This window comes from Wolbachia endosymbiont of Drosophila willistoni (assembly GCF_040084705.1).
Taxonomy (GTDB): Bacteria; Pseudomonadota; Alphaproteobacteria; order Rickettsiales; family Anaplasmataceae; genus Wolbachia; species Wolbachia pipientis.
This window is the reverse complement of the sequence record NZ_CP157591.1, coordinates 461,371-922,743: the sequence shown is the minus strand read 5'-3', so window position 1 is coordinate 922,743 and position 461,373 is coordinate 461,371. Positions and strand designations below refer to the sequence as shown.

Sequence of the window (461,373 nt, the reverse complement as noted above, 5' to 3'; positions counted from 1 at the left end):
CACCAAAACCTGGAGCTTTTACTGCAGCAACTTTTAAACCACCACGCAATTTATTGATAACTAAAGTGCTTAATGCTTCACCTTCGATATCCTCTGCAATAATAACCAAAGGTTTACCAGATTTAACAATAGCTTCAAGAATAGGAAGTAAAGGTTGAATAATATTTAATTTTTTCTCTGTAATTAATAGATAAGGATTATCAAGCTCCACGATCATTTTTTCATTATTTGTAATAAAATACGGAGAGAGATAACCGCGATCAAATTGCATGCCAGTAGTCAGCTCAACTTCTAACTCTTTTGAACCTTTACTCTCTTCAACAGTTATTACACCCTCTTTTCCAACTTTTTTCACGGAATCAGCGATACTGTTACCTATATCCTTATCACCATTTGCAGAGATTATTGCAACTTGTGCCACTTCGTCTATTTTCTCTAGAGAAATTGTACGAGACATTGACGCAATTTCCTTTAATATTACATCTTTTGCCTTCTGTATTCCGTTTTTAATACCAACACGATCGTTTCCAGCAGCAATTGATTTTGAAGCTTCCATTATCATGTTGCTAGTTAGTATTGAGCACGTTGTTGTACCATCACCAACTTTATCGTTACATTGAGAACAACTCTGTGCAAAGATGCTTGCTATCGCAGCGTTTAATGGTTTTTCAGGCTTGATACCCTTCATCACCTTATAACCATCTTTTGTAATTTCTGGTGCTCCATAGGGCTTATTAATCCCTACTGTTTTTCCTCTAGGTCCTGCAGTTATTGCTACCGTTGAATCCACTATTGCTGCAACTTCACGAAAGGCTTCTTGCAACTGCTCACCTGATACTACTACATTAGTCATTTTTATCACCTCTTGTTAATAAAAAATTTAGAAAACTATAATAAAATCATTTACAATGCGCTATGTTGCGCTTTGTTTCAGTTTAGTAAAATAAAGACTGCTACTTAATGACAGCAAGTATATCGGACTCTTTCATCACGATAAGCTTCTCATTATTATGTTCTATTTCTGTACCAGCCCATTGGCGATAGAACACTTTATCACCAGCTTTCACAGTTAAAGCTACGCGTTCGCCACTTGAATTGCGTGAACCTTCACCAATTGCTATAACTTCACCTTTAGTAGGTTTCTTTTCAGCACTTGATGGAAGCACAATTCCACCTTGCTTTTCTTCGCTAATAGGCTTGATCAGCACGCTATCATCTAATACATTTAAACTTATACTTGACATTTGTTTTTCCTCATCAACAAATTAACTTATGAGTTTATATATATATACTCGTAAGTTAGATTTCAAGGGCTGGAGCTTGTAAAATATGCACGCCATTATAAAATATGCACGCCAAAAGCAGTTTCTAAAAGAGCCTAATGTTATATAATAAAATTTAGATTTATTTATAGAGATTTCATGAGTTATATACCATTTTTAAGTCGTGGTGTGATAGTGCTATATGGGCCTGACAATAGAGATTTTCTGCAGGGTATTATAACCAATGATATTAATAAGTTGGATAGCCAAAAAGCCATTTACTCTTTATTGCTTAGCCCTCAGGGAAAATATCTATATGATTTTTTTCTTATTGAATATGGTAAATACACCCTCTTGGAGTGCGAAAACATGCACTTGCAGCAAATAATCGAGAAACTAGATTTACTTAAAACTTATTTGAGGGTAAAGATTAAAGACGTTAGTGCACTATATAAGGTTGGGGTTTTGTTTAATACTAAGTTGGCGGAGTGTAGTAGTAAGTCACAAGTTATTTTTCAAGATCCAAGGCACAAGCTGCTAGGAATGAGGATCATACATAAAGATGAAATGAAAGAGCCGGTTGGGGATTTTACTCAGTATGAAAAAGTCAGAATTCAAAATCTCGTTCCAGATGGAGCGAAAGATATGGTGCAGAATTCATCGTTTCCGCTGCAATTTTTAATCGATAAAGTAAACGGTATAAGCTTTAATAAGGGGTGTTATATAGGTCAGGAAGTTGTAAATCGAATGAGCAGACAAGAAATATTCAGAAGAAAACTTTACCTTGTTGAGGGGGATAACGCACTTCCAGATATTGGCACTAAAGTGACAAATGAAAACAATGAGGAAATAGGGGAACTGCGCTCTAGTGTAGACAACATTGGATTTGCATTGCTTAATACTGGAAAGAGCCATGCAAATTTATATGCTGGTGGGGTCAAGTGCGTTAAGACGTTGAAGTCTTAAGGTAGCCCATATAGAAACGAAAAACTTGCTTGACAAACTCCGCCAGCCCCCTTATCATGGTATTGAAGGTATTCAGTTATCTTCATCTGTGCAGATTAAACAGCAGGAAAACAACGTAGTTGGCGTCTTATTTTTAATTTTTTGCACTATGTGCACCTTATGTCTTCACAACATTTCTGGGTTTTTACCTATATAAGCTGAAACGCGCTTATAAGTCGTTTAAGACAGTATAGTACGCCAATTTGCAGGATTAGAGAGTGACAACTAGCTAACACGGGGTTTCTTTTGCCTTTTTTCTGCTTAGTAAATTTCTTAAACATTTGCAGCGTAGGTTAGTTGCATTCAAAAGCAGCTAAATTGCAGTGTTTAAGACTTAAAAACGCCAATACTGAAAATAGACAATGACTAGGGTTTCTTTTGCCTTTTTTTTCATTTGGTAAATTTTTTAATGTTTATGGCTAAACGACAACCGTCATCCCGCTGCTTGTTAGCGGGATCTCTTGTTAGCGCCGCGGCGGTATGACGGTTCGTGGCGGCGTGACGATAAGCTCGTCATCCCGCTGCTTGTTAGCGGGATCTAGAGATACCGCGAATGAATCGCGGTATGACGGTTCGCAGTGGCATGACGATAAGCTCGTCATCCCGCTACTTGTTAGCGGCTAAGAGATACCGCGAATGAATCGCGGTATGACGGTTAAGTAGGGTGTCATCCCAGTGTCACGCACTGGGATGACATTATAGGAGCACTGGGATGACACCCTCTTGGATGGAAATCAGTGTCAGATAATTTCATGACACCAGTTGTTGTAAACTCACTTTTTCTCGATTTTTTGGTTTATCTTGTCTACCTATTTTGCCACTCTGCTGAACAGATACACTCAACTTATGGTCAATACATCTTCTATTAAAAATTGTACAAATTCATTGCCATTCCAGTAATTCATAGAGATTTTACCCAAAATAGCTTTAACATTACCCTGCATGATAGCAGAGCCAAGATGAGTATTTGCAGAACGAAATGCAATAGCTCTTACCATAACATTATCATCAGCAATAAAACATTTTATATGGTCAACTCCTATAACTTCAGGCTTTCTTATCTTTGCTCCTTGGATAATAAACCTTGGTTCAGGATTTCCAACTCCAAATGGTCCCAAGCGTTGCAGTTGGTTCCACAGAGATAAGTTTATTGCTTTAGCAGTTACTATACTATCAGCTTTTAAAGTTTTCTCATTTATAGAGTTTGAAAATCTTTCAGTAAAAAAATCATGCAAATCATTTATTTTGTCTTCTTTAATTGAAAATCCTGCCGCCATACTATGGCCACCACCTTCAATAATCAAATTTATGAACTTTGCGGAAAGGACTGCAGCACCGATATCAACTCCCAAAATTGATCTACAGCTTGCTTTTCCTATTCCATTATTTAAAGATATCACTACTGTTGGCAAGTGAAACTGCTCCTTTAGCCTTGATGCAATTATACCAATTATTCCCTGGTGCCAATTGCCACTTATCATTATAAAATTCGCACCTGATTGGGCAGACTTTTCCGCTTGTGCTGTAGCTTCCAAGAGAGCCTCATTTTCTAACACTTTTCTTGCATTATTCAAATCTATTAATTTTAGCGCGATTGAATGTGCCTCTTCATCATCATCGGTGGAAAGCAACCTTGCACCAAGCGATGCTTCTCCAATTCTTCCTCCAGCATTTATGCATGGCCCAATACTAAACCCTAATCGAGAAACACTTGGTTTTTCAAGGATTCCCAAAGCATCAAATAAAACACGCAAGCCAACGTTTTTTCTTGTTGACATAACTTTTAATCCTTGTGAGACAAGTGCTCTATTGAGGCCTGTGATCTGCATAACATCACAGACAGTTCCCAGGGCAACCAAATCCAACAGATCAAATAAATCTGGTTCTTTTTTGTTGGTAAAAAATCCTTGCTCACGTAGGCTTTTATTAAGAGCAACAATTAGCAGAAATGACACTCCAACTGCTGCTAGGTTATTATAAGGAGAGCTCTCATCAAGGCGGTTTGGATTCACAACTGCTACGGCGCTTGGTAATTTTTCCGTACCAAGGTGATGGTCAACAACTATAATATCAAGACCAAAAGCCTTTGCATCTTCTATTGGTTGATATGCAAGCGTACCACAATCAACGGAAATACATAAATCAATTCCATTCTTTTTAAGTTGTAATAAAGCATCTGTGTTTAATCCATAACCCTCATCAACACGATCTGGAATGTAGATTATAGAGTGTATATCGATTGCTCTCAGGTACCTGTTAATCAATGCTGACGACGTTGCACCATCAACATCATAGTCACCAAATATTGCAAGGTTTTCATCATTTTTTATTGCCCGTATTATACGAGAAACAGCTTTATCCATATCAAGAAGGTGAAAGGGATCTGGTAATAGCGATCTGATTAGTGGATATAAGAAGTCGCTTGCATTTTCTATGTTAACACCACGAGTAACCAATATTCTTGCTAATATTTCTGGTAACTCAAATCTCTGTGTAAGAGTTAAGATTTGCCTTTGATCTGCTTCTTGCAACTTCCACAATGCATTTGTTATGCTGCGCTTTTCAATTTCAAGTAGCATATTCTTTCTTTGTAAATAAAACTACTTTACCAGAATTTTTAAGCTTGTTCTATAATTGTATTAGACTTCTGCATAACCTAAACTAAGTAGAAAAAAGGTATCATCTAAGTAGCTGACACTGGTCTCCATCCAAGAGGGCAGTAGCCCCTTCGGTGTCATTCCAGCGCGTGACCAGGTCTTTTTAGCTATCATAGGATGACAGAAGCAGACACTCCACTTTGTCGTTCCAGTGCCTCCTTTTTTTGTCATTCCAGTGCCTTGACTATTTGGATCCAGGAAAAAGAATGGTGTCATCCCAGTGCCCCTATGATGTCATCCAAGTAGCCTCCCTCTCCTGTCATCCCAGTGCTCCTTTTTTTGTCATCCGAGTAGCTGACACTGGGATCCAGGAATTTTATTAAGTTGGTAAGCATAAAAGTGTTATGTAAAATACAACGTTCTTGATGGGATTGCGTGAAATGCTGGATCCCAGTGTCTGGGCACTGGGATGACAAAGGAGGACAGTGTCAGCTACTCGGATGACAAAAAAAGGAGCACTGGGATGACATCATCCTTTTTTTGGGGTTCCAGCGTCACGCGCTACCTTCCGTATAAATATTAAAAAATTTACCAAATGAAAAAAAAGGCAAAAGAAGCCCCGTGGTTGGCTAATTACTTACATTATACTTTCAAGTATGGCGTTTTTTTATTCTAAACGCTTAATAACCGCGATTTAGTTGCTTTTAAGCCGCAACTAATCTAAATTATAAACATTAAGAAATTTACTAAACAGAAAAAAAGGCAAAAGAAACCCTAGGGTAGCTAGTTATTCACTATCCATTTTTTAAGTTGGCGTTTTTTTATGTTTTAAATGCTTTATAAGCGCATTTCAGCTTATATTAGGTAAAAACTTAGAAATTTTATAAAGACATAAGGTGCACATAGTGCAAAAAATTAAACATGGGACGCCAGATACGTGAGTTTTTTTGTCATTTAATCTGTACAGAGAAGATAAATAAATAGCTTCAGTTTCATGATAAGGGGGCTGGCGGAGTTTGTCAAGGAAGTTTTTTTTGTTTCTATGGGTCAGTTGGTACGCGCTTTGCCTTTTAACAGATGTAAAAGCACAATTATTACGAACAACATTCCACCAACAACTGATATAGCGCCACCTATAATGAAGCACGTGCGTGCTAACATTGACGAAATACTTGGCAGATCTGCAACCTTCCTTAAAGCACCATATCCACCAAGCCACACAAGGCCAGTGATATGGAGAAAATGCCCTATACTGTAGGCATAAATCTGTAATCTTACCATGGAACTTTTTATCTCTTTAAAGTTTAATTTAGGTAACATCCAGTAGACAAAATTCATAAAAGCTATAGTGATACCAACTACAGAACCGTGATAATGAGCAGGAATCGTGACATTACCTTCAATAGTCAACACTCCGAGCACATCTCCATAAGTGAACAACAAAAATGAATGTAATAAATAGTTGCTTTTATCATTAATAAAAGTTCTGATGTTGTAGCACACTAATATTATCAAAAAGCACGGCAAAACTGCTCCAGCAATCCTCATATGCCAAGTAAAAAACTGTATTAACTTGGCACTATCAACTGGATAAACAAAATATACAAACGGTGCGCCTACAGCTAAAATCGTGTTTATAAATAGTGGTAAAATAGTAATTTTATTGTTTGAAGCTAAACTAATATCATTGGAACTTAGCATTATTAAATAGACTAAAAACATTCCTTGAGTAAAAGCAAACTGCAATAAATGTCCGCCTCCCCAAAAGAGATATTCGTAAAATAAATTATTATCTGAGTGATATAGACCTGGAGGCATATTATTATATGCTAAAACAAAGCAAAGAAATGACGATACAAGTATAATAACTAGCCCAATTTGCCCAACAGAGAGAAATGAAACCTCTTTTTTTGATGTGTATGCTAGCATTGTATTTACTAATATACTGGCAATAAATAAACTGAGTCCAAGTAAAAATAATTTGTTTTGTAATACGGGAATATAGTTACTTTTGATAACTTCAGTGTTTGGAACGAATGCGGATATAAACATGAGCAGCATCGAAAGGGTTGATAGAACCCATGAAAAGTTAAACCAACTATTGGTATTTTGTAGGTTTATGATAAAGAGCAGAGATATTATAGAGCACATCCACACTAAAATTGACAAGTTCACGTGTATTACCAGCGCATTATCAAAAATATATTGTGCAGAAGGAACAAGAGAGGAGATAAAAGGCAATCGTAGAAAAATAACAATTATTGACAGTAACCCAGAGCAAGCAAGAGCACATACTGCCAAGAACATCCATTTTCTACAGAGCGGAGCGTTGTCTTGTATATTAAGCACAATCTTTTTTCTCAATTTTGTTCAATACAATATATAACACTGCAATAATACCTAAAACATAGCAATAGTATACGTGTGGCACGACTGCCAAAGGTGAAACTCCAGCAATAGTGCTAGCCAAAAGCAATTGAGCGCCATACGGTATTAATCCTTGAAATACACAAGAAAATATGCCTAGCCATGCTGCACTATAGTGAGGCGGTATTTCATATTTCTTAGCAATATCTCTAGCAATTTCACCACTAAAAATTATAGCGATGGTGTTATTTGCAAGTAAAATATCAAATATGCTGACTATTTTTGCAATAAATAATTGCGCAGTTTTTTGTCCACCACGTTGTATCATAACCCAAGATGAAAGTTTATCTGCAAGCTCCTTAGAATTTTTACCTACCAGTCCTGAAAGCCCGCCAACCATCAATGACAGTAGCATAATTTCATGCATACTCATAAACCCTTTGGTGATGTTTTGGCTTAAAAACAATAAACCATGATTGTTGTTATTTATAAATCCAATGATTCCAGCAAAAGTTATGCTTAAAACCAATGCTGTAAATACATTTATTCCAAAGTTTGCAAGCAATATAAGTATTATGTAAGGAGTCACAAGCAATAAAGAATACTCCTTAACTGAAATAGCAGCACTATTGCTTGAGCTATAAAATAATATAATTATTGTGAATATAGAAGCAATTAGTGCCACTTTTGCATTCAGTTTTAATTTTTTCTTTATATCAGCCTTTTGAGACATCACAGATGCAATTGTAGTATCAGAGATAATAGATAAATTGTCGCCAAACATTGCTCCTCCTACAACGGTTGCAACTCCTAAGGAAGGAGAAATCCCAGCTTGTGTCAGTTCAACTGCAATAGGAGCAATTGTTGCAATGGTGCCCATTGATGTACCAATAACAGTGGAGATGAAAGCTGCTACAAAAAATAATCCTATGAGTAAAAATTGTGTTGGTATAAATAAAAGAGCCAAATTAACTGTGGCATCAGCACTACCGATTGCTTTAGTTACTTCACTGAATGCACCTGCAAGTAAGAAAATGATACACATAGTGATAATATTACGATCTCTTACCCCATCTAGAAAGGCATACATTTTTTCTTCAGTATTGCCCTTGTATAAAACCCAACCCAGAGCTATGGCAGGAACAATGGCTACCAGTGGAGATAACTGATAAAAAGCATTTGACACGCCAAGAATAGTAAAATATATACCACTTCCTACAAAAAGAAATAGGAACAGTAAAATAGGCAAAAAATTTGTAAGATAAAACATACCTCTACTCCAGCTCTGATAAACGCAAATCAACTATGATATGATTTATATTATTATAAACCACAGTTAGCACCTTGACCAAGGTTTTTCTAGAAAGCAATCTACCAGAAAAGGTTTCCATGAAAAGGACTATTATAATATATCATCTACTTGAATAAAACTGGGAGATAGAATAAGTAAAAAATATGAATGACATAACAACAAAGCAAGTCATATCCTTATGGAATGCACAAGCTGGTAGATTCTTGCCGGATAAAAGAGAAATGGAGATTGATAATATTTTCTTAATCTAATGCTTCAATGTTTCCGATATAGGAAAAGTATCATCTTTATTTTCTATAGAGGAAGGCACACTATTTTGATTATCATCACCATTAATTGGAGTAGTAGGGTGCATTAAAGCAACTTTCATAACTTCATCAATATTCTTAGCAAAAACTACGTTGATCCCTTCTTTGATGCTTGCCGGAATTTCTTGCATATCTTTCTCATTTTCACTTGGTATAATCACAGTTTTGATTGATCCTCTGAGCGCTGCAAGCAATTTTTCTCTCAAGCCCCCGATAGCTAAAACTCTACCACGCAATGTCACTTCGCCTGTCATAGCAACATTTTTGTTAACTGGTATATTTGTCATAAGAGAAACAATAGACGTACATACCGCGCCGCCAGCAGAAGGGCCATCTTTTGGTACAGCACCCTCAGGTACATGCAAATGTATATCATTATTTTGGAATTTTTCGGGCTTTATACCAAAAAACAAACAATTTGATCGAATATAACTATACGCAGCTTTTATAGATTCTTGCATAACCTCTCCAAGCTTTCCTGTGTATTTTATTTCTCCCTTGCCCGGAATTAGGACTGATTCTATCATCAAAATATCACCACCTGTTTCAGTATAGGCGAGCCCAGTTACTATTCCTACTAAACTCTCATTTTCCGCAATGCCAAAGGTATATTTACGTACCCCTAAATAATCTTGTAAATTGTCAACCCCTACGGATATTTTCTTATTTTTATCAGTCAATATTTCTTTAACTGCCTTTCTCATGAGCTTTGCAAGCTCCCTTTCCATACTCCGCACACCACTTTCACGTGTATATAAACGTATCAACTCGTATAACGCCTCATTAGTTATGTCCCATTCCTTCTGATACAAACCATGCTCCTTCTTTAACTTCGGAATAAGGTGGTGTGTAGCAATACTGATTTTTTCATCTTCAGTATACCCGGACAATTGTATAATTTCCATCCTATCACGCAAAGGATGTGGTAAATTTAAGCTGTTTGCCGTAGCTACAAACATTACACTTGAAAGATCAAACTCAACTTCCAAGTAATGATCCGTAAAGTGTTTATTGTGCTCAGTATCTAAAACCTCAAGTAATGCAGACGCAGGATCGCCACGCGAATCAGAACCCATCTTATCTATTTCATCAAGCAGAAAAAGCGGGTTGCATGAATTAGCTTTTTTCATGTGTTGAATGATTTTACCAGGCATTGAGCCAATATAAGTTTTCCTATGCCCTCGTATCTCAGACTCATCACGCACACCACCAAGAGCTATGCGAACAAAATCTCTTCCTACTGCTCTTGCCATAGACTTAGCTAAAGAAGTTTTACCAACACCTGGCGGTCCAACTAAGCAAAGTATAGGACCTTTTATCTCTTTTACTCTTTTTAATACCGCTAAAAATTCTATTATTCTATCTTTTACTTTCTCTATGCCATAATGATTTTCATCTAAGATTTTCTTAGCTGCATTTAAGTTAATTTTTGCATCTTTGTACTTTCCCCATGGCAACTCAAGCAACCAATGCAAGTAACTAGATATAACTGTAGCTTCAGGAGAAATGGGATTCATTTTCTTGTATCTCTTCAAATCAGTTATAGCTTTCTCTCTTGCTTCCTGAGAAAGCTTTGTTTCATTTATCTTTTTTTCAAATTCATTGAGTATATTCCCTTCATCACCATTCTCAAATTCGCCTAATTCTTTCTGTATAGCTTTCAATTGCTCGTTAAGGTAGTAAACTTTCTGAGTGCTTTCAACTTGCGATTTAATTGTCTTATATAAACGGTTTTGTGCGTTCAAAATACTCATTTCTCTCTCAATAAAAGCAAAAGCTTTTTTTAAACGCTCTTCTGGGTCATAAGCCTCAAGTATACTTTGTTTATCTGATACTTTTATATTTAAATGTGAAGCTACCGTGTCTACAAGTTGATCAACTTCTTTGATTTGATCAATGGAGTTAATGGCAACCTCGGGTTGATTTTTCTTGTTTAGCTTACACCAGCTATCGAACGCGTCTACAACAGACCGCCTTAAAGCTTCTAAATCAATATTGTCTTCATCTTCTTTATAATAATTGTCTAACTCTACCCTGGCTTGTAATAAAGTATGAGAGCTAATATATTCTACAACTCTTCCCCTTCTTATCCCCCGGATTATAACTTTTACTGCATTGTCAGGTAATTTTATTAACGGTTGTACAATGCTTGCTAACACACCTACTTCATAAAGATCTTCAGGCTCTGGATTATCAACAGAGCCATCTTTCTGTGCTACAAGAAAAACCTCATTTTGGTGATTACTACTACTTATTGCATACTCTAGTGCATTAACAGATTTTTCTCTGCCTATGAATAAAGGCACCATTATATTTGGAAAAATTACTACATCTCTTAAAGGTAATACTGGCAATGCAGTAAAACTAGAGCTTACAGCACGTTCAATGTTCATAATATATGCCTCAAATTAATCATTAACCGTTATAACATTGCCATTGTTATTATGATTAACCGTTGCTTTTCCTAATTCTACCATTTTCTTAGTGATTACTATAGTGCTACCTTCAAAGCCTCCGTTTCCAGATGTATACATAATGTCAAGCAAAAGTGACTCCAAGATAGCACGTAACATTCTTGCACCTGTTTTGTAGCTTATAGCCTTTTTAGCAATAGCTGATATTGCTTCATCTGAAAACTCAAGGTTTACTTTGCTAAACGCAAGCAATGCTTTGTACTGTTTTATTAGTGCATTCCTTGGCTCTGTCAACACATGTATTAAATCTTCATGATCCAGCTCATCTAAAACAGCAGTTATTGGAACCCGCCCTACAAATTCGGGTATTAAACCGAATTTGATTAAATCTTCAGGTTGAACATCATGTAAAGCATTCTTTTTCTTTTGCTCTTTAGACTGACTTATATCTGCTCCAAAGCCAACTGACGTTCCCTTTTTTCTCGCTTCAATAATTTTATCGAGGTCTTCAAAAGCTCCTCCACAAATAAACAGTATGTTACTAGTATCCACTTGTATAAACTCTTGTTGTGGGTGTTTTCGCCCTCCTTGTGGCGGAACATAAGCAACTGTACCCTCCATAATCTTAAGCAGAGCTTGCTGGACCCCTTCACCTGAAACGTCACGGGTTATTGAAGTGCTTTCAGATTTTCTTGTAATTTTGTCTATTTCATCTATAAACACTATACCACGCTGTGCTTTTACAACGTCATAATTTGCAGCTTGTAATAAACGCGACAACACGCTTTCTACATCATCACCCACATAACCTGCCTCAGTTAAAGTTGTCGCATCAGCCATAGCAAATGGCACATCTGAAACTTTAGCAAGTGTTTTGGCTAGCAAAGTCTTACCAGAACCAGTGGGACCAATAAGCATTATATTTGACTTCTCGATTTCAATATCACTTATAGCATGAAATTGTACCATGGATTGACAATGGTTATACATAGCTACAGATAAAACGTGTTGCGCGTGTTCTTGACCTACAACATGCTTGCTGAGAAAGTTTTTTATATCCTCAGGTTTCTTTAGTAATAGCTTCATATCAGATATACGATCTGAATTAAAAGATCTATCTTTCTTTTGACTTATTGCTTTATGGGATAATTCTATGCACTCATTACAAATAAACACCTTTAAACCATCCGAAGAGTTAGTAATCAATTTATCTACTTCATCTTGCGCCTTGTTGCAAAAAGAACAGTAGTGTAAATCATTATTGTTATCCATTAACCCACCTTTTGTTTAACTTTAATATTTTCAATTTCAATATCTGTACGCTCAGCTATCACCCTGTCAATTAAGCCAATTTTCCTTGCTTCTTCAGGATCCATGAATTTATCTCTTTCCATCATTCCTTCAATTTTCTTCAGTGAATTTCCAGTATGTTTTTCATAAATTTGATTTAGTTTTTTCTTAACCCGCAAAATTTCATTAGCATGTATTTCTATATCAGTTGCTTGACCATGATAACCACCAGATGGCTGATGTATCATAATTCTTGAATGAGGTAGAGAGTAGCGCTTACCTTTTGTACCAGCTGCAAGCAATAAAGAACCCATAGACGCAGCTTGACCTATACATAAAGTTGAAACGTCTGGGTTTATATACTGCATTGTATCGTAGATCGACAAACCAGCAGTTACAACACCACCTGGTGAGTTGATGTACATACAAATGTCTTTATCGGGATTTTCCGATTCTAAAAATAAAAGCTGTGCTACTATTACACTGGCCATATTGTCTTCAATAGGACCTGTTACAAAAATTATTCTTTCTTTCACTAGTCTTGAATATATGTCATAAGCGCGCTCACCGCGACTAGTTTGTTCAACTACAATTGGTATAAGAGTCATACCTTTCCCTATTAAATATTATCAAATAATTCCTTTAATTCTTTCACAGAAACAATCTGCTCTTCTTTACTAACTTTTTCTATTATATAATCTGTCACTTTATACTCAAGCGCTTGCCCTCTAACTAATTCTTGAAATTGTTTATTTGATTCAAAATGCTTAAGTACTCTGTCAAATTGCACATCTTTACTGACATATTGATTTACAATAACACTCAAAACATCATTTTGAGTTAATGATATTTTATGTTCTGCACTAAATTTCATAAATAACATAGCAAGCTTTACACGTTTTTCAGCTTCTTTACGAGAATCATTTTGAGCACCCAATTCTCCTTCCATTCTTTGTTGCTCCTGTTTTACTATGTCTGTGGGTAAATCAAAACTATAATTAGCATCCAAATAATCAAACAGCTCCTTTTTAATTAAGAGATTTCTCATTTCGGTGCACTGATCACCAATCATTTTTTTTGCATGATTTATTAGCAAAGAATAATCTTTAAACCCAATACTCTTAGCTATTTCATCATCATTTTCAAAATCTTTGGCAATTTGAATCTCATTAACTCGCACAGAAAAATCAGCTTCCTGTCCTGCAAGGGAAATGGCTTGGTAATTTTCAGGAAATTTCAACTTAAAGTTCTTTGTTTCTCCCTTTTTCATACCAGTTAATTGATCTTCAAAACCATTAATAAATGTGCCAGACCCTAAATTAACGGCGAAATTTTTGCTACTTCCACCTTGAAAGAGCTTATTCCTAATCCGCCCTTCAAAATCAATTATCAATTTATCCCCATCTTTCGCTTGATAAGAAGCATCATCAACAGAGGCGAAATTGGGGAACTTTGTTTTAATAGAATCAATAAATTCTTTTATATCTTCCTCTTCAATCTTTGCTTCAATTTTCTTTAAGTTTATTTTGTCAAGATCTATCACTGGTACTTCAGGCATCGACTCAAAAGATAGCTTGTATACAAAATTGCCCTCCTCATTTTCTTTGCCCAGATCTGGTAATGATATAACATCAACCTTAGGATAAATGTGAGACTTGACTTCAATTTTTTTCATCAAATCACTTGAGCAATAATCAATTGTATTATTTATCACATATTCCAAAGCCTCGTTTTTATAATTTGCAACAACAAGGTCATAGGGCATCTTTCCAGCCCTAAATCCAGGTGATTTTGCATTTTCTGCTATCTCTTGCAACCTGGAATTTACCTTTTGTTTTATATAATCACTACCAACTGTGATTTCATACTCATACTTTAGTTTATCTATACTAAGCTCTTTGTAGGTATATACGCTACTTACTTCGACTGTATTTTGAGGTATATTATTAGACATCATAATTCATTTATTAACATTTTAATTCATATCTTAATAGAGTCATTTTACCAGAATTTAAGTTAAACACAATCCTTAAGAACAGGTTTTTACACAAACAAAAGTGTATTTAGTGATTATAAATTTTCCCTTAAAACCTAAGTTACATGACTTTAAAGTGCGGATAGAGGGACTTGAACCCCCACGAGCAAGCTCACCAGGACCTAAACCTGGCACGTCTACCAATTCCGCCATATCCGCAAGAAATTTTTAGTACCCTATTATAGGTATTCCATTAAAAATATTCAAGGTTTAAAGTCTTACTTAATTTATGGTATTTACACAATCAAAAAAGCTTATTAACATTTCTTAATGAAAGCTCTAAACCCTGAAAATCAATAATGAGATTAATAACAAGCTTCTTACTCGCAATTTTTTTGATTACACAAAGTGGTTGCACAACCCTTATAATAGGTGGTGTGGTGGCTACAGCGGCAGCAACAGCAATAACAATGCAGGACAAATCCTTGGGAAATATCATTGATGATACGACTATGGTCATCAGAATTAATAAGGGGCTCTTAAAACATGGGCTATTTTCATCCATAAAGGTTAAAGTAAGTGAAGGAAGAGTATTGCTCATTGGAAGTGTTGACACTCCTGAAAAACAACTTACAGCAGAAAAAATAGCTTGGCAGCAAAAAGAAATTAAAGAAGTGATAAATGAAATAAGAGTAATACCAATTCAAATGGCTTCCATGCTAGACACCACTGTAGATGGCATGATAACAGCGGAAATAAGAACAAGACTCCTGGGAAAAAGAAATATTAAGTCAATTAATTATAGCGTTAATACGGTTGATAGAGTTGTTTATTTGATGGGTATAGCCCAAAATAAAGCGGAATTAAAAGCTGTAATAGCAATTGCAAGAAAAGTAAAGGGAGTAAAACAAGTTGTAAGTTATGTACGATACAGGTACAGTAAGTTACGCCATTAGGCAAAAATCGCTTTCAAATTATAACATTTGTACAGTTGTGACAATAGGTAGAGAACATAAATGAAAATTGCCTTTCAGATGGATGAAAATATAAATTTTGAAACTGATACTACATTTGCGCTAATAAAAGAAGCACAAAGGAGGGGGTATGAAATTTTTGTTTATACTCCTGATAATTTAGCACTAAAGCTAAACTATCCAATTGCTTTTGCTCAGAAAGTCAGCGTTGATGATTTTAGTTTTATCTCCAAAAAAGATGTAGCTATCAACTTGAATGAAATGAACATCATATTTATCAGACAGGATCCACCTTTTGATATGCGTTACATTACAACAACATATATCTTAGAAAAAACTAGCGCATTGGTAATTAACAATCCAACAGAAATAAGAAATTGTCCTGAAAAATTGATAACTTCATTATTTCCAGAACTAATTCCGCCAACTTTGATTACTGAAAATATATCAATGATTAGAGATTTCTACTACAACTATCAAGATATTATTCTGAAGCCATTGTATAGTTATGGAGGAAACGATGTGATAAGAATACAAGATGAGAATAGTATTCAAGTAGTAGTGGATCTCATGATAGCAAAATACGAATGCCCTGTGATTGCACAATCATTTTGTAAAAACATAGATAAAGATAAAAGAATATTGCTACTTTATGGCCAACCAATTGGTGTAATGAAACGAATTCCAAAAATCAGTGGAGAGATCAGAACAAACATGCGACTTGGAGCAAGTTTTGAGCCCGCTCAAATGAACGATAGAAACAATGAAATATGTAACAAAATTGGTCCTGAATTAAAGAAAAGAGGGCTAATATTTGTTGGTATTGATATTATAGATGACTTCCTGCTCGAAATTAACACAACTTCACCCACGGGAGTAGTTTATATCAATAAATTGTATAATATATCGCTAGAAAAGGATCTTTGGGACGTGTTTGAAGAAAAAGCAAGCAGCCATCAACTAAACCTGTGAACAATCACCTTAACAAACTCAGTAGTCCCATTCTTTATCCCTGTTTTTTCTGTACTATTGGTCATATCACGCAATTTTTGAGAATTATTTAATAGATCAAATAGTACCTCTGTTAGATTTTTTTTTGCTTCACTATTCTGCTTAACTATTATAGCTGCTCTCGAGTCTTCAATATATTTTGCGTTATAAAATTGGTGATTATCTTTTGAGTAAGGGTAAGGAATATATATAGCAGAACGCCTAGCAAGAGTGATCTCTGCTATTGAAGTTGCTCCTGCTCTGCTAATTACCAAGTGAGCATTGGCCAGTCTATTCTCCATATCATCAAAAAATTCACTCAATTCACAATCGATCTTTTCACTTTTGTATAGACTTTTGACCTTGTTTACATTTTTCTTCGTACATTGCTGCGTCACTCTAATTTTCTTTTTCATTTTAATAGGTAAATCACAAATTACGCTGCTTACTACATCATCAAAAAAATTCGCACCTTGGCTGCCTGCTATGACCAATATATTTAGGATTTTCTCAGTGCTAGAATGGCTCTGTGCTTTTATATCAACAAAATTTCCTGTAAAAATACATTTATTGCCCTCTGCATATTTAGTCTCCGGAAAGCTGGTTGCAATTAATTTTGCACTCTTGAAAAAGAATCTATTTACTCTCCCTAAAACTGTGTTTTGTTCATGTAAAATTATAGGTATAGAAAGAACTCTTGCTGCAAGAAGAGTTGGAAAAGAAGCATAGCTACCAAAACCAATGACCGATTTTGGTTTTAATTTTCTTACTTGATACAGTGCTAACATAGAGCTGTATATCAAGAAAAGGAAAAACTTAAATTTGTTGCTGCTTGGTCTACGTAATGGTAAGGTGTAGCTTTCTATGTCGGTATTTTTATTTGTTTTTTTATCAGTGAATAATATGCAATTGTATCCTTGTGTCTTTAGTGCTTTTGCTAAAGCTATGGCCGGAAAGATATGCCCACCTGTGCCACCTGTTGCTAAAATAATATCCATCTGTAAATAATAAATCCTAGATTGTTAACTGTTATTTAACAATTTGCACGTAGAATTTTATTAAGCGTTATGATAGTTGAGTTAAAAATGCCTAAAAGTAATAGTAAAAAAGAACCTAATGAGAAAAATAAACCTCAAGAACAAAGAGAAGGCAGAAGCGGAGGTTTTTTAGAACTGCTAAAAAATATAATAAAAATTCTTTTCAATTCGGTCGTTGACCTACCTGAGCACGAGCAGCATAATAAAATGAAAAGCACTAATCTACAACAAGGTTTGGATACTAAAGGAAAAGGCCCAGAAGATCTTCATCCAAAGGCAAAGCTTGAAGTTAAAGAAGCAGCTAAGGGATTGAAAGAAGAGTTACAGAATTCTGATGCTGGTGGTAATCAATCTATTGAAACTAAAGTGCCTAATCAAACTACTACTCAAGACATTAACAACTCTAAAACGATGGAACGTTAGTTCAACTATTTAACATCTGCAGCAAGCACTGATTCATGTATCATCTCTGAAATGGTTGGATGAGGAAAAATCGTAGATTTTATGTCGAAGTCTGTTCCTTCTAGTTGCTTTGCAAGAGCAAAATTGCTAATTAACTCCGTTACTTCTGCACCTATCATGTGGCTACCCAGAATTTCTCCGGTTTTTTTATCTATAATCGTTTTCACTAACCCTTCAGTTTCACTGAGTGCAACAGATTTACCATTAAAGTTAGAGTGAAATTTTCCTATTTTTATATCATACCCACCTTTTATTGCCTGTTCCTCAGTAAGGCCGATGCTCGCTATTTGTGGATGAGAATAAGTGCAATTTGGTATGCATTCTTTTTTTAACGCATGAGCATTTTTACCAGCAATCTTTTCAATGCAGATCACGGCTTCATGGCTCGCTTTATGTGCTAAACATGGTGGGCCAGCTACATCACCTATTGCATACACATTTGATTCACTAGTTTCATACCATTCATTCGTTTCAATAAAGCCAGAAGGGCTTAATTTAATTTTTGTATTTTCTAAACCTATATTTTCAATATTTGCTTGAATTCCAACCGCAACAATCACCCTCTCAAATTCTTTGCTCTCACCACTACTTAGTAGCACTTGAGCAGAGTCTTTACTTTTAGTAAGAGCTTTTACGCTACTGTTTGTATATATTTTTATCCCCTGTTTTGTGAATATTTCTTGTGCTAAATCTGAAATGTCCTTATCCTCCAGCGGCAAAATAGTGCTCTTTATCTCTATGATTGTTACATCAACCCCCAAAGTACTATAAAAACTTGCAAATTCTATTCCAATTGCACCAGACCCTATAATTAGTAGCGATTTTGGTAATCTCTCTGGAGTCATAGCGTGCTGCGCATTCCATATTAAATCTCCATCTGCCTCTATTCCAGGCAGATTCCGTGCCCTCACGCCTGTTGCTAAAATGATATGCTTGGAAACAATTTCTTGTTCTTCCTTATCGCTAACGACTTTTATAGTACCATTGCCTGCAAGTTTACCAAAACCTTGATGAACTTTGATATTATTTTTTTTCATCAAATATGCAACACCGCTTGACAATTTATCAACAACGTTTCTTGAGTATTTCACTATTGATTGTATATCAAAATTCGCTCCCTTTACTTCTATACCAAACTCTTTTGATCTTTTTATTAGCCTATAAACCTCAGATGCTCTAAGCAGTGATTTTGTTGGTATACATCCCCAATTTAAGCATATACCGCCTAAATTTTTTTCTTTTTCCACAATTGCAGTTTTAAACCCAAGCTGTGCCGCCCTAATTGCCGCTATATAACCACCAGGACCGCTACCTATAACCGTAATATCATACTCATTCATCAGTTTTCTTCGTATTCAAAAAGATTATATATAACAGATGGAACCCATACAATCAATGGTCTGTCATCTACCGTCTTAAGAGTCAAGATAAAAGTTGTTATTTTTTATCATGGCATTTAAATAAACGATAATTTTTCTCATGACAGCAACTAATGCAACCTTAGCAGCTTTGCCAGAATCAACCAAACGCTGATAAAACGCTTTCATTTTTCTGTTGTGGCGCATAGCAACAAGAGCTGACATGTATAGTGCTTTCCTTGCATAAAACCTGCCTCCTTTGATTTGAGCTTTGCCAACTTTTCTTCCACTTTCACTAGTTTTAGGTGCAACTCCAACTAAGCATGCAATTTCTCTATTCTCTAATCTACCAAGCTCAGGCACCTCTGTCAGTAGAACGCTCGCCGTCTTTGATCCAATACCTTTATAGCTGATTAAAAGCTCATTTTTTCCTTTCAATTCAGCTATTGCGTCTTCTATGTCTTGCCTAATTTCTTTCAATTGTTTTTCAGCAAACCCTATCTGTCTTTCTATGTATTCTCTAGCTTTTCCCGTCGCACTTTGCAGGCGACACTTGTTTGCATGAATTGCATCATTTAAATTACGCTCAACTGCCCCCAGCTCCTTTAATTCCTCTTGCTTTTGTGAAATTATATATCCTTTTACTTCACCGTCTTTACTGACAAATTCAGCGTATTTTTCCAGTAATTTAGCATCTAACTTGTCAGTTTTTGCAAAATGATTGCAAGCTTTGGCAAATGCATATACCCGATTCGGGTGAGCTTTATGGACAGTTATCTTGCAACAATTTTATAATGAGCTTTTCATAGCCACCAGCTTACACATAACTTGATGGGTAAATCGACTATATTTGTTTCTATAAACTTAGATATAGCATCACTCACGTTTGCTATGCGCTTATGCTTGCCATTAATTGAGATGTCCAATGCTTCCTTGGAAACATCTACTCCCATGAAAATTATTCTAGCCATTTTTGTACCTATAAATATAATCAAACAATAATGCAAAATGCTGTATACAGGATTGTAATTCGATCTTTTAGATCCACCTACCGTTCGTACTACATTTTGCTTTAAGCCTTACTATTACCCACAAATAAAAACATAGTATTGTATTTACTCAAATAATTTAATTTTATTAACCTGAAAGCTTATTAGATTAAAATTATTAAACTAAGAGTTATAATTTTAGCAACTAAAAGCTGTAAATTGCACCATATAAACAGTTATTTCAAGCAAAAGTTATGCCATTAAGAGCTATGCAACAAACATTTATATTTGTGGGTAATAGTAAGATCTAAATCCGATAGAGCATTGTTGGCACACCATCAAAAGTCGCCTCAGACCTCTAATGCATCAATGTACAAACTTACACCTTTTAGTTGGTAATACCATTTTAGACGTTTATCATTCGTTTTAGAAAATACTATAGGAGGTTGTCCGGAAACAAGTAAATTCAAGCATATTCCCTCTTTAACATAACCCTACTCATAGCTAGGTATATGAAATTCTCAGTGGATGTTGTGAGTAAATCATACTCCTTTGATAGCCTTCTATTCCTATTAACCCAAGCAAAAGTCCTTTCTACAACCCATCTTCTTGGCTGTACTTTAAACCCTTGTTCTCTTGTTGGTAGTAGCTCAGGTGGCGTATCTTTGTGCACCCAAAATCTACATGGAGGCCTTTTAACAATTTCAATATCTATGTCATATTCTTCCTTTATGTGATTCTTTAAATTTCTTCCTTGGTATCCCATGTCAGCCCACATTTTTTTAACTTTAGTATATTTTGTTCTCATATTGTTTAATGCTATTTTAATACCATCTCTATCATTTTCGTTAGCAGCGCCTACGTAACAACCTAGTATAAAACCCTGAGTGTCTGTAATTATATGCCTTTTTCTACCCTTTACTTTTTTACTTCCATCATAGCCTTTGATCCCCCCTTTTCTGTAGTCTTTACAGATTGACTATCTACTATACAGGCACTCGGCTGCTCATTCCTTCCTATTTTTCTTCTACTATATTTTGTAATTTCATAATTCATTTTCTCAAAAATTCCCTGCTTCTTCCATTGCCTGAACTGCTCATACACAGTCTTCGATAGCGGAAAATCATTTGGTAAATACCGCCATTGACACCCTGTACGCAATACATAGAAAATTGCTTCTAATATTTCTTTTTTGCTATACTTTGGCAGCCTTCCTCCTTTCTTGTATGATACTCTGAAGTGTTTTTCTATTCTTGCCCATTCCCTTTCGCTTAGATCTGTTGGATACTTTTTTCTCATCTTTACCCCGTACTAAAATTTCAGATATTATAGCCTTTTACTTGTTTCCGGACAACCTCTAGTAGCGGAATGACGAATTTTTGTTTTTCAAATTGTCAGTAAATCTAAGTCAGTTTAGCTATATAAAACATAGTATAAAAAGAGCTATTTTAGCAAAATTTTAAACAAATAAAGTTAATTACTTCACAATTGATACCTTACGAGAAAAGCACATTTGATACAGATTTAAAATACAAGTTAACGAATTATTATGATTTTTACCAAGATAATAATATAGTAAGGTTTGGTAGTGAGGTATCAAAATGGAAAAATACACCAACGCATGGTTTAATAAGAAAGATAATCATGATTGTGCAAATGATGGCACTTGCGGGCAATCTATAAAGGATTTTAGGATTGGTAATTCTGATATTTCTTTTTTTGATAGTAACAAAAACTTAATTGCCAAAGTACCTAAACTACCAAAGTATTAGGGATAAATATGGGCATCAATTGTATAAGGAAGCTGAGTCAAAGCAGTTCAATTATTTTTCCACAAATATACATGATGTTTTGTCTAACAGCTTTACCGTTAAATACGGGTATATAAATTGTACTATAAAATACGACAACTTATCTGAGCAGGAACAAAACCAAATAGAAACAGACATTAAAACTGCCTATGAAGCATTTAAAGAAAAGTTTTGCTTGAAAAATAGTAATGCAAGTTACAATATAACGGTTCACATTTTTAATAATAGAAGCGATTATACAAAGTATAACAATCTTCTCGGCTTAGATGAAGATGGTGGTCCAGGATATATTACACGAGGAGTAACAGATTGTCAGAATATTCTGACATATAAGCAAAGTGCCATGGATTTTGTTCTAGGTCATGAGCTAGGCCACATATTTCAATTGTGTTTTTCACCATCGGCAACAGTCCAAACTTTGAGTATTCTGGATACTGAACTCATAGCAAATGTTGTTGGACGAGAAGTAGAAGAAAAAAGTTATAAAGCTATTTGCAAGCAGATGGGTGTAGATGAATATAAATACGATGGATGGAGTTTTATTTTTAAATACATAGGTACAACTGGTAGTGTATACCGCCTAAACCTTTCAGAAGAAGAGAAATTTCAAATTATACAACGTGTCAAGAGTTCTGGACTAGATGAATATGAAGACCATGGATGGATGTTTAAATTTAAATATAAAGATACAACTGGTAGTATATACCTCAAGGACCTTTCAGAAGCAGAGAAATTTCAAATTATACAACGTGTCAAGAATTCTGGACTAGATGAATATGAAGATCGTGAATCAATGTTTAGTTTTAAATACAAAGGCACCACTTATAGAGCAGAACACAGAGATTATCTTTCAGCAGAAGAAGAAAAACTTCAATTTATCAAAGACATTAAGAACTCTCATGAATCGCTCGTTAGTGAATGTGATGGATTGGGGAATGAGAATACAACTTTAGTGATTTACGTTGATGAAAATAAGGAGATAAGTCAAATGTATTTTCATAATCTAGACAAGAATATATTCAAATGGTTAGATAAGACACTTATAAGCAGAAGTAAACCTGAAGAAGATGTGGATGACACAGCAGGAAAAGAGCCTGAACCAGAATCAGCCGAAGAGGATACTCAGCAACCCAGTAATTTCTTATCCAATATTTTTTCAACAATTAAATCCATTATTGATTCTATCTCATCACTCTTTTCATGGTTATTTGGGTCGAAAGCGAAAGAGTCTAATCAACAATCTGATGATAATCCTTCTTTGTTTAAGCTCGATGCTAATGAGTTAGATCACGAAGTTAAGCCTGATGCCAATGAGTTAGGTCACGATGTTAGAGATCACTTATCAGACAATTATAACCATTACAACTCATCTGATGGGCTAATGTAATATAGCTAATTTACAGTATCTGTTCAGATGCATGGCTAATGTACAAATATTGAAACAAAAATTCCAGTGCCCCTGTGATGTCATTCCAGTGCTTGACACTGGAATCCAGCTTTTAATCGAAAATGTTGTATAGTACACAATCAAATTTTCTGGATCCCAGTGGGCTTTGTTGCATCGCTCAAGTGAAAAGAACTGGCAGTTACTGACAAAATTCATTATAAATAGCGATTTAACTGTTGAAGAAAAAATATGCCACAAAAAATGAGAGTCAGTAACTGCCATGAATATAACAAATTTCTCCAAGAAAGAGGAAGCATTTTTTGTTATATCAATGACGCCATAGAAAATTGGTACGAGAATTGTCCAAAAATGCAGGGCGGCAACTATATTTATAGTGATAAAGTTGTGATTTTGGTGCATATAATCGTCAGTTTCTTTAGAATTGGTTTAAGACAAACAGTCGGGTTTATAAAAGGGTATTTGCAACAAATAGGAAGAGATTTGCAGCTATTCACAAGCATCAAAAGAAACTTAATATTAAGATAAATGATTGCAGAAAATAATATGGAAGATATCGAAATTGCTATAGACAGTACAGGAATTAGTATATACAACAACACACAGCAAGGAAAATAGCACTGACAGAAAATATCGTGGCTATGAGCAAACGAGAAAATTGCACGTAATGTTGAATATAAACAACAAAAAAGCCATAGCTGTAAAATACAGTAACGGCTGATCACTATGGAGCTTGTGATTTGCTAAAAGAAGTTGATTTTCAGCATGCCATAAAAGCACTATATGCAGATAGAGCATGTGATAGGCACAAGTTTTATAAGTTGTGTAACGAATATGATATAAAGACAAAAATTCCACCAATAAACAATGCGGCAGAACATCCAGAAATAGATTATATGTCTGACAGGAATGCTGCTATTAGGTTAATAAAATTATACGGTGAAGATGGCATGAAAGAATGGAAAAAAGAAGTAAATTATGGGAAAAGATCTTATATTGAAGGGTTTTTCTCAAGATTAAAGCAAATATTCGGATTTAGTTTTAGGAATAAATCTGAGATAAATCGAGAAAAAGAACTAAATGCTACTTGCTTAATAAATTCACTGATATTGGTATGGCTAAATTTGAGATAGTTACATGAATTTACCATAAATCACCATCTCATAAAGTGTGATGCAACAAAGCCATCCCAGTGTCTGGGCACTGGGATGACACCCTCCTTATGGGCCAAAATCACAATGTTCGTACAGTTGTGGATTCATTCGCGGTATCTCGGCATAGATTCCGCTAACAAGTAGCGGAATGACGAATTTGTCGTTTTTCAGATTGTCGTAAGTCAGTTTAGCTATAGCATAATGCTATATTAATAAATAATCTATATAATACTATTAAATATAATAATTAAAATCTAAATTACTTTCTCTATAAAAGGAGAAATTTACCTTAATGAAAATATATATATATTTAATATTATTTTTATTTTTTTCTTGCGCTCAACTATATGCTGACGAGGAAATTGCAAAATTTGATTTACTTATTGGCGAGATAAATGAAGCAAGCTTCACTCTTAAAGGTGCAATAAAGGTTACAGTAGAACCAGGCTGGCACATATATTATAAAGATCCTGGAGATTTTGGCCTTCCCACGTCTATTAGTTACAAAGGTAATGCATCAGATATAAATATTCACTGGCCTATTCCAAAGGAACATAAAGATAAAGTAGGGAGAGAGACGTTTGTAAGTAACGTATATGAGGATATGGTATTATTTCCCTTTAAGATGAATATATTTTTAAATCAAGGGTATATTGACCTTAACTTCCATATAAATTATGCGATATGTAAAGATAGGTGCATCCCTAAAAATGTTGAGATAAAAATCAGGCAACCATTAAAGGATTTTATAGATTCTGATATCAATAAACTTATAAATGAGTGGTATGAAAAATAGAGTTCTCATGGGGTAGGTGTCATTCCAGCGCGTGACACTGGAATCTCATTTACTTTTTTGTTCACTATGTGAGGAACTTGGGCCTACAAGTATATAAACATAATGGTTTCGCATAAAAAATTTAGATCCCAGATACTGTCTCTGCTGTCAAACAAATTATCCAACAAAATTACAATTAAATGGTTGATTATTTTTAAGAATACCAAAAAAGACATGCATTAATTTTCGCATTAACGCAAGAACTATGACTTTTGGACATTTGCCTTTACTTGCTAGACGCTGACAAAACTTTTGAAAATGATTATTATGGTTTTTGACTACTATAGCTGGCATATAAAGAGCTTTTCGAATACGCTCAGATCCTATTTTGCATATGCAACTTCTCTTACTTACTGACGATCCCGATTGATAATGTCCTGGATTTAGACCAGCAAAAGCTGTAAATTGTTTAGCATTGTCAAAGTTATCAACTGATGGCATTTCTGCGACAACAGCAACAGCAGTAAGATATCCTATACCTTTTATAGTCTTAAGGTTTTCCACCATATTTTTTAGATGTGGATAGTTATTTATATGCTCATTAATTTCTTTTTCGAGAACAATAATTTGCTCCTCTATTGCCAAAATTACTTTAGATATAGCTTCTTTGCAACTGGAATGCATATTTTTGTTTTCCAAGCGATTTGTCTGTTGCACCTTATCATCTTTTAGCGATTGCATGCAACGGTAAAGCTCCCTCAAATGCCTCATTTTAGGTGCAATGGGCTTCCAAAGAGCAGGTTTGTTGGCGATACAAAATCTAGCTATCATAGCTGCATCTGATTTATCTGTCTTATTTTTGAGCAGCTCACTTTTGCCAAAAGCTTTCTGGGTTTACTATACTGACATTATGTCCTAAATCGTGCATAAAAGTAGCCAAATCTTCTCCATACCAACTAGTTGCTTCAAGACATAAATGAGTAAGATTTGCTCCATGGCCATTGCACCAAACTACAAGTTTTGCAAAACCATCTTGATTATTTTGAAAGACTTTGTGTCGTTTTTTACTGTCCACTAACAAACAAACATCAAATTTCTTTTTTGAAATATCCACACCCAAAATAGCATTTACTTGCATAAAATTGCCTCCAAGACTATAAATAAACTGAGAGTTTAGACTAACCTTGTAATACGGGATATAATTCCAAAAGATACTGTTCAGTCTTTAACTCTATGGGAGGGAAGCAAAATCTGGCTTAATGGCATTAGTGTCGCATCAGCTTCACCCTCCCTGTGAGGTATTTTAGCTCTAATGCCTCACATCATAAAGATACAAGTGTCACGCACTAACTGTACGAACATTGAGATATAAGAGTAATTTGTACCAAGAAAAAAGATGTCATCCCAGTGCCCAGACACTGGGATGGCTTTGTTGCATCGCTCTTCGGATAGTAGGTAACGCACAATAAATTTATGAAGCTATCTCAAATTTAGCCATGCCTATTTCAGTAAATTTGTTAAGCAAATAACATTTGAGTAGCAGTTCCCTCTCACGATTCATTTCAGATTTGTTCCTAAAACTAAATCCAAATGTCTTTTTTAATCGCGAGAAAAAACCTTCTATATAAGATCTTTTTCCATAACTCATCTCTTTTTTCCACTTCTTTATACCATCTTCATCATATGACTTTATGAGCTTGACTGCAGAATTTCTCTCAGCCATATAGTCTAACTTTGGATGCTCTGTTGCGTTGTTTTTCGGAGGAATTTTCGTTTTTATACCATATTGATTACACAGCTTATAGAGCTTTTCTCTGTCATATGCCCTATCTGCATATAGTACTTTTATGACATACTGAAAATCGACTTCTTTTAGCAAATCACAAGCTCCATAGGGATCAGCCGTTACTGTATTTTACAGCTATGGCTTTTTTGCTGTTTGTATTCAACATTACATGCAATTTTCTTGTCTGTTCATAGCTGCGATACTTTCTATCTTCGCTATTTTCTTTGCTATGACCAGGAGTGTTGTTGTATATACTAATTCCTGTACTGTCTATAGCAATTTCGATATCTTCCATATTATTTTCTGCAATCATTGATCTTAATATTGAGTTTCTTAAACCTTCTTGATGATTGTGAATAGCTGATAACTTGCAAATTTTTCCCAATTTGCTCAAGGTATCCTGCTATAAACCCAACTGTTTGCCTCAGGCCTATTCTAAATAAACAAGTTATTATGTGCACCAAAATTACAACTTTATCGCTATAAATATTGTTGCCACCTGGTATTTTTGGACCATTCTCGTACCACTTTTCTATGGCTTCGTTGATATAATGAAAAATATTTCCTCTTTTTTCTAGAAATTTGTTATATTCGCTATGGTTACTGACCCTCATTTTTTGTGGCATATTTTTTCTTCAACAGTTAAATCGCTATTTATAATGAATTTTGTCAGTAATCACTAATTTTTCTGCTGCTATGCAACAAAGCTCACTGGGATCCAGATTGGACACTAAGTTGGTGAGTATAAAAGTAGCTAACCTTATGTTAAAACACAATATTTTTGGTGAGGGGTTGCATTAAAAGCTGGATTCCAGTGTCAAGCACTGGAATGACATCGTCTTAACATTGTACCATATTACAATGTTCGTACAGTTATGTGTCACGCTACTTGGATGACAAGAAAAGGTTTCTAGAATGACGGAAACGAAGTCATACATAGAAAATAGGTTAGGTATTTTCAATTTTTGTTGTATACTCAAATAAAAATCTCACTTTTACAGATGGATACAGTAAAGTTTGTTTTATTACTGCCAACAATATTACTCATGCTAGTTGCTGGTGTTTACCTATCGATTAAACTAAAATGGCTACAGGTATTTAGATTACCATACGCCCTTTCACTCCTTGGAGCTAAAAAAGGAGAAAATAAATTTTCTTCTATAGCCGCTCTGTTTACAATTTTAGGGGGAAATTTAGGAGTAGGAAATATTTCAGGAACTGCTGTTGCTCTAAAAACCGGAGGACCGGGCTCTATTTTATGGATGGCAATAATTATTGTTATCACTTCTGTGATAAAATATGTCACTTGTTATCTAAGTATAAAAACCAGAAAGGAAAAGAACGAACGGTTTATAGGTGGCCCTGTAGCCTACATGACTGATGCGTTTAACTCTAGGAAGGCCACAATTGTCTTTCTAGTTATCATGATGATGGTTTCAATAACAGTTGGTAACCTTGTTCAGGTAAATTCTCTATCAATACCACTTAATATGATAGATGTGCCTGTAGTTGTTGGTGGCATTGTAATGGCCATAATATTTTTTGTTGTTGCAGCTCTCAGCTTAAAAAAAATTAAAATTTTTATATCGGCTATGATACCGATAATGACGGTAAGTTACCTCACACTTTGCGGTATCATATTATTTAAATTTAGTGAAAATATTCTTCCTTCTCTAAAACTAATAACAAGCAGTTTTTTTACAACTAGTAGCTTTAACTCTGGTTTATCTCTAGGTTTGATTTTAGAAATGTTGACTATTATTCAAGTTGGAACTTTGCGAGGTATTTTTGCAACAGATATAGGGCTTGGCCTCGAAGGAATCGTACATTCTTCAATTGTTCCTAAGAAAAATAATAATAAATTTATTATTGAACAGAGCCTAATCACAATAATATCGCCTTTTATAGTTGCATTCATAGTGTTTATTACAACAATGGTACTGCTTGTCACAGATTCTTGGGTCACTGATTTAGAGAGTACTAACATGTGCATATTTGCTTTTAGAAAAGCTATGAATTGGCCCTATATTGACTATTTAATTATGGCCATAATGTTTTGTTTTGCCTTTACTACTATTTTCACTTGGTTTTTTTGCTCAAAACAGACAATACGCTATGTGTCTATGGATAATAAATACACTAAAATCTGGATTGTAATTTTTACCATGATCATTCCGCTTGGTGCGATAGGTAAAGTCCGGTTGCTATGGGATGTTGCTGATATCTCGATTGCTGCTTTGTTGTTTATCAACATACTCGCTATACTCAAGCTAACCTCTCAAGATCCAGAAGTGTTTACTATGAGTAGCAGATATTTGAAGTTGCAAAAACAGAGCTATAGCTAAAGCAATTTAGGCTATGCAGCTGTTGTGATATAAGAGTGATTTCCGCCAAGAAGGATGTCATCCCAGTGCCCAGACACTGGGATCCAGGAATCTTGATTGGCACTAAGTTAGTGAGCATAAAAGTAGCTAATCTTATGTTAAAACACAACATTTTTGATGGGGTTCGTGAAAGGCTGGATTCCAGACTGGAATGACAACTTAAATCGTTTGATGTTACCATAAAATAGCTTGTGTCATCACATTAGTAACACAACCTTCCTTAATAAAAATTCAACCAATGCTTGTGATAATTATATTAGCTAGTATTAGCTAGAACTAAAGGCAGAGGGTTATTAGTGAGGGATATATGGGCACTAACGATACACAACAAGAACACATTTATAATGAGCGCATTCAAGAAATTTTTCCTTTATTTGATAAAATAAAAAAGGAAGACGACCCAATTTATAATGCTAGAGTTGATTTTAACACAGTAAAGTTTTTAACAAAACACGCCAACTGGAATTGGGACGAAGAAGAAAACAAAGATAAAGCATATGGAGTTATTCTTCAGAAATGCGACAAGACAAAGAAAGCTGGACAAGACCTTGAAAGTGAAGTTAAAGAAAGGTTGAAAGAGTATGTTGATGATGTTGCAGGAGTTTCAATATACGGTAATCACGCAAGTATTACGCTGGGAAATAACAAAAAAGAGTTTAAAATCAGCGAATTTTTAAACAGTGATTTTTGTGAGAAGAATGAAATCTCGGGATTTTCAACATTGCATAGTGATGGAAAGAGCGGAATGCATGGTTTTGTTGCCGAGGAAGAAGGGAAAAAAATAAGACATTATGTCGTAACTGATGGTTCATATGAAATGACTTTAAAGTGGTATGCGGAGGGGAAGGAATGTAAGATCAAAATTAAGATTGATGCTAACGGTGTAGACCTTGTTAAAGGTGATGATTTTTCTCTAGAACGGTTAGAAGTAAACAGAGATGTAAAAATAGGTGGTTTATTCTTGCATGAAATACAATTCAGGGAGAAAGGACAAGGAAAAGCGAATGAGATGCAACATAATAAAGACAGTAACGAGCTATCATCTGAAACTACAACAAGAATTGATGTTAATAGAGGTGTTAGCGTTCAAGCTACTGATATAACTCAAAAAAAAGAAGACCACCATTCACATTTTGGACTACAATCTAACAGCAGAAGGCAGTCTTACGATAGCGGAATTGGAAAAGATTTTGACGATAAAATTAATTCTCAGGAGGCTAAAGAAAAGCGTGAGCTTAGACAAGCAGCACGAGAAGCAAATTCGGGAGGTCAAGTTTATAACCTACAATCGCTTTTTGAGGAGAATCCTCAGAACAAAAAAACTCCTCCGCCACTTCCACCTAGAACTAGTTCACTACCACCTAAAAAAGGTGTTTTCGATGAGCAAGGGGGAGCCAAATCTGGAAGCCAAAAACCAGATGACTTGCGCGAAAATGAGCAAACACCTAATAATCAGCAAAAAGGTGCAACTTCTGATTCTTCAGATAGTTCTACTTTCACCAAGTCTGTAAGCCACAATCAAGATAATAGGCAAGAAGATGAACGGTATGACAATCCTACATTTGGACATGCTGTACCTGGAAGCCAAAAACCAGATAGAAGTGAGCAAACACCTAATGATCAGCAACAACCTAAAACCCAGCAACAAGAAGGAAATAGCAAAGGCGATCTGTTACAAGACATCAGAAATTTCAAGAAAAACAACTTACGGCACATTGATGTTGATGATAGAAAAGCATCAATTGCAGGAAGTAGAAAAAATAACCCATCACCGTTAGAGACATTAAAGGACATAATTCCTTATTCATCTTCTCCAGATAACAGTGATAACCAAGATGCTAGTGATGCTAAGTGGAAAGAAAGTGAACAGCCGCTCTCTGCTACAGCACTCAATAATAAAAGTGACTCGGGCTATTCATCTCCAACTCATGACAATAATGAACAATCTCAAGTAAATCCTGAACAGTTAAAGAAGAGCTTAGAGAACATTGAACAAAGTGATCAAACTCCACCTGAAAATCTTCTTAAAGAAATCAGAGATAGATCACAGCAGGATAATAGAGGATTAAGGCAAGTTGATCCTACTGATAAACTGTCACAAGATAAAGAAGATGGATTGCAAAAAGACGATTTAGCAGATGTAAAAATAGTGGAAGGTCCAACTATTAGTGTCTCTGCTTCAACACCAAATAGTATAAGTGATTCAGGCTATATATCTCCAACTAATAGTGATAGTAAATCTCAAACAGATTTAAAACAGGTAGGAAGGAAATTAGAAGAACATATTAGACAAAGTAATCTAACTCTATTTGAAGAACTTAAAAATACATTAGGTCAAGAAAATCTCGGGTTAAAATCAGCTGATCAGAGTCAGATTAGCGAAGAAACTAAAAAACGCTTGAGAGAAGTTGGGTTGCTAAAAGACAGCTCAACAGACATAAAAGCAAACGATTCGGGCTATTCATCTCCAACTCATGACAATAATGAACAATCTCAAGTAAATCCTGAACAGTTAAAGAAGAGCTTAGAAAACATTGAACCAAAAGAAATCGGAGATACGAGTGAGTTAAAAGGAGCATTGGGAAACCCGGATAAAGGGTTAAGAGAACCGGCACAACAGGCTACTAAAGAAAATATTCCTAAAGATTCATTCTCAGAAAACATTTTAGAAAAGATAGGAGAAGGTAAACAATATGACCCTATACGTAAGTGGTTAGAAAAAACAGTGGCAGAACGAGAAAATAATGACACTAATCCAACTGTAGATAAAAATAGCGAACTATATAAATTACTAGAGAAAGATGAAGCACAACTGAAAGCTGGAGTAATAGAAGAAGAAAGAGGAGATACTTTAACAGAACACACTGATGGTTATGATCGCAATAGAATTGCATTAGCTAACAGAAATAAAAGACCACTAGATTGGGCTAAACAGGTTGCTGAGTCACAACAAAAAAAAGATACTAATAAAGGTATTTCAATATAAATTGAAGTTAAAATAATTGCTTAGCAAACAATAGGTTTCATGTAATGGTAACCCTATAACGGAAGAGTAGGAGCCGCGTAAGAACAATACGAACACTCCAGCTAGGCCTTGTATATTGCATCCCCCCGCCCTATTTTTCCACTCTTCTGATGCTAAATAATACTTAATTTCTTGTTCACTGAGACGTTTAAATTTCACTATTGTAACCACAGTCCTGATATGTTGTTTAGATTGATCGGGAGTTAATAGACATACACTGGTGTATACTCTATGCCTTCTTCCTGATAACAAGCGGATACATTTTTCTGCTTGCTCAACGTTTTCAGCTTTGAGCAATATCCTTCTACCACAAGCAACAACTGTATCAACACCAAGCACAAAATAATTTGGATTTAAACTTTGTATTTTCTCAGCTTTACTTTTTGCCATACGGATTGAGTAATCCTTCGGAAGTTCCTTTTTTAAAGGGGCTTCATCTATATCTGCTGGCAAAATTAAACCTGGCTCAATGTTTATTTGTTTTAGTAAAGCTATACGCCTTTTCGATGATGAAGCAAGAATAAGATTATTTAGAGATCGTTCTGTCACTTGTACCTTTAAGCCTTCTAATGATCCTACCCTTTCTCGCATTCCTATCGTAAATGCTCATCTCAACTAACACCCTATCCCCTATAATGATGCGTATTTTACTTCTTCTCACTTTCCCTGATACATGACAGATAATCTCATGTTCATTGTCCAGTTTCACTCTAAATTCTGCTGCAGGTAGTAAAGCAGTTACTGCCCCTTCCACTTCAAAAATTGTTTTCGATTTCTCGTCTTTTATCATATGTTATATTATAATTTAATAATCTTTTTTAGTCTACTATAGATTTTAAATTATTATCAACACAAAAGACCTTTTGCGCCCCACTTAAGTTGCAACTTAACCCCAACCATCTTCACAATGATACCCTACCTACGTTTCTACTCTCTGCCACCTTCTCAATAGAACTTATAGGACTTATGTTGAAAGATAAATCATTATCACAATTTTCTTCATCGCTATCAAGTCCACTATCAACGCTTAAAGATCTGAGTAATGTTGTCTTCTCTCTCAGTGGAACATAAGACTCATTATCAACGCTTGAAGATTTGGATAACCTTTTCTTCTGTCGTGGAGCATTACCAGACTCATTAGAAATTTCTCCCGTTAATTGATTGTTGAAGCTCCTTTGTTCATCAGCACGAATTTTTTCTTCCAGTCCATCAAGCATTCCTACCAATTCATCACCCCATTCATTTTCTTCTTCTAATAATTGTTTACACTTTTCTTTCTCACGCTCTAGCTCGTTTCTTAACTCTTCGACTTTATCTTCATCTTTAGTGAGTTCAAGTGTAAGCACCTTATCTCCTGGAAATTCCTCGTACTCGTTTTCTAGTTCTTCAATGTTGAGTTTTAGTCTCTCTTCTCCAAGTGTATCTTGTAAATCGCTATCCTGCCTATCTGATTCTTTAATCTTTTGCTCAATTTCTACTTGTACCTTATATTCCTGATCTAATTCTCTTAGCTGATCTTTCAAGCGCTCTTTCTGCTGGCGTCGTTCAACCATTATCTGTTCCGCATCTTCTCGTGCTTGATTTAGCTCTTTTTCCAAATTCTTCTTTCCTGCATTAACAATTTTCAGCTCTTCCTTTAGCTTTCTTTTTTCTTCATATACACCTTTAAGTTCTTGTGCTTTCCCTTGTAGCTCTTTTAACACACCTGCTAATTCTTCATTTTTTTGTGCCAGTTCAGTTTGCAATTCCGTGTTTTTTTGCTCCTCTTTTTCAAACCTGTCTTGTAAATTGCTATTCTGCTTCTCTAACTTTACAATTGTTTGATTAGCTTCTGCTTGGGTTGTTTCTAGTTTCTCCTGTAGTCGCTGATTTTCTTGTATTAATTCATGGTGCTTTTTATTTATCACTTGCAACCCTGCTTCTATTTTTTGCTTCAATTCAACAGCTTCTTTTTTCAAATTTGACATTTCTTGCTTCAATTCAACGTTTTTTTCGGACAGCATCTGATTATTTAAAATCAATTCATCCATTTGTTGTGAAGCAAATTCTGTCTGAGTTCCAGTGTGCTGTAAATTGACTTCCGTTTTAGTTTCGATTTGTTGTGAAGCAACTTCTGTTTGAGTTTTAGTGTGTTGTAAATTGACTTCCGTTTGAGTTGATGCATTGCTATTAATAGAAGGAGGAAGGCTATTGTCAGCATCAACTTTAGGGTCTAATTCCCCCTCTGGTTCCTCGCGATAGGCCGCTATAGACTCATTTTGAAAATTATTATTAGCAGTAGGTACAACATCAGCAGCCTTACCTTTTTCTAGTACAGCATCATATAAGGAGAGACCTTGAATATATAATTCATCGTTTTGCTTTATTAATTCTAAGATCTCATCCGATAGCACAAAATCTTCATCATTAAATTTTAGTACTTCAGTTATGCCATCGCTACTCACATTCATAATCATGGTACACATTTCGGATCCATCCTTTACAGGCCAAGTGCTTTTCATTTCATAATATGCGCCCTCTTTAAATTCATAATATCTTTCCTTACCTTTCCGATGAGAGTGTATTTCATGTTTTTTATTGCAATAGATATTCAGCTCTTTAATATCTTTCTCTTGCTGTAAAATGTCACTAATCCTGGTTTGCTCACTTCTATTGTAATTAATAAGATTGATATTCAAAACTCTATGAGTGTTATCAGTTTCTGTGTAATAAGCTCGAAACTCTACGCCTTTCTCTCCAAGATATTTACTTGCAGCTTCTTTTCCCTGCTCTGCCAACTTTATGCATTTATCTATATCTTCCTTAAAGCTCTTATTAGCAGACTCTGTTACTGCTTTATCTATGTACGTTTTTTTAAAATCTCCATCATTTATTAGGTCATAAAAACTCCACTTATCCCCAAAAGCCCTCTGCACGTAAGTGAAATTCTTTTTTTCCTTTAGTTTTCCTAAGAACCATACCTTTTCTTTCAGATTTTTTAGTTGAAAGCTTACCCTTGCCTTTACACTAGAGTTTTTGGCAGGAATACTAACTTCTTCTAATTCTTTAAGTAATTTGTTATTTTTTATAATTGAGGAGCAAAACTTTACAATAGCAGAATTTGCAAACGAAGGATCTTTTTTTATATCTTCATCAATAATTTCTTTAAAACGTGCAAATTGAGGTAGAACATAAAAATTGATTATTTCTTTTTCTGATCTTGTTTTATTAGCATAAGAGATATCACCTAATTGTGAATATAACTCTTTTAATGTATAGTAGATAAGCGTAGAGTAATAAACCTCCCTATTCAGTGAAGTTGGTCCAATACACTTTTCAAGTTGATCACCTGTTTTTCCTGCCTCTGCTGTTTTTTCTTCTTTAGCCAAACTTCCAATCATAATACACCTCCTTAACTATATTTATATTATACCAATTAACATATATTAAAAGAAATCAAACTGTATAACCTCGCCCTACACTAACTTTTATGATTACTTAATTGTGTAAAAATAACTGCAAGTGTTAAACTTGAGCTTTTATTTTTCATTATACATTTCTTACTACATGTTTATACTGTTGTCTTGCATAATAGACTATTCGAAGTTACACAAGTATTTTTTTTATTAGATAAGAGTTAGTAAGAGCCTGTTCATAATTTTTTCAGAAGTAAGGCAGTGAAAGCCAGAACTACCATTTGTAGGCTAGTATTGAGTTTTCGCTCACAATTTTTCCACAATCTTCTACATTTTTCTAACCAAGCAAAAGATCGCTCCACAACCCATCTTTTGGGCAATACAACAAAGGAACGTAATTCATTTCTTTTGATCACTTCAACGGTTGCACCAATAATCGTTTTTATTTGAGTTACAAAATTCTCTCCAGTATAGCCTGCATCAACCAGTACATTTTTAACTCCCGAGAGGTTTTCTTTTGCATTTTCGACCATTCTCACAGCACTGCTACGGTCAGTTATCTCTGCTGTTGTTGTATAAATTGCATGCTTGCGTATCTACTGCAATACGGCCCTGAAATCTTCTTGCCTGCATCATAGCTTCAGCAGTATCTGCATTTTTTATACTCTGTGCATCAATTATGCAGAAGCTTTTCCGACCATTGTTTTGTCGCAATTATTTTTTTTTAATACCAGCTCCAGAACACTTTCTTTATTTACATCTGGTTTTTCACTCCACTTCTTAAAATAGTCGTAACAATTGCGCCATTTTGGGAACTCTTTTGATACCATTCTCCACTGGCAACCACTTTTTAACACGTATAACACTCCACAAAATATATCATGTAAATCAAGTGTTCTTGGTTTTGTCTTCTTTCTGCAAGATTCCAGATCTGCTACAATAATCTCAAACTTTTCTCGACTTATGTCACTTGGTTATAAACTTCGCATATCCTACTTTATATACTTTATCCTCTCACTTTATCTCTTTTTTGAGATTACGTACAGGCTCTAAGATACAAAGACGTTTTCAGAAATCTTTAAGCTTAATAACATCCTCTCTCTTTGGACTAGTTGAGATTAGATGAATTGGTACACCTATTAATTTTTCTAACCCTTCTATATATTTTATTAAATTGATAGGCAATGTTTCAATCGACCTTTTACCTTGAGTGTTTTCTTTCCAGCCAGGAAACTCTTCATATATTGGCTCTAATTCCCCTTGTATTGAATGCGATGCGGGTAAATAATCATACATTTTTCCGCTATACTTGTAACCAGTGCATATTTTAATTGTATCAAAAGAATTAAGCACATCTAATTTGGTTAATACAATGCTTGAAACTCCAGAGAGTTGTACGGCCTGGCGCACTAAAACTGCATCGAACCATCCGCAACGCCTTCTTCTATTGCTCACTGTTCCAAGTTCCTTACCTATAGTAAACAAGCTATCTCCTACTTCATTTTTCTGCTCAGTAGGAAATGGGCCATTGCCCACTCTTGTTGTATAAGCTTTTACCACACCAATAATGTAAGCATTGGAGGATAACCCTGAGCCTGTTATTGCTTGCGATGCTACAGTATTACTTGAAGTAACAAAAGGGTAAGTTCCGTGGTCGATATCTAAAAATGCGCCTTGGGCACCTTCAAATATTATTTTCTTACCTTCTTTCATCAAGTCATTTAATATCTTCCACACAGGTTTTTTATATGAAAGAATTTTTTCTGAAATCTCTTGAATTTCCTTTAATATTTCTTCTTTTTTAACCACCTGGTAGTTAAGGCCTTTCCTGATAGCATTGTGGTAATTCAAAAGAGTATCCACTCTTTTATTGAGCTCATCTGCGTTTTCTAAGTCACAAAGGCGTATAGCTCTCCTTCCAACTTTATCTTCATAACATGGCCCTATCCCTTTGTTTGTTGTACCAATTTTGTGATTTCCATTTAAATCTTCAAATAGCTTTTCCTTGTCCTTATGTATGCTAAGTATTAATGGACAGCTCTCGGATACCATCAAGTTGTTATAGTTTACGTCTACTCCTTTAACTTTCAATGACTCTATTTCTGAGATTAGAGCGTGTGGATCAAGAGCAACGCCATTTCCTATGATAGATATTTTGCCTGGCCTCAAAACAGCAGAGGGCAGTAAATTTAATTTATAAACCTCATCATCTACTACTATAGTGTGCCCTGCATTATTTCCTCCCTGAAATCTCACAACTACATCTGCATTCTCAGAAAGATAATCTACTATTTTACCCTTGCCTTCGTCACCCCATTGCAGACCAACAATTACAATGTTATTCATCATTATTTTCTAGATTAATACATAAATATTAATGCAGTACGCTACAAATGGAAAGAGAAATCTACGCCTTTCCTACACCCCTTAAATAAAGAAATATACTGTCGATTTTCTTAATATATTACCAAATTATTCATCATTATATGATATAACTTACAGCATATTTACAGTAAGGTGTTATTTATGAAAGAGACAAAAGGAAAAAATAATAAGAGTCCAGTAGTTAGATTAAAGGCCACAGCTAAAGAGTTCAATTTTAGTAAATTAAGAGCAGATCAAGATAATAAATTAGCGAATTCCGGTGAAACAATGTTCTTAGATTTTCAAAGGATGAATTTTATTATTAACGGAAAAGAAATAGATAAAAATCTTATTATTGCATTTAAGGAAGGAGCTAAGCACCGCAAAAGCGAACTTTTTAATAGTGATGATATATATAATGACGAAATATTGAACAAAAAAGGAACAAGAGAAATAGATACGGATCATGGCAAAGCTTTTGTTGCTTCAGTACTCGAAGATATTGAGAAAGAGTTTGTAAGTAATGCATTGGGTGAGCTATGGAAAAATCACTGTGAAAATTCCAAAACTGCCAATCATCAAAAAACCGATTCATATAAGAAAGAATTTGAAGAATTTTACAATGCTGGCCAAAGGTATATCCATCTATTACCAACAGAGAAAGATGAAAACAAGGATTACCGTTCCTTTGCAAAAGAAGTTTTCAAAAAAATGTTCAGATACGCTGGGGCAGAAGTTCCAAGTGATGCTATTTTAGAAGAGCTAGTTACCAATTGTAATCAAGCAGGGTATGAGGCTGCTCCATTTATACAAACCCAACTTGCACTTGGACAGTCGTTCATAGTAGAAAATCCTAAAAAAGTAATAAATATTGATTGTGCTAACCAAAATAATGTGAGAATTAGATCTGATATGAGGCTACCAATACTCTCTGTTAAAAATCAAGTTATGCATGGCGATAAGATATGTAATCTGTCTAGTTCATTGGAATTTACAATTGAATCTCACAATGGTGAAGACTTTGTAACATACAGAGATGGTAAATTGTCACTTACTATTCCTAAAGAGTTAAAAAATTATAAAGATAATGGCAAGAGCTTGTTTGACATTATTAAAGAATATTTTCAGAAATTCTGTGCAAAATTAGGATTTAAACCTGAGACAAAAATACAAATAGAGCATGGCTTCGGTGCTCAAAGTAACTATTTAGATGGTACAATATCAACCACAGGATCAGATGCAAATGAAGAATTTATCAATCTTTTAAGCGAAAATCTCAGAGAGAGGTTATTGGGGTCAGGAGTTGCTCTAGAAGATGAAGATGTTGATGATGTTGTTGAAGTCAGAGTATCTACCGTTATAGATCTATTGAGTGATTATGCTAAATTGGAAGATAATAAAGAACACAGAGAGTTATTAATAAGTAAAGTAGCAGATAATTTAGGACTTTCCACTCAAGATAAAACAGCACCAGAAGTATTGATGGAATTAGGCTCTTTACCTTCTTTGACAAAAGGTCAGGTTAATCATAATCAAGTGCAGTCTGTTGTAAATACTTTTATTAAGTTAATTATTGAAGGGAAAAGCGAAGTATACAAAAAAGGAGGTGCAATTGATGCAATTCATAAGGAGATAGATAAGGCAATTGTTGAGCAAGAAAAAAAAGCAACCAACAAACAAGATATAGAAAATGATAAATGGACAGATAGAATCAAAAAACAGAATTATTCTGCGGAATCACATGAACATTTACCTTAAAGATATTAGTAGGCTCTTTAAATATTTTAGAGTTCATGGTTACAACGGTTGCTATTTTACAGTGCATCTCACAACACTTTCTTCAAAAATATACATGTTAACATACCCTGGACGTACAAGATCACACTTATACCCAAGCTTTTCATAAAATACTTTCGCTTTTTGAAAATTCATGGTTGCAACGGTTGCTATTTTACAGTGCATCTCACGACCATAATCATGAACTTCTTCCATTAGCTGCTTTCCCATACCTTTTCTTCTATAATCAGAGTGCACCCAAAGCAAGTCAGTGTAAATTGAACCATAGATAACAAAACCGCTACAACCTACAATAATTTGTTCAGTATCATCGCGAATAAAAAAAGCAAATGGGTTACACGTACCTTTATCAACGGTTTCTTCATTAATCTTTTTGAGTAGGAATTCAATGTCTTTGCTACTTGGTGATGTGGTGTGTTCTATTTTCATCTCTCGGCCTAATACCGCATACTGATTTCTCTCTTTATCTTATATAAATTAATTAAGTAAAGTGAATACAGTATCCACACTACTAAAAAAAATGTGGCACAAAACATAAACATTGCAACCAGTGGCAACAGCAGGGAACTTTCTATTGCTATTCCACCTTTTCTCAAAATGCTTGCTGGCTGATGGAGAGTGGACCATAAATTCACGGAAAATTTTACTATAGGAATATTTATAGCACTAAAGATGGCAAATACTGCTGCTGATTTTTCTGCCCTCGCTTCATTATCAAAAGCGCTCCACAATGAAAGGTAGCCAACATATAGGAAAAATAAAATCAGCATTGAAGTAAGCCTTGCATCCCATACCCACCAAGTGCCCCAGGTTCCTTTTCCCCAGATGCTGCCTGTGATTAAGCATATTGCCGAAAAGACTGTCCCTGCAGGAGCAGCAGCATGTGCCAAGACACTAGCAATGCTATTGTTCCATACCAATGAAATGAAACCAAGTGATGCAATTAATCCATATATTCCAAGAGCAAGCCATGCAGAAGGCACATGAATGTACATGATTCGTACAATTTCTCCTTGTTTATAATCTTCTGGAGAGAAGAATAACGCCAAAGACATTCCAATTAAAAAACATGCGAAACAAATAACCCCAAGCCAAGGTAGAGCTTTCTTAGAAAAATAAGAGAAATTTGTAGGCTTTAATAAAAACATTCGTTTTGAGAATAATTGTGTTAAGAATTTACCAATTAGTTTGAGTTTTATCAACAGGATAGTTTTTCTATATTTACGTAGGTCAACAAATTAGCATAATTTCAGTAGCAGATTGCTAGCTATTATTTTTAGTATATGACCCTTAAAAAGCTTAATCTACACTTAGTATCAGATTCAAGTGGTGAAACTGTTATATCAGTTGCAAAATCAGCTCTGAAACACTTTCGTTCTGTAGAAACGATCGAATATGTTTGGTCTTTTGTAAAAGGAGAAGAGCAGATTGACAAAATTCTGGAGGAAATTAATAGGAAAAGTGATGAGCATAATTTTGTTATATGCACTATTACTGATGATGAGCTAAGAAAATATCTAAAAGATAACTGTATAAAGTTGAAAATTCCCTATAGAGCAATATTATCACATATTATTAGAGAAATTTCGTCTTATCTTGAAATTGAAAAAGACGAAAAGCTTGACTTGCATACTGAGATAAATAACGAATATTTTCAGCGCATTGAGGCAATAAACTACACTATTAATCATGATGATGGACAAAATATTCAAGATATTGATAAAGCAGATATAATTTTGGTTGGAGTTTCACGTACATCAAAATCTCCCACCAGTACGTATTTAGCTTACCGAGGCTATAAAGTTGCAAATATTCCTTTTGTTAGTGGAGTACCCTTTTATGTTGACTTGGCAAAATTAAAAAATAAACTAACGATAGGGGTAACAATAGACGTAAGTAGGCTAATAGAAATACGCAAAAATAGACTTACTTCAATTAACAACGAAGATAATAATATATATGCTAACCCTGAGAAAGTAGAAAAGGAAATTAAAGAAGCAGAGGAGCTCTTTAAACAGAATAACTGGCCAATTATCGATGTCACGCAAAAGTCGATCGAAGAAGTATCAGCAACAATTATACAATATTTTAATAAAATGTTATCAATTGACTAACTCTTGATAAGTGATTATAATGTAAAGTAATTTAATTCTTACTATAGATATGAAAGTCAAAGGGTCGCTAAAATCTCATCGTAACAGAGATAAAAATTGTAAAGTTGTGAAAAGGGGTGGTAAGATTTACATTATAAATAAGGTAAAGCCAAGGTGTAAAGCGCGTCAAGGTTCTTAGCTTTTTGTTCACCTTTTCATGTTATATATTTTTTATATGTGAAAGTACGGTGCTTATATCTAAAAAGAAGCAAAAATTACTGTGTTTAAGCGCAGCCTTACTCATTTCTTCCCTTACATTATATTTCAGCATTAGCACAATTACAGGTAAACGTGGCTTATTGACGTTAATCGATTTAAAAAAAGAAATCGAGTACAATAAACTTTTGCTAAAGGATGTCTCTTCTGAAAAGGAAAAGTTGGACAACAAAGTATTTGGCTTATATGAAAAAAGCTTAGATTTAGATCTGCTTGATGAGCAAGCAAAAAATGCTTTAGGTTATGTGAACCCTAATGAACTTATGGTTGTTCTTGACGTGGAATAGCAGTAGTGACCTTACCCAGAAAAAGTGGAGAGAAAGAAAAGAGTTTTTTTGGGTAAAATAAAATTTTGGAGGATTAGAAATGGTAAGAGAATATACGGCAGAATTCAAATTGGAAGCTGTTAAGCTGGCAAATGAACAAAGAAAGGCAGGTCAAACAATTACAAAAATAGCAAGAGATTTAGGAATAAAGGGTGGTTTATTAGGAAAATGGATAAAGAAACACAACGAAAAAAAGTCGGCGGCAAATGCATTTCCAGATGTAGCACCTTATGACAAAGAGAGGTTTGATTTACAAAGCAAGAGTAACAAGGGAAAGAGACATTTAAAAAAAAGCCCTGGCCAGTCAAAAAGAGTAAAATATTTTTTTATATAGTAACTGCTATAAAGTACAGGAATTATGTAGGATTTTCTGCTAGTGGCTACTATAAGTGGACCACAAGAAAAATAAGCAGTAGAGAATCAGCAAATAAAGAGCTACTCGCAGCTATTCAAAAAATATATCAAGTTTCTAAATGTAGATATGGAGCTCCTAAAATTCATGCTGAATTGAAGGCTTTGGGTAAAAGTTGCAATTTGAAAACGGTGCAAAGTATTATGCAGAAAAATGACATCAGGGCTATACTGAGAAGAAAGTTTAAAATTAAAAAACAACAAACAGATAATAGAGCTGTAGCTCCCAATATACTAGATCAAAACTTTATTGTTGATCAACCAAATAAAGTATGGGATTACTTACATCAAAACCAAGGAGGGATGGCTATATTTGGCAGCAATAATTCTCACGTATGGTAGTTAATGAGTAGTGCAATAAATAAACAATTGGTTATGAACTCTTTATTAATGGCCATTAATAGGCGTAAACCTGTTAAAAATCTACTGCTGCACAGTGACCAAGGTTCACAATATACTGCGCAAGGGTATCAATATCTCTTAGCTGTAAAGAATATAGATGAGTAATAAAGGCTGTTGTTACGACAATTCTGTTGCAGAAAGCTTCTTTAGCTCATTGAAAAGAGAAATACTTATTGATACTTCACAACACTCTGCTCAACAAACTAGAACTGCAATATTTGAATACATAGAAATTTTTTATAACAAACAACGTCACTATTAACTATTGCATTCCAGAACAATTTGATGCATCATTCTTTTTGTAAAAAACATTCCACACTTTCTCTCCACTTTTTCTGGGTAAGGTCAAAGGATCTTATGTCTTAAACCTTATCACCAGGCTTAACAAATAGGTGGCCCAATACTATTAACTTTATGGGTTTATCTTCGTTATTTGCTACTATCCAAACCCCATCGCTCTCATGATCAACAATTTCTATTGGTGCAAATACTACATAATTATTGTCATCAACAATCTTTATTCCAAGAGCACCCTCGTCACTTAAGCTCAGGGCTGAAGAAGGAACTTTATATGCAAATCTTTCGCCTGAAGGTAGCCTTACGTTGGCAGTTAGTCCCTGCAAGGTATTATTAGTTACCTTTACTTCTACCCTATAAGACCCAGTTTTAGGCTCAGCAATTTTACTAATAAAACTTACTTCACCTGCCAATTCTTTTCCGTCCAGCAAATTAATTTGAGCTGTGCTGCCTAGCTCTATTTTATTTACTTCATTTTCCGAAACGTATAACACTACAAGAATTTGATCGAAATTAACCACGTCAGCTATTTTTTGCCCAGCATTAACAAAATCCCCTTCGTTTGCATTGATTTTATCAATATAACCATCTATAGGAGATGTGACTGCAGTATTTTCTAAATCCAATTCTAGCCTTTTTAGGTCAGCTTTTGCACTTTGTAACGCAGTAAAAGCTGCTTCTACTTGTATTTGTGCCCCATAGCCTTTTTTATTCAGTTTGTGAGAGGAATCATACTCAATTTCACGCTGCTTTAATAAAGCTTTGGCTTTCTGAGCTTGCTCAATCCTGTCATAATCTTCTATCTTTAACACTACATCATCTCTTTTTACCTTTTCACCATCAGGTAAATAAATAGCAATAATCTTACCACTTATTTTTGAGACAAGGCTAGCTCTATGTAAGGGATTTACTGTACCAGAAAAATTTAAATATATAGTGCGGTTTTGCGGCGCACATTCTTGAGTTTTTACTGAAAAGCTACTAGTTGCATTATCGCTATGAACCGCCTGATCTTTTTTTAAAAATGCACTGCTGATAAAAAACAGTAGAATAAAAGCAATACTGGAAATGATGATTACTTTATTTCTCATCTTTAAACAATAGAATTTGTTGATCAATCTTGTTAGAAACAACTGCATAAATTTTCGAATCAGAAATGTAAGTATAATACATGTACCATTGTCACTCCATAAATAGTTTTATATGAGAACAAACACAAGATTTTCCTACAATAAGTAAGTTTTTTATTGCTAAAATGCAATTTTTAATCGAATAAAATTGCAAACAAAGTTGTGCATAAGACTGGATTTAAAAAAATCTCGAAAAACATACTAAAACTTTTAAATAATAACTTTATATCTAGTGGCTTTGCCTTCTCCAAGACGCTGTAAGTATTTCATCCCTAGCAGTTTCTTTGTAATTGCCTCTACTGTTCTTGGAGGAAATCCTAGAGCTTCTATAGCATCTTTTCTACTAAATTCTTTATCTGCAAGGCTAAGTGCCCATTCCCAGAAGAACAATTGTTTTCTTGATAATAAATATTCAGTATTCTCCCTCTCAAGAATATAATGCGCCTCATTTGCTTGCGTTTTGAGTACATTAAGAAAAAATATTAACCACGGGGAAATATCTTCTTTGCCACTTTTCCAGCTACTTTGTGTTTTATTAAGCGCTAAATAGTAATCAAGTTTGTTAGTTTCAATTATCTTTTCATGTGATACAATAGATACAAAATCATAACCCTGCTGCAACAGCATTAAATTAGTCATCAATCTACTAGTTCTGCCATTCCCATCTTGAAAAGGGTGTATTGCCAGATACTCAAAAACAAAGTTAGCAATAATAATAAGAGGATGCTTAAATTTATTATTTAAGGACCAGTGATACCAATCAATAAGCTCTTGTACTTCCTTTCTAACAAGGTAAGGTGGTGTGGGATCAAAAATTATACCAACAACTTTTCCATTCTGATCTTTTGCCTCAACTCTATTAGAACTTGCTTTGTATTTTCCTCTATGATACAAATCTTTTTCACTATAAAGTAGCATCTGGTTGTTAATGTGCAATATTGATGACTCACTAATTGGAATATCCGTATAATCATGAAATATTAGTGTAAGCATTTCTAAGTAGCCAGCAATTTCTTGCTCATCTCTATTTTTAAATTTTTTGACACGTAGGTTTTTATATAGATCCTCAACTTCTTTATCGGTTAGACGATTTCCTTCAATACGGTTAGAAGCGCCAGAAGATGTAACAATAACTGAATGAGTTAATCTTTCAATTGTTTGTGGTAGTAGTTTTTTCGTTATCTGCCAGCTATTTTTAACACTATCAACTGCAGTAATTAACTCGTACACTTGCTCAATTACAGGCCCTTCTAGGTTGAGACGCGTACTAAGACGAAAATTCTTCCAGTTCATATTCTTCTCACATGCATATTATGTGAGATAATGTGAGATAATGTGATAAAAGTCAATAGTAAACTTTATATGCACAGCAGAGCTAACTACAAAAATTATACATTTTCAAGTGATCCTAACCATATCAAAAACTACAGGGCAAAGCTGTTAGAGGAAGGCTTAATTAGTTAAAAATTTCAATCTTATGTAAAATATTGTCTTATTTTGTAATTTTCTTGTTGACTAACGAGACGATATCTACTTTTCAATAAACTCCATTTGCATTTCTTGTATACTGCTTTCTATTTGCTTTATTTGTTCTATCAACCTTTCCTCTAAGTCAAGATTACCGCTCAGCCTCGCTTCGGTTCTTTCTTTTCGTAATGCATTTAACTCTTTTAGTAACACTATATTATTCCACACAATTTCTGCAGATTTTCTCTCGTTCAGTTGGCTATTTAGTACACTAGTTTTTTCAAATACATACTTTATAACGTTAAACTGTTTCAATTCTTGTAACAAAGCCTCTTTATCGAGGTTGCTTTTGTTACTTATTACATCAATTATACGCTGTTGTAATCTTTTCATCTCATTAGTAAATTCAAAATGAGAAAATTGCTCAAAAAATATAGGACGGTTCAAGATTTCAGGAAATTCTACGGCTATACGCAAAATTACGGCCTGATTTTGCTCTGCTTCAATTAGCTCTGGAGACTTGTTATGAAGATACTCACCTTTTGTTGCTCTAGTTTTACTATTAAAAATCTGTTTTTTGAAGCTACTTCTTAGTTCACTAGCCTTATTGTAAAAATAATCTCTGTAATACCTTCTAATACTGCTGTTGCTAATAGTATTTACATATTCCATGAACTTGTGCTCAAGAATTGAATATTTTTCCGGAGCAAGTTTTTCATAATTTTGCAAATTGCTATCGATTATGTGATGCCATAAATATTCAGAATGCAGTTTTGTTGAATGGTCAAGAGCAGTCAACACGTCTTCTTTCTTGTATTCCAGTTCGTTACATATATCGTATGGATCTTTATTACTCGGCAAAGTCACAAACTTTAACGTGTATCCAGGCTCTAATATTAGCAGAGCAAGTTCTGCAACTCGAGTAGCAGCATGACGTCCAGCACTATCGCCATCCATACAGATGGAGATTTCTTTAGCAAATCTCCATAGATTTTTTATCTGTTCTGCAGAAATTGCGGTACCAAGCGGAGCAACTGCATTACTAATTCCCGCTTGATGTAGCGCTATAGCGTCCATATATCCTTCAACAACGAGTATGTGCTGTTTTTTACGTATTTCGCTTAAAGCAAAGTTTAATCCGTATAAATTCTCCCTCTTCTTGAAGAGCTGACTCTCTGGACTGTTTAAATATTTCGGCTGTTGCTCAGAACTTAGCGCACGTCCGCCAAAACCAATAACTCTCCCTGCAATGCTCTGTATAGGAAATATCAGCCGGTCATAAAAATAATCATGAAAATTTTTGTTTACTAATCCAATATCAATTAAAATTTTGTCTTCAATACCTGAAGAGTTTAAATACTCTTTCAAACCAGAGCTTGGTGCATAACCTATCTTAAATTTATCTATGATTTTAGGTAAAATCTTACGCTGCTTTAAATAATCTACAACACCTTGATTTTTTTGTGCAAACCAATTTGCAGCTAAATCAAGCGCTAAAAATAGTTTATTGTCCTCTTTTGTAATACTAAGATTTTTGGGCAGTTCAACACCTGTAACCGATGCTAATTTTTCCAATGCTTCTTTAAAGCTTAATCCTTCAGTTTGTGAAATAAATTCAAATGCATCACCACTAGCCAAGCAACCAAAACAGTAATATAACCCCTTAGTATTGCTCACCGAAAAAGATGGGGTTTTTTCGTTATGAAATGGACAGAGCCCAACAAAACTATCTCCTCTTTTTATTAATCTGACTTTTTTACCTACTAGGTCGGATAATAATAATTTTGATTTTATAATATCTATATGATCCATCTTGTTAAATTAGTAGTAGGATAAAAATTATATAGAATTTATACACATCTGACTCGAAATTTATTTCTATAACTAAAGCAATTTGGATTTACCGACAATGTAGCTATACAAATTCAAGAGCAATCCTGTCATCCAGGTAGCCCACAGAAACAAAAAACTTCCTTGACAAACCTCGCCAGCGCCCTTATCATGAAACTGAAGCTATTTATTTATCTTCTCTGTACAGATTAAATGACAAAAAAACTCAACGTATCTGGCGTCTCATGTTTAATTTTTTGCACTATGTGCACCTTATGTCTTTATCAAATTTCCGGGTTTTGACCTACACAAGCTGAAATACGCTTATAAAGCATTTAAAACATTAAAAAACGCCAACTTAAAAAATGGATAGTGAATAACTAGCTACCCTAGGGTTTCTTTTGCCTTTTTTCTGTTTAGTAAATTTCTTAACGTTTATAATTTAGATTAGTTGCGGCTTAAAAGCAGCTAAATCGCGGTTATTAAGTGTTTAGAATAAAAAAACGCCATACTTGAAAGTATAATGTAAGTAATTAGCCAACCACGGGGCTTCTTTTGCCTTTTTTTTCGCTTGGTAAATTTCTTAATATTTATACAGAAGGTGTCATTCCAGTGCTTGACACTGGAATCCAGTTCTTATTATACAGCTATCTGGTGTACTTATTTAAAATTAAGTTTTCTGGATCTCAGTGCCAAAGCACTGGGATGACACCCTTCCTGGCGGAGATTATTCTCAAATCACAATGTTCGTACAGTTGTGGAATGAATTGCGGTATGACGTAGGAAAACCTTAGCTATAGCTTTAGAACTCCCAAAAGGTCAGAAGCATTGAATGACTTGACAGAAAGTTCAAACCCATATAAAATGTCCTTATTTCTTATATGTTAGGTATAGTATCAATTGCCTCAGATCATGCTGGTTATGAATTAAAATCAGAAATAAAACCTTACCTGGAAGCCCTAGGTTACAGAGTAGTAGATCAAGGCTGCACTGCTAAGCAAAAGTGTGTAGATTACCCAAACTATGCTGTTAAAGTTGTAGAAGATATAACAAGCAAAAAAGCAAATTATGGGATATTAATTTGTGGTACAGGTTTGGGCATGAGTACTGTGGCAAATCGTTTTGAAGGAATCTACGCTGCTTTATGTAACAGTGTTGAGATCGCAAAATTAGCTCGCGAGCATGGCAACGCAAATGTACTGTGTCTTGGTGCAGGATTTACTGCGAGTGGATTAGCAAAAGACATAGTCAAACAATTCCTCGAAACAGAATTTTCAAAAGAAAGCAGACATAAAAAACGCCTTGATAAACTCAGCAATATAACCTCTAAGAAAAAAAAAACAAAAACTTATAACGAAGATGAAATATCAAAATTCGCTAAAATGGCAGGCCAGTGGTGGGATGAGAACGGCAAATTCAAACCATTGCACATAATGAATCCTGTTAGAGTATCTTACATTATTGAGAAAATAAAAGAGTTAAAAAAATGCAATTTGAAAGAATTATCATTGCTTGATGTTGGATGCGGTGGTGGCATTTTGTCAGAGTCAATGGCACGCGTTGGCATTAACGTTGTGGGAATAGATGTATGTGAAGAAAACATAAAAGTAGCGCATTCACATGCAAAAAAAGTAGGGTTAAATATAGAATATATACACACCAGCATTGAAGAGCTAAGCAATGACAAGAAGTACGACGTGGTTCTGCTGATGGAAGTAGTTGAACATGTGGATAATTTAGAGCTTTTCATGAAAAAAGTGATAGAACTGCTAAAACCGGAGGGGTTAATCTTTATATCCACAATAAATAGAACTATTAAATCCTTTTGTCTTGCAATAATTGGTGCAGAGTACATATTAAATTGGCTGCCAAAAGGTACACATAACTGGAATAAATTTCTCAAGCCGTCAGAAATTGCAAATCACTTAAGAGAAAATAATGTAACGCTGCAAAACATGGCTGGCATGGAGTACAACGTAATAAAGCGTGAGTGGAATCTAACTAAAGGCGTGGATGTTAATTATATACTCTGCGGTTTGTTAGATTTAACTCTATAAAAGCACCATTTTCACTTCCAATACTTTGAAGGATCTTGGCCAGCTTTTATACAGTAGCCTTTATTAGTTAGCGCCCAACCGGAACGACAAGCATAACCTGTACCTACACGTTCATATCCAGGAGCAGCAACACACTTTCCATTCTCCAAGGTTTGACCTTTAAAAAGACAACAAACTTCTTTTTCTGTTACCTTTGTTACAATTTGAGGAGCACCAAAAAACACAGCAACAAACATACCCAGTGCGAAAAGTGCAGGCCAAGGCATTCTGCCAAATATTGCAAGTAAGCTTGAACCAATTATTACCACTGTAATCATTGGTCCACCTATTCCATGAACGTAACCTATTACATTACACATTACATCTGTTGCTCCATCAGCGTGTGCATCAAATGCATAGAAAACTATAAATAGAATTACAAGAAAATTTCTCATTGTTCTTTCAATAATCATGCCTGATTGTTTCTTATTTTAATAAAATTTCAGTAAATAGCTTTTTTCAAAAATTATGCTTAACCCAATCAATATTTATTTATTACTGCCTTTTTAATACTATAATTAACTCAGTTGATTTTTATCAAAATGCTAAACCATGGAACAATTCGAGAACTTTTACATCACCACGCCAGTATATTACGTAAACGATAAGCCGCATATTGGTCATGCATACACTTCTCTCTTGTGTGACGTGGTGGCAAGGTTCATGAAACTAGCTGGGAAAAATGTCAAATTTACCACTGGTACAGATGAACATGGACAAAAAATAGAAAAAGCAGCTAAAGCAAAGGAAATGCAGCCAAAAGAATTTACAGATGAAGTGAGCGTTTCATTTAAAGAATTGGCTAAGTTCATGAATTTTGAGTATGACGATTTTATTCGCACTACGGAGGAACGTCACAAAAAAGCAGTTATAGCTTTATGGAATAGACTTGAAGAGAGAGGGCAAATATATTTGGATTCCTATTCGGGTTGGTATTCAGTTCGTGATGAAGCATTTTATCAGGAGTCAGAGCTGATAGATGGCAAAGCACCAACAGGTGCTGAGGTCCAGTGGATAAAAGAAGAGAGTTACTTTTTTCGCTTATCAAACTGGCAAGAAAAATTACTGGAACTCTATAAAAATCAGCCAAGTTTTATCTTTCCTGAGAGCAGAAGAAATGAAGTGATATCGTTTGTAAGATCAGGGCTCATTGACCTTTCAATCTCTCGCACTAGTTTTAACTGGGGAATAAAAGTACCAGGTAATGACAAACACGTAATCTATGTCTGGATAGATGCATTAACCAATTATCTTACATCAATAGGTTTCCCTAGTACTGAAGGTGAGGAATATAAGAGGTTTTGGGCAGAACCAGAAACACAGATTCCAGTGTCAAGCACTGGAATGACACCAAACCAAGGGAAAACGCAGATTCCAGTGTCAAGCGCTGCAAACCTAGCTGACAACTCTTTCAACGTTCATGTAATCGGTAAAGACATATTGCGCTTTCATGCTGTATATTGGCCAGCGATTCTCCTTGCAGCAGACCTGCCACTGCCAAAACAAATTGCAGTTCATGGTTGGTGGTTGAACGAGGGAGAGAAAATATCCAAGTCCCTTGGTAATGTCATAGATCCAATTGGCCTCGCTCAAGAGTTTGGTGTTGATCAGCTACGCTATTTTCTCCTCAGGGAAGCAAGCTTCGGCCAAGATGGCAACTTTAGTAAGAAAAATATGATCAGCCGGATAAATTCAGAACTGGCAAACAACATAGGCAATTTAGTACAAAGAACAATTTCATTTTTACACAAGCAATGTTCTGGAATTGTACCAACAATCGATCAAAGCCTACTTAAAGGTGAAGAAAGTCTTCCAGGTTGCAAAGCTATACTCGATCAAGTGATGAATCACCTATCAAAGTATGAATTTAACCATATCATACTTCTAATCATCAACATCTCTTCTGAAGCAAATGCCTACATAGACAAAAGTGCACCCTGGACACTAAGCAAAACTGACAGAGAGCGCATGAATTTAGTAATTTACAAGTTACTGGAATATATCAGGATAATAGGCATTTTATTGCAGCCAATCGTTCCCAAGTCAGCAGAGATGATACTAAATCAACTGCAAATTCCGAAAGAACAACGAGATTTAAAATCTTTGTGCGACGCGTGCGTAAGTTCAGGCATAACATTGCCTAAACCTACGCCGGTTTTTTTGAGGGTTGATGCTAAAGAGGAGAAATAGTGTAAAAACTATTTCTCCTGGATGGGATTATCTTTAGTTAACGACGGTGCACACCGCTGTCTACATATTCAAGTTAGGTGGCAAGTGCCTTAGTTACTTTAGCACAATATGGTTTAGTAACATCAGCACCTATCACTACTACTTCAGTAATTGCCGACTTAACCTTTCCTAGGCTCCATGCAAACCAGCCTTGACCATTTTCTTCTTTAGTTGGCTGACTTTCTGGGCTAGAAATCTCAGTACCTTTTTCATCACCAGATTCTGCATCATAAAATACATCCTGATCCTCAGAAAGACTCATTAAATAACTTTTAGCAGCATCAACATTTAAATGATCAGGTTGCTTAGGAACGTTATCAATATTTAAATAATCCAAACTATTAGCTCGTTGCTTTTGCTCACTGGAAAGAACCTCAAGATTTAAATAATCCAAACGAGTTAGTTCTTGCATGCTAGGTTTAGATCCATCTTCACGCTTAAACTGCTCTTCCGGACTAGAAACCTTAGTACCATAAATCCTACTGTACAAGCTGCTTCCAACGCTGTTAAGTGCTCCTCTTACAGATGCAATTGACGCATCATAAGTATTTTTCAAGCCACCTCCAATACCACTAAGTGTTCCTTTTGTAGACTCAGTTGATGGCACATAATTATCGTAAGCATATTTGCCAGAATACAAGACACCATTAACTGCTTCTTTTGCAAACCAAACAGCGCTATTAACTGTTCCTTTTGCAAGCTGAACAGTGCCATCAGCAATTGCCACTTTTAATTTGTCTTCTTCTATCTTTTTATTTTTTTCAGCTAGTTGAGTTTTTTGCTCAGAACTTTTCTGCTTTTGAGTGCGTACTTGATCTTTTAACTTAGAATTTTCTTCCTCTTGAGCTTCTACTTTATTTTTTAACTTAGAATTTTCTTCCTCTTTAGCTTTTACTTCCGCTTCTTTTTTAGCTAGTTGAGTTTTTTGCCCAGAAATTGTTTGCTCTTGAGCTTTCATTTTATTTTTTAACTCAGAATTTGTTTTGTTCTCACTAATTGCTTGATACGAAAGTGCAATAGCTACAGCAGAAAATACAGCACCACCAATAATAAATGGAAGGCCAACACTTAATGCTGCAACTGGAGCTAAGAAACCAATATAAGGAGCTGCAGCAAACACTCCAGATGCTAATAAAGTTAAAGCAGCCAGAGTTCCAGCTATATAATAGGGTACATTGTTTTTATTCATCATCTCACGTATTATAAAATATAATACCATTATAAAAGGATTTTTAAGAAGTTGTCAAGCTATCTTTACATAAAAAAAATAATTGATAAACTTGGGAACAAGAAGATTGCTGTCAAGCTATGAACTATGCCTTTCCGTGTAATCTTTAAATGCACCTCTGTTAGAGTCAAAATATAGCTTCACACTGCCAATTGGCCCGTTCCTCTGCTTTGCAATAACAAGCTCTGCAATATTTCTAATTTTCTCCATTTTCTCTTGCCATTCCCGATGTTTATTGTTTCCTTCACTTGGTTGCTTTCTCAATTCGTAGTATTCTTCTCTATAGAGAAACATTACTATATCTGCGTCTTGCTCTATGCTCCCTGAATCACGTAAATCAGAAAGTTGTGGTTTTTTATCATCCCTCTGCTCAACAGAACGAGAGAGCTGAGATAGTGCAACAATGGGAATATTTAGCTCCTTTGCAATTGCTTTCAAACCCTGCGTCACTTCCGAGATTTCTTGCACTCTATTTTCATTACTCCTTTTTGTTGTTCCTCTGATTAGCTGCAAATAATCAATGAATACCACTTCTACATTATATAATTGATACAGCAAGCGTATTCTGGTGCGAAGGGCACTAATTGATAGCGCAGGGGTGTCATCTATGATGAAAGGCAGTTCAGATAATTCTGTACTAGTATTGATAAATTCATGCAATTCAAAATCACTAATTCTCCCGGTTAATGCCTTATAATAACTAATCCCTGAATCTATAGTGATCAGCCTTGCAGTTAATTGCTCTGCTGACATTTCAAGCGAGAAAAACGCTATATAGTGTTGCTTATCTGCTCTTTTTTGCAACATCTTACAAGCATTAAGTGCGATGTTTAGCGCCAATGCTGTTTTACCCATAGAAGGCCTTGCAGCTAAAATTAATAAATCAGATTTTTGTAGACCACCAAGAAGCTGATTTAGATCTTGAAGTCCGGTTGTAACGCCTAGCGCTTCTGGATTATTTTTCAGTGTGCTGATCTTCTCAACTACATCTTTAATTGAACTTGCAAGTTTTATATATGTTTTCTCACCTTGTTTTTTTACTGCCAAATTGAACAATTTTGTCATTGCTTGTTCAATTTGCGCCTGTGCAGGATTTTCAATATCGTAGTTGTAGCTATCACCAACTATTTCTTGCCCGAGCTTGATTAAACATCTCCTTAAGTAAGTATCACGGATTATTCTAGTCAAACTATAAATATCAAGTGCAATACTTGCCTTCGCTGCAAGCTTTGCTAAGTACTCTACCCCGCCACACTCGGTAAACGCTTGGTCGTTCTCAAAAAACATTTTGAGGCTCAGTTCATTGGCAACTATACCGTGTTTCCTGGTTTTAGATATTTGCGTAAAAATACTTTGATGCAGTGGATCATAGAAATTTTCTGCTGTAATTGTGTCTTCAACTGCATCACAGATTCTATTATCACGAATCATTGCACCAATAAGCATCTGTTCAGCTTCTAAATTATGCGGTAATTTACATATTTCCTTATCTACACTTCTTGAACTGAGGAGATTGGCTAATTCATTCATTTTAAGTTTTGAGAGTAACTGTTGATTATTGTAGAATATTTAGTCCTCATTTGAAAGATGTAAAGGCAAAAAAATTTGACTAATTCCGTGTTGCCTATAGCATTAAAACTTAATGCCCCTGTGGTGGAATGGTAGACACGGCAGACTCAAAATCTGTTGCTTGCAAAAGCATGCTGGTTCAAGTCCGGCCAGGGGCACGTTAAATATTGGAAAGTATATATATGTTACATAAATTTTTTAATCGTTTATTTTCTATTTTTTCTTCTATAAATGTTATTCAAAAGGTAAAGAAAGATGAAAATGGGATATGTTATGTAACGGGCCTCAGGCGCTATATATCAGTATTGCTTGATTTAATTATTATCGTTTTGTTCTTGCAGTTTTGCAGCCAAGCCTTTAATCAGCTCTTTACAAACTCAGAGGATAGCAAAATATTCAGCCAAGTTGCTGCAAAATCCCCAATACAAGTGCCACTTTCTATAGAAGAAAAGGCAATGCAGAGTAGACTTGTAAAATTAATGATTCTAAATCAAATAGTCCAGTTTATTATGCTCTTTTGCTATGTAATATATATGTGGGTAAAGTTTGCTACTACACCTGGAAAACTATTATTTGGGCTTAGAGTTGTGGATGCACAAACTTTCGAAAAGATGACCCTAAAACAAGCAACAAAGAGATTTTTTTCCTTTATATTGTCAGTTGCACCATTGTTCTTGGGCTTTTTATGGTCAAATTTCAACAAACGCTGTCAAACTTGGCACGATAAGATCGCAGGCACAGTGGTTGTCACGAGTAAAAGCCTTAGAAGGCAGAGCTAAAAACTACTTGACACCCTTCGCCAGCCCCTTTATCATGATAGTGAAGGTATTCAGTTATCTTCATCTGTGCAGATTAAACAGCAAGAAAACAACGTAGTTGGCGTCTTATTTTTAATTTTTTGCACTATGTGCACCTTATGTCTTCACAACATTTCTGGGTTTTTACCTATATAAGCTGAAACGCGCTTATAAGTCGTTTAAGACAGTATAGTACGCCAATTTGCAGGATTAGAGAGTGACAACTAGCTAACGCGGGGTTTCTTTTGCCTTTTTTTCTGCTTAGTAAATTTCTTAAACATTTAAACTAAGGTGAGTTGCGTTTAAAAGCAGCTAAATTGCAGTGTTTAAGATTTAAAAAACGCCAAATACTGAAAATAGACAATGACTAGGGCTTCTTTTGCCTTTTTTTTCATTTGGTAAATTTCTTAATGTTTGTAGCTAAACGACAACCGTCATCCCTGTAAAGATCAAGTATCCCGCTACTTGTTAGCGGGACCTAGAGATACCGCGAATGAATCGCGGTATGACGGTTCACGGTGGCATGACGGTTAAGTAATTCGTCATCCCGCTACTTGTTAGCGGGATCTCTTGTTAGCGGATGAGATACCGCGAATGAATCGCGGTATGAAGGTCTGCGGCGGTATGATGGTCTGCGGCGGTATGACGTAGAGCTCGCGTCAGCTACTTTCATGACACCATTTGCTGTCTTTAAAAATGAATGTTCTTACAATTGTGCGTCATGCGCTTTATTAAATATTTTACTTAAAAATCTAATTTCTTATTATACAAGAGATAAGCAATTCATTGATGATGAAAAATTACAAAAAGGGGCATAGAAAGCGCCTAAGAGAGAAAATTATTTTAGATAATGGACAATCATTACTTGATTATGAAGTTTTAGAGCACATTTTATATTCAGCATATAGTAGAATTGATGTAAAACCGGTGGCAAAGAGTTTGATAGAAAGTTTTGGCAGCTTAAATAAAGTTTTTAATGCTGACCTGGAAGCGCTGCAAAACGTTGATGATGTCAGCAATGCAGCGATATCTGCCATCTTTTGTGTAAAACAAGCCTTTGTTCGTTCTGCAAGAGAAGAAATAAAAAACCTGCCTGTAATCGATAACTGGGAAAAATTGCTTGATTATTTAAGAATAAGTATAGGAAGCCTCAATAAGGAAAATTTTCGTGTCATCTATATGAATAAAAAGTATCGTCTAATAGCGGAAGACTTGGAAAATATTGGTACAGTAGATCAAACTCCTCTTTATGTCAGAGAGATCATCAAGCGCGCACTTTTGATTGGTTCAACATCCATTGTAATATCTCACAATCATCCAAGCGGAGATACACAACCTTCAAATAGCGATATATCTCTCACTAGACAACTAGCAGAAGCTTGCCAAAGTATAGGAATAGAATTAATAGATCACATTATTATTACATTCAGTAGCTATTTTAGTTTCAAGGAAAATAGGTTGTTGTGAAAGCCTTTATAGCTACAGTAACTTAGATTTACCGACAATCGTCATTCCGCTACGTGTTAACGGCTAAGAGATACCGCGAATGAATCGCGGTATGACGTAGATTGCTGTCATCCCGCTGCTTGTTAGCGGCTGAGATACCGCCGCGGTATAGTAACTCGTCATCCCGCTACGTGTTAGCGGGATCTATCTGCGGCGGCATGACGGTAAGTTTTATTGTGGTATGATGGTGTAGTATAATGTTGGTAAACCTCAGTTACTTTAGCTATAAACGATTAAGATGAAGTTATCATATATCTATATACTTACAAATAAAGCTAATAGCACATTATATATTGGTGTAACTGCAAATTTGATCAAGAGGATTTGGGAACACAAAAACAAAATTGTTTCAGGTTTTACATCAAGATATAATGTAAATAAACTTGTATATTTTGAAGAGTTTGAAGATATAAGTTTAGCTATTGCAAGAGAAAGGCGCCTGAAAGAATGGCCAAGGCAGTGGAAAATTAATTTGATCAATCAAAAGAATCCTAGCTGGATTGACTTATATTACTTAGCTTTAAGATAGCTATGCTGAGATCCCGCTAACACGTAGCGGGATGACGAGAAAGGAGCAGCAGGATAACGGTTGAGTAATTCGTCATCCCGCTACTTGTTAGTGGCTGAGATACCGCGGCGGTATGACGGTTTGCGGTGGTATGACAGTTAAGTAATTCGTCATCCCGCTACTTGTTAGCGGGATCTATCCGCAGCGGTATGACGTAGGACTGCTGTCATTCCGCTACGTGTTAGCGGATGAGATACCGCGAATGAATCGCGGTATGACGGTCTGCGGCGGTATGACGGTTCGCGGTGGTATGACGTAGTAGCTATTTCTTGCAATCAAGTTTCGTTAAAAGTCAGATTGAATGGTTAAATCTTCCACCCAAATAACCACGCACTCTACTTGCTTGTTTGGATATATTTCTTGTACTAAGGTTTTATAGATTAACATCTGTTTTTTTATTTCATTTAATAAGGAAACAGAAACGTTACGGTGTGATTTGTAGTCAATTATGATTGCTTTATCTTGCGTTATGCATAGCCTATCTAGTCGTACTAATACTGACTTGCCATCAATTGTTCCACTCAGTGTAATCTCTGATTTGCCTTCCAAGTCAAACAAATAGCCATATTTTTCATTAAAGGCTAATATTTTACTGTAAATTTCATCCTTATCTTCGCTGATGTTATCAAGGTATTTTCTGACCCAATTTTTTCTCCTTTCTTTTTCTATCTTGGGCATATACTGCAATATGCTGTGAATAATCAGGCCTCTTGCATAACCATCTGTCATCCAAGTAGCTGACACTGGGATCCATTCTGCTCCTTCTTTTTCACTGGATTCCAGCGTCACGCGCTGGGATGACACCGAAGAGTGGGCTAAAGCTGGTGGAAGGGAAATGACCGGAACGTCAAAATAATCACGTTTTTTATAAATGTAAGGGTAGTTTGCATTCACGCATAATACTTCAACTTTTTCTTTAAATATTGGCTGTAAATCCCTTTGTTTCTTTTCATATGGCTCTCCGTACTTAGTGATTAGATCATACCAAGAGCCCTTTTGCACTGGCTCTTTACTTAAGATGTATAACTCATCTTCAGCACGCGTGAGTGCTACGTATAATAAACGCAAATATTCATTATAATCCTCTAGTTTTTTCTCTCTTTTTACTTGATCGCAATAAGCGTTGTTGTTTTTTCCACACCAAAATGGCACTTCTGTTCCATCAAAGATAATGCTTTCACTGTTTCTTGGCACTGTGTTTGTATCAACCAAAAATACTATGGGAGCTTGCAGACCTTTTGATTTGTGAATTGTCATTATTCGCACAGCATTGCGTTCTGATTGCATATCATTCTTAATCTCCGGATTATTCTCCTTGATCCATTGAACAAACGCTTGAAGAGATGGGTTTTCAAATTGCAACACGAGGTTCATAAATTCGTCTAGAACCTCAAAGTACTCAAGACCTAGCCTTGCAGCAAATTTCTTCTTACCTGTACGCAATATATGTGTAAATAGTGCAAGAGGAGACTCTATGCGAGATAAGTTAATGAGATAGTTTAATTCACTATAGATAACCACAGAATAATCCTGAATTCTTTCCCATAGTGAATGCTCTTTACGGTCGTATGCAATGTTAAATAAATCATCCTCGGTGAAATTAAATAGCGGTGATTTTAAAGCATTTGCAAGAGCTAAATCATTTGCCTGGAGGAGTAAAAATTCGGCCAAAGCTATTAAGTCCTGCACGGCTATATAGTCCATAATTCTAAAATAATCCCGGCCTACAACTGGCACGTTTGCTTTTTTAAGTTCGCTTATTATGTAATCAACTAATACGTTTCGTTGCCGTACCAAAATCATAATGTCTCTTGGCTCTATATGGCGATCTTTAGCGACTAAAATTCGCCCTTCATTTAACCAATTGTGAATTCTGTTGGCTATTGTTTGAGCAAGTAATCGGTCTGCTATTATATAATTTTCCCTGCATGTCAGAGGAATTTGTAAAGCTTGCTGTTCTTTCTCTTTGCGCCTTGGTAACGCTGGCCAAATTTCAATATATCCTTGGTCATTTTCTCTATGTGGAACATGTTTTATTTCATTATCATTAAAAGATATTTCTGCGCGGAAGTTATTAAATATTCTATCTACAAGCATCAAAACTTCTGGAGTTGAGCGAAATGACTTTTCAAGTTGGCATGATATCCAATCTCTACCACCAGTTTTCGTATGAAAGTATTGTTGCATATAGTTGAATAGATGGGGATTTGCTCCTTGAAATCTGTATATGGATTGTTTTACGTCACCAACAACAAATAAGGTTCGCTTTTCATCATTACCGGCAAAAAATTCATCGCAGAGATTTGTTATAATTTTCCACTGGCTGATGCTATTGTCTTGTGCCTCGTCAACAAGGATGTGATCTATTTTTTGATCCAAGTTAAACAATATCCAATCTTTATAATTTGGATTGCTAAGAAGATTTGTTGCTAAGTTGATTATATCATTGTAGTCAAGCAGTGCATTTTTTGATTTTTCACTATTATACAAATCAACATATACTTTAAATACACCAAGTAAGCTACTGGTTCTCTTGAATATTTGATAAGAGTTCATGTCTCTTATATGGGTAAATACTACATTCTGAACGCTCTCTATTATTTGCTCTGCATCTTTGAATTTCTCCAAAATACTTTTTGTTGCAATGGATGATATGCTCTTTTTTTCGTGCGATTCTGATTTTAAAAAGACCTTGGCTAGGTTTTCTACTTTAGTGTCATTCCAGCGCGTGACGCTGGTTCTTTTCTTCTGGATCCCAGCTGGGATGACAGTAGAATAAAGTATTTCACTATAACTCTGATCTCTTTTACTGCCTTCACTTAATATCTCGGCTAGTCTTTCCACGTGCTCAATTGTTTCACTCTGTAAGTCATGAATTTCATCTGGGGCGCTCAATTTATCTTTGATATATTTCGAATCATTTGCTGACGCTGATCTTTTTACACATAAAGTATAAAGCAAATCGCGTAGTTTATTTTCATCAATTTCAGTTGCAATAAGGTTGATATCATCCTGCACAGTTTCGTTATGAAGCACTTTATTGAATATGATGGAATGTAATTCTTTGCATTCGCTCAGCGTGCAATTTGGAGCAATGCCAGCTTCTATAGGAAAGCTGGAGATTGATTTGTAACAGAAAGCGTGTATGGTTTGTATAGTTAGACCAAGATTTTCCAGTTCAGAGAAAAGCCTTCTTGCTCTTGTTAAATAATCTTTATTTTTTCTGGATCCCAGTGTCACGCACTGGGATGACAAGTAGGGGTGCTGAGATCCCAGTGTCACGCACTGGGATGACATTGGAAAGAAATCTAGTTGTTCTAGATCTGCTGCCAACACACTATCTGAACATATTGCCCACTTACTGAGTATGCTGTGAATGCGATTCTCCATTTCGTTTGCTGCAGCATTGGTGAATGTTAAGCAAAGAATATTTCTTTTGTTTTCTAATAAAAGTCTCAATACTCTGTCTATTAAGATTTTTGTTTTGCCTGTACCAGCGGACGCATTTACCCACACAGAGAAATTAGGATTTATGGCATTTGATCTCATCAGAAGTGCGAGAACCTTATAAAAGTTGACTAGAATAGCATTATACATATAATGTAAAAATAGTGTTAGTGAAGATATATAATGAAAAGTTTTTGTGTAAAGGCGCCTGCAAAAATCAATCTTTTTTTGCATGTTGTAGACAAAAAAGAAACAGGGTATCACTTGATTGAAGGTTTATTTGTCTTTGCTAATCTCTCTAATTTTTTGGAAATAAAAGTAGGTGAGAAGGATTCTAGATACGATAACTCTACAGTTGAATTTATAAACTCCGAGTCTAAAATAAATAACCAATATAACACTGTAATGAAAGCGGTTAATCTGCTGCTTAGGCATGCTCCTGTACGCACTAAAGTCACTGTAAAGGTTGTAAAAAACATACCAATTGCTGCAGGACTTGGTAGCGGATCCTCAGATGCTGGAGCTGTGGTACGTACGCTAGGGAAGCTGTGGGAGATTGATAGGACGATTTTAAATGAAATAGCCTTAAACGTTGGTGCTGATGTTCCCGCAAGCGTAGATAGCAAGCCAGTTTTTGTTAGAGGTATTGGCGAAGAATTATGCCACATTAAAAAATTCTCTTTACCTACAAATGTGGTGCTTGTGAAACCGAAAAAAAGGTTTTTGAGTACACCAGAGGTATTTTCCAAACATGAAGGAAAATTTTCTGAGCCAATTAAATGGAGCGATGACGCTGAAAAGGATTTGTTGAAGTTTCTTAAAGAGACGAGAAACGATCTTCAAGAAATAGCAATAAGCTTTGTACCTGAAATTAAGGATGTGATATCAACACTTAAGTCACAAGAAGGCTCTATACTTTCTCGCATGTCAGGCAGTGGTGTATCATGCTTTGGAATATTCGATAGTGAGGAAAATGCAAAAGCTGCTGCAGTTAATATCGGAAAAAAGCAACCAGAATGGTGGGTATGCAACACTCAATTAATAGTTTGACTTATGGATATAACTCCCTTAATTTCCGAGAATAAAAATCTTATAAATGGTTACAGGGAAGGAAAATTTTTGGTAAACAATCAAGAATATTGCGGCTCAATTATAATTTTTCCTGAAAAGGTGATAAAATTGAAAGAAAGTGATATAAACAGCAAGGAGTATTTTGAATCTTTTTTAACAGAGGAAATAGAAATTTTGTTAATAGGTACTGGTAAAACACGCAATATACTAAGTTCTTCAGTGAAGTCCTATCTTATGGAACAAAAAGGTTTAAATTTTGAATTTATGACAACAGGTTCTGCATGCAGAACCCATAATATTCTGATATCCGAAGATAGATTTGTTGTCAGTTATCTAATAGCCATATAGCATGCTTACCCAGGACTTTTTCATCAACAGTCTAGTTGCAGTAGTTGTAATTAGCCTAGTAACAGGCGCTTTAGGATCGTTTATGATATGGCAAAGGTTATCTTATCTTGGTGATAGTTTGTCCCATTCTTCGTTGCTTGGTGTTGCACTTGCTTTAATCTTTAAGATTAGCCCATCGCTTAGCATAATGCTCATTGCAATTACATTTGCTATACTACTTTCTCTTAATTTTAACAGATTATATTCTGCTGATACGATATTGAACATTGTTACCAATGTAGTTTTATCATCGAGTTTAATACTTATGTCTTTTCTTCCATCTGGCAATAATAGTATTATTAGCTCACTGTTTGGTGATATATTAACGCTCGATCAAAGTGATATAGTATTGATTTTTTTAACCTCTGCAGTAGTTACTTTGATATTAATATTTAGATGGCGTTATTGGTTAATGATTTCAATTAATCAAGATTTAGCAGTAGTTGAAAAAATTAATGTTACCTTTGTTAGACTAGAATTTTTAATCACTCTTGCTATATTTATAGCAATTGCTGCCCAACTAATAGGAATATTACTCATTGCTGCATTTTTGCTAATACCAGCAGCATCTGCAAGGCTCATTTCGAAAACTCCAATGCAGATGATTATTGTTGCAACAGTTTTTTCTGTGATCTCTGGGATATCAGGTCTCATGTTATCTGCAAGTTTTGATTTGTTAACTGGACCTGCAATTATACTTGTTGCAGCGGTATATTTAATTATCGCTTATTTTATAAGGCTAGTATTAAGCAGGTTGGCTTAATTTTGATCTCGAATGTTAATAATTTTGTAATATACTCATTATAAAACATCACTATCTTAGCACAAAATAGTTTTTGCTATACTATTATTTATATGCTAATGATAAGTTGTTAATTTTATGGAGTAAGCAATATGAGCGAAGAAGGATTTTTTTCCAAATATATATCTCAACCTGTGAAAAAATTTTATAATTATATTACAGGAAAAACAGAAGAGTCAGATGATGTAGCAGGTGATGTGCATAATATTGCACAAGGAGACTCAGAGTCTTTGGATACTCATGTACAGTCAAATGAGAATGATATCATATAGATAGCATGAGGGTCACACCATCCAAAGTTAAAAAATTCCTAGAGAAACCTGATGCTTTACGTGGTGTGTTAATTCATGGAAGTGATAACAGTAGGGTTGATTTTTATGTACAAGAAATAATTGCTAATTTGGGTGAGTATTCAGTTCAGGTGATGGATTTTGCAATAGTGAATAAGTCACCCAGTTTACTGTTTTCTGAATTGGCAAACGCTTCGATGTTTACCAGCAAAAAATTAATTAAGCTGATAAATGTGAGTGGAGGTATATCCAAGGAGTTAAAAAATGTATTGGATTATAACGCAAGTGGTCATTATGTAATGATGGTAGCAAATGATCTTCCATATAATTCTGCGACTAAAAGTTATATGGAGAGTTCAAAAATTTTTGGTGTGATTGCTTGCTATAAGGACAGCAACAGCAATCTTTATGACATTATATCAAGTTACTTAAAACAAAATGATATAAAATGCACAAATGAGATAATCTACCATTTGCAATCTTACTTTAATCATAGCAAGCTGCCTATATGTTCAGAACTTGAGAAGTTAGTTTTATACTTAGGGGAGAGAAAAGACCTAAAACTTACTGATATAGAATTATGCTTTTCAACTTCCGGCAACGACTATGCTACACTTGATGATCTATGCTCTGCCATAGCAAGTAAAGATATGTCGCGTTTCATTAGAATTTCTGATGCATTGATATCGCAAGAAAATTTTTCACCGATAGCACTAATTCGCATTATATCAAATTATTTCCTACGCCTTGAAAACGTTTTGCTGTCAGTGCAAGGTGGAATGAGTGAGCAGGCTGCGATTGATCAGCTAAGCCCTCCATTGTTTTTTAAACAATTGCAGAGTTTTAAATCTCATTTGAAAAGTTTGCAACTTTCAGAACTTAAGAAGATCTTGGAAAAATTGATAAGCTTAGAAGTTACCTGTAAAAAAACTGATTTAGATCATAAAATGATTTTTCAACATGCACTGACAGGTAGCTGACTACTCGGATCCAGCCTTTCTTATAATTTCATCAAAATGTTGTATTTTAACATAAAATAGCTGCTTTTATGCCTACCAAAATTCATTCTTTAGTGTGTGTCTCATAAGTATTCTTTGCTAATAGGATATTTTCGAATATAATTGAATATAACTAGATAAAAATACAGATATGTTTGACATTTCAAAAATTGTAATAACACCTGAAATGTTAAAATTAGTTGCTGAAATTGATGAATTTAAAGGAGCATGGCAATTGTTTGGTAATTTAGCTCCAGAACGTTTACAAATGCTCAAGAAAATTGCAACAATTGAAAGTATTGGTTCTTCTACTCGTATTGAAGGGGCAAGATTATCAGACCGTGAAGTTGAGCAATTACTATCCAAACTTGATACACGCTCATTTCGTTCTCTAGATGAACGAGAAATAGCCGGATATGCGTATGTGTGTGAAGAAGTATTTCAAAACTTTAACAAGATGCCATTTACAGAAAACACTATAAAACAGTTTCACATCTGGCTTTTACAATTTTCATATAAAGATCAAAGGCACATGGGAGAATATAAAAAATTCCCCAATCATGTTGAAGCGTTTGATGAATCTGGAAAAAGCTTGGGCATAGTTTTTGAAACAGCTTCTCCATTTGAGACAGCAACACAAATGCAAGAACTTATTTATTGGACTAGCCAGCAATTAGAGGTGAAATCGTTACACCCTCTATTAATTATTGGCATTTTTATAGTTACTTTTTTAGCTATTCATCCCTTCCAGGATGGAAATGGCAGATTATCACGCATTCTCACAACTTTCTTGTTACTAAAGTTAGGGTATATCTATGTACCTTACAGTTCCCTTGAAAGTATAATTGAAAGTAATAAGGAGAGTTACTACTTAGCTTTGCGTCGTACTCAACAATCCTTGAAGACGAGCAGCTATGATTTTAATCCATGGCTTATATTCTTTTTAAGGTCACTACAAAAGCAAAAATTTCATCTTGAACAAAAGGTGTCACATGAAAAAGTGTTAAATCTCTATTTACCACCACTTTCTGCTAAAGTATTAGCACTACTCAGCAAACATGGACGTCTTACAATTAAGGATTTGGAAAATATTACTAAAGCAAACTGCAATACCTTAAAGAAGCACGTATCTAATCTCGTAAAGAGTAATCACATCACTCAGCATGGAAAAGGCAAAGCAACCTGGTATGTAATATAGAGCTCAATAGGATATGTATTCATTTTGAATTGTTAAATTATTCAGCTATAGAATATAGATCACAGCTGTACAAACATTGTAGTTTGAGCCCACTAGATCCCAGTGCCCTATTCTTGTCATCCCAGTGCCCAGACACTGGGATCTCATTTTACTTTATAATGATGTCATGAAAGTAGCTGACACTGGGATCCAGAAAACTTAATTTCAACCAAATAATAAAGGCTAGATCCCAGTGTCACGCACTGGGATGACAAAAAAAGGAGCACTGGAATGACAGTAGTCCTACGTCATACCGCGATTCATTCGCGGTATCTTTTAGCATAGATCCCGCTAACAAGTAGCGGGATGACGGTTGTCAGGGTGTCATCCCAGTGCCCAGACACTGGGATCCAGAAAAGTTTGCTTGTAAGCAAGCAAACTAGCATAGAAAAACGTTTTCGATGAGATTGCAGAAAGGCTAGATTCCAGACTGGAATGACATCGTTCACTATGTACCATATTGCAATAGTTGTGGTCAAGGCACTGGGATCTGAAATTGCAGTGTTCGTACAGCTATAGAATATAGATCAGAAGTGACAGAGCTTAAAAAAAGGCCTAACATTCTTAATAAACGTAAAAAGCTTTATGAAAATCAGAGTTGGAGTAATAGGCTGCTTAGGCAGAATGGGCAAAAAAATACTCAATGAATTAATTACAAATACCAAAGTGGAAATAGCAGGTGCTGTTGCCCGTTCAGGTAGTAAGTACATAGATTCAGATATTGGACCAATTATAGCCAATCTAGGAATTAAAGTTACAAGTTCTATTAGTGGCATATTTGAGTCATCTGACGTTGTAATAGATTTTACAACTAAAGAATGTATGTTAGACTGCCTTAAAGCAGCTGTAAAATTTAAAACACCGCTGGTTAGTGGCACAACTGGAATAGAAGGTGTCGATTTGAAAGAATATGCTGCTGAAGTTCCAATATTATGGTCAGCAAATATGAGTGTTGGGGTTAATGTGTTGCTGAAATTGGTAAAAAAAGCTGCTGAGCTTTTAGGTAATGAATATGACGTTGAGATTTGGGAAATGCATCATAACTTAAAAAAGGATTCACCATCTGGAACAGCTATAGAACTTGGCAAAACAATTGCTAACGCTTCAAAAGTGGATTTTCAGTCCAATCAATATTTACATAGTGGTTCAAACATAAGGAAAAAGGGGGGAATAGGTTTTGCAGTATCTCGTGGAGGTGGAGTAATAGGAGATCACAGCGTGATGTTTGTTAATTCTGATGAACGGATAGAACTAAACCACAAAGCAATTGATCGCACAACATTTGCTAGAGGAGCTGTTCAAGCAGCAGTATGGCTATACGAAAATAAAAGAGAAATTCCGGGGCTCTATTCAATGCAGGATGTGATATGAGCAATACACGTGCCTCTGTTAAAGATTTAAATCTCTGGTACGGCTCTAAGCAAGTTTTATTCGATATAAATTTGAATATTTATAAAAGAAAAGTTACTACTTTTATCGGACCATCCGGGTGCGGTAAATCAACATTTTTGCGTTGTTTTAATCGTATGAATGACTATGTACCAGGTTGCAAAACTGTTGGTGAATTAGATATCGATGGGCTGGGTGATATATATTCACGCGATATGGATGTTGTACTACTTAGAGCAAAAGTTGGTATGGTATTTCAAAAGCCAAATCCTTTTCCAAAATCAATATATGATAATGTTGCTTGTGGGCCAAAATTGCATGGTATGGCGAAGGATAAGCAAAAATTGAATGAGATGGTGGAAAATAGTTTAACCAAGGTTGGTTTATGGGAAGAATTGAAGGACAGATTGCAAGATAGCGCACTCAATTTATCCGGTGGCCAACAACAGAGGCTATGCATCGCTCGCGCAATTGCAGTGAAGCCAACTATTTTATTAATGGATGAACCGTGCTCTGCTCTTGATCCAATGGCAACCAATGCAATCGAAAATCTTATACAAGAGCTAAAATTAAGATTTACTATAATTATGGTGACTCATTCAATGAAGCAAGCTAAAAAGTTATCTGATAGTGTAATTTTCTTTCATAATGGCAGAATTGTTGAGTCTGGAAGCACTCAAGAAATATTCGAAAATGCTCAATCTCCCTTAACAAAGGAGTATATCCTGGATCATTAAATTTCTGACCTTACCCAGAAAAAGTGGAGAGAAAGAAAAGAGTTTTTTTGGGTAAAATAAAATTTTGGAGGATTAGAAATGGTAAGAGAATATACGGCAGAATTCAAATTGGAAGCTGTTAAGCTGGCAAATGAACAAAGAAAGGCAGGTCAAACAATTACAAAAATAGCAAGAGATTTAGGAATAAAGGGTGGTTTATTAGGAAAATGGATAAAGAAACACAACGAAAAAAAGTCGGCGGCAAATGCATTTCCAGATGTAGCACCTTATGACAAAGAGAGGTTTGATTTACAAAGCAAGAGTAACAAGGGAAAGAGACATTTAAAAAAAAGCCCTGGCCAGTCAAAAAGAGTAAAATATTTTTTTATATAGTAACTGCTATAAAGTACAGGAATTATGTAGGATTTTCTGCTAGTGGCTACTATAAGTGGACCACAAGAAAAATAAGCAGTAGAGAATCAGCAAATAAAGAGCTACTCGCAGCTATTCAAAAAATATATCAAGTTTCTAAATGTAGATATGGAGCTCCTAAAATTCATGCTGAATTGAAGGCTTTGGGTAAAAGTTGCAATTTGAAAACGGTGCAAAGTATTATGCAGAAAAATGACATCAGGGCTATACTGAGAAGAAAGTTTAAAATTAAAAAACAACAAACAGATAATAGAGCTGTAGCTCCCAATATACTAGATCAAAACTTTATTGTTGATCAACCAAATAAAGTATGGGATTACTTACATCAAAACCAAGGAGGGATGGCTATATTTGGCAGCAATAATTCTCACGTATGGTAGTTAATGAGTAGTGCAATAAATAAACAATTGGTTATGAACTCTTTATTAATGGCCATTAATAGGCGTAAACCTGTTAAAAATCTACTGCTGCACAGTGACCAAGGTTCACAATATACTGCGCAAGGGTATCAATATCTCTTAGCTGTAAAGAATATAGATGAGTAATAAAGGCTGTTGTTACGACAATTCTGTTGCAGAAAGCTTCTTTAGCTCATTGAAAAGAGAAATACTTATTGATACTTCACAACACTCTGCTCAACAAACTAGAACTGCAATATTTGAATACATAGAAATTTTTTATAACAAACAACGTCACTATTAACTATTGCATTCCAGAACAATTTGATGCATCATTCTTTTTGTAAAAAACATTCCACACTTTCTCTCCACTTTTTCTGGGTAAGGTCACTTTTCCACTGATCATATTTAATCGCCATAACTTTACTCCTACTTTAACAATATTTTAATTATCATATATTATGGCAAGAAAGTCAACCCTACCTAATTTTGCTTAGTAAGCACACTAACTATGAAACAATCTATATTACCATCAAAAACAGAATTTATATTGCCCACTTCATGTCCGGTTCTTAAATCCTTCACCATTTGATATGGATGCATAACGTACGATCTGATCTGATTGCCCCAGCCTATATCGCATTTTTTACCATATTCTTCAGCCATTTTCTGTTCTTTTTTTTCCAGTTCAATTTGGTATAAACGTCCTTTAAGTAATTTTAACGCCTCATCTTTATTTCTGTGTTGAGAACGACCATTTTGGCATTGAACTACAACACCAGTTGGAATATGCGTAATGCGTACCGCACTTTCAGTCTTGTTCACATGCTGACCGCCTGCTCCGGAAGCACGATAGGTGTCGATCTTTAGATCCTTTTCATCCACAGCAATATCAATTGAATCTTCTATCACTGGAGTTACTCCTACACTTGCAAAACTGGTATGACGTTTACCATTTGCATCAAATGGCGATATTCTAACCAGCCTGTGAATTCCACTTTCACTTTTTGCCCACCCATAAGCTTTTTCTCCAACGATTTTTATCATTGCAGACTTTATACCAACTGACTCTCCTTCTAATTTTTCTACAACTTCAACTTTAAAGTTGTGATAAATTTCTGCCCACCTTATATACATGCGCATCAGCATTTCAGCCCAATCATTGCTCTCGGTTCCGCCAGCTCCTGAGTGGATTTCTAAAAAGCAGTTATTATTATCTGCTTCACCAGTAAATAAGGACTCTGTTTCTTTATACTTGATTAATTTCTCTAGCTTAGCTAATTCATTTTCAACTTCAGAGAAAAATTCTTCATCATTTTCATCAATAGCAGACTTCATTAAGCTGATGGCATCGTTGTAATCGCTTTCCAGCTTTAAAAACGACTCTACGTCATTCTTAATTTTAGAACGTTCTTTTAAAACTTCTTGTGCTTTTTGGTTATCTTGCCATAGGTCATCATTCGACGCTTGGGAGTCAAGCTCTTCAAGACGCAACTTTAATTTTTCTATGTCAAAGACACCTCCTGATAAGAGAAATACTTTTATTTAAGCTTTGAAAGTGTTCAAGAATTTCTGGATAAGTTTTCATTATACTTTAGATTTTAATATATTTACTATCAATAACAATAACAGTAAACAAAATAGAAATTTAACCATATGATAGTTAATTTAAATAATTTCATTATACTTTAATGTTTAAGGAAATCAAGCGCGTATATTTATTAAAAAACAAGGTAAAGTAATGAATATTGAAATAAGTTCCCATTATGGTTTAGACAAAAAGGCTATTGATGACTTAATAGAGTCACTTGATAACGAGGAGCTAGAGAATGTTCGTAATATTGTAAAAACGATAGACAGTGTTCAGTTAGCTTATTTTTTATCTACTTCGATCAGTGATCACAGGGAGAAATTAGTTAATATCCTCGATCAACATTTGTTAAGTGATGCCCTAGTGCATGTAGTGCCAGATTTACAAATAGAGATCATAGAAACATTGGGAATAGAAAATACAGCAAAGTTACTAATGCTCCTTGATGTAGAAGATATAGTAACCATAGTGAAAGATTTAGATAGAAAGTCTGTAGAAAATATACTTTACTATTTGCCCAGCAAAACTCAGAAATCGGTAGAGGAGTTGCTATCATATCCAGAAGAAAGTGCAGGAAGGTTAATACATAAAGATATGGTTATAGCTCCATATTATTGGACAATAAATCAACTGACAGAATTTGTGTGCAACTATAAAAAAATACCAGAAAAATTTCACCAGATATTCATTATCAACTCAAAATTAGAGCCTATAGGCAGTGTTAATTTAAATAAGGTAATATCTCACTCAGGGGACACAATAATAAAAGAGATAATGGATCATGACATAAAAATCATTAAAACTGGAATAGACCAAGAGGAAGTAGCAAGAATATTTAAAGATTACTCTCTATTATCGGCTCCGGTAGTAAATAAGAATGGTAAAATTATTGGTGTGATCTTAATTGAAGATGTGATAAAAGTTGTTCAACAAGAAACAGAAGAGGATGTACTCAAAATAAGCGGTGTATCTTCTAAAGCCGATATAAATGCCCCTATACATAAAACTATAATTAAAAGGCTACCTTGGTTACTGTTTAACCTCTTAGCTGCAACAATGTGTTCCATAGTAGTTGGCTTTTTCGATGATGTAATAAAAAGTTTTATAGTGCTGCCAATAATCATGCCGATAATTGCATCAATGAGCGGAAATGCAGGATCCCAAACAGTAACGCTAACCATCCGGGCAATCGCAACAAAATATCTAACTGAGCAAAATGCAAAAAGAATACTGATGAAAGAATTTTTAATAGGTCTTATAAACGGGGTGATCTTATCTACTATTTCATTAGTAGTGTTAGCAATAAGGTTTCACAACTTCAAAGTGGAGATGATTTTTGTGGTCTCCATGATTATGATGTCAATTATTGCAACGTTCATCGGAACTTTCATTCCTATAATGCTTCATCGCTTAAAGTCTGACCCTGCCGTTTCTTCTTCAATCCTAACATCGGCAACAACTGATATTCTCTCAGCTTTTATATTTCTTGGTTTAGCTACGATCTTTTTATTAAATAGCTAATACTATCTATAGCTATACCGCCGCGAACCGTCATGCCGCGATTCATTCGCGGTATCTCTTAGCATAGATCCCGCTAACAAGTAGCGGGATGACGAGAAAGGGGCTACTTGGATGACATTCTTCTTGGTGTGCCCAAATCACAATGTTCGTACATCTGTGGATTTATTCGCGGTATAGATATCGCTAACGAGTAGCGGAATGACGGTTTTTCAAATTGTCGTAAGTCAGTTTAGCTATAATATCAAGTTTCACCAACTATTTCTCTCTATTAAATAAGAATAAATTACCTATACAAAAATAGATTGGCAATATTTCAAGTCTGCCAAGCAGCATTAAAAACGATAGAAATAATTTTACTTCATTACTGAAAGAAGAATAGTTACCTGAAGGACCTATTAAGTTGCTGAACCCTGGACCAGAGTTTGTAAGCGTTGCAGAGACTGAACTGACGCTAGTTATAAAGTCTGCATTGCTTAAGTAAGACATCACTATTGATGAAATGGTAAACGTTAACATGAAAATTGCAAAAAATATAAAGACAGAGTGAATTTCATCATTCTCCAGGGTTTTTCCATTGAATTTTACTCCATTGTCTGCATCAGGGTTTAATAAAAGGTAAAAGTAATTTCTTATAGACCTTAAAAGAACAATCAAGCGGAAGATTTTGACACCACCACTTGAAGAACCACTACATCCACCAACAAAGGTGAGAAAAAAAGCTAAGACTGAAATGAAACTCCAATCTATATGATTACAGATTGCATAACCAGTTGACGTAATCAAGGAAGTGATGGTAAATGTGCTGCATCTAAATGATAATGACACTCCTAAATCAACATTTTTATACAACCAAAAACAAGCAAATAAAGATGAGATAGTAGCTATCTTAACAAAGTAAGAGACCTGTTCATCATAGCAAATGTCTAACCGTCTTATAATTTTTAAATAGCTAAGAAAAGGCAGAGAACCCAAAATCATAAAAATGATCGTTATGACTTCTAACATAGGGTTATTATAGTGCCCTATAGAATCATTATAGTTAGCAAATCCACCAGTTGATACAGAGGACATTCCGTGGCATATTGCATCAAACAGTGGCATACCAGCTAGATAATAGGAAAATATACATAACAAAATTAAGCCATAATATATTGCCGTAACATGAATCACTACGCTTCGCGTATTCGGCAACTTCCTTTTGGTAGCATCTGAATACTCAGAATAAAGTAAATTATTTAGGCTGAGAACCTTAAACATAGGAAAAACTGCAATTCCTAAAGTGATTACACCAAAACCCCCCATGCCATGTAGCATTGCTCTCCATAGCAGTATTCCTGGAGATTGTTTTTCAATATCATTAAATATAGTTGCTCCTGTGGTTGTGATGCCAGATATCGTTTCAAACAATGCATCAACATAGCTCAGATTATCAAAATAGAAAGGAATAGCTGCAAACAGAGACAAGGCAATCCAGGTGCAACTAGTAATCGCAAAAATTGCTGGCATTCCATGCAATCTACTTAATTTACCGAGTAAAATAAAAATTGCGCCAGATGTGCAGGTAATTATGAATCCAGCGAGGAAATTTTTCCATTTGTAGCTGAGACATTTATTAGTAATAGCAGGAATAAGCATTGCTAAGCTAAACAGCAATAGGAATATTCCCACAATAAATACAATTGAACGCAAATTTTGTAAACGTTGATGATTTTTCATAGAATTACTTCCTCGCTATACAAAGCCATAAAAGCTACTCTAACGTCAAGCATTTTGTTGGCCTTTATTAACAGTTATTAACAATATACTTGATTTACTTGTAAATATGTGTGATAATTAAATTTTTATTAGAGGTAAGATATGGTTGAATTAACTGATATACAAAAAAAATTCGAGCTTCATTAATTATAGCAATTAGCAATAACTACCCTCAAAAGGTCCAGGGCATATTCGACAATAATGAATGTGATAATATACAAGCAGTTTTGAACCACGAGGGGATTGGGGCTGGTTACAAAGATAATTTTTTAGATTTTGCTATTATTGGTCTTGACGCTGGAGTTAAAGTTCAAGGAGAAATTGGAGAAAACGTAGAGATCATTAAACAAATTTGGAAAGTTGCTAATCAGAAAACTCGTGATTTTGTGTGTTGTCGTGCAATAGAGAGTTTTCGAGGATTTGGCCTTTATAACATACCTGCTCTTAAAACAGTTATTCAAGAAATAGAAGAGCACAAGAGGGTAATGGATCTTGATATGGCACTAAGGCGTGCAATAAGAAGTCTTAATGTTGATCAAGTTAAAACAGCACTAGAGAATTGCGGTGAAGATGTAGAAAGTGTTTTGACGCGAAATGTATATTGGAGTGATGCTACTGATATTGATTGCTTGTTAATTTATCCTCTGATGGTTGACTATGAAAGAAATCTTGGCAAAGAAGAATTTGAAAAGATAAAAGAGATCACTAAACTTCTTTGGGATAAAGCTTCCCCTGATGTTCGTAACTTCTGGCTTGAAGACCACATGGTTAATAGAGAAGGTCAAAATACAGAAGATAACTATATAATAGGTTCTCTTGAAAAGCAACAAAAAGAGTATGCTAATATAGCTGGTGAGGGATGGCTTGAAGACTTTATTCAAGAAGTTAAGGGTTATAAAAAGGACAGAGAAATAAAGCTTAATGAATACAAAGGGAAGATCGCTCTAGGCGTTGTTGGACTATGCGTAGTTGGTGCTATTGCAGCCTATGTGCTGGCATATCCTGTAGTTGCATTAGTTTTAGAAGTTTCAGCAGTTTCAGCATTGGCTGTACTAGCTTATATTGGAGGAGTTTGTGAGAAATCAGAAAGTCCAAATACGAAAAGTTTGAACCCGGTTGTTTCTGGGTGTTGCAACAACGCAGAACTGCCTAATCAGTAATCCATTGTCATCCCAGCGCGCCGCGCTGGGTCTGACTACGCTAGAACAAAGAATATAAAAGAAACGTTGCCGTCACGTTATATCATAAACCTTTGCTGAAGCTTTCTTTATATCTTCACTTGAAAGTGGAATTAGACCAAGCCTAGATAGGTACCCATCTTCAATGCCGATCGAATCTATAATTTCTTTTACGAATTCTCTTAATCCATCAACAGTATCCAAGTGTTCCCTCTTTATGTAAAGGTATAGAGGTCTTGCTAATATATATTTTCCCGATGATATATTTTCGTAAGTTGGCTCAACTCCTGCAATTGTGCTCCCTTGTATTTTATCTTGATTCCTCATTAAAAAGCTGAAACTAAATATCCCTAAGGCGTTCTTGTTACTTTTCAATTTTTGTATTATTATATTTTCATTAATTCCAACTTCTATATACCTTCCGTCATCCCTTATATTACCACATGCTTTCTTTCTTTCTTCCTGATCTTTATAATTCTCTTTGAAAATTCTCGAGTTCATGCATGAATATTGATCAAGCATAATAGAATTAACCAAAGTTTCGTATGTACCTGTATTTTGATGTGGACCATAAATTTCAATTTCTGTTTTTGGTAAGGCTTGATTGACATTAGACCAAAACTTCTTATTATTTTTTACTAATTTATCATTTTCTTGAGAATATGCAGATAAAGTTTCAAATAAGTCCTTCTTTGTGAAATCAAATCTATGGCTTTGATTTGAATTTGCAATGACAACTCCATCATAGCCAATGATGATTTCTATCACTTCATTAATTTTATTCCTTTTACATAGTTCTCTTTCTACTTCCTTCATAGGGCGAGATGAAGTGGTGATGTCTGGAGTGTCTTCCCCTATTCCTGAGCAAAACATTTTGAATCCTGATCCACTTCCTATCGATTCCACAACTGGAGTCTTAAAGGAGAATACACGGTTGAACTCTTCGGCTATAAACGAGATAAAAGGAAAAACAGTTGAAGATCCAACAATTCTGATGTATTTCCTGGCATCAGCATTTGATAGCGGCGTGAATAATACGAATACAAAAATCAGGAGAAAGTTTCTAAGCATTATTTTTAGTTAAGAACATAAATCTAATTATTGTAATAAAAAATCAAACTGAAAAGCTTTAATTGCATGACAAAAGCTACAGTTTACATTTAAATTTTATTTTATATTATTGTAAGTATTACACAACTTTAAGGGGCAATTATGGCAGTTATGCCAGATAAATGGATAAGAGAAAAAGCTGAAAATTTTGGAATGATAGAACCTTTTGTGAACCACAAAAGCAGCAAAGGTGTTATATCTTTCGGACTATCATCTTATGGTTACGATGCAAGAGTGGATAATAAATTTAAAATTTTTACTAACGTTAATTCAGCCATCGTGGACCCTAAAAATTTTTCTGAGAATAGTTTCATAGATAAGGAAACAGACGTATGTATAATTCCACCAAATAGCTTTGTGCTTGCAAGTACAGTGGAATATTTTCGTATACCAAGGAATGTACTGGTCATTTGTGTTGGTAAATCAACTTACGCAAGATGTGGAATTATAGTAAACGTTACTCCCTTAGAACCTGGATGGGAAGGTCATGTCACACTCGAATTCTCAAACACCACTCCACTTCCTGCGAAAATTTACGCTAATGAAGGCGCATGCCAATTCGTATTTTTAAGCGGCGAAAGTGAATGCGAGAAATCATATGATGATATGAAAGGAAAATATATGAATCAGCATGGTATTACTTTGCCGCTGGTGAAATAATTACTGCTTTCGTTGTGAGCTACCAAACTGCTCTATAGACAATATTCCACTATCACCAGATAGCAAAGTTCGCGCTGATTCACTTTGCCTTAAGATGTTTAATTGCTTGCTTTTTGTCAGTTCCAGTGCGCATACTGCAGCCAAGTTGGAAATCTATTCCATTTTCAACAATGTTACATGAAAACCCCATAGCAGTAGCGAAACCTTCTTGTTTATTAGTAGCATTTCCGGTAACAACACCACAAGCAGTGAAGTTACGATCATTTCCAACTGTTCGCATCATCATTCCACCATCTCGTATACCATCATTATTTATATCCTTTGCTATAACAGTCTGGTCTACAAATCGCGTATTACCCACTTCTCGAGATATTACTTCTACAGTCGGTTGATTATGTAGTTGACCATTACTTACTAATGCTTGATTATATGCTGAATGGTGTTGTTCTGAATTACTTTGACTATTATTCCTTAGTTCATTTTGCTCGTGCTCTTCATTATTTTGATGTTGGTCAGTTCCTGATATGCTAGCTTCTTTTTCAACACGCTCATTGTATTCTTTATCATTACTTATCTCAACTTTATTTACTGGTTGACCTTGACTGTTTTCTATGTCTTTTTGACTAAACATGTCTTTATTAATGTAATAAAAAATAAGACCAGGTATCAGTGAAATTATTAGATTTAATACAATGCACGGAATTAAAACCACGGTAGCAGCTATATAGATTAGAGAGCTAACTATAAACTTTATTACTTTAGATAATTTAGAATCATCTTTTTGAACATTAACAGCATTCAAAAAAAGCATAGTTAAGCTAAGAGATAATGCTGTTATAGCAGTAGGCACGATGATTGGAACAAGTAAAAAAGCATTGATTAATTTTTTTCCAGAACTAGTTGGTTTAGTGCTATTATTCAGTGATGTAAGATAGTTTTGACCAACATTAGTAATCCATTTTGTACCAGACAAGACTCTTTTACTATTTTCTTCCGACATTTCAAATTTCATTGGCACCCCCAGATTATAATGCTAAATTGTACTAAAAATTAATATAAAATCAACATAAATTTTTCACTTCCGCACTTTTTCATTGTTGCTTACAATAACTATAGCTACACGATTTACTTGTGTGCTTTTCTTAATTAAAAACTTCAACTATCCATTGTAAGCTGCTGAATTTCTTATCATAGTATCTGTCATCCCAGTACCACTTTCTTGTCATCCAAGTAGCGTGACACTTGGATCTTCTCTCAACAATTTCAAAAAAATCTATCAAAAGGAGGATTACCATGTCTACAATAATTTTATCATCAATTTTTGGTCAAGCAGGCAGCATTTTTGGTCCAATTGGCCGGATTATCGGCTCAGAACTCGGTGCTCTTCTTGGTGCACAGCTAGATGGGGCAATGTTCGGCCTTGATGCCGAGCAAAAAGTAACGCATGGTGCGAGACTAAAAAATCTGCAAGTTCAAACCTCAACCTACGGCAGAACGATTCCAATTATCTATGGCACTGCTCGTTATCTATGGCACTGCTCGTGTTGCAGGGAACATTATTTGGTCACAGCCAATAAAAGAAGAGGCGATAACCACCAAAAGCAAAATTGGAAGAGGTATGAACGTTACATATAATTACTACGCAACGCTTGCAATTGCGATCTGCAAGGGGAAAGTAGAAAAATTAAACAGAATCTGGGCAGATACAACATCACTTAGCTTTGATGAAATAGATTATACTTTTTACAGCGGCAGAGAAGACCAAAATCCTGATCCATTTATGTCATCAATTGAAGGAGAGGGGAATGTGCCGGCTTATAGGGGAATATCTTACATAGTCATCAAGAATTTTCCTTTAGCAGACTATAACAATCGCGTCCCGATATTTACATTTGAAGTGCGAACTGCATTAAAGCCCGTTGGGTTTTCAATAGCGGAAAATATTCGGAATATCAATATCATACCAGGTTCAGGTGAGTTTGTATATGATACAAAAATACAGAAGAAAATCGCGCAAGAGAAAATAAGCAGCAACCAATATATCCCATATGGGCTGGCGCAAAGGGTAAATCACAACAACCACACTAAAAAGAGCGATGCAATGCTTTCTTTGGATCAATTAAAAGAAGATTTGCCAAATGTTGAGTTGGTGTCGGTGGTAGTCAATTGGTTTGTGAATGATCTGAACATTAAAGATTGTAAAATATATCCTGCAGTTGAATTTCAAGATGATTCCGCAATATTACCTGATGATTGGCAAGTAGGGGGTGTAACCAGAGATAATGCTCAGCTAATTTCAAAAGATGCGAGTGGAAACCCAAGGTATGGTGGCACAGTTAGTGATGCAGCGTTGATAAGATATATAGAAGAGCTACACAGCAGAGGCTACAAGGTGATGCTCTATCCAATGCCCTTACTTGACACAAAGAACAAAGAGTGGCGAGGAAAATTGAGCGGGACCCCTGGGGATATAAGTGATTTTTTTGAGAATCAATATAACAAATTTATAGAGCATTATGCAAGCATTGCCAAACAAACTAAAGTGGAAGGGTTTATCATCGGATCTGAATTTGCGCAACTTACCAAAATCAGGGATGAACAAGGGAATTACCCTGCCGTTATAGAGCTAGTTAAGCTTGCAAAGCGAATAAAACTTCAGCTTGGAAAAGAAGTAACGGTAACTTACGCTGCTGATTGGAGTGAATACCATTCATATGATGGTTGGTATAATATGGATGAGCTTTGGTCTTCAGAGTACATCGACGTTATTGGCATAGATGCTTATTTTCCACTGACTGATGGTCCAGAGCCTCCTTTTGGTTATTCCGCGGAAGATGTAATGGGTGGTTGGAGCAGTGGAGTGGGGTATGATTATTTCTATGATTACTCAAAGAGTGAACCTGAAAAAGTAAAGTATAACGACAGCAGGTATGCGTGGAAAAATATAGAGAAATGGTGGAGTGAAACTCACATAAACCCCAGTGGTAGTAAAACGAAATGGCAACCAAAAATGAAAAAATATGGTTTACTGAGTATGGATTTCCCAGTATGAACGGCTGCACTAATGAGCCAAATGTGTTTGTTGATAAAGGCAGCATAGAGAGCAAATATCCACGATATTCAAACGGAGAGGTGAGCTTTCTTTCGCAAAAAATTGCAATTGAAGGAACGCTAAAGAAGTGGCAAAGCTCGGAAATGGTAGAAAAAATGTTTCTCTGGGCATGGGATGCAAGGCCATTTCCTTATTTCCCCAATTTGTGTGATATGTGGACTGACTGCCATAATTGGCAGACAGGACATTGGATTCAGGGAAAGCTTTCACAGCTTAATATTTCCGATGTTTTATCGGATCTATTACAAAAAGCAGGTTTAAAAAGCGATCAGTTCGATACGAGTGATGTTAAAGGATTATTGTCTGGATATGTAATAAATGACCAGCAATCGGTACGTTCAATTATTAAAATGCTGCAAAGTTGCTATTTTTTTGATGTGGTTGAACAGGACTCTAAACTGAAATTTGTCCAAAAGGGCAGGGGAGTTACGACTGAAATACCAATTGGTGAAACGGTTTTCAGTAACAATTCAAAACTTGCTAATATCAGTCAATTAGATTTAAACAATAAAGTTAACGTCGTTTATTTTAATCGCAATTTTGGCTATCCAATTGATGTTAAATATGCTGAGTTGCCAAAGCAAGGCGCTGCTATAACAGTTGAAATACCGCTCATTATGGAGGAGGGAGAGGCGCAAAATATCGCTGAGGTTTTACTTTATTCTTCGTGGCAAGAGAGAAATATATACAATTTCAAGCTACCGATAAAATATGCGTGGCTTGTGCCAAGTGATGTAATAACGATTTTAGACAGTGAGAAAAAACATACGGTGAGAATTATAAAAACGAAATTTGAAAGCATGTCCATTCAAGTAATTGGCGTTGGTTATGATCACTCTATATATAAGCTTTCTTTTCCTTCAACAAGGTCACTTATGCTGAAGGAATACCCTCCTTCTCATATCAGCAAAACCATCGTAGAAATGATAGATTTACCGGATATTAAAGGTAATAGTGCAAGCTTTACTTTAATTAGTGAGGAAAAGAATTGGAAAGGAGCAACACTCTTTATTTCGTACAACGATAAGGATTATAAGCCTATCGCAAACACAAACAAGCAGTCTACTTACGGATATGTAATGGAATCTACCGACGAGGGGCTTATAGTAGTGTTACGTTTTGGTGTATTGAGTTCTTCATATAACCATTATTTAAGTGATGGTGTCATTCCAGCGCTTGACCATATTTCTCCTGGATCCCAGTGTCTGGGCACTGGGATGACAGAAGAGGGTTTTACAAGCACTAATGTTAGTACTATAAATGTAAGCAATTTAGCACTGGTTGGAAAAGAGATAGTAAAATTTCAGAGTGCCGAACTTATAGATAAAAATAAATATAAGCTTAGCAACCTAATTAGAGGGCAAGAGGGCACCAAAGAGTATCAGCACACCGCAGGTGAAAAATTTACTCTGCTTGATGATTCAGTAATATCTTTCGAAGTGCAAAGGGGAAAAAAGTTTTACCTAAAAGCAGTGACTTACGGTGACTCGCTGGAAAATACGGAAGTGAAAGTGATAAATTCATTTAGTAATTGAAATTTAATAAAGTAAGTGCTAGAATTAATATACAGGTATTAATGGTAGAGATATAACATGTCAAAGGAAATGGTCAATGCGTTGAAAGCTGAAGTGAAGAAGCTCAAATATGCTGATTTCAAAGCTAACACTTGGGACGAAGTAATTTCTGGTGAGGGAACATATAAGGATCTTAATAGAACACACGGCCTTGCTATTAACGGACAAAAAATAACTAACGAATTTATTAACAATCTGTATTCAAAACATAAAAATCTAATTCTACGGGATGAAAACGGAAAAGGGAATTATCGTCCATTTCTCAGACAAATTTTTACAGAAATGTTTAAACACGTTGGTGCAACAATTCCCAATAACTCTATTATTGAGGAGTTAATAAATAACTATTATCAGGGCGGATATACTCATTTTCTTCCTAATGATATGAGTCAAGCTCTTGGATCTTTTCATTTGTCAACGCAAAGCAACTGTATGACAAGAGAGAGTATATTATGGATTGTCGTGAACCCAATTGTATAAAGCTTAGTTTTAGCATGAAATATACAAAAATGCTTAACTATGATGATTGTACATATATCGAAACACCAGGTTTTTGCAGTTCAGCGGAGTTTAAACTGAAATGTGAAGATAAAAATGTAACATATGAAGATGGTAAAGTACTTCTTACCATTCCTAAAGAGCTAAAAAACTACAAAGTAAGTGGTAAGAATTTGTTTGATGTTATTGTTGAATATTTTCAGAAGCTTTGCGAAAAATTGGGCTTTAAATTTGAGACAAAAGTGGAACATAGCCTTGGTGAACCACTAAAGGTAGTAAGTGAGGCAAATGCATCTTCTGTTGAAGACTTAAAGCTTAAAGTGAATAATCAAAGGTAAGATATTGAAATTCGTGCTTTTCATGATTTTAGCTTAAGATTTCAGTGTCAAAGCACATAACTGTACGAACATTGTGATTTGAATCCACTAGGAGGGTGTCATCTAAGTAGCCTCCTTCTCCTGTCATCCCAGTGCCATGACTACTTGGATCCAGAAACTTAATTGCAAGTAAGTAAACTGCTTTGATGAAATTGTATAATGGAAACTAGATCCAAGTAGTCATGGCACTGCCCTACTGGATAGAGCCTTCACAGGCTTTTTCTTGAATAGCTACTCTTAATTTCAGTAGTTAATTTAATATACTAATGAAAAAAATACATTATAATTAAGTATATTTAATCCAGTAAATCATTAAGTGAAAACAGCTCTTTCGCAAAATATCATCTCTCTTATTATGATATTGTCTGTAGCAATTGTCGATATGGCAACTGACCTATACTCAGTTGCACTACCAAGCATTGCCAATTATTTTAAAGTAGAAGGCAGTGTAGTGCAGCTTACAATTAGCTTAAATCTAGTTGGATTTGCGGTATCTGGCTTAATTTATGGTCCATTATCGGACCATTATGGTAGGCGTCCAATGATGCTGATTGGTATGACAATTTTTACTTTGGCAAGTGTCATGTGTTATATAGCCGACAGTATTATGCTCTTGATACTAATTCGCTTCATACAAGGGGCAGGAGCTGGTGTTGCAGGTGTTGTTGGGTATGCAGCAATAAGGGATATGTACTCGGGTAGTGAATACTCGAGAGTAATTTCAAAATTAAATATGGTTGTGGCACTCTCACCTGGAATAGCTCCAGTGGTGGGCAGTTATATAATTTCACATGGGTATCATTGGAAATTTTTGTTTTTTATTATGTCACTCGCGGCAATTGCTATACTTATTTTTATCTACTTTAAGTTGCAAGAAACACTCACTGTAAATAAAAATGAAACCAGTATAACTAACATAACTACTAATATCTTCAAGCAATATATATCAATATTTAGAAATTATCGTTTCCTTGGGTTTTCAGCCATTCATGGATTAACTTTCATGTGGCTTTGGGCATACATTGCTAACTACCCGTTCATATTTGAATCGATGGGCATTGAAGTACAGTATTTTGGCTACCTCATATCGATCATAGTCATATTCTACATAATTGGAACTTTAATTAATAGAAGGTATGTACCAAAAGTAGGGGTTAGCAAAATGCTAATAATAGGTTTGGTGTTACCGATAATATCCGATAGTTTATTGGTATATTTTTATTTCGCGGACAAGTTGAATATATTCATTCTTCAAACTGCTTGGATTCCAGCCAATATCGGACTTGCATTAATAATAAGCAATAACGTAACTTCTGCTTTAGAAACGATCAAAGGTATAGGGCTTGGTAGTGCAGTCCTCTCATTCTGCAATATGATGTTTGGGGCTATTGGAATATATATAGTAGGAAAATTTTTTCGCTATGGTATTTTACCAAATTTACTATTAACAATAGCATGCTCTACAATTGCGATTCTTATGTACAGCCAGCTCAAATGTACTGAAAAACACAGGGAATAACCATTATTTGCGTGATCCAGAGCTCATGGGTTATTAATGACTTTATCATGATAATATAATTTTACAGGGGGTGAGAGCTCATAGATTATTAACGACTTTATCATAACAATATAGTTTTACAAAGAGGTGTAGGATGAGTAGTTCACAAAGTAGAGATAATTTTTTTAAGGCTGTTGAAAGAGGTGATATTGATGCAGTAAACCGTCTAATAAGTGAAGGAGCAGATGTTAAGGTAGAAAATGATAAAGGAGAGACTCCTTTACATATTGCTGCTGTATGGGGCCATAAAGAGGTAGTAGAAGCTCTATTGGACAAAGGGGCAAATGTTAATGCAGAAGATGAAGAGGGAAACACTTCCTTAGTTTTAACTACTGACGAAGAAATAAAAACTCTATTACAAAGCACAGCTAAATTACTTGAGGTTGCTAAAAGCGGTAATATTCAGGAAGTAAACAGTCTAATAAGTGAAGGAGCAAAGGTTAATGTAAAAGATCAAGATAACAAGACTCCTCTACATTGGGCTGCTGAAAAGGGCCATAAAGAGGTAGTAGAAGCTCTATTGGACAAAGGGGCAAATGTTGATGCAGAAGATGAAAATGGAGACACTCCTTTAGATTTAGCCACTACTCAAGACATACGAACTCTATTACAAAACACAGATGAATTACTTAAGGCTGCTGGAAGAGGTGATATCAATACAGTAAACGATCTAATAAATCAAGGAGCAAGTGTTAATGCAACAGATCAAGATGGAAAGACTCCTCTACATTGTGCTGCTAAAAATAGCCATGAAGAGGTAGTAGAAGCCCTATTGGGAAAAGATGGAATCGATGTTAATTTAGCAGATAAGAATAAAGATACTCCTTTACATTCTGTTCTTAAAAAGGGCAACATAGATATAAGAGGTTGTCCGGAAACAAGTAAATTCAAGCATATTCCCTCTTTAACATAACCCTACTCATAGCTAGGTATATGAAATTCTCAGTGGATGTTGTGAGTAAATCATACTCCTTCGATAGCCTTCTATTCCTATTAACCCAAGCAAAAGTCCTTTCTACAACCCATCTTCTTGGCTGTACTTTAAACCCTTGTTCTCTTGTTGGTAGTAGCTCAGGTGGCGTATCTTTGTGCACCCAAAATCTACATGGAGGCCTTTTAACAATTTCAATATCTATGTCATATTCTTCCTTTATGTGATTCTTTAAATTTCTTCCTTGGTATCCCATGTCAGCCCACATTTTTTTAACTTTAGTATATTTTGTTCTCATATTGTTTAATGCTATTTTAATACCATCTCTATCATTTTCGTTAGCAGCGCCTACGTAACAACCTAGTATAAAACCCTGAGTGTCTGTAATTATATGCCTTTTTCTACCCTTTACTTTTTTACTTCCATCATAGCCTTTGATCCCCCCTTTTCTGTAGTCTTTACAGATTGACTATCTACTATACAGGCACTCGGCTGCTCATTCCTTCCTATTTTTCTTCTACTATATTTTGTAATTTCATAATTCATTTTCTCAAAAATTCCCTGCTTCTTCCATTGCCTGAACTGCTCATACACAGTCTTCGATAGCGGAAAATCATTTGGTAAATACCGCCATTGACACCCTGTACGCAATACATAGAAAATTGCTTCTAATATTTCTTTTTTGCTATACTTTGGCAGCCTTCCTCCTTTCTTGTATGATACTCTGAAGTGTTTTTCTATTCTTGCCCATTCCCTTTCGCTTAGATCTGTTGGATACTTTTTTCTCATCTTTACCCCGTACTAAAATTTCAGATATTATAGCCTTTTACTTGTTTCCGGACAACCTCTAAATGTATTGAACGCTCTACTTAGAAAAGAGGGAATTGATGTTAATTTAGCAGATAAGAATAAAGATACTCCTTTACATTCTGTTCTTAAAAAGGACAACATAGATATAAATGTATTGAACGCTCTACTGGGAGCAAAAGAAATCAATGTTAATGCACAAGATAAAGATGACAGGACTCCTTTGCATTTGGCTGCTAAAAAGGACAACATAGATATAAATGTATTGAACGCTCTACTGGGAGCAGAAGGAATCGATGTTAATATAAAAGATAAACTTGCAGAACAGACTCCTTTACATTGGGCCGTTGTAAAGGGCCATAAAGAGGCAGTAGAAGCCCTATTGGGAAAAGATGGAATCGATGTTAATATAGAAGATAAACATGGAAACACTCCTTTCAAATTAGCCACTGATGAAGGAATAAAAACTCTATTGCAACCCGCAGAAAAATCTGATGATGGTTCAGCGGGTGGATCATCGACAGATAGTGAAGGGGGTCAAGAGGAAGAAAAACGAGTAGGTGATGATACTGAACTACAATCAGATAATAGCAAAGAAGGGGAAAAAACCAGCACCACCAGTGCAGAACAAGGAACTGATGTACAAGACAACGATGTAGGTCCTGTTGCTTCCACAGAACCTGCACAAACAGAAGAACAGCCGAGCTCTTTTTTTGGTAGTTTGTTTAGTATACTTATGAAGCCTTTTTCATTAATTGCATCATTTTTTGGTGGTTTTTTTTCATGGTTGTTTGGGTCTGACGAAGAAAAGTCTGACACACAACCTTATGATGATTCTTCTTCACCTGGGGTCGATCAATCAGTTGAACAAAATAATGGTGATCATAATGACCAGAGCAATGTGATTTGATAGTGATCTTCTACCGGAAAAGGTGTCATCCCAGTGCTTGACACTGGGATCCAGGAAACTTAATTGCAAGTAATGCATTGGGTTTGGTGAGTATGGGTTTTGCGTTATAGAATGAAGCACTTTTGGTGAATTTGTAAAGAAAACTAGATGCCAGTGTCAAGTGCTGGAATGACATCATCTTGGATGGAAATAACGTCACGTACTGGGATGACAAAGAAGAGTGGGCTTTCATATGGTTATGCAAGAAGTCTACTGAATGTAAACCAGTTTCTCACACACACATTTTACCACATGATCTGCGCTGATATTAAAATGCTCATAGAGTGTTTTATAAGGTGCTGATTCTCCGAAGCTTTTCATGCCAATAAATATACCGTTTGAACCTATATATTTATGCCAACCCATTTCACTTCCGGCTTCAATTGCAACTTTAATGCTGTCATTATTTAATATTGCCGCTTTATATTCATCGCTTTGCTCGTCAAAAAGCCTCCAGCATGGCATAGAAACAATCCTTGTACCTATACCCTTTTCCTGCAATTTCTCCCTTGCTTCAACTGCAATTTCAACCTCGGACCCCGTAGCAAATATCGTCACTTTTAATTCTTTTGAACATTCACACAAAATATATGCACCAAACTTCGATAAATTAGCAGATTGATCGATATCAGAGTAGAACTTGCGCATGTAACTTACGTTTTGCCTTGAGAGCGCAAACAGTGCTGGAGATTCTTTCTTTTCGAGTGCAATGCTAACACACTCCAGAGTTTCAACTGCATCGGCTGGCCTAAAAACATATAGATTTGGTATAGCACGCAAAGAGGCTAAATGCTCTATTGGCTGATGAGTCGGGCCATCTTCTCCCACTCCAATTGAGTCGTGAGTCATGACATACATAACCTGCTGCTTCATCAGAGCTGAAAGACGTATAGCAGGACGACAATAGTCGGAAAATACCAAAAAAGTGCCGCCATAAGGAAGAATCGCGCCGTGAAGTGCCATACCATTCATACATGCTGCCATAGCGTGCTCTCTCACTCCATAGTGGACATAAGAGCCACTATAATTATTGCTATTTATTACCTGCATGTGCTCATATTTAGTGCAATTTGACCCGGTAAGATCAGCAGAACCGCCGATTAATTCCGGCATAGACTCAGTTAAAAGTTCCATTACTCTGCCGAAAGAAGATCGAGTAGCTTCGTTTGGCATTAGCTCACATATTTGTTTCTTCAGGTCAGCTAAAACACCAGCGATATTCTCTGGTAGATGTTTATCTAACCGTCTTTGAAGTTCTGCATGATACCCTGTCATCCCAGCATTCTCTTCTGTCATCCCAGTACTCTCTCTTGTCATCCCAGTGCTTGACACTGGGATCCATTCTTTTTCTTCTTTCCTGGATTCCAGCGTCACGCGCTGGAATGACATCGTGTAGTTTTGTTTTGCTCTCTCAACAGTTTTCTTCCAGGCATTTTTCACATCTTCTGGTACATGGAATGGTTCATAATTCCAGTTTAATTTCTCTCTCATCTGTTTTATGTCTTCCTCCGAAAAAGCACCACTGTGAGCAGAGGATGTGCCAGCACGGCTTGAAAATTTTCCGATAATAGTTTTGCAGCAGATCATTGTAGGTTTATCAGACTTTTTTGCTTGCTCTATTGCAAGGGATATGGCATCAAAATCATGTCCATCAATTTTGTCAACATTCCATCCATACGCTAAGAAGCGTTTCTCTACATCGTCAGAACAGGAAAGGCAAGTAGCGCCATCTATAGAAATATCATTATCATCAAAAAGAGCTATAAGCTTATTCAATTTAAGATGCCCAGCAAGTGATGCTGCTTCATGGCTTATTCCTTCCATAAGACAGCCATCCCCTAGCATCACATAAGTGTAGTGATTGATTCTAAACTGCTTTTCAAGTATCGATTCAGCAAGTGCCATGCCAACAGCAGCGGCAAACCCCTGACCGAGCGGGCCTGTTGTTGCCTCTACCCCGGAAGTCAAGCCGAACTCTGGATGACCTGGGGTCTTGGATCCCATTTGTCTGAAGTTTTTTAGCTCATCTACGCTAATATAACCTGTCAAATATAATATTGAGTATAGTAACATTGACCCATGACCGTTTGATAAAACAAAGCGATCTCTATTGAACCATTTAGAATCATCAGGATTATGATTCAGATATTTAGCAAACAAAACAGTTGCAACATCTGCCATGCCAAGTGGCATACCTGGGTGTCCAGAGTTTGCTTTTTGTACTGCATCAATTGATAAAAAACGGATGGAGTTTGCCATAGATTTTAAATGTGAATGATTCATGTGTTAATAGAAAAACTTAAAAATGAAGTATAAAAGATTATATCAGCAAAAACAAGTTGACACTGAGTGCTAAAATCCTTAATAATCTAAAGTTAAATCGTGAGAGTTTTTATATGACAACTGTTATCACTAGAAAGTATAGGATTAGCCGTAGACTTGGTGTAAATTTATGGGGTAGAGCTAAAGACCCAGTAAACAAAAGGAAATACCCTCCAGGTCAACATGGTATTCTTGGATTCAAGAAGTTATCCGACTTTGGTAAGCAGTTTGCTGCGCATAAGAAATTTAAGTTTTACTATGCGATTTCAAGTAAGCAGCTCAGACGTACATTTTTAGATGCTTATAACAGAAAGGGTTATACGGCTGATAATTTTATCGGTATCTTAGAATCGAGATTAAGTTCTGTTTTATACCACTCTGGTCTTGTTCCAACAATTTACTCAGCAAAGCAGCTCATATCTCACAAGCACGTTACAGTTAATGATAAGGTGGTTAACATATCGAGTTATCGAGTGAAGCCAGGTGATATAATAAAAATAAGAGAAAGGGCAGCAAAAATCCCTGTAGTAGTAGAGGCTGAACAAAAACAAGAGCGCAAGGCTCCGGATTATTTAGAAGCAGATAGTAAAGAGCATTCAGTGAAGTATTTGAGGTCACCTCAATATTCTGAGGTTCCTTATTCAGCAGACATGGAAGTCAATTTAGTAGTAGAGTTTTACTCTAGATAGATAAAAAAAGCCCGTGTGGCGGAATCGGTAGACGCAGCGGACTTAAAATCCGTGGGTTTTGCGACCTTGGGAGTTCAAGTCTCCCCATGGGCACCAATTTAACTTAGCAGATAAATACAAAAAAGTATGAAATGGCTTGATATAGAAGATATTGTAGAAGCTCTGGAAGAAAAATTTCCAGATGAGAATATAATTAGTATTAGATTCACTGAGCTTAAAAAAAAGGTATTGAGTTTAGAGGAATTTGATGATGATGAAAAACGCTGTAACGAAAAAATACTCGAAGCTATTCAAGCAGCTTGGATTGAGGAAAGATTAACTGCATAGCAATAAACCATACGCAAACGTGATTTCTATTGCAATTTGCATATTGATTATGCTATTTTTTGGATCTAGCCTGGCAAGTTAATAATAATTTAACCAATTACAATTAAAACAGCTATAAGGTTAATTATGAGGCAAAACAAAAATTTTTGAATGGAACGATCTTGACAAGTGCTACGTTGAGATAAGTTTTGCATAAAAATACTGCTTTTACGGTGTGAGGCCAGAGGGTAGAGCCTTTGTAAAGCAGTTAGAAGGTTGTCATCTAAGTAGCGTGACCAGAGCTAGATTCCGCGAACACGCCGCGGAATGACGACTATGCAATATGCGTTGCGGAGTGACGATTATGGTCATACCGTCACGGTATCTCACAAACATGTAGCAGTAATGACAAAATCTCAAGTTATATGTATACTTTTATATTATCTACTTACTAAAAAAACAGAAAAATGCTCAAACGTAGCGGTCCAAAAAAATTAAAGTCTATAATTGAAAACTATGCATTAAAATGCATGAAAAATAAGATTAGTAAAAATGAAATACGTCTTATTTTAAACTGGCGAAATATAGTAGGGAAAGAAATAGCAGAGTGTACAAAACCGAAAAAGATCTCATATGCACAGAATATAAATTCGGGTGTGTTGCATCTGGTAGTAACAAATGGCAGCAAAGCATTGGAAATTCAGCATATGATTTCTCTTATAATAGAAAAAATTACGATATTTTTTGGTTATAAAGCAGTATATGGTATAAAAATTAAGCAAGAGAGTATTGACTATTTGACTATATAAGGTAATCTAAGTACATAGAATAATTTGGTATATTGAAGTGAGTAGAGTTTGTGAATTAACAAATAGAAAAAAATCTTTTGGTAATAAGGTATCACATTCGAATCGTAAAACAAAGCGTACCTTTCTTTTAAATTTACATAAGGTTACGTTGACAAGTGATATATTGAATAAAAAGTTTAGATTTCGTGTGGCAACAAGAACTTTGAGAACTATAGATTACAAAGGTGATTTAGATGCTTTTTTGCTCAACACAAGAACGATTAAACTAAGTGAGAAAGCGCAGAAGATAAAAAGAAGGTTGAAAAAAGTTTTAGTAAAGCAAGAGGTAGAGTTAGCAGTTTCAGATGCATAGCAAACCTCAATGGCTCAGAGCAAAAGCTCCGACCGGTGAAGTATTTAATGAGACCTTAAACATCGTTAAACTGCATAACTTGCATACAGTGTGCGAAGAGGCTGCATGTCCAAACATTGGTGAATGTTGGAATAAACGTCATGCTACTGTGATGATTCTCGGTTCTGTTTGCACTCGTGCTTGTGCATTTTGCAACGTTGCAACTGGCATTCCTGATAAACTAGATCCTCATGAACCAGAAAATTTAGCAAAAGCAATAAAAAAGTTAAACTTAAAACATGTTGTCATTACTTCCGTTGATCGTGATGATTTGCCAGATGGTGGCGCAAATCAGTTTATACAGTGCATAGAAGAAATTAGAAAGATAACTTCAGAAACAACAATAGAGATTTTAACTCCTGATTTTTTAAATAAGAAAGGAGCATTTGAAGCAATCGCTGTTGCATCACCTGATGTCTATAACCACAATATTGAAACAGTGCCGAGATTGTATGCAAAAATAAGACCACGAGCTCGCTATTTTCATTCACTATATTTGTTGAAGATGGTAAAGCAGATTAATCCTAAAGTTTTCACAAAGTCAGGGCTTATGGTTGGTCTTGGAGAAACAAAAGAGGAAATACTTCAGGTTATGGACGATTTGCGCAGTGCTGAGGTTGATTTTATTACAATTGGTCAATATCTACAACCAACTCCAAAACATGCAAAACTTGATAGGTATGTTACCCCAGAAGAGTTTGAGCATTATAAATACATTGCTTACTCCAAAGGTTTCTTAGTGGTTGCATCAAGCCCACTAACTCGGTCATCATACCACGCTGAAGAAGATTTTAACAGGCTCAAGGCCTGTCGTTGACATTTGTGTTAATTCAAATTAATTTTTACTAATTATAAAGGAGTTTTTACGTAATGTCTACTATAAAAATCGAGAAGAAATCACAATTAGTTAAAGAGGTATTCGATTCCGTGGCAAGTCGCTACGACACCATGAATGATATAATGAGCCTCGGAATGCACAGATTATGGAAAGATAAGATGGTAAATAGTGTGCATTTTACAAAAAACTCTAAGGTTTTAGATGTTGCTGGAGGAACTGGAGATATAGCAATAAGAGTAGTAAGAAAAGAGCCAAGTGCTAAGGTTACAGTATGCGATATAAATCAAAACATGCTAAACAGAGGACGTGATAAAGCTATAAATTCAAACCAAATTAATTTTGATTGGGTATGTGCAAGTGCAGAAAGTTTACCATTTGAAGACTCCGAATTTGATTATTGCACAATAGCTTTTGGCATTCGAAATGTTTCTGACCGCAAGAAGGCTTTAAATGAGGCGCACAGGGTATTAAAACCACATGGGAAATTTATCTGCTTAGAATTTGCCCCTATGCACTATCAAAATGAGATATTTACCAAACTTTATGACTTATATTCATTTAAAGTAATTCCTAAAATTGGCAGCATAGTTGCTAAAGACAAGAGTTCTTATGAATATTTAGTGAGGAGCATTAGAGAGTTTCCAACTCAGGCTGATTTTAAAATGGAAATTGAAGAGGTAGGCTTTAAGAATGTTGAGTTTCATAATATGAGCTATGGAATAGTGGCATTACACATTGGAACAAAATGAATATTAAACTCTGGTATAGAACGCTGGATTATTATCTCATCCTTCCAGTGTTTTTTTTGCTCACTATAAGCTTCATTCTTGTTTATTCAGCAAGCCCTGTAATTGCGCAGCGTCTTTCTCTACCACAGGATTATTTTATACGGCGCCATACAATTTATATAGTCCTGTCACTAATTACCTTGGTGACATTTTCTTTTCTCAACACAAGAACTATACTTAACCTCTCATTCGCAGGTTTCGCTTTATTTACTATTCTAGTAGCAACTGCGATAATACTTGGTATAGAGGTAAAAGGTGCGAAACGATGGTTACATATTGTCAAAATTTCTGTTCAACCATCTGAGTTCGTAAGGCCATTTTTTTCTGTTGTTATAGCTAGTATCTTGGCCAGCGAAATGAAGTTTAAAATACACATATCAATCATAATATTTCTGTTAGTTTTTGTGTTGTTACTTTTGCAACCTGATTTCAGTATGTCTATGCTTTTAACATATTCTTTTATCGGTCAAATGTTTATTGCATGTATACCATTTTTATACTTTCTATGCATAATAGGAATGGCCACAACTGGAACTACAATAGCTTACTTATGCCTCCCACATATAAAGCAAAGGATTTACAATTTTGTCTTTTTTACGCAGCGCGATAACTTTCAAGTCACAAAATCATTAGAAGCATTCAAAAGAGGTCAATTAACTGGAGTTGGACCTGGTGAAGGTAGCGTAAAAGCCTCTCTTCCTGATTGTCATACAGATTTTGTGTTTTCTGTTTTAGCAGAAGAATTTGGTTTGATTACGTGCTTAGCCACATTGATGTTATTTGGCATCATTTCCGCCCGCTTGCTTTACATTGCATATAGGGAAAATGAATTATTTAATCTGTTGGTGATTCTCGGTATCTCAATGCAATTCATCACACAATTCATAATAAACATAGGGGTAACATTGAGTGTTTTTCCTACCACCGGCATAACCCTGCCGTTACTTAGCTATGGTGGTTCTTCTCTTTTATCTTCGAGCATCGCACTTGGCATAATGCTGTCTTTCAGTAGAAACCAAGCTATCGCATTAAAGTTTCGTGAGCGTGTTATGCTTGGAAGGTATATGGACTAAACTTGTACCGCTCACAACTATTATTGGTATCCCTCCAAAATGGGTATCTGTTCAGATGAGTGGCAAAATAAGGTAGACGAGAAAAGCAACTATAGGAACAAATGGGTGTCATGCAAGTAGCTGACACTGGTATCCAGTCCTTTTGCACAGTTCCATCAAAAACGTTGTAAAGCGCTTTCGTGTTTACCAACTTAGTGCCCAATCTGGATCCCAGACTGGGATGACAAAAAAAGGAGCACTGGAATTTTTGTTTCAGCATTAGCCATGCATCTGAACAGATACCAGAAAATATTCCACTGACATGCTGAACAACAAATACATCACTATGTCGTTTATCGCAAAAACTTATATTTTTCGTAACCATTCACACTTAATTCTGCAATTCTTTGATCTCACTCATAGAAAGACCAGTAGTTTGAGCTATAATATTAAAAGAAACACCTGCTTTAAGTAGATTCTTTGCGACTTCAATTTCCCTCTCTTTTCTACCTTCCTCTTTAGCAAGATCAAGTCTGTATTCAAGAATGGCTTCTTCTTTGTGCAGATCCATTATTCTTTCTTCATAAGTTATTAGATCTTTTTCATTCCAGTGAAACTTATCTAATTCATCATATGCTAGCTTTATTATTGGTGATTTTTCCGCAATTTTTCTGAGATCTTCGTCCGTTGTTTCATCTGCATATTTGAAAAAAAATAGCCAACGGTCTACTACACTTTCTAGTTGTTCTTCTCTACTCTTAGGAAATTTTGGTAACTCAATAAATGTAAAATAAAAATCTTTTAAATCATGTTCATAGCTATCTTTGTCTAACATTACATGATCTGACTTATACTCAGATTTATTAGGAAAGAGAATACAATCAGCAATAGCTATAAAAATGATTTCTTTAAGACCCTGATATTGATCACCTTTATCAGCTTGCCTTGAATAAGCTTTAGCAGCATAAAGTTGTGCGCGTTTTTCAAAGCCTTTATCACGAGCGAGCTGGTTAGGTAAGGAAGTAGTATTGCTACTACTCCCTCCCTTAGAAACGCAGCATGCAGGTTTCCCCACACTACGCTTGAGCCCCTTATCTAAGTCCTTCTTTTCTCGAACCGGCTTGTCCTTCATGATTCCTCAGAAAACATCATTCTTAATGGTGACACCAACAGTAGAGAACCTTCTCTTGAGAAAGAGCTTGCTAACATTTTTGTTTGTTTCACTCTTTCATCAAAATACTTTTTCCATTTTAAGTCAAGTGGATTTGCATCCGCCCTGATTTTAACATGTCGTCTGATAGGTATATCAATCAACCTAAGCAGTCTTAAATACCTTATCTCTTTCGGTTTGTTCTTGCATATGGGTGCAGCAAAGACCCATTGGCGTTGTTTCATTACCTTGAAGTAACGATTCTTTATCCAACGTAATCCTTTACGAGGATGTCTTTTCTTTGCCCATTTCCATAGAGCACACATAATTTCATGGTCTATTTTGTTAAAAGCTCTTTTCGCACACACATGGCTGTAGTAATTTCCCCATCCCCTTAATAGGGAATTGAGCAACTTGATTAGTACGGCCTGAGTGTTCGCTATGTTTGCCTTTATCAATGTACGTGCTTTATTAAGAAGTTTCTTAATACTTTCTTTTGAAGGTTTTATAATTAACTTCTTATTATACCTGCGTACATTACAACCAAGAAAGTCAAACCCTGTTGTAATAGATGTAATTTTTGTTTTCTCTTCGGAAAGGATAAGACCTCTCTCCTGAAGAAAGGACGATACTAGAGGTTTTACTTCATTTTCCAGTACTTCACGTGTGATTCCTGAAATGATAAAGTCATCTGCGTACCTGATTACATTTACTCCACTTCTGATTTTGCTTCTTCTTTTACTGCCAAGTTTACCAAATTGACTTTCCAATGATTTTTCAAGTCCATTTAGGGCTAGATTTGCTAGTATTGGAGAGATGATACTACCTTGTGGGGTACCTGCAGTTGTGGAATACAGAGTTTTTGATTCTAGGAAGCCAGCTTTTAACCAGCTATGAAGAATTTTCTTCTCCATAGGAATATGCTTCATGAGCCATTCATGGTTAATGTTATCAAAACACCCTTTAATATCACCTTCGAGTATCCATTGTAGTTGGTTACGGCTTGCCAGTAACAAGTGACAAGCCACAGTAGCGTCTGCGCAGGATCTTTTTGGTCTAAAACCATAAGAGTGACGATCACTGATCGTTTCAGCTATCGGTTCCAAAGCAAACAAGTATAATGCTTGCATGGCTCTATCTTTTATCGTAGGGATTCCAAGAGGTCTTCTTTTGCCATTAGACTTACTGATGTATATCCGTTTTAGCGGAGAAGGTTTGTATCCTCTTTGTTTTAATAGCTTTATTCCTTGAAATTTTGTGTTGCAAGTTGACCATATTTGACGATCTACACCTGCTGTGTTTTTTCCTTGGTTTTCAGTTACTCTCTTAAACGCCAAAGCTTTGCCGCTAAAAGAGCGTGTGAGAAGGTGTTGTAAAGTTTTCACCTTACCCCATCTGCCTTGTTGGACAGCCTTAACAATACGCCTCTGTAGCCTCATAACAACTTTTTGGCATTTCTTCCAGGGTAACTGGTTCCATGCTTCGGAGTTATTGGTAGGTACACTTACAGTTGTACTTGTAATCATCTGCTTTCCTACCTTAAGTGGTTAACAAAGTTTCTTGTCATGAGGGACCAAATGGAAGTCTGCTCGTTTTCACGCGAATTAATGTTACAAATTCTATCCATTTCGTTACAAAATGGCATTCGCTTTCTCCATTATCCTTTACCTGCACATCCATCAGCATTCCTTGCGGGTTGCCTGCCATATAGGCGAAAATACAGGCTTATCCTGTTCCTTTTGTCATACAATAGTGGGTTAGGTGGCTTCTCTATACCGGTGATTTGCGTACATCCAGAAATGAAAAATGTCACATTACCTTTTGGTCGGAGCTTATCAGCATCTTTAGCTCTTTAATCGTTACGATACTTATGAAGCTTCACTTACGTTCACCATACCACTAAGCCTAGCCCTCCAACCACATGATGCTTGTAGTTTATGCTTTCTCTCACGATTGAGCATCTTCTTTATCAAGAGGAGGTTCATTGTCCGCGTCGCTCGGCACCAACTGGTTACCCAATTCGCACTGATGCGTAGACTCAGATGGCAAAACATCTGGTTCAATAAGCTTTAGAATCCTTTCAGTTTCTTTCTGAATGAATTCCTCTCCTTTTAAACAATATGACCGAAGGCTTTCAGGTCGCACCATCTCAATTATATACCTGTTCCCACTAGAATCTCTGCAAAGAACATCAACAATGCTTTGTTTATCAGAAGCAATTTCAGGGTCCATAATGGTGCTTAAGAATTCTACTTCTTGTATAGTGTTGACTTCAGTACATCCTAAAATATCGTTTAAAAAATGGATAAGAATATTCTTATTTTTTTCAGTGCCAAAGATTTTCTTAAATGTTAAATCTAACTTTGGATCGAGAAATTTAGAAAGAGCCATAATAAAAATACTGAGAAAAGATTAATAATTATACACTATTATTAACAACTATTAAACCATATTTTTAAGTATAGCTATACCGCCGCGGCGCTAACAAGTAGCGGGATGACGAGGTTATCGTCACGCTGCCACGAACCGTCATACCGCCGCGGTATCTCTAGATCCCGCTAACAAGTAGCGGGATGACGAATTACTTAACCGTCATGCCACCGCAAACCGTCATACCGCCGCGGTATCTCTAGATCCCGCTAACAAGTAGCGGGATGACGGTTGTCGTTTAGCTACAAACGTTAAGAAATTTACCAAATGAAAAAAAAGGCAAAAGAAGCCCTGGGGTTATTATCCGCTTTAAAATATTGGCGTTTTTTATGTTTTAAACGCTTGACAAGCAAGATTAAGCTGCTTTTAATTGCAACTAACTTACGCTGCAAATGTTTAAGAAGTTTACTAAGCAGAAAAAAAGACAAAGAATCCCCGAGTTAGCTAGTCTTTTACTATCTCTGTCGAGTATTGGCATTTTTTGATGTCTTGTAACGCTTTATAAGCGCGTTCAGCTTATTTAGATAAAAATCTAGATGTAGATGAAGTTTTGTAAAGACATACAGTATCTATGTACTGCAAAAAATTAAACATAAGACGCCGATACATTAAGTAATCCTTACCTTTTAATCTGCAGATTGGCGAAAGCAAATACAATAGCTTCAATTTTATGATAAGGGGGCTGGCGGAGTTTGTCAAGTAAGTTTTTTGTTTCTGCGAGCTACTACCCTTTCTTGGTGGACTAAAATCACAACAGCTGCAGAACCTAAATTGCTTCATACTACACCTTTCCCCTTTCCCCTGAAACTAAAATCTATATACTTAACTTTAGAAACTTTAAAATAAGATGCGATCTAATATTAGGCAGTTATTTTACTATATAAAGCCTAATCTATCCTATTTTGTCATAGCTTTTATTGCAGTTTTATTTTCAGCCTTAACGATCCTCCTCTTTGGCAGAGGCTTAAGCAATATAATTGATTCTGGCACAGAGCACGATTTTACTACCAAACTATTAGTTGCAATACTTATAGTTTTAGCCATTTCTCTCACTGCATTTACTCGGTTATATTTCATTGGCATTGGCAGCGAGAAAGTTATCGCAAGAATCAGATATGACTTATATAGCAGTATCACTAACTTGCAACCAAGTTTCTTTGAGAACACAGGCGTACAAGATGTTATCTCAGCGTTAATTACTGATACCTCTGTGCTGCAATCAATAATAAACAGCAGCTTACTAACCATATTACGAAATTTTGTGATTCTGATTGGCAGTGTTGCTATGTTATTATATACAAATATACAACTAACTGCGTATGCAGCCGCAATAATACCTATACTACTCATTATCATGACCTCACTTGGAAAAAAAGTGCGTAGCTATGCACGCTTTGCCCAGGATAAATTAAGTGAGCTTGCGTCATTTAGTGAGGAAAATTTTAGATCTATAGTGACTATCAAATCGTTTGTACTCGAAGAAAATGAAAAAACCCGTTTTAAGGAGTATTTAAACTCAGTATCAAAATCATACGTAAAATTAGTACTCTTGCGTGCTATTCTAGTAACTCTAGTTATCACGTGTGTGATAGGTTCACTAGTTGTTTTGCTCTTTTTTGGTATTAAAGAAGTCTTAAGCAATAATATAACTATTGGAGAACTCTCCTCATTTGTGTTTTATTCAGCGCTTGCGGCAGGAGCTATAAATAATTTGAGCGATAATATCAGTGATTTACAACGAGGTCTTGGAATAGTAGAGCGTTTATTTGAATTTAAAAATATGAAAAGCTCTATAGTAGATGCCGATGATCCTATAAAAATTTATAGTGTTCAAAAAGGAATTTCGTTTAATGGTGTAACATTTTTTTATGCTGATAAGCCAGCATTAGATAACGTATCATTTTCTATAGAGGCAGGTCAAGCAGTATCAATTGTTGGACCATCTGGCAGTGGTAAAAGCACCATTTTAAAGCTTCTGCTCCGTTTTCATGATCCAAACAAAGGTAGCATTACTATCGATGGGCACAATATTAAGTCAATTGCGCTAAATGACCTCAGATCGTTGTTTGGCTTAGTGCCACAAGATCACATGATATTTTCTTGCTCAATAATGGAAAATATACTATATGGCAAACCAGGTGCCGAATATGAGGAAGTGAAGCAAGCAGCCATCAGCGCTTATGCGATGGAATTTATTGATAAGCTGCCTGATAAATTTGATACATTTGTAGGAAAAAGAGGATTAAAACTTTCTGAAGGACAAAAACAACGTATTGTAATAGCAAGGGCCATACTCAACAATCCTCAGGTTTTAATACTGGATGAAGCAACCTCTGCCCTTGATTACAAAAGTGAGAACCTCGTGCAAAAAGCATTGAGCAAGTTAATGCAAAACAGAACAACAATCGTAATTACACACAGGCTATCAACCGCACTCAAGACTGACAAGATTATAGTAATTAATCATGGAAAAGTAGAAGAAGTAGGAACTCATGACTTTCTAATGAGTAAAGACGGGCTGTATGCAAAACTGGCGAAGATACAGTGGAATTGAAAGAAAATTTAAATCATACCGTTAGTTGATATGCTAGATTTATAATTAAAATTATTAAATTTTTAATTTTATTATTTTATAATGGTTCCATAGTTATCCGGAAATTTCGTGATCTGTAGTTTCTTTCATTCACGTTATATTCATAGCTTGTTCTATCTTAATGTAATTCCAATTTTGACTGTATAGGAGGTCTCTATGTTAAAACATAACTATAGTGATAAAATCAATAATCGCTATTCATATACTAACAAATTTTCTTATAGTGATGAGGGTGTAGACGAGACGATCAAGGATAAAATCACAATTGAAGATCAGGTAGTAACTGATGATGTTGAAGAGCCTGATGCTGGTAATGATGGTTACAGCGAAGGTATGGCTTTCTCTTACCATGGTTACGGCAACGACTTAATATAAACTCTGATCCAGGAAGATAAAATAGTTAAGATAAACCTTCAACTAGTCCCACTTATTCACTATACTGCTATAGATTTTATAGCAATATAGTGAATGAACATTTTTAAGCAGATTTCCTCTCTAATCTTTAGTAAATTGAATGAGTTGAAACAAAGGGGTGTTATAAGCACAAGTGCAGCAAACTTTATCATAGAGCCTCCAAGCAATAGAGTCCATGGAGACATTTACACAAATGTTGCTATGGTGCTTGCAAAGCATGAAAAGAAGAATCCCATTGAAATTGCAGAGGTTTTAGCCAAAGAATTTGAACTTTTTGATGAAGTTGCAAAAGTGGAAATAGCAGGCTCTGGTTTCATCAACATGCACTTAAAAATAGAAGTGTGGCATGGAATTTTAAAACAAATAAATGAGCTAAAAACAGAGTTTGGCACCCTAGATATAGGGAACAATCAGGCCATTAATGTTGAATTTGTATCTGCAAATCCAACTGGTCCACTGCATATTGGTCATGCAAGAGGGGCAGTATTTGGTGACGTTCTGGCAAATTTATTGAAAAAAGTTGGTTATAAAGTTACTAAGGAATACTATATTAATGATGCTGGAGCGCAGATAGATACGCTAATTCGGTCAGTATATTTGCGGTATAAGGAAGCTCTGGGAGAAAAAATCAGCATCGAAAAAGGTTTATACCCAGGTGAATATTTAAAACCAATAGGGACTGGGCTGGCCAAAAAATATGGCGCAGAGCTTCTAGAAAAGCAAGATAATCAAGTGATTAGAGACTATACTTTAAGTTCTATCTTAGAAATCATAAAGGAAGACATGAACTTACTTGGAGTAAATCATGATGTTTTTACTTCAGAGTATGAGCTACAAAAAAGTGGCAAAATTGAAGAGAGTATAAAGATATTGTCTGACAAGGGTCTAGTGTATGAAGGGTACCTGGAGAAACCAAAAGGCAAAGAAAGCGAAAATTGGACTTCCAGAAAAGAGATGCTATTTCGCTCTACAAAATTTGGTGATGACGTTGACCGTGCATTGAAGAAAGAGGACGGCAGTTGGACTTATTTTGCCTCGGATATCGCTTACCATTTTGATAAGATATCGCGTGGTTTTAACAATATGATCGTAGAGCTTGGTAGTGACCACGGCGGTTATGTCAAAAGACTCAAAGCAGTCGTCTCTGCGCTCAGTGATGATCAAGCAAAAATAGAGGTAAAACTGCATAATATTGTGAATTTTTTCGAGAACGGCAAACCTGTTAAGATGTCCAAAAGATCAGGAAACTTCCTAACAGCAAGAGATGTAGTGGAAGAAGTTGGCAGGGACATAACTCGTTTTATAATGCTAACACGCAAGAATGATATGGTCTTGGACTTTGATTTTGCTAAAGTTAAAGAACAGTCAAAAGACAACCCTATTTTTTACGTGCAATATGCGCATGCTCGTGCTCATTCGTTAATGCGTAATGCTCCAAAAGAGCTCCCAACAGCAGATCCTTCACTTTTAAGGACAGGTGGAGAGCTCTTCCTCATAAAAACCTTAGCAAAGTGGCCAGATGTGGTAGAAATTGCAGCAAGGCTTTGTGAGCCACACAGAATTACTTTCTACTTACTTGAAGTTGCAGAAGCGTTTCACGTTTTATGGGGGTATGGCAAGAGTGATTTAAACATGCGTTTCATACTGGAAGACAACTTAAACCTCACCGCTGCAAGAATGTTTCTCGTGCAGGCCTTAGCACACGTCATCGCTTCTGGACTTTCTATCTTCAATATAGAGCCTTTGGAAGAGATGAGTTGATTTTTTTATGCAAGATTGTTTTTTCAACGAATAGAGAAGTTGACAAAATTAAGTAAAAATGTTATAGTTTATAGTAGTATTTTCTGGTTAATATATGGCTCACAGTCAAAAAAAGCTCAATGTTAATGTAAGTTTTGACAGTAAATTGGCTCAGTATCTTACAGAAATGGCAGAGACTCAAAATAAAACTATTCCTGAAGTTTTAGTAGATTTAGTGGAAGAAGAGTTCGAAGAAGATGTAGAGCTATCCAAAATAGCTGACGATCGCCTCTCTGAAGGTGAAGAAGAAGTAGAGGATGATGAAAACATCTGGAAATAAAACTTACACTATAAAATTCTTAAAAAATGTTATTGAAAAAGAAATTCCAGCTCTTCCGGCAAAGATTAAATTAATGGTTCAGGAGGCCATAAAGAAACGCCTTACAGTTGATCCTTTTAATCTAGGAAAGCCTTTATGTCATAGCTTTAGAGGGCAATATAGGATAAGGGTTAGCAACTACCGTATAATTTACGTCATAAATCATTCAGAACGTAAAGTACTTATTACTGCAGTGGGGTATAGAAAAAACATTTACAAACACAGAAGATTACACAATTAAAAATATAAGAAAGATCTCACCGCTGCAACTTGTCCAAGCCTTAGCACACGTCATTGCTTCTGGACTTTCTATCTTTAATATAGAGCCGTTAGAAGAAATGAGTTGATTTTTTTTTGTTACAATATGTAATGATCAAAATATTATTCAAAGTAGGGTAAAGTTATGACGATCAGTTTTAGGGAGTATTCAACTGTATTCACTGAAGTTGCGGAACAGACAGATTTAAATGGAAATAACATAATTGAAAGAATAAAAGGGCATTAGCATAGATCCCGCTAACAAGCAGCGGGATGACGGTTGTCAGGGTGTCAGGCTAGTACCTTCTCTTGTCATCCCAGTGCCCAGACACTGGGATCCAGAAAAGTTTGCTTGTGAACAAGCAAACTAGCATGGAAAGTGGTTACAACATTTTCGATGAGATTATATGGAAAACTGTATTCCAGTGTCAAGCACTGGAATACATCACAGGGGCACTGGAATGACACCCTTTACGGGCTCTTAAATTGCAACTATAAATGTTTAAGAAATTTACCAAATGAAAAAAAAGGCAAAAGAAGCCCCATGGTGGTTGGCTATTTACTATGTACTAAAATATCGGCGTTTTTTTTATTCTAAAACGCTTGATTAAGAGCGATTTAGCTGCTTTTAACTTGCAACTAACCTACACCGCAAGTGTTTAAGAAATTTACCAAGCAGGAAAAAAGGCAAAGAAACCCCGTAGTAGCTAGCATTCAAATTCTCCCTTGTCAATTTTACGTTTTTTGCTGTCTTAAACGCTTTGTAAGCGCGTTTCGGCTTATATAGGTAAAAACCCAGAAATTTTTAAAGACATGCGATGCACGTAGTGCGAAAAATTAAACATGAGACGCCAAATACCCTAAGTTTTTTGTCATTAACCTGCACAGATTGCGAAGATAAATAAATAGCTTCAGTTTCATGATAAGGGGGTTGGCGAAGGGTGTCAAGTAATTCCGTTCCTTATGGGTAAAAAAAGAGAAACTCTAAGTTGCAGCCGCACAATGTTTCTCTTTTCTGCTGTTGATGATTATTTCGCCTATTGTAACTGCCGCTAGAATAAAGCAATAATATACCTGTGTTAATAAAGAAATAGGTGATACAGAGGCGATGCTACCTGCTAGCAATAGTTGGGAACCATAAGGTAAGATACCTTTTGTAGCACAAGCAAAAACATCTAATAAGTATGCGCTGCGATGTGGCGCAATACTGTGTTTTTGTGCAAGCCTTTTTGCAATGCCACCACTTAGTAAAATAGCAATGGTATTATTGGCAACTAAGGTAGTAAACATAGACGCAATTCCTGCTATCACAAATTCAGCTTTAGTTTTTGTGATATTGCTTTCATCGATGAGTTTATGCAACGCTTTTTGACCTTGCTTGTACATTATATGGCTCAATCCACCGATAAATAGAGCAAATATCACTATTTCGTTTACTTTTTTGAAACCGTCATACACGTCATGAGGAAATTGAATGATAGCATAGTCAAAAAAAGTTATTCCTAGCACACCAGCAATAATTATGTTTATAGTTATTGTTACTAAAGTGGCGACTTCAAGCAGCCCCATGATTATTAAAGAAATGTAAGGAATAATTTTTATTATAGAATAATAATCTAAATTTGATATAGAAATAATTTTTGTACTATTTGAGGCAACTGCTAGGTAGATGAGTGTTATAATGCTGGCAATAAGTGCAACTTTAGAGTTCATTTTAAGTTTATCTTTTGCTGAAGCTTCCTGTGAAGAAACAGATGCAATGGTGGTATCAGATATCATCGAAAGGTTATCGCCAAACACGGCACCACCTACTACAGTTGCAGTTCCTATTTCGAGACCAAAAGCTCCACTTTTTGCCAGATTAACAGCTATAGGTACCATCAGCGCAACAACTCCCATAGATGTGCCAATTGCAGTTGAAATAAAAGCAGAAGCCAAAAATACTCCAGGCAGCAGTAATCTTGCTGGAAGGAAATTAAGAATTAAATTAGCAACAGTGTCTGCGCTACCGATTGATTGAGTCACCGCAGAAAATGCTCCAGAAAATAAAAAAATTAAACACATAGTAAGGGTGTTTTTGTCACCCATGCCCTTGATAACAGTATCGATGTTATGCTGAATTTTATTTGTACCACGTGAGACAGCAAAAAATAGTGCTGGTAATAAGCAGATTACTGGTGAAACCTGATGAAGTGGATTATCAGTTCCGATAAAAGAAAAATAAGCACCACTTCCAAGATACAAGATTAAAAAAATAATCAAGGGGACAAAAGCTGTCATTTTACTGTACCTAAACTTATAACTATAACTAATTAAGTGGTTTTAAGCAAGTTTGGTTTTCACTAGTTCTACAGGAAGTCAATAGCAGAGTTTTAAACTTCATATTTAATCTACTAAATAAATAGCACATGTAGCTTATTGCTTGACAATAGGATCTAATTGTTGTCTAGATTCCAGCATCACGCGCACAACTGTACGAACATTTGTTTGCGAAGAAATGTTATAGCTGGTTTTGCCTCAAACACAAAGATGTCATCCGAGTAGCTGACTACTTGGATCCAGAAAATTTTGCTGCGAGTAAGCAAATTTGTTTGGTGAGCATAGAAAGTGGAATGTGTAAGCGCAGCCTCAACAGGTTGTCATCCAAGTAGCTGACTACTTGGATCCAGATTGGATACTGAGTTGGTGAGTATAAAAGTATAGCTAACGCGAGCTCTACGTCATACCGCCGCAGAATAATTAACCGTCATACCGCGATTCATTCGCAGTATCCCTTCGCGGTATCCCTTAGCCGCTAACAAGCAGCGGGATGACGAGCTTATCGTCATGCCACCGCGAACCGTCATACCGCGATTCATTCGCGGTATCTCTAGATCCCGCTAACAAGCAGCGGGATGACGGTTGTCGTTTAGCTATAAATATTTAAGAAATTTACTAAACAGAAAAAAAGGCAAAAGAAGCCCCGTAGTTGGCTAATTACTTACATTATACTTTCAAGTATGGCGTTTTTTTATTCTAAACGCTTAATAACCGCGACTCAGCTGCTTTTAAATGCAACTAACCTTAGCTATAAATGTTTAAGAAATTTACTAAACAGAAAAAAAGGCAAAAGAAACCCTAGGGTAGCTAGTTATTCACTATCCATTTTTTAAGTTGGCGTTTTTTTATGTTTTAAACGCTTTATAAGCGCGTTTCAGCTTATGTAGGTAGAAGTTTGATAAAGACATAAGGTGCACATAGTGCAAAAAATTAAACATGAGACGCCAGATACGTGAGTTTTTTTGTCATTTAATCTGTACAGAGAAGATAAATAAATAGCTTCAGTGTTTATGATAAGGGGGCTGGCGGAGTTTGTCAAGCAAGTTTTTTATTTCTAGCGGTTGTTGCCAAAAACTATACAAGAAGTCTATTGAAATTACGTATATCAATCGTTGTAAAATCACACAATTGCTCTGTAGAGCTATGCCCTGTAATAATTACTATACCATTTTGCTCAGAGCGTATTGAGATTAGGTTCAGCACTAATTCACACGTTGCACTATCAAGATTACAAAATGGTTCATCTATCAGCCAAACGTTTGCATTAGAAATCAAGAGGCGAGCAAGCGCAACTCTCCTTTTCCATCCTGCAGAAAGTTCGCCATATCTAATATTAAGTACAGGTTGCAACTGCAAGCAACAAATAGCTGCCACAATCAATTCTCTAGTATTTCGTATTCCTGCCCAGAATTCTACGTTTTGAGCAACAGTTAAGCTATCTTTACAGGCATTCTTATGGCCTATATAGACCATAGAAGATATATAGGATTTTGGATCATCATATATATCTTTTCCGCAGTGCCTTATATTGCCTGATACCGGCGGTAAAAGTCCAGATAAACTTCTAATTAAGCTGGTTTTACCACTACCATTTGGACCAGTGATTAGAATCTTTGATTTTAGCTCAGCTTTAAAACTGAGATTCTTAAATAGTACCTTATTATTACGAGTGCAGGATAAATTTTCACATTCAAGCATGGATTATCTGCCCTTTCCCTTATGTTTACCTTGAGTTGAAGCCTGAGCTTTTACAAACAGCTCCCAAAATCCTTTCTGTCCGCCTTCTCTATGTATCAATTGTGCAAAACGCTGCATTAAACCATTACCCATCATAACCATCTTTGTCCATTTACCTACCGGTTTTGCTATGTCAACTATTTCTGGATCTTCTTTATAAACTTGCACATCTTTTTGCTTCTCACGCAGTATTTCCTGTTGTTTCATCAACTCTTTTTGCTTATTTTTTTGATATAATTCATTGAATTTTCTGTCTTCTTCCCACTCTTCTTTAAAAACTTTTCTAGGAAATATGATTTTTCTAATGCGATTTTTGTATATTTTTCTCAAAAAGAGAAATACTTTGACTATAGCAAGTAATGCTATACTATATATAATAATTTGTCCGAAAGACATTTTCTGTACTCAGCTTACGCCACATCATATTATACCATAATTATAGAAATTGTGCAATTTTTGTGTGAGTAAAGACAGTATAAAAGTAATACTGCTCTATTTCGTAAACTGGACAAATATCTGACGAATGGGCTTGTATGTGGTAAGGTTTATTTCTATACTTTTTAAAGAATTTAGAAGTGAAACAAATATGAACTGCTACAAGACTCACACGTGTGAAGAATTAAGAAAGAATGATGTAGAAAAGGAAGTTACCCTTTCTGGATGGTTATATCGTAAGCGCGACCATGGTAACCTAATTTTTGTTGATTTAAGAGACTTCTACGGAATCACTCAGCTAGTATTTAATAATGACAAAGACTTTTTTGATGAGATATCAAATTTAAAATTGGAGAGTGTAATTACTGTTACAGGAATAGTTGAAACTAGAACTGAAGATACGGTAAACAGCTCTATTTCTACCGGAGAAATCGAGGTGATAGTCAACAATTTGCGCGTTGAGTCGGAAGTTGAGTTCCACTTTGATGAAGAAATAGCAAAAGAAGAAAGAAGTATATTGGCAAGCATTACCGGCGAGCAAGAATACCCAGAAAACATGAGATTTAAATATCGATTTCTTGACTTAAGACGTGAAAAAGTCCGCAACAATATTATTTTGCGCTCACAAATTATTGCAGAGCTCCGCAAGCTCATGATAGAGCGAGGATTTTTAGAGATTCAAACTCCAATACTCACTGCTTCCTCTCCTGAAGGAGCACGCGACTACCTAGTGCCAAGCAGGCTAAATCCTGGCAAGTTCTATGCATTGCCACAAGCTCCGCAGATTTTCAAACAGTTGCTCATGGTTTCAGGGTTTGATAAATATTTCCAAATTGCACCGTGTTTTCGTGATGAAGACGCAAGGGCTGACCGTTCTCCGGGAGAGTTTTATCAGCTAGATCTTGAAATGTCTTTTGTAACTCAAGAAGACATCTTTCAGATTATTGAGTCTACCTTATATAGAGTGTTTGCTAAATTTTCTCGCAAGTCTGTCGATAAAGATTTTCCACGCATTACATACAAAGAGGCAATGCTTAAGTATGGTTCTGACAAGCCAGATTTGCGTAATCCACTATTAATCAGCGATGTTACAGAAATTTTTCGTGATTCAGGGTTCAATATTTTCAAAAGCAATATTGAGCGTGGTATGGTAGTGAGAGCCATCCCTGCACCTAAAACAGCAGAGGAACCACGCAGCTTCTTTGATAAAAAGATAGAACATGCGCAAAAAGAATTCGGTGCTAAGGGTCTCGGATATATAACGTTTGATAAAGATGGAACTGCGAAAGGCCCAATTGCTAAATTTCTTGATGAAAATAGGCTAAACCACATAAGAGAAGCAACAAACATAGAGCCAGGAGATAGTGTATTTTTTGCTTCTGACAAAGAGAATGAGGCGGCAAACATTGCAGGAAAAGTACGCACTCTTTTAGGGTCAGAACTCAGTCTTATAGATGATAATATCTTCAAGTTTTGTTGGATCATTGATTTTCCATATTTTGTATATGACGATAAAAGTAAAAAAATCGATTTCTTTCATAACCCATTCTCCATGCCACACGGTGGTCTGAAAGATTTAGAGGACAAAAATCCACTGGATATCCTTGCTTACCAATATGATCTTGTTTGCAATGGAATAGAACTGTCAAGTGGGGCGATTCGTAATAACAAACTGGATATCATGTATAAAGCTTTTGCCATTGCAGGTTATAGCCGGGGAGAAGTTGATACAAGATTCGGTGCACTTGTACGTGCATTCAGATTTGGTGTTCCTCCTCATGGTGGAATAGCACCAGGAGTTGATAGAATAGTTATGCTGCTTGCTGATGAGCCAAATATTCGTGAAGTAATCTGTTTTCCTATGAACCAGCAAGGTGAAGATGTTCTAATGGGTGCTCCTTCCAAGGTGGAGGATAAGCATTTACGTGAATTATCCTTGAAGGTTATTGAATGAAAAATTTTATAGCAAGGAGCACCGGTTAATGATATATTAGGTTATGTTAAATTGAAAGACCATGAATAATATCCAAAAAGCAATACTATCGGGCATGATCTGTAACATGATTGTGTGGTATGAACTCACTCTTTTTGGAGTATTAACAGATACAATCATCAACGTTTTTTTCCCATCAGAAGATCATTATTTGAGTACACTCAAATTCCTTGGTGTTTTTGCAATTGGTTTTGCGTTTAGACCAATTGGTGCAGTAATTTTTGGTTATATGGGAGATAAGTATGGCAGAAGAAAGACTTTACTTACTTCAGTAATATTAATTTCAATATCATCCACAATTATGGGAATTATACCTGGGTATAAAGAAATAGGGTTGCTTTCACCTGTATTGCTTGTGTTTTGTAGAATAGTGCAAGGAATAACTGCAGGAGGTGAAACAAGCATTAATACAGCATTTACGATAGAGCATTCAAAAGATAAAAAAAATCTAGGTTTCTTAGGAAGTATGAAGCCCTTTAGCGGAGCCCTTGGAACGCTCTTATGCATAACAATGATATTTATCTGCAAAAGAGTTACAGGTGAGAACTATGAAATATGGGGATGGAAGTTGCTTTTTTATTTTTGCTTTTTTTGGGGGACAATAGGTTTTTTAACTAGGTACATATTAAAAGAAAGCTTAGCATATAAAACTAATAAGTACGCTAATAATTTAGCACATTCACCATTGTTAGAACTAGTAAGAAACTATAAAAGACCGCTTATTATTTCAATCAATCTGGGAATTGCTCAGAATGCAATTGTCTACGCAGCAATAATGTTTTATAATATATCAATAAAAGAGCTAGTTATTTTATCTATTAGTGTTAAAGATTTAATGAGGATAGTAATACAGGTTGTATTTGCAGCATCTGCGGTACTTTTTGCAATTTTATCTGATAAAGTTGGAAGAAAACGCGTAATGATTCCTGTACTGATTATGCTATCTCTGATTGGTACATGTGTATTACCATTATTATCTTCCGTTAACCACTATGTCGTAATAATAACTTACTTATTGATTACTATACCAGTAGGTGCATCTTTTGGAATATATGGTTCTGTTATTTGTGAACTGTTTCCAACAAAAGTAAGATGCACTGGCGTAAGCTTAGCAAATAATATATCTGCAGGAATTTTTGGTGGCCTTTCTCCATACATATGCATGTGGCTTATAGAAAAAACCGAAACAAAACTTGCAGCAGGCATTTATCTTACTGCCTGCGCATTAATTAGCCTAATATCTGTGCTTCAAATTAAAGCCAAAGACAGAAAAGTTGATTGGTGAAATCGTTTCAGTCGAAAAATAGCGCTTCAATGGATTTTTCGATGTGTTTAGTGATAGGAGCGGTGATAGTGATTTCTTTATTGTTTGGCAGTTTTAAAGATAAAGAATGCGAATGAAGGTGAATTTTATTTGCTATCCCATCAATAAAAGCTTTTTTACCACCATATTTACCGTCACCAAGAATAGGGCAATTTATATGAGCTAAATGTGCACGTAACTGATGGGTTCTGCCGGTAATTGGTTGTAATTTTAAATAAGCAACATTGTGTTTGGATTTTGCTATAATTGAAAAATGCGTAGTGGCATTCTGAGGTGAATTTTCATCAACGACCACTTTTTCTTGACCTGAAACATATTTTTTCACCAATGGATAGTCTATTGTTCCACTATCCTTGCTCGGTATGCCAGAAGTTAATGCTAAATAAGTTTTTTTTACTCTTCGTCCTTTAAATTCTTCCATAAGGTATCTGGCAACATTAGCGTTGCGTGCGAATATTATCACTCCACTCGTATCTCTATCTAGCCTATGGACAATTTTAAATGTTTCTCCCTCTCTTATTTGGTCAAGCAAATCACTCATGCTAATCTTTACTTTTACGCCACCTTGAACGATGACCCCTGCGGGTTTGTTTATAGCTAGTATATATTCGTCTTCATATAATATGTTCTCTCTTAGTAGATTCACTAACTTTTCATTATATTTGCGATCAGAATTAGCGTTTTCAATATAATTCAAGTGCTTCAGCGTTATAGTTTGCCCAGAATTTACTCTATCACTGGACTTTGCTTTGCAATCATCAACTTTGATTAATCCTTTCCTTAAAGATTTTTCAATTACAGATTGCTTTAGATCAGGAAAGATTCTTCTGATGTACCTATCCAGCCTAACGTTATCGTCTTCTATTAATATGGTTTTTATACTTTGTAGCATTCCATTATTTATAATGAATATCTAGTGAAATGTCAATTATTGGTGTCATTCCAGTGTCAAGCACTGGAATGACACCGAAGGGGCTACTGCCGTCATAAAGGAACCAGTGTCAGCTACTCGGATGACAGGAGAAGGAGACTACTGAGATGACAGCTAGCCTGACAACCGTCATCCCGCTGCTTGTTAGCGGGATCTAGAGATACCGCGAATGAATCGCGGTATGACGGTTCGCGGCGGCATGACGTAGAGCTTGCGTTAGCTATACTTTTATACTCACCAACTCAGCTGGATCCAAGTAGTCAGAGCACTGGGATGACAAAAAAAGGAGGGCACTTGGATGACGGGAGAAGGAGCTATTTGGATGACATCGTTTACTATACAATGTTTGTACAGTTCTGGATAAAAAAATTAGCTAACAAATTTATAAACATCAGTATACAGCTCATCAACGCTTGGTTCTTTACTATTTTTGGCAAAATCTTCCGACTTTTTTACTAAATCACGTATTTCCTTATCAATTACTTTGCACTCTTCTTCTGAAGCCATTTTATTATCTGTCATGTATTTCTTTAAAGTGCTTATAGGGTCATGATTTTGCTTCATATCTTCAACTTCTTCTTTTAAGCGATAAGTAGCAGGATCTGACATTGAGTGACCGCGATATCGATATGTCTTCATTTCAAGCAGGATAGGCCCTTTTCCGCTGCGTGTGTGTTCCGCTGCTTCGCTTGTAGCCTCATAAACAGAGAAAAAATCCATTCCATCAACTTGTTTTCCAGGAATACCAAAACTTTCTCCTCTTTTATATAACTCTGTTACTAAAGTTGACCTTTGCACGGAGGTTCCCATTGCGTATTCATTATTTTCTATGATGTAAACCACAGGCAACTCCCACAAAGATGCCATATTAAACGATTCATATACTTGTCCTTGATTTGCAGCACCGTCGCCAAAATATGTAAATACCACATTATCTTTTTTCTTATATTTATTAGCAAATGCTATTCCTGTGCCAATTGGAACTTGTGCTCCCACTATTCCATGCCCGCCGAAGAATTTTTTTTCAACGTCAAATACGTGCATCGAACCACCTTTACCTTTCGAGCATCCTGTTTCTTTGCCGGTAAGCTCTGCCATTACAACATTTGGATCAGAATCACATGCGAGCATTAAGCCATGGTCTCTATAACTTGTGATAAAAGCGTCACCTAATTTTGATGCAGCTTGAGTTCCAACTGCAACTGCTTCTTGTCCTATTGATAGGTGACAGAACCCGCCTATTAATCCCATCCCATATAATTGTCCTGCTTTTTCCTCAAATCTGCGTATGAGTAGCATTTTCCTGTAGAATCCAATTATCTGTTCTTTAGTGAAATTTTCTGCTTTCATATCGATTTCTTTTTCATTAAACTAACACAATACCAGGAATTTTAAATTTTTGCTAATGAACTATTACCACTGGCTTGAGGCTTTTCACGTTATCTCTGTTATCATGTGGATGGCAGGTATGCTTTATTTACCCAGGCTTTATGTCTACCATGCAACTGTAAAACCGGGATCGGAAAATGATAGCTTGCTTCAAACAATGGAAAAGAGGCTACTTAGATATATCATAAACCCTGCAATGCTTTTCTCACTTGGTCTTGGAATTACACTAATGGTTATTAGGGAAGCATATCGTGAAGGATGGTTTCATGTAAAAGCATTTGCAATACTTTTGATGTTAATTATTCATATGCTACTTGCAAAATATAGGAAAAATTTTGCAATGGGTTCGAATAAGAAGTCACATATTTATTTTCGCGTTTTAAATGAAGCAGTTACAGTATTGATAATAGTTATAGTTATTATGGTTGTTGTAAAACCTTTTTGACTGACCTTACCCAAAAAAAGCAGAAAGCTCGTATCTGTTCAGATGCATGGCTAATGTACAATACTGAAATAAAAATTCCAGTGCTCCCTTTCTTGTCATCCCAGTGCTTGACACTGGGATCCAGCTTTCTTTACAAATTCACCAAAAGTGCTTCATTCTATAACGCAAAACCCATACTCACCAAACTCAATGCATTACTTGCAATTAAGTCTCCTGGATGCCAGTGTCAAGCTACTCGGATGACACCATTCTTTTTCCTGGATCCCAGTGGGCTTTGTTGCATCGCTAGCTATGATGGATAAAGATAAAAAAGGTAGAGAATATCAGTAGCTTATTATTCTGGTATTTATAACAAGAACGGTCAGTGAATACCTAAATTTGAGTAAAAGAAATTTCACTACCACTCACTAATCCGGCTAAAATTCAAGAATTTCAATGCTTTAGCTATTTTCAATAGAATTAAATTTATTAATATAAATAATAAATTACTATTCTTAAATTTGATCAGATTGATTGCAAAAAAACAAGATTTTCAATAGGTTGCTTATAATCCTAACTATAGTTAGCCTTTCATAAGTAGCGATGCAACAAAGCCATCCCAGTGTCAAGCACTGGGATGACAAGAAGAGGGCAGTGCCCTCTTGGATGGAAGCCAGTGTTAGCTACTTTCATGACACCCTGACAACCGTCATCCCGCTACTTGTTAGCGGGATCTAGAGATACCGTGATGGTATGACGTAGGGGTTGCCGAGAACTTGTCATCCCAGTGCTTGACACTGGGATCCAGTTTTTCGTATAATTTTGTCAAAATCTATTGTGCTAGCAAGTTCACTAGCGTCACGCGCTGGTCTGTTAGACATTTACGTGTAGGGTGAAGAAATTTTGAAAAAGACATACCAAATATGAAAGGCCTATATATTAAAACTTACGGCTGTCAGATGAACGTTTATGACTCCGTTTTAATGGAAAATGTAATTAAACCTTTGGGGTTCAACGTTGTTAGTGATGCAGGGAAAGCCGATTTAGTGATACTGAATACTTGTCACATTAGAGAGAAGGCAGCAGAAAAACTTTACTCAGAGCTTGGGAAGATTCATTCGTTACGAAAAGAAATGACTATAGTGGTGGCTGGGTGTGTAGCGCAAGCAGAGGGAGAAGAAGTGTTCAGAAGGGCTCCTTTTGTTGATATTGTTGTTGGTCCGCAGAGTATCGCTACCTTACCGGAGCTGATAGTCAAAGCAAGCAGAAGTAAAGGTCATGTAATAAACACTGATTTTCCTGAAGTTGCAAAGTTTGATAAATTGCCAGATGAATGCTATGGCAATAGCCAGGGGTCTTCTGCGTTTCTTGCCATACAAGAGGGTTGTGATAAATTTTGTACGTTTTGTGTAGTGCCCTATACTCGTGGAGCTGAGTATTCACGGCCAGTGAATGAAATATTTCGTGAAGCATTGAAATTAGTTGCAAATGGGGCAAATGAGATCAATTTGCTTGGTCAGAACGTCAATGCTTACCATGGGGAGTGCGAAGGGGAAGTGTGGGATTTAGGAAAATTAATTAGTCATATTGCTAAAATTGAAAAGCTAGAGAGGATTCGTTATACAACTTCTCATCCAAGAGATATGCATGAATCTCTCTACTTGGCACATGCGGAAGAGCCAAAGCTCATGCCGTTTGTTCACCTGCCTGTGCAGTCTGGTTCGAATAAAATATTGCACGCGATGAACAGGAAACACACTGCAGAGGAGTATTTGGAAATAATAGACAGATTTCGCAAATTGAAACCTGAAATCGAATTTTCTTCTGATTTTATTGTTGGTTTTCCTGGAGAAACCGAAAAAGATTTTGAAGAAACTATGAAATTAGTAGAAAAAGTTAGATATGCTCAGGCTTATAGTTTTAAATACAGCCCAAGACCAGGCACACCGGGAGCGGAAAGAAAAGATCAAGTACCAGAAGAGGTTAAAACAGAGCGCCTTCTTCGTTTACAGAAATTAATTAGTAAGCAACAACTTGAGTTTAACCAGAGTATGGTAGGTAAAACTATACCTGTTCTATTTAGCGATAAAAAAGGTAAACACCAAAACCAAATTATTGGTAAAAGCCCATATATGCAATCAGTGTGCATTGATGATTCTGAAGATAAATACAGGGACAAAATAGTAAATGTGAAAGTGTTGGAAGCTCGGCAGAGTAGTTTGCTGGGGTGTGCATTTCACTGATTTTAAGCAGCGTTAAATATAAATCTTAAGCAAAGAGTATTGAAAAAATGCAATCATAATCTTTTTCAAAAGTTACAAAGTTTAATTGCTACCTCTGCTGAACGGGTACCTTAAACCTACAAATTTGAGCTTACCTATATCAATTTTTTGTACAAGATGAGTTAGTAACAACTTTATGTATAAAATTGAAGAAGAATAAAAATACAATAACGAGCATTAAATTAAATATTCCCACCTTTAAAAAACCCTCTTTATATATTTCTAAAGATTCTAAATAATTTATTTTACCATTTACTGAAGGAACTGACATAAATTTTGATATTGCAACTCCGGCTAGGTTAGAAGACGCTAATGACAGCATTACTATACCCATCACTACTCCTCTAAGGTTTTTGGGGGCTAGTGTAGTTGCTTGTTCTTGGACTAATGGAGCAATACATAATTCTCCCAGTCCCATAAAGGAGATAGCAATTATTAAATATAAGTATTCTACTTTACCTTCAATGTTAGAGTTTAAACATCCTATGTACAGTGTGAAAAAACACATAGCCATTGTCAGAAGGCCAAGGGTAAACATGGAAGTTGCATATTTTTGCCTAAACTTCATGTATGTTCCAAAAAGAAAGCCAAATATTATAATTGACAAAGGATTTATGGCTTGAGAAACTGAAGCTGGGATTGTTATACCTAATACATTGTTAATAACGTTTCTTTCGGTGAATAAGTTAACCAAAGAGCCAAGCTGCATTTCTAAAGCAAAAAAACACAAGAAAAATACCACAAGAATAGATAATGCCACTAATTTTCGTCTTTGTTCTGCTGATAATTTAGATATTATATAAATAAATATGCCCAGAGCTGTTATTCCAATAAATATGAGCATATTAGTAAAAAATTCACTATGTATAAGCATTTTAGCAATTATTGATGATGACAGAAAGCTTCCTATCAATACTATACCAAAAATTTTAATCCCTAATATGCGCTTATTCATAAGCTCTGGATAAGGAGAAAGGCCGCTATCTCCTAAAAGATTCTGAAATTTGAGAAAAAAGATTAGCCCTATAGACATCCCAATACCAGCTAAACCAAAGCCGTAGTGCCAGCCAAACAAGTGGGCTACATAACCACATGAAATAGAAGCCAATATTGCTCCAATATTCACACCTACGTAAAATAAAGTAAAGCCTCTGCTACGTTCAGGATCGTCTTTGCCATAGCATGAACTAAGTAAGTTAGTTACGTTCCCTTTAAACATACCAGTACCTATGGCTATTAGAGATAAACCTAAATATAATAAACCTGGTTCAAACTTAACCAATGACATGCAAGCATGACCTGCTATCATCACTATCCCTCCAAGCAACACCATGTTGCGGAATCCCATCAACTTATCAGCTAAAAAACCTCCAAGTATTGGTATAGCATAACCTGTTGCAGCAAATAATGAGTAAATAGTAAAGGCCCTCTCATCAGTGAAACCTAAGTGAGAAGTCAAAAATAGGACCAAAAGTGCCCTCATTCCATAGTAAGAGAAACGTTCCCACATTTCAACAAAGCACAACATTTTTAAAAATTGTGGAAACTTATCTGTCTTCTGATCCATAAAATACCCCTAAAGCTTGGGTTAATGTTAAGTAAAACAATAAAAACTGCAAGTAAAACTTAAAAAAAGGTATTGGAAGCTCGGCAGAATAGTTTGTTGGGGTGTGAGCTACGGAAATATTTTTGAATTTGTAATTTTTCAGAAAGCCCTATATTCTTTAGTTTTACATAGCGAACATGAAGTCAAAGCATTATCCTGATACAGTAAGTAGTCCTGATTTTTTATCGTTAGAAAAGGAAATCATAAAATTTTGGCAGGAAAACAAAGTTTTTGAGCGGTCAGTTGAAGAACGTTCCAAGGATAATTGTTTTGTCTTTTACGATGGGCCTCCGTTTGCAAATGGACTTCCGCATTATGGACATTTACTCACTGGTTTCATCAAAGACGCATTTGCAAGATATCAAACTATGCTTCAAAAAAGGGTTGAACGTAGATTTGGCTGGGATTGCCATGGATTGCCGGCTGAGATGGGTGCAGAAAAAGAACTTGGAATATCTGGTAGAACTGAGATAGAGAAGTTTGGTATAGATAAATTTAACGATCATTGCCGTACTTCTGTGATGAAATTTTCATCAGAGTGGGAGAAGTATGTAAATAGGCAAGCAAGGTGGGTAGACTTTCACAATGACTATAAGACTATGGATAAATCATTCATGGAGTCGGTCATGTGGGCATTCAAGCAGCTTTATGATAAGGGTCTGGTGTATGAATCAGTGCGCGTTGTACCATATAGCTGGGCATGCGAAACTCCATTATCTAATTTCGAAACAAGGCTTGATAACGCGTATAGAGAAAAAGTTAGCAAAGCTGTAACTGTTGCATTTGAGCTTTTAGAAAACCCACAGCAATTTAAAAGTGTTAAACGAAAGTGTAAATTACTTGCTTGGACTACAACTCCTTGGACGTTGCCGAGCAACTTGGCTTTAGCAATAGGAAAAGATATTAAGTATTGTGCAGTGTCAGTCCACCCTTTGATGTCATTCCAGCGCGTGACGCTGGAATCTATTTCTGGATCCCAGTGTCTGGGCACTGGGATGACAGGGAGTAGTGAAGGAAGTTCAATGAATGGTGAAATATACATTTTTGCTGAAAGCTACTTAGAGAAATTTATCAGCCACTCTGAACAAAACAATATTCCATATGAAAACTGCAATATAAAACTTAAAGCGAATGATCTTGCAGGTCTTTCTTACAAACCACTGTTTGACTATTTTAAAGACACAAAAAATGCATTTCGCGTTTTTATTGCTGATTATGTGACGGAAGAAGACGGTACTGGCGTTGTGCATACTGCTCCTGGATTTGGTGAGGAAGATTTTTACCTTTGCCAAAGCCATGATATTCCAGTTATTTGTCCAATTGATAACAGTGGAAAATTTACTGCTGAAGTTTCAGATTTGGCAGGGGTTCATGTTTTTGATGCCAATGATACAGTAATAAAAAAATTGAAAGGGCAGGGAAGTTGGTTTAAGACTGAGCAATATATTCACAATTATCCACACTGCTGGAGAACTGACACTCCTTTGATCTATCGAACTATGCCTTCTTGGTATGTTGCTGTTACAAAATTCAAAAGCAGAATGGTAGAGCTAAATAAGAGAGTTAATTGGATACCAAACCACATTAGAGATGGTCAATTTGGAAAATGGCTTGAAGGGGCACACGACTGGTCAATTTCACGCAATCGATTCTGGGGTACGCCAATCCCTGTATGGAAATCAGATGATGCGAGATATCCAAGAGTAGATGTATATGGTTCAATAGAAGAACTGGAGAGAGATTTTAATGTTAAAATAGACGACTTGCACAGACCATTTATCGATACTTTAACAAGACTAAATCCTGATGATCCAACAGGAAAATCAGTTATGCGCCGTGTACCTGACGTGTTTGACTGCTGGTTTGAATCTGGCTCGATGCCATTTGCGCAAATCCACTATCCGTTTGAAAATAAGGAGTGGTTTGAATCTGCGGATTTTATCACTGAATACATAGCGCAAACCAGGGGGTGGTTTTATACGCTCTTTGTATTGTCCACTGCTTTGTTTAATAGGGAACCATTTAAGAACTGCATATGCCACGGTGTTGTTTTGGATGTAAAAGGGCAAAAATTGTCCAAACGTTTGAATAACTATGCAGATCCAATGGAGGTTTTTGATAGATACGGTTCTGATGCACTGCGTTTTCTTATGCTTTCTGGATCTATTATTTGTGGTGGTAATTTGCTACTCGATAAAGAAGGAAACTCAATACGAGATGTTCTGAAAAACGTAATAAAACCTATTTGGAACAGTTATCACTTTTTTACTATGTATGCAAATGCAGATGGAATTAAAGCTGAAGTTTGTAAGGATTATCAAAGTACTATTGATCGCTACATGATTTCCAAATGTTTTGAAGCTGTAGAAAGTATCCAAGCTTCTATGAACAGCTATAGCTCCCAAGAGGCTTGCAAAATTCTGATAGATTTTTTTGAAGTGCTGAATAACTGGTATATTCGTCGCAGTCGCGAGCGTTTTTGGAAAAGTGATTTGGATCATGATAAAACTGATGCTTATAATGTTCTATATACGGTTTTTTATTACATACTAAGAGCTGCAGCTCCTTTGTTGCCACTTATAACAGAGAATATATGGCAAGGGCTTAAGTATGAAGAAACATCTGTTCATTTGGCTAATTTTCCACAATTAGAGAAGTTTGATAGTCAGCTCATTGCCAAGATGGATCTAGTGAGAGAGGTGTGCAACTCTGCACTTTCGATCAGAAACACTTTTAATATACGTATCAGACAGCCGCTTGGCAGTATGATCATTTATCATCAGTCTTCCTGTAGTTTTCTTGAAGGTGAACCGCTTTCTGTCATCCCAGAGTTCTCTCCTGTTATCCAAGTAGCTGACACTGGGATCCAGTGTGCTGCAGATTCAAATGAGTACCAGGAGATGATAAAAGATGAGGTGAATGTAAAAAGCTTGGAATTAGTAAACAGACTTGAAGGTATTGCATCACTAGAGTTAAAGCTAAATTTCCCACTGCTTGGGAAAAGAATTCCAGACAAAATCAAGAAGCTAGTTCAATATGTCAAGGAGGGAAAATGGAAGCAAGTTGAGAATGAGCAGATATTTCTAGGAGACGAATCAGAGAACTATATTATAGAAAAAGGCGAATATGAACTATTGTTAAAAGCAAACAGTGAATATTCCTCTGTATTTGATAACAATAAAGGGATTGTCATTCTAAATACTGAACTAAATGATGAATTAATTCTAGAAGGGTTAGCGAGAGATGTCATGAGGCTCATTCAAGAAACCAGAAAACAAGCTGATTTTCATATATCAGATAGAATCAGAGTAATAATCAAAACAGAAGAAGAGAAAATTAAGGAAGCAATAAATACGTGGTTTGAATATATAAAAGAGCAGACCCTTGCCTTATCTTTGGACATTAATACAGAAATTGGAACTAACTTCTATTCTAAGGAATATCAGGATTTAAGTGTTAGTATTGAGCGTTAAATTTTTAATAAAGTTGCAAGATTGTCAGTATTTATGCTATACTTAAGGTAATTGGATAAGGTTATAATATGAATAAAGCTGTTGCAGATGATTATGAAGAAGTTGTTAACAATAGTGGTGGTTTAGGTAAAGCAGAATCTGTTGTTACTTTGGAGGAGGAAGAAGAGTTTTTTGATGCTATGGAAGCTGTTTCTAATGTAGAAGAAGGGAATAATTTAGGTCTTGCTACTTCAGAAGAGGAAGAAGAATTTTTTGATGCTGTGGAAGAACAAGAGCCGTTAGCTAATTTTAACGTTCCACTCAGTATATTTCATTATAAAGATTATAACTCTGATTTTTTTACTTCCTGGTATAATATATCAAGCGAAATATTTAAGGAAATAAATAGAACTTGCCCAGAAAAGAAAATATTAAATTTAGCTCTGTCAGTTTTAATGCTTCCTTATATTGCTTTTACTGCACTGGGATTAGTCGTATGCAGTAGATTTCAAGCAAACAGCAAGACACAAGACAGTGTAGGGGAAGATAAGACAAAAAAGAGTGAAACTGGCGTGCCAAAAAGATTGGCATATGGTGTTCTTGCTGCAATAGCAATTTTTGTTAATATGGCTGTACTTGTAGCCTTAGTTGTTCCTGCAACAATTGCTTTGGCTACTTTTTATCTTTTAAATAGAGATTTATCTCACTCTTTAGTTACTGCTCTTAAAATAAGTATGGGGCGGTATTCTAATAAGCATCAAAATATTGAGGTGTCTTTTCATGAAAAGGAAGTTACTGGACCAAATATTGCGTGGGATATGGAAATAGAATTTCCACCGCAATTTAAACGATTGCTTAGAGATTTGTATGAAAATGAAAATAACAAGTGGTTTGATGTGACGCGGAATTCAGAGCATAGCATCGTACTGAAATTGTCAACTAACATCAATTTAAAAAATGGTCTTAAGCCCTTACGCAATGAAATCAAGGATGTGCTTGCAACTTCTATTCAGGAATTTGCGAAGACTATGGAAGAACTGATAAAGCTAGAAAAGAAAGAGATTACATATGATAAATTGAAGGAATTATTGAACGAATTCAAGTCGAAAGTGGTAGATAGTATAGGTCCTAATTTGACAAGTCACTTAATACAAAGTGCTTATCAAGTTGCCTTTATACAAGCAATTAAGTTTCAGCGAGATAGACGGGGAGAAGATTTTTCGCTGGAAGATGAGATAAAAAATTCTTTAGTGAGACAGGAATTAGAGAGTTTAAGAGGAATAGGTCAAACAAGGTGTAACAATATATATAAGAAATTAAAAGAAATACATGAAAACAGTAGCTTAACAAATGACACCTTAAAAAGGGGGTTAGAAGACCTTTTTAAATTCGAATATGATGATCAAGAGATTGAGCGCAGGCTGATAAAATCAGTAATGAAAAAAGTTCAAGGTAAGTTAAGTCAATCAGATATACCGGATAAGGAGAAGCAAAGCCTAAGGAAGCAGCTTGAAGATTTAGAAAAAAAAGTAAAGGTTCCATCGGATAAGGAAGCTTCAGCTAAAATAAATGACTTTATAGAAAAGATGTATTTAGAAATAAAAAAATATAAAGTGCAAAGGTTACTTCGAGAACAAAAAAAGGGTGTTTTACGTTTATGCAAGAAATTAAGAAAATATGGTGAATCAGGTCTAGCAGAAATAATTGAAGCTTTTCGCGTGCAAGATGAAGGACATTTAGAAAAATCTACATTAGAACAAACACTCAAAGATCAAAATAAGCGTTTACAAGCTGAACAAAATAACAGGGAAAAAGGGCATCCGGGTACAAGATCAATAGAAGTGCTCTTAAAAAGGAATGAAGAAATTCTGAAAGCATTAAAACAGTTAGAATTAGGCAAAAAAGAATTATTGATAAATGAAGAAACAAAAAATGATTATAAAGAAGAACTAACGTCTCGTGAAAAAATAAAATTTGCAGTAATAGAAGATGATTTACTGAAGGTATTCAAGCTTGAAATTTTTGATGAAAAAGAAATCAAGAAGTTATTAGAAAGAGCAGAACTGGAGTACTGTTTAGCAGAAAAACGCATCAAATATCCTGTAATTAAAACAAAAGATAATATCAAACATTTTAGTCAAAATTTATTGTCTCCTTTGATAGACAATTTGACAAAAAATATAATAAATAATATACCAGGAAATAGTGAAGGTTGTATACAGAAAGTTAAGAACTGGAGTAAAGTTATGTTTGGTGCAATAAAGATTGGAGCATCAAATGCTTATAAAGAGACTACAGAGAGAAAAGCGTTAAATGTGGCACATAATACTTATAAAGAAGGAGAGACATTTCTTCAATGTTTTCAGTCAAATTATGAAGGTATTGGAGCCTTTTTAGGTAATTTATTTTCTGATGATGGGGTAACATTTAAAAATGATGTGTGGCCTAAAATAGAAGAGCATTTGCATGGAATGTGGGATAGATTTTTCAAGGATATTGAATTCAATGTTGGAAATAAATTGGATGAAGTAAGTGTGACACAGCAACGGCAGGAAACTATGATTGTGACTCAACGATAAGTTCTCAAAGTTCCTCCGGTATTTTCACATACTAAATTAACTATAGCACTTGATTCTTTTTGGATCTCTTTTTCAGTTAAAGTGTGGATTGGAGAGCAAAAAGTAACTGACAACGCTATAGACATCTTATTCGGTTCTATATTATTTCCATGGTATACATCGAATATCAAAACTTCTGTGATGAGCTCTGAGCTTTTTTTTATCACATTGATTATGTTACCTACTTCCACATCCTTATTTACTATAAATGCAAAATCACGTTTTACACTTTGGTATTTATAATCGATAAATTTCTTTCTACTTACAGGTAAATTTTCAATATTTTCTAGTATTACCTCAAAACCTACAACTTTTTGCTTGATATCAAAAAGATCTAATATATTAGGATGCAACTCTCCAAAATAACCTGCTACTTTATTCTTAAAAGAGAGAGTGCCTGACTTTCCTGGGTGGTAATGTTCTTTTTCTGCTTTCTCTATCGTTAAATTATCACAATTAACGTTAAAAAACTCCAAAGCTGCTATGCAATCAGCCTTTGCGTCAAAAACATCTACTTTCCTATCAGTATTATAATGGTTTCGCGGTAAATTATTTCCTGACCTAATTCCACTTAAAACATACTTAGACTGAGCTTCACCATCGTAAATCGGCCCGATTTCGAAGATTGCAAGATCAGATATTCCATGGGCAATATTATCAGCAGTAACTTGCAATAAATTTGGCATAATACTTGGTCTCATTATATTAAAGCTATTGTTAAACGGATTATCGATGATAAATAACTTATTCGAGTAACCAAATTTTTCAGCTGTTGATTCACTCATAAACGACCAGGTTAGCACTTCATGAAACCCTCTGTTTGTCATCAAAATACGCAAATTGTCGTATGTACTATCTACTTCTTCAACATTATTTGGTAGTGGTTCTTCTTTTATTTTGTCATAGCCGTATATCCTTGTTACTTCTTCGATTAGGTCAGCCGGTATTGTCACGTCCGGTCTCCAGCTTGGTACTTGTACATTCCAATTGCCTTCGGTTTTTTTATCAATACTAAACCCTAGTTTCGTTAAGATATCAAGCACCTCATCAGGCGATACAGACACACTTCCAAACTTGTTCACATCCTGATAATCAAAGCTCACCTTGGTGTCAGCACTATCTAAACTGCCAGCAGACACTACGCTTGAGGTTTCTCCACCACATAAGTCCAGAATCATTTTAGCTGCAAGGTTGAGTCCATCAAAAGTAAATTCAGGATTAACTGAACGTGCAAATCTGTAACTAGCGTCTGTGGAGATGCCGAGCTGCCTTGAAGATTTAGTAATAGAGATGGGATCGAACCAAGCAGACTCTAAAAAGATATCAGTAGTTTCAAGAGTACATTCACTGCACTTACCACCTATAATTCCAGCAATTCCATGAATATTTTTATCACCTGCAATAACGCTTATGTCTTTGTTTAATAAGTATTCTTTACCGTTCAAACCAGCAAATTTTTCTCCGTCGTTTGCTTTGCGTACTGTGAGCTCTCCTTCTATTTTTTTTGCATCATACGCGTGCATTGGGCGGCTGAAAGATATCATAATATAGTTCGTGATATCAACTATTGCAGAAATGGAGCGCATTCCTATCGATTCCAGCCTATCTTTTAACCATTTTGGGCTTTCTTGATTTTTTACATTGGCGATGTATATTCCACTAATAAAACTTTCCCCGTCAGTAACTTCAACATCGATTGGTGAATTTATGGAGCTGGTAAGTTGTGGAATGCTTAAAGTCTTTAATTTCCCAATTCCAGTTGCAGCAAGGTCGCGAGCTATTCCATAAATGCCTAAGCAATCTCCACGGTTTGGAGTAACATTTATATCAATTACAGGGTCACAATTGAAAAATTTATCCCCTACTTTATAATCATCGGAAAGCTCGATTATTCCTTCACTTTCCTCTTGAACCAGCGCAAGTTCAGAAGCAGAGCAGAGCATCCCTTCACTTAGCACTCCTCGTATTTTTGTGGGCTTGATTGTGAAATCACTTTCTGGCAATGTGCTACCAAGAGATGCAAGCACAGTTTTCATACCTTCTCTAACATTGTTTGCTCCGCAAACTATTTGTAGAATTTTACTTCCGTCATCTACTTTACATAATTTTAATTTATCAGCATTTGGATGAGGTACGACTTCTAATACCTCTGCAACGATAAACCCAGTCAATCTGGAATTATCGATCACATCTTCTACTTCTAACCCTATGTGAGTTAATTTATCGGTAATTTCTTCTAAAATAGCATTGGTTTCTAAGTACTCTAATAACCAAGATAATGTGAATTTCATGGACCTAAAAAGAAGTGAAAAAGTTATTGTAATATAAAATGTAGTGCTTTTAAAGCTTGTTGTAGTGGAATACTTCTACATCATTGTTTATGATGTAGAAGCTTTTGTAACTTTATATCTTCTTGCGAAGAGAAAGAATTTTTTCTATATCACCTTTTAAATCTATCTCCAGAAAGAATTTAAGACTTTCATAATCCCAGGCATCCTCATCAATGTTACCATCAAAAAAGAAGTGTATTATTGCATTGTTGAGTCCTATGTAATAATCGCGAGTATCTTCGTCAAGGAAACAATCTACTGATTCGATGTATCCGTTACCAAATTCCTGCTCCAAATTTAAAGGATGATTAGTGTTAATAAAATCTATTTCGTTCATTATATACCTCACTAAAAATTAAATTATAATCAAAATAAGATATTAAGTCAAGATATTGAATAATTTAACAAGATTAGTAAATTTTAAAATACAGAGCTGACTGTAATTAACATTCTAATTACATATTTTGTTAATATGTTAATGTTATAATAATACAGAGCCTTATCTTAATTCTTGACTTTGTCCTATAAAATTCATACTTTATTTACTGTTTATAATTCAGATTAAAATGGCACTAAATCCACTGGAACAGTTTAAGGTATATACAATAATAGAGTTACCTAGGTTATTTGGGTATGACGTAAGCTTTACCAATTCATCTTTTTTCACGATGATTTCGGTGATATTGATGATACTCTTTTTGCTTTTTGGAATAAAGAAGGGGTCAGTAATACCAGGATATTTGCAAGCTGCAGTTGAGTATGTATATGATTTTGTTATTTCAATAATAGAAAATAACACTGGAAGCAAAGGCTTGCAGCACATTCCATTGATATTCACAGTATTTATTTTCATTTTATCGTGTAATTTAGTTGGTGTTCTTCCTTATAGTTTTACGGTCACAAGTCATGTGATAGTCACCTTCGCTTTATCGATGGTGGTTTTTATTTATATAACGATTGTTGGATTTAAAGAAAGGGGAGTAGAATTTTTACGCATATTGCTACCAAAAGGAACTCCTTCGTGGCTTGCACCTATAATAATTATTATTAAGTTGTTTGCTTATTTAGTAAGGCCGGTTAGCCTATCAATAAGGCTTGCAGCAAATATGATTGCTGGTCATACAATCATCAAAGTGATAGCAGGGTTTATTGTAAATATGAACATATTTTTCACTCCTGCGCCGTTTTTGTTCATAATTGCATTGATAGGATTTGAAGTATTTGTTGCAATTTTACAAGCTTATATATTTACTATATTAACATGTGTATATTTGTCAGATGCAGTAAAGTAATTGACTTCCTTGTAGAATATTTTACAATTATATTATAAAGAAATAATTAAAGGTAATATATGGATTTAGTAGCTTTAAAATTTATAGCAATTGGTTTAGCTGTGTTTGGAATGCTCGGCGCTGGTTTAGGTATAGCTAATATCTTCTCTGCTATGTTAAATGGGATTGCGAGAAACCCTGAATCAGAAGGTAAAATGAAAAGTTATGTTTATATTGGTGCTGCCATGGTTGAAATCATGGGATTGCTTGCGTTTGTACTTGCAATGTTATTAATATTTGCTGCTTAACAGATGCCACAGCTTGATGTTTCAACCTTCTTTTCTCAAGTTTTTTGGTTTTTAATTTTTTTCTCTTCACTTTTTTTCGTAGTAAGTTGTTTATTTTTGCCAAAGTTAGATGAAATAATAAGCACTAGAAGTAAAGAAGTATTGGGTTCTTTTAATAGTTCTGTTCATCTTTTAAGACTTACGGAAGATCAGATTACCAAGTATAACGCAGCTTTAACCCAAGCTAGAATACAGGCAAAAAAAATCATAGATGATGCACTTGCTCAGGTAGAAGAAATGAGAGCTAATGTTAAGAATATATTAGAAGAGGAAGATAAAAAAAAGAGCAAGCTTATTGAAAAAAAAGTGGCAGAATTTAAATCTGAATATACTGATCAGTTAAAACAAATGGCTACTAGTATTGCTTTAATTTATTATACTAAATTGACTAATTCTGAAATTGAAGAGGAATTTATTGCTGACTTGGTGTCCAAAGAATTTTAGGGGTTTTTATGTCTACATCACTGATTATCGGTCTTGCCTTCTTGGTAAGTTTTGTCCTTTCGTATAAATTGCTAAAGAAAGTGATAAAAAATGCGCTTAACAATAAGCGTAACAAAAGCAAATTTTCAAGTGAAGAAACTGAAAAATTCAGGAAAGATATGTTGGAGTATTACAAAAAATCTTCTAAAAAATACAAAGAATTAGATGCAGAAGTTAATAAAATGATGAATGAAGCACTTGATAAAGCTAATAGTATCATTAAGCACAATAGACAGCAGCTAGATCAGACATTAGATGACAATGCCCATTCTAACTTGAAGAAAGTCACTGACCAAGTTGAAAAAGCTCTTGGAGATTTACAGGCTAACACAGCGAGTATAGCTGCTGATGCTGTAAAAAAAATAATGCATGAACGTAAAGATGATAAGCGTAGTAGCGAGGTCATATCTTCATTTTCACGTGACTTAAATAAAAAATTGCATTAGGTTTAATGCCTATACTTCAAGCTGATAATGTAGAAAAAATTAAGTTTGATTCTAGTTTGTGCAAAGAGCAAGAGAAACTTTTTTACTATAAATTTAATATAATTCCTTGGCAAAAATTAAATGATACTACTTTTTTTATGGTTGAAGACACAAGCCGAGATATCAACCGTTGGGTCGAAGCTTATTACGGCATTGACTATGTATTAATAAAAGTGGATAGCGAACAGATTTTAAATCTTCTTAACTCGCACTTTGGTATTTCAGAATTTGCAAGCAACTACTTATATTACAAGAATCCTAATTTTTCAGCTAAAAGCATTAAACTAAGCTCAATATTTTTTGCTTCTTTCTTTATTGTAACTTCAATTTTAACACTAACAGAGAAATATACATATTTTGCTTTGATGTTGATATTTATAATCGGATGTTCTAGTTATTTATTCAAGTTTATAGCTACAGTTTTTAGCTTATGTGAAACCTCTAATCAAAAAGTGGATTATAGTAAGCTGAATGAAGAAGATTTTCCTATATATACTATTTTATTGCCTGCTTTTAAAGAAAGTGCAGTGATAGAGCAATTGATCGAAAGCATTGAAAGTTTGGATTATCCAAAATCAAAATTAGATGTGAAGCTTCAGGTAGAAAGTGATGACCAAGAAACGCTAGCAGCTATAGAAAAGTACACTTTACCGCAGTATTTTGAAGTAATAAAAGTGCCTCATTCTTTGCCTAGAACAAAAGCCAAGTCATGCAATTATGCTATGAGCTTTGCTAGAGGAAAGTATGCAGTAATATATGATGCGGACGATAAACCAGACCCATTGCAGTTAAAAAAAGCACTGATTGAATTTAATAAGGACGACGATAAGCTTGCCTGTGTACAGGCGAAATTAAATTACTACAATTGTGATTATAATTTTCTCACAAAATTCTTTTCTCTGGAGTATATGAACTGGTTTCAATACTTATTGCCTGGATTCCAAAAAATGAACATGCCGATACCTTTGGGTGGTAGCAGTAATCATTTTTCAGTAAAAATTCTAAAAGAAGTGTTTTTCTGGGATGCTTATAGTGTTACCGAAGATGCTGACCTTGGTTTGAGACTTGCGCAAATGGGATATAAAACCAGGATGATTGACTCAGAAACATTGGAAGAGTCACCAATTGCTGTATTTGCTTGGATTAAGCAAAGAGCGCGCTGGATCAAAGGCTATATGCAAACTTATATTGTTCATTTAAAAAATATAAAGTCACTTTATAAACACACTGAATTTAAGGGAATTTTGCTATTGAATCTTTTTGTTGGCTCTGCAGCTTTTATATTTTTTACTACTCCATTTTTACTGCTTTCATTGATATTAACTAAAGTTTTAAATGAATTATTTTTGTACTACTTTGTAGTGGTATACGTTACTAACCTGATTCTTTTGGTAATAGCTGTCAAACAGCAAAAGATGCCTTTTTATTTTTATATAGTATCGATATTTTTTCCGGTCTATAGTCTGCTACATAGTGTTGCAGCTTTTCTTGCCTTATGGGAATTTATTCTTTACCCTGAGCGATGGAACAAAACTCAGCATGGTTTATGGAAGCAAAACCTGTAGCTATTTGGCTTTTTCTCTGCTCGGTCATGGTAATTCTCATGGTAGGGATTGGTGGATTTACCAGACTTTCAAAAGCAGGATTGTCAATCACGGAGTGGAAACCCATTACTGGAACATTACCACCACTGAGTGAACAAGACTGGCTACAAGAAAAATTAAAATACGAAGCTACACCTGAATATAAAGCACTTAACTATGGTATTAGTATGGAGGAGTTTCGCGCTATATACTTAATAGAATATGTACACAGATTGGTTGCAAGACTAACAGGTTTAGTTTTTGTCCTGCCATTTATATATTTTACATTAAGAAGAAAAATATCTAAAAAGGTAGTAATAAAGCTATTTGTGGCATTATTATTTGGAGCTTTACAAGCTTTTGCTGGTTGGTATATGGTAAAAAGCGGCTTGGTAGCCAAGCCTCATGTTAGCCACTATAGGCTCGCACTTCACTTATTATTAGCATTAATTATCTTTGCATTATTTTCATATCAATTTTTTGATTACCAAATCAGGCCAAAGCAAACTAAACTTAAGATTAGTTGTAACACCAAGTACTACGTAGGAATTATTTTAGTTCTGATCATGATACAAATAATTTTCGGCGCATTTGTTGCAGGATTAAATGCTGGTCTAATTTACAATACCTTTCCACTAATGGACGGACAAATCGTTCCAGAAGATTTATTTTTCTTACAGCCTACATGGCTGAATATCTTTGAGAACAGAGCGACAGTGCAATTTATACATCGAGCACTGGCATTGCTAATACTAACTTTGGTAGTAATACTCACAGTAAAAAATGCTAGCATAAAACCGGTATATATTATGCTGCTCTCCGTCATCATTCAGATCATTTTAGGTGTAATTACTCTATTATTGCACATACCAATAGCCATTGCCATAGCTCATCAAGTGTTTTCATTTATCTTGTTTGGGTCAAGTTTGTACTTCTTATGTTATTTAAGAAAGCAGACTACATCACCAATCTGCACATTTTTTCCTTCTTGAACGGGAATATTTTTTATCACCATTGCTGCTTCAGCACATATGATATTTTCCATTTTCATTGCCTCCACCACAAATAAAGGTTGTCCTATTTCCACCTGATCTCCTACATTTACGTGCAATTTAACTAATAAACCAGATATTGGGGATTTTACAGCATCTGCTGAAATCCCTTCTGTTTCATTATTTAGCATTAACCTACTTAATTCAGCTACATGAGGCTTAAATATACAACACTCAGCTTTCATGCCTGCATGCCTTATGAAGTACTTGCTGCCTTGTCTTTCTATTTTAAGTGCTATATTGGTATCGTCATTAATTGTGATATATAGCAATCTATAACTTAATTTCCACTTGCCTATAACGGAGTATTTATTGTGATTATATACCGTTATTAATATATTATCTTGGTATTTTGCATTTACGGAGTACTCATTGTCATTTATATTCACTATGAATAAATCTCTTGCACGGTCACCTGCCATCCGAGTAGCTGATACTGGTGCCCCTTCTTTTTTACTAGATTCCAGTGTCACGCACTGGAATGACACCTGAGATGTTTCATTCACTGCTTTATGATGGTACCTTTCTTCATTTTCCAAATGAACATATAACGCAGTGAAAATAAATATTTTAATATACTCCTCTGTAACAAAATCGCCGTGAAACCCACTAGGGTAATGATCTGGAATGAATCTCGTATGGAGCTTTGCTGCGATAAAATTTGGGTGATGGAAGATGGATTCTAGAAATTCTATATTATTTGTTACTCCTTCTATATAGCATTCAGACAATGCTTTTTGCATTCTGCTGATCGCTTCTACTCTATCTTTTCCATATGTTATCACTTTGGCAATCATCGAATCATAGAACATGCTAATTTCTGAACCTGCAGCAACTCCATCATCTATTCTTACATAATCATTTTCACCCGGTTTATCGTAATATTTTATTCTTCCGCTGGAAGGGAAAAATTTCTTCGATGGGTCTTCAGCGCAAATTCTACTTTCTATTGCAGAACCAGTAAGTTTAATATCATCCTGATTGAATCTCAATTTCTCTCCACAGGAAGTTCTAATCATTTCTTCTACTATGTCTATTCCAGTTATAAATTCTGTTACTGGATGCTCAACTTGCAATCTCGTATTTACCTCAAGAAAATAGAAGTTTTGGTCTTTATCTACAACAAACTCAACAGTGCCTGCTGAAAAATAGCCAACTTGCTTTGCCAGAGAAACACATTGAACATACATTTTTTGTCTTACTTCTTCACTAATGAATGGACTTGGCGTTTCTTCTATTATTTTCTGATTATTCCTTTGTATCGAGCATTCTCTTTCTCCAAGACAAACTATATTGCCATATTTATCTGCTATGATTTGTATTTCAATATGTCTTGGCAACTCTATATATTTCTCTATAAAGATACTGCCATCCTTAAAACTTTTCTCTGCTTCATTTGTGGCTGATGTAAATGCTAGTTCAATTTCTTTTTTGGAGTTTACAATTCGCATTCCTTTGCCACCACCGCCTGATGCAGCTTTGAGCATAACGGGAAAACCGACCTCTTTAGCAACTTGAGCTGCGTGGGCAGCATCGCTGATCTTACCCATATATCCTGGCACTACATTCACTCCAGCTTTTCTTGCAGCTTCTTTTGCTGTTATTTTGTTGGCTGTAACTTCTATTGTTTCTGCACTGGGACCGATGAAGTCTATATTATGTTTTTGAAGAGCACGTGGAAAATCTGGATTCTCTGCTAAAAAACCATAGCCAGGATGAACTGCCTCAGCACCTGTTTCAACTGCTACTTCACATATTTTTTCAATGTTTAAATAACTGAGGCAAGATGGCGAAGGGCCGATATATCTTGACTCATCTGCTTGTCTTACATGCACAGAATTTACATCTGCATCCGAGTATATGCACACACAAGATATACCCATCTTATGGGCAGTTCTGATAATCCTGCAGGCAATCTCTCCTCTGTTTGCTATTAAAATCTTACTGTACTTCTTTTCTATCATCGTATGAGTATACTTTCTGAAGTTAAGAAAGTAAATTTCTATATCATTGCCTGCAAGTAATTTCTAGCTTCATCAAACACCTAAACTTTCTCCTGCAAGTTGTACATTAGCATTTTCCACTAAAGTGCTTTCGTTATGCAAGGCATGTATCTCGCTACATGCTTTAACTGACAGGTATGTGACCCCGCCAGAAGCTATTGCAACCATCGAGCTTAGTGCAAAAGATTGAGAAACTAAAAATAAAAAGTATAAAGACAAACATAAAGCAGCGATACATGCTATTGCTCCTATTATATATAAGCACAGGTGAAACTTCTGGTTACATATAAAGCTGTCTTTTATGCCTGCGATTTGCTTAATTTCTTTCTGTTGTGCAGCATTTAAGTAATAAAGAGGAGTTTCCCTCTTCTTATTAAAAGCATAGCCTTTACTGCAGAGCGCATCTTTAATATATTTTTTATTACATTTGAGTTCCTCTTTCAATCTGCTTACTTCTTTCCGATCTCCAGCTTCTTCTGCTTTCGTAATTTTGTTATTAGCTTCCTTCTCTAAGTCATTCACAATCTCTTGTACTGCAGGCAGCAAAATTCCACTTCTTGCTGCTTCATGAAATGGATTATCTCCATATTCATTATGCGCAGTTACAGAAGCAATGTTCTTCTTACAAATGTCTACAAATTTACCTTTGTTTTGTATTCTTGCAGCTAAATGCAGGAGATTACCTGCCTGTACTCTTTGTTTTGTTTTATCAAAAGGGCCGGTGTAACGCCAATTGATATTAGCTTCATTATCTGAAAGCAATTTTGCTATATCTACAAGTCCATCCATAACTCACCTCGCTATATTCAACCAGTACTAAATTATACAACACAATTTATGAAAAACAAGTAAATTTTATCTCTCAGAACAAATAAATTCTAAATTGTTACAAACATAAATTTTAGCTATCATCATTTACATTACTGTAACAGACAAATATGCCAGGTATAGTCACGAGATTTGCTCCATCACCAACAGGATTTTTGCACATTGGAGGAGCTCGTACTGCGTTATTTAATTGGCTCTATGCAAAGCATCATGGTGGCAGGTTTTTGCTAAGAATTGAGGACACCGACAGAAAACGTTCAACACAAGAAGCAATTGATGCAATTATAGAAGGGCTAAGATGGCTCGGTATGAGCTATGATGGGGAAATAGTATATCAGTCAAAAAGAATAGAGCGGCATAAAGAAGTAGCAAACCTTTTAGTTGAAAAGGGTAGGGCGTATCACTGTTACTGCCCTGAAGATGAAGTTGCAGAAAAGAAGGCAAAAGCAAGAGAAGAGGGCAAGATATACAAGCATAAATGTACTACAAAACCTCCTTCTTGTCATCCAAGTAGCCGACACTGGAAAAATATGTGGTCACGCGCTGGAATGACATCGGGTGTGAGGTCAGTTGTCCGCTTTAAAGTGCCAGATTCGCAAGAGATCGTCATTGATGACAAAATATACGGCCAAATCAAAGTAAATAGCGACCAGCTTGATGATATAGTGATCTTACGCTCTGATAACACTCCAACATATATTTTTGCCGTGGTAGTTGACGATCATGATGCTGGAATAACTGATATAATACGTGGTTCTGACCATCTCACTAATACCTTTAAACATCTGCTAATATACCAGGCTCTTGATTTTGACATTCCACGCTTTGCACATGTGCCGCTTATCCATGGGGAAGATGGGAATAAGCTATCCAAAAGGCATGGTGCCACAAGCGTTTGCGATTATGAAAAGATGGGAATATTGCCAAAAGCGATGCGTAATTACTTGCTGAGACTTGGCTGGAGTCACGGCAACGATGAGATTATTAGCGATGAGCAAGCAATAGAGTGGTTTAATTTAGAAAGTATTGGTCGTTCACCTGCACGGCTCGATTTCAAAAAACTGGAGCATTTGAATAACCACTATATTAGTAATATGAGCAATGAAGATATTCTGACTCTAATGCTTAGAGAAAATACTCTAACTGACAAAAAAAAGGGCTATTTACTGCAGGGACTGACAGAGCTAAAAAAAAGAGCAAACTACCTGACCGAATTATTGGATTTAGCAAAATTTTATATTCAAGATCCGCCACTTGATTTAAGTGAAGAGGCTGAGCAAATTGTCAAATCTAACCTCGATATAATCAAGTTACTTGCGTCATTTCTGTCAAAGATCGGTGATGAAAATTGGAATAAGGGTTTTTTATCTTCTCAGATCAAGGAATGTGCAAAATTGCACGATATGAAAATAAGCGATGTATACCACTCATTACGCGCCCCTATAACTGGAGTAATGGATGCACCTGGAATCATTGATATCATGGTGATTCTTGGTAAAGATGAGTGTATAAGAAGGTTACAAGCAATTTAAATGAAATAAGAAAATTTCTTGACAAGCTTTGCCAGCCCCTTTATCATGACAGTGAAGCTATTGTATTTGCTTTCGCCAATCTGCAGGTTAAAAGGTAAGGATTACTTAATGTATCGGCCTCTTATGTTTAATTTTTTGCAGTATATAGATACTGTATGTCTTTACAAAACTTCATCTACATCTAGATTTTTATCTAAATAAGCTGAACGCGCTTACAAAGCGTTACAAGACATCAAAAAATGCCAATACTCGACAAAGATAGTAAAAGACTAGCTAACTCGGGGATTCTTTGTCTTTTTTTCTGCTTAGTAAATTTCTTAAACATTTGCAGCGTAAGTTAGTTGCAATTAAAAGCGGCTGAATCTCGCTTGTCAAGCGTTTAAAACATAAAAAACGCCAATATTTTAAAGCGGATAATAACCACGGGGCTTCTTTTGCCTTTTTTTTCATTTGGTAAATTTCTTAATGTTTATGGCTAAACGACAACCGTCATCCCGCTGCTTGTTAGCGGGATCTAGAGATACCGCGAATGAATCGCGGTATGACGGTTCGTGGCGGCATGACAATAAGCTCGTCATCCCGCTACGTGTTAGTGGCTGAGATACTGCGGCGGTATGACGTAGGATTGCTGTCATCCCGCTACTTGTTAGCGCCGCGGCGGCATGACGTCTTAACTATAGAAAACTTGTATAGATTTTTTCTACTTCTGTGATATCATAAGCCTGTAATGATAAAATAAGTAAATATGGATAAGTCAGCGTATGAGATCATAGAACATGAGTATGACGTGGTAGTAGTAGGTGCAGGTGGAGCAGGGCTCAGAGCAACGCTTGGGATGGCTGCAACTAATTTTTCAGTTGCCTGCATTTCTAAAATTTTCCCTACACGAAGTCATACAGTTGCAGCACAAGGCGGAATTAGTGCAGCTTTAGGTAATATCGGTGAAGACGATTGGCGCTGGCATGCATATGACACAATAAAAGGTTCAGACTGGCTTGGTGATCAAGATGCAATAGAATATATGTGTAAAAACGCTGCTAAAGCTGTTATTGAACTTGAAAATTTTGGCGTACCTTTTTCTCGTACAGAAGATGGCAAAATATACCAGCGTTCCTTTGGTGGAATGACAACTCACTTTGGTAAAGGAAAATCAGCGCAGCGCACTTGTGCGGCAGCAGATAAGACTGGGCACGCAATCCTTCACACTCTATATCAGCAGTGTCTTAAATTCAACGCTGAATTTTTTGTTGAATACTTTGTGATTGATTTAATTATGGATAGCGAAACATGCTGCGGAGTTCTTGCTTGGTCGCTATGCGACGGCACATTACATAGATTTCGTGCGCATAGAGTGGTGCTAGCAACAGGTGGATATGGACGTGTTTATTTCTCTGCAACAAGTGCGCATACCTGCACAGGTGATGGTAATGGCATGGTAGTAAGGGCTGGATTACCACTTGAAGATATGGAATTTGTACAATTTCATCCAACAGGAATATATGGCTCAGGGTGCTTGATGACAGAAGGATGCCGTGGTGAAGGGGGGTACCTCGTTAATTCTCAGGGCGAGAAGTTTATGGAACGTTACGCACCAAAAGCAAAAGATTTAGCTTCCCGTGATGTGGTAAGTCGCGCAATAACAATTGAAATTAGAGAGGGAAGGGGGGTTGGACCAAAAAAAGATCATATGTATTTAACTATAGCGCATCTTGATCCGGAAGTAATAAAACTCAGATTGCCGGGCATCAGCGAAACCGCAAGAACTTTTGCTGGAGTTGATGTCACTAAAGATCCAATACCGGTCATTCCGACTGTTCACTATAACATGGGTGGCATTCCAACCAATTATTATGGAGAAGTGATCACGCTGAAGCAAGGTAAGGAAGAGGTAGTAGATGGACTATTTGCAATTGGAGAAGCTGCGTGTGTCTCTGTGCACGGTGCAAATCGACTTGGCTCTAACTCGCTTCTTGATCTTGTGGTTTTTGGTAGAGCTGCAGCGCTCAGAGCAAAAGAGAAGCTAAAGTCCGGTACACCACATAAAAAATTGCATTCAGACTGCACAGACTGGATAGTAGATAGATTTAATAAAATGCGATTTGCTTCCGGTGGGCTAAAAGTAGCAAAAATACGCGGTGAAATGCAGAACACTATGCAAAAATACGCATCAGTTTTCCGTGTTGCTGAAGTTTTAGAAGAAGGCAAAAAAGCTATAAAAAAGGTAGCAAAAATGATGCCTGATATTTCACTTGAGGATCGCAGTATGATGTGGAACAGTGATTTAGTTGAAGCGCTGGAGCTTGCTAACATGATCCCACAAGCGGTTATTACCATGGAATGCGCAGCTAATCGCGAGGAAAGCAGAGGTGCACATGCTCGTGAAGACTTTCCTGAACGTGATGACAAAAACTGGATGAAGCACACTATAGCGTGGCTTGAAGAAAAGAAAGGGCAAATTAACGTAAAAATTGATTATAAAAAAGTGGCTGAAAAAACTCTGAGCGGTGAGATTGATTTCATAGCGCCAGAGGAGAGGGTTTATTAGTCAGCCCATCTAGCTTATTCATGAATTGACGTAGTATTGATACATCGCTCATTTTAGTAGCTGGGTTTTCTGTATGCTCTGATTGATCTGATGCTCTAGCATTAAGAGCATTTTCTAACTTTAAGTAAATAGGGTAACACATTGCACAAACCGCTATGGTCACCGATAAAGCGGCTGCAGCTATCATGTTTCCTGCTAAAGCACTAAATACTGTTGCAAAAATTAAACCTCCGAGTATCCATTTTACTGGAAGACTTATATTCTTACGAGCATTCTTCTTAGAAAAATGCTCTTCAAGTTCTTCTTGTGTTTCTGGGTCAGGGCTAACACCTGTTATATCTTTGATTCTTTTTGTAGTCTGATAATATTTTTGCTTACGATGCTCTTTAGGTATTGTTATATGGTCACTTTTATTCTCAGCACCATTTTGTAACAATTCTGCACAAAATTCAGCAGTATAATAATGTTTTGTGGGCCTTGATCTAACCCACCTAGAAAAGTCTTTTAACTTACTAGGTATCTTCTCTGTTTGTCTAATTAAAGCAACTTGCGCTGGATATTTATCATCTTTATTTTGAGCGTTTATAGCCTTATGCAATTTTTCTGAAGATATTACTCCTTTTTTTTCAAAATCTAATATTAACTTCAAATATTTGATTTTATATTCTCCTTTAAGTAAAGCAATGTGGTGTAAGGCATTATTTTTATTTGCACCTTCAAGGCTAATGTTCGCCCCCTCTTGCAATAGTTCTTTAAAAAGTTCTTTATCATTATTTTTAATTGCTAAATGTAACGGATAATCACTATTACTATTTGGAGTGTTTACAGTATGTGCCACAATTTCTTTAACTTTTGCTTCTGTCTTGATTTTTATTTCCTGCTTTAGCTCAGCCTTTTTAGCTAATTTCTTTAAAAATTTACAATAGTATTCATTTTGCCCCTTAGACAATTTTTTTAAGCTTTCCTCAGGTAATTCTAACTGATCATGGCTGGCTCCATGCTCTAACAATTTTGTAAGAAACTTAAGTGTGTTATCGTTATCTTGGATTGTGTGAGACTCATGTTTTTCTTTTGTTATCTTGTTAATTAGTGCCACCTGAAGAGGGGTCTGATTTTCACTATTAATGAGTTGTGCTAGATCTTTCTTGGTGACCGTTTTTATTAGAATACCTAGAAACTTGCGTTTCTGTTTCTTTTCCAACGATACGATAAGGTGTAAAATATTGTTTCCTTTTTCATCTTTTATGCTGCTAATATCCGTACAATCTTTTAGATATTTTTCAAATTTCCTGTTATTTCCATTTTTGATCGCTTTTAGTAATAGAGCATTGCTATTTGTTATTTCGTTGCTTTTCTCTACTTCTTGATCTTCATTTGCTGTATTAGGGTTACTGATTGAATGTTTCTCATAATCATCACCAGCATCGCTACTGTAGTCACTTTCAATTCCACTGTCCCTACGATCATTTTGGTTACAATATTTGCTATTATAAGTAATTTCTGAAATTGCTTGCTTTACTCGCTCTTTTGTTTCATTTGATATTTTTTTCGATCGTTCTATTGCTTTATCTAGCACTGGAAGGAAGCATTGGACATAATACCTATAATATTTTTCTTGTTCTCTAAGTGATTCTTCTAATTTAGTTAATACTTCAGGACTAGCATCTTTTTCAAATAACCTTTTACACTTCTTGAGGGTTCCATCTTGACCTCTTGGTTTTTCACGCTTGTGTTCTTCTTTTTTTACCTTTCTCTCTATAATGCCATACAATTGCTCGTCTTTTCTATCCTGCTCTTGCTTTTTATTTTTATCTATGCATTCACCTAATTTATCTGCATTAGTAGTTAGTGCAGTTATATCTATACCCATACTAAAACCTCAATATTAAAAGCTATTTAAGTTGTCAGCACTAAACTAACAACCAAGAAGTTTGACTTTTAAATTGAGCTAAACGTTGTATATGTGATCAAAATATAGGTGGAAAGGCAGAAAATTAATTTCTGTGAGAAAATTTGCCGTCATAGTTAAACCTCACTTGAACAGTTGCTACTATTTTAACCATTTAATCTTAAAAAATAATAAATATAGCTAAACTGTGAAATGTGCTATTGGCTAAAATAGGATAAGAAACTATAGCTGCAAATATCCAAATTGATGTTTTTATCAGTCTTCCAGACTTGGTTTTTCTTTTAGTTTTTTAAGTCTTTCTTTATTTAGTATGGAGCTTATCTCTTCTACACTTTTATCAATATCATCATTGATTATTACATAATCATATTTATCACGTTTGCTTATCTCTTTTTGAGCTTCGGCTAATCTGCGCTCTATTTCGCTTGCATCATCACTATTACGCTTTTGCAAACGCAACCTAAGCTCTTCCATTGAAGGGGGAAGTATAAAAACACTCACAACTTTTTTTCTCATGAGCTTGAATAAGTGAAATGCTCCTTGCCAGTCTATGCTGAGTAAAACGCTTATTCCACTGCTCAGGTTTTGCTCTATAAAATCTCTTGGTATACCATAAAAATTCTCAAAAACTTTGGCGTATTCAAGCATTTGGCCAGCTTTGCATAACTCGTGAAATTTTTCTTCGGTAACGAAAAAATAGTCTTTTCCATTTATTTCGCCGGGGCGAGGCTTGCGTGTAGTCATAGAAACAGACCTAACTAAATTAGTTGATTGCTCAAGTAATTTTGCTGATATAGTAGTTTTTCCAGCTCCAGAAGGGGAGGATAGAACCAATAATACGCCCTCACTTTTTACGGTCATTTTTCTTTGCATTTTTTAACATGGTGCTTTTTGGATCAGAGTTTAAAAAGCTAGAACCTTCTAAATTAGAATTTGATAAGTTGGTGCCAATGAGAGAAGAGTTATCAAAGACAGTATAGCGCAAATCGGTTTTTTCAAAATTTGCCTTATTCAAATTAACGTTTACAAACTTTGCTCTACTCAATGTTGAATTAGAAAAATCGGCATTTTCTAAATTCATATTCTTAAATTCAAAGTAAGAATAATTTACATTAAATTTTTCACCCTGTGATATTTTCTCTTGCAAATCTCCAATTGAAGTTATAGCATTTTCTAACCCTGCAAGTTTTTTCTGTCCTTGATTGTCAATCAAAATCGAATTATCAAACTTGCAATCTGTTAAATGAACATCAGCAACTGAACTTTTATATATGCTTGAAGAGTGAAAAGACATATCACTAATTGTTGAATTACTCAAATTGCTAAGAAAAAAACTAGTTTTCCTAAAGGCATTAGCGTGAAGCAAAGAAGATCTGAAATCGCTTTCAATAAAATTTGAATTAGTTACTTTTAAATTGGACCAACTCGAATTATCAGCTAATAAATTAAAGAATGTTGAATTTTCTATTTCACTGGAATCAATATTATGGCGAGAAAGTGTACTGTTATAAACTTGAGAGTCTTGGATTTTTATCTTATACATTGAAGTTGTAGAAAGGTCTGAATCTTCTATCTTCACATAGGTGAATAGTGAATGGTCAAAAAATGAGCCATTCATGTTAGAATTTGCAACTTTAGTATTATGAAACTTTCCGTGACGAATGTCAGCATTAGAGACATTAACTTGATGCAGTTCACTAAAACTAAAATCAATATTGGATAAATCAGCATCATGAAGATTTGCTTCAGAAACATATGCATGTTTTATCTTGGAACCATTTAGTATAGATTGAACAAAACTTGAATTATCGTCATTCACATAGGAAATTTGTGTGTTGCTTAAATCAGTTTCGTCGAAGTTACTGTTAATTATGATAGAAGAATTAAGGCAAGCATCGGAAAGATTGCTACCTGTAAAGTCTGATTCTTTTAACTCTGCACCATATATGTTAGCATTTTTTAATGAAGAAAATTGTATCTTTAATTTATATGCATCCACTCCAAAGAAACTTGCATTATCAAGGTTGTTTTTCTGCATAACAGTATCGTTTATTTCACTATCACTAAAATTTACGTGGCTAACATTCGAGTTTGATAAGTTGGAGAAATTCATTTTCACATTCGAGAAATTAGTATGCAAACCAATTACGTTGTGCATACTTACTTTTTTGAGATCGGAACTGATAAAATCAGCATAACTAACATTAGACTGATCAAATACGATATCTGTTAAGTTTGCAGAAACAAATTTTGTAAAACTCAAATTTGTACCTTTTATTTTAATGCCATGTAAATTAGCATTGGAAAAATTAGCACCACGTAAATCAACATCAATGAAAGACACATCGGATAAATCGGTGTTAGAAAAATCGGCACCAATCAGACTTACTCCATCAAAAACAGATTTACTTAGGTACAGTTGGTTAAAATTAGCTCCATTTAAGTTAGAACCAAAACCTTTCTTAAAATCTTCTGGCACGCCCTCTTTGTGGCACTGCACCAAAAATTCAGCAAAGTCTTTTTTACTGTAAGATACGTATTTTGCATCACGCAAAGCGTTTAAAAAATCACTAATCTGATTTTTTTCATCATTTGTTTCGTTTCCATAACATAAATGACCAACTAAAATTAATATCAAAAATCTAATCATCTTGCTTATCGCACTGTATTTCTTTCGTTTTCACAGCCCAATCGTACATTGCTGAGCTTTCTTTATTGTCTATTCTTCTATCCTCCAAAAGATGTGGCATCATTTCGGCAATCGCATTTATTATATTGATCTGCTTTTTTTCGATTGCTATATCAATTGGGGATTGAAAATTATTGTTAACTACTCTAAGATCAGCACCTTGTAATAAGAGAAAGCGCACTATGTCTACCTCACCTTGTTTAACTGAATAAATGAGAGGAGTATCACCCAATTTATTTCTAAACCTTAGTATCTCTTGAATTGTTAATCCAATTTTTTCTAGCTTACTTATTACTCCTCTTAAGCAAGTTAAGTTGTTCTTCTTAATGCAGTAAAAAAATTGCTTACTGTAATCATCAATAAACACAGTTGTAGGAAGATGCTCATTAAGGCTATCATATTGTCGTTTATATATTGACTTGCTTTGTATGTCTTTATGACCCCATTCTTTTATTGGTTCTCTGTTTAGCTTTGTCCATTTTTGTAAACTTTTCTTTTCACTTTGCTCTTCTTCATCTTTTTTAGTTATAGGTTTTACTCTATTGCGGTCCTTGGAATTACTGTTTGTTTCTTTCACTTTTTTTTCTTCAGACTGATTCTCTACTTTTTCTTTTTTTCCCTCTAATAATTGACTCGCATCACTTTTTGAAAGTTCATTATCTTTTATATCAATCTTCTGATCAGCTTGTAGATTTTTTTGCGGGTTAGCTGTATTCTCATTTAAATCAGCACTTAAAGGCAAAGGCTCTGGTTTCAAATCTTTATTCACTTCTTTATTGGCCACATTTGGTAAATTTTGAGCAAATTTGTCTGTGCTTCCTTCTAGCTGGTCATTTGGCAAATCTTTATCAATCCTTTCACCTTCACTTATAGTTTTTTCAACCACGAAAGCTTTGTTCTCGTTGTGTTGCAGTTTCTCTTTATCGGTAGTGCCGTCTAATCTTTTGCTCTCAGCCTCTTGTGTTTGTTTAGCATCGACGTTGCTTTTTAACTCATCTTTTTGATTTGTGCTATCTTGCTTCCTTACACCTACATTTTCGTTTTTATGAACTGATTCAATTTTCTTTTCTTCAAGCTGCTCTACGGCAAACAGGATGGGTGATCCGAATACGACAGCTAATAATATAAAATATAAAATATTCTTCATAAATATCCCAAGCATAAGCTTAATTAAAATGATACTATAATCAAATGATTAATCTACAGTAAAAAATGCCTTAGGATTTAATTTATAAAAAAACAATAGATTTTTTGTATCTGTTCAGGGGCATCGCAAATATTGAAGCAAAGTGGTCAGTGCTTACTGTACGAACATTGTGGTTTGAGAGCAATCTCCGCTAGGGAGGATGTCATCCCAGTGCCCAGACACTGGGATCCAGAAAACTTAACTTTAAATAAGTGGCTGCATAATAAACTACACATTAAACCTAAAGTGCATTATATCGCCATCTTGCACGATATAATCTCTGCCTTCAAAGCGAATTTTTCCTGCGTCTTTGCAAGCTGATTCACTTCCATACTTTATGTAGTCTGCAAAGCTTATTGTCTCTGCTTTTATAAAGCCTTTCTCAAAATCAGTGTGGATTACACCTGCTGCTTTATCGGCTGTTGACCCTATTTTTACTGGCCATGCACGTGCTTCTTTGGGGCCCACAGTAAAGAAAGTTATCATACTCAGCACTTCATACATAATACGCGCTACTCCATCAAGGCCTGATTCTTGTAAGCCAAATTCTGATAAAAAACTCTGTTTTTCCTCTTCACTATCAAGATTTGCAATATCTGCTTCGAGTTTTGCTGAAATGCAATAAAATTTGCTTTTATTTTCCTCCGCCATCCTCTCTACCTTTTTAGATAATTCATTGCCAGTTATAACATTTGTATCTTCAACATTGCAAACGTACATAACGGGCTTTGTTGTCAGCAATTGAAGCAACTTCATCTCATCTTCATTGATATTCTCCAAACTTCTTGCAGGTTTACCTAATTTTAAAGTAGCTAATACCTCTTGCATTAATTCAAGTTGTCTCTTTAGCTCTTTATCACCTTGCTTTGCTTTCTTTTCCAATTGAGGAAGCCTTTTTTCTATGCTATCAATATCAGCTAGGATTAATTCCATTTCTACCACTTCAGCATCTGATATTGGATCTATTTTACTGTGTATATGGCTGATATCGTCATCCGTAAAGCACCTGAGCAGATGAACGATGGCATCAACTTCTCTGATATGGCTTAAAAATTTATTGCCAAGCCCTTCGCCTTTGCTCGCACCCTTTACCAGACCTGCAATATCTACAACTTCTAATTGGTTGTAGATTACCTTCTCTGAGCCTGCAATTGCTGCGATTTGTTTCAAACGTTGATCTTTTATCGAAATCTTGCCTATATTTGGCTCGATTGTGCAAAAAGGATAATTTGCAGCTTCGGCTGCACTTGACTCTGTAAGCGCATTAAATAAGGTTGATTTTCCTATGTTTGGTAACCCAACTATACCGCAGTTAAAACTCATATTTGCTATGTAAAATTATAACTATTGCATAATTTAAAAATTTCTGCTATACTTAATTAGTCGCTTATTGACAATTTGTTGGTATAGTAATATATAGCTTAAATTAAGGTAAAACTATGACTACAGCTAAGAAACGGAAACTACCAAGTGACTTTCATGATGTTGAGGTTGGAATAAAAAGGCCCAGGATCTCAGGGCAAGAAATAACTCTTTTAAATAGTAACCCTTACCCTGACAATTTCTATGTAGGACAAGCAATTGGTAATGGAAGCTGTTTTTTTGACTCGTTCAGGCAAAGTCTAGAACAACAGACAGGAGAGCAAGTTACTGCCGAAAAATTAAGAAATGATTGTAGGGAATTTGCGCAAAAGAATCCACCAAAGTGGTTTACAAATGCAATTGTCAATAGTCATGATAACAATGGCCAGCACCGTAGTGAAACTGTAGATGATTATACAGCAGACATTATGCGTAACAGTAGGTGGGGTGATCCTGACGTTGAAGGCAGAATACTTTGTGAAAAGTATAAGGTAAAGCTACATGTTATAGAGAACCAGACTGTTGATAACCAAGATCTGTCTTTGCATGAATTAATAGACAATTCAGGTTCAAAAAGTGCAGGTGAATACAATAAAGTTGATTATGATGATAGTAGTACTGTGCATATAATAAACAAAGGCGGATTGCATTTCGAACCATTGCTTGATAGAAATAAAAGTTCAGCAAAACAACTGCAAGAGGAAACCAAACTTAAACAAGAGCAAGAACAAGAAGATTTCCTATTAGCAAAAAAACTGCAGCTAGACGAGATCTTAGAATATTGTAACCTTTCAAAGGATATCTCTGAGAGAGCAGAGGTTGAAAAGGGATTTGATAAGTTATTGGCAGAAAATGCTGATGGAAAAATTGGTGATGTTGTAGGGCAGTGCGTTAGTGATATAAAGCAGCGCATAGAGCAGCAAAACCCTTCAAGTTTACTAAGATGTGGTACGGAATCGATGGCAGAACCATTTCATCAACAACGAGCACCACAACTTGTAAAATCTTAATAGCCCTGTATATTTTTATATAGGGCTTTTTCAAGCATTTCATATAATATGAACTTGCAGTACGTACTAACCTAAATGCAAGTTGACCATGAGACTAGTTTAATTATTGATGCCATAGAGGAATTTGGTGGTGAGGCTAGGCTTGTCGGCGGGTGTGTGAGAGACTCAATTTTGCAGCGTGATGTCCACGACATCGATTTAGCTACTAATTTGCTTCCCAATCAAACGATTAAAGCGCTAAAACTCCGTAATATAAAAACTATTCCAACTGGCTTAAAACATGGAACTATCACTGCGGTTCTAAATCAGAGGTCTTTTGAAATTACGACACTAAGGCATGATGTGAAATGTGATGGTAGGCATGCAAAAGTAGAATTTACCAATAATTGGCAAGCGGATGCTTCAAGGCGCGACTTTACATTTAATGCTCTGTATGCAGATAAGCATGGCCATATATATGACTACTTTGGTGGTATAGAGGACTTAAAAGCGCGAAGGTTAAACTTTATAGGCAACGCTGAAGATAGAATTAAAGAAGACTATCTACGTATTCTAAGAGCTTTTCGTTTTCATGCAAAAATATGTGTCGGAGATTTGAGTGATGAAATACTAAGCGTATGCAAAAAGCATTCGCATATGATCCAAAACCTCTCTGGAGAGAGAATAAGAGATGAAATACTTAAATTGCTGGAGTGCAATGATCCTTTTCCAACACTTAAGAGCATGCAAGAATCTGATGTTTTGCAAAAGATTATCCCAAAAGAAGTAAAATGCGAAATTCTGTCTTCGCCACTTCTTTTGGGCACTGATGCACTAGTAAAATTAGCGTTACTCCTTAGGGCTACTAAAAAAAATGACAGGTTAAGTCTTGGAGAATATGTAAGCAAATTTTTACGTCTTTCGAACAAGCAAAAGAAAAAGCTGCTATTTTTACTATCCAACGATATCAAAACAGAACTCTCAGAAAAAGAGCAAAAAAAATACATATCTTTATTTGGTAGAGAATTATATTGTGATTTAGTGAAAATTTGTGGTGTTGAGTCTGGAGAAAATGTTGATGAATACATTTCATTTGCTAACACATTCAATATTCCAAAATTTCCTTTATCTGGCGATGATTTAATAAGTATAGGTCACCAGCCAGGAAAAAGTTTAGGTAGAAACTTGGAATTGCTAAAACAACATTGGGAAGATAGCTCCTACACTTTAACAAAAGAGGAGCTGGTGCTTTATGCTAAGAACCTATTCTAACTGCTTTCTGACTGTTCAATGAATGTATGCTTGCAATATTAGGGGAACTCATAGAGGAATTAGGTATATGTTCTTTTTTAGCTTTTTCTGTTAATTGATATTCGTTTACTCCTCCTTGAGTTTGATTACACATTCCCTGATCTGGAGATAAAAATTTATCTCTTATGCTTAATGCCAGTTGTAACTCTTGAATCTTATTTGAAAAACATTTCATTTTAGCCTCTGTTAATTTTCCTGTAACAATTTCTTTAAGCAATTCTCCTGAGTCGTTATTATTATTATTCTTGCTATTAAAGCTGTGCAAGATAGAGTCTACAATCTTATTTACCCCTTCTTGTTTGTTAAATTCTAATTTTTTTACGCATTTTCTAACAGAAGGTGACAACTTGGCTTTTAACGTGTCATCTCGTAGTTCTTTACCCATATTTTTTCCAATGTTACAATGTTCGTTGACAACTTCTTTAACCTTAGCTTCTATGATCTCCCTTGCGGATTGTTTCAAATTACTTTCTAATAATTCAAGCAGCTTACTGCTTTCAAATTTGCCATCATCTTGATTTGATAGAGACTTTATAGTTTCATTAAGCACGTTATGGCAAAAGTGTTTCTCTTTAAATTCAGGAAAACCTTTTTTTAACTCCTCGTTTTTCCCAGATAAAAAGTTATTGAGACCCTTATCCCTAGAAAGCTTATTGGGCAAGTTTCGTAATTTTGAAAGAGTTGATTTTGCAGTAGATACTGTACTCACTGCACCTGCCTTTTTAGCCAATTGACCTTCTTTTGCTTCCTGTAGTTTCTTAGTGTCAGCTTTCAATTGACCTTCTAAATCAATCTCCAATTGTTGTTTAGATTCTTGAACACTTTGTAATTGCTTCCCCAAGTTCTCCATTTCACCCAATTGAGCAGTCAATGTATTCACACTTAATCGTAGAGCTTTGTTTTCATGACCTAAGTCACTGACTTTATTTTCTAATTCAGTATTTTTGTCTTTAGCCTGACACAATTTATCAGTCTGTGATTTAAGTAAAGCCACTAATTTGCTAGCTTGCCATTGTTGATTCAATTCAATTAATTTATCCTCCTTGTCCTTCAACCTACTCTTAAGTTCTATTATTTGTGCTTGCAGACTTTCATTATCTTTCCTAGTAGCTTCAATTTCTTCTCCTTGCTCTCTTATTATCATGTATTGATCAAATATAGTTTTCTGTTGTTCATCAACTTTATCCTGCATTGCTTTTTTATCTTGTTTGTATTTGGTTAGTTCCTCTTCTCGTTCGCCTGCATCTTCTGTAAGTCCCTTATAACTCTTTTCAAGTCCTTCAATTGCAGATCGTAATTCTCTATTTTCTTCTTTTAAGGAAGCATTTTGTAAACGTTCAAGTTCTAATTCCTGATTTATGCCCTCCAGCTGTTCTTCTAATGCTTCATCATCTTCCTCTGTTATCAATGCTACTCCATCAGTCTGAACCCCTCCATCTTTGTTTATCACTACACTTTGGCTCTCTTTCTCTACAACTTCAGGTTTTAAGTCAACTTGAACACTTCCATCTATTGTCTTAAAAGCATCAGTTTGAACTTCATTGTTTGCAGTAGTTTTATCGTAGTACAAAATATTTTCTGCCCATCTATTCCATCTCTTGGGCAATATTCGTCCAATCGTTTTTAGATATAACCAAGCAATACAGTAGACCAGCTGTATTTTTTTTCCTTTCGCTTAATATTAATTTCATAATTAACCTTATTATTAATATTTAGCATAAAATTACCTTATTTTTTAACTTTAATTTACAGAAAATTTTAATAGTAATAAAGTTATATATATTAGTATAAATGTTAAACAAATACTAACGCAGGTGTCAAATTATGGTAAAGTCTTTGCCCGCCTAATACACTTTAAGCAGAAATGTACATGTCTGCAAGTACAGCATTTGCTTTTTCTATCGCTCTTGCTAACACTCCCTGTTCATTGTTCTGATTTTTCACATTGATTACCTGAGCAGCCAAGTTTGCAGGAAAAGTGACCAAACTGACTTCCCATAATTCCACTTGTTTTAACACTCTAGCTCCACTTTTATGATCAACATCATACTCTATAGGTATATAGCCGATGGAAAGTCCGTTAATTGCCCCAGTTTTGAGCATCAAATACACTTCTTCTGCTTTCTGAATACCCAAAAGTAAATGTGCGGTTATATACAGGCCAACATCATTTTCATAAATATCTATGATACTACCTATAGGTTCGTCAGGATTATGCTGCCAAAGGAGTTTTATTTTATTTCTGTTTAAATTTTCCTTAAATGCTCCGGGCAATATCAGATCATTTTGTTTATCAACTATGTTAAAAACGCTCGCATAACCAGAAAATACACCGTTTTCTCCTATACTTTTTATTGACAATGGTGAATAGAGAAATTTCTTATTCATAAAGCCTCCTGTAGTATTGGGAATTTTGTTTCGCAATGCACTGCGATATAATTCTATTATATGCAGTGCTCTAAAAGGGGGAAGCACTTTCTTAGTTACTAAAAACGCTAAATTGTAATATGGTACAATGTTACAACGATGTCATGAAAGTAGCTGAAACTGGTTCCTTTATGACGGCAGTACCTTCTCCTGTCATCCGAGTAGCCTCCTTTTTTTGTCATCCCAGTGCTTGACACTGGGATGGCTTTGTTGCATCGCTACTTATGAAAGGCTAACTATAGTTAGGATTATAAGCAACCTATTGAAAATCTTGTTTTTTTGCAATCAATCTGATCAAATTTAAGAATAGTAATTTGTTATTTATATTAATAAATTTAATTCTATTGAAAATAGCTAAAGCATTGAAATTCTTGAATTTTAGCCGGATTGGTAAATGGTAGTGAAATTTCTTTTACTCAAATTTAGGTATTCATTGACCGTTCTTGTTATAAATACCAGAATAATAAGCTACTGATATTCCCTATCTTTTTTATCTTTAATCCATCATAGCTAGCGATGCAACAAAGCCCACTGGGATCCAGAAGACTTAATTTCAACCAAGTGGCTGCATAATAAAGGCTGGATTCCAGTGTCAAGCACTGGAATGACATCACAGGGGCATTGACCTCTCTTGGGCTCTTTTAGCTATAAACATTAAGAAATTTACCAAATGAAAAAAAAGGCAAAAGAAGCCCTGGGGTTATTATCTGCTTTAAAATATTGGCGTTTTTTATGTTTTAAACGTTTGATAAGCAAGATTTAGCTGCTTTTAATTGCAACTAACCTACGCTGCAAATGTTTAAGAAATTTACCAAGTAGAAAAAAAGACAAAGAATCCCCGAGTTAGCTAGTCTTTTACTATCTCTGTCAAGTATTGGCATTTTTTGATGTCTTGTAACGCTTTATAAGCGCGTTCAGCTTATTTAGATAAAAATCTAGATGTAGATGAAGTTTTGTAAAGACATACAGTATCTATATGCTGCAAAAAATTAAACATAAGACGCCGATACATTAAGTAATCCTTACCTTTTAATCTGCAGATTGGCGAAAGCAAATACAATAGCTTCAGTTTCATGATAAGGGGGCTGGCGAGGTTTGTCAAGGAAGTTTTTAGCCCTGTCTCCTTGCTATAATGTTCATATCGATAGAAAAGCAAAAGAATAAAATGAAATATCAAGTGATATCCTCTATAATTAAATTTTTTGAATGAAGAGATGACGATTCGTGTAGGAATTAATGGTCTGGGTAGAATAGGCAGAGGCGTATTGCGTGCTATTTTCGAAATAGAAGAATATAGCAAACAAATAGAAGTTGTAGCTGTCAATGGATCGCTCAGTGCAAAGCAGCATGCACATTTGATTAAATATGATTCTGTTCATGGCAAATTCAGTGGTGATATTGATTTTAATGAGTCTCAAAATTGGATTTCTATAAATGGCAAAAAGTTTTCTTTATATAGAGAACGGAATCCTGAAAATATTCCTTGGAATGTTGATGTAATACTTGAATGTACTGGTGCATTCAATAAACGTGAAGAAGCAATAAGGCACAATGCAGAGAAAGTAATTGTCTCTGCTCCAGTTTCGGATGCTGATGTCACTATAGTTTATGGTGTGAATGACGATATGCTCGAAAAAGAGCATAAAGTGATATCAGCAGGTTCTTGCACTACAAATTGCCTTGCTCCGATTGTGAAAGTCCTACACTCCAGTTTAGGTATAAAAAGCGGTTTTATGACTACTATACATGCCTACACGAATGATCAAAATGTTCTTGATGGTAATCATAAAGATTTGCGTAGAGCAAGGGCTTGCGGATTATCTATGGTGCCAACTACAACCGGGGCAGCAAAAACAATTGGTTCTATAATTCCTGAATTAAAGGGCAAGCTAGATGGCACTGCCGTCAGAGTTCCGGTTAGCAATGTTTCTATGGTTGATTTTACATTTACGACTGATAAGAAAGCGACCGTTAAAGAAATCAATGAAATGTTTAAGGATGCAGCTCTCTCCTCTACGTCATTCCAGCGCGTGACGCTGGAATCTAATTTCTGGATCCCAGTGTCAGCTACTCGGATGACATCAGAGGGTACTAGGATGACAGAGGGTTATCCAATGTCAAATGTACTTTCTATATGCGAGGAACCTTTAGTCTCAATAGATTTTGTGCATAACCCTTATAGTGCAATTGTGGATTTAACTGGTACATATGTTACAGGTGATATATGCAGGGTTGCAGCGTGGTATGACAATGAGTGGGCTTTTTCGCTGAGAATGTTAGACATAGCATTATTGAGCTATAGTAAAGTATGAACTGGAACTCAAGCAAATACGCCTCATTTTATGAGCACTTTGCGGAACTCAGAAAAAGAGTTATCTTTTGCTTTCTATTTTTTTGCGTTGCTTTTGGTTTTTGTTATTACTTTAAGGAAAATATATACCGTTTTTTACTCGCACCTTTAATAGAAGCAACAAAAGGTAGCGAAGGTTTTTCTTTAATTTACACAGACTTAACAGAGGCATTTTTTGTGTATCTCCAAGTTGCAATAATGAGCGCACTTTTGTTTTCTTTTCCTGTGTTTGCATGGCAATTTTATATGTTCTTAGCACCTGGGTTATATAAAAGTGAAAGGGCAGTGTTGTTGCCATACTTGATTGCAACACCGGTTTTATTTGTAACGGGAGCCACTGTAGTCTATTACTATATATTTCCTTTAGCCTGGAAGTTTTTCATCACTTTTGAACATAGTGGGAAATCTTTCGGTATACCAATAGAGTTTATGCCATCAGTTAGCGAATATTTAGACCTCGTTCTCCAATTTATGTTTGCTTTTGGCACTGCATTTCAAATTCCAGTAATACTCACATTAATGGTGAGAGTAGGGTTACTCACTACACAAAGTTTGTCAAATAAACGCAGAATCGCGATAGTGGTAATTTTTATTATCGCTGCAATCTTAACTCCACCTGATGTATTAAGCCAAGTAGGGCTTGCAATACCTATGCTGATTCTATATGAATTGTCCATTCTGATATGTAGGTATATTGAAAAAAAGAAGACAAAGATTTAAACAAAGAAATCCCTCTTATCTCCTTTATATCACATTTTTAACTTACAACATTCTTATTCAGGACTTAAATATGGAAATGTTTCATAAATTGATTGTAATACTTTGTTAAGTTCAGCCTTACTTTTGATGATCAATAATACTGTATCATCACCTGCTATAGTTCCTATAATTCCTATGTTTTTGCTATTATTTAATGAATAAATAACATACTTCTGATCTAGAAAGTAAGCTAGGCTGCTAGCTTGTCCTGGTTGAGTGTGTAGTACTATTAAACCAAAATCCGAAATTTGCATATTAAGTATTAATGGTAATCGATATTGGTTGATGTCAATTACTTTATACATACCAGCAACTTTGGCAATTTTAAGTTTTTTTAATTTTCTTGATAAAGTAGCCTGAGGAATGTTGTGCCCTCTTTCTTTAAGCAAGGTCTGTAAATCGCTCTGCTCTAAAATTTCGTGATTTTGAATAATATTTAAAATATGTTCACCTAGTGTGTTGTCATGCATTATGCATTTTCCTCATATTGAATATGTAGTAAGTATATTTGAAATTATATTCATTATTTCTTGACTATTCAATTTTTAATGTCTATATTCATAAGATGAATAAAATATGAATATAAATTAGTAATATGAAAAAATATATTTTAAATGCTATTATAGTGATAAGTATTCTATTAACAGGATGCAAGGAAAATAAACACGATAATATCATTAGATTTGCAATTTCTGCAGATTATCCACCTTTTGAATATTATGAAAATGGTAAATTTACTGGCTTTGACATTGAGCTTGCTCAATTAGTAGCAAAAGAGTTAGGTAAAGAAGCGATATTTAAAGATATGCAGTTTAGTGCTATATTTGCAGCATTGCAAAGTAATTCTGTAGATGCTGCTATATCTACTATTGGTAGCACAGAAGAGCGTGAAAAAAATTTTGATTTTTCAAATAGTTATTATACAGGGGAATTTGGTATTCTATATCACAAAAATAAACCCATAGCCGGTATAAACAACTTAACTCACAAGAAGATAGCCGTTCAACTAGGAACTGTCATGGAAATTTGGCTAAAAGAGCATGTTCCTACAACAGCTCAAATTATTGCTATAGACAATAATAATCAAGCTGTAGAAACATTAAAGTCTGGTCATGTTGATGGCGTCCTAATTGATGAATTCCAAGGTAAAGTATTTAGCAAAAAAAATCCTGGTCTATCATGGTCAGCCACTGCCAAGTTAGATGGTGGTTATGTTATTGCTGTGAATAAAGGATCTGCTTTAAAGGATAAAATAAACGAGGCATTAAAAAGTTTAGAAAGTAAAGGTGTAATACAAAAAATAGCAGAAAAATGGCTAGGAGATAACTGATGCAGGAATTAATTTCTAATTTCTTGTTTGTTGGAACAGGCCTTGCCTTTACTTTAAAATTATTGATTGGAGGACTGCTTTTAGGTGTGAGTCTAGGGGGATTATTGTCAGTACTCAGATATAATAAGATCTGTATTCCATTAATTAATGGAATTATATCTGTAATACGTGGCACCCCCCTTATATTACAGTTAAGTGTTGTTTATTTTATGACCCCAACCATTGCAGGAATTAAATTAAACATATTTAGTGCTGGCATTATAGCATTTGGTCTAAATAGCTGTGCTTATATTGCTGAGATTTTACGAGCTGGTATTGAAACTATATCAAAAAACCAGTTTGAAGCAGCTAAAACTTTACAAATACCTAGTTTCTATATGTGGAGAGATATTATATTACCACAAGTTATTAAAAATATTCTTCCTGCAATGATAAATGAGATCATTGCACTCCTTAAAGAAACGGCATTAATCTCTACTATTGGTGGTGTTGATATTATGCGCTCTGCGCAAATGCTTGCAGCAGAACAATTTACTTATTTTATACCACTTTGTCTTGCTGGGGCTTATTATTACGCTCTTGTATTACTAATTGAATATATAGGCAAAAAGATTGAACAGAAAGGTATATATGATAAAAATGCATAATGTTTGTAAATTATTTAATAATGTTCCAGTACTTAATAATATTAACCTGATTATAGAGCAATCTATAGTTGGTCTTGCTGGTCCTTCTGGTAGTGGTAAATCAACATTGTTACGTTGTATACAAAAACTCGAAGTTTTAGATTCTGGTAGCATTGAATGCAATGATAGTACTGGTTTTGTATTTCAGGATTTTCAACTTTTCTCACATATGACTGTCTGGGAAAATCTTACATATGCTCCCAAACTTAAAAACAAAACTCAGGATCAAAGTGATTCACTACTTGAGTCTTTGGGTATTGCCTCTAAAAAAAATGATTACCCTAGTAATCTATCCGGTGGGCAAAAACAGCGGGTTGCGCTTGCCAGAAGCTTAATGATGAATCCAAGGATTCTATTATGCGATGAGCCAACGTCTGGTTTAGATGTAGCAACAATAGTCGACGTTGTGGAACTACTACAATCAGTTAGAGATATGGGTATTACTATGATTATCGCTTCTCACAATTTGGATTTTTTAACAAAAATATCAGATCGGATTATTCTGTTAAAAAACGGAAAAATAATTGTAGATATCAATCCTAAAGAAATTGATGAACCAACAAACTATTTAAAAAATAATTATTAAAAGAGAATCACTCATATCATACTGAGAGCTATAACAGATCTTAGCATCGAAAATTACATAATATACATTATGGAAAACAAAATTACATAATGTAAGAAGCAATGCTAAAAATAAAATCACATAATATAGCAAACTATAGCTAACCCAAGAAAGGTTTTCCTACGTCATACCGCCGCGATATCTCAGCATAGATTCCGCTAACAAGTAGCGGAATGACGAATTTTTGTTTTTCAAACTGTCGGTAAATCTAAGTCAGTTTAGCTATATGTGTCAAGCACTGGGATGACACCCTCCTGATGGGCCAAAATCACAATGTTCGTACAGTTATGGAATGAATCGCGGTATGACGTGTTGCTTTGATCAGCTATAAAGATGATGCTGCGGAAGTTTTTAGTACCTGCTCGCAACTTTCAACAATTTAATAGCACTGGTGTTTACAACCTCTCCGCCGACACGCTTAGTGACAAAAAACCTCACATAAGGTTTATTCGTATAAGGGTCTCTTAATATTCTCATTCCTCTGTTATCTACAATCTTATAAGCTTGTTTGAAATCTGCCATCGCAATTACTGGTAGCTGATTGTTTGGCGCTGGTGGCATATCGGCAGATTGATATACTGGTATTCCCATTAAAGTATCTGGAGCTTCAAGCGACAGACTTGGCTGCCAGAGATACTGACCTGTTTGAGATTTTAGCAGCCTGATATCCTTCAACGTACTCCTGTTCATCAAAAATGACGCATTTTTGGAATAATATTCGTCCAGAGAGTAATACAACATCATTATTGAATCACTATCTAATTTTTCAGTTTTAACTTGCTCTATTTTATTATAACTGTTTCCATTTTCATAAGCTAAAATTCCTTTTGGTTGAAAAGTGCCCTCACCCTTAATGAAGGCTTCGCTTTCTTCCTTACTAAAAGTCTCGGCAATCTTTTCCACCAGCCAACTCTCAACATCGACAAACGCATCATCGAGTAACTTTTGTGATATTTGTGGTTGAGCATATAACTCGTAAGTTGTGACGGAAATCTTTTGGATTTTGGGCGTGTCCGTATCTTTTGCAAAATCATACTTAGACTTATTGCCACCGTCCTCATCATCTACTGTTTCACTGCTCCAACCTGCACCGGCGCGGTCAAAATCTTCTATAATGTAATCCAATGTTTCAGTAGAGATTCTTTGACTGGAGCATATTTGTCGCATTGGGGACGAATCAGTTACGCGCTTGTTTATGCGTTTTACAATATGCGGAGTAACTAGATACCCCCCGATATCACTGTCATCTCCACTGAGGGTTTTGTGTGATAAACCGCTTTCCATTCCCTTGCGGATACAATCAGAAAAATATTTATCGCTTGTGCTAAAATCTGTATTTACTTCTGGGCGTTGAGCTGCAGTTTCGATCAAGTCTAAACGCTCTTTGCAACTATCAATGGCATTATTTACCTTGCATAGCTGCTCAATTGTTGCAGAATCAGCACGCCCTTTGCTTTCAATTTCTTTTAGTTTGCGATCATTTATTAATTTAAATTGCTCCCATGATGAAGCGAGTTCATTGATACGGTGAGCGATATCGGTAAGTGACATAATAGCCTCCTTTGAAAATGAAATAAAAATGGAAATAAGGTAATAGGAATGGCATCCATAGATGTTTCCCACAGTTGTACGAATATTGCAATATGGTACATAGTAAACGATGTCATTCCAGTGCTTGACACTGGGATCCAGCTTCTATGCAACTTAATTAAAAACGTTTGTTTTAGCGTAAGACAACTACCTTTAGCTCATCAGCTCAGTTATAAGCAAAATTTCTGGATTCCAGTGTCAAGCACTGGAATGACATCATCTGTTGTGCAATTTACCTTTAAAAATGAATATCCGTACAGTTATGTGCTTGGCACTGAAATGGCATCATTTTTTATCTGTTGAAAATGTAAACCGAAAAATAGCGTGGCACTTTGTGCCACGCTTAGTACTGTAAGCTTAATCCAGTAATTAAATTAAGCGAGGTAAAATAAAAGATAATGACACTATATAATGTTCGTTCTTTTATGTCAAGCACTTTTTTGAATTTTTTTGGTGATAATTTTTATCCAGTTATTTTATTATTGTAGTATAATTTCAATGCCAGATACTATCATTATGATCACTATCTAAATTTAAATCGTAATTATCATCAAATTTATATATCCCCTCCATCTCTTCTCTATGCAATTCATGTGAATCACCTAAAGCTTTTTGATTAGAAACGTCAACACAATACTGTAACAGTGCTCTTAATGCTCCAGCACTATCTTGATCTAAATTAAAATTGCTAAAATCAAATTTCTGCATATTCTCCACATGTCCTTCTCTACATAACCTACATATCTTAGCAAAAGCCCTTTCACTTTCTCGACTCCAAGCATTAAGAAAGTAAGGATCTACTACTTTGCTAAATTGTTTCTCTATCTCTTCAAGAGAGCTCTCTGGATTAAGTTCTAATATTACTTTGAAAATCCCACTGCCATGGAATCCATAAAATTTACTAGATAAGCTATCTTTTACAAAATTAACTGCATCATCTATTGTAACACCAGAGCGAGATTCAAATATCATCTCAAATGCTCCATAACAACTATCAATACCAAAATTAATTATTTTTTCCATAAAATCAATTACCTCTTCTAAGGAAATTTGTGGCTTATTCCTCAAGATAACTTCTAAACTCTTGACAAAATTATGCCCATGCTGACCCATAGCATGGGTTTTCCCATTTATTGTATAATGATATAGCTTCTTATTTTCTATTATATGCTTATTGCACTGGTAGATATGTAGCTTATTCAATTTGCCAGAATATTCCTCTATTTCCTTATCTGGTAATTTTGAGCGGAATTCCTTGATTACTTCGCGTATTATTCTATTGATATTACTCATGCTTATTCCTAATTAATATGTTAGTATTTTTATAAATTAAGTTATTATATTAAAATTCTTTCATGGATTTCAATATTAGCTCCGCACTACTTGTAGTTTTTGTAATGGGTCTGCCAATGACGATATAATCAGCTCCTGAATTTATTGCTTCTTTTGGTGTTGCTGTTCTTTTTTGGTCGTCATGACCTGGATCTATACGAATTCCTGGAGTAATAATTTTAAAGTCTTCACCGCATTCTCGGCGCACTTCCTGAGCTTCCAATGCAGAACAGACTATTCCATAGAGTCCAATCTTTTTTGCAAGCTTTGCAAGCAAAATTACCTGTGATTTTACTTCTCTTGCTACTCCAAGCTCGTTTAAATCCTCATTGCTCATACTAGTTAGCACTGTCACTCCAATCAGCTTTATTTTTGTGCCTTGCACTACACTTAGCGCTTCTTCAAGCATTTTTGTCCCACCGCTGATGTGCAGAGTTAACATTTCAACGTTCAGAACTTTTATTACTTCAACTGTTTTAGCTACAGTGTTTGGAATGTCATGCAATTTCAGATCTAAAAAAATTGGTACATTGCATTTTGCAACTTCTTGCACTCCAGAAAGACCTTGAGCAGCAAAAAATTCTAATCCCAGCTTTACCATGCCAACTTTACCACGCAGAGCATTAGCTAGAGAAATAGCCTTATTTAAGTCTTGTGTATCCAGTGCGCATATTATTGGGTTCATTATCTTGCATGATTTATCTTATAATAAGACTCATTGTTGTGTTTTGCAAATACTTTCACTCTGATTGAACTGACTGCGTTCATAAGATTCTGTCAATAGTGAATTTGGCAACTTGGTCGGGGTGGATGAGCGACTGACAAATAATGATTCATATCCAAGATCTTCCAGCGAAGAAGAAGGCGTTTCGTCTGGCAAAAGCCGTGCAATTTCTCCTTGTAACGCAGACTTTAATATTTGAATCGTATCTAATATTGCTTTTCCATCATTATTTCTTATTGGTTCTTCTATATTGTCTGTTACGCATCTTATCAACAGTTGCGCAAAATTCACTTGTTTTTCTTTCTCTTTCAAAAAATCTTCTATTTGGCTGTCTCGTTCTAAAAGTGAATTTCTTAAACCTTTTACTTCATTATTACAATCTTTTCTTATCCCATCTAACTCAAAAGATTGATTTTTAATTAAACCATTTGCTTCATCTAACTCTTCAAATTTCTCTTTTAATTCTTTAGATAAATTTTTCTTTTCTTTGTTGACCTCTTTAATTTTACATTGTAGCTTATCTAAGTTTGCATGCAGCCTTTCTTGTTCTTCACGTAATTCCTCTACTTCTTTAGAAAGTTTATTTTTTCCTTATTCAATGCCTCTACTTTTTCACTAAGTTCATGTTTTTTCTCACGTAGTGCCTTTTGTACTTCACGTAACGTTTCTATTCTATCATTTAACCCCTTATTCTCTAGCTCTAAATGTTTATTATCATCCACTTCCATCTTCAGCTTTGCAATAAATCTACTTCTTTCTTCCAACTGTTTCTTTAAACATGAGATTTCAAGTTTTAATTTCTCTTCCTGCTCATTAAGCTTACCTATTTCCTTTCTTGTTTTGTCCAATTCATTGTCTATTTCAAACGTACGATTCTTTGCTGTTTCTAATTTTTTCTCTAAAGATTTTTTTTCTTCAAGAAGAGATTCTCTCTCAACTTCTGACTCATTTACTTTCTGATCCAATCTTTTTGCTCTCTTGTCTAAATTTTGCTTTTCTCGAGTTAATTCATGTTTTAATTTTTCCACTTCTTTGTTTGCAGCTTTTTCAGCTTCCTTTCCTAGAGTTATTTTATTTTCTAACTCTTGCTCTTTCTGAGCGAATTTATTTCTCTCAACCTCTATTTTTTTATTATTACTAATTATTTTATACGAAAGTGCAAGCACCAAAACAGATAATGTAGCTAAAGCAAGAATTAGAGGAAGAGGCACATTAGAAGTTACAATAAGCGCTAAAGATGTAAGTAACGTAAGAGTAGCTAAGGAACTAGCTATAAAATAAAATGTGTTAGCCTCACTAAGCAAATTGCTCATTACTCCCCTCCTCCCCCCACGTTCAGCAGTCTTGTATATATTTATTAAAATTCTCTTATCTGTGGAGGAACTATAGTGCTGCACCTACAACAAACTTCCCATCTTCAGTCTGCTAGCTAAAAAATGACTTAGACCTTGTGTATCGAGTGTACCATTGTACTTATAAGTCTAGTTAGCTATTGATCGGGGTAGAACATACTGGTATATCCAGAATCACATAAAGCGTCATTCAGCTTATGTGATGGTCTGGATGTGTATTGCTGTGATTCTCCTATAGAATTTTCAATTTTCCTGTTAGTCTGCTTATTCGACACCTCTCCAATATTATATTTAATACAAAAATCTTTAATTATAGTATAAGCAGAAGTTCCAATCTTGTTGTTTAACTTTTCAACTATATAATTTATAAAACATTCCACATCTGCTGCTGAGATAGAGAGTGTTGTAAGTGTTGTTTCGTTTAAAATTCTTGAGATAGCATGCTTGTACTTTTTATTTTTTAATTTTTCATTCAGACCATCCTTCAGTATATTCTTAAGTATACTTCCTTCTATCATAGTAAACTTGAGTTTACTACTCAAACGACTTCCCCTAACAAGTGATGCATCTAAATCTTGCAGACTAACATTAGTTGTAGCAAACACCGTCACACCTTTATCAGCTTCATCGAATCTAGTGAAAAAATAATTTAAAGGTACTCGATTGGCATCAGTGCGTCCCTTGCCAAAGCTGTCGATTTCATCTATAAGAACTATACAAGGAGCGTTTTCGTTTGCTTTATTAAAAAGATCATTTATATTTGATTTTTCAAGCAAATCAGCTCCAGAAACTTTTATAAATGTAGTTAGAGATATCAGCTGATCCCCAATCGCCTCAACAATTGAACTCTTACCAGTTACTCCTGGACCGTGAAAAATGAATCCTCTTTGTATTTTTTCTTGCTCTTCTTCTGAATCACCTGATTTTGCTGAAGACACTATATTAATATTATTTTTTATTGATTCATAAATATTTACTAATTTTGTTTTTATCTCTTTTATAAATATAAAATCCTCAAATGCTTTCTTCCCTCTTTTTTCACCTTTTGCACAAAATTTCATAAAAATCTTTTCTTGTGTTTTACTTTCTGTTGCAGCACTAGCAATCTTTGCCTTTAGCTCTTCCATTTCATCTTTTGTTGCAGCACTACCAATTAGCTTTTCAACTTCATTACTAAGCTTATTTATCTCTTCTTTTTTTGCAACACTAGCAATCTTTACCTTTAGCTCTTTCACTTCATTGTTAAGCTTATTTAGCTCCTCTTTTTTTGCAGCACTAGCAATTAGCTTTTCAATCTCATTGTACTGACTACTAAGCCTCTTATTTAGCTCTTTGATTTGAGGCTCTAAGCTTTGTATTATATTTTCTTGCTCTTTAGCTAATCCATTTTTTTCATTAGGTTCTGCTTTTTGTGCATCAAGCTTTTTATTCTGGCTGATCATTTTACATGAAAGTACAAGCACCAGAACAGAAAGTATAGACAAACTCAAAGCAACCATACGCGTCAAGTTAAGGAAATAAAGGTATGAAAGAGATAGAATAATAAGGTATAAGTTCTCCCAGAAATACTTTTAGTGAGAGAACCAATGAATAAAATAACTAGCTTATCAAAAAAGCTCAAAGAATTTTTTAATGAAAAAGCAGACAAAATCTCAATTACAACAAGGTTTATAAAAAGAAAGAGAAAGCTAAAAGGTTCATCGTTCGTAAAAGCCATGGTCTTGGGTAATATAGGGGTTGATAATTGTAGCGTAGAAACAATGTGTCAATTACTAAACGAGGACTCGATAGATATAACAAAACAAGGTTTGGATTTTAGATTTACTGAAGAAGCAGTGGAATTTATGAAAAGGATGTATAATGAATCTGTGCTTCTCTTCAAAAATATCTTGCAAGTTGATTGCAAAATCTTACAGCAATTTAATAGTGTTAAATTATTGGACAGTAGCTATATTACTCTACCTAACAGTATGGAAGAGATGTATAAAGGTTATGGTACTAGCTACAGTGGCTATGAAAGCAATACTAAGTCTGGAATAAAGTTACAATTAGTTTTCGACTACATGAATCAGATAATAGACCAACTTAATTTAACGGAGGGAGTAAGATCAGACCAGGGATATAGGAAACATTTAAGTAATATATTAAGCAATGATTTGCTAATATCTGATCTCGGTTATTTTGTGCCAAGTTCTTTTAAACAAATCAATGAAATAGGAGCTTATTTCATAAGTCGTTATAAATCCGATACCAACATATATGATGTAGAAACAAATCAAAAAATGGAGTTATTAGAATGTTTAGAGGATAAGTTATTTTTAGAAAACGAGGTATTGTTAGGAAAAGAAGCAAAAATTAGAGTAAGAATTATATGTCAGAAACTAACTGAAGAACAGTCTATGGCCAGAAGAAGGAAAGCTAATAGATTAGCAAGATCGCAGGGATATACATCCTCTAAAAGAAATCAAAAATTGTTGAACTGGTCAATATTTATAACTAATGTTCCAGAAAATAAAATTAGTGCTGAGCAAGTATTAACGATTTACAGAGTAAGGTGGCAAATTGAGTTATTATTTAAATTGTATAAAAGCCATATCAGACTTGATAAGCTAAAAGGAAAGCCATGCAGAGTATTATGTGAACTATATGCTAAATTGTGCGCAATTCTTATATTTCACGGCATAGTTGGTTGCACAGAAGTGAAAAAGAATACAGAACTTAGCTTAACAAAGGCATTTATTGAGCTAAAAAGGCGGGTTATAGAGTTATTTTTAGCACTAAAGAATAAAGTTAATAGTTTGAAAGTTTTTCTTAAAAAGCTTACCATAACTTGGTCTCGATTTTCATTAAAAGACAAGTACAGAAAAACTAGAGTATCTACCTTAACTTCCCTGAATTTACTTACAATCTCTTAACTTGACGCGTATGCTCAAAGCAACAGGAAGAGCTACATTAAAGGCTGCAACTGAAGACAAGAACTCAACATAAGGGGCAACGGCAAGTGTCCCAGACGCAAGCAATACCAAAGTAGCAAGAGCACCAGCTATAAGATACGGTGCATTGGCTTTATTATATAAATCCCCCATTATTATTCCCTCATACTAATAATGATTACAATAGCATGGATATTAAAGGAAGTAAAGCTATAAAAATCAATATAAATCTATATTCACTATGTATTTCTCGTCTTCAGTTTCAAGCTCAGACTGCATCCACTCTATCGTTTCCGCATTGCAAACTGCCTGCAAATCATTCTGTGCGGATTGATCCAACTTATCCTCTCGTAGATCTGCTTTTATCATCAACTTTTTTATCAGATGCTTAACTGATACATTATTATCTGCCTTTATCTTTCTGATAATGTTTAATATCTGAATAACATTATCTCCCATTTCCTCTGAATATTTATCGTAGATAAGTTCTTCTTTGCTTGGCCAATTACTTTGATTGTGTACAGAATTATAACTATATAACTGGTGGTATATCTCTTCTGTAATGTATGGCAAGAAAGGTGCAAATAACCGCAAAATAACATTTAACACATACGCCAAGCTTTGTTTTGCACTTAAGGTTGCTTCACTGCTTCCGTACGCACGTTTTTTTACTAACTCCAAGTAACTATCACAAAAATCCTTCCAAAAAAATTCCTCTATTGCGCCCAAAGCTTCGCAGTATTCAAACTGTAATAGGTTATTTGTTGCTCTTTCTATAACTTTGTATAACTTAGACAATATCCACTTATCCATTGTCTCGTGAGCAGAATTTATGCTCATCACTTGATGCTTTTCCATGAACATGGAAACGAACTTGCTAGCGTTCCAAAGTTTTGTAACGAGGCGCTTGCCAATTTTGAATGTATTTTCAGAGTAGACTGTATCAACTCCAAGCCTTGAGTTCGCTGCCCAATAGCGCACTACATCAGCTCCATAAGTTTCAAGTATTACATGAGGAGTGATGATGTTACCCTTTGATTTACTCATCTTTTTCTTATCATCTGCTAAACACCAACCGCTGATCATAATGTTTTTCCAAGGTAAAGAATTTGCATGATAATGTGCCTTTAAAATAGTATAAAAAGCCCAAGTTCTTATTATCTCATGGCTCTGGCTGCGCAGATCTGCAGGAAATATCGTATCATAGCGATGATTTGGTAAGCTAAACTCACTGTTTACTGCCAGTGCACTTAGTTGAGGAGTAATTGAACTTGTGGCCCAAGTATCCATTACATCTTGATCTGGGATAATCTCTTCTTTGCTATACCCTTTTGGTAAATCTTTCGATGGATCTATAGGTAGGACCTTTATTTCAGCTAGGATGATTTTGCCCTCTTCTCCTTTACGCTTGGAATACCACGCTGGAAATGGCACACCAAAATAGCGCTGCCTTGAGATGCACCAGTCCCAATTTAGCCCTTCTATCCACACTTCCATGCGTTTACGCATATTGCTTGGGTGCCAATTGCATTCTTTTACTTTATCTAATACTTGAGCTTTTTGCTCTAAGGTCTTGATAAACCATTGATAAGTAGGCAATATCTCAAGTGGTGCACCAGATCTTTCTGCACACTTAACAGAATGAGAAATGTTAGTGCTTTCTACCAAAAGTCCTTTTTCAGTTAGGATTTCGATTATCCGCTTTCTTGCTGCTGTAACTTTCAATCCATTTATTTCATTTAGTATATCGTCTGTCATCCGAGTAGCTGACACTGGGATCCATTCTTCTTTCTGATCACACCCACCTTCCTTTGTCATCTGAGTAGCCCTTTCTCCTGTCATCCCAGTAGCCCCTATGGTGTCATCCCAGTGCCCAGACACTGGGATCCATATTTCTTCCTTCTGACCATGTACTGAATGAAGGCTCATCCTCCCATCCTGATCGATGATAATTTTCATCGGTAGATTATGCTTTTGCTGCCAATATATGTCGAGTTCATCACCAAACGTACAGCACATAACAAGCCCAGTGCCTTTATCTATTTTAACCTTATCATCAGCTATTATTGGAACTTTTGTCTCTGTGATCGGCACCACGGCTGTTTTTCCGATCAGATGGGTGTAGCGCGCATCCTCTGGATGACAAAAAACTGCAACACATGCTGGAAGTAACTCAGGTCGCGTAGTTGCAATGTTGATCTGCTCATTTTCTTCAGTAGAGAAAACTATCGTATTTAAGGATGACTCAAAAACTTTATCTTCTATTTCTGCTTGCGCAATTGCTGTTTTATCAACCGGGTCCCAAAGGATGGGCTGCATTTTTCTATATGCATACCCTTTATTATATAGATCAATAAACGACATCTGTGAAAGCGTCACAGTTTCCTTGCTGATCGTGTGATATTCCAAATCCCAGTCATAACTAATGCCGACCGATTTAAATAGTTCCTTGAATTCTTGCTTTGATTTTTCAATAACCTCATGGCACATCTCTATAAATTTTTCCCTGCCAACTTCTTTTGCGCGGGTTTTATAGGTTTGCTCAACCAATCTTTCAGTGGGAAGCCCATTATCATCAAACCCAATTGGGTAAAACACATCTTTTCCCAGCATGCGCTGAAACCTTGCAATAAAGTCCGTGTGGCAATAGCTAAATATATGGCCAATATGCAATTTACCCGATATTGTCGGTGGAGGTGTGTCTATAGTGAAAGTGTTATCCTTTTCACCATTCCACCTGTAAACTTTACTGCCTTCCCACAATATGTTGCATTTGTCTTCAACTTCTTTAAAGCCATATTTTTCTTTTAACATAAATATTTCTCAATTTTAAACTTTAAGCTAGCAACGTCATACCGCCGCGGTATCTCTAGATCCCGCTAACAAGCAGCGGAATGACGATGGTCGGTAAACCTAAATTACTTTAGCTATAGCACAATTACGGCAATTTTACGCCAAAATTTTTTGTTTACGAACATAAATTTTCTATGCTATGATAAAAATATTACTTGACCTTAGGTTCTAAGGGTATTATGTAATGTTAAATTATAATTGAGGTTCGTTATGCTAAGCTTAAAGAATGGTACAATACAGGTTGCCGATGATAAAAAAGAAATAGTGCTTGTTATAGATGATTATGAAGAATTTAAAAAGTATAAAAACGTAGATAAGAGTGGTGCTATAATTGATGACAAGTTTTATGTGGGCTGTACGCTAAATGATCAACAACTATATATTACTGGTTCTTATCCTCAAGAAGAACTAGGAGATAATACAATCATGAATGTAAAATCCGTTGGGAAAAAGGGTGGCAAATATTTTAGTCGCCTAGAAGAAATGAAAAATCTGTTAGGCTTTAACGATGGGAAAGAGGAGATTATGGTAAAAGCCCTATCTTGCCATCCCACAGTACAATTGTTAGAAGAGAAAAATGTTAAAATAACAGAATTGGAAGCTGCAGAAGAGCAGTTAAAGGGGAAAAATGAAGAATTAGAAGCTGCAAAGAAGAAAGCTGAGGAGGAATTGAGAATTAAAACACAAGAATTACAAGATCAATTGGACACAGCTCAGCAGGAAAAACAAGACTTAGAAGCTGAAGTGGAAAAACTAAAGGCAATAGATTCTACAGCGTTGCAGCAGCAGTTAGAAGAGAAAAATGCTAAAATAACAGAATTGGAAGCATTAGATGCTGTGGCGTTACAGCAAAAGTTAACAGAGAAAGAGAATGAAATGACAGCATTAAAAGCTCAACCAGATGCTGCTGTTACGAAGTTAGAGGGTGAAAAAACAACACTAACAAATAAAATAAAAGATTTAGAAGCACAGTTAAACAACCAACCAAATGCTGCTCAGTTAAAAGCCAAAGAGAATGAAATAATAGCATTAAAAGATCAAGTTCAGCAGTTGCAAGCAGCACCAAATGATACTGCTGCTCAGTTAAAAGCCAAAAAGGATGAAACAAAAGACTTACAAAATCGATTGACTGAAGCTGAGGAGAAAAATAGAAAACTAGAAGATAAAAGCAAAACAACTGAGCAACCAAAACAAGGCAATGGAGCACGGTACACTGCTACTGTTGGTATGGGTCTTGCTGCTGGACTGATAGCATTTACTGCACTTGAACGTACAGTTAAGTTAGAGATGTTAGTAATGATTGGTATAGCAGTAGCATCTGCACTCGTAGCCGGTGGTATTACATATGCAGTATTACCTAGTACTCAAGTAGATGGGGCAAAAGCACAAGAAGTAAATGAGAATGGGAAAAAGAAGTAACAAGGGTTAAGCCGAAATGTACGTGTCAAGTAAAACACTTGACGCGAACTTCAGTTTTTATATTTCTTCATTAGCATAATATAATTTTGTGCTGATTGTGTAATATGTTTAATTTCTTCATTCGACATTTTTTTGAAGAATTTTGCTGGCCTGCCAGCCCATATTTCCCCACTTTTTATCACTTTTCCGTGTGTTACCAGTGAGCCAGCAGCTACCATAGCTTCAGGCTCCACAACTGCATGGTCCATCACGGTAGAGCCCATACCAATAAACGCCTTATCATGCACCGTGCATGCGTGCAACACACAAAAATGTCCCACTGTTACCATGCTGCCAATAATTGTGTCACCACCTGGGTTTCTATCCACATGAATTACCGTTCCATCTTGAATATTTGTTCCATTACCTATTTTTATTGATCCAACGTCCCCTCTGATTACACAATTAAACCAGATGCTTGCATCTCTTCCTATTTCAACCTTACCTATGATATGCGAACCACCTGCGATGAAAGCACTTTCGTCTATTTTTGGTTCATAATCTTTATATTTTAAAATGTGATACATATTAAGCCCAAAGTCTTATGCATATGTTAATCAAAATAAGGTAAGCAGTAAATACATACTTAGATTTCAAGTTATTTGGGTGACAGATGTTCTTGACTTACGTGCTTTGTACTGCTAAGATTTTTATTTTCAGCCCTATCTATAATGTCAGTAGCGGTATTAAGTATATTTCAAATAATATTGGTTGTTGTGTTAGTAATTTTAGTGCTCTTGCAGCCGCCTGGAAGTAGTTCGTTAGGTGGTTTTAGTAATACACAACAGGGGGTCAATTCGATGATTCCAGTGAAATCTTCTGAAAACCCGCTCAGCAGAATAACGGCTATTGTTGCTGGATTGTTTATTATAAACACATTGCTATTGTCAGGATTATATTCAAAAGACGTACATAAAAAATCGATTGCAGAGAAAATTATATTAGAAAAAAAGCAAGAAAGTGAACCTACTTCTGTTCCATTTGAAAATTAATGAAGGAAGCTAAATTTATCTTTGTTACAGGTGGAGTTGTGTCATCGCTTGGTAAAGGCTTAGTTGCTTCAAGCGTTGGTGCGCTTCTTCAAGCTCACGGTTTTAAGATCCGTATCAGAAAACTTGACCCGTATCTCAACATTGATCCTGGGACAATGAACCCAACTCAGCACGGAGAGGTATTTGTGACCGAGGATGGTGCTGAAACTGATTTGGATCTTGGGCATTATGAGCGTTTTACTGGAATTAAAGCAACAAAAGATGACAATATAACAACTGGTAAGATATATCATGAGTTATTGAAGAAAGAGAGGCGTGGTGATTATCTGGGCAAAACTGTGCAAGTCATTCCTCATGTGACAGATTTGATCAAATCGTTCATTTTTAATGGTACGGAAGGTTTAGATTTTGTAATATGTGAAATAGGCGGAACTGTAGGTGACATTGAAAGCCAACCATTTTTGGAGGCTATACGTCAAGTTAACTACACATTAGGAAAACAAAGAGTTATCCTTATTCACTTAACTTTAATACCATATCTTACCGCAGCGCAAGAATTAAAGACAAAACCAACGCAGCATTCAGTTCGAGAGTTAAATTCCGCGGGGTTACAACCAGATATTATATTATGCCGCAGTGAGAAAGAAATTTTCGATAATCAAAGAGAGAAAATAGCTAAGCTTTGCAATGTTTCTTTATCCAATGTGATACCTGCCCCTGATGTGAGTCATATATATGAGTTACCGGTGTTGTATAGCCAATGTGGGCTTGATACGCAAATTTTGGAGCACTTTCATTTAAGTAAGCCAAAACCAAGCTTGACTGAATGGGATCAAATAGTGCATTCCATAAGGCACCCAACACAGGAAGTTACTGTATCTATAGTGGGAAAATACACCGAATTCCCTGATGCATACAAATCACTGGTTGAAGCATTAAATCATGGTGCAATTAGTAATAAAGTCAAAGTAAAGATAAATTGGGTTAACTCAAGAGAGAAGGAAGAAAAACCTATAAATGAAAAACTTATAGGAGAGAAATTACAGAATTCTCATGCAATCCTTGTTCCAGGGGGGTTTGGTGATGACGGAGTAGAGGGTAAAATATTAGCAATAAATTATGCCCGTACAAATAATATCCCATTTTTCGGAATTTGCCTTGGTATGCAGCTTGCAATTATTGAATTTGCTCGTAATGTTGTTAAGCTTGAAGATGCACACTCTGAAGAATTTCGTAACTGTAAACATCCAATCGTTAAGTTAGCTGGCGATCAAGATGACGATCTTGGTGGAACCATGAGACTTGGGGCATACAAATGTAATATAAATGCAAACTCTAAAATGATGGATGCATATAGTAACACTACTATTTCAGAAAGACACAGGCATAGATACATAATCAATTCAGATTATAAAGATGATTTGGAAAAAAATGGGCTGCTATGCAGTGGCATATCAGAAGATGGAACGTGCATAGAGGCAGTGGAGTTAGAGAGTCATCCGTGGTTTATTGGTGTGCAGTTTCATCCAGAATTTCAATCAAAGCCGTTTTCTCCTCATCCTCTTTTCGTGTCGTTCGTTAAAGCAGCAATTGATAAGAAATAAGTGCCTAGTGTTTAAGTATCAATATATGGAGCTTGCCATAGAGCAAGCCAAACTCGCTCAAAAAAATGATGAGGTGCCCATAGGTGCTGTAATAGTGAGTGGAGACAATATCATTTCTTCTGCACACAATATATCCAGCGATCCAACTGCACATGCAGAGATGTTAGCGATCAGACAAGCATTTTCAACTCCCACGCTTTGTGATGCTGATATGTACGTAACATTAGAACCATGTCCGATGTGTGCTCAAGCTATTTCCTTTGCCAGAATTAAACGATTGTACTTTGGAGCTTATAATCCAAAAGGTGGAGGAATTGAAAATGGTGCTAAGATATTTCAATTTTGCAGCCATATACCTGAAGTTTATGGTGGGATATTAGAAATAGAATGCTCTTTTTTGTTAAAGGATTTTTTTGAGAAACTAAGGACCTAATTTAGGTTACGGTATAAATCTAAGAGAAAACTGAGAACTTTCACAAATCAAAATTTTTATCTTGCGGTTTTATTTGCAATATTGCTACCACACTGATCAACAAGCAGAAGACTATATAAAGCCCAGCAGCAAGGTTTGTTTGAGGAAATGTTACAGTCAACCAAATACAAACCATAGGAGTAAATCCTCCATGTAACGCATAAGAGATATTGCGTGATAAGCTCACACCACTAAATCTAACATTGGTAGGAAAGAGTTCAGATGCAACTATTCCTATGGGAACTATACCCCTTTCTATTATAGAGAGAACCATTACGCTCAACGCAATCACAAGATAATTTTTATAGTAATATGCAATAGATAACGCAGGACAACACAGTGCCATTGTAATTGCTATAAATAAGATTGCAGTGCGCTCTTTTCCAACTTTATCAGCCAACATTCCAAACGCTATTGAAGATATCGGCATTAATACACTGGTTATAATCAATACAATTTCGTTGATATATGTTGTTACATAAACATCCACTGATGCTATTTCCTTTGCGAGAGTTCGAAGAAATATGGTAAATCCAACAGCAACATTAACAGGTACAGATATTAAAATAGCAAGTATAAGAGCTCTCTTGTGGCGTTTTATAAGCTCTATTATTGGCAAATCAGGTAAATTTCTTTGTTTTCGATTTTTTTCATATGCTGGAGTTTCTCCCAATGTGTATATGCTATACGCGCTAATTAATCCTAAAATAGCTGAGAAAATAAATGGCAATCTCCAACCCCAGGTACAAAAATCAGTAGTTTTTTTGCAGATAATCACTATCACCGCAGAAAGCAAGACGCCAATGGAGCGACCAAAACCCATCATTCCAAAATACATCCCTAAGTTCTCTTTCCTACTGGATAAATGCTCTATAAGATAAACAGAACTTCCTTGTTCACCACCAAGTGCAATTCCTTGTGTTATATGGATTGCAAGAAGCAATATAGTAGAAATTATACCTACTTGATTGTGACTTGGAATAAATGCAATGAGACTTGATGGTATCGATATTAGCAAGATAGTAATTATTAATGCTATCCTCCTTCCATACCTGTCACCAACGTGACCAAATATGAATGCACCAAGTGGCCTTACAATTGCACCTAGCCCTACAATTCCAAATAATTGCAGTATGTTACTGTAGACATCTTTTGCAAAACAAAACTCTCTGCTGATTATGTTAATCAAATCAATAAAAAGCATGTAGTCATACCATATTGCGATTCTGCAGAGTATGGTTGATATCAACACCCTTGTTTGCACTAAATTCAATTCGTAAATGTTTGCTTATTCTATTCTGGCTGCTTTTTGGGATTTTACAACCTAAACATATGGAGTTGACTTTTTTATTATGGTGTGTGATAATTGCAATGAATATAGCTTATTTAGCAGCACTTATAGCAGCAGCTATAATAAAAATAGCAGCAGTAATACTTTGTGCTATAATGTGTATAAGCATTTTCTTTATATTATTTAAGGGAATTAAAGAACACTTAGATTCAAAAGGATTTCTATCTCTTCTGAAAACAGTAGGTGTAATTTCTATAATACTATCAATTATATCTCTCCCACTTATTATATTAAGCCTTACTACTCCGTCACCTCTGGTAGTAGGTATAGTAGGTGGTATCGTTGGTGCTATTTCCATAATACCATTAATAGTAGCTTACATTTTGCTTGTGGCTATATCGAATATCTTTATTACCAAGTCTTTATAAATTTGAGCTAATGTTACTGTCTTCATTTCTTCTTGGTTGTAATATTGCTGAAAGTTATCTATTTCCATAGGTATAACATATAATCTGATTTTATAAGATATTCTACCGGGATTAAAATATCGTAAATCTTAGGCGTTATAAACAAAATTTACAGGAAAAATAAGATGATACTACTCAAAAAGGCAAACAAGACGGTATTTTTCTGGCATAAGTTAGCGTTCAGCTTTACCTTTCCTTGCAAGACATTTTAGAGCTATTATGTCTTACTTCTTGAAGATACAAGTTAGCGTTTTTAACCCGAATTCTGGATTGGAGATTAAAAAAAACAAGAATATCAATAGCTTGTTGTTTTAGCATTTACGATAAAGCAGTAAGCATTTTAAGACTAGTTACTAATTTAGTAAAATTCAAGACTTTCAATAATTTACCTAAAATCTAATCCAGAATTCGGGTTAATAATAAAATCTTGTTTTTTGAAAATGAATTTGGTAAACTTTAAAGATGTATGTGACAATATGGTGATATATTGTTTTTAGTATTTAACAAAGTACGTACTTGATAATTTTTCTGAACGCTCTAATCAAGCTAAAATAGGTAAGCTAGATAAAATTATTCTTAGTTTAAAATTGGTATAAGGTATTAAGATGAAAAAAATTGAAATTTCAGAATTACTAAAAAGAATTTCAATCTGTTTACTATGCGTGGCAACTATTGTCTCTATCGCTTTTTTGTTTGCCTATATGCATACAATGTTGCTTAGTAAAGGGTATGAGTTAGCTGCACATTATGTTAGTGAAGCTATGCCTTGTGTGTTACTTGTCGTTCTCCTTTTTATTGTTTGGTTTGTATATGATCAAGTATTCAGCAAACTAAAGGAAGTAGAGCTGCCTATATCGATAGAATTAGCTAATTCAGATGATAAAAGAATAACATTTGCTGATGCTATAATTGATGACTCCTTAAAACAACGGTTACAGATGATTTGCTGTGACCAAATGACAGAAGAAATGCGCAAGCTGTTTGGAAATAAAAGTATTAATTCACTAAGAGGTTACATATTATATGGCCCTCCTGGAAATGGTAAAACACTTATCGCTCGTGCAATTGCAGGTGAATCAAATATGAATTTCATAAGCATCTCAGGTCCTGAACTTATTGGAGTATATATTGGTCATGGTGCACATGCTGTACGCGAGCTTTTTAAAATAGCAAAAAAATATTCTCCTTGTATAGTCTTTATAGATGAAATAGATGCAGTTGCACAAAAAAGAAGTACCGCTAATAACTCAGCTTACCATTGTTGAGAGAGTTTAACACAGTTGTTAACTGAAATAGATGGATTTAAGAGCAGAAAAGATATAATAGTAATTGGTGCAACTAACCTTATCGGTGGTATAGATCCAGCACTTATTAGACCTGGACGTTTAGGTCAGAAGGTTTATGTCCCTAATCCAAACATAGAGGTGAGACAAAAGATATTGGCACTTTATATGCGAGGTACAAAAACTGATGAAAAGCTAAGCCTCCAAGACATTGCAGACAAGACTGAAGGCTATTCTGGGGCTGAGTTAGAGCAATTAGTGAATGAAGCAAAAATTAGCGCTGGTGCGCAAAGACGGCTTATAGTGAGTGAGGAAGATTTCAGTTACGCGCTTCACAGGTTAAGTCCAGAACAAGAAAGAGATAGAATAAAGTTAGTTTCAAACGCGAAGACACAGATAGAAGAAACTTCTTTTATACGGTAAACATAAAAATTGAAATTATAGAAGTGTAGCTGAGCCAACCTTCGTTATTCTTATTATTACCCACAAATAAAGACATGGTATTGCATTTACTCAAATAATTTAATTTTATTAACCTGAAAGCTTATTGGATTAAAATTATTAAATTAAGAGTTATAATTTTAGCAACTAAAAGCTGTAAATTGCACCATATAAACAGTTATTTCAAGCAAAAGTTATACTGACCTTAGCCAGAAAAAGTGGTGGAAAAGTTAGGAATGTTTTTTACAAAAAAAGACAGTATCAATAAAAAGGATTTTATTCTATTTGAAATATAAAATTATCATGTATTTTTCTGTTATTCCCAAGTGAATTATTATTAACTTAGCAGTATATATTATTAAAAACACAAGCAATACAATCATTTTTAGCAACCAAAACCAGCAAGCGTGAGAAGATTTTTTTTTGGAATGAGTTGGTCATGATGTTTGTAAAACTTAATTTGTACACTTTACTTACCCCCAGTAATTCTGATATAGTTACTTTAGTTAAAGTCTATAAAAGTTTATAAATGGCAACCTTAAGTGTAAGAGAAGCTTTATGCACAGCAATTAGAGAAGAAATGCAAAACGACTCTGATGTGCTTATCATGGGTGAAGAAGTTGCAGAGTATGATGGTGCTTATAAAGTAACGAAAGGATTACTGAAAGAGTTTGGAGAAAACAGAGTAGTTGATACGCCTATTACCGAACATGGATTTGCTGGCCTTGCTGTTGGAGCGGCATTTGCTGGATTAAAGCCAATAGTCGAGTTTATGACTTTTAATTTTTCTATGCAAGCTATTGACCAAATTGTGAATTCCGCAGCAAAAACAAATTATATGTCAGGCGGACAACTTGGATGCCCTATAGTATTTCGTGGACCAAATGGCGCTGCAGCAAGAGTTGCTGCACAACATTCTCAATGCTTTGCAGCTTGGTATTCGCATATACCGGGGTTAAAAGTAATAGCACCCTATTTTGCCTCAGATTGCAGAGGTCTGCTTAAAGCTGCAATTCGTGACCCTAATCCGGTAATATTTCTAGAAAACGAAATAGCTTATGGACATGAGCATGAAGTTTCTGACTCTGAGCTATCAAACAAAGATTATCTACTTGAGATAGGCAAAGCTGCTGTTATACGGGAAGGAAAGGATGTAACTATCACTGCTTTTTCATTAAAATTAATGGATGCCTTAAATGCAGCAGATTTACTTTCGAGTAAAGGTATAGAAGCTGAAGTTATTGACCTCAGAACCTTAAGACCACTTGACACTCAAACTGTTATTAACTCTATTCAGAAGACTAATAGGTTAGTTAGTGTAGAAGAAGGATGGCCATTTGCAGGAATAGGAGCAGAGCTGTCAGCCGTTGTTATGGAACAAGGATTTGACTACCTTGATGCTCCAGTTGTACGTGTAACTGGCAAGGACATCCCCTTACCTTACGCTGCAAATCTAGAAAAAAAAGCATTACCGCAAGTGGAAGATATAGTTGAAGCCGTGCATCAGGTCTGTTTTAGAAAAAAATAGTTCTTTTTTGTGTCTCCTGTTCCGCATTGGTCCATCAAAGAAGCATTTCCAGTGCCGCCTATACCACCCATTACTTTTATGACGATAGTTTTAGCACCGAAAAATACAGCACAAAATATACCGAGTGCAAAAAGAGCTGGCCATGGCATTCTACCAAATATCGCAAGCAAAGCTGCACCTATTATCACTACGGTCATAAGCGGTCCGCCTATTCCCCAAACGTAGCCAATAATGTTACATATTACTTGAGCAGTTGTATCAGTATTAGTGTCAGCGGCAGCACTCCCAACATGAGAAAAAGAAATAAATAATACTATAAAAAGAATATTAAAAACTTTCCTAGGGTTCATCTCTATACCTTAAATTTAGATATTGCAATTATACCTAAAATACTATAATTTTTAGTAAAACTAGCATAAAGATTGAATAACAAACGGTGCCACAAAAGTAGTTGACACACAACTGCACAAATATTGTAATATAGACATAGTAAACGATATTATTCCAGTGCTTGACGCTGGAATCCAGACTTTAATTGTTATATTTATAAATAAGTCTGGAACGTTCATCTCAAATGCAGTATTTTTGTTGAAATAGCTCAACTGGATCCCAGTGTCAAGCACTGGGATGACAGCAGTCCTACGTCATACCGCCGCGGTATCTCAGCCGCTAACAAGTAGCGGGATGACGGTTGTCGTTTAGCCATAAACATTAAGAAATTTACCAAATGAAAAAAAAGGCAAAAGAAGCCCCGTGGTTGGCTAATTACTTACATTATACTTTCAAGTATGGCGTTTTTTTATTCTAAATGCTTAATAACCGCGATTCAGTTGCTTTTAAACCGCAACTAATCTAAATTAGAAACATTAAGAAATTTACTAAACAGAAAAAAAGGCAAAAGAAACCATAGGGTAGCTAGTTATTCACTATCCATTTTTTAAGTTGGCGTTTTTTTATGTTTTAAACGCTTTATAAGCGCGTTTCAGCTTATGTAGGTAGAAGTTTGATAAAGACATAAGGTGCACATAGTGCAAAAAATTAAACATGAGACGCCAGATACGTGAGTTTTTTTGTCATTTAATCTGTACAGAGAAGATAAATAAATAGCTTCAGTTTCATGATAAGGGGGCTGGCGGAGTTTGTCAAGTAAGTTTTTTCGTTTCTAACGGTTGTTGCCAAAAACTATACAAGAAGTCTTTTAAGATCAATCACTTATCTTCAAGGCTTGAATAAAAGCATTCTGTGGAATATTTACGTTCCCTATAGAATGTAACCTTTTTTTACCCTTCTTTTGCTTTTCAAGTAGTTTCATTCTTCGCGTTACATCTCCACCATAGAGTTTAGCTGTTACATCTTTTCTGTATGGGTTAATCGTTTCTCTGGCAATAATTTTTCCGCCCACTGCCGCTTGAATCGCGATTTTATATTGCTGACGTGGTATTAAATCCTTCAAGCGTGCACATATTTCACGCCCCCTTTTTTCTGCCCTACTTTTGTGAACGATACAAGCCAGTGCATCTACGGGCTCTCCATTAATTAAAAAGCTTAATTTATCTATTTGGCTTACCAGATAGCTGGAAATTTCCCAATCCAAACTTGCATATCCTTTGGAAATTGATTTTAATCGATCATAAAAGTCAAAAACAACTTCAGACAGTGGTAATTTATATCTTAACAATGCTGTTGTTGTGTTACCAATGTAAGATAAATCCTCCTGTTCTCCCCTCCTTTCTTCACATAGAGATAGAATATCACCTAAGTATTGATCAGGAACCATTATGGTTGCGGTAATCCACGGTTCTTCCACAATTTCAATTTTCGTTGGATCTGGCATATCACTTGGGTTATGAATATTCAAAACTTCACCACTTCGTGTTGTAACCCTATATATAACACTCGGTGCAGTTGCTGTTAGATCTAAATCAAACTCTCTCTCGAGTCTTTCTTGAATAACTTCAAGATGCAACATTCCCAAAAAACCACAACGAAATCCATAGCCTAGTGCATTTGAAGTTTCAGCTTCGAAGGTAAAACTTGCATCATTTAAATGTAACTTCTCTAGAGCTTCCCTTAGATATTTAAAATCATCCGTTTTGTGAGGGAAAATGCTACAAAATACCACAGGATGCACTTCTTTAAATCCAGGAAGTGCTTCACTACAAGGTCTCTTTTCCTCAGTGATAGTGTCTCCTACCTTGCAGTCTGCTACTTCCTTCATTGAAGCAGTTATAAAACCAACTTCACCCGCTGAAAGTTCACCCGTCATCACTTTTTTAGGGGTGAAAATACCGATATTATCTATCTGATATGTAGCATTATTAGACATCATAACAATTCTCATGCCTTTTTTTAGCACTCCATTTTTAACTCGCACTAAAATTACTACTCCTAAGTAAGTGTCATACCAACTATCAACCAAAATTGCTTGCAGTGGAGCATTTACATCACCTTGAGGAGCTGGAAGTTTTGCTACTATTGCTTCCAGTACATCTTTTATTCCAAGTCCAGTTTTTGCTGATATTAAAACTGACTCACTTGCGTCAATGCCAATTACTTCCTCAACCTGGAGTTTTACCTTTTCTGGATCTGCAGCAGGAAGATCAACTTTATTGAGCACAACTATTATTTCATGGTTGTTGTCAATAGCTTTATATACATTTGCAAGGGTTTGTGCTTCAACGCCCTGGCTACTATCTACCACTAAAAGTGAACCTTCACATGCGGCTAAGCTTCGGCTTACCTCGTAAGAAAAGTCAACGTGACCTGGGGTGTCCATGAGATTTAGGCAATATTGATTACCGTCGTTTGCCGTATAATTGAGTTTTACCGTCTGTGCCTTAATTGTAATCCCACGTTCGCGTTCTATATCCATTGAATCGAGTATTTGATTGATCATTTCTCTTGCTTCAAGGCCGTTACATTCCTCTATTAAACGGTCAGCAAGCGTTGACTTACCGTGGTCTATATGCGCTATTATTGCAAAATTTCTTATGTTGTTCATTTATGGCTATTTTACTTAAGTAGAACCATTTTACATTTTAAGTGTTGTGAGGGCAATCCTTTATTAAGAGACTATTTACTCCTTCAACATAGACGACACTTTTTTCGAGCAGGAAATCACTTTATTAACCATATAGTTTTCATGATTATTATCTATTTTAGGCAACTCATACAGATAATTTACCATCATTCCAGCCGACTGACTAATACCTTTTTCAGAAGTATCCGCCATCCAGTTTAATTGTTTTATCGATGCACCATTGCTTAAATGAAAATGCGCCACCGGATCATAAGCATTCCCATTACTATTATTCACTTTTAGTAAATAATATGCACATAGTTTAAGCATGCATTGTTTAGTTTCATTTATACATTCAACGTTAATTTTTAATTGCTCTGCACTTTCTAAAATTTCTGCACTAGATTGTTTTATATTTAGTTTGCCCAATAAAGTGACATCTTGGTTTAGATTGTTTTTTAGCCATTTCGTAAAGCCAGGTATTGGAGAAAGAGTTGCATATGTTTTTATACTTTTAAACTCCTGTGATAGCTTTTCTACAACCCTTTTGATCAAAAAATTACCAAGGCTGATTCCAGATAACCCTGCTTGAGTGTTTGATATTGAATAGAATATAGCAGTGCTTGCATTACTCGGATCATTTGAAGGTACTGACTCATCTAAAAGGTGTTGAATACTATCTGCAATCTTATCCACCAATGCAACCTCTACAAAAATTAGAGGTTCGTTTGGTATCTTGTAATGAAAAAAAGCAAAACAGAGACCCAGCCTGTTTTTTAAGTCATCCCAAGAGGAAATTTTATGCACAGCTTCATATTTTATAAGTTTTTCTAGCAATGATGCAGGTGAATCCCAGGTGATTTGACGAAGATCAAGTAGATCAACATCAACCCAAGTATAGAGTATATTTTTTAATTCGCTTTCTAGTGGATTCAAGCTTCTATATTGGTTCTTTAGCTTAAGCACGTCAGAACGCATATCAACAATAAACTTAAGGCCTTCTGGTAAAGAAATAAATTGCTTCAATATTTTAGAACGCGGTGATTCAAGAATTTTTATTAAATCCTGTTCAAATTTATAGTTTAACTCGGGATCTTGGTTTTTCTTATACTCTCTAATTTTCTCATCTATTTCCGCTTTATTCGGATTAAATTTTTCTGCCAGGGTTTGTAGAAATTTTATTTTACCTTTCTCTGATAAGCTTAAGTACAAGTTACCAAGAGATACAGCGTTTTTACGTGCTGAAACCTCCCCTCCCTTTGGATTTAAGCACTCGTTCATCTTCAAGACTAAACTATCGATATCGCGACTGTTGCTTAAATCAGGACTGATGTTACCAATCCACGATCTTACAGCATCTGCCACTCCACCTAGTATTTTAAAAAAGCTTCTTACCGGCTTTTTGTCTTCAACTTTCACTATATCAGTTTTTACCAATGATTCTTTTGTCATAGATTCCCTTTATTATACATAGCTAATGCAAGTCAGGGTCATACCGCTGCGATATCTCTAGATCCCGCTAACAAGTAGCGGGATGACGAATTTGTCGTTTGTCAAATCGTCGGTAAACCCAAGTTATTTTAGCTACATATAGCTTAAGTTAAAGGAAAATTTTAGCTACATAGCAGGCACTATTACTAGATTATTAATAATTCAGTAATACAATAGACTTCTTGCACTACCTCCCAAGCCACAACTGTCATTCAGTAGAAACGAAAAAACTTGCTTGACAAACTCCGCCAGCTCCCCTATCATGAAACTGAAGCTATTGTATTTGCTTTCGCCAATCTGCAGATTAAAAAGTAAGGATTACTTAATGTATCGGCGTCTTATGTTCAATTTTTTGCAGTATATAGATACTGTATGTCTTTACAAAACTTCATCTACATCTAGATTTTTATCTAAATAAGCTGAACGCGCTTATAAAGCGTTACAAGACATCAAAAAATGCCAATACTCGACAGAGATAGTAAAAGACTAGCTAACTCGGGGATTCTTTGTCTTTTTTTCTGCTTAGTAAATTTCTTAAACATTTGCAGCGTAAGTTAGTTGCAATTAAAAGCGGCTGAATCTCGCTTTTCAAGCGTTTAAAACATAAAAAACGCCAATATTTTAAAGCGGATAATAACCTCAGGGCTTCTTTTGCCTTTTTTTTCGTTTGGTAAATTTCTTAATGTTTATAGCTAAACGACAATCGTCATCCCGCTACGTGTTAGCGGGATCTATGTTAAGGTATAGTAGGGGATCTATGTTAAGAGATACCGCGAATGAATCGCGGTATGACGGTGTAATGATGGTTAAGTAATTCGTCATCCCGCTGCTTGTTAGCGGCTAAGAGATACCGCGGCGGTATGACGTAGGACTGCTGTCATTCAAGTAGCTGAAACTGGAATGACACGTCATAAAGGAACCAGTGTCAGCTACTTGGATGATACCTTTTTTCTACTTAGTTTGGGTTATGCAAGAAGTCTATTTACTTCTTAACTTGACGCACATGATGTCTTGCAGCATCATCTACTGTCTCTAAATAAATCATTGCTAGACATATACCACTGTGTACTTCTACGGATACCTTATTGCCTAAACTTCGATTAAAGCAAGAATTTTTTCCCGGAAAAGCAAGATTACTAAGGTGCAGTTCCCATTTTAATCCTTTAGTTGATATTTGAGCTCTCGGTATACCAAGTAAAGATATTTTAGTATTTTTTGGCAAAGAAAAAAAATGGGTAATACCTTTTTGTAAAGTGTAACCTACCATGGGAGGTGAAGGTGTGTAAAAGATACTGCCCGTACTTAGAAAAATGTTAATATTCTGTAGTATGTGATCAATTGCTCCTCCAGTAATACCCGTTACTATTGATGGCAATAACTTTACTGTTTTTAAGTGAGCCATTGCTCTAGAAAAGTCGCAATAATCTTGATCAGGTAGATATATCGTATTCAAATTAGCACGTAAATCCAGATTTACGCTATCCAAATCTCCTACTACAAGATCAGGTTTTACGCCAATTGATAGAAGCTTGTTTGCTCCTCCATCTACAGCAATAATAGGTATATCTCGTTTAAAAAACGATGAGCTCGGTATTTTTCCATTTAGCACTACAATAGAACGATATTGTTGTTGTGTACTGCAGTGCAGCACATGATCATGGTGCAGGTTTTGCATCGTAGTAACATTTTTGAATAATTGATATTATGCTAATCACTAATCCAGCAATATTGCTAAGCACCACAAAAATTGAGCTCTGGTAAAGACCATAGCCAATCCAAGACAATGAACAAATAAGATAGTTTACTAACATTAACATCGATACATCACGAGTAACTTTAGTGATATATGCTTTATATACTTGAGGTGATAATCCAATTAGAGATGCAATTAACGCAATGAAGCCGAAGCATTCTTCAATATTTATATACATACATTTTCCTACGCTTGCTTTAACAATATCAGGTTCAAAGGGTTGTACTTTATGTACTCTCAGCTTTTCTAGAGCACCCCTAATGCGTGTAATTTATAACATCATTTAGTCTATTAATCAAGAAATTAATAGTGACTTGCATTTATGAAACCCAATCGGCTTCTATGCTAATTATTATCTAAACTAATCGTCGGTTGTGCATCTTGCTCAGAGATTAGGGCAACCAACAAATTATTTATCAATTGAACCTTTTGCTTGCCATCTAATTGTAAGCTTTTGTTTTTTTCAAAATGAGCTATTACTTCCTCGACAATTCCTATTGCATTTTGCACTATATGCCTTCTTGCCGAAGTGATAGCATGTGCTTGTTGACGCCTTAACATTGCTTGTGCAATCTCGGACGAATACGCCAAATGCGATATTCTTGCTTCTGTAATCTCAATTCCTGCAATATCTAATCTTTGTTGTAACATTGACCGCAATTCATCTGAAATTTTATCAGAATTTTTACGTAAAGATTCCTCATTGCTCTCGCTGTCATACGGATAATTGCTCGCCAATTCTCTAATTACCGAGTCACTTTGTACAAAAACAAATTCGTGATAGTTGTTAACATTATAATACGCCTTTGCAGGACTGCTCACTCTCCAAACAATTACTGCAGAAATCTCTATTGGACTTCCATTTGCATCATTAACTTTTATTTTTTCTGTGTTAATATTCTGAAATTTTAGGGAAACTATATATTTGCTTGAAAAGGGAAGCGTTACACATATTCCAGACTTAAAATAAGTTCCAATATAATGACCAAAAAATTCTATCACTCTTGCTTCATTAGGGTCATTAATAAAAAATCCTTGAAGAAAAGTCAAAATTGAAACGGCAGCAACTCCAAGTGCAATTGTGCTGTCATATGCCAAAAAAAGCAGCGATAAAATTAATCCTAGCGCTATTAGTACAGGAAAAGCCCGAATTTGACTCAAATTTCTATCGTTTATCGTATTCTTATCCATATTGTCTTTAAACTTCTTTTTCACTTGAACTCTCTCTGTTGATCGTTTTATTTATCTTATTTACAAATAGTTTAAACTCTCTTAATTCATGATCAGGCAATTTTACTTCAGTTTTATGTGCTATCGTAAGCGGATCGATGTGTTTGCCGTTATATATAACTTCGTAATGTAAATGAGGGCCTGTTGCAACACCAGTGCTACCAACATAGGCGATGACCTGCCCCTGCTTTACTTTAGAGCCTAACTTTATATCGCCACTAAATCTACTTATATGCGCGTAACAGGTTGAATATTCATTTTTGTGTTTTATTTTGATGTAATTTCCATAGCCACCATTCTTTCCTATATATTCTATCACACCCTCTGCAGCAGCGTATATGGGAGTGCCAAGTTTAGCTGCATAATCCACTCCTTTGTGAAAAGCAATTTTACCGCGAACAGGATGCTTTCTATTGCCAAATTTTGAGGATATGCGATAATCTCCATTTAAAGGATTTGCAAAAATTTCGCCATTTTTTAAGCTTATTCCTTCTTTATTAAAATACCTTTCTTTGCCGTCTTGCGATTTATAATGATATAAACTAATAGCTTTCTTGTTTATTATCAGTGAAGCATATAAAATTTTTTCTTCAGTCTTCTGATTATTAGGCAATCTCTCAAAAAGAACCTCCAATTTACTCTTCGGCACAATGTCTTTTTTAAAATCAACACCGAAATCTTTATATATGTTGATCAATTTCACCACTGTATTTGGCGCCAACCCTTCCGTGGCAAAAAAGGAAGATTTTATGGTACTGGATATGAATAACAACTTTCTATCACTTTCTGTCGTCAAAGTAGCTTTTTTTTTTCTGATTCCATGCTGGAATGGCTGTGCAAGATCTGTTGATGTTTCAGCGGTATATAACGGTAAGATAAAGAGCAGCATAAATACAATCAGCTTCATCATTTAAACAGCATCAACAAAAGTAAAATTACCTTCCACATACTGTACATCATCATTATCTTCTAATTCTTCAACCAATGCAGATAATTTATCAATCAACTCTTTATCGCTAATTTCAATCAGATCTTTTGGCTGCCATGAAAGACGAGCAAGTTCTGGTTCTCCGAATTTTGCATAAAAGGCATCGCGTACTTTACCAAAATCTTTTATTTCACAAGTTATAACGTGTAATCCTTCTTTGTCATTTTCCTCAACATTCAATACTTCTAATTCGATTCCATGACTGAATAAATCATCAAAATTCACACCCTCTGCTTTATAGACGATTAAGCCTACATGATCGAAAAGGTAACTAACACTTCCTGTTTCTCCCAAGTTTCCACCCTTGCGAGAAAATATATAACGTACCTCAGAAGCAGTTCGGTTGCGATTATTAGTCAAAACATGGACAATGAGTGCAGTGCCAGAAGGCCCATGACCTTCATATTGGATTTCCTCGTAATTTTCTCCAGCAACGTTACCAGTTGCATTTTTTATTGCTGTTTCTATTTTATCTTTTGGTAAATTTTCCTTGCGTGCAGCAAATATAGCAGAGCGAAGGCGCGGGTTGAGTTCGGGATCGGGCAGCCCTTGCTTTGCAGCAACTGTTATTTCTCTGATCAGCTTCGTAAATTTTTGAGAGCGCTTTGCATCCTGAGCGCCTTTCCGATGTTTTATATTTGAAAATTGTGAATGACCAGCCATATTCAAATAGTTAAAAACCTAATTATATATCAAAGCATAGAAAAAGCTAAAGCAAATTTTCAAGCCTCTGGCTTGGCATCTTGCAGGTTTTCTGCTAATAACATACTTTCATACTGCTCAGCTTCTAAGTCAAGGCCAAGAGCTGAATGGGCTGCTATTAAATGGTTAATAGACTTAGAAAAATATTTAGAATCCTTATAGCTTGCCATATTCTGGAAACGCTTAATTGCTGCTAAATATTCACCACGCCTCAGGTAAAATTTACCGATAGAATACTCTTTTGTTGATATATGTTCTGTGATTAATTTTGCTCTTTCCTTTATCTCGTCTACATATTCGCTGCCTGGAAAGAGATTAATGTACTCAGTGGCTAGCTCTAAAGTTTTATATGCAGTTTGCTGTCCAAGTTGCACTTTATTAATTTGCATGTAATAAGATAATACTCTTAAGTAGTATACATATGGTAAATCTTCACCATTTGAATAAACATATATATAATCAGCCATATCACTTGCAGCACTGCTATAGTTACCCATATTATAGTGAGAGACCCCAGATAATAATTTTGCTTTCATTGCCCAATAAGAAAAAGGATACAAATCCTCTATCTTATGAAATGCCCTAATAGCTTGTTTATATTTTTTCTGGTCAAAAAGTTCAACTGCTTCTTCATATAGTTCAGTTTCAGTTTTTTCAAGATCATCCGCATACGATTGTGTAAAGGAGCAAATTAGGAAAATAAAGCACGTGATTAAAGTCTTATACATAAGATTTTTTTCGATCAAAATAAAGTATAGACCTAAATATTACTTAAATAAATAAATTTCTTAGGCAATAGCCGGTCCTTCTTCTTTATAACTACGGTCAGAACTACCTGCATTTCTTGATTCACCTCGTCCTTCCACTTTTGGATCTTTCAGCGTCTTACTGTAGGAATGTATAGTTAAGACCTGTACAGCCATAAAAATTGCAATACCTACCAAGCCTAAAGTAGGTCCAACAGCAGGATTTAAGGACGATGCTAATGCTATTAACATTATCCTTCTTATTAAAAATACAGAAGAACCAGCAAGCGCCAATCCGGCTACAGATATATTGCTAGTTTTCTTGCTAGATTTCTCATCAAGATCAGACTTTTCTGTTTCCTTTTTCTTATTTTTTTCATGCTTATCAATATAAGAAACAAGAGTTGCAAGAAAAGCAATTGCATTGGCAAGAAATAAAATTGCATCCTCTGCTGCTTCAAGTGAAGATGTTTCACCCATTATCATACCTACAATAACCAGTGCAGTTGTTATAGCCTCAATATAGATCAAACACTGACCTATATCAGAAATATTGTGCTCTTTTTCCTTTACTTCCTCTCCATTTTCAATAATCTCCAACTCTCGTTCTTTTTGTGCTATCTTCCTATTATTGTAAATTAAATATAGCGTACAAATAAGAGATAAGACTGTAAAAGGTAATATAGTGTGGCTTAGCGCGCCACTTATCACGCCAAGTAATACCTGATCGCTATATGTTTTTTCCAGTTCAATCGCCATCAGCAATGTAAATGGGACCATTGTTGCCAATGATGCACATTTTCTATATAGCTCTCTTTTTTTTAGTGCTAATAGTTCTTGTTCTAGCCTTTCTCTTTTGACTTCTTTATCAACTGTTGGCCAAAAATCCCAAAAAAACTCTTCTAATGGTTCAAAATCTCTTTTTTTCTTATTCTTTCCTGGAACCTTTTTAGTAGAAGAAAATTTGCCACTAGGTATTTTCATAATATTAACCTAATTAGTAGTAAGTTAATACAATTATACACCTTTTTGCTTTCTGAGTCAATATCACTAAGATATTAACTACTCTTGTCTATTAACTATTTCCTAGGAGATTTAATCAATCTATTTGATGCCGGCTAGGATATAATTATAGCCTGACCACATAGTTATAATAGCTGCAACCCATAAACAAATCGCACCTGTATATTGAATCATATAATAATCGTTCATTATTAGCGCTACTACAGCAACCATCTGCAAAAATGTTTTAATTTTTCCAGCTTTGCTTACAGGTAGACTAACATTTGTAGCTATCAGAAACTCCCGTAAACCCGAGACTAATATCTCCCGACAGATGATGATAATCGATGGTACTATTGTAAAATCATTTATCTTATGCTTATAAACTAGCATAATTATCGTTGAAACCACTATTAATTTGTCAGCAATTGGATCAAATAGCTTGCCAAACTTTGATTGGACTTTCCACGCACGCGCCAGGTAACCATCAAAAAAATCCGTAATGCACGCAAACACAAAGATTGATATTGTTATCAGGCCTGCATATTTATTTTCTATATAAAAACTTAATATTATTGCTGGTATTGCAAGTGCACGAGAAATTGTAAGCAAATTAGGCACGTTTTTTTTAAGCATGTAATATCATCTTACGTAATAGGTAAACTTATACAGAAGTACAACAGAGTTCACAAGTTAATAGTTTACAATTGAACATTTATAAAAACTCCATATACTTAAAAAATACAAGCTTAAAATATAAGGATGTAATGATGAACGATGATTTAGATAGTACCACAAAACAAGAAGCGCTTAAGTATCACAGCAGAGGTGGTAACCCTGGTAAAATTTCAATCATGCCAACAAAACCTTTATCTACCCAGTATGATTTGTCACTTGCTTATTCCCCTGGTGTTGCAGCTCCGTGCCTTGAAATAGCTAAAAATCCTGAGGTTGTTTATGATTATACAGCAAAAAGCAACTGTGTTGCTGTCATTTCAAATGGCACTGCAGTGCTTGGACTTGGTAATATCGGTCCTCTTGCTGCAAAACCTGTCATGGAAGGCAAAGCTGTTTTATTTAAGCGTTTTGCTGATATTGATGCAGTTGATATAGAAGTTGGTACAGAAAATATAGAAGATTTCATCAATGCAGTAAGGTATCTTGGGCCAAGTTGGGGGGGGATAAATTTAGAAGATATAAGATCTCCCGATTGTTTTATAATAGAGAAACGCCTGAATGAACTGATGGATATTCCAGTGTTCCATGATGACCAGCATGGAACTGCGGTGGTTGTTGCAGCTGGCATAGAAAATGCTCTTGATATTGTTGAAAAGAAATTAGAGGACGTTAAGATCATTATGAATGGTGCTGGAGCAGCCGGTATTGCATGTTTAGAAATACTAAAGTCCATGGGCGCTAAAAATATAGTGCTGTGTGATAAGCAAGGAGTAATATACAAAGGTAGAAACGAGGATATGAATGAGTGGAAGGAAAAGTATGCAATTGATACTTCCGAACGTTCTCTACTTGATACAATAAAAGGCGCTGATGTATTCATCGGACTATCTGCAAAAGATGTGTTAAATGAAGAGATGTTAAAGAGTATGGGCAAAGACCCGATTATTTTTGCTCTTGCCAATCCCGATCCAGAAGTAAGGCCTGAGTTTGCAAAATCTGTGAGGCCAGATGCAATAATTGCAACTGGTAGGTCAGATTACAACAACCAAGTCAACAACGTAATGGGTTTTCCTTATATATTTAGAGGGGCACTTGATGTACATGCAACAACAATAAATGATGAAATGAAAATTGCAGCTGCAGATGCAATAGCAAAGCTTGCCCGTGAGCCAGTACCAGGTGAGATATCTGCAGTCTATGGCGGTCGTAAAATGGGCTATGGACGTGAATATATAATACCTACTCCATTTGACCCAAGATTAATTTCTATAGTAGCTCCTGCTGTTGCAAAAGCCGCAGTTGATTCAGGTGTTGCAAGAAAGGCAATACAAGATTGGAGTAAATATGAAAATCAATTAAAATCTCGTCTTTCTAATGTTCTCAGCACGCTGAATTTACTATCTTCACATATGTAATTTATTGGATAAAGTTAAAAGTGATAAACCAACCCAAACTCTAAGCCATATATGCCAAACCTATTGGTAATGGTTGCAGTTGTTGATTCAACACGTGCAGTTTCATCAACTTTACTTCCTCCACCGGCAGGAATATATCCTTCACCAGCTAGTATCTTTATTCCTGGTACAATATCTTTAAATTGGTTATCAAGGATACCAAAATAGCGTAAACCAGCAAATGCTTGAGTTTGTGCTGTAAGTTGGTGATTGATACCAAGTTTTGCTTGGTAAGCCAAGGCATATCTGGTTTTTCCTAGAAATTTAACCCTAGTTACACCTGCACCAATACCAACATATGGGGTGAATGGCATTTTTGCTATATTAAAATCACGATATACATTGACCATTCCAGCTAAGTTATTAAAACCTTCATTTTTCATCTTAAATGCAGCTCTGAACTCTGCTTCAACACTACAATTTTCTTGAATGTGAATATCAACCTTTCCACTTCTCCAAGGTGAATTGCATTCCGCTCCAGTAGACGCATCATTGTGACGACGAAGTTCAATATATCTTGCTTTTTTCTTATCTGAATAATCTTCATCATATAAGTTAGTCTGAGAATATAAGCCTTCAAACTCAACTCTCATATTTTTGAATAAATACCCTATTGCAGCACTACCGGCAAACCCTGGAACATATTTAGGACTGTATCCAGCTTCAATTCGCTCCTTCTTATTAAAACTAAAAACCCCCTCTGTTATATTGTCACCTGCATCTTCTTTTCCTTCTAGAGAACCTATTGCATTGAAGAATGCTCCAAAATAGTTAGCTTTGATGTAAACATTCTCTAAGTTATTTATTTTATCATCGTAAGATAAGCACCTAAATGAAAAAGTTAGCAAAACCAATAGATATGTGAATTTAAATCTTTCGCCCACCACAAAGCCTCCCTGCATAATTTGTCATTCCATTATTATAGTATGCTTCTATTTCTTATGATAGCAACTTTTTATTGCGCTCAATCGTTTTAGATTTATAATGAAAGTATTGTAATTTAAAGCAAATCAATGACTATTGCAATTCACGAATTAGAGAGGATCATCAAACAATCGTTCCCCGACGCTGATATAAAGATTCATGATCTTGCTGGAGATGATGACCATTATCATTTAAAAATAAACTCCAAGTGTTTTCTTGGAAAGACAAAAATAGAACAGCATAAAATGGTATATAAAGCTCTGGAAGGTCAGTCTATACACGCCTTGCAACTGGAAACTAATACTTAAAAATAAGGTGAATTTATGAGCAATTTTGAACAAATGAAAAAAGATATAACAGAAAATGATGTGGTATTGTATATGAAAGGCACTTCTGATTTTCCTCAATGCGGATTCTCTGGACTCGTCGTGTCAATCCTAAAAAAATTGAACGTGAAGTTTAAGTATATTAACGTGTTGGAGAATGATGAAATACGTGAATCTATAAAAAAGTTTTCTGATTGGCCAACAATTCCACAATTATATATAAAGGAAGAGTTTATTGGTGGTTGCGACATCACTCGCGAGATGTACGAAAAAGGCGAACTGCAAAGTTTATTGAAGGAAAAAAAAATTATTGCGGAATAAGTACCAAGAAACCAGTGCCCAGACGCTGGATAACGTAGTATAGCTATGAAAAAGGATCTTATGTCTTAAACCGTATCCGTTCAGGGGAGCGGCAAAATAAGGTAGACAAAGCAAGATAATAATGTTGATGTTAACACTATTGTCAAGTTTACTGGCCTTTCTATTAGTGAGATTGAAGAATTAAGTGTGAGCGGTTACAAATAATTTACCATTTCTTCTGGTTTCACTATCCTTTCAAACTCTTCCTCAGTGAGCAGTTGAAGTTTTGCTGCTGCTTCTTTTAGAGTGATATTTTCTTTATAAGCAAGCTTCGCTATTTTTGCTGCATTGTCGTACCCTATATGCGTATTTAATATAGTGACCAACATCAACGACTGATTCAGTAAATCTTTTATCCTCTCTTCATTTGCTTTAATACCAACTACACATTTTTCTGTAAAATTTAAACTTGCGTCAGCTAAAAGTCTTATAGACTGCAAAACATTGTAAATTATCACTGGCTTAAACACATTCAATTCAAAATGACCGTTTGAACCACTAATGGTTACAGCAACATGATTTCCCATAACTTGAGTGCATACCATAGTCACCGCTTCACACTGAGTTGGATTCACTTTACCTGGCATAATTGAAGAACCAGGCTCATTTTCCGGTAACATTATTTCCCCAATTCCGCATCTTGGACCAGAACCAAGCAACCTTATATCATTTGCAATTTTCATTAAACTGACTGCTACTGTATTGAGTGTTCCACTGAGCTCAACTAAAGCATCATTTGCTGCTAGCGCTTCAAATTTATTGCCTGCTGAAGTAAATGGAAGGTTAGTAATTCCTGCAACTTGCTTTGCAAAATCTTCAGCAAAACCCTTTTTAGTATTGAGTCCCGTGCCAACCGCAGTGCCACCTTGTGCAAGCTCGTATATACCACTTAAAGTTGATTTTACTCTCTCTATCCCCTTTTTAATCTGGGCCGCATAGCCAGAAAACTCCTGTCCTAGTGTTAGGGGCGTTGCATCTTGCAGATGAGTACGTCCTACTTTTATTATATCTTTAAATTCCTGAACCTTATTATCCAGCACCTTATGCAATTTTTCAAGATTTGGAATAAGCAAGCAGTTTATTTGCTCTGCTGCTGCTATATGCATTGCTGTTGGAAAGGTGTCATTTGACGACTGACCATAATTCACATGATCATTTGGATGTATTGGAGATTTACTACCCAAATTACCACCTAAAATCTCTATTGCACGATTGCTGATCACTTCATTCATATTCATATTAGTCTGCGTTCCGGATCCGGTTTGCCAAACAACAAGCGGAAATTCATTATTAAATTTGCCATCTATTACTTCCCTCGCGGCTGTGCAAATTGCGTCCCCTACCCTATCATCTATAACACCATGTTTCATATTAACACGCGCTGCTGCAAGTTTTACTATTGCTAATGCTTTAATCAGAGGCTCTGGCATTTTTTCTGTGCCAATCTTAAAATTTTCTAAAGAACGCTGAGTCTGTGCTCCCCAGTAATGTTCACTTGGTACTTTTACTTCCCCTAAGCTGTCTGATTCTATTCTCGTCTTTCTATCCATATTTTCCTCCTGGTGTTATGCAAACTGGTTCACTACATAATTTTTTCATGCCTACTTCTTTGTTAATTAAATCATACTAGATCCAAGTAGTCAAGTGTACGAACATTGCAATTTTCAGTTAACTTGCATGGTAGATGCAAGTAGCTGACACTGATTCACTTTATGATGGTGTCATTCCAGTCTGGAATCCAGCCTTTTCATAATCATCAAAACGTTGTATTTTAACATAAAACGGCTACTTTTATGCTTACCAACTTAATAAAATTCCTGGATCCCAGTGTCTGGGCACTGGGATGACACCCTTCTGGTGGACTCAAATCACGATGTTTGCACAGCTGTACGCTTAGTTCTGGTTGCACGCTACCATTCTTGTACATCCATAAATAGAAAATTTACGCTTTAAAAGGATCATATACATCGATTTCCTTAGAATTACTCTTTTTCAATTTTTCACTTAATAATCTTAAAATAGGCTGTAAATCACCATTAATTGATAAGCACAGCACTTCTTTATTGAGATAATTAGCTAGGTGATTCTTCTTTTCCAGAATTTCTGCTTCCCTCAATAAGTCGCATTTGTTTAATACTACAATCTCTTCTTTTTCAACAAGATCACTATTGTAAAGTTCCAATTCATTATGGATACAACTATAAGCCGAAACAACGTCATCGTGAGTTACATCGATTAAATGAAGTAAAATTTGACACCTTTCTATGTGCTTTAAAAATTTATGCCCGAGCCCAACTCCAAGGTGAGCATCAGTAATTATTCCAGGAATATCTGCTATTACAACTTCGCTATCATCCACTTTTACCATGCCTAAATGAGGTCTTACGGTGGTAAATGGATAATCGCCTACTTTTGTATCGGAATTTGAGCAGCGAGTCAAAAATTTTGATTTACCTGCGTTTGGCATGCCAATAATTCCAACATCTGATAAAACTTTTAGTTTTAATAATACATGTTTTTCTTCGCCAGGCTGACCGTAAGTAAAATGTCTTGGTGCCTTATTAGTAGAAGATTTAAAATTAGTATTTCCAAGTCCACCTTTTCCACCCTGTGCTACTTGAAATTCCATACCAGGCTTGTCAAGGTCTACTATTATCTCTTCACTTTCTTCATCAATTATTTGTGCACCGACTGGAACTTTAAGTATAACGTCTTTCCCTGCTGTGCCAGATCTATCCCTGCCTGCACCATTTTTTCCACTATCTGCTTTAATGTGTCTTCTATAACGAAAATGAAGCAAAGTGTTGAGATTAGCGTCGCTGATGAAAACTATGTTTCCACCCTTTCCTCCATTACCACCATTTGGACCACCAAATTCAACGAACTTTTCTCGACGAAAACTTGCACAGCCATCACCACCGTCACCAGCTTTTAAACACAATTTTACTTCGTCTATAAAACCCATGCTAACCCACGATAATATTTAGCATCCTTTCCTAATGCGCTTTCTATTCTGATTAGCTCGTTATACTTCGCGAGTCTATCAGAACGCGATAGCGACCCGGTTTTTATTTGCCCGCAATTTGACGCAACTGCTATATGAGATATTGTTGTGTCTTCTGTTTCACCTGAGCGATGAGAAACAACAGCTTTATAGCCATTTGATTTTGCCATTTCAATAGCAGCAAAAGTTTCTGTTAACGTCCCTATTTGATTTGGCTTGATCAGTACAGCATTTGCCATTTTTTCCTCTATTCCTTTGCATATCAGTTCACAATTTGTAACAAACAAATCATCCCCAACCAATTGAATTTTACTCCCCAATTTTGCAGTAAGTAATTTCCAACCTTCATAGTCGTCTTCACTCATTGCATCTTCTATAGAAATTATTGGATATCTTTCCACAAGATTACAATAATATTCAGTCAACTCTTCTGAAGTAAGATCTCTGTGTTCAAATTTGTAAATTCCATCTTCATAAAAAGTAGATGAAGCAACATCAAGGCCTAGTGCAAAATCACTTTGCGCTGAATAACCTGCTGATTCTATAGCGTATATGATCAAATCAAGTGCTTCTTCAGTACTTTCAATATTTGGTGCAAAACCACCTTCATCCCCTACATTTGTGCTATAACCTTTTTTCTTAAGAATGCTACGTAAGTTGTGGAATACCTCCGCAGATATTCTAATCGCTTCGCTGAAAGTCTCAGCACCGACCGGAAGAATCATGAATTCTTGGAAATCGAGCTTATTGTCTGCATGTACTCCACCATTAATTATGTTAATGAGTGGAACCGGCATAACACTCGTCTGCTTTCCTCCCAAATATCTATATAGCGGCATTTTGAAACTGTTTGCTGCTGCTTTTGCAACTGCAAGAGACACACCCAAAGTTGCATTTGCTCCAAGTTTTGATTTGTTTTTTGTTCCATCCAGTTCAATTAATGCTTTATCAATTGCATTTTGGTCCGCTGCATTCATTCCAATGATTTCATCTGCTATTATCCCATTTACAGCTTGAACAGCTTTCAGCACTCCCTTACCACAATACCTTTTCTCATCTTGGTCCCTGAGTTCCAAGGCTTCTAATTTACCGGTTGAAGCTCCAGAAGGTACAGATGCCCTGCCTATTGCACCATCACAGAGCTCAATTTCTACCTCAATAGTGGGGTAACCCCTGCTATCTAAAATTTCTCTTGCAAATACGTTATTGATTATCTTATTCATTACATTAAACCTTAACTTCCGCAATAAGTGCTGCAGTTTCCTTTGCCAATTTAGCTATATTACTACCAGCACCAATAAATAATACTATATCACTTGGACTTGTCGAATCACTAATAAAATGTGAAATGAGCAAAGCATCATTCATAATTTTTGTGTTATTAAATCCATTACTGATTAAAGCTTTTTGTATATCATCAATCCCACAACCAGGAATAGGCTTGTCTTCTGGGGGATGAACAGGAGTGAGGATGACATAATCAAACATCATGAAAATGCGTATGAATTCATCAAAAAAATTACGAATGCGGGCAAAACGAAGTGGTTCGATAATTCCTATTACTTTTCCTTTAGTAATCGAACGTGCAGCCGTTAAAGTTGCATATATTTCATTTGGATGATGGGCATAATCCTCAATTAACTTAACACCTTTAATATCGGCAATCAAAGAGAATCTTCTTGCTACTCCTTGAAATTCCAAAAGGCCTTTTTTAATATCTGCATCGCTAATTCCGAGCTTTATCGCAACTGATATTGCAGCTAGGGCGTTGCTTACTTTGTGAATTCCAATTGCATTTGATAGTACTATGTTTTTTAAAGGGCTGGATCCCAGTGTCACGCACTGGGATGACATCTCTGTACACTTTCCTTTTGTCATTCCAGCACGTAATGCTGGAATCCAGTTGTTCAACACATCAAATTCTATGCTGTTAGCATGCTGTTTAATGTTGCTGGCTCTTATGCTACCATTCTCAAACCCAAACGTTATAGAATTACCTGCATCATAATCGATGTCTACAGAATCAGGTAAAACTGCAGAACCTGCATTATTCACGAATTGGGAAAATGCATTTTTGATATTATCAAATGTGCCGTAATAATCTATGTGGTCATTGTTGATACTTGTTATGACAGCAATCTTTGCAGGGATTTTTAGCATAGTTCCATCAGACTCATCAGCCTCGATCAGAAAAGTGTCACTCCCTCCAAGTTTGAAGTTGCTCTTATAGGAATTTAATATCCCTCCTACAGTTACAGTCGCATCAATGCCAGAATGATCAAAAATGGAAGCAATCATAGCGGTTGTTGTTGTCTTTCCGCTTGAACCTGAAACCGCTATCACATATTTACCTTTCATAATTTCAGCAAGTATGTCTGATCTATGCAAAACGGTTTTATTGTTATTTTTTGCCGCAATTAACTCCACATTATCAGATTCTATTGCAGAAGAATGTACAACTATTTGAGCTTGGCTTATATTATTAGCATTGTGACCAATAAAAACCTCTATACCTAGCTTTTGTAACTTATTTATATTGTCGTTTGATTGTGCATCACTGCCTTGAACTTTGCAATTGGAATTGTGAAGAATTTCAGCAATGGCACTCATTCCGATTCCACCTATACCAATAATATGTATTATTCCTTTTTGAGTTTTGTTAATATTTAGCAGTAGATGTTTACTCATTACTAAATTTATTATAGTATAATTTAAAATCCTCATAGTATCGAACCCTCTTACCGAATACAATGATAAAAAACCTAACCTTTCTATGTCTAATATTTGTTTTGATAAGTAGCTGCAGTTTTAGCAACAGGTTTAACTGCACTGCAGGTCATTATAAAATTGGCAGCAGCTACACAATAAATGGTATAACTTATTATCCAAAAAACTGTAAACACTATGAAGAGATAGGGATAGCATCGTGGTATGGAATAGAAGATCATGGCACACTTACAGCAAATGGTGAAGCGTTTAACCGTCACTTGATCTCTGCAGCGCATAAGACTTTGCCCTTACCCTGCTTTGTTCTTGTCACTAATTTAGAAAACGGAAGAAAGCTTGTTACAAGGGTTAACGATAGAGGGCCTTTTATTGAAGGCAGAATAATAGACTTATCAGAAAAAGCAGCTCAAGTCTTAGGATTTCATAAATCTGGGCTTGCAAAAGTAAAAGTTCAATACCTAAGAAAGATGTCAGAACAATTGATACAAAATACTCCTCATTACAGAAAGCAATATGAAAAAGAAATGCAGAAACGTCATCCGAAACAAGACAGTGCAGAAAGTAAGGGATATGTTGCATTTTTTAAAAGTGCTCAGGCTGCTAAATCAGCTGCATCAAAGCTTCGCAATCAAGGAATAAAAAATGTTAGATTGCTTTTTAAGAACGATCAATATTGCGTGAAAGTGAGTTATAGGTAGTGGTGAGTGCAGAATTTGAAAGATTTGGTTAATGTAAGGAACGCTGGCTAACTATTGTAAGTTAAAAATGTGATATAAAAAAGATATCAACAATTTATAGCTATACCACCGCGATATCTCTTAGCCGCTAACAAGTAGCGAAATGACAGCAATCCTACGTCATGCCGCCGCTAACCGTCATACCGCGATTCATTCGCGGTATCTCAGCCGCTAACAAGTAGCGGGATGACGAGCTTATCGTCATGCCACCGCTAACCGTCATACCGCGATTCATTCGCGGTATCTCAGCCGCTAACAAGTAGCAGAATGACAGCAATCCTACGTCATACCGTCACGGTATCTCTAGATCCCGCTAACAAGTAGCGGGATACTTGACCTTTACAGGAATGACAGTTGTCGTTTAGCTATAAATGTTAAGAAATTTACCAAATAAAAAAAAAGGCAAAGAAACCCTAGGGTAGCTAGTATTCAAATTCTCCCTTGTCTATTTGACGTCTTTTACTGTCTTAAACACTTTATAAGCGCGTTTCGGCTTGTATAGGTAGAAACCTAAAAGTTTTATAAAGACATGAGGTGCACATAGTGCAAAAAATTAAGCATGATTTACGCCAAATACATTAAGTTTTTTGTCATTAATCCACTGCAGAGATTGCGAAGATAAATAAATAGCTTCAGTTTCATGATAAGAGGGCTGGCGGAGTTTGTCAAGTAAGTTTTTCGTTTCATCCAATGCGCTGCCAAAAGTTTGTTATGCAAGAATGCACTAGCCATTTCTCACAGATTCATTTAAACTTAATCAAGTAGGAGTATTATTAACGCGAAAAGAGTTTAATTAGAGATTTAAGTGATATGGCGCGTGAGGAAGATATAAACCAATTAGTAGAAAATGGATTTGATATTAACTCAAAAGATGCAAGTGGAATCACTCTCTTGCATAAGTTCACAAAAGAAGGCGATTTAGTTGGAGTAAAGTCATTACTAGAGCACGAAGCTGATTTCAATGTCGTAGACAACGAAAATAGAAACCCTCTGCATTACGCCATTATGCATGGACACAAGAAAGTTGCTAAACTTTTTGTTAACCAACTGACAATTAATTCCAAGGATAAAAATGGATTCACTCCACTGCACCTTGCTGCACTACAAGATGACACGGAATTAATAGATTTTTTGATAACAAAAGGCGCAAAAATTAATGAAAAAGATGCCAAAGAGGGCTATACTCCTCTTCATATAGCTTCACTATACGGTTCTAAAAAAAGCGTCCAAATTTTAATTGATAGCGGAGCAAATCTCGAATGTGAAGATAACAATTTTCGTACTCCTTTGTTTTTAACCATTTATCAATGCACCACACATTATGACAGCAGAGCAGAAATTATAGAATATCTGATAAAGAAAGGTGCAAATATAGAAGCCAAAGATGCAGAAAATAACACTACGCTTTTCCTAGCAGCGTATAACAACAAAATGCAAATAGTAAAACTTATTGCAAAAAAACAGCAAGCAAGTAACGATAAAATTAAACTTAAAGAGTTTTTTTGCACAAAAAACAACCATGGTTTTGATGCGTTAGATTGCGCTATTGAGCATAATAATAGAAAAATGGTAACATTTCTTGTTTCAAAGGGAATAGAAGCAAACGATCAAGATTTTAATGGTAACGCTAGGCTGCATAAAGCTAGCCATAATGGTAACACTAAAACAGTTAAGCTCTTATTGAAGCTTAAGGTAAACGTTAATGCTGTTACTAAATGTAACAGAACTCCCTTGCTACTCGCAGTTAAAAAAGGCCATACACAAATTGTGAAAATGTTATTGGAAGTTAGAGCCAATATGAACATTTGTGAGCAACAAGGTTTTGCACCTCTACATCTTGCTGTTCAAAAGGATTATTTTGATATAGCTCAGTTGTTAACAGAAAAAGGTGCAGACCTTAACATTAAGTGCAATAACGGTCATACCGCAATAGATATGTTCATTAGCAAGGCTCATAGCAAAAAAAACATCGAAGAAAATTACAAAAAATTTTGTAGATTTTTGATGCTTTATCTGAAAGAGCTACATAGTAAACACAAAGCCTGTTGTATACTTTCAACCCTAGCTCTAAGCTTAACAATTATAGGCTTACCATTTATTTTCAAGCCTATTATTAAATACAGAGAAAGAAGTACAATATATAAAAAAATTAGGGCTATGCTGGTCTACATTTAAGTACAAGAAGAGTATACAAAAAATACATAGCCAAAGCTAATACACGACAATTATCTGCTCGATGAAAATGAGATTAAATACATTTTTAATATTTTTATAGAAATCTATTAGTATAGATTTTGTATGCTGTTCTAATGGCTATTTTTAAATGCTTAATACTCCTCTTCATTATTTCTTGCACACATCTACCTACCAAGCAATATCCTATTAACATAGACAATTATAAGCACGATTATCCGTTGCAACAATATAACACCTCTTTGGAGATTAATGAACCGGCAATACCAGAAATTATGCCTTTACCAATAGAGTTTCCCGATCTCACAATCAGTAATCAGCTTATTTCTATTAATGTTAGTGAAGAAGTATCAGTAAAGGATTTGCTGATTGAGATAGGAAAACTTTCTGACGTTAACTTGGATATGGACCCAAAAATATCAGGTAATATTATTTTAAAGCTAAAAGATAAGGATATAAACGAAGTAATTCAGAGTATAGCAAATAGCGCCAAACTGCGTTACTCAACAAGTAATGGTGTAATTAGAATTGAGCAGGACTTGCCATACGCACAAAATTATTACGTAGACTTCATCAATATTCAACATTCTGCTCAAAGCAGTTTCGTCATTAATAACAATATTACTAACAGTGATGGAAGTAACGTTGATAGGGACTATAACAATGTTATGAAGTCTCAATACAGTAGTGACTTATGGAATTCATTAGAAAAAGGCTTGAATGCAATAATGGATGTTAACGGGGTGGATGATGGCGAATTCCTTTCATCCAACAGAGAAGCTGGTGTTATTATTTTGAATGCTAGAAAAGATATCCACAAAGCTGTTGAAGAATATATTAATAAGGTTAAGAAGTTAGCGTCTTCTCAAGTAATGATAGAGGCAAAAATAGTTGAAGTTGTGCTAGATGACAAATACCTTTCTGGTATGAACTTAAATGACTTACAAGATGGAACTAAGTCTATAATAAATCAAGATAACTCCATTATTAACCTAGCAATGAACTTTGGTGCAAATGATCTAGGAGATTTAGTAAAAAATTTAGACAAATTTGGCACTTCAACTGTAATTTCAAGCCCCAGAGTACATGCTATAAATAATCAGCAAGCGATGATTTCATTTACTAAAAACCATATTTATTTTACCTCCGATATACAAAAAGATACTAGAAACTCTAATCAGACCTTAATTACCAAGATGAATAGCGTCCCAATAGGTGTTGTGCTAATAATCCACCCAAGCATTAACATTGATACTAGTGAAATATTCATGGATATACATCCAACTTTATCAAGAATTAACGGCTACACTAAAGATCCAGATATAGAGTACGTCGCACAGCAGAGTAAAATGAAATTAAATAGCGACATTCCAATTGTTGAAATCAGAGAAATGAACTCTATGTTAAAAATTAAGAGCGGTGAAATTATGGTAATCGGCGGGCTTATAGAACATAGAGAAGATAAGCAAAGCTTATTGCATCAGAAATCAAAAAGGCTAGCGAATAATATTAGAACAGTAGAAACTGTCATTTTTTTAAAAGCAACAATCGTACCAACATTTGGTTTGTTAGATAGAAAAGATAAGAATTTATATATATATTAAATTATCACTAAAAATTAAATATCAAACCAACTTCAATATTGTGAGTAGATATGTCATCTGCAACAGGTATCGGAACGCTAAAGTAACGATAGCCGAGAAAGGTTTTGATTTCTGGGATTATTGAATAATCAACACCAAGTTTTATTTGATAAGCAAACCAAGGAACATTCAGTGGCATTGAATTTTGGGGTGACCCATTAATCCTTTTTAATCTAAAAACTGTTGGTCCTATACCAAGACCGATGTACGGAGCAAATTGTGTATCCTGAACGCTGGGATTATAATAGAAGTTTAACAAAAACGCAAATATACTTGCTGATTTATCAAATACCGGAGGAGAATTACTATCTTCAATATTGGCTATAGAATACGCGGCTTCAAAATCAATTTTACCATTTTCTCCAGCATAGTAACCTAAAGACATGCTGCTAAACCACTGGAAATCAATTTTACCATCAAATTGCTGTATACTTTTAATTTCATCTGCCACTATATTTTTTATTATAAAACCATAATGACTTTCAACTAAAGTTAGGACTCTTTTTCCTATTTCTTGTATACCCTTTACAAATATTTCTGAATTATCATGGTATACCTTACCACCGTTAGCGCTAACATAAAAATCAAGTTTTTTTGATTTTTCTTTTGTAGGCTCAGCTTGATCTGCAATACGTGACCACATATTTTTCTGATCAGCTACTTGGAAAACAGAAGGTGGACTACTTTCAAGTTCTTGATATTTTATTGGTATTTCTTTTGCAGTAACCTCCTCAGAACGTATCACACTTTTATTATTGTCTGTTTCTAATTTTAAGGGTTGTACTTGCTCAATGTGTGTATCATTACTAATATAAGTAATAAAAAAATAGACACATGAAATGAAAATCAAAAATAAAGTAATAGATATTCTAGTTATCATAAATGAATTCACAATTATCATTTACAGTATAATTACTATATCGTATATTTCTTCAATGTACAAAAATTAAGAAAAAATATTTCCAATTAGATAATTATTTTCCACTCCTTTAACATTAACTTTCACAATACTCTTGGCTTGAGCTTTTGATTCAAGCTTTATTAATGCAAAATTTTCTGCTCTACCGACATTATTTTGCTCAACCAGAACACTTTGCTTAGTGTTGATCAAGGATTGACAAAAACTGCTCATAATTTCTTTATTTACTTCTCTTAAATTTTTTACTCGTTCTTTACGCACATTCTCTGGTACTTGTGGCATTCGTGCAGCAGGTGTATTTTTCCGCTCTGAATATGGAAAAGCATGTAGGTAAACTATATTTGTTTTTTTCAGTAAATCAACTGTATCCTGAAACATTTCATCAGTTTCTGTTGGAAATCCAGCAATAATATCAGCGCCAAATGCTATATTAGGCCTCAAGCTCTTCATTTTATGACAAAATTCTATCACTTGTTCTCTGTTGTGACGACGCTTCATTCTCTTTAGTATTAAATTATTACCAGATTGTAGACTCAAATGTAAATGAGGCATAAGTCTTGACTCATTAGCTATTAAATCCATTAATTCGTCGTCAACTTCAGCAACATCGATAGAGGAAAGTCTTAGCCTCTTCAACTCTGGTATATCCTTTAAAACTCTCCTAATCATTGAACCAAGTGATGGCTTACCCAACAAATCTGTACCAAAGTCAGTAATATCAACCCCTGTAAACACTACTTCTTGATATCCATTTTCTACAAAGATCCTGATTTGCTCTATAATACTGTTTATTGGCACAGATCGATTATTCCCTCTTGCCTCAGTAATTGAACAAAATGTGCAGCTATGATTACAACCATTTTGAATTTCAATAAATGCCCTTGACTTATCTTCAAATCCATTAATTAGAACAGGTTCTACTTGGTTATCACTGACCAAGATTTTATCGTCATTTAGTAAGTAATTTTCAGCTTTTAGCTTATCTTGATTACCGAGCACTTTACTTACACCAGGAATGCTACTGTAAACTTCTGGATCCAACTGAACAGCACAACCAACTACGATAATTTCTTTATTTGGATCATTTTTGTAAATCTTACGTATCTTTTGCTTTACCTGACGTTCTGCTTCGTTTGTCACTGCACAGCTATGCACCACAACAACATTTTCTCTCTTTGCTTTTTTTAATGCTTCTTTGATTAACTCGCTCTCGTAAAAATTTAGACGACAACCAAATGTTATCACTTCATTCATGTTAGTATTTTTTGCTTTAATAGACCTAAATTATATCAAATATCCAAGCAAAGTCTCTTGCATGACTATTTTTTTGTAAATAAATGCTATGCAAGCAGCAGACACTGGGATCTCAACGATTTTCACTCAGACACAGTATCACTCCTTTGCTTATTATAGTCTTTTGACCTTTTTAAGATACAATCCGGATTGGATACTGAGTTGGTGAGTATAAAAGTATAGCTTCTACGTCATACCGTTGCGGTATCTCTTAGCCGCTAACAAGTAGCGGGATGACGATTGTCGGTGAATCTAAGTTACCTTAGCTACATTTCTAGCTGTAACTATAAATGTATGGATTTTTTATCGTGCCATGTTATAATTAACGTCTTGCTAAAAATTAAATATTGATGAATGAACTAAGAAAGTTAAGTATTACACAAATGCATGACGGGCTCAAAAAAAAGAGTTTTTCTGCCGTTGAACTCGTAGAGGCGCACATCAGTGCGGTTGAAAATGAGAAATTAAATGCATTTATAACAAAAACCCCAGAGATAGCAATGAAAGCTGCTAAAGCTGCAGATGAACATTTCTCTAGGCAAAAGGATGATTTAATCTCGCCGCTCATGGGTGTACCAGTTGGCATCAAAGATCTATTCTGTACAAAAGGAATAAAAACAACAGCATGCTCAAAAATGCTGGAAAATTTCGTTCCGACTTACGAATCTACGGTGTCTGACTTGCTTTTAAAAAGTGGAGCAGCCATGCTCGGTAAGCTTAATATGGATGAATTTGCTATGGGTTCTGCGAACACAAATAGCTATTTTGGCCCTGTTGAAAATGTGTGGATTAGAAAAAGCGATGGGGAAAAAGTTGTTCCTGGTGGATCATCTGGTGGATCTGCAGCATCGGTGGCTGGATTTTTATGCGCTGGAGCACTAGGGAGTGACACCGGTGGATCTGTGCGCCAACCAGCAGCTTATTGTGGAGTGGTTGGAATAAAGCCAACTTATGGAAGATGCTCGCGTTTTGGTATGATTGCATTTGCGAGTTCTCTAGATCAAGCAGGAGTCATTACTCGTTCTGTCTCTGATTCAGCATTAATGCTGGAAGCAATCTGTGGCTATGATACAAAAGATTCAATATCAAGCGAAAAGCCAGTGCCTAAATTTTCTAGCTTTATAAATGGTGATGTCAAGGGTAAGCGTATTGGTATACCAAAAGAATATAGGATGGATGGAATTTCAGAGGAAATAGTCCATAATTGGGAGAAAGTTGCTTCCTATTTAAAAGAAAATGGCGCTGAAGTTGTTGACGTTACTCTGCCACATACTAAATATGCAATACCAGTCTATTATTTAATTTGTTCTGCTGAAACTTCATCCAATCTTGCTCGTTATGACGGTGTGCGTTATGGGTTCAGGGTTGATGCTGATACCCTTGAAGAAATGTATTCACTAACAAGAGCAGAAGGTTTCGGTAAAGAGGTGAAAAGAAGGATTTTAATTGGCGCTTATGCGCTTTCCTCAGGTCATTACAATGAATATTACGAAAAAGCACAGTGTATCAGGGCATTAATCAGAAATGATTTTATAAAAGCGTTTGAAAAAATAGATTACATACTTGTGCCATCTGCTCCAACAGAAGCTTTTGGCTTAAATGAAAAGCCAGATCCGCTAATTATGTGCATCAATGATGTGTTTACTGTGCCGGCAAGTCTGGCAGGATTGCCTGCTATTTCTGTTCCTGTTGGGCTCTCCAATGAGGGTTTACCACTTGCCTTGCAAGTGATTGGAAATTATTATGATGAAGCTGGAATATTAAATGTGGCAAGTGTGATAGAGCAAAATTGCGGCAGAATAATTAGACCTCTTGCATAATCTATTTTTTGATAGTAATTTTTGCATTAAAATTTGCTTACGCTCCTCAACGTACTCTATGGTTCCATTTTTAGATGAATAGCAAAAACAGGGTATATTAATCTGTTTACAAAATTTTCGTGTAACAGTTCACACTTAATTAAACAGACTGAATTCTGTAATTTTGGGATGTTGAAAAATTTACCTCACGTTGTCATTCCAGCGCATAACGCTGAAATCCAGATTTATAGAAACGAAAAAACTTGCTTGACGTCTGGTAGAGACTCATGACCTTGAAACCAGCGATTTGGTCTCATAACCATAGTCTCCCCAAAAGAACCGTGCTTGCGGATTTCCCGCACACGGCTCCACAATACAGCGTTCACACTAGTGCTCCTGTGTATAAAGAAACATATACCTTTGGTTTTGGTAATGGATTTACTTTTAAATAGTGTATAAATTGTTCCCAATCCATACTTTTCTTTTGACTACGTCGGTTTATCCACTTAAATGCTAACTTTGTTACCGGTCGATAGAATTGAATCAAACACCGATAATTTCCGCTAACTCCGAAGTAGCTATAGTGTCCTGTTAGTTTGGCTTTAAGTTTCTGCCACCAATCTTTGAGACAGATACGACTTCGTACCATCTTCAACCATTCTTTGATTTCTTTAATCTTTCTGGCTAGGCTTATTTTTGAAGTTTTCTGCTTCATCATAAGTTTACCATTACGACTTTTTCCACAATAATGTGTAAATCCTAGAAAGTTGAAGCTAGCCGTCCTACGTTTCTCTCTTTCTGCTTGATACCATTCTTTCTTACCAAACTTTACTATTTTTGTTTTATTTTCAGCTATTTCCAACCCAAATTTACTTAGTCTTTGTTTCAGTAATTCTAGAAATTCTTTTGCGTCTTCTTCCCTCTCGCAGCCAACTACAAAATCGTCGCAAAACCTTATTAGCTGTAAATATCCTCTGGCTTTTGGCTTAAATTTCTTTTCAAACCATAAGTCCAGCACATAGTGTAAGTATATATTAGCTAATACAGGGCTTACTATACCACCTTGTGGTGTGCCTTGATCGGTTGCTTTATAACATCCAACTTCGACTATTCCTGCCTTTAGAAATCGTTTTATTAACCACAATAAATTTGGGTCAGCTATTCGTTCCCTTAGACAATTCATTAGCCATTTATGTTGAACATTATCAAAGAACTTCTTGATATCCACTTCTACAATATAGTTAATTGGTTTGTGCATAACTGCTTTATCTAGAGCGTTTATTGCCTGATGACAATTTCTTCCTGGTCGAAATCCATACGAGCTGTCCATAAAGTTTGCTTCATAAATATTTTCTAATATCTTCTTTAGCATTACCTGTACCAACTTATCTTCCGTTGATGGTATTCCGAGACCGCGCTTCTCTTTGCTCCCGGCTTTGGGTATGTATACCCTTTTCACTGGTAGCGGTTGATATTGTTTTCTCTTCATACTATCCACTAGTGTTTTAAGTTTCTCTTCTAGATTTTCTCCATAAGCTTCCATTGTCACACGATCTATACCACAAGCCTTGTTGCGTTTTAGTTCCTTATAACACTCTGCAAGATTCTCTTCATTAATCAAATGAACTAATGATGTAAATTTTACTCGCTTATCTTTTAGCCCTTACTGCTATCTGGTTTAGTTTTCCTTGCATACTCCTCTAATCTCTGTTGTATTGGTATAGCAATCCCTATACCAGTCACTATATTGCTAACCGCTTCCCCTTGTATGTGGCTTTCCCACACTCCGAGTACTATCAGTTAGTCCGACTTCCTTTGCATCTTCCTCCAGTCCTCGCCTTTATTGACTTGTTCCAGAGTACCCTTACAGGAATACAAAGGATCTCCCAAGTTCACGTAAGGTCCATCTCAACACATGACGCGGCCTTCGATCCCGATGAGGTGAGTAATATCTTGCCTTAGCGTTATTACCCATGTTGCCTTCCACCAAATGTAAAGTGTCAGCCCCCATGACGCGTGAATTACGGGACTCAATACCTTCACTTTCGTTGCACCCTATGTTGTCCATTCCATTAGCTTTACTACGCTCGTTACCTTACGCAGCATAATGGTTTGTTCCAGGTTGCCGGCTAAGCTTTACCCGTGTTGGATTTTCACCAACTGTTCCTTACGCACTTCTTGGCGCACACATTTTGCCAACCCCCTTATTATGATGTGTAGTACAATGATACAAATTAAGAATTCCCCCATCCTGTGCTGGTTCTTCGATCTGAAATCCTACTTCTACCTGATCACAACCAATGTTAATTTGTCCGATTAATGCTTTAATAATGCCGCGCTTAGTTTGCCAATCTAGCTGTTCCAGGTTCGATTTTACACTAGAATAAAAATTCTTTATGCTATTTATAATAAGACTTATTCCTTTTTCTACTGCCTTCTGATCAACTACCTTTTTTTTCTCTTCTTCTATCCCTTGTAAGCGTTCTTTCATTTTTCTCATTGTCTGTTTAAATTCTTCCTCGCTTATATATCCTTTCTCTCCTGCATTTTCTTGACTATAATAATCTTCCATTAATTTTTCGATACCTTCTTTTATTTGATTTTCTCTTCTTGCAAACTTTTTCTCTGATGATTCATCATTTTTATTTTCTAATACTCTACGTTGGTATTCCTTTTTTATCATCTCTGGGTTTTTTAGTACATCTTTCACCTTTTCCCATACTGACCTTACCCAGAAAAAGTGGAGAGAAAGAAAGGAGTTTTTTCGGGTAAAATAAAATTTTGGAGGATTAGAAATGGCAAGAGAATGTACGGCAGAATTCAAATTGGAAGCTGTTAAGCTGGCAAATGAACAAAGAAAGGTAGGTCAACCAGTTGCAAAAGTAGCAAGAGATCTAGGAATAAGGGATAGTGTATTAGGAAAATGGATGAAGAAATATAACGAAAAAAAGTCAGCGGCAAATGCATTTCCAGGTAGAGGTAACATGGCTCCTTACGACAAAGAGAGGTTTGATTTACAAAGAGAGTTAGCAAGAGTAACAAGGGAAAGAGACATTTAAAAAAAAGCCCTGGCCAGTCAAAAAGAGTAAAATATTTTTTCATAAAAGAGCATAGTAAACACTATAAAGTGCAGGAATTATGTAGGGTTTTCTGCTAGTGGCTACTATAAGTGGACTACAAGGAAAATAAGCAGTAGAGAATCAGCAAATAAAGAGTTATTAGCAGATATTCAAAAAATATATCAAGCTTCTAAATGTAGATATGGAGCTCCTAAAATTCATGCTGAATTGAAGGCTTTGGGTAAAAGTTGCAACTTAAAAACAGTGCAAAGTATTATGCAGAAAAATGGTATTCAGGCTATATTGAGAAGAAAATTTAAAATTAAGAAACAACAAACGGACAGTAGCTCCCAATATATTAGACCAAAACTTTATTGTCGATCAACCAAATAAAGTATGGGATTACTTATATAAAAACCAAAGAAGGATGGCTATATTTGGCAACAATAATCGATCTATATTCACGCATGGTAGTTAATGAGCAGTTCAATAAATAAACAATTGGTTATGGACTCTTTATTAATGGCCGTTAACAAGCGTAAACCTGCCAAAAATCTACTATTACATAGTGATCAAGGTTCACAATATACTTCGCAAGGTTATCAATATCTCTTATCCATAAAAAACATAGATGAGTTATAAAGGTTGTTGTTACGACAATTCTGTTGTGGAAAGCTTCTTCAGTTCTCTAAAAAGGGAGTTACCAATAGACACCTCTCGGCACTCTAAACAGCATATCAAAACTGCTATATTTGAATATATAGAAATTTTTTATAACAAACAACGTCACTATTAACTATTGCATTCCTGAGCATTTTGATTCATCATTCTCTTTGTGAAAAACATTCCAAACTTTCTCTCCACTTTTTCTGGGTAAGGTCAGTTTCCATTTGGTTCAAACTCGGATACAATTTCCCCAGAGCTGGGTAATCTCATACCAGAACCATCTGCTGCAATAAGTCTATAGCCTCTCCAACTCAGGTTCATCCTGATAGGCTGTTTGGATGCTTAAATTCTTGAAAGCCTGTATGGCAAATCTTATATCTTGCTTTAGAAAAAGCTTGCTTTGAGGGTACATGTCAATGGCTCCATAAGTTCACATTCTATTCCCAAACTTTTTTTAACTAACTTTAAAATCATAGAAAATACTGTCGAAAAAGGAAGTTTTCTTGTTCGTGTAAAACTCAACACAATGGATTTTCTGAAAAGTTTTCGAGTATATTATATTTTTAATTTGTAGAATAAGGTTTTTTCCTTTTTGCATATTTCACCTAAAAAGGACACATTTTAGACTTCTTTGTTGAAATAAAACAGAAACAAAAGTGCTGTCCCTTGCACTCTTTGGATAATTTAATGATAAAAAATTTGGAGAGAAATTTTATACACTATCGCTGATATTTTTCCTTAAGTTGACGCCATTGCCTGAACGGATACATGACAAATCTATCGTTTATCAAATCGTCGGTAAGCCTAAAGCTATAGCCATTAAGCACGATAAAGAAAATCATTCATAATCGCTATAGCAACTAGTGTAGACACTTGACGTTCCTTGTGATTTGATAAATAGAGGTTTTTATCTGACTTCACAACAAGGGCTTCTGGATGACTTTGAAAGTGAACATTACCATGCTTATCTTCAATAGCCTCTATTACCCCCTCACTGGAAAATGCTGCAACTTTATATCCAAGTGACTCCAATTTTCTTCTATTTTCTGGTGTATTACTTACTGCTCCTGAATGAGCATCTGGAAAATATGTTGAAAACCAGCCATTTTCATTAGGTATTAGGAATTTGGCTACTACTTCTGCTAAACGACTATTTGGAACGATCTTTATCTGCTGGAGAGGTAGATCCTCTTTCTGTGGATTAGGTGCTGATTTTAAATGAGATCTTCGTTTCTCTTCATCACTCACAACACTCACTACTTCAATTCCCTTTGCATTCATTATGCCTTCACATATGCCAAGTAAATGAATTGCAGGGTTATCATCCACTATTTTTACAATTGCTTCAGTAACAAGCTGGCGACAAGGAGTGGGTGCTGAGTGTAAATTATCCGGAATAAATATTCTATTTATTTTGTGCTCTTTAACAAACTTTGCAACTTCAACTTTTATTCGGTCTAATGTTAGCTTCTTTGCCAATGTTTCATCTTGTTTTGCAAAGATAAGCGACTTTTCTTGGATTTCTTTTAAGTTAATTATTTTATTGTAGTCAATGAGTACGGTTTTAACTCCAAAGTTATTAAACATCTCGTAGATATTTTGAGATAGCCCAAGCTCATGTGCTTCTTCCGTTTTCAACAAACCAACAACTATGTCATTATTTACTGTATTTTCTGCCGTCAAGACAGTTGACGCTGGTTCTTCTTTTCTGGTTACATGTTGAGATGCCGGTTTTTCACTAACGCCAGCATAAGTAATATTGCTTAATAATAGAACTATAATTAATAAGATATTAAATAGTTTATTATAATATTTATATACTATGACTTGCCTCCCTAATATTTATATTACGATATAGAGTATTTTATAACAAAAAGGCAAGTTTGCCAAGAAAGAGAAGGTGGCCTGAGCAGGAATCGAACCAGCGACACAAGGATTTTCAGTCCTTTGCTCTACCAACTGAGCTATCAGGCCAACTGTATACTTTTATTTTTAGATAAAAAATGTTATTATGTCTATCAAAAGTTTTTAAAGTAGTTTATAAAAATAAAGGATGAACATTAATGACAAAATAGGAATCTACCCTGGCACATTTGACCCTATAACTTTTGGGCATCTTGACATAATCAAAAGAGCGTGTAAACTAGTCGATAAATTAATAATAGGAGTTGCAGAAAACGTTAATAAGCATACTGCCTTTGACACAAAGCTACGCACAAGCATGGCTGAAAATGAAATCAAAGGGCTAGGAATTGATGCAGATGTTATATCTTTTAATGGGTTGCTAGTGAAGTTTGCCAAAGAGCAGAATGCTTCTGTTATTATTAGGGGATTAAGAGCAGTATCGGATTTTGATTACGAGTTTCAAATGAGCTGGGTAAATTATAAACTTCTTCCTGAAATCGAAACCATATTTCTTCCTGCTTCTGAAGATACTCAATTTATCTCATCAAGCTTTGTAAAGGAAATAGCAAGATTAGGAGAAGATGTTAGCAAATTTGTATCAAAAGGTGTTCAAAACGAATTGATTAACCTGAATAGGATAAAAAATGGAGAATAGTGCTTGTTGTTTTTTATTTCTGAATGGGTATATTCAATATATAAAATGTTATAAGCTAAAGGAGCAGCATGTCAAAAGTGAGGGTTAATAATAGAAAAGTTTGTTGTCATGGTGATGAGAATGATGAGGGTTCCGGCCATCCATTAATATATTTAGATATGGGAGAAGAAGAGGAAATAGCCTGCCCTTATTGTGAAAAGACGTTTGTCCATGACTGCACTGTAGAAGCGGTTGGGGAGCTGACTAGGGATGAGCTCTAATGGCACTTCTGCAGACTTAGCTTATGTAAATAGCAATAAGAGGGGCAGTAAAAATGAAACTGTCCATACGGTCGAGCACTCCCCCATGGCCAGGTATCATATTTCCACTATCTTTAACACCGTAAGCTCTTTTAACAAGCGACTCAGTGAAATCGCCAAGTTGCGCTAGAATAGCAATTGCAAGGCCAATGATTGGAGAATAAAAAATTGAAAATAGACCAAAAAATATTGATCCAAAAATTGTGCACACTACTCCAGCTAAAATCGCACCAAGAAGTCCTGCCCAAGTTTTTCCAGGGCTAATAATTGGGCAAATTTTAGCTCCACCAAAATTCTTGCCAAACAGGTAGGCAGTAACGTCAATTCCCCAAATGGTTAAGACGAACCATACTAATGCGTATTTTCCCTGTGGTAGATTATATAAATATATTAATGAGGCGCTTGGTAGTGCAATCAATAATAATGCAAAAACGTATAAAATTTTGTTTCCCTGGGTTAGATTATACCATTCAAAAGAAGATAAAACTGCTATCGAAAAAATCAATAGGTAAAACGATAAATCACTGAAATATGTAGCAAAGGAAAATATGAATAATATTACTATTGAGGACAACATTCTAATTATAAAATTATTATCTACCATATTTTTTCTCTCTTTTTGTATAATCTTCTAATGCTTTACTCAAATCTTGACAAGAAAAATCAGGCCATAAAGTATCACAAAAATACAATTCAGCATAAGCTGCTTGCCATAATAAAAAGTTGCTTAACCTTTTTTCGCCGCCAGTGCGAATTAATAAATCCAATTTTGGCAAATCTTTAGTATACAGAAATTTTTCAAATTCCTCTTCTGATACATAAGCAATATTTTCTTTTATAATATTGCTTATAGCTTGTGTAATTTCTTGCTTTGCTCCGTAACTGACTGCCACAGTGAGTAATAAACCATCGTTCTTATGTGTCATTTCTTCTGCTTTTTTAATTTGATCCAATATTTTACTGGGTAACAGACTTAAATTGCCAATAAAATTCAACTTAATGTTACAATTGTAAATGAAATTGACTTTATCTTCATTAGTTAAAACGGAGTAAAATAAATCAAATAGACAGTCAGTTTCGTTTTTAGGTCTAAGCCAATTCTCCATAGAGAATGCATACAAAGTTAAGTAGGGTATAGTTAAGTCCGTACAATACTTGGCAATATCGTATGCAACTTCACTGCCCTTTTTATAACCATCAATTTTTACCCTTCCTTGATTGTTCGCCCATCTACCATTACCATCCATAATAATTGCTAAATGTTTCGGTAAAGATTCTTGATTCAACATTTAAATTTAACCTAATTTTGACTTGAGTGAAATTTTTTGGATTTCAATGGACACCTGGAAGGTGTCAGCTACTTGCATGACAGGAAGAGAGTTACTGTAGTGACACCAATAGTTGATACTTGAATGCAAAATTGGTGTCATCCCAGTGCTCCGACACTGGGATCCAGGAAATTTGATTTCAAACAAGTGCATCAGATAGTTGTATAGTAAAGACTGGATTCCAGTGTCAAACACTGGAATGACATCATTTGCTATGTAAGCTTTCTCCATATCATTTAGTGATTCAGTATATCCTTTTCTTTGATGGACAATTCACCATCAATCTTTTTTATATTATCATCAGTAATATTTTGTATTTCCTTCTTAGCACCATGAAAATCATCTTCTGAGATTTCTTTATTTTCCTTCATTTTTTCTGTTTCTTCCATAATATCTCTACGTATATTTCTAATGGCAATCCGTGCATTTTCAGCAAACTGATGCAATAATTTCACTAATTTTTCACGGGTTTCTTGTGTCAAGTCCGGAAGAGCTATACGTATGGTGCTACCCTCGACAACAGGATTTAAATTCAGGTTAGCATTTAATATAGCGTTTTTCACTTCACCTACAACACTAATGTCCCAAACTTTAATTGATAGGGTTTTGTTATCTATAACCGAAACGCCTGCAACTTGATTTAACTTTTGATGCCCACCATAGATGTTTACAACTATACCATCAAGCAAAGATGCACTAGCTCTACCAGTGCGTACGCCTTTAATATCATCATGAAAGGACTGAATAGTTTTTAGCATTCTTTCTTTTGTTTTAGCTTTTATTTCATTTAACATAAATTACCTACTGTTTACAATCTGAAACTATAGTATAAGTACCTTGACCCTTAATAATATTGACTATTTTTTCTCCCTTCAAAGAAAAAACTATAATTGGAATAGAATTCTCACGAGCAAGTGAAATTGCTGATGCATCCATAACTTTTAAATCACGAGTCAATAAATCCGTGTAAGAAAGCCTATCATACATTACAGCATCCTCATTTTTTTTCGGATCAGCGGAGTATACACCATTTACTTGCGTACCCTTTAGAATAACATCACAATTCATTTCAACAGCACGTAAGGCTGCAGCTGTATCTGTAGTAAAAAATGGGTTGCCTGTGCCTGCTGCAAAAATTACCACTCTACCTTTTTCTAAATGACGAATAGCTTTCCTTCTGATGTAAGGTTCGCATACAGTGGCCATGGGTATTGCAGATAATACCCTAGAAGCTACTAAATTTTTTTCTAAAAAGTTTTGTAAAATTAAAGCATTGATTATAGTTGCAAGCATTCCAATATAATCACTGCTTGCTCTTTCACAACCACTTAAAGACGCAGATGTGCCACGAAAGATATTACCACCACCAACAACAATACATACCTGAACTCCAAGATTACAAACTTCAACTATGCCTTTAGATAACTCACCTATAGTCTCCATATCGTGACCAAATTGCTTTGATCCCATCAAAGCCTCACCAGAGATTTTAAATAACACCCTGGAATATTTTATTTCGCTTTTTTCATTTGTTGAAATAAACATTTTTTGCTATTTAATCTGCATCACCCAAAACAAGTAACTTGTAATTAGAGAGTTTAACAGCACTCAACTCGCTTGATTTTATAAAATCAGAAATCTTCATCTTATCATCCTTTATAAATTTTTGCTCCAGTAAAACAACTTCTTCATAGTACTTAGCCATTCGTCCATCTACTATTTTTTTTGCTACTTCTTCAGGTTTATTTAAGCTCCTCACTTGCTCTTCAATTATAGAACGTTCGTTGTTCAACTTCATTTGATCTAAATCATCTATAGACAAAGCTTCAGGCTTCATAGCAACTACATGCATAGCTATTTGTTTCCCAATCTCTTGTAGCTTCGCCTTATCACCAGATGATTGCAATGCAATTAAAGCACCAATCTTACCTAAGCCACACACATCACCATGTACGTAGCCAGCAATAACTCCATCCTTAGCTTCTAAGTAACAAAGCTTGCTTAACTCTAGCTTCTCACCAAGAACTGACGTACCATTCATAATAGCTTCCTGCACTGTGCCAATGCTTTCATACTTGGCATTTTTTAACTCATCAACGCTAGTACAGCGTTCTTGATGAGCAATTGATGCTAAATTTAAAACTAACTCTATAAATTTCTCATTCCTTGCGACAAAATCGGTTTCGCAATTGAGTTCAATCAATACACCACAATTTTCAGTCAAACACATAGCAACGAGCCCATCTGAAGCTACTCTATCAGATTTTTTGTCAGCTTTAGCAAGACCTATTGTACGTAACTTATCAACGGCTTTCTTAATGTCACCATCACATTCTTCTAATGCTTTTTTACAGTCACTTAAGCCAAGCCCTGTTCTATCACGTAATTCTCTTATATCATCTGGATTCATCTTCATTTGTTACTACCTCCCTTTCTTCTTCTTTGTAAACTTTACTACGTCTCCTTTTAGTTTGCACAATACCATCTTCTTTTTCTTGAATAAACTCATCACCCCTTATATCATCAATCTTAACTCCAGATTTTGCTAGACTAGACTCTATTCCAGCTAATATAGAGTCGGTAGCTAATTTACAATAGAGCTCTATTGATTTTCTTGAGTCATCATTTCCAGGTATTAGATAAGTAATACCATCTGGATCAGAATTAGTATCAAGTATTGCAACTATTGGAATTCCTAACTTCTTAGCCTCCTTAACCGCTATATGCTCTTTATTAGTATCAATGATGAATAAGATATCAGGAATTGCTCCCATTTCTCTAATACCGCCAAGCGCCTTATCAAGCTTTTGCTTTTTCTTTTCAATGTTTCCCAATTCTTTCTTTGTTAAAATGCTATCCTCGTCATTTAATATTTTCTCATATTGCATCAAGGTTTTTATCGAAGAAGAAACAGTGCCCCAATTAGTAAGCATACCACCAAGCCAACGATGATTCACATAATATTGACCACAACGAATCGCTTCACTTGCAATAATATCAAAAGCTTGAAACTTTGTACCAACAAATAGAATGCGACCACCTTGAAATGCAACGTCATATAAAGCCTTCATGGCCACCTGTAGCAATGGTAGTGTTTTTCGCAAATCAATTATATGTATACGATTTTCTTGATGCACTCCATATATGTATGGAGCCATTTTTGCGTTCCAGCGACTAATTTTGTGACCAAAATGTACACCAGATTCAGCTAAATCACGCACAGTGACTTTAGGCAAATTTGTCATATATCATTCCTCCAAATAGTTTATCTTCCATGGCATAACCCTAATGGGACTACTTGTACAAGCCATGTGTGAAATTAAATTATTTACATAGTAATAGAAAAGACAGCAAAGCGCAAACAAAAAATATTGACAAAGGGCAACATGTTTATTAGCTTTAAAGTTGAAGCCCGAAAATGCTAAAAAGAAATTAGGGGGGTGTAGCTCAGTTGGTTAGAGCGCATGCCTGTCACGCATGAGGTCGTGAGTTCAAGTCTCATCACTCCCGCCATATTAGTTTTAGCATAACTTAGAATTCGCAGTATTATTGCCGGTATTGAGAAACGCCTTCACCAAACTTGACATGGCATGGTATTGTAATTAATACTTAAATAGGTTTGTTTTTATCATTAACAATTAGGATTAAATATGCTCATTTCTGAAGTTTTTGCAGCAGATGCAACTAGCAATACATCAAGTATCGGCGCATCTTTTGCTAGTTTTATTCCACTGATTTTAATATTTGTGGTATTTTATTTTCTCATTATTCGCCCGCAACAAAAAAAACTAAAAGAACATAGAAAGATGATAGATCAAATAAAACGTGGTGATACAGTCATTACTTCTGGTGGAATAATAGGTGAAGTTAATAAAGTTGATGAGGCAAATGCACAATTTATAATAGAAATAGCACCAAAAGTTGAGATAAAAGTTCTAAAGTCCGCTATATCTGAGGTTTTAAGCAAAGAAACTCAAAAAGTAGCAGCTAAACCAATTAAAAAGGTAAAATCGAAAGAATGATAAAAAGAATATAAATCAACCAGTAATAAAGGCAAAAATGCTTAACATGTTTAGAAAAAAGTTTGTTTGGTGATCCATTTGTGTGCGGAATATTTGGTGTAGTAAGTAGCGGTGATTCAGTAATACCAACCTTACTAACTGGGTTACAAAAATTGGAATATAGGGGATATGATTCCTCAGGTATAGCAATCATAAATAACGAAGGTAAGATAGAAGTCAAAAAATCAGAAGGTAAAGTCGAAAGGTTATGTGAAGTTGTTGATGACAGCAAGATGTCTCACAGTACAGTTGGTATAGCACATACTCGCTGGGCTACACATGGAGTCCCAGGCCTTAAAAATGCTCACCCCATTCGTACAAATAATGTTGTTGTTGCTCATAACGGCATAATTGAGAATTACAATCTGCTAAAAAAGGGTCTAGAAGAAAGGGGCATGTCATTCCATACTGACACTGACACAGAGATCATACCAAACATGCTAACCTTATATCTTGATGAAGGATTGTCGCCAATTGATTCTCTATTTAAGTGTTTAAACAACTTACATGGCTCATTTGCCTTGGTCTTATTATTTGCAGAATATCCAGACGCCTTATTTGTTGCGAAGAGAAATTTGCCTTTAGCAATAGGCTATAACTGTAACACAGTGTTTGCTGCATCTGACTCTAATGCTTTAAGTGCATTTGTGGAAAGAATATCGCATTTGGAAGATGATGACATTGCAGTGATAAAATCTAGTGGAGTTAGTATATACAACAATGGTACACAAGTTAAACGCAGTATAGAAAATAGTAGTCCAAGTGATTTTCTAATTAGCAAAAATGGTTACCCTAGCTTCATGTTAAAAGAGATTTTTGAGCAACCGCGTGCATTAAACAAAACAATAAATCAATTTTACAAGCAATATAAAGAGGTAATATTTGCTAACAAAAAATTGTTTTCTGAGCTGAGTTACATTACTATAGTTGGATGCGGGTCATCTTATTTTGCTGGGCTAATAGCAAAGTATTGGCTGGAAAATGTCGCTCAAGTTCGAGTATATCTAGAAATCTCATCAGAATTTAGGTATAGCAACGTCAAGCTGGAAGAAGGCAGCATTGGGTTATTTATCTCTCAATCTGGTGAAACTGCAGATACCATAGAAGCGCTGCGTTATGCAAAATCACAGAAGCAAACAATCATTAGTATAACTAATACATTTAGCAGCAGCATTGAAAAGATCTCAGATATTGTGTTACATACTCTTGCTGGGCCAGAAATTGGTGTTGCTTCAACAAAAACCTTTTCTGCGCAACTTGCAACTTTAGCATGCTTTGCCGTGGAGCTTGGAAAAATAAAAGGTGTACTGGGTGGAGAGAGAATAAAACAGCTAAGCAACGCTATTAACTCTATTCCCGAGTATGTTGAGCACGTTTTGAATGTGATGAAAATACAACATATATCGGACAGTATATTAGAACACAATAACGTTATTTTAATCGGCAGAGGAAGTTCATACGGAGTTGCAATGGAAGGCGCATTGAAAATAAAAGAGCTTTCATATATCAATACAACTGGTATTGCAGCGGGAGAAATGAAGCATGGTTCTATTGCTTTAATAGACTCTACTGTGCTTGTTATAGCAATTATCCCTTATGATGATTTATTCTTTAAAATGCTATCTAATATACAAGAGATTATTGCAAGAAAAGGCAAAGTAATTGCCTTCAGTGATAAACAAGGAGCGCCATTCCTAAGGGGAGTTTGCGCAGATGTGGTGCAACTTCCAGACACTGATAATTTTATCTCTCCAATCATCTACAGTGTTGCTATGCAATTCCTTGCTTACTTTACTGCAGCAAAAAAAGGGTTAGATGCAGATTGTCCAAGAAATTTAGCTAAGTCTGTCACGGTTGAGTAGTCCATTTAAAGTTAAAGCTAAACTTCTAATTAAGGTGACCAGACTGCATTCTGTGATTTTTAGCAAAACACGATACACAATCGTCATTCCGCTACTTGTTAGCGGAATCTATGCCGAGATACCGCGGCGGTATGACGGTTCGCGGTGGTATGACGGTTAAGTAATTCGTCATCCCGCTACTTGTTAGCGGGATCTAGAGATACCGCGGCGGTATGACGGTTCGCGGCGGCATAGCTATCTTCAAAAATATGGTTAAATAATTGTTAATAATAGTGTATAATTATTAATATTTTTAAGCACTTTGGCTATGGCTTTATCTAAGTTTCTCGACCCTAAGCTGGATTTAACCTTCAAAAAAATCTTTGGAACGGAAAAAAATAAGAATATCCTGATCCACTTTTTGAACGATATTTTAGGGTTTACTGAGATAAATGCAATACAAGAAGTTGAGTTTCTTAGCACTATTATGGATCCCGAAGTTGCCTCTGATAAACAAAGTATTGTTGATGTTCTCTGCAAGGATTCTCACGGAAATAGATATATAGCAGAAATGGTGCGACCTGAAAGCCTTCGGTCATATTGTTTAAAAGGAGAGGAATTCATTCAGAAAGAAACTGAAAGGATTCTAAAGCTTATTGAACCAGATGTTTTGCCATCTGAGTCTACGCATCAGTGCGAATTGGGTAACCAGTTGGTGCCGAGCGACGCGGACAATGAACCTCCTCTTGATAAAGAAGATGCTCAATCGTGAGAGAAAGCATAAACTACAAGCATCATGTGGTTGGAGGGCTAGGCTTAGTGGTATGGTGAACGTAAGTGAAGCTTCATAAGTATCGTAACGATTAAAGAGCTAAAGATGCTGATAAGCTCCGACCAAAAGGTAATGTGACATTTTTCATTTCTGGATGTACGCAAATCACCGGTATAGAGAAGCCACCTAACCCACTATTGTATGACAAAAGGAACAGGATAAGCCTGTATTTTCGCCTATATGGCAGGCAACCCGCAAGGAATGCTGATGGATGTGCAGGTAAAGGATAATGGAGAAAGCGAATGCCATTTTGTAACGAAATGGATAGAATTTGTAACATTAATTCGCGTGAAAACGAGCAGACTTCCATTTGGTCCCTCATGACAAGAAACTTTGTTAACCACTTAAGGTAGGAAAGCAGATGATTACAAGTACAACTGTAAGTGTACCTACCAATAACTCCGAAGCATGGAACCAGTTACCCTGGAAGAAATGCCAAAAAGTTGTTATGAGGCTACAGAGGCGTATTGTTAAGGCTGTCCAACAAGGCAGATGGGGTAAGGTGAAAACTTTACAACACCTTCTCACACGCTCTTTTAGCGGCAAAGCTTTGGCGTTTAAGAGAGTAACTGAAAACCAAGGAAAAAACACAGCAGGTGTAGATCGTCAAATATGGTCAACTTGCAACACAAAATTTCAAGGAATAAAGCTATTAAAACAAAGAGGATACAAACCTTCTCCGCTAAAACGGATATACATCAGTAAGTCTAATGGCAAAAGAAGACCTCTTGGAATCCCTACGATAAAAGATAGAGCCATGCAAGCATTATACTTGTTTGCTTTGGAACCGATAGCTGAAACGATCAGTGATCGTCACTCTTATGGTTTTAGACCAAAAAGATCCTGCGCAGACGCTACTGTGGCTTGTCACTTGTTACTGGCAAGCCGTAACCAACTACAATGGATACTCGAAGGTGATATTAAAGGGTGTTTTGATAACATTAACCATGAATGGCTCATGAAGCATATTCCTATGGAGAAGAAAATTCTTCATAGCTGGTTAAAAGCTGGCTTCCTAGAATCAAAAACTCTGTATTCCACAACTGCAGGTACCCCACAAGGTAGTATCATCTCTCCAATACTAGCAAATCTAGCCCTAAATGGACTTGAAAAATCATTGGAAAGTCAATTTGGTAAACTTGGCAGTAAAAGAAGAAGCAAAATCAGAAGTGGAGTAAATGTAATCAGGTACGCAGATGACTTTATCATTTCAGGAATCACACGTGAAGTACTGGAAAATGAAGTAAAACCTCTAGTATCGTCCTTTCTTCAGGAGAGAGGTCTTATCCTTTCCGAAGAGAAAACAAAAATTACATCTATTACAACAGGGTTTGACTTTCTTGGTTGTAATGTACGCAGGTATAATAAGAAGTTAATTATAAAACCTTCAAAAGAAAGTATTAAGAAACTTCTTAATAAAGCACGTACATTGATAAAGGCAAACATAGCGAACACTCAGGCCGTACTAATCAAGTTGCTCAATTCCCTATTAAGGGGATGGGGAAATTACTACAGCCATGTGTGTGCGAAAAGAGCTTTTAACAAAATAGACCATGAAATTATGTGTGCTCTATGGAAATGGGCAAAGAAAAGACATCCTCGTAAAGGATTACGTTGGATAAAGAATCGTTACTTCAAGGTAATGAAACAACGCCAATGGGTCTTTGCTGCACCCATATGCAAGAACAAACCGAAAGAGATAAGGTATTTAAGACTGCTTAGGTTGATTGATATACCTATCAGACGACATGTTAAAATCAGGGCGGATGCAAATCCACTTGACTTAAAATGGAAAAAGTATTTTGATGAAAGAGTGAAACAAACAAAAATGTTAGCAAGCTCTTTCTCAAGAGAAGGTTCTCTACTGTTGGTGTCACCATTAAGAATGATGTTTTCTGAGGAATCATGAAGGACAAGCCGGTTCGAGAAAAGAAGGACTTAGATAAGGGGCTCAAGCGTAGTGTGGGGAAACCTGCATGCTGCGTTTCTAAGGGAGGGAGTAGTAGCAATACTACTTCCTTACCTAACCAGCTCGCTCGTGATAAAGGCTTTGAAAAACGCGCACAACTTTATGCTGCTAAGGCTTACTCAAGACAAGCTGATAAATCTGGTAAATACGTTGATTTAAAGAAGATTTTCTTTATCGCGATTTCAAATTGTACTCTTTTCCCTTCAGATGTTTATTATATTTCCACTCATAATATACGCGATATAAAGACTAACGGACATTATTTAAAAGATTTTCAATTTGTCTTTATTGAACTACCTAAATTTACAAAAAGCAAAGTAGGGCAGCTGGAAACTACTGTTGAGAGATGGTGCTTTTTCTTTAAGTATGCGGAAGAAACTACGGATGAAGATTTAAGAAAAATAGCAGAAAAGTCACCAATAATAAAGCTAGCATATGATGAGTTAGATAAGTTTCATTGGAATGAGAAAGATCTTGTAGCTTATGAAGAAAGGGTAATGGATTTACAGAAAGAAGCTGCTATCTTAGAGCAAAAAATAGATGATGCTAAACATGAAGGCATCCAAATTGGAAAAGAGAAGGGCAGAAAAGAAGGCATCCAAATTGGCCGTGAAAAAGGTAAAATTGAAGGTAAAATTGAAGTTGCAAAAAACCTACTTAAAGCTGGCGTATCCGCTGATCTCACAGCCAAATCTACCGGCCTCTCTTTAAAAGAAATAAAGCAAATTCAGAAGGAAATATCACAGTGATTTTTTCAGCTGTTTATCTACTATTAGATCATCTAAACAGGTTCTAGGTTTATCGTCTGCCTTTCCTGGTAACTGGCTTTCTGACTGACCAGTATTAGCAAGATAAGTAATAGTAAGTATAAAATTAATAGTTCCTTTAACCAACCATTCTAATACGGGTTGTTTTGGCTTACGTGTTTGCTCTGCTTCTTGAATTTCATGTTTTGAACCTATGAAAGGAATTGTTTTGGCTGCTTCTTCCACATTCTCGCTATTTTTCAAGTTATCAAGATATTCTCTAGCTGTCATACTAACTTCTTTTTTATTCAGATGATCTTGAAACTTTTTGCTAGTTAAATTCATATCAGCACTGATAAGCAAAGGCAAACCGCCTTCCACATTGATTTTTGTTCCAAAGTTATATAGCTGTACTCTTGATATCTCTTGACCATTAATCTTAATAAGACCAAGCTCCTTATCTTGCTCTGCCAAAAGTTGACACTCTGTTTTAATTTCTTTTGCCAAAATTTGTTTATCTTCACCAGATAGTAGACTATTAGCTTTATCAACATCAAAGTATTCAACAAGCAAACCTTCTTCTACTTCATAGCTAGCACCTTTTTCTACAACCTCAATAAGCTGATCAACACTTTTTAAACCAGAAATAAATGCTACATTACAATCAAAATAAGCATAACTATTACCAATTCTATAAATGGCAATAACATGATTATCTGTTACTAAATGAATAGCAAAGTCACCTTTCATTCCAGCTATATAATTTGATAACTCTCTAAGCATTTTATAGCCCTGAGCATGAATTAAACTTGAAGGTAGACTATTCATAGCAGAATCTAGCTGTTGTTCAAAACTATCAAGTAATTTACTAAAAGCAAAAACTTCTCTTTCTTCCCTCTTAGATACCTGTTTACCTTGTGCTGTACGCTCATAAATTTCTGCTGAAGTTTTTAAATTACTTAAAAATGACTTTTTACATTGTAAAAAAAGAGTTTGAGATAATCCACGAGTAATTGATACACACTTGCCATCAACTTTTATATTTCTTGCTTTAAATGAAGGTAAATAAAGACCTTGTTTCACTGATTCAATTTGTAAATAAGGCGGTAAAAATCCTAATAAATGTAGATCTTGTTGCTCTTGAAAAGACTGTATCAAACATCTACTTTTCTCTTTTTGCGATTCTCCTTTTTTTACACCGCTCTTCTCTCGCATTGCCATACTATCAATACCAAATAGGACTTCAGGATCCAAACTTTCACCACACACTTTCTTACTAGTCTGAGAAGATTCGTGTTGGCTTTGAGATACCTCAGCCATTTTACCTTCGAGATATTCAACAATCTCCTTATGCCCTCCTTCTCTAGCATAATCCAGAGGCATCTTATCCTTACCAGCACTAAAGTCAGCTCCATTATCTACCAGATACTTAACTACTTCTAAATGATTATGCTTAGCAGCAAGGTGTAAAGGCGTCTTTTTATCATAATTGACTAGATTAATATTTGCACCACTCTCCACCAGCATTCGGACCACATCCGCAGCACCACACCTTGCAGCCTCATGTAGCGGAGCGTTTCCACGATGACCATCTATATTGACATCCACCACTTTCTATCAGCACTTGCACCTTGTCCCGATCATCCTTCTCCGCAGCTGTATATAGAGGGGTTTCTCCAATAAAGTCCACCGCATTCACATTCGCCCCATTTTCTATTAGAACTCGAACCATATTCGCAGTGCCATACCACGCAGCTTTATGTAGAGGAGCACTTTTATCATAACTGAACGCATTAACATCTGCTCCACTCTCTATTAGCACTCTTACTATACCTACTTGACTTGAACCAGCAGCTTCGTGTAAGGGCGTTTCTTCACAATTATCCGGTGCATTAACATTTGCCCCATTTTCTATTAAAGTTTTTACTATTAAGGTTTCAAGTGGTTCATAATCACTGGATATACCCTGCACAGCCTTATGTAAAGGCGTCCTTCCGTACCTGTCAGACACATTAACACTCGCTTTATTTTTTATTAGAGTTTCTATTACCTCCCAATCACGATATCGAATACCATGGTACAAAGGTGTCTCCCCACAATCATCTACTGCATTCACATTTGCCCCATTTTCTATTAAAGCCTCCACCATCTTCTCTTTACAGCATTCACTAGCTGAGTGTAAAAGAGCAGTTTTCCCATAAAAAACATGATTTACATTAAACTCATCTTCTTGCCATTTATCATATTCACTTGAATCCCTCTCTCGCAGTGCAACCTTCACCTCATCAATTACACTTTCTCTATTAAGATTTGGTCCACGGCCAATCTCACCAATTATCTTTTCCAGCTTCATCATACTCTTCCTCGATATAAAACACAACCTTCATAATAAACCACAATATACTAGAGTCAACATTTAAGTAATTATAAACCCCTGAATTGATCTGCATGACCAGAAACAAAGACGTTATCCAAATAACTCTTAGGCCCCAAGCTTTCTTGTATATTGCTTTTGTTATTTAGTACCTGTGGCATTAATCGATCCAACAATATATTCAGTTCTCTATTGAAAGCAGTCATAAACTTATTCACTTCTTCCATACTATCACATTCTACATCACTTTCATGACATGCTTTCTGTGCATATGAGTTCAAGACTCCTGAGATCTCACTATACTTACCACTTATGATTTTTTTAGTAACCTCTCCTTGCACTTTTGGAAAGTCAATATTAAATTGACTCATTGAGATTTTACTGCTTTGAGCAGTTTCCTCTATTATTTTCTCAAATCCCTCGGTAATATTAACCGCATAACCATATGCTTCCTGTTCAGAGATACCACTCTCGTCGTTGGAGGTATGTTTTTGCCCATTAGCTCTTCTGATCAACGTATCAAGCAGCAATATTGCTCCACTTGCATCAATTGCTGACATATCCATTTTTAATGCCTTTTCTCCATTCTCAGGCTTTAAATCAGCATTATTATCAGTAATCCATCCACCTATAAATCCTTTAACTTTCCCTGTTCCTCTATTTACCCAGCTAAAAAAATTGTTTATCCACGAAGATGGTCTTATGCTACTACCTGCAACTGCCTCACGTGACTTACTTGAACCTTCAGCCAAAAGTTTCCTTGATAAGTGACTATGATGAAGATTATGATAGCCATGGTGATGACGGCGTCTACGAACAGCACCTTTTTCTCTCATTGCCATTTCTAAATATTTAACAGTATCACTATACTCTTGTTTAGTAGCAAAAGACAAAGGTGTATCCCCATATCTATCCGACAAATTAAAATCAGCGCCTCTTTCTACAAGGTGTTGCACTAGATTTAGCCTATTTACAATAGTAGCCAAGTGCAAAGGTGTCCGAGAAAATATATTCTTTGCATTAACATTAGCACCCTTATCTACCAATAATTTTACTATCTCTAGATTACCACCTTCAGCAACAGCATAGTGTAAAGGACTTTCCATAACGGCATCTGTTGAATTAACACTAGCTCCCTTGTCTAAAAGGCGCTTTACTAACTCTAGATCATCACTACCAGCAGCAAAATGCAAAATTGTCTGTCCAGATCCATTCGCTACATTAACATCAGCACCTTCATCTACGAGCGACTCCGCTACGTCTAAGTTACCTTCATTGATAGCATTCTGAAACTCACTACTTAAATCTAATCGTGACTGCTTTTGTTTCAAAAATTCTACTATATTTTTATAACCTTTTTTAGTAGCGTAGTCTAAAGGTGTTCTACCAACTTGATCTTTATCATCAATGCTAGCACCTTCTTTTACAAGGTATTTCACTACCTCTAGCTTACCGTTAATAGTAGCAGAGTGTAAAGGACTCTGTCCATAATGACCCTTCAAATTGAAAGCAGCTCCTCTTTCTTTCAGATACTTTACTACCTCTATGTAACCATACATGGCAGCCAAATGCAAAGGTGTACGGAGACGATTACATTTTGCGTTAAAATCAGCACCTTTTTCTACCATGTATTTTACCAATCTTAGATTACCATGAGCAGCAGCATAGTGCAGAGGAATAAATCCATCATTGTCATTAGCATTAACATCAGCATGTTTTTCCTCTACGAGATACTTTACTACATCTAACTTGCCTTCTTGAGCAGCATAGTGCAGAGGAGTCCTTCCATTCTTAACTTTAGTGTTAACATCAGCACCTCGTCTGATACTTTCTTTAACTTTATCAATGTTGTTTTCTACCACAGCATTCGATAACTCATTATTTAAATCTAGCTGTGCTTGCTTTAAATATTCCACAACATTGTTATTTTTGCTATTAGTAGCGTAATCTAGCGGTGTTTGGCCACCACTATCCCTAGCATTAATATCAGCATGTTTTTCCCATACGAGATACTTTACTACATCTAACTTGCCTTCTTGAGCAGCATAGTGCAAAGGAGTCCTGCCACCATTGGCTTTGGCACCAATATCAGCTTCCTTGCTTATAAGATACTTTACCATGTCCAGATAACCTTTATGAGCAGCCCAATGTAGAGATGTTTTATTCTCATCATCCCTAGCATTAACATCAGCACCATTATCTATAAGTAGTCTCACCATGTCTAAATTGCCTACTTCAACAGCATAGCACACAGGTGCCCTATCCTCATAACCTTGAGAATTAACATTAGCACCATGATCAATGAGCTCCCTAACCTTATCGACATCATTTCTCTCTATCGCATCAAACATTCTTTGCTTCATCACGGCACTCGTCAGAGCCTTATGAGTATTAACCCTAACTCTATCCATCAACTCACTAAAACTCAGCGAACTCTTTATCTCTTCTCTTCGCTCGCTTAATGATATTACCTTATCAAGAAACTCCACTTTCAGTGTATGCATCTTACCATTGTTGTTCTCATGATAAAAATCATTCAACATGAGAGTAAAGAAATTATTTTCATAGGCATGAGAAGCCAAAGAATTTGTTATAAGTAACGCATCATTTTCACGAGCAAAAACATACTCCCCTATCTCTCGGTTTACCTCTATCTTGTTTCCTCTTGCCACATCATCTGGATTAATAACGTAAATAGTTTTACTACGATCGTTTAAGACTAAAGGCTGTGGAGTTAATTTAAAACCATCCTGAACTTTTTCAATTAAGTATATACTATCCATCACTGCGTGCACTCTCTTGTACCAATCATTTTCTAACGCACCCTTTAGTCTTACTTTCAATACTTCTTTCTTTGACTTGTTATCAACAAATAAACTAACCAACAAATCACTACCAACTCTTTTAATTTCCGTGTCAATTGCTTTATTAAGATCTTTCTTTGCCTGTTCGTTTATTTTACGTAAATCTAAAGTATCTATTTTATTCTCTTCATCAAAATCATAAATTATGACATCAGAGATAGGAAGATTTTCAAGAGCTAATTTTTCATGCCCTGAGATAACAACATACACATTTTCACCGCTTCCACCAACTAAGTGACTCGCTCTCGCACTTGGATCATTTGACAGTACATCACTATTAGTATTTCCTATTGTCAGAACTTCATTGTTCGAATGAACAATAACATACATTTGTGACTTACCTGCCATAGAATAGTAGCCTTTTACAAGATCACCAATTGGCCTTTTAGTGTCTTGCATTGCATATATATTACTTTGACTAACTACAATTCTGGCATTATCAGTCAGCTGATATGTAGTTATGTTTTTATAGTTACCATTAATAGTCAAATTAAAACTACCATCCGCATCTACTCCCTCTTTCTCTTTAAAGCTAAAAGTTATATTTTCATTAGATCTATCGATGATAGCAAGATCTTGTAATGTATAGTTAAAGATAAACTTATTGTTACTTTGTGAACTCTGACCTAAATCAACATAAGCCTCCTTCCCTTTCTCTCCTTGCACAACATAAGTAAAATTCCCTCTAATAGCATTACTAGTAACATGAGTGTAGGGACTAACCATAACTTTAGTGTCATAAAAACAGGTATCGTTTCTGGGTATTACAATATTATCTGCATAATGTCTATTTTCTCCCCCTCGACCATCTATATACGCAGTATCACAAGCAGAAGATACCAGATCCACTCCACCTTTTCTACCTAAGAATTGATTTATATTACTTATGTTAAGAATAACTTTAAATTTATCTGTCAAAATTCCTTCACGGAAATCAGCAAAAACTTGATATCTACCTTCCCTAATGTAGGTATAATTCAAGGGAAGTTGACCAACATCAATTGTATCAACTCCTCCACGACCATCGATAGAACCACTGATCGCAATATCATAACTTATCTCAACATTTTCTTTTTCAAAAATAAAATTATCGTTCTTATTTCCCCCAAAAATTTCCTTATGCCTTTCATTTAAAATAAAAAGATTACCGCTATCCTGAAAGCCTACTGCTCTATCCTTACCGCCGCCAAGGTTTATCAGAGTAAGATCTCCAGTCCTATTATTGTCATACTCTACACCAATCGCGTTTTCACAGTAATAAGTTCCACCTTTTGGAACAGACTCCCATTCCCCTTTAGGTAGGCAAAATAAATTAACTCCACCAAAATTATCTGGCCTCGCTCTAGCCCACTTTATATCGTTTCTCTTTTGATCTAGTAACACTATACTGTTTAAAGCCTCTTCGCTATATTGTTTATCATAAAGACGACTTACATCCCGCTCATAGATAACATGATCAGGCACATATGTAACGGGTTCCCTACCAGGAAAAACATATCTCCGAATATGTGAGTTGCTTTTTAAAAAGCTTATTGCATTTTCTACTGCTTTATTATTTGCTTCTTTTTCCCCCATTAATTTCTCGATATATTCTGAAGGCCGCTGGCCAAAAAAATTAAGTAATCCCTGACCAAGCCTTTCCCATCCTGTCAAATGAATTTCCTCATCAATTTTCTCAACTGCTCTCACTGCTGCATACACTTCAGTACCCACGAAAACTACAGCTGCAATTGCCATACCAATAGGACCAGCTGCAGCAGAAGCTCCCTCCAATGCTACAATCCCCAACCCTTCTCCAATTTCCACTCCAAGGACAGCAGTGTCAACTCCAAGCTGTATACTATCCCCTATAATTGGAACCAAAGCATCTTTGTTACCTTTTTGATATTCCTTTATCTGATTGTACAAATCATATGCAATAAAAGCACTAGTCACCCTTGAAAGAACTGGCGCAGCAAATCTCATTGACCCACCAAGCAGCACTCTGCCCTCCATCGTATAAGCTGCTCCCTTCATAGAAAGTGCTTCTAAAGCTTTTGCTAATCCCTGGTTGCCCGCAATAAAACCTAAATTTATTACAACATCTTGATAGTCACCACGTAATAAGTCACCTACGATATTTTTCGCAATCATTCCATGCATCACCATACCGGAAACTTTCCCTACCTTATTAAGGTGGTTGAGGTACCCACTCTTACCGAAAAGCAAATCAATTTCAGCCCTATACTTGCCTACAATCTCACCTTCATTTGCTAAAGTAAGGAGATTAGCAATTTTCTCTCCTTTTGCGTTCATTTTAAATTCATCCAAGATAGCAGGGACAAGCTTTTCACTATCTATCATGATGTTCTCAGGATTTCTATCTTTAGCTTCTACTTCACTCAACTTGTCTATTTCTTCCCACGTTAAACAACTCTCACTTGCAGACCTACGAGCCCTAGCAGGTCCTCCGCGAGAAGGACAAAGAAGTTTTGTTATCTGACTCGCGCTATTGCCTAATTTTAAAGAGTTGATAGCATCTTTTATATTCTCAACAGTAATAGCACTATCACCTAACTTGCTTGTAAAAGAATCTTTTAAACCAATTATTTCCCCTTCTAACAAAATACGCTCTCCACTACTAAGAAGCACATCATCATGTGCCAAATAATTACGTAATTTTTTCAATTTAATATCCAACTGACCCTTTTCACCTTTCTTCAAAGCAGCTTCAACTCTCTCTAAACTAGAATACAGATTAATGATCTGAGCTTTTATTGCACCAGGATTAGTCAATTCCTTCAGTTCCCCACACTGCTCCTTTACTTTATTAAGAAAAAATCCTTCCACGCCAGTCTCCACTTGTTTTTTTACTGATCCAACTAAAAAATCAGCTGCCCTTTTTATATCATCACCAGACTTTCCTTTAGATCTATAATGATAAGCAAGGTTTTTATACACCCAATCTTCTGTTATTCTACCCGTAAGCAAATCATCATATATTTTCTTAAGAGCAGGAGAAGATCTTTTGAGCAATTCCTCAATTTCCCCCTTTCTCCAATCTACTGAGTACGAAAGCAATTTTTCTGCATCTATACCACTAACACCAGAACCATCAACCAACCTTTTGTATTCGTCAGGAAAGATACCCGCGGCCTTAGAACCTAAGTTTTTGCGCAATTCAAAAAAATCGATCAATTTTTTTATACTATCATTAGATTTGCCCTTCTTCAGCAAACCAATCAACTTATCCTCTGTATCACCTTTAAATTTAGAGTAGGGGACATCATTAGTTTCGAAGATTTTTGCATCGAAATATTTCTCCAACTCACCTTTTAAAGGAACATCTTTACTAAGATTCATCTTTTCTAAAACTTTCATTTTGAGAAAATCCTTAGTAACATCATCTGGTAAAGAATCACCACCATAACGCAAATAGTCCATTATTTTTGCTATTCGTAATGCATCGCTATGCGCACCATCTAAATCCACTGCACTCTTGTGATTTTCTGTAACTTTTGAAAATAACTTATCACGTAGCTCATCGTATGGCTTCAATTTATTTTTTTCAATGAATTCTATGACTAACTTTTGAGCCTTCAATATTTCTTCCTGCACTTTTTCTTTAGTTCGTTTTCTTCCAACTACAGAAAATTCTTTAGATTTCATTTTTAGAGCATTCTGATAAATTTCATCAACTATCTCTTTGCTCCTGTCATCCATCTGACCCTTATCCTTTATCTGCTCAATGTATTTTATAACCCTCGCAACGCCTTGATCGACTGCAGAATTTATCCCTACTCTGATAATATTATCTTTAATCTCAGATACACTTTCTTTAACGATGTCTTCAATGAAACCTTTCTCTATTTCAGACATGGTATCCTTGATAGCACCTTCAATAGGAAGTAAAGCTTCCTCAAACAATTTTTTAATCTTCCTACCATCTAAATCTATCAAAGAAAACATTTGATAATGCAATAACATGTCTCTAAAGTTACTAAAAGACTCAATCGGGAGTCCTTTCTTCTTTAGAAGTTTCACAACATGAGGTGATAAATTGAGAGTATTTTTAGAGCTTTTTAGATATTCACCAACAACTTGAAACATTGTCTGTAAAGCTAATCTTTTCTCCTTTATAGAACCTTTTTCAAGTACTTTTTTGAACGACTCAATGGCAGAGCATACTTCATCTAAAGACTTGATATCTCTCCTAAGTTCCAGATACTTACTGATCTTGCTTTCTATTGTAGAATCCAAGTCAACCAGCTTTGAATCATAATCTTTTAACCTTATCGTCCACCTTGTCGCTAAATTCGGATCATCACGAGATGCTTCACTTTTTAGAACTTCTTCTGAAATAGACCTGAAAAGCGATGAGATAGCCTTTACTAAAAACTGGTTCAAACCAACATCCCCTCCGGGTTGATAATCAAGAATGCTAATCCCAAGTAGCTTAAGATCTTTAACATCTGATCGCACCAGGTCGCCCTTAAGGTCCTTAATACCAGCCTTAATCTTCCCAAACAGAATCTCTTCTTGCGCCTTCGGAAATTTATCGCGGCCATTATTACGAATTTCTTCTAGGCAATCTAAGTGGAACTTAACTAACAGCTCCAACAAGGCCAACCCACTCTTTCTTGCTGTTTCACGCTGAACAGATTTATCTACTTCACTACACTTAAAAACCATACATAAACCCCTAAAAATACCTAACAATAGAACCTATTTACCTTTCATGACTTCTTGCAAGATCCGCTTCTGCATATGGCCCAAACAACCATCTTATTTGACGACATAAATGCGAATCTCCAAACACAAGAGCACTAGGCCTAGACCCTTTCTTATCTTTCTTCTTATAGTCCGCTCCTTTTTCCAAAAGAAGCTTCACTGCGTGATAATTATTCATAAAACAAGCAGAGTGCAGTGCAGTACGACCTTCAATAGGATCAACAGAATTCATATATTCCACCAGCCCATCTTTTCCTTCTTTTGCTTCCACGTGCTTTAACAAGAGTTCTGTAACTCTATAGCTTTCTGGTCCTTGTCCTAGTACAGACAAAGTCAATGCGGACATACCTTTATCAGTAAACTTTTTGTAATCTGCACCTTTCTCCAACAAAAACGCTACACTTTCATAATTATTTTCTCCTACAGCAAAGATCAACGGTGTTCTACCATTGGGACTACAATCATCAATACTAGCACCAAAGCCTAATGCAAACTCTATCATGCTAGGATTATCTGACATTGCAGCAGTCCTCAAAAGGTTGTAGCCGTTTACCACCACATCAGTACTAGCACCATGTTGAATGAGAGTCTTGGCAACATCTACATGTCCATTCATTGCCGCATAGCAAAGTGGTGTACTACCACAAAGTGCAGGATCATCACTTTCAATTTTAAAGTTAACATTTGCTCCTTTTGATAGGAGGTATTCCACAATTGAGTAATGACCTCCGCCAGCAGCTTGATACAGAGCAGTATACCCATCATCATCAATGGAATTTACATCTATATCGTCGTCTTCGATGAAAGACTTAACGCTATCTATATCGCCAATCGCAGCAGAGTTTACAAGATATTGAACATATCTAACTTTTTTATCAGAATCCATAACATACTACTCCATTTATTACATAACCACTCTCACTTGTAAGAAAAGTTATCACTAACATATAGCTTGCTAATTGTAACAGAAAAAAAATTCAATATACAACTCTCCAGTAAAAAATATTTTTCAACTTATACGCAATTACCCACTAAAGAGAGATTCATCCAAGAAGACAATATTCAAGACGGGCAAAATAAAAAATCAAAGTTGCAATGAAATAGGATAACTTTTGAAACGTATCGCCTTGATTTAGCAATATATAATATTAAAAATTTAAATAATACAACCACTTCTAACACCAAAAAACCAAAGGTTGTGAGAAGTGTTCGTTTTGGAATGGATTGGACTACCGCTAGATCCGTGCGAACTTTTATTTATAATAATTTTACTATATCGCAAAGTCAGCTATTTTAGCCTACTTTTGCCACATTTAGGTACGAACTGATTTGCCTAACTTTGTTGTAACAATTTTACGCTTTTATTTTTGAAACACCCCTTTTACGTAAAAAGCTCTCACAAATATACGTACTATTTTATGTTTTTAGAAAAAGTCAATAATTAGATTTTTTGTGATGCTAATTGGCTTACATTTTTATTGAAAATATTTTTTAAAAAAGTGGTTGACTTATAGTTTAGCTGTCTTATGCTAGCATTAGCATGTTTATTATGTAATGTTTATATGTTACATGATAGTATTAATATGGAGGGTAAAATGGACTTTTCTCAATATGTCGAAGGTGACGCTTTAGCATTATCTCACACCACAATAAATACAAGCGAATTGGTAATCTTTTTACGGAGTAGGACATACATTACAAAGCTTTCTTTACGGTATTGCAATATTGATGACACAGATGCAGAGGTCTTAGCTGGTGGGAATCTTTCACATCTTACTTTACTTAACTTAAGTAGTAACAATATTGGTGACAGAGGTGCAGAGAACTTAGCTAAAGATAATCTTTTAAATCTTACTTCACTTGACTTACAGTTTAACAAAATTAGTGACGGAGGTGCAGAGGCCTTAGCTGACGGTAATCTTTCAAATCTTACTTCACTTAACTTACAGTCTAACAATATTGGTGACGGAGGTGCAGAGGCCTTAGCTGATGGTAATCTTTCAAATCTTACTTCACTTAACTTACAGTCTAACAATATTGGTGACGGAGGTGCAGAGGCCTTAGCTAATGGGAATCTTTCAAATCTTACTTCACTTAACTTAAGTGGTAACAATATTGGTGACGAAGGTGCAGAGGCCTTAGCTAACAGTAAGCTTTTAGGTTGTACTAAAATTAACTTAGATGGTAACAATATTGGTGACAAAGGTGTAGAGGCCTTAGCTAACAGTAAGCTTTTAGGTTATACTAAAATTAACTTAGATGGTAATATTGGTGGCCAAGGTCCAAATGGCTTAGTAGAGTTCTTAGCTGGCGGTAAGGCTTTAACTCTTGCTTTACTTAACTCAGATGGTAACAATATTAGTAACAATATGAAGGACTTAGTTAACGTACCAAGAAATAGACAGGGATGGACTTCTTTACATTATGCTGTTAAAAATGGCAATGTAGGTAAAATAAATGATCTAATAAAAGGAGGAAAAAATGTTGATGCACAAGATGAACAGGGATGGACTCCTTTACATTTGGCTGCTACCGGAAGTTATACAAAGGTAGTAAATGCTCAAATGTACGGGGATGATATTCATGCTAGAGAAACCGGAAGTGAGGAACCTATATATATTAAAGCATGCAAAAATATTATAGAGTCTTTCCTAGACAAACTATTAAACATTAAAGTAGTAGGAGCTTTAATAAAAGGAAAAGCAGAGATTAATGCAAAAGATAATCAGGGAATGGCTCCTTTACATTGGGCTGTTAAAGTTGGTCATATAAATGTAGTAAATGGTCTAATAAAAGGAAAAGCAGAGATTAATGCAAAAGATAATCAGGGAAGGACTCCTTTACATTGGGCTGCTAGCAAAGGTGGTATAGAGGTAGTAAATGCTCTAATAGAAAAAGGGGCAGATGTTAATGCAGTGAATAAGTATGGAGATGCACCTCTGCGTTTTGCTGCTCGAGATGGCCATATAGATATAGTGAAAGCTCTAATACAAGGAGGTGCTAATGTTAACGCAAGAAATAGTGACGGTACTCCATTACATACAGCTTATGGCCATGAAGAGATAGTAAAACTTCTAATAGAAAAAGGGGCAGATGTTAATGCAGTGAATAGTAATGGAGATACACCTCTGCGTTTTGCTGATCGAAATGGCCATATAGATACAGTGAAAGCTCTAATAAATTACGTAACAAAACTAGAAGCTGCTGATCTGTATGTTAGTCAAAAGAACTTAGAAGAAAAGAATAGATTGATAGGTGATTTGCACGATCTACACAGTAGTTATCCACAACATCTTCAAAACTGTAAAAAAGAAGTCAAAAAGATTGAAAAAGAAAGTCAGGAACTACATTCCTTTTTGAAAAAAAGTGATATTAATGAACTAATTAGTGTGTGGGAAAGGAATGCAGACATACAGAATCAGATTGATAATCACGATAACCTAAAAGAGCAATATCCAGAATACGCTCATATTTTAATTAATAAAGCTAATGAAGTGAAAAAAGAAATTTTTCTGCACAATCATAAGCCGCTAATTGATGCTTTATCAGCACATTATAAATGTGATATAAAAACAATGACATTTGCTGGTATAGAAAACTTTTTTAAAGTTGTTCACAGGGATGATTTTAAAGAAAAGCTAGGAAATGGAGGAATAACTCTGAAAAACTTTGTAGATTTAAAAAATGTTGAAAAGAGAGATGATGTTCCTAAGTTAGGAGTAATTGCATTTAAGCATGGGTGTCAATTAAGTGAACCAAGGGTAACAAGAGTAATTGATCAGGCTCTTTCTCTCTAATAGGATCATTGAGCAAACTGTGGGTTCATGGTAGGAAAAAATTGACCTTACCCAAGAGAAGAAGAAAGAAAAATTTTCATAATAAAAGTGTTTTTTTAGAAGGAGCAGTAATGACACAAGGAAATTGGGACTCTGACAAAAATTTTGCAGGGTAGCTTGTTATATAGCTAAAAAGAACCAAATAGCAGGTTCACAATGTCAGTGAAGTTTATGAAGTTAGAATGGGTATAGAAGGAAAGAAAACACAGATCTCTAAAAAATATCAAAGTTAGAAAAATTATTCTTGCATTAGTTTTTATTTGTGCTATGTGCTGTACATAATATCTTTGTAGAATGGGGGGAGTATGTTAATTAGAGATATTTTAAGGCCTGAGCAGGTTTTTAGTGGAGCAGAAATAAGCGAAAAAAAAGAGCTATTAAAAAAGCTAGAAGAGAAATCAAATACTCGACAAGGGCAGTCAGAAATAGGCGGATCGTTTGATGATCAATATGAGTTGATTATAGAATATCTGTTGCAGATTCCACCATCTAATGATCGGTTAGAAATTTTACGGAAGCAAGGACATTCACAGAGTGACATAGATGAAATGTTTAGTCAGGGGGATTCTTGGTATACTCAATCAACCATATCGTCATTTCGAAGTTATAATAGTCCACCGTCTTTAATGGATAGTAAATATTCACTGAGTAAACAGGTATCTGTTTGGTCCGCTTTAGATCATAATCTCACAGAAAGTCAAAAGAAGTTAAACATAGAGTTACTAAATGTTTTAAAGTATCTAGAATGGCATGATGAAGGTGCTCTTTTTGATTATGATAATGGTCAGGTCGATGAGCTTGAAGAATTTTTAAAAAATAATAGAGGCAATCCAGATCTAAAAGCCGTTCTAAATGTCAAAAGAGGAGAATCTGGGTCAACAGTATTGCATGCGATTGCGGGAGCTCATATAGGTGCATCTTACCGTCAAGAAGACCGACCTATAAATTTACTCTTAGAAGCAGGAGCCAGTCCAAATATACAGGATGATAAAGGAGAAACACCTTTGCATCGCGCTTCTGCTATGGGCTATGATAAAAATATATATTCTCTCTTAAGGGGAAATGCTGACCCCAATATATGTGATGGACAAGGGAAAACTCCACAACAAACTGCAGTTGATAATCATAATTACCATGTTGAAAGGTGTTTTTTTACTGACAATCAAAAAAAGTTGCGAAAAGAATTAAATAATATACTTAATGAACATCGCTACAAAGAAGGCAATTTAGGCTATATTGTTACACTCACTCTATTTCAGTTTCTCGAAGATCTAGAGGAGTTTTTACATGAACATAAGAATAATAAAGACCTAAAAGTAGTTTTAAATACTCGGGACATAGCAGGAAAGTCAGAAGTGCTGGAACATGTAAAAAATGCTTTTTCCGGCTTTCAAGCTGCTGATGAAATAAAGAAATTACTTTTGGAAGCGGGAGCAAAAGAGTTCACGTATGAAAGGAAAAAATGCTTACCTAAATCTGGGGTTTTGTGGGGTAATATAATACCAGCTCAGAAGGAAAAGCTAAGTAGATCCTTAGGTATTTTATCTGAAATTCAAGACATAAATCAATTGGAAAAATTCGTGAAGATAGCTATCAAGTCTGGAGTGCGACTTAATTATCGTTTCACCGTTCCTTCACCTTTTGAAGGTTATAGTTTCACAGATTATGTGATAAAAAGAATTAGTGAATTAGAAAAGTATCCTAAAGTTGCTAGTGGTATAATATGTCAATTGGTATCAAAAGGAGCAGTGTTTGGTAGCCCAGAGAGCATTGATGTAATTGATGAACTGGGATTAGAATGCAAAGATCACAAAGCCAATATGATAAAAGCTTTTGAAGGTTACATTAATGATGCCCATAGGTTTATTAAAGTTGCGAAAAGTGCAACCACTAGTAAATTGAATGATATAGCAATAGGTAATACTACTCTTTACTTAGAATATTCGGAGGAGAGCAAAATAGATATTGCAAAGATCACCGATGGAGCGAGAAGTTTATGGTTAACTCATGAAAATGCAGGATATGAAAGAAATATAGTAAAGATTGGTGAAAGTGAGGTGGAAATTATAACGCAAAATGGTAAAAGGCATTACACAGACCTTACAGCCAATAGTAATATAGCATTGATTTTCTGTACCTCTTTTGGAGAATTAGAAGTTAGATTGTATTCTGATAAGCAAAATGAAAACAGGATTAGGGTAGAAGCAAGAGATCAAGGGATGTTGAAAAAATTAAAAGATTGTGGAGAAGAAATAGGAAAAAATTGCTCACTTGGTTATCACTCAGTTTATGATGCTATTGAACGTGGGTACTTCGAAAAGCCTGCTCCATCTTCAAGAATTGTCCAGGAAGAAAAATTACAAAATGGTAAATGGGCAGATCAAGTACGATATACAAGAAAAAATGGAGCACAAATTGGATAGTACTAAGCTTTGTAGACAAAAACGTTGGTATGGTTTTTACTGCTTCAAAAAGGTTTTACTTTATTTTTTTTATTTTAATAATAATATTTTTAGGAGGGTTTATGCACACATCTAAACTTACTGCAGCAGAGAAAGATTTAAATAGCAAGCTATTTTATGCTGTAGAACAAAATAACCTTGATAAGGTTAAAGAGCTTATTAGAAATGGGGCTGATATTCATGCTAGAGAAATTAGTAGTAAAAAAGCTATACACATTGCTGTTAAGAAAGGGAACAAAAATATCGTAGAGTTTTTCTTAAATGAAGGGATAAGCGTTAACGATACCAATAACAGCGGTTGGACACCTCTACACTATGCTGCCTTTGGTGGTGAGTTGGAAATAGCAAAACTTTTGGTTGCTGATGGGGCTAATGTTCGTGCTGAAAACGCTTATGGTCAAAAGCCTATAGATTTAATTCATTATGGTAAAGATGATGGATATAAAGGCATTATGGAACTTCTTCTAAATAAAGGAGGAGGAAAGGTTAATGATATTGATAAAGAGGGTTGGACACTCCTACACTATGCTGCCTTTAATGGTAATTTGGAAACTGTAAAGTTTTTAATTGACAAAGGAGCTAGCATTCATACTAAAAACAATGGACGTGAAACGCCTTTAGATCTCGCTAGAGAAGGAGGAAGTACGGAAGTTGTAAATATGTTAAGCAGTATAAATACAAAAGTGACAGATGTATCGGTATCTCAACTCTCTATACCAAGAAAAAGGACTGTATGAATTGATATAAGCAAAAAAGGGAGGATGTTTCTATAGGTTATACACGTCAAGTTATTGTTAAAAATAGCAGCAGGACTAACGGAGGTAATTCTTAGTTAATAGTTTAAGAAATCTTCTAAAGAAGTTATCTTGTTGTTTATGATTTTTTGAGCATAGCCTTTTATGCTAGATTCAAAGAAGACTGAATAGGCTGCTCCACACTTTCCACTTTTTCTAGCTTTGTGCTGGGCTTTAGCACATTATACAACGCAAAGCTCAGACACACCAATCCAGCTATTCCCACAACCGCTGCTATTACAGGCATTTTCATGATATACAATGCAACACCGCTTGCCAATAACACTGCACCAACAACACCAGCTACAATTGGTTGAATTGCCTTTTTTGATGATTTTTCGTCTACAGAATTTCCTTTACTATCAAAATATAGTTCAGTTGGAGATGGGATATCAGGCTCTTCTTCTGTTAAAGCATTTTGAGCTTTCTCACTGGTTTCAAATATTAGCTCGCTATCTTTATTAATATCTCCACGCAATTGAGCTGTAGCTTTACTTTCCCATGTTAAATTATCTGTCAACTTCTCTCTTGATTCTGTATCAGTTTTGATTAATTTTCTTTTATGCTTTATTTCTGTTAATGATTTTCCGTTCTCAGCACTTCTAGATTTGCTATGAGAGCACGATTGCGTTTGATCTCTTTTCACAACTTCAGTAAAAGTGGTTGTAGAAATACTGGAACTTTGTGTCTGATCTATATCATCTTTTGTTAAAATATTTTTAGCTTCTTCACTGCTTGCAAGCATAGGTTCATGTATTTCAAGATCTTCACAGTCTTTATTGATATCTTCACAGCTAGTTTCAGCATTACCACTTACAGGTTTAACTTCTATATTAAGACTTTCTTTAAATTCCTTGAGAGTTGCTACAATTTCTTTACAATTTTGTTTATTAGCATAATCAATTAGTGTATAGCTTATCTTCTGGCTATTTGCTTTTTCTTTTATCATTTTCTGGTCGAGGATTTCTTTCAAAATACCGTTTTCTTTAGAAACTTCTAAAACTGCCCTAACAGCTTTGCTATTTTTCTCTGAAATACAGTATGCTAGTACCGTGTAGGTTGTTTTTTGAACACCCAGAATTTCTCCGGTTAATTCGTCATTCAGAAGATCTTTTAAAAATTTTCGTTTTGCTGCTTCTTGTAAAAACGTCTCAAAAGCTTGATTATTCTTAAGAGATATAGCATAACACGGTAGCGTAAATACTCCTTTCCTCCCTTCTTCACTATAAGGTATTTTTGTTGTTAAAATTTTCTGTAATGTATCATCATTAAATTTTTCAGCAATGCTATTCTCATTTTTCGTCCTTCTCCAGAACATAAAGGACTTTTTTTTCCCTAGATTTTCTATTTCTTGCTTCAGAGTATCAAACTTACCTTTCTCTTTTTCTGTTAATCCACATAATTTATCAGTACGCTCTTTTTTCTTTACTGGCATAGTATTTCCCTTCGTATAATGTTTGTTTTATAAGTTAGTTGCGTTAATAACGTATTAATTGTGTGATTTTTAAGACGCTAATTTGTAAAATTTTTCCATTTGCTCACTCCATAGCATCGGTATTTCCCTTAAATCAACTAACCGCAAATTACTCGGTTGTCTCCCATTTACTATGTCTTCTTTGATCTTTGGTGCTAAATAATTTAATCTTAAAATTTGTTATATACGTCTTGTACCTATATTAATTTTAATGCTCAGCTCTTTCACACTTCTATATTTTCCTTCCTCTAGTTGACGTTTCCAAAGATGGGCTCTTACCACTGCTTTCAGTAGCGCATTGTTTGTTTTTCCTTCTGGTTCCACTACTGTGCATTTGTTTCCTTTCTTCTTTAAATTCATTGGTATAAATTTTTCCTCTGACTCAGAACACACCTCTATTCCATCTTCTCTTACCCACACTGTTTTTATTAATTTCTTCACTGCTTCTTTCTGTTTTCCAAAACTTAAATTTTCCCATTTTTCTTTTTTTGCCCCTTTTTCCCAATTCTCATATAAGCATTCCGCTCTCTTCATTACTTCTTTTTCCACTTCTCCGGCTACTACTGTTCGGTTCATCGACTTGCAACCTTTTCCTCTTAAATGGTTATTGCATATATAATATCGATACCTTTTATTTTCTTTTTTTGAGTATGTCAGCGTCATGTTTACTTTGCAGCATCTGCATCTTATCATCCCCTTTAGTAGCGCCTCTTCATATTTTTTGCCTCGATATGGCTGATTCTTTATTAATTCCTGTGCCTTTTGCCATTTTTCTTCTTCTATTATTGCCTCATGCTTTCCTTTATACTGCTTCTCATAATGCCGTATTTTTCCCATATATATCGGATTTGTTATTATTCTCCTCACTGTGGCCTTTTTAAAGATATCTGATTTTGCTTTCGTTCGATATCCTTCTCTGTTTAACTCTCTTGCCAATTCTGCCATTGATCTCAGCTCCATATATCTCTCAAATATATGCTTTATTACTTTTGCTTCTTTTTCATTTATTATTAATTCCTTCTCTTTTACATCATACCCTAGTGGCACATTCCCTCCCATCCATAATCCTTCCTCTTTCGATGTTGCTATTTTATTTTTTACTCTCTCTACTATCATTTCTCTTTCTAGCTGTGCCGCTCCTGATAACACTGTTTGTACAAATTTTCCCATTGGTGTGTTGTTATCAAATATTTGCGTCACTGCTACAAAACTTATCCGGTGCCTTCTAAAAAATGACGTTACTTCTATGCAATCCTTCGTTTCCCTTGATAACCTGTCCAACGTGTATACTACCACGCAGTCTACCTCTCCGGCTTTTACATCTTCAAATAATTCCTTTATCGCTGGTCTATTTAAATTACTTCCTGAATAGCCTCCATCATCATACCTTTTGGCTAATGCTACCCACCCTTCTCGGCTTTTTATATATTTTTTACATGCTACTCGCTGTGCATCAAGACTATTAAACTTCTGCTCTAGCCCGTCTTCATTTGATTTTCTCGTATATATCGCACACCTTACCTCTTTTAGCATTCTCAACTTACCTTTTTATCACGCATCCCAAATAATAAAGGACCGTTGTAGCTCATTCCCATTATTTTTCCGGCTACCGCTGATAATGACGTAAAAAATTCTTCTCTGTAGATTAAACCCTTATCTGTTACCATCACTGCATGCGTTTCTTCACCTCTTTCTAATATCAACTCCGTTCCTACTGCTGGCAGTTTATCGCTACTTATCCTTTTTCCCTGTTCTAGCCGATCTGCCAGGTATTTTAGTCTTTTTGCTCCTTTTCTTGATATTTCTCCATACGCTTTCTCCTGCAACCTATACGCCAATCTTGGTATCAAATATTTCTTTGAGTTTCTAGGCGCTTCTTCCACAAAGACCTTCCTCCATATTTTTCTCAGCTCTTCCAACGCTTTTTTCTCTAAATTCAATACTTTCTTTTCTATTCCTTCCATCCTAGCTTCTGAATTTAAAAAAAAGTTGCGGCTCATAGCACTTTTTCATCCATAGTTTCTAGCTCTTTCACCTCTTCTTTTGCTACTATCACACCTGCTGCTGTACTTTCCGATATAACTCTTATTCTTTCTATAAATTCCCTCTGTTTATTTGCCATTTTTACGTTCTCTAACACTTCTTTTATCTCTTTATTATTTCTCACATAATCCATTGGGGTCTTGCCAAATTTATCTTTTTGTTCCACATTCCCTCCCGCTTTTACTAGCTCTTCTACTATTTTTATCTCTGCTACCATGCACGCAAGGTGTAACGCGGCAAATTTGCTACTTCGTTCCACTGCGTTTACATCGACTCCTGCCTTTATCAGCTCTTTTGTATTTTCTAGACGTTGCCCCATCACTGCTAGGTGTAGTGGTCTATATTTCCCGGCATCTGCTGCATCTACATCTGCTCCCTTTTTGATTAATAATTTCACTTTTTTCGGATCTGGCATTCCCACCGCGTAATGTAGTATCGTCCTTCCTTTTGTGTCTTTTTTGTTAATATTTTCTATTGAGTTATCTAATACTTCTTTCCACGACTTATTAAATTCTTCTCTTTCTTTCTTACTAAATTTTACCATAAGTTCCTCAGCTATTAATGCAATATAAAGTGGCTCCAATTTGGCTCACTTTAGCGCTTAGCAAACTTTGTTTGTTTACCAGCTACTTTTTCACTTAGTGCTGTTTTGGCATAAAAAGCAAGTTTTTTTTACAAAATATACACATTTTTTCAGCATATTATATTAAGATATAAATCTATATATTTAATCTGTTAAATAATAGCAATTCCTCTCCTGCTGTTGCCAGCTTTTCTCTTCTATTTTTTCCATATATTTAGCCTCTTATTTCCTCACAAAAAGTCTGCAAACATCTACAGCCCTTTCCTCCACATCATTTAGCTTCTTTCCACCATTTACCACCTGCTTTTCCGATACCTTACTTATTTTTTCCATTAACTCCCTCTGTTTGTTCACTATTTTTCCTCCTTTTTTCTTTAATACCTCCCTTGTCTCTTCATCACTTGCGTAATACATTGGGCTAAATCCTGATATACTTACCAGGTTTATTTCTGCCCCTGCTTTTATTAACTCTTCTACTATCTTTTTTCCACCTACCATACACGCTAGATGTAGTGCCGTATTTCCATCTTCTTCGGTTGCGTTTATATCTGCTCTGGCTTCTATTAATTCTTTTACGTTTTCCAGACGCATTCCAAGCGCTGCTGAGTGCAGTGGTGTATAACCTTCGTTATCTCTTGCATCTACATCTGCTCCTTCCCATATCAGCCAGTTTACTTTTTTTCTCGTCGACATTTTTGCTGCTCGGTGCAACATTGTTTCACCGTTTTCATTTTTTCTATTTATATGCTTTTTAGACAATTTGCCTGCAAGCAACTCTTGAAATAATTCATTAAAATCATCCCTTTCTTCTTGACTAATCCACATGATGTACCTCACTATAAAACTTCCTAACTTCTAGCGTTTGGTAAATCTTTTTTGTTTACCTACACCTACCTAATTTATAGCTGTTTTGGCATGGAAAAGCAACTTCTTTTTTTCAAAAAACACACATTTTACCGAATATTAATGTAGTGTATGAAGATATAAGTATATGTATTTAACTCATTAAACATACGACCTGTTTTTCTTCCCAACTTCTGTTCAAATGTCGATGTTCGTGCCATGTTAGTACACCTGGGTAAAACACTAAAATGTACCTTTCTAACTCATGTATTGAATCCTTTTGCTCTGAATCTAAATCGCTTTCAAAATGAACATTGTGTTCTGCTAAACCAAATCTTATAACTTTCTGGTTGGTAAAATCTTCTACCTTGTAGTGGTGAGTAACGCTAAACCTTTCTAAAACTGGTTTATATTTTAAATTCCACAGTTGTTCAGATAGTTTGCTACTTCCCAATAAAAATTTATCCCCTTCCTCTTCTATACTAGTAACCGGAAAACATGCGTTTATTTCCCCTAAGTTCCAGCTATCTGATAATACTATTTGTGCCTCAGCAAACTTAATTGCCGGTAATAAGCTCTGTGGTAGCGGATATAGCGCTTTGAAGTTATACCACACATGATTCCTTTCATAAATACCGTTATAGTTCTTAGTATGAGGCTCGGTTTCTCCAAGTATTGCTACATCTAGGCGATATATATCATTGCTCAAAGCTTGTTCATAATGATTGCGTAGATAGTTCTCTATAATCCTAACAACTGGACCACTAGACCTGAAAAAATTTACTCTCCCAAATGATAACACTGGTCCATCTTTTTCGATCTTTGTACCAGAGTAGTCTGATAATAAGCTGCCAAAAAAGCTTTCATCTAAAATAAATCTTCCAATATTATAGTGGTCATTGAAAAGCCTCATTAGCCTCGATCTTGCTGGCAATGATAGTTTTGCTAGTTCTACTACTGCATCCACGAAGAAGTCGTTCGGAACATCTCTTATCCCTACCTGCAACTCAAAAAGTGTTTACCGGGTGGCTCTTCAATGATCGTAATATCTTCTATATTTGCCCACTTTAATGCTATTTTCAGTGAGGCAGGTGTGCCACGCAGTCTTTGAAATTTTATTCCTTCTCTTATCGCCTTTCCTTTGTCTTTTACCCAACGCAGAATTTCCCCCAATCCATATTCTTCTATTATCCACGGTAGTATTTCATCTTTAGAATTAAACTTAAATCCTTTTATCCTGCTTGGATCAACTTTGTAATCGATAGCCTCTACTATGGCTCTTTCTTCTTTTGTGCTATTAGGTGGAAGTAACATTAGCTTTTGCCCATTAATTCGATTTCTAGCTTGCCTAAACAAACGCACTCATTCCCCAGTACCACACATCTTTTCTTGGCTCTATTAATTCCACGTTTTCTACCCCTTCTACAAATAGATTTGCTATGATCCATGATTTTGTCACCTTCCATCCCAATCTTTTCGTTGCTTCAAATTTTTCGATAAATTTCTTCTTCACCGTTTCAATAATATCCGGTCTTTTAATGCTAATTTTGCTGTGGATATCTATTTCAATAATATTGCAACCAACTACTGTTATCGTATCTGTCAATACCCTTATATCATCCCTGGTGACTCGCTTTCTTACAATATCAAGTAGTTCTTCAGATGCTATGCCATTTGTGGATAACTCCGTGGATAAAATCGAGATCTCTACACTCCCTGGCACTTTTGATTCAACCAGCGCATCCTTTACTCTTCTATCTGCTGAGAGTGCATGATATCGATAATGTTCTTTACTTCCTCCAGTTGACCAGCCTTTTATTTTTGCCTTGATTCTTTTTCTAAATCGTTCATCTTCTTCTCCATCTTGCCTCTCTGCTCCATAAAACTCAGCTAAATTATCAAGTTCTTCCCCTCTTGCAAACTTCAGTAAGTTGCTCCTTGCCGCTTCGTTTATTCTTTCTCTCAGCAAAAGTTCTCGCCATGCTGCTACCTCTAAAATCTTTATTGCTGGGTCACTTTCTACTAATGCCGTAAAACTTTCATCACGACTTACTAATTCTTCTTTCATCCGGGAAAAAATCTCTTCAAAGTTCAGTGGTTCGATAATATTTGGCTGCTCCATCTCTATACCATAATCCCATCAAAATGAATATTTTTCCCATTTGGTAGATAAATACCATCTAATGAAATATTGACCTTTCCTTCTTTGACTTCTGTAATTTTTACTTTTTCTAACTTAAATCTTTGCTCCAACTTTTGTAGAGCTTCTGCTACTGCTGCATAGATTTCCAAAGTTAAATCCCTATTAATTGGCTTATCTACTAATTCAAGTAGTCTTGACCCATAATCCCTTCGCATAACACGTGATCCTATCGGCGTGGTCAGTATGTCAACTATCGATTGCTTTAGATGGTTTAATCCTTCCAATTCCTTTCCCGTGCTAGCATTCATGCCTCTCATTCTGCAAATACATTTTTGCTATCACCCATCACATGAAAACCACACGATACCAAGTCACCTGTTCTTGTTATGCCAATATCATTAACAAATACGCTATTTGATCCCTGAGTTAGTTTCTCCCCTAGAGTTAAGATATCTCCTTTTCGACACACAGATCTACCGTTTACAAAAACATCGCTGCTTCCACTCATACAAACATGTGCTGGTATTCCACTGCAATAATCCCCTATACAAACCACAGCTTTAGCCATACTTAATTAAGGTCGATTCTCTTTGCTTTGAGTTTTATGCCTCTCTTGGTAATCTTCATACTTGATTCTCCTACTTTCAACGTTATTTTATCCACTACATCTATCTTAAGATGGTGCTTTTCTTGCTCATATGATAACTTTGTCCCATCTTGAAATTTTACACTATTCATTTCCTTTTTATTCTCCGGAGGGGGATATTTCTCCTGATATATTGCTGGTAATACTACCCCTAATGACAACTCTCCATATGGCGATAATACTATTACTTGCTCATCAATATTCGGCGCAAACCAACTTCTATCTTCTCCTGCTCTTGCCGTTACCCACGGAAGCCAATCCGTTAAAAATTCCCCTATTTTTACCCGCACTCTTGCTTTTTCATAATCTACTTCTTTAACTAGACCTATACGAATAATGTTCGCTAACTTCCTATTCAGCTCTGAAATTGCAAAATTATGCTCTAACATTTTCGCCAACACTTATTGTATGTGGTATGATACCAGTTTCTAACCACATTGATTGACCTGTATGTAGCTCGTGAACCCATTCGACCAACCACACCAAATATGCATCCAACTCTGGTTTAAAATCATCCCCTCCTGCTGATATAAATTCACCTGCTGAAACATTTTCCACGTCCCAAGTATTCTTATTCACTACCCTTGCAATTTCCGCTGCCAGTGACCTTACCACTACCTGAGAATCCTCAACTGTTCCATCAACTACCACTCTTACCTCAAATCTTGCCCCCAACGCTAATTCCTCAGTCCCCGGATCTTTCCCTGGTTCTAAACTTGCAAGCTCTACAAATGCTGCTGGCGCTATTATTTCCCTACGTATTGCTGGATACATTTCGCACGTTTGTATTGCTGGGATTTCTTCTTTTAGCGTTTTACAAATCTTCTGATGTAGATCTCTCCAAAACATACGCTCTTAAATAAAATTAAGTTCATGGTCAAAATACTTCTCAAATACTCTCTCTACTTCATTAGAGACTAACTCTTTCATTGTTTCCCGAGCATGGGTATTTATTTTAATTTCATCTATTGGCAAAGACGTGGTATACCTTCGTCTGAAGATTCCTATATGACCATTTTTCATTGTTGCTATAAATGCTCCTTCATACGTACGGCTTCCTACTTTTGCTCCTATCTTTGTCTGTTTTATACTCCCAAGTTTTGCTACTCCTATCCACTGCGAACTGAGCTTTACTACTGACCATAAGCGCTTTCTATTTGCTTTATCCACACTTAACTTTTTTCTCATTGCTTTTTTTGGTATTTGTTTTTCTTCGCTAACTTGTTTGACAGTTTGTGACCTTACCCATAGTGCTGTTTTGTTTAGTGCCCTCACCGTTGCTTTTTCCACTTTTTTCCTTTCAGCATCTATACTTTGTATAATACTACCGGTGACTTCGATGTTAATACGCATCTACACCCCTGACGCTTGAATTTTCCATAGCATTCCCGAATTGTCCCTAAGTGGTGGTGAATATACTTTGTACTTACGCTTATCAATAATAAAGATATCTCCTTGTATCTTGTCAAAAGCATCTGATGTTTTAAGCTTAAGCATTAGGTGGAGAAGGGAAGAACTTTGAATATCTCCTTGTATCTTGTCAAAAGCATCTGATGTTTTAAGCTTAAGCATTAGGTGGAGAAGGGAAGAACTTTGAATATCTCCTTAGATATAAAATCTGTGTGGTAGACAAGAGTTCCCTTCTCAAAAGTATAGGCTGAACGGTATCGTAGAAAGACCTAAATGGTTATAATTCTGTATCCACAAGGTTAGCCTTACTTTTCATTTTAATAGTAACGTATGGAGTTATATATGATCAACAACTTTTTGGGTATAGACATATCAAAAGATCGCTTTGATGTTTCTCTTTCATTCATAAGCAACAAAGGAAAACGTGAAACCAGGAAAAGGAGTTTCAAGAATAATGATCATGGGTTTCAAGGTTTACTGAGCTTTCTACAAAAGCATAATGTAGAACAAGTAAAAGCCTGCATGGAAGCTACTGGTTGTTATAGTGAAGCCTTAGCTGAATTTCTACACAATACTGGACATTTTGTGAGTGTTGTTAATCCAGCTTGTATAAGATTTTATGCAAAAAGTAAGCTTATACGACAAAAGAATGATCAGACTGATGCAGAGATAATTGCCGATTATTGCCAAAGACAGGAACCTATTCGTTGGGCACCACCTTCTCCTGAGTTAAAGAAATTAAAGCATCTTTATCGTTGCTCGGCTGCGTTAAAAGATGAATTGACATTAGTAAATAACCACTTAGAAAAAAAAGAGAGACTGCCTAAAGAAGTTGCAAATGCTTGGGAAGACCTTGCAATGAACATAAAACAAAAAATAGAAAGAATAAAAAACTCCTTACGTGAACTATTAAATAAACACAAAGAATTGTTGGAAAATTTTCAACTTCTATTGACCATTCCAGGAATAGGAGAAGAATCAGCAGTAGCTATTTTGGCTGAAGTTCCTAACATAAAAGCTTTCAAGGATGCCAGGCAATTGGCAGCATATGCTGGAGCTATACCACGAAATATAACGTCAGGTACGTCTGTACATGCCAAGCCCAGATTAAGTAAATCCGGTTCACGAACATTATGTAAGGCAATGTACTTTCCTGCCATAGTAGCTAAGAATCATAATCCTACTATTATGACTTTTTGCAAAAGGTTAAAAGAGAAAGGCAAGCATAACATGGCCATTGTGGGAGCTGCAATGCGTAAGTTACTCCATATTGTTTTTGGTGTTTTAAGGTCAAAGAAGGCTTTTGATCCAGATCATATCAAAAACTACAGAGCTAGGAGTTTGGCTGAAAGTTTAGTGCTTTAAAATCAAAAAACGCTCCAATTATGTAAAATAGTATCTTACACAAATTTTGTAACTGGTTAGTGAATATGTTGATAAGTAAATTAATTTTATACGTACAAAAAAGCGGAAATTTACTTATCAACATATTCACTAACTATAATCTGTGTACCGTTACACAAAATGTGAATTGGAAGTATTTTTTAATTTTATGATACAGCTTGAACAATTTTTGTAATTTTTTTGTTGACTTGCAAGACGGTATCTACTACTGGCTGCAATACATCGAATATACTCACCTCCAAAATCAATATCTCCCCTACAAATTGTCCTTCACCAATCTCGTATAATTTATCTGGCTGTTGTTTTAATATTTGCACCATATATGACTTATCCTTTGATTCATACAACGCTTGCTGCCCTAGATGTGCAAAACAATCTGCAAATAATCTTTTAATATCTCTAAACATAATTTTTTAGTTGCTTTTTATTCTTTAGTTGATATAATGCTTCCTGTTCGGGGTATTAAAAACAATCTGCACTTAGCTTTACCTCACCTGTTATGCAGCAAGTTTTACAAGTATACCTGGGCGATGGCACATTGGTAGAGGGTTTGATTGGGTATGAAGGTCAGTCCCTCTATCAAATCTTCTTGGCTCTTGTTTTGCATAGAGCGGTTGTCCTAGTGTATTTACCGTTTCATTAAAGTCCGCTGGCGCAAAGTAAGTAGTAAATGTGCTTGCTGTACCAAGTGGAAAACAGTGACCTGTATCTTTCTCAATAAATCTTCTCACGGTTCCTTCAGGATCAGTTGCTTGTCCTCTGTATTCCTCAAATGTTATTCCACAAAACGTAAATCCTGATCTCATATCATTCCGAAGCGCTGCTCCTTCTTGCCATCTTTCATATGCTTCTTTTACTTTACTATGCGAAGTTAATGCATCAAAAAATTCAGGGCTTACCAAAGCATGTACTCCTGTCATATATTCACCACTTAGATTATCTTCTATATGCCGGAGTACTTCCATACACTTACGCTTTACATCTGTTGTTGCTATTCCCAGTGCAAAATTTACTACTTTTGGCGTAATTTCAAATTCGTTGTAAAGATTTAACAATTCACTGCCATCAGCGTCCAGAATAATCCCTTTCAACGCCCCCATTCGCAAATGTTCTAACGTTATCGCGTGCTTGTTCCTCATCAATTCCAGATGATCTGTTACCACGTTAGCCAACGCTTTCAGTTCATTCTCTGACCCAAATGCCCTTATCCCTTGCACTTCCTCAGGTAACACTACGTCATCATGGGGAATATGTGGTATCGTAAACGTTCTTATTTTTCGTTTTCCACGTTTTCCCACTGTTGCTGGTGCTCCGGGAACTTGCGTTGGTAATAGGCTCAAAACACCGTTTTGCTCTTCTATCGTAATATGTCGGAATCTTACCGATCTACTTGGAAATAAATTTAAGCTTTCTGTTCGACCATAATTTATCGGCAATATGTTTATTGCTTTAGTTAATTCCGTCATACTAAATGCTGAATTTGTAAATGGATTTTGCATGTTTTTTCCCCTTTAATGCTGTAGATGTTTGTTGGCTTTTAAGCCCTTTGCGAATGATTAAGATGTTTGCTGGGCTTCTAAACCCCTTTGCGGATAATGATGCCTCGTGCTTCAAGTTGCTTTATTGCTGCAGCTTTCTGCTCTTCTGTTATATTTGCTGGCCACACAACTGCATGATCTGCTAGCATTGCTATACGTGTAATGATTACTGCTTTGGTATTTTCTTTCACGTTTACATCACTTGCTATCACTCCTATAGCTGTTTGCGTACCATCTGTTGCAGTTGGATTGATAATCTTAATTACATTATCTTCAATATTACAGCCAACTACAGTACCCAAGCTTAGGTTTTGCCCCTTTGCTACTGTTATTTGGTCTCTTGAGTATAGATTTGATGCCTCATACTTTAATAGGTCACCAAGGTTATTTTGTTCGGTTATACAACTCATAAATGTTTCTCCTATGATTGTTGTCAATAAGAAATTTCATATTTTGTAAAATCTTTGAAAATCCAGTTGTTTTTAAGAGTATAGAAAATAATTGTGAGAAACTTCCTAGCAGTAGCAATAATAGCCTTAGCAGAACCACGCTTTTTTTCACACGCTCGTAAAAACTTTTCAGATAAGGACTATAACGTATAGCAATCCAAGTACACTGTACTAAAGAAGTACGCCCAATTTTTGATCCACGTTTAGTAATTCTTCCAATTGTGCATTGTTGATTGGATTGAGAAACTCGCGGTACAACTCCAAAATAAGCTGTAAGTTTTTCAGGATTACTAAAATCATTAATATCACCAATTGTTGCAACAAAAACTGCTGCAGAAATCGCACCAATACCTTTAATGCTGATGAGATTATTAAATCCAGGAAGCTGCTGAGCAAAAGCTATAATTTCCTTTTCAAGTTTTTTGAGACTTTCTCGAATGACTTCCAGATTACTGCTAATCACTTCAATCTCAACCTTTTCCAAGTGACTCCAATCATGTTTACCAAGAGAGCATTCAAATCCCGCTTTGATTGTCAGTACTTCCTTTTTAATCTTTATTCCGTGGTAATTGAAAAGTCCATGTATTTTATTGATTAAAGATACCCGTGATTTTACTAACTGATCTCTTGTTTTAAGAAGAGAAGCTAACTGTTGGCATTGTTTGCTCTTGCATTTTGCTTCAGGCAACATATCTTTGCTGAGAAAAAAAGCAATAGCTCTTGCATCATGTTTATCTGTTTTGTTCACAGAACGACGAATAACTTCAAATTGCAAGGGAGCAACCACAACAACGCGCTTAACGTAAGGTGACACTTCATCATAAAAGAAACAGCTATTTCCCGTTGCCTCTAAGGCTACTTCATCTGTTTCTTGAAGATTTTTGATAAAATTACCTAAATCCTGTAAGCGAAACGTTTTAATATACTCTGGTTTTTCCTGTTCTAAGTAGCAAGCAGTGAAACTATTAGTATGTAAATCAACACCTATGTAACGCATAAATCTTCTCCCTTATTGAATACTCCAACATATCAGAGTAGAATATTACCGGTTGGTCCATTCTCCTATACGCGGTCACTAAATTTTATAGGCCGCACGATGGTTTTCGGTGGCAGGGGCGATTAATCTCCTTCACGAGGTCTTTTTCCTATACTGCAAAAAGCAGAAAGGGCCTCACAAACATTTTCAATCTGCCACCTATCCACTCTGAGAAGGTATTATCTTCTCATGCTTCCAACCAAGCAATAACTATTCATACCATCTCCTTAATTGTTTTACCGCCGCTTTTGTTAGTGTTATATACGGCGGTTACAAGATTTGTTTACCGCGGTGTTTAAAGTTGCTATACGTCGCGGTGAAAACTTTATAATTGGCTATTCTGGCGGACTTGTTTACCGCGGCATTTGTAATTGCTGGTACCTAAATTTCTCAAATGCCAGATTGCGCTCGAGTTCTTGCTACCTGCATCATTAAATCTTCTGATGAACTTTGTGGTATTGTGCTCAGTATCTCTGTCTTCTTCGTTCTCTCCGCCAGTATCGACATTAATATCTCTTGGGCTTGTTTTGCGTTTACATCCTGCTCAATAAATTCTCCTATCTTCTCTGGCATCTTTGACAAATTACACAATCTTATTACCTCTAATACTTCCTTGCGGCACCTCTCATAACCTATTCGTTTTGATTCTTCCATTAACTCATCAGCATCGATGGTGTGGCCCTTATAGTTAAATTCAGCTTTACTCATATTGTTTCTCCTATCTATAAATTCAGAATATGTTATCACTTCATCAGCAAGTCCAATCTCTATTGCTTTCTCACCAAAATATAGCCCTGCTTCCGTTGATTTGATTTTTTCCGTGGAAAGATTCCTATTTCTTGCTACAAGCTCGACAAACATCTCATATAGGCGGTCTACTTCATCTTGTAAGCTTTCCACACTTTCTGATGTTATCGGCTCATGCGGATTTAAATCGTTTTTTCTCTTTCCTGCAAATACTGTGGTATATTTTATCCCCTGTTTTTCATCAAACCCACTTTGATCTATATGACTTGCTATTACTCCTATGCTTCCAACTCCTGAAGTCCTCGTTACCAATACTTTTTCAGCACTTGACGCTATTGCATACGCCGCAGAATACGCATCATCATTTGCTATTGCTACGATCTTTTTTAATCCCCTTGCTTCGTAAATAAAATCAGAAAGGTCGAATAAACCGTTTACTTCCCCTCCAGGGCTGTCTATGTCCAAAATTATTGTTTCTACTTCTTCATCTATTAAAGCTTTTTCTATCTCTTCACGTATCTTCTCATATGATGTCATTCCCAACATGTCATCAAAAGCTCCTGGTTTCTTGGTCAAAATTCCATGTACTGGTATTATTGCTATTTTTTCTACGTTGTTTTCTGCAGTGTGTTTTATGTTTTTAAACGTAGGGTGTTTTCCAGCATGTAATGACAATAATTCAAAACTCCTTTGCTCTATCATCATCGGCTTATTCATCCAATTTATTTGTGTCGTCATATGTTTTTAAAATTTTTTATTTGTGTCTGGGGCAATAAAAACCCATTTGTCATAGAAATAGAATTTTATATCATTTCAGCATTAGAATTCACATCAGAATCAAAACTTAAGCCCAGTTCACTCGCACGTCTTTGATCCTCAGCAATTTCTTGGTCTATTTCTTCTACATCATAACCTAGTTCTGAAACCACTTCCGATCGACTCTTAAATCCATTTCTTACTGCCATTTGCTGTGCTTGCTGGTCTTTTAGTGGATCTACGTAAGCACACCCTTGCGGTATCCATTTTACCTCTTTTGCTGTTTCTTTTGCCCAATTTTCACCTATGTCCAGTTCTCCAGAGAGTAGTGCTAATTCTAGCCACCTATTCCATACTGGCCGGCAAAGCTGAAATACTACCACGTTATGCTGTAACATCGCGCACTTCCTACGAAACTCTATTAACCCAGCTCTTATTGATGAATAATTGACACCACTTAGATCTCCTGTTAGCTGCTCGTAAGTTATCCCTGTGCCTACTGCTATTGCCCTAAGCTGCTGTTTCATGAATGCTTCATAACTTCCCCCAACGTCTGATGGTTCCGAGAACTTAATATCTTCTCCGGGATCAAGTAATTGCATAGTCCCAGGTTCTAAGCCAGACAGCGCTACTCCATGTTCATTACTCTCTCCTTCTCCCATGATGTTTGCTTCAGGATCAAGTCTGGTAATAAATCCCGCAAACATTGCTGCAGTCTTTTTTCTGACTAATTCCGCATCATCGTATTGATCAAGTTCATAGAGCTTTAACAGTACACTGGACAACCATGGTACTCCTCGAATCTGCCCAGGTCTTAGTGGTCTATAGATATGTAAAACATCGTTTGCTGGCACTCTAACTGATTCTCCAAACGAGCCTTCACCCGGATGTTCTCGAAAAAGGTAATACGCTTCTCTTTGCCCAAGTCGGTTAAATTCAATCCCGTTTCTAATTACATTACCATTGGCAAGGGTTTGATTGCTCTTATTGTCTAAATGCTCTGACTCAAGTACTTGTAATTGCAACGGCACACAAAGACCATCTTCTCGTTTTCTTGTTCGAAGTCTTACAAAACATTCTCCTCCTTCTATCATGCTCCTACAAACCAAAGCTTGTAACCCATAAAATCACTTACTCCACTACTGTCTGCTTCATCTGTCCATCTCAGCCATAATTCTTGCACTTTTTTCCGAAATTCTCCATCCTTGGCTTTTGATTGCGGTTTTATTCCCGTTCCAACGCAATTACTCACTATCGTATCGATTATGTTTGCCGCATAGGAGTTCTTTCTTACCATGTCACGTGACCGACTACGCAGGTGTTCAAGGCTCTGGGAAAGTAAGCTATTTATACTTCCTACTTCTGGTTGAAAGTGCAATAATCTTCTTCCTGAGCCTGACGCATCCTAGGCTGAGCTCTTGATTTTTGGTTTGCGGAATAATTGTTTGAATGATTTGAGTAACATTTAGACTATTAATTGGGCAATAAATTGTTGCGCTATTTAAAATTACGTCAAGCTGCTGGAGAAAACAAGCTGTTGACATTTTCTATTTATGCAAGAGATTCCTGCACAAATGTCTTTTCTTAATGTTTTAGTAGATCTAATATTGCCTGCTTGTAAATGTTGTCCCTGTGTCCTATTGAAACAATAGTTACTTTACGTTCTGCAGTATTTACACGATAGACGACACGATAATCATCAACTCTTATTCTTCTGTGTCCTTTTAATCTATTACGTAGCAATACACCATTACCAATGGGATCAGTTGCAAGATACTCTCTTATTGCATCTTTAATTTTTGGCTTTATAGCTTCTGGTAAGGAGGGCAAATTCCTTTTAAGAACATGCTTAAGGTATTTTATAGTGTACCGCTTATTTCCAGATGTCTTCACTATCCTCTACTTCTTCTGAATCGTCAGCATCAAGCTCCCTAACAATTTTGGAAAACGCAATGTCTTCTGCTTCAAGCTCAATTGCTTCTTTGATTAGCTTTTCTGTTAATTTTTGAACAGACTGCTTAGTTGCTTTAGCTAGTTCAATAAGATGCTGTGAAGTTTTTGGATTGAAGGTTACATTAACTCTTGAGTTTACCATATGTTTAACCAAACCTAGATGTTACACTAATTATACAGTATCTCTTTTAATTTTTCAATAAGTATTTCTTTATACAATCCCTTTGTTCGTCGAAATCACAACTCTCCTCTTTACGTCCCGGATCTCCTTTAAATACTTAACAATTGGTTAACCAATTTCCTCAGCTTTTTTCCGTTAGGATAATTTTTTCCGCATTCAATTTAAACCATTAGATGTAGTCTCCCTGCCATAACATGCTCTATAGTAACGTCTGTTAAAAACGTACTCACTTGCTCATTAAAGCTTTCTCGATCATAAGGAATATCTTGTCTTCTACCCAATTCTTCTGATGTTCTTCCTCCAGCACTCCTAATAGCACCTTCTAATTCTCTAAATGCATTGTTATTTATTCTCGGCCTTTCATTTATTCTTGGATTATTACCTTGACTGTCAAACATAATTGCACAATCTAAAGCTGTAAACTGCCTGCCATCAAGAGTCATAATAGTATCATTAATGTGATCTTCTCCTAATTGATTGACAATCTCTAATGCCCTTGTATTACTACTCCCCAAAGAAATAGACCCCATTTCTTCAAGTAGTTCTCTTTGCAATCTTTCTACATTTCCTATCATGTTACCCCTATATTTATAAATTATCTAACGTACAGTATTACATTTTCACTTGTCAATTCCTTTATTCGTTGAAATAACAATCTTTCTCTTCACACCTGCAACTTTCAGCTCAGCTTTAATGCGTTGTCTTAAGCTCAAGAGGTCATTTATCTGCACTTCTCCGTACCTAACCACGTGATCGCCATATGCAATCGATACTACTCTTTCCCCGCTCTGTAGCTTCTTTATCGCTTCTTTTACTTGAGTTAAATATTCTTGGTTGTACATCAACTTTTCTCACTCAACCATTGACTTCTTCTCACTTTTTTTGACTTTTTAGCTTTTTCACCTACTAAACTCTCCCACTTACTCTCTGGCCAACGATCAATCCCCAGGGCAATAGACGCTGCTCTTGCGTAAACTCTGCAATCTAATACTTCATTTCGGTCTCTTATCTTTTGCCACTCTTGTTTGGTATATCCTTTTACTACTTTGGTAATTAGTTGCTCTGCGGTTAGCTGCTTAAAATATTCAGGTGGATATTCGGGAAAATGACAATATCCCGGCGCCCCTTCTGTTAAAACATTCAGCAACTGAAACAATTCTGACTTTAATATCGATACTCCAACTGGCCAGAGCTTTATTCCTCTTTTTAGCTTTTGTCCGCCAACTGTTACATCTACTCTACTTGGGCTGTTAAGCGGCACTAGGGCTTTGTTTACCCCTTTCACTGCCATTACTCTTCCCGATCCTTGATGACTTCTTACCCAATTGTATACCTCCTGTGTTGCATACCCAGCATCTACCGCCATCATACTTATCATGTATTCAAGCCCATTTTCACCGATAAAATGATGATTCAAGAGCTCTGACAGTTTCCCCCATACTTCTCCACTTCCAGTATCACCTTCTAATACCTGATAGTCTATTGACCAACTCTCACGACCCATACCCCATGCTACTACTTCTGCTTCTAAGCGGTCTTTTTGTACATCAACCCCTGCCGTTAACACTATTTTTCCACCTTTTGGCACCATGCCTATCGGAAAATTTTCTCGACGCTCAAATAGTTGCTTCCAGTCTGGTACTTCTCCCTTATCTACCCAGGTTTCTCCGAGTGTTGTATTTATCCAAACTTTTAGTAATTGTTCATTTTCCTTTGCATGCAGATAATCTTCCACTGCTTGTTTCCAACTATACCAACCAACTGGGCTATACAAGCTCGATAAATGAAACCCTATTTTTGCCTCTTTTTTTCCCTCCTCCCTAGTTGCTCTCCATTCACCTCTAGCTAGCATCTCTGTTTTTTGATGGTTTTCTATTTTGCCGCTGCATTCTATACACACATAATGGGCTGTTGAGGGATCTTTATCTTTCCACTTTATCTGTGGCCATTTCAGCACCTGATAGTGATCACAATGTGGACAAGGTACAAAAAAGTATCGTTTGTCTGAACTCTCAAATTCCTTCTCTATTCTGCTTATTCCGTGAACCGTTGGTGTTGAAACTAAGAATATTTTTCTCCGCGTAAATGTATTAGTTCGGGCTATGCTGAGTAAAACTGGATCTCCTTCTCCTCCTGAATCTCCTGGATATGCATCTACTTCATCTAAAAAAAGATATCTTACCGGCATTGAACGTAAACCCACTGGACTGTTGGCACCTGTTACTACTACCGTTCCTCCGGGAAATTCCTTACTTTGTACAGTGTTGCCTGAATCTCTCGACCTTGGGTCTTTTATTTTACTCCTTAAACATGGCGTATCTTCAATGAGCGGCGCAAATCTTCCCTTTGACCAACGCTTGCCCATTTCTACTGTTGGCTGTACTACCAGCATAGGGCCTGGTGTTTGGTCGATTATATATCCTATCCAGTTATTCCCAGCTTCTGTTCCGCCTATCTGCGCTCCTTTCATGAATACCACTTTTTCGGCCGGTGAAGACGAAGATAGTGAATCCATTATTTCCTTAAGGTACGGCGTTCTCTCTGTTCTCCATTTCCCCGGCTCTGATGATGCTATCGTTGAAAGTTGACGATTTCTATCTGCCCACTCTGATACTTTGAGCAGTGGATCTGGCTTTAACCCTGTATAAAAGCTACTGCTATATATCATAATGCCATCTGCTGCAATTTTTATACTTTTACACAGCTAAGAGAAAAAGGTATTTTCCCTCTACAATAAGTATCTGCTGACGCTTTACTTAAAATCATTATTGCAACTAATATGTGAATTAGGCTCACCAAGGCGATAAGACGCTTTTTCAGTAATTTATATGTAGTCATTAAAATACACTTTGTGTCAGCTCTTCTAAAGCTGTTCTGATTTCCTCAGTCAGTGTCTCATGGATCTTCTCTGTGTCATTTATCGATGCTAGTAACGCTGAAACCCTATCTGGAATGTTAAGCAAATTATTACGGACAACTCTTGCAACATTAAATGCTTCAGTCTTTACTTCTTCTACTGAGATAAGTTCACCAATCTCAGCTTTTGCTTTTGCCTCGAGCAGTCTTCCCCGCTCCATCTCATTTTTTATCCGCGTTTTTAGCAACATCATGGAAAGTTTATTATTTCCCACTTCTTCACCTTCTGGATTTTTTCTCCTCAGTGGTTGACTTGGATCTCGTATTGCTGCCACCGCTTCATTTGCTTGTTCTCGGTCAATCAAACCATCCTCCAGCTCAACTATTCCTTTCTTTACTAAGTAACAGACGTATTGCTTTGAAACTCCTAGTTCTCTTGCCCATTCCGTCTGCGTGATTTTTCCTCCTTCCACTTTTTTCTCCCTTCTTTTACCGTTTTTCTTCTTGAATTTGGGCAAAGGTTTTGCCAGTATTGGAAAGTATCGCTTCTCTTCCCGTGTATACTTGCCAACGTTTTATGGTCACATCTACAAACGTAGGATCTAGCTCTATCGTTCTACAGATTCTTCCTGTCCTCTCACATGCAATCAACGTACTCCCAGACCCGCTAAATGGATCAAGAACTATGTCCCCTGGTCTACTGCTGTTTACTATCGCTCTCTCCATTAACTCCACTGGTTTCATCGTTGGGTGCAGTGAGTTGTACGTTGGCTTATCGTAAAACCAGAGATCACTTTGATTACGTCCTCCATGCCACTCACGCTTATTGCCATTTTTCCAACCGTAGAGTATTGTTTCGTATTGTCTTTGATAATCAGATCTTCCTAGCGTAAAATGATTCTTTGCCCAAATTATAAATGTCGACCAACGACCACCTGCTTCTTCAAATACCTTTTGCAGCGTTGCCAGCTCGGATGATGATGCACAGATGTAAATTGCACCTTTGGTGTACGCTAAAACGTGAGAACAAATGTCATACAGAAAAAGTTCGTATTTTTCACCTTGATCATCGTTTAGTATTTTTTTGTCTTCTCTTTCCTGACTGTCACCATATGCTACGTTATACGGAGGGTCACACACGGTAATATCTGCCATTTTATCGTCTAATACCGCTTTAAATGATTCAACCAGACAACTATCACCACAGTAGATTCGATGACCACCTAAAATCCATAGATCCCCTGGTTTTGTTATTTTTACCTTTTTGCTATCACCGGCTAAGTCGGAAAAATCTTCTTTTTCACTGTTTTCTCCATCTAAATCATCAAGAAAACGTTGAACCTTTTCCAGCTCAAATCCAGTCATTTTTAGGTCAAACTGCAAATCTTCTAACTCTTGAATTTCCAACTTCAAAAGATCATCGTCCCACTTTGCCCAGTTAGCTGATTGATTTGCTAGTAACCGAAAAGCTTTGGTTTGGGCTTCACTTAAGTTATCACTGAGGACTACTGGAATACTTTCCATACCCAGTTTTCTTGCTGCTTTGAGGCGTAAATGACCATCAACCACAGTGCCATCGCTTTTTGCAACTATTGGAATACGAAACCCAAATTCCCGAATAGAGGCGCACATTCTGTTTACTACATCGTCATTCTTGCGAGGGTTGCGATCATATTCGACAAGATTTTCAATAGGATAGTAGTGTGTTGCTAAGTTCATATTAGTGTATTAAATTGCTATGTTTAAATTCTTAACAAAAAGTTAATAATTAAAAAACGTCTGACGCTGGAGAAGGTCCGGGGTTTCGCTCCCAAATCAGCCTTGCTGGCGGGAAGGACCCACTTCCTATGCGCTATCTAGCATGTTAAAATCTTTACTAAAATTATTAACATAGAACATCAACGCCAAAGCATCCCCCTCATTGTCATCTTGAGGAATAAACCCTTTTCCCTTCACAGCTTCAATAACTTCACTTTTACTTGCATTACCCTTACCGGTGATAAAGCGTTTTATCGTCTTGACAGGTACACCTTGATAAGGTATATTGTTTTCCTCGCACCAAGCTGTTAAATGAGCTAGAAAGCCTCCGTAGCAATGAGCAGCATCAGTTCCAAGGTGTCTTCTTACTTCTTCAAAATACACTGCTTCAATATCTGAAAATCTTTCCCTCATCTCATTGAGCCACCTACGAAAATTTAAGAAGTGCATTCCACCTGGCTTTGTTGCATCGCTAGCTATGATGGATTAAAGATAAAAAAGATAGGGAATATCAGTAGCTTATTATTCTGGTATTTATAACAAGAACGGTCAGTGAATACCTAAATTTGAGTAAAAGAAATTTCACTACCACTCACTAATCTGGCTAAAATTCAAGAATTTCAATGCTTTAGCTATTTTCAATAGAATTAAATTTATTAATATAAATAATAAATTACTATTCTTAAATTTGATCAGATTGATTGCAAAAAAACAAGATTTTCAATAGGTTGCTTATAATCCTAACTATAGTTAGCCTTTCATAAGTAGCGATGCAACAAAGCCATTCCACCTCCGCTGAAACGATTACCATGAAAACTTTCACTCCCACTTTGAATTACTCCATCTGTAAGAATAGCCCAGCCGGTTTGTTTGCCGAGGTCGAGTGTGAGGATTGACATTTGCTATTATTTAAAACTATAAGTAGCGCTAAATATCGTCTGGTTCCTTCAAAATATGCTATGAATGGGTTTTTGTTGGCCAATGACAAGAATCTTATGCTACCTACCTTAGTTAGGACTTGGTATTATATATATTCACCGATTTTACAAAAACTGTTCACTTTTTTTTAATTTTTCTTTGCAAAGCGTAAAAAACGTGCTAAACTCACCCGTGAGTTTGCTATACAGTAATAGAATTGCTAAGAATGCCATTTATTCGAGTTCTAAGGGGTATTATATGCGTTCTTTGGTAATAGTAGTATTTGTACCCTAAAGTTGCATCTAGCCTTAAAACAAAGTTTTTACCTCATCTAAAAAAATACAAATTCTCAATTACGTAACTTACCAAAAGCCTAAATTTCTTTTGCTTCCTTCAATCTTTTCTACTCTGTTTATTTGCCGACTTTTGTGTTTGAAGCACATCTACACTCAATGCCCCTATACTCCGGATTTCTCACCACTTTTTCCGGGATTTTCTGAAAAAAAGTTAAAATAATTTGAATGCAGCTCAGAAATTAAAGAGAGCCTAAACTTTAAGAACCCGCTAAACGGAAGTCCGACCTCCTAGACACCTTACTATTTGAGTTATTTCCATTTTGGAAATAACTGTTTACTGGAGCTGAGAAGAGGTCACATGAATTTTTGATAAAACAGATATTCCCCTCTATCCAGCTCATTAATAAGTTATAATAGCCCTCTAAAGACGTTTTAAAGAATTTAGTTGCAGTAGAGACAATTAATTGGTTAAATTCCTATTGATGATCAATGGTTTGTTTGTAAGTTATAGGAGATAGATAATGGATGAGAATAAGATTGTATTTTATACTACTCCAGGTGGAAATATAGAAATTGAAGTTTTATGCAGAGATGAAAATCTTTGGCTTACGCAAAAAAGGATGGCTGAATTATTTGATGTACAACTGCCAGCTATTAGTAAGCATATCAAGAACATATTTGAATCTGGTGAATTACAGGAAAAAGAAGTTGTTTCCACTTTTGAGGTAACCGCTGCAGACGGTAAAAATTACCCAACACAACTTTACAATTTAGATACAATTATAGCTGTTGGTTATCGAGTTAATTCTAAAAAAGCAACATTATTCAGAGTATGGGCTACAAAAGTTTTGAAGGATTTTATTATCAAAGGATTTGCTTTAGATAGTGAACGACTAAAAAACGGGAAAAAGTTTGGCAAAGACTACTTCAATGAATTACTTGAAAAAATCAGGGAAATACGAGCATCCGAACGTAGATTTTACCAGAAGATTACCGACATTTATGCCGAATGTTCTGCAGATTACGATCCAAATTCAGAAATAACAAAACAATTTTACGCAAAAGTACAAAACAAATTATATTGGGCAATTTATGGTTTAACTGCAGCAGAGTTGATATGTTCTCGGGTTGATCACAAAAAACCACATATGGGGCTAACTACATGGAAAGATGGTCCAGGTAAAAAAATTCACAAGAGTGATGTAAGTATTGCGAAAAATTACTTAACTGAAGAAGAACTAAGTGAACTAAACCACATTGTTTCGATGTATCTAGATTATGCAGAACTTCAAGCAAAAAAGAATCGGCTGATGAAAATGCAAGACTGGGCTGAAAAATTGGATGCATTTCTATTATTCAATGATTATGAAGTACTTAAAGATGCCGGTAAAGTTAGTGCTGAAGTTGCAAAAGCCCTGGCTGAAGGAGAATACGAAAAGTACAGAGTTATACAGGACAAATTACATGAATCTGATTTTGATGAATTAATTAAAGCAAGTAAAGAAAGTGAGAAAATAACTATCTAACTACAACAAAAACCAGCTTGTAGTTGAGTTATCTGTGTTTGACATCTTGTTTACCACCTTTTGTTTTAATTTTAAGGGGGGTGAAAAATTGTGTGCGCCAAGAAGTGCGTAAGGAACAGTTGGTGAAAATCCAACACGGGTAAAGCTTAGCCGGCAACCTGGAACAAACCATTATGCTGCGTAAGGTAACGAGCGTAGTAAAGCTAATGGAATGGACAACATAGGGTGCAACGAAAGTGAAGGTATTGAGTCCCGTAATTCACGCGTCATGGGGGCTGACACTTTACATTTGGTGGAAGGCAACATGGGTAATAACGCTAAGGCAAGATATTACTCACCTCATCGGGATCGAAGGCCGCGTCATGTGTTGAGATGGACCTTACGTGAACTTGGGAGATCCTTTGTATTCCTGTAAGGGTACTCTGGAACAAGTCAATAAAGGCGAGGACTGGAGGAAGATGCAAAGGAAGTCGGACTAACTGATAGTACTCGGAGTGTGGGAAAGCCACATACAAGGGGAAGCGGTTAGCAATATAGTGACTGGTATAGGGATTGCTATACCAATACAACAGAGATTAGAGGAGTATGCAAGGAAAACTAAACCAGATAGCAGTAAGGGCTAAAAGATAAGCGAGTAAAATTTACATCATTAGTTCATTTGATTAATGAAGAGAATCTTGCAGAGTGTTATAAGGAACTAAAACGCAACAAGGCTTGTGGTATAGATCGTGTGACAATGGAAGCTTATGGAGAAAATCTAGAAGAGAAACTTAAAACACTAGTGGATAGTATGAAGAGAAAACAATATCAACCGCTACCAGTGAAAAGGGTATACATACCCAAAGCCGGGAGCAAAGAGAAGCGCGGTCTCGGAATACCATCAACGGAAGATAAGTTGGTACAGGTAATGCTAAAGAAGATATTAGAAAATATTTATGAAGCAAACTTTATGGACAGCTCGTATGGATTTCGACCAGGAAGAAATTGTCATCAGGCAATAAACGCTCTAGATAAAGCAGTTATGCACAAACCAATTAACTATATTGTAGAAGTGGATATCAAGAAGTTCTTTGATAATGTTCAACATAAATGGCTAATGAATTGTCTAAGGGAACGAATAGCTGACCCAAATTTATTGTGGTTAATAAAACGATTTCTAAAGGCAGGAATAGTCGAAGTTGGATGTTATAAAGCAACCGATCAAGGCACACCACAAGGTGGTATAGTAAGCCCTGTATTAGCTAATATATACTTACACTATGTGCTGGACTTATGGTTTGAAAAGAAATTTAAGCCAAAAGCCAGAGGATATTTACAGCTAATAAGGTTTTGCGACGATTTTGTAGTTGGCTGCGAGAGGGAAGAAGACGCAAAAGAATTTCTAGAATTACTGAAACAAAGACTAAGTAAATTTGGGTTGGAAATAGCTGAAAATAAAACAAAAATAGTAAAGTTTGGTAAGAAAGAATGGTATCAAGCAGAAAGAGAGAAACGTAGGACGGCTAGCTTCAACTTTCTAGGATTTACACATTATTGTGGAAAAAGTCGTAATGGTAAACTTATGATGAAGCAGAAAACTTCAAAAATAAGCCTAGCCAGAAAGATTAAAGAAATCAAAGAATGGTTGAAGATGGTACGAAGTCGTATCTGTCTCAAAGATTGGTGGCAGAAACTTAAAGCCAAACTAACAGGACACTATAGCTACTTCGGAGTTAGCGGAAATTATCGGTGTTTGATTCAATTCTATCGACCGGTAACAAAGTTAGCATTTAAGTGGATAAACCGACGTAGTCAAAAGAAAAGTATGGATTGGGAACAATTTATACACTATTTAAAAGTAAATCCATTACCAAAACCAAAGGTATATGTTTCTTTATACACAGGAGCACTAGTGTGAACGCTGTATTGTGGAGCCGTGTGCGGGAAATCCGCAAGCACGGTTCTTTTGGGGAGACTATGGTTATGAGACCAAATCGCTGGTTTCAAGGTCATGAGTCTCTACCAGACCCCCTCCCTTCAGAAAGCCCTATATCTCTGCTTTTTTTGACTACTACAAAAGAAGCTTTTCTGTTGGAGACGTAAATAAACTTTGCTCTTTGTCTCCATTTTAAGCAGCAATCAAATTTTACGAGCTTCTGTCTCTTCTTCTATGGCAGTAACTTCAAACTTTTTTCCTTTAGCTTCATCTACAATTTGCTGATAAAGATTGTTTCATCACTGAGAGTTTTGCAATCAATTGCTCAGAGGTTTGCAATAAAAGTTGTTGTATTCTCATATAGTCTCCATTAACCCCTTATACTCACCACAAGTTGTTCAATCTTTTTTGAAAAATTTTCTTTGCAACCAACAAAAAAACATGATAGACTAGCTTTAGGGTTTTTTGTAATAAATAAAAATCTGAGATAAAAAATAATTTAGAAATGCCTCATAATCGATTTTTAAGCTACCTTACATGAGCAACTTAGGTCTTGGTGGTATAATTGTACCCTGAAGTCGTAGAATCGTTTTAAAACCGCATTAGCAGACCAACGTTTATCTGAGTTTTATCAGCATAAAAAAAAGATGAGAGTAAGAGCCTTTTAAAAACGCACTAATTGTATTTTTCATTAAATGTAAATATCTTAATAATATTTTGTGGCAGCCTTTCTGGACTTCTTTCTTTTTGCTGTTTAAGTTATTGTACTTTATTTGTATTTTACTATTATTTTATATTATCTATTATTATTTATTACTATTATATATATATAATATATAAGGGTTTTAGGAACGCAGAATCCGCTATACTGGCTGACTTCAGACACATAATAACTAGGAACACTTTTAGGAATAGAGGGCAAAAGGTTAGGATTCAAGCGATCTTTAGCTTCCTAGTTTCTCATTACTTATTTAGTAACCAAGGAATCAGGAATATAATTCAACCATTTGATGTCTTATCCCTTTTTAATTGAAATCATAACTTATAATAGGGTTGTGGCTCCGAAGTTAGATTGAGTAGATGGTAGATTGAATAGAGAAAATAGGGCAACTCTAAAATATTTAAAGAGCCACCCATAAAGAAAGACTTATCCTAACATTAAATTTTGCCTATAGCTAAAATCTTCAGCTCCAAGAGTGAACTTTCCTATACCACAAGCAAATGGTCCAGTTGGAATGTCAAGCCACTTATCCTCTTTTGCACCTGTAGACATTCCTTTAACTAACTGCTTTGCTTGTAAAAGTTCCTGAACTATACGCTCTAGTCGATCTCTTCCCATACTGTGGAAAATCTCAGGTAGCCTATGCCGTTGTTTATATACTCCTGTGCTTCCTCTGTGTGAGTAAATGGGTGTCCTGCAACAGCAGATCGTGTAATTGCATCAGTAAGACATATTTTAAGGTCTTTTTCACTAGCATTTTTAACTGTTAGTTGTATTGTTATATCTTCTAGTAGCCCTGTTTCCTGATTTCTTAGGTAAGTTCTTACAGTGCGATCAGCTAAACCATTGGCCTTCACAATTGCCCCATGAAACAAAGCATTCTGTCTTGGTGTTTCTCCTACTGCCTTAAAGATTTCTAGCCTAGCTGTATTTTCTATTGGCCAAAAAGCGTATGAGCATCTAACACCATTAACAAGAGCAGAGGTACCTCTAATTGCATCGCGTGCTTGTTCAGCAGTTAATATTGGTTTTTCTCCTTTTGGCTTTCTCATGTGATGAGCAGTAATTATCGAAGCTCCAGTACTACATGCTAAATCAGATAATAAGCACATTAGATAATCCCCTACAGCAGGATCAGCATTTATATCTGCATGGATAAATGAAGCAAGTGGATCAAATACTATCAATTTCAGATCTTTAATTTCCTCGAGCTGTTTCATTACGGATTCGAATTCAGGAGAAACTTCGACGATTTTACCACGAACATTTCTGAGTATTGTAAGTGATCCTCTGACGTTTGGCAGTGGTACAATAAATAATTTATCTTTATGTTTCAACCTTTCACACTTAGGGTCGAGTCGTTCTAAGCGGCGGTGTATCTCACTTGCATCATCTTCTGCTGAAAAAATCACTACTGATCCATGTTCAGTAACAAGTGAACCAAAGCCACACATCTGATCCTTATCACTTGCAACCTTAAGCGCTAGGTCAAGAAGAAGCATACCTTTGCCTGTATCTCCCATTGCTGCTATTATTGAAGTAACACCTAAAGGAAATAGACCTTCAACAAGAAACTTTTGCTCTGGTACCGGACCTACAAAGCGCTCTGCACTCCAATCTAAAATGTTAAGTGGCTGTTTTGTGGATCTTTCTAAACTTTTCATATTTGAAGTATCAGTAGCTGGAGTATCAATAGTAAGCAACGGAGTTGAAGCTAAAAACTCTTTGACATCTATACCTTCCTCTACACAATCAGCAGCATCCCATTTCTCAGGCTTACCTCGAGGAATTTCAAGCACAGCAAGTGATGCAACTCCGATCTCTAAAAGCTTTTTTTCAGCATTTTTTGCGTATTTATTACCTGCTTCATCATTATCTGGCCAAATGATAATATGCTTACCTTTAAGTGGTGACCAGTCTGTTTTATCAATTGGTGCGTTTGCTCCAGACATTGCTGTTGTTGCTGTGATACCTTGTTCTATCAGCGCTTCTGCACATTTTTCCCCTTCAACCAGAACAACTTTATCAGACTTTAAAATACTTGGTATGTTATAGAGAGGTCTTACTTTTGGCGCACCATACCGAGATTGTTTAACATCAAAAGGCTTATATTGCTTTTTTCCTTTAGGAGGATCAGAACGATAAATTTTTACAATGACCTGACCATTTTCATCATAATAATTCCAACTGTGGGTAATAAATTTCTCGAAGTCTTCGTCAGCCTTTGCGCATTTCTTGTTATATCCAAGACATTCACTTATAGAGGCCATCACTTCACAAAAGTCTCTCTTTGTATCTTTTCCCTGTGCACCTGCCCAAATATCAAGAACATCACCTTTCTGCCCAGTTGCAAAATCCTGCCAGAGTCCGGCTTTTCCACCAGTTAATGCTACTCTGAGGCTTTGTCCTTTGTTACCATGCACATCACCTATTCGGAATTCATCTCCATGAAAAGTTCCCCTTGGGAATAAATAAGAAAGGCATGATCTTATGTTTAATAATAGTTGTCTTTTTATTTCTTCTACATCAAATTGCTCTAATGGTTCTACAGTATTATTAAAATCATAATATTCATCATTTAAAGTATTTTTTTGTTTGACATCAGTTAAAAAATCTTGTACCATAAGTTGAAACTCCTTTTAAGATTAAGCGTTTGAAAGGTTTTTGAGTAAGGCTGTTTTGATTGGGGTCTTACTCTTTCATTATGTAAGTAAAAACTACGGTGGGGGTTCTCTTGGCAAAGCTTGAAAAATATATTAACAAGTAAAGGAAGTCAGTTCAGGTGAAAAGTGAGGTTTTAGTATCTTCTTTCTTTTAAGGAAAAACACTCTATTATAATTCTACTACATTTTACTCACCATGTCAACCACTTAGTTTTTATTCTGTTGATATATTTAAAATAAATTAAAAAAACTAATGTTTTCTTTCTGCTATATAATTCATAATGGTGTCTTTGATAGAAAACCCTCTACTATATATATACCGGGTTTCTTATGACTTTTTCTGAAAAAATTAAAAACTTTTTTCTTTGGAGGAGTTTGGCCTACCTATTAATGATAATCTTTTCAAGCCATCTGTAAAAATGAAAAGTTTCTGAAAACGGCAATTACTTTTTGGTTCATGAATAGAATTATTAAAGATGCTTTTTATTCAAATTTTAAAGGGCATTACAGGTGCTAAAGGGTACAGTTTAAAGTGGAATCACTTTAAAACGTAATTACAGGCTTTTTGCCTACCAATGAGACATAAAGTACGAAATATAATCTTTGTCTCTATTTTGAACTATTAGCGGTAGTTAGCTGGTTCTTTACATTAAATAACTCAGCTATATTATAGTGCATTTTTTATATTAACTAAATCTCTTAATTGATCGTTGTTAAATTCTGTAATCCAACTCTCGCCACTACTTATAGTTAGGTTTGCTAATTCCTTCTTGCTTTGAATCATCTCATCAATACGCTCTTCAAATGTACCTGTTGAAAGTAGCCTGTACACCATGACATTACGTTCTTGCCCGATACGATAGGCCCGATCTGTTGCTTGTGCTTCCACTGCTGGATTCTACCATAAATCGTAATGTATTACATGGTTTGCCGCTGTTAAATTAAGCCCTGTTCCACCAGCTTTTAAAGACACTATAAGAATGTTGGACTGGAATAAGTTTTGAAAGTCATTAATCATTGTATCACGTGCTTTTCTAGAAAGTCCTCCATGTAAAAATGGCACTTCTGATTCAAACCTTTCTTCAAGTAGCCTAGCTATAATCTCACCCATTTCAGTGTATTGAGTAAATATCAATGATTTTTCTGCAACTTCACCAATACTAATCAATATTTCCTCAAGCATCTGCATTTTACCGGATTGTTCAATACTCGCACGCTTTTTCTTGCCAAACTGTGATGGATGGTTACAAATTTGCTTTAAAGCATTGATAAGTTTAAAGATTAGTCCCTTACGTTCAATCCCTTCACTTTTTTCTATCTTCTCCATAGTTGTATCAACAACCTTTTGATAAAGCGCTGTTTGCTCTGAAGTGAGGGAACAATAACGATTGTTCTCAATTTTATCTGGTAAATCCTGAATAATGCTTTTATCACTCTTAAGCCTACGTAACATAAAAGGGCTAGTGATTTTCATAAACCTTTCTAGACAAGTTTTATCTCTTGCTTTTTCAATCGGTGTTGCAAAGCTGCTTTTAAACTGCTTAGGAGTACCAAGATAAGATTTGTTGATAAAGTCAAAAATGCTCCAATACTCAAGCAACCTATTCTCAACAGGCGTACCACTCATAGCTATCTTATGTTTTGCTGCAATAGTTTTAATTGCCTTGGTTTGTTCGGTATTAGGATTTTTTATATTTTGTGCTTCATCAATCACGAGCAAAAACCAGCGAATTTTATTAAGTTCTTTTTTATCACGACGTGCAAGACCATAGGATGTTAGAGCTACATCATAATCACTTGCCAATTCTCGATTTTGTCCGTGATAGACGAAAAGCTTTAATTCTGGTGCAAAACGTTCCATCTCTCGTTGCCAATTACTTAATATGCTTGTGGGAGCTACTACCAAGACTCTGTCCCGATCCAAAAACCCTGTATTTTTGCAACACAGAATAGCTGCTATAACCTGTAATGTTTTACCAAGACCCATATCATCAGCAATTATGCTACCAAACCCGTTTTCTATGTTCTGTACAAGCCAACTAAATCCACGTTCTTGATATGGGCGTAGTTGTGCTATTAGATTATTTGGTGTAGTAACAGGTGTGTAAGTATTAAGTTTATTAAATAAGCTTGTAAGCTGCTGGTCAAATGCTACTTTAGTTTCATTTACTTCTCCTGTTAGAGCAGCTTGCATAAGCTCTGCTTGACTTAAATAATCAGGCAATTTATCAAGTTTTTTTAATAAAGCTTCTACCTCTTTGTCATCCAAAAGGACGTACTGATCGACTATTCGCACAAGCCCTCGGGAATCTTTTAGCAATTTTTTAAATTCTGTAACGCTTAGTTTTTTATCTCCTATTGCTACTTTCCAATCAAATTTCAATAAATTTTCCAGCGTTAAAAAGCTTTCGCGATCTTCTTTTATTTTATCTTTAGTAGACAAATTAAGACTTAATTGTGGTTTTAAGATTTTTTGTAAAGATTTCGGCAAAATAACTTTGATGCCTATTGCTCTTAGTACAGGCAAGATATGCAAAAATAATGGTGCAAAATTATCTAAATTAAATGATAATGTGCTATTATCGTCAATCGACTTTTCTAGTTCAGGTATATATTCAGACAAAAGTGCAAGATCAGATAAAATACTAAGCTTTACGTTTTGATTAGAGAGTGCTTTTTCCAGCTTGATGAATGACTTCTCATCATCCAGTGATAACTGTACCTCAAGTTCAAATTTTTCATGGTGATCTTTTATCATTAAATAGAGTTTGTAAGGTTTATCTGCTAAATAAAGACGTGAAAGCCAGAGATTAATTGCTTGCGGTATTTCCTTGTTGCTAAACTCAGTAAACTTGTATGATCTTCCAGTAAAGAATAATTCAAAGATGGATTTATCTCTATGCTTATCCAGTGATGCAGGAAAGTTATCTTCTATATACCCTAAAAGGATGAGAGAGATAGCAACATTTACTTGTTCCTCTGGTTCCATAACGATTTCTTGATATTTAATCAATAGAGGCGGACAAATAGATGATATCTTGCTATGAATTTCCTTAACTGACTCATTAAACAACGCCGGAATCCACCTAATTATTACTTCTCCTCTTTTGTTTTGTAATACTTGTGGTATTAGCGCTGACTTTTCCATTAGCATATGTGCAAACTGTGAAATCATATGCATGAAGCGAAGTTCAGGGTTAAGTTTGTGGAGTAACGAACTAGGAATATCATTTAAAAATCGTGCTACATCCCTCAATACATTTCCACTGAGCCTAAATAAATTAGTTGTACCATTGCTCACTTGAGTAAGGTAATGCTGATCATCAATGAATAGTTGAAATGTTTGCCAATTCTCAATATTTCCCCATCTTTTAATAAATAGCTCCTCTTCTGATAGTTCCTTCTTAGAAGCTGGATAGTACACTAATCTTCCTGCAGGATACTTTTGCCAATGCTTATAAGCTATCTGTAAGATATTATGAAAGTTTTTTTCAAAAAAAAGTGGATTATCTGTTAAAATACTACTGATACAATCAAAAAGGTTAGGAATAGTTGATAAATCAATATCATTTAAAATTGCTTGGTTATGTATTCTAATTTTAGAACATGCCTTAAATATATCATCTATCTTTAAAATGTTTTGAGCATTTTCTAATTTTCCATTCCCAAAATCATCGATAAGTGCTGACAAATTACAATTATGAATATTAAAAATCATGAAGGGGTTTTTATCAATTTCTGCAGCAATAAGATAAATTACAGCAGCAATGTGTTTACAAGGCATAGCCCAATCAGGACAACTACAACTTGCATTCATCTCCTGCCAATTTGAAGGAAATAATTTAATCCCAAGATCATTAAGCTTATCAAACAAGCTGGCTGATAATTGTCTATTTATCAATTTAGCTAATATAGCTGGTGAAGTTTCAATAATTTGACGAATGGTCTGTTGTTCTGATGAGCTTAATTCATTGAGTATAATTTTGACTTTATATGGTTGAGGTTTTGAACCACGATATGGGTAAGATCCTGAGCTATGAACTTTAGCTGTAACTATGTGACCATTAATTTTAATACCAAAAGCTCGACCAGTATTAGCACAAGTTCTGCCACGTGGAAGACGGTTATCATAATCTATTCCGTCAAAAGACTGGAGCCACTTCTTACCCCGCCATGTTCTTCCATAAATAGTCATCTTGTAAAACTATATATTTTAACCTAGATAAGCTAGATGCTGATTCTATGGACGATTTTCTCTGAATATGCAAAACTCATCTTGAACTACTACAAAATGTTAATTATAACAACAGAGAGGGCAAAAGCAATAAACACTTATATCAAAGGAAAAATTGATTAAGGGAAAAGTGAAACTTTTTAAAGGTTGTTTAATACCCTTACACCTGTGATTGTAGCACTAATGTTGTGCGATAAATGTACAGTGAAAATGTCATCAGAAGTTACCCAATTATTGAGTAGTTTTTTTTACGGCGTCAAGACTCTTGCCAGCATAGAAAATATCAGTTCCTATATAAATATCCTTATGGGCTAAAAGAAACTTCTATTGGTTGATAGAAAACAGAAAAAAACTATTTAAAAAGTATACTCAACAATATAACAAGGAAGCATAAGTTAGGAAAAGTAGTAGGCCGTTGATAAGGATTTGCCTATTTTCTCGATCAACTAGCTTTTGTATAAGTACTGATGGGTCAATATAAATGAGTAGTTCTGGGAAGCTTACTTTATCGGCTAATCTATATTAGCGTCATAGAGGATTTATATATTTCAAGCATGTTAATTATTTTTTCTGGATCATTTAGGAAACTATAGTAGACTTTACAACTCATTAATTATCACTTAACTTACCTCCTAGTAAGTTCTTGAGTTATGTATGGATAACACGTTGATAATATTAGCAGCAGGAAAAAGCAGTAGAATGAATTCACAGTACTCAAAAACACTACACCTAGTAGGAAATTTTACTCTTTTAGAGCATATAATTCACAATGCAAAACCGCTGAGTTTAAAAAGTCTATCAATTGTCATTAACAAGCCTTTTCTAAAGGAGTTAGAAAGATTTAGTACCTTAAAAGATATAATTGATAAATATAATATAAAATTGATAATTCAAGAAAATATTACAGGTACTGGCACTGCAGTTAAAATTGCCCTAGAAAGCCTGGAGCGGTTATCTGACCAAGACATAGTTTTAATACAGTACGGAGACACCCCGTTTATATCTAGTGATACAGTTATGAGAATGACTGATTGTTTAAAGTGTAATAATAAAAATTTAGTTCTTCTTGGATTTAATAGTCAAGATAAGCAATATGGAAGATTAGTAATTGATGATAATGACAATGTTCAAAAAGTCTTGAAAAGTGAAGATGAAATTCTTCTTGCAAACTCTGGAATAATGGTTTCATACGCTAAAGATCTTTATACCCTAATAAAAGAAGTAAAATTTAATGATTCGACCAACGAATGTTGTCTTAATGATATAATACCCATTGCAGCAAGCAATAACTTACGTGCAGGTTATGTAGTCGCTGACGAAAAGGAAGCAATGGGGGTAAATAACAAAGAGGATTTGGTCAAAGCAGAACGTTATTTTCAGGCAAATAGAAGAAGACAACCAACCCTTCTTTCATAACTATATTTTTTTATTCATTGATCCTTAATTTAAGTTGACATTTGTTTTATATTAGTTTTATAATGCTTTTTAAGTCTTACTTGTAAGATGATAGGTGTGAAAGATTTTCCTGGTTGTAGTGAGAGGGACACATGGGAATATTAATAACAGGTGCTGCAGGTTTGATAGGATCGGCTTTAGTAGAAAAGTTAGAAAAGCAGGGTTATGAAGTAATAAGCTGCGATATTAGGTTTCGCGACAACCCACTCAGTTTTTTTTCAGAAGATATAATGCCGCTACTCGCTAAGTGTACGGGGGTTATTCATCTGGCTGCAATTTCTAGAGTTATACATGGTGAGCTTTATCCTGAATTGTGCCAAAAAGTTAATGTCGATGGTACAATCCAATTCTTAGAATTCTGCAAGTCGCTTCCGAATAAACCATGGTTTATATATGCAAGCAGTAGAGAAGTATATGGAGAACAAAAGGAACTACCAGTTGCAGAGTCTGCTAGTATCAACCCAATAAATAATTACGCCAAAGGTAAAGCATTTATTGAAGAACAAGTAATAAATTTAAAAGGTTCTAACTTTAATGTAGCAATATTACGCTTCTCAAATGTATATGGTGGTTTACTAGATCATAGTAGTAGAGTAATTCCTGCACTCTGTATCAATGCATTGAAAGGCGATCCAATTAGGATAGAAGGTAAAGAATGTGTTTTTGATTTTACCTATTTGGATGATGTTATAGAGGGTATATACTTAACTGTTAAATATTTACAAAACGAGAAATCTTCTCTTCCTGCTATTCATCTTACTACTAATAGCCCATGTACTTTAGAAAACTTAGCAAAAACAATATTAAAAGTCACGGAAAGTGATTCTAGAATTGATTTTTATCCTCCAAGAAATTTTGACGTAACTAAGTTCCATGGTGATTTTACTAGAGCTAAAGAGCTACTTGGTTGGTCTCCAAAGCATTCATTAAAAGTAGGATTAGGTAAATTTATAAAAAGTCTACAAAACAATACACAAGAATATCCTAACAATATAGATATGGTAATATATGAAAATATTAAAAGTTATTCATGGTTACCCTCCTTATTATAGCGCTGGTTCGGAGGTTTACAGCCAAACTCTTGCCCATGAACTAGCCAATAATAATGAGGTACAAATATTTACTAGGCATGAAAACAGCTTCTTACCTGATTTCCATTATACTATAGCTCTGGACTGTAGTGATTCCCGGATCTTACTGAATTTAATTAATATACCTACAACTAAATATCGTTACAAATTTATCAATGAAGAAGTAAATATAAAATTTAAAAGAATAATAGATAACTTTCAACCAGATCTTATACATTTTGGTCATCTTAATCATCTATCAATTACTTTACCAGAAGTTGCTTTTAAAGAAAATATACCTACAATTTTTACGCTACATGATTTTTGGTTAATGTGTCCAAGAGGAAGATTTATTCAACGTAATTCTGAAGATTTGTTACGGCTTTGTGATGGACAGAAGGATCAAAAATGTGCAACCCAATGTTACAAGGGGCATTTTACAGGAGATGAAGAATTCTTGAATTCAGACTTAAATTATTGGGAACAATGGGTTGCAACTAGAATGAAGCAAACAAAGAAAGTAGTGGACTATATAGATTACTTCATTGCTCCGTCAAAATTCTTAATGGATAAATTTACTCAAGACTTTAATGTTCCGATAAACAAAATTTCTTATCTTGATTATGGTTTTGATCTAAATCGTCTTAAGAATAGAAATAGGGTGCAAGAAAAAGGGTTTATTTTCGGTTATATAGGTACTCATACTCCCGAGAAAGGTGTTGACCTATTATTGAAGGCTTTTTCTCGCTTATCATCTAAAGCAAAACTTAGAATTTGGGGAGCGGCAAGGGAAGAAACTAAAACTTTAAAAGCGATTGCCGATCAGTTTCCACATGCTGTTAAAGAAAGGATAGAATGGATGGGAAGTTATAACAATAAAAATATAGTTACTGATGTATTTAATAAAGTTGATGCGATAGTTGTTCCTTCAATTTGGGGTGAAAATTCACCATTAGTAATACATGAAGCACAGCAACTGAGTGTACCAGTAATAACGGCTGATTATGGTGGCATGGCAGAATATGTAAGAGATGGAATAAACGGACTATTATTTAAGCATAGAGATACAAATAGTTTGTCAGAAAAAATGCAAGTCCTATCTACAGACCAGGAATTATACAGTGAACTGACCCAAAGAGGCTATCTTTATACTAAAAATGGTAATGTACCTTCTATAAGTGAGCATACTGAGAAACTTAACAAAATTTACCGTAATGTTATTGAAAATAAAGGCAAATCAGTGGCTACAAAACCTGGTCCTTGGAGAATTACTTTTGATACTAATCCAGATTACTGCAACTTTGCTTGTGTAATGTGTGAATGCTTTTCACCATATAGTAAAGTTAAAGAGGAGAAGAAAGCTAAAGGGATAAAACCCAAGATAATGTCAATAGAAACTATCAGGAAGGTAATTAAGGAAGCAGATGGAACACCTTTAAGGGAAATCATTCCTTCTACTATGGGTGAGCCTTTAATGTATAAAAGCTTTGATGAAATAATCAATTTGTGCCATGAGTTCGGCCTGAAGCTTAACCTCACGACCAATGGTTCTTTTCCTATTAAAGGAGCTAGAAAATGGGCTGAACTATTGGTACCAATTTTATCTGATGTTAAGATTTCCTGGAATGGGGCAACTAAAGAAACTCATGAAAGAATCATGAAAGGTTCAAAATGGGAAGTAGTGACAGAAAATTTAAAAATTTTCCTTGAAGTTAGAGATAAATACTTTAGCGATACAGGTGAAAGGTGTACCGTTACTTTACAATTAACATTTTTAGAAAGTAATTTACATGAACTTTACGACATAGTTGAGATGGCTATAAAAAATGGCATAGATAGAGTTAAAGGACATCATCTTTGGGCACATTTTAAGGAAATTAAGGATCTATCTATGAGGAGAGATGAATTAGCAATTAGTAGATGGAATACGGAGGTGGGAAGGTTATATGAACTTAGGGATAATATGCTATTGCCAAATGGTAAAAAGATAAAATTAGAAAATTTTACGATCCTTTCTCAAGAGGGTATCAAGGATTTGGCTCCAGGTGGTCAGTGCCCATTTTTAGGTAAAGAAGCATGGATAAACAATGAAGGCAAGTTTAGTCCCTGCTGTGCTCCAGATGAACTACGCAAAACATTAGGAGATTTTGGCAATGTTAATGAAGTTAAACTGGAGGAAATATGGCAAAGTAGCGAGTACCTAAACTTACAAAAGAATTATTTAAACTATGAATTATGCAAAACATGCAACATGAGAAAACCATTAGTCAATTAATGAAAGATAGTGAGTACCTTAAATCTATTAGGGTTTCCCCCTGTGAAAGGTTTCACCAATTGTCAGAAAATCCTTTGTACAAAAATAGATTTATTAGAGTTGATAAATTTCACGAGCCTGGCCTTGCACCAGTTTATGATGAGACAGGCGCTTATCACATCGATGCAATGGGAGAAGCAATTTATCGCGACAGATTTTTAAAAACTTTTGGATTTTACTGCAATAGAGCAGCCGTAGAAGATGACACAGGGTATTACCATATTGATCCATCTGGATGTAGAGTATACAAACATTCGTATCAATGGATTGGAAATTACCAAGAAGATATTTGTGTGATTAGAAAGCATGATAAGTTTTTTCATATTGATTTGAACGGCAATAGAGTTTATGAGCAAGAATACAATTATGTTGGGGATTTTAAGGATGGTATCGCTGTAGTCCATAAAGATGGTAAAGCTACACATATTAATAATCATGGAAAGTTAGTACATAATAAATGGTATAAAAAGCTTAATGTTTTTCATAAAGGATTTGCTATTGCAGAAGATAAGCATGGCTGGTTTCATATAGATATTAATGGCAATCCTGTTTACCGGCAAAGATTTAAAATGGTAGAAGCATTCTATAATGGCATGGCAAAAGTTGAAACTTTTGAAGGTGTATTAGGACAGATCGATATTACCGGAAACGTAAAGTTTAGTATTTTTGATTTAGATAAAGAATCTCAAGTGCATAAGATTTCTGCAGAACTTTCAGCCTTTTGGAAAACTTACCTCGCAAATGTTGCTATTGAACTTGATTTGTTAAATATCTTACCTGCAACTATGCCAGTTTTATCTCAAAAGTTAAATATTATCGTTCCAAATCTAGAAAGGCTGTTAAGGGCGTTGTGGGAAATAGGGTTTATTGATTACGATAAGAACAAGGACTTATGGCAACTATCATCAAAAGGTAAGTGTTTTAAGGAAATACCATTTTTGCCTAAAGCAGCAGCAATGTGGGCAAGGGTTGCCGCTGAAAAGAATTGGTTAAAAATTGCCGATATATTAAGGCAGGAGTCAATATCTTCATTTGAATCTTTTAAGGAGAAAGAAACATCAGAAGACAGGAAAATAGCGTTTTACCAAGCATTGCTAGGATATTCCAGGTTTGACACTAAAGAGTTTAATTCTAGGGTTAATATAGATGGTGCTAAAAATATATTGCTATTTGGCGTACACTCTTTATTTCTTGCTTATTCTGATATACACAATAAAGGTTCTATAGGCTTATATTATTACAACGAACATAAAGTGCCTAGGCAGGCAGTAGAAGATTTAAAAATTAAACTCATAACTCAAGAAGAATTATCAGCTACAAATTATGAATTAGGTGTCTTTTGCCGCTTTCTGCAGCATTATGATGATAATAAGGTATTGTCTTATTTAAAATTGGTAAAAAATAAAGGAATACCACGCGTTTTAGTGATAGAAACTATCCTAGATTACTACTCCCCAGTGGGAGGTTCTGTAGATATTAATGTAATGGTTGAAACAGGGGGTAAACTAAGGACATTGAACGATTGGAAAAGAATACTAAAACAAGTAAAAGGGCTTAAAATTTTTAGTATTGTACCTTTAACAGATTATTTATCAGTTATTGACATTAGGTGTTAATATATGAAAGCATTGCAAAAAAATGGTTTTTTTATTATCAAAAATCTAGTTCCTTTAGAGTTAATAACTCAGTCTTTAAATGATATAACAAGCAAGATATCAAAGTTATCTCAAGAATTAGGTGTTTCAACTTCTGACTATTTAAACTGCACTGGAAGATGGGGTACATCATCTCAGGTAACTAGAATTGTATCTCAAGTATTAGATAAAATTATTAAAAATTATCTTGAAAAGTCACTTCAATGCCAGATACTGCAGAAAAAATCAAATGTTATATGTAAAACTGCTGATTTAATAGATGCAGTTCCCTTCCATCAGGACATCTCTTATAGCTTTAATGACCCTTATCATTTTTCTGTTTGGCTAGCTTTGAATAATGTCAATAAAACTTCAGGTGCACTACAAGTTATAGAAGATAGTCACAACTGGAAAATACAGCCTCTAGTTGATTTTTGGCATCCATACTTTTTGGATCAATACTCGGATAACCGGGAAAATTATAAAATTAAGTCACTACCTATTTCAGCAGGAGATGCGATAGTTTTTGATTCACGGTTATGGCATGGTAGTGATAAGAATATAGATGCTAAAGATAGGTTTGCTTATGTTACGAGATGGGTTGTAAAAGATAAAAGTCTTCCTTGTGTGCCAAAACCTCAGCCTTCAGTTTTTGGTATATTAAACTGTGGTGCATTAACAGAATTTATACTGAGAGAATACTTATCATTATTTCGTCGCCAGGAAAGTATAAAAACAAAAAATATGGAAGAACTTATTAAGAGCTGGTTAGCCTTTATTACAGACACAACTACAAATATTTCTGAGGTCAACACTGCTGAAGCTAAGCGAGATTTATATAAGCTACTTATTCTGAATCAAGCGTCAGCACTACATGATGCTGGAGACATTTCAGGAAAAATATACAAAAATTTATGGTTTTCACTGCTTGTATTTCTCAATAAAAAAGTCAATGTGGTGGAGCTAGCATTATAAATGAACAAAAGTAGAGTTGGTAGTTTCAAGTATATATTGGTGTTCATTTTGAATATCTTATCCAAGTTTAAGCTTAATGTGCTTGTAATGTTCCTGGTTGCCCTAGTAGTGGCTGTTGATTTATCTTTTAGAAAGTATTTAGTAAAAAATATCTTAGATACAGCTGTAAAATATCAAGAAGGTAATGTAATTGAAAATCTTTTATTACCTGTAAGCGCTTATGTTTGTATGGCATTACTTATTACTACTGCTTTTAGATTCTATGGCTATTTTGTTGACATTCGAATGTTTACCTCAATGCGTCAAAAAATAGCTGATATGTCTTTTTACAGGCTGCTTCAGCAAGACCATTCCTATTATCAAAACAACCTATCCGGAAGTTTAGTATATAAGGTCAGTAACTTAATGGATAGTGTGATAGAGCTAATAAGACTGCTTATAGACTGTTTCTTTAGTTATAGTATAGCATTAATCTTGGCTATTTATACTTTATCACTAGTAAATATAAAGTTTGCAATAGCTACATTCATTTGGGTGAACATTTTTATTTTGATTTCGGTTTTCAGTTTTCGGGTGCTTACCGGATTAGCCGATGATCATTCTAAACAAAGTTCACAAGTAATAGCGGGTATAGCCGACAGTATTTTAAATGTTATATCAGTAAGGTTATTTTCTCGGCAAGCGCATGAGAGGCATAAATTTTTTCAAGTATGCAAGAAAAAAACTATTGCAGAAAGAAAATTACAATGGGCATACTTTTGGCTTTGGTTTATATATGGCTATTCATTTGATATACTCCAAGCAGTAAACTTGTATTTTTTAATTCATGATTATCAATTGAACAAGATTGCAATAGGAGATATTGCTCTTGTACTTGGAATTAATATATCGATTATAGAGTTTCTTAACCATCTAACTAGGAATCTTACCCAATTTTCTACTCATTTCGGCAAAGTTTCAGATGCATTGCCAATCTTGACTACCGTACCAGAAATTCAAGATAAGGAAAATGCTAAAAAATTAAATTTATTAAGTGGAAGAATAACGTTTAATAATGTTTCTTTTTCTTATGAGGGTCAGAAGTCATTATTTCAAGATTTTTCAGTTACCATTAATCCTTGCGAAAAGGTAGGTCTAGTTGGTTATTCTGGAGGTGGTAAATCTACTTTTATAAACTTAATCATAAGGCTATTTGATGTTAAAAAAGGTAATATACAGATTGATAATCAAGTAGTATCGGAAGTTACACAGAGTTCTTTGAGGCAACAAATATCTGTAATACCTCAAGAACCATTGTTGTTTCATGATACTATTTTAGCAAATATTATATATGGTAAACTTCAATCTACTATCGAAGAAATAATAAGAGCTGCAAAGCTGGCTGGTATTCACGATTTCATTATGACTCTACCCGATCAATATGAAACTGTAGTCGGAGAAAAAGGCATAAAGCTATCTGGAGGGGAAAGACAAAGAATAATCATAGCGAGAGCATTTCTAAAAAACGCTCCGATATTATTTTTCGATGAGCCAACTAGTCAGTTAGATTCTATAACAGAGAAAACAATTCAAATGAGTTTATTTAAGTTGATGGAAAATAAAACCACCATTACTATAGCACACCGTATTTCTACACTTTTACATATGGACCGAATTCTAGTATTTAACAAAGGAAAAATTGTCCAAGATGGTAAACACGCTGAATTAGTTTCTAAGCAAGGTCTTTACAAGGAACTTTGGAATGCTCAAATTGGTTGTTTGAATGGCAAAAAATAAGATGGAAAAAATTATTGATCTGAGAAGTGACACTACAACTCTGCAGAGCTCCAACGTTATACATGCAATAAGTAATGCAACTGTTGGAGATTTTGCTTATGGTGAAGACAAAAGCTGTAATGACTTATCAGAATATTGCAAACAATTATTCAAAGTAGAAGAAGCATTATTTGCAACCAGCGGTATGCTTGCAAATAGATTAGCCATTGCCAGTCAAACAAGTCCTGGTGATGAACTAATAACTCATTATAATTATCACGTTAATTTTTTCGATAGCGCAGGCAATGCAAAAGTAAATAATATCGTATTTAATTGTATTAGAAATAATAGCGGAATCTTAGATGTTGCTGAAGTAGAATATGCTATTAATTCTAAGCCAAGGTACAAAATTTTTGCTCAGGTGAGTCTTGTTTCTATAGAAAATAGTATAAACGGGTTTAATGGTAAAATTTATCCTTTTGAAAAACAAGTCGAGTTATATCACTTTTTAAAAGCTCACAATGTAAATCTTCATTTAGACGGTGCAAGAATATTTAATGCTCATGTCGAAACAAATATTGCTTTAGCAGATTATGCTAAATATGTGGATACAATGAGCTTTTCTTTTACCAAAGGACTTGGAGCTCCTTTTGGTTCAATGCTTATGGGTAAAAGAGAGATAATTGAAAGGGCTAAAAAGCTACAGGTTTGGCTAGGTAGTGGTTATCATCAGATAGGGTATTGTGCTAATGCAGCAAAGTATGTACTACAGAACAATATTTCTAGGCTTAAAGAAGACAATAAACTCGCCAAACTGTTTGCAGACAAGATTAAGGAAATTCCACACATAAAACTGGTACTACCTTATCCAGAAACTAATATAGTAAGCTTTAGTATAAAAGCACTAAATGTAACTAATGAGGTTTTCTTGAGTAAGTGCCAAGCTTATGGTTTATTGCTTTTTCCTTGGCTCGAGTCTCATATAAGAGCAGTTACCCATCTTGGCACAAAGGAAACAGACATCATGAAAGCTGCTGAAATTATAAAGGAGGTTGTGTTAAATTTAATATGAGAGTAAAAATAGATTTCTTTAGCGATTCAAACACTGACCCTTCAGCTAAAATGAGGGAAGCGATGGCTAAAGCAAAAGTTGGAAACGAAGCTGCATGTGAAGATCCAACTGTGAACGAATTAGTGGCAACCGCATGTAAAATATTAGGTAAACCTGCAGGAATCTTTTTGATTTCAGGAACGATGTCCAATGTAATTGCTTATAAAGTACACATTCAAAGACCTGGTGATTACTTGCTGCTTGATGAAACTTCACATCCACTCATAGTACAATCTGGCTTGATCGCAGCCCAGGCACATGCTACTCCTTTGCCCATCAAAGGTACAAGAGGAATATTTACTGGAGAACAAATTGTTGAGTTTATTACTCGTCCTAGTTTAAGAAATATTCCGAGAGTTGGGCTTGTTTCTATCGAACAAACGACAAATTTTGGTGGTGGAGCTGTGTGGCCTTTAGAATATATTCAAGAGATCTCAAGTCTCTGCAAAGAGAATGACGTATTCACTCATTTAGATGGAGCAAGACTGTTCAACGCTTGTGCTCATACTAAAATATCTCCAAAGGAGTATGCAAGTTATTTTGATTCGGTATTCATTGATTTTAGTAAAGGATTAGGTGCTCCAATGGGTGCAATATTGCTTGGAAGTGAAGATTTTATTGAAAAAGCTTGGTACTATAAGTTTCAAATTGGCGGAGGTATGCACCAAGCTGGCATTATTTCAGCTGCATGTTTATATGCTCTACGTAATAATGTAAATTCTTTAGAAGAAGATCATAAAAAAATGCAGCACCTTATAGAAGGCCTAGACTCCATAGATCAAGTTATAATTGATATCGACCTGTATAAAACTAATATAGCGTATTTTTCATTACGTACTAATTGTATATCTACTCAAGAATTAATAAACGTACTAATGACAAATTATGGAATTAGAATGGCTAACATCAAAGGTAAAATCAGAGCTATAACACATAGAGATATAAGCTATGAAGATATTAATACTACTGTATCTGCTATAAGAAAGATACTAAGTAATTTTCTGCACTAATTGTTTGCAAACTTCTTGTCAAACAATATTATACCTATATAGTATTATGCTAGCATCTGCATAGAGCTATTTGGGAATAGGTGTGAACTTTGTCTTCTTTCAATATTTACTATTCTTCTGTGGATATATGCTGCTCTATTTATCAAGACAAAGTATACCAATTGCTCTACCACTGTTAATAGATACTGACCATGTAAAATTAAGCTATTTTTTTGCCTGCTTTTCTTTTTTTTATGGAGTATCAAAATTTGTTAATGGAATAATCATGGACTCCAAAAATAATCCATTATTTATGTTTGGGCTATGCAATATTGCAACTGGATTATTAACCATTGGTATAACTTTATCATATAATAATCTAACTTTATTACTGTTAACATTAATATTATTAGCTTGGACACAAGGGTTAGGTTGGCCAGCTATTACCAAGTTTATGGTTACAAACTCTAGCATCTCTTCAATTGCATCATCATGGGGAGTTATGAGCGCATCTCAGCAACTTGGTTCTTGTATTACTTTAATTGTATTACCAAGTATAATTAAAATATATAATGCAAAAAGTGCATTTTTGTACTCTGGTTTCTTATGCTTACTTTTTGGAATTTATATAATATTAAAGGCATATTACAAAGAAAGTGCCAACTTTACTACCTATTATAAGGTGCAGAAATCTCAAATAGGTATCAAGGTAACAAGTTCCATATGGTTTCTATGTTGTGCTACTTTTTGTGCTTATATTATAAAAATGGGAATCTTCTTTTGGTTTCCTATAATTTTAAAGAATAAATTACAAATTTCTCTTGTACAATCCTCACTAATAACAGGCGTATATGATTTAGGTGGAATCCTTGGAACTTTAATAACAGGAAGAATTAGTGATATGTACTTCTTTCAAAATAGAAGCTTGCTGGCATCACTTTATATGTTGGGTATAGCACTCACTTTTATTGCAATGAACTTTGGTCAAAACATAATTCTTATGAACCTTTGTGCAATCTTATCAGGATTCTTTATATTTGGAGTGCAAGTACTGACAGGTGTTATAGCTGTAGAAATTGCTCCACAAAATAATGTATGTGCAATTGTAAGCTTAACAGGATTATTTGGGTATATTGCAAGTTCAATATTTTCATGCGTGCTCTTAGGAGTACTTGTTAAGCACTGTGGTAACAGTATTATGTTTTCATTTTTTTCCATTTGCTCTGTTGTTGCACTCGTTTGCTTTTCCATACTATCAAGCAAAGATCTAAAAAACTAAGTAAAGCGGTGTAAAAAAAATTTCTCAACAGTTAAACTTTGTAGATAGATTTTTTACCCAAGGAATAAACATGGTAACCATATCTTAGTAATAGCTCGCTATCTAATAAATTACGGAAATCAAAAACATTAGGTGCAGCCATAATACTCTTTAAACTTGCAAAATCTTGATTTTTAAATTCTTTCCACTCCGTTAACAATAACAAGGCTTCCGCGTCCCTTGCAGCCCCTATAGCATTGTCCGCGTATTCTATATCCTTTAGAACTTGCCTAGCATTATCCATCCCCATTGGGTCATATGCAGTAATTTTAGCCTTGTTATTCACTAACAATTGTGCAATATCTATAGCTGGGCTATTTCTTACATCATCAGTACCAGACTTAAAAGTTAGCCCCCATATTGCTATTTTTTTATTTTGGACTCCATTTAATACATATTCTACCTTTTTAGCAATGTTTGTTATATGATTATAGTTAGATTCCTTAACTGAATTTAAAATTTGTAGCTTGACATTGTGATCTTCAGCAAGCCTTATTAAAGCTGACAAATCTTTAGGAAAACATGATCCTCCAAATCCTGGACCAGCTTTGAGAAATTCCTTACCTATTCTATGGTCCATTCCCATACTGTTAGCTAAAAGGTCAATGTCTGCTCCTAATAGCTCACATAAACCTGCCATCTCATTGATAAAAGCAACCTTTGTTGCTAGAAAAGCATTAGAAGCATATTTAATCATTTCAGCAGTAACTGTATCAGTGACTATTAACGGAATATTCTTATCTATAAATGATCTATATATAACTTCTAGTTTTGCTCTAGCTAGCTTAGTTTTTACTCCTATTATTATCCTATCTGGGTATAAAAAATCTGATACTGCAGAGCCTTGCTTGAGAAACTCTGGATTAACCCCCAAATCAAAGTTATAGCCCTTATTAGATAAATAATTATATATATTTTCTGTAGTACCAGGAGGAACAGTTGACTTTATCACTATTAAGCAATCTTGATTAACTCTCTCAGAAACTTCACTTACTGCATTATATACATTCTGTAAATTTGCATTTCCTAGGGAGTCTGATGGAGTATCTACAGTTACAAACACTACTTCTGTGTTGGGATTTATTTGAGAATACGAATCGAAGAATCTTATCCTTTGTAACTTTATATTATTCTCTAAATAGTCTGCTAATCCAGGCTCATATATAGGAATTTTTCCTAATTTCAATAACTCAATCTTCTTAGTATTTATGTCAATGCAATCAACGTTATGACCCTGCTCTGATAACATTGCACAAGATACTAAACCTACATACCCTATTCCTATAATGGTTATATACATCTTGTCATCACCTTAAAAATATCCTAATGTAGCTCAACTGCTTAAACATTTAAAAAGAACATCATTAACAATTTGAGTCATAAATTTTTACTCTAGCGTTGCATACATTATTTTTCTTAATTACTTTACTTTCTGAATAAACTATAAACAAAGTCGATGGTATTAATATTAAAATACCATACAAAGCACTTTTATCAGGTAATTCATTAAATATAACGTATGCTACTATTGCAGAAATTATTAGCTCTATGTATCTATACGGTGCAAGTGCAGTGGCATCAGTAAGAGCAAAAGCTTTTAATGTGAAGAACAGAATTAGATTTGAATTAATTCCCAAAATCAGTAGTAATACTAATTCTAACAAGGAAGGCAAATGCCAATAAAACAGCAAAGGCACAGTGGAAAAAATAGTTGTTGTTAGAGCTGAATAAAATAACATACTTATTACGGACTCTTTTATTGCGAGTTTCTTATTAAGTATGTCTAATATAGCAAAGATTAATGTAGATACAATAAAAATAAGAATTTTAGGATTAAAGTCTTCACTATAAGCTTTGGTAGTAATAGCAATACCAACAAAGCCAATAACAGTTACTGACCATCTTTGCCAAATTATATTTTCATTTAGTAAAGGGATTGCAAGAAGTATAACAAATAATGGTATAGAAAAACTTATAATTGTTGCAGTTACTATGGGAAAAATAGCTAACCCATAGGTCCACAAGGTTATTCCAACAAATAACAATACTCCTCTAGTTATCTGAATAGATATTTGACTTGTTTTAAAAGCTTCTCTTCCATAGTAAAGCATAAAAGGTACAAGGGTAATAGTGCTAAATAAAAAGCGGAAAAAGATTACTTCAAAACTTTGGAGATGTAAACTTAGATATTTTGATATAGTATCATTAGCTACACTACTAAGTAAACTGAGTATAAACCAGGTAACTCCAAGCAAATAAGCTCTTAATCTGTGATCCATAAAACTCCCAATTTAATATTTTATGAGATAACTTTACTATAAAAAAGATCAATACTAGACAAGTTTTCCTCTATCTACTGTTTAACCATATTCATAAATATTTAGTAGAAATGATTTGAGAAGTATTATATAAAGTGCAGCTTTATTGTATAATTTTAATAAACAGAAATGCTAAGAGGTTGTCCGGAAACAAGTAAAAGGCTATAATATCTGAAATTTTAGTACGGGGTAAAGATGAGAAAAAAGTATCCAACAGATCTAAGCGAAAGGGAATGGGCAAGAATAGAAAAACACTTCAGAGTATCATACAAGAAAGGAGGAAGGCTGCCAAAGTATAGCAAAAAAGAAATATTAGAAGCAATTTTCTATGTATTGCGTACAGGGTGTCAATGGCGGTATTTACCAAATGATTTTCCGCTATCGAAGACTGTGTATGAGCAGTTCAGGCAATGGAAGAAGCAGGGAATTTTTGAGAAAATGAATTATGAAATTACAAAATATAGTAGAAGAAAAATAGGAAGGAATGAGCAGCCGAGTGCCTGTATAGTAGATAGTCAATCTGTAAAGACTACAGAAAAGGGGGGATCAAAGGCTATGATGGAAGTAAAAAAGTAAAGGGTAGAAAAAGGCATATAATTACAGACACTCAGGGTTTTATACTAGGTTGTTACGTAGGCGCTGCTAACGAAAATGATAGAGATGGTATTAAAATAGCATTAAACAATATGAGAACAAAATATACTAAAGTTAAAAAAATGTGGGCTGACATGGGATACCAAGGAAGAAATTTAAAGAATCACATAAAGGAAGAATATGACATAGATATTGAAATTGTTAAAAGGCCTCCATGTAGATTTTGGGTGCACAAAGATACGCCACCTGAGCTACTACCAACAAGAGAACAAGGGTTTAAAGTACAGCCAAGAAGATGGGTTGTAGAAAGGACTTTTGCTTGGGTTAATAGGAATAGAAGGCTATCGAAGGAGTATGATTTACTCACAACATCCACTGAGAATTTCATATACCTAGCTATGAGTAGGGTTATGTTAAAGAGGGAATATGCTTGAATTTACTTGTTTCCGGACAACCTCTAACTGATTTTTTTGTAATATATGATAATACTTGCGAATACTATCACATTATCAGGAAAAGTAATCGGGAGTACTGACGGCTGTGCCAACTAGCTTCTCTGCTAGCATTAGCAATATGTGTTTTCAGTGTTAGCTGTGAAGACGTTAAAGAAAGTTATCAAACAAGCAAATTAGCAGCAAAACTTTACGAAAATGCTTCAGTTGAGTCAGCTAAACAAATTTTCAGAATAGATGTATTAAATACGTAACCATCTTTACTTATATCTTAATGTAATATTTCTCAGTACCGTCTTTAACACAATTCAATTTTCACACTCATCAGCAGTTAGGCCACTTGCTCGCAAAATAACATCAGTAGAAACACCCGCCTTCACTAGATTTTTCGCAACCTTGATCTTTTCTGTTTTTTTTACTTTCTCTTTGCTATTCTTCATATCCCTAGATAAAAATTTCTTCACTAATTCTTGCTCTTCAGTTTTTCTTAGTAAATTAAGTAGTTCACTATCTTCATTTGTTTTAGGCAGCAGAACTTTAATATTCACTGATAATCCTTCTGCTATTTCATATAATTTATCAAATAGTATGGTAGTATAACCTCTTTCATATTCATGTATTTCCTTGAGTGTTACGCCAACTTTATCCGCTAAATCTTTTTGAGTATACCTTCTTATTAACCTCCATTCTCTTATTCTTTGCCCTATTCTGTAATATATAGAATCAGTGCAGATTTCTCTCTCTGTATTATCATACTCGTAAATAGATAAGCCGGTTGCCTGGGAAATTATGTCAACTGAAACTCCTTCTTTAACTAGATTTTTTGCTACCTCTAATCTTGCCTCTTCTTGATTAATTTTTTCGCTAATATGAACAAACCTGACTAATGAAGGTACTATTTTGCCTAACTTTTGATTCTCATATATTTTCGTTAGATAGAGTATTTCCTCGTCTTCATAGCTGTCTTCCCTTACTATTACTGGTTCGGGTAATAAATCTTATAGCATTAACTGACAATACTCTTGCTATTACATATAGTACTTCAATTGGAATAGGAATATACCCATTTTCATAGCTGTTTACTTCTTGGTATGTTAAACCTATTTCACTTGCCAATTCTACTTGAGTATGCCCTCGCATTAACCTGCTATCTTCTATTTTTTGTCCTATTTTGTAGCTTATAGAACTAATATCGCTTACAGAAACAAACATATATACCTTACTTAGAAATAAATTTTCATGCAATTTGATCAACGGATAAACCGATTATTTGCAAAATAATACCAATAGAAATTCCCCCTTTTACTAAATCCTTTGCAACTTTAATCCTTTCTATCTCTCTCACTTTCTCCTCACAAATCCGTATCCCTTCAAACAAAGACTTTATTAGTGCATGCCGTAGTTCTTGGCTCTCAATTTCTTTGTATTCTTTAATTAAATCAGGTAGCTCATTTTCCACTCTACTACCTTCATCTTCCTCTGTTAGTAGATCTGTAATACTAATCGATAATGCTTCTGCTATCTCATATAATTTTCCCAGTGGAGTAGCTACGCGTCCTTGTTCATAGTTGCTTATTTCGTCACGTGTTGTATTCATTTTCTCTGCTAAATCCTTTTGAGTATACTCTCTCACTAGCCTCCATTCTTTTATCTTTTTTCCTACTTGGCAGTATATAGAACCAACTTTTTCTTCAATACATTCATCAGCAGGCAGACCAATTGTTTTTGCAACAATATCAACAGAAACTCCTGCTTTAACCAAACCCTTTGCAATTTTTATTTTTTCTGATTTTTTACTACTTTTTTCACTAACTTTGACAAATTTAGTTAATAAACAAAACATCCTACGTAACTCCTGATCATTAATCTTTTTATATTCTCTTACTAGATTTAATATTTCTCCTTCCTCATTTTTAAAGCCGATTTTCTCCTTTGATGCAGTAATGAGATCGGTAATACTTACTGACAATGCACCTGCTATAGCGTACAACCTTTCGATTGAAATTCTACGATTCCCTTTCTCATATTGCAGTATTACCCAGTATTTTACACCAATTTTCTCAGCTAAATCTTTCTGAGTATACCCCCTCTCTAACCTCCAACTTTTCACTTTTTCCCCTACTTCATAGTCTAAAATTTTTTCCACGCAAAGAACCATACATATAATATTTTCTACTATAGCTCAAAGGCTCCAGATATAACGGTAAGAAAAAACCTCTGGAACCTTAAAGCTGGCTGTAGACGCATTAAAGTTCTCTAAAGGTTTCTTTACTACCTTCACGTATCCTATTCACCCACGAAGACGGAGACAATACTTCATCATTGCTAACTTCTTTTATAGCATACTTTTCACTCCATATGCCACATCTAGTGAAACTACCTCTCTCTACTGCTTCTTTAAGTTTTACTCCTCCAAAGAGACAGTTTTTTCCTATTTCTTCTCCTATTTTTTGTAATTCAGCCCACATTTCCTTGTTTTCTACTCTCAATTGTACTTGATCATATTTTTTTACATCGTGGTACAATATAATATTTAGCTTACCAATGCTTGTAGGAAATTCTAATATAATAGAGCTTTCATCTGACATATCGATATAGTTTCTTATACCTTCCTTCTCACTTTTAACCTCAACTGCATCATTGCCAATTTTTAAAATATTACTTCCTAATTCTCTCAGTATTTTGGCTACCTCTACCTTGCTATCATCAGAAAATTCTATATACGATGTTGTATTATCTATCTCAACATCTATTAATTCTCCTTCTTGCACAGCACTTTCACCAGCCTTCTCTAGTTCTTCTAGTCTCTTATCTATCTGTGGCTGAACTTCTGGCTGTAGCTCATTATAGATTTCACCTATTAGTTTATTCTGCAATAAAGTATCATGAAAATCTGCACCACTTAGCATTAATTTACGCATTATCTTTTTTCGATCAGTCTTATCAAATTTATGAAAATGTGTACCCAATACTACATACTCTGCAATGCTCCATTCCCCATCGTTATATGCATTTATTCTTGCTCCAGAGGCTAGTACTTGGTCTATAGTTTTGTGCAATTCATTTATGTTCTTTGCCTCTACCACAGCACTCTTAAACCAGCTCAACTTTTCACTTTCGCTTGCACTTGGCTTTATTTTTTGCAAAGATGAAGCAAATGGGTTTAACATTTCCGGATAATCTGCTTGATCGCTCACAGGTTTTGTGCCATATATGTAATCAAGTCCTTTTCCGTAGTTGATTTTGTTTTCGCGAACGTTTTTGCTAGGAAAAGGCACCTCTCCAAGCTTTTTAGCCTTATTAATTTTGCTTACAAAGCTATTACAACTAAGACCACTTAATATTCCCGACTTATCGCTTGTAGAAGTGAGTTGCTGGCTAGTACGACCAATTCCTACAATAGCATTTAACATCTCACCTTTTGATAATTTATCAAGATCAACGTTTAACTCATAGATGCCTCCTTCCTTATCACCAAAAGGTACAATTATTTTATTAACCATATTAGCCTCCGCTATTAAATATACTTTCTAAGTGTATAACGAACTTTATTACTCAGTTGTTATACACTATATTACTTATTATAAATTATAGTGAGTAGATTTGCAAATATTTTCTGCTATAACAATCCACTTTCCTTAAAACTAAAATAGCCCCCACTTGTGATGATAATGTGGTCAAACAATTTAACGCTTACAGTACTACACGCTGCTGCTAGGCTCTTTGTTACTGCTTGATCTTCTTCTGACGGCTCTAAACTTCCTCCAGGGTGGTTGTGTGACATTATTATTAATGTTGCATTTTTTATTAATGCTTTTCTTATAATCTCCTTTATGTACACCGGTGCTTTTTCCATTTCACCAATATAGGATTCTTCTCCAACTAATTGGCGCCTTTTATTCAAGTACAGTATTTTTACACATTCCCTTTCTGAGTGGCCTATACTTACGTTCAAGTACTCTACTAGCCCTTGTAAGTCCATTATTGGCTCTCCCTTGAGCTTTTCTCTCAGTACCCTTTCTAGTGTTTCCTTAACACACATAATCATTGCTACTGCAGAATCAGTTACTCCTTCTATAACTTTCAGATCATCCATTTCTCTACCTAAGATCCTTCCTACTCCTGCATAAGTATGCACCAGATTTTTAGCAATTTCTTGAGCTTGTGGCCTTTCATGTACTGCACTTAGAAATGTTTCCATTATTTCACGATCAAGTAGAGCTTTGCCTTTGCTTTCTAATATTCTGAATTCTATTTCTTCTTTACTTTTATTCATATAATTTACCCTTCACTAACAACAAACTTTTTTTAGATATTTACTGCTGTTTTCTTATCAGCATTGGCATAAAGCCATAGCTTTTGCGTGAAGTCAAATCAATTTTTAAATCTTTTTTACTTATTTTTTCATCAAAAAGTGAAGATATTAATGTATAATGATTTTTTATTTTAAACTTGTTGAATTTCGTCCAAAGAGAGGCCTGTTATTTGCAAAATAATATCGGTAGAAATTCCTTTTTTAACTAAATCTTTTGCAATTTTCATCTTTTCTGCTCTTTTCACTTTCTCTTCGTAAATTTGTATGCCTTCAAGCAGAGATTTTATTAGCACATACCGTAATTCTTGACTCTCAATTTCTTTGTATTCTTCAATTAAATTCGGTAATTCATTTTCCACTTTATCATCTGCATCCTCTGTTAGTTCAAGTAGGTCCATGATATTAATCGATAATGTTTCCGCTATTGCATACAATTTTTCCAGTGGAATAGCCACACGTCCTTGTTCATAGTTGCTTATTTCGTCACGTGTTGTACTCATTTTCTCTGCTAAATCTTTTTGAGTATACCCTCTCACTATCCTCCACTCTTTTATCTTCTTTCCTATTTTGCAGTATATAGAACCAACCTTTTCTTCAACACACTCATCAGCAGAGAGACCTATTGTTTTCGAGACAATATCGATAGAAATTCCTTCTTTAACTAGACCCTTTGCAATTTTTATTCTCTCTGTTTTTTTACTATTTTCTTCACCAACTCGGGCAAATTTGGTTAATAAGCAAAATACCTTACGTAACTCCTGACCGCTAATCTTTTTATATTCTCTTATTAAATTTAGTATCTCTTCTTCTTTATTTTCAAGATAGATTTTCTCATTTGATACAGGAATGAGATCCACAATACTTACTGACAATGCTTCCGCTATAGCGTACAATTTCTCAATCGAAATTTTTCGTGTTCCTTTTTCATATTGTAGTACTATTTGATATGTTACGCCGATTTTTCCCGCTAAATCTTTTTGAGTATAACCTCGCTTTAACCTCCAGCTCCTTACTTTTTGTGCTATTTTGTACCTTATCGAGATATTTGCCATAAATATTATACAGGTTAATACTATCAAATAAAGATATACAAAATGTTTGCATTTTAGTTGAATCTTTCTTCACAATTGTGTATAATTATTAGTTCTTTTTATCTTACTTTCTCATGGCTCTTTCGAAGTTTCTCGATCCAAAAAATGATGTTGCGTTTCGGCGTATCTTTGGTACTGAAAAGAATAAAGATATCCTCATTCATTTCCTCAATGATATTCTGAGCTTTACTGGCAAAAACGCAATACAGGATATAGAGTTTTTAAGTACTATTCAAGATCCTGATATTGCCTCTAAAAAACAAAGTATTGTTGATGTCCTCTGTAGAGATTCTTCAGGTGTTCAGTACGTTTGCGAGATGCAGGTCGCTAAAACTAAGGGCTTTGAAAAACGTGCCCAATACTATGCTGCTAAGACTTACTCAAGACAGGCTGATAAAGGTGATCAATATCATGATCTTAAGGAAATTATCTTTATTGCTATAGCAGATTGTATCCTATTTCCTGATAAGTCCGAGTACAAATCAAAGCATACTATTCGCGATGAAGATACTAATGAACATGATCTAAAAGATTTTTACTTTATATTTATTGAGTTGCCTAAATTTCCAAAAACCAAAGAAGATCAGCTTTCAAGTATTGTTGAGAAATGGGTCTACTTCTTTAGATATGCAGATGAAACTAGTGAAGAAGAGCTAGAAAGAATAATAGGAAGTGATCTAATAATCAAAAGAGCATATGAAGAACTAAATAGATTCAACTGGTCTGAAAAAGAATTTATCGCTTATGAACAGGAAATAAAACGTATTCTTGATGAAAAGGCTATCCTTGCTCAAAAACTCGATGATGCTACTGCAAAAGGCATCCTCATCGGACATGAAAAAGGCAGAAAAGAGAGGGAAATTGAAGTTGCAAAGAATCTACTTAAAGCAGGAGTTTCTATTGATATCATAGCTCAAACTACTGGTCTTACAGCTAATGAAATTAAAGACTTAAGCTCTTTGGATGTTTAGATGAACATCTTTGTACTAGATGAAAACCCAGAGATTGCGGCAAAAATGTTATGTGATAAGCATATAGTAAAAATGCTATTAGAAACTGCTCAGTTACTGAGTAATGTTTTTTCAATAGCATTAAAAGTGCCAAATCCTTTAGTCAGCATCACAGACCAGAATATAGAAGTTCCATATAAACTTACTCACAAAAACCACCCTTGTTCTCTATGGGCTAGACAATCCAAAGGGAACTTTTTCTGGTTAATAAAATACGGAAGGGAGCTGTGCAAAGAGTATACTTGGCGATATAAAAGAAAACATAGATCAGAAGAAGTTATAGATTGGTGTGATAGTAATAAGAATTTGCTTGTTTTTCAATCAACCGATATAAAGCCTTTTGTACAGGCGTTACCAGATCAATATAAGTCTAGTCATTCAGTAAAAGCTTACAGAGAGTACTACCTAAAAGAAAAGATGAGGTTTGCTAAGTGGGAAAAGGGTAGAGAAGTACCGGATTGGTTGCTAAGCAGAATCGTACGTCTGAAAAGCCGCAAATAAAAAGAACGCCTTAATTAGTAGAGAGGAAGGTGCATAAAAACTAAAACATCTTCTCACTTTAACTCTTAATTAGATTTGAGGTAAATCATTAAAATCTCCACTCTTTTAACTGAGTCTGATAAAATTTAAAAACGGCAGTTTATTGAATACTTTACATGATTAAACCATTAAAACTCTTCAATTTTACTGAATTGATGGTAATTTCAAGGTATTTGCTGCTCAAATTTAGATACATGCTAATTTCTCTATTATAAATACTTAAATTATAAACTATTTACTCTTTAATTTTGGTTATTAGTACTGCGATCCAGAGGTATTCCAACATCACTCACTTCAGAAGAGCAAAGTACTCTGATAATCTGGAATTTCAAAGTAAGGTCTCGATATTACTTCTTTTATAACCTAACGAAAATCTGAGTTCAGAACATAAAACCAGTCCCTTAATATAACTACTTTGCTGTTCCCTTACTATCATTTACAAAGAAGCCCTTATATTTTTCTACTAAATCTGGTCTTTTCTTCATCTATATCTCCTTCTACACCTAGAACTCTATTCGCCAATTCCCTATTCTCTAGAGAAATAAGTAATGCTCTATATCACCGTCAGAAATTAATCTGCCGCACCGAGAACTGATAGACCTTTTTATCTTTCCCATTATCTCTTTTCTTGGGGTGAGTAAAACAATATATTTTTCCACATAGTTATAAGCTGGGAACCATAAAAACAGCTTCATGATCAGCCATTTTAAAAGTTCGATCAAGTTCAATATTCCTAAGCGTTGTACTTGCCTTATATGAACAATAACATCCCAATGTAAGGAAAGTTAATGCAGTCAAAGCAAGTGAAATAGATATTCCTAAATGAGACATTGTTAAACTTGTGCCAACAGCAAATACTCCAGATAATATAAGAGAAGCAGAGGCATAAATTATTTGCTTTCTACTCTGAGCTCTTGCTTCTGAGAATTGAGATTTTACTGCTGAACTTTGTTCAGAGACTCGAGATAGGTTGCTAGTCCTTTTACTATAACCTTGTTTTACATTAACACCCACAGACTCAGTGGCAACTTTTGAATCCATCTCATCCTGGATTGATATATCAATATTTTCCGGCTGTTCATTAGCTAGAATAAGCTCATCATGCAAATTTTTTACAGAGCAAAAATGTGAGGGATCGATACTAAAGCTTTCTTCAATGCCTTCTAATCGTTTATTCTCTTCCTTTAATCGTTCTATATTTCCTCGTAATATACTATTTTCTAATAGCAATTCCTCACATTGTTTCCCTTTTGCATCTATCTCTTGTTCCAGCTTTACTAGTTTAATTTCATAGTCTTTACATTGTTTCCCTTTTGCATCTATCTCTTGTTCCAGCTTTACTAGTTTAATTTCATAGTCTTTACATAACTCAGCTTTTCCTTCCGGTATATCTGCATCCTCCACTTGTATACACAAATCTTCGGTTTCTCTTTTTGTCTTTTCCGCTCCTAACAAATACTCATAATCATCTTCTAACCCATTTATTTTTTGCATTAATCGTTGATTGCTCTCATTCAGCCCATTTATAACTTCCTGCATCTTTTCTTTTTTATTAAATAGCAATTCCTTTTCTTCTTTCGCTGTAGCAAGTTTTTCCTTAAGTTCATCATTTTCTGCTAGAAAATCTTTATTCTCTTTTTCAAGTTTATCTACTTTTTTCTCTAACTCTTGAACACTGTTATCTAAGGATTCATTCATCTTTTCAAATCCCTTCAATTTTTGTTCAAGATACATGCTTTTAGAATCACTTTGTGGTAATCTTGTACCAATATCTACGAGAATTTCTCCTACAAAATCCATAAACTTTTTGAAATGTCTCTCATGAACTATCACTTCTTCACTTAGTGTAGTATTACCCAGCTTTTCCACAATTTCTTGGATTTTTTTTAAACTATTGGATAATAGCTCCATTCGTTCAACAATTTTAGTTACTTCACTTACGTTCAATTCATCACTCAGATCTGCATTACTAGTATAATTCTCACCAGTGGTAACTAGGTTAGAAAGTGTTCTATCACCACTAGAGGCAACTTGCTCTTGTCTATAATTTGTAGAAGTTCCTGTTGGACTAGTACCATTTTTCTGATCTTCTCTACTGCTTTCATTCGTAAAGCGCTTCACTCCCATTACCCTCCTAACATTCTCTCCAAGTTCTTCTCTTTCGATTATAATACGAGATTCATTTTTTTCATAGTTAATTTTATCATATAATTGTTCACATTCTTTGTAGGACAATATTGGTTGTAGCGTCTTCTTCTTTACTTCTTCATCGTAGAAAGCTCTCAGCTTATCATTTGATAATATTGCTATAGCTTCTTTTACATCAGGATGCAATTGAGAATGCCCATTTTTGCATGAATGAACACGGTTCAGTAGAAAAATCTTAACAGAGTGTTGCTTGTATTCCATAATTTCCTCTAATGTAATCCCCATAACTTTTTCTTGTGATTCTATGTATCCTAGAGCTTCTTCAAAGTCTTGTCTGTTAGAGGTGAGAGGTTGAGCTTTTTTTAACTTTTTGATCTCACTATCTTTTGGATGCACACCATTAACTTCAATAACAGGGATAACACTTGCAGAGTCAATCGCATTTAACACAATACTACAATCATCTTGATTTTTTAGGAAAGCTTTTAGCTGTTTTTTAAAGTTCAATAAATTACTTAATTTATCTTCATTAGTTTTAGATTTTTTGATTTGATCATAAACGTTTCTGGCTGCTTGGTTATTCTCTTTATCAGTCCTTAGAGGTTGTCCGGAAACAAGTAAAAGGCTATAATATCTGAAATTTTAGTACGGGGTAAAGATGAGAAAAAAGTATCCAACAGATCTAAGCGAAAGGGAATGGGCAAGAATAGAAAAACACTTCAGAGTATCATACAAGAAAGGAGGAAGGCTGCCAAAGTATAGCAAAAAAGAAATATTAGAAGCAATTTTCTATGTATTGCGTACAGGGTGTCAATGGCGGTATTTACCAAATGATTTTCCGCTATCGAAGACTGTGTATGAGCAGTTCAGGCAATGGAAGAAGCAGGGAATTTTTGAGAAAATGAATTATGAAATTACAAAATATAGTAGAAGAAAAATAGGAAGGAATGAGCAGCCGAGTGCCTGTATAGTAGATAGTCAATCTGTAAAGACTACAGAAAAGGGGGGATCAAAGGCTATGATGGAAGTAAAAAAGTAAAGGGTAGAAAAAGGCATATAATTACAGACACTCAGGGTTTTATACTAGGTTGTTACGTAGGCGCTGCTAACGAAAATGATAGAGATGGTATTAAAATAGCATTAAACAATATGAGAACAAAATATACTAAAGTTAAAAAAATGTGGGCTGACATGGGATACCAAGGAAGAAATTTAAAGAATCACATAAAGGAAGAATATGACATAGATATTGAAATTGTTAAAAGGCCTCCATGTAGATTTTGGGTGCACAAAGATACGCCACCTGAGCTACTACCAACAAGAGAACAAGGGTTTAAAGTACAGCCAAGAAGATGGGTTGTAGAAAGGACTTTTGCTTGGGTTAATAGGAATAGAAGGCTATCGAAGGAGTATGATTTACTCACAACATCCACTGAGAATTTCATATACCTAGCTATGAGTAGGGTTATGTTAAAGAGGGAATATGCTTGAATTTACTTGTTTCCGGACAACCTCTAAGGCATATGAAGTGGATTATGTCAATGAAGAACTAAGAAACTGGTTCTTCTTTTTTTCTATAGCTTTAGGTTTACCTACAATTTGAAAAACAACAAATTCGTCATTCCGCTACTCGTTAGCGCCGCGGCGGTATGATGTAGGGAAACCTTTCTTGGGTTAGCTATAAAGTTAAAATTCGACCAGGGCAGCCGCAATAAGGTAGCAAACGCCATCATGTCTTTAGGAGAGTTTGCTAATGAAGGCTCTTAAGTTGACGCCATTGCCTGAACGGATACGCCAATTTTTATGTTCATTTGTAACCGTCTATTATTTTACACCCCAGTCTTTTTCAAATATTGCTAGCCCTTGGTCAGTAAGTGGGTGATGAATTAATTGTCTAAGTACTTTTGCTGGCACAGTAATTGAATCAGCACCAAGCCTTGCAGCTTCTATTACATGCGCTGGGCTTCTCACTGATGCAACAAGAACTTTAGTATCAAAACCGTAATTAGAATATATAGTACATATATCTTCTATTAGCGATAAGCCATCATAGCTTATATCATCAAGGCGACCAACAAAGGGGGAAATAAAACAAGCACCGACCTTAGCGGCAAGCAGTGCTTGTCCAGGAGAAAAACATAATGTGATGTTAACAGGTATTTTATGCTCTGTCCATAACTTTTTACAAGAAATTAATCCTTCATGTGTAAGAGGTAATTTGATCACAACATTATCAGCAATTTTTGCTAAATTCAGACCTTCTGTGATCATCTCTTCATGGCTATCTGCAACAACTTCAACACTAACAGGCCCTTTTATAATAGAGCATATTTCACGCACTAAATCCTCGTATTTATCTTTACGCCCGGACTTTGCTATTAAAGAAGGATTAGTTGTTATGCCGCCAATGAACTCCTTTAGTCCTTTAATTTCATTTAAATCAACGCTATCAAGAAAAATTTCCATATTAATCTCCTATAAAAAAAATACCCTTGCAAAATCTTGTCATCCTACCGCTTGACTTACAACCTTATGAACTTTCTGCGTTGTAAACATCAAACAGCCGATAACACAACTGTACAAATATTGAGACATAAGAGTAATTTGTACCAAGAAAAAAGATGTCATCCCAGTGCCCAGACCCCTTAGACAATGTACCATCTTTTGATTTTGTCCATTCTGGGCGGGGTTTTCAAGTTCTTTGATCTTAAATACTACATCTACTTTATCAAGATCAATGTTGACTTCTTTTACTAATGTTCTAATAAGACTACGTTTGGCTTGCCAATCTAGGTCCGATTTAACACTAGAATAAAAGCCCTTTATGCTATTTGTAATAAGATTCATTTTCTGCCGTATTCCCTTTTACCTTTTTCTTCTCTCCTTCAATCTCTTTTAAACGTTACTTCATTTTTTTTATTGCCTGCTTAAAGTCTTCCTTACTTATAGTTAGTGCATACTTTGTTGCCGTAAAAACTTCTGGTACCCAAACAATTGTAATAAGTATACACAATCTTTGTCAACTATTTTCGGCACTGGTATATTGACCTTACCCAGAAAAAGTGGAGAGAAAGAAAGGAGTTTTTTCGGGTAAAATAAAATTTTGGAGGATTAGAAATGGTAAGAGAATATACGGCAGAATTCAAATTGGAAGCTGTTAAGCTGGCAAATGAACAAAGAAAGGTAGGTCAACCAGTTGCAAAAGTAGCAAGAGATCTAGGAATAAGGGATAGTGTATTAGGAAAATGGATGAAGAAATATAACGAAAAAAAGTCAGCGGCAAATGCATTTCCAGGTAGAGGTAACATGGCTCCTTACGACAAAGAGAGGTTTGATTTACAAAGAGAGTTAGCAAGAGTAACAAGGGAAAGAGACATTTAAAAAAAAGCCCTGGCCAGTCAAAAAGAGTAAAATATTTTTTCATAAAAGAGCATAGTAAACACTATAAAGTGCAGGAATTATGTAGGGTTTTCTGCTAGTGGCTACTATAAGTGGACTACAAGGAAAATAAGCAGTAGAGAATCAGCAAATAAAGAGTTATTAGCAGATATTCAAAAAATATATCAAGCTTCTAAATGTAGATATGGAGCTCCTAAAATTCATGCTGAATTGAAGGCTTTGGGTAAAAGTTGCAACTTAAAAACAGTGCAAAGTATTATGCAGAAAAATGGTATTCAGGCTATATTGAGAAGAAAATTTAAAATTAAGAAACAACAAACGGACAGTAGCTCCCAATATATTAGACCAAAACTTTATTGTCGATCAACCAAATAAAGTATGGGATTACTTATATAAAAACCAAAGAAGGATGGCTATATTTGGCAACAATAATCGATCTATATTCACGCATGGTAGTTAATGAGCAGTTCAATAAATAAACAATTGGTTATGGACTCTTTATTAATGGCCGTTAACAAGCGTAAACCTGCCAAAAATCTACTATTACATAGTGATCAAGGTTCACAATATACTTCGCAAGGTTATCAATATCTCTTATCCATAAAAAACATAGATGAGTTATAAAGGTTGTTGTTACGACAATTCTGTTGTGGAAAGCTTCTTCAGTTCTCTAAAAAGGGAGTTACCAATAGACACCTCTCGGCACTCTAAACAGCATATCAAAACTGCTATATTTGAATATATAGAAATTTTTTATAACAAACAACGTCACTATTAACTATTGCATTCCTGAGCATTTTGATTCATCATTCTCTTTGTGAAAAACATTCCAAACTTTCTCTCCACTTTTTCTGGGTAAGGTCAGATACTATAAACTATAAAAAAATTTCTCCGATAGTTCATATAGCAAGTAAATTCACAAAATGAAGACTATTATTTTTATTACAGGTGTATCTACGGTTGGAAAATCAAGTTTGGCTCATATATTAGGTTCAAAGCTTTTTATGCCTAGAAACTTTGCAATTCCACTAACTATAGCTAACCCAAGAAAGGTTTCCCTACGTCATACCGCCGCGGTATCTCAGCATAGATTCCGCTAACGAGTAGCGGAATGACGAATTTGTTGTTTTTCAAATTGTAGGTAAACCTAAGCCACTTTAGCTATACTTGTAGAGAAAAAAGAATAGATGATGATCCTAAATATTTAATAAATTTGACTACTGAGGAATTTCAAAAATCTCAATTTTTTATTAATTGTGATATGGTACATTCTATCTTCATATAGCTTTCCTCTTCATACCTCAACTAATGAAATCAGAAGCATCAACTCCCTTTTGCAAGCAAGCAGCAATAACAGTGTTCATCATTAGAAATGCAATGGTCATTGGGCCAACGCCCCCGGGTACTGGGGTCATAGCTTTGGCTTTCCCTTTTATTCCTTCAAAGTCAACATCACCTACAAGCTTTCCTACGTTAACGCTATTTATGCCAACATCGATCACTATTGCACCTTTCTTTATCCAGTCTGCTTGAACAAAATTTGGCTTTCCGACTGCTGCAACTACTATATCCGCTTTAGAGCAATATTCAGCTAAATCCTTGCTTTGTGAATGCAAGATGGTGACAGTGCAGTTTTCTTGCAATAGCAGGTAAAACATTGGCTTGCCCACGATATTTGACCTACCAATTACCACTGCGTTTTTACCGGAAAGGTTCTCTTCAATTGACTTAATTAAATGCAAAGAACCTTTAGGAGTGCAAGGTATAAGGCAGTTTTTTTCACCTTTAACTAATTTGCCAACGTTTTCATCATGAAAGCCATCTACATCTTTTTCAACACTTACTGTATTAATTACTCTGCTTGCACTAATATGATTTGGTAAAGGCAATTGCACTAAAATGCCATGCACAGATGGATCTTCATTTAATTCATTGATTTTTTCAATTAATTCATCTTCTAAAATATTATTAGGCAAAACAATGGTCTCAGAACTTATGCCTATTGATTCTGCTTTTTTCTGTTTGTTGCGAACATAAACCTGACTTGCTGGATTGCTACCTATGAGAATTACTTTCAGGCAAGGAAAAATGTTATACTCTCTCTTTAAAATATCAATTTTTTGTGATAGCCTCTCACATAGGTCGTTTGCTATTTTTTTACCATCAATAATAATTGTCACTTCCTTGCCACTCCTTAAAGTCGGGTAATTTGATATCAAATAAATCCAATACTTTGCCAACAGAATGATTAATAATATCATCCAACGATTTCGGTTTAATATAAAAAGCAGGCACTGGTGGAGCAATAATTGCTCCCATCTCCGTTAATTTTAACATATTTTGTAAATGCCCAAGATGCAGTGGTGACTCTCGCACCATAAGAACTAACTTTCTTCTTTCTTTTAGCGTTACATCTGCAGCCCTTGTCAATAGATTGGAAGTAACACCTGATGCGATTTCAGACATTGTCTTCATAGAGCATGGTGCTACAATCATCCCTGAGGTTTTAAATGAGCCGCTTGCTATTTTTTCTCCAATCTTTTCTTCAGAATAGTAAAAATCTGCAAGTGATGTAATATCTTCAAGTTTTTCTTTAATCTCGTGAGCTAAAGTTACTTTCCCAGCACGACTTATCACTAAATGAGTTTCATAATCGACGTCTTTCAACGCTTCTAAAATACGCACACCGTAAATAGAACCAGATGCTCCACTTATTCCAATTACAATTCTGCTATTCACTTAACTCTTCTTCGTAGCTCATTCCCAATGCACGTTTATAGGTATCAAGCAATATTTCTTGTTCCTCTCTGTCATCATCATCCATCTTCCTCAGCCTAATAATTTGTTTCATCACTTTTATATCCCAACCTTCATCTGCGGCTTTTGCATATACATCACGAATGTGATCTTGCACATCCCTCTTTTCTTGTTCAAGTTTTTCGATTCTCTCTATGTAACCCTTCAACTCTTCAGCCGTTATTTTTACTGTATCTTCCATGAAACTCCACTAATTAATTGCTGCCACTAATATTACCAATTTTTACTTGCACTTCAACAACAGTAATAATATTTTTATCTTTTTTTAAAATCTTAAAGCGAAAACCATACATGGAAAACTCCTCGCCTTCGTCAGGAATGCGCTCTATTTCATTCACAATCATACCTGCTAGAGTTGTAGCTTCTTCATCAGGGAGATTCCAGTATAACTGCCTGTTAATGTCCCTAATAGTAGATTTTCCTTCTATGTGATACATATTATCAGATATTTTCTTTATAAAATTCTCCGTAATCAAATCATGTTCATCCGAAATTTCTCCAACTATTTCTTCCAGTATATCCTCAAGAGTTACAATTCCCTGCAGTGCTCCATACTCATCAATAACAAATGCAAGGTGTTTCCTGTTCTTACGGAAGTTGTGAAGTTGCACGCTGAGCGGTGTACTTTCTGGTATGAACCAAGGCCTTGACATAACTTGGGTAATGTCAACTTCTTCCGCTTTATTATTCTTTTCACGCAAAGCATTTATTAGAGCTTTCACGTGAATTACACCTACAATGTTATCTGGTTCCTTCTGCCATAAAGGTACTCTACTGTGACTGCTGGTTAAAATCTCTCTTATTAACTCTTCTTTATTCCGATCTATATCAAGAGAAAATAGGTTTCTTCTATGGGTCATAATTTGTGATATCTCTGTCTCAGCCAAATCAAGTATGCTGCTTAGCATATCTAAATCCTGTTGCAACATAGTTCCTTCACTGCGGTGAAGAGTAATCATATTACGCATTGCATCTGCTGCAGATATCACTTCCTTATCTTTATGCAGCCCACATAATTTTAGGATGAGGTTAACAATAAATTGAATACCTAGTGTCAATGGAGAAAAAATCTTTACAAAAAACAATACAAAATAAGCAGAAAATGATGCAAATTTTTCAGGATTTTGAATAGCATAAGTTTTTGGTAGAACTTCGCAGAACAATAAAATACAAAATGTCATTATAATTGTTGATAGGAGAATGCCCTCATTTCCAAAAAGATTGATAAATATTGCTGTAAATAAAGCAGAGCAAGTAATATTAATAATTGTATTGCCGAGCAATACCGTTCCTATTGTCAATTCTTTCCTATTTAATAAGCGATCTATTACCCCGGCTTTTTTGTTACCGTCTAGCTTTAGCTTATTAACTCGAGAACGGCTAATTGAGGTTAAGCCTATTTCTGCTCCTGAGAACAAAAACGATAAAACTAACAAAACAAAAATTGCTGATGATACTAAGACCAATAACCAATCCATTAAAGTACGATGTTATTGTGATAAAAAATAAAATTAATTTTACATGTTATGAGAGGCATTTGCAAGCCTGAATTTATATTGCCGAATTTTATATACCTTTAATCTTAAAAAACAAATCATAAAGCATATTACACGCTGCGTTCACATGCTCATCCTCAATGATAAGTGGTGGGGTTACCCTTACTACTTTGTTGTTTAAAACCCTAGTTATTATTAAACCTTTATCAAGAGATCGACTAATAATTTTATCAGCTACAAGAGTTGCTAGTTCTATTCCCATTAGTAACCCTTCTCCACGAACTTCTAAAATCATCTCAGGAAATTCTTTAGCTAAAAGCAACAGCTTTTCTTTTAAATATTTACTAATTCTTTTAACATGATCAAAAAAGCCTTCTTTTAGCATTATATCGAGCACTGCATTACCAACAGTCATGGCAAGTGGATTGCCACCATAGGTTGATCCATGAGTTCCTGGAGTAATTGCTTCTGCTATATAATCTTTCACTAAACATGCAGCTACAGGAAAACCGTTACCCATAGCCTTCGCACAGGTTAGCATATCAGGTTCAATGCCGACATTTTGATAATGAAATAAAGAACCGATGCGTCCATATCCGCACTGCACTTCATCAAAGCACAAAATTATTCCTTGAGCTTTTGTTATTTCCCTTACTTTTTGAAGATATTCTACGTCTAGTGGATATACTCCACCTTCGCTTTGTATGGGCTCTAAAAATACAGCAGCTATTTCATTGTTGATTTTTCCTTCTAATGCTTTAATGTCATTTCTTGGCACTTTATCAAAACCAGAAAGGAGCGGAGCAAAACCTTCGCGTGATTTTTCATTGCCTCCAGCAGAAATTGCAGCAATACTGCGGCCATGAAAGCCTCCTTCAATTGTAATAATACGATTACGTTTTGCTTGCCCTTTTGAATAAAAGTAACGACGAATAAACTTAATTGCAGCTTCTGTTGCTTCAAGCCCACTTGAGCAGAAAAAAACTTTATCTGCAAAAGTAAGGGTTGTTAAACGCTCGGCAAGCCTTTCTTGCTCGGGAATAGTGAAAATGTTAGAGCAGTGCCATAATGAGCTCGATTGCTCTTTCAGCTTATCTGTAATGTATGGATGACAATGCCCTAAAGAAGTTGTAGAAATACCTGCAGCAAAATCTAAATATTTTTTACCATCTTTATCAAAAAGATATGCCCCTTCTCCCCTGACTATAGGAGTGTCAAGTCTATTATACGCATTAACAACATGATCCATTTTATAAGTATTGTGGTATTATCTATACTATACCTGAAATGAATCCATTAACACAAAGCTTTTCCTTTAACCTCTTATGCTACTTCAACTAAAAATTTGGCTAATGCAAACCTTTTTTGTCATTCTATAGCTAAAGTGACTTGGTTTTATCAACACTTATTAGCCATTGTAAAAGTTTTTGTTTCTATTGAATGATAGTTGTAGCCTATGCAAGAAGTTTATTGACTTTGAGCGCACTTTAGCCTATACAATTTTAATATCTTAAACTACTGGACATGCCCGATCTAAAGACAATGATGTTAAATTTTGGACCTCAGCACCCAGCTGCACATGGAGTGTTGCGTCTTGTTTTAGAGATGGATGGTGAAGTGATCGAGAGGGCAGATCCCCATATTGGGCTTTTGCACCGCGGTACTGAAAAATTAATAGAACATAAAACGTATCTTCAAGCTTTGCCTTATTTTGATCGCCTTGATTACGTATCACCAATGTCACAAGAGCATGCATATTCACTTTGTGTGGAGAAATTGTTGCAATGTGAAGTGCCAATTAGGGCAAAGTATTTACGTGTCTTGTTTTGTGAACTGACGAGAATACTAAATCATTTACTGAACGTTTCTTCTCAAGCACTTGATGTTGGAGCAATGACCCCTCTTTTATGGCTCTTTGAAGAAAGAGAAAAAATACTGGAATTTTACGAAAGAGCTTCAGGTGCAAGGTTTCACGCAGCTTACATCAGGCCAGGTGGAATTGCAGCAGATGTTCCAGAAGATTTGATTGAGGATATTGCAAAGTTTATAGAGCAATTTCCAAAATATATAGACGATGTTGATGAACTTTTAACAGAAAATAGGATATGGAAGCAACGCACTGTAGGAATTAGTGAAATATCAATTAAACAGGCACTTGATTGGGGCTTTAGTGGCCCAATGTTGCGCGCTGCTGGGCTTGCTTGGGATTTGCGAAAAAGCCAGCCATATGAGATATATGATCAACTAGATTTTGATATACCGATCGGCCAAAATGGCGACTGTTATGACCGTTATCTAGTTAGAATGGCAGAGATTAGGCAATCTATCAGTTTGGTGAAGCAGTGCATAGAGAAAATGCCTGAAGGGCAAATAAAAACTGAAGATAGAAAAATTTCTCCACCGTCAAGAGCAGAGATGAAAAAATCTATGGAAGCTCTGATTCACCATTTTAAGCTCTATTCAGAAGGATATCACGTACCAGAAGGTGAGGCTTACGCAGTTGTTGAGGCACCAAAAGGTGAGTTTGGAGTGTATATAGTTTCAGATGGTACCAATAGACCTTATAGGTGCCGAATAAGAGCACCTGGCTTTGCGCATTTACAAGCCTTAGACTTTATGGCAAAAGGACACATGCTTGCTGACGTTGCAGCAATTATTGGCTCACTCGATATAGTTTTTGGTGAGATTGATAGGTAATCATTGGTACCCGTTCAGGCAATGGCGTCATGCAAGTAGCTGACACATAACTGTACGAACATTTGTTTGCAAAGGCAGTATGTTAAGTGTTATAGCCGATTTTGCCTCAAACACAAAGGCAGTGCCTTGACTACTTGGATCCAGAAAAATTGATTGTGTACTATACAACATTTTTGATCAAAAGCGTAACCGTTCACTGTTAGACTGCATTCTGTGATTTTTAGCAAAACATGATCTTTCATTTGAGCTTCCTTCAATTTAAAATAAATACAGAAAATTGCTGCCTATAGCTAAACTGACTTAGATTTACCAACAATCGTCATCCCGCTACTTGTTAGCGGCTAAGAGATACCGCGGCGGCATAGCTATCTTCAAAAATATGGTTGAATAATTGTGTGTATAATTATTAATATTTTAAACACTTTGGCTATGGCTTTATCTAAGTTTCTCGACCCTAAGCTGGATTTAACCTTCAAAAAAATATGTAGGGTCAAGAACTGGCGCGCCTACTTTAGGGTTTGGTGGCTGATCCATTGTTTTCACAATAGGCCTCAATCCAAATTCCCATGTTAACGTTTCCAGCTCCCGCCTCGTCAAACGCAGCATCCGCACTACGCTTTCCTAGCAGATTCTTTACCAAAGTTTATAACATATTGTGCTGGTGATGCTTTCGGTTTGTAATACCTTATTCTATAGTCTGAATATAGACCCAGCGTTTTGTATATCCATTCGCTACTCCACTTCTTCCAACCAAACCCTCTCTTCACTTTCAGCTAATAAGTGATTTTCTATTTCACCTTCCAAACTTGCCTCCAGCAGCTTTTTTATAAATGGTGTAAATGCTCCATCCCTTCCTGTTAATGGTCTGCCTTCCCTTATTGATGACAGTATATTTGCTTCCAGTTCTTTGTAATCTACCAAACCGGTAGTTCTGTTTACTATTTTCTGACTCATTGTCAAACCTCCATTTTTTTTATATCAATTTATTACTTTTTTTTCGGTTTGACACACTTTTTTGAACCATACGCGTCAAGTTAAGAGATTGTAAGTAAATTCAGGGAAGTTAAGGTAGATACTCTAGTTTTTCTGTACTTGTCTTTTAATGAAAATCGAGACCAAGTTATGGTAAGCTTTTTAAGAAAAACTTTCAAACTATTAACTTTATTCTTTAGTGCTAAAAATAACTCTATAACCCGCCTTTTTAGCTCAATAAATGCCTTTGTTAAGCTAAGTTCTGTATTCTTTTTCACTTCTGTGCAACCAACTATGCCGTGAAATATAAGAATTGCGCACAATTTAGCATATAGTTCACATAATACTCTGCATGGCTTTCCTTTTAGCTTATCAAGTCTGATATGGCTTTTATACAATTTAAATAATAACTCAATTTGCCACCTTACTCTGTAAATCGTTAATACTTGCTCAGCACTAATTTTATTTTCTGGAACATTAGTTATAAATATTGACCAGTTCAACAATTTTTGATTTCTTTTAGAGGATGTATATCCCTGCGATCTTGCTAATCTATTAGCTTTCCTTCTTCTGGCCATAGACTGTTCTTCAGTTAGTTTCTGACATATAATTCTTACTCTAATTTTTGCTTCTTTTCCTAACAATACCTCGTTTTCTAAAAATAACTTATCCTCTAAACATTCTAATAACTCCATTTTTTGATTTGTTTCTACATCATATATGTTGGTATCGGATTTATAACGACTTATGAAATAAGCTCCTATTTCATTGATTTGTTTAAAAGAACTTGGCACAAAATAACCGAGATCAGATATTAGCAAATCATTGCTTAATATATTACTTAAATGTTTCCTATATCCCTGGTCTGATCTTACTCCCTCCGTTAAATTAAGTTGGTCTATTATCTGATTCATGTAGTCGAAAACTAATTGTAACTTTATTCCAGACTTAGTATTGCTTTCATAGCCACTGTAGCTAGTACCATAACCTTTATACATCTCTTCCATACTGTTAGGTAGAGTAATATAGCTACTGTCCAATAATTTAACACTATTAAATTGCTGTAAGATTTTGCAATCAACTTGCAAGATATTTTTGAAGAGAAGCACAGATTCATTATACATCCTTTTCATAAATTCCACTGCTTCTTCAGTAAATCTAAAATCCAAACCTTGTTTTGTTATATCTATCGAGTCCTCGTTTAGTAATTGACACATTGTTTCTACGCTACAATTATCAACCCCTATATTACCCAAGACCATGGCTTTTACGAACGATGAACCTTTTAGCTTTCTCTTTCTTTTTATAAACCTTGTTGTAATTGAGATTTTGTCTGCTTTTTCATTAAAAAATTCTTTGAGCTTTTTTGATAAGCTAGTTATTTTATTCATTGGTTCTCTCACTAAAAGTATTTCTGGGAGAACTTATACCTTATTATTCTATCTCTTTCATACCTTTATTTCCTTAACTTGACGCGTATGCTTTTTTGAACATTCCCTGTTAAGATGCCTAATCTACTTTCAGCTCCTCAGTATGTAAACTGCGTGGTAAAGACTCTAATTCCTTTGCAGCACTTAAACTTTTATTTTTTGCATGTATACCAAGCTTATTGAATTCTCGAGCAGCAGGAAACACCCTTGCTTCAAGAGAGCCAGCAGTTTTATTATAATGATCAACAGCACTTTTTAAGCTCCTGCGCAAATTATCAAAGTTTTCACCCATTGTGCAAATGCGCTCATATAAAATATGACCTAGTTCACTGATTTTCTTTGCGTTTTCAGCTATCATCTCTTGCTTCCATCCATACGCTATTGCTCTCAGCAACGCAATTAGAGTGATCGGTGTTGCAATGATCACTTTTTTTTCCACTCCAATCTCTATCAAAGCAGGCTCATATTCCAGTGCTGCGCTAAAAACCCCCTCCCCTGTTAAGAAAAGCACCACAAGTTCTGGCGTATTTTCAAATTGATTCCAATACTCTTTTTTACCCAAATCATTTATGTGTTTTTTTATTGCCAGGGAATGATTCTTTAATTTCTCCTTTTGTATTTGCAAATCATTTTGTGATATAGCATCCATGTAAGAATCAAGCGGCACTTTAGCATCTATTATTATTTGCTTTCCAGATGGCATTTTGATTATTAAATCAGGACGCAATAAATTATCCTCGTTTTTATCAACCACTGACGGCTGAGTAAAAAAATCGCAATATTCAATCATTCCCGCCATTTCTACCACCCTTTTGAGTTGCATTTCACCCCACTTTCCTCTGATGTGAGGCTTTCTCAAGGCATTAGCAAGGCTGGAAGTTTGGTTCATCAGCGCTCCAATTTGCTCCTTTAAACCTTCATAGGCCCCTACCCTCTCTTTTTCCAGCTCGCGTATTTCATTATCAAATTTTTCTAATTTTTCTTTTATTGGAGTTACAACTTCGTTGATCGTTGCTTGTCTTTTTTTGAAATCGCTTTCCGTTTCTTTTAATTTACTATCGATTACTTCCTTTGCTAAGTTCAGAAAATTATTGTTATTTGTCTGCAAAGCATCAAGAGAGAGCGCTTTAAAAGTGTTTGTTAATCTCTCCTCTGCTTTTGTTAGTAATTCTATTTCCTTTTTCTTTTCCTCACGTTCTTTTTGCAGAGTTACTTCAAGTTCTGCTTTTTTGACCCTTAAATCAACTATTTCTTCATTCTTCGTAAGCAAAGTTTGCTTTGTTTCTTGAAGTTCTTGCTCTAATTTACATAAATTACCCTCAAGGTTTGCTTTCTTTTCGCTCAGTTTTTTTACGATAATGTAGAAAAATAGTAATAGAGAGACAACCAGAGCTATAGAATTGAAAAGCATCAGAATAAAAAAGCTGTATTTACAATTCTATATGATTTTTGTGTGTATAAGAAAGAAAAAAGGAGCACCTAAAGAGGTGACCTTACCCAGAAAAAGTAGAGAGAAAGTTAAGACGTTTTTATCATGAGAATAAATTGTGCAGGAATGCAATAGTCAATAGTAGAATGTCTACGTTATTTGTTATAAAAGATTTCTATGTATTCAAATATGGCAGTTCTGGTTTGTTGAGCGAGAAGTATCAATAAGCAGCTCCCTTTTAAGTGAACTTTTCTGCAACAGAGTTATCGTAACAACAGCCCTTATGGCTCATGCTGGAAATGATGTTTTTTGTATTCAATAGAAATTGGTAATTTTGAGAGGTATACTGTGACCCTTGATCGCTATGTAACAGCAGATTTTTATCGGGTTTGCGTTTATCAACGGCCATCAATAAAGAATCTATAACTAATTATCATGTTACTCATTAACCACCATGCGTGAATATAGGTCAATTATTGCCGCCAACAACCTTCTTTAGTTTTTATGTAGGTAATCCCAAACTTTATTTGGCTGATCAGTAGTAAAATTTTGATCCAATGTGTTCGGAGCCACAACTCGGTTGCTTATTTGCTGTTTTTTATTTTTGAACCTTCGTCTAAACTTGGCTTTAATGCCATTTTCTTGCATAACACTTTGTACTGTTTTAATTTTTGCCTAAAGCTTTTAATTCAGCGTGAATTTTAGGGGCTCCATATCTGCATTTAGAAGCTTGATGTATTTTTTGAATATCTGCTAGAAGCCCTTCTTTTGCTAATTCTTTACTGCTTTTTTCCTTAGCAACCCATACCACCAGTACAAAACCCTACATAGTTCCTGTGTTTTATAGCAATTTCTATATAAAAGAATACTTTACTCTTTTTCTTTGCCCAGGGCTTTTTTTAAGATGTCTCTTTCTCTTATTAGCTCTTTTTTTAGATCAAATCTTTCTTTGTCATAAGGAGCCTTTGCCTGGAAATGCGTATGCTCCAGACATTTTTCCATTATATTTTCTTACTTAACATACTGCCATCTATACCTAGATCTTTTGCTATTTTTGTACTTGCTTGACCTGTTTCTTTAACCAGCTTAACAGCTTCTAATTTGAATTCTGCTGTATATTCTCTTCTATTTGTCATATTTTGAAAAAACGTTTTATTTTACTCCAAAAACGTCTTAACTTTCTCTCTACTTTTTCTGGGTAAGGTCACTACTTGGATGACAGATAGTAGTGCGAAAGTCTCTTACAACTTACTTTTAATTAGTCTAACCCATGCGTGCCAATCCCTCTCACCAAGATTGCTTTCAAAAGATAGGAGATCCTTTACAGCTTTTGAGCAAATTTCTTCACTTGGAATTGATAACTCCTTATTCATTGCTAACGTTAAACATTGAGTTTTGCACGCTTGTTCTAAATGATACGAGTAAAACATTGCTTCTTGTATAGTCCGACCACACGTTATAGATCCATGATTACGCATTAACATGACAAAATTTTCTTTCAGATCAGCTATTAACCTCTTTCCTTCTGTATCGCTAAGTGCTAGGGAATTATAATTATGGTAAGAGATTTTATTGTAAAAGTGCAGTGCCCATTGACTTATAGGAAGCAGCCCATCTTTGAGAGAAGAAACCGCTACAATAGAAGGTGTATGCAAGTGAAAAATTGCTTGAATATCTTTCCTTGCTTGATAAACAAAACCATGAATTATATAGCCAGTTCTATTATATTGATATTCTTTGCCTTCAATTACATCTCCATCAAATGATACTTTCATTAACGAACGTTCATCTACTTCATCAAAACGCATACCAAACGGATAAATATAAAACGACTTTTGATCTTCAGAACGCACTGAAAGGTGAGTATATGTGTGATCATCGAACTTAAGGTAGGACAAAATCTGATAGGCATAGACTAGATCCCTTTTTACTCTGCTCTTTGTTAACAACACAATCCTCTGTTAGAATCTTCTGAAGGTTTATACGCGAAAAGAGACTTGTAGTAAACTAATAAGTCTATGCCACTCTGTCTTGCTTTCTGAATACCAAACACTTTTGTGTTGTAGCTTGCTTAAAAATAGTTATCGTTATTATAGAGTTTATATACAGAATTTATGTTTTTAAATTACATAATATCTTAACTACAAAAGTAATTTTCTATATAATATTTCATATGTTTTAAAGCTTCATTTTTATGTTATTATAAATGTAAGTTTCAAGATTGAAAATAATATGGTAAATATTAACACAAAAAAACAGCCAGCAGGATTTTTCATATATCTCTCTGGTCTTTCGGGAAGTGGTAAACTTTCCACAGCAATAGAATTATCTAATATGATAAACGCATTAATTGTAAATAGTAAGTTCTATAACAATGTTCAAGCTTGCTCTATATACGATGGTGTCTTTGAACGTGATCAAATACCTAAAGAAGTTCAAGATAGAATATATGGCATTATGCAAATTATGCTTCAGGTAATAGAAAATTATCCGATTCACTCAAAAAATTACATATTTATTGATGAGTTGATGGAAAATAATGACCAGAACATGAGGATGTATGATTCAATAGTAAGGCTTAGTAAAAAAATGAACACAGAAATCCTTCCTGTGGTACTTAGGTGTGATCTACCGACATTACAAAAGCGTATTGCATTAAAAAGGCAAAGAAAAAATAGGAAGGTGATTAATCTAAATAGCATTGTAGAGAAATTTAGGACTGACGATTTATTTATACCACCAAGTGCCATAGAGATAGAAAATTCAGATATGAGTATAAAAGAAGTAGCTCAAGAGATAGTAAACCAGATGCACAAGCTTAGTAACATTGCATGTACGCGAAAGAATAGTCTATAATGATTTCATATACTGAGGCTCATTTAAATATAGAGCTTCAACTTCATTTAATTTTTGCTTGTTCTCTAATCTATCACGGACTAATAGCCCTGCATGGCTAGCATTTAAATTGCAATCCATATGTGTACTGCTTGTAGCGTGACACTGGGATCCAGGTGCAGATAGTGGCAATAAATTGAAATCAAATAACTGCGTATAAAACCCTTGAGCATTTTTGACTATAGCTCTGATATTTTTTTTGTTATTCGTACAAAGCAAAGATATTGCGTAGGCTTGAACTTCCAGCGCACTAACTCCGTATAATGGCTTATTTGTAGCAAGATTTATACCTTGTGCAGCTGATATACCAACTCTAATTCTAGTGAAACTTCCTGGTCCAACTACTACCACTAAATGATCTATTTTATCATAATTATAGTTGTGCTTATCAAACAAAGTATTCAGAATTTGAAAAAATGATTCTGCATGATTGTTGCTGGCGGAATTGTGCTCTACAAAACAGCTACCATCATAATCAACTATTGCTATTGAACTACCAATACCTACAGTATCAATCGCTAAAATAGACATTACTTAAGCTTATCATAGAGTTTTGTAAACATTATAGCAAAGGCACCATTACCCATAACGTTTGCTGAAGTGATTATTGGATCAAACACTATATACAGTGCTGTGATTAACGAAAGCATTTCTGGAGAAAATTTGAGGTATTTCTCAAGAATAGGTAGCATTACCATAATTCCTCCTGCCGGAACTGCCACGATAGCAAACTTAAATAACAAAAAATAGAGAAGGAAAGTTACATAGTCTGTTGTGCACAATGAATAACCGGAGGCAATTATCATTGATAATATTATAATAAAAAAGCAATCACCTACTAAATGAAAGCTAGCAGTTATTGGCACAACAGACGATGCTATGTCAGGTTGCTTTACATTTTTTTTGCTTCCTTCAAGAGTAAGCGGCATAGTTGCATTACTAGACATTGTGCTCATTGCAGTAATAAATGCCGGTATCATATTGCCTATACTAGCTATCCAGCTTGTGATCTTGAATGAATTTGCTGCTCCATATAAGAGGAAAACATAAAGGTAGGTTGCAGATGCTATAATAATGAAAATTATTGAGTAATCCTTAAATATTATAGATAAAACTTGATCATGCTGCATTTTTAAAGCAAGCCCAAGTACAAATATTGGAATAATCGGCGTCAAAAACGTCTTCAAAATAAAGAGAGTTAAATCTAACATTTTGTTCGAAAGCTCTCTGCTTTTTTTGGGTAGCAGTGTGGACACTACTATGCTGGACACAAATCCACAAGCAAGGGCATAAAAATTAGAAAGCAATGCAGGCAGTCTAAACGACCATAAGGGAACAATTGTTTCTTCATACGTTATATCTTGTATTGAATAAGTGTTTTGTATGATAAAATGCCCAACAGAATAAGCTATTAAACTTGAAGCCAGATTCGATAAGAAGATCATTATAATAAGTAACAATATGAACTTTATAGCTGACTGCTTAAGATTGTTAACACTGCTAAAGATTAACGCAAAAATAATAAAAGGCATTATAAATAGCAAAACCTCTTTTATACTAAGGCTCGTTGAGTACAAGAAGGTTTTTACTTCCATTGGAACTAAATGACCAAAGAATGCAGCTGAAGTGATGACCGTGAGTAAGATTAATAGTTGTAGCACGTTCTTATATACCAATGTCCTATGGACATATATATGGTAAGTTAGTTGTTAAGTAAAGCAAAACTGTCTAAACTGCACAGCAAATGGTGTAATGAAAGTGGAATGACAAAAAAGAGTGAAATTAGCATTCACTTATTATTCGTGTCATTTTCAGTAAAAGCTTCTTCCCACGTGCCTTGAGTTGCTGCGCGGCTATACTCTGTTACTCTATTTTCAAAGAAATTCGTATGTTCAACGCCATTTAGTATTTCATCAAGCCACGGAGTAGGATTATCATTGACATCATATATGGACTCAAGACCTAATTGCATTAACCGTCTGTTTGCTACGTAGCGTATGTAATTGCGCACTTCTTCTGCGGATAGTCCTTCAACATCTCCTAAATCAAAGGCAAGCTTTATGAATTCGTCCTCAAGTTCAACGATGGTGCGACATGCAGAATATAATTCCTCTTTAAACTCGTTGTCCCAAATTTCATTATTCTCTTTAATAAATGTATTAAATAACATGATAATTGAATTGGTGTGCAAAGTTTCATCACGGGCTGACCAGGCGATTATCTGCCCCATTCCTTTCATTTTTCCAAAACGTTGGAAATTGAGCAAAATTGCAAATGATGCAAATAACTGCAACCCTTCAGTGAATGCACCAAACACTGCTAGAGTTTTAGCTACATGTTTTTTATCGTGTTTTTTGCTTTCCTCGAATTCCAACATATATTCATATTTCTTTCTCATAGCATCATACTTTAAAAATGCTTGATACTCACTTTCTGGCATGCCAATTGTGTCTAAAAGATAAGAATAAGCTGCAATGTGTATGGTTTCCATATTGGAAAAGCTTGCAAGCATCATGCATATTTCTGTTGGCTTAAATATATTTGAATAATGCCTCATGTAGCAGTTATTTACTTCAATGTCTGCCTGAGTAAAAAATCTAAAGATCTGGGTTAGTAGATTTTTTTCTACACTTGAAAGTTTAGTTTTCCAATCCTTCACGTCATCAGCGAGCGGAACTTCTTCAGGTATCCAATGGATTCTTTGTTGCTGCAGCCACGCATCATACGCCCAAGGGTAATTAAAAGGTTTGTATATTGGATCTGCTTCTAACAATGACATAAGACACCTATTATTTTCTAAAGTAAATATTATATTAAGTGATATTGAGAATCAGTCAATTTAACTTTTTTGAAATTTGACGGCAGATAATTTATTAGTGTATTATAGCTTCAAGTAATTTATCAACAGAAATGCGAGTATTAATATCTTTTATTTTATTATTTACAGTGAGCTGCACTCACACTATTCACAATCACGGAGCTCCTGGCATTAGTGTTGAATTGTGGAGCAAGATAAAAGTAGGTGACGATAAAGAAAAAGTGGTTCACACTTTAGGATCACCAACATTAGTATCAAAGTTCGATGACAATGTTTGGTACTATGTCTCATATAAAATTAAACAAGCCAATTTTTTAGGAAAAAGGAAGTATAGTAGTAAGTCTCTGCAAATTTCATTCGACCAGGACGGTAAAGTTGAAGATACAAAAGAAACTGACATCTTAGAGAGATCTTTGGCTGTTTCTGATTGAAAGTTTGCTCAGATCTTCCTACGTCATACCGCGGTTCATTCCATAACTGTACGAACATTGCGATTTGGGCCTACCAGAAGGGTGTCATGAAAGTAGCTGACACTAGTTCCTTTATGACGGCAGTGCCCAGACTACTTGGATCCAGGAAACTTAATTGCAAGTAATGCATTGGGTTTGGTAAGTATGGGTTTTGCGTTATAGAATGAAGCACTTTCGGTGAATTTGTAAAGAAAACTGGATCCCAGTGGGCTTTGTTGCATCGCTAGCTATGATGGATTAAAGATAAAAAAGATAGGGAATATCAGTAGCTTATTATTCTGGTATTTATAACAAGAACGGTCAATGAATACCTAAATTTGAGTAAAAGAAATTTCACTACCATTTACCAATCCGGCTAAAATTCAAGAATTTCAATGCTTTAGCTATTTTCAATAGAATTAAATTTATTAATATAAATAACAAATTACTATTCTTAAATTTGATCAGATTGATTGCAAAAAAACAAGATTTTCAATAGGTTGCTTATAATCCTAACTATAGTTAGCCTTTCATAAGTAGCGATGCAACAAAGCCATCCCAGTGTCAAGCACTGGGATGACACCATTTGTTGTAAACTCACTTTTACTCTATGGTTATACTACCTTGCTGCTATTCTGAACGGATACAGTGGGCTTATTAAATTATAGAATTACTTTAGCTATAGAATAAAATCTAGTGTTACTTCACGCCAAATGTGGTGGTGCTGAGTAGGCAAGCCGGTCAATGGGCTACATTTATATACTGCACGCATTGCATTATCTGCTATCGACCTGAAAAGTGGATTATTTCGATAGGAATCACTGTCTGCTACATCCGCCATAATTATCTCGCCTTGACTGGATAACAATAAGTTAATTTTTATATTAAAATTTTCTTTGTAAGCTATGCTTTCAGGAATGCTCCAGCATTTTGTGAGCTTGTCTCTTATAGAGTTAATAATTTCTGTTACAACTAATTCATCCTTTTTGCTCTCAACGCTTTTTTCGTTTCCTATTTCATTTTTTGCCCCTCTAACATCCCTTCTTAGTTTTTTCTCTACACTTTTTTTTCTTTTTGGAATTGGAATGAATTCTTTACCCTCGTTAATAATGACTTCTTCTTGCATTTCGATAATTTGCCTCGGTTGTGCTACAACAGTGTGCTCAACTATTTCTTTTTTCCTTTGTGGTATAGGAACAGCTAACGTATCATTCGTTTGGGCTTTTGTTGAAGATAACGAAAAAAGCAAAAAACAACATAAAGACAAAAAAAGAATATAATTCGAATAGAAAAAACGCATATGTTAAGCAGCTTGTTTTACTGGTTTAAAGCTAATATTGCACGTAAAGTCAATATATTTTAGTTGATGGACGAGTTTGAAGTCAATAAGGAATCCCTTCAAAGCTGAAGGCAAGCGGAAGATTGTCTTCTCGACAGACAAAGGAATTGTATAATGGATTAAAAGGAACCGTATGACAAAAATTATAGCAAAAGAATATACAGAATTTTTAGAGCAATTGAAGGATCATATTGCAACAAACCGTTATAAAGCAGCACTTGCAGTAAATAGTAAGCTTATTTTGCTTTACCACCATATTGGTACAGAGATCCTAAAACGCCAAAAAGAACATACCTGGGGAGCTAAGGTAATTGATCAATTAAGTAAGGATTTGAGAAGTACATTTCCAGAAATGAAAGGCTTTAGCATGAGAAATCTGAAGTATATGCGTAAGTTTGCCGAAGAATATCCTGATGTTGAATTTGTGCAGGAGCCTCTTGCACAATTAACTTGGTATCACAATATCACTCTTTTGGAAAAAATAGAAAGTCATGAAATAAGATTATTTTATGTAAAAAAAGCTATTGAACATGGCTGGTCACGTAACATTATGGTGATGCAGATAGAACTTGGACTACATAAACGTCAAGGAAAAGCAATAACTAATTTTAAAGAAAAATTACCATCTCCACAATCCGATCTAGCACATTACACATTAAAAGATCCGTATATTTTTGATTTTTTAAGTATAGGTAAGGATGCTCATGAAAGAGAAGTAGAAAAAGGACTCGTAGGGCATATGGAAAAATTTCTGTTAGAACTCGGTGAAGGATTTGCATTTGTTGGTAGACAATTTCATTTAGATGTTGGTAATAAAGACTTTTATATTGATTTATTATTCTATCATTTAAAGTTACGTTGCTTCGTAGTGATTGAACTAAAAGATAAGGATTTTAAGCCGGAATATGCTGGTAAAATGAATTTTTATCTTTCTGCAGTTGATGATTTACTGAAGCACTCGACAGATCAACCTTCTATAGGGTTAATCTTATGTAAATCTAAAGACGATGTACTTGCTAAATATACACTCCGAGACATGAACAAGCCAATAGGGCTAGCAGAATATCGAATAACTGAAAATCTACCAGAGAACATAAAAACAGCTTTACCGACGATAGAAGAATTAGAAGCTGAATTATCCAAAATTTCAGACGAGGAAAAGTAATGTTACTAAAATCATTCAAACAATTATTTAGCAAACCAAAAGCTCAGTATGAAATGCATCAGGCTCAGGAAGAAGAGTGGCAGCCAATAACTTACTCTCTCATAGCCTTGAAACTTTGGAAGCAAACAGTAACGGAGTAAGTGATTTTTATGGATTACACGCTCTAGGTGCACTATCCTATATATCATACGGTCAATACACTCTAAATGAGATGGAAAGATGAAGGCATCATTATAGCTGCTAAAAAATACGGCGATAAAAACTTAATTCTTTCTCTGTTTACAAAAAATCATGGAAAGCGCAGGGGATTAACTAAGCTAACAAACAATAGCAATTATAAGTTTCAGATAAGTAATCTATTACATGCAGAATGGAGTGCTAAGTTACCTGAAAATCTAGGTTTTTTTAAGTGCGAATTAATCGAATCTCCATTCCATCATTTCTTTCAAGATAGGTTAAAAAGCATTACTATTGTTTCTTTCTCCTCTATTTTAGAAAAAGTGCTTCCAGAAAGTGAACCCTGTGCCATGCTGTATGACAATTTTCGATATTTCATCGATGTAATTAAACACAACAATCAGTCTTGGCAAAGCCATTATCTTAACTTAGAGCTTCTGCTTCTTACGCAATTGGGATTCAAGTTAGACTTATCCAAATGCGCTGTAACAGGTGTTAAGGAAAATTTACAATTTATTTCTCCAAAAACTGGTAGAGCAGTGTCAAAAAAAGTAGGAGATTATTATGCAGATAAACTCCTACCTTTTCCACAAATGTTACATGATGTATACAATAATAACCTACAAAACAGCTACTCATTCCAAGAATTTCAGTTAGGACTGAAAGTCACAGGATATTTTTTAAATAAGTATCTATTTTTGCAGTTAAACGTGAAATTTCCAGAGCTGAGAAACCTCATGTTGTCGCTTTAATCTTAGCAGTCCTACGTCATACCGCGATTCATTCGCGGTATCTCTTAGCATAGATCCAGCTAACAAGTAGCGGGATGACGAACTTATCGTCATGCCACCGCGAACCGTCATACCGTGATTTATTCACGGTATCTCTTAGCATAGATCCAGCTAACAAGCAGCGGGACGACGGTTGTCAGGGTGTCATCCCAGCGCCCCTATGATGTCATCCCAGTGCCCAGACACTGGGATCCAGAAAAGTTTGCTTGTGAACAAGCAAACTAGCATGGAAAGTGGTTACAACGTTTTCGATGAGATTATATGGAAAACTGGATTCCAGTGTCAAGCACTGGAATGACAAGGTATAAACCTTATCGTCATGCTGCCGCGAACCGTCATACCGCGATTCATTCGCGGTATCTCAGCATAGATTCCGCTAACTAGTAGCGGAATGACGGTTGTCGGCAAACTTAAGCCACTTTAGCTATAGCCAGTAACCACTCTATTTCTACCACTGTTTTTTGCTTTATATAAATATTTGTCGGCACGTACTATAAATTCTTTAATATTGTCAAGGTCAGATTCTTGCATTTCTGCAATTCCAATGCTCACAGTTACATCGTGGGTTGTATTTTTATCCGCAAGTATAAAAGGTTTTTTAGCAATAATTTTTCGTATTCTCTCCGCAATAGTATACGCATCTGATACATTGGTATCTGGCATTACAACAACAAACTCCTCACCACCAAACCTAGCTAGTAAATCTGTCACTCTGATATTTTCAGAAATTCTTTTCTGTATTTGCTTTAAAAGTTCATCTCCAGCACTATGCCCAAAACTGTCATTCACTATCTTAAAATAGTCTATATCAAGTATCATAAGAGACAACCTTCTATCCTTTTCCACAGAGTCCTTAACAATGTTTCTTAAGTGTGCATCAAAATATCTTCTATTATAACAGTTAGTTAATGGGTCCTTTATAGACATTTCCGCATTATTAAATAAATTCATTCTCAAGGCATCTTGATATCTTTTGCGTTTTACTTGCGAATTAACCCTTGCTATTAGCTCACCCTCATCCAAAGGTACTGTTAAATAATCATTAGCACCTACATCAAGTGCTTTTACTAAATTGTTTTTATCATAATCCTCAGAAAGAATCAGAATTGGTGTATAACGTGTTTCCACCTTACTACGAAACTCAGAACACAAACGCAAGCCGTCAGTTTTTGAAAATTGCATATCAGAAATGATCAGGTCGTAACCATTCTCAATACCAACCTTCAATGCTTCCATTGGATCACTCAGTATTTTAATTGACCTAAAGCGTTGCTTTAATATATTATATATCTGCTCTGCTTGATGAACATCCTCATCTATAACAAGTACGTTAGCATCAAAAATCTGATTGGAATAATCCATAATACTGTTTCCTGCGACTCCACCAATCTCAGCGTTAGTTTCTCCTCTCAAACGCAATTCATCGATAATCATCTTTAAGCGTGTGAGAGACTTAATTCGTGAAGATAAAGCAGTTTCGTTTATTGGTTTAGTCAGAAAATCATCCGCGCCAGCATTAATACCTTGCACTCTATCATGAGTATCATGCAGCGCAGTTACCATAATTATTGGAATATGGGTTGTCAAGGGATCACTCTTTAGCTCCTTACAAACTTCAAAGCCATTCATCTTTGGCATCATGATATCAAGTAATATAATATCAGGCTGCTGCTTTGCTACTAAATCTATAGCTTCTTCACCATCATGAGCTACGATAACCGTATAGTACTCTGCTTTTAGTCGAGCTTCTAAAAGCTTGACATTAGATAGTACATCATCTACTACCAGAATCTTCGCTGTCATTATCTTTAGATGTATTATCTATATCGTAAGTAGGATAAAGCTTACCATTTTTACCAACTATGTAATTTACTTTCTCAGTATTACACTCTTTATATAAGTCTTCAATTCCGGCATCCTTCAATAACCTTCTGGCTTTTAACCTTACAATTGTAAAATACCTATATATAGTCTTAATAAAATCAATAAATACAGGTACCTTATTTTTATCAAGAACAATTATGCTCACTAAAGCTACAACTAAAATTTCTGAAAGACCTATATTGAACATTTTCCTATGAAGCAAGTACTTTAATCCTTCTGATTATAAATATTAATTTGCTTAAATCAAGTTTAGAAGCAACCATCTCATCTAAAAAACTATTATAACGTTCTATGTAGTCCTTATCATTACAAGCCCAGGTTTGAACCTTATCTTCAGGGTTATCAGTAGCTTTTATGACTTTAACAGCTAGCTTGTGATGGTAATTGCTTAAATCGTCCAATAAATCATTAACTAAGCTGCGATCCCAATAAGAAGAGCGGCTTTTCATCTTGATGGCAATTGTCCTAATCAGATCGAATCTTAACAGCGACTTTAACTCAAAGTATATTTTACCAGCATCAAGAATGGACAAAGATGTCTGTTCAGCAACAGATATAATATCCAGTGCATAAGTAAGAACGCACAGGTCAGCAATTTTTTTTGCTAGATCTTTATCTATATTAAGTTCCACTAAAGAAGTGTATCCATGATTATAGACCTTTAACAGGTGTTCATCTAAAACATCATGGCCTAAAGTTTCAATTGCATCTTTAAATTTTGTAACATCATCCAATTCTACAAAGCTAAGATTTTTTACTAACCAAAACGATACTCTGCCAATAAATTTCTGCACATTTCTCACTATTTGCAAGTATGAGTTAATATCAATTTTTCCATCCAATTCATCAATTTTCTGCCACAGGTTATTTAAATCATATAGGTGGTTAACAACGATATATATGTTAACTGCTTCGTGTACCTTAATTCCAGTATTCTCAACTAAATTATTAATAAATATACAGCCCATCCTATTTACAACATCATTTGCAATGCAAGTGGAGATAATTTCTCTACGAAGTTGGTGTTTTAATATGAAATCCTTAAACTCTGTTAACATCTTTTTAGGAAAATAACCTAGCAAGTAGTCATTAGATATAAGATCTTTTTCAGGCAGATCGGAATGTATAATTTTATTTTTTATTGCTGTTCTAGCATAAGATATTAGAATAGAAAGCTGAGGAGAACTGAAACCTTCTGCACCGGTTAACATCCTTGCTACCTCTTCGTCAGCTGGAAGAAATTCTACGCTTCGGTTTAACAGCCCAGATTTTTCTAAACTGAGCAGTAACCTGTGGTCCTGCTCCAATCTCTCTTTAGCTTGCAAACACTCAAGAAGTAATGCTTTTGTTTCAATTCTGTTGTGGTTCTCAAGCACCTTGGATGCAACTTCATCCACCATACTTGCCAGTATTTCATTCCTTTTTTCTAAAGAAATACCCCCTGCTTTCATAGCTGAAACAAATGCAATCTTAATGTTAACTTCAAGGTCCGAACATATCACTCCGGCTGAATTATCAACAAAATCTGCATTGATATATCCACCTCTTTCAGCATATTCTATTCTCCCAAGCTGTGTACAACCAAGATTTCCACCCTCTATAAACATAGAAGCTCTAATATCCTTACCGTTTACTCTTAATTCATCGTTTGCTTTGTCACCGACCATGCTATGACTTTCACTCTTTGCCTTAACAAACGTGCCGATTCCTCCGTTCCATATGAAGTCCACTTCTGCTTTGAGTAGATATCTAATCAAATCACTTGGAGATAACGTATCTTCCGTTATGTCAAAGCATTTTTTCATTTCTTGAGAAAGATTTACTTGCTTGCTGCTACGCTCAAATACCCCGCCACCCTGAGAGATCAAATCTTTGTTATAATCCATCCAGGTTGAAAATGGTAACTTAAAGAGACGTTTACGTTCTGTGAAACTCTTTTCTGCATCAGGATTTGGATCAATAAAAATATGCATATGGTTAAATGCGCCGATTAAATGTATATTTTTTGAAAGCAGCATACCGTTTCCAAATAGATCGCCAGCCATATCCCCAATTCCAATAACAGTTGCATCCTGGTAAATATCCTTATTCATTTTCCAAAAATGCCTCTGTGCTGCAATCCATGCACCTCTTGCTGTAATACCCATTTTCTTATGGTCGTAACCTACTGATCCACCAGATGCAAATGCATCGCCAAGCCAAAAGTTATATTCAGAGGCTATCTGGTTGGCATAATCAGAAAATGAAGCAGTTCCTTTATCAGCAGCAACCACGAGATATGGATCATCTTCATCATACCTAATCACATTCTCTGGTGGAATTATTTTACCATCAACCACGTTATCAGTAATATCAAGCATTCCTCTGATAAAACTCTTATAGCACTCAACACTTTTCTCTCTTAAAATATTCTTATCTTTATAAGCTTGCTTTATTACAAACCCACCCTTTGCACCAACAGGGACAATAACCGCATTTTTTGTCATCTGAGCTTTCATGAGCCCCAAAACTTCAGTGCGAAAATCTTCCGTCCTATCCGACCACCTTAAGCCACCACGGGCTAATTTCCCTCCTCTTAGATGTATTCCCTCAAAAAGGTTTGAATAAATATACAATTCACGATACGGACGAGGATCAGGTAAACCATTTACTTTACTTGAGTCAAATTTTGTAGATAAATATGGTTTATCGTCTTGATAATAACTGGTCCTTAAAATAGCCATTATCAAGTTAAATATCGAGCGCAAAACGTAATCATGTGAAACATTGCTGATCTCTTTTAGAAGTTCCTCAATTTTTTCCCTGACAATGTCCGTAGTTTCTGCTCTATCAATGTCTATGTTAGGATCAAATCTTGCATGAAATAGTTGTATCAAATACTTTACTATTTTTGGATGCTCTGAGACTACCTTTTGGATATATTCTGGATTGTAGTTAAATGACGTCTGCTTTAGGTAAGCACTTAACGCTCTAACCAGAAGCACTTCTTTCCACTTGAGCCCAGCAATAATGATCAAACTATTGAAATAGTCATTTTTAATTTCCTTGCTAAACACTTTCGCAAGTGTTATTTCAAATTGCTCTTTTAGAGTAATGTTGTCTATTAATTCATCGACTCTTGACAACACAAAATGGTGTATCCATATTCCACCGTTAATTTCTATGTAATAGCCATTATGAGATAGAATTTTAGCTCCCAAATTCTTAGTGATCCTTAATATCTTCGATAATTCAAGGCCTCCATTGTTTGGAGTATAAACCTTTAATTGATAATTAAGATTATCACGAGTAAGTCTTAAATCGACCTCGCTAACTCCTTTCTTCCTCACTATCTCCAATTTTTTCATATCGTAATATGCGTCATGAGGTTCGAAACTCTCTTGATAGCTTATTGGAAATGCCTTGCAATAACGGATGAATATATCCTCAACAGTGCTAAAAGTATTGTATAAATTGTCTATAAAACGATCTTCCCACTTTTCTGTAATGTTTCTTAATTTGTTTTCGATATGCAAAACTTCATCATCAAGAACGCTAGCATTTTTGGTCTTTAGCACTACATGCAATTTCATCAAATCATATTCATTGATAATGTGATTGTTATAAATATCTGAACTTCCTGCACTTGTCTCATCCTTCAATATGTCACGTATCTTGAACATTAGCCTAGCGCTAGCATAACGCATCGGTATCAGCACTATGCAACTAATAAAATCCCCGACTCTTCTTAAAAATAATCTGACCCTTGGCCTAATCGCAAGAGACATGATCGAAATGCAAATTTTAAATAATTCGTCTTCATTTGATTGGAATAATTCATCACAAGAGAACACTTGCAAAATAGAAATCAAAGCTTTGTTATTGTGGCCCCCGGTTACAAACCCTGCATTTTTTTCTATAACTTTAACTTTATCTCTTATTATTGGAATAGTTCTAATATCTTGGACCTCCGCTACAGAAGTAAATAGCCCGAAAAAACGCCGTTCCTTTACCACATTACCCTGGTCATCAAATTCTTTTACTCCTATACAATTCATGTATGTACGCCGATGGACTATTGAGATTAGATCTGATCTCAATATGTATAGGGAATCAAGGTTTGCAGAAGGAATCAACGTACTTTGACCTACTCTCATCAGGCCAAGGTCCTTTTTGCTGTCACAGACGAGTTTTTCATCTTTACCAGCAATATATTCTTGATAACCTAGAAATACGAAGTTATTATTCTTTAACCAAACTAGAAAATCTTTTTGCTCTTGATTTCGGTCTGGTGTCATTCCAGTGCGTGACACTGGAATCCACGTGTCCTTTTCCTGGATCCCAGCTGGGATGACAGAAAGACTTGCCTCATCAAGTTTCTTGAGCATTAAGTGCCAATCTTTCACAACGCAATTAACCGCTTTCAGCGTTTTCTGTAGAGATTCTTTTAATGTATCAACAAAGCTGTCACTTATACCTTTGATAATTACATATATGACTGACTCTTTGACTCCATTGCTTTCTTCCAAAGAGTAAATCTCATCTATTAGGCCATCTTTTCTTTTAATGTTAATTATGCTGTTGCTGTAATAGCATATGGTTAAATCGTGCGACTTAATAGTTGCAATAACGGAGTCAACCAAAAATGGCATATCATCGTTTGTTATCTTAATCGTGGTAAAATCGCCTTCTATTCCTGGTATATCATCTATATTGCTTACTACTAACTTACTTTCATCTTTCTCTTTTTGAGAAACAAAATTGTAAGCATCGTTTACAATATATAGCAAAAACTTATCATTGGCTTTTAGGTCGCTTTTATAAACAAAACTATAAAAATACTTAATAAATTTTTTAATTTTTTCTTTATCTTGCTGATTTTCTTGATCAGCTAACTTAAATAAAGACTCAGTGTCAACATTATGATCTATACACATTTTTTTTAACAAAAATACACAGTGAACTTAAACCTTTTTAACTAAGATTTCATTATCAAGAGCGTACACTATTAGCTCATCATTTTCTACTACTTCCCCTGATAAAACTAATTTAGCTAAATTATTTTGAATACACTCTTGTATAACCCTTTTTAAGGGCCTTGCTCCATATTCAGGGTCATAGCCAGTTTGTGCTATTAGTTCTTTAGCTTCCTGCAACAAACTTATACTCAGTTTACGCTTAGCAAGTGTTTTTTGTAAATAAGAAAATTGAACATCTATAATTTTATAGATGTCATCTCTGGTTAAACTGTGGAATATAATAATTTCATCCAGCCTGTTTAAAAATTCTGGACGAAATGCTGATTTAACTATTTGCATCACTTCATTTCTTACAGAATCAACATTCCCTTTTAGCATTATCTCAGCGCCAAGGTTAGAAGTTAAAATCAGTATGGTGTTGCGAAAATCAATTAATTTACCATGACTATCAGTGAGTCTACCCTCATCCAAGATTTGCAGCAATAGATTAAATATATCTGGATTTGCTTTCTCGATTTCATCAAACAGAATAACCTGATATGGCCTTCTTCTTACCGCTTCAGTTAATCTGCCACCTTGTTCATAGCCAACATACCCTGGAGGCGCGCCAATTAACTTTGAAACAGAATGTTTTTCCATATATTCTGACATATCAAAACGCAAAAGCGCTGATTGATCGTCAAACAGAAATTCAGCTAAGGCTTTCGCAAGTTCGGTTTTACCAACTCCAGTTGGACCTAAAAATAAAAATGAACCAAAAGGCTTATTGGTATCTTGCACCCCAGAGCGGGAGCGTCTAACTGCATTACTTATCGCTTCTATTGCATCTTTCTGCCCTATTACTCTTCTTCCTATTTCATTCTCCATGTTAAGGAGTTTTTCCTTTTCACTATGCATCATATTATCAACTGGAATTCCCGTCCACTTTGAAACAATGTTTGCAATATCATCTCCAGTCACTTCTTTCTTTAAGAAACTATCAGTAACCTTTTCCTGATTTTTTAATTCATTCTCAAGCTGAGGGATCACACCATACATCAGCTCTCCTGCCCTTCCCAAATTCCCACTACGCTGAACTAATTCCAACTCTTTTCTAGCGTTATCTAATTTTTCGGCTGTTTCTTGTATTCTAGCTATTTTATTCTTTTCCATCTGCCATTTGCTGTTCAAGTCAGCAAATTTACTGTTTAGATTTTCGATCTCTTCATTTATCTTTTTTAAACGCTGTTTAGAATTTTCATCACTTTCTTTTTTTAGAGCCTCTGCTTCAATCTTTAGCTGTATAACCTTTCTCTCAAGTTCATCAATAACTTCAGGCTTGCTATCCATTTCAATTCTCACCCTACTTGCTGCTTCATCAATCAAATCAATTGCTTTATCAGGTAAAAACCTATCTGTTATATATCTATTGGATAACGTTGCAGCAGCAATTATTGCACCGTCTGTAATTCTTATACCATGATGCACCTCATATCTTTCCTTCAAACCCCTGAGTATTGAAATGGTATCAGTTTCAGTTGGTTGAGAGATAAACACAGGCTGAAAACGCCTTGCAAGTGCAGGATCTTTTTCTATATGCTGACGATATTCATCTAAAGTTGTGGCTCCTATACAGCGAATTTCTCCACGCGCAAGAGCAGGCTTCAGCAGATTCGAGGCATCCATTGCACCACTTGTTGCTCCTGCTCCAACTAAAGTATGAAGCTCATCTATAAACAAGATAACTTTTCCCTCCGCTCTCGAAAGCTCATTAATAACTGCTTTTAACCTTTCTTCAAATTCTCCTCTAAACTTAGTGCCAGCAATTAGTGCTCCAAGATCCAAAGCTAAGACCTTTGCATCATGCAAACCAAGTGGTACATCGTTTGCAACAATTCTATTTGCAAGCCCCTCAACTATTGCAGTTTTTCCAACACCAGGTTCACCGATCAGCACTGGATTATTTTTTGTCCGCCTCAGTGATACCTGCATAGTTCTTCTGATCTCTTCATCACGACCAATTACAGGATCAAGCTTTCCTTGCATAGCAAGCTCTGTAACATCTTTTGTATATTTCTTTGCCGCATTTAATTTTTCCTCACTGTTTGGCGAGTCCGCACTGCTGCCCTTTCTCATTTCTGCAACAACTGAGTTCAGTTTTTGTGGAGTCACACCATTCTCTGCCAGAATTTTGCCTACAGTATCATCTTTTTGTGCAGTGAGGCCCTGCAGTAAACGCTCGACAGCAACAAATGAATCTTTATTTCTCTTTGCAATACCAATTGAATCTTCAAAAACTTTTGCTATTTCTCTTGAAAGTTGAAGGCCACCACTTCCTGGACCTTCAATTACTGGCAACTTTTTTATTGCACTATCCACAGCATCGGAAATACTCTGCACATTTCCACCACAAGCGTTTATCAAATCCTGAACTAAACCTGATTCATCTTCAAGCATCACTTTTAGTAAATGCTCAGGCATAAAAATCTGATGCCCAGCTCCCAACGCTTTCATTTGAGCACTTTGAATTAGACTTTTTGCTTTTTCGGTAAATTTATTTAAGTCCATAACACCAGTTAAATTCGTATTTGCTGATGTATATAACAACTGATTTCATAAATTTAAACCTAAAGTTGTTTATTGTTAGGTATGAAATTTAAAACTTTCTTAAAAAAGGAACTATCATAGTAACCATACAAATATCTTGTATCTCAAGACCTTTGGTTTTTGTTGCTGAAAATGGTTGTATTATTTAAGTTATTAACAATATACAATACTAAGTTAATGTAATTTATTTGGAGATGACAGGAAAATTTATTGTAACTTTATATTTTAAATAGAATAAAGTTCTTTTGTTAGTATTGTCCTTTTTGTAAAAAATATTCCTAATTTCTTCATCATTTCTGTGGGTAAGGTCATCTGCTTCTCTACCTCAAGTGGTTAACAAAGTTTCTTGTCACGAGGGACCAAATGGAAATCTGCTCGTTTTCACGCGAATTAATGTTACAAATTCTATACATTTCGTTACAAAATGGCATTCGCTTTCTCCATTATCCTTTACCTGCATTTTCATCAGCGTTCCTTGCGGTTTGCTTGCCATATAGGCGGAAATACAGGCTTACCCTGTTCCTTCTGTCATACAACAGTGGGTTAGGTGACTTCTCTATACCGGTGATTTGCGTACATCCAGAAATGAAAAATGTCACATTACCTTTTGGTCGGAGCTTATCAGCATCTTTAGCTCTTTAATCGTTACGATACTTATGAAGCTTCACTTACGTTCACCATACCACTAAGCCTAGCTCTCCAACCACATGATGCTTGTAGTTTATGCTCCTTTCACGATTGAGCATCTTCTTTTTCAAGAGGAGGTTCATTGTCCGCATCGCTTGGCACCAACCGGTTACCCGATTCGCACTGATGCATAGACTCAGATGGCAAAACATCTGGTTTAATAAGTTTTAGAACTCTTTTAGTTTCTTTCTGAAGGAATTCCTCTCCTTTTAAACAATATGACCGAAGACTTTCAGGTCGCACCATTTCAATAATTAGCTGGGTTCCAGCAGAATCAGTACAGAAAACATCAACAATACTTTGTTTTTTAGAGGCAATCTCAGCATCCATGATAGTGCTGAGAAATTCTATTTCTTCTATTTCATCTTTGCCAGCGAAGCCCAATATATCATTGAGAAAGTGAATGAGAATATCTTTATTTTTCTCAGTGCCAAATATTCTCTTGAACGCGAAATTGTTTTTTGGATCGAGAAATTTCGAAAAGGCCATAATTAAATACAATTAGGAGACGAATAATTATACACTATTTTTCGCAAATGTTCAACCTCTGATTACTCCTTATTCTTTGCCCTTCCTGCACGCTTACGTTCATTTGGATCAAGGAATTTCTTGCGTAAACGTATAGATTTTGGAGTTACTTCCACCAATTCATCATCATCTATATACGCTATCATATCCTCCAGTGTCATTATCTTTGGTGGAGTGAGCTTTATAGCTTCATCACTACCTGAAGCTCTTACGTTTGTTAATTGCTTACCCTTTAACACATTTATCTCCAAATCATTGTCACGGCTATGCTGGCCGACAACCATGCCACAATATACCTTATCCTGTGGCTTAATAAACATAATTCCCCTGTCTTGCAAATTGAAAATTGCATATGCCACAGCCTCACCCTTATCTGTAGAAATTAAAACTCCATTGCGCCTTCCAGAAATTGGACCTCTATGTGGAGCATAACTGTGAAATAAACGGTTAATTATGCCTGTGCCACGAGAATCAGTTAAAAACTCTCCTTGATAACCGATTAATCCTCTTGATGGCACTAAAAACGTTAATCTTGTCCTGCCATTACCAGAAGGTCTCATGTCAGTTACTTCACCTTTACGGAAGCTGAGTTTTTCCATGATGATTCCACTATATTCATCATCTACATCAATTACTACTTCCTCTATAGGTTCAAGTTTTTTACCGCCTTCTTCTTTAAATAACACGCGAGGGCGTGATACCGAAAGCTCAAAACCTTCTCTCCTCATATTTTCAATTAACACTCCAAGCTGTAACTCACCACGCCCACCTACTTCAAATGCTTCACCGCTTGGTGCCAAAGTCACAGTAATTGCAACATTTGTTTCTGCTTCCGCATATAAACGATCCTTTATAGCAGTTGAAGTAAGCTTTGTACCTTCTTGCCCAGCAAAAGGTGAATCATTAACGCTCAGAGTAATCGCCATTGTTGGCGGATCAACTGGAGTTGAGCTTACTGCAGTTGTAACTTCTGGTGCTGCTATAGTATCTGAAACCGAAGCTTCCTCAAGTCCTGCAATTGCAATTATGTCTCCCGCCACAGCTTGTTCTACTGGAATGCGTTTCAAGCCAGAAAATGAGAGCAACTTAGTTAATCTTCCTCGTTCAATTACTTTGCCATCGAGGTCAAGCACCTTAAGATCTGAATTGACTTTTGCAATGCCCTGATAAACCTTTCCTGTCAATATTCTGCCAAGAAACTTATCAGACTCAAGTAGAGTGACCAACATAGCAAAAGGTGCATTTTGATTATAAACAGAAGGTTTTATATAATCTATAACCGTTGAAAATAATGGGCTTAAATCTTTTCTTTCATCAGAAAGCTCCTTAGCACACCAGCCATTTCTACCTGAAGCATACAACACTGGAAAATCTAGCTGCTCGTTGGTTGCATCAAGGTTAAAAAATAACTCATATATTTCATTTAATACTTCATCAATTCTGCTATCTGGTCGGTCGACCTTATTGATTATCACAATTGGCTTCAAATTTGCTTTTAGTGCTTTTGAGAGCACAAATTTTGTTTGTGGCATGGGACCTTCTGCAGCGTCAACCAGCAGCAACACACCATCTGCCATGCACAATACCCTTTCCACTTCCCCACCAAAGTCCGCGTGCCCTGGCGTGTCAATAATATTGATCTTTTCATCGCCCCACATTATTGATGTACATTTTGCAAGTATTGTAATTCCGCGTTCACGCTCTTGATCACCACTATCCATCACTCGTTCTTGAACTTCTTGATTCTCGCGGAATGTGCCACTTTGTTTTAACATGTTATCAAGTAAAGTAGTTTTACCGTGGTCAACGTGTGCGATTATTGCTATATTTCGGATCGATTTAAATTCGTTCATTTTCTATCATTTCAAAATTAATTTAGTAATAAGTATACATAAAATACACTTGGAGTAAATAACTAAAGCTGTGTATAAATGCTGTGTTTCCAAGATATTATAGGATTACTTTGTTAAATATTTCCTACTCCCAGGTTTTGTTATGGGTAGTTGTTTTAATTCACTTGGAAGTTCTTCCTCGCTGTAGTTTTTGATGTTCAGTTCAATCAAAGATATGACAGGAAAAGGCAGTTTCGTTTCACTATTTCTCTTTATCAAAGAAGCTTCAGCAACAACTTTACCTCCTTCCCCTTCTGCACATTCCACTGCTTCAAGTGAAGATTTACCTGTGGTTATTACATCTTCAATGAGCAATATTTTCTCACCCTTTTTGATCTTAAATCCACGGCGTAATTCAAACTTACCATTAACGCGCTCGCAAAACATTGTCTTTATTCCAAGCTGCCTGCCAATCTCATAACCCACAATTATTCCACCAATTGCAGGAGATAATATTAAATCTATGGAGCTATTTAATTCTTTTTTTATTTTATCTGCTAATAATGCGCAAACTTTCATGGCTCTGCTTGGATTTTCAAAAATCTTCGCACACTGTATGTATGTGTCACTACGCAGCCCGGATGATAAAACAAAATGCCCATGCAAAATTGCTTCTGCTTCTTTAAATTCTTTTATTATTAGGTTATTTTCGTCTAATATCATTTTTTAAGTTTCACTATTACATTCTTTATTAATTATCTGAGTGATACAAACATCAGACCACACATTTATTGCAGTTTCAAACATATCGATGATTGTATAAATAGGCAAAATCAGTCCCATAATATGCAGAGGAACATTCATCGACATGAGATAACTGGTTGCCATAAAATAGCACCCCATCGGCACTCCAGCGTTACCAATTGCAGCCCCTGTAGCTAAAAAAATCCATATCAACATTTCGCTTAAGGAAAATACGTATCCGTTCATTTCTGCAACAAACATTACAGTGATTAGTATAAATGCAGCACATGCATTCATGTTAATTGTTGTGCATATTGGTAAAATAAAAGACGATAATTTCTTTGGCACCTTTAGCTTGTTCTGCACACATTCTATAGTTGTTGGCAATGTTGCACTGGATGATTTAGAAAAAAACGCAAGTGTGAGTGCTGGCATAACCCCTTTCAGCGTTTGAATTGGTGATATGCCTTTATACCACATAAATAGCGGTAAAATCAGAAATGCCTGCACAAAATTTGCAGACATTATGCAAACAAAATACCATAAAAGATTGTAGAACTCACTACCGCCTTTTAATTCATGCAAAAAACATGTAATAAAAGACCAAACAGCAAGCGGAATAAATTTTAATAACCCTTGAGCAATTTTAAGTAGCGTATCAAAAAGTGCAGAGAATACTTGATATAATATATCCTGCTTTTCTTTTGAAAGTGAAACAATAGCTCCACCCATCAAAAAAGCGATTAATATGCTACCAATCATATTATTTTCAAGAAAAACTTGCACAAAATTAGAAGGAATGAGTGATTTTAAATATGAAAAATAACTGTGGTTATTGCTGTTAATACTCCCTATTGTATTACTTATGAAATTTTTTCTTGCTGGATCTATTAACAAATAAAACGATAATGCAACAAACGCAGCTATAATAGTTGTAAGCAGAGTATAAAATAGTGTTTTCTTAACTAAGACTTTGATTTCAATTGAGTCTTTGAGCCCGGAAATTGTGGAAACTATGGATAAAAAAACCAGAGGTAAGCTTATTAATTTGAGCAAGCTGATAAAGATATCACTAAATAGCTTTGCTATTTCAAATATGATTTCATTGTTTAGGTAGTAAGCAACTATTGCAAGCAGTATAGAAAAAAGTATTGCAAACTTGTGCATTGAAAATAAAACTTCAAAGTAACATTATACAATAATTTTGCTGTTTTGGAATCAGATTAATAGACAAAATAACTTTACAGATTAGGGAAAGATAAGAGGATGTGTTTATTCGGAGACAGTGTAAGATTTCTTAATTTAAATTTAGGTGCACTTAGCCCATTCTGGTGATAACAAATTGGAATAGATAAGATATGATAACTAACTCTTCTGCGAGTATATAGTTTTGCCGGACACAACAGTACGTACTACGTGTCCTTTTACTTTGCGACCATCGAAAGGAGAATTCTTTGATTTACTAGCAAAGTTGTCAGTTTTAATTTCCCATTCATGATTGAGGTCAACTAAAATTAAGTCTGCAGCAAGGTTTTTTTGTATACGACCACGTGGTATGTGTATTATATCTGCAGGCTTATATGTCAATTTTGCAAGCACATCAAGTAGACCCATTTGCCCACTGTGATAGAGTTCAAGTGAAAGGGGCAGCATTGTTTCAAGACCAACAATACCAAATGCAGCATTTTCAAGTGGTAGATCTTTAGAACTACGATCATGCGGAGCGTGATCAGTTGCAATGCAATCAATCACACCTGTCTTTAAACCTTCAACCATAGCTAAACGATCTTCTTCAGTGCGAAGCGGCGGATTCATTTTTGCAATTGCTCCATGTTGTTTTACTATATCTTCAGTCAAAGTGAAGTGATGAGGGGTTACTTCGCACGTAACATTTAATCCCAAATCTTTTGCACGTTTAATAGCATCAAGTGAATCTTTTGAAGAGACATGTAGAATATGGTAGTGCACATTTTCCATATCCTTCATTAGCAGTATATCACGATTTACCATAACCGATTCTGACGCACTCAAGATCCCCTTTACTCCCAATTCTTCAGAAATTTTACCTTCGTTGATTGCGCCACCAGCAGATAAATTTAAATCTTCTGCATGTTGAGCAATAGGAACATTCAGCATACTTGAATAAAGCAGCGCCTGTCTCATAATCATTGGGTTCATAACTGGCATGCCATCATCGGTGAACCCAACCGCACCTGCTTCCTTTAAAAGTGCCATTTCAGTCAGGTGTTCTTCCGAAGTGGTGATTTTAGCGTAAAATTCAACGTTTACATGTGAAGTTTCAAGTGCTCTATATTTCAAATATTTAGCCAAAATAACGCTATCAATTGCTGGAACAGTGTTTGGCTGACAAACTACAGTTGTAACTCCCCCCGCAGCTGCAGATTTGCTGCCTGTATATATAGTTTCTTTATGTTCCTGGCCTGGTTCACGAAAATGTACGTGAATGTCAATAAGGCCTGGCATTAGAACAAGCCCTTTACAGTCTATTGTTTCATCAACTCCACTTGTTGAAAATAATGATTCACCAAAGTCAACAATTTTATCCCCTTCAGTCAATAATGAACCTTTTATATCAAGTTTAGTTTCCGGGTCGATAATACGAGCATTAGTATACGCAATTTTATAGCCTTCCTTTTGCCCTGTTTGCAACAAATCCCAAGTTTGAGTCATTATATTTGAGTATCGATTATAAAATAAATCTAAAGTTTTTTTAATAAAACACAACCAAATTAAAACACAGACTAAGAGCTGTCTTGAATTAAAGTGCTTTCATTACCCTAAAGATTTGGTTCTTATAACCTAGTTAGCTCAGTTTTAACGTTAATGTGTGAAGCTCTGAGTTCTGTTGAAGGATTTTCCAGCTGAATATCTAGCTCATTCTGTATGTTCGATAAACAAATTAAAGCTGAATCAAAAATTTCATCACACTGCTTTGCTTCATGTATATCATCAATTATTTCCTCGAATTCTTCCACATCATCCATTTCTTGCGGCGCACTTTTTAATATCGCTTTTATTTGGTTTAAGTTTTGACGAATTTTCTCCTGATATCCAACAATTCTCTCTTGATATATATCAATCATTTTTTGACATGCGTTGCCTCTAAATGGATGTTCTTTTTTCTCTTTTATGTAAGAACTTTGAAAGTCTTTACAGTTAAGGATTGCTTCTCTATGTTTTTTTATGTCATTAATTGCGCTGATTATCGACTTATCTATTTTCTTTAAATTTTCTTCCCGTTCTTCTCTTTTAATTATACTTTTGGATTCATTTTTTATCTGGTTCATTTTGTCATACAGGTTTCTGCATCCTTTGTAAGATGCCATTGGTTGTAACATTCCTTCTTTTACACCTTTATTGTAAAAATTCTTCAACTCATCACTTGATAGTATTGTTATAGCATCTTCCCTTTTACCTTGTGATTTAGGATACTTTTTATTCAATAAACTAACATGATTTAACAAGAAATCTCTAACTAGCCCTTCTTTTTTTACTTCGGATAATCTTTCTAGTGTTTCTATATATTTCAGAGTTTCCGCAAAGAGCTGTCCACCAGAGGGAGCAAATCCTTGAAGTGATTTACTCTGTGCTTTACAAAAATCGGTTTGTAAAAAATCTTCAGCTTGTTTTTTTATTACTGAAAGTTCATTAAAGGCTTTTTCTGGATTGATTTTTCTCAAAATACTAATAGCTTTTCTAATCGCTTTTTCTCTCTTTTTATTATCTTGCTTTTCATTTAATATGAGATGTTCAGTTTTGGTAAAAGCATTACCTTGATCACTCTTTGCAATGTTACAAACGATGTTTTTTACAACTTCTTCGGTTGCTGCATAATCTATTTCTTTTGCAAAGCAGTCAACAAATGATTGCCAAACTTTTTTATTAACAAGTTTACTTGTCTTATTTTCAAAATCTTCTATATCTTTGAATCCTAAAATAGTATAGAGATTTTTTTCGATTATTGGTTCGGCATGTTGTTTTGCCACTTTACCTTTTATATTGAATGGAAATTTACTAATCTTAGTTGTACCCACAATATTACCTCAATATTAACGCTATCTATAAAAGTATAAAGATTTAATATTTAATTTTTAATTAATACTAGCACAGCTAACTACGGGAGCATTATGCTAGCATCAATTAACACTTTAACTTCTAACTTGTCATCAGTAATATTGTTTATATAAAAACTATAATTTTTTATGCCTGAACTTGGGAATATATTGCTATTGCTAGCCTGCTTATTGTCTTTGACATATTTGTTTTTACCGCTTAGTTCTTGTCGGTTTATTACCACTGCCATATTTTTTTGTGTATCAGCGTCAATGGCTATTTTGATCTACTGCCACATTACAAATGATTTTTCACTTGAAAACGTATACTACCACTCACACACAACAAAACCTTTGATCTACAAGATTTGTGGTGTTTGGGGAAACAAAGAAGGGTCCATGTTGCTTTGGACCTTAGTGCTTGTCATGTATTTATTACTAATGGATATTTATATACCTTCTGTCATCCCAGTTTCCCCCTCTGTCATCCCAGTCTCTTCTTCTGTCATCCCAGTGCCCAGACACTGGGATCCAGACAATTTAATTGCAAATGAGTACATCAAATGGCAGTGTAATAAAAACTGGATTCCAGTGTCAAGCACTGGAATGACACCAGAACGAACTAATGGTAGTAAATTAAAAAAAATATCTCTTATCACTCATGGGCTGATTTGCTTTTGTTTTTTGCTGTTCACTTTAATTGAATCCAGCCCCTTCACTAAAATGCCAGGCATTGAAACAGATGGATTGGGTTTTAATCCGATATTGCAGGATATAGGCCTTGCTATTCATCCACCGATATTATATTTGGGGTACCTTGGATTTAGCGTTCCTTTTTCGCTCTCTATAGCTGGATTAATTTTAAATACTGAAGGAAATGTTTGGGCTAAAATTGTCAGGCCTTGGGTACTTATTTCTTGGTCGCTGCTCACTTTGGGCATCAGCTTGGGTAGCTGGTGGGCATATCGCGAACTTGGGTGGGGTGGATTTTGGTTTTGGGATCCAGTGGAAAACGTTTCTTTGATGCCGTGGCTAATTGCAGTAGCGCTGACACATTTGTTGCTCGTGGTACGGAATTTCAATGTTTTAAGGAACTTTGCTATTTTACTTACGCTTACAACTTTTATATTGAGTGTGACTGGAACATTTCTAGTCCGCTCAGGAATACTTACCTCAGTGCACACGTTTGCAGATGACCCAAGATATGGACTATATATATTAGCTCTACTTGGTGTAATTACAGTCAGTAGCTTAGTAATATTTGTAGTATTTACGAGAAAAAATCACACGCCTGCGATGTCATTCCAATGCTTGACACTGGAATCCAGAAAGAAACTTGCTACTCAAGTGACAGAGGGTAGAAGATTCTTTTCACGCTTTACGATGATACTGATGAACAATTTATTATTCATCACTGCCTTTTTCATCGTGTTCGTTGGCACTTTATACCCTACAGTGCTTGAGTATTTAACCGGTGAATTAATTTCAGTTGGAGCACCATATTACAATTCTTTATTTAACTCTATTGCACTAGCTATTCTAGTGCTCACCATGATCGGGCAATACTGCAGTTGGCAGGGAAATAGTCTATTGCCAATATTCCGTGAATATAGATTTTCATTCTGCAGTGCTGCAGCTATTTTGCCGTTTATCTTTCACATGGAGCTAATAATTGTGCTATCAATTACTATCTCCATAGCATTATTAATCTTTGTTTTAGAAGCATACAGTAAAAGAATTCGTTTATTTAAGGTAGCATTTGGTGAATCAATTTTATTAGCAAGAAGAGTTTCTAAGTCCTACTATGCAATGATGCTTGCTCATGCTGGAGTGGCAATTCTAGTGCTTGGTATAGCTTATTCAGTTGGTTGGCAGGAGAAAAAAGAAAATTACTTAAAAATAGGGGATAGCATAACAGTCAATAAATTTAAAGTTACTTTACGCAATATTGAGCTAATAAAAGAAAAAAATTTCCATGCAGTGAGGGGTACAATGGATATCAGGAATTTGCTGAATAATAAGATATTAGGTGAAGTAACTCCTGAATATAGATTTTACCTTGCGGAAGGTCAGAAAAATGTTGAAAGCAGTATCTACCACAATTTGCTTTCTGATATTTATGTTGTAATTGGAGAGATTGATAAGAGTAAGAGCAAAATCGCAGCCAAAGTGCACTATAAACCTGGAATGTCTATAATCTGGCTTGGATCCTTTCTTATCGCTTTTGGTTCGCTCCTTGCTGCTTTTCCTTTTAGTGGACGAGCAAGGATTGTCTAGCTGTCGTGGATTTATTAACAACGCTCCTAGGTCCAGAGTGCAACGTATGAGAAATTACCGAGCTATAGATACTGATTTGCAAAGGTTAGAACCAAAGAAAGTTATATTTTTTTATTGACAGACCTATATATTACGATATTCACTAAGGGATTAGTGAGTAATGGTTATACAATATGAATGGTGGGGTATCAGGCAAGGAAAAAGTTATACGCACTCCTTTCGATTTTAAGGAGCCTTACAGCGATTGGCGTCAAATTTTTAAACGTCCTAATCAACAGTATAACCCTTCCAACTATGATTCGTCGAGCGAAATAAATGAACACGATATAGAAACTCAAAAGATTGAAGAAGGTGATGGCCATGATTCAGGTATTAGTTCCGATGATGAGGATGACCGGACAACTTATACAGCAGTACAATTAACTAATGATTCTCTTGATAGCCAAAGATATACAGGAATATGCATTCCAACACCAACTGATGGTTGGGTAGGTGAAAATAATCATCAGACTGGTTTATCAGGTGATTTGCCAGACGTGAGTAATAATCCACAAATTTTTGAAAGTACTGATTCAGTACAGCTAGATAATATTGTTTTTAGCAATCTAATTCAGCTTTCCTTGATTAGTCAAGAGCATAATTCTACCTGCAATGATCATGTAATTTGTGATTCAGGTCACAATTCTGACGATGAGGATCAGATTCCAGAGGACTTTCCTTCAAGGAAACGAGTACGATCGATTGAAATTGATCAGTTTGAACCGTTGTACAAGAAGAGGAAAATAGAAGCACAAAATAATCAAAAATATACAGAAAATGTATGTAATCCAACAAATGGTGGTTTGTTAGGTGAAAGTGATAATCCACAAACTTTTGAAAGCGATTCTTTACAGCATGGTAGTAATGGTTTAGGTTATAACTTCAATGGTTATAGTCAAGCAACTTATAGTAAATTAAGTGCTTCAGATCAAGAAGAGGGTCAAGGCTATTCTTTAGGTGGTTCTTGTGAAAATAAAGAAAATTTGACAAAGGGCGCTGGTGGTAGTAATCAGACTTTTGAAGGTGAACAGAAAAGCTCAGAATTTCCGAAAGTTGACAATTGGTCAGATAGTGATGGGAACTCAGAAGATAGTTCGGACTCAAAAAAGGGTTCGTACTATAGTTCAGGTAATCTTGATTCAATGGAGTTAACAGATGATTTGGATTCAGAAAATGATCGGGACCTAGAAGATGATAATCCTTTTCTAAAAGACTCACTTTTTATGAAACTAAAAATGTCGTTAACTCAAAGTAAACAGGATCTGATTGATAAATGCTGTGGGGAGGTGAGAGGTATAACAGAACAAAATGAACAAAAAGATATAAAAAATACTCCAGAAAGTATTAAGTGCATAGTAGCTAAATACTTAGAAAAAGAAGTAATGTTAAATTTAAAATGTAGTTGTTGTAACAAAACTGTAACAAATACAGTATTTGAAGAAATAAAAGATCTTACTAGTGGTAGTCATATAAGTAACAGAAGTAACACTTTTGTATTTGATAACTTTCCCTATCAAAGTAAAGATAAAAACTGTAACAAAGAAAGTAAAGGTCAAAACTGTAACAAAGAAAGTGAAGATCAAAACTGTAATAAAGAAAGTGAAGATCAAAACTGTAACAAAAAAAATGAAGTGTCCGAAGAGGACATTATCAAAAGCATTGTTAGTAATTTATTGTTAGAAGGTGGGAAAGTAAAACGCCATAATTTTTTCGATGGGAATGAGTTTGAGCAGATAGTTACTTGTAATGGATTTGATGATGGTCTTTCTGAGAAATGTAAGGAAATTGAAAGCAAGCTAAAAGGTTTAGCATATGAAAGTATTGTAAACAAAAGCAAGCAGACTCAAAATGTATTAGGAGTAGACAAGGATAATAGATATTTTTGTATAGAGTACTCGCAAGATAGTATTGTTGAAGTTGCAGAAATCCTAAACAATGAAAAAGCCAAAGACTTAAATTCAAGAGTTGGCATACTCAAAATTGGAGAAAGTATAGTAAGAGTTGAAAATGTAGAAGAAATAGGGGGAAAAAGAAATTACATGGATGTCTCAAAAGGTGGTATTGAAATGTCTTTTACTACTGAGGTAGGAGAGATAAGTATTTATCTAAGTCCTAGTGAGAAAGGCAGCAATAAAATAAAAGTGGAGATTGATGGGGAAAACAGAGCAAGGCTTAATGAGTTAAAAAATAGGGGAAAAAGTTTAGGGGAAAACTGTCTTTTAGGAGGAAAAAGTGTTGAGGAAGCTATAGAGCATGAAAGTTTTGAAAGATATGGCAGTGTACCTAACACTGCTATGAAGGAACCTAGCTTAGGTTGCGTTGCTAACATAGCAAGGGGGGGGATAAGCTTGCAGAGATAAAATGATGGGCCAAATTGGCAGTATTTCGCTTTTGTAATGTACTTCAAAATGGTAGTATGCAAGCTAGATAGAACTTAATTGACAGACAAGAATTAACTGATGGAAAAATTGACATAATCAAACAATCACAGAATAAACTAGTGAATTTTTTGAAAAGTATATAAAATTCAAGTTTAAGTAAATAGCATGGCACTTAGACTCATTCCAGACAACCTCGATATCAAGTTTAGTAAATATAGGGATTTGACTGCATTAATTAGCATTATTCTTATCATCTTTTCAATATTCACTGTTGTGCTGCGTGGAGTGAACTTAGGCATAGACTTTGCAGGCGGAATTTTGATAGAGATAAAATCTTCAGATGAGAATCACTCTATTCTCGATGCATTAAAAGAAAATGGTTTTACAGTGCAGAGTTCAAAAGCGGGTGATAATTTAGTCATGCGTTTTAAAGATGAAGGAGATGAAGATAAAATCAAAAAGATAAAAAGCATACTAGAAGAAAAGCTGGGGAGCTCAATAAGCTATCGTAAAATAGACTATGTTGGCCCACAAATAAGCTCAACACAAATATTTGAAGGAATGTTATCCATGTTGATCGCGATTGTTGGAATATTTTTTTACGTTTGGTTTAGATTTAATTGGCAATGTGGATTCAGTGGAATAACAGCACTGATTCATGACGTGATTTTAACTGTTGGTTTTATTAGCCTAACTGGCATTGAGTTTAATATTTCATCAGTTGCAGCTCTCCTTACTGTCATTGGTTATTCAATCAATAACTCAGTAATTATATATGATCGGATTCGAGAGTATCGCAGGAGTGGTAAAAGTGGGCGGATGAGTGAGGTAGTAGATGCAAGTATCAACGCTACATTATTTCGCACTATATTAACTTCTGGTACAACCCTTCTTGCTGCTCTTCCTTTGGTATTAATCTGCACAGATGCAGTGAGAGACTTCAGCTTGATCATTTTTTTTGGTATTTTGATTGGCACTTGTTCTGCAATATTTATTTCTGCTCCTATATTGACCTACAGAGCTTTGATAAGTAGATTGTAGAAGTGTTTAGTCGCGGTATAATATCAACTTATTATCTCTTATAGTGAAATGAAAATACCTTAAAAAGCTCATTCCAAGTAGTGAATGAGACATAGAATGAGTGTTAACGCTTGCCTGTACATCATTAATCAAAAAATTTCCTATTTTAACTTGAGGTATTTGAACCACTCCAGCTTTTATTTGACCTTTCGCAGTTTCATATATTTTAAAATCCTGAACATTTTGTAAGTTAATACCAACATGTAATGCGTCTTTTTGTGATAGAACAATATCGGTTGCTCCAGTATCAAGCAAAAACGTTATATTGCGATCATTGACTTGAGCCTGAATATAAAAGTGTCCATCATATGACTTCGTAAATTCAATACTTCCACTATTCTGACCGCTATTTTGAATTCTTCCTTTATATGGTAAAAAAGTACTGAGAAATCTGTCGCTTAGTTTGTCCCTTTGTGAATCAATAAGCATTGCAGTAGTGGCTATTATTAGCAACCAAATAACTAGATTTTTCACCGCGTTCATATTGTTAAAATTTGAAGCTATTAAAATAAATTTTAAAGATCAGCGTTAAAAGTTATTATTAAAAATAAGTAAATTTCATTGTTTTAGTACAATATTTAGTATACACTTTAAGAAGATATGTTTGATTTAATTTCATGTCAGAAGCAAAAAGTTTAATTTTGGCAGCTATCCTTTCCATGTTAATCATGGTGTCTTGGCGTATTATTTATGATAATTTTTTTAGTACAAACCAAAACCAGCCATTGATTGAAAATATTGAACATATCGAATCTTTTAACGACCTTGCTCCTATAATATACCAAAATCGTTCTGAAATTATTAATTCTACTCGAGAACAGAGGGTTAGTTTAACCAATAACATGATTAAAGGATCAATTTCTCTGAAAGGTGCAAGGTTTGATGACTTAATTTTAACTAATTACCACTTAGAACCGAGTTCTTCTTCTCCACAAGTGGTGTTACTGTCACCTGCAGAATCAAAAGATGTATATTTTGCAGAATTTGGGTGGCTCGATCCGAGTAACAAGATTAAAGTTCCAGATTCTAAAGCAGTCTGGCGAGCAGATAAACTTAATCAAAAAGAGGTCAATTTATCTTGGGACAATGAGAATGGCATTTTATTTAGAATGAAAATTAACCTCGACGATAATTACATGTTTAAAGTTGAGCAAGTTGTTGAAAATAATACAAAGGATAATGTAGTTTTGGTTCCTTATGGTAAAATTAACCGTAAACGTGACAATATCAACGAATCTTATTGGATATCCCATGAAGGAGTACTGGGTGCATTTGATAATAAACTAGAGGAGTGGACATATAAGGATATTTCCAAAAAACATTTAATAAAAGCAAGCACGAGTGAAAAAAATTGGTTTGGTTTTGCTGATAAATACTGGCTCACAGCCATCATACCTGAAAAATCTGATAAAATAAATGTAAGCATTAAACACACAAACGTTAATAATACTGATAAATTCCAAGTAGATTTTGTCAAACCTTACAAGAGCATACTTCCTGGTGCAAGCGTTTCTAATGTGAATTATTTTTTTGCTGGAGCAAAAAAGTTGAATTTACTGGATTCTTATAAGGACACTCTCAATATACCCCTGTTTGATAAAGCTGTAGATTTTGGTGTTCTTTACTTTATAACTAAACCAGTGTTTTTACTGCTTGAATATTTTAACTTCGTTTTAAAAAATTTTGGCTTAGCAATATTATTGCTGACTTTAGTAATCAAACTTTTGATGCTTTCCTTATTTAATAGATCATATATTTCGATGTTTAAGGTAAAAAGCCTGCAGCCTGAATTAACTCGTATAAAAGAGTTGTATAAAAATGACAGCTTAAAGCAGCATAAAGAGACAATTGCATTGTTTAAGAGAAACAACGTAAATCCAATGTCGAGCATTTTTCCCATGCTAATACAAATACCGGTATTTTTTGCTCTATATAAAGTATTATTTGTTACTATAGAGATGAGGCATGCTCCTTTTTTTTTATGGATTAAGGATCTTTCAGCTCCTGACCCAACGAACATCTTTACATTATTTGGGTTGTTTAATTATAACTTTCCTATTTCTATAGGCATTTTACCTATAATTTTCGGTGCCACCATGATAATTCAGCAGAAGCTAAGTGAGAAAGATCAAACCAGTAAAGATGATATTCAAGTAAATGTTATGAAGTTTTTACCTTACATTTCTGTCTTTATTTTTTCTTCTTTTCCTGCCGGCCTGGTAATATATTGGATATTTAGTAATATTATAACTCTAATTCAACAGTCATTAATAAAGTTGTTTTTAACAAAAAAAGTGGTAGTAAATGTCGAGAATACTAATAGTTAATTCGATTTATTATACTGAAATAGCGAACCTTTTGCTTGAAGGTGCAATTGATAAATTAAAAGGCAGTAATGCCAGTTACGATGTAGTTGAGGTTCCTGGTACATTTGAGATACCAGCTACAATTCTTTTTGCAGTCAAGAGTGGGCATACTAATTATGATGGTTATTTAGCTCTTGGGTGCGTAATTCGCGGTGAAACCGATCATTATCAATATGTTTGTAAAGGAGTAATTGAAGGCTTAAATGAGGTTGTTATGCATTATGCAATACCCCTTGGTATGGGTGTAATTACCGCTGACAGCAAAGATAAAGCACTAGTTAGAGCTGATAAAAACAAAAAGAACGTTGGTGGCCATGCAGCCTCAACTGTTTTGCGTATGATAGATTTACACAATAAATTAAAATAATGGAGGAAAAACCAGTAGATAAAAAGTGGCGCATAAAAAGAAGCACGGCAAGATTTCTTGCTGTACAAATTGCTTATTCAAATATTTTCGTAGGTTACAACAAAAGCACTTTTAAACTGGAAAATTGTGAGCTTAAGGACTACATAAATAAGTTGAAAGATATATTTGAATGTGAAGAATTTGAACATCAGTTCTTAGAAAACTTGTTATATAAGGTTATAAAAAGCAGTGAAGAATATGATAAAATAATAGAGTCTTATTTACACCCAAGTTGGTCCCTTTCACGGTTAAATCTTATAAGCTTATCTATTTTGCGTGTTGCAATATGTGAGTTAGCTAATTGTGATACGCCAGTTCCAGTTGTCATTAATGAATATACTAACATTGCATCTGATTTACTTGATAAACCAAGCGAAATTGGTTTTATTAATGGGTTATTGGATAAGGCAAAAGATGCAGTTAAATTAAATAAAAATCCTTAGCAATTATAGCCAGCAAGCACAAGGTGTCATCCGAGTAGCTGCTGTATGAACATTGTCTACCAGATCCCAGTGCTTGACACTGGAATGGCTTTGTTGCATAGCAACTGAAAAAATCTGGTGGCTACTGACAAAATTCATTATAAAATAGCCATTTAACCTTGAAAGAAAAAATATGCCACAAAAAATGAGGGTCAGTAACCATAGCGAATATAACAAATTTCTAGAAAAAAGAGGAAATATTTTTCATTATATCAACGAAGCCATAGAAAAGTGGTACGAGAATGGTCCAAAAATACCAGGTGGCAACAATATTTATAGCGATAAAGTTGTAATTTTGGTGCACATAATAACTTGTTTATTTAGAATAGGCCTGAGGCAAACAGTTGGGTTTATAGCAGGATACCTTGAGCAAATTGGGAAAAATTTGCAAGTTATCAGCTATTCACAATCATCAAGAAGGTTTAAGAAACTCAATATTAAGATCAATGATTGCAGAAAATAATATGGAAGATATCGAAATTGCTATAGACAGTACAGGAATTAGTATATACAACAACACTCCTGGTCATAGCAAAGAAAATAGCGAAGATAGAAAGTATCGCAGCTATGAACAGACAAGAAAATTGCATGTAATGTTGAATACAAACAGCAAAAAAGCCATAGCTGTGAAATACAGTAACGGTGTCTACTCTGATCACTATGGAGCTTGTGATTTGCTAAAAGAAGTCGATTTTCAGTATGTCATAAAAGTACTATATGCAGATAGGGCATGTGATAGGCACAAGTTTTATAAGTTGTGTAACGAATATGATATAAAGACAAAAATTCCACCAATAAACAATGCGGCAGAACATCCAGAAATAGATTATATGTCTGACAGGAATGCTGCTATTAGGTTAATAAAATTATACGGTGAAGATGGCATGAAAGAATGGAAAAAAGAAGTAAATTATGGGAAAAGATCTTATATTGAAGGGTTTTTCTCAAGATTAAAGCAAATATTCGGATTTAGTTTTAGGAATAAATCTGAGATAAATCGAGAAAAAGAACTAAATGCTATTTGCTTAATAAATTCACTGATATTGGTATGGCTAAATTTGAGATAGTTACATGAATTTACCATAAATCACCATCTCATAAAGTGTGATGCAACAAAGCCATCCCAGTGTCAGCTACTTGGATGACAAGAAAGGAAGCACTGGAATGACATTATCTGTTGTGCAATTTACCTTCAAAAATGAATGTTTGTACAGTTATGTGTCAAGCACTGGGATGACAAGAAAGGGAACACTGGAATTTTTGTTTCAGCATTAGCCATGCATCTAAACAGATACGTTGCCTTGAGAATCGCAACATCCATGCAGTTATGCGCGTAACACTAAAAATCAAAAAAAACAAAGAGGCAGACTTAATCTACCTCTTTTATTTCACTTGGCTATACTGTCTGTTGTTGAGAAGCAACTTGTTCAACAATAAGTGAGCCTAAATAAGTGTTAACCCCTTTAGCACCATCTTTGTCTAAACCTAATGTTTTATTCCACTTTGTTTCATTTACTGCCTCGAACTTACCTTCATCGTTTTTCTCTTTTAGTGAACCTATCTCGAAGAGTAAAGTATTGCCTAGCGTATTGGTAAGCTGATTAATATCAACAATAATACGGTAGTTCTTGCCTTCTAAGCTGAAGGCTATATAATGTTTACCCTTTTCTACCTTACCTTCTTCATCTTTAACTTGGTTATTCCTTGCCATTTCCTTAAATGTGTCTTTTGTTACTAGCAATGCTGTTTCTTTACCGTTTTTTCTATCGTTATTAACAACAATCTTCGGAGCTCTCAACTCAGATATTTCATTGTTTTTGCTGATAGCGTATATTGCTGAACTAACCAGTGCAACAGCAACAATTGCTAATATACCGATTCCAAGTGGTGTAGCTGCAAAAGCTGCAAGTGGAGCAAGCGTGCAAGTTGAAGACACCCAATATGGTGCTGAAAGTGCTACTGCTGCGCCTATGACATACAAAGAAGTAAGTGCAACAAGTGCAGTATTTGTTTTGTGGAATTGACCACAGTGATTTTTGAAAGTTAGCATAAACGACCTCAAATATTAATATGCTTAAATAAAAAAACTGTCATAGTCAAGCTTTTTCGTAAGCTACCTGCCGCTTGAGCCAAAGCCCCCTGCATTGCGACCGGTTTCTTCTGCGCAGAATTCTTCTCTGTCATCCCAAATTACCTGAGATACAGGAGAAATAAGGATTTGTGCGATTCTATCTCCTCTTTTTATTTCGTATGGCTGATTACTTAGATTAATTAGACAAATTTTAACTTCACCTCGATAATCAGAGTCTATAGTGCCCGGAGAATTTAAGACAGTGATTCCATGTTTTGCAGCAAGACCAGAACGTGGGCGGATTTGCCCCTCAAAACCGTTTGGTATTGCAATCACAATTCCAGTTGGAACAAGTAATCTTTCAAGTGGATTTAAAACAGCAGAATCATTCAATGCAGCATAAAGATCCATGCCAGCACTCTGCGTAGTTGCATAACATGGAAGAGACAAGTCTTCTCCGTGTGATAATCTTTTTATTTCTACTTTAATTTTACTTCTTTGCACTCCAATTTACCATCTATGAAGACTCAATTATAGCATGTAAATTGTATCTGCAAAAGTGATAAATGTAAATGATGTCATTCCAGCGCGTGACGCTAGGCCATAAAATTCCTTGACAAGTTCAGTGCTCCTTTTTTTGTCATCCCAGTGCCTCTATGATGTCATTCCAGTCTGGAATCTAGTCCTTATTATGCAGCCACTTGGTTGAAATTAAGTCTTCTGGATCCCAGTGTCTGGGCACTGGGATGACATCATAAGGGCGCTGGGATGACACCCTGACAACCGTCATCCCGCTACTTGTTAGCGGGATCTAGAGATACCGCGAATGAATCGCGGTATGACGTAGATTGTTGTCATTCCAGTGTCAGCTACTTGAATGACACCCTCTTGGTATTCGTGTAGTTGCAAGCAGTATAGCTATAAATCACTCACAATCGATATGCTTGAATTACTCTCAGTAAATAAATCAAGCATAATGTTAGATATTCTACCATCAACTATGTGAACAACTCCAGCACATTCCTCCGCCATTTTAACGTATGCCATAAGCCTTTCAATAAATTTTTCCCCTTTAATTTTCCCACAATCAATCGATGCATTTAAATTTTTAACAGATATCTTCCTGCCACCAATTTTATCTATTTCTTCATCTGTGTCACTCAAGATTATCATTTTAGATGCAGAAACTGCGATTGCGATTGCGCTTGCAGTGCTATCGGCATCAATATGATATGTTTCCCCATCTTTTCCATGACCAATTGGTGCAATAACTGGTATAAAATCTGATTCTTCAATAAAAAATAATATATCAGGATTGATTTCAGTGGGTCTACCGATGAACCCCATGTCTAATATCTTTTCGATATTATTTGATCTATCTTCTCTAAGCGTAGCGGTTATTTTTTCGGCTTTAATTAAGTTACCATCTTTTCCACATAATCCAATAGCTGAACCACCAGCAGAATTTATATACTGAACAATTTTTTTATTAACTGAACCACACAGTGCCATTTCAATGATTTTCATAGTGTCTTTGTCTGTAAGTCTGATACCATTCACAAACTTACTGTTCATATCCAGCATTTTTAACACTGAGTTAATTTCATATTCTCCGTCATGAATTATTACCGGATTTATACCAAGCTGCTTCAACAAGACAACATTATGCACAAAAGTATTAAATAGTGTTTCATCTAAGATTATTGTACCACCGCATTTAATGACAAAAGTCTCGCCTACAAAGCTAGGTATGTTAGATAGCACTTCAAGTAATATTTCTGCTTTTTGTTCAAATGATACCTCACCCTTTAAAAATTCACTACTCTTCATTTTTTTATCTTGTAAACTTGAAAAACTCATCTCTTACCTTGGTTATTTTATGCTTAACACGGATGCTCATTTGATGAATTGACACATTCTCATTATTAATCCATTTTTGAATATCTTCTATAACAGCACCTAAGCTTTTTTGACTTACTTTATCTATTTTTGTTAGCACAATGTTAAAGTTAATGTTATTATATATTAACCAATAAATGAAGTCTTTGTCTATTTCTTTTAATCCTACCTTGCTATCTATCAACACAAACACTCTTCTTAGATTTTCTCTTTGAATTAGATAATACTCAATTAAGTTTAAATATTGTATAATTTCCTCCTTGCCTGCATGAGAGTAGCCATACCCTGGTAGATCAACAAGTCTGAACTTATCATCGTACATAGAGTAAAAATTTATTTGTCTAGTGCATCCAGGTTTAGAGGAAACTCTGGCAGCTTTTTTGCTGTTTATCAGTAAGTTGATCAGACTGGATTTTCCTACATTTGATCTACCAGCAAACGCAATCTCTGGAGCCGACTCATTTGGTAATGATTTTATATCCGAAGCTCCAAATATGAAATTGCAGTTTGATGTTATCTGTTTTGCCATTATATTCAACTAGAAGGTAGTAGGTATATTATAGTGTTATTGCTTGATATAAGAAATTTTTTATTTCAGTATATATTACTTAGCTAGATCTGTGCTATATGGATATGGAAAATAATTTACAAGACTTAAAGAAAAAATTTAATGATATAGAGAGGAATTTGGAAAATCCTACCAATTTAAGTCAAAAAGAATTCATTACCCTTTCAAAGGAATACTCTGAGCTCAGGCCAATAATCAAGATAATTGATGAATATAACACGCTGAAAGAGGAAATTTCAGACTTAGAAGAAATAATGAAAGATGAAAACAGCGAAGGTGATATAAAAGAGTTAGCAAAAGAAGAATTTTTCGAAAAGCACAAGGTATTATTACCAAAAATAAAAGCAAAATTAAAGTTAGCATTATTGCCCAAAGATGAAGATGACTCAAGAAATGCAATATTAGAAATTAGAGCAGGTACAGGCGGAGAAGAAGCAGCATTATTTGCAGCAATGTTATTTCGTATGTATCAAAAATATGCAGAAAGAAGAAATTGGAAGTTCGAGCCAATAAGCATTTCTAATACAGGTATAGGTGGATATAAGGAAGCTTCTGCACTCATTAATGGAACAGAAGTTTTTGCAAGGTTGAAATTTGAATCAGGAGTGCACAGAGTACAGAGAGTGCCAGAAACTGAATCTTCAGGAAGGTTGCATACCTCTGCCGCTACTGTTGCGATATTACCTGAAGTAGAAGAAGTTGACTTTAAAATAGAAGAAAAAGACTTACGAATAGATGTTTATAGATCCAGTGGTCCTGGAGGGCAATCAGTGAATACAACTGACAGCGCAGTAAGGGTCACCCACTTGCCAACAGGGATAGTTGTGATACAGCAAGATGAAAAATCGCAGCATAAAAATAAAGCTAAAGCGCTCAAAGTATTGAGGGCAAGGCTATACGAAATTGAAAGACAAAAAAAAGAAATGGAAAGGTCAACAATGAGGAAAAGTCAGATTGGCTCTGGTGATCGTTCCGAGCGCATAAGAACATATAATTTCCCACAATCAAGAATAACAGACCACAGAATTAATCTAACTTCACATCGGCTAGAGCAGATTATAAAAGAAGGCGAACTAGATGAATTTATTGAGGCATTAATCTCACGTAATGAAGCAGAAAGATTGGCAGGGGAAAGTTAGCAGCCTACAATGGAATATCTTTATTAATTACATAGGATCTTTTAAACGCAATAGATAGACAGTAAAAACAAGTTCTAGTACTATCGCGGATAAAACAAGAACAGCTACACTAATTGTTTGACCATTGTAAATGTAGCTTGTTAAGCCGATAAAAATAGCCATGATAAAAGCTCTAATGAACGAGACTGCAGAAGAAGCTGTGCCTTTAATTTCAGGGAAAACATTTATTGATGCATTAAAAATCACTGGCTGGAAAATTGCACAACCGATAGAAAAAATAATCATAGACAGTGTTACTAAGTAGAAAGAGTGGGGTACAATTATACTGAATATTACAAGCAATAGAGACCCAATAGCACCCACGCTCGTACCAGAAATTACACACTTTATTGCTCCAAGTTTCTGCAAGATTTTGCCAGCAAATAGACTGATGAGTGAGAAGCACCCAACTATTGCACCTTGATGTAGTGCATAAATAGTGCTAGATAAACCAAAAGTCTTCATATACAGAAAAGGTCCACAAGTAATGAATGACATATACGCAGCAGAAAAGAGGCTTGACATCAAAGACAACGTAACAAACCTCGGATTAGATAGTAGTTTTCTGTAATCTTTCATCGTTTTTTTCAAACTGAAAATATCGCGGTTCTTTTTTGTTTCTGGTAACGCTAAAAGCAGCAAAACCCAAGAGATCAAACAAAGTATTGCAACAGTTGCATAATTACCACGCCATCCTACAATTTCATTGATGAAACTGCCTAACACTGGCGCAATTGCCATGACAACTGTAAGAACAGAATTCATGATTCCAATAAATTTCACCGCTTCGTCGCCTTTGTAGCTGTCTGCAACGATTGCAAACACAACTACAGATGTGCTAACACCAATGCCCTGAACAAAGCGAGAGATTAAAAGCCAAAAAATCGACGGTGCAAAAACACAACCAACAGCGCCGATTAATAACAAAGTGTTACCTATGATCATAATTCTCCTTCTGCCATAGCATTCAGACAATGGACCAAAAAACAACCCTCCTATGCAAAAGCCTAGGAAATTATAAGCAATAGTTAATTGAATTATGCCTTCCGGTACGTTAAAATGGTGCACCATATCAGGAAAACTAGGTACGGAAATGTCAATTTCAATGAACTTGGCAATGAGAGACAGGATTAACAGAAATGGTAGTAACATTTGAGATTTTTAATTAATGAATAAAAATATCACATTTAAAGCGTTGAAAGAAAACATTTTTTACTGTTATTAAAATGGTTAGAAACACCTCATGTGAAGGAATGGTGGATAAATTGGACACTAGGGTTAATTAAAGAAAAATATGACAACTATGTTAAAGCTCTTACTCTCTGTCCTAACTTTACTTATTTCCTCTTACTTTTTCAACAGTCCGTCTAAATTACTACAAGCAGTTTAATTTTTAGTAAATATGTCATTATTCAAAAATATGCAAGAAGCTTTACAGAAACTTAACATAATTTTATCATACAAATGTCATTCTTAAGTCCTATGTAAAAACAAATTTTGGCACTAATTTAATTAACTATGAGCTGGATAAATTGGAAAATAAATTTTGTTTACTTTTACAACACCTTAAGATCTAATGTCACTTTATCAATCAAAAATATTACAATAGGCTAGTATGTTCCTTACTCTTTTTCTCAAAATATTACCTATTTATATTACAATATTTATTGGTTACTTAGCAGGAAAATATCTTAAAATTGATAGAAACACTATATCTCAAATACTTTTTTATATAGCTAATCCAATAGTGATTTTATATGGAGTCTCTCATACAGAAGTTAACTTAAAAGTAATTTCTCTGCCGATTTTGATATGGTTTATAGGTAGCACTATGTCCTTATCAGTGTATTATCTTTCTTCTTTTTTATTTAAGGATAACACAAGAAACATATTAGCATTTAGCTCGGGCAGCACAAGTATGGGTTATTTTGGCCTGCCGATTGCCATGGCTTTATTTGATGAAGATTCAGTATCTGTATATGTTGTTTGTTATATAGGAATGGCGCTATTTGAAAACAGCTTAGGATTTTACATAGCTGCAAATGGTATTTATACCGCAAAAGAATGCATATTAAAGTTGTTCAAACTTCCTTCGCTTTATGCGATGGTTCTGGGCTTCTTTTTAAGTATATACGATATACAAATACCTACTTTTTTAACAGATGTTATGATGAATATTAGAAGTACATTTGTCACATTAGGAATGGTGCTACTTGGAGTGAGCATTGCGAATATTGCAAGCTTTAAAATAGATTGGAAGCTTGCTTTGATCACTATTACAGCAAAGTACGTATTCTGGCCACTGTTTGTTTTAGGAATTGTCCTTTTAGACAAGCATGTTATAGGTATATACGATGAGAGCATATATAAAGCACTGATGTTGCTGGCTATTATTCCAGTTTCTGGGTCCAGTATAATACTTGCTAATATTTTGAATTATCAACCAGATAAAGCTACTCTGTTGCTTCTAATCAGTACTGCAGTGGGACTGTTTTATGTTCCACTAATAATATCATTATTTTTTACTAAACTTGTTCCTTTTTGATCAAAAAATTAAGCGCTTGCACAACCATTATTTGGGTAACAACACAAGACATTGATAAAACTTGAATTTATAGCTAAAGCAACTTCTACAATTTGGTAACCCGTCATCCCGCTACTAGTTAGCGCCGCGGCGGTAAATTGACCTTACCCAGAAAAAGTAGAGAGAAAGTTAAGACGTTTTTGGAGTAAAATAAAACGTTTTTTCAAAATATGACAAATAGAAGAGAATATACAGCAGAATTCAAATTAGAAGCTGTTAAGCTGGTTAAAGAAACAGGTCAAGCAAGTACAAAAATAGCAAAAGATCTAGGTATAGATGGCAGTATGTTAAGTAAGAAAATATAATGGAAAAATGTCTGGAGCATACGCATTTCCAGGCAAAGGCTCCTTATGACAAAGAAAGATTTGATCTAAAAAAAGAGCTAATAAGAGAAAGAGACATCTTAAAAAAAGCCCTGGGCAAAGAAAAAGAGTAAAGTATTCTTTTATATAGAAATTGCTATAAAACACAGGAACTATGTAGGGTTTTGTACTGGTGGTATGGGTTGCTAAGGAAAAAAGCAGTAAAGAATTAGCAAAAGAAGGGCTTCTAGCAGATATTCAAAAAATACATCAAGCTTCTAAATGCAGATATGGAGCCCCTAAAATTCACGCTGAATTAAAAGCTTTAGGCAAAAATTAAAACAGTACAAAGTGTTATGCAAGAAAATGGCATTAAAGCCAAGTTTAGACGAAGGTTCAAAAATAAAAAACAGCAAATAAGCAACCGAGTTGTGGCTCCGAACACATTGGATCAAAATTTTACTACTGATCAGCCAAATAAAGTTTGGGATTACCTACATAAAAACTAAAGAAGGTTGTTGGCGGCAATAATTGACCTATATTCACGCATGGTGGTTAATGAGTAACATGATAATTAGTTATAGATTCTTTATTGATGGCCGTTGATAAACGCAAACCCGATAAAAATCTGCTGTTACATAGCGATCAAGGGTCACAGTATACCTCTCAAAATTACCAATTTCTATTGAATACAAAAAACATCATTTCCAGCATGAGCCATAAGGGCTGTTGTTACGATAACTCTGTTGCAGAAAAGTTCACTTAAAAGGGAGCTGCTTATTGATACTTCTCGCTCAACAAACCAGAACTGCCATATTTGAATACATAGAAATCTTTTATAACAAATAACGTAGACATTCTACTATTGACTATTGCATTCCTGCACAATTTATTCTCATGATAAAAACGTCTTAACTTTCTCTCTACTTTTTCTGGGTAAGGTCAATTTGGGTCTGCACCATTTTTGAGTAATAGTTTTACTTCTTGTGCATTACCATCTTCTACAGCTAGGAATAATTGTTCTTCCTGTGTTTTTACGCGTGTTTCCACATTAGATATAAAAAATAACAATACTAAACATGCAATACCAATAATGCTAATATATTTTATAACTTTTCTCATAAGATATTTTACAATGCTTCTAATAATATTAGATATCATCTATAAAATTAAAAAATCCATGAAAGGGGATGAAAATATGTAAAAAAGTATTATTGATTAATTAAAAACAGATTTTGATTTAATAATACTAATAAAATCGATTTATCTTAAATTTACGTTGATTTTTACCTGTTATTTTTTGTAGTTTATCCAACGTAAATTCCAGGTAAAACAAAGTCGTTATCTCCAACCGTTACAACCAACTCTCCTTCTTTAATTTTTATTTGATTAGGTGTATGGTCCCATACCATCACACTCTGGGATCATACACCTAAAGTACTCCGACACTGGGATGACACCCCGGGGTTTCTGGGATGACAAAAAAGAGCCCCCTGAGCAAAAATCTTATAGCCACTTGAATGATAATTGACTTTTTGCCTAAAATAACTAAGAAAGAAACTTCTCATCAAGATAACTTAAATATATACTAATTCTCTTATTTTTAAACGATTTCTCATCATGAATTGCACGATCAAAAACCTGAATTTGACTTGTTATAATGCTACAATTATTATTTGCAACTTCTAATACGCCACTATCAATTACAACCTTCTTTTCTGTTTGGTTACTCATTTTAACAGTAATCATACCAGGCAATAAATAAATTAAGTAAGGAGCATGGTGAGCTAAAATCATAAGCTCCCCTTCGAGCCCAGTTACTGAAAGAGAAACCACTCCACTGAATGAAATTTGATCATCAGGAGAGAAAAATTGCACTTTAAAAGTATTCATAATCTTTAACTTTTATTTAGCTTCAGCTTGTATTAATTCAGCCTTTTTTATTGCTTCATCTATATTCCCCACCATATAAAAAGCAGCCTCTGGTAAGTGATCATATTTGCCTTCAACAATCCCTTTAAAACTGGAAACAGTATCAGAAAGTGAAACAAATTTACCAGGCATGCCAGTAAATATTTCTGCAACGTGAAAAGGTTGAGAAAGAAATTTCTGAATCTTCCGAGCCCTATCAACAATAATTTTATCTTCATCAGATAGCTCATCCATACCAAGTATTGCGATAATATCTTGCAGTGATTTATAAGTTTGCAATATACGTTTCACCTCAGAAGCTACATTATAATGTTCTTCACCAATGATTTCAGCAGATAAAGACTGAGAAGTTGAATCAAGTGGATCAACAGCAGGGTATATTCCCATTTCAGCTATTTGCCTTGACAACACTGTGGTTGCATCAAGGTGAGAGAATGTAGTTGCTGGGGCTGGATCAGTCAAATCGTCCGCAGGAACATATATAGCTTGCACAGAAGTAATAGAGCCAGAAGTTGTTGAAGCTATTCTTTCTTGCATTGCACCCATATCAGTTGCAAGGGTTGGCTGATAACCAACAGCTGACGGTATTCTTCCAAGTAAAGCAGAAATTTCAGAACCAGCTTGTGTAAATCTAAAGATATTATCCACAAAAAATAGAACATCTTGGTTTTCACGGTCACGAAAATACTCTGCCATAGTAAGTGCTGTTAAAGCAACTCTAGCCCTTGCTCCAGGAGGCTCATTCATCTGACCATAAACCAAAACAGCTTGAGATTTTTCATGCTCATTTATATTTATTACATTTGAAGTGATCATCTCGTGATAAAGATCGTTACCTTCACGCGTTCTCTCCCCTACCCCGGCAAACACAGAAAATCCTTTATGAGCTTTTGCTATATTATTAATTAATTCCATTATTAGGACTGTTTTACCAACACCGGCTCCACCAAATAAGCCAATTTTTCCTCCTTTAAGATAAGGTGCAAGAAGATCTATAACTTTTATTCCCGTAACTAAAACTTCTTCCTGTATTCTCTGTTCAGTAAAACTTGGAGGTGCTCTGTGTATAGGCTCTAAGTTATACTTTCCCTTCAGTGGACCACACTCATCTATAAGCTCTCCAACAACATTAAAAATCCTTCCTAAAGTTGAACGCCCAATTGGCACCGATATTGGTGCACCTGTATCAACAAATTCATCCCCCCTTGACATGCCATCTGTGCTATCCATAGCAATACAACGAACTATATTGTCACCTATATGCTGCGAAACTTCTAAAACCAGCTCCTTATCCTTATATTTTAGTTTGCTTTTTAAAGCATTAAATATTTTAGGCAATTCACCTTCAAATTTTATATCAACAACTGCTTGAGTTACCTTAATCGCTCTACCTATATTCATCTCTTTATTTTTATCACCTAACACTATAATTCCATAAAAGAACTTCTAAAGAAAATAAATTTTATATTATTAATAGAAATTTTGCAACATTAAAACGCTTACTAGTTACGCTTCATTACAAACAATGCAAATGCATTTAATAGCCAAGTAATAATAAACAATACTAAACTAAGCGCATAAGCAGCAAGAGTTTGTACACTATTGAAATCCTGATCTCCGGTAAGTAATGTAGAGATCTGCACGGTAATGGTAGTAACTGAATTAAGAGGGTTAAAAGTCAAATTTGCGTTGATTCCCACAGCCATTAGCACAATCATTGTTTCACCTATCACTCTTGAAATTGACAATAAAATTGCACTTAAAATTGTAGGCATTGCATAAGGTATTGTTATATGCCATATAGTTTCCGCTGGAGTTGCACCAAGTGCCATGAAGCCATAACGCAAGCTTTTTGGAACAGATCTTATGGCATCTTCGAGTAAAGAAATAATAAAAGGAAGAATCATTATCCCAATCGATAAACCGGCAACTAAGGCACTTTCTGAGTGTATACTTAAACCAAAAAAATTTGCTACCTGCTTTATAAAGAAAGACAAAAACACAACCGCGAAATATCCATATACAACCGTAGGAATAGCAGACAAAACTTGCAAAGTTGTATTAACAATATAACGCACTTTCTCACTCGCATATTCACTAATATATATTGCAGAAAATAAACCAAGCGGAACGACAACTAACATTGCTATAATAGTTATAAGTAATGTACCAACTAAAAGCGGCGCTACACCAAAACATCCTATCTTCTCTTCATTGATAGTGACTACATTGTGGCCCCATTTCAAGCAAAACAAGAATTCTGAAATAGCTACTTTATTAAAAAAACTAATGGATTGAATAAAAATAGACAGCATTATAAATAAAGTGATAAAAAATGATATGGCCAAAGCCACAAATAACGAAAGTTTTATTATCTTATTTCTTTTATTTTTAAAGATAAAAGCAAGCATGAAAAAAAGTAACGCTATAGAAATAAAAGTTACAAAACAATTATTATAGAATACTAACAACCAAGTTAGCATCCATACACAACTAAGATATAGATAAGATTTAACCTTATTTACTTCTTGAAACCTACTAAAACAAAATAAAAGGATTAGTAAGACAGGTATGACTATCACCGAATTCATTCTTCCATGCATCAAATTTTATTCTACGAAAATGTCATACAAGTTCACCATTATTTGACAATAAAGTAAAACAATTTAAAATAAATAATTATATTAATATAAAAACAATGAAGAGAACATTTCAACCAAAAAATTTGATAAGAAAGCGCAGACACGGATTTCGTTCACGTATGGCAACAAGAGCTGGAAGAAAAATCCTTAATAGGCGCCGTTCATTAGGGTGTAACAAATTATGCGCATAGTAAGTATAAAAAAAAAGATTTTTCTTCTGCTTTCAAAAATAAGTTAGCACTCAACAGTCTTTTTTATCGTGGGCTTTATATATCACTGTACGCTATAAAAGAAAGAGAACCTGAAAAGTACATTCATACTATTAGAGTAGGTCTGGCTATCAGTAAAAAAACCGGAAAAGCAGCAAAAAGAAATAAAATAAAAAGGCAACTACGAATGCTTGCTAAAATTAGCATTTTAAATATAAGTAATATAGGGCACTACTACATAATACTAACTCATAGAAACATTATGCAAGCAAGTTATAAAAATTTACAAAAAGATCTAACTATTTGCTTAAAAAAGATAAAATAAAAAAAATCTCAATTAAGGTATTTACAACTATATTTTTTATGATAATATAGGTAAAATTTTTAAAAATAGTTAATGGGTGTGGTGAATGGTAGAGCATATAAAAGAGGTAAATAACACAGGCTTTGGTCAGATGTATCAATTCTTATTTCTTCCTAAAGGAACAGGAACAGATTGGAGGTCAGCATTTCGCCAACAAGAAGAATTATTTAAAAAAGTGGGAGGTAATGTAATATTACCAGAAGTCAGTAATTCTCCTTCAAAAGGGAATCAATTAGGGGAAGTAGGAACAATGCTAAATAATGTAGAAAATGACCAAGAACATATAAGAAAAAAAAGATATCGTAGTTAAAGTAAAAACTTAAAGAATAGTAACAAAACAAGAAAGTTAAAATATAAGTATACCTACTGTCTAATTAACAAAGAAATTTTTATAAACTCGGCGGCGACCTACTCTCCCTTTTCAAGTACCATCAGCGCTAAAAAGTTTCACTTCCGAGTTCGAGATGAGATCGGGTGGTTCATTTTTGCTATAGCCACCAAGTCAATAAAAATTTCTAACTTAACAATTTTAACTTAATATTTAACACTGCATACACACATATAGAAAGCAAATAAATCAATCAGGCTATTAGTACTAGTTAGCTTCACATGTTACCATGCTTCCACACCTAGCCTATCAACGTGGTAGTCTTCCACGGCCTTAATTGGGAAATCTTTTTGAAGAGGGTTTCTTGCTTATATGCTTTCAGCAATTATCCCATCTATACATAGCCACCCAGCGATGCTATTGGCATAACAGCTGGTACACCAGAGGTATATCCATCTCGGTCCTCTCGTACTAGAGTCAGACCTTCTCAAATTTCCTTCACCCACGGCAGATAGAAACCGAACTGTCTCACGACGTTCTAAACCCAACTCACGTATCACTTTAATCGGCGAACAGCCGAACCCTTGGGACCTTCTTCAGCCCCAGGATGTGATGAGTCGACATCGAGGTGCCAAACGGTGTCGTCGCTATGAACGCTCGAACACCATCAGCCTGTTATCCCCGGCGTACCTTTTATCCGTTGAGCGATGACCCTTCCATACAGAATCACCGGATCACTATGACCGACTTTCGTCTCTGCTTGGCTTGTCAGCCTCGCAGTCAGGCAAGCTTATGCCATTATACTATCAAGCTGATTTCCGACCAGCTCTAGCTTACCTTCGCACGCCTCCGTTACTTTTTAGGAGGCGACCGCCCCAGTCAAACTACCCACCATACAATGTCCTAGTTCCAGATAATGAAACATAGTTAGATATCAAAAGTGTAAAGGGTGGTATCTCAAGGTTGACTCCATTATAGCTAGCGCCATAACTTCAAAGTCTCCCACCTATCCTGCACATCACACTTTTAATAGCAATGTAAAGCTATAGTAAAGGTGCACGGGGTCTCTTCGTCTAACCGCGGGTACCCCGCATCTGCACGGGGAATTCAATTTCGCTGAAGTGATGTTGGAGACAGTGGAGAAATCGTTACGCCATTCGTGCGGGTCGGAACTTACCCGACAAGGAATTTCGCTACCTTAGGACCGTCAGTGTTACGGCCGCCGTTTACTGGGGCTTCAATTCGGAGCTTGCACCCTTCCTATTAACCTTCCAGCACCGGGCAGGCGTCAGACCCTATACTTCCACTTACGTGTTTGCAGAGTCCTGTGTTTTTAGTAAACAGTCGCTACTCCCTATTTTGTGCCACCTACTCATAGTTGCCTAAAAGCAGGTTACCCTTCTTCCGAAGTTACAGGTATAATTTGCCGAGTTCCTTCAACATCATTCTTTCAACACCTTAGTATACTCTACTCATCCACCAGTGTCGGTTTGCGGTACGGCCTCATAAATATAAGTGCTATTTCCTGGAGCTTCTTTTAAGCATAGATCAATCCAATAAGATCTATACAAATACGAAACCCGTCACACTTAAGAGGTTTAGGAATATTAACCTAATTGCCATCGACTACTCCTTTACGGACTCGCCTTAGGAACCGACTAACCCTACGCAGATTAACTTAACGTAGGAACCCTTAGATTTTTGGTGAGAGTGTTTTTCACACTCTTTTACGCTACTTATGTCAGCATTCTCACTTCCGATATCTCCAGCAGTTTTCACAAACCACCTTCACAGACTTACGGAACGCTCCGCTACCGCGCCTATTGATCGAAATCAATAAGCACTCACATCTTCGGTATACAGCTTTAGCCCCGGTACATTTTCGGCGCAGAAAAACTTATTTAGACAAGTGAGCTGTTACGCTTTCTTTAAAGGATGGCTGCTTCCAAGCCAACCTCCTAGCTGTAATGGTTTTTCTACTTCCTTCCCCACTTAGCTGTAATTTTGGGACCTTAGATAGTGATCTGGGTTGTTTCCCTCTTCACCACGGACTTAGCACCCGTAGTGTGCCTGCTGTATAATTAATTGTTGGTATTCGGAGTTTAGTTAGATTTGGTAAGACGGTGAATCCCCCTAGTCTATCCAGTGCTCTACCCCCAACAACATACATACAACGCTCTACCTAAATAGATTTCGCGGAGAACCAGCTATTTCCAAGTTTGATTGGCCTTTCACCCCTAATCACAACTCATCCAATAATGTTGCAACATTAACTGGTTCGATCCTCCAGTGTGTTTTACCACACCTTCAATCTGGTCATGACTAGATCACTTGGTTTCGGGTCTAATCCATAAAACTAAAACGCCCTATTCAGACTTGCTTTCGCTACGCCTACACCTAACGGCTTAAGCTTGCTTCATAGATTAACTCGCTGACCCATTATGCAAAAGGTACGCTGTCACTCTAAATATCAATAAATTGATATAGAGCTCCAACTGTTTGTAAGCACTTGATTTCAGATTCTATTTCACTCCCCTCCCGGGGTTCTTTTCACCTTTCCCTCACGGTACTTGTTCACTATCGGTCGTTAAGGAGTATTTAGGCTTGGAGGATGGTCCCCCCATATTCAAACAGGATTTCACGTGCCCCGCTCTACTCAAGGATTTAAAAACTCTCTACTTATACAGGACTATCACCTTCTATGGTTACTATTTCCAGAGTATTCTAATTCTTATTCTTAAATCACTAGCCTTTTCCGCTTTCGCTCGTCACTACTAACAGAATCTCGGTTGATTTCTTTTCCTTTGGCTACTTAGATATTTCAGTTCACCAAGTTTGCTTTACATACTTAGTACGTAATAACTAGCTAAACTAGTTGGGTTTCCCCATTCGGAAATCTGCGGATCAAAATTTGTTGACAATTCCCCACAGCTTATCGCAGCCTGCCACGTCCTTCATCGCCTCTTAACGCCAAGGCATCCATCAAGTGCTCTTAATAATTTATTTATCCGACTATATGCAGAATATGCAGAGTTAAATATTATTAAAATTGAATTGAGATTAAATTAATCTCTACCATAAAACTTGTCAAACATCTAAAAACTAAATTAATCTTTTATATGTTATAACCTAATAAATAATATGTCAACGCCTTTTTGCACAAAACATTTACTTATATTATCAACAACAATATACTAGCAATCCTAAACAGTATAATCTGAGAAATATGTGGTAAACTTATATATACAGTAAAAATTAATAAAAAAGATATTTTGTAAGATAAAATGTGTTAAAATCAATTGCCTAAAAATGATAATAAACATTCGGAGTATTTCTAACGTATGAAAAGTAATCTCTCTTTTATAAAAAACGTTGCTTTAAATTGTATGTCTAAGCTCATTGGCGTATTAAATATTAAGAAAGTAAAACACTTCATTGTGAATAAATATAATACTCTTCATAAAGAAATGACAGTGCTTCTTAAAAAATCTAAGAACCTGTTAAACACCAACATTGAAATCGGTTTATATCACTTTTATAAAGGTAGCATATCAGATGCAAAGTTACGATTTTGGTTAATTAGCATATTTTACCCCCATTTACCTATAGTCTGGTATAACATCGGAAGGTGTCATTTTGCGGTAGGGAATACTAACAAAGCTTATAATTATTTAACAAGGGCACTAAAATTAGATAATGACCACGAGGAGGCGTCTTACTATATAAAAAAAATGACAAACTCAGCGCCTATTACAGAATTGCCAAAAAACCTCATAAGACAATATTTTGATTACACAGGTGAATATTTTGTTGAGCATTGGTTGATTGCCAAACAATATAGAGGGCATGAACTTGTACACATGATAATTACAAAAATCTTCAACAACTCCACTTCTGAGCTCAATATACTCGACCTTGGTTGTGGAACTGGAATATGTGGTCATTTCTTGAAAATAAATAGTATTGGAAACCATATAACAGGAATTGACATTTCAAGTAGAATGCTAAATATCGCAAGAGGATGCTTTATAAAAGGTAAGCCTGTTTACAATGAATTAATACATATGGAAATGAAAGAGTTTCTTAAACAAGAGAAAAACCAGCAGTATGATGTAATTATCTTTGCTGAAGTGCTACATTATCTACATGACTTTCAAGAAGAGTTGGAATTAGCAAAAAGATCTACGAGCAAAAAAGGAGTTATTGTATGTTTAATAAGAAGAAAGGAAGGTGAAGGTATTGACTTTGTAAACAAAGGAGACTATTTTCGTCACTCAGAAAGTTATGTTCAACATGTTGCAAAAGAAATAAATATGCAAATAAGTTATATGAGTTACTGTAAAATATATGGCAGTCAGGTTGACGGTATCTTGTTTGCATTACAGCATCAACAAAAAAATCCGAAAAACCTAACTTAAAAATCGCTCAAAATGACTTTTAAGTACCTATATATAATAAAAGAATAAAAGGAACTTTATGAATAACATTACCATTAATTACGCAAAGGACAGCAAATTAACCGACTTTGGAAAAGCAGTTCTATCAGACAGGTATTTAATAGAAAATGAAAGTTATCAAGACCTCTTTGCACGTATTGCTAATTACTATTCTGATAATAAAGAACATGCGCAGCGTCTTTATGACTACATGAGCAACTTGTGGTTCATGCCTTCAACACCAATACTCAGCAATGGTGGCACTAAGAGAGGGTTACCTATCTCTTGCTTTCTTAATGAAACCGAAGACAGCTTGCAGGGAATAGTTGATCTATGGAACGAAAATGTTTGGCTTGCTGCACGTGGAGGAGGCATAGGTAGTTATTGGGGAAATTTACGCTCAATAGGCGAAAGCGTAAAGGGTAGCGGCAAAACATCAGGAATTGTTCCATTTATTGTAGTGCAAAATGCTCTAACACTTGCAATTAGTCAGGGATCCCTAAGGCGAGGAAGTTCAGCAGTCTACCTTCCTGTATCTCATCCGGAGATAGAAGAGTTTCTAGATTTACGCAAGCCAACAGGCGGTGACCCAAATCGCAAAGCGTTAAATATACATCATGCTGTAATAGTAACAGATAAATTTATGCAGGCTGTTGAGAATGATCAAGAATGGAATTTAATAAGCCCTCACAACAATAAGGTTATTTCAACTGTAAAAGCGCGGGATATATGGATCAAAATATTAACAGCAAGAGTTGAAACTGGAGAACCTTACATTATTTTCCTTGATGCAACAAATAACAATAAGCCAGAATCTTACAAAAAGCTCAACTTAGACATCAAGATGTCAAATCTATGCAGTGAAATAACTTTAACCACAGGTTATGATCACCTGAATAAGTCACGCACTGCTGTGTGTTGTCTATCATCCGTAAACCTTGAGTACTACGAAGAATGGAAAGACAATAAACTCTTCATAGAAGATATAATGCGCTTTCTTGATAATGTATTGGAAGATTTCATAAATAAAGCACCGAATGAAATGCAGCGAGCAAAATATTCTGCAGCCAGAGAACGCAGTATTGGTCTTGGTGTGATGGGCTTTCACTCATTTTTACAAAGCAAAATGGTTCCTTTTGAATCAGTAACAGCACAACAATGGAATAAAAAAATATTTAAGTATTTACGCGAGCAAGCAGATATAGTTTCTAAAAAATTAGCAGAAGAAAAGGGAGCATGTTCTGATGCCAAAGAAGTTGATCTAATGGAAAGGTTTACACACAAACTCGCTATTGCTCCTACTGCCTCGATCTCCATTATTGCAGGTAATACCTCCCCTGGAATAGAACCATACGCAGCAAACGTATTCATACAAAAGACACTTACAGGCTCATTTGTAGTGCGAAATAAATTCTTGCAAAAACTATTAGCAGAAAAAAATCAAGACAATGATAAAATATGGTCTTCAATTTCAACAAACGAGGGTTCCGTTCAGCATTTAGATTTTCTTAGTGAGCATGAAAAATTGACATTTAAAACAGCGTACGAGCTTGACCAAAGATGGATTATAGAACATGCAAGTGATAGAACTTCGTATATTTGTCAATCTCAATCAGTAAATCTGTTCTTACCTGCCAACGTACATAAACGTTACTTGCACAAAATACACATGCTTGCTTGGAAAAAAGGATTGAAGAGCTTATATTACTGCAGATCACAATCAATGCAGAGAGCCGATAAGGTCTCGCATGACATATTCAAAAAAAGTGAAATATTGCAACAAAAAACAGATATTGACTACGATGAATGTCTGTCATGCCAATAGCGGCCTTACTCAGAAAAAGTAGAGAGAAAGTTAAGCAAATGGGTAAATAGACTTCTTGCATAACCATATAACGCACTTTTATTGGGAATAGAAACGAAAAAACTTCCTTGACAAACTCCGCCAGCCCCCTTATCATAAACACTGAAGCTATTTATTTATCTTCTCTGTACAGATTAAATGACAAAAAAACTCACGTATCTGGCGTCTCATGTTTAATTTTTTGCACTATGTGCACCTTATGTCTTTATCAAACTTCTACCTACATAAGCTGAAGCGCGCTTATAAAGCGTTTAAAACATAAAAAAACGCCAACTTAAAAAATGGATAGTGAATAACTAGCTACCCTAGGGTTTCTTTTGCCTTTTTTTCTGTTTAGTAAATTTCTTAAACATTTATAGCTAAGGTTAGTTGCATTTAAAAGCAGCTGAGTCGCGGTTATTAAGCGTTTAGAATAAAAAAACGCCATACTTGAAAGTATAATGTAAGTAATTAGCCAACTACGGGGCTTCTTTTGCCTTTTTTTTTATTTGGTAAATTTCTTAAGTATTTATGGCTAAACGACAATCGTCATCCCGCTACTTGTTAGCGGCCGAGATACCGCGAATGAATCGCGGTATGACGGTTCGCGGTGGCATGACGATAAAGTTTATACCTCGTCATCCCGCTGCTTGTTAGCGGGATCTCTTGTTAGCGGCTGAGATACTGCGGCGGTATGACGTAGATTGCTGTCATTCCGCTACTAGTTAGCGCCGCAGCGGTATGGTGTAGGAAAATTAGCTATATAGCTAACTTGTACCACGCGTTAAAGCTTTTAAACAGGTCTTGGTTTACTTACTCCATTATTTTCTTTATTATCAGATATCATTTTAAATAATATGGAGGAGCAAATTGTCAGCAATTGCCATTATTGATTTTGGTTCACAGTTTACACAGCTTATCGCAAGACAAGTAAGAGGAATGGGTGTTTATTGTGAGATATTTCCAAGCAACATCAGTTTTGAAACAATATCAAAATTCAATGGGTTTATTCTCTCTGGAGGACCACAATCTGTAAATGATGATTGTTCTGAAACAAGTAGAGTAGTACATGAAATTATAAAACTTAATGAGGCAACAAGCGTTCCTATACTTGGAATATGCTATGGACAGCAACTCATTTGTCATTATTTTGGAGCAAAAGTAAAAGAGAGTTTCAAACAGGAGTTTGGTAGAACTAAAATCAAGATACTAAAAGAATCCCCCATTGTAAAGGATACCTGGGATGTTAATTCTGAAGTGGATGTATTAATGAACCATGCGGACAGTGTTGATACTATACCACAGGGATTTACTGTTATCGCATCAGGTGTGATAAATCAAACAATTGCAATGATTGTCAACGAACAGCGGAAGATTTACTGTACTCAGTTCCATCCTGAGGTTAAGCCCACAACAAATGGCAGTAAATTGCTCTCTAACTTCTTGGATATTGCAAATTGCAAAAGAGACTGGACAATGAAGTCGTTTATTGAGGAGCAAAAGGAAAAAATCAAAAATGTAGTAGGAGAGAAAAAAGTAATCGCTGCAGTAAGTGGTGGGGTTGATTCAAGCGTTGCAGCGGCTCTCACACATAAAGCTATAGGAAAACAATTGAACTGTATTTTTATCGATACTGGGTTGTTACGCAAGAACCAAACCATCGCTATGTTGAAAGAGATTCCGATAAATTACGTTGATAAATCAAATTTATTTTTGAGTAGGTTGAAGGGAATAACTGATCCAGAAGAAAAGCGAAAAATTATCGGTAACACTTTTATTGAAGTGTTTGAAGAAGAAGCAAAAAAAATAGGTGATGTGGATTTTTTGATGCAAGGTACCATCTACTCTGATGTAGTTGAGTCAGGGCATGCCTCAGACAACACTAGTACAATTAAGTCTCACCATAATGTTGGTGGGTTGCCAGAAAAGATGAATCTGAAGTTAGTGGAGCCTTTACGTTACCTCTTTAAAGATGAGGTAAGGCTACTTGGAAAAGAAATTGGGCTTTCAGACGAGATAATATTTCAACATCCATTTCCTGGACCCGGACTTGCAGTGAGGATTATAAGTGAAGTCGATAAAGAAAAGGTGCAAATATTGCAAGAAGTAGATGAAATATATATTAATACGATGAAAAATTACGATCTATATGATAAGATATGGCAAGCTTTTGCTGTATTATTACCAATAAAAACTGTAGGCGTTATGGGAGATGGTCGTACGTATGGATATGTTTGTGCTTTAAGGGCTGTAACATCATCTGATGGTATGACAGCCGATGCATTTCCATTTGAAGATAAGGATCAACACTTGCTAGTATTTTGGGATTTTTTACGCAATGTCGGCAGTATAATTGTTAATAATGTTCCCGGAGTAAATAGAGTTGTTTATGATATCACTTCTAAACCACCCGCAACTATTGAGTGGGAGTAAATCAAAAAGATCCCGCTGCTTGTTAGCTGGATCTAGAGATACCGCGAATGAATCGCGGTATGACGGTTAATTTTCTTTATTTTGCTTATAATTTCCACAAGCAGTGCAAACATAAATGAAGAATACAAATATCCTTTTGGTAATTCTATATGAAATCCATGAAGTATGAGGTACACACCGACAAGTAAAACAAATAAAATGGCGATTATTTTTAACCCTGGGTTAGATTTGATTAACTGGGCGGTATAACTTGATAAAAACAGCATTGCTAGCATGGAAAATGTAAATGCTGTAGCAATTATTACCATGTTATAAGTTAGTGCTATAGCAGTTAATATCGAATCAACCGAAAAAACTAAATCTATTAATATAATTTGTAGCACAACTAAAAAAAATTTTGATTTAACGTTTGCTTTCTTTTTATTTTTCTTACATACAAAGATGTCATCCCGTAACTCCATAGAGCTCTTAACAATAAGGAATAATCCCCCTGCGATCATAAGTAAATCCCTTGCTGATGCAGTGTGAAATATAGGTTTTTGCATTGATAATATAGATGATGTAAAAAATAGTATTACAAAACGCATTAATAGTGCTAATCCAAGGCCCATAAGGCGCACTCTTTCTCTCAGCGCATTTGGTACCTTATCTATTGCTAGAGAAATAAAGATTAAATTGTCTACACTAAGTATAGTTTCAAGTAGTGTAAGTGTCAGTAAAGTCCAAGCATCAGTTAGCATTTTTGTTTCAAATTCGGTTCTTCTTACTCTACAATAGATGTGTAAAAATTAAGTGACTTCACTCAGAAGTTTTATAGCAGTTCTCCAGAAAAACAGGATATATAAAGTTCAGCAGCTTCTTCTATTTTCGTTTTTGAGCAAAATCAATAATAAGAGAGTTTCTTATTTTCATGCACGCAAATAAGATAAAGCCTTATTTTCATTTTTGACTTTATTTGAAAATAATATATACTATAAAAATAGTGTGCTAGGTTGAATGAATGTATATTAAAGGATCACCATCAGGCAAAGTATTCCCTGGTTATCAGGCATTTATACCAAGCCCCTTGCCACCAAAATTTGAATGGGACAATGATTTAGTGAATAGTCTTTAAACCCTTACTTTACTATAAGGAAAGTGGTTGAAAACTTAGGTGTCGTATTTACAACAGCCCAAAGAGCAATCGTAAAGCTTGAAGATTTAGGCATCGTTTCACAAACTTCTCAAGGAAAGAGAGATCGGGTTTATTGTGCAACTGATATTTTGAATATTCTAGAAGAACCAACTAAGATTACAGAGAACTTCGATAGCACATTGTAGCTATTGTGATGAATAAATTCAGCAAACAGCAAGCTTAAAGAGTCTGATCCAATGGACATGCTGAACAAAAAGTAAGGAGCTCCTTTTGGAGGATTATATTAACTTATTAATTAATTGCTTGACTTTTAGCAGGATTTATTATATTATTTATTAATGAGTAATGCAATCAAACCAAGGAGGATAGCATGATAAATAATTTGGATTCAATAATTCTTGGAATAAAAGATGGTGAAAAGGCGATTGAAGATTTAAGGGTTGTTCTTAAAAAAAGAAAAGAAGAAGTTATTACTACACAGACATTTAATTACGCTTTACAATGCCCACAAACTACAAAGGAAGCGATAGTACACGAAATTCTGCTTCATTTTATACAAAATCCTGGCGAGCAATCACTAGAACAAGTAATACAATACTTAGATGGAGCAATACAATCTAGGATATATGCAAAAAACAACCCAATAAGAAATCTAGATGAAGAATTTCGTACTCATATAAACTTTAAAGATGAAGAGGGAAATACATTACTACATCATGCAGTTATAGGTAATAAAACTGAAGAAATAACCACCCTGCTTGTTACATATAGTGCAAATCCTTTGATACAAAACGCGGATAATAAAGTTCCTTCAGATTTAGCTCAAGGAAAAACAAAAGAAGTGCTTATTAAAAGTATGAAAAAACAAGCTAATACGAAAAAAGAAAGCGCTATGGTAGGCAGTTTGGTGCCTGGCGTAATAATTGGTGGTTTTCTTGGTGTTGTACTTGGAGCTGGTGTGTGTGTTGCAGTAAGTCTTTCTGGTGGTATGATACTAGGTGTAATGATAGCATCTTCTCTTGTTGCTAGTATAGCTATTGGACTGGCCATGTATTTTTTGAGTCAAGACTATGAACAGGCTAAAGCGATAGAAAAAACTATTAGCACTGTTAGCTCTGAAATATCTGTTGATGATACAACTGTCGCAAATGGTAAAAAGGAGCCACAACTTACATAGAAAAAGCTATAGTATTTTTCAAACTAAATAATAAACCTTGTAATTAGGATATTCTGGATTCCAGCGTCACGCGCTGGAATGACAACTGTGTTTTTGTTTTTTTGTCATCAAATACTCCTACTCTTTATGTCATCCAAGTGTCCTGACTACTTGGATCCAAGAAATTTAATTGTTTTAAATTTTCCCCTCCATACACCTATTTAAAATTTATGTTATTCACATGTGCAATATAATCTATAATAACGTTTATCAATACAATATATTAAAAAATATTATGAGCTTCGTAAAAGAAAAAAACACCCCTGTGATGGAGCAGTATTTGAACCTGAAAGCTCAATACAAAGATCATCTGCTATTTTATAGGCTAGGAGATTTTTATGAATTGTTTTTCGATGATGCTATTAAAGCTGCGAAATTGCTGAATATAGTGCTCACTAAGAGAGGTAATTCGTGTGGGCAAGAAATACCAATGTGTGGAGTGCCAGCACACAGTAGTGAATCTTACCTGCACAAGCTAATAGATTTAGGATTCAAAGTAGCAATCTGTGATCAATTAGAAACTGCTGATGAAGCAAAAAAGAGGGGCTATAAATCCATAGTAAAACGTGATGTAGTGCGAGTTGTAACTCCAGGTACAATTATAGAAGATTCACTACTGGAGGATAAAAGCAATAATTATCTCGCATCCATAGTTGAACAAAATGACGAATATGCTATTAGTTGGCTTGAATTATCGACGGGAAAATTTTTTCACACTTTAACGAGTTTGAAAGCTCTAGATAGTGATTTATTGCGTATATCACCAAGAGAATTATTAATTTCTGAAAAATTCACTGAGGATGAAAAAATTAGATCGATTTTAAAAAATTATAAAATATCAATTACGCAACACGCACAGAGCTTTTTTGAGTATAGTAAATCTCACAGAACATTATGCGAGTTTTATAAAATCAGGGAACTTGGGAGTATAGGAAATTTCAGCAAAGTAGAAATCATGGCGTGTGGTGCACTGCTTGAATATGTCAGAGTAACACAAAGGGGCTCTATTCCAAGGCTTGAATTCCCAAAAACCTATAAGCAACAAAATTTCATGCTTATTGATGCTTCAGCAAGGAGAAATCTTGAGTTGTTTTCAACTCAATTTGGTGAAAAGAAAGGTTCACTAATTTCAGTTATTGATCATACAGTTACAGCTTCTGGTGGACGCCTGCTCAAACAAATGCTCGCTTCACCCCTTGCTTGCTCCAAGGCAATCAATTTGAGGCTCAGCACCGCTCAATTTTTTGTAAATAATCATGATTCACGCAGAAAAATACGAGAGATATTATCTAACATTCCGGATATTGAAAGGTCTTTATCGCGCTTAATACTAGGGCGTGGTTCACCAAAGGATATGAACCTATTGAAAATAGGCCTAGGAAAGACTTTAGAATTGTCTGAGTTCTTATGTAAAATTGAATCAGGTGAAAATGGATCTCTCCCACAACAATATGTCATCCAAACTGAGATCCAGCCAGCGTCACGCGCTGGAATAACAGTAAAATCAGACGAGAGTGAACTAAGCACAATACATAAAAGCCTTGGCAATCATAAAGACCTATTTGAACTGTTAAATAGTGCTATACTCGATAATAACCTCAGTTCCGTGAAAGAAGGAGGATTTATTCACTCAAAATACAACTCAGAATTATCTGAGTTATCTTATATATTGAACAACAGTAACAAGTTGGTAACTAAGCTCCGTGAATCTTATCGCGATCTTACTGGCATTGCCGCACTCAAAATATTACACAACAACATACTTGGTTATTACGTTGAAGTGTCGGCAAATCACAAAATAACTTCGGATATATTTATTCATAGGCAAAGCTTAGCAAATAGCATGCGCTACACTACTAATGAATTGAAAGAACTAGAAAATAAAATTCTTACGGCACGTGATGCTGCAATCGGCTTAGAAATGAAAATTTTTAGTGAACTGTGTAGTGAAGTCGCTAAAGAATCTGAAAAAATTGCTCTTGCTGCAAATGCTTTGGCAAAACTTGATATTAGAACCGCATTTGCAGAGCTTGCAGTGCAAAATAATTACGTAAAACCCATTATTGATGACAGCAAAGAGTTCAATATCTGTAGCGGAAGACATCCAGTGGTTGAAGTTAACGATAAATTCATTGCAAATAGCATCAATTTAGCTGGTATACATCTAATTACTGGTCCTAATATGGCTGGAAAAAGCACTTTCTTGAGGCAAAACGCTCTCATTGCAATTTTAGCTCACATGGGGTCATTTGTGCCAGCAGAGAGTGCACATATTGGAGTGATTGACAAGATATTCAGCAGGGTTGGCGCAACGGATAATATAACAGCTGGTTATTCTACCTTCATGGTAGAGATGATCGAAACAGCAACGATAGTAAATCAGGCAACGGACCGTTCCTTGGTGATACTTGATGAAATTGGTAGGGGCACAGGGGTGTATGATGGATTATCTATTGCACAGGCGGTGATTGAACATATTCACAATGTAAATAAGTGCCGCGCCATTTTTGCAACTCATTATCATGAATTAACTAAAGTAAGCAAATACTTGAAGAACGTGAAATGTTTTTGTGTAAAAATAAGAGAGTGGAACGGAGAGGTTATTTTTCTACATGAAGTAATTGAAGGCATTGCAGATGAGTCATATGGAATACATGTAGCAAAACTTGCTGGTTTTCCTGATTCTGTTTTAAATAGAGCAAGTGAAGTGTTTGAGGAGCTGAAGGCTTGAATCATTATTATAAGTGAAGAATTACCTATACAATCGTGGTAGTAGCTATAGAAACGAAAAACTTACTTGACACCCTTCGCCAGCGCCCTTATCATGATAGTGAAGCTATTGTATTTGCTTTCGCCAATCTGCAGATTAAAAGGTAAGGATTACTTAATGTATCGGCGTCTTATGTTCAATTTTTTGCAGTATATAGATACTGTATGTCTTTACAAAACTTCATCTACATCTAGATTTTTATCTAAATAAGCTGAACGTGCTTATAAAGCGTTACAAGACATCAAAAAATGCCAATACTCGACAGAGATAGTAAAAGACTAGCTAACTCGGGGATTCTTTGTCTTTTTTTCTGCTTAGTAAATTTCTTAAACATTTGCAGCGTAAGTTAGTTGCAATTAAAAGCAGCTTAATCTTGCTTGTCAAGCGTTTAAAACATAAAAAACGCCAATATTTTAAAGCGGATAATAACCCCAGGGCTTCTTTTGCCTTTTTTTTCATTTGGTAAATTTCTTAAATATTTATAGCTAAACGACAATCGTCATCCCGCTACTTGTTAGCGGGATCTAGAGATACCGCGGCGGTATGACGTAGGACTGCTGTCATCCCAGTGCTCCTTTTTTTGTCATCCCAGTCTGGGATCTATTTTGCATGTAACTCCAATTGTGTTTTGGCATAAAACGCGACGCGTATTAGACTTATTTGCAAGCAAAGCTTGCTAGATCCAAGTAGTCAGGGCACTGGGATGACAGGAGAAGGAAGCACTGGGATTGGGATGGAAAAGGCTATTTGTGTGATGCCAATGAATGATAGAAAGTTCTGCAAGAAGTCATTAATTGCAAAAATTTAATATAAATTATAAAATAAATCCACTGAATAAAAAATATATGCTAATTAGTACAACATCAGAACTGGAGAATACATGTGAAGAGTTAATAGCAAAAAAGCCGAAATTTATAGCAGTTGACACGGAGTTCATTAGAAATAATTTAATCTACTACCCAAAATTATCGTTAATTCAAATTTCTTACGGAGAGAAGAGTTTTATTGTAGACACATTAGTGCCAGAAATTGATTTATCATTCATTAAGAAAATAATGCTAAATCAGGGGATAACCAAAGTGTTTCATAGCTGCCGGCAGGATATAGAATCCTTACTCACTGTGTTTAAATGTATTCCCACTCCCATTTTTGATACCCAAGTTGCTGCTATGTTTTGTCATTATTATCATGACTTTATTGGTTACTCAAAAGTAGTGGAGCAATATCAAGGAATAGCACTGGATAAAATTAAAGCTAAAAATTCAGATTGGTTAAGGCGTCCGTTGTCCGAAGATCAGTTAGATTATGCAGTAAACGACGTGGTACACCTATATGACCTATACCAAATATTGTGCAATAAACTTGAAGAAAATAATAGGATGGGTTGGTTTCAAGAAGAGATGGAATCAATAGTTGATATAAATAAGTATTTACATAGCCCAAAAGATGCATGGAAGAGGATTAAATTTAATTATGAAGTAAATCCAAGATTGATACTAACTGTTAAAGCAGTTAGTGAGTGGCAAGAAACCTTAGCACAGCGCTATAATATGAACCGTAATAAAATAATCAATAATGCTGTAATAGCTGATTTTATTGAAAAAAATGTAGAGCATGTTGATGAGATTTTAGATGATCTCAAGAGGAATACAAAAAATATAAAAGATGCGGATTTACTAGAGTTTGTGAATATTTTTAATGAAAATGAGAGAAATTGGATGCAGCAAAACAACACCTTATCGAGTAATTATGACAAATCTGTACTTGATATACTCTCAATTATTTTAGATAGTAAATGTAAAGAAAGTAACATATCAAGGAAATTAGTTTCTTCAAAAGATGAGTTAACCGGGTCAATATCTGGACAGACAGATAAATTATTCAAGGGATGGAGATATGATTTTTTTGGCAGGTCAGTTGAATCATTTTTGAACACAAGCTCAAAATTTGAGATTTCAGCAGTGAAATCCGCAAATAATATAACCAAAATTCAGAGTAATTTAGTGGAGAATAACTGTTGCTAAAGTAACTTAGATTTATCGACAATCGTCATCCCGCTACGTGTTAGTGGCTAAGAGATACCGCGGCGGTATGACGGTTAAGTAGGGTGTTATCCAAGTAGCCCTGACTACTTGGATCCAGGAAAATTGATTGTGCACTATACAACATAAAAGCTAGATTCCAGACTGGAATAACACCACCTACAAATTGCAATGTTCGTATAGTTATGTGCTTGACACTGAGATCTAGAAAATCTAGTTAATATATATAGAGAAACCTTAGCTATAGTTTCAAAAGAAGTCGAATGTATTTTGTTATATGATTATAAGTCTAACAGGCGGAATTGGGGTAGGAAAGAGCTTTGTAGCTAATTGCTTTCAAGAGTTTGGTGCTGTTGTATTTGATGCTGATTCTGTTGTACACCAACTTTATAAAGTGGATAAAAGCATAATAAGTTATGCAGAGAAAAATTTTCCTGGAGTGGTAGTAAATGGTGAAATAGATAGAACAGTACTGTCTAAATATTTCTTAGCCTACGATGAAAATTGGAAACAATTTCAATCTTTGGTTCACTCTGCTGTGCTGCGTGAATTAGAATTTTTTATTGCCAAGGAAAAAAAGATCGATAGAAAACTTTTAGTTTTAGATGTGCCACTTCTATTAGAAACAAAATTTTATTTATATTGCGACCTTATTGTTTTTGTTCATGCAGATAGCGTTGTGCAAGCTCAAAGACTTAACGAACGCAACATAGATAAAGAAAAGCTTAATCTAATCTCCGATGTTCAGTTATCTATTGAGGAGAAAAGGAAGATGAGTGACTTTATTATCGATACCAGTGTAAGCAAAAAGTATGTTTTTTCTCAAGTAAAAGATATAGTGGATTCATTAAACCTAAACACGTAGCTCTACGTCATACCGCCGCGGTATCTCTAGATCCCGCTAACAAGCAGCGGGATGACGGTTGTCAGGATCCCAGCAGCCTCCCTCCCCTGTCATCCAAGTAGCCCCCTATGGTGTCATCCAAGTAGCCCAGACTACTTGGATCCAGGAAAATTGATTGTGCACTATAGCAACATTTTTGATCAAAAACTGGATTCCAGTGTCAAGCACTGGAATGACACCCTTCCGATGGGAACTGCTCTCAAACTACAACAGCATGAGTAGCTACAGAAGCTTTAATGATACAAGAAAAAATAAACAGCTATCATTTTTTTAGTAATTAAGTAAAATAGAGTGAAAGATTGCGAGGAAGTTTTGAAAAATAAGATAAAAAAGATAGTAATTTCAGGAAAGGAAGTGTGGCCAATCATCGAAGGTGGTAAAGGCATTGCAGTTAGTGATGGGAGATCAAGCGGAGCATTTGCTGCAGCAGATACTGTGGGTACATTTTCTGGTGCAAATGCTAAGCTTATTGATGATAATGGCGAGTTAGTGCCACTAATTTATAAAGGCAAAACAAGAAATGAAAAGCATAGTGAATTGATTGAGTATAGTATTGAAGCTGGAATTAGTCAGGCAAGAATAGCAAATGAAATATCAAAAGGTCATGGAAGAATACACATGAATGTACTTTGGGAGATGGGAGCAGCAGAACGCGTACTTCATGGCATATTAGAAGGAGCGAAAGGTTTGATTCATGGTATTACCTGCGGTGCTGGTATGCCTTATAGGCTTGGAGAAATTGCAGCTAAATATCAGGTTTATTATTACCCTATTATCTCATCGGTGCGTGCTTTTAAAGCATTATGGAAGCGTGCTTACCAAAGAATATCTTCCTATTTGCTTGGTGGAGTAGTGTATGAAGATCCATGGCTTGCTGGAGGGCACAATGGACTGAGTAACAGTGAAGACCCAGAGCTACCACAGGCTCCATTTGAAAGAGTTGCAGAGCTTAGATCTTTCATGAACGAGATCGGTCTTTCAGAAACACCAATTGTTATGGCAGGAGGAGTGTGGCATTTGAAAGATTGGGAACATTGGTTTGACAATCTGCAAATTGGACCAATAGCTTTTCAGTTTGGCACTCGTCCACTTTTGACGAAAGAAAGCCCAATTTCTGCAGAGTGGAAAAAGAAGCTACTCACTTTAGAAGAAGGTGATGTATTTTTAAATAAATTCAGTCCAACAGGGTTTTACTCATCTGCGGTGAGGAATAATTTTATACGTGAGTTACAGGAACGAAAATTACATCAAGTAAATTTTTCAGAAAATGCCAGCGAAGAATCCAATAGTGAATTTGCAATGGGTAGCAGAGGTAGGAAGATCTACCTTACTGCAAAAGACAAAGAACTGGCAAATACATGGACTAAAGCAGGGTACACAGAAGCAATGAAAACCCCAGATTCAACTGTTATTTTTGTGACGCCAGATAAATTTAAACAAATAAGAGAAGATCAAATCAATTGTATGGGATGTTTGAGCCATTGTTTGTTTAGCAATTGGAAAGATCATGGTGACCATTCAACAGGACGAAAGCCAGATCCGCGTAGTTTTTGCATACAAAAAACACTGCAAAACGTTATACACGATGGTGATATTGAGAACGAACTCATGTTTTCCGGGCACAATGTGTACAAATTTAAGCAAGATCCATTTTATGAGAATGGCTACGTACCGGCAGTAAAAGAACTGGTGGAAAGGATATTGACTGGGTATTGAGTCAGTGACCTTACCCAGAAAAAGTGGAGAGAAAGTGTGGAATGTTTTTTACAAAAAGAATGATGCATCAAATTGTTCTGGAATGCAATAGTTAATAGTGACGTTGTTTGTTATAAAAAATTTCTATGTATTCAAATATTGCAGTTCTAGTTTGTTGAGCAGAGTGTTGTGAAGTATCAATAAGTATTTCTCTTTTCAATGAGCTAAAGAAGCTTTCTGCAACAGAATTGTCGTAACAACAGCCTTTATTACTCATCTATATTCTTTACAGCTAAGAGATATTGATACCCTTGCGCAGTATATTGTGAACCTTGGTCACTGTGCAGCAGTAGATTTTTAACAGGTTTACGCCTATTAATGGCCATTAATAAAGAGTTCATAACCAATTGTTTATTTATTGCACTACTCATTAACTACCATACGTGAGAATTATTGCTGCCAAATATAGCCATCCCTCCTTGGTTTTGATGTAAGTAATCCCATACTTTATTTGGTTGATCAACAATAAAGTTTTGATCTAGTATATTGGGAGCTACAGCTCTATTATCTGTTTGTTGTTTTTTAATTTTAAACTTTCTTCTCAGTATAGCCCTGATGTCATTTTTCTGCATAATACTTTGCACCGTTTTCAAATTGCAACTTTTACCCAAAGCCTTCAATTCAGCATGAATTTTAGGAGCTCCATATCTACATTTAGAAACTTGATATATTTTTTGAATAGCTGCGAGTAGCTCTTTATTTGCTGATTCTCTACTGCTTATTTTTCTTGTGGTCCACTTATAGTAGCCACTAGCAGAAAATCCTACATAATTCCTGTACTTTATAGCAGTTACTATATAAAAAAATATTTTACTCTTTTTGACTGGCCAGGGCTTTTTTTTAAATGTCTCTTTCCCTTGTTACTCTTGCTTTGTAAATCAAACCTCTCTTTGTCATAAGGTGCTACATCTGGAAATGCATTTGCCGCCGACTTTTTTTCGTTGTGTTTCTTTATCCATTTTCCTAATAAACCACCCTTTATTCCTAAATCTCTTGCTATTTTTGTAATTGTTTGACCTGCCTTTCTTTGTTCATTTGCCAGCTTAACAGCTTCCAATTTGAATTCTGCCGTATATTCTCTTACCATTTCTAATCCTCCAAAATTTTATTTTACCCAAAAAAACTCTTTTCTTTCTCTCCACTTTTTCTGGGTAAGGTCAGTCTTTAGGCACCCAAACAAAGGGAAATGCTGGATAAAAAGAAAATACTTTAAAAAGTATAATAACGATAACTGGCGTTTTATGACAAGTAACAAGATACATCTTATTATACACAGCGATCATGTTATTAAACGACATATCAAAGTGCAAAAAACCAGATCTCCATATGATGGTGATTGGGTATATTGGGGTAAACGTCTGAGAAAAATACCAGATAAGCCATTAAGAGTAATAAAACTATTGAAGTTACAACAAAGTAAATGTGATAATTGTAGACTATGGTTTAAAAGTGATGATACAATAGAAATACATCACAAAGACCGGAATAGACGAAACAACATGATCAAAAACTTATCTTTGTTACATGGACATTGTCACGATGAATTACACAGGAGGTGTGCATGAAAAGCTCCAAATTGGAGAGAAGCCGTATGAGGCGCAAAGTCTCACGTACGGTTTTGAAGTCGAGTGAGGAGGGGCGACCTTCTTCACTTAGACAACAATATGCAGATGAAACTACGGAAGAAGACTTAAGGAAAATAGCAGAAAAAGCACCAATAATAAAGTTAGCCTACGATGAATTAGACAGGTTTAGCTGGAATGAAAAAGATTTAGTAGCATATGAAGAAAGAATAATGGATCTGCGGAAAGAAGAAGGCATCCTCGCTAAAAAACTTGATGAGGGAAAGATTGAAGGAAAGATTGAAGTAGCAAAAAACCTACTTAAGGCTGACATCTCTATTGATATTATCTCTCAGACAACCGGCCTTCCTCAAGCTGAGATTAAACGACTTCAGGAAGAAATCACCTAAAAGGCTAATGATCAACGAAAAAATTGTAAGAGAGAACTTAAAAAAAGTCATAGAGCAAAAAAGCGGTAAAGATGTGATCGCTCTTGGCATAATATCCTCAATTATTATTAAAGGTCAAGATGTTGGTTTTGTGCTTGAAGTTGCCGGTAACACGCAAGCAAATGAAGAATTAAGAAGAAATTGTGAGCAAGCTGTTAAAGCTATACCGGGGGTGACAAAAGTGACCGTGGTTGCTACTTGTCAAAAACAAACTGGGCAACAAAAAGCTAAATTACATATCGAAGGAGTGAAAAATATAATCGTTGTGGCCTCTGGTAAAGGCGGTGTGGGCAAGTCCACAGTTGCGCTAAATCTTGCTCTCTCATTAGCAAAGTTAAAACACAAAGTTGCGCTGGTTGATGCAGATATATATGGTCCTTCAATTCCTAAAATGCTTGGCGCTGAAAAATTAAAGCCAGAAATACAGGATAGTAAAGCAATGCCTATAGAAAAGTATGGACTGCATACTATTTCAATTGGCTATTTTATCGATAAAGATCGTGCAGCAATATGGCGCGGACCTATGATTACAAAAGCACTTTATAATCTGCTAATGGGAACAAAATGGTCCGATATAGAGTATTTGATAGTTGATACACCACCTGGAACTGGCGATGTGCATTTAAGTCTTATGGAAAATTTTAACTTAACTGGGGCGATAATAGTTTCAACTCCACAGGAGCTCTCTTTAATCGATGCTCGCAAAATTTATGATATGTTTACAAAGCTCAGCGTACCGGTTATTGGCATTGTAGAAAATATGAGTTATTTCATTCAAAGCGGCTCAAAAATATACATATTTGGAAAAGACGGTGCAAAAAAAATGTCTGAGGAGCTGGGCATCAAACTTCTAGGCAGAGTTCCTCTAGATCCACAAATATGCCATGCTTCTGATTGCGGAAATCCTTTAATGTTAAGTGAGGATTTGGCAAAAATTTATAAAGATATTGCTTTGGAAACAGTAAAACATTGCATAGCTGTAAAATTCTAAAAAAAACACAGCTTTACGCAAAGAGACTTTAAGAATTCGTCTGTCCTCTTTACTATAAAATAGATATTCGTCTATCAAATATTATCTTCAACTTGAATATATTTAAAGATGTTTTGTGTATCATCTAAAAAGTTATTCTTTATATTAGTTAATTCCGATTGTTTTTGGGATAGATTATCCTTTATTGTTCTATCAAAACAATCAAGATCTCTGCACTTTAATTGAGAATCCATGTCTCCATTTTCATACAAACCTCGTATAATGTCATAATATGCTCGAGTTTCATCAGTTTCTGGTTGTTGCTTTTCTCTGAATATTGCCTTTAATTTCGAATCTATGTCTAATTCTCTTTTTATAGCTTCAACAGCATTTTCATGATACTTTTCATAATCTTCAAAACTCTTTAATATTTTGTCTTTTGCTTTATCTTGTAGCATTTTTAGCAAATCTTTAGCATGAGATTTTTCAATTTTTTGCTTCCAGTCATCATACGTATATTCTGAGTTACCATGTTTTGTATCTTGACACTCGCCTCCTACATTAAATATTTCTTCGTTGCAGATTTTATCACCCTGGTAAAAGTGATCGCTTATATTGATTTTATCATTAGTTAAAGTTTGTTTGATTGCTGCTTTGTTTTCTCCAAGTTCTTCTCTGTACTTACTAATGCAATTTAACATTTTTGCTTTGCAATCTGTAGTCATAAACTAATACCTTTAATAAAATAAGATCTATCTTAGCATGAAGTAATTAACATTTTATTACAGAAGTTTACTTTTAGGTGTTCTCAAGATGATATAGCTAAAGTGGCTTAGGTTTACCGACAATTTGAAAAACCGTCATTCCGCTACTAGTTAGCGGAATCTATACCGCGCACAACTGTACGAACGTTGTAGTTTGGGCCACCAGTGGGCAGTGCCCAGACACTGGGATCCAGGAATTTTATTAAGTTGGTAAGCATAAAAGTAGCTGTTTTATGTTAAAATACAACATTTTGATGATTATGAAAAAGCTGGATCCCAGTGTCAAGCACTGGGATGACATCATAGAGGCACTGGAATAACATCATCCTTTTTTCTGAATTCCAGTGTCAGCTACTTTCATGACATCGTTTACTATGTGCCACATTGCAATGTTCGTACAGCTATGGAATGAATCGCGGTATGACGTAGGGAAACCTTTCTTGGGTTAGCTATAGGTCTTTGTCTATAAAGTTTGTTTAAACTATTTTCAAAACAGATAAAATATAATTTTACAATTAGCGTAAATAAAATGAATTATGATGTAATCATTTCAGGTGGTGGGTTACTTGGTCTTATTACTGCCATTGGCCTCAGTTGTGACTCTGTGTCTGTAGCTGTGATTGAAAAAAATAGTCTACCACGTGTAGTAGATGATAATCGAGCATTTGCTATTTCTCAAGGCTCGAAAAAAATATTGGAAAAGTTAGGGATTTGGCAGTTTGTGGAAAGTGAAGCTGAGCCAATACTTGATATATGCATATTAGATGCGGTTACTGTGCATTACAATCATAAAATGGTTAGCGAAGAGCCAATGGGTTATGTTATCAACAATGCTACTATATGGAATGCAATCAACAATAATTTTCTAAATAAACTGAATATATACTCTCCACATTCCTATAAAACAATTGCTTGTGATTCAGGATATGTGGAAGTGATTCTTGATAATAACCAGGAATTAATATCATCGCTACTTATCTGTGCTGAAGGCAAAAACTCTAAATTACCAGAGTTATTTTCTATACCGACAGTGAAATTTGACTATAAACAAAGTAGCATAGTATTTAATGTAAAGCATGAACTGCATCACCAAAACTTAGCTGTGGAGCGTTTTTTCCCTGGCGGTCCATTTGCAATTCTACCGATGAAGGGTGGCTATACTTCTTCGATAGTTTGGACAGAAAAATCTGAAATTTCAAAAATGCTAATGGATCTGTCTGAAGAAGAATTTATTATAGAGCTTAAAAAAAGATTTGGTTCTTATTTAGGAGAGATAAAATTAGAGGGTGAAAGAAAACTTTATCCTTTAAGTTTTGTTTTCGCAAAAAAGTTATATAAGGGTAGAGTTTTGCTTATCGGCGATGCAGCACATTCAATTCATCCAGTTGCAGGTCAAGGGCTTAATCTTGGAATTAGAGATGTAGAAAGTATTATAAAGCACGTAGTTGCCGCAAAAGCATCTGGTATTGATGTTGGCAGTAGTTATTTATTAAAGAAAATTTCACGTAACAGATACTTTGATAATTTTACAATGGCGCTTGCAACTGATGGATTAAATAGGATGTTTTCCAACAGAATATTCTGCGCTAAAGCACTAAGAAATCTTGGCTTGATTGCAGTTGAAAATTCAAATTTCCTCAAAAAACGCTTCATTCGGCATGCTATGGGATTTATATAAATCACTATTTTATAGCTAATGCAAGTCAGGTTTCCCACGGCATACCGCCGCGGTATCTTGGCCGCTAACACGTAGCGGGATGACGAATGTATCTGTTCAGCAGTTGTGTTAAAAGTCAATAGAAAAATTGATGTAGCTGTGGATAAGTACTTTTATCTGTATAAACGTGCTTATCCACAGCTATACTGGCTCTTAGATAGAAACAGACAGAGAGTTATATTCCTCAGTAAAAACCCTGTCATCTCTGACTAAAGAGTTAGCAAGAATAAGCAATTTCCTCATGGCAGCAGTGGAAGCAATTTTATATGGCTTTTTATATTGACTATATAATCTAGTAAAGAAAGGTTTGATATAGGAATTAGGGGGGGAGGGGGGGATGTATGGTCCCAGAGTGTGATGGTATGATAAAATATGAGAAAACAATACCATCAAAGGAGGAATTATGGGACAAATATTACATGGGTGCGCCAAAACAACAGAGACAATTCGTAGAGCAATACAAAATAGTAAAGAGAGCATAGCAAAACTCTCCAGGTACTATAACCTTAATCCAAAAACTATCATTAAATGGAGAAAACGGTCTTTTGCCAAAGACGCTGATATGGGTCCGAAGCATGCAAGATCAACTGTTTTAACTTTAGAAGAGGAGGCTGTAATTGTTGCATTTCGTAAGCATACTCTATTGCCATTAGATGATTGTCTCTACGCTTTGCAAATCTCAATCCCACACTTGACTCGCTCTAGTCTACATCGTTGCTTACAGAGGCACAGCATTAGCAGACTACCAGATGTTGATGGCGAAGTTAAACCAAAAAAGAAATTCAAACAATATCCTATAGGCTATTTCCATATTGATATTGCAGAAGTCAGAACAGAAGAAGGAAAGTTATATTTGTTTGTTGCAATAGATAGAACATCCAAATTTACGTATGTTGAGTTGCATAAAAGTGCTACAAAACCTATAGCTGCTGAGTTTCTACGTAATTTGATTAAAATTTTACCATATAAAATCCACACTATTTTGACAGATAACAGTGTACAATTTACCAACCAAAAACGCCATAAATACGCTTTTCAACATATATTTGATAGAGCTTGTGAAGAAAATGACATTGAACACCGTCTAACAAAAGTTAGCCATCCTTGGACAAATGGGCAAGTTGAGCGTATGAACAAAACTTTAAAGAATGCCACTGTTAAGAAGTATTACTATCAGTCTCACCAGCAACTCAAAGAGCATCTTTATGACTTTGTTATGGCCTACAATTATGCTAAAAGACTCAAAACTCTTAAGGGTCTTACACCTTTTGAGTTTATATCTTTACAGTGGACAAAATCTCCTGAATTGTTCATACTAAATCCACACCATCACACTCTGGGACCATACACTTCCTGTGTTTCGTAATATTATACAATCAAATTGATAAAAGCTGTATTATCTCCTTGCAGCATTAAGTGTATATTTTTTGCTATTTTTTCCACTAAGGGAGTAACATTATCAAAATTTGAAAATTTTGATAACACATAATCTGCTAAGCTTCTTTGATCTTCAGGTCTACCCACTCCAAATCTCAAGCGCCAATAATCGTTGCCAATAAAACTATCTATGGATTTAAGTCCATTATGTCCAGCAGAACTACCACCTTTCTTTACTTTTATTCTTCCAAGTTCCAAATCAGCGTCATCGTGTATGACAACGATATTATCTAGCGATAATTTGTAAAAGTTTCGTATTTTTGCAACAGGGATGCCTGAATTATTCATAAATGAATAAGGCTTTATTAACATAATTTTATTATCATTAATTATGCCAGAGGTTATCAGATAATCGGCTTTTTTAGAGAACGAATGGAAATTCCAATATTTGCAAATTGTATCAACTACGATGAAGCCGATATTATGATGAGTTAACTCATATTGACTACCAGGGTTACCAAGCCCAACTATCAGGTGCACTATTCCTCTGTTTCTGCTTGAGGTTCTTCAACGTCACTATCGGCAGCAGAAATTGTAACAATGGTAAAATTTTCTTCTTCATGAGCTACAAACTTAACACCTTCTGGTAATTTTACATCATTGATATGTATAGATTGGCCAATCATTTTACCGGATAAATCAACTTCAATAACCTGAGGTATTTTATCAGGAGAGCATTTAACAGCAATAGAACGACACAAAACATTAAGCACTCCACCTAATTTGATTCCTGGAGCTTTACTTTCATTCACAAATGATAGAGGTATGTCTATTTTAATTTCACTGCCTTTATCAACAAACTGAAAATCAACATGTTGCACAGTATCCTTTACTACATGCAATTGGATATCGCGAACAAGAGCATATTCCTTTTTGCCCGAAATATTCAGCTCTATCAAATGTGCAGAAAGAGAGCCTGACTTATATTGCTTTGTGAATTCCTTTGCAGACAATGTCAAATTTACATTATCATGGCCCTTTCCATATATGATTCCAGGGATGTTTCCTTTCTTCCTTAGAGAATGCATCGCTTTTGTTTTTGTTATATCACGTAACTCTGCATTAATTGTTACTATTTCCTGTTGCGTCATCGGTTACTCCTATTCAGCTAATCCTTTTAATATAATTTAACAATAATATAACATAAAAATATTTATTTCAAACTTCATTCTTTCATACTAATTGTTTGTGAAAGGATTTATTTAGATATATATTTAAGCTTATTTAACAAGAACTATGGGCATTGACGATAAAGTAGTTTTTAGGATTTATAAACCAACAAGAACTGCAACACAATCTGGTTTAGGTAATACAAATTTCTGGCACCTAAAAATTGAATCTGGCTCTTACTACATTGAACCTTTGATGGGGTGGGTTGGCTCAAAAGATCCAAAAAAACAGATTGTATTAAAGTTTGATTCTCTTGAAAAAGCAGTATTCTACGCAAAAAAACGCAACGTTAAATACATAATTGAAATGCCAAAAAATGTTAAGAGGCTGCCAAAATCTTACGCAAGCAATTTCATACTAAAGTAAGTTGCACAACAAATGGTGTTATGCAAGTAGCTGACACTGCTCTCCTTTGTCATCCCAGTGCCCAGACACTGGGATCCAGGAATTTTATTAAGTTGGTAAGCATAAAAATAGCTGTTTTACGTTAAAATACAATGTTTTTGATGATTATGGAAAGGCTGGATCCCAGTGTCAAGCACTGGGATGACACCATTTGTTGTAAACTCACTTTTACTCTATGGTTATACTACCTTGCCGCTATCCTGAACGGATACAAAGTAAGTTTTATTGTGATGTGCTCATCTGTAAAAAATAAGACTTAATCTCACTGTTGATCATGGATTTTAAGTTGTGCTAGCACACTGCGGCCATTTAGAGAGTCAAGATTTTTAACCTGGCTAGCCAGTATTAAAGAGTTATTTTTCAGGTATTTCTTTACAAGGCTTGCAAGTCTTTTTGGATTATTCAAATAGCTCCATTCTGCTTGTAAAACTTTCATATCACTTTGTACTAAATTAATTTCACTTTTTATTTTTATTAGCTCTCTATTTAACGACTGAACATGTAATTTTACCTTAAATAGTCCTACAATGCTAAGAAAAAACATAACTATTGAGATGATGCAGAAAGTTCTCACGACAACCTCTGTATAGCTCTTAGTTTTGCTGAGCGTGAACGCGGATTTGCACTTACTTCTTCTATACTTGCTTCGATCACTTTTTTATTTAGCAGAGAGAATGTCTTGCAATCAGTAGCACATAAATCTTTAAAAAAAGTTTTGACTATACGATCTTCTAAGGAATGAAAGGTGACGACAATTAATTTGCCATTCTCACTTAAAATCTCAGATGCAGCTTTAATACCCTTTTCAAGTTCTTCCAGCTCATCGTTTACCCATATCCTGATTGCCTGAAATGTTCTGGTTGCAGGATCAATTTTGCTTTTTCCACGAAATACCACGGAACGTACAATATCCGCAAGCTCAAATGTAGTTTTGATAGTTTTCTTCTTCCGTGCATTTATTATTGCTCTTGCAATTTTGCGAGAATGACGTTCGCCTCCGTAGTTATATATAGTATTTGCGATTTCTTCTTCGCGTAAAGCGTTAACAAACGTTGAAGCGTTTATATAAGAAGAGTTATCCATGCTCATATCGAGTGGACCATCATGTAAAAATGAGAACCCTCTATCTCCGTTATCAAGCTGCATAGATGAAACTCCGATGTCAAAGACCACTCCATCCACTCCGTTTGATGTCATTCCAGCGCGTGACCAGTTATTTTTTCCAGTATCAAGTACTGGGATGACAGGAGATGGCTTAACGCTGCTTAGTATACTTTTAATATTACTAAACTTCTCAATGAATAGTTTTATTCTATCGGGATATCTAACGCTTAAATCATCATAAAACTTAGTTACCGTTTCATCTCTATCAATTGCATATACCTTGCAATCAGCTGACTCCAATATTGCTTTGCTATACCCTCCAGCTCCAAATGTGGCGTCCACGTATATGCCACCATCCTGCGGTGATAGTAGTGATAGCATCTCTTTTAACAAAACTGGAGTGTGTGTCATATCAAAAAATTTAAGTACAGTTGGTGTAGATATCCTACTCTACTCTACTCTTCACATCAATTTTATTTATGTACATAGATTTTCTTGCCAAAATATGGTATCTTATCGGAATATATGAGCAATAATATTAAAATCAAGGTTTAATATTGTTAATATAATATTCACATAACGTTCACATTTTTTTTTATATATAAGATCAAACAGGCTATAGGGAAATTATGCAGCAAATAACAAAAGTAATATTTTCAAGTTTGATTTGTAACACTTTATTGTGGTATGACCACATGCTTTTTGGCCACTTAATAAACATAATAGGTGGTGTGTTTTTTCCATCGGATGATCAACTAACCAGCGTATTGAAGGCTTTTGGAGTGTTTGCAGTGGGTTTCTTAATGAGACCAGTCGGTGCTGCTATATTTGGTCACATTGGTGATAAACATGGCAGAAGAGTTGCCTTATTGCTCTCGATTATATTAATGACTTTATCAACCGTATTAATTGCTTTTGTTCCAGGTTATCAAAGCATTGGAATACTAGCATCAATTCTGGTAGTTTGTTTAAGGCTATTGCAGGGTATATCCCTTGGAGGAGAAGCAGGAAATGCACCATTTTTAATAGAACATGCTCCTAAAAACAAAAAAGGATTTTTTGGCAGCATTGAAGTATTAAGCGCAATTTTTGGTTCAGTATTAAGCCTGATAGCGGTACTCATATGCAAAAAAGTATCTGATTTTGAATCTTGGGGGTGGAGATTACCTTTCATTTTCAGTTTAGCAATGGGATTAATTAGCATATATGTGAGATATATACTTGATGAAAGCCCAGAGTATAAAAGACAAAAAAATCCGTCTAAATTGCCACTAAAAGAGTTATTAAACAATTACAAAAAGCCTGTTCTAATATCAATAGGTATTGACTTGGTTGAAAATGCGTCTCTCTATATATATTTGGTATTTTTCAATGTGCTTACGAATAAAATATTAACAGTAAATACTCATTTTAATCATATAGTGGAAATACTGAGTCAAATTGCGCTCGGAGGATTGACAATATTGTTTGCAATACTTTCTGATAAGGTAGGAAGAGAAAAAGTTATGAAATTTGCATTTATAGCTTTTGTAATAGTGAGTTATCCAGTTTTTTCAATGTTATGTAGTGGCAATTACTTGCTGGCACACATTCTTTTTATAATTCCAATAGCTGCATCGCTTGGTCCTGTCAGTGCACTTATGTGCGAATTATTTCCAACAAAGGTTCGGTACAGTGGATTTGGTTTATCAAGAAATATAGCTGCTGGATTTTTTGGCGGCCTTGCACCATTTATATGCACAACAATTATCAAGGTTACAGGACAAGAGACTTCAGCTAGTTTTTACATGATTTTCTGTGCATTAATTGGGCTAGTTGCTATATCGCAAATTAAGGGTGAGCTTTCTTCAAAATTACCCAAAGTAAACCAAGTATAGTTGCAGTATAGCAGAATTTAAAAAAATCTAATTATAAGGTGGGAAATGCCAATTCTTAGGTGATAATGTGAATATTTCAGCACCATCTTTTGTTACTCCAAGTGTATGCTCAAATTGAGCAGAAAGTGAAAGATCGCGTGTTGTTACTGTCCAGTCATCGAGTTTACTGAGCAGAGTCTCATGTTTTCCAGCATTAATCATTGGCTCTATTGTAAAAAACATACCTTCCTTTAAGACAAGATCTTCATCTTGATCATAGAAATGCACTACATTTGGTGGAGCATGAAAGACTTTTCCTATACCATGTCCGCAGTAGCTGCGTACGATAGAATATCCAAAATCTCTAATATATTTCTCTATAGCAAGCCCTATTTCATTTAACTTATTGCCGGGCTTAACTTGTTTGATTGCTTCCATCAACGCATTATAAGTAGCGTCACATAAACGTTTTGCTTTTATTGATGGCTTGCCAACCCAAAACATGCGACTTGTATCACCATGCCAGCCATTTAAAATCACCGTAACGTCAATATTCAAAATATCCCCATCTTTAAGCGGTGTATCATCAGGAACACCATGGCACACAACGGCATTTTTTGAGGTGCAGATTGATTTTGGATACCCCCTATAATTTAGTGGTGCTGGAATTGCACCTGCATTAATTATAAAGTCATGGCATAGATCATTTAATTCATTAGTTGTCACCCCTACCTTTACGTACGGTGCAATGAAATCAAGAGTTTCAGCAGCAAGCCTGCCAGCCTTGCGCATAAATTCAAAATCTTCTTGTGAGTGTATAGTTATGTTCATATTTTCCATGTCTTATTGTAATTGGTACGCTTACTCGCAAGTACATAAACATAATAATTTTACATATTATAAAAATAAGTCCTATGGATCCTAGTGTCAAGTCATTTGTATGAAAGGTGGTAAAACAGAAATCTAGACTGTAACTTTTGATTTAACCCAATTATACAATTTACTCATTTTACCATCCTGACCTAAAATACCAGAATTATTTTTATAAAAAGTGTCAACTATTAGCTTTATAGAGCCTATAGCAGCAGAAAATACAGGATTTTTATCATATTCGCCATCAAGACCGCTACAAGACTCAGGGCACCCAATTCGAACTTGCTTATTGAATATATAGCCTGCAATTTCCTTCATGCTTGTGAGTTGACTAGTTCCACCTGTGATCACTACTTTATTAATTGGATCTTTCTGCTCTTGAAATTGCTCTCTTACCATTTCAAGTATTTCTTCAACTCTTGGTCTTATGATGTTAATAAGCTCAGATTTGAATACTTGAGTAGGTTCATCATTTTCGTTGTTTTGCATTGTAATGTACTCATTCTCATCTATTGAAGTTACGATAGTGCTGCCATACAGTATTTTTATATACTCTGCACGTTCTATGCTTGTGCATAGCCCGTAAGCAATATCTCGAGTGATATGAACACCACCAATTGGAACGCTGCTTGCATACACAAGTTTCCCTCTTTTGAAAATTCCAATTGCAGTGCACCCACCGCCTATATCAACAATAGCAGTCCCGAGCTCTTTTTCATCTCCACTCAGACAGGCAAGACCTGCAGAATATGCAGAAGCAATACAACCTGCCATATTTAATCCACCATTATTGGTAATACAGTTTTCAATATTGGTAAGCGCTGGACGCGAAGCAGTGACAACATTAACATCAGCAGATAGTCTTTTTCCGTACAATCCACCAACTTCTTTTATGTCAGTCATGTCATCTAAGTGATATTTTAGTGGTATATTGTGAATGATAACATTGTCTTCAATATATTTCTCAAATGTTTGAAAAACTACACGTCTTATATCACGCTCAGAAATCTCATGGTTAGCTGCAATAATTTCATTATGTACATTGAAAGATGAGATGCCACATCCAGCAATGTTCACATATATCTGATCTATGGTTTCTTCTGATACTTGTTCAGCTAAACCTATAGTTGATGAGATGGAGTAATTTGCGTGTTTTACATTAGTTATTGATCCACCGTTTACACCTTCTGCAATCTTATAACCCGTTCCTGTTACTTTATAGCTGAAGTTGCCATTTATCTTAACGATTAGACAAATAATCTTTGTTGTACCTATGTCTAAAACAGCAAAAACATTTCTCTTTGGTTTTGCTATTACTGCAGAGTACATTAGTTAACCTTATTACGCAATTTCATTTAAATTGTAGCTTCCTTTAATAATTTATATTTCTATTATAGATATAGCAACATTTTAATATACACTAAATTCTGGACAAAAGGAAAAGCAAAACATAGAATTATAATTTTTATGTCCATATTACCAATTGTAATTGCCCCTGATGAAAGACTAATCACACGTGCCAGTGAAGTAACAGATATAAACGATAAAATTAAAGAATTAGTAAACGACATGTTCGAAACTATGTATGATGCAGAAGGTCTTGGCCTTGCTGCAGTGCAAGTTGGAGTGTTAAAGAGAATTTTTGTTATGGATATTCAGCTAGAAACGATTGAAAATGAGCCAGCAGGATATGGCTCAACTGGCAAATTTTACATGATTAATCCTGAGATTACAGAATTATCCGATGAACAAGTAATTCTCAAGGAAGGATGCCTTTCAATTCCAGAGCAAAGTCATAAAATTAAGCGTCCAAAGTATCTAACTGTGAAATATAAAGACTTAGATAATGAAGAACAAACACTAAAAGCTAGTGGTTGGCTTGCAAGGTGTATTCAGCATGAATTAGATCACTTAAACGGCATATTATATATTAGACATTTATCTAAATTAAAGTATGATATGGCCATGAAAAAAGCACAAAAGGTTAAAAAGCATTATGAGCAATAAAGACCTAGAATTATTAAAATTTTACCATGAAGTGGGCGTTGATTGCACACTAACAGAGGGTGAAGAGGAAAAAAAATTGGAGAGCAAAGAGAGTGTACAACCTTCTGTTATCCAAACTGGGACCAAGAAGAAAGATGCAGATACGCGCTGGGGTGACACTAAAGATGGAAAAGACATGTTTCCAAGTGACTGGATAATCGAAGCAAGGAAACTTGCAAGCAAATGTAATAGTGTAGATGAACTAAGAAGTGCAGTTGAATCATTTGAAGGTTGTGAGATAAAAAAAACTGCAACTAATACTGTCTTTTCCGATGGTAATCCAAACGCAAAAGTTATGCTCGTTGGTGAAGCTCCAGGAGCAAATGAAGACCTTCAAGGCATACCATTTTGTGGTGCAAGTGGAATGTTGCTCGATAAAATGTTAAATGCAATCAATCTTGATCGCACTAAGGTATACATAAGCAATACTGTATTTTGGCGTCCACCTGGCAATAGAAAGCCAACCGACCTAGAGCTTGATATGTGCAGACCATTTGTCGAAAAACACGTTGCACTAGTTTCACCACAAATTTTAATTTTGGTCGGGGGAATCGCATGTTATAGCCTTCTTGACAGCACAAAAACTATATCGAATTTGCGTGGTAGATTTCATACGTACACTAACCAATATTTGTCCAATTCAATCACCACAGCCGCTATATTTCATCCAGCTTACCTACTTCGCCAACCGGCACAAAAACGTTTAGCCTGGGAGGACTTGAAGAAGATTAGGGAGTATCTTGATAACACCAATAACTGCACAAATACCTAATAAAGTGGTAGACCTCTTGCATAGTTTTTTGCAGCATGTTAACAATCGTTAGAAACGAAAAAACTTCCTTGACAAACTCCGCCAGCCCCCTTATCATGAAACTGAAGCTATTGTATTTGCTTTCGCCAATCTGCAGATTAAAAGGTAAGGATTACTTAATGTATCGGCGTCTTATGTTTAATTTTTTGCAGTATATAGATACTGTATGTCTTTACAAAACTTCATCTACATCTAGATTTTTATCTAAATAAGCTGAACGCGCTTATAAAGCGTTACAAGACATCAAAAAATGCCAATACTTGACAGAGATAGTAAAAGACTAGCTAACTCGGGGATTCTTTGTCTTTTTTTCTGCTTAGTAAATTTCTTAAACATTTGCAGCGTAAGTTAGTTGCAATTAAAAGCAGCTTAATCTTGCTTGTCAAGCGTTTAAAACATAAAAAACGCCAATATTTTAAAGCGGATAATAACCCCAGGGCTTCTTTTGCCTTTTTTTTTGTTTGGTAAATTTCTTAATATTTATAGCTAAACGACAATCGTCATCCCGCAGCGGGATCTATGCTTTGAGATATCGCGAATAAATCGCGGTATGACGTAGAGCTCGCGTTAGCTACACTTTTATGCTTACCAACTCAGTATCCAATCAAAATCCTGGATTTCAGTGTCAAGCACTGAAATAACACCGAAAGGGCTACTGCTGTCTTGGATGGAAACCAGTGTCAGCTACTTGAATCTGCCACGCAAATTGCCTGCAAATTGCAATGTTCGTACAGCTGTGCGTCATGCGCTGGAATGGCATCAAGGGGTAACTTTTTATTTAAACAATGATTGTAAAATGATTATAATAAGAGATCTATTGAAATTTTAAAGTTATTAAATATTGACGCTATATACTTAAGTGTTAAAATAGAATGAAAAGTTTTTAGGAGTTTATATGGCAGCAGGTGGGAAAGCAAAGACAGCTAGTAAAAATAACCCTACTCAGCGTAAGAAAGCTGAGCAAAAAATGTATAAAGATAAACCGGTAAAACCTGTTAGATATATAGATCGTGATTCGCGCATGAATTATATGTCTGCTCAATATGACAACGGCAATCTGGTTGAAGATGAGGTAAGCGGCAATCCTATAAAGTGGGAAGCTGTATAATAGTTGTGGTTAAAGTTACTATTAATTCTAAGGAATGTGAAGTAGAGCATGGGCTCACTATAATTCAAGCTTGTGAAGTCGTGGGCGTTGAAATTCCACGTTTTTGTTATCATGAGCGTTTAGCAATTGCTGGTAATTGCAGAATGTGTTTGGTTGAAGTGGAGGGTGGACCTCCAAAACCAGTAGCCTCTTGTGCAATGCCAGTTGCAGAAGGGATGGTTATTCACACTGATACCCCTAAGGTTAAAAAAGCACGTGAAGGTGTGCTTGAGTTTTTGCTAATTAACCACCCGCTTGATTGCCCAATTTGCGATCAGGGTGGTGAATGCGATTTGCAAGATATCACGATGGCTTATGGGAAAGGAACCAGCAGACTTGATGAGTATAAGAGGGCTGTGCCAAAAAAACACTTCGGACCACTGATTGAGACCGCGATGAATCGATGCATTCATTGCACTCGGTGTGTTAGATTTTTGTCTGATGTTGCAGGTACAAATGAACTTGGAGGAATCGGAAGGGGAGAAAATGTAGAGATTAGCACTTACATAAAAAGGCATATTAGTTCTGAATTATCCGGAAATATCATAGATCTCTGCCCGGTAGGAGCTTTAACTTCAAAGCCTTACTCCTTTACAGCGCGTCCATGGGAGCTATCACATTGTGAGACTATAGATGTGCTAGATGCTGTGGGTAGCGCAATTAGAGTTGATTATCGTGGCCCGGAGGTTATGAGGATATTACCAAGGCTGAGCGAAGAGGTAAATGAAGAATGGATATCAGATAAAACCCGCTTTGCCTATGATGGACTAAAAGTTCAGCGTCTTGATCGACCTTATATAAAAAAAGATGGTAAATTAGCCCCAGTTGATTGGAATGAGGCATTAACTGTTGCTGCAAAGAAATTAAAGAATACAAAATCAAATAAAATAGCTGCAATTGCAGGTGATTTAGCAGATTGTGAGTCTATGCTTCTACTTAAAGAAATGATGCAGAAGCTCGGCTCGGGAAATATAGATTGTAGGCAGGATGGTGCAAAACTTATACCAAATAATCGTGGATCGTATGTGTTCAATACCACTATTGAAGGTATAGAGAATGCGGATTTGTGTCTGCTTATAAATACAAACCCAAGGATAGAAGCACCGATCATTAACGTAAGATTGAGAAAGAGATATTTACAGGGCAACTTTCCTGTTGCAAGTGTTGGTCCTAACATTGAATATTTGTATCATGTTGAGAAATTGGGCGATAATCCTGATATTTTGAGTGAAATAGCAAATGGAAATCATAAGTTCTGTAAGCTGCTGAGTGCTGCTCAGAGCCCTATGCTGATTATCGGTCAAGATGCATTAGTAAGAGACGATTCTGAATCAATTCTAATTCTAGCTGGCAAAATTGCAGAAGAATTTAACATGGTCAGAGATGACTGGAATGGCTTTAATGTGCTGCATAAAGCTGCAGCAAGAGTTGGTGGGCTAGATATTGGGTTTGTTCCTAAAAAAGGCGAAAGGGATATTAATCAAATATTGGAACATGCAGAAAGTGGTGAAATAGAAGTTGTTTATCTTCTTGGTGCAGATGAAATTGACACATCAAAGTTAGAAAACACATTTGTAATTTATCAAGGTCATCACGGTGATAAGGGTGCACATGTGGCAGATGTTATCTTGCCTGGTGCTGCATATACAGAAAAATATGCAACTTATGTAAACACTGAAGGTCGAGTCCAAAGAACAAATTTAGCTGTATTTCTTCCAGGTGAAGCAAAGGAGGACTGGTTAATTATTAAAAATCTCTCGCAATATTTGGATCTCTCCTTACCATATGATAGTTTATTTGACGTGAGAAAAAAATTAGATACTATCGGTCCACAGTTTAGAAATGCTGATCAAGTGATAAAAAACACATGGGTGCCAATTAGCAATGGTAAAATAAATTTAAGTGATACACCTTTTACTTTAAAGGAGTGTAATTTTTATATGACGGATTCAATAAGTCGCGCTTCAAAAATAATGGCAGATTGTACTAAAGCTTTTTATGAACACACTAGTTAATATTTTATTTATTTTAGTACCGCTACTACTTTCAGTTGCATATTTGACATACTTTGAGCGTAAGGTCCTTGCTGCAATTCAACTAAGGCACGGCCCGAGTGTAGTTGGACCTTTTGGGCTATTGCAGCCATTTGCAGATGCTATTAAGCTACTGATTAAAGAGCCGATAATACCATTTAGAGCGAGCACCATACTGTTCATTATGGCTCCAATGCTTACCTTTATCTTGGCATTAATTGCCTGGGCAGTTATACCGTTTGGTGCTGAAGTAATTGTAGAAAATGGCCAGCAAGTAGTTATTCCTAAGGTTATAGCAAATATTAATGTTGGAGTGCTTTACGTGCTAGCTATATCGTCGCTGGGAGTATACGGCGTGATTATTGCAGGCTGGTCAAGCAACTCCAATTATGCATTCCTTGGCGCTATACGGTCGGCTGCTCAGATGATTTCATATGAAGTTTCAATAGGCTTAATAGTTGCTGCAGTCGTTATTACCACTGGAACATTAAATCTTGGAGAGATGGTGGTAGCGAAACACAATATGCCATTTTGGGTTGATTTGCTACTAATGCCTGTAGGAATAATATTTTTTATTTCTTTGCTTGCAGAAACTAATCGTCACCCATTTGATTTACCAGAAGCTGAAGCAGAGCTTGTCTCTGGATATAACGTTGAATATTCATCCATGCCTTTTGCCCTCTTTTTTCTTGGAGAATATGCAAATATGATTCTAGCAAGTGCTATGATGACGATATTCTTTCTAGGAGGATGGTATCCGCCGCTGGAGTTCAGTTTACTTTACAAAATTCCAGGTTTAATTTGGTTCATTTTGAAAATAGTTATACTTTTGTTTATATTTATTTGGATTAGAGCAACAATACCTCGTTATCGATATGATCAGCTAATGCGCCTTGGTTGGAAAGTATTTCTACCAATATCGGTGCTTTGGGTGATACTCATTTCAGGGGTGTTGCTCTTTACTGGGAACTTGCCTGGATCCAATGTTTAATTTTCCAAATACAAGATTAAGACGCAGGCGCTCGAGCAAATGGGTTCGCAATTTAACAAGTGAAAATAGTTTATCAGTAAATGATCTGGTTCTTCCTCTGTTTGTTCATGACAGAGAAGAAACAACTGAACCAATTTCTGGCTTACCAGGCGTAAAATGTTATTCAATAGATGGATTAGTGTCTATAGTTAAGGAAGCTAAAGATTTAGGAATTAATGCTGTTGCAATTTTTCCTGTAGTTGATAGTAAACTAAAATCTGAAAACGCTGAAGAAGCATATAATTCTGACAACTTAATCTGCAGAGCAATTTGTGCTGTAAAATTAAAGGTACCTGAAATTGGTATTATTGCAGACGTTGCACTGGATCCATACACTATTCATGGCCATGACGGCATTTTAAAAGATAATCAGATGGATGTAGAAAACGATGAAACTATATCAGTACTGTGTAAGCAAGCACTTGCTTTAGCGAAGGCAGGATGTGATATAGTTGCTCCTTCTGATATGATGGATGGTAGAGTAGGAAGAATCAGAAAATCATTAGATGATAACAACTTTCAAGACGTATTAATATTATCTTATGCAGTGAAATACTGCTCTAGCTTCTATGCTCCATTCAGGCAAGTCGTTGGTTCATGTGGGCTATCACATTCTATAGACAAAAGTGGTTATCAAATGGATTATAAAAATGCGCACGAAGCAATGTGCGAAATTGAAATGGATATAAATGAAGGTGCAGATTTTATTATGATTAAACCAGGTATGCCATATTTAGATATTATCAAAACAGCAAGTGATAAGTTTAATTTTCCGATTTTTGCTTACCAAGTAAGCGGTGAGTACGCAATGATAAAAGCTGCTGCAAATAATGGCTGGCTAGATTATGACAAGGTGATTTATGAATCTTTGATTGGTTTCAAACGTGCGGGTGCAAGTGCAATATTCACTTACGCTGCACTTGATATTGCAAAAAATTTAAGTGCATAAGCCCTATAAAATTATTAAATTTTTGGCGCACGTTCTTCTACTGTTGCTGCATATTACTTAAAGTTTTCCAATACATGTTTTAAGTTGTTGATAAGTCCGTTACAATACAGTATTATAAATAATATAAACCAAGTGTTACTTAGAACATGGGGATTTTTTTTAAATTTTTGGGAAAGATGCTAGGCAAGGTTTTTCCTGCTAAAACAGTAAGCTCTCTTTTAGGAATAGGATATTTACCAAGTTGGCAGAACTATTGGTCTTCTTTTTTAATATTATTTATTGTCGATGTTATATTAATTCTTGCATATGGAGGCGAATACTTACTATATAAAATGCCAGACTCAGGAATAGTTGTAGCTGCTGTTTTTACAAAATTGGCAATAGTTATGTTAGTAATGCAATTAATTGGAATATTTATTTTTCATGCTCAAGACCCTTCAGCAAACAGTGGTGAAGAAATAGTAATACAAATAGCGTCAGGGCAAGTACTGACTGTAGCACTTTCAATGCCGGCAATGATGTCGATTTATTATGCTGTAAGTAAACTCTATGGGAATATATGTAAGCAGATGTTTCAATGCCCATTTTGGTTTAATGATTTTATGCACTTTTTCTTTTTTCTTATGATACCTTACGTATTTTTTAATGTCGTAGAAGTGATAAAACCATGGCCAATAAGTTCAATACAGCTCAGCTATAATAATGCAATGTCAATTACATTTGAGGGGATTTTTCACACATTTTATGCGGTGATTTTACTGTATTTAACAGCATTTATATTCTGCGATTTAACTATGCATGATGCAATTGTCCTAAATAAAAGCATAATTCAGTATGTGAGGGAAAGTTCAGCAGTTTTAGGTGATTATTTACATGATACTGTTAAAAAAATAGGTATTGAATAGTACTTATTTATTTATATATTTAGTATAAAAAGTGTACAATTTGTGTGAACTTACAAAGTATAATAAAAGAGTTACAAGATTTTTGGGCTAGTGAAGGGTGTGTTATACTTCACCCATACACATCTGAAGTTGGTGCTGGCACATTACATCCTGCAACAATTATGTCTGCAATTGATACAAAACCGGCAAAAATTGCATATCTACAACCAGTAATTAGGCCAGCAGATGGACGCTATAGTGATAATCCTAATCGTTTGTATCAACATCACCAATATCAAGTTATAATAAAGCCATCTGGTAATAATTTACAAGACGTCTATTTAGATAGCTTAAAAGTTCTTGGCATATCTACAGAAAAATATGATATTAAGTTTGTTGAAGATGATTGGGAAAATCCGAGCGTTGGTGCATCAGGACTTGGATGGGAAGTTACATGCAATGGAATGGAAGTAACACAGCTTACTTATATACAGCAAGTTGGAGGGATTGACTGCAAGATGATTCCTGGTGAGGTGGCATATGGGTTGGAACGTTTAGCAATGTGCATACAAGGTGTAGATAATGTTTACGATATAATTTGGAACGATAACGGTGTAACTTACGGAGATATTTTTAAACAAAGAGAATATGAATTTTCTTATCTAGCGTTAGATTATTATGATACTAAAGTGGTACAGCAGCAATTCGAAGATACGGAAAAATTGTGTAAGTTCCTTATTGAAAAGGAGCTACCAATGGCAGCCTATGACCAATGTATTAAAACTAGTCACCTACTTAATCTGCTTGATGCAAGAGGTGTGCTTGGTGTGAATGAACGTACAGCTTATATTGGTAAAGTTAGAGAGCTAACAAAAAAATGTTGTGAATTGTACATGAGTAAATAGCGTATGTCGTTGCAGTTATTATTTGAGTGCCTTTCAGAAGAAATACCACCGAGAATGCAGAATGTAGTTGCAACTCAAGTTAAAAGCTGTATTGCCAATGTTTTTAACAAAAATAATGTAAAATTTACATCAATGGAGGTTTTTATAACGGCACGTCGCATTACCCTATTTGTCGACAACATAAATGCTTTGGAGCTAAAGGATTCCAATAACGAAGTTAAGGGACCAAACATTAACGCACCAAAAAGTGCTATCGAAGGTTTTTTAAGAAAATATCAGAAAAATGAAGAAGATTTGCTCGTTCGAAAAGTAAATAATGAGGATTTTTACTTCATTAAAAGAGAAAGCTGCTCATTTAACATCAGAGAATTCCTCAAAAATCAACTGGAGGAAATGCTCAAAAACTTTTCTTGGTTGAAGAGCATGAGATGGGGCGAAGGAAAAGAAAGGTGGGTTAGGCCAATCAAAAACATTTTATGCATTTTAAATGACGAAATAATACCTGTGTCTTTTGCAGGGATCACAGCATCTAACACAACATATGGCCATCGATTTCTCTCAAGTGGTACAGCGTTAACTGTTAAAGCACCTAAAGACTATTTTGAATTGCTAGAAAAAAACAGTGTAATTCTCCAAATGGACAAAAGAAAGCAATTTATACTAGATCAGATTAATAAATTCACAAAAGAGCAGAATTTACAACTTGAGAAAAATGATTATTTACTAAATGAATTGACAGGGCTTATAGAGTGGCCAATCGTACTGTTTGGTGAAGTGAATCAAGAAAAGTCATTTGGATTACCGAAGGAAGTAATACTTAGTATAGTTAATATACAACAAAAATACCTTGCTTTAAGTAATGGAAAGAGAATTTCACACTTTGTCACTGTTGTCAACGTCAACAATGGTGAAGTTGTTAAAGGGCACGAAAGAATATTAGAAGCACGTCTTGCTGATGCCCAGTTTTTAATATCTCAAGATAAAAAGGAAAATCTAGATTATTATGTCAAAAAATTAGGTTCGATATTATTTCATGCTTCACTTGGCAGCGTGGGGGAAAAGGTGAAGCGTATTACGGCTCTGTCAAAGTATATAGCTATATTTATTCCACATGCTTCGCTGATAAAAGTTGAACGTGCTGCATATTTGGCAAAAGCTGATTTGGCAACATCGATAGTCAGAGAGTTTCCAGAATTACAAGGAGTAATGGGTGGATATTATGCTTCTTATTTTCAAGAAGATAAAGAAGTAGTGGAAGCTATAACTGAGCATTATAAGCCAATCGGGCCAGAGCAGGAGTGTCCTAAATCTCCTTCTGCAATTGCTGTGTCAATTGCAGACAAAGTGGATAGCTTAGTTGGTTTAATTGCAGCAGGTGAGAAAATCTCTGGTTCGTATGATCAATTTGGTTTGCGGAGAATGACAATTGGTATAATTAGGACAATACTTGAAAATAATTTGCATGTTCCAATTAGGCTAATGATAGACAAGTCAGTATCTTTATATTCAAGGCTTCTATTTAATAAAAATACAGCGTCAGTTGATAAGCCGAATAGAAAACAAATTTCAGAACTAGTATTTAGATTTTGCTTAGAAAGATTCAAGGTTATTTTAAAAAATAGAGATATAAGGCAAGATGTTGTAGATTCAATACTATATAAAATCGATATTAATGATCTGCTGACAGCAGAAAAGCGAACTGTTATATTGGATCGTTATCTTAGTACTCCAGAAGGTGAACAAATTCTAAGCACTTACAAAAGAGTCAGTAACATGATGAGCAAAGCAAGGAAAAGTGATGGCACTACTTATAGTGCATCTTACGGTAAGAGGTTTTTGATTGAAAGTGAAGAAATTGCGCTATCAAATTGTGCTATAACTGCTTGTAAAAACATAAAACAAGCGATAAAAAATAACCACTTTAATGTAGCACTTGATGAACTTGCTGGTTTTGCTCCGTTTATCAATCAGTTTATGGACAGTATAAAGATTAACTGTGATTCTGATAAGCTGAGAAGAAACAGATTATCTTTGCTTGAAAATGTAGTTTCCATCTTTCATTTAGTAGCAGATTTTAACCTCATACAGGTTAAACAATGGATAAATGCTCAGGCAATATAAAGAACAAATCAAATCATCTCCACAATCCTGTGGCGTGTATAAGATGGTTGGAGATAAGAATAAAGTTTTATATGTTGGAAAAGCAAAAAACTTAAAGTCAAGGTTATCCGACTACCTTCAATTCGAAAACCTTTCTGAACGAATTAGAGTTATGCTCTTACAGGTTATTAAGGTTGAAATATTCATCACTGAGAATGAAATCGAAGCACTGCTTCTTGAAGCACAGCTAATAAAATCATTGAAACCACTTTATAATATTGTGCTCAAGGATGGAAAATTTTATCCTTATATAACAATTTCCAAGCACGATTATCCAAGAATAGCAAAATATAGAGGCAAATTTAAGAAAAATGAGTTTCATTATTATGGTCCCTTTACATCTGCCGCTGCTGTTAAGCAAACTATATTGTCATTGCAAAAAGCTTTTCTCCTAAGAGTATGTTCAGATCAATACTTTTCCTCAACAAAAAGACCATGTATTGAATATCAAATTAAGCGCTGCTCAGCACCATGCATAAACAAAATCACAAAAGACGACTACTGCCAATCAGTAAAACAGGCACGAAATACATTGCTTGGAAGAAATAAGGAAGTGAAAGAACAGTTACTTTTCACAATGAGAAAGTGCAGCAGTGAAGAAAACTATGAGCTTGCTGCTATATATAGAGATCGGGTAAAGTTTCTTGAGCAAATTCAAATACAGCACACGGATTTTTCTTTTGAAAAAGATGCAGATTTCTTCAGTATTGTACGTGAAGAGGATCTAGCATGTATTAGTGTGTTATCGTTTAGAAATAAAGACAACTACGGCAGCACTCCTTACTTTGCCGAGAACTGTGGTGATCACTCAAATGATGAAATTTTATCCACCTTTTTGGTCAATTTTTATAATTCAGCTAACATACCTCCAATACAAATTTACGTTCCAGATTCTATTGTGGATAAGGAAATTATAGAACAAGCACTATATAAGGTTGCTCAAAAGCCAGTAAAAGTTCTGCATGCAAAGAATAAAAAAGAGCGTGATTTATTGAAATTTGTTTATGATAACTCTCAGCATAGCTTAGAGCAGAAGCTTATCGATTATAGAAATAACCTAGAAAAGCTTGAGGAGCTTAGCAAAATCTTCTTGTTACCAAACATTCCAAAGCGTATCGAGGTTTATGATAATAGCCATATTTCTGGAAGCCAGCAAATTGGTGTGATGATTGTTGCAGGGCAGGAGGGTTTTTTAAAGAGTGAGTACAGAAAATTTACTATAAAGGAAAAATTTTCAGGCGATGACTATAAAATGATGAGGGAAGTGCTAACCAGACGTTTCTCCGGCAATATAAAAGGCATAATACCTGATTTTTTACTGATTGATGGTGGACCAGGACATGTTTCCATAGTACAGAATGTACTGGAAGTATTGAATATAAACGTTCCTTTTGCTTGTATGGCAAAAGGTCCTGATCGTAACGCAGGAAATGAAAGATTTTATATGCTGGGCAGGGAAGAATTCAGTCTGGCAAATGACAGCAAAGTCATGCTTTACTTACAATCGCTGCGTAATGAAGCCCACCGTTTTGCGATAACTTCACATAGAAAAAAACGCGATAAACAGTTTATAGTTTCACAATTAAGCAAAATACCCGGCATTGGCAACAAAAGAAAAAAAGCGTTGATGTCTTATTTTGGTTCAGTGAAAAATATAAGCAAAGCTTCTCTGGCTGAAATTCAAAACGTACCTGGAATTAGTAAAGGTTTAGCAGAAGTCATTCTTAAATACGTGAATTATAAGAGAGGAGTACTGGAATGACACAAAACCCGTTTTATTATTAGGGAATTTATATCTTAAAACCGCAAAAAAAGGTGTGCGTATTTGTGAAAAAAAATCTCCATAAAATTTGTGAAGCAATGTGGTGGGACTAGTGCGATTCGAACGCACGACCTTCAGATTAGGAGTCCAACGCTCTATCCTGCTGAGCTATAGTCCCGTATTTCCTACCATTCATGTAAAGTTATAGCAAAAAATCCTTTCTTTTCTAGATTTCTTGCATAACCAATTTATGACGACAAAAAACATTTCTGTACTTCTTGAGTATAATGCTATTATATTTAATAACATGGTTTAAGTAAGATTAATGCTAGTTAACAATATTGGTTATTTCTATAACAATCAAAACGACTTTGCTTTAAGCAATATAAACATTAAAGTAAAGAAAGGAAATGTTGCATGTTTATTGGGGCATTCTGGCTGTGGCAAGTCAACAATTTTGAAATTAATTGCGGGGATAGAAAATCCAAAATCTGGAACTATTTTTATAAATGATAGGTTAGTTGCAAGTAATAAGGCATCAGTCGCTATAGAGCATAGAAATATCGGATTGGTTTTTCAGCATTCTGCATTATTTCCTCATAAAACAGTAGTAGAAAATATAACCTTTGCTATCCGCAGCTCTTCCAAGAGAGAAAAGCACCTAATTGCATTGGAAATCTTGAAGTTACTCAATATAGAAAAATATGAAAATATGTACCCTAACGCCTTATCTGGAGGACAGCAACAATTAGTTGCAATAGCAAGAGTGATGGCACAAAACCCTGATGTTGTGTTGTTAGATGAACCATTTTCTAATTTAGATATACTGCTCAAGTGCCGAATAAGACAACATATATTGTCCCTTTTTAGAAGTAAAAATATCCCTGTGCTAATGGTAACTCATGACCCGCAAGAAGCATTGAAAGTTGCAGATTTTATCTACGTAATGAAAAATGGTAAAATTATTCAATCAGGAGTTTCTAGCGATATATACCATAAGCCTAAAGATGATACGCTAGCAAAGTTTTTTAGTGAGCTCTCTTCTACTCTACAGTTAAGCGAAAAGTTTCCACTTATTCGCTGCAAGAAAATAATCTAGTTTGGGATTGTTATAAAATAATTAAAAAACCTTGATTTATAATTAAATAAAGGTGATATAATCTATGTGTTACTTGACTTCAGTCAAGTTTTAATATTTAAAGGTCAATATTTTAAATGGAGGTGAAAATGAGTTTAGGACCATGGCAATTGTTTCTAGTCTTAATAATAATTTTAGTTCTGTTTGGTGCAGGCAGATTACCGCAAGTTATGGGTGATTTAGGAAAAGGCATCAAAAACCTTAAACAGGAGCTTAAGGACTCAGAAAAATTATCGTCTAATGAACCAGATCGTTAGCGTCCTCATACTTCGTGACATGCACCTTAGTGCATGTCATCTGTTTAAAAACTTAGTCAGGTTAAAGAATGAAAGAGATGAAGTGTTGGTATGAAATAAATAACAAATATTGAAATACAGCAACAACTATGTTAGCTTAAGAGGAATATTTTATTAAAGGATAATTGTGCAAAAAAGTGAGAAACTAACTAAAGATAAAAAACTAGCTTCTGATATTCTAAAAGAGGTTGCAGATACCAATAACAATGATAGCAATAAAGTAACTTTGTTTGACATTAAAACAGCTTTGCATGAGCGCGGTTTTGGTATTTTTATAATCATCTTCTCCTTGCCGCTATCGGTGCCTATACCGGTTCCACCTGGTTATACAACTATTCTTTCTATACCTTTAATCTTATTCTCACTGCAGCTTCTATTTGGATTTGATTCTCCTTGGATGCCCAGTTGGCTAGAAAGAAGATCTTTTCAGCGTTCAACACTAGCTCTTGTGGTAGAGAAAACTTCCCCTGTATTAGAAAAAATAGAAAAATTCATGAAGCCAAGACTGTCTTTCATTTTCTATGGGCCTGGTGAGAAGATTCTGGCTTTTATGATGTTGCTTTGTGCAATAATAATAGCTCTTCCATTACCTTTTACTCACTTCCTTCCTGCAATTGGCACAACTCTTATTTCACTTAGCATTATGAGTAAAGACGGGTTTCTATCCATATTGGGAGTTTTAGTATCATTGTGCGCGTTGTTGCTTACTCTTGTTGTAATAGTCAAAGGACCACAACTTATAACCGGAGCACTTTCTCTTCTTAAAAGCTTTACAACACTTTAACAAAAGAACGAATTACTAGCGCAAAATGAATAATGCATATTGAAATAAAACAATAATTGTGTTAAGAATTATTTTTATCAAAGGTTTTTCGTGTCAAAAAATGATAAGTTGGCTAAAAGTGATAAATTAGCTTCTGATATTCTAAAAGAAGTTGCAGATACCAATAACAATGATAGCGATAAAGTAACTTTGTTTGACATTAAAACAGCTTTGCATGAGCGTGGTTTTGGTATTTTAATAATCATCTTCTCCTTGCCGCTATCGGTGCCTATACCGGTTCCACCTGGTTATACAACTATTCTTTCTATACCTTTAATCTTATTCTCACTGCAGCTTCTATTTGGATTTGATTCTCCTTGGATGCCGCATTGGTTGGAAAGAAGGTCTTTTCAGCGTTCAACACTAGCTTTTGTGGTAGAGAAAACTTCTCCAGCATTAAAAAAAATAGAAAAGTTCATGAAACCAAGAATGTCTTTTATTTTCTATGGGCCCGGTGAAAAGATTTTAGCTTTTGTAATGTTGCTTTCTGCATTATCGATAGCTCTTCCATTGCCTCTTACTAACTTCATTCCTGCAATTGGTACGACTCTTATTTCGCTTGGCATTATGAGTAAAGATGGGTTTCTATCCATATTGGGAGTTTTAATATCATTGTGTGGGCTATTGCTTACTCTTGTTGTAGTAGTCAAAGGGCCACAACTTATCATTGGGGCATTTTCTTTTCTCAAAAGCTTCGTATATGGTTAGGCTTTACAACACCTTAACAAAAAAAAAGGAGCTTTTTACACCTATCGATAAAGATCATGTGAAAATGTATGTTTGCGGACCAACAGTATATGACACAGCACATATAGGCAATGCACGGTCTGTTGTTGTGTATGATGTGTTATTTCAGCTACTTAAGTTTTGTTATGGCAAAGTTACCTATGTGCGTAACATAACCGACATTGATGATAAGATAATTAATGCAGCAAGTGAAAAAAATAGCAACATAGAAAGTATCAGCACATATTACACCAAGGCTTTTCATGAAGATATGAGAAGCATAAATTGTGCAGAGCCAACACACGAGCCAAAAGCAACGAAAAACGTAGATTATATTATAAAATTAATTGAACATTTGCTGCAATCAGGCCACGCTTATGAATCTGACAAACATGTGTATTTTAATATAGAATCTTACCATGAATATGGTGCTTTATCAGGAAAAAAAACTGATGAATTGGTTCCAGGTAGCAGAGTTGAAGTTAATGAAAATAAAAAGCACCCGGGAGATTTTGTGCTGTGGAAGCCTGCAAATGATATTGACTACAAACTTTCAAGTTATTGGAATAGCCCATGGGGAGAGGGCAGACCTGGATGGCATATAGAATGCTCAGCAATGTCATATGCTTACCTTGGCAAAGATTTTGATATTCATGGTGGCGGCATAGATTTACAATTTCCTCACCATGAAAATGAAATTGCACAGAGTAAGTCTGCATTTGCTGGATCAATGTTTGCAAAATACTGGATACATAACGGTTTTCTTACAGTAAATGAAGAGAAAATGAGCAAGTCCTTATTTAATATAGTCAAAGTAAGAGATTTGCTAGATAGTGGAATAAAGGGTGAAGTAATACGCTATGCACTGCTCAAAACTCACTACAGAAAACCACTTGATTGGACAGAAAACGTTATTTCTGACGCACAGGAAACCTTAAATAAATTTTATCGGCTATCACGTGGTTTAGATACAATAAATATTGATGAAAGTAACGCAGAGATTTCTAAAGATTTTATAGACGCTTTAAAAAACGACTTAAACATTCCTGAAGCTCTAGCTATATTACATGAAATGGCTGCAAAAATTAACAAAATGAGTAATGAAAGTGAAAAGCTAAAATTAACTGAGAGTTTTGTTAAGAGTGCCAGATTTATTGGTCTTCTTGAGTCAAGTTATGAAAAGTGGTTTGCTGTGGATGTAAATCATCAAGAAATAGAAAGGTTGATAGACTTAAGAAAAATTGCAAAAAAAAATAAAAATTACGATACTGCAGACAAAATAAGGGATCAGTTGAAACAAATGGGGATTACAATTTCTGACAATGAAGATGGTACAACAACCTGGTAAACTCATATGGAAAATTACTTTCTGTTATTCACAGATAGTCTAGTATCATCATTAGTCTTACCCATACATCAAGGTTTTGTGTTCAATACCATGCTTTATTTCAGGTCGTATCACACTCCACTACTGATGTTATTTTTTGGAGTACTAGGATCAAGCCTTGGTGGAATAGTTAACTGGTATTTAGGTAGAATAACAATCTCTATACGAAAATCATACCGCAAACTAGAGAACGAGCATAAAACACCAAAAATCGTAAAAAATCTGCTGATTTGTGCAGTTACATTACTTTCATGGGTGCCAGCACTTGGAAGTGTGATTCAAATTTTATCAGGTTATTTTAAGTTAAACCTTTATACCCTTGCCCCTTTAATCATTCTATCTAATTTCTTCTATTTGTTATATCTAATACTTACTTTTGGAGTATAACAGCTATAGTACTACAGCCATTAAAGCCCACTTCTGTCATCCTATGCCCTGATAGAAGCGGAGCTATAAATTAAATGCAAAATTTCAGTAGTCACAGGATGGATGCACCATGAGCTAAAAGCCATTCCACAAGATCCCTATGATCAAAATCAGTGGCATAATGTAATGCTGTCATTCCCCTATTATTCTTAGCATTAACATCTGCTTTGCGTTTTAGTAGCACTCTAGCCGTGTCAAAATTTCCCATAATAGCAGCAAAGTGTAGCGGAGTGTTGCCATTTTCATCTTTAGCGTTAACATCATCCCCTTCTTTAATGAAGTATTTTGTTAATTTTTCACTTCCAATTTTAGCAGCATGGTGCAGTGGAGTTTTATTGCATTCGTTCTTAACACTAACATTTGTGGTGTGTTTCAATAGTGTCTTAGCTAAAGCAACCATACACATCCCATCGTCAATAGAATTTGTATCACGAGCTGAAAGTAACTCCACAAGTTCTTGGTGATCAAAATCAGTGGCATAATGCAATGCTGTCATTCCCCTATTATTCTTAGTATCAACATCTGCATTGTGTTTTAGTAGCACTCTAGCCGTGTCAAAATTTCCCATAATAGCAGCAAAGTGTAGCGGAGTGTTGCCATTTTCATCTTTAGCGTTAACATCGGCACCTTTTTCAATGAGGCATTCTATCGTTTCTATACTTCCACTTCTAGCAACATAGTGCAGCGAAATTCTATTTTGTTCGTTCTTAACATTAACATCTACATTATGTTCTAATAGTACCTTAGCTACGGCAACCCTACCCATCTTAGTAGCAAGATGTAGCGAAGTATCGCCATCTTTATCCTTAGCATTAACATCTGCATTATGTTTTAATAGTACCTTAGCCACGTCAACCCTATACATCATAGTAGCCCAGTGTAACGCAGTGAAGCCACTTTCATCTTTAGCGTTAATGTCCGCCCCTTTGCCTATAAGGTATTCTACTATATCAACCCTTCCATCATAAACAGCCTGATGTAACGGAGTGATACCATATCTGCTCTTAGCATTGACATCTGCACCCTTATTGATAAAATATTGCACTATGTCCAATCCTCCACTCTCAACAGCTGAACACAATGGAGTGCTGTCAGATCCATCCCTAGCATTAACAACACAATTAAATTTATCTGGGTGTTTTTCTTCCATATGTGTTAATACGCACCTAACTGCCTCATAACTGCCACTTTCGGCAAGTGAATGCAACGGTGTATATTTCCATTTACCATAAATAGGATTAAAGTAAAATTCGTCAATTAACTCACCATACTTACTCACATATCCCCAAACAGATGCAACAATAGAATTATCTATTAATACATCATAACTGTTTATCAATTCTAGAGCTTTCCTTAAGACCTCTTCTTCTCGGCCTTTCTCTTGTAATTTTAATCTAGTCACCTTTTGCACTAGTCTGTAAATATTTACTACTCCTTTCCTTAATTTAATCATTGAATATCGATTAAGTAACTCAACAGCATTCCACAACGCTTCTTTATCATTAGCTACTTGCTGTGAAAAGATTTCTTCTATATAAATCTCATTAGGAGAAAAATAGGCCATTATCTCGAGAATGCTCAATGCTTCCGGCCCAAATTTTTTTTGCACTATAGCATCAATTGTAATTTTCCAAGTTATGAAAGTTGCCTTAGCATAACGATCACTTTTATATTCGGACTTAAAGTCAAGTAGCTTCTCTGCTATCTTTTCACACTTTTTCAGATAGCCACCAACTCTAATCCTTTTTCTACCCCTATGACTAAATACAATATTTTCTTCACTAATATATGTAACCGCTAGTTTTAAAGCCAATTGGGAATATTGTAGTTCCTGTGCTAGCTTTTTTATTTCCTTATTCTGTAAATTGTTTTCTATATTCAAAGCCCTTTTAACAAATTCTAAAGCTTCTATTTCATCAAATTCATCTGATTCTTCTATATCTCCTTCTTCTCTTGCTTTCGATTTTTTGTCACGAGGACCATAAGGTTTCTTATGGGGTCTTTGCTTGTTATTTTGCGCTGTTACAGCTGCATGTATTTCATTCAGTGTTTTACTATCCTTATGCTGTTGTTTTGCTATTTTATCAATTCCTTTATTCCCTTTCTTTACCCCTCGTTCTATCCCACATAGAGTGCTGGCCCATAGCTCCACTTTTTGGAAAAATTCTTTTCCTTCTTCTGGCGAAAGAAAACGTCCTTTTATATCTTTCACCCAGTCTGATATTTTCTCCAGAAGGTCATTGCAAAAGATTTCATTGTCACCAACATAGCCAAACTTTTTGGCCAATCTACCACTCATCTCACCTTTAAACAATTCTTTTAGCTGACTTTCATTGGGCAAATTAACCGCAAACACTAGTTCATTTAAAAAGTCTTCGACTTCTTTATCACTGACTTCTCTACCTACCTTACCCTTTATAAAATCCTTATTTTCCTGCAAGTATGAGATAATACTATTATCAAATTTATATCTTACACCATCACCTACATCCAGAAACTCATCTTGTGTGTCTATTCTTATAACTGAAATTTCCTTTTCTTTATTCTTTCCACTCGACATCATTCTCAGCTTTCTCACTTCATGTTGTGCTGAATCTGTGAAATCAAAATCAATATTCGTAACAATAGCAAAATACTTCATCTCACCCTTAAACTTTCCATTACTTTTGATCTTTAAATAAGCAATAAAGTATTTCAACAAATTAAACTCACCACTCTTTGTTAATAAGCTACCTACACTGATTTTTTCAGTTCCATCTTGTTTGTGTTTGACTTGCACAAACCTATGTATTGTTGTTTTATTTTGCTTACATTGGAGAACAACATCATCAAAGCCTGCAGCTGACTTCAATTCTGTAGCTAAGCGGAAAGGACATTTTTTATCCATCACACGCATGAGAAATAATATGAGCCACAACTCTTGATAGTCAATACCATGGCGAGAACATTTTGCCCCCTAAACAGGATGATCTTCAAGCATCCTCAACCTCACATAATTTTAAAAATAGTACCAACAAATGGTAAAAAAGTTATATGTCATGATATACAGATATCGTAGCGTAAATCTGAGAATATCTACGAGATGTGCTGTTATGTAAATAAAAAAATGTGACTAATTACTTAATCTTTCACTCAAAATTGAATTCACGACATCAGGGCTGGCTTTTCCCTTGGTAAGTTTCATAACTTCGCCGACAAAGAATCCGTATAACTTTGTTTTACCACTTTTGTATTCTTGAACTTTATCTTGGTTGTTATTGATGATTTTGTCGATAACTTCTGATATTTGACCTCTATCGGTTATTTGTTTTAGGCCTTGCTCTTCTATAATTAAAGATGCAGGTTTGCCAGTTTCAAACATACTATCGAATACCTGCTTGCCAAGTTTAGCAGAGATTGTTCCATCAACGATAAAATCTAAGAGTTCGGACAAAGCATTTGCTTTGATTGGGGAGCTCACAATATCAATACCTGCTTTATTCAAACGACCAAAAAGCTCTACGGTTAACCAGGTAACGGCGAGCTTTGAATCATGTTTTTTTATCAATTCCTCAAAATAATCAGCAATTGCTTTATCGGAGGTAATGACGTTTGCATCGTATTCATTGATACCCAATTCCTCAATGTATCGCAGCTTTTTTTGATCTGGCAACTCGGGCAAAGATGATTGAATTAAATCAATTTTATCCTGGCTTACCTCAACAGGTAATAAATCAGGCTCAGGGAAGTATCTATAATCGCTTGCATCCTCTTTGCTTCTCATCACTTTTGTTTTTCCCGAAGCAACGTCAAACAATAAGGTATCTTGACTTATTTCTTCTCCACTTTCTAAAATTTCAATTTGTCTTTGTATTTCATAGTCTATAGCTTGCACAATATAACGTATCGAGTTCAGATTTTTTATTTCACAACGAGTGCCAAATGTACTACTGCCTTTTAGGCGGACAGAAACATTTGCATCACAACGAAGTGATCCCTTTTCCATATCACCATCACACGAACCAATGTAACGCAAAATCTGCCTCAATTTTTTCATGCATTCTGCAGCTTCCGCAGATGAACGGAGATCTGGTTCTGAAACAATTTCCATTAAAGCAACCCCTGCACGATTTAAATCTACATAAGTTTTGCTTTCCTCATGAACGCTCTTTCCTGCATCTTGCTCTAAATGAATTCTCGCAATTCTTATTTCCTTTTCATTGTCGTTGATAAATACTCTACCATTTTTAACTATTGGCTCAAAAAACTGGGTTATCTGGTAACCTTGCGGTAAATCAGGATAAAAATAATTTTTCCGATCAAAGTAAGAATACTTATTAATTTCTGCAGAAAGTGCAAGACCAGTGCGTATTGCTTGCTCTATGCAGTAATAATTTAGTATTGGCAGCGTACCTGGCATTGCCGCATCAACTAGAGAAACTTGAGTGTTATGCTCAGCACCAAATTCCGTTGATGAGCTAGAAAATAGCTTCGTATTAGAAGAAACTTGAGCATGCACCTCAAGCCCAATTACCGCTTCCCAATCCTCTTTCGTCATGTATTTTATTTAAATGATAATCTTAATATTCTGCAAAATTAGCACAAAAAGTCAAAACAAAACTCATGTTAGCTAAGTGGTATGCAGATTGTTTTACCCATAGAAACGGGTTAAATGCAAAAGATTACTTGACAAGCTTCGCCAGCCCTCTTATCATAAAATTGAAGCTATTTATTTATCTTCTCTGTACAGATTAAATGACAAAAAAACTCACGTATCTGGCGTCTCATGTTTAATTTTTTGCACTATGTGCACCTTATGTCTTTATCAAACTTCTACCTACATAAGCTGAAACGCGCTTATAAAGCGTTTAAAACATAAAAAAACGCCAACTTGAAAAATGGATAGTGAATAACTAGCTACCCTAGGGTTTCTTTTGCCTTTTTTTCTGTTTAGTAAATTTCTTAACGTTTATAATTTAGATTAGTTGCGGTTTAAAAGCAACTGAATCGCGGTTATTAAGTGTTTAGAATAAAAAAACGCCATACTTGAAAGTATAATGTAAGTAATTAGCCAACCACGGGGCTTCTTTTGCCTTTTTTTCGTTTGGTAAATTTCTTAATGTTTGTAGCTAAACGATAACCGTCATCCCGCTACTTGTTAGCGGCCGAGATACCGCGAATGAATTGCGGTATGACGTAGGATTGCTGTCATTCCAGTGCCAAGCACTGGGATCCAGCCTTTATTATTTGGTTGAAATTAAGTCTTCTGGATCCCAGTGTCAGCTACTTGGATGACACCATTCTTTTTCCTGGATTCCAGTGTCTGGGCACTGGAATGACATCCTCCCTTGTGGAGATTGCTCTCAAATCACAATGTTCGTACAGCTATGCAAACACAAAGGTGTCATTCCAGCGCGTGACGCTGGAATCCAGTTGAGCTATTTCAACAAAAATACTGCATTTTGAGATGAACGTCTATTCTCACCAGACTTATTTACAAGTATAACAATTAAAGTCTGGATTCCAGTGTCAAGCACTGGAATGACATCATAGGGGCACTGCCCTTTTGGATGGAAACCAGTGTCAGCTACTTAGATGATACCTTTTTTCTACTTAGTTTGGGTTATGCAAGAAGTCTATTGCATTCCTGAGCAATTTGATTCATTATTCTTTTTGTAAAAAATTTTCTTAACTTTCTCTCCACTTTTTTGGTAAGGTCACTTTAAAGGAAGTCTAATAGATGCTACATAGAAATCCAGATGAGTTTCTAAAGTCTATTCCAAAAGATAAGCGCATAATGTGCCTTGACATGGGAGAAAAGCAAATAGGCATAGCATTTAGCGATAAAACACAGCTCATAGCCACAGCTCATAGCATATATCACAGAAAAAATATGAGCAAAGATTTAGGTTATCTGCATAGAATATTCAAAGAAAATGAATCTGGATCAATGGTAATAGGACTACCATTAAAAATGGACGAGCAAGAAACTAAATGGTGTAAAACTATAATCCAATTCGCAAATAAAATAATAAAAAAATATAAAGTAAATATATACTTACAAGACGAAAGCTTCTCAACATCTATCGCAACTCATACACTAAAAATTACTGGAATATCAATCACAAAATCGAAAAAAATAGATGATAAAATCTCCGCATGTATTATTTTGCAACGAACGTTAGACAAGATAAATACAATCAAATAGTTTTTCCAGATCTGGAAATCTTCAAACTGAATCCCATATAAAAGTTACTCAACAAAACAAGAACCTTTCGTATAAGCATGACAAATTGCTACAGCAAGAGCGTCAGCAGCATGGTGGCATTTTATACTCAAATTTTTAACTATTTGCTTCACCATAAATATAATCTGATCCTTATCAGCATGGCCATTTCCGGTAATGCTTTTTTTTACATAGTTTGCATCATATTCATTCATAGTTAGCTTTGTTATTTTTAACGCTAAAATTACAACCCCTCTTGCATATCCTAAAGTTAGTGAAGATTTAGGATTTTTATTAACAAAAATTTTCTCCACCGCAGCTTCATTCGGAGAGTATAGGGAAATTACTTTCTTTAATTGTTCAAAAATTATATGTAGGCGTTCACCTGTACCCAATTTACCATCAGTTGATATGGTGCCGCCGCCCAAAAATTCAATATTATTTTTTTCGTTCAGGCTGATAATGGCCCACCCAGTCTTGCTTATTCCTGGATCTAGACCTATTATTTTAACCACTTAATAAACGCTTAACCAATAGACAAACAAAAATAAAAATATCCAGACTACATCTACAAAGTGCCAATACCAGGAGGCAAACTCAAAGCACAAATGGTCCTGAAGTGTAAATTGGCCTTTCCGTGCTCTAAATAAACACACTGATAAAAATATTATTCCTATTATAACGTGTGCGCAGTGAAAACCGGTAATCATATAAAAATTGGATGTATAAATAAGCTTTTCTCCTGTTTCTTGTAGAGAAAAACTCGCTTCATGATACTCTATTGCTTGCACTATTATAAAAAAAACTCCAAGCAATATAGTTATGGACAGCATTTTAATCATGCTCTTTTTATCATTTTTAAGTAAAGAGTGATTTGCCCAAGTAATTGTTGTACCAGAAAGCAATAATATTAATGTATTCATGAATGGTAGTGACCACGGATCAGGTGGCAAAATTCCCTCAGGGGGCCATTCAACTTTTTTTGCAGGAGAAAACGCCTCAAATAAAAAAACTGGATCAAGCCAGGCTTTAAAGAATGAACAAAAGAACACTATAAAAAATACGACCTCCGAGAGAATAAACAAGTACATTGCAAATTTGAGTCCATGTTTTACAATGGCAGTGTGACATTTGTCATAAATGGCCTCCCTTATTACATCTCTCCACCAATAAAACAGCACCCCTGATACTGCGGAGATTCCCAAAACTAAACAAAACATTCCGACAATTTGTTTATGAAGCGCGCCAACTAATCCAAGTGCAAGAATAAGAATTGCTGCTGATACAGCAATTGGCCAAGGGCTTGGATCCACTAAATGAAAATCATGTTCTTTACTTTTCATAGCATTTTAAAAAATACTTATTAAGGATACAAATTAGCTTAAAATTGTCAATGTTCCTTAGGAAATTGATTGAATCTTGAAAAATTATATGCACCGTTCAAAAAATCTAACACAAATTGTGCAGTTATTCTAAACAACTCAAGCATTCTGCTCTTTTCGTTTTCTCTTGCTCTGCTGCAATATCCATCAACAATATTTTCCAAAATAATGCATCCAGACTTTACTGAATCACTGTAACAAAAATTAAACCAATCCCTATATCTATTATTTTTCTTGAATCTATTTTTCATGCTATCAACGACAGTCTCGTATATAAACATGCAAGAATACAAAACCGTCATAGCCTCATAGGTATTACTATGCGAGATGGATAAAAGAAAATTAGTGAAATTAAAACACTCAAGAGATTTCTTTTCGCGACTTATACCGTACATAGTAAAGTAGTAGTCATATAGCATTCTATTAACAGTCACTACTCTTTGGGCTACTTCAGCAAGCGAGATAATACTACTATAATCTTCCATTTTGGATGCAGTAATTAAGGTGGTACGAATATAATCACCTAAGAACAACGTCTTTTGTTGAGCATAGAATTTGAAGTTCTCTATATTTAGGGTGTTATTCGCTAACTCAACATTAAAAGGATGCTCAATTATATCCTTTAAAAGATTTGACCCGTAACAGCTCCTAATTATGCCACTGAACACTGTAGTTACCGATAAAAGATCAAGTTAACGTAAATAATCCGCTGCTAATATTCTTTGCTAGATATATTAGAGTAATATGCCTCATCCCAAAACATTATTTCTAATTCCAGCCCTTTCTTAAAAAACTCATACATCCTCTTTTTTTCACAGTCACTAGCTTTTTTATATAGCTTATTTGTAATATCAGTAACCTCATCAATTACAGCATTTACTGTTTCGCTACTATAAATGTTGATCCACTCTTTGTATTTGTTATTTTTAACCCCTTTAGTTGTTATCTCATTTACCATATGGCGTATAACGATTTGGTATATGTTAAAGCAAGAATAAGATGCTACTAAAGCTTCATTAACAGAATTGTGATATGCGGCACTCATGAAAAAGTCAGTAAAGGCAGAACAAGCTCTTGACTTTTTGTGATCATCAGATAGATCACAATCTTCAAAATATTTTTTATACTGTTCTCGAACATAAAATGCTCCTTGTGCCAAATTGATTAAACTACTCATCATTTCAATATCATCAACTCTAGCTGCAACAATTAAAAAAGCACGAGCGCAATCTATACAATACAGAAAATCCTGCTGAAGGTAGAATTTGAATTTTTCATAATCTAATGTATTATTTATCAACTCAACATTAAAAGGGTGTTCTTTTATTTTATCAATAAGATCAGAAAACTCTTTTAGAGGTTGTCCGGAAACAAGTAAAAGGCTATAATATCTGAAATTTTAGTACGGGGTAAAGATGAGAAAAAAGTATCCAACAGATCTAAGCGAAAGGGAATGGGCAAGAATAGAAAAACACTTCAGAGTATCATACAAGAAAGGAGGAAGGCTGCCAAAGTATAGCAAAAAAGAAATATTAGAAGCAATTTTCTATGTATTGCGTACAGGGTGTCAATGGCGGTATTTACCAAATGATTTTCCGCTATCGAAGACTGTGTATGAGCAGTTCAGGCAATGGAAGAAGCAGGGAATTTTTGAGAAAATGAATTATGAAATTACAAAATATAGTAGAAGAAAAATAGGAAGGAATGAGCAGCCGAGTGCCTGTATAGTAGATAGTCAATCTGTAAAGACTACAGAAAAGGGGGGATCAAAGGCTATGATGGAAGTAAAAAAGTAAAGGGTAGAAAAAGGCATATAATTACAGACACTCAGGGTTTTATACTAGGTTGTTACGTAGGCGCTGCTAACGAAAATGATAGAGATGGTATTAAAATAGCATTAAACAATATGAGAACAAAATATACTAAAGTTAAAAAAATGTGGGCTGACATGGGATACCAAGGAAGAAATTTAAAGAATCACATAAAGGAAGAATATGACATAGATATTGAAATTGTTAAAAGGCCTCCATGTAGATTTTGGGTGCACAAAGATACGCCACCTGAGCTACTACCAACAAGAGAACAAGGGTTTAAAGTACAGCCAAGAAGATGGGTTGTAGAAAGGACTTTTGCTTGGGTTAATAGGAATAGAAGGCTATCGAAGGAGTATGATTTACTCACAACATCCACTGAGAATTTCATATACCTAGCTATGAGTAGGGTTATGTTAAAGAGGGAATATGCTTGAATTTACTTGTTTCCGGACAACCTCTTACAATTACGTTGTACAGTTCTCCTTCTATTTCGTTATACACTTTATAAGCCTCACAATAAAAATTGAATATAAAAATTATTACTAATATGGTATAATTATTATGAAAAAGCGTGCTATGCTTTAACAATAAGCTAGTATATAAATATGGGGCTGTAAATCAAAAATTTTAGCAATCTAAAGAAATTTTACTATTACCTTCTATATTGAATTCTCTACGAAGATCAGCAGACAAGTTTATGCTTTCCCAAGAAAATCCACCGTCACTTTCTGACTCTTTACCAAAATGTCCATAACAGGCTGTACGTTTATATATAGGATGATTAAGCGATAAATGCTTGATTATGCCTTTTGTTGATAAATCTATATTATTCTCGATAAACTTTTTAATTACTCTTTCCTCTACCTTATTCGCACCAAATGTATCAATATAGAATGAAGTAGGTTTTGATACACCAATTGCATAAGAAAGCTGCACAAGACAACGTTCAGCCAAACCTGCAAAGACAATATTTTTAGCAAGATATCTTGCCATATAAGCCGCAGATCTATCAACTTTGGTTGCATCTTTTCCGGAAAACGCTCCTCCACCGTGTGGAATATAACCTCCATAAGTATCAACCATAATTTTTCGTCCGGTTAATCCACAATCACTAACCGGTCCACCAATAACAAATCTACCAGTTGGATTGACTAAGAGATTTTCCTCAGGACACATCCATCCTTCAGGTAAAGATGAAACTATGTAAGGGTAAATTATTTCTTTTACTTTTGATTGATCCAAATCCTCAGGGTGCTGTATTGAGACAATAATACTTTCAGCACGTACCGGGAGGTTATTCTCATATGCCAAAGTGATTTGTGACTTTGCATCTGGACCAAGTTTTGCTTCTTTAACTGCGCTCATGATATTTTTCAGAATCGAGTGTGCATAAAAAATGGGTGCCGGCATAAGGTTTTCTGTCTCTGTTGTTGCATAGCCATACATTATGCCCTGATCTCCAGCACCTTGATCCAACCCTATTGCAATGTCATTTGATTGCTCATGCAGCAATATATTTACTTTCACTTTTCTCCAGTGGAACCCATCGTGCTTGTAACCAATATCTTTTATTGTATTCCGTACAATACTTTCAATCCTGCTATTTTTGATGTTAGGCCCAAACACTTCCCCAGCTATAATAACGTTATCTTTGGCGACTAAAGTCTCTATTGCAGCTCGCGCAAAAGGATCAGTAAAAAGGTACTCATCAAGTATTGCATCTGAAATTTGATCTGCTACTTTATCTGGATGACCAGCCGCCACTGATTCACTGGTTACTAAATTTTTATATAAACTCATGTTTTTGCTTATACAATATCAAAACCGCTATAGAAAACACAGTTAGTAACTACTAAATGGTGGGTCTGGGAAGAGTTGAACCTCCGACCTCACGCTTATCAGGCGTGCGCTCTAACCACCTGAGCTACAGACCCCTGATTTATTCAAGCTGAAGCTTTCATATTATCTGTAGGCAAGATATCAATAAAAGTCTTTTTATTTGCTGATCTTCTAAAGCTGACCCAGCCTTCTATTTTAGCAAAAATCGTATGATCTTTACCTATACCAACATTCTTTCCAGGATGGAATTTTGTGCCTCTTTGGCGCACAATTATGTTACCAGGAATAACCTTCCCATTCTTCTTTATTCCTAACCTACGACCCGCTGAATCTCTACCATTACAGGAACTACCACCTGATTTTTTAGTTGCCATATCTTACCTCTTACTTTTGAAGACTAATTTCATTTATACGAAGAACAGTTATATACTGCCTATGACCAGTTTTCCTACGGTAATTTTTTCTTCTTTTCTTCTTAAAGATTATAATTTTTTCCCCCCTGCACTGCTCCAACACTTCAGCTTTAACAGTAGCATTAGATGAATAAGATAAGCCACTATTTGAAATACAAATCACCTTATTGATTTCCACCTCTTTTTTTTCTTCAGCTTCTAACTTCTCTACCTTTATTATACTACCTTCTTTTACTAAATATTGCTTTCCACCAGTCTCAATTACTGCAAACATGATAAATATAAATTATTGTTATTAACTTTAATCGTAAACGATGTCATATACGCTGTCAATATAAATAAAAAGCATGACTTAACGTTCTTTTTGAGCTACTAAAATACTTCTATCTGTTTTCATCTTTTATCTACCTTTTCTCAGACAGTAGACTTCTTGCATAACCTAAGCAGAAAAAAGGCAAATAGTTATTATAGCTCTAAGTTTACCGACACCGTCATGCAAGTAGCCCCTTCTCCTGTCATCCGAGTAGCTTGACACTGGTTCCTTTATGACGATGTCATCCAAGTGTCAGCTACTCGGATGACAAAAAAAGGAGCACTAGGATGACATCATCCTTTTTTGGGATTCCAGTGTCACGCACTGGGATGACAGCAGTCCTACGTCATACCGCCGCGAACCGTCATACCGCGATTCATTCGCGGTATCTCAGCAATAGATCCCGCTAACAAGCAGCGGGATGACGATTGTCGTTTAGCCATAAACATTAAGGAATTTACCAAATAAAAAAAAAGGCAAAAGAAACCCTAGTCATTGTCTATTTTCAGTATTGGCGTTTTTTAAGTCTTAAACACTGCAATTTAGCTGCTTTTAATTGCAACTAACCTACGCTGCAAATGTTTAAGAAATTTACTAAGCAGAAAAAAAGACAAAGGACCCCCGAGTTAGCTAGTCTTTTACTATCTCTGTCGAGTATTGGCATTTTTTGATGTCTTGTAACGCTTTATAAGCGCGTTCAGCTTATTTAGATAAAAATCTAGATGTAGATGAAGTTTTGTAAAGACATACAGTATCTATATACTGCAAAAAATTAAACATAAGACGCCGATACATTAAGTAATCCTTACCTTTTAATCTGCAGATTGGCGAAAGCAAATACAATAGCTTCACTGTTATGATAAGGGGGCTGGCGGAGTTTGTCAAGGAAGTTTTTTTGTTTCTATTCCCAATAAAAGTTTGTTATATGGTTATGCAAGAAGTCTAATATTAAAAATGACACAACAACATAATTAAATTAGACTACTTTATTCTCTTAGTTACTTGCTTTTCTCTTGCTATTGCAAGGCTTTTTTCTGGTACATCCTCAACTATAACACTACCTGCTGCAATTACAGATTCATCATGAATATTAAGCGGCGCAATTAGTGAGCTATTGGCGCCAACAAAGCAATTGCTCCCTATATTCGTTCCATGTTTATTTTTCCCATCATAATTACAAACAATAGTGCCTGCTCCTATATTACTCTCCTGCCCTACTTTAGCATTTCCTATATAACTTAAGTGTTTTATTCTAGTGTTTTGACCAACTTCACTTGTTTTCACTTCCACAAAATTTCCTATTTTTGCCTTATTACCAATTGTTGTGTTTCCGCGTATTCTGGTAAATGGACCGACCTCAGCATTACTTTTAATTAAGCAGTTTTCTAAATGCGAAAATGGCAGTATTTTCGCACCAGACTCTATTTTCACTCCAGTACCGAAAAAAACATATGGGTAAATAACTGAATCTCTGGCAATTTGCGTATCAAGAGAAAAGAAAACAGTCTCTGGTGCAACAAGCGTTACTCCGGAGTCGGTAAAAATTTTTCTTTTATTTTCTTGAAAGTAAAACTCAGCTTTTATAAGGTCATTTCTGTTATTTATTCCCGTTGCTTCTTCTCCACCGGTAATAACGTAACCGACATTTAAATTACTCTTCACTGCAATGGAAACTATATCGGTCAAGTAATATTCATGAGTTGAGCTATTGCACTCTATTTTCTCCACCAATTCACGTAAATTCTTTGCACATGCAACCATTATTCCAGCATTTGCAAGAAATTCTTCATGATTATTTTTATCACTCTTTGCTTCTACGATTTCTCTTAAGGAACCATTCTCAATAATTAACCTACCGTATTCTTTATTGCTTGTCCTAAAACCTAGGCAAACTAGAGCCTTGCCTTCTAAATAACTAATCATTTTAGTTATTGTGCTGCTTTTTATGAGCGGAGTATCCCCATACTGCACAACAACTATGCTTGAATCTGGCAATTCTCTTAGGTTTCTCATCGCAGTTTTGACCGCATCTCCCGTGCCAAGTGTTAATTCTTGTGTAATTAACTGTATATCCTTAAAACACTTTAGTCTTTCAATTAAAGGCTGATCAACTACAACAGCAATATTTTCAGGATTTAACTGTTTTGCATTGTAAATGACATGCTGGAGCATGGAAAAACTGCCTATTTTGTGTAGGACCTTAGGCAAATCTGAATTCATCCGCCTGCCATGCCCTGAAGCAAGTATAACGAACGTATGAGTTTTACTTATCACTTATCTTAAAGATGAAAAATGAAAACCGTAATGATCAAGCCAGCTGATTTTGTTGTCATAAAAGCTCCTCAAGTCGCTAATTTGATATTTTAGCATTGCAAGCCTTTCTATACCAATGCCAAACGCAAAACCGTTGTATTTAGTATGGTCTATTCCAACATTTTGAAATACATTTGGATGCGTCATACCGCATCCCAGTACTTCTATCCATTTACTACCTTTATAACTTATGTCCACTTCCGCAGAAGGCTCGGTAAAAGGGAAAAAACTATTACGAAAACGTATCTTCAGCCCTTTATCGCCAAAGAACTTATTAAGGAAGTGATGAATAGTAAATTTTAACTGGCCCATATTGACATTCTCATCGACATATAACCCCTCTATTTGATGGAACATAGGGGTGTGAGTTGCATCAAAGTCGTTTCTGTATACTCTACCTGCGGCTACTATTTTAATTGGGAATTTTTTTGTTTTTTCCATGGTTCTAATCTGTACAGATGAGGTGTGAGTGCGCAGTACCATTCTTTTATCATCTATTTTATTCTTTAAGTAGAAGGTATCTTGCTCCTCTCGTGCAGGATGATGACTTGGAGTATTCAGTGCATCAAATACATGAAATTCATCTTCAATGTCAGGGCCATCAACTGCCTTAAAACCCATATGTGCAAAAATAAGCTTTACTTCATTTAGAACCTTACTGAGTGGATGGACCTTGCCAATTTTTTCTGGCCTCGCAGACAACGTGATATCAACTGCCTCGTTCTGCAATTTAAAGTTAACTTCTTCGGCTTTTAGTATATTCTCCTTATTCATTATAAGCTGATCTAGCTTATTACGTAAAACGTTGATAACTTCGCCTAAATTGCGCTTTTTTCCTGCGTCTTCTATCTCTTTTAAGTTGTCAAAATAAGCTTTAATTACACCCTTTTTTCCCAAATATGATAGCCTAACTTTTTCTAAATCTTGTAAAGAAGAAGCATTCTCAATTTCGGAAACTGCTTTATCTTCAAGTGAAAGTATGTCATCTAATAACTCTTTATTCATCTTAAAAACGCTGGCTTAAACTTTCATTATAGTGAAATTTTAAATATCATCAACAATCCGAAAAATTGCCCTATTCTGATTATTAATTTATTGACTGATTAATCTTTTTTATTTACCTTTGCGTTGATGAATTTGCTGTATCAACTATGCACAACAGTAATACTGAAACTAAGAATAAGTATAAAATAGAGGATTTACCTAAGCTCTTTAAGGAAAAATCCAGAAACATAAGTAAAGCATTTTCTAGCGAAACAATTAAGATCAGTACTATTCGCTCGAGAAGTATTGAAAGTAATATACAAGAATTTTCATTTGAGCTAACAGCAACAGATAAAGACACCTTTAATATAAGATTATTTCGAATAAACTCTTTAATTAATTTTTTCAAAATCTGCCTTTCCCGGGAAAAAAATTTTACAGCCAACATAAAAGTGCCCAAAGAAAGCAGTGAACTATATAATAACTACTGTAAAACTAACAGTTATAAAACTGTAGAAGAATTCGTAAATAGTGCTCCGCCTCAAATCCTTCTGCAGGGCACAACGATAACGCTACAAACAGACGTTGAAAACATTAACCTGGACAACTTGTACCAAATCGAGTTATTTCTAAATGAAAAGCTACGACATGCAGAAAAAACTGAAAATGAAGACAAAAAAGAACAGAGTGAAACTAACCAAAAAAATGCACAAAATAAACAAATCGTACCAGTTACAGGCTCATTTGGCTTCGATGTAACAAATAATGGAAAACAAGTTACACGTGTTTCGATAGTAGTTGCTGCAATGCATGAAAACGTTTTCTGGTTTAGATCTTTTTTCTGTCTACCCAATTTTTTTAATACGTCACAATTCTTTTCCCAACAATTGCCAAAATTTTCTATACAGAGCAACAATATACCATTTGGTGTTATTCCAGCGTTTGACCAGGAAAAAAGAAACATGGATCCAAGTAGTCAAGCTACTCGGATGACAGGGGGTAGTATAGAAAATCCAATACCTCAAGAAGCAGAACAGAATGTAGGTCAAACTACTTCGCACACAGAGTATTTTAAGGCTAACAGAAAAAAGAAGTCAAAAAAGCAGACCAAAGAACTATCAGAGAAAGAAAAACCATTAGCCATAAAACAAGCACAAAATGATGCTAGAGTAGCTATGATAGATAACCAAATTGAGCACAGGGGGAAAAAACTCGATAAAATATTTATTGAAGTGATGAGTGGATACAAAAATCAAGATCCAGAAACATTTTGCAATATTTTCAGCTCAGTATTCAATATTGTTTACTTTCAAGATAAACAATTACATGCAATATTAGAGCCAGGCGAGATATCAGAAGTATTACAGATACTCGAAAGGCCACAACCTCTTAGTAACTCACTTTTAGGTAAAGAATATTTACAAAAACAAGTATATAGAAAAAAAGAGCAATTGCTTAAATTAGTTTCAGGTGTTTATATACAACAACCTTCTCCACAACATGAAAATACTCCTCATAAATCTACAAACCCTTTACCAATTAAAGATCTTTCACCAGCAACAAATGAAGCTAAAACTCTACCACCTACTAACATTACACTCAAATCATCATTAAAAACTGTATTTTCCTCAAAAAAGGCTTATTTTTGTCTATTTATAATAGTAGCATCTGCATCAACACTTTGCTTATGGCATTTTCCGTTAGGAAAAGTGTCAATGTTAAAAGGATTAGTGCCACCAGAAAAAAGAGAAAGTATTGGGCTAGCATTGAACATAGGGTTACCAATATTAACTGCATTATGTGTTCTGAGTTTGGCTTATTTCATATATTCTGAATATTCTATAGAATCTATTGAACAAGTAAGTGAAAACGATCCCCTTTCTCGCGCCTATAGCTAGTGCAGGCTCAGTTTTCCTACGTCATACCGTCACGGTATCTCTAGATCCCGCTAACACGTAGCGGGATGACGAATTTGTCGTTTTTTAAATTGTCGGTAAACCAGAATTACTTTAACTATAACAAAATAGAAATAAGTTGTTGTAAAAAATTTTTCATGGTAAAATTATTTATTTTCACCATATGTTTAAAGGAATTATCACGGATATCGGGACTATAACTGATACTACCACTCACTCCAACTCTGATCAAATTTTCCATATCAAGACACAAAATTTATCCTCTATAAATAAAGGAGATTCAATAGCTTGCTCTGGTGTGTGTTTAACTGTTGTTGATATAATGAGCGATACATTTACAGTCCAAGCATCTCAAGAAACTATGAAGGTTGCTAACTTAAATACGTGGAGAATAGGAAAAAAAATAAATCTCGAACAAGCAATGAGATTAAGCGATAAGATCGATGGCCACCTGGTTCAGGGTCATGTTGATGGGATAGTAAAATTTTTAACAATTAATCAAAATTTAGATTCTCATGAAATCAAACTATCGTGCCCACAAGAATTAATTAAATTTGTTGCAAAAAAAAGCTCCGTTACACTAGATGGGGTTTCCCTCACAGTGAATTCAGTTATTAATCAGGAATTTACAGTAAATATCACTCCCTATACATGGGAAAATACAACTTTTCAGTACAACAAAGTAAATGATTATTTGAATTTAGAAATTGACATGATCGCTAGGTATTTAGATCAATTGATGCAGCATAAATACAATTAATTTTACAACCTTGTTATTTACAACTATTATATCTTGAAAACCATATAGATATAAAACATGCTTTTCGATAGCCTAATTATCTTCATTGTTGTTCTATGCGTAATAATCTCGGTAACTAGAGGCTTTATAAAAGAGCTATGCGCACTAATGTTTCTATTTTTATCGGTCTTTCTGACAGCTAATCACTATGATTTTTTCGCTCCAAATTATAGTAAATATTTTGATTCTAAAGTTACACTAAACATACTTTCTACAATCTCTGTATTTATTATACTTAATCTTATATTCATGATAATAAATAACTGGCTAATGTACATATTATCACCCATAAGGTTGGGGTTTATCGATAGAGTTACTGGAATCTTTCTCGGAGTGCTTAAAGGAATATTGCTCTCTTATGTATTATTTTTTGCTGTGCACTTATATTGCTACACAGTATATGACAAAAAAGAGGGAGAGTATAAAATAGAAGCAGAAGACATATTGCCTAATTGGATAATAAATTCACACTCTTATCAGGCTTTATTTGTGACAGCAGAAGAAGTAATTGACATGTATGTACCAGAGTCGTTGATACTAAAAATAAAAGAGATCGGTGGAGAAATGGTTGATCAAGAAAAACCTAAAAACAATAAAAAAGAAGAGTAAATATTTATTTATAAATATTTTCATTGGGAGTATTCAAAAAGCCATATGTGTCAGGTTAAGAGCACAGAATTTTTTACTGGAAATATTAATTTTGTTTTAGCAATAAATCAACTTAAGGTCATAATATCTTGACATTTATTTAATGTTGCTATATAATAGCTATGTACATTTTGTGTACTATAGCAATAAAATTACCTTGTAATAGGTGTATTGGACCCGAGGGCAGTACTCGGCGTCTCCACCATGTTTTTTAATTTATATGGGGACGAATAAGGATCGACATGCATAGTAAAGATGGTAGCTTTGCTCGGTTAGACACCACCGCTAAGAGTTCATAATTTAAATGCAAACGATAATTTTGCTGCTGAAGACAATGTCGACGCAATAGCTGCTTAATTTAAGCACTATAACTTCATTGCTATAAGCACGGTTCAGGGAACGCCGGGTAACAGAAGTTCCCCAAAATTTACGTATGTGAAAGTTATATGGAGCAAACAGATTACAAAAAACTGCTTAATTCTGCTAAGTTTCAAGTTATCAAAAAGACTTTAGATGTTATATCAGGTAATGGTTTTATCCCTCACTTAGAAATATTATTTTTCACATATTTTAATGGTGTGACCATGCCAGATCGTTTGAAAAAGTCATACCCTACTCAAATGCTTATTATATTACAGCATCAATTCTATGATTTAAAAGTTTCTGAGGATAAATTTAGCGTCAGTTTGAGTTTTCAAGGAAAACAAGAGCGAATTACTATACCGTTTTTTGCTATTAGTGAGTTTCGTGATAAAATTTCAGGAGATGTTTTAATATTTGACAAAATCAGTATCGACTCTGATAAAGAATACAAAAGTGAAAAATGTACTGAAAAACTATCAAACGGTAGTATTATATCCATAGATCAACTGCGTGATGAGTAACTGCTCATCTTTATAAACAAAAAATATTAATAGAAAAAAGTGGTCTAACTTAAGTAATAGAATAGAGGGTAGATAAATATGCTAAATCTTTAATTATTTATTAACGCAGGTGGCAAAATTTTTCTTACATATCATCAACTTCCTTTATTGAAAAATTCAGAAAAATGTTGTATAATTATTAGTAGACTTTGGTAAAACATATGACAGATTCAGGAATTAGTATAACTTTTGACCCAAAAACTTCACATAACCTTACTAAGTTGGCTGAAATCACCAAGGAATCCGTTCAAGAACTAGCAAAAAGGTTAGTCATCGAAGGAATCGAGTGCGAAGTAGAAGATATTGCGTTATATAAAACTATTAAGGAATGTGAGGATGTAGACTGGAATACAGTACTATCTGAAAGGGAGAGGACATAAACTGAAATACGATATTGTCTACTCAAAAAACTTTACTGAAAGAGATTTTCTAAATCTTCCAAAAACAATAAGATCAAGGATTACAAAAGCGATAAACGAGCGGCTTACAACTGATCCAATTAAATTTGGTAAACCATTACGTGGCAGGCTAAAAGGGTATAGAAGAATAAGGGTTAGTGATTATCGAATTATTTATACTGTAAATATTGCAAAACATAAGGTATTTGTTGCTACAGCAGGACATAGAGACACCATTTATGAGAAGGCTACTTGATAAACATTAAATATATTTTTATACAGCCCTCCTTCCTTTATTGAAAAATTAAAAAAAATGTTGTAAAATAGCTATAGTAGTAGACTTTGGTAAAACTGATGGTAAATTCAAAAGTTAGTGTAACTTTCAACCCAGAAACTTCGCAGCATCTTGTTGAACTAGCTAGAGCCACCAAGCAGTCTGTTCAAAAATTAACAGAAAAGCTAGTCAAGGAAGCAATCGAACTTGAAGCGGAAGATATTGCATTTTCCAAAATTATTAGGGAGTTAAATTCTGATGATGCAGAAGAAGTAGAGGATAGTGAAGACATCTGGAAATAAGCAATACACCATTAAATATCTAAAGCATGTTCTTAAAAGAAATTTGCCTTCCTTGCCGGAAGATGTAAAGCCAAGTATTAAAGATGCAATAAAAGAGTATCTTGAGACTGATCCTATTGGTAACGGTGTGTTGCTACGCAAGAGATTAAAGGAACATAGAAGAATAAAAGTTGCTGATGATTATCGTATTGTCTACCGTGTAAATACTGTAAAACGTATAGTAATTATTGTTTCAATAGGACACAGGGACAATATTTACAAGCAGGCAATATTGGACCTACTGAAACATTAAATATATTTTTATACACCACTCCTTTCTTTATTGAAAAATTAAAAAAAATGTTGTATAATTATTAGTGGACTTTGGTAAAACATATGGCAAATTCAGGCATTAACATAGCTCTTAGCGAAGAAACTTTAAAGCATCTTGCTGAATTATCTGAATTTACTAAACAGCCCGTTCAAGAATTAGCAGGAAAACTATTTAGAGAAGCAGTTGAGCTTGAAATGGAGGATTTTTTAGTATCTAAAATTTCTGATGAGCGTGATGTTGAAGGTGCAGAAACAGTTGATTTTGAAGATATTAAGTGGGATTAGAGCGTTACAAGGTTAAGTCTTTAAAGAGTGTTGTTGAAAAAGATTTACCAAACCTTCCAAAGATAATAAGGCTAAGAGTTCAAAAGGCTATAAAAGAACGTCTTACAGTTGACCCAATAAATTTTGGTGAACCACTACATCATAACTTAAAAGGATGTAGAAGGCTAAGAGTTGGTGACTATCGTGTAATTTACAGAGTAAATCAATTAGATCATATAGTAACTATCACAGAGATAGGACATAGAGATGATATTTATAAGAAATAAATATCAACATTAATATATATTATACACCCCTCCTTCCTTCTCCATTCTCTACTTTAGGTGGCTTTGCGCAGCTCAAAAAATGAAGTTTTTTTTGGTTCAGCAAAAACAACATTTTGAGTTTGAAAAGGCTAAATACTTGTCTTTTATATAACTTTCGTGTAATAGATATGTATGCATCCAATCATATATCTACTCAATACGTTACTTGATCTTTATAGCTTCATTCTAATATGTTGGGTTGTCCTAAACTGGCTGGTTAAACTTAATATGGTGAACATATATAATGAAACTGTCAGTAGCATAATGCACATCTTGAACCAATTGACATATCCACCACTAAAGATTATTAGAAGATATATACCACCGTTCAACGGATTAGATTTATCTATAATGATATTGCTAATAACAATTCACTTTGTAAAATATACAGTAGCTTACTACTTTAGGTAGATGTTAAAAAAATATCTAAAATCAGCAATATATCTATCCCTTTTAATATATATATATATATCAGTTTTTAGCTATAACTATAAAGATCCTTCCTTAAACACAGCTACAAATGAGGAAGTGACAAATTTAGGTGGAATAGTAAGTTCATATTTAGCTGATATATTGGTTCAATTTCTTGGATTAACTAGTGTTACAATAGCTACAACCATAGTTTACTTGTTGATCTTCAGGCCATCAAAAAGGCTGCTAAAAATTCTCTATTTAATATTAATCAATTTAGGGATATGTGCTATACTACCACAACTTTCGCTAGGCATCACTGCAAGGTACAGACACAGTGGAATAATAGGGAATGCACTAATTAATAACTGCCCGTTTTATATATTTGTGATAGTAACATCAATAGGTCTTGTAGGATCTGTTGGTTGGAAGAGAACAATTTACTCTCTATTCTTCTTATGTGAAAAAATAGCTTGCTTATTTGTAAATGTTCCATTCTTCAGATCACATAAAACTACTGAGTATTCAATTGCACCATTAGTGGTAGAAGAAAAACATAGAACTAAAATCACTACTAAACAACAACCAAAAGAAAGACAGAAAAAAGCTACCGAGGAGGTTTTAAGTGAGTTTAAGTTTCCAAGTATCCATTTACTTTCTAAAGCAGAAGAGTCTTTGCAGAGAAAACAGCTAAATGAAATGGAGAGCAATAAAAATTTATCTCTGCTGGAACAAGTCCTGAGTGATTTTGGCGTGCAAGGAAAAATTATCAGTGTATGCTATGGGCCGGTTGTGACTTTGTACAAACTTGAACCACAAGCTGGCACGAAATCTGCAAGAGTAATTGGCCTTGCAGATGACATTGCACGTTCGATGAGTGCACTCTCTGCACGTATTTCAATAATTCGTGGGCAAAATGCTATGGGAATAGAGTTGCCGAACAAGGAACGGGAAATTGTAATGCTGCGTGATTTGCTTGAATCCCCAGAATACCAAAATGCAAACTTAAATCTCCCAATTGCGCTTGGCAAAGAAATAAGTGGAAAACCAGTTATTGCAGATCTAACTAAAATGCCCCACTTGCTCGTTGCTGGAACCACAGGGTCTGGTAAATCAGTTGCGATTAACACTATGATTCTTTCACTCGTTTATCGATTAAGTCCTGATGAATGTAAGATGATAATGATCGACCCAAAAATGCTTGAGCTTTCAATATATGATGCAATACCGCATCTAATAACGCCAGTGGTAACAGAGCCAAAAAAGGCTGTAGTCGCTCTTAAGTGGATAGTGAAAGAAATGGAAAATCGCTATCGCATGATGTCCTATTTAAATGTGCGCAATGTAATAAACTATAACCAAAGAATCACAGAAGCGATGAATAGTGGAATAGAATTGGAGCGCGTTGTGCAGATTGGCTTTAACTCAACAACAGGCAAACCTCTGTTTGAAAAAATACCAATCAAGATGGAAACATTTCCGTATATTGTAGTGATCGTGGATGAAATGGCAGATTTGATGCTTGTTGCCGGCAAAGAAATAGAGTGCTCTATTCAACGCTTAGCTCAGATGGCTCGTGCTGCAGGAATACACATCATAATGGCAACACAACGCCCATCTGTGGATGTGATCACAGGTGTGATAAAGGCGAACTTTCCAACGAGAATCAGTTTTGCTGTTACTTCTAAGATAGATAGCCGTACTATACTTGGCGAACAAGGGGCTGAACAATTGCTCGGCATGGGTGACATGCTCTATATGGCCTCTGGTGGTAAGATCATTCGAGTTCACGGCCCATTTGTAAGTGATAATGAGGTGCAAGATATAGTTGATCATCTGAAAATGCAAGGTGAGCCAAACTACATGGAGGAAATCACTAAAGAAGATGAAAATTCTTCTACAGAGTCACACGATGAAACGGAGGATGAAGAAAATGACCTCTATAACCAAGCAGTGGCCATCATTCAAAGAGATCAAAAAGTTTCAACCAGTTACATTCAAAGGCAGCTTAGAATAGGCTATAACAGAGCAGCAAACATCGTTGAAAGAATGGAAAAGGAAGGTATTGTCAGCGCTCCAAATTACTCAGGGAAAAGAGAGATATTGGTTGAATAACAATCTTGTAATACCTTAATTTAAGTTTTCGCACTTTCAAAAAGCAAGTCAAACGAAATTATTAAAAGATCAATACATAATGACAATTGATTTAATAATAATTTAAACATTTGGAATGTAAAATTATAATATATTAATTAACTAGGGGGTTAAAAATGGGTATAACTAAATGGGTACTTGGCTTTGATGAGTCAGATATAACAGCATTGCAGGAAAGTCAACAAATTGATGCTGAGCAGTTTGAAAAAGTTTTTGGTGCATTAAAAGAATGGCAAGAAGCTCAAAAGATAGATGCTAAACAGTTTGAAGAGGTATTTAGTGCATTAAAAGAATGGCAAGAAGCTCAAAAGATAGATGTTGAGCAGTTTGAAAAAGTTTTTAGTGCATTAGAAGACAAGATTGGTACTAAGCAGTTTCAAGCTATGCAAGAGCACTTAAACGGCCTGCAAGAAAAAGTGGAAACACTTGCAGAGGCAGTAGCAGATCAACAAAAAATAATGGCAATTTGTATCATAGTCAGTGCTGTTGCCGCAATAGCAATAACTAGTTTTGTTGCATTCTGTATCTATCAGGGAGTTAAGCTTGATAAAGAGAAAAAAACGACTTATCTAAAGATACGCCAGACGCAAAACTTAATAATGTAGATACTACCGATGGTACTGAAAAACTACAGAATAACTTAAAAGTTGCAAACATATAGCTGCATAACACTTTTCTTGAAAAGGTGTTACGCAACTTGTAACACCTTACTCTTCTCTTAGTCTGCGTAGGTTTTTTTGATAGCAAACATATCACTTTTTAGAAAAATATTTGTATTGTAAAGTTAGTAAAGATTCTGGTTTACTTAAAGTTTGTTAATTGCTATCTTTTAAAACACGATATTTACTATAGCACCATATGCTTAGGGTTTTTTCTAAAATTTTATTTATATTAATGTTTTTGGTTTCTAGCTTTTTTACTGTGCATAGTGCTGAAGCTAAATCTAAGCTCAGTAAGAGATACATACCTCCTGGTAACCCTGGTGGTGCAAACTTTCATACAGATGAGGATTTTGCTGAGTCATATAAACTGTATGAGAAGCGTAGGGAATTGCTCAAGAAAAAAAAATTACAAGATCGAGCTATAAATAAAGAAGATCTAATCAAAAAATTAAAAGAGAAAAAAATTGCTAGTCTTGATAATGAGCCAAATGACATGGAAGCTTGCATAGTCGACGATGAAGAGAGCACTATGATAAATCAGCATGGTATTAATATCGCACGTTTAAGGGGTGCTGTATTTATAGATCAAGAGTCAGTTTTCCAGTATGAAAATAAGCAGCATGAAAGTGAACAACAAGAAGAGAAGAAAGTTACTTCAACACGAGAAAAGAAAGTTTCTCCTATAAATGTCACTATAAAAGAAACTCCATCAAGAAGAACGTGCTCACATGATTCTATTGCTAATTTGGATAACGTAGATGCTTATAGTTTGAATGGTTCAAGTTCATTTGGCAGTGTAGCTGACACAGTAAAATAGTATCACAATATTGGCCATTAATAATATGCTAGATAAAGACCTGATATTGAATGATAATACATATGAATTATCGCAGATTTCCAGGCACAAAACTCATGTTGTAGAAGTTGGAAAAGTAAAGATAGGCGGAAATAATCCTGTAGTTGTACAATCTATGGCGCTTGGCGTGCATATAGATGCTGATAATATAAAAAGTAGCGCAAAACATTATGCAAAAGAGATAACAGAACTAGCGCGTACAGGTTCAGAATTGGTGCGAATTGCCTTGAACTCAGAGGAGGTAGCAAGAGCAATACCTTATATAGTAGAAGAGATAAATAAAGAAGGTTTTGACGGTAAAATATTGGTAGGCTGCGGTCAATATGAGCTAGATAAATTAGTTCAAGATTATCCAGACAACATCAAAATGCTGGGTAAAATTAGAATCAATCCAGGCAATATAGGCTTTGGCGACAAACGTGATGAGAAGTTTGAAAGGGTGATAGAGTATGCAATAATGCACGATCTTCCGGTTAGAATTGGGGTAAATTGGGGTAGTCTTGATAAATACCTTTTGCAAAAATTGATGGATGAAAACTCTTCGCTTAGTAATTCAAGGCCTTCTGATGTTATACTGCGCAAAGCACTTGTAATGTCTGCTCTTGATAGTGCAAAAAAAGCTGAAGAAATTGGTCTAAATTCAAACAAAATAATCATTTCATGTAAAGTTAGCAAAGTACAAGATTTAATTTTAGTTTATATGGCACTTGCAAAATCTTCCAATTATGCGCTGCATTTGGGTTTAACTGAGGCTGGTATGGGCAATAAAGGTGTGGTAAATACCGCAGCAGGGCTTACTTATTTATTGCAAAATGGCATTGGAGATACAATACGGGCTTCTTTGACTCAACGTCCTGGTGAATCGCGTACTAATGAAGTGGTGGTGTGTCAGGAAATATTGCAGTCTATAGGCTTGCGACACTTTAACCCTCAGGTTAATTCATGTCCTGGTTGTGGGCGCACGAGTAGCGATCGTTTTCGTATATTAACTGAAGAGGTGAATGGCTATATAAAAACTCATATGCCGATGTGGAAGAAAAAAAATCCAGGTGTAGAGCATATGAACATTGCTGTTATGGGATGCATAGTAAATGGTCCTGGAGAAAGCAAACACGCAAATTTGGGAATCAGCTTACCTGGATATGGAGAAAAACCTGTTTCAGCAGTCTACAAAAACGGCAAATATTTCAAAACTTTACAAGGTGATAATGTCTCTGAAGAATTTAAGGCAATTATTGATAATTATGTGAAGAAGCATTACACGTAACCTTTCACGGTTAATTAATAGATAAATCGCAAATAAAAAAGAAAATTAAACCTTGTTTTTCTTTTTTCGTTGGGAATGTTCAAAAAAGCATACGCGTCAAGTTAAGGAAATAAAGGTATGAAAGAGATAGAATAATAAGGTATAAGTTCTCCCAGAAATACTTTTAGTGAGAGAACCAATGAATAAAATAACTAGCTTATCAAAAAAGCTCAAAGAATTTTTTAATGAAAAAGCAGACAAAATCTCAATTACAACAAGGTTTATAAAAAGAAAGAGAAAGCTAAAAGGTTCATCGTTCGTAAAAGCCATGGTCTTGGGTAATATAGGGGTTGATAATTGTAGCGTAGAAACAATGTGTCAATTACTAAACGAGGACTCGATAGATATAACAAAACAAGGTTTGGATTTTAGATTTACTGAAGAAGCAGTGGAATTTATGAAAAGGATGTATAATGAATCTGTGCTTCTCTTCAAAAATATCTTGCAAGTTGATTGCAAAATCTTACAGCAATTTAATAGTGTTAAATTATTGGACAGTAGCTATATTACTCTACCTAACAGTATGGAAGAGATGTATAAAGGTTATGGTACTAGCTACAGTGGCTATGAAAGCAATACTAAGTCTGGAATAAAGTTACAATTAGTTTTCGACTACATGAATCAGATAATAGACCAACTTAATTTAACGGAGGGAGTAAGATCAGACCAGGGATATAGGAAACATTTAAGTAATATATTAAGCAATGATTTGCTAATATCTGATCTCGGTTATTTTGTGCCAAGTTCTTTTAAACAAATCAATGAAATAGGAGCTTATTTCATAAGTCGTTATAAATCCGATACCAACATATATGATGTAGAAACAAATCAAAAAATGGAGTTATTAGAATGTTTAGAGGATAAGTTATTTTTAGAAAACGAGGTATTGTTAGGAAAAGAAGCAAAAATTAGAGTAAGAATTATATGTCAGAAACTAACTGAAGAACAGTCTATGGCCAGAAGAAGGAAAGCTAATAGATTAGCAAGATCGCAGGGATATACATCCTCTAAAAGAAATCAAAAATTGTTGAACTGGTCAATATTTATAACTAATGTTCCAGAAAATAAAATTAGTGCTGAGCAAGTATTAACGATTTACAGAGTAAGGTGGCAAATTGAGTTATTATTTAAATTGTATAAAAGCCATATCAGACTTGATAAGCTAAAAGGAAAGCCATGCAGAGTATTATGTGAACTATATGCTAAATTGTGCGCAATTCTTATATTTCACGGCATAGTTGGTTGCACAGAAGTGAAAAAGAATACAGAACTTAGCTTAACAAAGGCATTTATTGAGCTAAAAAGGCGGGTTATAGAGTTATTTTTAGCACTAAAGAATAAAGTTAATAGTTTGAAAGTTTTTCTTAAAAAGCTTACCATAACTTGGTCTCGATTTTCATTAAAAGACAAGTACAGAAAAACTAGAGTATCTACCTTAACTTCCCTGAATTTACTTACAATCTCTTAACTTGACGCGTATGGTTCAAAAAAGTGTGTCAAACCGAAAAAAAAGTAATAAATTGATATAAAAAAAATGGAGGTTTGACTGACCTTACCCAGAAAAAGTGGAGAGAAAGTTTGGAATGTTTTTCACAAAGAGAATGATGAATCAAAATGCTCAGGAATGCAATAGTTAATAGTGACGTTGTTTGTTATAAAAAATTTCTATATATTCAAATATAGCAGTTTTGATATGCTGTTTAGAGTGCCGAGAGGTGTCTATTGGTAACTCCCTTTTTAGAGAACTGAAGAAGCTTTCCACAACAGAATTGTCGTAACAACAACCTTTATAACTCATCTATGTTTTTTATGGATAAGAGATATTGATAACCTTGCGAAGTATATTGTGAACCTTGATCACTATGTAATAGTAGATTTTTGGCAGGTTTACGCTTGTTAACGGCCATTAATAAAGAGTCCATAACCAATTGTTTATTTATTGAACTGCTCATTAACTACCATGCGTGAATATAGATCGATTATTGTTGCCAAATATAGCCATCCTTCTTTGGTTTTTATATAAGTAATCCCATACTTTATTTGGTTGATCGACAATAAAGTTTTGGTCTAATATATTGGGAGCTACTGTCCGTTTGTTGTTTCTTAATTTTAAATTTTCTTCTCAATATAGCCTGAATACCATTTTTCTGCATAATACTTTGCACTGTTTTTAAGTTGCAACTTTTACCCAAAGCCTTCAATTCAGCATGAATTTTAGGAGCTCCATATCTACATTTAGAAGCTTGATATATTTTTTGAATATCTGCTAATAACTCTTTATTTGCTGATTCTCTACTGCTTATTTTCCTTGTAGTCCACTTATAGTAGCCACTAGCAGAAAACCCTACATAATTCCTGCACTTTATAGTGTTTACTATGCTCTTTTATGAAAAAATATTTTACTCTTTTTGACTGGCCAGGGCTTTTTTTTAAATGTCTCTTTCCCTTGTTACTCTTGCTAACTCTCTTTGTAAATCAAACCTCTCTTTGTCGTAAGGAGCCATGTTACCTCTACCTGGAAATGCATTTGCCGCTGACTTTTTTTCGTTATATTTCTTCATCCATTTTCCTAATACACTATCCCTTATTCCTAGATCTCTTGCTACTTTTGCAACTGGTTGACCTACCTTTCTTTGTTCATTTGCCAGCTTAACAGCTTCCAATTTGAATTCTGCCGTATATTCTCTTACCATTTCTAATCCTCCAAAATTTTATTTTACCCGAAAAAACTCCTTTCTTTCTCTCCACTTTTTCTGGGTAAGGTCACTTGGCAACAGTTGCTCTACTTTCTCCTTCATCCAATGCTTCCATTGCTTTTTTCCTTAAGTCGTAACTATACGCTGCTGGCATACAAACCCCTCTACCATAAATCCATTCTTACCTTATTGGGATTATTATGAGAAGAGCTATAACTCTATGGGAGGGAAGCAAAATCTGGGATTCGGCCTTAATGGCATTAGCGTTGCATCAGCTTCACCCTCCCTGTGAGGTATTTTAGCTCTAATGCCTCACATCATAAAGATACAAGTGTCAAGCTACTTGGATGACAGGGGAGGGAGGCACTGGGATGACAGGAGAAGGTAGTGGGATGACACCCTGACAACCGTCATCCCGCTGCTTGTTAGCGGGATCTAGAGATACCGCGAATGAATCGCGGCATGACGTAGGACTGCTTTCATTCCAGTGCTTGACACTGGAATCTAGCCTTTCTGCAATCTCATCGAAAACGTTGTAACCACTTTCTATGCTAGTTTGCTTGTGAGCAACCTGGATTCCAGTGTCAAGCACTGGAATGACACCGTTATAAAGGAACCAGTGTCAGCTACTTGAATGACACAGTCTTTGCTTAAACCCGTAACGTTCGTACATTTTGCTAAAAGTTCAAATATCAACATCATGCACATTAAGTGCATTGCTATTAATAAAATCACGGCGTGGTTCAACTATATCACCCATTAATATTGAAAATATGGAATCAGCTTCTTCATAATCTTTTATTTCAACCTTTAATAAAGTTCTAGCCTCAGGATTTAACGTAGTATCCCATAGCTGATCAGCATTCATTTCACCAAGACCTTTAAATCTCTGCAGAGTTAAACCTTTTTTACCATAGTCCATTATTATTTTTGCAAGCGTACTTGGAGAAGTGATTCTTATTTCAGTTTCTTGTGACTTTAAAAATGAATCACCATTAAATAAATTACTTATACCATCAAGCAAACTTAATATGTTTTGCATATCTTTGCCTTCAAGCATACTAAGTGCAAATATATATTTGTCTGCCAATCCTTGAAACAATTTAGAGATATGAATTTCTTTTTCTTCATCTTTTATTTCCACTTCCCAAGTGTATTCGCTGTACATTAACTTCAAATACTTTAATATCTCATCAGCCGATGATAGAGCATTCTTTTTACTTAAAATTAGCAATGACTCTAAGAGATTTTGTGGTATTTCTCTATCATAATTTTTGCTAATATTAGAAGTGCTAACGCATTTATTCAAAATAAGGCGCAAGTTGTTAAATTCTGTAGCTGTACCACTTAGTGTTAATCTTTTAACTGCTGAGTTTATTATATACTCTTCAAAAGTTTCGTCATCTTTAATATAAGTGTCTTTGGCATTCTTTGTAACTTTATAGAGGGGTGGCTGTGCTATGTATAAGTAACCTTTTTCAATAACTTCACGCATATGTCTAAAAAAGAAAGTTAGAATCAAAGTTCTTATATGTGAACCATCAACATCTGCATCTGTCATGATGATAATTTTATGATATCTAGCTTTTTCAATATCGAAGTGTTCACTCCCTATTCCAGCACCAATTGCAGTAATTAAAGAGCCTATTTCTGCAGATGAAAAAATACGATCTAAACTTACACGTTCTACGTTTAGAATTTTTCCTCTTAAGGCAAGCACTGCTTGTGTTTTACGATTACGCCCCTGCTTTGCAGTACCACCTGCTGAATTACCCTCTACTATAAATAATTCCGATAACTCAGGAGCTTTTTCCTGACAATCAGCAAGCTTTCCTGGCAGAGTTGCAATATCAATATTGTTTTTGCTTTTAACTAGCTCGCGCGCTTTTCTTGCAGCTTCTCTTCCTTTTGCTGACCTGATTGCTCTTTCTACTATGCTTGCTGCCAATTTGGGATCAGTTTCAAGGATTGTGCTCAATTTATCAGAAACTATACTTTCTACAACTGCACGTGCTTCAGAACTAACTAGTTTATCTTTTGTTTGTGAAGAAAACTTAGGATCAGGCATCTTAAGAGATAAAACACAAGTTAAACCTTCTCTAACGTCCTCTCCAGTTAAATTTACTTTTGCTTTCTTTAAAAACCCTTCATTAGTTGCATAGGTATTGATACATCTAGTTAGTGCAGATCTAAATCCTGCCAAATGCGTACCACCATCTCGTTGCCGTATATTATTAGTGAAACACAACATATTCTCATAGTAGGAATCATTCCATTCCATCGATATTTCCAAGCTGATGCCAAGATCTTCTGCATCTCCTTTCATACTGGCAATTTTAGTTACATGTGTCTTATTCTTATCTAAATACTGCACAAAATTTGCTGTACCAAAATTGTCTTTAGATTGATTGCTCTGATTGAAATGAGATTCTGTATATGGTTCATTGCGCAGATCACGTAAAGTAATGTCGATATTTGAATTTAAAAATGCTAATTCTCTTATACGACTTTCAAGCGTTGAGTAACTGAAATTAATGCCATTAAAAGTCTCTGTTGATGGCATGAACGTGACTTTAGTTCCTCTTTTGTTTGTATTTTCGTTGACTACCTTTAAAGGTTCAATAGACTCACCATCTTCAAAACGCATAAAGTGTTCTTTCTTATTGCGCCAAATAATTAATTCCAACCAGCTTGATAATGCATTCACAACTGAGATTCCAACACCATGTAATCCCCCAGAAACTTTATAGGTATTGCTGTCAAATTTACCACCAGCATGGAGTTGAGTCATTATTACCTCTGCTGCTGATACTCCTTCTTCTTCATGAATGTCAGTTGGAATGCCACGACCATTGTCGGTTACTGATACTGAACCATCTTTATTTATGCTAACTTCAATTTTATCACAATACCCAGCTAAAGATTCATCTATTGCGTTATCAACAACCTCATATACCATGTGGTGCAAGCCAGATCCATCGTCAGTGTCACCAATGTACATACCTGGACGTTTCCTTACAGCATCAAGACCCCTTAAGATTTTTATTGCATCGGCATTATAACTATTTTCCATGGTATTGCTTCGTTTATGAATGTTAATTAATATTACATTCATATATGCTGATTAGCAACATTTTTAAACTGATAACCCATATTAAAAGCACAACTTTACGAATGTTTATTTTTGAAGACAGCAAATAGTGTCATTCCAATGTGTCTTCCATAACTGTACGAACATTCATTTTTGAAGGTAAATTGCACAACAGATGATGTCATTCCAGTGCTTGACACTGGAATGGCTTTGTTGCATCGCTAGCTATGATGGATTAAAGATAAAAAAGATAGGGAATATCAGTAGCTTATTATTCTGGTATTTATAACAAGAACGGTCAGTGAATACCTAAATTTGAGTAAAAGAAATTTCACTACCACTCACTAATCCGGCTAAAATTCAAGAATTTCAATGCTTTAGCTATTTTCAATAGAATTAAATTTATTAATGTAAATAATAAATTACTATTCTTAAATTTGATCAGATTGATTGCAAAAAAACAAGATTTTCAATAGGTTACTTATAATCCTAACTATAGTTAGCCTTTCATAAGTAGCGATGCAACAAAGCCCACTGGAATCCAGAAATTTTGCTTATAACTGAGCTGATGAGCTAAAGGTAGTTGTCTTACGCTAAAACAAACGTTTTTAATTAAGTTGCATAGAAGCTGGATCCCAGTGTCTGGGCACTGGGATGACACCCCACTGGTGGGAATTGCTCCCAAACTACAACGTTCGTACAGTTGTGTGTGTCTTCCCATGGAGATTGCTCTCAAATCATAATGCTCATGCAGTTGCATGCTCGACTAATTAACAGAAAAATCTATAATTCAGTTTACGTATTTTCTTATCTCAGCCAAAATCTTATCAGATTGACTTTCGTCTGAATTTAAATCAGCTGCAAAGTGTGTAACATATTTTCCTCCAGGGCCAATAAGGTACATTATTGAAGAATGGTTGATTTCTTCTTCTCCACCAACTTTGCTAGCATATACTTTATACTTTGCAATTACTTCGTCTATTTTTTCTCTTTTACCAGTTAACATTTGTATTCTGTGGTCAAATTGCTGCTGAAATTCTTTAAGTCTTTCCGTGCTATCGCGCTCAGGATCGACTGTGATGAAGAATGTTTGTAGCTTGTTGTTAGTTTTCTCATCTAACTTTGCAAGTGTTTCTGAAATTATTCCAAGGTTCATAGGGCAAATTCTTTTGCATGAGGAAAACCCAAAGAAAATCATCATGTATTTATCTTTAAAATCACTACTGCGCAAGATCTGTCCGTCCTGATTAATTAAAGAAAAATCTCCGCCTATCTTAACTTCTGCGTTGTGAATCGCTGCTGGGGCAAATATGCCTTTTTTAGTGAAATAACAATAACCTAAAAAAACAACTGCTAATGCTGCTAGCACATTAGATAATAATCTTATAAACCTTACCATTAGAATGCTCTCAGTAAAATTGAATTGTATCTTTATTGGTTAACCTATTCAATATATTTATTCCAAAGTGTATTGTTAATTTTGTCTAACAGTTTCTTATGTTCATCAATTTCTTCACTATTTGGTAAATGTTCTCTGGGAGTTAGATTACGTACTTTATGCTGAACGAATGTGGAGTTACTGTCCTGATTGCATTCATTATCAAACAGAAAGGTTTGTAACCCTCCTGTAAGTTCAACATATACCTTTGCAAGCAATTGAGCATCAACTAGTGCTCCGTGCAATTCTCTATTCTCTAGCGATATATCAAAACGCTTACATAATGCATTCAAAGAAGCAGGTGATCCTGCGAATTTTTTCCTCGCAAGAGGTAATGTATCTAGCACTCTGTCTGAGGAAATTAACCTAGCATTCAGCTTGCTTAACTCCATGTTAAGGAACTTAACATCGAATTCAGCGTTGTGAATTACCAAAATATCATTAGATATAAAGTCAAGAAATTCAAGTGCAACATCTGAAAATAATGGTTTATCTTCTAAAAATTCTTCACTAATACCGTGAATCTTAAACGAGTGATAAGGTATATCTCTTTCTGGGTTAAGGTACCGATGGAATACTTTACCTGTTGGAATGCGGTTAATTAATTCCACACACCCTATTTCAATAATTCGATGACCAGATTCAGTGTCAAGACCTGTCGTTTCAGTGTCAAGTACTATTTCGCGTAGCTTGCTTTCCATTTCAAATAAAACTCATCTTACTTATCATTTGTCTTATCGTTACTTGTCTTTTTATAGTGAATAGAAACAAGCAACCAGCTTGGGTCTGATGAATTAACATTTTTTTTGAATTGCCATACATCCTCAACTTTATTAATAGTGGATGTACTACCTGATATTATATCTCCTTCATTGTTCTTAACGAAGTTAATTTGCTCTGAAAGGAAATATACTGCAATAAACACTGCGTTTTTTACTAGCTTTATTTCTAAAATCTTTTGTGAAACGATAGAAACAATTATAGACTCGTGCACCTCTTTACGATGTTTAATCTTCTCTGCAAAATTATCATATAAGTCTTTATCGAGAAGTGGTTTTAACTGAGACAAATTTCCTTGATTGAAACATTTTATTATTAATTCAAAAGCTATGCTTGAACCTTCTATAAAGTGGGAAATAGAAAAATCTTTGTTTTTTTTTAATATTTGTTTATAAGTAACTTTTATTGAATTTTCATCATTGCTATCAATGTAACCCTCAATGTTTTCTACTACATCTTCTCCACTTCGGCTTACATCCAGTACATTAGTTAGCTTTTTTAGGTTGAGGTTGGCTGACCTTCCTAAAGAATTATACAAACGTGAAAAAATGAACGCCGCTAATAAAGCATATATTACAAGCTCTATCATAGTAACTCAACTCCTTGGCATATAAAGTATCCGAACATTATTAATTATTAATGAAAATATGTTTTTCATATCAACTTATAATCAGGTTTGCTATTCGTTTGTAAATGAATATATTATATAAGAAAGTATTAAATATCTCAACTTAATTAAAGGAGACGTAAGAAATGCCACAACAAAAAATGAGAATTCACGGTCAATATGTTAAAGATCTATCATTTGAGAATCCGAATTCGCCATTCCTTTCTTCTAGTAAAGCTCCAGATATTAATGTAATGGTTAATATCAATTCAGCAAAATTAGAAGGGACGAAAAACAAAGAAGAAGTGAATGAAGAAAAATCTTTTCATGAAATTACTTTGCATATAGAAGTCAAAGCAACGGTAAAAGATGAAGGCATAAAAGATGGTGTAGCTTTCATTTGTGAGACGAAATATTGTGGCATTTTTTCAATAGAAAATTTAAAAGAGTTGAGTGAGGAAGAGGTAAGACAAGCTTTGTTTATTGGCGGACCTACTTTTCTTTTCCCTTTTGCAAGAGAAATAATTGCAAGAGTTACAAGTAGTGGTGGATTTCCCCCACTGATGCTAGATCCTATAGATTTTGAAACTATGTATGAGCAGCAAGGTCAACAACAAAAAAGTAACGGTAGTAATTCCAATTTTAACTAATATAGTGTGATAGGATGAACAATTCTTTAAATGCAAAAACGACTTTAAACATTGACGGGAAGTCATACAACTATTTTAGCCTAAGTAGTGCTAGTGAATTTTTAGGAATAGATGTGACTAAATTGCCTTGCTCACTTAAGGTTCTGCTTGAAAGTTTATTGCGCAATGAAGATGGAGTAAACGTAAAGCTAGATGACATAAGAGTACTAGCAGACTGCGTTAATAAACACACTAATCACGAAATTAGCTATAAACCAGCAAGGGTGTTGATGCAAGATTTTACAGGGGTTCCTGCTGTTGTTGATCTAGCTTCAATGCGGGACTATGTTAAGAAAAATGGAGGAAACCCAAGCAATATAAATCCGTCTGTACCGGTTGATCTTGTGATTGACCATTCTGTTCAAGTAGATAGTTATGGAAGTGTTTCCGCATTCAGTAAGAATGTTGAGTTAGAAGTAAAAAGAAATTTGGAGAGATATCAATTTTTAAAGTGGGGAGAATCGTCCTTCACAAATTTTAGAGTAGTGCCGCCTGGCACAGGGATTTGCCACCAAGTGAACCTTGAATATTTAGCGCAAGTTGTGTGTAATAATGATGGAGTCATATATCCTGATACTTTAGTTGGTACTGACAGCCATACTACAATGGTTAACGGGTTATCAGTTCTTGGTTGGGGTGTTGGAGGCATAGAAGCTGAGTCTGTGATGCTTGGTCAACCAATTAGTATGGTGATTCCAGAAGTAGTTGGATTTAAATTAATTGGCAGACTGCCGGAAGGAGTAACTGCGACTGATTTAGTGCTGACGGTTACCAATATCCTAAGAACAAAAGGCGTTGTTGGTAAGTTTGTAGAATTTTATGGTGATGGTTTAGATTATTTATCTTTGGCAGATAGAGCCACTATGGCAAACATGGCCCCAGAGTATGGTGCAACTTGTGGGTTTTTTCCAATTGATCAGAAAACACTCGATTATTTACATTTAACAGGGCGACCAGAAAAGCTGATTAAGTTAGTTGAGGCTTATGCGAAAGAGCAAGGATTGTGGCGTGGCAATAATGAGTTAGCATTTTTTGACGCACTAGAACTTGATTTATCGAGCGTGAAGCCAGTAATGGCTGGTCCTAAAAGACCACAAGATAAGGTTTTTCTTTCACAAGTGGCAGAGTCTTTTTCTAAATCATTTTCAGTTAATGAGTCAAAGGAAAGCGATAAACTCCAAGATGGAAGTGTAGTTATTGCAGCAATAACAAGCTGCACTAATACTTCAAATCCAAGTGTGATGATTGCTGCAGGTCTTGTAGCTCGTAATGCAATTAAACTTGGATTAAAATCAAAGCCTTGGGTTAAAACTTCTCTTGCTCCAGGGTCACAAGTTGTAACAGAATATTTAGAAAAGTCTGGATTGCAGGTAGATCTAAATGCTTTGGGTTTTAATCTAGTTGGATATGGTTGCACAACTTGCATTGGGAATTCTGGTCCACTTAATAAAGATATAGAAGATGGCATTAAAAACAAAAACTTAACCGTTGCTGCAGTTTTATCTGGCAATCGTAACTTTGAAGGAAGAATTCATCCGTTAGTCAAAGCTAATTACTTGGCATCTCCGCCACTTGTTGTTGCATATGCACTTGCTGGTACTGTGCAAATTGATCTGACAAAAGATTCAATATGCAAAGATAAGAATGGAAATGATGTCTATCTCAAAGATATATGGCCAACAAACAATGAAATCGAAGATTGTGTTAAAAGTGTGGTAACACGTGAGATGTTTATACAAAAGTATAAGGATGTTTTTTCTGGTGATGAACATTGGCGGAAGATAAAGTGTGAAAAAAGTGAAATCTATAATTGGGATGCAAACAGTACTTACATACAAAATCCGCCTTATTTTGATAACTTATCACCTAAAAATAATAAAATCGATATAAAGGGTGCACAAATATTAGCAATGTTTGGCGATAGCATAACTACTGATCATATTTCCCCTGCGGGAAATATTGCCTCGAGTAGTCCTGCCGGTCTATATTTAAAAGGGCTTGGAATTGAACCACGGGATTTCAATTCATACGGGTCTCGCCGTGGTAATCACAATGTAATGATGCGTGGGACTTTTGCTAACATTAGAATAAAAAATGAAATGGTTAGCACCGAAGGTGGATATACAAAATATATTCCTTCTCAAGAAACTATGCCAATTTTTGATGCGGCGATGCGCTACAAGGAAGCTCTCATCATTGTGGCAGGAAAGGAGTATGGCACAGGTTCAAGTAGGGATTGGGCAGCAAAGGGTACTTTATTGTTGGGGATTAAAGTTGTAATTGCAGAAAGCTTTGAGCGTATACATAGGTCCAACTTAGTTGGTATGGGTGTTCTTCCACTTATATTCCAAAATGGAATAACCAGAAAGATATTTGATGGTAGTAAGGTAATAAGCATAAAAGGTGAAATAGTGCCAGGTGGAAATCTAGAATGTATCATCAAAGGAAAGGATAATTCTGAACAATCAATTCAACTCAAATGCTGTGTACAAACCGCAACTGAGACTAAATACTTGATGTGTGGTGGAGTGTTGAGCTACATACTTGCACAATCTTTTTGATTTAGTGAAGTTATTGCATGGACTTCTTTTAGCCAGCCCTGATCCCTTTGTAAATAGCAATTTGCTCTGCGCAAAGTTATGATATAATTTCACCATACATATGGTGTCGGAGTATTTTTTGGAGATAATTATATATGATAAGCTCTATACAAGAACCTAATGAACTCAGAAAACGTTTACAAGGATTTTATCGTACTGATGAAAAGAGTTATATACGTTATCTTGTAGAAAAAGCAGAGCTTTTGGCTGATTCAAAAAATAGAATTTATAATATTGCAAAACAAGTTATTGAAAAAATCAAACACAATAAATTAAGTATTGTAGATTCCTTTATGCAGCAATACTCGCTTTCCAATGATGAAGGAATAGCATTGATGTGCCTTGCTGAATCACTACTTAGAATACCAGATGATTATACAATAGACGAAATAATCAAAGATAAAATTGCCAATCAGGAATGGAATAAATATTTAGGGCACTCTTCTTCGTTGTTTGTCAATGCTTCCACATGGAGCTTGATGATAGGTAGCAGTATATTGAGAGATAATGAAGGCGATTCGAAGTTCTATTACGCAATTTCTAAGTTACTTAAGAATTTAGGAGAACCGATCATTCGCAAAGCAGTAAAACAAGCAATGTCTATGCTTGGTAATCATTTTGTTGTTGGAGAAACCATAGAAGAAGCTTTAAGGTATGCAAAACTAGATGACAATAGTAAGTTTTTATACTCTTTTGATATGCTTGGCGAAACTGCTCACACAGCTGAAGATGCAGAAGAGTATTTTAATTCATACATGCACTCAATAAAAGCTATAGGTGAATCCACTGAAATAAATGATTGTTTTAAATCGCATGGAGTTTCAATCAAATTGTCTGCGTTACATCCACGTTATGAATTTGGTCAATTCGATAATATAGCTGAAGAGTTGAGAGCTAAACTGCTAGAGCTTTGTCATGAAGCAAAAAAATACAACATTTCATTATGCATAGATGCAGAAGAAACAGAAAGGCTTGAAATGTCCTTAATCTTGTTTGAACAATTACGGCTTGATGAATCACTTTCTGAGTGGGAAGGGCTTGGCTTGGCTGTGCAAGCATATCAAAAGCGCGCTTTATCTGTTCTTGACTTTGTTGAAGATGTTGCTATCCGATCAAAGCACAAAATTATGGTGAGGCTTGTAAAAGGTGCATATTGGGATTCAGAAATCAAGCGTACGCAAGAATTGGGATTAAATGATTACTCAGTATTTACAAAAAAAAGCTATACTGACGTATCTTACTTCGTGTGCGCACAGAAACTTTTGAGTAAACCAAACAGCTTTTACCCATGCTTTGGAACTCATAACGTCTATACTTTTGCTTCTATCATGGAACTTGCTGATAAAAACCACCCTGGATTTGAATTTCAACGCTTACATGGAATGGCAAAAGACTTATATGATTATGCAATGTCAGAGCTTGCAACAAATGTTAGCTGTCGTGTCTACGCACCCGTTGGGGAACATAGTGACTTGTTGCCTTATCTTATAAGACGCCTTCTTGAAAATGGAGCTAATAGTTCGTTTGTTAATCAAATAAGTGATCCTAACGTTAAAATCGATGAGTTAATTTCAGATCCACTGGAAAAAGCTATAAATTTTAATTATGAACCTCATCCAGGCATTCCATTACCACAAGATATTTTGGGACCAGAAAGAAAAAATTCCTTGGGGATGGATATTAGTGATTCTGTGATAGTCTCACAAATTGCAGATGATATAAAGGGTTTTAGTGAAAAAAAGTGGCAAATTGGACCAATAATTGATGGAAAAGCACTATTTGATAATGCTGAATTTATCGAAGTAGTGAATCCTGCACATTTGGAAAATGTAATTGGAGAAGTGTCAAGTGCAACAAGCGATCAAGCTTTAAACGCTCTTGAAATAGCACACAGTGCTTTTGCTAAGTGGCAGAATGTTTCAGCAGAAGAGCGCGCTAAATGCCTTGAAAAAGCTGCAGATTTGCTTGAGGAAAGGATGAAAGAGTTAATTTACATTCTGATTGTGGAAGCAGGAAAAATTTTATCCGATGCAATAGCAGAAGTAAGAGAGGCAATCGACTTTCTGCGTTATTATGCAATGATAGCAAAAAATGAACTGAGCGACTGGAAAAAATTGCCGGGCCCAACAGGTGAAGATAACTTCATCTTTTTTGAAGGCAGAGGAGTTTTCTTATGCATATCACCGTGGAATTTTCCGCTCGCTATCTTCATTGGGCAGGTCTCAGCTGCACTTGCAGCAGGTAATGCAGTGCTGGCAAAACCGGCAGAGCAAACGCCGATTATTGCCTACGAAGCTGTTAAGATACTACATGAAGCTGGGATACCAAAGAATGTGTTACACCTCATTCCTGGGGATGGTGGATATTTAGGCAAAATATTAGTTCCAGACAATAGAATTGCCGGAGTAGCTTTTACTGGCTCAACACAAACTGCTCAAATAATCAATAAAATGCTTGCAAATAGGGATGGTCCTATTGTGCCACTTATTGCTGAAACAGGAGGGCTCAATGCTATGATAGTTGATAGCTCTGCTCTTTTAGAGCAAGTGGCTATGGATGCTTTGCTTTCTGCGTTTCGTAGCAGTGGTCAACGCTGTTCTGCACTTAGAGTGCTGTTTATTCAAGAGGACATAGCAGAGAAGCAGATAAAAATGATATGCGGTGCAGCGCAAGAACTCAAGATTGGTGACCCAATACAACTTAGTACTGATATTGGTCCAATAATTGACAAAGCATCTATCGATATGCTAACTCAACATACGCAAAAAATGTCAGAGGACGAAGATTCAAATCTGTTATTTAAAGTACCCATGGATACAAATTCTCATAATGGTTATTTCTTTCCTCCATATATTTATGAGATACAAAAAATTTCGCAATTAAAGCAAGAAGTATTTGGTCCTATTTTACATATCATACGTTTTAACAAGTCACAATTAAATGAAGTTATAAGTGATATAAATAGTACTGGATATGGGCTTACGTTTTCTTTGCAGAGTCGTATACAAAGTCAAATTGACACTATAAGTAAAAAAATATCAGTTGGAAATGTCTACATCAACCGTAACCAGATAGGTGCAGCAGTTGGGATACAACCATTTGGTGGTAGAGGACTATCTGGCACTGGGCCAAAAGCTGGTGGTCCTCATTATTTACAGCGTTTTTCTACAGAAAAAGTTGTAAGTGTTAACACTACAGCATTTGGTGGTAACACTACACTTATGTGTTTGGATTAATTTGCGGGCCCTAATTTTTCTTACCCCTAAACTAGACGTTCGTGCAGTTATGTACACAGCGCTAAAACCCGAAAAGGACCAGCTCATGCACTGAAATAAATCGTATCCGTTCAGCCAATGGCGTCAACTTAAGAACTTTCATTAGCAAACTCTCCTAAAGACATGATGGCGTTTAGGCTTATCTACTTTATTGCGGCTGTCCCGGTCGGATTTTAACTTTAGCGCGTATACTTAAAAAGGGCTTGAAAGTTTTTTGGCGCAATAAGTACCTGATAGAGTTTCTGCCTCATTACACTAAATAAAACTGAAAAATTTAAACGATACTCAGTAATTTGATCTGGGTTCCAAGGCCCTTGTGCATCACACATATGAAGCGATAATATATTGCACATGACCAAGTTTGCCCAAAATTCTTGTAATACAGCCTCTCCAGAAAAATTCTCTAACTCTGCTCCTACTTTGAGTCGTTTATAGCACTCCTCTATGTGCCACCTTAACACATAAGCTTTGCTCCAAAGTCTCGGTCAAAAACTCTGTTTCTCAGTTGGCTAATGTCAGCACTATAACTCTTACTTTCTGTCCTTTCATTTTATTTTTTAGCTTTTCATTTTCTAATATAAAATCAAAATCTAATTCGCCAGCGTTCCCATAGCTTACTATAATTTCTTTTTTGCAAGCGAAAAATAAAATCTACTTCCAAATTATAATGCTGCTGAATGAATTTTACTGAAGACGATCATAGATAAATAATAATTTCTCTTGATTTAATAAACGCATTTGAGTGATAACTTCGGGTAATTGCTCTGCCGCCAACGTTTGTTCACCTATATTCCAAGCTGCAAGACGAGCACTGCAAATCAGCGAAGTACACAAATCAACAAACAAATTGCCAATGGTGCCTGTTGTTCCATTTGGTTCAAACTCGGATACAATTTCCCCAGAGCTGGGTAATCTCATACCAGAACCATCTGCTGCAATAAGTCTATAGCCTCTCCAACTCAGGTTCATCCTGATAGGCTGTTTGGATGCTTAAATTCTTGAAAGCCTGTATGGCAAATCTTATATCTTGCTTTAGAAAAAGCTTGCTTTGAGGGTACATGTCAATGGCTCCATAAGTTCACATTCTATTCCCAAACTTTTTTTAACTAACTTTAAAATCATAGAAAATACTGTCGAAAAAGGAAGTTTTCTTGTTCGTGTAAAACTCAACACAATGGATTTTCTGAAAAGTTTTCGAGTATATTATATTTTTAATTTGTAGAATAAGGTTTTTTCCTTTTTGCATATTTCACCTAAAAAGGACACATTTTAGACTTCTTTGTTGAAATAAAACAGAAACAAAAGTGCTGTCCCTTGCACTCTTTGGATAATTTAATGATAAAAAATTTGGAGAGAAATTTTATACACAATCTCTGACATTTTTCCTTAAGTTGACGCCATTGTGTGAACGGTTACGGTTTCCCGTCTTCACCATGCTATATAGAAAAAAGTCTGGATTCCAATTTGCATGACAATATGGAGTATCTGCTTCTTTCATCCCAGTGGGATCTTTTATTCCATTTTATCAACAGTTTGTTTTGCAGTATCAAACAATTTTAATCCTATAATCCCGAATGTAACTAAAATAAAGCATATTACTTCGAATAAATTAACTGGTTCATCAAATAGGTAAACTCCAAGTATCGAAGCTCCTATAGCGCCCACTCCAGTCCAAATTGCATAGCATACTCCGATAGGTATAGAACGTGTAGCGAGCGAAAGTAAATATGTACTAAGAGCCATGGAGAGTATGCTAATTATTGATGGTACGAGATGAGTAAATCCATAACTATGCTTAAGTGTTATGACCCAGAACACTTCAATTAGTGACGATAAGAGTAAATATATCCAATTCATGCATAAATTTTTAGGTTTAAATAGAGAGCTTTAGCCCTATGCTTCCTATTACAATTAAAACGATACATAAAACTTGAGATAAATTAATATTCTCTGTGAAAGTGGTTGCACCAATTATAGTTATTCCAATTGTGCATATTCCAGAGGAAACTGCATAGCATACCCTAATAGGTAGAAAGCATGCTGCAAGAGATAAAAAGTAAATGCTAATGATCATAATTACCAATGTTGCAATCGAAGGCACAACTTTAGTAAAACTGTTACTAAACTTTAGCGTTACAGCCCACAGTATCTCTAGGATACTAGACAGCAACAAATACAACCAGCACATTTTCGTAACATTTCAATCTTGTATTGTAACAGAAATTGTTAGTTAAAACTACACTAAAGTGCAATAGATCTCTCTTTCGGAATTGCTTTAATATCAAACTTAAAACAACATCCTAAAAAACTTTTCTACGAAATTCAATTCCTGCACGTCATTTGCTGCATAAAGTGGTGTAGTTTGTTGCTCAATACCTGGTATTTCTACAAAAACTTTGCCCACTTCTTGACCTTTTTTAATGGGTGCAGGTATCATATCTTTATATTCAATACGCACCTTAATTTGGTCATGCAATTTGCGGTTGTAAGTTATGGTAACATCGTTTGCAACTGTAATAGGCACTTTTCTATCTTTTCCATAGAGAACATTTACTTCCTCAACTACGCTGTCTTTAACGAATATTTTCTTAGTGTTAAAATGATTTAAGGAGTATTGTATCAATCTTTTTGCTTCTTCTATTCGCTCTTTCTCAGTGTTTAAACCATTTACGACAGCAAAAATTCTCCTATCATTTCGTTTTGCAGATGCTACAATGCCGTAACCACCAGCATTTGTATAACCGGTTTTTAAGCCATCAACCCCAATATCGTGAAAAAGTAGAAGATTTTTATTCTTTTGTACAATTTCATTATATGTCAAATATTGTTCGGAAAATAAATCATAATATTCAGGAAAATCGGTGAAAATCCTTTTTGCCAGCATTACCAAGTCTTTTGCGTTCATAAAATGATCTTCATCTGGCCACCCGCTTGAGTTGACAAAATGACTGTCATTCAGATTCAAATTTTGTGCAACTTCATTCATTTCAGCTACAAAATTCTCTTCTGATCCTGCAATGCCCTCGGCTAGTGTTATGCAGGCATCATTGCCTGAGACTATTGTAATTCCTTCAAGTAATTCCCTCACCGTAACGGATTGACCTTCTTTCAAAAACATAGAAGAGCCTCTCCTTTCCCACGCTTTTCTACTTACTCGAAATTTATCCTCCATGTGTATTATTCCAGCTTTTAGATAATCGAAGGCTATATATAAAGTCATTAGCTTGCTCATTGAAGATGGGGCCATTTTTTCATCAGAATTATGGTCAAAAATGAATGAGTCTGAAGCTAAATCTAAGACTACTGCTTGCTTTGCTTTGGTTCTAAACTGGTATGAGTATGAAGAAAAAGGAAGTATAAAAACTAATAGCAAAATTACCAATCTGCTTAACATATCTATAATTTTAAATTTATAGTGTACTAATTAATAGTATAATTTTACAGGGGCATTTCAATAGATCTCTTGCATAAAAATTCCTTGACAAACCTCGCCAGCCCCCTTATCATGAAACTGAAGCTATTTATTTATCTTCTCTGTACAGATTAAATGACAAAAAAACTCACGTATCTGGCGTCTCATGTTTAATTTTTTGCACTATGTGCACCTTATGTCTTTATAAAATTCTAGGTTTTTACCTAATATAAGCTAAAATGCGCTTATAAAGCATTTAAAACATAAAAAAACGCCAACTTAAAAAATGGATAGTGAATAACTAGCTACCCTAGGGTTTCTTTTGCCTTTTTTTCTGTTTAGTAAATTTCTTAAATATTTATGACTAAAGGTTAGTTGCATTAAAAAGCAGCTAAATCGCGGTTATTAAGCGTTTAGAATAAAAAAACGCCATACTTGAAAGTATAATGTAAGTAATTAGCCAACCACGGGGCTTCTTTTGCCTTTTTTTTCGTTTGGTAAATTTCTTAAATATTTATAGCTAAACGACAACCGTCATCCCGCTACGTGTTAGCGGGATCTATGTTAAGGTATGGCGGTTAAATAAGGGATCTATGTTAAGAGATACCGCGAATGAATCGCGGTATGACGGTTCGCGGCGGGATTCCAGTGTCTGGGCACTGGGATGACAGGAAAAGGGGCTACTTGGATTACAGCAGATCACCTCTTCACAAAGATTTTATCAGTAATACGCATATCAATAATACTCCAATCGCTGAAAGTAAAATCAGTTGTATTGTGTAAGTGGTTTAAATAGTCCCATGCACTATAAGGGTTATCTTCAGGCAGTTTTACTGTGGAATCGTTATCAAGTATGATATTCCATCTTCTATTCCCTATATAAGCAAAAGAAGAAATGTGGTCACTTAATTGAGTTTTACTCTCTAACACATCTTTAACAAATTCTAGGTTTGATAATGAGTTTTGTTCTGTAATTACAACAAGATCATCTACTAGATAGTCATCTACGATCACTTTACCTTCAAAATCAATTACCGAGGTTTTGTTATTATCTTTCCAGAGAGCAAACGGTTTATGCTCATCTATATTAATGTGTAGAGTATTGGGCAAAATTCTGTGAACTCTTACGTGTTTTATCCATCTGCTTACGGATTGTATGTTACCGGCAAGTTTTGAAAGTGATATATACAGGATAGGTTGCGTTCTATCTGTCAAACTTAGAATATCCTTTTTGTTTGTAAATTTATTGCCGCTCACGACTACTTCGTCGATTGAAAATCCACTACTGAGTAATAAACTAGATAGGCAGTCATTGTACCAAGTAAAGTAGTAATTAAATCGATTTATTATTTTATCAAGTGAGCTGTAAAGTATTAGCGTAAGAAAAAGTGCTGTGATAACAACCAAGGCACACTTACGCAAAAAACTCCTTTGGCTTCTAGTAATACTGCTCAACATGACTTAAATCCCTAATATTTTTGTGCTGCAAACTATCTTCAATAATAATTTTAACTAATTCATTAAAATTGATTCCTTTTGCCAATTTTGCAATTTCTGGCACTAACGATAACTCAGTAAAGCCAGGATGTGTATTAATCTCAAGCATTTTTAAAGTGTTATTTTTGGGATTATAACGGAAATCTGAGCGGGAAATAGTTTTGCATCCTAAAAATTGATGTATTTTCAGTGCGTGTTCCAAGGTCATTTTATATATATTGTCAGGAATTTTAGCAGGAAATATATGTTCTGCAAATCCATCTGTATACTTTGCTTCATAATCATAGAATTTATTTTTTGGTCGTACTTCTATAGTGCCAATTGCTTCATCCAGCAATACAGCAGTATGTAACTCTATGCCCGGTATGTATTCTTCTACGATCATCTTTTCCATTATAGTAGAACTATTATTTTTCAGTTCTAAGTAATCCTCGTGCGAGAAAATTATGTACACTCCAATACTTGAACCTTCATTAATTGGTTTTAAGACGTACGGATAATCGATTTTAATATTATTTTTTAGTACATCTTCTCGGCTAATTACATAACCTTTTGGAGTGTCGATATTAAGGGATCGAAATATATGCTTTGACATCACTTTATTTATAGCAACGGCAGAAGCCATAACTCCTGAGTGTGTATATTTTATACCTAAGATTTCCAATAAACCTTGAATGCAGCCATCTTCACCATAAGGTCCATGCAGAGCGATAAAAGCAAGGCCCGGATTAATTTTTTTAAGCTTTTCAGCAATATTGCTGTCAACATCTATTTCTATTGCATTATATGAAAGGCTATCGAGCGCCTTCTTCACTGCTTTTCCGCTCATAAGCGATATTTCTCTCTCACAAGAAAATCCACCACTTAAAATTGCTATAGTTGGAATCATAAGCATTCTATGTTTTGCTATATAGCATACATAATGGTTACATTAAGCTTATTAAATACCTACTTTGGCTAACTATAAACTTTCTTCAAGCACTTTTTTTATCCACTTCAAATAGCGTGCTCTGCAACGGTAGTGGCGTGTTTGCTGCACCTTTATACTGTTCACAGATAAGCTTTTCTAAATCCTCAGCAGATTGTTCTTTTGCTTCTTCTTTTTTCACTACTCCACTAGTTACTAAATCAATTAAGGCTGTAGTGTGTATTATCATTCGATTATTTAGCTCAAATATCTTTTTTGTATCAAGTGAAGAGTTTCTAATTAAGGCAGATAGTGCATGCATATATTTGTCTATATCAGAAAGACTTTTGCTTATATCATAGTTGCTAACTAACATATATTCCTTCAAACGCTCAATTTCTTCTGGAGTAAACTTGTAAACTTCATCAAGTTTCCTTATTAAAGATATAGTAAGTATTCTACTTAGAACTCTCAATTCTCTAATAAATTGTACTCCTTCTCCTTCAGGATAAGACATTTCTTCTTTTTTATATTTCTTAAATAATTCTTGATCATAAGACTTTCTGAGATCTGACGTCATTGCCAATGCTAACTCTTTTGAACCTAGCTTAAAAACTTCGTTGAAGCTGCTTGCGTTGGCATCTTGTGCACTGCCTGCAGTAATTCCACAACTCCAAGAAATCTTTTCAAACAAGCTATGATACTCTTTTATCATCTCTTCCAGCAATATTTTAATATCATCTTCGGTTAACTCTACTGTTGATAATAGATCACATGCTTTTTCAAGATTACCGTTCGCTTGAAAAAGTAACCCTTCAATCTTTTTAATGGTTTCTCTTTTATTTATACTCATAACTTACCCCCAAGATTTAATGCTAACAGCTAGTTTTATAATCAAATATTTCAAAAGTCAATAAGCCTTTTTCCTTAATCCTTAAATTAATCGATACTAATTTATCAGCATAACAACTTAGATAACGCAACTATTTTCAGCAACCAAAAACAACAACCCTGAAATACAAAAAGTTTCTTTTCCTT

Annotated in this window: 431 protein-coding genes, 7 tRNA genes, 2 rRNA genes, 1 other RNA gene, 19 pseudogenes and 1 riboswitch (1 of these 461 only partly in view); of the genes and pseudogenes, 221 read left to right on the top strand and 239 right to left on the bottom strand. The window is 35.3% G+C overall.

Annotated features, from left to right (window positions below; translation table 11 throughout):
- Both groL and ABL518_RS04680 read right to left on the bottom strand, forming a co-directional pair.
- Positions 1-853: the 5' portion of a chaperonin GroEL gene (gene groL / locus ABL518_RS04685; RefSeq protein WP_095742658.1), read on the bottom strand. The gene continues 797 nt to the left of window position 1, outside the view; only the first 853 of its 1,650 coding nucleotides appear in the window; it begins with the start codon at positions 851-853; the stop codon falls past the left edge of the window.
- 100 nt (positions 854-953) lie between these two features.
- Positions 954-1,235, bottom strand: coding sequence for a co-chaperone GroES (locus tag ABL518_RS04680; RefSeq protein ID WP_215409497.1), 282 nt, complete (start codon positions 1,233-1,235; stop codon positions 954-956).
- A 186-nt stretch (positions 1,236-1,421) separates the two neighbouring features.
- Here ABL518_RS04680 and ABL518_RS04675 point away from each other — a divergent pair, with 186 nt between their 5' ends.
- Positions 1,422-2,228, top strand: coding sequence for a YgfZ/GcvT domain-containing protein (locus tag ABL518_RS04675; RefSeq protein WP_095742659.1), 807 nt, complete (start codon positions 1,422-1,424; stop codon positions 2,226-2,228).
- An 878-nt stretch (positions 2,229-3,106) separates the two neighbouring features.
- On the opposite strand, the gene recJ is transcribed toward ABL518_RS04675, so the two are convergent.
- The 10 genes from recJ to ABL518_RS04625 all read right to left on the bottom strand — a co-directional run bounded on the left by recJ (position 3,107) and on the right by ABL518_RS04625 (position 14,749).
- Positions 3,107-4,846 carry a single-stranded-DNA-specific exonuclease RecJ gene (gene recJ / locus ABL518_RS04670; protein ID WP_010962506.1) on the bottom strand — a complete coding sequence of 580 codons (1,740 nt, stop codon included), beginning with the start codon at positions 4,844-4,846 and terminating at the stop codon, positions 3,107-3,109.
- 60 nt (positions 4,847-4,906) lie between these two features.
- On the bottom strand, positions 4,907-5,140 hold the full coding sequence (locus ABL518_RS04665) for a hypothetical protein (RefSeq protein WP_010962507.1): 234 nt from the start codon (positions 5,138-5,140) through the stop codon (positions 4,907-4,909).
- A complete protein-coding gene (locus ABL518_RS04660) occupies positions 5,137-5,340 on the bottom strand; it encodes a hypothetical protein (protein WP_010962508.1) in 204 nt (67 codons plus the stop codon). The genes ABL518_RS04665 and ABL518_RS04660 overlap by 4 nt, the downstream gene beginning before the upstream one ends.
- Before the next feature lie 571 nt (positions 5,341-5,911).
- The gene (locus tag ABL518_RS04655; protein WP_010962509.1) at positions 5,912-7,171 is read right to left on the bottom strand and encodes a cbb3-type cytochrome c oxidase subunit I; all 1,260 of its coding nucleotides are present in this window, start codon (positions 7,169-7,171) and stop codon (positions 5,912-5,914) included.
- Positions 7,172-7,205: 34 nt separating this feature from the next.
- Positions 7,206-8,501, bottom strand: coding sequence for a Na+/H+ antiporter NhaC family protein (locus ABL518_RS04650; RefSeq protein ID WP_095742660.1), 1,296 nt, complete (start codon positions 8,499-8,501; stop codon positions 7,206-7,208).
- A gap of 289 nt (positions 8,502-8,790) precedes the next feature.
- Positions 8,791-11,244 carry an endopeptidase La gene (gene lon, locus ABL518_RS04645; RefSeq protein WP_095742661.1) on the bottom strand — a complete coding sequence of 818 codons (2,454 nt, stop codon included), beginning with the start codon at positions 11,242-11,244 and terminating at the stop codon, positions 8,791-8,793.
- A 15-nt stretch (positions 11,245-11,259) separates the two neighbouring features.
- The gene (gene clpX, locus ABL518_RS04640) at positions 11,260-12,537 is read right to left on the bottom strand and encodes an ATP-dependent Clp protease ATP-binding subunit ClpX (protein WP_095742662.1); all 1,278 of its coding nucleotides are present in this window, start codon (positions 12,535-12,537) and stop codon (positions 11,260-11,262) included.
- Positions 12,537-13,163: an ATP-dependent Clp endopeptidase proteolytic subunit ClpP gene (clpP, locus tag ABL518_RS04635; protein WP_006280254.1), complete on the bottom strand. Its 627-nt coding sequence runs from the start codon at positions 13,161-13,163 to the stop codon at positions 12,537-12,539. The genes clpX and clpP overlap by 1 nt, the downstream gene beginning before the upstream one ends.
- An 11-nt stretch (positions 13,164-13,174) precedes the next feature.
- The gene (gene tig, locus ABL518_RS04630) at positions 13,175-14,509 is read right to left on the bottom strand and encodes a trigger factor (RefSeq protein WP_010962514.1); all 1,335 of its coding nucleotides are present in this window, start codon (positions 14,507-14,509) and stop codon (positions 13,175-13,177) included.
- Positions 14,510-14,667: 158 nt separating this feature from the next.
- A tRNA-Leu gene (locus ABL518_RS04625) sits at positions 14,668-14,749 on the bottom strand.
- A 140-nt stretch (positions 14,750-14,889) separates the two neighbouring features.
- On the opposite strand from ABL518_RS04625, the gene ABL518_RS04620 reads away from it, so the two are divergent.
- The gene (locus ABL518_RS04620; protein ID WP_010962515.1) at positions 14,890-15,486 is read left to right on the top strand and encodes a BON domain-containing protein; all 597 of its coding nucleotides are present in this window, start codon (positions 14,890-14,892) and stop codon (positions 15,484-15,486) included.
- Positions 15,487-15,546: 60 nt separating this feature from the next.
- Positions 15,547-16,476 (top strand): glutathione synthase, encoded by a 930-nt coding sequence (gshB, locus tag ABL518_RS04615; RefSeq protein ID WP_038198626.1) that lies wholly within the window; start codon positions 15,547-15,549, stop codon positions 16,474-16,476.
- Here gshB and murG read toward each other — a convergent pair.
- Entirely contained in the window at positions 16,461-17,492 is a 1,032-nt protein-coding gene (murG, locus tag ABL518_RS04610; RefSeq protein ID WP_007549072.1) for an undecaprenyldiphospho-muramoylpentapeptide beta-N-acetylglucosaminyltransferase, read from the bottom strand. The genes gshB and murG overlap by 16 nt on opposite strands.
- Before the next feature lie 69 nt (positions 17,493-17,561).
- Between murG and ABL518_RS04605 the strand changes: the two genes are divergently transcribed.
- A complete protein-coding gene (locus ABL518_RS04605) occupies positions 17,562-17,954 on the top strand; it encodes a hypothetical protein (protein WP_348994364.1) in 393 nt (130 codons plus the stop codon).
- A 5-nt stretch (positions 17,955-17,959) separates the two neighbouring features.
- Here ABL518_RS04605 and lpdA read toward each other — a convergent pair whose 3' ends face one another.
- From lpdA to ABL518_RS04585, 4 genes are all read right to left on the bottom strand, one after another.
- Positions 17,960-19,333, bottom strand: coding sequence for a dihydrolipoyl dehydrogenase (gene lpdA / locus ABL518_RS04600; RefSeq protein WP_010962518.1), 1,374 nt, complete (start codon positions 19,331-19,333; stop codon positions 17,960-17,962).
- 75 nt (positions 19,334-19,408) lie between these two features.
- Complete coding sequence (locus ABL518_RS04595) at positions 19,409-19,831, bottom strand: transposase (RefSeq protein WP_182309087.1); 423 nt, start codon at positions 19,829-19,831, stop codon at positions 19,409-19,411.
- A gap of 323 nt (positions 19,832-20,154) precedes the next feature.
- Positions 20,155-20,322, bottom strand: a complete 168-nt coding sequence (locus tag ABL518_RS04590; RefSeq protein WP_155968863.1) for a hypothetical protein — start codon at positions 20,320-20,322, stop codon at positions 20,155-20,157.
- Positions 20,323-20,806: 484 nt separating this feature from the next.
- Positions 20,807-21,639, bottom strand: a protein-coding gene (locus tag ABL518_RS04585) for an IS5-like element ISWpi1 family transposase (protein WP_095742620.1) whose coding sequence is annotated in 2 segments (ribosomal slippage) — positions 20,807-21,270 and positions 21,270-21,639 — 834 coding nt in all. Because the reading frame shifts where the segments join, the coding sequence is not laid out codon by codon here.
- A gap of 302 nt (positions 21,640-21,941) precedes the next feature.
- Between ABL518_RS04585 and ABL518_RS04580 the strand changes: the two genes are divergently transcribed.
- Positions 21,942-22,112, top strand: a complete 171-nt coding sequence (locus tag ABL518_RS04580) for a hypothetical protein (protein ID WP_010082509.1) — start codon at positions 21,942-21,944, stop codon at positions 22,110-22,112.
- 19 nt (positions 22,113-22,131) lie between these two features.
- Complete coding sequence (locus tag ABL518_RS04575; protein WP_348994363.1) at positions 22,132-23,538, top strand: hypothetical protein; 1,407 nt, start codon at positions 22,132-22,134, stop codon at positions 23,536-23,538.
- Here ABL518_RS04575 and ABL518_RS04570 read toward each other — a convergent pair.
- Positions 23,530-23,958 carry a WPE palindromic element domain-containing protein gene (locus ABL518_RS04570; protein WP_348994362.1) on the bottom strand — a complete coding sequence of 143 codons (429 nt, stop codon included), beginning with the start codon at positions 23,956-23,958 and terminating at the stop codon, positions 23,530-23,532. The two genes, ABL518_RS04575 and ABL518_RS04570, sit on opposite strands and share 9 nt — an antisense overlap.
- On the opposite strand from ABL518_RS04570, the gene ABL518_RS04565 reads away from it, so the two are divergent.
- The 3 genes from ABL518_RS04565 (at position 23,854) to ABL518_RS04555 (ending at position 25,506) form a co-directional block, all read left to right on the top strand.
- Positions 23,854-24,084, top strand: coding sequence for a transposase (locus ABL518_RS04565; RefSeq protein ID WP_227738638.1), 231 nt, complete (start codon positions 23,854-23,856; stop codon positions 24,082-24,084). The two genes, ABL518_RS04570 and ABL518_RS04565, sit on opposite strands and share 105 nt — an antisense overlap.
- Before the next feature lie 212 nt (positions 24,085-24,296).
- Complete coding sequence (locus tag ABL518_RS04560; RefSeq protein WP_010081852.1) at positions 24,297-24,689, top strand: transposase; 393 nt, start codon at positions 24,297-24,299, stop codon at positions 24,687-24,689.
- 313 nt (positions 24,690-25,002) lie between these two features.
- Positions 25,003-25,506, top strand: a complete 504-nt coding sequence (locus ABL518_RS04555) for a protein-disulfide reductase DsbD domain-containing protein (protein WP_015589109.1) — start codon at positions 25,003-25,005, stop codon at positions 25,504-25,506.
- 156 nt (positions 25,507-25,662) lie between these two features.
- On the opposite strand, the gene ABL518_RS04550 is transcribed toward ABL518_RS04555, so the two are convergent.
- The 5 genes and pseudogenes from ABL518_RS04550 to ABL518_RS04530 all read right to left on the bottom strand — a co-directional run bounded on the left by ABL518_RS04550 (position 25,663) and on the right by ABL518_RS04530 (position 27,897).
- Complete coding sequence (locus ABL518_RS04550) at positions 25,663-26,052, bottom strand: transposase (protein ID WP_305037058.1); 390 nt, start codon at positions 26,050-26,052, stop codon at positions 25,663-25,665.
- Between the two features lie 186 nt (positions 26,053-26,238).
- Positions 26,239-26,623, bottom strand: a pseudogene (locus tag ABL518_RS04545) (IS110 family transposase); the annotation flags it as partial.
- Between the two features lie 333 nt (positions 26,624-26,956).
- The gene (locus tag ABL518_RS04540; protein WP_095742667.1) at positions 26,957-27,364 is read right to left on the bottom strand and encodes a transposase; all 408 of its coding nucleotides are present in this window, start codon (positions 27,362-27,364) and stop codon (positions 26,957-26,959) included.
- A 19-nt stretch (positions 27,365-27,383) separates the two neighbouring features.
- Complete coding sequence (locus tag ABL518_RS04535) at positions 27,384-27,584, bottom strand: hypothetical protein (RefSeq protein ID WP_010082383.1); 201 nt, start codon at positions 27,582-27,584, stop codon at positions 27,384-27,386.
- A complete protein-coding gene (locus ABL518_RS04530; protein ID WP_007548762.1) occupies positions 27,568-27,897 on the bottom strand; it encodes a transposase in 330 nt (109 codons plus the stop codon). Before ABL518_RS04530 ends, ABL518_RS04535 begins: the two co-directional genes overlap by 17 nt.
- Before the next feature lie 375 nt (positions 27,898-28,272).
- On the opposite strand from ABL518_RS04530, the gene ABL518_RS04525 reads away from it, so the two are divergent.
- From ABL518_RS04525 to ABL518_RS04515, 3 genes are all read left to right on the top strand, one after another.
- Complete coding sequence (locus ABL518_RS04525; RefSeq protein WP_038198671.1) at positions 28,273-29,616, top strand: alanine:cation symporter family protein; 1,344 nt, start codon at positions 28,273-28,275, stop codon at positions 29,614-29,616.
- A 35-nt stretch (positions 29,617-29,651) separates the two neighbouring features.
- A complete protein-coding gene (locus ABL518_RS04520; RefSeq protein WP_153296804.1) occupies positions 29,652-29,810 on the top strand; it encodes a hypothetical protein in 159 nt (52 codons plus the stop codon).
- A gap of 152 nt (positions 29,811-29,962) precedes the next feature.
- Entirely contained in the window at positions 29,963-32,641 is a 2,679-nt protein-coding gene (locus ABL518_RS04515) for a hypothetical protein (protein ID WP_095742669.1), read from the top strand.
- On the opposite strand, the gene ABL518_RS04510 is transcribed toward ABL518_RS04515, so the two are convergent.
- From ABL518_RS04510 to ABL518_RS04490, 5 genes and pseudogenes are all read right to left on the bottom strand, one after another.
- Positions 32,633-33,229, bottom strand: coding sequence for a Maf family nucleotide pyrophosphatase (locus ABL518_RS04510; RefSeq protein ID WP_010082554.1), 597 nt, complete (start codon positions 33,227-33,229; stop codon positions 32,633-32,635). The genes ABL518_RS04515 and ABL518_RS04510 overlap by 9 nt on opposite strands.
- A complete protein-coding gene (gene infA / locus ABL518_RS04505) occupies positions 33,207-33,470 on the bottom strand; it encodes a translation initiation factor IF-1 (RefSeq protein ID WP_007550159.1) in 264 nt (87 codons plus the stop codon). Before infA ends, ABL518_RS04510 begins: the two co-directional genes overlap by 23 nt.
- A 112-nt stretch (positions 33,471-33,582) precedes the next feature.
- Positions 33,583-36,060: a hypothetical protein gene (locus ABL518_RS04500; protein ID WP_095742670.1), complete on the bottom strand. Its 2,478-nt coding sequence runs from the start codon at positions 36,058-36,060 to the stop codon at positions 33,583-33,585.
- Between the two features lie 251 nt (positions 36,061-36,311).
- Positions 36,312-37,040 (bottom strand): annotated as a pseudogene (locus ABL518_RS04495) (IS5 family transposase).
- A gap of 103 nt (positions 37,041-37,143) precedes the next feature.
- On the bottom strand, positions 37,144-38,421 hold the full coding sequence (locus tag ABL518_RS04490) for an adenylosuccinate synthase (protein WP_070357042.1): 1,278 nt from the start codon (positions 38,419-38,421) through the stop codon (positions 37,144-37,146).
- Positions 38,422-38,601: 180 nt separating this feature from the next.
- Here ABL518_RS04490 and ABL518_RS04485 point away from each other — a divergent pair, with 180 nt between their 5' ends.
- Positions 38,602-40,197, top strand: coding sequence for a hypothetical protein (locus ABL518_RS04485; RefSeq protein WP_010082561.1), 1,596 nt, complete (start codon positions 38,602-38,604; stop codon positions 40,195-40,197).
- 51 nt (positions 40,198-40,248) lie between these two features.
- On the opposite strand, the gene ABL518_RS04480 is transcribed toward ABL518_RS04485, so the two are convergent.
- A complete protein-coding gene (locus tag ABL518_RS04480) occupies positions 40,249-40,665 on the bottom strand; it encodes a GNAT family N-acetyltransferase (RefSeq protein WP_083250453.1) in 417 nt (138 codons plus the stop codon).
- An 8-nt stretch (positions 40,666-40,673) separates the two neighbouring features.
- A complete protein-coding gene (ccmC, locus tag ABL518_RS04475) occupies positions 40,674-41,384 on the bottom strand; it encodes a heme ABC transporter permease CcmC (RefSeq protein WP_010962525.1) in 711 nt (236 codons plus the stop codon).
- A 135-nt stretch (positions 41,385-41,519) separates the two neighbouring features.
- Here ccmC and ABL518_RS04470 point away from each other — a divergent pair, with 135 nt between their 5' ends.
- The 7 genes from ABL518_RS04470 to ABL518_RS04440 all read left to right on the top strand — a co-directional run bounded on the left by ABL518_RS04470 (position 41,520) and on the right by ABL518_RS04440 (position 44,006).
- A complete protein-coding gene (locus ABL518_RS04470; RefSeq protein WP_006280267.1) occupies positions 41,520-42,350 on the top strand; it encodes a pyruvate, water dikinase regulatory protein in 831 nt (276 codons plus the stop codon).
- Positions 42,351-42,399: 49 nt separating this feature from the next.
- Entirely contained in the window at positions 42,400-42,528 is a 129-nt protein-coding gene (gene ykgO / locus ABL518_RS04465; RefSeq protein ID WP_006279631.1) for a type B 50S ribosomal protein L36, read from the top strand.
- A 49-nt stretch (positions 42,529-42,577) separates the two neighbouring features.
- Positions 42,578-42,892, top strand: a complete 315-nt coding sequence (locus ABL518_RS04460) for an FtsB family cell division protein (protein ID WP_010962526.1) — start codon at positions 42,578-42,580, stop codon at positions 42,890-42,892.
- 79 nt (positions 42,893-42,971) lie between these two features.
- Complete coding sequence (locus tag ABL518_RS04455; RefSeq protein WP_010082069.1) at positions 42,972-43,265, top strand: transposase; 294 nt, start codon at positions 42,972-42,974, stop codon at positions 43,263-43,265.
- On the top strand, positions 43,250-43,684 hold the full coding sequence (locus ABL518_RS04450; RefSeq protein ID WP_099606206.1) for an IS3 family transposase: 435 nt from the start codon (positions 43,250-43,252) through the stop codon (positions 43,682-43,684). The genes ABL518_RS04455 and ABL518_RS04450 overlap by 16 nt, the downstream gene beginning before the upstream one ends.
- Positions 43,685-43,687: 3 nt before the next feature.
- Entirely contained in the window at positions 43,688-43,849 is a 162-nt protein-coding gene (locus ABL518_RS04445; RefSeq protein WP_010082071.1) for a DDE-type integrase/transposase/recombinase, read from the top strand.
- Positions 43,842-44,006 carry an IS3 family transposase gene (locus ABL518_RS04440; RefSeq protein ID WP_010082072.1) on the top strand — a complete coding sequence of 55 codons (165 nt, stop codon included), beginning with the start codon at positions 43,842-43,844 and terminating at the stop codon, positions 44,004-44,006. Before ABL518_RS04445 ends, ABL518_RS04440 begins: the two co-directional genes overlap by 8 nt.
- Before the next feature lie 100 nt (positions 44,007-44,106).
- On the opposite strand, the gene ABL518_RS04435 is transcribed toward ABL518_RS04440, so the two are convergent.
- From ABL518_RS04435 to ABL518_RS06605, 4 genes and pseudogenes are all read right to left on the bottom strand, one after another.
- Positions 44,107-45,180 (bottom strand): efflux RND transporter periplasmic adaptor subunit, encoded by a 1,074-nt coding sequence (locus tag ABL518_RS04435; protein ID WP_095742671.1) that lies wholly within the window; start codon positions 45,178-45,180, stop codon positions 44,107-44,109.
- Between the two features lie 201 nt (positions 45,181-45,381).
- Positions 45,382-46,464: a Fic family protein gene (locus ABL518_RS04430; RefSeq protein WP_010082532.1), complete on the bottom strand. Its 1,083-nt coding sequence runs from the start codon at positions 46,462-46,464 to the stop codon at positions 45,382-45,384.
- 237 nt (positions 46,465-46,701) lie between these two features.
- Positions 46,702-48,450 carry a DNA primase gene (gene dnaG / locus ABL518_RS04425; RefSeq protein ID WP_010082533.1) on the bottom strand — a complete coding sequence of 583 codons (1,749 nt, stop codon included), beginning with the start codon at positions 48,448-48,450 and terminating at the stop codon, positions 46,702-46,704.
- Positions 48,451-49,067: 617 nt separating this feature from the next.
- Positions 49,068-49,154: pseudogene (locus ABL518_RS06605) on the bottom strand (WPE palindromic element domain-containing protein); the annotation flags it as partial.
- Between the two features lie 195 nt (positions 49,155-49,349).
- Between ABL518_RS06605 and ubiG the strand changes: the two are divergent.
- Entirely contained in the window at positions 49,350-50,525 is a 1,176-nt protein-coding gene (gene ubiG / locus ABL518_RS04415; RefSeq protein ID WP_095742672.1) for a bifunctional 2-polyprenyl-6-hydroxyphenol methylase/3-demethylubiquinol 3-O-methyltransferase UbiG, read from the top strand.
- 11 nt (positions 50,526-50,536) lie between these two features.
- Here ubiG and ABL518_RS04410 read toward each other — a convergent pair whose 3' ends face one another.
- Positions 50,537-50,959 (bottom strand): TrbC/VirB2 family protein, encoded by a 423-nt coding sequence (locus ABL518_RS04410; protein WP_233395601.1) that lies wholly within the window; start codon positions 50,957-50,959, stop codon positions 50,537-50,539.
- A 157-nt stretch (positions 50,960-51,116) separates the two neighbouring features.
- On the opposite strand from ABL518_RS04410, the gene metG reads away from it, so the two are divergent.
- A complete protein-coding gene (metG, locus tag ABL518_RS04405) occupies positions 51,117-52,754 on the top strand; it encodes a methionine--tRNA ligase (protein ID WP_038228048.1) in 1,638 nt (545 codons plus the stop codon).
- Positions 52,755-52,827: 73 nt separating this feature from the next.
- On the opposite strand, the gene ABL518_RS04400 is transcribed toward metG, so the two are convergent.
- Positions 52,828-53,985 (bottom strand): hypothetical protein, encoded by a 1,158-nt coding sequence (locus ABL518_RS04400; RefSeq protein WP_022626253.1) that lies wholly within the window; start codon positions 53,983-53,985, stop codon positions 52,828-52,830.
- A 114-nt stretch (positions 53,986-54,099) separates the two neighbouring features.
- Positions 54,100-55,551: a replicative DNA helicase gene (locus ABL518_RS04395; RefSeq protein WP_010082526.1), complete on the bottom strand. Its 1,452-nt coding sequence runs from the start codon at positions 55,549-55,551 to the stop codon at positions 54,100-54,102.
- A gap of 114 nt (positions 55,552-55,665) precedes the next feature.
- On the opposite strand from ABL518_RS04395, the gene ABL518_RS04390 reads away from it, so the two are divergent.
- From ABL518_RS04390 to ABL518_RS04375, 4 genes are all read left to right on the top strand, one after another.
- A tRNA-Leu gene (locus ABL518_RS04390) sits at positions 55,666-55,748 on the top strand.
- 24 nt (positions 55,749-55,772) lie between these two features.
- Complete coding sequence (locus ABL518_RS04385; protein WP_010082527.1) at positions 55,773-56,369, top strand: RDD family protein; 597 nt, start codon at positions 55,773-55,775, stop codon at positions 56,367-56,369.
- Between the two features lie 810 nt (positions 56,370-57,179).
- Positions 57,180-57,854, top strand: coding sequence for a RadC family protein (radC, locus tag ABL518_RS04380; protein ID WP_348994401.1), 675 nt, complete (start codon positions 57,180-57,182; stop codon positions 57,852-57,854).
- A 277-nt stretch (positions 57,855-58,131) separates the two neighbouring features.
- Entirely contained in the window at positions 58,132-58,422 is a 291-nt protein-coding gene (locus ABL518_RS04375; protein ID WP_010082530.1) for a GIY-YIG nuclease family protein, read from the top strand.
- A 324-nt stretch (positions 58,423-58,746) separates the two neighbouring features.
- On the opposite strand, the gene ABL518_RS04370 is transcribed toward ABL518_RS04375, so the two are convergent.
- The gene (locus tag ABL518_RS04370) at positions 58,747-62,010 is read right to left on the bottom strand and encodes a UvrD-helicase domain-containing protein (RefSeq protein ID WP_095742674.1); all 3,264 of its coding nucleotides are present in this window, start codon (positions 62,008-62,010) and stop codon (positions 58,747-58,749) included.
- Between the two features lie 81 nt (positions 62,011-62,091).
- Between ABL518_RS04370 and ABL518_RS04365 the strand changes: the two genes are divergently transcribed.
- From ABL518_RS04365 to ABL518_RS04310, 12 genes are all read left to right on the top strand, one after another.
- Entirely contained in the window at positions 62,092-62,958 is an 867-nt protein-coding gene (locus ABL518_RS04365) for a 4-(cytidine 5'-diphospho)-2-C-methyl-D-erythritol kinase (protein WP_010082535.1), read from the top strand.
- A gap of 3 nt (positions 62,959-62,961) precedes the next feature.
- The gene (locus tag ABL518_RS04360; protein ID WP_010082536.1) at positions 62,962-63,327 is read left to right on the top strand and encodes an Mth938-like domain-containing protein; all 366 of its coding nucleotides are present in this window, start codon (positions 62,962-62,964) and stop codon (positions 63,325-63,327) included.
- Position 63,328: 1 nt separating this feature from the next.
- Positions 63,329-64,129 (top strand): metal ABC transporter permease, encoded by an 801-nt coding sequence (locus ABL518_RS04355; RefSeq protein ID WP_010962536.1) that lies wholly within the window; start codon positions 63,329-63,331, stop codon positions 64,127-64,129.
- 131 nt (positions 64,130-64,260) lie between these two features.
- Complete coding sequence (locus ABL518_RS04350) at positions 64,261-64,440, top strand: hypothetical protein (RefSeq protein ID WP_010082539.1); 180 nt, start codon at positions 64,261-64,263, stop codon at positions 64,438-64,440.
- Positions 64,441-64,445: 5 nt separating this feature from the next.
- Positions 64,446-65,438, top strand: coding sequence for a DNA polymerase III subunit delta (gene holA / locus ABL518_RS04345; RefSeq protein WP_010082540.1), 993 nt, complete (start codon positions 64,446-64,448; stop codon positions 65,436-65,438).
- 169 nt (positions 65,439-65,607) lie between these two features.
- Positions 65,608-66,654, top strand: a complete 1,047-nt coding sequence (locus ABL518_RS04340; protein ID WP_010082541.1) for a Fic family protein — start codon at positions 65,608-65,610, stop codon at positions 66,652-66,654.
- A 624-nt stretch (positions 66,655-67,278) separates the two neighbouring features.
- Positions 67,279-68,064, top strand: coding sequence for a 4-hydroxy-tetrahydrodipicolinate reductase (dapB, locus tag ABL518_RS04335; protein ID WP_010962542.1), 786 nt, complete (start codon positions 67,279-67,281; stop codon positions 68,062-68,064).
- Positions 68,061-68,819, top strand: a complete 759-nt coding sequence (gene pstB, locus ABL518_RS04330) for a phosphate ABC transporter ATP-binding protein PstB (protein ID WP_006280935.1) — start codon at positions 68,061-68,063, stop codon at positions 68,817-68,819. The genes dapB and pstB overlap by 4 nt, the downstream gene beginning before the upstream one ends.
- Before the next feature lie 78 nt (positions 68,820-68,897).
- Positions 68,898-69,191, top strand: coding sequence for a transposase (locus ABL518_RS04325; RefSeq protein WP_010082069.1), 294 nt, complete (start codon positions 68,898-68,900; stop codon positions 69,189-69,191).
- Positions 69,176-69,610 carry an IS3 family transposase gene (locus ABL518_RS04320; RefSeq protein WP_099606206.1) on the top strand — a complete coding sequence of 145 codons (435 nt, stop codon included), beginning with the start codon at positions 69,176-69,178 and terminating at the stop codon, positions 69,608-69,610. The genes ABL518_RS04325 and ABL518_RS04320 overlap by 16 nt, the downstream gene beginning before the upstream one ends.
- A gap of 3 nt (positions 69,611-69,613) precedes the next feature.
- Positions 69,614-69,775: a DDE-type integrase/transposase/recombinase gene (locus ABL518_RS04315; RefSeq protein WP_010082071.1), complete on the top strand. Its 162-nt coding sequence runs from the start codon at positions 69,614-69,616 to the stop codon at positions 69,773-69,775.
- Positions 69,768-69,932 carry an IS3 family transposase gene (locus ABL518_RS04310; RefSeq protein ID WP_010082072.1) on the top strand — a complete coding sequence of 55 codons (165 nt, stop codon included), beginning with the start codon at positions 69,768-69,770 and terminating at the stop codon, positions 69,930-69,932. Before ABL518_RS04315 ends, ABL518_RS04310 begins: the two co-directional genes overlap by 8 nt.
- Positions 69,933-70,111: 179 nt before the next feature.
- Here ABL518_RS04310 and prfB read toward each other — a convergent pair.
- Positions 70,112-71,216 (bottom strand): peptide chain release factor 2 gene (gene prfB, locus ABL518_RS04305; RefSeq protein ID WP_141456981.1). Its coding sequence is split into 2 segments (ribosomal slippage): positions 70,112-71,140 and positions 71,142-71,216, totalling 1,104 coding nucleotides; the frame shifts between segments, so codons are not numbered across the junction.
- A 153-nt stretch (positions 71,217-71,369) separates the two neighbouring features.
- Here prfB and mgtE point away from each other — a divergent pair.
- Positions 71,370-72,740, top strand: coding sequence for a magnesium transporter (gene mgtE, locus ABL518_RS04300; RefSeq protein WP_006280192.1), 1,371 nt, complete (start codon positions 71,370-71,372; stop codon positions 72,738-72,740).
- Between the two features lie 255 nt (positions 72,741-72,995).
- Here mgtE and ABL518_RS04295 read toward each other — a convergent pair whose 3' ends face one another.
- Positions 72,996-74,456 (bottom strand): TrkH family potassium uptake protein, encoded by a 1,461-nt coding sequence (locus ABL518_RS04295; protein WP_095742676.1) that lies wholly within the window; start codon positions 74,454-74,456, stop codon positions 72,996-72,998.
- Positions 74,457-74,722: 266 nt separating this feature from the next.
- Here ABL518_RS04295 and ABL518_RS04290 point away from each other — a divergent pair, with 266 nt between their 5' ends.
- On the top strand, positions 74,723-75,655 hold the full coding sequence (locus tag ABL518_RS04290) for a hypothetical protein (protein ID WP_010082544.1): 933 nt from the start codon (positions 74,723-74,725) through the stop codon (positions 75,653-75,655).
- 72 nt (positions 75,656-75,727) lie between these two features.
- Here ABL518_RS04290 and ABL518_RS04285 read toward each other — a convergent pair whose 3' ends face one another.
- Positions 75,728-76,744 carry a substrate-binding domain-containing protein gene (locus tag ABL518_RS04285; protein WP_095742677.1) on the bottom strand — a complete coding sequence of 339 codons (1,017 nt, stop codon included), beginning with the start codon at positions 76,742-76,744 and terminating at the stop codon, positions 75,728-75,730.
- Positions 76,745-76,885: 141 nt separating this feature from the next.
- Between ABL518_RS04285 and dcd the strand changes: the two genes are divergently transcribed.
- Complete coding sequence (gene dcd / locus ABL518_RS04280) at positions 76,886-77,443, top strand: dCTP deaminase (RefSeq protein WP_006280485.1); 558 nt, start codon at positions 76,886-76,888, stop codon at positions 77,441-77,443.
- A 79-nt stretch (positions 77,444-77,522) separates the two neighbouring features.
- Here dcd and ABL518_RS04275 read toward each other — a convergent pair whose 3' ends face one another.
- Positions 77,523-78,455, bottom strand: a complete 933-nt coding sequence (locus ABL518_RS04275) for a hypothetical protein (protein WP_251371790.1) — start codon at positions 78,453-78,455, stop codon at positions 77,523-77,525.
- A gap of 281 nt (positions 78,456-78,736) precedes the next feature.
- Between ABL518_RS04275 and ABL518_RS06600 the strand changes: the two genes are divergently transcribed.
- The 6 genes and pseudogenes from ABL518_RS06600 to ABL518_RS04255 all read left to right on the top strand — a co-directional run bounded on the left by ABL518_RS06600 (position 78,737) and on the right by ABL518_RS04255 (position 85,475).
- Entirely contained in the window at positions 78,737-79,078 is a 342-nt protein-coding gene (locus ABL518_RS06600) for a hypothetical protein (protein ID WP_010082546.1), read from the top strand.
- Positions 79,062-80,635, top strand: a pseudogene (locus ABL518_RS06595) (glycoside hydrolase TIM-barrel-like domain-containing protein); the annotation flags it as partial. The gene ABL518_RS06600 and the pseudogene ABL518_RS06595, both read left to right, overlap by 17 nt.
- A gap of 3 nt (positions 80,636-80,638) precedes the next feature.
- Complete coding sequence (locus tag ABL518_RS06590; RefSeq protein ID WP_410543848.1) at positions 80,639-82,090, top strand: phage tail protein; 1,452 nt, start codon at positions 80,639-80,641, stop codon at positions 82,088-82,090.
- Positions 82,091-82,147: 57 nt separating this feature from the next.
- A pseudogene (locus tag ABL518_RS04265) lies at positions 82,148-82,965 on the top strand (hypothetical protein).
- A 394-nt stretch (positions 82,966-83,359) separates the two neighbouring features.
- On the top strand, positions 83,360-84,523 hold the full coding sequence (locus tag ABL518_RS04260) for a multidrug effflux MFS transporter (RefSeq protein WP_010082551.1): 1,164 nt from the start codon (positions 83,360-83,362) through the stop codon (positions 84,521-84,523).
- A 133-nt stretch (positions 84,524-84,656) separates the two neighbouring features.
- Positions 84,657-85,475: an ankyrin repeat domain-containing protein gene (locus ABL518_RS04255; RefSeq protein WP_251371791.1), complete on the top strand. Its 819-nt coding sequence runs from the start codon at positions 84,657-84,659 to the stop codon at positions 85,473-85,475.
- On the opposite strand, the gene ABL518_RS04250 is transcribed toward ABL518_RS04255, so the two are convergent.
- Positions 85,450-86,282 (bottom strand): IS5-like element ISWpi1 family transposase gene (locus tag ABL518_RS04250; RefSeq protein ID WP_095742620.1). Its coding sequence is split into 2 segments (ribosomal slippage): positions 85,450-85,913 and positions 85,913-86,282, totalling 834 coding nucleotides; the frame shifts between segments, so codons are not numbered across the junction. The genes ABL518_RS04255 and ABL518_RS04250 overlap by 26 nt on opposite strands.
- 67 nt (positions 86,283-86,349) lie before the next feature.
- Between ABL518_RS04250 and ABL518_RS04245 the strand changes: the two genes are divergently transcribed.
- Positions 86,350-87,210 carry an ankyrin repeat domain-containing protein gene (locus tag ABL518_RS04245; RefSeq protein WP_010082523.1) on the top strand — a complete coding sequence of 287 codons (861 nt, stop codon included), beginning with the start codon at positions 86,350-86,352 and terminating at the stop codon, positions 87,208-87,210.
- 25 nt (positions 87,211-87,235) lie between these two features.
- Here the strand turns inward: ABL518_RS04245 and ABL518_RS04240 are convergent, their stop codons facing one another.
- A complete protein-coding gene (locus ABL518_RS04240) occupies positions 87,236-87,442 on the bottom strand; it encodes a hypothetical protein (RefSeq protein WP_138264940.1) in 207 nt (68 codons plus the stop codon).
- 17 nt (positions 87,443-87,459) lie between these two features.
- Complete coding sequence (tkt, locus tag ABL518_RS04235; RefSeq protein WP_095742678.1) at positions 87,460-89,532, bottom strand: transketolase; 2,073 nt, start codon at positions 89,530-89,532, stop codon at positions 87,460-87,462.
- Between the two features lie 113 nt (positions 89,533-89,645).
- Between tkt and rpsD the strand changes: the two genes are divergently transcribed.
- The 8 genes from rpsD to ABL518_RS04195 all read left to right on the top strand — a co-directional run bounded on the left by rpsD (position 89,646) and on the right by ABL518_RS04195 (position 94,465).
- Complete coding sequence (gene rpsD / locus ABL518_RS04230; RefSeq protein WP_010962555.1) at positions 89,646-90,260, top strand: 30S ribosomal protein S4; 615 nt, start codon at positions 89,646-89,648, stop codon at positions 90,258-90,260.
- A gap of 9 nt (positions 90,261-90,269) precedes the next feature.
- Positions 90,270-90,356, top strand: a tRNA-Leu gene (locus tag ABL518_RS04225).
- A gap of 30 nt (positions 90,357-90,386) precedes the next feature.
- Positions 90,387-90,587, top strand: coding sequence for a Fe-S cluster assembly protein IscX (gene iscX, locus ABL518_RS04220; protein ID WP_010962556.1), 201 nt, complete (start codon positions 90,387-90,389; stop codon positions 90,585-90,587).
- Between the two features lie 446 nt (positions 90,588-91,033).
- Positions 91,034-91,375 carry a DUF721 domain-containing protein gene (locus ABL518_RS04215; protein WP_010082513.1) on the top strand — a complete coding sequence of 114 codons (342 nt, stop codon included), beginning with the start codon at positions 91,034-91,036 and terminating at the stop codon, positions 91,373-91,375.
- Positions 91,376-91,412: 37 nt separating this feature from the next.
- A complete protein-coding gene (gene rpmB, locus ABL518_RS04210) occupies positions 91,413-91,727 on the top strand; it encodes a 50S ribosomal protein L28 (RefSeq protein ID WP_006279619.1) in 315 nt (104 codons plus the stop codon).
- Positions 91,720-92,583, top strand: a complete 864-nt coding sequence (lipA, locus tag ABL518_RS04205; RefSeq protein WP_010082514.1) for a lipoyl synthase — start codon at positions 91,720-91,722, stop codon at positions 92,581-92,583. Before rpmB ends, lipA begins: the two co-directional genes overlap by 8 nt.
- Before the next feature lie 53 nt (positions 92,584-92,636).
- A complete protein-coding gene (gene ubiE / locus ABL518_RS04200) occupies positions 92,637-93,353 on the top strand; it encodes a bifunctional demethylmenaquinone methyltransferase/2-methoxy-6-polyprenyl-1,4-benzoquinol methylase UbiE (protein ID WP_010962557.1) in 717 nt (238 codons plus the stop codon).
- On the top strand, positions 93,350-94,465 hold the full coding sequence (locus ABL518_RS04195; protein ID WP_010962558.1) for an FtsW/RodA/SpoVE family cell cycle protein: 1,116 nt from the start codon (positions 93,350-93,352) through the stop codon (positions 94,463-94,465). Before ubiE ends, ABL518_RS04195 begins: the two co-directional genes overlap by 4 nt.
- Before the next feature lie 370 nt (positions 94,466-94,835).
- Here the strand turns inward: ABL518_RS04195 and ABL518_RS04190 are convergent, their stop codons facing one another.
- From ABL518_RS04190 to ABL518_RS04175, 4 genes and pseudogenes are all read right to left on the bottom strand, one after another.
- The gene (locus ABL518_RS04190; protein WP_010082518.1) at positions 94,836-95,576 is read right to left on the bottom strand and encodes an Rpn family recombination-promoting nuclease/putative transposase; all 741 of its coding nucleotides are present in this window, start codon (positions 95,574-95,576) and stop codon (positions 94,836-94,838) included.
- Entirely contained in the window at positions 95,573-97,120 is a 1,548-nt protein-coding gene (gene ltrA, locus ABL518_RS04185) for a group II intron reverse transcriptase/maturase (RefSeq protein ID WP_010082015.1), read from the bottom strand. The genes ABL518_RS04190 and ltrA (ABL518_RS04185) overlap by 4 nt, the downstream gene beginning before the upstream one ends.
- Positions 97,121-97,157: 37 nt before the next feature.
- Positions 97,158-97,301 (bottom strand): hypothetical protein, encoded by a 144-nt coding sequence (locus tag ABL518_RS04180; protein WP_173862902.1) that lies wholly within the window; start codon positions 97,299-97,301, stop codon positions 97,158-97,160.
- A 438-nt stretch (positions 97,302-97,739) separates the two neighbouring features.
- A pseudogene (locus ABL518_RS04175) lies at positions 97,740-97,985 on the bottom strand (PD-(D/E)XK nuclease family transposase); the annotation flags it as partial.
- A gap of 886 nt (positions 97,986-98,871) precedes the next feature.
- Between ABL518_RS04175 and ABL518_RS04170 the strand changes: the two are divergent.
- The 6 genes from ABL518_RS04170 to ABL518_RS04145 all read left to right on the top strand — a co-directional run bounded on the left by ABL518_RS04170 (position 98,872) and on the right by ABL518_RS04145 (position 103,873).
- The gene (locus ABL518_RS04170) at positions 98,872-100,578 is read left to right on the top strand and encodes an ABC transporter ATP-binding protein (protein WP_010962562.1); all 1,707 of its coding nucleotides are present in this window, start codon (positions 98,872-98,874) and stop codon (positions 100,576-100,578) included.
- Between the two features lie 195 nt (positions 100,579-100,773).
- Positions 100,774-100,992 (top strand): hypothetical protein, encoded by a 219-nt coding sequence (locus ABL518_RS04165; protein ID WP_348994360.1) that lies wholly within the window; start codon positions 100,774-100,776, stop codon positions 100,990-100,992.
- Between the two features lie 93 nt (positions 100,993-101,085).
- A complete protein-coding gene (argS, locus tag ABL518_RS04160; protein ID WP_010962564.1) occupies positions 101,086-102,792 on the top strand; it encodes an arginine--tRNA ligase in 1,707 nt (568 codons plus the stop codon).
- Between the two features lie 94 nt (positions 102,793-102,886).
- Positions 102,887-103,111: a hypothetical protein gene (locus ABL518_RS04155; RefSeq protein WP_010962565.1), complete on the top strand. Its 225-nt coding sequence runs from the start codon at positions 102,887-102,889 to the stop codon at positions 103,109-103,111.
- Positions 103,089-103,391: a type II toxin-antitoxin system RelE/ParE family toxin gene (locus ABL518_RS04150; protein WP_348994359.1), complete on the top strand. Its 303-nt coding sequence runs from the start codon at positions 103,089-103,091 to the stop codon at positions 103,389-103,391. The genes ABL518_RS04155 and ABL518_RS04150 overlap by 23 nt, the downstream gene beginning before the upstream one ends.
- A 326-nt stretch (positions 103,392-103,717) precedes the next feature.
- Positions 103,718-103,873, top strand: a complete 156-nt coding sequence (locus tag ABL518_RS04145; RefSeq protein WP_167513690.1) for a hypothetical protein — start codon at positions 103,718-103,720, stop codon at positions 103,871-103,873.
- A gap of 519 nt (positions 103,874-104,392) precedes the next feature.
- On the opposite strand, the gene ABL518_RS04140 is transcribed toward ABL518_RS04145, so the two are convergent.
- Positions 104,393-105,688, bottom strand: a complete 1,296-nt coding sequence (locus ABL518_RS04140; RefSeq protein WP_006280467.1) for a Na+/H+ antiporter NhaC family protein — start codon at positions 105,686-105,688, stop codon at positions 104,393-104,395.
- Between the two features lie 203 nt (positions 105,689-105,891).
- Between ABL518_RS04140 and ABL518_RS04135 the strand changes: the two genes are divergently transcribed.
- Complete coding sequence (locus tag ABL518_RS04135) at positions 105,892-106,059, top strand: hypothetical protein (RefSeq protein ID WP_155975180.1); 168 nt, start codon at positions 105,892-105,894, stop codon at positions 106,057-106,059.
- 742 nt (positions 106,060-106,801) lie between these two features.
- Here ABL518_RS04135 and ccmA read toward each other — a convergent pair.
- Together ccmA and ABL518_RS04125 are read right to left on the bottom strand one after the other, a co-directional pair.
- Positions 106,802-107,425 carry a heme ABC exporter ATP-binding protein CcmA gene (ccmA, locus tag ABL518_RS04130; RefSeq protein ID WP_007548816.1) on the bottom strand — a complete coding sequence of 208 codons (624 nt, stop codon included), beginning with the start codon at positions 107,423-107,425 and terminating at the stop codon, positions 106,802-106,804.
- Positions 107,426-107,428: 3 nt separating this feature from the next.
- Complete coding sequence (locus ABL518_RS04125) at positions 107,429-107,860, bottom strand: hypothetical protein (RefSeq protein ID WP_010082661.1); 432 nt, start codon at positions 107,858-107,860, stop codon at positions 107,429-107,431.
- A gap of 190 nt (positions 107,861-108,050) precedes the next feature.
- Between ABL518_RS04125 and aspS the strand changes: the two genes are divergently transcribed.
- Both aspS and ABL518_RS04115 read left to right on the top strand, forming a co-directional pair.
- Positions 108,051-109,853, top strand: coding sequence for an aspartate--tRNA ligase (aspS, locus tag ABL518_RS04120; RefSeq protein WP_095742857.1), 1,803 nt, complete (start codon positions 108,051-108,053; stop codon positions 109,851-109,853).
- A 61-nt stretch (positions 109,854-109,914) separates the two neighbouring features.
- Entirely contained in the window at positions 109,915-111,177 is a 1,263-nt protein-coding gene (locus tag ABL518_RS04115) for an MFS transporter (RefSeq protein WP_038198717.1), read from the top strand.
- A gap of 7 nt (positions 111,178-111,184) precedes the next feature.
- Here the strand turns inward: ABL518_RS04115 and ABL518_RS04110 are convergent, their stop codons facing one another.
- The gene (locus ABL518_RS04110; protein ID WP_006279888.1) at positions 111,185-112,108 is read right to left on the bottom strand and encodes an RluA family pseudouridine synthase; all 924 of its coding nucleotides are present in this window, start codon (positions 112,106-112,108) and stop codon (positions 111,185-111,187) included.
- A 408-nt stretch (positions 112,109-112,516) separates the two neighbouring features.
- Complete coding sequence (gene pdhA / locus ABL518_RS04105) at positions 112,517-113,497, bottom strand: pyruvate dehydrogenase (acetyl-transferring) E1 component subunit alpha (RefSeq protein ID WP_006279887.1); 981 nt, start codon at positions 113,495-113,497, stop codon at positions 112,517-112,519.
- Positions 113,498-113,552: 55 nt separating this feature from the next.
- Between pdhA and hemJ the strand changes: the two genes are divergently transcribed.
- The 3 genes from hemJ to miaB all read left to right on the top strand — a co-directional run bounded on the left by hemJ (position 113,553) and on the right by miaB (position 116,203).
- A complete protein-coding gene (gene hemJ, locus ABL518_RS04100; RefSeq protein ID WP_010082641.1) occupies positions 113,553-113,981 on the top strand; it encodes a protoporphyrinogen oxidase HemJ in 429 nt (142 codons plus the stop codon).
- Positions 113,982-114,034: 53 nt separating this feature from the next.
- Positions 114,035-114,283 carry a hypothetical protein gene (locus ABL518_RS04095; protein ID WP_317586155.1) on the top strand — a complete coding sequence of 83 codons (249 nt, stop codon included), beginning with the start codon at positions 114,035-114,037 and terminating at the stop codon, positions 114,281-114,283.
- Between the two features lie 600 nt (positions 114,284-114,883).
- The gene (gene miaB / locus ABL518_RS04090) at positions 114,884-116,203 is read left to right on the top strand and encodes a tRNA (N6-isopentenyl adenosine(37)-C2)-methylthiotransferase MiaB (protein WP_010962578.1); all 1,320 of its coding nucleotides are present in this window, start codon (positions 114,884-114,886) and stop codon (positions 116,201-116,203) included.
- A gap of 139 nt (positions 116,204-116,342) precedes the next feature.
- Here miaB and ABL518_RS04085 read toward each other — a convergent pair whose 3' ends face one another.
- The gene (locus tag ABL518_RS04085) at positions 116,343-117,809 is read right to left on the bottom strand and encodes a peptide MFS transporter (protein ID WP_095742680.1); all 1,467 of its coding nucleotides are present in this window, start codon (positions 117,807-117,809) and stop codon (positions 116,343-116,345) included.
- Between the two features lie 176 nt (positions 117,810-117,985).
- Between ABL518_RS04085 and ABL518_RS04080 the strand changes: the two genes are divergently transcribed.
- Positions 117,986-121,321: a class I tRNA ligase family protein gene (locus tag ABL518_RS04080; RefSeq protein WP_095742681.1), complete on the top strand. Its 3,336-nt coding sequence runs from the start codon at positions 117,986-117,988 to the stop codon at positions 121,319-121,321.
- Positions 121,322-121,389: 68 nt separating this feature from the next.
- Positions 121,390-123,879, top strand: coding sequence for a hypothetical protein (locus tag ABL518_RS04075; RefSeq protein WP_348994358.1), 2,490 nt, complete (start codon positions 121,390-121,392; stop codon positions 123,877-123,879).
- Here ABL518_RS04075 and pheT read toward each other — a convergent pair.
- Both pheT and ABL518_RS04065 read right to left on the bottom strand, forming a co-directional pair.
- Positions 123,870-126,209: a phenylalanine--tRNA ligase subunit beta gene (gene pheT / locus ABL518_RS04070; protein ID WP_095742682.1), complete on the bottom strand. Its 2,340-nt coding sequence runs from the start codon at positions 126,207-126,209 to the stop codon at positions 123,870-123,872. The two genes, ABL518_RS04075 and pheT, sit on opposite strands and share 10 nt — an antisense overlap.
- 112 nt (positions 126,210-126,321) lie before the next feature.
- The gene (locus ABL518_RS04065) at positions 126,322-126,585 is read right to left on the bottom strand and encodes a hypothetical protein (protein WP_010962582.1); all 264 of its coding nucleotides are present in this window, start codon (positions 126,583-126,585) and stop codon (positions 126,322-126,324) included.
- A gap of 229 nt (positions 126,586-126,814) precedes the next feature.
- Here ABL518_RS04065 and ABL518_RS04060 point away from each other — a divergent pair, with 229 nt between their 5' ends.
- The 6 genes from ABL518_RS04060 to ABL518_RS04035 are packed head-to-tail and all read left to right on the top strand — an operon-like array spanning position 126,815 to position 131,409.
- The gene (locus ABL518_RS04060; protein WP_022626288.1) at positions 126,815-127,540 is read left to right on the top strand and encodes a F0F1 ATP synthase subunit A; all 726 of its coding nucleotides are present in this window, start codon (positions 126,815-126,817) and stop codon (positions 127,538-127,540) included.
- 59 nt (positions 127,541-127,599) lie between these two features.
- Positions 127,600-127,827, top strand: coding sequence for a F0F1 ATP synthase subunit C (locus ABL518_RS04055; RefSeq protein ID WP_006014985.1), 228 nt, complete (start codon positions 127,600-127,602; stop codon positions 127,825-127,827).
- 3 nt (positions 127,828-127,830) lie between these two features.
- Positions 127,831-128,310, top strand: coding sequence for an ATP synthase F0 subunit B (locus tag ABL518_RS04050; RefSeq protein WP_010962584.1), 480 nt, complete (start codon positions 127,831-127,833; stop codon positions 128,308-128,310).
- A gap of 8 nt (positions 128,311-128,318) precedes the next feature.
- Complete coding sequence (locus ABL518_RS04045) at positions 128,319-128,795, top strand: hypothetical protein (RefSeq protein WP_070356812.1); 477 nt, start codon at positions 128,319-128,321, stop codon at positions 128,793-128,795.
- A 5-nt stretch (positions 128,796-128,800) separates the two neighbouring features.
- The gene (locus tag ABL518_RS04040) at positions 128,801-130,399 is read left to right on the top strand and encodes a glycosyltransferase family 2 protein (protein WP_348994357.1); all 1,599 of its coding nucleotides are present in this window, start codon (positions 128,801-128,803) and stop codon (positions 130,397-130,399) included.
- A complete protein-coding gene (locus ABL518_RS04035; protein WP_022626285.1) occupies positions 130,381-131,409 on the top strand; it encodes a COX15/CtaA family protein in 1,029 nt (342 codons plus the stop codon). The genes ABL518_RS04040 and ABL518_RS04035 overlap by 19 nt, the downstream gene beginning before the upstream one ends.
- On the opposite strand, the gene ABL518_RS04030 is transcribed toward ABL518_RS04035, so the two are convergent.
- Positions 131,358-133,433, bottom strand: coding sequence for an acetyl-CoA carboxylase biotin carboxylase subunit (locus ABL518_RS04030; protein WP_095742684.1), 2,076 nt, complete (start codon positions 133,431-133,433; stop codon positions 131,358-131,360). The genes ABL518_RS04035 and ABL518_RS04030 overlap by 52 nt on opposite strands.
- 72 nt (positions 133,434-133,505) lie before the next feature.
- Positions 133,506-134,261 carry an ankyrin repeat domain-containing protein gene (locus tag ABL518_RS04025; protein ID WP_010962589.1) on the bottom strand — a complete coding sequence of 252 codons (756 nt, stop codon included), beginning with the start codon at positions 134,259-134,261 and terminating at the stop codon, positions 133,506-133,508.
- A gap of 149 nt (positions 134,262-134,410) precedes the next feature.
- Between ABL518_RS04025 and gltX the strand changes: the two genes are divergently transcribed.
- Together gltX and sdhA are read left to right on the top strand one after the other, a co-directional pair.
- A complete protein-coding gene (gene gltX / locus ABL518_RS04020; RefSeq protein ID WP_010962590.1) occupies positions 134,411-135,832 on the top strand; it encodes a glutamate--tRNA ligase in 1,422 nt (473 codons plus the stop codon).
- A 745-nt stretch (positions 135,833-136,577) separates the two neighbouring features.
- Complete coding sequence (gene sdhA, locus ABL518_RS04015) at positions 136,578-138,377, top strand: succinate dehydrogenase flavoprotein subunit (protein ID WP_348994356.1); 1,800 nt, start codon at positions 136,578-136,580, stop codon at positions 138,375-138,377.
- Here the strand turns inward: sdhA and ABL518_RS04010 are convergent.
- The 6 genes from ABL518_RS04010 to ychF all read right to left on the bottom strand — a co-directional run bounded on the left by ABL518_RS04010 (position 138,349) and on the right by ychF (position 145,484).
- Positions 138,349-140,247 (bottom strand): ankyrin repeat domain-containing protein, encoded by a 1,899-nt coding sequence (locus tag ABL518_RS04010; RefSeq protein WP_348994355.1) that lies wholly within the window; start codon positions 140,245-140,247, stop codon positions 138,349-138,351. The two genes, sdhA and ABL518_RS04010, sit on opposite strands and share 29 nt — an antisense overlap.
- Before the next feature lie 294 nt (positions 140,248-140,541).
- Positions 140,542-141,147, bottom strand: coding sequence for a guanylate kinase (gmk, locus tag ABL518_RS04005; RefSeq protein WP_022626283.1), 606 nt, complete (start codon positions 141,145-141,147; stop codon positions 140,542-140,544).
- The gene (locus ABL518_RS04000) at positions 141,131-142,936 is read right to left on the bottom strand and encodes a pentapeptide repeat-containing protein (protein ID WP_070356815.1); all 1,806 of its coding nucleotides are present in this window, start codon (positions 142,934-142,936) and stop codon (positions 141,131-141,133) included. The genes gmk and ABL518_RS04000 overlap by 17 nt, the downstream gene beginning before the upstream one ends.
- Positions 142,929-144,122, bottom strand: coding sequence for an ankyrin repeat domain-containing protein (locus tag ABL518_RS03995; RefSeq protein ID WP_182309081.1), 1,194 nt, complete (start codon positions 144,120-144,122; stop codon positions 142,929-142,931). The genes ABL518_RS04000 and ABL518_RS03995 overlap by 8 nt, the downstream gene beginning before the upstream one ends.
- Before the next feature lie 146 nt (positions 144,123-144,268).
- Complete coding sequence (locus ABL518_RS03990) at positions 144,269-144,397, bottom strand: hypothetical protein (protein ID WP_348994354.1); 129 nt, start codon at positions 144,395-144,397, stop codon at positions 144,269-144,271.
- Entirely contained in the window at positions 144,390-145,484 is a 1,095-nt protein-coding gene (gene ychF, locus ABL518_RS03985; RefSeq protein WP_010962597.1) for a redox-regulated ATPase YchF, read from the bottom strand. Before ychF ends, ABL518_RS03990 begins: the two co-directional genes overlap by 8 nt.
- Before the next feature lie 116 nt (positions 145,485-145,600).
- On the opposite strand from ychF, the gene ABL518_RS03980 reads away from it, so the two are divergent.
- The gene (locus tag ABL518_RS03980; RefSeq protein WP_095742689.1) at positions 145,601-146,533 is read left to right on the top strand and encodes a hypothetical protein; all 933 of its coding nucleotides are present in this window, start codon (positions 145,601-145,603) and stop codon (positions 146,531-146,533) included.
- Positions 146,534-146,608: 75 nt separating this feature from the next.
- Positions 146,609-147,784: a CCA tRNA nucleotidyltransferase gene (locus ABL518_RS03975; protein WP_010962599.1), complete on the top strand. Its 1,176-nt coding sequence runs from the start codon at positions 146,609-146,611 to the stop codon at positions 147,782-147,784.
- Here ABL518_RS03975 and ABL518_RS03970 read toward each other — a convergent pair.
- Positions 147,768-149,429: a hypothetical protein gene (locus ABL518_RS03970; RefSeq protein ID WP_095742690.1), complete on the bottom strand. Its 1,662-nt coding sequence runs from the start codon at positions 149,427-149,429 to the stop codon at positions 147,768-147,770. The two genes, ABL518_RS03975 and ABL518_RS03970, sit on opposite strands and share 17 nt — an antisense overlap.
- Positions 149,430-149,677: 248 nt before the next feature.
- Positions 149,678-150,211: an HK97 family phage prohead protease gene (locus ABL518_RS03965; protein ID WP_070357044.1), complete on the bottom strand. Its 534-nt coding sequence runs from the start codon at positions 150,209-150,211 to the stop codon at positions 149,678-149,680.
- A 1,253-nt stretch (positions 150,212-151,464) separates the two neighbouring features.
- Between ABL518_RS03965 and ABL518_RS03955 the strand changes: the two genes are divergently transcribed.
- Entirely contained in the window at positions 151,465-152,562 is a 1,098-nt protein-coding gene (locus ABL518_RS03955) for a type I glyceraldehyde-3-phosphate dehydrogenase (protein ID WP_095742691.1), read from the top strand.
- The gene (gene tatC, locus ABL518_RS03950) at positions 152,559-153,320 is read left to right on the top strand and encodes a twin-arginine translocase subunit TatC (RefSeq protein ID WP_010962605.1); all 762 of its coding nucleotides are present in this window, start codon (positions 152,559-152,561) and stop codon (positions 153,318-153,320) included. The genes ABL518_RS03955 and tatC overlap by 4 nt, the downstream gene beginning before the upstream one ends.
- 53 nt (positions 153,321-153,373) lie before the next feature.
- On the opposite strand, the gene ABL518_RS03945 is transcribed toward tatC, so the two are convergent.
- A complete protein-coding gene (locus ABL518_RS03945; RefSeq protein WP_010081874.1) occupies positions 153,374-153,829 on the bottom strand; it encodes an arginine repressor ArgR in 456 nt (151 codons plus the stop codon).
- Between the two features lie 125 nt (positions 153,830-153,954).
- On the opposite strand from ABL518_RS03945, the gene ABL518_RS03940 reads away from it, so the two are divergent.
- From ABL518_RS03940 to ABL518_RS03930, 3 genes are read left to right on the top strand one after another with little or no spacing between them, the layout of a single operon-like run.
- Complete coding sequence (locus tag ABL518_RS03940) at positions 153,955-154,689, top strand: ABC transporter substrate-binding protein (RefSeq protein WP_038198776.1); 735 nt, start codon at positions 153,955-153,957, stop codon at positions 154,687-154,689.
- On the top strand, positions 154,689-155,336 hold the full coding sequence (locus ABL518_RS03935) for an amino acid ABC transporter permease (RefSeq protein ID WP_022626279.1): 648 nt from the start codon (positions 154,689-154,691) through the stop codon (positions 155,334-155,336). Before ABL518_RS03940 ends, ABL518_RS03935 begins: the two co-directional genes overlap by 1 nt.
- Entirely contained in the window at positions 155,320-155,961 is a 642-nt protein-coding gene (locus ABL518_RS03930) for an amino acid ABC transporter ATP-binding protein (protein ID WP_010962606.1), read from the top strand. The genes ABL518_RS03935 and ABL518_RS03930 overlap by 17 nt, the downstream gene beginning before the upstream one ends.
- A 390-nt stretch (positions 155,962-156,351) precedes the next feature.
- Here ABL518_RS03930 and ABL518_RS03925 read toward each other — a convergent pair whose 3' ends face one another.
- A complete protein-coding gene (locus tag ABL518_RS03925; protein WP_095742692.1) occupies positions 156,352-157,551 on the bottom strand; it encodes a phage major capsid protein in 1,200 nt (399 codons plus the stop codon).
- Between the two features lie 48 nt (positions 157,552-157,599).
- Here ABL518_RS03925 and ABL518_RS03920 point away from each other — a divergent pair, with 48 nt between their 5' ends.
- Positions 157,600-157,893, top strand: coding sequence for a hypothetical protein (locus ABL518_RS03920; RefSeq protein WP_010962608.1), 294 nt, complete (start codon positions 157,600-157,602; stop codon positions 157,891-157,893).
- 192 nt (positions 157,894-158,085) lie between these two features.
- Here the strand turns inward: ABL518_RS03920 and ABL518_RS03915 are convergent, their stop codons facing one another.
- From ABL518_RS03915 to ABL518_RS03895, 5 genes are all read right to left on the bottom strand, one after another.
- Complete coding sequence (locus ABL518_RS03915) at positions 158,086-158,883, bottom strand: hypothetical protein (protein WP_007548904.1); 798 nt, start codon at positions 158,881-158,883, stop codon at positions 158,086-158,088.
- A 49-nt stretch (positions 158,884-158,932) separates the two neighbouring features.
- Positions 158,933-159,607 carry an orotidine-5'-phosphate decarboxylase gene (pyrF, locus tag ABL518_RS03910; RefSeq protein WP_010082622.1) on the bottom strand — a complete coding sequence of 225 codons (675 nt, stop codon included), beginning with the start codon at positions 159,605-159,607 and terminating at the stop codon, positions 158,933-158,935.
- A gap of 30 nt (positions 159,608-159,637) precedes the next feature.
- Positions 159,638-159,958, bottom strand: coding sequence for a hypothetical protein (locus ABL518_RS03905; RefSeq protein WP_010082621.1), 321 nt, complete (start codon positions 159,956-159,958; stop codon positions 159,638-159,640).
- A 251-nt stretch (positions 159,959-160,209) separates the two neighbouring features.
- Positions 160,210-160,959 carry a hypothetical protein gene (locus tag ABL518_RS03900; RefSeq protein ID WP_251371794.1) on the bottom strand — a complete coding sequence of 250 codons (750 nt, stop codon included), beginning with the start codon at positions 160,957-160,959 and terminating at the stop codon, positions 160,210-160,212.
- 176 nt (positions 160,960-161,135) lie between these two features.
- Positions 161,136-162,488 (bottom strand): AAA family ATPase, encoded by a 1,353-nt coding sequence (locus ABL518_RS03895; protein ID WP_215409495.1) that lies wholly within the window; start codon positions 162,486-162,488, stop codon positions 161,136-161,138.
- Positions 162,489-162,584: 96 nt separating this feature from the next.
- On the opposite strand from ABL518_RS03895, the gene ABL518_RS03890 reads away from it, so the two are divergent.
- Complete coding sequence (locus ABL518_RS03890) at positions 162,585-163,913, top strand: IS4-like element ISWen1 family transposase (RefSeq protein ID WP_010962373.1); 1,329 nt, start codon at positions 162,585-162,587, stop codon at positions 163,911-163,913.
- Here ABL518_RS03890 and ABL518_RS03885 read toward each other — a convergent pair.
- Entirely contained in the window at positions 163,896-164,084 is a 189-nt protein-coding gene (locus ABL518_RS03885; RefSeq protein ID WP_095742694.1) for a hypothetical protein, read from the bottom strand. The genes ABL518_RS03890 and ABL518_RS03885 overlap by 18 nt on opposite strands.
- Positions 164,085-164,150: 66 nt before the next feature.
- Complete coding sequence (locus ABL518_RS03880) at positions 164,151-166,745, bottom strand: valine--tRNA ligase (RefSeq protein WP_010082616.1); 2,595 nt, start codon at positions 166,743-166,745, stop codon at positions 164,151-164,153.
- Positions 166,746-166,994: 249 nt separating this feature from the next.
- Between ABL518_RS03880 and ABL518_RS03875 the strand changes: the two genes are divergently transcribed.
- Positions 166,995-168,203 carry a hypothetical protein gene (locus tag ABL518_RS03875; RefSeq protein WP_348994353.1) on the top strand — a complete coding sequence of 403 codons (1,209 nt, stop codon included), beginning with the start codon at positions 166,995-166,997 and terminating at the stop codon, positions 168,201-168,203.
- A gap of 50 nt (positions 168,204-168,253) precedes the next feature.
- On the opposite strand, the gene ABL518_RS03870 is transcribed toward ABL518_RS03875, so the two are convergent.
- Positions 168,254-168,769, bottom strand: coding sequence for a gamma carbonic anhydrase family protein (locus ABL518_RS03870; RefSeq protein WP_010082624.1), 516 nt, complete (start codon positions 168,767-168,769; stop codon positions 168,254-168,256).
- A 144-nt stretch (positions 168,770-168,913) separates the two neighbouring features.
- Here ABL518_RS03870 and secG point away from each other — a divergent pair, with 144 nt between their 5' ends.
- The 3 genes from secG to ABL518_RS03855 are packed head-to-tail and all read left to right on the top strand — an operon-like array spanning position 168,914 to position 171,271.
- Positions 168,914-169,234: a preprotein translocase subunit SecG gene (gene secG / locus ABL518_RS03865; protein ID WP_010082625.1), complete on the top strand. Its 321-nt coding sequence runs from the start codon at positions 168,914-168,916 to the stop codon at positions 169,232-169,234.
- Entirely contained in the window at positions 169,234-170,838 is a 1,605-nt protein-coding gene (locus tag ABL518_RS03860; protein ID WP_015588967.1) for a CTP synthase, read from the top strand. The genes secG and ABL518_RS03860 overlap by 1 nt, the downstream gene beginning before the upstream one ends.
- Positions 170,839-170,863: 25 nt before the next feature.
- The gene (locus ABL518_RS03855; protein WP_010962617.1) at positions 170,864-171,271 is read left to right on the top strand and encodes a nucleoside deaminase; all 408 of its coding nucleotides are present in this window, start codon (positions 170,864-170,866) and stop codon (positions 171,269-171,271) included.
- Positions 171,272-171,311: 40 nt separating this feature from the next.
- Here ABL518_RS03855 and ABL518_RS03850 read toward each other — a convergent pair whose 3' ends face one another.
- Entirely contained in the window at positions 171,312-172,574 is a 1,263-nt protein-coding gene (locus ABL518_RS03850; protein WP_256440138.1) for an MFS transporter, read from the bottom strand.
- Positions 172,575-172,681: 107 nt separating this feature from the next.
- Between ABL518_RS03850 and ABL518_RS03845 the strand changes: the two genes are divergently transcribed.
- From ABL518_RS03845 to ABL518_RS03830, 4 genes and pseudogenes are all read left to right on the top strand, one after another.
- Positions 172,682-173,029 carry a hypothetical protein gene (locus tag ABL518_RS03845; RefSeq protein ID WP_156768658.1) on the top strand — a complete coding sequence of 116 codons (348 nt, stop codon included), beginning with the start codon at positions 172,682-172,684 and terminating at the stop codon, positions 173,027-173,029.
- Between the two features lie 644 nt (positions 173,030-173,673).
- Positions 173,674-174,465: pseudogene (locus tag ABL518_RS03840) on the top strand (AAA family ATPase); the annotation flags it as partial.
- A 54-nt stretch (positions 174,466-174,519) separates the two neighbouring features.
- Positions 174,520-174,774, top strand: a complete 255-nt coding sequence (locus ABL518_RS03835) for a hypothetical protein (RefSeq protein WP_251371801.1) — start codon at positions 174,520-174,522, stop codon at positions 174,772-174,774.
- A gap of 547 nt (positions 174,775-175,321) precedes the next feature.
- A complete protein-coding gene (locus tag ABL518_RS03830) occupies positions 175,322-176,320 on the top strand; it encodes a pyruvate dehydrogenase complex E1 component subunit beta (RefSeq protein WP_010082654.1) in 999 nt (332 codons plus the stop codon).
- Here ABL518_RS03830 and ABL518_RS03825 read toward each other — a convergent pair.
- The 11 genes from ABL518_RS03825 to pgsA all read right to left on the bottom strand — a co-directional run bounded on the left by ABL518_RS03825 (position 176,296) and on the right by pgsA (position 187,887).
- On the bottom strand, positions 176,296-176,670 hold the full coding sequence (locus ABL518_RS03825; RefSeq protein ID WP_095742697.1) for a TrbC/VirB2 family protein: 375 nt from the start codon (positions 176,668-176,670) through the stop codon (positions 176,296-176,298). The genes ABL518_RS03830 and ABL518_RS03825 overlap by 25 nt on opposite strands.
- Before the next feature lie 854 nt (positions 176,671-177,524).
- Positions 177,525-179,321, bottom strand: coding sequence for a translation elongation factor 4 (gene lepA / locus ABL518_RS03820; RefSeq protein ID WP_010082651.1), 1,797 nt, complete (start codon positions 179,319-179,321; stop codon positions 177,525-177,527).
- A gap of 75 nt (positions 179,322-179,396) precedes the next feature.
- Positions 179,397-180,791: a malonyl-CoA decarboxylase gene (locus tag ABL518_RS03815; RefSeq protein ID WP_095742698.1), complete on the bottom strand. Its 1,395-nt coding sequence runs from the start codon at positions 180,789-180,791 to the stop codon at positions 179,397-179,399.
- 1,021 nt (positions 180,792-181,812) lie between these two features.
- Positions 181,813-182,505: a thiamine diphosphokinase gene (locus ABL518_RS03810; RefSeq protein WP_095742700.1), complete on the bottom strand. Its 693-nt coding sequence runs from the start codon at positions 182,503-182,505 to the stop codon at positions 181,813-181,815.
- Positions 182,486-182,761, bottom strand: a complete 276-nt coding sequence (locus ABL518_RS03805) for a SemiSWEET family sugar transporter (protein ID WP_006280002.1) — start codon at positions 182,759-182,761, stop codon at positions 182,486-182,488. The genes ABL518_RS03810 and ABL518_RS03805 overlap by 20 nt, the downstream gene beginning before the upstream one ends.
- Positions 182,750-182,852, bottom strand: a riboswitch (TPP riboswitch). It overlaps the preceding gene by 12 nt.
- 76 nt (positions 182,853-182,928) lie before the next feature.
- Positions 182,929-183,774, bottom strand: a complete 846-nt coding sequence (locus ABL518_RS03800) for an SPFH domain-containing protein (protein WP_010962624.1) — start codon at positions 183,772-183,774, stop codon at positions 182,929-182,931.
- A 7-nt stretch (positions 183,775-183,781) separates the two neighbouring features.
- A complete protein-coding gene (locus tag ABL518_RS03795) occupies positions 183,782-184,720 on the bottom strand; it encodes a M23 family metallopeptidase (protein WP_038198862.1) in 939 nt (312 codons plus the stop codon).
- A gap of 3 nt (positions 184,721-184,723) precedes the next feature.
- On the bottom strand, positions 184,724-185,464 hold the full coding sequence (locus ABL518_RS03790; protein WP_010962626.1) for a YebC/PmpR family DNA-binding transcriptional regulator: 741 nt from the start codon (positions 185,462-185,464) through the stop codon (positions 184,724-184,726).
- Between the two features lie 59 nt (positions 185,465-185,523).
- Positions 185,524-186,231: an outer membrane protein assembly factor BamD gene (locus tag ABL518_RS03785; RefSeq protein WP_010962627.1), complete on the bottom strand. Its 708-nt coding sequence runs from the start codon at positions 186,229-186,231 to the stop codon at positions 185,524-185,526.
- A 60-nt stretch (positions 186,232-186,291) separates the two neighbouring features.
- Positions 186,292-187,233 (bottom strand): hypothetical protein, encoded by a 942-nt coding sequence (locus ABL518_RS03780; protein ID WP_010962628.1) that lies wholly within the window; start codon positions 187,231-187,233, stop codon positions 186,292-186,294.
- A 120-nt stretch (positions 187,234-187,353) separates the two neighbouring features.
- Positions 187,354-187,887, bottom strand: coding sequence for a CDP-diacylglycerol--glycerol-3-phosphate 3-phosphatidyltransferase (pgsA, locus tag ABL518_RS03775; RefSeq protein WP_010962629.1), 534 nt, complete (start codon positions 187,885-187,887; stop codon positions 187,354-187,356).
- Between the two features lie 134 nt (positions 187,888-188,021).
- Here pgsA and ABL518_RS03770 point away from each other — a divergent pair, with 134 nt between their 5' ends.
- Positions 188,022-189,344: a malic enzyme-like NAD(P)-binding protein gene (locus ABL518_RS03770; protein ID WP_077188090.1), complete on the top strand. Its 1,323-nt coding sequence runs from the start codon at positions 188,022-188,024 to the stop codon at positions 189,342-189,344.
- Between the two features lie 14 nt (positions 189,345-189,358).
- Here the strand turns inward: ABL518_RS03770 and ABL518_RS03765 are convergent, their stop codons facing one another.
- Positions 189,359-190,267 carry a P44/Msp2 family outer membrane protein gene (locus tag ABL518_RS03765; RefSeq protein WP_233417545.1) on the bottom strand — a complete coding sequence of 303 codons (909 nt, stop codon included), beginning with the start codon at positions 190,265-190,267 and terminating at the stop codon, positions 189,359-189,361.
- Positions 190,268-190,396: 129 nt separating this feature from the next.
- Between ABL518_RS03765 and ABL518_RS03760 the strand changes: the two genes are divergently transcribed.
- Both ABL518_RS03760 and grxD read left to right on the top strand, forming a co-directional pair.
- The gene (locus tag ABL518_RS03760) at positions 190,397-190,615 is read left to right on the top strand and encodes a BolA/IbaG family iron-sulfur metabolism protein (RefSeq protein ID WP_006280012.1); all 219 of its coding nucleotides are present in this window, start codon (positions 190,397-190,399) and stop codon (positions 190,613-190,615) included.
- 15 nt (positions 190,616-190,630) lie between these two features.
- Positions 190,631-190,954, top strand: coding sequence for a Grx4 family monothiol glutaredoxin (grxD, locus tag ABL518_RS03755; protein ID WP_095742701.1), 324 nt, complete (start codon positions 190,631-190,633; stop codon positions 190,952-190,954).
- Positions 190,955-191,148: 194 nt separating this feature from the next.
- Here the strand turns inward: grxD and fumC are convergent, their stop codons facing one another.
- The 4 genes from fumC to murC all read right to left on the bottom strand — a co-directional run bounded on the left by fumC (position 191,149) and on the right by murC (position 196,721).
- Positions 191,149-192,543, bottom strand: coding sequence for a class II fumarate hydratase (fumC, locus tag ABL518_RS03750; RefSeq protein ID WP_010962632.1), 1,395 nt, complete (start codon positions 192,541-192,543; stop codon positions 191,149-191,151).
- 392 nt (positions 192,544-192,935) lie between these two features.
- Positions 192,936-193,958 (bottom strand): Obg family GTPase CgtA, encoded by a 1,023-nt coding sequence (gene cgtA, locus ABL518_RS03745; protein ID WP_006280016.1) that lies wholly within the window; start codon positions 193,956-193,958, stop codon positions 192,936-192,938.
- Complete coding sequence (eno, locus tag ABL518_RS03740; RefSeq protein WP_010082238.1) at positions 193,946-195,220, bottom strand: phosphopyruvate hydratase; 1,275 nt, start codon at positions 195,218-195,220, stop codon at positions 193,946-193,948. The genes cgtA and eno overlap by 13 nt, the downstream gene beginning before the upstream one ends.
- A 4-nt stretch (positions 195,221-195,224) precedes the next feature.
- On the bottom strand, positions 195,225-196,721 hold the full coding sequence (murC, locus tag ABL518_RS03735; RefSeq protein ID WP_038250394.1) for a UDP-N-acetylmuramate--L-alanine ligase: 1,497 nt from the start codon (positions 196,719-196,721) through the stop codon (positions 195,225-195,227).
- Positions 196,722-196,747: 26 nt separating this feature from the next.
- On the opposite strand from murC, the gene ABL518_RS03730 reads away from it, so the two are divergent.
- The 3 genes from ABL518_RS03730 to ABL518_RS03720 all read left to right on the top strand — a co-directional run bounded on the left by ABL518_RS03730 (position 196,748) and on the right by ABL518_RS03720 (position 201,258).
- A complete protein-coding gene (locus ABL518_RS03730) occupies positions 196,748-197,422 on the top strand; it encodes a septal ring lytic transglycosylase RlpA family protein (RefSeq protein ID WP_010082236.1) in 675 nt (224 codons plus the stop codon).
- An 849-nt stretch (positions 197,423-198,271) separates the two neighbouring features.
- Positions 198,272-199,636, top strand: coding sequence for an ankyrin repeat domain-containing protein (locus ABL518_RS03725; protein ID WP_010082235.1), 1,365 nt, complete (start codon positions 198,272-198,274; stop codon positions 199,634-199,636).
- Positions 199,637-199,770: 134 nt separating this feature from the next.
- Positions 199,771-201,258, top strand: coding sequence for a type II secretion system protein GspD (locus ABL518_RS03720; RefSeq protein ID WP_015588942.1), 1,488 nt, complete (start codon positions 199,771-199,773; stop codon positions 201,256-201,258).
- 7 nt (positions 201,259-201,265) lie between these two features.
- Here the strand turns inward: ABL518_RS03720 and ABL518_RS03715 are convergent, their stop codons facing one another.
- Positions 201,266-202,177 (bottom strand): outer membrane protein, encoded by a 912-nt coding sequence (locus tag ABL518_RS03715; protein WP_070357048.1) that lies wholly within the window; start codon positions 202,175-202,177, stop codon positions 201,266-201,268.
- Positions 202,178-202,243: 66 nt separating this feature from the next.
- A complete protein-coding gene (gene mtaB, locus ABL518_RS03710; protein ID WP_010082135.1) occupies positions 202,244-203,470 on the bottom strand; it encodes a tRNA (N(6)-L-threonylcarbamoyladenosine(37)-C(2))-methylthiotransferase MtaB in 1,227 nt (408 codons plus the stop codon).
- Between the two features lie 389 nt (positions 203,471-203,859).
- On the opposite strand from mtaB, the gene gatA reads away from it, so the two are divergent.
- The gene (gene gatA / locus ABL518_RS03705) at positions 203,860-205,329 is read left to right on the top strand and encodes an Asp-tRNA(Asn)/Glu-tRNA(Gln) amidotransferase subunit GatA (protein ID WP_010962643.1); all 1,470 of its coding nucleotides are present in this window, start codon (positions 203,860-203,862) and stop codon (positions 205,327-205,329) included.
- A 361-nt stretch (positions 205,330-205,690) separates the two neighbouring features.
- Here gatA and ltrA (ABL518_RS03700) read toward each other — a convergent pair whose 3' ends face one another.
- The 3 genes from ltrA (ABL518_RS03700) to ABL518_RS03690 form a co-directional block, all read right to left on the bottom strand.
- Positions 205,691-206,929, bottom strand: a complete 1,239-nt coding sequence (gene ltrA, locus ABL518_RS03700; RefSeq protein ID WP_010082264.1) for a group II intron reverse transcriptase/maturase — start codon at positions 206,927-206,929, stop codon at positions 205,691-205,693.
- Positions 206,930-206,964: 35 nt separating this feature from the next.
- Entirely contained in the window at positions 206,965-207,093 is a 129-nt protein-coding gene (locus tag ABL518_RS03695) for a hypothetical protein (RefSeq protein ID WP_255324786.1), read from the bottom strand.
- A gap of 382 nt (positions 207,094-207,475) precedes the next feature.
- Complete coding sequence (locus tag ABL518_RS03690; RefSeq protein ID WP_245994758.1) at positions 207,476-208,018, bottom strand: hypothetical protein; 543 nt, start codon at positions 208,016-208,018, stop codon at positions 207,476-207,478.
- 85 nt (positions 208,019-208,103) lie between these two features.
- Between ABL518_RS03690 and ABL518_RS03685 the strand changes: the two genes are divergently transcribed.
- The 4 genes from ABL518_RS03685 to ABL518_RS03680 all read left to right on the top strand — a co-directional run bounded on the left by ABL518_RS03685 (position 208,104) and on the right by ABL518_RS03680 (position 209,163).
- The gene (locus ABL518_RS03685; RefSeq protein WP_010081854.1) at positions 208,104-208,367 is read left to right on the top strand and encodes a transposase; all 264 of its coding nucleotides are present in this window, start codon (positions 208,104-208,106) and stop codon (positions 208,365-208,367) included.
- A 51-nt stretch (positions 208,368-208,418) separates the two neighbouring features.
- Positions 208,419-208,760, top strand: coding sequence for an IS3 family transposase (locus ABL518_RS06585; protein ID WP_095866567.1), 342 nt, complete (start codon positions 208,419-208,421; stop codon positions 208,758-208,760).
- 84 nt (positions 208,761-208,844) lie between these two features.
- Positions 208,845-209,009 (top strand): DDE-type integrase/transposase/recombinase, encoded by a 165-nt coding sequence (locus ABL518_RS06580; protein ID WP_156768648.1) that lies wholly within the window; start codon positions 208,845-208,847, stop codon positions 209,007-209,009.
- On the top strand, positions 208,999-209,163 hold the full coding sequence (locus ABL518_RS03680; protein WP_080717620.1) for an IS3 family transposase: 165 nt from the start codon (positions 208,999-209,001) through the stop codon (positions 209,161-209,163). Before ABL518_RS06580 ends, ABL518_RS03680 begins: the two co-directional genes overlap by 11 nt.
- Positions 209,164-209,252: 89 nt before the next feature.
- On the opposite strand, the pseudogene ABL518_RS03675 reads toward ABL518_RS03680, so the two are convergent.
- The 3 genes and pseudogenes from ABL518_RS03675 to ABL518_RS03665 all read right to left on the bottom strand — a co-directional run.
- Positions 209,253-209,631, bottom strand: a pseudogene (locus ABL518_RS03675) (IS4 family transposase); the annotation flags it as partial.
- A gap of 221 nt (positions 209,632-209,852) precedes the next feature.
- Positions 209,853-210,716, bottom strand: a complete 864-nt coding sequence (locus ABL518_RS03670; RefSeq protein WP_022626263.1) for a gamma-glutamyl-gamma-aminobutyrate hydrolase family protein — start codon at positions 210,714-210,716, stop codon at positions 209,853-209,855.
- A 218-nt stretch (positions 210,717-210,934) separates the two neighbouring features.
- A tRNA-Phe gene (locus ABL518_RS03665) sits at positions 210,935-211,007 on the bottom strand.
- Between the two features lie 79 nt (positions 211,008-211,086).
- Here ABL518_RS03665 and coaD point away from each other — a divergent pair.
- Both coaD and ABL518_RS03655 read left to right on the top strand, forming a co-directional pair.
- Complete coding sequence (gene coaD / locus ABL518_RS03660) at positions 211,087-211,593, top strand: pantetheine-phosphate adenylyltransferase (RefSeq protein WP_006279325.1); 507 nt, start codon at positions 211,087-211,089, stop codon at positions 211,591-211,593.
- 68 nt (positions 211,594-211,661) lie between these two features.
- Positions 211,662-211,853, top strand: a complete 192-nt coding sequence (locus ABL518_RS03655; protein ID WP_006279326.1) for a zinc-finger domain-containing protein — start codon at positions 211,662-211,664, stop codon at positions 211,851-211,853.
- A gap of 16 nt (positions 211,854-211,869) precedes the next feature.
- Here ABL518_RS03655 and ABL518_RS03650 read toward each other — a convergent pair whose 3' ends face one another.
- The 7 genes from ABL518_RS03650 to rpsB are packed head-to-tail and all read right to left on the bottom strand — an operon-like array spanning position 211,870 to position 216,465.
- A complete protein-coding gene (locus tag ABL518_RS03650; RefSeq protein ID WP_010082212.1) occupies positions 211,870-212,496 on the bottom strand; it encodes a phosphatidate cytidylyltransferase in 627 nt (208 codons plus the stop codon).
- Complete coding sequence (gene uppS / locus ABL518_RS03645; RefSeq protein WP_006279327.1) at positions 212,486-213,181, bottom strand: polyprenyl diphosphate synthase; 696 nt, start codon at positions 213,179-213,181, stop codon at positions 212,486-212,488. Before uppS ends, ABL518_RS03650 begins: the two co-directional genes overlap by 11 nt.
- A 6-nt stretch (positions 213,182-213,187) precedes the next feature.
- A complete protein-coding gene (locus tag ABL518_RS06575) occupies positions 213,188-213,451 on the bottom strand; it encodes a hypothetical protein (RefSeq protein WP_010962657.1) in 264 nt (87 codons plus the stop codon).
- A 5-nt stretch (positions 213,452-213,456) separates the two neighbouring features.
- Positions 213,457-214,014 (bottom strand): ribosome recycling factor, encoded by a 558-nt coding sequence (frr, locus tag ABL518_RS03635; RefSeq protein ID WP_010962658.1) that lies wholly within the window; start codon positions 214,012-214,014, stop codon positions 213,457-213,459.
- Positions 214,015-214,021: 7 nt separating this feature from the next.
- Positions 214,022-214,759: a UMP kinase gene (pyrH, locus tag ABL518_RS03630; protein ID WP_369800793.1), complete on the bottom strand. Its 738-nt coding sequence runs from the start codon at positions 214,757-214,759 to the stop codon at positions 214,022-214,024.
- 16 nt (positions 214,760-214,775) lie between these two features.
- On the bottom strand, positions 214,776-215,636 hold the full coding sequence (gene tsf / locus ABL518_RS03625; protein WP_070356839.1) for a translation elongation factor Ts: 861 nt from the start codon (positions 215,634-215,636) through the stop codon (positions 214,776-214,778).
- On the bottom strand, positions 215,617-216,465 hold the full coding sequence (rpsB, locus tag ABL518_RS03620) for a 30S ribosomal protein S2 (protein ID WP_010962661.1): 849 nt from the start codon (positions 216,463-216,465) through the stop codon (positions 215,617-215,619). The genes tsf and rpsB overlap by 20 nt, the downstream gene beginning before the upstream one ends.
- Positions 216,466-216,656: 191 nt before the next feature.
- On the opposite strand from rpsB, the gene ABL518_RS03615 reads away from it, so the two are divergent.
- The 7 genes and pseudogenes from ABL518_RS03615 (at position 216,657) to ABL518_RS03585 (ending at position 222,672) form a co-directional block, all read left to right on the top strand.
- Positions 216,657-216,733: transfer RNA gene (locus ABL518_RS03615), tRNA-Asp, on the top strand.
- 137 nt (positions 216,734-216,870) lie between these two features.
- Complete coding sequence (gene yajC, locus ABL518_RS03610; protein ID WP_010081840.1) at positions 216,871-217,242, top strand: preprotein translocase subunit YajC; 372 nt, start codon at positions 216,871-216,873, stop codon at positions 217,240-217,242.
- 80 nt (positions 217,243-217,322) lie between these two features.
- Positions 217,323-219,143, top strand: a complete 1,821-nt coding sequence (gene glmS / locus ABL518_RS03605) for a glutamine--fructose-6-phosphate transaminase (isomerizing) (protein WP_348994400.1) — start codon at positions 217,323-217,325, stop codon at positions 219,141-219,143.
- Positions 219,144-219,450: 307 nt separating this feature from the next.
- Positions 219,451-219,696: pseudogene (locus ABL518_RS03600) on the top strand (PD-(D/E)XK nuclease family transposase); the annotation flags it as partial.
- Between the two features lie 438 nt (positions 219,697-220,134).
- Positions 220,135-220,278, top strand: a complete 144-nt coding sequence (locus ABL518_RS03595; RefSeq protein ID WP_173862902.1) for a hypothetical protein — start codon at positions 220,135-220,137, stop codon at positions 220,276-220,278.
- A gap of 37 nt (positions 220,279-220,315) precedes the next feature.
- Positions 220,316-221,863, top strand: coding sequence for a group II intron reverse transcriptase/maturase (gene ltrA, locus ABL518_RS03590; RefSeq protein ID WP_010082015.1), 1,548 nt, complete (start codon positions 220,316-220,318; stop codon positions 221,861-221,863).
- A complete protein-coding gene (locus ABL518_RS03585; protein ID WP_095742719.1) occupies positions 221,860-222,672 on the top strand; it encodes an Rpn family recombination-promoting nuclease/putative transposase in 813 nt (270 codons plus the stop codon). Before ltrA (ABL518_RS03590) ends, ABL518_RS03585 begins: the two co-directional genes overlap by 4 nt.
- Here ABL518_RS03585 and ABL518_RS03580 read toward each other — a convergent pair.
- From ABL518_RS03580 to ABL518_RS03565, 4 genes are all read right to left on the bottom strand, one after another.
- A complete protein-coding gene (locus tag ABL518_RS03580) occupies positions 222,664-224,277 on the bottom strand; it encodes an ankyrin repeat domain-containing protein (protein WP_348994352.1) in 1,614 nt (537 codons plus the stop codon). The two genes, ABL518_RS03585 and ABL518_RS03580, sit on opposite strands and share 9 nt — an antisense overlap.
- Positions 224,231-225,025, bottom strand: coding sequence for an ankyrin repeat domain-containing protein (locus ABL518_RS03575; protein ID WP_095742721.1), 795 nt, complete (start codon positions 225,023-225,025; stop codon positions 224,231-224,233). Before ABL518_RS03575 ends, ABL518_RS03580 begins: the two co-directional genes overlap by 47 nt.
- A 68-nt stretch (positions 225,026-225,093) precedes the next feature.
- Positions 225,094-232,578, bottom strand: coding sequence for an ankyrin repeat domain-containing protein (locus tag ABL518_RS03570; protein WP_348994351.1), 7,485 nt, complete (start codon positions 232,576-232,578; stop codon positions 225,094-225,096).
- 37 nt (positions 232,579-232,615) lie between these two features.
- Complete coding sequence (locus ABL518_RS03565; protein WP_095742723.1) at positions 232,616-233,503, bottom strand: ankyrin repeat domain-containing protein; 888 nt, start codon at positions 233,501-233,503, stop codon at positions 232,616-232,618.
- Between the two features lie 640 nt (positions 233,504-234,143).
- Here ABL518_RS03565 and ABL518_RS03560 point away from each other — a divergent pair.
- The 3 genes from ABL518_RS03560 to ABL518_RS03550 all read left to right on the top strand — a co-directional run bounded on the left by ABL518_RS03560 (position 234,144) and on the right by ABL518_RS03550 (position 239,652).
- A complete protein-coding gene (locus ABL518_RS03560) occupies positions 234,144-236,414 on the top strand; it encodes an ankyrin repeat domain-containing protein (protein ID WP_348994350.1) in 2,271 nt (756 codons plus the stop codon).
- A 344-nt stretch (positions 236,415-236,758) separates the two neighbouring features.
- A complete protein-coding gene (locus tag ABL518_RS03555) occupies positions 236,759-238,876 on the top strand; it encodes an ankyrin repeat domain-containing protein (protein WP_095742725.1) in 2,118 nt (705 codons plus the stop codon).
- Between the two features lie 101 nt (positions 238,877-238,977).
- Entirely contained in the window at positions 238,978-239,652 is a 675-nt protein-coding gene (locus ABL518_RS03550; protein WP_245683383.1) for an ankyrin repeat domain-containing protein, read from the top strand.
- Between the two features lie 160 nt (positions 239,653-239,812).
- Here ABL518_RS03550 and ABL518_RS03545 read toward each other — a convergent pair whose 3' ends face one another.
- The 12 genes and pseudogenes from ABL518_RS03545 to ABL518_RS03490 all read right to left on the bottom strand — a co-directional run bounded on the left by ABL518_RS03545 (position 239,813) and on the right by ABL518_RS03490 (position 248,794).
- The gene (locus tag ABL518_RS03545) at positions 239,813-241,144 is read right to left on the bottom strand and encodes a hypothetical protein (protein WP_348994349.1); all 1,332 of its coding nucleotides are present in this window, start codon (positions 241,142-241,144) and stop codon (positions 239,813-239,815) included.
- 69 nt (positions 241,145-241,213) lie between these two features.
- A pseudogene (locus ABL518_RS03540) lies at positions 241,214-242,716 on the bottom strand (recombinase family protein).
- 2 nt (positions 242,717-242,718) lie between these two features.
- Complete coding sequence (locus ABL518_RS03535) at positions 242,719-243,147, bottom strand: DUF2924 domain-containing protein (RefSeq protein WP_015588926.1); 429 nt, start codon at positions 243,145-243,147, stop codon at positions 242,719-242,721.
- A 32-nt stretch (positions 243,148-243,179) separates the two neighbouring features.
- Positions 243,180-243,770 (bottom strand): ankyrin repeat domain-containing protein, encoded by a 591-nt coding sequence (locus ABL518_RS03530; protein ID WP_095742864.1) that lies wholly within the window; start codon positions 243,768-243,770, stop codon positions 243,180-243,182.
- A gap of 261 nt (positions 243,771-244,031) precedes the next feature.
- On the bottom strand, positions 244,032-244,634 hold the full coding sequence (locus tag ABL518_RS03525) for an ankyrin repeat domain-containing protein (protein WP_010962484.1): 603 nt from the start codon (positions 244,632-244,634) through the stop codon (positions 244,032-244,034).
- 172 nt (positions 244,635-244,806) lie between these two features.
- Positions 244,807-245,966, bottom strand: a pseudogene (locus tag ABL518_RS03520) (phage tail protein).
- Positions 245,966-246,774, bottom strand: a pseudogene (locus ABL518_RS03515) (baseplate J/gp47 family protein). The pseudogenes ABL518_RS03520 and ABL518_RS03515 overlap by 1 nt, the downstream one beginning before the upstream one ends.
- A gap of 2 nt (positions 246,775-246,776) precedes the next feature.
- On the bottom strand, positions 246,777-247,112 hold the full coding sequence (locus ABL518_RS03510; RefSeq protein ID WP_015588922.1) for a GPW/gp25 family protein: 336 nt from the start codon (positions 247,110-247,112) through the stop codon (positions 246,777-246,779).
- Positions 247,109-247,363 (bottom strand): PAAR domain-containing protein, encoded by a 255-nt coding sequence (locus tag ABL518_RS03505; protein ID WP_010082109.1) that lies wholly within the window; start codon positions 247,361-247,363, stop codon positions 247,109-247,111. Before ABL518_RS03505 ends, ABL518_RS03510 begins: the two co-directional genes overlap by 4 nt.
- A 2-nt stretch (positions 247,364-247,365) precedes the next feature.
- Positions 247,366-247,830: a phage baseplate assembly protein V gene (locus ABL518_RS03500; protein WP_095742726.1), complete on the bottom strand. Its 465-nt coding sequence runs from the start codon at positions 247,828-247,830 to the stop codon at positions 247,366-247,368.
- Entirely contained in the window at positions 247,817-248,290 is a 474-nt protein-coding gene (locus ABL518_RS03495) for a hypothetical protein (protein WP_095742727.1), read from the bottom strand. Before ABL518_RS03495 ends, ABL518_RS03500 begins: the two co-directional genes overlap by 14 nt.
- Positions 248,291-248,296: 6 nt before the next feature.
- On the bottom strand, positions 248,297-248,794 hold the full coding sequence (locus ABL518_RS03490) for a phage tail protein (protein WP_010962479.1): 498 nt from the start codon (positions 248,792-248,794) through the stop codon (positions 248,297-248,299).
- 399 nt (positions 248,795-249,193) lie between these two features.
- Here ABL518_RS03490 and ABL518_RS03485 point away from each other — a divergent pair, with 399 nt between their 5' ends.
- Complete coding sequence (locus ABL518_RS03485) at positions 249,194-250,216, top strand: IS110 family transposase (RefSeq protein WP_070357039.1); 1,023 nt, start codon at positions 249,194-249,196, stop codon at positions 250,214-250,216.
- Positions 250,217-250,401: 185 nt separating this feature from the next.
- Here ABL518_RS03485 and ABL518_RS03480 read toward each other — a convergent pair whose 3' ends face one another.
- From ABL518_RS03480 to ABL518_RS03415, 14 genes and pseudogenes are all read right to left on the bottom strand, one after another.
- Complete coding sequence (locus ABL518_RS03480) at positions 250,402-250,662, bottom strand: hypothetical protein (RefSeq protein ID WP_010082171.1); 261 nt, start codon at positions 250,660-250,662, stop codon at positions 250,402-250,404.
- 90 nt (positions 250,663-250,752) lie between these two features.
- Complete coding sequence (locus tag ABL518_RS03475; RefSeq protein WP_010962476.1) at positions 250,753-251,754, bottom strand: major capsid protein; 1,002 nt, start codon at positions 251,752-251,754, stop codon at positions 250,753-250,755.
- 77 nt (positions 251,755-251,831) lie between these two features.
- Positions 251,832-252,203, bottom strand: a complete 372-nt coding sequence (locus tag ABL518_RS03470; RefSeq protein WP_070356777.1) for a head decoration protein — start codon at positions 252,201-252,203, stop codon at positions 251,832-251,834.
- Positions 252,204-252,226: 23 nt separating this feature from the next.
- Positions 252,227-253,239, bottom strand: a protein-coding gene (locus ABL518_RS03465; protein WP_348994348.1) for an IS110-like element ISWpi14 family transposase whose coding sequence is annotated in 2 segments (ribosomal slippage) — positions 252,227-252,351 and positions 252,351-253,239 — 1,014 coding nt in all. Because the reading frame shifts where the segments join, the coding sequence is not laid out codon by codon here.
- Positions 253,240-253,668: 429 nt separating this feature from the next.
- Positions 253,669-254,763: a S49 family peptidase gene (locus ABL518_RS03460; RefSeq protein ID WP_095742729.1), complete on the bottom strand. Its 1,095-nt coding sequence runs from the start codon at positions 254,761-254,763 to the stop codon at positions 253,669-253,671.
- A gap of 65 nt (positions 254,764-254,828) precedes the next feature.
- A pseudogene (locus ABL518_RS03455) lies at positions 254,829-256,246 on the bottom strand (phage portal protein).
- A gap of 119 nt (positions 256,247-256,365) precedes the next feature.
- Positions 256,366-256,674 (bottom strand): type II toxin-antitoxin system RelE family toxin, encoded by a 309-nt coding sequence (locus tag ABL518_RS03450; protein WP_010082196.1) that lies wholly within the window; start codon positions 256,672-256,674, stop codon positions 256,366-256,368.
- On the bottom strand, positions 256,655-256,876 hold the full coding sequence (locus tag ABL518_RS03445) for a hypothetical protein (protein ID WP_010082195.1): 222 nt from the start codon (positions 256,874-256,876) through the stop codon (positions 256,655-256,657). The genes ABL518_RS03450 and ABL518_RS03445 overlap by 20 nt, the downstream gene beginning before the upstream one ends.
- Before the next feature lie 200 nt (positions 256,877-257,076).
- Complete coding sequence (locus ABL518_RS03440) at positions 257,077-257,490, bottom strand: hypothetical protein (RefSeq protein ID WP_010082194.1); 414 nt, start codon at positions 257,488-257,490, stop codon at positions 257,077-257,079.
- Between the two features lie 45 nt (positions 257,491-257,535).
- Positions 257,536-257,757: a gpW family head-tail joining protein gene (locus tag ABL518_RS03435; RefSeq protein ID WP_010082193.1), complete on the bottom strand. Its 222-nt coding sequence runs from the start codon at positions 257,755-257,757 to the stop codon at positions 257,536-257,538.
- Complete coding sequence (locus tag ABL518_RS03430) at positions 257,757-259,583, bottom strand: phage terminase large subunit family protein (RefSeq protein WP_015588914.1); 1,827 nt, start codon at positions 259,581-259,583, stop codon at positions 257,757-257,759. Before ABL518_RS03430 ends, ABL518_RS03435 begins: the two co-directional genes overlap by 1 nt.
- A 169-nt stretch (positions 259,584-259,752) precedes the next feature.
- Entirely contained in the window at positions 259,753-260,244 is a 492-nt protein-coding gene (locus ABL518_RS03425; RefSeq protein ID WP_010962472.1) for a MarR family transcriptional regulator, read from the bottom strand.
- A gap of 16 nt (positions 260,245-260,260) precedes the next feature.
- Entirely contained in the window at positions 260,261-261,490 is a 1,230-nt protein-coding gene (locus tag ABL518_RS03420) for a DNA modification methylase (RefSeq protein ID WP_095742730.1), read from the bottom strand.
- Positions 261,491-261,616: 126 nt separating this feature from the next.
- Positions 261,617-261,985, bottom strand: a pseudogene (locus tag ABL518_RS03415) (Holliday junction resolvase); the annotation flags it as partial.
- Between the two features lie 1,279 nt (positions 261,986-263,264).
- Here ABL518_RS03415 and ABL518_RS03405 point away from each other — a divergent pair.
- The 3 genes from ABL518_RS03405 (at position 263,265) to ltrA (ABL518_RS03395) (ending at position 266,166) form a co-directional block, all read left to right on the top strand.
- Positions 263,265-264,269 carry a virulence RhuM family protein gene (locus tag ABL518_RS03405; RefSeq protein WP_010962468.1) on the top strand — a complete coding sequence of 335 codons (1,005 nt, stop codon included), beginning with the start codon at positions 263,265-263,267 and terminating at the stop codon, positions 264,267-264,269.
- Positions 264,270-264,763: 494 nt separating this feature from the next.
- The gene (locus tag ABL518_RS03400) at positions 264,764-264,892 is read left to right on the top strand and encodes a hypothetical protein (RefSeq protein WP_255324786.1); all 129 of its coding nucleotides are present in this window, start codon (positions 264,764-264,766) and stop codon (positions 264,890-264,892) included.
- Positions 264,893-264,927: 35 nt separating this feature from the next.
- Positions 264,928-266,166 (top strand): group II intron reverse transcriptase/maturase, encoded by a 1,239-nt coding sequence (gene ltrA / locus ABL518_RS03395; protein ID WP_010082264.1) that lies wholly within the window; start codon positions 264,928-264,930, stop codon positions 266,164-266,166.
- Positions 266,167-267,331: 1,165 nt separating this feature from the next.
- Here ltrA (ABL518_RS03395) and ABL518_RS06570 read toward each other — a convergent pair.
- The 4 genes from ABL518_RS06570 to ABL518_RS03380 all read right to left on the bottom strand — a co-directional run bounded on the left by ABL518_RS06570 (position 267,332) and on the right by ABL518_RS03380 (position 273,763).
- Positions 267,332-267,523 carry a hypothetical protein gene (locus tag ABL518_RS06570; RefSeq protein ID WP_007550458.1) on the bottom strand — a complete coding sequence of 64 codons (192 nt, stop codon included), beginning with the start codon at positions 267,521-267,523 and terminating at the stop codon, positions 267,332-267,334.
- Positions 267,505-269,529 (bottom strand): AAA family ATPase, encoded by a 2,025-nt coding sequence (locus tag ABL518_RS03390; protein WP_010082263.1) that lies wholly within the window; start codon positions 269,527-269,529, stop codon positions 267,505-267,507. The genes ABL518_RS06570 and ABL518_RS03390 overlap by 19 nt, the downstream gene beginning before the upstream one ends.
- 706 nt (positions 269,530-270,235) lie before the next feature.
- Entirely contained in the window at positions 270,236-270,457 is a 222-nt protein-coding gene (locus tag ABL518_RS03385; RefSeq protein ID WP_010082262.1) for a hypothetical protein, read from the bottom strand.
- Between the two features lie 9 nt (positions 270,458-270,466).
- Positions 270,467-273,763 carry a DEAD/DEAH box helicase gene (locus ABL518_RS03380; RefSeq protein ID WP_348994347.1) on the bottom strand — a complete coding sequence of 1,099 codons (3,297 nt, stop codon included), beginning with the start codon at positions 273,761-273,763 and terminating at the stop codon, positions 270,467-270,469.
- A 693-nt stretch (positions 273,764-274,456) separates the two neighbouring features.
- Here ABL518_RS03380 and ABL518_RS03375 point away from each other — a divergent pair.
- The 9 genes from ABL518_RS03375 (at position 274,457) to ABL518_RS03335 (ending at position 286,384) form a co-directional block, all read left to right on the top strand.
- Positions 274,457-275,218, top strand: a complete 762-nt coding sequence (locus tag ABL518_RS03375; protein WP_010082157.1) for a sugar phosphate nucleotidyltransferase — start codon at positions 274,457-274,459, stop codon at positions 275,216-275,218.
- A gap of 131 nt (positions 275,219-275,349) precedes the next feature.
- Positions 275,350-276,309 (top strand): NAD-dependent epimerase/dehydratase family protein, encoded by a 960-nt coding sequence (locus tag ABL518_RS03370; protein ID WP_006280064.1) that lies wholly within the window; start codon positions 275,350-275,352, stop codon positions 276,307-276,309.
- Entirely contained in the window at positions 276,266-278,602 is a 2,337-nt protein-coding gene (locus ABL518_RS03365) for a glycosyltransferase (RefSeq protein WP_095742731.1), read from the top strand. Before ABL518_RS03370 ends, ABL518_RS03365 begins: the two co-directional genes overlap by 44 nt.
- The gene (locus tag ABL518_RS03360; protein ID WP_095742732.1) at positions 278,563-280,257 is read left to right on the top strand and encodes a WG repeat-containing protein; all 1,695 of its coding nucleotides are present in this window, start codon (positions 278,563-278,565) and stop codon (positions 280,255-280,257) included. The genes ABL518_RS03365 and ABL518_RS03360 overlap by 40 nt, the downstream gene beginning before the upstream one ends.
- A 3-nt stretch (positions 280,258-280,260) precedes the next feature.
- Positions 280,261-281,250, top strand: a complete 990-nt coding sequence (locus ABL518_RS03355) for a phytanoyl-CoA dioxygenase family protein (RefSeq protein ID WP_095742733.1) — start codon at positions 280,261-280,263, stop codon at positions 281,248-281,250.
- Entirely contained in the window at positions 281,251-283,026 is a 1,776-nt protein-coding gene (locus tag ABL518_RS03350) for an ABC transporter ATP-binding protein (protein WP_006280068.1), read from the top strand. It begins immediately after the preceding gene.
- A 1-nt stretch (position 283,027) separates the two neighbouring features.
- Positions 283,028-284,077, top strand: a complete 1,050-nt coding sequence (locus ABL518_RS03345; protein WP_006280069.1) for a threonine aldolase family protein — start codon at positions 283,028-283,030, stop codon at positions 284,075-284,077.
- Positions 284,074-285,126, top strand: a complete 1,053-nt coding sequence (locus ABL518_RS03340) for a threonine aldolase family protein (protein WP_006280070.1) — start codon at positions 284,074-284,076, stop codon at positions 285,124-285,126. Before ABL518_RS03345 ends, ABL518_RS03340 begins: the two co-directional genes overlap by 4 nt.
- 127 nt (positions 285,127-285,253) lie before the next feature.
- Positions 285,254-286,384 carry an MFS transporter gene (locus ABL518_RS03335; protein ID WP_010082225.1) on the top strand — a complete coding sequence of 377 codons (1,131 nt, stop codon included), beginning with the start codon at positions 285,254-285,256 and terminating at the stop codon, positions 286,382-286,384.
- A gap of 31 nt (positions 286,385-286,415) precedes the next feature.
- Here ABL518_RS03335 and ABL518_RS03330 read toward each other — a convergent pair whose 3' ends face one another.
- Together ABL518_RS03330 and ABL518_RS03325 are read right to left on the bottom strand one after the other, a co-directional pair.
- Entirely contained in the window at positions 286,416-287,723 is a 1,308-nt protein-coding gene (locus tag ABL518_RS03330; RefSeq protein WP_095742734.1) for a UDP-glucose dehydrogenase family protein, read from the bottom strand.
- A gap of 64 nt (positions 287,724-287,787) precedes the next feature.
- Positions 287,788-288,702: a DMT family transporter gene (locus ABL518_RS03325; RefSeq protein WP_010082222.1), complete on the bottom strand. Its 915-nt coding sequence runs from the start codon at positions 288,700-288,702 to the stop codon at positions 287,788-287,790.
- 234 nt (positions 288,703-288,936) lie between these two features.
- On the opposite strand from ABL518_RS03325, the gene ABL518_RS03320 reads away from it, so the two are divergent.
- Positions 288,937-289,769, top strand: a protein-coding gene (locus ABL518_RS03320; RefSeq protein WP_095742620.1) for an IS5-like element ISWpi1 family transposase whose coding sequence is annotated in 2 segments (ribosomal slippage) — positions 288,937-289,306 and positions 289,306-289,769 — 834 coding nt in all. Because the reading frame shifts where the segments join, the coding sequence is not laid out codon by codon here.
- A 326-nt stretch (positions 289,770-290,095) separates the two neighbouring features.
- Here the strand turns inward: ABL518_RS03320 and ABL518_RS03315 are convergent.
- From ABL518_RS03315 to ABL518_RS03295, 5 genes and pseudogenes are all read right to left on the bottom strand, one after another.
- Positions 290,096-290,999 (bottom strand): annotated as a pseudogene (locus tag ABL518_RS03315) (helix-turn-helix domain-containing protein).
- A gap of 25 nt (positions 291,000-291,024) precedes the next feature.
- The gene (locus tag ABL518_RS03310) at positions 291,025-291,945 is read right to left on the bottom strand and encodes a helix-turn-helix domain-containing protein (RefSeq protein WP_010082271.1); all 921 of its coding nucleotides are present in this window, start codon (positions 291,943-291,945) and stop codon (positions 291,025-291,027) included.
- Positions 291,946-292,033: 88 nt separating this feature from the next.
- Positions 292,034-293,290, bottom strand: coding sequence for a hypothetical protein (locus ABL518_RS03305; RefSeq protein ID WP_010082270.1), 1,257 nt, complete (start codon positions 293,288-293,290; stop codon positions 292,034-292,036).
- 116 nt (positions 293,291-293,406) lie between these two features.
- Positions 293,407-294,063 (bottom strand): RadC family protein, encoded by a 657-nt coding sequence (locus ABL518_RS03300; protein WP_010082269.1) that lies wholly within the window; start codon positions 294,061-294,063, stop codon positions 293,407-293,409.
- Positions 294,064-294,233: 170 nt separating this feature from the next.
- Positions 294,234-295,154 (bottom strand): helix-turn-helix domain-containing protein, encoded by a 921-nt coding sequence (locus ABL518_RS03295; RefSeq protein ID WP_010082268.1) that lies wholly within the window; start codon positions 295,152-295,154, stop codon positions 294,234-294,236.
- 113 nt (positions 295,155-295,267) lie between these two features.
- Here ABL518_RS03295 and ABL518_RS03290 point away from each other — a divergent pair, with 113 nt between their 5' ends.
- Positions 295,268-296,164, top strand: a complete 897-nt coding sequence (locus ABL518_RS03290) for an Rpn family recombination-promoting nuclease/putative transposase (RefSeq protein ID WP_010082267.1) — start codon at positions 295,268-295,270, stop codon at positions 296,162-296,164.
- Positions 296,165-296,704, top strand: coding sequence for a pyrimidine dimer DNA glycosylase/endonuclease V (locus ABL518_RS03285; protein WP_010082266.1), 540 nt, complete (start codon positions 296,165-296,167; stop codon positions 296,702-296,704).
- 702 nt (positions 296,705-297,406) lie between these two features.
- Here the strand turns inward: ABL518_RS03285 and ABL518_RS03280 are convergent.
- Positions 297,407-299,398 (bottom strand): hypothetical protein, encoded by a 1,992-nt coding sequence (locus ABL518_RS03280; RefSeq protein WP_348994397.1) that lies wholly within the window; start codon positions 299,396-299,398, stop codon positions 297,407-297,409.
- A 151-nt stretch (positions 299,399-299,549) separates the two neighbouring features.
- On the opposite strand from ABL518_RS03280, the gene ABL518_RS03275 reads away from it, so the two are divergent.
- A protein-coding gene (locus ABL518_RS03275) for an IS5-like element ISWpi1 family transposase (protein WP_095742620.1) occupies positions 299,550-300,382 on the top strand; the annotation gives its coding sequence in 2 pieces (ribosomal slippage) (positions 299,550-299,919 and positions 299,919-300,382; 834 coding nt in all).
- A 333-nt stretch (positions 300,383-300,715) separates the two neighbouring features.
- Here ABL518_RS03275 and fsa read toward each other — a convergent pair.
- On the bottom strand, positions 300,716-301,357 hold the full coding sequence (fsa, locus tag ABL518_RS03270; RefSeq protein ID WP_010082298.1) for a fructose-6-phosphate aldolase: 642 nt from the start codon (positions 301,355-301,357) through the stop codon (positions 300,716-300,718).
- Between the two features lie 39 nt (positions 301,358-301,396).
- Positions 301,397-301,738, bottom strand: a complete 342-nt coding sequence (locus ABL518_RS03265) for a hypothetical protein (protein ID WP_010082297.1) — start codon at positions 301,736-301,738, stop codon at positions 301,397-301,399.
- 270 nt (positions 301,739-302,008) lie between these two features.
- On the opposite strand from ABL518_RS03265, the gene ABL518_RS03260 reads away from it, so the two are divergent.
- From ABL518_RS03260 to ABL518_RS03255, 4 genes are all read left to right on the top strand, one after another.
- Positions 302,009-302,272: a transposase gene (locus ABL518_RS03260; RefSeq protein ID WP_010082296.1), complete on the top strand. Its 264-nt coding sequence runs from the start codon at positions 302,009-302,011 to the stop codon at positions 302,270-302,272.
- Positions 302,273-302,323: 51 nt separating this feature from the next.
- A complete protein-coding gene (locus ABL518_RS06565; protein ID WP_095866567.1) occupies positions 302,324-302,665 on the top strand; it encodes an IS3 family transposase in 342 nt (113 codons plus the stop codon).
- Between the two features lie 84 nt (positions 302,666-302,749).
- Positions 302,750-302,914 (top strand): DDE-type integrase/transposase/recombinase, encoded by a 165-nt coding sequence (locus ABL518_RS06560; RefSeq protein ID WP_156768648.1) that lies wholly within the window; start codon positions 302,750-302,752, stop codon positions 302,912-302,914.
- The gene (locus ABL518_RS03255; RefSeq protein WP_080717620.1) at positions 302,904-303,068 is read left to right on the top strand and encodes an IS3 family transposase; all 165 of its coding nucleotides are present in this window, start codon (positions 302,904-302,906) and stop codon (positions 303,066-303,068) included. Before ABL518_RS06560 ends, ABL518_RS03255 begins: the two co-directional genes overlap by 11 nt.
- A 523-nt stretch (positions 303,069-303,591) precedes the next feature.
- Here ABL518_RS03255 and folD read toward each other — a convergent pair.
- The 5 genes from folD to ABL518_RS03230 form a co-directional block, all read right to left on the bottom strand.
- A complete protein-coding gene (gene folD / locus ABL518_RS03250; protein ID WP_010082295.1) occupies positions 303,592-304,470 on the bottom strand; it encodes a bifunctional methylenetetrahydrofolate dehydrogenase/methenyltetrahydrofolate cyclohydrolase FolD in 879 nt (292 codons plus the stop codon).
- On the bottom strand, positions 304,454-305,029 hold the full coding sequence (locus ABL518_RS03245) for a UbiX family flavin prenyltransferase (protein ID WP_010082294.1): 576 nt from the start codon (positions 305,027-305,029) through the stop codon (positions 304,454-304,456). Before ABL518_RS03245 ends, folD begins: the two co-directional genes overlap by 17 nt.
- On the bottom strand, positions 305,022-305,288 hold the full coding sequence (locus ABL518_RS03240; RefSeq protein ID WP_010082293.1) for a DUF2312 domain-containing protein: 267 nt from the start codon (positions 305,286-305,288) through the stop codon (positions 305,022-305,024). Before ABL518_RS03240 ends, ABL518_RS03245 begins: the two co-directional genes overlap by 8 nt.
- Before the next feature lie 13 nt (positions 305,289-305,301).
- A complete protein-coding gene (locus ABL518_RS03235) occupies positions 305,302-306,585 on the bottom strand; it encodes an HlyC/CorC family transporter (protein ID WP_010082292.1) in 1,284 nt (427 codons plus the stop codon).
- A gap of 88 nt (positions 306,586-306,673) precedes the next feature.
- Positions 306,674-307,852, bottom strand: coding sequence for an acetylornithine transaminase (locus ABL518_RS03230; protein WP_010082291.1), 1,179 nt, complete (start codon positions 307,850-307,852; stop codon positions 306,674-306,676).
- Positions 307,853-308,127: 275 nt separating this feature from the next.
- Between ABL518_RS03230 and ABL518_RS03225 the strand changes: the two genes are divergently transcribed.
- Positions 308,128-309,300, top strand: coding sequence for an NADH-quinone oxidoreductase subunit D (locus ABL518_RS03225; RefSeq protein WP_010962676.1), 1,173 nt, complete (start codon positions 308,128-308,130; stop codon positions 309,298-309,300).
- Between the two features lie 759 nt (positions 309,301-310,059).
- On the opposite strand, the pseudogene ABL518_RS03220 reads toward ABL518_RS03225, so the two are convergent.
- From ABL518_RS03220 to ABL518_RS03190, 8 genes and pseudogenes are all read right to left on the bottom strand, one after another.
- Positions 310,060-310,254, bottom strand: a pseudogene (locus ABL518_RS03220) (IS256 family transposase); the annotation flags it as partial.
- An 80-nt stretch (positions 310,255-310,334) separates the two neighbouring features.
- Entirely contained in the window at positions 310,335-311,663 is a 1,329-nt protein-coding gene (locus ABL518_RS03215; RefSeq protein WP_010962373.1) for an IS4-like element ISWen1 family transposase, read from the bottom strand.
- 118 nt (positions 311,664-311,781) lie between these two features.
- Positions 311,782-313,113, bottom strand: coding sequence for a DNA recombination protein RmuC (gene rmuC, locus ABL518_RS03210; RefSeq protein WP_038199773.1), 1,332 nt, complete (start codon positions 313,111-313,113; stop codon positions 311,782-311,784).
- 256 nt (positions 313,114-313,369) lie between these two features.
- Complete coding sequence (locus tag ABL518_RS06555; RefSeq protein ID WP_338062968.1) at positions 313,370-313,555, bottom strand: DDE-type integrase/transposase/recombinase; 186 nt, start codon at positions 313,553-313,555, stop codon at positions 313,370-313,372.
- A 240-nt stretch (positions 313,556-313,795) separates the two neighbouring features.
- Positions 313,796-313,942 carry an IS3 family transposase gene (locus tag ABL518_RS03205; protein WP_080717648.1) on the bottom strand — a complete coding sequence of 49 codons (147 nt, stop codon included), beginning with the start codon at positions 313,940-313,942 and terminating at the stop codon, positions 313,796-313,798.
- Positions 313,943-314,001: 59 nt separating this feature from the next.
- Positions 314,002-314,133, bottom strand: coding sequence for a hypothetical protein (locus ABL518_RS03200; RefSeq protein ID WP_255322265.1), 132 nt, complete (start codon positions 314,131-314,133; stop codon positions 314,002-314,004).
- The gene (locus ABL518_RS03195; protein ID WP_007548354.1) at positions 314,133-314,267 is read right to left on the bottom strand and encodes an IS3 family transposase; all 135 of its coding nucleotides are present in this window, start codon (positions 314,265-314,267) and stop codon (positions 314,133-314,135) included. The genes ABL518_RS03200 and ABL518_RS03195 overlap by 1 nt, the downstream gene beginning before the upstream one ends.
- 105 nt (positions 314,268-314,372) lie before the next feature.
- Positions 314,373-315,083, bottom strand: a complete 711-nt coding sequence (locus ABL518_RS03190; RefSeq protein ID WP_010082280.1) for a class II aldolase/adducin family protein — start codon at positions 315,081-315,083, stop codon at positions 314,373-314,375.
- Positions 315,084-315,363: 280 nt separating this feature from the next.
- On the opposite strand from ABL518_RS03190, the gene ABL518_RS03185 reads away from it, so the two are divergent.
- Positions 315,364-315,987 (top strand): AAA family ATPase, encoded by a 624-nt coding sequence (locus tag ABL518_RS03185; RefSeq protein WP_010082279.1) that lies wholly within the window; start codon positions 315,364-315,366, stop codon positions 315,985-315,987.
- Here ABL518_RS03185 and tsaB read toward each other — a convergent pair.
- The 3 genes from tsaB to ABL518_RS03170 all read right to left on the bottom strand — a co-directional run bounded on the left by tsaB (position 315,982) and on the right by ABL518_RS03170 (position 318,805).
- A complete protein-coding gene (gene tsaB, locus ABL518_RS03180; RefSeq protein WP_010082278.1) occupies positions 315,982-316,557 on the bottom strand; it encodes a tRNA (adenosine(37)-N6)-threonylcarbamoyltransferase complex dimerization subunit type 1 TsaB in 576 nt (191 codons plus the stop codon). The genes ABL518_RS03185 and tsaB overlap by 6 nt on opposite strands.
- Positions 316,557-317,687 carry a cation:dicarboxylate symporter family transporter gene (locus tag ABL518_RS03175; protein ID WP_006280118.1) on the bottom strand — a complete coding sequence of 377 codons (1,131 nt, stop codon included), beginning with the start codon at positions 317,685-317,687 and terminating at the stop codon, positions 316,557-316,559. Before ABL518_RS03175 ends, tsaB begins: the two co-directional genes overlap by 1 nt.
- A gap of 128 nt (positions 317,688-317,815) precedes the next feature.
- Positions 317,816-318,805 (bottom strand): ribonucleotide-diphosphate reductase subunit beta, encoded by a 990-nt coding sequence (locus ABL518_RS03170; RefSeq protein ID WP_010082277.1) that lies wholly within the window; start codon positions 318,803-318,805, stop codon positions 317,816-317,818.
- 131 nt (positions 318,806-318,936) lie between these two features.
- On the opposite strand from ABL518_RS03170, the gene ABL518_RS03165 reads away from it, so the two are divergent.
- Positions 318,937-319,275: an outer membrane protein assembly factor BamE gene (locus tag ABL518_RS03165; protein ID WP_006279908.1), complete on the top strand. Its 339-nt coding sequence runs from the start codon at positions 318,937-318,939 to the stop codon at positions 319,273-319,275.
- A gap of 131 nt (positions 319,276-319,406) precedes the next feature.
- On the opposite strand, the gene ABL518_RS03160 is transcribed toward ABL518_RS03165, so the two are convergent.
- From ABL518_RS03160 to ABL518_RS03150, 3 genes are all read right to left on the bottom strand, one after another.
- Entirely contained in the window at positions 319,407-319,535 is a 129-nt protein-coding gene (locus tag ABL518_RS03160; protein ID WP_256437682.1) for a hypothetical protein, read from the bottom strand.
- A 212-nt stretch (positions 319,536-319,747) separates the two neighbouring features.
- Positions 319,748-319,894, bottom strand: coding sequence for a hypothetical protein (locus ABL518_RS03155; protein WP_155975170.1), 147 nt, complete (start codon positions 319,892-319,894; stop codon positions 319,748-319,750).
- Between the two features lie 78 nt (positions 319,895-319,972).
- Complete coding sequence (locus ABL518_RS03150; RefSeq protein ID WP_022626225.1) at positions 319,973-320,593, bottom strand: hypothetical protein; 621 nt, start codon at positions 320,591-320,593, stop codon at positions 319,973-319,975.
- A 172-nt stretch (positions 320,594-320,765) separates the two neighbouring features.
- Here ABL518_RS03150 and ABL518_RS03145 point away from each other — a divergent pair, with 172 nt between their 5' ends.
- From ABL518_RS03145 to ABL518_RS03130, 4 genes are all read left to right on the top strand, one after another.
- A complete protein-coding gene (locus tag ABL518_RS03145) occupies positions 320,766-321,797 on the top strand; it encodes a YhcG family protein (RefSeq protein ID WP_038199734.1) in 1,032 nt (343 codons plus the stop codon).
- Positions 321,798-321,873: 76 nt separating this feature from the next.
- Entirely contained in the window at positions 321,874-322,020 is a 147-nt protein-coding gene (locus tag ABL518_RS03140) for a hypothetical protein (protein WP_007548499.1), read from the top strand.
- The gene (gene recO / locus ABL518_RS03135) at positions 322,004-322,726 is read left to right on the top strand and encodes a DNA repair protein RecO (protein ID WP_010082260.1); all 723 of its coding nucleotides are present in this window, start codon (positions 322,004-322,006) and stop codon (positions 322,724-322,726) included. The genes ABL518_RS03140 and recO overlap by 17 nt, the downstream gene beginning before the upstream one ends.
- 172 nt (positions 322,727-322,898) lie before the next feature.
- The gene (locus tag ABL518_RS03130) at positions 322,899-323,063 is read left to right on the top strand and encodes a hypothetical protein (RefSeq protein ID WP_010962440.1); all 165 of its coding nucleotides are present in this window, start codon (positions 322,899-322,901) and stop codon (positions 323,061-323,063) included.
- Positions 323,064-323,185: 122 nt separating this feature from the next.
- Here ABL518_RS03130 and ABL518_RS03125 read toward each other — a convergent pair whose 3' ends face one another.
- The 12 genes and pseudogenes from ABL518_RS03125 to ABL518_RS03070 all read right to left on the bottom strand — a co-directional run bounded on the left by ABL518_RS03125 (position 323,186) and on the right by ABL518_RS03070 (position 340,308).
- Positions 323,186-324,568, bottom strand: coding sequence for a PleD family two-component system response regulator (locus ABL518_RS03125; RefSeq protein WP_010082259.1), 1,383 nt, complete (start codon positions 324,566-324,568; stop codon positions 323,186-323,188).
- Entirely contained in the window at positions 324,540-324,836 is a 297-nt protein-coding gene (locus ABL518_RS03120) for a hypothetical protein (RefSeq protein WP_010082258.1), read from the bottom strand. Before ABL518_RS03120 ends, ABL518_RS03125 begins: the two co-directional genes overlap by 29 nt.
- 4 nt (positions 324,837-324,840) lie before the next feature.
- Complete coding sequence (locus ABL518_RS03115; RefSeq protein WP_348994399.1) at positions 324,841-329,565, bottom strand: NAD-glutamate dehydrogenase; 4,725 nt, start codon at positions 329,563-329,565, stop codon at positions 324,841-324,843.
- A gap of 27 nt (positions 329,566-329,592) precedes the next feature.
- Positions 329,593-332,154, bottom strand: a complete 2,562-nt coding sequence (clpB, locus tag ABL518_RS03110) for an ATP-dependent chaperone ClpB (RefSeq protein WP_095742641.1) — start codon at positions 332,152-332,154, stop codon at positions 329,593-329,595.
- Between the two features lie 388 nt (positions 332,155-332,542).
- Entirely contained in the window at positions 332,543-332,686 is a 144-nt protein-coding gene (locus ABL518_RS03105) for a hypothetical protein (protein ID WP_173862872.1), read from the bottom strand.
- Between the two features lie 437 nt (positions 332,687-333,123).
- Positions 333,124-333,369 (bottom strand): annotated as a pseudogene (locus ABL518_RS03100) (PD-(D/E)XK nuclease family transposase); the annotation flags it as partial.
- 62 nt (positions 333,370-333,431) lie between these two features.
- Entirely contained in the window at positions 333,432-335,261 is a 1,830-nt protein-coding gene (typA, locus tag ABL518_RS03095; protein WP_010962447.1) for a translational GTPase TypA, read from the bottom strand.
- Positions 335,262-335,366: 105 nt separating this feature from the next.
- Positions 335,367-335,963 (bottom strand): orotate phosphoribosyltransferase, encoded by a 597-nt coding sequence (pyrE, locus tag ABL518_RS03090; protein WP_095742640.1) that lies wholly within the window; start codon positions 335,961-335,963, stop codon positions 335,367-335,369.
- A gap of 3 nt (positions 335,964-335,966) precedes the next feature.
- Positions 335,967-337,151, bottom strand: coding sequence for a dicarboxylate/amino acid:cation symporter (locus tag ABL518_RS03085; protein ID WP_010082165.1), 1,185 nt, complete (start codon positions 337,149-337,151; stop codon positions 335,967-335,969).
- Positions 337,152-337,349: 198 nt separating this feature from the next.
- Positions 337,350-338,675 (bottom strand): dihydroorotase, encoded by a 1,326-nt coding sequence (locus tag ABL518_RS03080; RefSeq protein ID WP_022626228.1) that lies wholly within the window; start codon positions 338,673-338,675, stop codon positions 337,350-337,352.
- Between the two features lie 122 nt (positions 338,676-338,797).
- Positions 338,798-340,039 carry a hypothetical protein gene (locus tag ABL518_RS03075; RefSeq protein ID WP_095742638.1) on the bottom strand — a complete coding sequence of 414 codons (1,242 nt, stop codon included), beginning with the start codon at positions 340,037-340,039 and terminating at the stop codon, positions 338,798-338,800.
- 80 nt (positions 340,040-340,119) lie between these two features.
- Complete coding sequence (locus tag ABL518_RS03070; protein ID WP_022626229.1) at positions 340,120-340,308, bottom strand: hypothetical protein; 189 nt, start codon at positions 340,306-340,308, stop codon at positions 340,120-340,122.
- 22 nt (positions 340,309-340,330) lie between these two features.
- Between ABL518_RS03070 and ABL518_RS03065 the strand changes: the two genes are divergently transcribed.
- The 3 genes from ABL518_RS03065 (at position 340,331) to secF (ending at position 345,795) form a co-directional block, all read left to right on the top strand.
- Positions 340,331-342,334: a heme lyase CcmF/NrfE family subunit gene (locus ABL518_RS03065; protein ID WP_022626230.1), complete on the top strand. Its 2,004-nt coding sequence runs from the start codon at positions 340,331-340,333 to the stop codon at positions 342,332-342,334.
- A 173-nt stretch (positions 342,335-342,507) separates the two neighbouring features.
- A complete protein-coding gene (locus ABL518_RS03060; RefSeq protein WP_010082186.1) occupies positions 342,508-344,733 on the top strand; it encodes a hypothetical protein in 2,226 nt (741 codons plus the stop codon).
- A 186-nt stretch (positions 344,734-344,919) separates the two neighbouring features.
- On the top strand, positions 344,920-345,795 hold the full coding sequence (secF, locus tag ABL518_RS03055; RefSeq protein WP_010082185.1) for a protein translocase subunit SecF: 876 nt from the start codon (positions 344,920-344,922) through the stop codon (positions 345,793-345,795).
- Between the two features lie 6 nt (positions 345,796-345,801).
- Here secF and ABL518_RS03050 read toward each other — a convergent pair whose 3' ends face one another.
- Complete coding sequence (locus tag ABL518_RS03050; RefSeq protein WP_006279648.1) at positions 345,802-346,317, bottom strand: TIGR02281 family clan AA aspartic protease; 516 nt, start codon at positions 346,315-346,317, stop codon at positions 345,802-345,804.
- Between the two features lie 134 nt (positions 346,318-346,451).
- Between ABL518_RS03050 and yidC the strand changes: the two genes are divergently transcribed.
- From yidC to ABL518_RS03020, 6 genes are all read left to right on the top strand, one after another.
- Positions 346,452-348,161: a membrane protein insertase YidC gene (gene yidC, locus ABL518_RS03045; protein ID WP_095742636.1), complete on the top strand. Its 1,710-nt coding sequence runs from the start codon at positions 346,452-346,454 to the stop codon at positions 348,159-348,161.
- Positions 348,139-348,567: a 6,7-dimethyl-8-ribityllumazine synthase gene (locus tag ABL518_RS03040; protein WP_006279647.1), complete on the top strand. Its 429-nt coding sequence runs from the start codon at positions 348,139-348,141 to the stop codon at positions 348,565-348,567. Before yidC ends, ABL518_RS03040 begins: the two co-directional genes overlap by 23 nt.
- Positions 348,567-349,049, top strand: a complete 483-nt coding sequence (nusB, locus tag ABL518_RS03035) for a transcription antitermination factor NusB (RefSeq protein WP_007549265.1) — start codon at positions 348,567-348,569, stop codon at positions 349,047-349,049. Before ABL518_RS03040 ends, nusB begins: the two co-directional genes overlap by 1 nt.
- Positions 349,050-349,221: 172 nt before the next feature.
- Positions 349,222-349,551, top strand: a complete 330-nt coding sequence (locus ABL518_RS03030; RefSeq protein WP_007548762.1) for a transposase — start codon at positions 349,222-349,224, stop codon at positions 349,549-349,551.
- Entirely contained in the window at positions 349,535-350,155 is a 621-nt protein-coding gene (locus tag ABL518_RS03025) for a transposase (protein WP_095742635.1), read from the top strand. The genes ABL518_RS03030 and ABL518_RS03025 overlap by 17 nt, the downstream gene beginning before the upstream one ends.
- A gap of 40 nt (positions 350,156-350,195) precedes the next feature.
- Complete coding sequence (locus ABL518_RS03020) at positions 350,196-350,363, top strand: hypothetical protein (protein ID WP_167471207.1); 168 nt, start codon at positions 350,196-350,198, stop codon at positions 350,361-350,363.
- A 121-nt stretch (positions 350,364-350,484) separates the two neighbouring features.
- Here the strand turns inward: ABL518_RS03020 and ABL518_RS03015 are convergent, their stop codons facing one another.
- The 4 genes from ABL518_RS03015 to yihA all read right to left on the bottom strand — a co-directional run bounded on the left by ABL518_RS03015 (position 350,485) and on the right by yihA (position 353,587).
- Positions 350,485-351,138: a hypothetical protein gene (locus tag ABL518_RS03015; protein WP_010082137.1), complete on the bottom strand. Its 654-nt coding sequence runs from the start codon at positions 351,136-351,138 to the stop codon at positions 350,485-350,487.
- Positions 351,139-351,201: 63 nt separating this feature from the next.
- A complete protein-coding gene (gene dut / locus ABL518_RS03010; RefSeq protein WP_006279458.1) occupies positions 351,202-351,663 on the bottom strand; it encodes a dUTP diphosphatase in 462 nt (153 codons plus the stop codon).
- 414 nt (positions 351,664-352,077) lie between these two features.
- On the bottom strand, positions 352,078-352,989 hold the full coding sequence (argB, locus tag ABL518_RS03005; protein ID WP_010962459.1) for an acetylglutamate kinase: 912 nt from the start codon (positions 352,987-352,989) through the stop codon (positions 352,078-352,080).
- A 4-nt stretch (positions 352,990-352,993) separates the two neighbouring features.
- A complete protein-coding gene (gene yihA / locus ABL518_RS03000; RefSeq protein ID WP_010962460.1) occupies positions 352,994-353,587 on the bottom strand; it encodes a ribosome biogenesis GTP-binding protein YihA/YsxC in 594 nt (197 codons plus the stop codon).
- A gap of 98 nt (positions 353,588-353,685) precedes the next feature.
- Between yihA and prfA the strand changes: the two genes are divergently transcribed.
- Positions 353,686-354,765 carry a peptide chain release factor 1 gene (gene prfA / locus ABL518_RS02995; protein ID WP_007548640.1) on the top strand — a complete coding sequence of 360 codons (1,080 nt, stop codon included), beginning with the start codon at positions 353,686-353,688 and terminating at the stop codon, positions 354,763-354,765.
- A gap of 27 nt (positions 354,766-354,792) precedes the next feature.
- On the opposite strand, the gene ABL518_RS02990 is transcribed toward prfA, so the two are convergent.
- Complete coding sequence (locus ABL518_RS02990; RefSeq protein WP_010082160.1) at positions 354,793-355,956, bottom strand: multidrug effflux MFS transporter; 1,164 nt, start codon at positions 355,954-355,956, stop codon at positions 354,793-354,795.
- Positions 355,957-356,419: 463 nt separating this feature from the next.
- On the opposite strand from ABL518_RS02990, the gene ABL518_RS02985 reads away from it, so the two are divergent.
- The 5 genes from ABL518_RS02985 to ABL518_RS06550 all read left to right on the top strand — a co-directional run bounded on the left by ABL518_RS02985 (position 356,420) and on the right by ABL518_RS06550 (position 358,456).
- The gene (locus ABL518_RS02985; protein ID WP_006279391.1) at positions 356,420-357,349 is read left to right on the top strand and encodes an AEC family transporter; all 930 of its coding nucleotides are present in this window, start codon (positions 356,420-356,422) and stop codon (positions 357,347-357,349) included.
- A 209-nt stretch (positions 357,350-357,558) separates the two neighbouring features.
- Complete coding sequence (locus tag ABL518_RS02980) at positions 357,559-357,693, top strand: IS3 family transposase (RefSeq protein ID WP_007548354.1); 135 nt, start codon at positions 357,559-357,561, stop codon at positions 357,691-357,693.
- A complete protein-coding gene (locus tag ABL518_RS02975; protein ID WP_255322265.1) occupies positions 357,693-357,824 on the top strand; it encodes a hypothetical protein in 132 nt (43 codons plus the stop codon). The genes ABL518_RS02980 and ABL518_RS02975 overlap by 1 nt, the downstream gene beginning before the upstream one ends.
- Positions 357,825-357,883: 59 nt before the next feature.
- A complete protein-coding gene (locus tag ABL518_RS02970) occupies positions 357,884-358,030 on the top strand; it encodes an IS3 family transposase (protein ID WP_080717648.1) in 147 nt (48 codons plus the stop codon).
- A 240-nt stretch (positions 358,031-358,270) separates the two neighbouring features.
- Entirely contained in the window at positions 358,271-358,456 is a 186-nt protein-coding gene (locus tag ABL518_RS06550; RefSeq protein ID WP_338062968.1) for a DDE-type integrase/transposase/recombinase, read from the top strand.
- A gap of 176 nt (positions 358,457-358,632) precedes the next feature.
- On the opposite strand, the gene ABL518_RS02965 is transcribed toward ABL518_RS06550, so the two are convergent.
- The 4 genes from ABL518_RS02965 to pstC form a co-directional block, all read right to left on the bottom strand.
- Entirely contained in the window at positions 358,633-358,812 is a 180-nt protein-coding gene (locus tag ABL518_RS02965) for an ankyrin repeat domain-containing protein (protein WP_223823054.1), read from the bottom strand.
- Between the two features lie 426 nt (positions 358,813-359,238).
- On the bottom strand, positions 359,239-359,583 hold the full coding sequence (locus tag ABL518_RS02960) for a F0F1 ATP synthase subunit epsilon (protein WP_006279902.1): 345 nt from the start codon (positions 359,581-359,583) through the stop codon (positions 359,239-359,241).
- Positions 359,584-359,595: 12 nt separating this feature from the next.
- Entirely contained in the window at positions 359,596-361,023 is a 1,428-nt protein-coding gene (atpD, locus tag ABL518_RS02955) for a F0F1 ATP synthase subunit beta (RefSeq protein ID WP_010962432.1), read from the bottom strand.
- A 101-nt stretch (positions 361,024-361,124) separates the two neighbouring features.
- Positions 361,125-362,213 (bottom strand): phosphate ABC transporter permease subunit PstC, encoded by a 1,089-nt coding sequence (pstC, locus tag ABL518_RS02950; protein ID WP_095742852.1) that lies wholly within the window; start codon positions 362,211-362,213, stop codon positions 361,125-361,127.
- Positions 362,214-362,320: 107 nt separating this feature from the next.
- Between pstC and rpmH the strand changes: the two genes are divergently transcribed.
- The 3 genes and pseudogenes from rpmH to ABL518_RS02935 all read left to right on the top strand — a co-directional run bounded on the left by rpmH (position 362,321) and on the right by ABL518_RS02935 (position 363,147).
- On the top strand, positions 362,321-362,455 hold the full coding sequence (gene rpmH / locus ABL518_RS02945; protein ID WP_006279898.1) for a 50S ribosomal protein L34: 135 nt from the start codon (positions 362,321-362,323) through the stop codon (positions 362,453-362,455).
- 19 nt (positions 362,456-362,474) lie between these two features.
- A pseudogene (gene rnpA / locus ABL518_RS02940) lies at positions 362,475-362,798 on the top strand (ribonuclease P protein component); the annotation flags it as partial.
- A gap of 85 nt (positions 362,799-362,883) precedes the next feature.
- Positions 362,884-363,147 carry a hypothetical protein gene (locus ABL518_RS02935; RefSeq protein WP_010082134.1) on the top strand — a complete coding sequence of 88 codons (264 nt, stop codon included), beginning with the start codon at positions 362,884-362,886 and terminating at the stop codon, positions 363,145-363,147.
- 85 nt (positions 363,148-363,232) lie between these two features.
- Here the strand turns inward: ABL518_RS02935 and rrf are convergent.
- Positions 363,233-363,339, bottom strand: a 5S ribosomal RNA gene (rrf, locus tag ABL518_RS02930).
- A 66-nt stretch (positions 363,340-363,405) separates the two neighbouring features.
- Positions 363,406-366,171: ribosomal RNA gene (locus ABL518_RS02925) — 23S ribosomal RNA — on the bottom strand.
- Between the two features lie 335 nt (positions 366,172-366,506).
- On the opposite strand from ABL518_RS02925, the gene ABL518_RS02920 reads away from it, so the two are divergent.
- From ABL518_RS02920 to guaA, 3 genes are all read left to right on the top strand, one after another.
- The gene (locus tag ABL518_RS02920; RefSeq protein WP_010082287.1) at positions 366,507-367,583 is read left to right on the top strand and encodes a methyltransferase domain-containing protein; all 1,077 of its coding nucleotides are present in this window, start codon (positions 366,507-366,509) and stop codon (positions 367,581-367,583) included.
- A gap of 58 nt (positions 367,584-367,641) precedes the next feature.
- Positions 367,642-369,426, top strand: coding sequence for a ribonucleoside-diphosphate reductase subunit alpha (locus ABL518_RS02915; RefSeq protein ID WP_006280151.1), 1,785 nt, complete (start codon positions 367,642-367,644; stop codon positions 369,424-369,426).
- Between the two features lie 888 nt (positions 369,427-370,314).
- On the top strand, positions 370,315-371,877 hold the full coding sequence (gene guaA / locus ABL518_RS02910; RefSeq protein ID WP_010962427.1) for a glutamine-hydrolyzing GMP synthase: 1,563 nt from the start codon (positions 370,315-370,317) through the stop codon (positions 371,875-371,877).
- 32 nt (positions 371,878-371,909) lie between these two features.
- On the opposite strand, the gene ABL518_RS02905 is transcribed toward guaA, so the two are convergent.
- Positions 371,910-372,617, bottom strand: a complete 708-nt coding sequence (locus ABL518_RS02905; RefSeq protein WP_010082284.1) for a TerC family protein — start codon at positions 372,615-372,617, stop codon at positions 371,910-371,912.
- A gap of 397 nt (positions 372,618-373,014) precedes the next feature.
- Between ABL518_RS02905 and ABL518_RS02900 the strand changes: the two genes are divergently transcribed.
- The 8 genes from ABL518_RS02900 (at position 373,015) to ABL518_RS02865 (ending at position 381,660) form a co-directional block, all read left to right on the top strand.
- Complete coding sequence (locus ABL518_RS02900; protein ID WP_006279522.1) at positions 373,015-373,197, top strand: hypothetical protein; 183 nt, start codon at positions 373,015-373,017, stop codon at positions 373,195-373,197.
- Positions 373,198-373,382: 185 nt separating this feature from the next.
- Positions 373,383-374,189 carry an ankyrin repeat domain-containing protein gene (locus ABL518_RS02895; RefSeq protein ID WP_010082283.1) on the top strand — a complete coding sequence of 269 codons (807 nt, stop codon included), beginning with the start codon at positions 373,383-373,385 and terminating at the stop codon, positions 374,187-374,189.
- A gap of 274 nt (positions 374,190-374,463) precedes the next feature.
- Positions 374,464-376,959, top strand: a complete 2,496-nt coding sequence (mutS, locus tag ABL518_RS02890) for a DNA mismatch repair protein MutS (RefSeq protein ID WP_095742633.1) — start codon at positions 374,464-374,466, stop codon at positions 376,957-376,959.
- Positions 376,960-377,671: 712 nt separating this feature from the next.
- Positions 377,672-377,806: a hypothetical protein gene (locus ABL518_RS02885; protein ID WP_256437681.1), complete on the top strand. Its 135-nt coding sequence runs from the start codon at positions 377,672-377,674 to the stop codon at positions 377,804-377,806.
- Positions 377,807-377,843: 37 nt separating this feature from the next.
- Entirely contained in the window at positions 377,844-379,022 is a 1,179-nt protein-coding gene (locus ABL518_RS02880) for a ribonuclease D (RefSeq protein ID WP_348994396.1), read from the top strand.
- A 295-nt stretch (positions 379,023-379,317) separates the two neighbouring features.
- Positions 379,318-379,905: a dephospho-CoA kinase gene (gene coaE, locus ABL518_RS02875; RefSeq protein WP_095742632.1), complete on the top strand. Its 588-nt coding sequence runs from the start codon at positions 379,318-379,320 to the stop codon at positions 379,903-379,905.
- Positions 379,906-379,956: 51 nt separating this feature from the next.
- Entirely contained in the window at positions 379,957-380,166 is a 210-nt protein-coding gene (locus tag ABL518_RS02870; protein ID WP_167480072.1) for a hypothetical protein, read from the top strand.
- Positions 380,167-380,256: 90 nt separating this feature from the next.
- Positions 380,257-381,660, top strand: coding sequence for an NAD(P)H-dependent flavin oxidoreductase (locus ABL518_RS02865; RefSeq protein ID WP_095742851.1), 1,404 nt, complete (start codon positions 380,257-380,259; stop codon positions 381,658-381,660).
- Positions 381,661-381,751: 91 nt separating this feature from the next.
- Here ABL518_RS02865 and ABL518_RS02860 read toward each other — a convergent pair whose 3' ends face one another.
- From ABL518_RS02860 to ABL518_RS02845, 4 genes are all read right to left on the bottom strand, one after another.
- Positions 381,752-381,916: an IS3 family transposase gene (locus ABL518_RS02860; RefSeq protein ID WP_010082072.1), complete on the bottom strand. Its 165-nt coding sequence runs from the start codon at positions 381,914-381,916 to the stop codon at positions 381,752-381,754.
- Positions 381,909-382,070 carry a DDE-type integrase/transposase/recombinase gene (locus ABL518_RS02855; RefSeq protein ID WP_010082071.1) on the bottom strand — a complete coding sequence of 54 codons (162 nt, stop codon included), beginning with the start codon at positions 382,068-382,070 and terminating at the stop codon, positions 381,909-381,911. The genes ABL518_RS02860 and ABL518_RS02855 overlap by 8 nt, the downstream gene beginning before the upstream one ends.
- Before the next feature lie 3 nt (positions 382,071-382,073).
- Complete coding sequence (locus ABL518_RS02850; RefSeq protein ID WP_081420798.1) at positions 382,074-382,421, bottom strand: IS3 family transposase; 348 nt, start codon at positions 382,419-382,421, stop codon at positions 382,074-382,076.
- A 71-nt stretch (positions 382,422-382,492) separates the two neighbouring features.
- On the bottom strand, positions 382,493-382,786 hold the full coding sequence (locus ABL518_RS02845; protein WP_010082069.1) for a transposase: 294 nt from the start codon (positions 382,784-382,786) through the stop codon (positions 382,493-382,495).
- A 154-nt stretch (positions 382,787-382,940) separates the two neighbouring features.
- On the opposite strand from ABL518_RS02845, the gene ABL518_RS02840 reads away from it, so the two are divergent.
- The 3 genes from ABL518_RS02840 to ABL518_RS02830 are packed head-to-tail and all read left to right on the top strand — an operon-like array spanning position 382,941 to position 384,701.
- On the top strand, positions 382,941-383,264 hold the full coding sequence (locus ABL518_RS02840; protein ID WP_010082233.1) for an HNH endonuclease: 324 nt from the start codon (positions 382,941-382,943) through the stop codon (positions 383,262-383,264).
- The gene (locus ABL518_RS02835; protein WP_010082232.1) at positions 383,261-383,671 is read left to right on the top strand and encodes a hypothetical protein; all 411 of its coding nucleotides are present in this window, start codon (positions 383,261-383,263) and stop codon (positions 383,669-383,671) included. The genes ABL518_RS02840 and ABL518_RS02835 overlap by 4 nt, the downstream gene beginning before the upstream one ends.
- 7 nt (positions 383,672-383,678) lie before the next feature.
- Positions 383,679-384,701 carry an Mrp/NBP35 family ATP-binding protein gene (locus ABL518_RS02830; protein ID WP_010082231.1) on the top strand — a complete coding sequence of 341 codons (1,023 nt, stop codon included), beginning with the start codon at positions 383,679-383,681 and terminating at the stop codon, positions 384,699-384,701.
- A gap of 74 nt (positions 384,702-384,775) precedes the next feature.
- On the opposite strand, the gene ABL518_RS02825 is transcribed toward ABL518_RS02830, so the two are convergent.
- Positions 384,776-385,405, bottom strand: coding sequence for a hypothetical protein (locus tag ABL518_RS02825; RefSeq protein ID WP_010082230.1), 630 nt, complete (start codon positions 385,403-385,405; stop codon positions 384,776-384,778).
- Positions 385,406-385,973: 568 nt separating this feature from the next.
- On the opposite strand from ABL518_RS02825, the gene ubiH reads away from it, so the two are divergent.
- Both ubiH and ABL518_RS02815 read left to right on the top strand, forming a co-directional pair.
- Positions 385,974-387,122 carry a 2-octaprenyl-6-methoxyphenyl hydroxylase gene (gene ubiH / locus ABL518_RS02820; protein WP_010082229.1) on the top strand — a complete coding sequence of 383 codons (1,149 nt, stop codon included), beginning with the start codon at positions 385,974-385,976 and terminating at the stop codon, positions 387,120-387,122.
- A gap of 442 nt (positions 387,123-387,564) precedes the next feature.
- A complete protein-coding gene (locus tag ABL518_RS02815; protein WP_348994395.1) occupies positions 387,565-388,527 on the top strand; it encodes an IS481-like element ISWpi4 family transposase in 963 nt (320 codons plus the stop codon).
- 2 nt (positions 388,528-388,529) lie between these two features.
- Here the strand turns inward: ABL518_RS02815 and pth are convergent, their stop codons facing one another.
- Positions 388,530-389,078, bottom strand: a complete 549-nt coding sequence (pth, locus tag ABL518_RS02810; protein ID WP_070356754.1) for an aminoacyl-tRNA hydrolase — start codon at positions 389,076-389,078, stop codon at positions 388,530-388,532.
- On the bottom strand, positions 389,078-389,689 hold the full coding sequence (locus ABL518_RS02805; RefSeq protein WP_010962412.1) for a 50S ribosomal protein L25/general stress protein Ctc: 612 nt from the start codon (positions 389,687-389,689) through the stop codon (positions 389,078-389,080). The genes pth and ABL518_RS02805 overlap by 1 nt, the downstream gene beginning before the upstream one ends.
- Positions 389,690-389,834: 145 nt before the next feature.
- On the opposite strand from ABL518_RS02805, the gene ABL518_RS02800 reads away from it, so the two are divergent.
- On the top strand, positions 389,835-390,134 hold the full coding sequence (locus tag ABL518_RS02800; protein WP_010962411.1) for an NADH dehydrogenase ubiquinone Fe-S protein 4: 300 nt from the start codon (positions 389,835-389,837) through the stop codon (positions 390,132-390,134).
- Between the two features lie 301 nt (positions 390,135-390,435).
- On the opposite strand, the gene ABL518_RS02795 is transcribed toward ABL518_RS02800, so the two are convergent.
- Positions 390,436-390,747, bottom strand: coding sequence for a hypothetical protein (locus ABL518_RS02795; protein WP_010962410.1), 312 nt, complete (start codon positions 390,745-390,747; stop codon positions 390,436-390,438).
- A complete protein-coding gene (gene rsmH, locus ABL518_RS02790; protein ID WP_010081849.1) occupies positions 390,744-391,688 on the bottom strand; it encodes a 16S rRNA (cytosine(1402)-N(4))-methyltransferase RsmH in 945 nt (314 codons plus the stop codon). The genes ABL518_RS02795 and rsmH overlap by 4 nt, the downstream gene beginning before the upstream one ends.
- A 218-nt stretch (positions 391,689-391,906) precedes the next feature.
- Here rsmH and ABL518_RS02785 point away from each other — a divergent pair, with 218 nt between their 5' ends.
- Positions 391,907-393,154, top strand: coding sequence for an MFS transporter (locus ABL518_RS02785; RefSeq protein WP_010962408.1), 1,248 nt, complete (start codon positions 391,907-391,909; stop codon positions 393,152-393,154).
- 27 nt (positions 393,155-393,181) lie between these two features.
- On the opposite strand, the gene map is transcribed toward ABL518_RS02785, so the two are convergent.
- Complete coding sequence (gene map, locus ABL518_RS02780) at positions 393,182-393,964, bottom strand: type I methionyl aminopeptidase (protein ID WP_095742848.1); 783 nt, start codon at positions 393,962-393,964, stop codon at positions 393,182-393,184.
- 132 nt (positions 393,965-394,096) lie between these two features.
- Positions 394,097-395,335 carry a cell division protein FtsA gene (gene ftsA, locus ABL518_RS02775; RefSeq protein ID WP_010962406.1) on the bottom strand — a complete coding sequence of 413 codons (1,239 nt, stop codon included), beginning with the start codon at positions 395,333-395,335 and terminating at the stop codon, positions 394,097-394,099.
- A 138-nt stretch (positions 395,336-395,473) separates the two neighbouring features.
- Here ftsA and def point away from each other — a divergent pair, with 138 nt between their 5' ends.
- The 10 genes from def to uvrC all read left to right on the top strand — a co-directional run bounded on the left by def (position 395,474) and on the right by uvrC (position 407,733).
- Positions 395,474-396,013: a peptide deformylase gene (gene def / locus ABL518_RS02770; RefSeq protein ID WP_010082208.1), complete on the top strand. Its 540-nt coding sequence runs from the start codon at positions 395,474-395,476 to the stop codon at positions 396,011-396,013.
- The gene (locus tag ABL518_RS02765; RefSeq protein ID WP_010082207.1) at positions 396,003-396,824 is read left to right on the top strand and encodes a uracil-DNA glycosylase family protein; all 822 of its coding nucleotides are present in this window, start codon (positions 396,003-396,005) and stop codon (positions 396,822-396,824) included. The genes def and ABL518_RS02765 overlap by 11 nt, the downstream gene beginning before the upstream one ends.
- A gap of 934 nt (positions 396,825-397,758) precedes the next feature.
- Positions 397,759-397,971, top strand: coding sequence for a hypothetical protein (locus ABL518_RS02760; protein ID WP_006279675.1), 213 nt, complete (start codon positions 397,759-397,761; stop codon positions 397,969-397,971).
- A complete protein-coding gene (gene nuoG / locus ABL518_RS02755; protein ID WP_010082180.1) occupies positions 397,956-400,025 on the top strand; it encodes an NADH-quinone oxidoreductase subunit NuoG in 2,070 nt (689 codons plus the stop codon). Before ABL518_RS02760 ends, nuoG begins: the two co-directional genes overlap by 16 nt.
- Entirely contained in the window at positions 400,009-401,034 is a 1,026-nt protein-coding gene (nuoH, locus tag ABL518_RS02750; RefSeq protein WP_348994394.1) for an NADH-quinone oxidoreductase subunit NuoH, read from the top strand. The genes nuoG and nuoH overlap by 17 nt, the downstream gene beginning before the upstream one ends.
- Entirely contained in the window at positions 401,027-402,022 is a 996-nt protein-coding gene (hemB, locus tag ABL518_RS02745; RefSeq protein ID WP_010962401.1) for a porphobilinogen synthase, read from the top strand. The genes nuoH and hemB overlap by 8 nt, the downstream gene beginning before the upstream one ends.
- A 146-nt stretch (positions 402,023-402,168) precedes the next feature.
- On the top strand, positions 402,169-402,927 hold the full coding sequence (locus ABL518_RS02740; protein ID WP_095742617.1) for a phosphatidylglycerophosphatase: 759 nt from the start codon (positions 402,169-402,171) through the stop codon (positions 402,925-402,927).
- A gap of 44 nt (positions 402,928-402,971) precedes the next feature.
- Positions 402,972-403,811, top strand: coding sequence for a glycine--tRNA ligase subunit alpha (locus ABL518_RS02735; protein WP_010082308.1), 840 nt, complete (start codon positions 402,972-402,974; stop codon positions 403,809-403,811).
- A 3-nt stretch (positions 403,812-403,814) separates the two neighbouring features.
- Positions 403,815-405,932: a glycine--tRNA ligase subunit beta gene (gene glyS / locus ABL518_RS02730; RefSeq protein WP_095742618.1), complete on the top strand. Its 2,118-nt coding sequence runs from the start codon at positions 403,815-403,817 to the stop codon at positions 405,930-405,932.
- Positions 405,916-407,733 (top strand): excinuclease ABC subunit UvrC, encoded by a 1,818-nt coding sequence (uvrC, locus tag ABL518_RS02725; RefSeq protein ID WP_010082305.1) that lies wholly within the window; start codon positions 405,916-405,918, stop codon positions 407,731-407,733. The genes glyS and uvrC overlap by 17 nt, the downstream gene beginning before the upstream one ends.
- Positions 407,734-407,834: 101 nt before the next feature.
- Here uvrC and ABL518_RS02720 read toward each other — a convergent pair.
- A tRNA-Arg gene (locus ABL518_RS02720) sits at positions 407,835-407,911 on the bottom strand.
- 147 nt (positions 407,912-408,058) lie between these two features.
- Between ABL518_RS02720 and ABL518_RS02715 the strand changes: the two genes are divergently transcribed.
- The 6 genes from ABL518_RS02715 to ABL518_RS02690 all read left to right on the top strand — a co-directional run bounded on the left by ABL518_RS02715 (position 408,059) and on the right by ABL518_RS02690 (position 412,490).
- Positions 408,059-408,832 carry an ABC transporter ATP-binding protein gene (locus ABL518_RS02715; RefSeq protein ID WP_010082304.1) on the top strand — a complete coding sequence of 258 codons (774 nt, stop codon included), beginning with the start codon at positions 408,059-408,061 and terminating at the stop codon, positions 408,830-408,832.
- Positions 408,833-408,960: 128 nt separating this feature from the next.
- Entirely contained in the window at positions 408,961-409,128 is a 168-nt protein-coding gene (locus tag ABL518_RS02710) for a twin-arginine translocase TatA/TatE family subunit (RefSeq protein ID WP_006013840.1), read from the top strand.
- 166 nt (positions 409,129-409,294) lie between these two features.
- Complete coding sequence (locus ABL518_RS02705; RefSeq protein WP_010082302.1) at positions 409,295-409,951, top strand: exopolysaccharide biosynthesis protein; 657 nt, start codon at positions 409,295-409,297, stop codon at positions 409,949-409,951.
- 90 nt (positions 409,952-410,041) lie between these two features.
- Entirely contained in the window at positions 410,042-410,698 is a 657-nt protein-coding gene (locus ABL518_RS02700; RefSeq protein WP_010082301.1) for an exopolysaccharide biosynthesis protein, read from the top strand.
- Positions 410,691-412,064, top strand: coding sequence for a cysteine--tRNA ligase (cysS, locus tag ABL518_RS02695; RefSeq protein WP_010082300.1), 1,374 nt, complete (start codon positions 410,691-410,693; stop codon positions 412,062-412,064). The genes ABL518_RS02700 and cysS overlap by 8 nt, the downstream gene beginning before the upstream one ends.
- 6 nt (positions 412,065-412,070) lie before the next feature.
- A complete protein-coding gene (locus ABL518_RS02690; RefSeq protein ID WP_010962395.1) occupies positions 412,071-412,490 on the top strand; it encodes a YqaA family protein in 420 nt (139 codons plus the stop codon).
- A 91-nt stretch (positions 412,491-412,581) separates the two neighbouring features.
- On the opposite strand, the gene ABL518_RS02685 is transcribed toward ABL518_RS02690, so the two are convergent.
- Together ABL518_RS02685 and gatB are read right to left on the bottom strand one after the other, a co-directional pair.
- Positions 412,582-415,416, bottom strand: a complete 2,835-nt coding sequence (locus ABL518_RS02685; protein WP_208571722.1) for an ankyrin repeat domain-containing protein — start codon at positions 415,414-415,416, stop codon at positions 412,582-412,584.
- A gap of 225 nt (positions 415,417-415,641) precedes the next feature.
- Complete coding sequence (gene gatB, locus ABL518_RS02680) at positions 415,642-417,066, bottom strand: Asp-tRNA(Asn)/Glu-tRNA(Gln) amidotransferase subunit GatB (RefSeq protein ID WP_010962393.1); 1,425 nt, start codon at positions 417,064-417,066, stop codon at positions 415,642-415,644.
- Positions 417,067-417,759: 693 nt separating this feature from the next.
- Here gatB and ABL518_RS02675 point away from each other — a divergent pair.
- Positions 417,760-417,945 carry a hypothetical protein gene (locus tag ABL518_RS02675; protein ID WP_138264918.1) on the top strand — a complete coding sequence of 62 codons (186 nt, stop codon included), beginning with the start codon at positions 417,760-417,762 and terminating at the stop codon, positions 417,943-417,945.
- 303 nt (positions 417,946-418,248) lie between these two features.
- The gene (gene ruvX / locus ABL518_RS02670) at positions 418,249-418,716 is read left to right on the top strand and encodes a Holliday junction resolvase RuvX (RefSeq protein ID WP_010082183.1); all 468 of its coding nucleotides are present in this window, start codon (positions 418,249-418,251) and stop codon (positions 418,714-418,716) included.
- Between the two features lie 44 nt (positions 418,717-418,760).
- Here the strand turns inward: ruvX and ruvC are convergent, their stop codons facing one another.
- The 4 genes from ruvC to ABL518_RS02650 are packed head-to-tail and all read right to left on the bottom strand — an operon-like array spanning position 418,761 to position 421,452.
- Positions 418,761-419,249, bottom strand: coding sequence for a crossover junction endodeoxyribonuclease RuvC (gene ruvC / locus ABL518_RS02665; protein WP_038199503.1), 489 nt, complete (start codon positions 419,247-419,249; stop codon positions 418,761-418,763).
- The gene (locus tag ABL518_RS02660) at positions 419,250-420,077 is read right to left on the bottom strand and encodes a cytochrome c oxidase subunit 3 (protein ID WP_006279354.1); all 828 of its coding nucleotides are present in this window, start codon (positions 420,075-420,077) and stop codon (positions 419,250-419,252) included.
- A 47-nt stretch (positions 420,078-420,124) separates the two neighbouring features.
- Positions 420,125-420,784 carry a TenA family protein gene (locus ABL518_RS02655; protein ID WP_010962391.1) on the bottom strand — a complete coding sequence of 220 codons (660 nt, stop codon included), beginning with the start codon at positions 420,782-420,784 and terminating at the stop codon, positions 420,125-420,127.
- 44 nt (positions 420,785-420,828) lie between these two features.
- A complete protein-coding gene (locus tag ABL518_RS02650; RefSeq protein ID WP_051955865.1) occupies positions 420,829-421,452 on the bottom strand; it encodes a TenA family protein in 624 nt (207 codons plus the stop codon).
- A 79-nt stretch (positions 421,453-421,531) separates the two neighbouring features.
- Between ABL518_RS02650 and ABL518_RS02645 the strand changes: the two genes are divergently transcribed.
- A protein-coding gene (locus ABL518_RS02645; RefSeq protein WP_095742620.1) for an IS5-like element ISWpi1 family transposase occupies positions 421,532-422,364 on the top strand; the annotation gives its coding sequence in 2 pieces (ribosomal slippage) (positions 421,532-421,901 and positions 421,901-422,364; 834 coding nt in all).
- A gap of 193 nt (positions 422,365-422,557) precedes the next feature.
- Here ABL518_RS02645 and metK read toward each other — a convergent pair.
- The 6 genes from metK to pheS form a co-directional block, all read right to left on the bottom strand.
- Positions 422,558-423,730: a methionine adenosyltransferase gene (gene metK, locus ABL518_RS02640; RefSeq protein ID WP_010082253.1), complete on the bottom strand. Its 1,173-nt coding sequence runs from the start codon at positions 423,728-423,730 to the stop codon at positions 422,558-422,560.
- A gap of 57 nt (positions 423,731-423,787) precedes the next feature.
- A tRNA-Ile gene (locus ABL518_RS02635) sits at positions 423,788-423,864 on the bottom strand.
- 9 nt (positions 423,865-423,873) lie between these two features.
- The gene (gene rpmA / locus ABL518_RS02630; RefSeq protein WP_010082252.1) at positions 423,874-424,143 is read right to left on the bottom strand and encodes a 50S ribosomal protein L27; all 270 of its coding nucleotides are present in this window, start codon (positions 424,141-424,143) and stop codon (positions 423,874-423,876) included.
- A gap of 10 nt (positions 424,144-424,153) precedes the next feature.
- Positions 424,154-424,456: a 50S ribosomal protein L21 gene (rplU, locus tag ABL518_RS02625; protein ID WP_010082251.1), complete on the bottom strand. Its 303-nt coding sequence runs from the start codon at positions 424,454-424,456 to the stop codon at positions 424,154-424,156.
- Between the two features lie 1,020 nt (positions 424,457-425,476).
- Positions 425,477-426,769: a bifunctional UDP-N-acetylglucosamine diphosphorylase/glucosamine-1-phosphate N-acetyltransferase GlmU gene (glmU, locus tag ABL518_RS02620; RefSeq protein ID WP_010082250.1), complete on the bottom strand. Its 1,293-nt coding sequence runs from the start codon at positions 426,767-426,769 to the stop codon at positions 425,477-425,479.
- The gene (gene pheS, locus ABL518_RS02615) at positions 426,770-427,813 is read right to left on the bottom strand and encodes a phenylalanine--tRNA ligase subunit alpha (protein ID WP_010082249.1); all 1,044 of its coding nucleotides are present in this window, start codon (positions 427,811-427,813) and stop codon (positions 426,770-426,772) included.
- 146 nt (positions 427,814-427,959) lie between these two features.
- Between pheS and ABL518_RS02610 the strand changes: the two genes are divergently transcribed.
- The 17 genes from ABL518_RS02610 to ABL518_RS02530 all read left to right on the top strand — a co-directional run bounded on the left by ABL518_RS02610 (position 427,960) and on the right by ABL518_RS02530 (position 440,811).
- Positions 427,960-429,690, top strand: a complete 1,731-nt coding sequence (locus ABL518_RS02610; protein WP_095742621.1) for a hypothetical protein — start codon at positions 427,960-427,962, stop codon at positions 429,688-429,690.
- Positions 429,691-429,871: 181 nt separating this feature from the next.
- The gene (locus ABL518_RS02605) at positions 429,872-430,468 is read left to right on the top strand and encodes a riboflavin synthase (protein ID WP_010082169.1); all 597 of its coding nucleotides are present in this window, start codon (positions 429,872-429,874) and stop codon (positions 430,466-430,468) included.
- 57 nt (positions 430,469-430,525) lie between these two features.
- Positions 430,526-431,116 (top strand): CvpA family protein, encoded by a 591-nt coding sequence (locus ABL518_RS02600; protein WP_010962383.1) that lies wholly within the window; start codon positions 430,526-430,528, stop codon positions 431,114-431,116.
- A 124-nt stretch (positions 431,117-431,240) separates the two neighbouring features.
- Positions 431,241-431,580, top strand: a transfer-messenger RNA (tmRNA) gene (ssrA, locus tag ABL518_RS02595).
- A gap of 21 nt (positions 431,581-431,601) precedes the next feature.
- A complete protein-coding gene (locus ABL518_RS02590) occupies positions 431,602-432,039 on the top strand; it encodes a ClpXP protease specificity-enhancing factor SspB (protein ID WP_006279412.1) in 438 nt (145 codons plus the stop codon).
- Between the two features lie 200 nt (positions 432,040-432,239).
- A complete protein-coding gene (locus tag ABL518_RS02585; RefSeq protein WP_006279413.1) occupies positions 432,240-432,458 on the top strand; it encodes a hypothetical protein in 219 nt (72 codons plus the stop codon).
- A complete protein-coding gene (locus ABL518_RS02580; RefSeq protein WP_310732675.1) occupies positions 432,427-432,732 on the top strand; it encodes a type II toxin-antitoxin system RelE family toxin in 306 nt (101 codons plus the stop codon). The genes ABL518_RS02585 and ABL518_RS02580 overlap by 32 nt, the downstream gene beginning before the upstream one ends.
- A 98-nt stretch (positions 432,733-432,830) precedes the next feature.
- A complete protein-coding gene (locus ABL518_RS02575) occupies positions 432,831-433,052 on the top strand; it encodes a hypothetical protein (protein ID WP_095742622.1) in 222 nt (73 codons plus the stop codon).
- Positions 433,033-433,344, top strand: coding sequence for a type II toxin-antitoxin system RelE family toxin (locus ABL518_RS02570; protein WP_010962380.1), 312 nt, complete (start codon positions 433,033-433,035; stop codon positions 433,342-433,344). The genes ABL518_RS02575 and ABL518_RS02570 overlap by 20 nt, the downstream gene beginning before the upstream one ends.
- 83 nt (positions 433,345-433,427) lie before the next feature.
- The gene (locus ABL518_RS02565) at positions 433,428-433,649 is read left to right on the top strand and encodes a hypothetical protein (RefSeq protein ID WP_006279415.1); all 222 of its coding nucleotides are present in this window, start codon (positions 433,428-433,430) and stop codon (positions 433,647-433,649) included.
- Entirely contained in the window at positions 433,640-433,915 is a 276-nt protein-coding gene (locus ABL518_RS02560) for a type II toxin-antitoxin system RelE family toxin (RefSeq protein WP_007550684.1), read from the top strand. The genes ABL518_RS02565 and ABL518_RS02560 overlap by 10 nt, the downstream gene beginning before the upstream one ends.
- A gap of 171 nt (positions 433,916-434,086) precedes the next feature.
- On the top strand, positions 434,087-434,365 hold the full coding sequence (locus tag ABL518_RS02555) for a YggT family protein (RefSeq protein ID WP_006279515.1): 279 nt from the start codon (positions 434,087-434,089) through the stop codon (positions 434,363-434,365).
- Positions 434,366-436,480: an FtsK/SpoIIIE family DNA translocase gene (locus ABL518_RS02550; protein ID WP_348994392.1), complete on the top strand. Its 2,115-nt coding sequence runs from the start codon at positions 434,366-434,368 to the stop codon at positions 436,478-436,480.
- Between the two features lie 155 nt (positions 436,481-436,635).
- Positions 436,636-437,124 (top strand): hypothetical protein, encoded by a 489-nt coding sequence (locus tag ABL518_RS02545; protein ID WP_010962377.1) that lies wholly within the window; start codon positions 436,636-436,638, stop codon positions 437,122-437,124.
- A 253-nt stretch (positions 437,125-437,377) separates the two neighbouring features.
- Entirely contained in the window at positions 437,378-437,998 is a 621-nt protein-coding gene (locus ABL518_RS02540; protein ID WP_070356736.1) for a TRP75-related protein, read from the top strand.
- 25 nt (positions 437,999-438,023) lie between these two features.
- Positions 438,024-439,304: a flavodoxin-dependent (E)-4-hydroxy-3-methylbut-2-enyl-diphosphate synthase gene (gene ispG, locus ABL518_RS02535; RefSeq protein ID WP_070356735.1), complete on the top strand. Its 1,281-nt coding sequence runs from the start codon at positions 438,024-438,026 to the stop codon at positions 439,302-439,304.
- Between the two features lie 178 nt (positions 439,305-439,482).
- Positions 439,483-440,811 carry an IS4-like element ISWen1 family transposase gene (locus ABL518_RS02530; protein WP_010962373.1) on the top strand — a complete coding sequence of 443 codons (1,329 nt, stop codon included), beginning with the start codon at positions 439,483-439,485 and terminating at the stop codon, positions 440,809-440,811.
- A gap of 165 nt (positions 440,812-440,976) precedes the next feature.
- Here the strand turns inward: ABL518_RS02530 and ABL518_RS02525 are convergent, their stop codons facing one another.
- From ABL518_RS02525 to ABL518_RS02485, 11 genes are all read right to left on the bottom strand, one after another.
- Positions 440,977-441,141, bottom strand: coding sequence for an IS3 family transposase (locus ABL518_RS02525; RefSeq protein ID WP_080717620.1), 165 nt, complete (start codon positions 441,139-441,141; stop codon positions 440,977-440,979).
- Entirely contained in the window at positions 441,131-441,295 is a 165-nt protein-coding gene (locus ABL518_RS06545; RefSeq protein WP_156768648.1) for a DDE-type integrase/transposase/recombinase, read from the bottom strand. The genes ABL518_RS02525 and ABL518_RS06545 overlap by 11 nt, the downstream gene beginning before the upstream one ends.
- A gap of 84 nt (positions 441,296-441,379) precedes the next feature.
- Complete coding sequence (locus tag ABL518_RS06540; RefSeq protein WP_245836010.1) at positions 441,380-441,595, bottom strand: IS3 family transposase; 216 nt, start codon at positions 441,593-441,595, stop codon at positions 441,380-441,382.
- 177 nt (positions 441,596-441,772) lie between these two features.
- On the bottom strand, positions 441,773-442,036 hold the full coding sequence (locus ABL518_RS02520; RefSeq protein ID WP_010082296.1) for a transposase: 264 nt from the start codon (positions 442,034-442,036) through the stop codon (positions 441,773-441,775).
- A gap of 337 nt (positions 442,037-442,373) precedes the next feature.
- Positions 442,374-442,631: a hypothetical protein gene (locus ABL518_RS02515; protein ID WP_010962372.1), complete on the bottom strand. Its 258-nt coding sequence runs from the start codon at positions 442,629-442,631 to the stop codon at positions 442,374-442,376.
- 93 nt (positions 442,632-442,724) lie between these two features.
- Positions 442,725-445,112, bottom strand: coding sequence for a DNA topoisomerase (ATP-hydrolyzing) subunit B (gene gyrB, locus ABL518_RS02510; RefSeq protein WP_095742624.1), 2,388 nt, complete (start codon positions 445,110-445,112; stop codon positions 442,725-442,727).
- A gap of 95 nt (positions 445,113-445,207) precedes the next feature.
- Complete coding sequence (locus tag ABL518_RS02505) at positions 445,208-445,330, bottom strand: hypothetical protein (RefSeq protein ID WP_010962370.1); 123 nt, start codon at positions 445,328-445,330, stop codon at positions 445,208-445,210.
- Positions 445,331-445,629: 299 nt separating this feature from the next.
- Entirely contained in the window at positions 445,630-445,851 is a 222-nt protein-coding gene (locus ABL518_RS02500) for a hypothetical protein (protein ID WP_148142727.1), read from the bottom strand.
- 69 nt (positions 445,852-445,920) lie between these two features.
- Positions 445,921-446,529, bottom strand: coding sequence for an SCO family protein (locus ABL518_RS02495; RefSeq protein ID WP_010082575.1), 609 nt, complete (start codon positions 446,527-446,529; stop codon positions 445,921-445,923).
- Between the two features lie 44 nt (positions 446,530-446,573).
- On the bottom strand, positions 446,574-447,269 hold the full coding sequence (gene dnaQ / locus ABL518_RS02490; RefSeq protein ID WP_010082574.1) for a DNA polymerase III subunit epsilon: 696 nt from the start codon (positions 447,267-447,269) through the stop codon (positions 446,574-446,576).
- Between the two features lie 17 nt (positions 447,270-447,286).
- Positions 447,287-447,937 carry a Tim44/TimA family putative adaptor protein gene (locus tag ABL518_RS02485; protein WP_348994391.1) on the bottom strand — a complete coding sequence of 217 codons (651 nt, stop codon included), beginning with the start codon at positions 447,935-447,937 and terminating at the stop codon, positions 447,287-447,289.
- A 164-nt stretch (positions 447,938-448,101) separates the two neighbouring features.
- Between ABL518_RS02485 and secB the strand changes: the two genes are divergently transcribed.
- From secB to putA, 3 genes are all read left to right on the top strand, one after another.
- A complete protein-coding gene (gene secB, locus ABL518_RS02480) occupies positions 448,102-448,605 on the top strand; it encodes a protein-export chaperone SecB (RefSeq protein ID WP_006279761.1) in 504 nt (167 codons plus the stop codon).
- Positions 448,606-448,619: 14 nt separating this feature from the next.
- Positions 448,620-451,205: an aconitate hydratase AcnA gene (acnA, locus tag ABL518_RS02475; protein ID WP_095742626.1), complete on the top strand. Its 2,586-nt coding sequence runs from the start codon at positions 448,620-448,622 to the stop codon at positions 451,203-451,205.
- Between the two features lie 134 nt (positions 451,206-451,339).
- Positions 451,340-454,480 carry a bifunctional proline dehydrogenase/L-glutamate gamma-semialdehyde dehydrogenase PutA gene (putA, locus tag ABL518_RS02470; protein ID WP_348994390.1) on the top strand — a complete coding sequence of 1,047 codons (3,141 nt, stop codon included), beginning with the start codon at positions 451,340-451,342 and terminating at the stop codon, positions 454,478-454,480.
- A 141-nt stretch (positions 454,481-454,621) separates the two neighbouring features.
- Here putA and ABL518_RS02465 read toward each other — a convergent pair.
- The 7 genes and pseudogenes from ABL518_RS02465 to ABL518_RS02435 all read right to left on the bottom strand — a co-directional run bounded on the left by ABL518_RS02465 (position 454,622) and on the right by ABL518_RS02435 (position 461,188).
- Positions 454,622-455,765, bottom strand: a pseudogene (locus ABL518_RS02465) (transposase).
- Positions 455,766-456,031: 266 nt separating this feature from the next.
- Complete coding sequence (locus tag ABL518_RS02460) at positions 456,032-456,376, bottom strand: DMT family transporter (RefSeq protein ID WP_006279756.1); 345 nt, start codon at positions 456,374-456,376, stop codon at positions 456,032-456,034.
- Positions 456,377-456,392: 16 nt separating this feature from the next.
- Positions 456,393-456,707: a DMT family transporter gene (locus ABL518_RS02455; RefSeq protein ID WP_010082606.1), complete on the bottom strand. Its 315-nt coding sequence runs from the start codon at positions 456,705-456,707 to the stop codon at positions 456,393-456,395.
- A 99-nt stretch (positions 456,708-456,806) separates the two neighbouring features.
- Complete coding sequence (locus ABL518_RS02450; protein ID WP_010082605.1) at positions 456,807-457,913, bottom strand: D-alanyl-D-alanine carboxypeptidase family protein; 1,107 nt, start codon at positions 457,911-457,913, stop codon at positions 456,807-456,809.
- Between the two features lie 717 nt (positions 457,914-458,630).
- Entirely contained in the window at positions 458,631-459,389 is a 759-nt protein-coding gene (locus tag ABL518_RS02445; protein WP_348994389.1) for a cell division protein FtsQ/DivIB, read from the bottom strand.
- Positions 459,370-460,323: a D-alanine--D-alanine ligase gene (locus ABL518_RS02440; protein WP_010082603.1), complete on the bottom strand. Its 954-nt coding sequence runs from the start codon at positions 460,321-460,323 to the stop codon at positions 459,370-459,372. The genes ABL518_RS02445 and ABL518_RS02440 overlap by 20 nt, the downstream gene beginning before the upstream one ends.
- Before the next feature lie 79 nt (positions 460,324-460,402).
- Positions 460,403-461,188, bottom strand: a complete 786-nt coding sequence (locus tag ABL518_RS02435) for a hypothetical protein (RefSeq protein WP_010082602.1) — start codon at positions 461,186-461,188, stop codon at positions 460,403-460,405.
- Positions 461,189-461,373 lie beyond the last annotated feature (185 nt).

Excerpts from the sequence above, each read along its gene's own strand:
- glyS (WP_095742618.1), top strand. The coding sequence starts at position 403,815 with ATGTCGTTGCAGTTATTATTTGAGTGCCTTTCAGAAGAAATACCACCG.
- ABL518_RS04340 (WP_010082541.1), top strand. The coding sequence starts at position 65,608 with ATGTTTGACATTTCAAAAATTGTAATAACACCTGAAATGTTAAAATTA.
- ABL518_RS04580 (WP_010082509.1), top strand. The coding sequence starts at position 21,942 with ATGGAAAAATACACCAACGCATGGTTTAATAAGAAAGATAATCATGAT.
- ABL518_RS03365 (WP_095742731.1), top strand. The coding sequence starts at position 276,266 with ATGAAAATATTAAAAGTTATTCATGGTTACCCTCCTTATTATAGCGCT.
- ABL518_RS03390 (WP_010082263.1), bottom strand. The coding sequence starts at position 269,529 with ATGGTACAAGATTTTTTAACTGATGTCAAACAAAAAAATACTTTAAAT.
- ABL518_RS02545 (WP_010962377.1), top strand. The coding sequence starts at position 436,636 with ATGGGTATAACTAAATGGGTACTTGGCTTTGATGAGTCAGATATAACA.
- ABL518_RS06600 (WP_010082546.1), top strand. The coding sequence starts at position 78,737 with ATGTCTACAATAATTTTATCATCAATTTTTGGTCAAGCAGGCAGCATT.
- acnA (WP_095742626.1), top strand. The coding sequence starts at position 448,620 with ATGAACAATTCTTTAAATGCAAAAACGACTTTAAACATTGACGGGAAG.
- ABL518_RS04060 (WP_022626288.1), top strand. The coding sequence starts at position 126,815 with ATGGCACTAAATCCACTGGAACAGTTTAAGGTATATACAATAATAGAG.
- ABL518_RS03150 (WP_022626225.1), bottom strand. The coding sequence starts at position 320,593 with ATGCGTTTTTTCTATTCGAATTATATTCTTTTTTTGTCTTTATGTTGT.
- ABL518_RS02800 (WP_010962411.1), top strand. The coding sequence starts at position 389,835 with ATGGGCATTGACGATAAAGTAGTTTTTAGGATTTATAAACCAACAAGA.
- ABL518_RS02440 (WP_010082603.1), bottom strand. The coding sequence starts at position 460,323 with ATGCTTATGATTCCAACTATAGCAATTTTAAGTGGTGGATTTTCTTGT.
- ABL518_RS04115 (WP_038198717.1), top strand. The coding sequence starts at position 109,915 with ATGAATAATATCCAAAAAGCAATACTATCGGGCATGATCTGTAACATG.
- ABL518_RS04535 (WP_010082383.1), bottom strand. The coding sequence starts at position 27,584 with ATGATTGCAGAAAATAATATGGAAGATATCGAAATTGCTATAGACAGT.
- ABL518_RS03880 (WP_010082616.1), bottom strand. The coding sequence starts at position 166,745 with ATGTTAAAAGAAAAATATGGCTTTAAAGAAGTTGAAGACAAATGCAAC.
- rpsD (WP_010962555.1), top strand. The coding sequence starts at position 89,646 with ATGACAACTGTTATCACTAGAAAGTATAGGATTAGCCGTAGACTTGGT.
- ABL518_RS03420 (WP_095742730.1), bottom strand. The coding sequence starts at position 261,490 with ATGAACTTAGCAACACACTACTATCCTATTGAAAATCTTGTCGAATAT.
- mtaB (WP_010082135.1), bottom strand. The coding sequence starts at position 203,470 with ATGAATGAAGTGATAACATTTGGTTGTCGTCTAAATTTTTACGAGAGC.
- ABL518_RS02610 (WP_095742621.1), top strand. The coding sequence starts at position 427,960 with ATGCACAACAGTAATACTGAAACTAAGAATAAGTATAAAATAGAGGAT.
- ABL518_RS03025 (WP_095742635.1), top strand. The coding sequence starts at position 349,535 with ATGATTGCAGAAAATAATATGGAAGATATCGAAATTGCTATAGACAGT.
- cgtA (WP_006280016.1), bottom strand. The coding sequence starts at position 193,958 with ATGGGTTTTATAGACGAAGTAAAATTGTGTTTAAAAGCTGGTGACGGT.
- ABL518_RS03730 (WP_010082236.1), top strand. The coding sequence starts at position 196,748 with ATGATAAAAAACCTAACCTTTCTATGTCTAATATTTGTTTTGATAAGT.
- ABL518_RS02935 (WP_010082134.1), top strand. The coding sequence starts at position 362,884 with ATGGTAGAGCATATAAAAGAGGTAAATAACACAGGCTTTGGTCAGATG.
- ABL518_RS03595 (WP_173862902.1), top strand. The coding sequence starts at position 220,135 with ATGGCAGGCAACCCGCAAGGAATGCTGATGGATGTGCAGGTAAAGGAT.
- ABL518_RS02500 (WP_148142727.1), bottom strand. The coding sequence starts at position 445,851 with ATGGGAAGACACACACAACTGTACGAACGTTGTAGTTTGGGAGCAATT.
- ABL518_RS04590 (WP_155968863.1), bottom strand. The coding sequence starts at position 20,322 with ATGGCTAGAATAATTTTCATGGGAGTAGATGTTTCCAAGGAAGCATTG.
- aspS (WP_095742857.1), top strand. The coding sequence starts at position 108,051 with ATGAACTGCTACAAGACTCACACGTGTGAAGAATTAAGAAAGAATGAT.
- ABL518_RS06570 (WP_007550458.1), bottom strand. The coding sequence starts at position 267,523 with ATGGGAAGAGATCGACTAGAGCGTATAGTTCAGGAACTTTTACAAGCA.
- ABL518_RS03585 (WP_095742719.1), top strand. The coding sequence starts at position 221,860 with ATGAAGGACAAGCCGGTTCGAGAAAAGAAGGACTTAGATAAGGGGCTC.
- ABL518_RS06560 (WP_156768648.1), top strand. The coding sequence starts at position 302,750 with ATGAGCAGTTCAATAAATAAACAATTGGTTATGGACTCTTTATTAATG.
- ABL518_RS02690 (WP_010962395.1), top strand. The coding sequence starts at position 412,071 with ATGGAAAATTACTTTCTGTTATTCACAGATAGTCTAGTATCATCATTA.
- ABL518_RS03300 (WP_010082269.1), bottom strand. The coding sequence starts at position 294,063 with ATGAATAAAAGTAAAGAAGAAATAGAATTCAGAATATTAGAAAGCAAA.
- ABL518_RS04190 (WP_010082518.1), bottom strand. The coding sequence starts at position 95,576 with ATGAAGGACAAGCCGGTTCGAGAAAAGAAGGACTTAGATAAGGGGCTC.
- ABL518_RS03915 (WP_007548904.1), bottom strand. The coding sequence starts at position 158,883 with ATGAGTAATATCAATAGAATAATACGCGAAGTAATCAAGGAATTCCGC.
- secG (WP_010082625.1), top strand. The coding sequence starts at position 168,914 with ATGTCAGTAGCGGTATTAAGTATATTTCAAATAATATTGGTTGTTGTG.
- ABL518_RS02905 (WP_010082284.1), bottom strand. The coding sequence starts at position 372,617 with ATGCTAACTGATGCTTGGACTTTACTGACACTTACACTACTTGAAACT.
- grxD (WP_095742701.1), top strand. The coding sequence starts at position 190,631 with ATGAGCAATTTTGAACAAATGAAAAAAGATATAACAGAAAATGATGTG.
- pyrF (WP_010082622.1), bottom strand. The coding sequence starts at position 159,607 with ATGAACCCAATAATATGCGCACTGGATACACAAGACTTAAATAAGGCT.
- ABL518_RS02715 (WP_010082304.1), top strand. The coding sequence starts at position 408,059 with ATGCTAGTTAACAATATTGGTTATTTCTATAACAATCAAAACGACTTT.
- ABL518_RS04525 (WP_038198671.1), top strand. The coding sequence starts at position 28,273 with ATGGATACAGTAAAGTTTGTTTTATTACTGCCAACAATATTACTCATG.
- ltrA (WP_010082015.1), bottom strand. The coding sequence starts at position 97,120 with ATGATTACAAGTACAACTGTAAGTGTACCTACCAATAACTCCGAAGCA.
- ABL518_RS02915 (WP_006280151.1), top strand. The coding sequence starts at position 367,642 with ATGAATAACATTACCATTAATTACGCAAAGGACAGCAAATTAACCGAC.
- ABL518_RS03440 (WP_010082194.1), bottom strand. The coding sequence starts at position 257,490 with ATGATAGGAAATGTAGAAAGATTGCAAAGAGAACTACTTGAAGAAATG.
- ABL518_RS02840 (WP_010082233.1), top strand. The coding sequence starts at position 382,941 with ATGACAAGTAACAAGATACATCTTATTATACACAGCGATCATGTTATT.
- ABL518_RS03805 (WP_006280002.1), bottom strand. The coding sequence starts at position 182,761 with ATGTATATAAATATTGAAGAATGCTTCGGCTTCATTGCGTTAATTGCA.
- ABL518_RS03555 (WP_095742725.1), top strand. The coding sequence starts at position 236,759 with ATGTTAATTAGAGATATTTTAAGGCCTGAGCAGGTTTTTAGTGGAGCA.
- ABL518_RS02835 (WP_010082232.1), top strand. The coding sequence starts at position 383,261 with ATGAAAAGCTCCAAATTGGAGAGAAGCCGTATGAGGCGCAAAGTCTCA.
- ABL518_RS04650 (WP_095742660.1), bottom strand. The coding sequence starts at position 8,501 with ATGTTTTATCTTACAAATTTTTTGCCTATTTTACTGTTCCTATTTCTT.
- miaB (WP_010962578.1), top strand. The coding sequence starts at position 114,884 with ATGAAAGGCCTATATATTAAAACTTACGGCTGTCAGATGAACGTTTAT.
- ABL518_RS03720 (WP_015588942.1), top strand. The coding sequence starts at position 199,771 with ATGGCTATTTTTAAATGCTTAATACTCCTCTTCATTATTTCTTGCACA.
- mutS (WP_095742633.1), top strand. The coding sequence starts at position 374,464 with ATGAGCTTCGTAAAAGAAAAAAACACCCCTGTGATGGAGCAGTATTTG.
- ABL518_RS04480 (WP_083250453.1), bottom strand. The coding sequence starts at position 40,665 with ATGAAAATAGAACACACCACATCACCAAGTAGCAAAGACATTGAATTC.
- ABL518_RS02520 (WP_010082296.1), bottom strand. The coding sequence starts at position 442,036 with ATGGTAAGAGAATATACGGCAGAATTCAAATTGGAAGCTGTTAAGCTG.
- ABL518_RS04485 (WP_010082561.1), top strand. The coding sequence starts at position 38,602 with ATGAAAGAGACAAAAGGAAAAAATAATAAGAGTCCAGTAGTTAGATTA.
- ABL518_RS03890 (WP_010962373.1), top strand. The coding sequence starts at position 162,585 with ATGAATAAAATAACTAGCTTATCAAAAAAGCTCAAAGAATTTTTTAAT.
- ABL518_RS03260 (WP_010082296.1), top strand. The coding sequence starts at position 302,009 with ATGGTAAGAGAATATACGGCAGAATTCAAATTGGAAGCTGTTAAGCTG.
- ABL518_RS04140 (WP_006280467.1), bottom strand. The coding sequence starts at position 105,688 with ATGACAGCTTTTGTCCCCTTGATTATTTTTTTAATCTTGTATCTTGGA.
- ABL518_RS03470 (WP_070356777.1), bottom strand. The coding sequence starts at position 252,203 with ATGAGTTGTATAACCGAACAAAATAACCTTGGTGACCTATTAAAGTAT.
- ABL518_RS04395 (WP_010082526.1), bottom strand. The coding sequence starts at position 55,551 with ATGAATGAATTAGCCAATCTCCTCAGTTCAAGAAGTGTAGATAAGGAA.
- ABL518_RS03290 (WP_010082267.1), top strand. The coding sequence starts at position 295,268 with ATGGCTCTTTCGAAGTTTCTCGATCCAAAAAATGATGTTGCGTTTCGG.
- ABL518_RS03945 (WP_010081874.1), bottom strand. The coding sequence starts at position 153,829 with ATGCATGACAACACACTAGGTGAACATATTTTAAATATTATTCAAAAT.
- ABL518_RS03495 (WP_095742727.1), bottom strand. The coding sequence starts at position 248,290 with ATGTTTTGGAGAGATCTACATCAGAAGATTTGTAAAACGCTAAAAGAA.
- ABL518_RS02880 (WP_348994396.1), top strand. The coding sequence starts at position 377,844 with ATGCTAATTAGTACAACATCAGAACTGGAGAATACATGTGAAGAGTTA.
- ABL518_RS03405 (WP_010962468.1), top strand. The coding sequence starts at position 263,265 with ATGGATGAGAATAAGATTGTATTTTATACTACTCCAGGTGGAAATATA.
- ABL518_RS03810 (WP_095742700.1), bottom strand. The coding sequence starts at position 182,505 with ATGCAAAACCTGCACCATGATCATGTGCTGCACTGCAGTACACAACAA.
- ABL518_RS03030 (WP_007548762.1), top strand. The coding sequence starts at position 349,222 with ATGCCACAAAAAATGAGGGTCAGTAACCATAGCGAATATAACAAATTT.
- radC (WP_348994401.1), top strand. The coding sequence starts at position 57,180 with ATGAAAAATTACAAAAAGGGGCATAGAAAGCGCCTAAGAGAGAAAATT.
- ABL518_RS03460 (WP_095742729.1), bottom strand. The coding sequence starts at position 254,763 with ATGACGACACAAATAAATTGGATGAATAAGCCGATGATGATAGAGCAA.
- ABL518_RS03445 (WP_010082195.1), bottom strand. The coding sequence starts at position 256,876 with ATGGTAAACTCAAGAGTTAATGTAACCTTCAATCCAAAAACTTCACAG.
- ubiE (WP_010962557.1), top strand. The coding sequence starts at position 92,637 with ATGTCTACTATAAAAATCGAGAAGAAATCACAATTAGTTAAAGAGGTA.
- ABL518_RS03230 (WP_010082291.1), bottom strand. The coding sequence starts at position 307,852 with ATGGATCATGTTGTTAATGCGTATAATAGACTTGACACTCCTATAGTC.
- ABL518_RS03920 (WP_010962608.1), top strand. The coding sequence starts at position 157,600 with ATGGCATCCATAGATGTTTCCCACAGTTGTACGAATATTGCAATATGG.
- ABL518_RS03505 (WP_010082109.1), bottom strand. The coding sequence starts at position 247,363 with ATGGCTAAAGCTGTGGTTTGTATAGGGGATTATTGCAGTGGAATACCA.
- ABL518_RS04125 (WP_010082661.1), bottom strand. The coding sequence starts at position 107,860 with ATGTCTTTCGGACAAATTATTATATATAGTATAGCATTACTTGCTATA.
- ABL518_RS03345 (WP_006280069.1), top strand. The coding sequence starts at position 283,028 with ATGGAAAAAATTATTGATCTGAGAAGTGACACTACAACTCTGCAGAGC.
- prfA (WP_007548640.1), top strand. The coding sequence starts at position 353,686 with ATGGATATGGAAAATAATTTACAAGACTTAAAGAAAAAATTTAATGAT.
- sdhA (WP_348994356.1), top strand. The coding sequence starts at position 136,578 with ATGGATAAGTCAGCGTATGAGATCATAGAACATGAGTATGACGTGGTA.
- secF (WP_010082185.1), top strand. The coding sequence starts at position 344,920 with ATGGCACTTAGACTCATTCCAGACAACCTCGATATCAAGTTTAGTAAA.
- rplU (WP_010082251.1), bottom strand. The coding sequence starts at position 424,456 with ATGTTTGCAGTAATTGAGACTGGTGGAAAGCAATATTTAGTAAAAGAA.
- ABL518_RS02920 (WP_010082287.1), top strand. The coding sequence starts at position 366,507 with ATGAAAAGTAATCTCTCTTTTATAAAAAACGTTGCTTTAAATTGTATG.
- ABL518_RS03480 (WP_010082171.1), bottom strand. The coding sequence starts at position 250,662 with ATGTTTAGAGATATTAAAAGATTATTTGCAGATTGTTTTGCACATCTA.
- ABL518_RS03565 (WP_095742723.1), bottom strand. The coding sequence starts at position 233,503 with ATGGATTCTGATAAAAAAGTTAGATATGTTCAATATCTTGTAAACTCT.
- ABL518_RS02860 (WP_010082072.1), bottom strand. The coding sequence starts at position 381,916 with ATGAGTAATAAAGGCTGTTGTTACGACAATTCTGTTGCAGAAAGCTTC.
- ABL518_RS03200 (WP_255322265.1), bottom strand. The coding sequence starts at position 314,133 with ATGGAAAAATGTCTGGAGCATACGCATTTCCAGGCAAAGGCTCCTTAT.
- argB (WP_010962459.1), bottom strand. The coding sequence starts at position 352,989 with ATGAAGAGTAGTGAATTTTTAAAGGGTGAGGTATCATTTGAACAAAAA.
- ABL518_RS04440 (WP_010082072.1), top strand. The coding sequence starts at position 43,842 with ATGAGTAATAAAGGCTGTTGTTACGACAATTCTGTTGCAGAAAGCTTC.
- ABL518_RS03435 (WP_010082193.1), bottom strand. The coding sequence starts at position 257,757 with ATGTACAACCAAGAATATTTAACTCAAGTAAAAGAAGCGATAAAGAAG.
- yidC (WP_095742636.1), top strand. The coding sequence starts at position 346,452 with ATGTCAGAAGCAAAAAGTTTAATTTTGGCAGCTATCCTTTCCATGTTA.
- ABL518_RS03120 (WP_010082258.1), bottom strand. The coding sequence starts at position 324,836 with ATGTTCAATATAGGTCTTTCAGAAATTTTAGTTGTAGCTTTAGTGAGC.
- mgtE (WP_006280192.1), top strand. The coding sequence starts at position 71,370 with ATGAATATTGAAATAAGTTCCCATTATGGTTTAGACAAAAAGGCTATT.
- ABL518_RS04255 (WP_251371791.1), top strand. The coding sequence starts at position 84,657 with ATGAGTAGTTCACAAAGTAGAGATAATTTTTTTAAGGCTGTTGAAAGA.
- ABL518_RS04315 (WP_010082071.1), top strand. The coding sequence starts at position 69,614 with ATGAGTAGTGCAATAAATAAACAATTGGTTATGAACTCTTTATTAATG.
- holA (WP_010082540.1), top strand. The coding sequence starts at position 64,446 with ATGAGGGTCACACCATCCAAAGTTAAAAAATTCCTAGAGAAACCTGAT.
- ABL518_RS03900 (WP_251371794.1), bottom strand. The coding sequence starts at position 160,959 with ATGAGCAATTTGCTTAGTGAGGCTAACACATTTTATTTTATAGCTAGT.
- ABL518_RS03295 (WP_010082268.1), bottom strand. The coding sequence starts at position 295,154 with ATGGCAAATATCTCGATAAGGTACAAAATAGCACAAAAAGTAAGGAGC.
- ABL518_RS02485 (WP_348994391.1), bottom strand. The coding sequence starts at position 447,937 with ATGATAGAGCTTGTAATATATGCTTTATTAGCGGCGTTCATTTTTTCA.
- ABL518_RS04065 (WP_010962582.1), bottom strand. The coding sequence starts at position 126,585 with ATGAACGAAATAGATTTTATTAACACTAATCATCCTTTAAATTTGGAG.
- ABL518_RS04310 (WP_010082072.1), top strand. The coding sequence starts at position 69,768 with ATGAGTAATAAAGGCTGTTGTTACGACAATTCTGTTGCAGAAAGCTTC.
- ABL518_RS03185 (WP_010082279.1), top strand. The coding sequence starts at position 315,364 with ATGGTAAATATTAACACAAAAAAACAGCCAGCAGGATTTTTCATATAT.
- ABL518_RS04095 (WP_317586155.1), top strand. The coding sequence starts at position 114,035 with ATGTACAATACTGAAATAAAAATTCCAGTGCTCCCTTTCTTGTCATCC.
- ychF (WP_010962597.1), bottom strand. The coding sequence starts at position 145,484 with ATGAGTTTTAACTGCGGTATAGTTGGGTTACCAAACATAGGAAAATCA.
- ABL518_RS03475 (WP_010962476.1), bottom strand. The coding sequence starts at position 251,754 with ATGCAAAATCCATTTACAAATTCAGCATTTAGTATGACGGAATTAACT.
- ABL518_RS03790 (WP_010962626.1), bottom strand. The coding sequence starts at position 185,464 with ATGGCTGGTCATTCACAATTTTCAAATATAAAACATCGGAAAGGCGCT.
- recO (WP_010082260.1), top strand. The coding sequence starts at position 322,004 with ATGAGATGGAAAGATGAAGGCATCATTATAGCTGCTAAAAAATACGGC.
- pgsA (WP_010962629.1), bottom strand. The coding sequence starts at position 187,887 with ATGCTTAAAAAAAACGTGCCTAATTTGCTTACAATTTCTCGTGCACTT.
- typA (WP_010962447.1), bottom strand. The coding sequence starts at position 335,261 with ATGAACGAATTTAAATCGATCCGAAATATAGCAATAATCGCACACGTT.
- ABL518_RS02455 (WP_010082606.1), bottom strand. The coding sequence starts at position 456,707 with ATGTGCTGGTTGTATTTGTTGCTGTCTAGTATCCTAGAGATACTGTGG.
- ABL518_RS04355 (WP_010962536.1), top strand. The coding sequence starts at position 63,329 with ATGCTTACCCAGGACTTTTTCATCAACAGTCTAGTTGCAGTAGTTGTA.
- ABL518_RS04170 (WP_010962562.1), top strand. The coding sequence starts at position 98,872 with ATGCGATCTAATATTAGGCAGTTATTTTACTATATAAAGCCTAATCTA.
- ABL518_RS02980 (WP_007548354.1), top strand. The coding sequence starts at position 357,559 with ATGACAAATAGAAGAGAATATACAGCAGAATTCAAATTAGAAGCTGTT.
- ABL518_RS02965 (WP_223823054.1), bottom strand. The coding sequence starts at position 358,812 with ATGAGAAAAGTTATAAAATATATTAGCATTATTGGTATTGCATGTTTA.
- ABL518_RS02765 (WP_010082207.1), top strand. The coding sequence starts at position 396,003 with ATGAGCAATAAAGACCTAGAATTATTAAAATTTTACCATGAAGTGGGC.
- ABL518_RS02960 (WP_006279902.1), bottom strand. The coding sequence starts at position 359,583 with ATGAATACTTTTAAAGTGCAATTTTTCTCTCCTGATGATCAAATTTCA.
- ABL518_RS04365 (WP_010082535.1), top strand. The coding sequence starts at position 62,092 with ATGAAAAGTTTTTGTGTAAAGGCGCCTGCAAAAATCAATCTTTTTTTG.
- ABL518_RS04000 (WP_070356815.1), bottom strand. The coding sequence starts at position 142,936 with ATGATTAGATTTTTGATATTAATTTTAGTTGGTCATTTATGTTATGGA.
- ABL518_RS03145 (WP_038199734.1), top strand. The coding sequence starts at position 320,766 with ATGACAAAAATTATAGCAAAAGAATATACAGAATTTTTAGAGCAATTG.
- ABL518_RS03285 (WP_010082266.1), top strand. The coding sequence starts at position 296,165 with ATGAACATCTTTGTACTAGATGAAAACCCAGAGATTGCGGCAAAAATG.
- ABL518_RS04110 (WP_006279888.1), bottom strand. The coding sequence starts at position 112,108 with ATGCTACAAAGTATAAAAACCATATTAATAGAAGACGATAACGTTAGG.
- ABL518_RS04470 (WP_006280267.1), top strand. The coding sequence starts at position 41,520 with ATGACCCTTAAAAAGCTTAATCTACACTTAGTATCAGATTCAAGTGGT.
- ABL518_RS03430 (WP_015588914.1), bottom strand. The coding sequence starts at position 259,583 with ATGATATATAGCAGTAGCTTTTATACAGGGTTAAAGCCAGATCCACTG.
- ABL518_RS04180 (WP_173862902.1), bottom strand. The coding sequence starts at position 97,301 with ATGGCAGGCAACCCGCAAGGAATGCTGATGGATGTGCAGGTAAAGGAT.
- ccmC (WP_010962525.1), bottom strand. The coding sequence starts at position 41,384 with ATGTTTTTATTAAAGCCTACAAATTTCTCTTATTTTTCTAAGAAAGCT.
- ABL518_RS03070 (WP_022626229.1), bottom strand. The coding sequence starts at position 340,308 with ATGGCAGTGGTAATAAACCGACAAGAACTAAGCGGTAAAAACAAATAT.
- tkt (WP_095742678.1), bottom strand. The coding sequence starts at position 89,532 with ATGAATCATTCACATTTAAAATCTATGGCAAACTCCATCCGTTTTTTA.
- ABL518_RS03040 (WP_006279647.1), top strand. The coding sequence starts at position 348,139 with ATGTCGAGAATACTAATAGTTAATTCGATTTATTATACTGAAATAGCG.
- ABL518_RS04350 (WP_010082539.1), top strand. The coding sequence starts at position 64,261 with ATGAGCGAAGAAGGATTTTTTTCCAAATATATATCTCAACCTGTGAAA.
- ABL518_RS04360 (WP_010082536.1), top strand. The coding sequence starts at position 62,962 with ATGGATATAACTCCCTTAATTTCCGAGAATAAAAATCTTATAAATGGT.
- ABL518_RS03355 (WP_095742733.1), top strand. The coding sequence starts at position 280,261 with ATGAAAGCATTGCAAAAAAATGGTTTTTTTATTATCAAAAATCTAGTT.
- ABL518_RS04325 (WP_010082069.1), top strand. The coding sequence starts at position 68,898 with ATGGTAAGAGAATATACGGCAGAATTCAAATTGGAAGCTGTTAAGCTG.
- clpB (WP_095742641.1), bottom strand. The coding sequence starts at position 332,154 with ATGGACTTAAATAAATTTACCGAAAAAGCAAAAAGTCTAATTCAAAGT.
- ABL518_RS06590 (WP_410543848.1), top strand. The coding sequence starts at position 80,639 with ATGGTAGAAAAAATGTTTCTCTGGGCATGGGATGCAAGGCCATTTCCT.
- uvrC (WP_010082305.1), top strand. The coding sequence starts at position 405,916 with ATGCTCAGGCAATATAAAGAACAAATCAAATCATCTCCACAATCCTGT.
- ABL518_RS03725 (WP_010082235.1), top strand. The coding sequence starts at position 198,272 with ATGGCGCGTGAGGAAGATATAAACCAATTAGTAGAAAATGGATTTGAT.
- ABL518_RS03500 (WP_095742726.1), bottom strand. The coding sequence starts at position 247,830 with ATGTTAGAGCATAATTTTGCAATTTCAGAGCTGAATAGGAAGTTAGCG.
- dcd (WP_006280485.1), top strand. The coding sequence starts at position 76,886 with ATGGCAGTTATGCCAGATAAATGGATAAGAGAAAAAGCTGAAAATTTT.
- ruvX (WP_010082183.1), top strand. The coding sequence starts at position 418,249 with ATGCTACATAGAAATCCAGATGAGTTTCTAAAGTCTATTCCAAAAGAT.
- nusB (WP_007549265.1), top strand. The coding sequence starts at position 348,567 with ATGGAGGAAAAACCAGTAGATAAAAAGTGGCGCATAAAAAGAAGCACG.
- ABL518_RS03305 (WP_010082270.1), bottom strand. The coding sequence starts at position 293,290 with ATGGTTAATAAAATAATTGTACCTTTTGGTGATAAGGAAGGAGGCATC.
- dapB (WP_010962542.1), top strand. The coding sequence starts at position 67,279 with ATGAAAATCAGAGTTGGAGTAATAGGCTGCTTAGGCAGAATGGGCAAA.
- ABL518_RS02605 (WP_010082169.1), top strand. The coding sequence starts at position 429,872 with ATGTTTAAAGGAATTATCACGGATATCGGGACTATAACTGATACTACC.
- ABL518_RS03310 (WP_010082271.1), bottom strand. The coding sequence starts at position 291,945 with ATGGTTCTTTGCGTGGAAAAAATTTTAGACTATGAAGTAGGGGAAAAA.
- ABL518_RS02590 (WP_006279412.1), top strand. The coding sequence starts at position 431,602 with ATGGAGCAAACAGATTACAAAAAACTGCTTAATTCTGCTAAGTTTCAA.
- ABL518_RS02530 (WP_010962373.1), top strand. The coding sequence starts at position 439,483 with ATGAATAAAATAACTAGCTTATCAAAAAAGCTCAAAGAATTTTTTAAT.
- ABL518_RS04165 (WP_348994360.1), top strand. The coding sequence starts at position 100,774 with ATGTTAAAACATAACTATAGTGATAAAATCAATAATCGCTATTCATAT.
- ABL518_RS03545 (WP_348994349.1), bottom strand. The coding sequence starts at position 241,144 with ATGCCAGTAAAGAAAAAAGAGCGTACTGATAAATTATGTGGATTAACA.
- pyrE (WP_095742640.1), bottom strand. The coding sequence starts at position 335,963 with ATGATATTAGACGAAAATAACCTAATAATAAAAGAATTTAAAGAAGCA.
- argS (WP_010962564.1), top strand. The coding sequence starts at position 101,086 with ATGAACATTTTTAAGCAGATTTCCTCTCTAATCTTTAGTAAATTGAAT.
- ABL518_RS04035 (WP_022626285.1), top strand. The coding sequence starts at position 130,381 with ATGGAAGCAAAACCTGTAGCTATTTGGCTTTTTCTCTGCTCGGTCATG.
- ABL518_RS02825 (WP_010082230.1), bottom strand. The coding sequence starts at position 385,405 with ATGACTACAGATTGCAAAGCAAAAATGTTAAATTGCATTAGTAAGTAC.
- ABL518_RS03855 (WP_010962617.1), top strand. The coding sequence starts at position 170,864 with ATGGAGCTTGCCATAGAGCAAGCCAAACTCGCTCAAAAAAATGATGAG.
- ABL518_RS03015 (WP_010082137.1), bottom strand. The coding sequence starts at position 351,138 with ATGCTAACTTTCAAAAATCACTGTGGTCAATTCCACAAAACAAATACT.
- ABL518_RS03830 (WP_010082654.1), top strand. The coding sequence starts at position 175,322 with ATGGCAACCTTAAGTGTAAGAGAAGCTTTATGCACAGCAATTAGAGAA.
- ABL518_RS03550 (WP_245683383.1), top strand. The coding sequence starts at position 238,978 with ATGCACACATCTAAACTTACTGCAGCAGAGAAAGATTTAAATAGCAAG.
- recJ (WP_010962506.1), bottom strand. The coding sequence starts at position 4,846 with ATGCTACTTGAAATTGAAAAGCGCAGCATAACAAATGCATTGTGGAAG.
- ABL518_RS03780 (WP_010962628.1), bottom strand. The coding sequence starts at position 187,233 with ATGAAAATACCTAGTGGCAAATTTTCTTCTACTAAAAAGGTTCCAGGA.
- clpP (WP_006280254.1), bottom strand. The coding sequence starts at position 13,163 with ATGACTCTTATACCAATTGTAGTTGAACAAACTAGTCGCGGTGAGCGC.
- ABL518_RS03885 (WP_095742694.1), bottom strand. The coding sequence starts at position 164,084 with ATGGGGGATTTATATAATAAAGCCAATGCACCGTATCTTATAGCTGGT.
- ABL518_RS03560 (WP_348994350.1), top strand. The coding sequence starts at position 234,144 with ATGCTAGCATTAGCATGTTTATTATGTAATGTTTATATGTTACATGAT.
- ABL518_RS04400 (WP_022626253.1), bottom strand. The coding sequence starts at position 53,985 with ATGATGAATAAAAACAATGTACCCTATTATATAGCTGGAACTCTGGCT.
- ABL518_RS03160 (WP_256437682.1), bottom strand. The coding sequence starts at position 319,535 with ATGCAACAAAGCCCACTGGGATCCAGTTTTCTTTACAAATTCACCGAA.
- tsaB (WP_010082278.1), bottom strand. The coding sequence starts at position 316,557 with ATGTCTATTTTAGCGATTGATACTGTAGGTATTGGTAGTTCAATAGCA.
- ABL518_RS03800 (WP_010962624.1), bottom strand. The coding sequence starts at position 183,774 with ATGGATAAGAATACGATAAACGATAGAAATTTGAGTCAAATTCGGGCT.
- ABL518_RS03165 (WP_006279908.1), top strand. The coding sequence starts at position 318,937 with ATGCGAGTATTAATATCTTTTATTTTATTATTTACAGTGAGCTGCACT.
- ABL518_RS03060 (WP_010082186.1), top strand. The coding sequence starts at position 342,508 with ATGAATGGTGGGGTATCAGGCAAGGAAAAAGTTATACGCACTCCTTTC.
- ABL518_RS04030 (WP_095742684.1), bottom strand. The coding sequence starts at position 133,433 with ATGATAGAAAAGAAGTACAGTAAGATTTTAATAGCAAACAGAGGAGAG.
- ABL518_RS04515 (WP_095742669.1), top strand. The coding sequence starts at position 29,963 with ATGGGCACTAACGATACACAACAAGAACACATTTATAATGAGCGCATT.
- lipA (WP_010082514.1), top strand. The coding sequence starts at position 91,720 with ATGCATAGCAAACCTCAATGGCTCAGAGCAAAAGCTCCGACCGGTGAA.
- ABL518_RS03940 (WP_038198776.1), top strand. The coding sequence starts at position 153,955 with ATGAAAAAATATATTTTAAATGCTATTATAGTGATAAGTATTCTATTA.
- dnaG (WP_010082533.1), bottom strand. The coding sequence starts at position 48,450 with ATGGATCATATAGATATTATAAAATCAAAATTATTATTATCCGACCTA.
- ltrA (WP_010082015.1), top strand. The coding sequence starts at position 220,316 with ATGATTACAAGTACAACTGTAAGTGTACCTACCAATAACTCCGAAGCA.
- ABL518_RS03215 (WP_010962373.1), bottom strand. The coding sequence starts at position 311,663 with ATGAATAAAATAACTAGCTTATCAAAAAAGCTCAAAGAATTTTTTAAT.
- ABL518_RS04655 (WP_010962509.1), bottom strand. The coding sequence starts at position 7,171 with ATGTTCTTGGCAGTATGTGCTCTTGCTTGCTCTGGGTTACTGTCAATA.
- ABL518_RS03715 (WP_070357048.1), bottom strand. The coding sequence starts at position 202,177 with ATGATAACTAGAATATCTATTACTTTATTTTTGATTTTCATTTCATGT.
- metG (WP_038228048.1), top strand. The coding sequence starts at position 51,117 with ATGGAACAATTCGAGAACTTTTACATCACCACGCCAGTATATTACGTA.
- ABL518_RS02565 (WP_006279415.1), top strand. The coding sequence starts at position 433,428 with ATGGCAAATTCAGGCATTAACATAGCTCTTAGCGAAGAAACTTTAAAG.
- hemB (WP_010962401.1), top strand. The coding sequence starts at position 401,027 with ATGTTTAATTTTCCAAATACAAGATTAAGACGCAGGCGCTCGAGCAAA.
- ABL518_RS02805 (WP_010962412.1), bottom strand. The coding sequence starts at position 389,689 with ATGACGCAACAGGAAATAGTAACAATTAATGCAGAGTTACGTGATATA.
- ABL518_RS03925 (WP_095742692.1), bottom strand. The coding sequence starts at position 157,551 with ATGTCACTTACCGATATCGCTCACCGTATCAATGAACTCGCTTCATCA.
- ABL518_RS04675 (WP_095742659.1), top strand. The coding sequence starts at position 1,422 with ATGAGTTATATACCATTTTTAAGTCGTGGTGTGATAGTGCTATATGGG.
- tatC (WP_010962605.1), top strand. The coding sequence starts at position 152,559 with ATGAACTGGAACTCAAGCAAATACGCCTCATTTTATGAGCACTTTGCG.
- ABL518_RS03350 (WP_006280068.1), top strand. The coding sequence starts at position 281,251 with ATGAACAAAAGTAGAGTTGGTAGTTTCAAGTATATATTGGTGTTCATT.
- infA (WP_007550159.1), bottom strand. The coding sequence starts at position 33,470 with ATGATAAAAGACGAGAAATCGAAAACAATTTTTGAAGTGGAAGGGGCA.
- ABL518_RS03510 (WP_015588922.1), bottom strand. The coding sequence starts at position 247,112 with ATGAGAGGCATGAATGCTAGCACGGGAAAGGAATTGGAAGGATTAAAC.
- ABL518_RS03930 (WP_010962606.1), top strand. The coding sequence starts at position 155,320 with ATGATAAAAATGCATAATGTTTGTAAATTATTTAATAATGTTCCAGTA.
- ftsA (WP_010962406.1), bottom strand. The coding sequence starts at position 395,335 with ATGTACTCTGCAGTAATAGCAAAACCAAAGAGAAATGTTTTTGCTGTT.
- ABL518_RS02525 (WP_080717620.1), bottom strand. The coding sequence starts at position 441,141 with ATGAGTTATAAAGGTTGTTGTTACGACAATTCTGTTGTGGAAAGCTTC.
- ABL518_RS03085 (WP_010082165.1), bottom strand. The coding sequence starts at position 337,151 with ATGCACAAGTTTGCAATACTTTTTTCTATACTGCTTGCAATAGTTGCT.
- ABL518_RS02685 (WP_208571722.1), bottom strand. The coding sequence starts at position 415,416 with ATGGATAAAAAATGTCCTTTCCGCTTAGCTACAGAATTGAAGTCAGCT.
- ABL518_RS03570 (WP_348994351.1), bottom strand. The coding sequence starts at position 232,578 with ATGGTTTTTAAGTGTAGTGAAGTAGATAAATCTGTTCAGCGTGAAACA.
- ABL518_RS03990 (WP_348994354.1), bottom strand. The coding sequence starts at position 144,397 with ATGTGTAGTTTATTATGCAGCCACTTATTTAAAGTTAAGTTTTCTGGA.
- ABL518_RS02855 (WP_010082071.1), bottom strand. The coding sequence starts at position 382,070 with ATGAGTAGTGCAATAAATAAACAATTGGTTATGAACTCTTTATTAATG.
- ABL518_RS04500 (WP_095742670.1), bottom strand. The coding sequence starts at position 36,060 with ATGATTGGAAGTTTGGCTAAAGAAGAAAAAACAGCAGAGGCAGGAAAA.
- yihA (WP_010962460.1), bottom strand. The coding sequence starts at position 353,587 with ATGGCAAAACAGATAACATCAAACTGCAATTTCATATTTGGAGCTTCG.
- ABL518_RS04555 (WP_015589109.1), top strand. The coding sequence starts at position 25,003 with ATGAAAATATATATATATTTAATATTATTTTTATTTTTTTCTTGCGCT.
- ABL518_RS03845 (WP_156768658.1), top strand. The coding sequence starts at position 172,682 with ATGAATATAGCTTATTTAGCAGCACTTATAGCAGCAGCTATAATAAAA.
- ABL518_RS02985 (WP_006279391.1), top strand. The coding sequence starts at position 356,420 with ATGTTCCTTACTCTTTTTCTCAAAATATTACCTATTTATATTACAATA.
- ABL518_RS02450 (WP_010082605.1), bottom strand. The coding sequence starts at position 457,913 with ATGTTAAGCAGATTGGTAATTTTGCTATTAGTTTTTATACTTCCTTTT.
- pheT (WP_095742682.1), bottom strand. The coding sequence starts at position 126,209 with ATGAAATTCACATTATCTTGGTTATTAGAGTACTTAGAAACCAATGCT.
- ABL518_RS02460 (WP_006279756.1), bottom strand. The coding sequence starts at position 456,376 with ATGAATTGGATATATTTACTCTTATCGTCACTAATTGAAGTGTTCTGG.
- ABL518_RS02975 (WP_255322265.1), top strand. The coding sequence starts at position 357,693 with ATGGAAAAATGTCTGGAGCATACGCATTTCCAGGCAAAGGCTCCTTAT.
- ABL518_RS04050 (WP_010962584.1), top strand. The coding sequence starts at position 127,831 with ATGCCACAGCTTGATGTTTCAACCTTCTTTTCTCAAGTTTTTTGGTTT.
- ubiH (WP_010082229.1), top strand. The coding sequence starts at position 385,974 with ATGAATTATGATGTAATCATTTCAGGTGGTGGGTTACTTGGTCTTATT.
- gshB (WP_038198626.1), top strand. The coding sequence starts at position 15,547 with ATGAAAATTGCCTTTCAGATGGATGAAAATATAAATTTTGAAACTGAT.
- gyrB (WP_095742624.1), bottom strand. The coding sequence starts at position 445,112 with ATGGAAAATAGTTATAATGCCGATGCAATAAAAATCTTAAGGGGTCTT.
- ABL518_RS03490 (WP_010962479.1), bottom strand. The coding sequence starts at position 248,794 with ATGCGTATTAACATCGAAGTCACCGGTAGTATTATACAAAGTATAGAT.
- ABL518_RS03380 (WP_348994347.1), bottom strand. The coding sequence starts at position 273,763 with ATGACTATTTATGGAAGAACATGGCGGGGTAAGAAGTGGCTCCAGTCT.
- dnaQ (WP_010082574.1), bottom strand. The coding sequence starts at position 447,269 with ATGGAAAGCAAGCTACGCGAAATAGTACTTGACACTGAAACGACAGGT.
- secB (WP_006279761.1), top strand. The coding sequence starts at position 448,102 with ATGCCACAACAAAAAATGAGAATTCACGGTCAATATGTTAAAGATCTA.
- ABL518_RS02870 (WP_167480072.1), top strand. The coding sequence starts at position 379,957 with ATGACGGTTGTCAGGATCCCAGCAGCCTCCCTCCCCTGTCATCCAAGT.
- ABL518_RS02845 (WP_010082069.1), bottom strand. The coding sequence starts at position 382,786 with ATGGTAAGAGAATATACGGCAGAATTCAAATTGGAAGCTGTTAAGCTG.
- ABL518_RS03655 (WP_006279326.1), top strand. The coding sequence starts at position 211,662 with ATGTCAAAAGTGAGGGTTAATAATAGAAAAGTTTGTTGTCATGGTGAT.
- atpD (WP_010962432.1), bottom strand. The coding sequence starts at position 361,023 with ATGAATATAGGTAGAGCGATTAAGGTAACTCAAGCAGTTGTTGATATA.
- ABL518_RS02895 (WP_010082283.1), top strand. The coding sequence starts at position 373,383 with ATGATAAATAATTTGGATTCAATAATTCTTGGAATAAAAGATGGTGAA.
- ABL518_RS04445 (WP_010082071.1), top strand. The coding sequence starts at position 43,688 with ATGAGTAGTGCAATAAATAAACAATTGGTTATGAACTCTTTATTAATG.
- ABL518_RS04285 (WP_095742677.1), bottom strand. The coding sequence starts at position 76,744 with ATGCTTAGAAACTTTCTCCTGATTTTTGTATTCGTATTATTCACGCCG.
- lon (WP_095742661.1), bottom strand. The coding sequence starts at position 11,244 with ATGAACATTGAACGTGCTGTAAGCTCTAGTTTTACTGCATTGCCAGTA.
- ABL518_RS03535 (WP_015588926.1), bottom strand. The coding sequence starts at position 243,147 with ATGGAAGGAATAGAAAAGAAAGTATTGAATTTAGAGAAAAAAGCGTTG.
- ABL518_RS03530 (WP_095742864.1), bottom strand. The coding sequence starts at position 243,770 with ATGGTAAAATTTAGTAAGAAAGAAAGAGAAGAATTTAATAAGTCGTGG.
- ABL518_RS03965 (WP_070357044.1), bottom strand. The coding sequence starts at position 150,211 with ATGAATAAGAAATTTCTCTATTCACCATTGTCAATAAAAAGTATAGGA.
- rpmH (WP_006279898.1), top strand. The coding sequence starts at position 362,321 with ATGAAGAGAACATTTCAACCAAAAAATTTGATAAGAAAGCGCAGACAC.
- ABL518_RS03375 (WP_010082157.1), top strand. The coding sequence starts at position 274,457 with ATGGATAACACGTTGATAATATTAGCAGCAGGAAAAAGCAGTAGAATG.
- ABL518_RS04080 (WP_095742681.1), top strand. The coding sequence starts at position 117,986 with ATGAAGTCAAAGCATTATCCTGATACAGTAAGTAGTCCTGATTTTTTA.
- putA (WP_348994390.1), top strand. The coding sequence starts at position 451,340 with ATGATAAGCTCTATACAAGAACCTAATGAACTCAGAAAACGTTTACAA.
- ABL518_RS06580 (WP_156768648.1), top strand. The coding sequence starts at position 208,845 with ATGAGCAGTTCAATAAATAAACAATTGGTTATGGACTCTTTATTAATG.
- ABL518_RS03870 (WP_010082624.1), bottom strand. The coding sequence starts at position 168,769 with ATGTATCACATTTTAAAATATAAAGATTATGAACCAAAAATAGACGAA.
- ABL518_RS03225 (WP_010962676.1), top strand. The coding sequence starts at position 308,128 with ATGCCCGATCTAAAGACAATGATGTTAAATTTTGGACCTCAGCACCCA.
- ubiG (WP_095742672.1), top strand. The coding sequence starts at position 49,350 with ATGTTAGGTATAGTATCAATTGCCTCAGATCATGCTGGTTATGAATTA.
- ABL518_RS03080 (WP_022626228.1), bottom strand. The coding sequence starts at position 338,675 with ATGACTCAAACTTGGGATTTGTTGCAAACAGGGCAAAAGGAAGGCTAT.
- ABL518_RS03370 (WP_006280064.1), top strand. The coding sequence starts at position 275,350 with ATGGGAATATTAATAACAGGTGCTGCAGGTTTGATAGGATCGGCTTTA.
- gltX (WP_010962590.1), top strand. The coding sequence starts at position 134,411 with ATGCCAGGTATAGTCACGAGATTTGCTCCATCACCAACAGGATTTTTG.
- rpmA (WP_010082252.1), bottom strand. The coding sequence starts at position 424,143 with ATGGCAACTAAAAAATCAGGTGGTAGTTCCTGTAATGGTAGAGATTCA.
- ABL518_RS03330 (WP_095742734.1), bottom strand. The coding sequence starts at position 287,723 with ATGTATATAACCATTATAGGAATAGGGTATGTAGGTTTAGTATCTTGT.
- ABL518_RS03255 (WP_080717620.1), top strand. The coding sequence starts at position 302,904 with ATGAGTTATAAAGGTTGTTGTTACGACAATTCTGTTGTGGAAAGCTTC.
- ABL518_RS02555 (WP_006279515.1), top strand. The coding sequence starts at position 434,087 with ATGCATCCAATCATATATCTACTCAATACGTTACTTGATCTTTATAGC.
- ABL518_RS03485 (WP_070357039.1), top strand. The coding sequence starts at position 249,194 with ATGATCAACAACTTTTTGGGTATAGACATATCAAAAGATCGCTTTGAT.
- ABL518_RS02585 (WP_006279413.1), top strand. The coding sequence starts at position 432,240 with ATGACAGATTCAGGAATTAGTATAACTTTTGACCCAAAAACTTCACAT.
- coaE (WP_095742632.1), top strand. The coding sequence starts at position 379,318 with ATGATTATAAGTCTAACAGGCGGAATTGGGGTAGGAAAGAGCTTTGTA.
- ABL518_RS03360 (WP_095742732.1), top strand. The coding sequence starts at position 278,563 with ATGCAAAACATGCAACATGAGAAAACCATTAGTCAATTAATGAAAGAT.
- ABL518_RS03235 (WP_010082292.1), bottom strand. The coding sequence starts at position 306,585 with ATGGATTGGTTATTGGTCTTAGTATCATCAGCAATTTTTGTTTTGTTA.
- ABL518_RS04055 (WP_006014985.1), top strand. The coding sequence starts at position 127,600 with ATGGATTTAGTAGCTTTAAAATTTATAGCAATTGGTTTAGCTGTGTTT.
- ABL518_RS04045 (WP_070356812.1), top strand. The coding sequence starts at position 128,319 with ATGTCTACATCACTGATTATCGGTCTTGCCTTCTTGGTAAGTTTTGTC.
- ABL518_RS03935 (WP_022626279.1), top strand. The coding sequence starts at position 154,689 with ATGCAGGAATTAATTTCTAATTTCTTGTTTGTTGGAACAGGCCTTGCC.
- rsmH (WP_010081849.1), bottom strand. The coding sequence starts at position 391,688 with ATGACACACACTCCAGTTTTGTTAAAAGAGATGCTATCACTACTATCA.
- ABL518_RS03760 (WP_006280012.1), top strand. The coding sequence starts at position 190,397 with ATGACTATTGCAATTCACGAATTAGAGAGGATCATCAAACAATCGTTC.
- ABL518_RS04620 (WP_010962515.1), top strand. The coding sequence starts at position 14,890 with ATGAGATTAATAACAAGCTTCTTACTCGCAATTTTTTTGATTACACAA.
- ABL518_RS02495 (WP_010082575.1), bottom strand. The coding sequence starts at position 446,529 with ATGGTAAGGTTTATAAGATTATTATCTAATGTGCTAGCAGCATTAGCA.
- iscX (WP_010962556.1), top strand. The coding sequence starts at position 90,387 with ATGAAATGGCTTGATATAGAAGATATTGTAGAAGCTCTGGAAGAAAAA.
- ABL518_RS03955 (WP_095742691.1), top strand. The coding sequence starts at position 151,465 with ATGACGATTCGTGTAGGAATTAATGGTCTGGGTAGAATAGGCAGAGGC.
- ABL518_RS02710 (WP_006013840.1), top strand. The coding sequence starts at position 408,961 with ATGAGTTTAGGACCATGGCAATTGTTTCTAGTCTTAATAATAATTTTA.
- ABL518_RS04215 (WP_010082513.1), top strand. The coding sequence starts at position 91,034 with ATGCTCAAACGTAGCGGTCCAAAAAAATTAAAGTCTATAATTGAAAAC.
- map (WP_095742848.1), bottom strand. The coding sequence starts at position 393,964 with ATGAACATAACTATACACTCACAAGAAGATTTTGAATTTATGCGCAAG.
- ABL518_RS03335 (WP_010082225.1), top strand. The coding sequence starts at position 285,254 with ATGCTGCTCTATTTATCAAGACAAAGTATACCAATTGCTCTACCACTG.
- ispG (WP_070356735.1), top strand. The coding sequence starts at position 438,024 with ATGCTAGATAAAGACCTGATATTGAATGATAATACATATGAATTATCG.
- ABL518_RS03825 (WP_095742697.1), bottom strand. The coding sequence starts at position 176,670 with ATGAACCCTAGGAAAGTTTTTAATATTCTTTTTATAGTATTATTTATT.
- metK (WP_010082253.1), bottom strand. The coding sequence starts at position 423,730 with ATGAGTTTATATAAAAATTTAGTAACCAGTGAATCAGTGGCGGCTGGT.
- ABL518_RS03835 (WP_251371801.1), top strand. The coding sequence starts at position 174,520 with ATGCGAGGTACAAAAACTGATGAAAAGCTAAGCCTCCAAGACATTGCA.
- cysS (WP_010082300.1), top strand. The coding sequence starts at position 410,691 with ATGGTTAGGCTTTACAACACCTTAACAAAAAAAAAGGAGCTTTTTACA.
- pheS (WP_010082249.1), bottom strand. The coding sequence starts at position 427,813 with ATGAATAAAGAGTTATTAGATGACATACTTTCACTTGAAGATAAAGCA.
- murG (WP_007549072.1), bottom strand. The coding sequence starts at position 17,492 with ATGGATATTATTTTAGCAACAGGTGGCACAGGTGGGCATATCTTTCCG.
- ABL518_RS04240 (WP_138264940.1), bottom strand. The coding sequence starts at position 87,442 with ATGAAAGCCCACTCTTCTTTGTCATCCCAGTACGTGACGTTATTTCCA.
- ABL518_RS04150 (WP_348994359.1), top strand. The coding sequence starts at position 103,089 with ATGATGAAAACATCTGGAAATAAAACTTACACTATAAAATTCTTAAAA.
- ABL518_RS03685 (WP_010081854.1), top strand. The coding sequence starts at position 208,104 with ATGGCAAGAGAATGTACGGCAGAATTCAAATTGGAAGCTGTTAAGCTG.
- ABL518_RS03265 (WP_010082297.1), bottom strand. The coding sequence starts at position 301,738 with ATGAATCTTATTACAAATAGCATAAAGGGCTTTTATTCTAGTGTTAAA.
- ABL518_RS04410 (WP_233395601.1), bottom strand. The coding sequence starts at position 50,959 with ATGAGAAATTTTCTTGTAATTCTATTTATAGTTTTCTATGCATTTGAT.
- ABL518_RS04550 (WP_305037058.1), bottom strand. The coding sequence starts at position 26,052 with ATGGTGGAAAACCTTAAGACTATAAAAGGTATAGGATATCTTACTGCT.
- ABL518_RS02740 (WP_095742617.1), top strand. The coding sequence starts at position 402,169 with ATGGGGATTTTTTTTAAATTTTTGGGAAAGATGCTAGGCAAGGTTTTT.
- ABL518_RS04275 (WP_251371790.1), bottom strand. The coding sequence starts at position 78,455 with ATGAAATTTGAAATGTCGGAAGAAAATAGTAAAAGAGTCTTGTCTGGT.
- ABL518_RS03325 (WP_010082222.1), bottom strand. The coding sequence starts at position 288,702 with ATGGATCACAGATTAAGAGCTTATTTGCTTGGAGTTACCTGGTTTATA.
- ABL518_RS04370 (WP_095742674.1), bottom strand. The coding sequence starts at position 62,010 with ATGAGATCAAATGCCATAAATCCTAATTTCTCTGTGTGGGTAAATGCG.
- ABL518_RS04040 (WP_348994357.1), top strand. The coding sequence starts at position 128,801 with ATGCCTATACTTCAAGCTGATAATGTAGAAAAAATTAAGTTTGATTCT.
- ABL518_RS03125 (WP_010082259.1), bottom strand. The coding sequence starts at position 324,568 with ATGACAGCGAAGATTCTGGTAGTAGATGATGTACTATCTAATGTCAAG.
- ABL518_RS02575 (WP_095742622.1), top strand. The coding sequence starts at position 432,831 with ATGGTAAATTCAAAAGTTAGTGTAACTTTCAACCCAGAAACTTCGCAG.
- frr (WP_010962658.1), bottom strand. The coding sequence starts at position 214,014 with ATGTTAAATGAAATAAAAGCTAAAACAAAAGAAAGAATGCTAAAAACT.
- eno (WP_010082238.1), bottom strand. The coding sequence starts at position 195,220 with ATGAATAAGATAATCAATAACGTATTTGCAAGAGAAATTTTAGATAGC.
- ABL518_RS04375 (WP_010082530.1), top strand. The coding sequence starts at position 58,132 with ATGAAGTTATCATATATCTATATACTTACAAATAAAGCTAATAGCACA.
- ABL518_RS02990 (WP_010082160.1), bottom strand. The coding sequence starts at position 355,956 with ATGTTACTACCATTTCTGTTAATCCTGTCTCTCATTGCCAAGTTCATT.
- gatA (WP_010962643.1), top strand. The coding sequence starts at position 203,860 with ATGAATGAACTAAGAAAGTTAAGTATTACACAAATGCATGACGGGCTC.
- ABL518_RS03115 (WP_348994399.1), bottom strand. The coding sequence starts at position 329,565 with ATGTGTATAGATCATAATGTTGACACTGAGTCTTTATTTAAGTTAGCT.
- ABL518_RS03020 (WP_167471207.1), top strand. The coding sequence starts at position 350,196 with ATGCAACAAAGCCATCCCAGTGTCAGCTACTTGGATGACAAGAAAGGA.
- ABL518_RS03860 (WP_015588967.1), top strand. The coding sequence starts at position 169,234 with ATGAAGGAAGCTAAATTTATCTTTGTTACAGGTGGAGTTGTGTCATCG.
- pdhA (WP_006279887.1), bottom strand. The coding sequence starts at position 113,497 with ATGAAAGCAGAAAATTTCACTAAAGAACAGATAATTGGATTCTACAGG.
- ABL518_RS03340 (WP_006280070.1), top strand. The coding sequence starts at position 284,074 with ATGAGAGTAAAAATAGATTTCTTTAGCGATTCAAACACTGACCCTTCA.
- ABL518_RS02760 (WP_006279675.1), top strand. The coding sequence starts at position 397,759 with ATGGCAGCAGGTGGGAAAGCAAAGACAGCTAGTAAAAATAACCCTACT.
- ABL518_RS06545 (WP_156768648.1), bottom strand. The coding sequence starts at position 441,295 with ATGAGCAGTTCAATAAATAAACAATTGGTTATGGACTCTTTATTAATG.
- ABL518_RS04490 (WP_070357042.1), bottom strand. The coding sequence starts at position 38,421 with ATGAATAACATTGTAATTGTTGGTCTGCAATGGGGTGACGAAGGCAAG.
- yajC (WP_010081840.1), top strand. The coding sequence starts at position 216,871 with ATGCTCATTTCTGAAGTTTTTGCAGCAGATGCAACTAGCAATACATCA.
- ABL518_RS03785 (WP_010962627.1), bottom strand. The coding sequence starts at position 186,231 with ATGTATAAGACTTTAATCACGTGCTTTATTTTCCTAATTTGCTCCTTT.
- ABL518_RS04075 (WP_348994358.1), top strand. The coding sequence starts at position 121,390 with ATGAATAAAGCTGTTGCAGATGATTATGAAGAAGTTGTTAACAATAGT.
- uppS (WP_006279327.1), bottom strand. The coding sequence starts at position 213,181 with ATGTTGAATCAAGAATCTTTACCGAAACATTTAGCAATTATTATGGAT.
- tig (WP_010962514.1), bottom strand. The coding sequence starts at position 14,509 with ATGTCTAATAATATACCTCAAAATACAGTCGAAGTAAGTAGCGTATAT.
- ABL518_RS03980 (WP_095742689.1), top strand. The coding sequence starts at position 145,601 with ATGACTACAGCTAAGAAACGGAAACTACCAAGTGACTTTCATGATGTT.
- ABL518_RS02830 (WP_010082231.1), top strand. The coding sequence starts at position 383,679 with ATGATCAACGAAAAAATTGTAAGAGAGAACTTAAAAAAAGTCATAGAG.
- ABL518_RS03195 (WP_007548354.1), bottom strand. The coding sequence starts at position 314,267 with ATGACAAATAGAAGAGAATATACAGCAGAATTCAAATTAGAAGCTGTT.
- ABL518_RS04260 (WP_010082551.1), top strand. The coding sequence starts at position 83,360 with ATGATATTGTCTGTAGCAATTGTCGATATGGCAACTGACCTATACTCA.
- fsa (WP_010082298.1), bottom strand. The coding sequence starts at position 301,357 with ATGGAAATTTTTCTTGATAGCGTTGATTTAAATGAAATTAAAGGACTA.
- ABL518_RS02435 (WP_010082602.1), bottom strand. The coding sequence starts at position 461,188 with ATGAGTATAAATAAAAGAGAAACCATTAAAAAGATTGAAGGGTTACTT.
- murC (WP_038250394.1), bottom strand. The coding sequence starts at position 196,721 with ATGAGGATTTTAAATTATACTATAATAAATTTAGTAATGAGTAAACAT.
- ABL518_RS03770 (WP_077188090.1), top strand. The coding sequence starts at position 188,022 with ATGAACGATGATTTAGATAGTACCACAAAACAAGAAGCGCTTAAGTAT.
- ABL518_RS04605 (WP_348994364.1), top strand. The coding sequence starts at position 17,562 with ATGATAGTTGAGTTAAAAATGCCTAAAAGTAATAGTAAAAAAGAACCT.
- ABL518_RS04435 (WP_095742671.1), bottom strand. The coding sequence starts at position 45,180 with ATGCAGTTGTTTCTAACAAGATTGATCAACAAATTCTATTGTTTAAAG.
- rpsB (WP_010962661.1), bottom strand. The coding sequence starts at position 216,465 with ATGACAAATTTGCCTAAAGTCACTGTGCGTGATTTAGCTGAATCTGGT.
- ABL518_RS02540 (WP_070356736.1), top strand. The coding sequence starts at position 437,378 with ATGCTTAGGGTTTTTTCTAAAATTTTATTTATATTAATGTTTTTGGTT.
- ABL518_RS02600 (WP_010962383.1), top strand. The coding sequence starts at position 430,526 with ATGCTTTTCGATAGCCTAATTATCTTCATTGTTGTTCTATGCGTAATA.
- ABL518_RS02785 (WP_010962408.1), top strand. The coding sequence starts at position 391,907 with ATGCAGCAAATAACAAAAGTAATATTTTCAAGTTTGATTTGTAACACT.
- lpdA (WP_010962518.1), bottom strand. The coding sequence starts at position 19,333 with ATGAATGAGTATGATATTACGGTTATAGGTAGCGGTCCTGGTGGTTAT.
- ABL518_RS04155 (WP_010962565.1), top strand. The coding sequence starts at position 102,887 with ATGGCTCACAGTCAAAAAAAGCTCAATGTTAATGTAAGTTTTGACAGT.
- ABL518_RS04385 (WP_010082527.1), top strand. The coding sequence starts at position 55,773 with ATGTTACATAAATTTTTTAATCGTTTATTTTCTATTTTTTCTTCTATA.
- ABL518_RS03975 (WP_010962599.1), top strand. The coding sequence starts at position 146,609 with ATGCAAGTTGACCATGAGACTAGTTTAATTATTGATGCCATAGAGGAA.
- ABL518_RS03875 (WP_348994353.1), top strand. The coding sequence starts at position 166,995 with ATGCTAAGCTTAAAGAATGGTACAATACAGGTTGCCGATGATAAAAAA.
- ABL518_RS04570 (WP_348994362.1), bottom strand. The coding sequence starts at position 23,958 with ATGCACCAAAATCACAACTTTATCACTATAAATATAGTTGCCGCCCTG.
- ABL518_RS03170 (WP_010082277.1), bottom strand. The coding sequence starts at position 318,805 with ATGTCATTGTTAGAAGCAGATCCAATATACAAACCTTTTAATTACCCT.
- ABL518_RS04010 (WP_348994355.1), bottom strand. The coding sequence starts at position 140,247 with ATGGGTATAGATATAACTGCACTAACTACTAATGCAGATAAATTAGGT.
- ABL518_RS04085 (WP_095742680.1), bottom strand. The coding sequence starts at position 117,809 with ATGGATCAGAAGACAGATAAGTTTCCACAATTTTTAAAAATGTTGTGC.
- ABL518_RS03065 (WP_022626230.1), top strand. The coding sequence starts at position 340,331 with ATGGCTATTTTGATCTACTGCCACATTACAAATGATTTTTCACTTGAA.
- lepA (WP_010082651.1), bottom strand. The coding sequence starts at position 179,321 with ATGAACAACATAAGAAATTTTGCAATAATAGCGCATATAGACCACGGT.
- ABL518_RS04530 (WP_007548762.1), bottom strand. The coding sequence starts at position 27,897 with ATGCCACAAAAAATGAGGGTCAGTAACCATAGCGAATATAACAAATTT.
- ABL518_RS04025 (WP_010962589.1), bottom strand. The coding sequence starts at position 134,261 with ATGGATGGACTTGTAGATATAGCAAAATTGCTTTCAGATAATGAAGCT.
- ABL518_RS04665 (WP_010962507.1), bottom strand. The coding sequence starts at position 5,140 with ATGACACCATTCTTTTTCCTGGATCCAAATAGTCAAGGCACTGGAATG.
- ykgO (WP_006279631.1), top strand. The coding sequence starts at position 42,400 with ATGAAAGTCAAAGGGTCGCTAAAATCTCATCGTAACAGAGATAAAAAT.
- clpX (WP_095742662.1), bottom strand. The coding sequence starts at position 12,537 with ATGGATAACAATAATGATTTACACTACTGTTCTTTTTGCAACAAGGCG.
- ABL518_RS03105 (WP_173862872.1), bottom strand. The coding sequence starts at position 332,686 with ATGGCAAGCAAACCGCAAGGAACGCTGATGAAAATGCAGGTAAAGGAT.
- gatB (WP_010962393.1), bottom strand. The coding sequence starts at position 417,066 with ATGACGAAAGAGGATTGGGAAGCGGTAATTGGGCTTGAGGTGCATGCT.
- ABL518_RS03995 (WP_182309081.1), bottom strand. The coding sequence starts at position 144,122 with ATGAAGAATATTTTATATTTTATATTATTAGCTGTCGTATTCGGATCA.
- ABL518_RS02550 (WP_348994392.1), top strand. The coding sequence starts at position 434,366 with ATGTTAAAAAAATATCTAAAATCAGCAATATATCTATCCCTTTTAATA.
- ABL518_RS03650 (WP_010082212.1), bottom strand. The coding sequence starts at position 212,496 with ATGGTAGATAATAATTTTATAATTAGAATGTTGTCCTCAATAGTAATA.
- ABL518_RS04295 (WP_095742676.1), bottom strand. The coding sequence starts at position 74,456 with ATGAAAAATCATCAACGTTTACAAAATTTGCGTTCAATTGTATTTATT.
- pstC (WP_095742852.1), bottom strand. The coding sequence starts at position 362,213 with ATGAATTCGGTGATAGTCATACCTGTCTTACTAATCCTTTTATTTTGT.
- ABL518_RS03680 (WP_080717620.1), top strand. The coding sequence starts at position 208,999 with ATGAGTTATAAAGGTTGTTGTTACGACAATTCTGTTGTGGAAAGCTTC.
- ABL518_RS03050 (WP_006279648.1), bottom strand. The coding sequence starts at position 346,317 with ATGAACGCGGTGAAAAATCTAGTTATTTGGTTGCTAATAATAGCCACT.
- rmuC (WP_038199773.1), bottom strand. The coding sequence starts at position 313,113 with ATGCTTTTCAATTCTATAGCTCTGGTTGTCTCTCTATTACTATTTTTC.
- ABL518_RS02445 (WP_348994389.1), bottom strand. The coding sequence starts at position 459,389 with ATGTTGAGCAGTATTACTAGAAGCCAAAGGAGTTTTTTGCGTAAGTGT.
- ABL518_RS04195 (WP_010962558.1), top strand. The coding sequence starts at position 93,350 with ATGAATATTAAACTCTGGTATAGAACGCTGGATTATTATCTCATCCTT.
- ABL518_RS03575 (WP_095742721.1), bottom strand. The coding sequence starts at position 225,025 with ATGATGAAGCTGGAAAAGATAATTGGTGAGATTGGCCGTGGACCAAAT.
- ABL518_RS04430 (WP_010082532.1), bottom strand. The coding sequence starts at position 46,464 with ATGAACTGGAAGAATTTTCGTCTTAGTACGCGTCTCAACCTAGAAGGG.
- ABL518_RS03240 (WP_010082293.1), bottom strand. The coding sequence starts at position 305,288 with ATGGAAGATACAGTAAAAATAACGGCTGAAGAGTTGAAGGGTTACATA.
- ABL518_RS03795 (WP_038198862.1), bottom strand. The coding sequence starts at position 184,720 with ATGAAGCTGATTGTATTTATGCTGCTCTTTATCTTACCGTTATATACC.
- ABL518_RS03815 (WP_095742698.1), bottom strand. The coding sequence starts at position 180,791 with ATGACAAAAGAATCATTGGTAAAAACTGATATAGTGAAAGTTGAAGAC.
- coaD (WP_006279325.1), top strand. The coding sequence starts at position 211,087 with ATGAACATTAATGACAAAATAGGAATCTACCCTGGCACATTTGACCCT.
- tsf (WP_070356839.1), bottom strand. The coding sequence starts at position 215,636 with ATGAAGATGAATCCAGATGATATAAGAGAATTACGTGATAGAACAGGG.
- pstB (WP_006280935.1), top strand. The coding sequence starts at position 68,061 with ATGAGCAATACACGTGCCTCTGTTAAAGATTTAAATCTCTGGTACGGC.
- ABL518_RS04455 (WP_010082069.1), top strand. The coding sequence starts at position 42,972 with ATGGTAAGAGAATATACGGCAGAATTCAAATTGGAAGCTGTTAAGCTG.
- ABL518_RS02815 (WP_348994395.1), top strand. The coding sequence starts at position 387,565 with ATGGGACAAATATTACATGGGTGCGCCAAAACAACAGAGACAATTCGT.
- gmk (WP_022626283.1), bottom strand. The coding sequence starts at position 141,147 with ATGACCGTAAAAAGTGAGGGCGTATTATTGGTTCTATCCTCCCCTTCT.
- fumC (WP_010962632.1), bottom strand. The coding sequence starts at position 192,543 with ATGGATAGAAAGACGAGAATAGAATCAGACAGCTTAGGGGAAGTAAAA.
- ccmA (WP_007548816.1), bottom strand. The coding sequence starts at position 107,425 with ATGCTTGAATGTGAAAATTTATCCTGCACTCGTAATAATAAGGTACTA.
- def (WP_010082208.1), top strand. The coding sequence starts at position 395,474 with ATGTCCATATTACCAATTGTAATTGCCCCTGATGAAAGACTAATCACA.
- ABL518_RS03525 (WP_010962484.1), bottom strand. The coding sequence starts at position 244,634 with ATGTGGATTAGTCAAGAAGAAAGGGATGATTTTAATGAATTATTTCAA.
- nuoH (WP_348994394.1), top strand. The coding sequence starts at position 400,009 with ATGAACACACTAGTTAATATTTTATTTATTTTAGTACCGCTACTACTT.
- ABL518_RS06575 (WP_010962657.1), bottom strand. The coding sequence starts at position 213,451 with ATGGAGAAAGCTTACATAGCAAATGATGTCATTCCAGTGTTTGACACT.
- ABL518_RS02660 (WP_006279354.1), bottom strand. The coding sequence starts at position 420,077 with ATGAAAAGTAAAGAACATGATTTTCATTTAGTGGATCCAAGCCCTTGG.
- hemJ (WP_010082641.1), top strand. The coding sequence starts at position 113,553 with ATGAACTATTACCACTGGCTTGAGGCTTTTCACGTTATCTCTGTTATC.